This window comes from Sphaerobacter thermophilus DSM 20745, from assembly GCF_000024985.1.
GTDB classification, from domain to species: domain Bacteria; phylum Chloroflexota; class Chloroflexia; order Thermomicrobiales; family Thermomicrobiaceae; genus Sphaerobacter; species Sphaerobacter thermophilus.
Window position 1 is genome coordinate 1 of sequence record NC_013524.1, and the last position, 461,373, is coordinate 461,373.

A 461,373-nucleotide genomic window follows, 5' to 3' on the forward strand; every position below is an offset into this window, starting at 1 on the left:
ATTATCCGGGGGTCTTTACATAGGGGTAGGGACCCTGTAGACTTCATCAATTAACTTGGGCGCGAGCGGAGAGCGGTGTGTCGCGGGTCCTGGCTCTAGCGAATCAGAAAGGCGGCGTCGGCAAGACGACGACGGCAGTCAACGTCTCAGCCGATCTTGCGCGCCGCGGCCGGCGAATTCTCCTCATCGACCTTGATCCTCAGGGCAACGCTACCAGCAGCCTGGGCGTCGACAAGCACGGGGTCGAGCGCTCCAGCTACGACGTGCTGATCGAGGGCCAGCCGGTGGTCGAGTGCCTGCTCGAAGCCGTCCGCCCGCGGCTGGATCTGCTCGCGGCCAACGCCAGCCTGGCCGGGGCTGAGGTCGAGCTGGTCGGGGTGCGCAACCGAGAGTTCCGCCTGCGGGAAGCGCTGGCGGAACCGCGCGCGGTCTACGATGCCATCGTGATTGACTGCCCGCCGTCGCTTGGCCTGCTGACGGTCAATGCCTTGACGGCCGCCGACGAGGTCATCATCCCCATCCAGTGTGAGTACCTGGCGCTTGAGGGTCTGATGCAGCTCATCAACACGATCGACCTGGTCAAGCGGCGGTTGAACCCGTCGCTCGACATCCTGGGCGTGGTGATGACGATGTACGACGCGCGTACGCGCCTGTCGGCGCAGGTCGTGCACGATGTCCAGCGCTTCTTCCCGACTCGGATGTTCCGGTCGGTGATCCCGCGCACGGTGCGACTGGCGGAAGCGCCCAGTTTTGGCCAGACGATCTTCGAGTACGACGCTGCGTCTCGCGCCGCGGCGGCCTATACCTTCCTTGGCGGCGAGGTGGCGGCCCGGCTCGGGCTGGCGAGCGACGAGAGTGACAAAGAGGTGGGCGCGGCGGCTGCGCGCGGGGAGGCGACGCCGTGAGGCGCTCGACGTGTTGCGTACTGCGTGTTGCGTACTCCGTCTGGTGTGATCCGTGACCAGGAACGTCTAGCGCTTGATACGCAGTACGTCGTACGCGATACGCAAGGCGAAGCACGCAAGGGAGTGATCCATGACGGTGATGCGGGACCAGGAGGTAGCGAAACTGCTCGAGGCGCCGAGTCTGGACGAGGTATTCGCAGAGAAGGTCGTGGGTGTCGGCCTGACGTTCGATGACGTGTTGCTCGTGCCGATGGAGTCGAGCGTCCTGCCCAAGGACGCGCGAACGGACTCGCGCCTGACCCGGCGCATCAGTCTGAAGATCCCGATCGTGTCTGCCGCGATGGACACCGTCACCGAGGGTCGCATGGCGATCGCCATGGCGCGCGAGGGGGGCATCGGCATCCTGCACCGCAACATGTCGATCGAGGAGCAGGTGGCCGAGGTCGACAAGGTCAAGCGCAGCGAGTCGGGCATGATCGTCGAGCCGGTCACACTCCAGCCGGACGATCCGGTGAGCGAGGCGCTGGCGGTGATGGCCCACTACCACATCTCGGGTGTGCCGATCACCGATGAGCACGGGAAGCTCGTGGGCATCCTGACCAACCGTGACCTGCGCTTCGAGACCGACGTCAATCAGCCGATCGCCAACCTCATGACCAAGGAGAACCTGATCACGGTCCCGGTCGGCACCACGCTCGAGCAGGCCGAAGAGATCCTGCACCAGCACAAGATCGAGAAGCTCCCGGTGGTGGACGAGCACGGCTACCTCAAGGGGCTGATCACGGTAAAGGACATTCAGAAGCGCATCCAGTACCCGAACGCGACCAAGGACGCGCAGGGACGGCTGCGGGTCGGGGCGGCGGTCGGCGTCGGTGCCGATGCGCTGGATCGGGCGGCCGCGCTGATCGAAGAGGGGGTGGACGTCCTGGTGGTGGACACCGCGCATGGCCACTCCCGCGGCGTGATCGAGATGGTGGCCGCCATCAAGCGACGCTGGGATATCGACGTCATTGCCGGGAACATCGCCACCGGCGCGGCGGCACAGGCGCTGATCGAGGCGGGGGCCGACGCCGTGAAGGTGGGCGTCGGGCCCGGGTCGATCTGCACGACCCGCGTCGTGGCGGGGATCGGCGTGCCACAGATCACGGCGATTATGGACGTGGCCCGGGTCGCCCGCGCGGCGGGTGTACCAGTGGTCGCCGACGGCGGGATCCAGTACTCGGGCGATATCGCCAAGGCGATCGCGGCAGGGGCCGATACGGTGATGCTTGGGAGCCTGCTCGCCGGGGTGGACGAGAGTCCGGGCGAGGTCATCCTCTACCAGGGGGAGCGCTTCAAGGAGTACCGCGGCATGGGCTCCCTGGGCGCGATGAAGGCGCGCTCCTACAGCAAGGATCGCTACTTCCAGGAGGATGTCGAGAGCCTGGCGAAGTTCGTGCCGGAGGGGATCGAGGGTCGGGTCGCGTACAAGGGCCCGCTCTCCGCCACGCTCTACCAGCTCGTCGGCGGGCTCCGGTCCTCGATGGGCTACTGCGGTGCGGCGACGATCTCCGAGATGCAGACCAAGACCCGCTTCATCCAAATCACCTCCGCCGGGCTGCGTGAGAGCCACCCGCATGACGTGGTCATCACCAAGGAGGCGCCCAATTACCGCGTTGTGCGGTAGCGCGACGCACCAGTTTCCGTGCACCGACCCCCGCTCCCGGTACGGGAGCGGGGGTTTTTTCATGCGAGGCGGTCTCCCGGGTTAGCGCCGCCACGTGCAGGCACGCTACCGCAGCATGATGGCGTCCGCGGCCATTACCTTGACACGAATAGGCTCACGTTCTATATATCATTACGGGCGCGATCCTCGAAGTCGTCATGAGGGAAGAACCCCGCTTCCCTCTGATTCAGAGGGTCTGCCTCTGTGCGTCCGGCCGCATGTTCCTGTGCCTCTCAGGCACGGGATGTGCATAGAAACGGGCGGACGGCAGGGAGGGACAAACTCCCCGGAGTGGGGGAGGGTGACTCATTCGGTAGACCAGGGGCGCACAACGATTGATTCTCCTGCCCGGTGGCGCGGGTTTGCCGTGCTGGCACCGTAATTCGGTGCGCGCCACGGGCGATTCTGGGCGCCCGCCCGCGGGCGGGTGCTGAGTCCTTTGTGCACCCCGTGCGGTCGTGGGAGAAGGGATCAGTGCGATGCGAATCGCGCAAGTCGCACCGCTGTACGAGCGCGTGCCGCCGCGGTTGTATGGCGGGACGGAGCGCGTCGTGTACGCGCTGACGGAAGAACTCGTGCGGCGGGGGCACGATGTCACGTTGTTCGCGACGGCGGACTCAATCACCTCAGCTCGGCTGGCGCCGATGGCGGAGGCCGGGATCCGGCTCGCGGGAATCAAAGAACCGCTGCCGCTGCACGTGGCGATGCTCGAAGAGGTCTATGCCCAGGCCGACCAGTTCGACATCATCCACTCCCACGTTGACGTGTTGGGCTTCCCCTTCGCGCGCGCGTCGGCGGTTCCGACGGTGTCCACCATGCATGGTCGGCTCGACCTGCCGGAATACCGGCGGGTCTTGTCCCGCTTCTCCGAGCAGCGTCTCGTCAGTATCAGCCACAGCCAGCGGAAGCCGGTGCGCGATCTGCCGCTGAACTGGGTTGGGACGGTCTACAACGGCATCCGGCTGGAGCACTTCCCCTTCCGCGATGAGCCGGAAGACCCGCCCTATCTCGTCTTCCTCGGGCGGATCTCGCCGGAGAAGGGGCCGATCGAGGCGGTGAAGGTGGCACGCGCGGTGGGCTTGCCGCTCAAGGTGGCGGCCAAGATCGATCCGGCCGATGCCGATTGGGCCGATGAGCATTTCCTGCCGATCCTCGAGGGCGGGGGCGTGGAGTTCCTGGGCGAGGTGGACGAGCCGACCAAGGCGGCCTTGCTCGGTGGGGCCCTGGCCACATTGTTCCCGATTCAGTGGCCGGAGCCGTTCGGAATCGTCATGACCGAGTCTCTGGCGTGTGGCACGCCGGTCATCGCGCTGCGTGGCGGATCGGTGGAAGAGGTCCTGGTCGATGGTGTCACCGGCTTCATCTGCGACTCGCTGGAGGAGATGGCCGAGGCCGTCTCGCAGGTGGAGCGGATCGACCGTCGGGCCTGCCGCGCGCATGTCGAGGCGAAGTTCTCGGCGGCCGCGATGACCGACGGCTACGAGGCGATCTACGAGCGCGTGCTCGCGACCGAAGTCGCTGCGCGACCGGCCCTCACCATCCTGCCCCAGCAGCAGGGCGGAGCGGCTGATCGGGTGGTGCCATTGGCGGCCAAGCAGGACCTGGTGATGCCGAAGGTCGAGGAGCAGGCGGTGCCGGTCGGCGAGTAGCGGCGGCAATGGGGCCAGGCGGCTTGACATCCCGCAAATCGACGCTACACTGGGTAGTATCACCACCTATCGGCGGAGAATGGACGATCCGCGCACCGTTCACCACCTTGCGCGGCTTCCAGCGAATACGAGGTGCGTCCCATGCCACTCTATGCCTTCCGCTGCGACACCTGCGGCCCCTTCGATGTCCGCCGCCCCTTTGCCCAGGCACAGGAACCGGCACTCTGCCCGGTGTGTTCAGTGCCGGGGCAGCGCGTCCTGACTCCACCCGGGCTCTACCGGACCTCGCCGGGCTTGCGTCAGGCTCTGACGTTGGAAGAGCGCAGCGCGCATGAGCCGGAGGTCGTCACCCGACCACCCGGCGGGTTCCCAGGTCGTCCGTTTCACGTCCATGGCAATCACGTGCACTAGAGACTGCATCGCACCCCGATCGGGGTGCGATGCAGTCTCTAGACATCGCGCAGCGCGCCGTGCGGGCGCTGACGAAGCGGACTAGCCGACATGACGTATCAGAGGGGAGGGAGAGAACGGCCGCCGCGTCGCTCACCGTGCATGTAGTGGAGGCGTCCGTGTGACGCATTCCCGAGAGGAGACGCAGTCATGCCACCCGAGGTCGTCTTCAAGATTGATCAGACCAAGTCGATGCGCGATCAGGACGTTCCGGGACACAACCGCTGGCACCCGGACATCCCCGCCGTCGCATCAGTGAAGCCGGGCCAGGATTTCCGGGTCGAGTGTCGCGAGTGGACCGACGGTCAGATCGGCAACAACGACAGCGCCGCCGACGTGCGGGATGCCAAGCTGAACGTGGCGCACATGCTCAGCGGGCCGATCGAGATCGAAGGGGCCGAACCGGGTGACTTGCTGGTCGTCGATATCCTCGACATCGGTCCGATTCAGACTGAAACGACGGGACCCGCGCCGGGCCAGGGCTGGGGCTACACCGGGATCTTCGCCAAGCACAATGGCGGCGGTTTCCTCACTGACCACTTCCCCGATGCCTACAAAGCGATCTGGGACTTCCACGGGATCTACGCGACGTCGCGTCATATCCCCGGCGTACGCTTCGCCGGGATCACGCACCCGGGCCTCTTCGGCACCGCTCCCTCGCACGAGTTGCTGGCGGAGTGGAACCGGCGCGAGCGGGCGTTGATCGAGAAGGACCCGAACCGCGTGCCGCCCCTGGCGCTACCGCCGGAGCCGGACGGTGTGCTGGCCGGCAAACTGACAGGGCCGGAGCTCGAGCGGATCGGGCGTGAGGGTGCGCGCACGGTGCCGGCGCGCGAGAACGGCGGCAACCACGACATCAAGAACTTCACCCGCGGCGCCCGCGTCTACTACCCCGTCTTCGTGCCAGGCGCCAAGCTCTCCGGTGGCGACCTGCACTTCTCGCAGGGTGACGGGGAGATCACCTTCTGCGGCGCGATCGAGATGGGTGGCTTCATCGACTTCGGAGTCGACCTGATCAAGGACGGCATGAACAAGTACGGCATCACCACGAACCCGGTCTTCATCCCGGGCCCGGTGGAGCCGCGGTACTCGACCTTCCTCTCGTTCATCGGCTTCTCGGTAGATGAGCACAGCGGCGAGAACCTCTACATCGACGCCACTGTTGCCTACCGGCGGGCCTGCCTGAACGCCATCGAGTACCTGAAGAAGTTCGGCTACTCGGGCGAGCAAGCGTACCTGCTGCTGGGTGCCGCGCCGATCGAGGGGCGGATCAGCGGGGTCGTCGATATCCCGAACGCCTGCTGCTCACTCTACCTGCCGGTCGAGATCTTCGAGTTCGACATCCGACCGAACGCGCAGGGGCCGACCATGGCCAACCGCGGCTCCGCCGCGCGCACCTAGCCTCGGAGCCGAACGGCGCGACCCCGGTTCGCTGGGGTCGCGCCCGTACCCCGTCTCTATACTCGGGCAATCCGTGACTGCTGCCACGGGAAGTGTGAGCAGGCCGATGATCGCGTTGATTCTTCTCTGGGTGGGAGCCGTTCTGTTCCTCAACGGGCTCTGGCTCCTCGGCCGGATTGGTGACCGCGAGATCGCGGTGATCAACTTCTTCGTCGGCGGCGTGACGCTGCTGGCGGCGCTGGTCAGCGCGTTCCGCGGCGGGGCGACCTTCGACGACATCGGGTTCGGCGCGCTGGTCCTCCTGTTCTCGTTCACCTACATCTGGATAGGGATAAATCGCTTCCTCCAGACTGATGGGCGAGGTCTCGGCTGGTACAGCCTGTTCGTGGCCATCACGGCACTCCCGATCAGCATCGAGCTGCTGCGGGGTGCAACCACCACCTGGGACTACTGGCTGGGGCTGAACTGGCTCGCCTGGGCCGTCCTGTGGTTCCTCTACTGGGCACTCCTGGTGCCCAAGCGGGTCGGGGTCCAACTCGTTGGCGTGCTGACGCTGGCCGTCGGGATCGCCACCGCCTGGCTGCCGGCCTACCTGCTGCTGCGCGGCTACATGGCGCTGTAGGGCGTCGGGAGCGCGGGCATCGCACGGAGTCGGTGAGGCTCCGTCGGCCCTGACTGGCGGATGAGCATCGCCACTCAGGAGAGGGCACGGATCGTCACGCGGGGTGTCACCCCGAAGGTTTCAATGCGGTGACCCTGACCGGACGGGAGCACGCCGCGTCCGCAGCGGTAGCCCAGTCCGCGAGCGGGTTGGTGTCCGCCGAGATCGCCCCGACCGTCATGCGTTCGGTGGCGCATGACGGTCGGGTGAGGTTATCTGCAACGGCTCAACCGTCGGACTTCGGCATCGTGCTCAGCGTCATGGTCTCCTTGATCGGCGGTCGATCAAGGTAAACGCGACCACCAGTGCGATCACGACAAGCAGAAGGCCGATCTCGAGTTCCATCGACCCAATCGCCCCAATGGCTGGTCCCAGCAGCAAGAGGAGCGCGAACGCGGTCGCCAGGATCAGAATCGTGACTCCGATCTTCGCCAGCACCCGTCAGGCTCCCTTCGACGAATGGCGGGGCCAGTCATCCCCGCCGATTGCTCGCTCTGCCCCCTCACAGCGCGACGCGATCCGACGCGCGGATCTGGCGGCAGGAGAGGACGGTGGCGAGCAGCACGGCGAGGTAGAAGGCGGCGATCACCACGCCGATGACTCGCCAGGGGATGCTGAGCACGAAGTTGGGCATGACCATGGCCGTGACCACGACCGGGGGGATCGCCAGCGCCAGGACGACGACGGTGCTCACGGCGACGAAGAACGTGTTCTGGGCAAGGACGACCTGCTGCGCCCAGGTCGGCGTCAGCCCGATCGCGATCAGCGTACCCAGGTAGCGCCGCAGCGTCAGCACCTGGGCGCGTGCCACTGCGACGGCGCAGAGCAGCACGACGAGCATGAGCCCGGCGGCGGCAGTGAAGTATGCCCGTGGCACGAAGGGGTTGACCGTCTCGTAGAGGACAACCTGACGCGGGTCCAGTCCCGCGTCGAGAACCGCCCGCCGCGCGGCCCGCGCGTCGGCGTCTGAGACATCGGTGAACACGATCCCACCGTCCATGATCGGTAGGCCGAGCCGCTCCGCGGTCGCGGTTAGCAGGACGCCGTTGGTGCTCATCCGCCAGGCAGGATGGAGGCTCGCCGCGACCGCGGGGAGGCGCACCTCTTCCGCTCCCACTGCCGTGGGTGTGACGAGCACGCGCTCGCGGCCCTCGCGGTCGTCCCATGCGAGCATGCCGCCGTCAACAAGTACTGTCTGCTCCGTCTCGGTCAGGGGGCGCCCGATGAGCCGGCTGACGTCGTCCAACGTGTCGAGCGCGAGTACCGCGCCGAGACCGCTGCCATCGACCGCTACTGGCCCGTGCTCTCCCCATAGATAGCGGATCTGCACGGTCGGGCGCGATACCCCGAGTTGTTCCCGCACCACCGCGAGTACCTCAGGCGTTGGGGCTTGGAACTTTCCACCAGTCTCGCTCACCAGGACCTGGTGAGGGGCGACATCCGGAGCGAGTCCTTCCTGGCCGGTCTTAATCATGGCGTCGAAGAGGATGACATACCCCAGTGGGAGACCGAGCACGGCGGCCAGCGCAGCGACCGCGATCGTAGTGCGGCTGCGGTTATGCACGAGCTGCTGGCGGGCTAGACGCAGACGCGGGCCTGTGTTCGGAAGCAGACGCATTGCCTGGTCGACGACCTCGGGGACTAAGAGGAGGACTCCGACGGCGATAGTACCAGCGAGGACCATGGGGTCGGCGGCGGTGTCCACGTGAGGCGTCTGCAGGATCGCGGCGCAAGCGGCGAGCGTCGCCGCACCGTGCCGGGCGTGCTCTCCATAGCGTCGGGCCCGCGACGCTGAGGGGCGCGCGGTCGGTGCTTCCGGTACGGACGATGGCTGCCGGTTGACCACGGCGAACCGGATCCACACAGTGCCGACAAGACATGCAGCGGCGGCGGATATACCGAGCCTGAGTATCGGATCGAGCAGGCTGGGGAAGGGACTGAGCGGCTGTGCCCACAGGTGAAAGCGTGATAAGACGCCGCGGGCGATGAGCCCAATTACCGCACCCACTGCCACGCCGGCTGCAAGCGACGCCATGAGCCATCCGGTCACTGCTATGCCGATAGCTTTCGCCGCACGGCCGGGTGGCAGCCCAAGGGCCACGAGCAGGGTGCCGCTCCGGTGGAGCCGTCGCTGGCTGAGTCCAAAGGTCGCCAGCGATGCCAAGAAGGGGAGCAGCAGAGCCGGGATCCCGTAACTCGCTGGAATCCGCTCAATCCAGGGAGTCCGCCGTGTGCGACTGACGTCCGATCGATCCTGGGTTGTCGCCGCGACAGCGAGAGCCACGTCATCTCTCGGCTGACCGAGCTCGCGGGAGAGGAAGTCGCTCACCGCGTCGATGACCGACTGGCGTTGGCTTCCCTCCCAAAAGAGAGTCAACATTGCGCTAATGGATGGGAAGTTGCGGAGAGCTGCCTCCCCGATGCTGGCGAAGGTGCCCGGTGCCGCCAGGATCGCGTGGTAGTCGCCGTAGCGGTCGTCAACGATGCCAACCACGGTGAACCGCTCATGCCCGGCGAGCACGGCAAGTTCTTCGCAGAGCTCTGCGAGCGATCCGTTCGAGGTATGAGCCACGACGACCTCACCGGGCTGCTCGGGCCAACGACCGCGGAGGAGGACATACCGGTTGGGGAATGGACTGCGTTCCCAGTCGGCCTCGGTGAACCACGTGGTTGGTGGGTCAACCTGAGCTGGCTCCACGTCTACCGAGGTCACCGTGACCATCGGTGCGGTCGCACCACCTGCGAGTGCCGTCGCCTCAATCTCGGCTGCGATCGAGGCGTTCTTGGGGGTCAGGGTTAGTGTATTGCCCAGATACGACCGAAAGGCGAAGCGCCCCATTTCCCGCTCCACGATCTGGTCGCCGGAGAGGGTGAGCGCACTCATCCCGATGAAGAGCGCGACCACGGTGGCACTGACCGCCGCCATTAACCAGGTGGAGGTCGCCAAAGAGCGGCTGCGCATGAACCGGCGTCCGACGCGCAGGGTGGCCACGCCTCTCATAGCCGTGCGACCTCCCGCTGACGCAAACGCCCGTCTACCATCTCGTACACCGTATCAGCGAACTCCTGACACATCGGGTCGTGCGAACAGACGACGGCCAGCGTGCCCTGGTCGCACAGTTTGCGGATCAGGGCGAACAGCGCGCGTGAGTTGGCTGAGTCCAGGGAGCCGGTTGGCTCGTCGGCCAGCAAGACGCGGCGCTGGCCGACGAGTGCCCGGGCAATCCCGACGCGCTGTCGCTGCCCTCCCGAGAGTTGGCTGGGCAGCCGGTCCTCAAGACCGGCCAGCCCGACGCGCTCGAGCTCGGCCAGGGCTGAGGCCCTGGCCTCCGCTCCTGTGAAACCGCGTACCTCCAGTGGCAGTGCCACGTTCTCCCAGGCGGTGAACTCATCGATCAGCAGGTGATCCTGGAAGACGACCCCAATCGTCTCCAGCCTCAGGCGTGCCCGGCCCCCCTCGTCGAGGGCGCCGACATCGACGCCGTTCACGTGGATCGTCCCGCTGTCCGCCACGTCCAGCCCAGCGATCAAGTTGAGCAGCGTGGACTTGCCCGAGCCACTAGCGCCGTAGATGCATACGAACTCGCCTGCATACGCGGAGAACGTCACGTCACGGACCGCACACACCGTCTCCGCCGGCGTCACGAATGCCCTGTGCAGCCCCGAGACGTCGAGCAGGGCAGGCGGGCCGAGACTCCCGGTCGTGGTCAGCAACCTCTGTTGGTTCGCCATGAAGAGACCTCATCGCTGTTCCAGAAGGCAACGTTGTTATCACGTCCGAATGCATGGAACGTCTGGCAGTCTCCTGTGCCATCCCAGTTGTCGTATCCCGCTGCATTGGTGTTGCTGCCGTTGGCCCAAGAGTCCATCTGGTTGTTCGCGGCGCCAGACAGGGCTACTAGACCTCCCCCGCTCGGGCGCTCACCAATCAGCCAGTTGAAGTCAGTGTTTCCCCACATGCACACATGTCCGCTATCGCATTCCTCGAGTTCTGCTTGTACGCTCCCAGCCGCGGCAACGGATGAGAGGGCCAGTGCGAGCGCTACGAGTAGGGATTTCTTGTGCACAGTTTCCCTCTAATGTCTGAATACCGATAGCCAAAGAAGGCGCATGACCTGCATCAGGCGCGCATCGTGAACACCTCCATTCAGCATGCAGTGATAATAGGACGATGACATGATAACCTGCTGCATACTGATAAGTCAATGAGTGAACTTGCTGTTGGGTGATACGAGGGGCTTCATTGAAGCGGTGCTAGTCTGAGCGACTACTGTGCTTCGGTTCCGTGCTCTATCCCGCCGCACTGTCGCGTACAATGTCCGCGTCGGCGCGGCACACGGACTGCGGGGCATTCCCCCGACAGTGATCCGCCGCCCCGTCTTCAGCACCATCGGCGTTGGCCAGCGCCAACCTTCGGGTGGGATGCGCGCAGGGAGGGACTCATGGGCATCGGTGGCCGGCTCAAGAACTACGTCGGGATGGTTCCCAACCCGATCAGTTCGAAGACGCGCCAGGTCGGCTCGCGCATCCGCGGCGCCGACGTGACCGTCAGCGTCTGCCCCTACTGCGCCGTCGGATGCTCTCAGCTCGTGTACGCCAAGGATGGGCGCATCATCGACATCGAGGGCAACTACGAGAGCCCCATCAACGGCGGCACGTTGTGCCCTAAGGGCGCGGCGACCTACGGCCTGGTTTACAGCCCGAACCGGATTACCAAAGTCAAGTACCGGGCGCCGTACAGCGATCACTGGGAGGAACGCCCGCTCGACTGGGCCATGGAGCGCATCGCCCAGCTCGTCAAGCAGACGCGCGACGCGACCTACCAGGAGACCGACGAGCACGGCACCGTCGTGAATCGCACCCTCGGCATCGGCCACCTCGGCGGTGCGACCCTCGACAATGAAGAGAACTACCTGATCAAGAAGCTCTTCGCGGGCGGGCTCGGGATCGTCCCGATCGAGAACCAGGCGCGGATATGACACTCCAGCACGGTGCCCGGTCTGGGCGCCCGACTCGGTCGCGGAGGCGCGACGACGACGCTGCAGAGCCTGGCGGACAGCGACTGCATCGTCATCATGGGCTCAAACATGGCGGAGAACCACCCGGTCGGCTTCCGCTTTGTCGTGAGAGCCAAGACCCGGGGGGCGACGGTGATCCACGTCGATCCGCGGTTCTCGCGCACATCCGCGCTGGCGGACCTCTATGTGCCGTTGCGGGCCGGCACGGATCTCGCCGTGCTCGGCGGGCTGATCAACTACGTCATCAACAGCGAGCGCTGGAATACCGACCCGTTCTTCAAGGAGTACGTGACGCACTATACCAACGCGTCGGTCATCATCAACCCGGAATACCAGGGGCCGGAGGATCTCGGCGGCATCTTCTCCGGGTACATCCCCGAGGAGCGACGGTACGAGACCGACACCTGGCAATACGCGGGACAGGATGAGCGGCCTGCCGCGTCCGAGGACAAGGCGCAGACGGCCGAGCCGCGGCCGGAGTACATCGGGCGCCTCGACGAGCCGGTCCGCCGCGACCCGACGCTACAGGACCCGAACTGCGTCTTCCAGATCGTCAAGCGCCACTACGCGCGCTACACGCCGGAGATGGTGGAGCGGATCAGCGGCATCCCGCAGGACGTCTTCATCCGTCTGGCGGAGACGATCCTTGAGAACTCTGGGCGCGACCGGACCACGGCCTTCTGCTACGCGGTCGCCTGGACCCAGCACACGAACGGGACGCAGACCATTGGCGCGTGCGCGCTGCTGCAGCTACTGCTCGGCAACATCGGCCGGCCAGGGGGCGGCATCCTGGCCCTGCGCGGGCATGCAACGATTCAGGGGAGCACCGACATCCCGACGCTCTACAACCTCCTGCCCGGTTATCTGCCGATGCCGATGGCGACCGCGCTGGAGCGGGACGAAAGCCTCGACGCGTACCTGCGCCGCAACCGGCCCATGACCGGCGCCTGGTACAACACGCCCGCCTACCTGGTCAGCCTGCTCAAGGCCTGGTACGGCGACGCGGCGACGCCCGAGAACGACTTCTGCTACGACCTGGTGCCGAAGATCGGCGGCGACGCATCGTTCCAGGCCATGATCCCGATGATGAAGGACGGGATCATGAAGGGGCTGTTCGTCATGGGCATGAACCCGGCCGTGGGTGGGCAGAACGCCATCCTGGCCCGGGAGGGGCTGGCGAACCTCGACTGGCTGGTCGTCCGCGACGTGCACGAGATCGAGACGGCCGCCTTCTGGTGGGACGCGCCGGAGGTCCGCGCGGGCAAGGTGCGCCCGCAGGATATCAAGACCGAGGTCTTCTTGCTCCCGGCCGCGCTGCCCGGGGAGAAGGAGGGATCCTTCACCAACACCCAGCGGCTGGTGCAGTGGCACGACAAGGCGATTGATCCACCGGACGACGTGCGCTCCGAGGTCTGGTTTGTCTACCACCTGGGCCGCCGCTTGAAAGAGCTGTATCAGGGGGACGATACGCCGAAGGGCCGGCAGATCGCCGCGCTTACCTGGGAGTATCCCACGGAAGGGCCGCACGACGAGCCGGTGGTCGAGGCGATCGTCAGGGAGATCAACGGCTACACCGTGGCTGACGGGCGCCTGGTGCCGGACTACACCGCGCTGCGGGACGACGGCTCGACGGCGTGCGGCTGCTGGATCTACTCCGGCATCATGCCGGAGGAGGGCCGCAACCGGGCGAAGGACCGCCGCGGCGACGAGCGCGCGTCGCTGGAGTGGGGCTACTCATGGCCGCGCAACGTGCGCCTGCTCTACAACCGTGCCTCGGCGGACCCGCAGGGCCGCCCCTGGAGCGAGCGCAAGAAGTGGATCTGGTGGGACGAAGAGGCCGGCCGCTGGACCGGCTACGACGTACCCGACTTCCCGGTCACCAAGCCGCCGGACTACACGCCCCCGCCGGGGGCGGTCGGGCTCGATGCCCATCCCGGGGATGCGCCCTTCGTCAACATGGCCGATGGCCGGGGCTGGCTCTTCGCGGCCTCCGGGCTGCGGGACGGTCCGCTGCCGACACACTACGAGCCGTGGGAGACGCCGGTCGGCAACCCGCTCTATCCGGAGCACCCGCGCAGCCCGGCCGCCAACCTGCTGGAGCGCCCGGACAACCGCTACCATGAGATCGGCGATCCGCGCTTCCCGTACGTCATCACGACCTACCGCCTGACCGAGCACCACACCGCGGGCGGCATGTCGCGCTTCGTGCCCTGGCTGGCCGAGTTGCAGCCACACGGGTTCGTCGAGATCAGTCCTGAGCTGGCGGAGGAACTGGGGATCAACAACGGCGACTGGGTCGTGATCTCGACCCTCCGGGGCGAGACGGAGAGCCGGGCGCTGGTCACCGAGCGCCTGCAGCCGCTGGTGATCAACGGCAAGAAGATCCACCAGGTGGGCATGCCCTGGCACTTCGGCTACAGTGGCATCGCCAAGGGCGGCATCGCGAATGACCTCAGCGCGCTGGTCGAGGACCCGAACTCGCGTATCCACGAGGCGAAGGCGTTCACCTGCAATCTCCGTAAGGGCCGGCTGACGCGCAGCACCGACGAGGAGGGGCGCGGATGAGCACCAAGGTAATCCGCGACCAACCGGGCCGGACGGGTACGACCGGCGCCCGGCCAGGGGCGATGGGCTTCCTGACCGACACGACGCTGTGCATCGGCTGCAAGGCCTGCGAGGTCGCCTGCAAGCAGTGGAACCAACTGCCGATGGACGAGTTCGGGTTCACTGGCTACAGCTACGACAACACGGGCGACCTCAGTGGCACGACCTGGCGGCATGTCGCCTTCATCGAGCGCATCAGCGACAGCGAGGGGCGGCGCCCCACGTCGATGCGCGCGTTCCAGTCCAACTGGCTGATGATGAGCGACGTCTGCAAGCACTGCGTCAACGCCGGGTGCATGGAGGCCTGCCCGACCGGGGCGATCATCCGCACCGAGTTCGACACCGTGGTCGTGCAGCAGGATGTCTGCAACGGCTGTGGCTACTGCGTGCCGGCTTGCCCCTTCGGCGTCATCGCCCTTGACCTGGGCGACGGCCGGGCGCGCGTCGGTGACCACAAGGCCCACAAGTGCACGCTCTGCTACGATCGGCTGCGCGACGGTCTGGAGCCGGCCTGCGCCAAGGCGTGCCCGACTGACTCGATCCAGTTCGGGCTGGTCGAGGATCTGATGGACCGGGCGAAGCAGCGGGTGGCCGATCTGCGGGCGCAGGGCGTGGAGGAGGCACACATTTACGGCGACCGGGCGGTCGGCGGTACCGGCGGCATCGACGGGCTGAACGCCTTCTTCATCCTGACCGCGCCGCCTGAGGTCTACAACCTGCCCGCTCAGCCCGAACTGCCGCAGCGCAAGACGATCCCGGCCTCAGTGAGCACGGCTCTCGCGGCGGTGGCGTTCGCGGTGGGGGCGATCCTGTCGCTGCGACGAAAGTGAGATGCGGGGTGCGTCATGCGTTATACGTCATCCGTGTTGCGTGTTCCGTGCCGCTCCCCTCTCCCCTGGTGGGCTCCGTCCGAGAGGGGTCGGGGGAGAGGGGGACGGTTGACCGATGACGTATGACGCACGAGGAGGCGAGGAGGATGGCGTACGAGCGGCGATGGGAGACGCGGCGGCGCGGCGGGCGCAGCGCCGGGGATGAGGCGCGAGAGACCTACTATGGCATCCCCGTGATCCACCGGGCGCCGTGGCGCTGGGAGATCCCGACCTACTTCTTCCTCGGCGGCATCGCTGGGGCCAGCTACGTCATCGCCGGAATCGCCCATGTGTTCGGTGGCGATGAGGAGCGGCCCGTGGTGCGCGCGGGGCGGTATCTCTCCCTGGCAGCGCTCATCCCTAGCCCCATCCTGCTGATCCTCGACCTGGGCCGGCCGGAGCGCTTCCACCACATGCTGCGGGTCTTCAAGTTTCGCTCGCCGATGTCGGTCGGAACCTGGGGCCTGGTGGTCTTCGGCGCCTTCTCGACGCTGTCTGCCCTGATCCAGGCAGCGGAGGACGGTCTCTTCGGGCGCGGCACGCTGGTCGCGCGCCTGCTCCTGCGGCTGCCGTCGCACGCGATCGCGTTCCTCGGGCAGTTCCCGGCGTTCTTCGTCAGCGGCTACACGGGGGTGCTGCTCGCCGCCACCGCGGTGCCGCTCTGGACGAAGAACTACCTCCTGATGGGGCCGCTGTTTATCGCGTCCGCGCTGTCGAACGCCCTGGCGGCGATCACGCTGATCCTGACGGCGACCGGACGGGCCAGCCACCGGTCACTGCGGCGGCTGGAACGGTTCGAGACGGCCGTGATGGGGGTCGAGGCGCTGCTCCTGGCTGCGCTGCGGCTCAACTCGGGCAAGACCATCGCCCGGCCGATGCACGAGGGCCGTCTGGGCCGTATCTACCGCGTCGGCGTCCTCGGCACCGGGCTTGGCCTCCCGCTGCTGATCCAGGCTCCAGGGGCCTGGCTGGGGCGCCGCCTGCCGCGTGGGGTGACTGCGCTGGCCGCGCTCCTGACGCTGATCGGCGGGGCGCTCTTCCGCTACCTCATCGTCACCGCCGGCCACCGCTCGGCCGACGACCCTCAGGCGACGTTCGAGCTGACGCGGGCGCGCGAGAACGGGTCACGCCGGTCCTGATCCAGCGCGACTGTGCAGCATACCCTACTGAACCCGGTCTTCGGCACTAGTATCGACTCGACCAGCACCGCGCGGCGGCCGCTCCCAGTGCATGTGGCGGCCGCGGCGCGCCGCCGTCTTATCGAGACTGACGAAATACCGTGGTGCACCGGAGCTGTCACCGTCGCCCGGTCGCTGTCATCCTGAGCGGAGCCGGCCGGCGGCGCGAAGGATCTCGGGGTGGAATGGCCGCTCCCGCGCGAGATCCTTCGCTGCGCTCAGGATGACAGGCGTGATGGAGCGGGCTGCTGACGGGTTTGCCGGTTAGATCCTCGACGTTCATCGATGGCCGGGCGTAATGGGTACCTCGCCGTGTCGAGCAAGAACCAGATCAATGATTCCTGCAAGCCGCCGCGTATGCACTGGCGAACTTAGGCGCCTAAATGGCGAAGGCGCCGCGGCCAATGCTGCTTACCCTTCGGTACTGCTGCCCACGCTTGAGCGGACCAGTGTCCGGACCGAGCGGCTGATCGACTGGCCGCTTGAATAACCCCCCATGCAATGGTTCTTACGTCAGCGCCCAGGTCCTCATAGCTGTATTCAACGGCAGGTCGACCTTGCAGCGATCGCTAGCTGTGTGAGCATTGGGGCCGATGGGGAATGTTGCACTCAAGACCCATACCATGGATGCAGCCTTCACAACTACGTCGTAATCTGATTGCAGACTTAAGATGCTTGACCTCACCGGCGTGTCTGCTATTATGGATTTACCAGCCTTTACCATTTGGGCACGTCCTCTTTAGCTGAGAGGGGGCACGTACGGGGAAGATGCACTATTGCCTCGGCTTTGATGGCGATTGTGCGACCTGTACGAAGATGGCCCATGACCTTGAAGCCCTCTCTGCCGGGCGGCTCACGGCGCGCAACCGGCGCGATCCTGAGGTGCAAGGATGGCGCGAGCGCGCGCTTGGTCCCGACGCTCCCTGGACACCGACCTTGTTCCGCGTTGATGGCGACAAGGTCCGTGCATGGACCGGTCGTGGCATGGCACGAGAGCTGGTTCGTGTGCTCGGGCCACGTCGAGCTTTCCAGGCGATGCGGTTGTTCGATGACGTTAGCATGCCGGCGACCACTAGCCGCCGCGCTTTCCTACGCAAGCTTGGTACGGCTGCTGCGATGGGTAGCCTGTTGGCCTTCGGCAAGCTGCCGAGTGTGGCAGCGAAGCCTGGAAAGGCGCATAATCCGACAGACGCCTTTGCCACGGTGAGGAGCGAGCGCCTTGAGACTGCGGCATTGCACTCACTGCGTGCGCAGGTCCGTGCTAACCGCGATGTCAAGCAGGTGCTAGCCAGCATACCGTATAAGGAACTGCCGCCTGCAGAGGAACTGAAGGCAGCACGGCACACGTTAGCGAATGGTGCCGAGTTGTTGACGATAGGCTGGGCCATCAATGAGAAGTACGTCGCGGGGCTCCACATTTTGCCGGAGCGGAGGATTCCTGGCATTCACGAGCATTCCTCTATGCGGTGAACGGAGAGGAGTCACTGACCCTCCTGGCAGCAAGCACAGACGGACAATTCAAGACCAGGGCGATCCAGCCTGCATCGGGCATTGACCCCGGAACTGGTGGTGGCAAGGATTGCTCCTGCGGAGTTTGGCACGAAAATAATTGCTGTTGGTTCTGCGATTCATGGGACCGTAGTTGCATCATCTGGAACTGCGCGGAGTGTGCGCTCTCTTGTTTCCAGCTCTGGACGTGCGCAGCGTGTATTATCGGCTGGTGCGGAATGGCCTCAGCAATCAGGTGCTGTACCCACTCGTGGTGGGCGAAGTGTTATTGCTAGGCAGGAGGCGACATGTTCCACTACCTGCGCACTGCTTTGCACTGGAGGCTGGTGCGCGCTGCGCTCTTCTCGCTCCTAGCCGGTGCAAGCACAGTCGGATTCTCGGCTGTGCCGCTTTCAGCGGTGTTAGCCGGGTTGCTGGTCGGGCTGATCGCCGGGTCCTGGTGGGCCCTAGCACTAGCACCACTCGGGTTCGTCATCGGCGGACAGCTGGCTCCGATGCTGGGCCTGCCAGCCTCCACGCTGGAGCTACTGGACTGGGTTCTGGTTATCGCTCTTACCCTCGCTGGAGCGACTGGGGGAGTGACCATCGGGCGCTACCTAGCGGGACGACCTACCCCCGAGAATTCACGCTAGGGACGTTGGTCTGCTGATTTGTTCGCAGCCCCCGACGAAGCGAGTTCGTTGGGGGCTGCGTCATCTTGCCCGCACGCGTGCGATTGTTCTTGGTAGCCCTCCACAGCCCACACAAAGCGGGGCCGGGCACCTAGCTGGCACTACCGTGTAAGGACCGTCCACAGACACCGTCAGCGGCTGCCTGCTACGCTTCCGGCTCCAGCGTCGCGTAGTAGAGCGCATTGAAGAGCAGGCGATAGGTGCCGCGAGTCTGGGCGCGGAACTGCGGCCGGAAGCCGAAGAGGATCACGCGGCCCGCGCCGACCGGTACATCGAGTAGCGCCGCCTTGCCGCGCAAGTGGTCGGCGCCGAGCAGCCAGCCGGAGAGGAGCTGGTTGGTCATCGGGTAGCGCCCGACGACGCCGACGTCGTCGCTGAGCGGCTCGAACACAGGGCTGTTGACGGAGAGCACCGCCGTCTCGCGCTCGAACCCGTAGGCCACCGGGTGGTGGGGGTCGAGGAGGAGGCGCAGGAGCGCGCCCGGCGCGTAGAACAGTTCCGCGGGCAGCCCCTGCACCGCGTTCATCACCGGGAGGTACAGGTGCTCGATCGCGACCTCCCCGGCGGAATCAAGCGCCACCAGCGTGCCGCCTGCCTGTACGAAGCGGCGCAGGTTGGCCGCTCCGAGCGGCCCGATGCCGCCCGCGTACTCAGCCGGGTACTCACCGGGGTCGTTCCCCTCCAGGATGTCGCGCGCCGGCTGTTGCGGCAGCACGATCACGTCGCAGCGGTCGCGCAGATCGCCCTGGCGCAGGTCGCGGTCGCGCAGCGTGGCGTACGGGACGGCGTATCGCTCGAAGATGAAGCGGGTCCAGCCCTCGTCGATCGCGTTGGGCCGCCAGCTCCGGTAGAGCCCGACGCGGGGCGCGCGCAGGCGGCGACGCGGCACTGCCGGCCGCGAGGCCAGACCGTGCAGATGCACGTGTGCCTCGCGGGCGAGCGCCGCCGCGTCGTCGCGAGACAACCCCTCGATGATGAAGCTCCCGGCGGCCCACTCTCGTCCCGCCGCACGGATCGGCGCGCCGGTCCGCCACACGGTGGCTCCCGCGGCGAGCAGATGGTTGACGGCGCGGTATGCGGCGTTCGTCTCGCAGCCGAGGAGGTAACCGGCCCGCGCCGTCCCGCTGACCGTGCCAGGGGGCGGCGCGACCCGCGTGACGCGCTCGAGGTCCGCCTCGAAGGGCGTGTCGATCTGCACCGCATCCACTCCCATGTAGAGCGGCAGGGTGTGGGCGGTGATGTCGTAGGGTGGGCGTGGCGGCCCGCCGGGGGAGACGCGCAGGTCCGGGTAGCGCTGGACCTCGAGCAGGGTCTTGGCGTAGCGGCCGAAGGGCTGGGCCAGGAGCACCACGTGCGAGCCGGCCGGGTAGTGGACCCCGTGGGCCCGGAAGTGCGCCCGCGCCCGGTGAACCTCGACCCGACCGTCCTGGAGGATCTGCAGCATCTCCGCCGTCGTGATCGGGTCGCGCTGGTTGGCCGGGACCACGAAGGCGAACGGCGTGGCCTGCGCCACCGCGCGCTGTTGGATCTGCCAGAACCCGCGCACCCACCGTTCACGGAACGCCGCGGCGTGGCCCAGGCAGGCGTAGATGGCGATCTTGTGGTAGTCGACGATGTCGCGCAGCCGCCAGGTGCCGCCGGTCCAGGGCAAGGGGTGGTTCGCGCGCGCGACGTGCGGGTCGAATCCACGCACCTCTCGCAGGTCCGAACGCTTGAGGTGGACAGGGCTTGCGATCCGGCAACTGGCGGCCTCAGCCAGGATGCGCACCCCGCCGTGGTAGTGCTGATAGGCGCGCGAGGGGGAGTAGGCGTCGAAGATCACCCCGGTGGCGACGCCCGCTTTCCCCTCGGCGGTCAACGCCGCCGCCATGCTGGTCCCGAGCGCGGCGATCTCCGCGACCATGAGCGGGTCGACGTTCGGGTCGTAGGGGTCGATGAACGGCGGCAGCACATACCGCGGCCCGTTGGCCATCATCTGGTGCAGGTCGAACACGATGCGCGGGAACCAGCGGTTGTGGACCTTCTCGACCACCGTGCGCGTCTCGACCTGGGTCAACATAAACCAGTCGCGGTTGTTGTCGTGCCCGGCGTAGGGGTGGTAGAGCGTGGGAGGCGGAGTCCCCTCGGCGGCCGTCCCGCGCGTGCGCTGGTACCAGTCGGCGACGACCTCGATGCCCCACGGGTTGAGCGAGGGGATGAGGAGGAATACCACGTTGTCGAGGATCGCCTGGATCTCCGGGTCGTCGCGGGTGGCAAGCTCGTATACCAGTTCCGGCGTGGCCTGCACGGCGCCGACCTCGGTGGCGTGGATGCCGCAGGTGACCAGAACCACGCAGCGCGCGGCGGCGATCAGACGCTCAGCGTCGTCCGGGTCGAGGCTGCGTGGGTCGGCCAGCCGCTGCTGGATCGCCTGTAACTCGTCGATCCGGGCGAGGTTGTCGGGGGACGAAATCGTCAGGAGCGCGATCGGCTGCCCACCGGTGTCCGGACCCAGCTCCTCGCAGCGCACCCGCGGGCTGCTCGCGGCGATGTCGGCGAAGTAGCGCACCATCTCCGGCCAGCGGATCAGCCGTCGGTCGTCGCCCGGTCGGAAGCGGAAGCGTTGCTCGGGCGCGACGATCGTGGCGGCGGGCTGAGCCATCGGCAACGCCTCCTCCCCGGCGGGCGTGCTCCCGGCAGCGGCGCGGCACCGCCCCCGGATCCAGCGCGACGGGGATACTGTAGCACCGGCCGAACGGCTTGTGGACCAGCACAGCCACGTCAGTCGCGGCTAGTCCACGTGGTGCCGTCGGGGCGGTGCCGGCTCGCGTCGAGTCGGGTGCCACCTGGCGGCGAGGAGCACAGGGGATCGGGCGGAAGCCGATGCCGGGAGGATCGGATGTTCCTCGCCGCGCAATGCCGCAGGTGTCCGGGGCTCATCTTGCGCCCACGACCCGCCGAGGCATAGACTACGCGCGGCATGGCTGGCTACGAAGCGTCGAGGATTTCCGGGGTCGGCGCTGTCGCGCCGGCCCCTTCTGCACTGAGACGTGATTCTCCTGGGCCTGCCCCGTTGCGTGGGGTCGCCGGGAGCGGGCCGATCGAGGTGAGGGATAGATGGGACAGGTGCTCGTCGGCGTCGATACGGGCGGGACGTTCACCGATTTCGTGCTGGTGGAGAACGGGACGGTCCGGGTGCACAAGGTCCTGTCGACGCCGGATGACCCGGCCCGAGCGATCCTGCAGGGGTTGGAGGAGCTCGGCGTCGGGGAGGGGCTGGCTGCGGTCGTCCACGGCTCGACGGTGGCGACCAACGCCGTGCTCGAGCGCAAGGGGGTGCCCACCGGGCTGGTGACCACGGCCGGGTTCCGCGATGTGCTGGAGATCGGTCGGCAGACTCGCCCGGCGCTCTACGACCTTCGGGTCGAGCGGGAGCCGCCGCTGGTGCCGCGCGAGCGCCGGTTTGAGGTCGTAGAGCGGCTGGATGAGCGGGGCGGCGTGCTGACGCCGCTCGACCCGGAGTCGGTGGCCGCGGCGGTTGCCGCGCTTCGCGAGGCCGGGGTGAAGTCGGTCGCGGTGTGTCTCCTCTTCAGCTTTGCGAATCCGGAGCATGAGGCGGCGGTGGCTGAGGCGGTGCGCGCGGCTGGGATGCATGTTTCGGCCTCGCACGAGGTGCTGCCCGAGTTCCGCGAGTACGAGCGCACCAGCACGGTGGTGCTCAACGCCTACGTCGCCCCGCTCATGGACCGCTACCTGCGCCGTTTGGAAGACGAGTTGCCGCGCGGGGTGCCGCTGCGGATCATGCAGTCTAACGGCGGCTCGATCTCGGCGGCGACGGCCCGGCGTGAGGCGGCGCGCACGCTGCTCTCCGGCCCGGCGGCCGGGGTGGTCGGGGCGGCCTACGTTGCGAGCGCCTCCGGCTTCGAGCAGACGATCACCTTCGACATGGGGGGCACGTCGACCGACGTGGCGCTGATCGACGGCGCCATCACCGAGACGACCGACGGCAAAATCGGCGGCTACCCGAGCAAGTTGCCGATGATCGACATCCACACCGTCGGCGCGGGCGGCGGCAGCATCGCCTGGTTCGACACCGGCGGTGCGCTGCGCGTCGGGCCGGTTTCGGCAGGCGCCGATCCGGGTCCGGCGGCCTACGGACGTGGGGGCGAGGCGCCGACGGTGACCGATGCCAACGTCGTGCTAGGGCGGCTGATCCCCGAGGGGTTCCTCGGCGGCGGTATGGCGCTCGATGTGGCGGCGGCGCGACGCGCGCTCGGGACCGTCGCCGAGCGCCTTGGGACGAGCCCTGAGGCGGCGGCGCTCGGGGTGATCCGCGTGGCGAACGCCAACATGGAGGCGGCGATCCGGGTCATCTCCGTGGCGCGCGGGCACGACCCGCGGCGATTCACGCTGGTGGCCTTCGGCGGCGCCGGGCCGTTGCATGCGTGCGAACTGGCGGCCAACCTGCGTATCCCGCGGGTGCTGATTCCGGCAACGCCGGGCGTGCTCTCAGCGCTGGGAATGCTCGCGGCCGACGTGGTCAAGGATTACGTGCGCACCGTGATGGTCCCGGCGACGGGAGCCGCCGAGGTGGTCGACCCGGTGCTGGCGGAGCTGGCCGATCAGGGGCGTGCGGACCTGCTGGCCGAGGGGCTTCCCGACGAGCGCATCACCATCGAGCGAATGCTCGACCTGCGCTATGTCGGCCAGTCGTACGAGCTGGTGGTTCCCTACGAGGGAGACATGGCCGCGGCAATTGCGGCCTTCCACGCGGCCCACGAGCGGCGCTTCGGCTACAGCGACCCGGCCGAGCCGGTCGAGGTGGTCAACTGCCGGGTCAAGGCGCGCGGGCTGGCCGAGCGGCCGGAGCTGCCGCGGCGTGAGGTCGACCCCAACGCTCGGGTCGAACCGCTCATGCACCGGCCGGTCGTCTTCGCCGGGGCTGACGGACCGGAGACGCGGGAGACGCCGATCTACGACCGGGCCACCCTGGTGCCGGGGGCGCGGCTGCGCGGCCCGGCCGTGGTGACGCAGTACGACACGACGACGGTCGTGCCGCCAGGCTGGGGCGGCTGGGTGGACGCGGTGGGCAATTTGATCCTGGAGCCGACGCCGGAGGAGGGGGCGCGCGATGGCGATTGAGCCGGAGGTGCTGGTCGATCCGGTCAGCCTGGAGATCTTCCGCAGTGCGCTGACGGCGATCGCCGAAGAGATGGGCGCAGTGCTGACGCGGAGCGGCTACTCGCCCAACATCAAGGAGCGCCGCGACTTCTCCTGCGCCCTGTTCGACCGCCAGGGGCGGCTGCTGGCGCAGGCGGCCCACATCCCGGTCCACCTGGGCGCCATGCCCGACTCGGTCGCGGCGGCGCTGGCGGCTTTCGACACGTTCGCGCCGGGCGACGTGGTCGCGCTCAACGACCCCTTCGCCGGGGGGACTCACCTGCCTGACATCACCCTCATCTCCCCGATCTACGTGACCGTCGACGGAGAGTCGGTCCTGGCCGGCTTCGCGGCCAACCGGGCGCACCACGCCGACGTCGGCGGCATGTCGGCCGGTTCGATGCCGGTGGCCAGTGAGATCTACCAGGAGGGGATCATCATCCCGCCGATCAAGCTCTGGGAGGCGGGACAGCCGAACCGGGCCGCGCTGGCGCTGCTGCTGCGCAACGTGCGCACGCCCGACGAGCGGCGTGGCGACCTGACGGCGCAGGTGGCGGCCAATCGCACCGCCGAGCGGCGCCTGCAGGAGCTGGTCGAACGCTACGGGTTGCCGACGGTCGAGGCCCATGGAGAGGCGCTCATCGCCTATGCCGAGCGGATCACGCGGGCGACGATCGAGCAGATCCCGGACGGGGTGTACCGCTTCACCGATTACCTCGACGACGACGGGATCAACGGGCGCCCGCTGCCGATCGTGGCGACCGTGACGGTCGAGGGCGGCACGATGACGGTCGACTTCAGCGGCAGTGCCCCGGAGGCGGAGGGGAGCATCAACGCCGTCGCCTCGGTTGCCAAGTCGGCGGTGTACTACGTGGTCCGCTGCCTGATGCCGCCCGACGCGCCGATGAACCACGGCACCTTCGCGCCGGTGACCGTCCACGCCCCGGAGGGGACGGTGGTCAATGCCCGCCCGCCACGGCCGGTGGCCGGGGGCAACGTCGAGTGCTCGCAGCGCATCACCGACGCCGTGCTGGGGGCGCTGGCCCAGGCGCTGCCCGGTGTCATCCCGGCCGCGAGCCAGGGGACGATGAACAACGTGACGGCCGGGGGGATTGACCCGCGCACAGGCCAGCCCTTCGCCTACTACGAGACGATGGGCGGCGGCATGGGCGCGCGCCAGGGGCTCGACGGGCTCTCGGGCGTTCATGTCCACATGAGCAACACGCTCAACACCCCGGTTGAGGCTTTCGAGTACGCCTACCCGATGCGCATCGGTGCCTACCGGCTGCGCGACGGCTCCGGCGGGGCCGGGGCGGCGCGCGGCGGCGACGGGTTGGAGCGGGAAATCGCCTTCCTGGTGCCGACCGAGGTGACGCTGCTGACCGAACGGCGGCGGCTGGCCCCCTGGGGGCTTCAGGGTGGTGAGCCGGGTGCACCCGGTGAGAACCTGCTCGTGCGCAACGGCGAGGTCACCAAGCTCCCGGGTAAGGTGCGCTTTTCGGCACGCCCGGGCGACCGCCTGGTGATCCGCTCCCCCGGCGGCGGCGGCTGGGGCAAGCCGTAACGTCCCACGGTGCACACGACAAGCAGACATTGACATGGGAAACCCGCCCGCATCGGTGCACGATGCGGGCGGATCGCTTACTGGAATTGAACGTGTGCGTGAGGCGGGTTGAGGGGCCGTGCCCGCCGCAGGCTGCTGATACCGAGCGAGGGTGATTGCTTGCGCTCGTGTCATTCTGCGCTTGTCTTCGTGTCATCCTGAGCGAAGCGAAGGATGACATACACTGCTCAGGATGACCCATGCGGGAGAGCCTAACCGCACGTGACATGAGCGCAGACGGGTCATTGACTCATGCCGAAACACGCCCCGTATGGCGCCATGCCTGCTGTGCGCTTATCATGCGCCTGCGGACCCGATCAGGGAAGGGAGGACCGATGACAGCCGCGGATATCGAGCGCTACCGACGCAATCTGCAGGCAGAGATCGAAGGGGTGGCTCTCTACCGGACGCTGAGCGAGGTCGAGCCGTCGCCGGAGCTGGGCACGGTCTATGCGCGCCTGGCGGAGACCGAGGAGCGGCACGCTGCGTACTGGCGCGACAAGCTGCGCGAGGCAGGAGCGACCGGTCCTGAGCCGGGGATTGGCTGGCGTACCCGGTTGCTGATGTGGCTCGCGCGGCGGTTCGGTCCGGCACTGGTGCTGCCGACGGTGATCGGCAACGAGCAGAGCGACAGCCACAAGTACGACACACAGCCCGACGCCCGCGGTGCCGGGCTCGCGGCCGATGAGCGCTCGCACGCCCGCCTGTTCCGCATGATCGGGCGGGTGACTCCGTCAGGCGTGCCCGGGAGTGCGATCGCCCAGTTCGAAGGGCGTCACCGAGCGGCCGGGGGCAACGCTCTGCGCGCTGCGGTGCTCGGGGCCAACGATGGCCTGGTATCGAACGTCAGCCTGGTCATGGGCGTGGCGGGCGCCGACCTGGCGCCCCGGAGCATCCTCGTGACCGGCCTTGCCGGGCTGCTGGCTGGTTCCCTCTCCATGGCGATGGGCGAGTGGCTCTCGGTCCAGAGCGCGCGGGAACTCTATGAGCACCAGATCGCGGTCGAGCGGGAAGAGCTGGAAGCCTTCCCCGACGAAGAGATCGAGGAGCTGACCCTTATCTTCCGTTCGCGCGGCATGGACGAAGCGGCCGCTCGGGCGCTGGCTCAACGGATGACCGGCGACCCCGCTGTCGCACTTGACACACTTGCGCGCGAGGAGCTGGGGATCAACCCGGAGGAGCTGGGCGGCTCTGCGTGGGAGGCCGCGATCTCCTCGTTCCTGCTCTTCGCCATCGGCGCAATCATCCCGGTCTTCCCGTATTTCTTCACGGGCGGCCTGACCGCCGTGGGGATCAGCCTCGCCCTGACGGCGGTCGCGCTCTTCCTCATCGGCGCCGGGATCACCGTCATCACGGGCCGCAACGCTCTCTACTCCGGCCTTCGGCAGGTCGCCATCGGCAGCGCCGCCGCGCTCATCACCTTCGCGATCGGCCGCCTCGTCGGCGTCAGCATGATCGGCTGAGGGGCGCGCTGCTCCATAGGGCTGCCGGCAAGCGGGCGGCGACGGCATCACGGCGTCGCCGCCCAGCGTGCTGTCGCTTATTCGATGCGCGTCGTCCTACTCCTCCCGTAGGGGGACGTGGATCCGGGGGCGTTCTTCGTAGTCGTCCATCTCGGTTGTTTGGAAGACATAGCGGGCGGCGAGGCTGGTGGAGGCGGCGGCGACGTTGCCGTGCCGGTCCATGGCGACGATGTTCATGACGTTGTCGCGCTCGGCGTAGGGGTCGACGAGGGCACGCAGGTCGAGCATCGCCGTGCGGAGGGCGTCCTCCAGCGTCATGCCCTGGCGCAGGTAGGTGACGACGCTGTGGGCGGAGGCGGCTCGGATCGCCATCTCGCCGCGGCCGGTGCAGGCGGCGGCGCCGAAGCGCGAGTCGGCGTAGTTGCCGGCGCCGATGATGGGAGAGTCGCCCAGGCGGCCGGGCCACTTGAAGCCCCAGCCGCTGGTGGAGACGGCGCTGGCGATGTTGCCCTGGGTGTCGCGGACGATGACGTTGGTGGTGCCGAAGATCTCCTTGTGGAGGAGCTTCGTCCAGTCCTTGACGACGCTCATGTAGAGGCTGAACTGGTCCTCGTAGGTTTCGCCCTCTACCGGTCCGCCGTCCTCACCGAGGATGTGGCGCCGCCACTCCTGCTCCGCCTCCTCGGTCAGGAGGTTGGCGGTCTGGAAGCCGTGGACGCGGGCGAAGAGCTCGGCACCCTCGCCGACCAGCATCACGTGGGGCGTGACCTCCATGACCTTACGGGCGATCTCGATCGGGTGGGGGTAGTTCTTGACGGCGCCGACCGCGCCCGCCGCGAGGGTCGTGCCGTCCATGATGCTGGCGTCGAGCTCGACCTGCCCGAGGATGTTGGGGATCCCGCCCGTGCCGACGCTGTGGTCCTCGAGGTTGTCCTCGATCACTTTGACCGCCGCAACGGCGGCGTCGAGCGCGCTCCCGCCCGCGCGCAGGATCTCCATCGCCGCGGGGAACCCGACCCGGGAGTTGTAGCTCCCGACGATGACGCCGACCTGTGCTCCGCTTCCCACCTCGCTGCCCTTCCCTCTCCGGGTGCCGCGCCCGGCGCTCCGGGCGCGGTTTCGCTTGCGCTCCGATCTCGTGCCGGGATTGTAGCCGAAGCCGGACGGCGTGGGCGGTGGTCAGTCGCTGAGCTGGTCGAGGTGGGTGAGGAGGTCATCGACGGTGGGGATGTCGCGCATCGAACGGCCGTCGTGGCGGAAGCGGATCACCCCGGCGGGTTCGACGATGAGCACCGCCGGCATGCGGCCGAAACGGAGCAAGCGGACCTGCTGGCCGTAACGCCTGGCTACCGCGTGGCCGGGGTCGGTCAGGCCGGGGAAGGGGATGTGCTCCCGCTCCCAATAGGTGCGCACGGCATCCGGGCGGTCTGGAGCGATGGCGAGGATCTCAGCGCCGCGCTCTTGGAACTGCTGATAGTTGTCGCGCAACTGCGCGAGCTGCCGGCGGCAGTGTGGTCAAAGCAGCCCGCGTAGGAACACCAGCACGACGGGGCCGCGCTGGAGCACCTCAGAGAGGCGGATATCCCGCCCGTGCGTGTCGCGCAGCGTGAAATCCGGCGCAGTCGTCGGGTGTTCGGGACGGATCACAACGTGCTCCTCTCGCTCGCGCGCTGTTCGATATGGTCCAGGAAATCCTCGATGAACTCGACGAAGTCCTCCGGCTTCTCTTCCTGGGGCAGGTGCCCCGTGTGTTCCATGAACACGAACATGAACAGGTCGGGTACGGCGGTCATCCGGAGCACCTGGCGCGGGTTCACGATGCGGTCGTACATACCGAAGATCGCCATGAACGGGACCTGGAGCTCTCCGAACCGGTCCAGCAGGCCCAGCGGTCGGGTGGCGCGGAGGGCGCAGGCGAGTGCCGCATCCCAGCCATCTACCTGGAGCGCCGTCAGGTACCCCTTGATGAGATCGTCGGTCACGACGGCGCGGTCATAGACGGCGTAGCGCAGGATGTACGCTGCCCGCGACGCGGCGGATTGGGCGACGCGGGGGAGCACCCGGTCCAGGCCGGGTGCACGCACGAGCAGGGCCAGCGAGCGGCGCAGGGACGGTGGATCCAGCGCGGGCGTGACGAGGACCAACCCGCTGACCCGTTCGGGGTACTTCAGCGCCGCGAGCATGGCGATGCGGGCGCCCGCGGAGTGCCCGACGAGCACGGCGCGGGCGATCCCGAGGCGGTCAAGCAACGCGATGGTGAGGTCGGCCTGGACCTCGGGGTCGTACGGGTTGCCACGCGGCCAGGCGTCCGGGGCGGGCCGTGCGGTCAGGCCGTAGCCGGGGAGATCGAAGGCCACCACGGTGCCGCGGCGCGCTAGCGGCGGCAGCACCCGGCGCCAGATGAACGCGCCGGCCGCGAAGCCGTGGATCAGCACCACGGCCGGGTCACCCTGGCCTGCGAGCTTGGCGTGGACCCGGAGCCCGTCGACATCGATGAAGACGCTGTCGTCGTCCGCCAGCGCCTCCGGCGGGAGGAGCGTGCGGGGCGGGGCCGGATCGGCGCGGCGGCGGGCCACAGTCATGAGCGCCACCGGCGCCGCAGCGCCGAGCGCGAGCGCGGCAAGCCGGTACCGTCGCTGCATTCGCCGAGCCTCCTCTCACGAGCGTCGTGCCCAGCCTACCCCGAAAAACAGTGATCCGACCAGATCCGGACTTTACATAGTGTGTGGGCGCCGCTAGGCTGAGATGTACAACCCATCGGCCATGCGTACCGGCCAGGCGTATCCTACGCGACGCTCGATCCCTCGCCTGCCGGGCGGAGCGGCGGAACGCGCCGGTTTGGGTGCGCCCATGCGAGAGGAGCGGAGCATGCCCGCCACGATCCAGCGCATCGCGATCGACCCCACGCGGCCGCTCGCCGCTCAGGCGGAGACGGGCCACAACCGATGGCATGAGGACGTCGCCCCCGTGCTCGTCGTCGACCCAGGGCGGACCGTGGTCGTCGAGACGCGCGACGCCTTCGATGGCCAGCTTAACCCGCAGTCCACCGCCGCCGACGTCGCCCGGCTGGACCTGGGGCCGGTCCACCCGCTCACCGGCCCGATCTACGTCAACGGCGCGGCACCCGGCGACTTGCTGGAGGTCAAGCTGCTCAACATCGAGTGCGACCCCTGGGATGCCTGGGGCTACACCGTCGAGGTGCCTGGCTTCGGCTTCCTCCGCGACCTCTTCCCCGAGCCATACATCGTCCACTGGAACCTCTACGGTGACTACGCCGAATCGCCGCAACTGCCGGGGATTCGCATCCACGCCGCTCCGTTCCCGGGCATCGCCGGGCTGGCGCCGTCCGCTGCGCTGCGGGAGGAGATCGCCCGACGTGAGGCGGACCTGGCGGCGCGCGGCGGGTTTGTCCTGCTGCCCGATCCCACCGGGGCGGTGCCGCCGAGCGGGCCGATCGCGGAGCAGGGGCTACGCACCATTCCCCCGCGCGAGACCGGCGGGAACATCGACATCAAGCACCTGACGCCCGGGGTGAGCATGCTGCTGCCCGTCTACGTTGAGGGCGGACTCTTCTCGACCGGCGACGTCCACTTTGCGCAGGGTGACTGTGAAGCATGCGGGACGGCCATCGAGATCCGCGCCGCACTGCACCTGCAGTTCAAGGTTCACAAGGGTGAGGCGGCGCGGCGTGGTATTCGCTCGCCCCAGTTCTTCCGGGACGACTACTTCGCCGACCCGACACTGGCGGTGCCGCGGCGTTTCTACGCCACGACGGGGTTCTCGGTCACCGACGGGATCAACGAGTCGGAGAATCTCACGATGGCGGCGCGGAATGCACTGCTGGCGATGATCGAGTACCTGGGCACGCGTGGCTACGACCCGCAGCAGGCGTACGCGCTCTGTAGTGTGGCGGTCGACCTCCACGTGAGTCAGGTGGTCGATGTGCCGAACTTCATCGTCTCGGCGCTGCTGCCGCTCGACATCTTCATCTGACGAATGTCCGTCGGCGAAGGGCTAGCACTCGCGTAATTCCTTGTCTGATTGCTTGACAAGTCAAGGAAATACAGTTAGAGTAGTCGCAACTACCGCGATCGAGGGGCGGTTGTCGCACCAGCGCGCTTCCCGGCGACCGCAGCCGGGTGGCGCGCTGTACACCTTCGGCCCCCGGCCACAAGGAAGGGACGGCGTCCATGGCTACGCCCGGTGCTCCCTCCCCGACGCCGACCGGTCAAACCCCCGCGGTTTCTGATGTCCACATCCTCTGGACCTCCGAGGGCATGAGTTGCGATGGCGACACGGTCTCGATCACGGCCGCCACGCAGCCGAGCCTCGAGGATGTGTTGCTCGGCGTCATTCCCGGTCTCCCGCGCGTGCACCTGCACAACAAGGTACTTGCCTACGAGACGGGTGAGGCCTTCCTCGAAGCGTTCCATCAGGCGGCGCGTGGCGAGTTGGAGCCCTTCATCCTGGTCGTCGAGGGCTCCATCCCCAACGAGGAGATCAACGGCGACGGCTACTGGACCTCGATGGGCAACGACCCGGCCACTGGTGAGCCGATCACTCTCAACACCTGGCTCGATCGCCTGGCGCCGCGCGCCTGGGCCGTGGTCGCCATCGGCACCTGCGCCACCTACGGCGGGATCCACGCCATGGCGGGCAACCCCACCGGCTGCATGGGCCTGGCCGACTACCTCGGCTGGGACTTCCGCTCGCGGGCGGGCATCCCGATCGTGAACGTGCCCGGCTGCCCGGTGCAGCCCGACAACTTCATGGAGACGCTCCTCTGGCTGCTGTACCAGGCTGCGGGGCAGGCACCGATGATCCCGCTCGACGACAAGCTCCGGCCGACCTGGCTCTTCGGCAAGACGGTCCATGAGGGGTGCGACCGGGGCGGCTACTACGAACAGGGCGACTTCGCGCTCGACTACAACTCGCCCAAGTGCCAGGTCAAGGTCGGCTGCTGGGGCCCGGTCGTAAACTGCAATGTCCCCAAGCGGGGGTGGATGGCCGGCATCGGCGGCTGCCCCAACGTAGGCGGCATCTGTATCGCCTGCACCATGCCGGGCTTCCCCGACAAGTTCATGCCGTTTATGGATGAGCCGCCCGGCGGCGTCCTCTCGACTGCGCTGAGCGGCACCTACGGCACCGTCATCCGCCGCCTGCGCAGCATCACAAACGACACCGTCAACAAGGAGCCGCAGTGGCGACGCCGGGGACCCGCGCTCACTAGCGGGTACAACCCGACCTGGCCACGCTAGGGGAAGGAGCGGCGCTCGTGGCGACGCGAACTGAGACCCCGGCCGAAGCTCGCAAGCTCGTCAGCATGGCCTGGGATCCCATCACCCGCATCATCGGCAACCTGGGTATCTACACCAAGATCGACTTCGACAACCGTGAGGTCGTCGAGTGCAAGAGCACGTCGTCGATCTTCCGCGGCTACAGCGTCTTCATGAAGGGGAAGGACCCGCGCGACGCCCACTTCATCACCAGCCGTATCTGCGGCATCTGTGGGGACAACCACGCCACCTGCTCGATCTATGCCCAGAACATGGCCTACGGCATCCAGATGCCGCCTCTGGCTGAGTGGATCGTCAACCTGGGCGAGGCGGCCGAGTACATGTTCGACCACACGATCTTCCAGGACAATCTCGTCTTCGTCGACTTCTGCGAGCAGATGGTGAAAGAGACGAATCCCCGGTTGCTGGAACGTGCCGAGTCCACGCCGGCGCCGCACGCCGACATCCACGGCAAGCGCACCATCGCCGACATCATGCGCGCCTTCAACCCCTTCACCGGCGACATGTATGTGGAAGCCCTCCAGATGAGCCGGCTGACGCGGGAGATGTTCTGCCTGATGGAGGGGCGCCACGTCCACCCTTCGACGCTCTACCCGGGCGGCGTCGGCACGATGCCGTCCCCGCAACTCTTCTCCGACTACCTCGTGCGGCTGATGCGCTTCCTCGACTTCGTCAAGCGCCTCGTGCCGATGAACGACGATCTCTTCGACTTCTTCTACGAGGCGATGCCGGGCTACGAGGAGGTGGGCCAGCGGCGCATCCTCCTCGGCTGCTGGGGCTCGTTCATGAACCCCGAGTTCGCCGACTACCGCTACGACCACATGACGCAGTGGGGTCGGGCGATGTACGTGACGCCCGGCATCGTCGTGGACGGCGAACTGATCACCACAGACCTGGTTGAGATCAACCTCGGCATGCGCATCCTCCTCGGCAGCTCCTACTATGAGGACTGGACCGATCAGGAGATGTTCGTCACCCACGACCCGCTGGGCAACCCGATCGACCGGCGGCACCCGTGGAACCAAACGACGATCCCCAAGCCGCAGAAGCGCGATCTGGAGGGCGGGAACTATAGTTGGGTAATGAGCCCGCGCTGGTACGACCGCCGCACCGGCGACCACCTGGCGCTCGATACCGGCGGTGGTGCGCTTGCCCGTCTCTGGGTCACGGCGCTGGCCGGGTTGGTCGATGTCGGCTACGTCAAGGCCACCGGGAACAGCGTCCGAATCAACCTGCCGAAGTCGGCTGCCTTCCCTGAGATGGAGTTCGAGTGGAAGGTTCCCCAGTGGTCGAACACGATCGAGCGGGACCGCGCGCGGGCCTACTTCGTGGCCTATGCCGCTGCGATCGCCTTCTACTTCCTGGAACAGGCGATGGACCATGTCCGCCGAGGCGACCTGCGGGTCTTCCAGGAGTTCGAGGTGCCGGACGAGGCGATTGGCTGCGGCTTCCACGAGGCGGTGCGCGGGGTGCTGTCGCACCACCTGGTGATCCGGGACGGCAAGATCGCGAACTACCATCCGTACCCGCCAACGCCCTGGAACGCCAGCCCGCGGGACTCCTACGGCACGCCCGGCCCCTACGAGGACGCGGTGCAGGGGCTCCGGATCTTCGAGGAGAACGGGCCGGAGAACTTCAAGGGGATCGACATCATGCGTACGGTGCGCAGCTTCGATCCCTGCCTTCCCTGCGGGGTGCACATGTATCTGGGCAACGGCAAGCTGATCGAGCAGCGACACTCACCGTTCCTCGGTGCCGGTCGCTAGCGGGCCGATGCCCGCTGTGGGAGGGAAGGCGACATGGTAGGTCGCACCGGCACCCGCCCAGACGACCGCGCGGCCCGGCTGGATGCGATGCTGGCCAGGATCGAGTCGTTCCCGGAGCCGGAGCTGCGCGACCAGGCGCTGGGCGCCATCCAGGAGCTGCTCGCCTTCTACGGTGATGGGCTGGGCCGCGCACTGGCGATCCTCGTCGCCCGCGATCCCACGCTCCCCGCTGCGCTGGCCGAGGATGAGCTGGTCGCGCACATCCTGCTGCTGCACGGGCTCCACCCGGTCCCGGTTGAGGAGCGGGTGGGGCAGGCGCTGGACCGGGTCCGGCCCTACCTCCACTCCCACGGCGGCGACGTGGATCTGCTTGAGATCGTGGATGGTGTGGCGCGTGTTCGGCTGCGGGGCACCTGCCGCGGCTGTCCGGCCTCGGCGGTGACGCTCCGGCTCGCCATCGAGCGCGCGGTCCACGAGCTGGCGCCGGACCTGGACGGGATCGAAGCCGTCACCGATGATGCGCCCGTACCCCGCGAGCCGGGGATCCTGGCGAACGGGGCCGCCGGAGCCGCGGCCGGGGACTGGACAACCGTCGGACGGCTCGAGCTGCCCCGGGGCGAGGCGCGGCTCTGCCGGGTGGAGGGCGTCAGCCTGCTGGTCCTCGACCTCGACGGCACCCTCTACGCCTATCGCGACGGTTGCCCCCGCTGTGGCACGTCGCTGGCCGGGAACCGGCTCGCGGGGCAGGTGCTCGTCTGCCCCGGCTGCGGGAGCCGCTACGACGCGCGCCTGGCGGGGCGTTGCCTGGACGCACCCGAGCACTACCTGGAGCCGGTCCCGCTGCTGGTCGACGCCGGGATCGTCCGGGTGGCTCTGCCCACCGTGACACCGGAGGCGGCGTCATGAGCGACCGTGGGACGCCGATCACCCGCGGCAACCTCGCCGCGCTGCGCCGTTACGCCCGGCCGGAGCCACTGGAGCGCTGCGACCTCTGCGCGGAGCCGATCCCGGCCGAGCACCGCCACCTCCTGGATGTCACCGCGCGGCAGTTCCTCTGCGTCTGCTATGCCTGCTCCCTGCTGTTCGACCGCGAGGCAGCCAGTGACGGCAAGTACCGTCTCGTCTCGGACCGGCACCTCGACCTGGGCGGGCTACCGATCGACGACGCGGCATGGGCACGACTCGGTGTCCCGGTCGGCATGGCGTTCTTCGCCTACAGCTCGCCCGCGGGCCGGATGCTCGCCTATTACCCGAGCCCGATGGGCGCGACCGAGTCGGAAATGGATCAGGCGGAGTGGGAGGCGTTGGTGGCGCAGCAGCCGATCCTGCGGACGCTGCAGCCGGATGTCGAGGCGCTGCTGGTCAACCGCGCACGGGGCGCTCGGGACGCCTTCATTGTCCCGCTGGACCAGTGCTTCGCGCTGGTAGGGGTGGTGCGCCAGCACTGGCGCGGCCTGAGCGGTGGAAGCCAGGTGTGGCGCGAGATCGACGCGTTCTTCGTCGCGCTGCGTTCCCGCAGCAAGCCGGCACCGCCGGCGGACTGACGGGCCGGCGCCCCGAGGGAGGAACCGCGATGTTTAAAGAGCGGACCATCGCCAACATCCGGGTCGGGAAGCCGAAAGTGCGGCCCGACCTGCCATCGCACGTCCCCGGTGTGCGACAGGGGAACGAGCCGGGGAGCTACGACAGGACTCCGGGTCTGCTGGAGGGTGGGAAAGTCACCGCGCGCCGGTCGACCGGGATCAACTCGCACGCGCGCAACCCGATCGACCAGCGCAGCCCGAACCTGCCACCGCCGTAATGCGGCGGCGGCACGACGCATGTCACGCGGGGGGCCTGATGGACGATGTGCAGCGCCTGGCCGAGACACTGCTCTATGAGGGCTACATCCTGTGGCCCTACCGACGCTCGACCACCAAGAACCAGCAGCGCTGGACGATCGGGGGCGTCTACCCCCGCGCCTACAGCGATGCCGGCGGGGGCACCGACCGCTGGTGGGTGAAGGCGGAGTGCCTCGTCCGTGGGGCGAAGCCGCGGGTCACGGTCACCATCCGCTTCCTCCAGGTCGTCGCGCGGCAGGTTGGTCGTCTGGAAGCCGACGGGGGGCTGACCTACGTCGACGAATTGCAGGTGGGGGACGCGCGCTTCGTCGCCTGGGAAGAGGCGCGGGAGCACGCGGTCCGCATCGAGCCGCGCGACCTGGCTACGCTCGCAGCGCCGCATCGTGTGCCGGTGCACATCCCGGCCGGGTCGGATCGGGAGCCGCTGCTGGCCGCGGATGGCACCGAGGTCGGAGCGCTGGTGCGCCGCTGGGAAGCGCTCGACGGGCTCGTAGATGTGGCGGCCGCTCCGGTACAGCCCGAGGTCTTCCGACTGACCGTGCGGTTCGAGAACACGTCGGCCTGGGAGGGCACCGAGCGGACCGGCGCGCTGGCGCGTACCTTCGTCGCGGCTCATGCCATTCTGGAAGCCGACGGCGGCGAATTCGTCTCGCTCCTCGATCCGCCGGGCGAGTTGGCAGCCGCGAGCGCGGCCTGCGAGAACGCAGGCGTCTGGCCGGTTCTGGCCGGCGAGCCGGGAACGGCCCGGACCATGCTCGCCTCGCCGATCATCCTCTACGACTATCCCCGGCTGGCGCCGGAGAGCCCCGGCGACCTGTTCGACGGGACGGAGATCGACCAGCTCCTCATCCTCAGCATCCTCGGCCTCACCGATGAGGAGAAGGAGGAGATGCGCGCGGCCGACCCACGGGCGCGGGAGATCCTGGAGCGGACCGAGCGGCTGACGGCCAGTGATTTCGCGCGGCTGCACGGGGCGATCCGCGAGTTCCAGATGCTGCGACCGGAGCCGGACGTCAGCCCGGCATTCGCTGCGCTCGAGGCGCCCGCGCCGGAGAGCGTTCGGATCGGGGGTGTGGAGGTCCGGCCGGGAAGCCGGGTGCGGCTGCGACCGCGGTCGGGCGGGGACGTCTTCGATCTCGCGCTGGCCGGCAGAATCGCCATCGTGGAGAGCATCGAGCAGGACCACGAGGAACGCATCCACCTGGCGGTGACGATCGAGGACGACCCGGGGCGCCACCTGGCTGAGGCGGGCGTGCTCGGGCACCGGTTCTACTTCGGGCTCGACGAGGTGGAGCCGCTCGGGCCGGAGGAGGGGCCGCCATGACGCCCCGCATCCTCGTCGCCGGGATCGGCAACATCTTCCTGGGCGACGACGCCTTCGGCGTCGTGGTGGCCCGGCGGCTGGCGGAGCACCCGCTGCCGCCGGGGGTCGAGGTGCGCGACTTCGGGATTCGCGGACTCGACCTGGCTTATGCGCTGTCCGACGGCTGCGATGCCGCCATCCTGGTCGACGCGATGCCGCGCGGGGGCGTGCCCGGCACGCTGTACCTGATCGAGCCAGACGCACCTGAAGCAATTGACGCTGCCGGGCCGGCGCTGGCGGCGCACAGCGTCGATCCAATGGCCGTGTTTGCCCTGGCGCAGACGCTCGGCGGATGCCCGGAACGGCTGTTCGTGGTGGGCTGCGAGCCGGGCGCGGTCGCGCCGGTGCCGGATGATCCCGACGGGCTGAGCCCGCCGGTGCGGGCTGCGGTCGACGAGGCAGTGAACATGATCGAGTCCCTACTCGTGCGTCTGCACGACGGCCGGCCAGCGGTCGCGCCGCAGGGCCCGGCGTAGCGAGTACCGGAGAGGAGCGTAATGATGGAGGTCCTCCGCGCGCTGCGTAACGCCCTCCTCGTGATCATCTGCCTGACGCTGATCGGGATGCTCATCGCGCTGGTGGCGTCGCAGGCGGACGTGCGCCGCTACCTGCGCGTGCGGCAGATGTAGCAGGCGGTGCGATGCACGAGCTAGCCCTGAGTGCCTACCTGCTGGAGTCGGTTGAGGAGCGCGCCCGCGAGGCGGGCGCGCGGCGCGTCGTTGCGATCAACCTCGTTGTGGGGGATCGCTCGTGCGTCGAGGAAGAGGCGTTGCGCTTCTGCTTCGAGCTGCTGAGTCCGGGGACGCTGGCCGAGAGGGCGCAGCTGGCGCTGCGGTGGGTGCCGATGCGCTTCTGGTGCAACACCTGCGCCGCCGAGTACACGCCGGACCTTGCGGGCTTCCACTGCCCCCGCTGCGGGACCGTCGGTGGGGTGTTGGACGACGGCACGGATGTGCTCATCGAGAGCCTGGAGATCGAAACATGACGGTGCAGCGGGTCAAAGTGGTGCAAAGTCTCTTCCACGCCAACGACCAGGCGGCCGAGGCGATCCGCACGCGCTGCGATGAAGCGGGGGTGGTCGCGGTCAACCTGCTGGCCGGGCCGGGGGCAGGGAAGACCAGCCTCATCACGCGCACGATCGCGGCGCTGGCCGGGGTGGCGCGTGTCGGCGTCGTCGAGGGGGACATCGCCGGGAGTGTGGACACGGAGCGTGTCCTGGCGGCGGGGGCGGTCGACGCGGTCCAGGTCAACACCGGTGGCGGGTGCCACCTGGAGGCCGGCATGCTGGCGCGTGCCCTGGACGACCTGGACCTGGGAGCGATCGACCTGCTCATGGTCGAAAACGTGGGAAACCTGATCTGTCCCACGCACTGGGACCTCGGTGAGCACGCGCGGGTGTGCCTTGTCAGCGCGGCCGAGGGGGACGACAAACCGGTGAAGTACCCGGATGTCTTCGCGCGGAGCGACGCCATCGTGCTCAACAAGATCGACCTGATCGATCTGGTCGACTTCGACCGAACGCGCTTCTACGAGGCGGTCCGCGCGCTCAACCCCGATGCGCCGGTCTTCGAGGTCTCGTGCCGCACCGGTGCCGGGCTCGAGGCTTGGGTCGACTGGCTCCGGGCGCGCCTGGCGGCGCGGGTCGCGGGTGGAGAGGTTGGCTGAGATGTGCATCCCGCTGGTGGCGCGCGTCCGCAGCGTGAGCGACGGCGTGGCCGAGGTCGAGCTGATCGAGGGAGAGGTCGTCCAGGTCAGCACCGCGCTCTTTCCTGACGTAGCGGTTGATGAACACGTCCTGCTCGACCGCGGCCTGATCATCGAGGTGGTGACCCCGGAAGAGGCCGAGCGGCTGCTGTCCTTCTTCGCCGACCTCGCGTCGCTCTGGGAAGAGGAGGACGCCCGTGCGTGACGCGACCACGCGGTTGGAGACGGTATCCGGCGGGCCGGTGCGGGCGATCACCGGGACAACCCGCTTCATCCGCTATGCGTTCATGCCGAACCGGCTGCGCTACTGTGGGGGCGACGATAACCGCACGCTGTTCGACTACGCACTGGCGATGGTGCGTGAGCCGCCATTGGAGCAAATGCTGGCGCGCTTCACCGGTGCGCTACCGTACCTCCGGCTCATCGCGCGCGAGAACGGCATCCCTGACCCGTTCGACGAGCGCGTTGTGGAGGCGTACTGGATCGGGAATGAGCTCCTGGAGCGGGTCGAGGCCCGGCAACTCTACGACGCGCTGGATGAGCGCTTCGGCAAGCAGCTCTCACCCCGGCTGCGGGCGCTGGTACTCGGCAAGGCGCCGGCCGGGGCGCGGCCGCACCATACTTTCCACGTCTTCGACGTGCATGCTCGGGTTGGCGAGTTGGAGCACTCGCTGGAAACCATGGACCAGTGCCGCATCAGCTGGGGGCGTGTCCGGGCGGTCGACGGCGCGGAGTTGGTCGTCGACCGGCAGCCGCTTGTCCTGGTGGACGGAAAGCTGGCGCTCGGTCCGGCCGAGACGGTGCGGGTGACGCGCCAGGTCGACGGCCGGGGCTTCGCCGACGCGGCCCAGCCGGGCGAGTTGGTGTCGCTGCACTGGGGCTGGGTCTGCGAAGTGCTGACGCCGCACCAGCAGGTCACGCTCGCGCGATACACCGCGCACCACCTGGCGCTGGCGAACCAGACGCTGTAGCGACAGCGCCGATCCCCAAGAAACCCTGTCATCCTGGGCGAAGCAAAGGATCTCTCGCGGGTGCGGCCACGCACCGGAGAGATCCTTCGGCTCGGACGGAGTCGCCGGGTGCGGCTGGCCGCCGCTCCCGGCTCTGCTCAGAGTGACATAATCCCACCCTTGAGTGTCCTCAGCGTGAGACGCACCCAAGCGATCACCCGAACCCCGGGTAACAGCGTTGGGAGCGGGGGCATCGTGCCGTGTCGCCGCTTCGCACGTGACGGCGGTCGAGGCAGCTAGCGGAACAGATCCCGCTCCGGCTCCATGACGAGCGCGCGGGCGTTGCCGTCGCCGGGCTGGTAGTCGTAGCCGCGCACGATGGCCACCGGCCGGCGCGCCAGCTTGCCCATGACTAACTCTGCGGCCGAGGCGATCTCATCGGCAACGGCGATCACGGTGGCGCGCAGCTCGTATCCCTGCTCATCGTATTGTCCACGGTAGTCGAGGAGCGGCTCCATCCCGGCCACGCCCACCGCGACGTTCACGATGCCCTTGCGCCAGGGTCGGCCGAACGAGTCGGTGATGATCACGGCGATCTCGACGCCCGCACGTTCGGCGAGCCCGCGGCGGATGCGCTCGGCCGAGGCGTCGGGGTCGACCGGCAGGAGCGATACCTGGTCCGGGGCGGAGACGTTTGAGGCATCCACCGCGGCGTTGGCGCAGACGAAGCCGTGGCGCGTCTCGGCGATGATGAGGCCGTTGGCCATGCGCACAATCCGCCGCGCCTCGCGCAGCACCACCTCGACCTGGCGCGGGTCCTTGCCGAATTGTTCCGCCCACTCGCGAGCGAGCACGGACGGCTCGATTTCCCGGAGGTCGACCAGTTGCCCCTCGGCCTTGGAGACCAGCTTCTGGGTCACGACGACAATGTCCCGATCCGCCAGGGTGAGCCCGCTCTGTTCAAGGCCGTGGGCGATCAGGTTGGCCAGGTCGTCCCCAGGCCGTGCCTCCGGCACATGGTCGACGCCGATGATCCGGACCTCGGCGCTCATCTCTGCGATGCCTCCTCAGCGCATCGCCGCCCGCCCGCGAGGGCTCGCGGCGCTTAGAACCCGTGGGCGGACACCCGGTCGATGGAGATGTGCAGCGTGATGCGTTTCTGGCGGCGGAACTCCGCGACTTGCCGCTCGGCCGTCTCCGGGTCGTGGTAACGATGGGCGAGCGCGGCGATGTCGGCCTGTGCGATCTCCTGGTCGTCGACCAACTCGGCGCGGCCGGTGATGGTCACGTAGCGGTATCCGTCCTCGACGCAGATCGACACGCGGGGGTCGCGGCGCAAGTTTGCCGATTTGACCCGTCCCTCGGACGTGTTCATCATGATCGTGTTGCCGCGTAGCTCATACCACATCACCGACTGGTGCGGCGCGCCGTCGGCACCGATGGTGGCGAGCACCGCAAACCGCGGCTCGTTGAGGAATGCGCGGACCGCCTCTGACATCATCCTGGAAGCCTCCTCATAGTCGTTCGAGTCACGCGAGTAGTGCGGGCGAACCCCGGCGCGTCTGGATCACGCCGGGAACCCAAGGGTCTCAACCGATCGACACTACGTAGCATTCCGGCCATCCGAGGCGCGCACCATCTCCCTCCGCGGGTCGGTGCCTGGCGCCCCTCCCGGGTCACGCACTCTACCAGAAACGAGGAGCCTGCGCCCTCCTGGCTTGCACGACGCGAGGGACGGGAAGAACCGCGTCCTTCCCGTCCCTCGCGACGTGCTGAGCAGAGCGAAGGATCTCGTTCCCCGGCAGCCATCTCGGTCGGAGATCATTCGAGTCCGCCGCCCGCGATGGCAGGGATGACATGGCAGCCTCGTCACGACGAGACGTGGTAGGGGACGGTGGTGACGATGATACCGGGATGCGTCCAGAGGGCGGTGCGCAGGCGCCACGCGGTCTGGTTGTGGAGAGGCAGTTCGTAGAGGTGGGCGGGCACGAACTCGGGCACGACCACCATTAGCGTGTCTCCCTTCTCGGCGTGGAGTTGCTCGATGTAGGCCAAGAGCGGGCCGACCAGCTCCCGGTAGGGTGACTCGATAATCACCAGCGGCAGGTCGAGCTTCGCGTCGCGCCATTGCTGGCGAAGCTGCTCTGCCTCCGCCGGGTCGCTGGTGACATGCACCGCCGTGACGTCCCCGGTGATCTCGCGGGCGAAATCGAGCGCGCGGATCGTCGCGCGGTTGTACCCGGCGATGGGCACCACCGCCGCCAGCGGTCCTGGCCAGGATGGCCGCTCGGACGCGGCCGGCTCGGCTGGGACGGCGAGCTGGGCGGCGACCCGCTCGTAGTGGCGGTGGATCCTGGTCAGCAGCCAGATGAGCAGGGGCTGGATGCAGATCACGATCCAGGCACCGGACAGAAACTTGGTCGCGATGATGATGAGGGTCACGATTCCGGTGACGGCGGCGCCGGTCCCGTTGATCAGCATACCGATGGTGCGGTGACGGCCGGGTGGCTCGCGGCGCCACCAGCGGTACGTCATGCTGGCCTGGGACAGGGTGAAGGCGGTGAAGACACCGACCGCGTACAGCGGGATCAGGGCGTTGACGTTGGCGTGGAAGACCACGACCAGCACTGCGGCGGCGAGCCCCAGGGCGATGATGCCGTTCGAGAAGGCCAGGCGATCCCCGCGGTAACGGAACTGGGTGGGTAGGTAGCGGTCCCGTGCCATGAACGAGGCGAGGCGGGGGAAGTCGGCGAAGCTCGTGTTCGCGGCCAGGAACAGAATGCCCGCCGTCGTTGCCTGGATGTAGAGGTAGAAGGGTGAGTCGTCGACGACGGTGCGTGCGAGCTGCGAGAGGATGGTCTGATCCTCGCTCGGCGTCAGGTGGAAGTGGTAGGAGAGCACGGTGATGCCGAGGAAGAGCGAGCCGAGGATCGCCACCATCCAGCCGAGGGTGCGGGCGGCGTTCTTCGCCTCGGGTGGCTGGAAAGCGGGGACGCCGTCCGAGATCGCCTCGACGCCGGTCAGCGCGGTGCAGCCGGAGGAGAAGGCCCGCAGGATAAGGAAGAGGGTGATCCCCTGCTGCGCCGGTGGGACAGGATGGCTCGCCGGGTGCGGCTCGAACAGGCCGAACCAGGCGGCGCCAATGCCCAGCGGGATCAGGATCGCCATGCCGGCGATGAAGAGGTAGGTAGGCACGGCGAAGAGCGAGCCGCTCTCCCGGATGCCGCGCAGGTTGCCGATCACCAGAGCCAGGATGGCCAGCACGGCGATTTCGACCCGGTACGGTTTTAGTCCGGGCGCGGCCGAGGTGATGGCGGCGACGCCCGAGGAGATGCTCACCGCGACCGTCAGGGTGTAGTCGATCAGCAGCGAGGTCCCGGCGACCAGGGCCGGGCCGGTGCCGAGGTTGTCCTTGGTCACGATGTAGGAGCCGCCGCCCTGGGGATAGGCGAAGATCGTCTGGCGGTACGAAAAGCCGACGATGACGAGCAGCGCGGCGATGGCAAGTCCGATCGGGATGACATAGCCGTACGCTGCCGCACCGGCGAGGACGAGGATCAGCAGGATTTCCTCGGTGGCATAGGCGGTCGAGGAGATGGCGTCGGAGCTGAGAATCGCCAGCGCCTTCGTCTTGGTCAGGCGCTCATGTGCCTCCTGCGCCGTGCGGAGCGGCGGGCCGATGAGCAGCCGGCGGAGCTGGCGGTAGAGACGCCCGATGCCGCTGCCGGGCTCGGTCGGTTCGGCCACGACGTAGCGCGGCTCGGCTGAGCGGGGGCGCAGGTCGGTGGAGCGTACGACACGGATGTAGCGGTCCCCTGGGTGCGTGCCGCGAACCGTCTTCTTGGCCGGTACGCTTGGCTGGGACTCCTCGCTTCCGGTATCGTGTGGGTCTTGCTCGCTCGTCGAACGTGTCTCCCCCGCGGAGGTGGCAATACCGAGGGCTCAAGATAGCAGAGGGCGTGCCCCGGTGCATGGCGGCGGGTAGCCCGGACGGCTCAGTAGCCGGTCCACGGGTGTGGCGGAATCGGACGCCCCGCGAGCGGCTCGCCCTCGTCCTGGGACCACTCGCCGTAGTAGACGTGGATGTGTTCCGACGAGGTCAGTTCCGGCGACTCGGGCGGGCTGGCCTCGTGGCTGACGAGGCTGGCATAGCGACCCCGGTAGAAGAGCAGCGGCTGCCCCTCCGGGTCGTCCACGCGCAGGCCGACCACCCGCCCCACGACGATGATGTGATCGCCGCCGTCCAGGATCTCCGCCACGCGGCAACTGATCCCGGCAAGTGAGCCGACGAGATAGGGGACGCCCGCCCACTCTGCGAAGCGGTGCTCGGGCGGCGTGGCCGGGCGCCAGGAGCGGGCGAAGAAGCGTGACAGCGGCTCCTGCGTGTCGCGCAGGATATTGACGCCGAACGCCCGCGCCGTCTGGATGTAGCGAGCCGTGCGCGCCCGGCGATCGATTGCGACCAGGATCAATGGCGGGTCGAGCGAGAGCGACATCACGGCGTTGGCCGTCATGCCATGGACGCCCTCATCGCTGTAGAGCGAGATGACCGTGACACCGGTGGCCAGGTAGCCCAGCGTGCGCCGGAAGGCAAGCTGGTCAACGTCGCTCCCTGCTCGGTCAGACGGGGCCGGCGGAACTGGTTCCATGCGCCCAGAGGGATCCATGCTGCTCTGCTCACCTCTCTGCCGGTGTGGCGCGGCTAGCGGCGCGCCCTCCGTGATGTGCGGCTGACGGCCAGCACGAGTGTGGTCAGCGCCACCAGGCTGGCGAGCGCGATCCGCGTGTAGTCCACGATCGGGAAGAACTCCGCGCGGTCGCCGGTGACGTCGATGAAGCCGACCGGGCGTGCCTGCACGCCGCCCCCGGCACCACCGCCGCCGCCGCTGCCCTGGCCCTGTCCGTCCGGCCCGGTACCCGAGCCACCGCCCGCGCCGAGCCCAAAGCCGTAGCGCACTTCCGATACCGGGATCACCGTGCGCCCCGCGGCTTCATACGCCGGACCAAAGACCAGCTGCGAGCCTACTGAGCCGGTGATGCGGTCGACCACCGAGCGGGCGAGGTCGTTGATCGTCGTCGATACCTCCATGATGACACTCCCTCGACTATCCCTGCAAGCAGGGTCAACCCGCGTGTCCGGCGGCGCGCGGTACGCACCCCGTATGGCACCCATCTTACTCCCCTGGTCCACTCACCGCAGCCCGCGCTCGGCGAGTGGCCGGTTACAATAGCCGCAGGCGCGGTTCCGGAGTGGAGGGAAGAGGCCATGACATCTATCGGCACGATCGTCGTCCCCCTCGACGGTTCGCAGCTCGCGGAGACGGCCCTTCCCTATGCAGCGGCGCTGGCGCGGGCAGTGGGCGCCGAGATCGTGCTCTTGCGGGTCGTCGAGGAGATGCGGCCGCTCTACGATGCGCGGCGGCGGGAGGTGGTGTGGGTCGATCCCGCGAACCCGCGCCAGGAACTCCTGTCGCCGGAGCTCTTGGGCGCCGCGGTGGAGCGGCTGGCCGGGCTCGGCTTGAAGGCCCAACCCGTGGTGCGGCTGGGTGACCCACGCAAGGAGATCCTGGCCGAAGCCGAGCAGCACGCGGACCCGGTCATCGTGCTGGCGAGCCACGGGCGCGGCGGCTTGGGGCGGGTACTGCTGGGCAGCGTCGCAACGCGGGTGCTGCAACTGTCGACCTGCCCGGTCCTGGTAGTCCGCGCGCGGGAGACGGACGCGCAGCCGGCTCATGTCGCATTCACCCAGATCGCGGTGCCGCTTGACGGGTCGCGCGAGGCCGAGCAGGCGTTGCCGATCGCACTCGACCTCGTGCGTGCCACCGGCGCGACGCTCCAGCTTGTGCGCGTGGCCGAGACCTTCCGGCACGAGTTGCCCGAGGATCCGGGACCCGTGCTCCGTACTCCCTCATATGAGGCGATCCTGCAGCGCTTCGATCAGATGGAAGCCGAGGCGCGCGACTACCTGCAGGCGACCGCGGAGCAACTTCGCGAGCAGGGGCTCACCGTGACCGTCGAAGTCCGCAGCGGCGATCCCTGGGACGAGCTGCTGGACTACACCCGGACGACCCGGCCGGACCTGATGGTCATGACCACGCACGGCCGGGGCGGCGTGGCGCGCTGGTTCTTCGGCAGTGTCGCCGACAGGCTGCTGACGCACTCCGACGTGCCGCTGCTCCTGATCCGCGTGCGGGAGGCGGAAGGAGACTGAGTCCCTGGCGAGAAGGTTCCCACGGCGTGGTGCATGCCCGGGGGATGGGCGGTGTGAGGTTCCCCGCGGTGAGGATCCCCGCGCCGTGGTTGGGGCCCGGGGGTAAACCCCCGGGCTGACCACTCGAAGCCCACTGAAGGGGCTGGGGACGTGGAGCTCCGCTGGTGCTAGAGCGAGTCAGTCTAGGTGCGGGAGAGCCCCTTCAGTGGGCATTCCTTTATTCAGCCCGGCGGCTTGAGCCCCGGGCCCTAACTTGCCGGTGGGTACCTGATGCCGGCGTGTTAGCTCTGCCCCTGGCTATACCCGGCGGTAGGTGGGGCTGAGAACGGCAACGCTGCCGATGATGGCGGCCAGGAGGAACCCGGCGACACCGATGGTGATTGGTGCTCCGAACTGATCGACCAGCCAGGAGATCGGCACCGTGCCGAGCGGCATTATGGCGAAGGTCATCATGTAGAGGCTCATGACCCGGCCGTGGAACTCGTGCTCGGTGTGGTGCATGATCAGGGTCGAGTTGAGCGTGGCGTAGCCGGAAGAGGCCGCCCCGGCGATCGCGATCGCGACCAGCGCCAGCGGGTACGACCCGCCGAGGGCGAAGACGGCGAGGGCCAGGCCGAACATCAGCCCGAGCGATAGCTGTACGAGCCCTTTGCGTCCCAGCCCGGTGGCGCTGGCGATGCCCAGCGATCCAGCGAGCGCTCCGAGCCCGTTGACGGCCATGAGCGTACCGAGACCCTCGGAGCCGACTTCGTAGACGTCGATCGCGAAGACCGGCATGACCTGGACATACGGCAGGCCCAGGAGGACCGGCACGGTGGCGAGCGCGAGCAGCATCCGCAGGATCGGGTGCTGCCATACGTAGCGGAGCCCCGCTTTCAGTTCAGACAGTCCGGTCCCGCGCGGCGCGCGGGCGGGTCGGCCGGGCGGCAATAAGAAAAGCATCAGGACCACGATGACGTACATCGCCGCCATCAGGGCGAAGATGCCGCCGGCGCCAATGAACGGGACGGCGATCAGGGACCCAGCTAGAGCCGGTCCCACCACACGGCTCATGTTCATCCCGGCGTTGTTGAGCGCGATGGCGTTCATCAAGCGGGCGGGGGAGACGATCTCCGCGACGAACGCCTGCCGCGTCGGCATGTTGAAGGCGAACGCGATACCCTGGACTGCAGAGACGGCGATCAAGTGCCAAACCTCGATCTTGCCGGTGATGACGAGCACGGCGTTGACGAGTGCGGCCAGCCCGATTGTGCTCTGCGTGAAGAAGAGGACGGTACGTTTGGGCATCCGGTCGGCGACGACGCCTCCGATGAGTGAGAAGACAAGCATCGGCACCCCTGAACCGGCTGAGATCCAGCCGAGGGCGGTCGCCTCGCCGGAGATGGTGTAGGCCACGTATCCCACCGCGACCTGGCCCATCTGCATGGCCAGCATCGACGGGAGCATGCCCAACCAGAGGATGCGGTAGGGCCGCTCACGGAACGCGGCGAAGGGTCCCTGTCGCTCCGCGACCACAGCCCCGGCGTCACTGGCCGGGGCTGTCGACTCGGACGCGTGTCTCCTGACAGCCAAGCGTGTGCTCTCCCGTGTGACGCGGGGTCCGGACGTTCGGTCCAGCCCCAGGCGTACCTTTCAATGTACCAGGGTCGTGCCAGATGCGCCAGTAGGTGACCATCGTGGCTCGGTGCCTCGGTACCTCTCCTTGTCGTCATCGTGCTCCTGCTGTATCAAGGGCACGAGAACCGGGTGCTGGTGCCGAGGTAGGTGTACGGCAGCAGGCTCCATCTGCTGACGCTCGCGATGTTCAGGGCGCTCCTGGTAGGCGTGGAGCTGGCTGGTGTCGTGGGCGCGCTCACCGCTCAGGGGCTGAGCGCCGCGCTCCGATTCGTGTCGGCGCCCCGCCGGGGTCTGTGCTGCGGAAGGGGGAACGCATGCGAGACGTCAGGCAGCCGATGACCGCGGTGCGCGTGTCCGATGTCGCCGCGAGCCTCCGCTTCTATGTGGACATGCTGGGGTGCAACCTGGTTCGGCACGACACCGGCGCGGACCTCGCCGTGGTGGACGCCGCCGGGTATGCGATCTTGATCGCCGGCCCCGCTGCAGGGGACATAACCCATGAGCTGCACACCGTGCGGGAAGTGGTCAAACCGGGCGGGAGTGTTCACATCTTCGGCGGTGATCTGGGCGCCCGACGGGCCGCCTTGGCCGACCGCGGCGTTGCGGCGACGCTCATCGAACGGCCCTGGGGCGACCGGCAACTGCAGGTGACCGATCCCGACGGGTACTCAGTCGTTTTCTGGACCATCGTTGAGCGAACGCCGGAGCAGGTGCTGGATCTCTATGCGTCCGGTGTCGACGCGCTGGAGAGGGCGCTGGACGGGCTGAGCGAGGCGGATCTGGACCTGGCGCGCGAGCCGGGCGCATGGACGATCCGCCAGATCGTGCACCACCTGGCGGATGCCGAGACCGCGGCGTTGGGCGGGCCGAAGTTCGCGCTCGCAGAGCCAGGTCGCGTGTATCATGGGAACCGGTACAGCCAGGATGTGTGGGCTGAGCGTCTCGACTACGCCGGGCGGGATATCGGCCCGTCCGTCGTGCTCTTCAAGGCGATCCGTGCGCACATGCTCCAACTGGTGCGACACGTGCCGGATGCCTTGGAGCGGCATACGGTCGATGCCTCCGGAGCGCCATCGCTGCCGGTCGGCCGTATTCTTGGGATGCTGGCTAGCCACGCGCTGGAGCACATCGAAGAGATCGAGGAGACGCGGCGGCGATACGGACGCTGATGCGTGGGATCGGGGCACCCGGGCCGCCGCGTTCATGATTGGGTTGCGAAAAACGCCGCCGGTTACGACACTATAGCCCGTCGCGCTTGCCGCGGCTGGCGGTGCGCAGTGAGGTGGACTTGATTGGGGGACTGGTCCAGTGCGGTATGAGCAATGGTTCGCACGACGACTCGATCGCCGGACACTGCTGCGGCTGGCTGGCGGGGTGGCTCTCGCGGTGCCGGCTGCGTCGCTGCTGGCGGGCTGCGGCGCCGGGACGGACGGTGGCGGCGGGTCGGCAGTGACCTCGACTCCGGACCAGTCCACCGGGGCGGAACCGCGTCGAGGTGGGACCCTGCGCGTCGCCCTGACCGGTGAGCCACCGAACCTCGACCTGCACCAGACGACCGACTCGATCGTCCTCCTCGTAACCGGCCACATGTACGAGACGCTCTTCACCTGGGACGAGCGCTACGAGCCGGTGCCGCTGCTCGCCGAGTCGCACGAGGTCAGCGACGGCGGCCGCCGGATCCTGGTTCGCCTGCGCCAGGGCGTTCCCTTCCACAATGGCGAGGAGATGCGGGCCGAGGATGTGATCGCGTCGATCGAGCGTTGGGGGCGTGTCGTTGGGCTGGGCCAGGGCTTGATGGCTGTGACCGAGTCGCTCACGGCGGTTGACCCCTACGCCGTGGAGTTCCGGCTGCGCGAGCCGTTCGGCACCTTCCCCACGGCGCTCTCCCGGGCGCTTCAGGGCTGCGCGATCTACCCGAAGTCGGTGCTGGACCGGTCTGACGATACCCGCCTGGCGGAGTTCGTGGGGACCGGGCCGTACCGCTTCGTCGAGTGGCTCACGGACCGGCACATCCTCCTGGAGCGCTTCGACGGCTACGCCAACCCGCCCGGCGAGACGAACGGCTACGCGGGCCACAAGGGGCAGTACCTTGACCAGATCGAGTTCATCCCGGTGCCGAACGAGGCGTCGCGTGTCGCCGGGCTCCGCTCGGGCAACTACCACTACCTGGAGACGATCAGCACCGACCATTACCCGACGTTGAAGGACGACCCGGCCGCCGCGGTGGACCTGCTGCCGCCCGATGCCTGGCTCAATATCGTGCTCAACCTGCGCTCGCCCATCACCGGCGACCTCCAGATTCGGCGTGCGATCCAGCTCGCGCTCGACCACGAGCCGATCATGCAGGCCGCGTTCGGGGAAGACTTCTATGAGCTGACGCCGACGCTACTTCCCGGCGCGGCTGCCTGGTACTCCGACGCGGGAGCCGATCGGTTCAACCCGCGCCAGCCGGACGAGGCGCGGCGGCTGCTGGAGTCCTCGGGCTACGACGGATCTCCGTTGCGGATTCTGACGACGCAAGAGATCCAGCAGGAATACAACGCCGCTGTCGTCTTCAAGCAGCAGTTGGAGCAGGTTGGCTTCACCGTCGATCTCCAGGTGTACGACGGCGCGACCCTCAGCGACCTGCGCGACGACGAGACGGCCTGGGAGGCGTACCTCGCAACAGCGAGCTTCCGGCCGGATCCGGTGCTGCGCAACCTGACCTGCTCGGCGACCGGCTGGTGGTGCACGCCGGAGAAGGACGAGCTGCTGGCTCAACTGCAGACCGAGTCCGACTTTGAGAAGCGTGTCGAGATCTGGGCGCAGGTGCAGGAGCGCTTCTACGAGGAGGTGCCGCGGCTGAAGATCGGTGACGCGCGGCGGATCCTTGTGCGCTCGCCCAAGCTCCACGGCGTCGGACCGACTGAGTTGCAGCCCGACTTCTCCAACGCGTGGCTGGAGAAATGATCGCATACGTGCTCCGGCGTATCCTCTTGCTGGTGCCGATCGCGCTTGTGGTCGGCACCGTCGCTTTCCTGTTGCTGCACGTCATCCCGGGCGACCCGGCCGCCGTCATGCTTGGCCCCGAGGCGACGCCGGAGCAGGTGGCGGCACTGCGCGAACGGATGGGGCTAGACGAGCCGCTGGCGGTGCAGTACCCGCGCTGGCTCGCGCGCCTTGCCCGGCTTGACCTGGGCACCTCGATCTTCCTCGACAAGCCGGTCACGGAGGCGATCCGGGAGCGGGTCGGGCCGACGGTGCAACTGGCACTGTACGCGCTCCTGATCGCCGTCGCCGTCGGTGTTCCGGCGGGGGTTGTCGCCGCGCTGCACCAGGACCGGCTGCTCGACCGGGCGCTGATGCTCTTCGCCATCAGCGGCACCGCGATCGCGGACTTCTTCCTGGCGATCCTGCTGATCCTGCTCTTCTCGGTGACGCTGCGCTGGCTGCCGTCCGGTGGCTACGTGGAGTTCAGCGTCGACCCGGTGGGCCACTTTCAGTCGATGCTGCTCCCGGCTATGGCGCTCGGCCTGTCGATCGCCGGTCTTCCGGCGCGTCTGGTCCGGTCGACATTGCTCGAAGTGTTGCGGGAGGACTACATCCGGACCGCGACCGCCAAGGGTCTCGATCTGGAAGCGGTCGCCTTCCGGCACGCGCTGCGCAACGCGCTGCTGCCGGCAGTTACGGTGCTGGGTTACGCGCTCGGTGACCTGCTGGGCGGCGCGGTGGTGGTGGAGACGGTCTTCGGGCTGCCGGGCATGGGGCAACTGGTGGTCAACAGCATCGCCCGGCGCGATTTTCCGGTGATCCAGGGGGTCGTCATGGTCTTCGCCGGGATCTACCTCCTGTGTAACCTCCTGGTCGACGTCCTCTACGTCTACCTCGACCCGAGGGTGCGCTATGCCGGCGGGTAGGGCAGGCGCGGTCGCCCGGGCCAGGCTGCGCTCGCGCCCGCGCGGCTGGCGGGCTACCTACGTCAGGGATCGCCGGCGCGCCTGGTACCGCGTGCTGCTCTCCTCACGGGTGGCGATACTGGCGCTGGCGTTTCTGATCGGCGTTGTGCTGACGTCGGTCCTGGCACCCCTGCTGGCACCGGCCGATCCCCAGGTGGCGAACCCGGCGGTGCGACTGCGCGGCCCGTCGGCGGAGCACTGGCTCGGCACCGACGATCTGGGGCGGGATGTCTTGAGCCGCCTGCTCTACGGTGGACGCATCTCGCTGCTGGTCGGCACCTGCGTCACGGTGGTTGCGGTGGCAGTCGGTGCCGTGCTCGGACTGCTCGCCGGATACTTTACCTGGCTCGACGGGCTCCTGATGCGGTTGCTGGACGGCGTGATGGCCTTCCCCGGCGTCTTGCTCGCCATCGCCATCGTGGTGGGGTTGGGACCGGGCGTGGACACCGTGGTGATCGCACTGGCGCTCGTCTACACCCCGGTGGTCGCCCGCCTGATCCGCAGCACGACGCTCGTCATCAAGCGGATGCCCTACGTCGAGGCGGCCCGCTGCGTCGGGCTGTCGAACGGGGCGATCCTGTGGCGCTATGTCCTGGCCAACTCGGTGTCGCCGCTGATCGTTCAGGCCACGTTCATCGTGGCCTATGCCATCCTGGCCGAGGCGTCACTCTCGTTCCTGGGCGCGAGCGTCAATCCGGAGGTGCCGACGTGGGGGAACATGCTGCGCGATGGTCAGCGGCTCCTATCGCGCGCCTGGTGGGTGGCACTCGTGCCGGGAACGATGCTCTTCCTGACTGTCTTCGCGCTCAACATCCTGGGAGACCTGCTCCGCGACGCGCTCGACCCCCGATCACAGGAGCGCCGCGAGGATGCGGTGGTGAAGTAGGGGTTTTCTTACCCCTCACCCCCAACCCTCTCTCGGACGGAGCCCACAAGGGGAGAGGGGTGTTGTGTTAGTCGGTGGGGTCGAGGGCGAGTTCGACGAGGATGTCCCCGGCGTCGACTTGCTGATCGGGGTAGCAGTGGATGCTGCGGACGCGACCGGGGGCGGGGGCGCGGAGGACGACCTCGATCTTCATAGCGCTCATGATGACCAGGGGCTCACCCTCTGCGACCGGCGCGTCGGATTCAGCCGGGACGCGCAGGATCTTCCCCGGGAGCGGCGCGCGGATCGTGTCGTCGGCACGGGCGGCGGCGCGGCTTGCCTCCGGTGCGCGGCGCCCCGGGCGGGCCAGCCACCGTCCCTCGGCCGTGGCCATCTCGATCGTTCCGTCGTCCCGGCGTGCGATAGCGGCGGTGCCGACCTCGTCGCCGTAGGCCACCGTCCAGAGCCCGTCGCTGCCGCGCCACCAACGGAGCGGAGCCTGGCCCTCGCCGTCGTCAGCGGTCCAGATTCCACCCTCCCGCTCCACGACGATGACTCGTTCCCAGTCGGCGTCGACGCCGTGGAAGGCGATCTCGGCGCCACCGGCGAGGCGGAAGGGACCGATCCGCTCCCACGGGTCGCTGCTCGGCGGGCGGTCCAGCGCGGTGGCGAGGAGCGCGGCGGCCGCGAGCCGCGGCGGGGGACCGGCGGGAGGCGGGACCGTCGCCGCGGTCGTGGTGGTGTAGGCACCGGCGCGCACCTCAGGGGCGTCGAGCAGAGCGATCAGCCAGGGCCGGTTCGTTGCGACGCCGGCCACGCCGGTGCGGGTCAGGGCGTCGCGCAAGCGGGTGAGCGCCTCGTCGCGGTTCGCGCCCCAGGCGATCAGCTTGGCGATGAGCGGATCGTAGCGGTCGGGGACGACGTCCCCGGCGGCATAGGCGGCGTCCACCCGGAGTCGTGGCGCTGTGGGCAGCGCCAGGACGGTGAGCCTGCCGGGGCTGGGCAGGAAGTGGCGCGCCGGGTCTTCGGCGTAGAGCCGGGCTTCGATAGCGTGGCCGTGCGGCGCCGGGGCGCACTCGGGGAGCGGGCGGCCCTCGGTCAGATCGAGCTGGAGCGCGACCAGATCCCATCCGATCACCGCCTCGGTCACGGGATGCTCTACCTGCAAGCGAGGGTTCACTTCGAGGAAGGCGATGGTCCCGTCGGCGCCGTAGAGGAACTCGATGGTCGCCAGGCTCACCAGCCCGACCGCTTCGGCCACCGCGATGGCATAGGTATGGAGCCGCCGGCGTGCTTCGTCCGACAGGTTCGGCGCGGGCGCCTCCTCAATCACCTTCTGGTGGCGCCGCTGCAGCGAACACTCGCGGTCACCGATGGCGATGGCTCGTGTGCCGTCCCCAGCGACCTGTACCTCGATATGCCGTGCGCTGTCCAGGAAGCGCTCTAGGTAAAGCACCGGCCCGGCCCCGGCGGCCTCCGCCTCGCGGCGGGCCGAGGCGACCGCTTCCGTCAGCTCCTTCGGGTCATCCACACGCCGCAAGCTGGTGCCGCCTCCACCCAGAGCCGCTTTGACCAAGACCGGATAGCCGATGGCCTTCGCAGCGGTGCACCACTCCTCCGGGGCGTCCCCCAGCGGCTCGCTGGCGGAGAGAACCGGGACTCCGGCCTCAACCGCGGCCCGTCGGGTCTCCACCTTGTCGCCGCAGCGCTCCAGCGTCTCCGGGCTGGGGCCGAGGAAGCGGATGCCGGCCGCGGCGCAGGCGCGGGCAAGCGCGGGGCGCTCGCTGAGGAACCCGTAGCCGGGGTGGAGGAATATGGCCCCGGCCCGGCGCGCCGCCGCGACGACGGCGTCGGGGTCCATCTCACTCCCGGCCGGCCCGACGACCTCGACCCGGCCGATAGCGCGCGCCGCGAAGCCGTCGGCGTCGGGCTCGCCGCAGAGCAGGACGGGCTCGTAGCCCCGCAGCCGGCAGGTGGCAGCGATCCGGACTGCGATCTCCCCGCGGTTGGCGATGGCGACCCGGCGAGTCATCAGTGCGTCACCCATGCGGCGTCGCGCTTCTCCAGGAAGGCGCGCATTCCCTCTTGCCCCTCCTCGCTGGCGCGCCGCTCTGCCAGGGTGCGGATCGTCAGGTCCCGTGCCTCGCCAACGCCCAGACCCTGCACCTGATCGAGCAGGCGCTTGACGGAACCGAGGGCACCCGGCGCAGCCCGCCCGAGAGCGCCGACGATCTCGTCCACCGCCGCGTCGAGTGCGTTGGCGGGGACGACTCGGTGGACCAGCCCGATCCGCAGTGCCTCGGCGGCGTCGAAGGGGGCGCCGGTGAGGAAGTGTGCCTGCGCCGCCCGGCGCCCGATGGCGCGGAGCACGAAGGGGCTGATGACGGCCGGGACCAGGCCGATCCGCACCTCGGTGAAGCCGAAGCGAGCGTCGTCGGCCGCGACCACGATGTCGGCCGCGGCGACCAGCCCGGCACCACCCGCCAGGGCAGCCCCCTGCACCCGCGCGATGACCGGCTTAGGCGAGTCGACGATTGCCTGGAGCAGGCGAGCCAGCAGTTCACCATCGGCGGCGAGAACGGCCGGGTCCTCTGCCTGGACAAACTCGGTTAGGTCGGCACCGGCGCAGAAGACCGGCCCGGCTCCGGCCAGGACGATGCAGCGGACGTCATCGCGGTCAACGGCCCCCATGATCGCGCCGTGCAGCGCCCGCAGCAGATCCCGCCCCAGCGGGTTCCGCTTCTCCGGCCGGTTCAGGGTCAGCCACAGTGCCGGCCCGCGTTGTTCGGTGCGGAGGGGGTCCATGGGTGTCTCCTCGTGTGTGCGTCATACGTCATGCGTCATCCGTCATCCGTGATGCGTGTTCCGTGTCTCTCCCCTCTCCCCTGGTGGGCTCCGTCCGAGAGGGGCCGGGGGTGAGGGGGACGCGTGACGCATCACGCATGACGCGTCAAATCCGCAGCACCCCGTACTCCGTCGGCGGGATGGGAGCGTTGAGGGCGGTCTGCAGCGCCAGTCCGAGCACCTGTCGGGTCTGGCGCGGGTCGATCACCCCGTCGTCCCAGAGCCGCGCGGTGGCGAAGTAGGGGCTTGTCTCCTCGGCATAGCGCGCTTCGACCTCCTGGCGCAGGCGCTCCAACCCGGCCTCGTCTAGCGGCTCGCCGCGGCTCGCGGCCGCACGCTGGCGGATCGTGACCAGCACGCCGGCTGCTTGCTCGCCCCCCATCACGCCGATCCGGGCGGTCGGCCAGCTAAAGACAAACCGCGGGTCGTAGGCCCGGCCGCACATCGCGTAGTTCCCGGCGCCGTACGACGCGCCGATCATCACGGTCAGCTTCGGCACCTGCGCCACCGCGACCGCCGCTACCATCTTCGCACCGTCGCGCGCGATCCCCTCGTGCTCGTAGCGTTTCCCGACGATGAAGCCGGTGATGTTCTGGAAGAAGATCAGCGGGATGCGCTGCTGGGCGCAGAGCATCACGAAGTGCGCGCCCTTGCGGGCCGAGTCGCTGAACAGCACGCCGTTGTTCGCCAGCACGCCGACCGGGATGCCGTAGAGGTGACCGAAACCGCAGACGAGCGTCTGGCCGTAGTCGGCCTTGAACTCTCGCAGCCGGCTGCCGTCCAGGATGCGGATCAGAACCTCGCGCGCGTCGTAGGGGCGGCGCGGTTCCGGCGGGACGATGCCCAGCAGATCCTCGGGGTCCTCCTGCGGATCGACGATCGGCTCCCGCTCGAAGGGTAGCGGGGGCGGCGCGGGTCGAGGTTGGGCCAGCAGATCGTGGGCGATGGCGAGCGCGCTGGCCTCGTCGTCGGCCACGTAGTCCACCACCCCGCTGACCCGGCCGTGGACGTCGGCACCACCCAGCTCCTCAGCGGTCACCTCCTCGCCGGTGGCGGCCTTCACGAGCGGCGGGCCGCCGAGGTAGATCGTGCCGGTGCCACGCACGATGACCGCTTCGTCGCTCATGGCCGGCACATAGGCCCCGCCGGCCGTGCAAGGACCGAGAACCACCGCCACCTGGCGCAGCCCCTGCGCCGAGAGGAGTGCCTGGTTGCGGAAGATCCGCCCAAAGTGGTCACGGTCGGGAAAGACCTCGCTCTGCAGCGGGAGGAAGGCGCCGCCGGAGTCGACCAGATAGAGGCACGGCAAGTGGTTGGCGAAGGCGATCTCCTGGGCGCGCAGGTGCTTCTTGACGGTGATCGGGAAGTAGGTGCCGCCCTTGACGGTCGGGTCGTTGGCGACGATGACGACCTCCCGGCCGCCGATCCGACCGATGCCGGTGACGATCCCGGCCGCCGGTGCCTCGCCGTCGTACATGTCCTCCGCGGCGAGGGGAGATAGTTCGAGGAAGGGGCTGGCCGGGTCGAGAACGCGCTCGATCCGCTCGCGAACCGGGAGTTTGCCGCGCTGCCGCTGGCGCTGGTGGGCCAGCTCGCCGCCGCCGGCCTGAGCGCGCCTTAGCCGCGCTTGCAGCTCTTCGATGGCCTGGAGGTTCGCCTCACGGTTGGCCTGGAACTCGGGATCGGACCGGTTGACCCGACTGGTGAGCCGCACGGACTGCTCCTCTCCTCGTCGAGCGGAGGCGCTGGCGCCGCTGCCGGCCGTGCCCGCCTACAGGATGGCCTCCCTGGCCCCCGCAGGCCACCGCTACTGTAGCACTAAACCGGCCGGGGTTGGATACCCAGGGTTCCTGCTATCGCAGCCGCGTGGTCAGGGACCAGGCGGCCCACCGCCGGGTGGGGCTCTCAGCGAAGGCGCCCGGTGCCAGTCCCCAGGTCCAGGCCCGTGGTGCGTGGGCAGTGCCCCCCAACCCGGTGGTGTGAGCGTGCCCGGTGGGTTCCGGGGTGGCGGGCGGGGAGAGTATCGCGAAACCGTGGTCGAGGAGCACGGTGGCGTCGTCGTACCAGCGCTCACTGGTGGAGCCGAGGAGGACGACGATCACCCGGCGGCCGTCGCGCTCAGCGACCTCGACGAGGCAGTGGCCGGCGGCTCTGGTCCAGCCCGTCTTGCCGCCGATGATGCCGGGGTAGCGCTCCCAGAGCTTGTTGGTGCTCTCGTAGCGGTGGCCTTCGCCGGAATAGTCGTGGGCGCCGAAGATCGGGGCGAGGACCGGGGATTCGAGGACCGCGCGGGTGACCAGCGCGAGGTCGTGAGCGCTACCGAAGTGGTCCCGCGCATCCAGGCCATGCGGGTTCACTACCCGGGTGTCGGTCAGGCCAAGGCTGACGGCTCGCTCGTTCATCCAGTCGATGAAGCGCCCGCGTGCGGCCTGGTCGTCTGCATGTGGGCTGCCGCCGACCGCGCGGGCAATCGCCAGCGCCGCGTCGTTGCCGCTCGGCAAGAGCAGCCCGTAGAGGAGGGTGCGCAGCGAGAGCCGCTCTCCCTCCCGAAGCCTCGCGCTGGAGCCACGGATCAGGTCCGACCGCATCACCGTGACCACTTGCTCGAGGTCCGCCCGCTCGACGGCGACCAGTGCTGTGAGCATCTTGGTGAGGCTCGCGATCGCCGTGCGCTGGTGCGGTTCCTGGGCGTCCAGCACGTCGCCGGACGCCCCATCCATGACGATCCAGTTCCGGGCGGCGACATCGGGCCGCGCGGCAGCCGGCCGCGCGGTGAGCACTATGTGAATCGGCAGCACGAGAACGGCCAGGAGGAGGACGCGAAGACGACGCACGGGAGCCTCCTTCCGTTCCCGTGACGGGAGGACGGCAGTGCTGCCAGTCAGTAGCGCACGGTGTCACCCTGACCGGCGGTATCGATCCGGTGTGGCTCGGCGGCCCGCCAGTTGAGCCGCTCGATGTCGGCACGGAGCCCGGCGAGCAAGTAACGCAACTCGCTGGCCATGCCACACAGCCGGAAGCCCTCGGCCAGCCGCTGATTGACGCCGTCGGCGTTGCTGCAGTGGATGCCGGGCACGACGCCGAACCGGACCGCGGTTTCGCGCACGTGATTGATCGCCTCGACCACGCGCGGGATGTCGCACTCCAGCGGGACGCCCAGCCCCAGCCCCATCGAGGCCGCCAGATCGTTCGGGCCGATGAAGCAGGCGTCGACGCCCGGGACGCTCAGAATCTCGTCGACACGCTCGACCGCGTCGATGTGCTCGATCTGGAGAACGAGGAGGATCTCGTCGTTGGCATGGCGGTAGTACTCGCTGGCCGTGGTGTCGAAACTGAGCGCGTGGCGGCCGCCGCCGACGCTGCGGTTTCCCAGCGGGTGGTAGCGGGTCGCCTCGACCGCCCGCTCGGCTTCCTCGCGGCTCTTGACCATCGGGACGACGATGCCCCAGGCCCCGGCGTCGAGCACGCGCTTGAACCACATCGGGTCGTTCCACGGGATGCGCACCATCGGGGCAGTGGGCGTCGCTGCCACGGCCATGAACATCTGCGCCATGGTGCGGATGTCGATGGCATAGTGCTCGGTGTCCACCACCACCCAGTCGAAGCCTAGACGGCCAATGAACTCGGCCGCCTCCGGGCTGGGCAGTGCCAGCCAGGTGCCGACCGATGCCTCACCTGCGAGCAGGCGTCGCCGCACATGGTTCCCCCGCATCGGCTCTCCGTCCTTTCTTTGATCCCGTGCCTCGCCGTGTGCGCGGCATTGTAGCGCGGGACCGGTTACCCCTCACCCCCTAGGCCCCCTCTCCCACAAGGGGAGAGGGGGGAACGGGGCAACTAGGCGGGCTCGCCGAGGTAGTGCTTGAACCAGTTCAGGATGCGCGTGAAGACGTCCTCGCGGTGCTGCGGCGGACCCAGGCGCAGCATGCCGTGCGACCCGCCCGGGTAGCGGACGAACTCGACCTCGCAGCCGGCCTTCAGCAGCGCGATGAACATCTGCTCCCCTTGCCCGATCGGGCAGCGCTCGTCCTCCTCTCCGTGGATGATCAGCGTCGGCGTCGTCGCACGGTGGGCGAACGTCGACGGCGACTGTGCCGCGAACTTCTCCGGGATCTCGTGGGGCCGGCCACCCCACTCGAGCTCGCCGAAGGTGTGGCTGATGTCGCTCGTGCCGTACATCGACACCAGGTCGAAGCAGGGCGCGCCGCAGACGGCTGCCTTGAAGCGATCCGTCTGCCCGATGGTCCACGCCGTCATGTAGCCGCCGTAGCTGTAGCCCCAGATGCCGGTCCGCTCGCGGTCAGCGTATGGGCGCTCCAGCACCGTGTCGAGGACCGCCATCAGGTCCTTGAAGTCCTCGCCGCCCCAGTCCTGGAGGACCGCCTGCGCGAACTCGCGGCCGTAGGAGCCGGAGCCGCGCGGGTTCGACATCACCACCAGGAAGCCGTTGGTGGCCAGAATCTGCTGCCACGGGGTGAACGTGTAGCCATAGAAGCCCTGCGGGCCACCGTGGACGTCGAGGATCACCGGGTAGCGCTTGTTCGGGTCGAAATCGGGCGGCGTCAGGAGCCACGCCTCGATCGTGTACCCGGCCCGCTCGATCTCGAAGCGCTCCCAGTTGGCCGGCGGGTGCTCGGTCAGGACCTGCGTGTTGTACCCGGTGACGACCGTCGTCTGGTTGGTCTGCGTATCGTGGACGGCGATCTCACCGATCTCGGAGAAGCTGGTGTGCCCCTGAACAACGTAGCGCCGGTCGCGGTCGACGCTCATCCCGGCGTGCGTCGCTTCCCAGCGCACCACCGTCTCAATAGCGCCGGTCTCAGCGTCGATGGTATAGAGGCCGCTGGCACCGGCCCGGATCGCATGGAACAGCACCCGGCGATCGTCGAGCCAGACCGGCTGAGCCGGAGCGCCGCGGCCGGGCTCGCCGCCAACCGGGCTCACGTCCAGGTCGTCCGTCAGACGCGTGGTCGTGCCGCTGGCGACGTCGTAGACGAAGAAGTCGTCCTGGAACGAGTGCTCGGTGTCACCTGCGTAGATGATCCGGTCTCCGGAGGGCGACCAGGCCCAGACACTGATGACGCCGGTCTCCGGGCCGATGCGGATCTCCTCGCCGCCGTCGACCGGGAGCAGCGCGAGGTAGGAGCACATGCCGTTCAGGATCGGGACGCGGACCGAGACGAACCGACCGTCCGGCGACCACTGGGGGAAGAGGTGGTCGCGCAGTTCACGGCTCAGCCGGCGTCGCTCACCGGTCTCGACGTCGACGACGAACGTGTGGAAGCGCACGTCGTTCAGGTAGCCGCGGCCGTCCTGCTTATAGTCGATGCGTCGCGTGACCCGCACCTTCGGCGGCGCATCCTTGTCGGGCGGTGTCTCGTCTGGGTTCTCCGGGTCGAAGGTGGTGGTGTAGGCGATGCGGGTGCCGTCGGGAGACCAGGCGAGGTCGCTGATCGCCTGGTTGTGCCGCGTGATCTCGCGCGCCTCCCCCGGTCGGTCCAGGTCGAGCACGAAGATGCCGGCCTTTTCGACCCGGTTCGAGACGAAGGCGATGCGCCTGCCGTCCGGCGACCAGACGCCGCCGCTGTTCCGCTCGCCGCTCCAGGTGAGCCGGCGCGGGTTGCTGCCGTCGATCCCACAGAGCCAGATCTGGCTGGAGCCCTTCTTCGTCTCGCGGTCGACGGCGCTGAGCGTGTACAGGATCTGCGTCCCGTCCGGAGACACCTGCGGTTCACCGGCCATGGTGAGTCCATAGACGACGAGCTCCGGGGTGATGGGCTGTGCCATGCTTGTCCCTCCAACGTCTTCTCGACTGAGCGCCGGAGCGAGGATAGCGGCGAACGAAACACCAGGCAACAGGTGTGGGACGCGGTTCAGTGCGTCATGCTATCGTCTGCGCATCCACACCGCAGCCGTTGAGCCGAGGGTGAAGGAGGCCCAATGATCCAGATCGACCGCCGCCACCTGCGCGAGACGCTGGCCGACCTCGTCCGTATCCCGTCGATCAACCCGGACCTTGTCCCCGGTGCGGGCGGTGAGCGCGAGATCGCCGAGGCGATCGCCGCGAGGCTTCGCACCACACCCGGGATCACGGTCGAGCTGCAAGACGCCGGGGGCGGGCGGCCGAACGTGATCGCCATCGTCGGCGAGGGCTCGGGACGGCGGCTGATGCTCAACGGCCACATGGATACCGTCGGCGTCGCCGGGATGGCCGACCCCTTCTCGGCACGCGTCGAGGACGACCGGCTCTACGGCCGCGGGGCGTTCGACATGAAGGGGTCGCTGGCGAGCATGATCGTGCTGCTCGAAGCGATCGCTCGGGCCGGTGAGTTCCCCGGCCAGCTCATCGCGACCTTCGTTGTCGACGAGGAGTACGCCAGCATCGGCACCCAGGCGATCTGCCGTGAGATCGACCGCTGGCGCCCCGACGCCGCGCTGGTGCTGGAGCCGACCGACCTCAACATCGGCGTCGCCCATAAGGGCTTCGTCTGGGCCGAGATCGTCACCCGTGGTCGTGCGGCCCATGGCAGCGACTTCCGCGCGGGCGTCGACGCAATCGCCCATATGGGCCGCGTGCTGGTCGAGCTGGAGCGCCTCGGCGCCGACCTGCTCGCCCGGACGCCGCACCGGTACGTCGGCCCGCCGTCGATCCACGCCTCGCTGATCTCCGGCGGCCAGGAGCTCTCCTCCTACCCCGAGGAGTGCTGCCTCCAGATCGAGCGCCGCACCGTCCCCGGCGAGACAGCCGCGCAGGTCGAGGCGGAGTTGCAGGCCATCCTCGACCGGCTAAGCGCCGAGGACGACCAGTTCAACGCCACCCTCACGATGGGAGTGGTGCGGGAGCCGTTTGAGATCAGCGAGGACGCTGAGATCGTCCGGGTGCTCGGCCGCGCCGTGGAGCGCGAGCTGGGGCAGGAGCCGGTGGTCTATGGCGGCTTCGGATGGATGGACTCGGCCCTGCTGGCCGCCGCCGGGGTTCCGACGGCGATCTTCGGCCCCTCCGGGGAGGGGGCCCACGCGTTGGTCGAGTGGAGCGACCTTGCTTCCCTGGAGGCCGTCACCCGTGTCATCGCCCGCGTCGCCTACGACTTCTGCGGGATGTAGGCGGTGCTGGGGATCCCCTCACCCCCGCCCCCTCTCGGACGGAGCCCACAATGGGAGAGGGGAGGACAGTGTTCAGCAGCAGGCTGAGGGACGCTCAGAGCGTGCCGGGAGGCCAAAGGGAGAGCCAGACCTGACCCTTGATTGCACTGATCGGTACGGGGCCGAAGTCGCGCGAGTCGCGCGAGTTGCTGCGGTTGTCCCCCATCACGAACACGTACCCTTCCGGGATAACCTGCTCGTTCCCGGCCCTGAGGAAGCGGCCCGGTCGGGTCGTGGCCATGCCGTTGATGTAGGGTTCATCGAGCCGCTCGCCGTTCACATAGAGTGCGCCGTCGTGGATTGATACCCGATCGCCGGGGAGTCCGACGACGCGCTTGACATAGGGTTTCCCGCTGGCGTCGTGGGCGTCCAGGATCACGATGTCGCCACGGCTGGGCTTCCCGAAGGGGTACACCATGCGTTCGCCGTCGCGTTCGACGAAGGGGAGGGCGTCGAGGATGCCGTTGACGTCGATGTGCAGATAGGCGTGCCGACCCACGAGCAGGAGCTGACCCGGCTGGAGCGCCGGAACCATCGACGTGCCCTCCACCCGGTACGTCAGGACGACCGCGCGGATCAGCACGAAGATGATGACGGCGGTGAGCAGCGTCTGCACGATCTCGCGGAGCGCGCTCCGGTCTTGGGCTTGCTCCTGCTGCCCTGCTGCCTGCTTGTCGCTGCCGGTTGCCATCCGCGTCCGTGTCCCCTCGTCGAAGTGGTGTCGACCCTGCTGCGCCTGAGGATACCCCATCGCGCCGCAGTGGCGGGTGAACACCGGGCCATGCCTGCTGGCACCACGTGTGCGGGCTGCGTAGGAGATGTGTCCCGACCGCGAAAGGAGTGGAACCCATGACGGCGCAGCGCACCGAAGGCGAAGGCCAGGAGCCAACCCATACCCACCCGGCGGTCACCCATTCGCACGATCACTACCACGTCACGCACCACCACACGGGCGGTGCCGGGGATCCGCTCGAGCACCGGGTCTACTGGCACACCCATCCGCACAACCACAACGAGCTCACGCATAGCCACGACTACGATCGGGACGACGAGGAGCAGCACCACGGCCGTGAGGCCCACGTGCACGACCATGCCGCCCCGACCCAGTCGCCGGCCTAGGTCCAGGAGCGCCGGCATCCTTGCCGGCCCCCGTGCTGCCCTGGTGACACAGGACGGGAGCCGATGAGACGCGGGCGCTCCTGACGCCCTAGAGCGGCGGGCGGCGCGTCGCGAAGTCGGTTGTCGCCTCGTAGGCGCGGGCCGCGCGGCAGATCGTTGCCTCATCGAACGGCCGGCCGATCAACTGGAGGCTGGCGACCGGCTGGTTCTGGTCATTGAAGGCGCAGGGGAGCGCGATCGCCGGCTGGCCCGACAGATCGACCGGGCAGGTGTAGCGCACCATGCAGTCCAGCGTCGTTTCCTCCACCCCGTCGATGGTGACCGTGTCCTGACCGATCGGGACGGGCGGGTGCGGGAGCGTCGGCGTCGCGATGACGTCGCACTGCTCCATGGCCGCGCGGAAGCTCTGCTTGATCATCGTGCGTAGCCGCTGGGCTTTGAGGTACATCGGGCCCGAGATGGCCTCGCCCGCTTCCAACAGGACTCTTATGTCGGGGGCGTACTTGTCCGCCCGCGTCCGCAGCAGGTGTTCGTGATAGCTTGTGGCCTCGGCCATGACGATGGCGAACTCGGCGAGGAGTGAGTGTTCGACCCAGGGCAGGTCGACCTCGACGATATCGGCGCCCAGCTCGCCAAGCCGGGCGATAGCCTGTTCGACCCCCTGCTTGACCTCTGGGTGGATCCGCTCGAAGAAGTAGTTGCGCGGCACGCCGACGCGCAGGCCGGTTAGCCCGCCCTCGATCCCGTCGGTGTAGTCGGGCACCGGCACCGGCTGGGTGGCGGTGTCCATCGGATCGTACCCGGCAATAACGTTCAGCATCAGAGCCGCGTCGGTGACGGTCCGGGTCATCGGGCCCACATGGTCCAGCGACCAGCTCAGCGCGAGCGCGCCATAGCGGCTGACCCGGCCGTAGGTGGGCATCAGCCCGACGTTGCCGCAGAGCGCGGCCGGGATGCGGATGGAGCCGCCGGTGTCGCTGCCGAGGGCGGCGATGCACTCTCCAGCCGCAACGGCGGCGGCCGACCCACCACTGGAGCCGCCGGGGATGTGCCCCGGCATCCACGGGTTGTGGGTCGGGCCGAAGGTCCAGTTGTTGGTGGTGACCCCGAAGGCAAACTCGTGCAAGTTGAGCTTGCCGGTGAAGATCGCGCCGGCCTGGCGCAGGCGCGTCACCGTGGTCGCGTCCTCGTCCGGCACGAAGTCCTCGAGCACCGCCGAGCCCGCGGTCGTGCGAACGCCGCGGGTCATCAGCAGGTCCTTCAAGCCGACCGGGATGCCGTGGAACGGACCGAGGTAGTTACCCATGGCGATGTTGCGCTCAGCGGCCTTGGCCTGGGCCATGGCCTCGTCGGCGAGCACGGTGATGTAGGCGTTCACCTTCGGCTCGACCGCCTCGATCCGCTCCAGCACCTGGTGGGTCAACTCCACCGGTGAGACCTGCCGCGAGCGGAGGAGCGGCGCCAGTTCGGTGACGGGGAGGAAGGGCAGATCGTCATAGGAGCTCATCCTCGTCGCTCCTCTCGGCTGGATAGCGCGGCTCGAAGACGGTGCTGGGTTCCACGAGCCAGAGCGGCTCAGGGTCGATGGCATTCAGCCCGTCGATGATCGGGCCCGCGACGGCGGCAACGGCCTCAGCTACGTCGGGCGGAATGTCGCGCCCGACCTGCTCGGCGAAGAGGCGCTCGACCGCTTCCCGGGACAGGGGCATGACGTCCCTCCTTTCGGTTGTCCGGATATCTCGATTGTCGCCGGAATTTCGGCGGGCGTCAATCGTGAGACGAGAGGAACCCCGCCACTCGGTGCGTGCCGCGGCGTGGAATCCTTCACGCCACCCACCCCGAGCACGGGCTGGCCGCATACACCTGACTCATTCGTGGAACTTCATGAGCATCTGCCGTCCTACGCGGAGCTGCATGCCATAGGGTGGCGGTTGGCTTCGCTCAGGATGACATCGGACGGGATGAAATGGGAACGAGAGTGCAGCCGCATTCCGTGGCGGGCTGGGGTGCCTGTTCGTCTACCTGGGTTCACTCGCCTGGGAGTGGGGGCGCTGCATCTCGGCGCGGCTGAGGAAGAGGATCAGGCCGGTAATGAGTTCGGGCACCACGACGAAGAAGTAGTCGTTGGCAACGGCACCGCCGATGCCGGCCAGCACGACGAGCAGCCCGCCGATCCAGGCGAAGGGGAGCCGCAGCAGGACGGCGCCTCCGGTGGCGAGGTGGATCACCAGGAGCGCGGCGTTGAGCCAGACCAGGGTCGGCTCGTTATCCACGCTCCGGAAGAAGCTGAGGAGTGCCCAGGCGGCGCCGGTGACCATGAAGCCCACCCCGGCCATCAGGACCTTGCCCGGGAGCGTCCCCGCCTCAGGCTGCTGTGTCGCGCGTGTGTCGTCCGGCCGCACCCTGTCCCTACTCTCGCTCGATCGGTCGAAGCCAGCATAGAGTCGCCGGGTCCCGGCGAACTCCACACCGATTCTACCGAATCTGTGTGAGGTGCAGCCGGCAGGCGGGGACTTTTCCGGCCGCTCGCGCGGGTTGCCGCGCTCGCCGCTTGCGCCGAGCGCTGCACGGTTTCCTCGCGGCACGATGACCGATCATCCGGCGCGGACGGCGGCTCACGGCTGTTGGCCGTACCGCCACATGTAATAGTGCTGGCCGACGTTACCCGCCTCGACTTTCCAGCCGTCAGGATTGCTCGGGGTGTAGGTCAGCACGCGGCGCTCGAAGACCTGGACCAGCACCAGGGTCGGCACTCCTCTGACGTTGACCTGGGTCCAGTAGGGTTCGGTCAGCGGATAGCCGGTAGCGTAGATCGGGTTCTCGAAATACGGCCCGATCACGTACTGGCCGTCCTCGTAGATGAGCCCTGTACCGGTCATGAACTCCCAGAACACATTCGGGACCGAATGCACCGGGGAGCGGGTGTCATACAACGCCGCAGTCCAGACGTTCTGTGCGGCCAGCGAGGGGTCGGTGCCGACCACGCCCTCCGGGGTAATCGTATGGATGATCGGCTGGTCGATCGGGTGGGGTGGCTCGTTCAAGAGTTTGGCGAAGGTGGCGTATGTCGGCCCAGGTGAGTCAGGGTCCCCCGCGACGACAACGTTGGCAGGTTCGCGTGGGTCGGAGAAGGCGTCGTCGCCCAGTTGCACCACGCCGGTCACCAGCTCCTGAGCCAGCAGGCCGTTGGTAACGTCCCAGGGTTGTTCCGCACGCCAGGAGTTGTCTTCCATCCGGGTCTTGTCGAAGTACCGGACGTGGCGTTCGCCGCTGGGGGCGTCGCCATAGATCTCGACGATGTCCGTGACCGCGTTACCCGGGCCCCAGATCCAGGTGCGGTTCACCCGCCCCTCGGTAACCGGGCGGTCCATGCGCGCCCAGGTTCGCTGGAAGATCGCCTCCACCTCCGGGGGCGGCGCGGCAGGATTGACGACCGGCCCCGGCTCGAGGGCCGGTGCTTCCGCGGCGACGGCTGGGGACCAGAGTACGCTGACGGCAAGAACCAGTGTTGCGCAGAGCAGGGTCGAGGGTAGCAACCGGCGGCGCGGCGAGGGTGTCATCGTAACCCCCTTCTCGGAATGCCCCGATCCGCAAGCCGTCACCAGGGCGGTGGGTGCGACCCTCGCGCGGCCCCGGATGCCGATGCGCTGCATGTATCTACTCTAGACAGGGCCAATGATTAGTCAATAGCTATTAAAAATCTGTCAATGCCGGAGCAGCCGCCCCGTGGCGTTCGGGAGCGCCTCCGGTGGTGCGATTCTTAGGGGGCTATCGCCGGCTCGGGGCGCCGCTCGGCACCGGTCCGGGCCCGCCCGCAAACTCGGCCAGTCCCCACAGATCGCGCCAGATGAAGTCGGGCTGCTCCGGGCCGGGTGGGGCTTCGACGTGGCGGTTGACCCAGGCGGTGTGGAATCCGAGGCGCTGGGCCGGGCCGATGTCGTACTTGAAGCCGAAGGCGACGTGCAGGATGCGCTCGGGTGGCTCGCCGACCTGCTCCAGCAGGTAGCGGAAGCCCTGTTCGGACGGTTTGTAGGCCCCGACATCCTCAGCCACGATGACCCGCTCGAAGGGAAGGTCGAGATGCCGCAGCGTGTGCGCCATGATGTCGCGGTCCGTGTTCGAGAGGATCACAAGCCGCAACCCTGCTGCGTGGGCCTGGAGGAGGGCCGGGCGGGTGTCGGGGAACGGCTGCCAGCTCCGCATCGAGCGAACGAGATCCTCGCCGTAGGCCGGGTCCCAGGAGTAGCCGCGCTCTTCGGCCCAGCGCCGCAGGCTCTCAGTCAGGATCTCCTTGTACGGGCGGTAGCCTCCGGCCAGGAGGTCGAACTGGATCGCCTCCCAGCGCTCGCGGAGCGTCATGCCGGGGTCGGGTGACGGATCCCCGAGCCGGAGCGCAAGCGAATAGAGGAACGAGGCCGCGCCACCCTCCCAGTCGATCAGCGTGCCGTAGCAGTCGAACGTCGCGACGCGGATGTCCTCCCGCCTCACCCGGAACCTCCCTTCGGTGCGGAGTCCATGCCGTCCACGCGCGTATTGCAGGCACAGACATCATACGGCAGCGCAGGGCATGCGTGCTCCACGAACCGAGGGAACAGATGAGACGACAACGAGGGAGGCTCCACAGCCTCCCCCGTTGTCCCCAACCCTCCTGTGCGTTTTCAGAACTCCGGCCTGCCAGCGGGCCCCAGGTCGGACGCCGTCGGTATCGTCACCGCGGCGGGATGTTCTGGTTGACGCGGAACAGATTGGCCGGGTCGTACTTCGCCTTGATCGCGGCAAGCCGGTCGTAGTTGTCCCGATAGGTGGCTCGGATGCGCTCCGCGCCCTCCTCCATCATGAAGTTGATGTAGGAGCCGCCGGCGGAGTAGGGGTGTAGCGCCTCCCAGTACTCGCGCGCCCACTTGGTGATCCGGTCCTTGTCGGCCGGGTCGGGGCTCACGCCGACGATGACCTGGACCCACTTGGCATCGCGGTAGCTCCAGGCGGTGGTGTCCTTCGGAATCCGGTTTGCGGCGCCGCTGATGGCGTAGATGTGCGACCCCGAGAGGAACGTCGGCAGCTTGGTGCCGTACTCAATTTCCGTGGGGATCGCCTCGTCTGGGATGTCGTTGAAGAAGTCGGCCTTCCAGTACCACTGCAGGCCCGGAGGGTAGAGCGCATCGAACAACTGCTGGAGCACGGGCAGTGGCATCGGCCCGACCCAATCGAGCGCCGGCGGGCCAAACTGCGCCCGGATCGGCGCGAAGGTGGCGTCCGCTTGCTCCATCGGGCCGGTATAGGTCCAGATGACGCCGCACATCGTCTTGTTGTGCAGTTCCTCCGGGAACGGCTCCGCCGGCGGCACCTTCAGGAAGGCGAAGAAGCCGCTGAGATCGTCCGGCTGGGGCGGCAGGAAATCGCGGAACCAGCGCAGCACATCGCCTGCCTTGTCGGCGTCCCAGAGCATCGGGCCGGCGTATACGGTGCTGACCGGGTGCAGCCGGAACAGGAACGAGGTGACCACGCCGAAGTTGCCCCCTCCGCCACGCAGTGCCCAGAAGAGGTCGGAGTTCTGCTGGGCATTGGCCGTGACGAAGCGCCCATCCGCCAGGACGACGTCTGCTTCGAGCAGGTTGTCGATCGCCAGCCCAAACCGGCGGGTGAGGTGGCCGAGCCCGCCTCCGAGCGTGATCCCGCCGATGCCGGTGAGCGAGACGGTGCCGCTGGGGGTCGCCAGGCCGAAGGCGTGCGTGGCGTGGTCCACATCGCCGAGCGTGGCACCCGCCTCGACCCGCGCGGTCCGCGCCTCGGGGTCGACCCGGACGCTGTTCATCTCCGACAGGTCGATGACCAGCCCATCGTCGCAGACGCCGAGGCCTGCCCCGTTGTGCCCGCCACTGCGGACGGCAAGGAGCAGGCCGTGCTCGCGGGCGAAGTTCACAGACTCGATGACGTCGGCCACGTCGACGCAGCGGGCGATCATCAGTGGATGCTTGTCGATCATGGCGTTGTAGACCTTGCGGGCCTCGTCGTAGTCCGGGTCTCCCCGGCGGATGAGTTGCCCGCGCAGCGACTGAGCGAAGGCCTGGACGTCGGCCTCCGGAAGCTCACGCATCTCGGTTGCCGTCTGCAGCGTCATCGGTGCACCCCCTTCGCTCCTGGGTGCTCCCCAGGGTGATAGTGTCGGCGCGTCATGCTCGATGCTGGCAGCATAGGGAAACCGCGTGGCGTGAGATATCCGGGGATTCCCGGTATTTTCCCCTGGGTTTGGGGTGTCGACGGGGAGGGTGTGGCGTGGGCAGGCGCCATTCGCTGCGTGGCAGGTCCGCTGCAGGCTGGGAAGGTTTGGCGCGGTGGTCGGTGTCCGGGGGTTCACCCCGGGATCGCGCCGACTGTGGACAGTAGGGTTCGTCACAGCTCGGCGCTGGCGCCGGACGGCTGGCCGGAGGTGGATGAGGCGACCCAGGCTGCCAACTGGGCGCGGGAGCGGAGCCCGAGTTTGGTCAGGCAGTTGCTGACGTGCATCTCGACCGTCTTCTCGCCGATGGAGAGGTCTGCGGCGATCTCACGGTTCGTCTTCCCAAGCGCGACGTGGAGGGCGACCTCGTACTCGCGCCGGGTCAACCCGCCGAGTTGCGTGCGCGGTCGACGGTGGAGCCGGCTGGGGCCGGGTGGGGTAGCGAGGAGGCGTTGGGCCCGCTCGACGGCTTCGGCGAGTGTCAGCGCCCGGCCCTGGGTCCAGGCCGGCTCGAAGGCGGCATCGTCCAGCATGCCACGCACGACCCGGACGCTCCGCTCGTACTCGGCGCGGTCGGCCGGCTCCCACTGGACGCCGATGGAGGCGCGCAGGGCATCGGCCGCGCCCAGGAGTTGCGCGGCCTGGATGGCCGTGGCCCAGCCTCCGGAGATCGCCCCCGCGATGCCGATCAGGCAGATCGCGGTGCCGTGGGTGTTGCGCAGCTCCCAGGAGAGGGACAGGCTCTCGGCGAAGAGCGCCAGCGCGCGGGGCCGGTCGCCCAGGCGTGCGACGACCGGTGCCAGGTTGTGGAGCACCATCGCGATGCGCTCCTGCTCGGCCAGGGAGCGCCAGATCACCAGGCTCTCTTCGTAGCGGGCCGCGGCAGCGGCATCGTCCCCGCGCAGCCGCGCGATCTCCCCCAGCCGGTTGAGCGTGCGCGCCACGGTGCGCCGAGCGCCGACCCGCCACCCGATCGCCAGCGCGTCCTCGAAGTAGGTCGTGGCCCGTTCCACGTCGCCGGTGATGAAGTGGAGGCTGCCGAGGTCGAGCAAGGTCTGGGCGCGGAGCGCCTCGTCGTCCACCTCGTGATAGAGCACGAGGTTGACCTCGTGAAGCGCGCGGGCACGGTCAATTTCGCCCTGCCGCACCAGAAGTGCAGCCAGCGCGTCACGCGCCTGGGCCGTGACCAGGGGCGGCGCGTCACCGGGCATGGCGAGGATCTCGTCCAACCATCGCTGCCCGGTGCCGAGGTGGTCGTGGATGAGCCAGAAGTTCTCGAGGGCGGCGCCGAAGCGGAGCGCGGCTTCCTTGTCTCCGTGATCAATGAGCCAGCGGAGCGCCGTGCGCAGGTTGCCCACCTCCTGCTCAAGTCGCTCGATCCAGCGGGCCTGGGTGGCGTGGTAAAGGTGAGCCGCCGCCGTCTCGACGAATGACAGGAAGTAGGTCGCGTGCCGCTCACTGAGTCTGTCCCAGTCGCCGCTGGCCTGCAGGTGCCCAAGGGCGTACTCGCGGATCATGCTGAGCATGCCGAATCGGGGCGTGCCGTCGGGACTGGTCGTGCGCTGGATCAAGCTCTTCTCGAGGAGCGATGTGAGGCCGTCGAGCACGGCCTGCCGCGCCTTCGGGCTTTCATCCGCGGCGCAAATGGCCTCGGCCGCGTCGAGCGTCCAACCGTCGACGAAGATGGCGAGCTGCTGGAAGCGGCGGCGCTCATCCGGTGCGAGGAGCCCGTCGCTCCAGGCGATGGCGTCGGAGAGTGTTTGGTGCCGGGCGGGGACATCGCGGGCGCCGTCGCGGAGTTCCGACAGGCCGCGCTCCAGGCGCTCGGACAGCATGGCCGGTGAGAACATCTTGAGTCGGGCCGCTGCCAGCTCGATCGCGAGCGGGATCCCCTCAAGGCGAAGGCAGATCGCAGCGATGCTTGCGGCGTTGTCGGCCGTAAGGGAGAACGTCGGGTCCACCGCCCGTGCCCGGTCCACCAGCAGCGCCACCGAGGAGTAGCCCGCGAGTGTGGCAGGCGATGCAGAGATGGACGGAGGCAGAGCCAGGGGCGGGACCGGCCACTCATGCTCGCCGCGGACGCGTAGGACGGCGCGGCTGGTCACGAGCGCGACGAGGTGGGGGCAGCGCGTCAACAGCTCCGCGATGTCCGGAGCCGCGCCGACGACCTGCTCGACGTTGTCCAGAAGCAGCAGCGTCTCCGTGCCCCACAGCGCGGCGACGAGCCGGTCGAGGAGGGGCTGGCCGTGCGCGGTCGGGACTCCGAGCGTCCGCGCCAACACCGAGAGGACCCAGGCAGGGTTGCGCACCGCGGCGAGTGGCACGTAGTAGACCTCACCGCCGGTCCGCTGCTGCCACTCGCTCGCCACGGCCAGCCCGAGCCGGGTCTTCCCGATCCCTGGCGGCCCGGTCAGTGTCACCAGTCGCGCGCCGTCGCGGGTCAGCAGTCGCAGGAGAGCGTCCAGCTCCGCTTCCCGTCCGATGAGCGGGGTCAGGGGCTGCGGGAGCCCGCGCGTGCCGGCGCGCATCAGCGGCGAGATGGGGATCGGCTGGTTCTCGGGCACGTTTCCCATGCCGGGGCTCCGGTGCGTAATAGGTCGCGGTGGGTTGCGCCTCGTACCGATTAGACTAGCACTCACTATGAGCCGCTTCCAGGGGGTAGCGGGGGTGTTGGAGTTTGACGAGGCCGACCCCGTCGTGCAGTGGCTGTGATCCTGAGCGAAGCGAAGGATCTCTCCGGTGCGTGGCCGGTCCGACGCGCGATCCTTCGACTCGGACGGGGCCACCACCCGGCGGCCCCGCGCCCGCCGGCTGTGCTAGCCCTGCTGCACGCGTTGGATCTGCGCCAGGATGGTCGGATCCGTGATCTGGTCGTCCTGCGCAAGGAGCAGGATCTTGCTCACCACGATGCTCACCTGCCGGTCCCCCTCGTCGGCGAAGGGGAGGAAGAGGCCGTCCGCATCGGTCCCCCAGCTCGCCGGGACGATGCAGAGGTGGTTGCCCGGCTCGATGTGGATCGCGCCGCTCCCGAGGTGGACCCGGTAGTCGGCCCGCCGGCCCTGGATCCGTGCGAAGTGGCCGTCGACCGTAACGTTCGGCAGCCCGAGCTCCGTCAGAAGCGCCTGCACGAGTTCGCCCCTGCGCTGGTACCCCTCCGGCGAGAGGCGCACCGCGCCGTCCCGCTGGGCGACCGATACGACCAGGTCGGCGTCTCGCATCACCTCGGAAAAGAGACGTGGAGGCACGTCCGCGAGCGGCACTGGATCGCGTGCCATGCCGTGGCTCGGCTCGAACCAGATCTCGCCGCTCGTAACGGCAGGGTGCTCCGCGAGGAAGTGCCCCGCGTCCGGGAACTCAAACACCGCGGTGAGGCTGGCAGACGCCAGCCGCTTGCGAGGGCGGGCGATCTCGTCCTGTCCCATTTCCCAGCCGCGGGCCTGGAAGAGCCGGGAGGCGACCGCTGCGTCGAGGGGCTGCCCGGCGAAGCGGCGGGACCGCGGTGACGTCCCCTGCTCGGCGGGGGTGAGCAGGTACAGCTCGCGGAAGACCTGCGCGAAGGGTTGAACGATGCGGCGGCGCACGATTGCGCGCTGCCACTCGCCCAGACTTCCGTCTTGATAGAGATCGTAGGGGTGGGCAACGCGGAGCGGGGCACGGAGCGGGAGCCGGCCGCCGTCGAGCGTAACGAGCGCTGCCCCGTCGTCCGCCAGCATGCCCAGCGCCCCTGTCTCATCGACGAGGACCAGGCTCGCCAGCATCGCCCGTCCGAGCGGGAGCCGCAGGATCCCGGCGATGTCCTCGGCAGTGAGCGACGCGCCGTCGCCCATCATCTGCTCCAGGGTCGCGCGCAGCCGCGCCGCCTGGTCACGCATCTGCTTGATGGTGTCCGCCAGCTCGGCGTAGGCCGGACTCTTCCGCACGGCTGCCGGGACGCTCTTGAGGATTCGTCCCCCGCGGCGGACCCGGATCTCAGGCCGGAACCCGTCCAGGGCAATCTCCACCTCGTAGCCCTCGATCGACCGGATCTCGCCCGGCTGTGCCACCGCGCTCCCGAGTCGTGCCTCCATGGCCCACTCCAGGCGGACCACGTCCGGGTAACCCGCGTTCTGCGCCAGGTTCGCGAGCGCCACCTGTGCGGCCGCCTGCTCGCTGGCCTGGCGCTGCGGGCCGAATGAGCGCGCTTCCCGGGCGAACGCGCGCAGGAACAGGTAGCGCTCCGCGACCTCCTCCGCTCCGCGCTCCAGCGGAAGGAGGCCGAATGCCTTCACGGCGATCTGGTTGCGCTTGGCCAGACCCTGTTCGACCCACGCGCGCTCCCACCCGGCGAGAGCCTCGATCAGCCGGACCGTGTTCCGCGCGCCGACCTGGGCCGAGCGGAACAGCGCCAGCACCTGCCGCGCCGTGTCGTCGCCCGCCTGCGCCAACGCGGCGCGCACCGCCGCGACGTCGAGCACTCCATTGTTCGGATCGGGTGAGTTCCGCACGTCGGTCTCTTCGAGTGGGCCGGCACTCTCCAGTCCGGCCGTTGAAACGATCTGCTCGACGAGCGGCAGTGCGTGCGACCAGCCCAGCGCGTCGAGGATCGGGGCGCGAGCGCGCCACGCGATCGGGAGCATCGCCTTCAGCGTCTGCGGGCGAACCTGCCGCAGGTCCGCGACGAGCTGGGCGTGCTCCTCCGCGCTGGCCGGCTCGACCGCGGCGGCCGCCAGGTGGACGATCCCCGACTCCAGGCCATCACTGAAACGGTAGTCCTTCCAGACCAGCCGGCCGAGGCGCAGGCGGTCGTGCAGGCGGGCGGCCTGGACCAGGTATTGGTTGCCCCGCAGGCCCCGCATCTGTTTGAGCAGGTGGTAGTTGTCCTCGGAGAGATCCTGGGCGAGGTCCCAGGCCAGGCGGCCGCTGTAGTCCCGCACGGTGCGCAAGAACGGAGACAGATCGGCCTGGGGTGCCCGCCATCGCGGATCGGCGCGCTGGCTGAGGTTGCCGATCGCGAAGGGCATACAATGGGCCGCTCGCGCGAAGACCTCGTAACCCAGGCGGCCGTGCTGGAACAGGCGCTCCAGCAACGCAGGCACCTGCTGGTTCAGGGGGCCGAGGTGGACCTCGTAGCCGCGCGCCGCGCCCCGGCCGATTCCGTGAGGCGGCGGGCCGTTGACGGGGGCATCGAGATCACCCATCACGAGCCGCTCGATCACGTCGAGCACCGCCGATGTGGGCTCCAGCAGCGTGAGCAGCGCCAGGTAGTCCTCCAACGTGGGTGGGGGCTGCGTAGTGAACGCAATCTCCCCACGCTGCACCTGGAGATGGGGTGTCAAGGGGGCGTACGGGTTGGCGAAGACGACGCGGAGGCGGGCTTCCAGGCGCGCGTCGATGTCGGGCGGCGGGTGCCGGACCACACAGGCACCGAGTACGGTGACGGTGACCGGAATCAGGTGAGCGTGCTGGGACAGCCGCTCCTGCCAGGGGAACGGATCGAAATACGGCTCGGCGGCCAGCACGCCGAGCTCCGCGGGTGACCAGCGCGTCTCAAGGCGCCGCAGGCTCTCCTCCAGCGCCCCACGCCATGGGTGATCCTCGGCACGCAGGATCCACGCGAGCGAGCCGGAGAAGGGGAGCTGTCGTGCCCGTGCGGGCCACACCTCGTCCGCCCAGCCCAGGATTTCCTCCGTGATCGCCGGTTCGCGATGGCCGAACGGCCACAGCCGGATCACGGTGCGCCCCCCACCAGTGGCATCAGTCGAAGGAAGGTCACGGTGGTGCCGGGAGCGAAGCGAACTTCCTCGTCAAGCCGCTCGACGCGCTGGCCGTCCACCAGAATCAGGTACGCGCCCGCCTCGAAGGCGCGGAGCGCTCGCTCGACCTCCGCCGCGGGATCCACTTGGCGTGGATGCAGGGCGCGCCGTGGCGGGCGCGGGCGGATCGCGCCCCGCTCGGCCTGCGCGACGATCTCCTCGGCGGTCAGGTACTGCCGGTCGAGCGCGCGGCGTGCCTGCTCGAGGTCGAGGTGCTGCCGCACGCGCAGCTCACGGACCTGTTCCTCGACGGTCCGGCGGATCAACTCGGCGACGGTGATCGTCTCCTCCGGCAGGTCGAGCCGCACCGGTGCCAGGACCGGTTCGTCGGGACTGCCACCGACCACCCGGCTTCGGACCTCGACGGTGACTGGAGCCAAGCGTCACCTCCCGGCGCTGACTGATGCGGGAGCGCCTACGCCGGGATCGTATCGGCCGCCGAGCGGCGGGGACAATCCATGCGTGGGGGACGATCGTCCCAATTCGGACCCGGTGCAGCGCGGTAACCGGTTGGCGAGCGCGGCACCTCACTCTGGCAACCGGGGCGGCCAGGATCACAGCCACCGGGTCTGGCTTGATCGTCCAGCGACCTGGTGCCCACAGGAGTCTGACCGGCGCGGGACGAGATGCGGTTAGAATGCCGCTGGACGTGCGGCAGGGGCCGCTACTTATCGAAGTCAAGGGGGGAACCGTGGACAAGGCGGAGATGAAGCGCCGGGTCTGTGCGGAGATCGACCGGCGCGCGGATCTGCTCATCCAGGTCGGACAGGACATCTACCACGATCCCGAGCTGGGTTTCAAAGAGCACCGGACGGCGAAAATCGCAGCAGAGGTGCTGCAGAGCCTCGACCTCTCGGTCCAGACCGGTCTGGCGGTGACCGGGGTCAAGACGGTGGTGGACTGCGGCTCGGCTGGGCCGACGGTGGCAGTGCTGGGCGAGCTCGACTCGCTGCTGGTGCCCGACCACCCGGCAGCCAACCCTGAGACCGGCGCTGCCCACTGCTGCGGGCACAACGCGCAGATCGCTACCATGCTCGGCGCCGCGGTCGGCCTGGTCGGCTCGGGCGTGCTGCCCTCGCTCAGCGGTCGGGTCGCGTTCTTCGCCGTGCCGGCCGAGGAGTACGTCGAGATCGAGTACCGCAACGAGCTGCGGCGGCAGGGCGTGATCGAGTTCCTGGGCGGCAAGAGCGAGCTAATCGCCCGCGGTGCCTTCGACGACGTGGACATGGCGATGATGGTCCACGGCGCCAGCGCCCAGTCACTAAAGGGCAAGGCGGGCGTCTCCGCCTCGAACAACGGGTTCGTCGGGAAGCAGGCCCGTTTCATCGGCAAGGCGGCCCACGCCGGGGGCGCACCCGATAAGGGCATCAACGCCCTCTACGCCGCCCACGTCGCCCTGGCGGCGATCAACGCCCAGCGGGAGACGTTCCGCGACGAGGATGCCATCCGGGTCCACCCGATCATCACCCGCGGCGGCGACCTGGTGAACGTGATCCCGAGCGACGTTCGGCTGGAGAGCTACGTGCGCGGCAAGACGATCGAAGGGATCGAGAGCGCGTCGCAGAAGGTCGACCGGGCGCTGCGTGCCGGCGCGCTGGCGCTCGGCGCCAAGGTAGAGATCACCACCCTACCCGGCTACCTGCCACTCATCAACAACCGGGCGATGGCCGACGCCTTCAAGGGGAACTTCCTCGAGTTCTACCCTGAGTCGGAGTGGGAAGAGACGGGCCACCGCAGCGGTTCGACCGACATGGGCGACATTGCCCACATCATGCCGGCCCTGCATCCCTACGTCGGGGGCTTCAAGGGCACCGCCCACGGCGCTGACTGGGGCATCGAGGATCCGGAGATGGCGTACATCCTGCCCGCCAAGCTCATGGCGATGACCGTCATCGACCTGCTCGCCGATGGCGCCACGCTGGCCAAGGAGATCCTTGACCGCGACAAGCCGCCGATGACCAAGGATGAGTACCTGGCCTTCATGCGCCGCATCGCACGCGAGGAAGTGTTCGACGGAGCGAGCGAGGAATAACCCCGCCGTCGGGTTATCGCTCGTTCTCGTGCCACAGAAAGCGAAGCCGCCCGCCGTGAGGCGGGCGGCTTCGGCCCAGGATCGCTCCGCGGCGCGGTGAGTCTGAAGCGGGATCATTCGATACCGCGGCGGGCCCGGCTCTGCTCTGGATACGGAGTATCAGGCGTCGTCCTGAACCGGGTATCTGCCGCCGGTCAGCAGCGCGAAGTCGTGGGCGTCGACGATCTTGGTGCCCTGGACGAACCAGGCCCAGGGACTCTGAGGATCGCGGTCCCTAAACTTGTTGAGTCGTGCACGGAGAGTGGCGTCGATCACGACCGGTGCATCAAAGAAGTAGTTCACATTCTTGACCTTGAAGGCCCAGGGGAATCGTTCGGATTCGTTGACGCCTGGTATCTGTTTGCGCTCTGGGGTGGAAGCCACCTCAGCAGTGGCCACGACCCCCTTGCCGGTCTCGTAGAAGGCGAGCATGTCAAGCAATTAGGTCCTCAATCGCATCGTCGACCGGGTGCTACGGACTCCCGCCTCGCCGCCTACCGCGGTAGCTGCTGCAGCTTCCGCGGAGTCGCCGCTCGCTGCTCGCTTCGCGCCGTGGACCTGGCACCTTCGGCGCGCAGCAGGCCGACCGCCAGCACCGCGTACCAGATCATGGGGAGATAGCCGACGACGCGCTCGTTCAACCCCATCCACGGCGTCGGCTCGTTCGCGGCCAGGGCACTGTTCTGCTGGCTCATCATGAAACCGGCCACAAGGATCACGAGGATGGTCGCATACGAGTAGTACCGGAACCGCTTGCCGAGCAGCCGCGACCCGAAGCCGACGGCCAGCGCGAAGAGAATCGGCATCCCGATGCCGTACCATTGGTGCATCTGGTTGCGCAGTGTGTCCTGGCTGGCGGCCATCACCTCCCGTGTGGCCATCGGGAAGGCGATCCCGCCCACGAGACCCCACACGGCTTCGGCGATCACAAGCGCGCCGGTGACGTGCCCGGCGCGGCTCTCTCCTGCTGCTCGCCAGATGCCGATGCCGAAGGCGGTCAGCAGCGCGGCATACGGGATGCCGCTGAACACCTGCATGAAGGTCCGGGTTGGCGCCCCTTCGGCTGACAACTCACTGACGACCTGGTCCGCGTAGCTGTACCCTGGGTAGCGTATGCTGCCAACCATGTCTATGGCGACCCACCACGCCGACCCGGCGATGCCGCAGCCGAGCAGGATCTGCTGCAACGTGGGGTGGCGCTCCACGGCCCGGCGCAGTGGCGGGAGCAGGGCGACCATGGATGCCTCCCATTCGCGCGGTTGTGGGATATCCAAGGGCAGCCTACTCCTACGCCGACCGCAGGGGCATCACATTGCCTGATGCGTTGTGTCAGGCTCGTGACATATCGGGAGATAGCAGAATCGCTGTTCGTTGATGCCGTTGCGGTAGTCAAGACCACCGCATCAGGCACGAGGTCGGCGGCGACCCAGGGGGGTATGTTCGCCTGTCCGGCACTCCGGGTTGTCATGCGTCATGCGTCCCCCTCACCCCCGGCCCCTCTCTCACCAGGGGAAAGGGGAGAATGACGCATGACGTATGACGCATGACGCATGACGGCTTACTCATCCTCCGACGGACCCTCGACCCACTTCCCGGTCTGCTCGTCCTTGTGGTACTTGCGCTTGAGGGCGCCCCAGGCGATCCGGTGGGCGCGGGCTTCGTCGTGTCCGTACTGCTCGTAGGCCGAGTTGAACGCCTCTTTGTAGATGCCTTCGGCGTGCGGTGGCAGCGCGTCGCGGACGCTCTCCGGTAGATCTGATCGGCGCTTGTAGGGCATGACGTGTGCTCCTTTCGTCGTACCGATCACCGAAGGTTCTGGCAATCGAGGTGCCAGGGGCCAGCCGTATACTGGGTGACAACGCAATCGGACATATGACTCGCCGATGACTCGCCGGGCCAGAGGCGCGGCGGAGAGGGAGGGACGAGCGATGCGGTACCACGATGAGCCGGAGCCCGTCCGTGCGCTCCTTGAGCGCCAGCGCCTGGATCCGTCCTTCCCCACCTGGGTCCGGCCGAGCTACGACGGCTACGGCGTGGTGAACCTGCCCTGGACGGTGCTCGATATCCTCGGCGCACCGGTGGAGGGAACGCCGCTGGCGCCGGAGCTGGTGCCGGCGGCGTTGCGCGACGGTGTGCGCGTGGTCGTCCTGATCGTTGTCGATGCGCTCGCCTACTTCCAGCTCCGGGAGGGGATGCGCGCGGGCGACACGCCGGTCCTGGCGCGAGTGTGGGAAGAGGGGACGGCCTTCGCGCTCACGTCGACCTTTCCGTCGACCACCGTGGCGGCGCTCACCGCGCTTCAGACCGGCGTCCCGCCGTCCCAGCACGGGATGGTGGCGTACACCTGCTACCTGCGCGAGTTCGGGATGCTGAGCAACCTGATCCGTTTCAGCCCGGTCGGCCGCTTCGACAGCTATGCTGCGACGGGGTTCGATCCAGGCACGTTCCTCCCGGTGCCGACGATCTACGAGCGCGCCGCGGCAGCCGGCGTCGCGGCGGAGATGATCAACTACCGCTCCTTCCAGCACAGCCCGCTGACCCGGATCCAGGGGCGAGGCGCGGCGTACCGCGGCTACCGGACGCTGGGCGAGTTCGGCACCGTGATCCGGCGAGCGGTCGCTGAGCCCGGGCGGCGGCTGATCTTCGCCTACTGGCCGATGATTGACCTGATCGGTCACATCGAGGGCCCGGAGGGGGAGACGTCGCGAGCGGATCTGCGCCTGCTGGATGCGCTGCTGGGGCGAGAGGTGTTCGATCAGGCGCGAGACGACGTCCTCTTCATCCTGACGGCGGACCACGGGCAGATTCAACTCGATCCAGACCAGGTGCTCAGCCTCAATGAGGTGCCGGATCTCCTCGCGGATCTACGGGTGCCACCGGCCGGGGAGCGGCGGGTGGGCTATTTCCATCCACGCGCCGGGCGGGAGGAAGCGGTGCGGGAGCGCCTACGTGAACTGGCCGGTGAACGCGGTGTGGTCGTCGAGGGCGCGGAACTGCTGGACCAGGAGCTAGTCGGCCCGGGGCCGTTGTACCCGGAGGTGCCGTCGCGCGTTGGGGAACTGGTACTGCTCGCGCGCGGTCCGGCGACATTCCCCTACAGCGCAGCGGGCGATCCGGCCGAACCGATGCTGGGGGCGCACGGAGGGCTGGAGGCCGAGGAGATGCTCGTGCCCTGCCTGCTGTGGCGGCGCTGAGCGTAGGAAATCGCGTTAAAAGCGACACGGAGCGCTGGGGGACACAGGCGCTCCGCGTCAAGGGAAGGGAAGGGATTGGGTTCCGGGTCGTCGGCGGGGGTGCCGCGTCCCGGTATTACGTAGTCTACCTGTTTGACATAAACCTGTCAAGACCACTCCCCGACCTGGCAGGTTCCGGTTCAGTGATGCAAACGGCGTGCCACCCCTGTGACCTTGCGTCAGATTGAAGATCGGCCGCCGCGTATCTACGGACTTATGCGGGTGTCGGCGGCCGTTTACGGCGCACTGAAACATGGGATGGAGATCGTTGCGGTCGGAAGGGGGAGGGGGCGAGGATGGGGACTCAGCCCCCTCCCGGGGGGTTGTGGGGTGGGATGTGCTACGGATACGGCGTGCCGTAGCGCTGGTGCAGCGCCCAGGCGCCGATGCGGCCGAGCAGCACGTCGAACCGCGGCGGGAACTCGCCGGGGTGCCACTCGAAGCGCGCCCGCTCGAAGTACTGCACCGTGTAGAGCTCGCCGGTATCGGGGTTCCGCTCGACGAACTCCTCGCTGATCGGATAGCCGTAGATCGCCAACCCTCCGAACGCCTCCCAGTAGGACCGGAAGCCGAAACAGAGGTTGTGGCCGGTCGCTTCGAAGTAGGTGCAGCTATCCGCCGCGCCGGGATTCGCCCGCTGGAACGGCGGTTCGTCGCCGCGCCCGGCGGTCATGTCGCGCCCGAGCAGGCCGAGGAGGACGTCGTAGCGCTCCGGCCAGACGCCGGGATGCCACTCAAAGCGGGCGCGCTCGAAGTACTGAACGGTCAAGCCGTTCTCGACGAACTCCTCGGTCACCGGGTAGCCGAAGGTCGCCAGGCCACCGAAGTTCTCCCAGTAGGAGCGGAACCCGGCGCAGAGGTTGTGCTGCGTCTGGGGGAAGAAGATGCAGCCAGCCTTCGGCTCAGCAGGCTGAGCCGGCGGGAACTGACCGGGCGGCGGTGAAACCACGGTCCAGGTGATCTCCACGCTGTCGCTCAGGTCGGTTCCAGCCACCGTCGCCGTCACCGTGTCGTCCCCCTCGTAGGTGCCGGTGTAGCTGAAGGTGGCCTCGCCGTCCTCGTTCGTAGTTCCCTCGCCGGACTCGTCGTGGATGCCGTCGACGTCGAACTGCACCGTCACATCGGCGACCGGATCGCCCTCGGCGTCCGTGACTGTCGCGGTCAGGGTGACCTCCTCACCGGCCGTGGGCGAAGTGTTCGAGGCCACGAGTTCGATCGCTTCGACCGCGGGCGGCGGTGAAACCACGGTCCAGGTGATCTCCACGCTGTCGCTCAGGTCGGTTCCGGCCACCGTTGCGGTTACCGTGTCCGTTCCGGCGAAGGAGCCGGTGTAGCTGAAGGTGGCTTCGCCGTCCTCGTTCGTGGTTCCCTCGCCGGACTCGTCGTGGATGCCGTCGACGTCGAACTGCACCGTCACATCGGCGACCGGATCGCCCTCGGCGTCCGTGACTGTCGCGGTCAGGGTGACCTCCTCACCGGCCGTGGGCGAAGTGTTCGAGGCCACGAGTTCGATCGCTTCGACCGCGGGCGGTGGGGTGGGCGTGCTGACGATCGTGACGGACGTCTCGACCGTTTGAGCATCGACCGTGGCGGAGATCGTCGCCTCGCCGGCGGCCTCGGCGGTAAAGGTCGTGGTGGCCGCGCCGGCTGCGGTGCTGGTGTTCGCCGGGTCGAGCGTGCCGGCGTCCGCAGGATCGACGTCGAAGTCCACCAGGATGCCGTTGGGCACCGTGCCGTCGCTGCTGGTGTCGTCGCCGTCGCTGTTGGTCGTGAGCGATGCGGTGACGGTCGCCTCCTCGCCGCTCTCGAGCTCGGCGGTGTCGGTCGTCACCGTGAGGGTGAGCCACGGGTCGAGGTTCACTGGGCCGGCAACGGTGTTGCAGCCGTCCTCACCGGGACCCGCGTTACAGCCCCACCAGTTGTTGGTGGCGTCGAGGACCGTCGTTGACTGGTTGTTGATCCCCATGCCATCGACGTTGCCCGCGATGCGGTTGAACGCGATGCGGTTGCCACTCCCAGTGAATTCCGAGAGGAAACGGATCCCGGCACCGCCCTCCGGCTCCAGGGACTTGACGTTGTTGCCGGTGATGTTGTTCGAGGCGATGGTGACGTTGTCTGCTCGCGCCTCGAGCAGGATACCGTTCCCGTTGCCGCTGATGGTGTTATTGGTGATGGTGGCGCCGTCAACCCCCGAGGACACGTAGATTCCCGTCGGGTAACCAGTGATGACCGTGTTCCGGACCGTCGAGCCGCTGCCCTGGTAGCCCCAAGCGATCGCGATCGAGTTTTCTACCCCTGCCGGTCTCCGGATGGTGAAGCCCTCGATCGTCGTATCGGCGCTTGTCAGGGTGATGGTATAGGACTTGTTCCCCGCAACACCGGTGATGCTCGTGCGGTCGACGCCGGCGCCGCTGAGCGTCAGGCCGCTCTTGTCGGCCGGCAGCGTAAGGTCCTCACGGTAGGTACCGGCCCCAACGTGGATCGTGTCGCCGCTCTCGGCCACGTCGATCGCGTGCTGGATCGTGGCGCACGGGTTGTCCTCGTCGAGGCAGTCATTGCCGTCGTCATCCCCACCGACGGCGACCCAGCGGTCTGCCTGGGCGCTGGCCGGCCCGGCAGGAACCAGTGCCGCGCCGAGTGCGGCGATCAGCGCCAGGACGCTGACCAGCCTGATGGCGCGCGCCAGCACACCGCTCGGGCGTCGCGCGCGCCGCGCCCGAACCGAACTCACCATGAACTGTCCCTCGCTTCCTACTCCGCCGCCGCGGTCCACAACGTGCCACCAGGACCAAGGGCGGGCCCCGAGCTGTGGTGTTGTCGCTCTGCTGGAGTCCTACGGTGTCTGTCGACGCACGGGGGGCTGCGGCGGTCCACGTGCCATCGTGGTGCGGGAACGAACCGGGGCCAGACGCCGGACGAGTGTGCCGCGTACGCTCATCGGTCGACATCCTCCTGTCCAGCACTCGCGTGCGCGTGGTTTCTTCACACCGTTGACGACGACTGCGGACAGGATGATCTGTGATCGTTGCAACATCTGTGCCAGCTTCCGCGTTTGTTTCGCGCTGACGCATCGGGCGGGTTACCCGCCGGCCACGAATGTACGGCAGGCAGGTTCCCTTCCGGTTCCCGGTGAGCACTGGAGTGGGATTGGAGGGTACACAGAGTGAAGAAGCGTTTGGGGTGCCGGGCCGGGGCATTGCGCCCCGGCCCGGCCGCGGACTACTCGGAGCCGTTCAAGTAAGCGAGGGTGGCGCGGATCAGTGTCTCCACACCGATCGGGAGCACTTGCTCGTCGATGTCGAAGCGCGGGTGGTGGTGGCCAAACGTCTTCCCGGTGCCCTCATTGCTGGAACCGACGAAGAAGTAGCAGCCCGGCGCGGCCTCCAGGAAGAAGCTCATGTCCTCGGAGCCCATCGTCGGTGTGGCCTCGACCACGTTCTCCGACCCGACCACCTCAGCCGCTGCGGCTCGCACGATCTCGGTCATGGCCGGATCGTTCACCGTCGCCGGGACGCCGAAGCTGTACTCGACCTCCGCTTCAGCCCCCATCGCCTCCGCGATAGAGCGGATCAGCGCCGGCACCCGCTCGCTGAGGTGGCGGCGGACTTCCTTGTCGAAGGTGCGCACGGTGCCTTCAAGCTCCGCGTGGCTGGCGATGATGTTGCTGGCGGTTCCGGCGTGGAGCTGGCCGACGGTGACGACCGCGGACTCCAGCGGCGGAACCTCGCGGCTGACGAGCGACTGGAGCGTGACGACGGTCTGGGAAGCGATGAGCGTCGCGTCGATGCCGCGGTGCGGCTCGGCGGCATGGGCGCCGCGGCCGCGGATGACCGCTCGGAATACGTCGCCGGAGGCCATCAGCGGGCCGGACCGAACGCCGATCACGCCGACGGGCAGGTTCTGCCACACGTGCAGGCCGAAGCAGGCATCGACGGGAGGATCCGCCATCGCCCCTGCCTCGATCATCTCCTTGGCGCCGCTGACGATCTCCTCGGCGGGCTGGAAGGCGAACGTGACGTTCCCGGCGATCTCCTCGCGCATCCCGGCGAGCACCGTCGCCACCCCGAGCAGAATGGCGGTGTGGGCGTCATGGCCGCAGGCGTGCATCACGCCCGGATTCTGCGAGCGGTAGGGGACGTCGTTCTCCTCCTCGATCGGCAGGGCGTCCATGTCCGCCCGCAGGAGCACCGTGCGGCCGGGCCGCCCGCCGCGTAGCACGCCGACCACTCCGGTTCGCCCCACGCCGGTGCGCACCTCCAGACCCAGCTCGCGCAACCGCTCGGCGACCACTCGGGCGGTGTTCTCCTCCTGGAAGGCCAGTTCCGGGTGCTGGTGGAAGTAGCGCCGGTCCTCGATCAGTTGCGGCGTCAGCCGCTCGACCTCCTGGTCAATCATGCGTCCCGTCACCGTTTCCGTTCCTTTCCTCTCAGTCGGATGATTCGACCGGAGCATCATAGCGCCCTCCGCTGCCAGCCGGAATGTCTCGTGCACGCAGACGGCGAGATCATGGTCGATGTGGACTCAGAAGGAAGTCGGCCAGGCTGACGAGGAGTAGCGGATTCGTGATCTCTCCGAGGAGGAGTTCGGGGGAGGTCGCTGAATCGAGGGACGCATTACGCGCCAGTAACAAACAAGGGCAGAGCGCCCCGCCTGTCACCCGTCTCAACTCTACTCCGAGTCGTATACTTCCAGGTGTTCCCTGATCCATTCTGCGATCTGGTCCACCGTGAGCTGGTGCTTTGCGACGTTGATCAGAAGGGAGAACTTCTCGTCTTCGGTCGCTACGATCCTCCAACCGTTCGCGGCTAGAAACCCCTCCGCCACCACACTGGCAATTCGCTTGTTGCCGTCGATAAACGGGTGTCCCCGGATCAACCCCCAAAGCAGGTGTGCCGCCTGCATGACCAGATCAGCGCCCGCGTAAAACGCCGCCTGGCGCGGTCGCTGGAGTGCCGAATCGAGCACATCCCTGTCTCGGACATAATTCGGCGCGGCCTCTGGGGGGATCCCGGTCACATCGGCATAAAGCTTAAGGACATCCTCGACCGTCGGATAAACGGGCGCCCCCCAGCACTCGCGCCCCTTGCTAGGACTCACCTCGGTCATACCGCTTCAGCCGCTCGTACAGCTCGCGGTTCCGCTCAATCACCCTGCGCGACGCCTCAAGGAAATCGTGCCGGGCCCGCGGCGTGATCGCGACTGGCTCGACAATGAGGCATCCGTTCTGCTCGTCGGCTGTCACCTGGACATGCGACCCAATCTCCAGGTTGAACTTCTTCACCAGGTCGGGCGGCAACGTAATCACGGTGCTGTTGCCGTCACGACGCACCTTCACCAGCGCCACAGCAGTCCTCCCATCTTCCGTACTCTCGGAAGTGGGGACGGTCACCATAGTCCCCACGCGAGGGTGCCATGCAAGGGTGACGTTGTCAACTCATCCGTGACGTTCGTCTGTCGCCTCGCGTGACTTCGTGGTGGCTGGCGACGCGGCGTGGTGATGACGCCTCCTACTGTCTGGTGATCTGCAACTGGGGGGCGCCTGATTCGCGATCGCCCCGAGGAGGCGTTGGAGTAAGGAGAGGCGCTGAAGGGGTCACGATGTGCCCGAACATGCGCCAGGCGATAGCAGAATCATGTCCGGCCGTCGGCGCCGGTCCAGGCGTCTGGGGAGATGGTGTGGGCGCGGTATCCTAAGTAGGCATTAATCGCGCGGCGTGCCGCGACAGCGGGGGCAGGACGCCGCGCCGCGTGAACCCGGGGGATTGGCGAGGCCGCTGAGCCCGACGGTAGGGCCACGAGCGGCCGATTGAGGGGGAGGCGTGAGGGCAGGGCGCCCGGTCGCTGAGCCTTCCTGGGAGGGCCGAACCGTTATGGTCGTGCTGCGGAACTACGAACCGGGCGATCTGGTCCAGATCAGCCGGCTACGAGCAGCCGTCTACTCCCGTCATGATGATGAGCGGCTGGCGTGGCATGCGTCGGTCTGGCATTGGCTGGAGACGCACCCGCTCGCCCCGGAGCATCTCCACCGCTGGGTCCTGGCGGACGGTGACCGCATTGTCGGCTTCCTGGCCGCGGTGCCGCAGTACTACCGCATCGCGGGGAAGCGCGTCGTCGCGCACACCCCCACCGACTACATGGTCGATCCCGATTACGGGTTCCACGCGGTCAGCTTGATGCGTACGTTCTTCCGGACCGTGGAGAACTGCGTCAGTGTCGACTGGTTGCCGTCGGTGATCCGCGTGCAGACCTGGCTGGGTGCAACCCAAGTGGCCAATCTGCGGTACGCCGCCAAGATTCTGACCACGGCCAAGCTGCCGGTGTCGCTACCGGGTCCGGTCGCCGGTGGTGTGAATCTGGGATTGCGCGCAGCTGACCGGCTACTGACTCTGGGGCGGCAGAGCGTGACGGTCAAGGTGCTCGACTCGTTCGACGAGCGCTTCGACCGCTTTTTCGAGTCGCTGACGGCGCATGTTCCCTGCCTCGCGGAGAAGGACGCGGCCTTCTTGCAGTGGCGCTACGGACTCTCGTCGCCACAACCCGCGGGGCCGCTGCTGGGCGCGCTCAACGGGGACGAGTTGGTGGGCTATGCCGTCTTACGCGTGACCGACACCGACCGGTCCGGGTACATCATGGACCTCACGGTGCGGCCCGGCCGCCAGGACGTGGCCGCCGCGTTGCTGCGTGCCTCGATTCACCATCTCCGGCAGAGAGGTGCGCATCTGATTCGGTACCGGTTCTTGCCGTCGTCGCTAGCGCCGCTGCCGCGCGATCTGTGGCGTTTGGGGTTCTTCACACGCAAGCAGACGCATACCTTGCAGGTGAAGTTCGCCGACCCGGAGTTGCAGTCGGTGGCGACGAACCCGCTGAGCTGGGCGTACAGCGCCGGTGACGGGGAGTTGAGTTTCTGGGTTGAGTAAGGGATTGCGGTCCGAACGCTACTGGGCATGACGCCCTGCGTCCCGCTTCTGCCCGCGGTTGCTCCGGTCGACTCGAACAGGACCTTCAGCCTGGTAAGTCCCTTAGCGAACGCGCAAGGTTATATATGGTTAGATGGTGCTAGAGATAAGCGCCGTCAGATGCATGCACGCGGTGCAACGGTAACTCGGAGAACCGAGTCCTGGTGAAGGACCAGAATATCATGGCAGTAGTGCGGGAATTCGAACCGGCTGACCTCGATGGCGTGAAAGAGTTGCGCGCACGCGCGTTCTGGCATGCGACCCCGGAACGCCTGGAGCGGGATGCGTCGATCTGGCGGTGGCTGGAGACGCACCCGCTTGCCGCGGAACATCTGCATCGCTGGGTGCTGGTGGACGGCGACCGGATCGTCGGCTTCCTCGGTGCCATCCCGCAGTACTACCGTATCGCCGGGCGACGCGTGGTAGCCCATGCCCCCGGCGAGTACATGGTGGACTCCAATTATGGGTTCCACGCTGTCTTGCTCATGCGCGCGTTCTTCCGCACGGTGGAGAACTGCGTGACCTGCGATTGGCACCCGGAGGTGCTGCGCGTCCAGGGCTGGCTCGGCGCGACCGACGTGGTAGACCTGGAAGCCTTCACCAAGCCGCTCACCACGGCCAAGCTGCCGGTATCGCTACCGCGTCCGGTCGGAGCTGTCGTAAATCTCGGGTTACGGGTGGTAGACTCGATCCTCACCACTGGTCGAGATCGGTTTGAGATCAAGGTACTCGACGACTTCGACGATCGCTTCGACCGCTTCTTCGAGGCGGTCTCGTCCCAGGTTCCGTGCATCCCTGAGAAGGACGTTGCCTTTCTGCGCTGGCGATATGGTGAGTCGTCGCCTCACACCGCCAGCGCGATCCTCGCGGCACTCGACGGCGATGATCTGCTCGGCTATGCAGTATTGCGGGTCACTCCGACGGACCGGGCGGGTCTCATGCCCGACGTTACGGTCTTGCCGGGGCGGCACGATGTGGCGCGGGAGCTGGTGCGGGCGGCGGCCCGGTATTTCCGGCGGGCCGGCGCTACGGTGATCTGGTATCGTTTCCTGGCGTCGCCCGTTGGGCCCCGACCGTCTGACGTCCGGCGGTTGGGTCTTATTCCGCGCAAGCGGCGACCCCGCTTGCAGGTAAAGTTTGCTGATCCCGAGCTACACCAGATGGCGGTGAACGCTGCCAACTGGGCGTTTAGCTACGGTGATGAAGAAGTAGGCTTCTGGGATGAGTGACGGGGTGCGCCCGGCGCAGCGTGCGCGTACAGCTACATTCTCTGCATCCGCCAAGAGAGGAGCGGCTTCGACATGACGGTGGACGGCGCCGTGAAGGGTCCGATTCGCGAGTGGTTGATGGCCAACGCCACCGGCGGCCGGCCGGTGAGTGACGACCAGCCGCTCATCCGAGACGGCCTGCTGACCTCGCTGATGGTGGTGGAACTGGTCATGTTCCTGGAACAGCAGTTCGGCGTGGTCATCGACGACATGGACGTGAGCGAGGAAAACTTCGCCTCGATCCAGGCAATCGCTGAATTGGTGGATCGGAAGCGCGCATGACGCATCGGGCAGTCTTCACGTTACATGACATGGCCCGCAACGCCGCCGAGCGTGACCCGAGCGGCATCGCGATCGTCTCCGGGTCGGATCGGTACACCTTCGCGGATCTGCTCGGCGCGGCCGAGGCCATGGCGGCAGCGCTGGTCGAGCACGGCGTGAGGCTGGGGGATCGCGTCGCCATCTACGCCGAGAAATCGTTCGTGGCGGTGGCAGCCATGGTGGCCGCGTCCCTGGCCGGGGCGGCCTATGTGAACGTCAACCCGCTCCTCAGGGCGCGTCAGGCCCTGCACATCCTGCGCGACTGCGACGTGCGGCTCGTCATCGGCGACGCGGACAAGCTCGCCGCTCTCGGCGAGGAGGCGCCCGAGCGCGCCTTCGTCATCGGTGACAAGGTGCCCGATGTCCCGCGCGCCGGGGGCTGGCTTACGGTTGCCGAGGTGCTGCGCGGTGAGCACGGTCGCGCGGCTCTGCCGCGGGTTCAAGAGCACGACATGGCGACCATCATCTACACCTCCGGCTCGACCGGCCTGCCCAAGGGCGTCGTCTTCAGCCAGCGGAACGTCGTCGTCGGGGCCGAGATCGTGGCGACGTACCTGGAGAACACGAGCGACGATCGCATTCTGTCGGTGCTGCCGTTCAGCTTCGACTACGGCATGAACCAGTTCACCACCGCCCTTCTGGTGGGTGCGACGCTCGTGCTCCAGCGCTCGGCATTCCCGGCTGACGTGATCCGCTCGCTGCGTGAGTACGAGATCACGGGCCTTGCCGGGGTGCCGCCGCTCTGGGGCCTGCTGGTGCAGATGGGCCGGGAACTGGAGGAGCGCCCGCTCACGTCCCTGCGCTACATCACCAACTCGGGCGGTCAGGTGCCGGCGGCTCACGTGGCTGAGCTCCGGCGGCTGTTGCCGACCACCAAGATCTACCTCATGTACGGACTGACCGAGGCCTTCCGCTCGACCTACCTGCCGCCTGACGAGCGGGACCGCGGCCCGGCCTGCATCGGGAAGCCGATTCCCAACACTGACATCTGGGTGCTGAACGAGAAGAACGAGCACTGCGCGCCGGGCGAGATCGGCGAGCTGGTGCATCGGGGGCCAACCGTGTCGCTCGGCTACTGGAACCGGCCGGAGGACACCGCAGAGCGGTTCCGCCCCAACCCGTTTGCACCGCCTGGGCTGCCGCACCCCGAGTGGGTGGTCTATAGCGGCGACCTGGTGTGGCGGGATGAGGATGGCTTCCTGCACTTCGTGGGGCGGAAGGACAACCTGATCAAGACCCAGGGCTACCGCGTGAGCCCCGAAGAAGTGGAGGACGTGCTCATCGGCACCGGGCTGGTGCAGGAAGCCTGCGCCTTCGGGATGCCCGACCCCGACCACGGACAGCACATCGTCGCGGTGGTGGTCCCGCGCGGGGACCAGGAGGTGTCCGCCGACGAGGTGCGCCGCGCCTGTGTGCGGCAGGCACCACCTTACATGGTGCCCAAGGTGATCCAGATCCATCAGGGGATCTTGCCCCGGACGCCCTCGGGCAAGATCGACCGTCAGGCGGTGCGCGATGCCTACGCAGGTTGACCGGGCACTGGCCGCAGCTGAGCGGCTGGGAGGCTGGCAGAACGGCGTCTTCAGCCCTGGGGGTGTAGCCCTGGCCGATGTCGTCGATCGTGCCGGGACGCCCTGCTACCTCTACCACGGCGGCGTGGTGCTGGAGCAGCTCGAACGTGTGCGGGCCGCCGTCGGACCGGATGTCGAGGTCGCTTACTCGGTCAAGGCCAACCCCAGCCTGGCGCTGACCCAGCTCCTGGCTCGGGCCGGAGCCGGCGCCGAGGTGGCCTCGGCGGGTGAGTTGCACCTGGCGCTTGCGGCCGGGGTCGACCCGGAGCGTATTGTCTTCGCCGGTCCGGGCAAGACCGAGGACGAGCTGCGGCGCGCCGTTCGCGCGGGTATCTTCGCGGTCAACGTCGAGTCGCTGGGTGAGATCGAGCGGCTGGCCCGCGTTGCCGAGGGGGAGGGGCGCGACGTCGGCGTCGGGCTGCGGATCAACCCCGCCCAGCCGCTGATCGGCTCGCACATGCGCATGGGTGGCCGGCCGACCCAGTTCGGGGTCGACGAGGCGGACCTGGAGCGGGCCGTCGCGCTGGTCGAGTCCAAGCCGCGGCTCCGGCTGCGCGGGCTTCACGTCTACACGGCGACGCAGGTGTTCGATGCCGACGCGCTCGTGGAGCACGCCCGCAACGTCTTCGACCTCGCAGCGCGTGTTGCGGACGCGGCGGGCCGGCCGCTGGAGATGATCGACTTCGGTGGCGGGTTCGGGATTCCCTACTTCGAGCACCTGGAACCGTTCGACCTCGACCGGTTCGGCGCCGGGTTCCGCCCACTCCTGGACGAGCGGCTCTCCGACCCGCGACTGGCCGGTGCCCGCTTCATCCTGGAGCTCGGCCGCTATCTGGTCGCCGAGGCGGGCGTCTACCTGACGCGCGTTGTCGACGTGAAGCAGTCGTGGGGCAAGACCTTCGTCGTGACCGACGGCGGGATGAACCACCACATCAGCGCGACCGGGAACTGGGGGCAGGTCTTCCGCAAGCCGTACCCGATCCTCAACGTCAGCGCCGATCCGGCGGCCGCGCTGGAGCAGACGGATCTGGTCGGCCCATGCTGCACGCCGCTGGACATGTTCGGCACGGACATTCAGATGGCACTGCCGCAGCCGGGTGACATCATCGGCGTCTTCCTCAGTGGCGCGTACGGCTACAGTGTCAGCAGCCTGAAGTTCCTGAGTCACCCTGAGCCGGCCGAGGTACTGGTCTGGCAGGGCGAGGTCCACATCCTTCGCCCGGGAGGCCGACCGGAGGACGTGCTGGCGGGGCAGAGCGGACTGCCCACCGAGCAAGGGTAGGAGGGCCACGTAGCGCCCGCGTCCTCGCCCTCCTCCTGCGGGTTGGTCACCTGCCCGGTGTCCGAACTGAGTGGTGCAAGGGCTCGCGCGCGGTGGTCTTGGCCCGGCGGCTTTAGCCCCGGGCACGCGATGACCGGCGGATATCCATGGAGTTCGTCACCCTCCACTAAGCCGGGACCGGCTCTCCCCAGGGTGACATGGCAACCAGGTGCCCGCTGCACGTGCCGTCACAGGCTCGAAGCGAGGAGCCGGTCGATCCCGATGCCGACGGCGCCGAGGAGGACGGTGATCCCCAGCGCCAGGGCGAGGCGGGTGGTCAGGCGACGGTCTGCGCCGACGCGCGCCGCGAGCGTCAAGTTGATCCCGATGCTGGTCAGCGTCGCGAGGACCGCGCCGGTGCCCGCGACTGTGGGATTCAGCGTTCCGTTGGCAGTCAGGATTGCCGCGGTGGCGACCGTGCTGGCGCTGGAGACCGCCCCGCCGATGAGGCTGGCCACATAGAACCCCGCGTCGCCGAGCAGGCGCTCGGCGACGGTGCCGGCGACCGTGATGGCGAGGAAGATCAGTCCAAAGCGGAGCGCTGCGGTGATCGAGAAGGGGGAGGGCAGTTCGATCGGGACGTCGCTGCTCTTCTCCTCATCGGACCGCTGCCCGATCACGGCGAACGCCACGGAGGGGAGGAACAGGAGCGCAAAGGAAGCCGCGGCAGCGACGAGCGCACGGGGGGCGAGGAGGCCGAAGACCACGGCGTTGCGCACCAGGGTGCCAGCGGTGGCGAGGAGCACGCCCTGATAGACGACGTTGCCGAGGCCATGCTTCGCGCGTCGGTGGAGCGTGGCCAGCTCCACGACCGCAATGCTGCTGTTCACCAACCCCCCGAGAAAGCCGGAGACCCGCACGCCCCGCGTGCCGTACACCTTCAGCAGGATGTAGTTCGCGAATCCAAGCCCGGCGATCAGGATGACCGTCGCCCACGAGTCGCGGGGCGAGATCAGGCCCCATGGGTCGACGGCCTCTTCAGGCAGGGCCGGGTAGATGACGAAGGCCAGCATCGCCAGCAGAATCGCCGAGCGCAGCTCCTGCACACTCAGCCCGCCGGTGAACCCGGCTAGCGGCTCCTTCCAGGCCAGCAGTCCGGCAGTGACAACCGCTACGGCGGTTGGGGTGAGCGTGTGTCCTAGTCCTGCCAGGACGCCCGCGAAGCCGACCACCAGGAGCGCGGCGGAGGTGGTCAGCTCGAGGTCGCGACCGAAGAGGATCGCGCGCACGCTGATCAGGATGACAAGGATGCCGAGCAGGCCGAGCGCCGTCAGGGCGTAGGGTGGGCCGAGCAGTGCTCCGAGGCAGCCGAGGAGGGCACCGAAGCCAAACGTGCGCAGGCCGGCCTCCTTGCCGCGCCACTCCCGCTCCATGCCGACAAAGAGCCCGATGGCGAGGGCCAGAGCGAGACGCTGGAGCGTCGGCAGGTAGGGCCAGAAGTCGGATTGCATCACCGGGCCTCGGTCGATTGCACTTCCTCGCTGCTTCCAACTGGCAGAGCTGCTGGTTCCTCGCCCGCGTCAGGAGCGCTCTCGCCGGCCTCGGCCGCCTGGAGATCCTTGATCGAACCCCGCGGGAAGCCCAGCAGCACGACGAGGAACGCGACCACGGCGATGCTCAGGACACCCAGGTAGACGTAGACCAGCGAGTCGGCCAGGGCGGTGCGCATGGTCTCAAGCATGGCGGGCGAGAGTGTCGACCGCACGGCCGGGTCGAGGAGAGCGTTGACGTCGCGAGCGGTTTCGGGCAGCGCGGAGAGGCGTGTGGCCATGCTGGCGCTGAGCACGGTCCCGAGGGCGGCGACACCGATCGCGCCGCCGATGGTGCGCGAGAAGGTGATCGACGCGGTTGCGATGCCTCGCTCGGCCCACCCAACCGCGTTCTGGGCTGCGATGATGAAGGCCGTCGCGCTCAGGCCCATGCCGATCCCGAAGGTGCCCGCGGCAACTACTGCGAGCCAGAGCGAGTTACCGTGTGGCACCAACTGGAGGACGACCGAGGCCAGCACGATCGCCGTCAGCCCGGCGACGACCGCCGTACGGTAGCCGAACCGCAGGATGATCCGGCCCGAGAGGATCGACGCCAGCGACCAGCCTATTGAGTTTGGGGCGACCACCATGCCGGCCGTGACCGCGGTGCCGAGGAGCACGCCCTGGACGTAGAGCGGGAGGTAGGACGTGACGCCGAACATGGCTCCGCCGACCAGAATGCCGGCCAGGAAGGCAGCGCCAATGACGCGTGTGCGGAACAGGTGGAGCGGCAGGATCGGCTCGGCTGCCCGCTGCTCGGTGCGGACGAAGAAGACCAGCAGGACGACTGCGAGCGCCAGCGACCCGACCACGATCGGGTCGGTCCAGGCGCGGCCTTCGCCGACCTCCAGCAGGGCGACGAGCAGGGCAGTGACGCCGAGGGTCAGACTGACGGTCCCGGCGTAATCGATCGCGTGGCGCTTGCGCTCCACCTGCTCGTTCAGGAAGAGCCAGAAGAGGATCGTCGCGGCGATGCCGAAGGGGAGGTTGATGTAGAAGACCCAGCGCCAGTCGACGTAGTCCACGATGAAGCCACCAACGGTCGGCCCGGCGACCGCGGAGGTGCCCCAGACGGCGCTGAAGAGACCCTGCATCCGGGCGCGCTCCTCGACATCAAACAGGTCGCCGACGATGGTGAGCGTTACCGGGATGATGCCGCCGGCCCCGAGGCCCTGGAGCGCGCGGAAGGCAACCAGTTGGGGCATGCTCTGCGCCGCGCCGCAGAGCATCGACCCGAGCAGGAAGATGCCCGCGGCGGCGATGAAGAGCGGTTTGCGGCCGTAGAGATCGGCAAGACGCCCGTAGAGCGGGACGGTGGTGGTCGAGGTCAGGAGGTAGGCGGAGAAGACCCAGGAGTAGAGGGACATCCCGCCCAGTTGCCCGATCACGGTCGGCATGGCAGTGCCGACGATGCTGGTGTCCAGCGCGGCGAGGAACGTGCCCAGCATGACTGCTACGACCACGACGCGCCGGTTGGTCTGCCGCATCAGCCATCCCGTCTCATACGTACCGGCCGCATGGCGCGGCCGGTTCTAACCACGTCGTATCGCTATGGTACCACGGTCACACTGGATGGCCGTGAGACGGCGGGCTACCGCATCGCGGCGCGGGCACGCTTCCGGGCGCGCTCCGTTTGCTGGGCCGTATCCTCTTCGCTGGGGCGCAGCAGGCGGTAGAAGAGGCTGAGGAGGATGAACGTCGGTGGCCACTGGCCAACGAAGATCGCCGCCGTCCGCTTGCCGAACAGGAAGAGGATCGCGGAGATCAGGAGCGAGACGATGGCTGCCGTCCAGTAGAACCGGACCGGCAGTTCCTCCATCGTTGCCATCATGCTGGTCGTCTGCTGCTGCTTCTCTTTGCCACGGCCGAACATGTGCTGTCCCTCCCATCGTGGTCCCGGGTGAATCAAACGACGCTCGCTGGTCCGCATGTTCCATACCAGTTACGGGAGGTCGCCTCTCGGCCTGGACAGGTTGTCACGGGCGGCTCGTGGTGCCGGGCTCGCTGCCGAGGCTGGGGGCAACGGACTCGTGGTTGGCGGACGTGTCCAGGTGGCGGATCATCGCCAGGGCCACGTCAACCGCGCGCGCGACCGTGCGGATGTCCACACGCTCCGGGGTGTCGGAGGTCTGGTGCCAGTTCGGGATGAACCCCTGATCATCGGCCGCAAAGAGCCCGATTGCCGTGTAACCGTGGAGGAGAACAACGGACTGATCGGTCGCGGGCAACCGGTGGGTCTGAGGCCGCAGCCCCCACTCGGGATGCTCCCGCGCGACTTCCCCGGCGATGCGCAAGAGCATGGGCGATGAGCGACGCAGCAGCAACAGCCCCTCGCCCCGAGTGAAGCGTATGTTGCCGGCGCCCACCGAATCCAGGGAGATGAACGAGGTCCGGTCGGGATCGAAGAGATTGTCACGGAGAAACTGGCGTATCCCGGCGCCGCCCGCCTCGGCACCCGCGGTAAAGAGGAGCCAGACCTCCAGCTCGCGTGGCGGGTTGCGTCGCAGGGCACCCGCGATGCTGAGTAGCGCCGCCACGCCCGAAGCGTCGTCGTTCGCTCCGGCCACCGGCACCCCGCGGAGCTCGCGCTGCAGCAGGAGCACGGTGGCCCCGATCAGGATGACCAGCGGCACCAGCGAGGCATACCACGGGATCCGCGACGGCGTGGCGAGCGCGACGGCTTGCAGCACCGGGAGCAAGATCATCGATGCGGCCGTCGCCACGGCCAGCAGGCGGAGCCGCGCGACGATGGGCTGTTGGGAGAGCCAACCGGAGCGGGCTGTGTCGAGGTGCGCGGTGATCACGACGCGCCGCGGCTGTTCCCGTTCCCCGGCCGGTAGCCCCCGGGCCGGCGCGATCAGCCCAAGCACGTTGTGGCTTATGCGCGTCGCGGCGAGGCGAGAAAGCGCGGGTCGCCCGGTCACTTCGAGCGCCGCCAGCACCAGCGCGGCGAGGCTGATTACCAGGGCGAGGATCTCGGACACGAGCGCCAGCGGCACGCTCAACGCCGCGACGACAAAGAGCGTCGCGTAGACGAGGTTGAAGCCGCGCGGGATCCGTACCGGCAGGAGCGTCGAGGCAACACCCATCTGTTGCAGGCGCTCGATGACGTAGCCGGCGGCTCGCCGCTCGTAGGGACTGCCGGGTGGGCGCGGGCCGATCCTCGTTGCGAGTGTGGCGATGTCGTTCGGGTCGACGGCCACCGGGCGTCTCCCTTCGGATACGCGCTGTCCTCGGGCAGCCTGGCCGCGCCAGTGCCCTGCGTAGGTTCGTTCGTACGCCCCTTTTCCCTATCTCAGCACGGCGCGTCGCGGCCGTCAACCCCACAGCGGGTGTGTGTTCGTACAGACCCTCGCTTCCCTGGAGGCGCCTCATCCGCCGGGCGGAGGGAGTTGATCGAGCCAGGGATAGGAGAAGGTGTCCCGGAACAGCGGGCGCAGGTCCACCGGACTGTGGAGCTGCCACGTCAGGAGCACGTCCCACGGTGTGACGATGTCGAATCGGAAGCGCTCGTAGAGCTCGCGCATCGCCGCCCAGAAGGCGTCGGGCCCCATCTTCTCGTACACCGTCTGGTAGAAGGCATGCCCCTGGCGGTAGATCGACTCGTAGCCGGGGATACCGGGGCCCGGTGGCAGCTCGCCATCGGTGCTGTCGAGCGGATGGAGATAGCCGCCCGGGGGCGGGGGCGGCTTTTCCTGAAAGTCGGATGCGAGGCCGGCTTCGAGGAACTGGGCACCTCCTTCATCGATCCAGGGGTCCTGCTGCGGGCGGGTGCCGATAATCCCGTAGAGCCACTGGTGCGCCGTTTCGTGGTAGGTCAGCCGGTCCAGCCAGTTGACGCTCAAATTCAGGTATACCAGCATCGGGAACTCGATCCCGCCGTGGAGCGACGGCCCGGCCTCGGCCATGCGGAACACCGGGTAAGGGTACGGCCCGATCAGTTCCGAGAGCCGGTCGAGGGCCAGCACCGCGGCCGAGAGCGCCGTCTGCCGGGCCTGCTCGGGCGTGCCGGGCAGGCTGTACAGCTCGACCTGCACACCCCCGGCCGTCGTCGCGGTGTCGATCTGGAGATTGGGGGCGGTGATCATCGCGAAGTCGCGCACGTTCTCGGCGCGGAGGTGGTACCGGACGGCGCCGTCCGGCAGCGGCTCGCGAGTGACCTCCTCGCCGGTATGCGCCAGGACGTAACCCGGCGGGATCGGGATGCGCACGTCGAACGTCGCAGTGCGGGTGTACGCCGGGTCGGCCGTGCTGGGGTACGGGTGGTCATCGGAGAGGATCGGGAACCAATAGCCCAGGCGGACGATGTTGCCGTCGAGACCGGTGCCGTACCAATCCTCCGGCACCTGGCGCAGGTTGAGGGTGAACCGGAAACCGACTATCGCCGTTTCTCCGGGAGGTGCCGGGATCGTGAGCGTGAAGCCGTCGTTGCGTACGTCCGGCGTGACCGGCTGGTTGTCGAGCGTCGCGCCGTCGAGCTGGAAGTATCCCGCCTCGGCCGGGGTCACGGTGAAGTGCAGTTCGGGTAACGGGCCGCTGCGGCTTCGGAGTGTGACACGTTCCACTACCTCCAGGTGGCCGGTGCCGGGATCGAAGGCGGTGACCTCGAGGTCATAGTGGGCGTCGACGTCCGGCAGCTCCACCTGCTGGTCGGGCGGCCGCGTCAGGGAGGGTGAGGGCACGGGTGTTGGAGTGAGGATTGCGGTGGGGGCGGGCGTGCTTGGCGATGGAACGGTGACCGTCGCGGTGGCGGAAGGCGCGCTCGACGATGGGGCGGTAGCCGTCGCGGGAACGGTGGCCGTCGGCACGAGGGGTGTGGTGGTGTCGCCGGGGCTCGACTCCCCACCGGCACGACCACAGGCCGCGACCAGAGCGAGCGCGACCAGTGCTGCGATGAGGCGCGAATGGTGCACGCCGCGCTGGGGCATCCGTTACCCTCCTTCTGCAACCGCAGTCCAGGGAATGTTTCGCTGTGAGGCTAGCATACGTCGGGACCGGCTGGATTGCATCGGGAAGGAACGCGGCTCGTCGCGCCTCCAACGGTCGTGTATGAAGGGCGGGGGCGAAGAGGTGCGGTTCCGTGTCGGCAGACCGTAAGTTCCTCCCGCGCGCCTCAGCCGCGCGGCAGGTGGAGATACCGCAGGTGGAAGCGCGGGAACTCGCGGCTCCGTCGCGCCACTGGCCGATGGCCGTATGGCGCACGCTGGGGGCTGGGGATCGCGCAGTCATAGGCGCAGGTGGTGTCCTCGGCACCATCTTGCTGGCGCTCACGATCGTCACCGTCAGAGCCGGAGAAACTCCGGCGCATCCGAAGCTCCAGGAGTTCGCGCGCAATGCCCGGCTCTTCTCCAGGGTGGTGCCCCACGTCGCGGAGCTGGGGGTGCTGCCCTACGCGATCTTTGCCTGCGCCTGTGTCCTCGCTCTCTGGCTGATCTACCTCTGGCTGATCTGGCTGGTGCGCGGCAAGCAGATCGACCATCGCCTGGTGCTCGCGGGCGCAGTGGCCTTCGGGGTGGTGGCGCTCACGGTGCCGCCCGTCTTCTCCACCGACATCTTCTCCTACAGCATCTTCGGCCGGCTTGCGAGCGTCTACGACCTCAATCCCTACCTGACCACCGCCGCGCTCGGCGCGCCCGGCGATCCGGTCGTGCCCTACCTGTACTGGCAGTGGCGCCATATCCCGTCCCCTTACGGCCCGCTCTGGACCCTGGTCTCCGAGGTGGTCACCCTGGGCCGACACGCGACCCCGCTGGACCTGGCGATCCGGTTCAAGGTGCTGGCGCTTGGGGCGGTGCTGCTCGACGGGTGGCTGATCTATGTCCTCGTGCGGCGCCGCTGGCCGGAGCATGCAGGGTGGGCCTACCTGGCGTTCGCCTGGAACCCGATGGTACTGGTCGAAGGTGTGGTGACCGGCCACAACGACGCGCTGATCCTGGCTCTCGTCCTGGTCAGTGCCTACCTGCTGCTCCAGGCGCGGCCGTACCTCGCCTTTGCCGGGCTGGTGGTCTCGGGCCTGGTGAAGTACTCAACGCTGCCGCTTCTCGCCGTGGTCGGGCCACGGTTCCTGATGCGGGCGTCGCCGTCGCAGAGGGCGGGTATCGTAGCGCGGCTGGGCGCCATCGCGGCGTTGCTGGCGGTCGGAGCGTTCGCGCCCTACTGGGGCGGGCTGGCTGTGCTGATGAGCACGCTCGACGAGCCGGGCCGTGGGGTGAACAACCCGGTGATAGTGGTCGGGCGCTGGCTCATTGCCACGCTCACTGAGGGCCACGTGCGCCTCGGTGTTCCGGCGACCGTCGCGCTCTCGCTGGCGGCGTTTGGCGCGTGGCAGGCGTGGATGTTGTGGCGGGCACGTTGGCGGAAAACCTGGGCAATCTTTGACGAACTCGCGCTGTGGGCAACCTCCCTGGCCGTCTTCCTTCTCCTCTGGCCTCGCATCCACACCTGGTACTTCGTGGTACCCTTGGGTCTCGCGCTCGCGGCGGGGCCGGTGTACCGGCGGGTGTATTGGGGGATACTCCTGGTGTCGCTGCTCTCGTACGCGTCCTACGGATTGTAGGCACAGCGACCACCCGAGCCCGGCCGCCGGGAACCGCAGCGCCGCTCGCTCGTTGCAGCTACGGGGATGCTCTGGAGCCACCGGCGGGGGATCAGTGCCGGAGGCGCCGGAGCGGGGAAGCAGGGAACGGAGCGATCCGCGTGACCAGAGGGATAGGGAAGGGACCGCGGGCTGTCGCCGCGCTCCTGGTGCTGCTGCTTGGGGCCGTGTTCGGCTCACTCCCGGTCAGCGCCACAAGCGATGCGATCTCTCAGACACCGCCGTCCACCGACTGGATCGTCGCGCTCCGTCCGGAGGCGCGTTATCAGTTCCAGTCACTGCACACGTTGGTCGGCGATGCCGTTCTGAAGCCGCTGGAGTATGTGCCGGGGACGTACGTGGCGCGCTTCATCGGCCGGACCGGTGCGGCCGACGGAGTCGCCCGGCTGCTCGCCAGCTCGGCTGTGGCGTACGTGGAGCCGGACATCCGCTTCACCTACCAGTGGGAGCCGAACGACCCGCTCCTGCCGAATCAAGATTGGGTGCGAACCATCGGCTTGCCCGACGCCTGGTCGCTCACGACCGGTACTCCGTCCGTCGTCGTGGCGGTCGTCGACTCGGGCGTCCATGCCGACCACCCCGACCTCGCGGGAAAGGTGCTGGAGGGCTACAACTTCCTGCAGAGCGGGTCGGACGTGTCCGACGACGTGGGGCACGGCACCGCCGTCGCCGCGATCATCGCGGCGCGGGGCAACGACGCCGTCGGTATCGCCGGAGCGGCGATGGATGTGACCATCCTCCCGGTCAAGGTGGGTGACGCGGACGGCGCGCCGGTGAGCGCCATCGCCAACGGCGTCCGCTACGCGGTCGACCACGGCGCCAGTGTCATCAACCTGAGCCTCGGCGCCGAGTCCGAGAGCGCCACGCTCCACCAGCAGATCCAGTACGCCTACGAGCGGAATGTTCCGGTCGTCGCGGCGGCCGGAAACGACCCGAACCGCCCCACCTTTCCTGCCACGTACCAGGAGCCGATCTCGGTCGGCGCTGCCACGCACGATGGTGCGGACGTGGCTCCCTTCTCCTCGCGTGTCAGCCGCGTCGATCTGACCGCGCCCGGCATGTCGATCCTCTCCGCTCACTGGCAGGAAGGTGTCGGCGCCACCTGGGAGACGGTGCACGGCACGTCGTTCGCCGCGCCGATGGTCGCGGGTACGGTCGCCTTGATGCGCGCGGTCAATCCCGGCATGTCGATCGAGGCGATCCGAGCGGCGTTGACCGGGACGGCGCGTCAGACCTACCCGGCGGGGACGCTCGGAGGCGGCGCCGGCCTGCTCGACGCGGCCGCTGCCGTGCGGCAGGCGTACCGGCCCGCTTTTGCCCGCACCTGGGAGGCGGCGGACCAGCCGGTGGCGGCGCTTGCGACCCAGCGCACCTGGCTGTGGGGTCCGGCGGCCTTCGCGGTCGGTCCGGAGCCGTACGTTGAGACGCAGCACGGTCACCGGCTCGTGGCCTACTTCGACAAGGCGCGCATGGAGGTGACCGATCCCCACGCCGACGCCAGCAGCCCCTGGTATGTGACCACCGGTCTACTCGCCACCGAGATGATCACCGGGGCGCTCCAGCTCGGCCACAACAGCTTCGAGCAGCGATCACCGGCCAACATCCCGGTCGCGGGTGACCCGGATGATCCGTCCGGCCCGCGCTATGCCACGTTCGCCGGGCTGGTCGACGTCCCCGCATTGGACGAGGGAACGGTCATCACCCAGACGCTGGACCAGGATGGGCGCGTCGGGTCCGACGAGCGCCTCGCGGCCTACGGTGTTACCGCGGTCGACTACATCCCGGAGACCGGGCACCGGATCGCCAGCGTCTTTGCCGAATACCTGAGCAGCAGCGGGCTCGTGCTGCGGGACGGCCAGTATCAAACCGGACCACTCTTTGATCCCGCCTTCTATGCCAGCGGTTACCCGATCACCGAGGCCTATTGGGCGCGGGTGAAGCTGGCAGGGGAAATGCGCGATGTGCTGGTGCAGTGCTTCGAGCGGCGCTGCCTGACCTACGCGCCGGACAATCCCGAGGGCTGGAAGGTCGAGATGGGCAACGTCGGGCGCCACTACTACCAGTGGCGCACCGGCCAGTACCCGCCGGAAGGGGCGGCGCCGGAGAACCCGGTTCCGCTTGCCCGCGGGCCGCAGTGGTGAGGGGTGCTACGCCTCGGTCGGCTCAGTGGTGTAGAAGATGAGCCAGATCAGGCGAACCAGCCCCCAGCCGATGAGGAGATAGACCACCATCGCGATGAGGGAGTTGATCTCCAGCACGGAGTTGCCGCTCTGCGGATCGTTCACGATGCCCAGGAACGGGTTGACGAAGACGCCGCTGAAGTCGTAGACCCCGTTGACGAACGCGTTGTCGGGGTTGGCGGCGATCAACTTCAGGAGGACTCGCAGGCCGATGAGTGCCTCGATGAAGCCGATGATCGTCCAGACCACGGTCGCGATTCGCTGAAAGATGGCCCGGCGCCGGAGGACTTCCTGCGCCGGGTCACGCTCGTGGACGACCTCGTGCTCTACGCGGCGACGGTATTCTCCAGGTGGGTCAACCGGACTGGTCTCCTCGACCCGCCGCTCTTCGCGGACGCGGCGCTCTCGCTCGTAATCAGCCATCAGTGCAACTCCTCATCTCCGCACGCTGCAGGCTCTATAGGACTGGTTTCCCGGAACACGCAATGTACGTGCCGGGCGGGACAGGATGCTGACCGTCATCAGCGCGGCTGCGTGACGCAACGAGCGGCGGTGAGTGCCCGGGGGTTTACCCCCGGGCACAGACTCCTCGCCGGAAAGCAGGGGGGACGGGCGTCATCCCCCTACAACGTCCCAAAGATGCGGTCGCCGGCGTCGCCGAGGCCCGGGATGATGAAGCCGCGGTCGTTGAGGTGGTCGTCGAGCGCGGCGAGGAAGATCCGCACCTCAGGGTCGGCGTCGAGCATGGTCTGAACCCCGAGCGGGGCGCCGATGATGCCCAGCGCCGACACCCGACCGTGGTAGCCCTCCCGGACGATCTCGAGGGCGGCGCGGAGTGACCCGCCGGTGGCCAGCATCGGGTCGAGCAGCAGCAGGTGGTCGATCTCGGCGTAGGATTCAGGCAGGTTCGTGTAGTACACGGACGGCTGGAGCGTGGCTTCGTCTCGGCGGACGCCGATCTGGTAAAGCGGCGCGGACGGGAGCAGGTTCCGAATCGGCTCCAGCATGCCCAACCCGGCGCGGAGGATTGCAAGCGCAGCGACGCGCTCCGCGAGGCGGTGACCAGGGACGGGCGTGCCGCTGTGCCCCGGCACGGGCATCGGGGCCGTGGCCGTGTCCGCGAGCGCGGCCCAGAGGAGGAAACGTGTCACCTCCTCGATTGCGCGTGTGAATTCAGGCGCCGGAGTGCGGATGTCGCGCAGCAGCGTGACCTGGGTGGCGAGCAGCGGGTGCTCGAGGACCGTCAGTCGCGGGTGCTGCGCGATCTCTGCGCGAGCCGGCTGGCTGCGTCCCCGCATTGGTGCCGGTGCGTGTGTCCCGTCCATAGTCCTCCCTCTACCGGCGGTAACGCCGGTCGGACGATAGTCCCCCTCTACCGGCGGCGACGCCGGTCAGACGTTGGATATCATCCAACCACCGTGCAAGCAATGGGTCATCTGCCCGTTTCGGGTCTGGCACGAGCTTCACCTGCCCGGGCTCCGGCGCACCCAGACCGAGCGCGATCGCAGCCCGGATCTGCTCCTGCTCCCAGAGTCCGGCCCTGCGCCGCGGGGACCCGCGATCGAGCGTGGCCAGCACCGCGGCTCCGCAGACGTCCAGCGCGATCCGGTCGCCGCTCGCCAGGAACAGGCCCGTATGCGTCGTATATCGCTGTGCCGAGCCGCCGTCCAGCACCAGGAGGTCCGGACGGAAGGCGAGGTTCATCTCCGCCGCGGCACGGCCCCGGTCGCGCGCGGCGCGGGCCGCCACCTGGGTTCGCGGGTGGACGATCCCCGACCAGAGCGCAAGGCTGGGCGCGACCGATTCCGGACGGTGGGGCGGGAGCACCGGCACGCCGACGATCACGTCTGCTTCGTAAACCGACTGGGGGATCGAGACCGCCTTGATCGCCCGGGCGCGGTCACCCAGCGGCACGGTAACCCACCGGTCGTAGCGGAAGTCGACAAAGTGTGCCCCGTTGTTCTCGATCACGTCGAGCAGGCCGCTGCGGAACACCCGAGCCGTCGTGTCGTGCCAGGGTGGACCGGCCATCTCTCCCACGATCACCTCCCGCGCGCCGTGGTCCTGCACGAGTTGGATAATCGCCTCCAGCGCTCCAGGGCTGGTGGACGCGGGCGCGGGAATACCGGATGCCGCGTCCGGCTTGATGAGCACCCTCCGCCCGGCGATGTTCAGTCGCTCCAGCCCGCCAAGCACCTCGATGGCGCGCCTCACGCCCTCCGCCGGGTCCGGGGCCGTGGTGACGGCAACCAGGCTGCGGCCGCTCTCGTCCACGTAGGCGTTCGTCTTGGGGGCCGGGAGCGGCATCGTCGGCCCGGTGTCGGAAAGCAGCGTCTCGGCCGCCGGGATGATCCGGCGCGCAGCCAGGATCGTGGCCCCGGTGGCCCCAAGCGCCATAGTCAGGCCGGCGACTCGGCCGCTGCGAAGGATGCGCATCGTCCCCGCTCTCCCAGAATCAGGGCGGTTCGCGGCCGCCAGTATAGCCGCCCGGGGATGCGATTGGGCCCGGGCATGTCCAGGCTTGACACCGCGCGAGGCGTGCCGGGACAATCGGGCCTGCTTTCGCGCCAGGAATGAGCAGGGCTGGGAAGGATCGCGCTGGATGGGGACGCCGAAATACCCCGAGCATGCGGTGGCCGATGCGCGGGCGCAGGCCGTGCTGGACCGGTTGCGGGCAGCGGATCAGGCGCAGCGGGACGCGGGGCTGCCGCAGTCGCGGCGGACCCGCAACATCACGGCGCCGACCGGATCGTTCCTCTACGCCACTGTGCGCGCAACCGGCGCCCGTCGCATCTTCGAGATGGGCTCGTCGAACGGTTACTCGACCATCTGGCTCGCGCTGGCCGCGCGGGAGCTCGGTGGTTGGGTGGTTGGCAGCGAGATCCTGCCGGAGCGCGTCGAGGCGGCGAACCGCAACCTCGCCGAGGCCGGACTGGCGGAGGTGGCGGAGGTCCGCGCCGGGGACGCGGCGGTCCTCGCCGCCGACGTGGACGGGCCGCTCGACCTCGTGTTTATCGACGCCGAGAAGGACGACTACGGGCGCCTCTTCCTGGCGGTCATCGACCAGGTCCGCCCTGGCGGCCTGGTGCTGACCGACAACGTCGTCTCCCACGACTGCACGGCATTCCAGGAACTGGTCCGCAGCCGCGACGATGTGGTCACCGTGACCTTGCCCTTCGAGCGCGGCATCGAGTTCACCGTCAAGCGGTAAGCCATGACCTAGCTGAACCGGCCCGCAAGGGGTTCTCCCCGCTGAGGGCCTTCGGCCGGGAGCGGGGCGGCTCGCGCCAGGTGGCGGCCTGCGGTCTCGGCCGGCGTGCCCGACGCGTGGGTGGCCGGGGCGTGCTGGAGGCCGGTGGTGACCCAGGTCGTGGCGAGGATAACCGTGGCGATGGCCACCGCCGGAGGGAGCACGAGCCAGGGCCAGACCGGCCGCGCGAAGAGCAGCGGGTCGCTGAAGGCCCAGCTCAGCATCGACCCCCAACTCACCGTGCCGCTCTGCGCCAGCCCCAGGAACGCAAGCGTGGCCTCGGCGAAGATGGCGAAGCGCACGGTGAGGATCACCTTGGTCGGCAGGATGTCGAGAGTTGCCGGGAGGAGGTGCCGCCGGGCGACGTGGACGCTACTGCCCCCAAGGCCGCGGGCTGCCTCGACGTACGGTTCGGCCCGGATGCGGATGACGACGCTGCGGACCACCCGGGCGAAGGCCGGCCAGGAGAGAAGACCGAGGGTGAGGATCAGGTTGGTCTGGCTCGGCCCGACCAGGGTGACGATCAGCAAGTAGAGCGGGATGCTCGGCAGGGCAAGCAACAGGTCGGCAAGCCCGATGAGGGGCGCCTCCAACCGCCGGGAGAGCCCGGCTGCCAATCCGACCAGCCAGCTAAGCGCGGCCGAGATCGTGGCCACGGCGAGGGCCACGACGAGCGAGGTGCGCGCCCCGGCGATGAGCTGGCTCAGGACGTCCTGGCCGATGTCGTTGGTGCCGAGTGGGTGGCCCGCTCCCGGTGGTTGCAGCGGCGGGCCGACCGGCAACGTCGGATCGTACGGGGCGAGCCACGGCCCGAACATCGCGAGGATGCCGCTCACGGCTAGCAGCCCGCATCCGAACCAGAAGAGCCGGGGACGGGTGCCGGGGAACCGCCGCGCGGCGTTGTGCCGCGCCGGGTGACTCTGCTTCCGGTGATCTGGATCAGCGTGCAGCGGCGGTGCCCAGTGGTGGCGGTCGGTTCGCTCAGCCATGGCCTGTCCCTCCGCGCGGGTCGAGCCGGAGGTAGGCCAGCTCGGCCAGGAGGTTCGCCAGGAGCACCCCGAGGCTGGCGAGCAGGAACTCGGCCTGCAGCACCGGGTAGTCCCGGGCGCGGACCGCCTGGAAGGCCAGCAGTCCCAGGCCGGGAACGCCAAAGACGCGTTCGACGACGAGCGCCCCGCCCAGGACGGCGCCGAGGCGCAGGCTGAAGAAGGTCAGCAGCGGCAGCGCCAGGTTCGGCAGGGCGTGCCGCAGGACGATCTGCCGCACGGGCAGCCCCTTGGCGTGGGCCACGGTAAGCCAGGATTCGCCGCGCAGCCCGGCCGTCGTATCGCGGGCCAGCAGCAGGAATCCGGCGACCCCGGCCAGCGCGAGCGCGGTGGCGGGCAGGGCCAGGTGCCATGCCGCATCTGCCAACCGCTGCACAGTGGCGCCGGCCCCGTCGCCGTACGCCGCGAAGACGGTCCGCCCACCCATAAGCGGGAACCAGCCGAGCCCGACGCTGAAGACCGCCAGCAGGCCAATGCCGATCAGGAATTCCGGGATCGCGCTGAGCGCCCCGCTCAGTGAAACGAGCACGCGGTCAAGCGCCCTGCCCGCGCGCCAGCCGGCCAGCAGGCCGAGCGCAGTGCCCAGCAGGGTTGAAAGCGCGAGCGCCGTTAGCATCAGCGCCAGCGTCCAGGGGAGGCGCTCAAGAATGAGCCGCGAGACGGGCGCGGGCTGCGCGATGGACCAGCCGAGGTCGCCGCGGGCGAGGTCGCCGAGGTAGCCGATCAACTGCCGCCCGAGCGGTTCGTTGAGGCCGTAGTAGTCGGCGATCTGTGCCCGGGCCTTGGCCGGGAGGGGCATCGCGGCCGTCATCCCCTCGGCGCCGCCCGGGTCGAGCGGGTCACCCGGCAGCAGCCGCGGGATCAGGAAGTTGAGCAGCACCACCGCGGCGGCAAGGAGCAGATAGCGGACCAGCAGGCGGGCCGGGTCGCGACGCACGGCGGTCCCCTCAACTCTCGATCAGCGTGAGCTTGTTGTTTGGAAAGGGGATGCCGTTCATCAGCCCACCCCAGGTCTCCATCGGCGTGAAGACGCGCGGGTCGTAGACCCAGTAGAAGCGCCGGTGATAGAGGACGATGGTCGGCAGCTCCTCGGCCAGGATCTCCTGCATGCGGAAGACGATCTCACGGCGCCGCTCGGGGTCGCGCGTGGCCGCAGCCTCCTCGCCGAGGCGCGCGTACTCGTCGTGGCGGAAGATCGAGCCCTGGGCGAAGGCGTTGGCCTCCTCGCCCGCGTACCAGCGCCGCAGGTAGTCGGGATCGCCACCGACGCCGATGTGGCTGGTGAGGGCAAGCTGGAAGCTGCCCTCCGACAGCAATTGGGTGCGTGTCGGGGCGTCAACCCGCTTGACGTCGAGGGTAATGCCCACGGCGGCCAGCATCGGTGCCATGAGGTCGGGCTCGCGCGCGCCGGTGTCGGCAATCAACTCGATAGTGAGCTGTTCGCCGCCGAGCAGCGTGCGGGCACGCTCCGGGTCGTACGGGTACTGCGGCAGCGACGGGTTGAACCAGGGCGTCTCCGGTGGCACAACCCCGGCACTGCCGACGATGGCCGGCCCGCGGGTGATCGTCTCCGCGATGCGGGCGCGGTCGAGCGCGTAGGCGATGGCCTGCCGCACCTCCCGCCGGTCCAACGGCGCTCGCCCGGTGTTGCAGACGAGGCGGACCAGCGAGAGGGGCGCCGTCGCGAAGACGCGGAGGGACGAGTTGTCAGCAATGAGAGTTTCGACCGAGGCGTCGGTGCTCAAGGACAGGTCGGCGTCTCCCTGCTGCACGACCTGAACCCGGGCCTCGGCCGGGACGGTGAACTGCTGCCACTCGCGGACGCGTGGGCGGCCTCGCCAGTACCCCTCGATGGCCTTCAGGCGATAGGCACCGGCCGCCGAATCGTAGGCGGCCAATGTGAAGGGCCCGCTTCCGATGGCGCGATCCTCCCCCTCGTAGGTGGTCGGGTCTGCCACCCTCTCCCAGACATGGCGCGGCACGATGGGGACGATCCCGGCGATCTCCTCCAGGAAGGCCGCGTAGGGCTGCGTGAGGGTCATACGCAGGGAGCCGTCGTCCTGTCCCTCCTCCGCGGAGGCGACCATCGGGATCGCCATCCAGCGGTACGGGTGATCGCGGTAGTACTGGAAGGAGAAGACGGCGTCGGACGCGGTTAGCGGCTGCCCGTCATGCCAGGTGGCTCCGGACACAAGCCAGAAGGTGTACTCCGTCCCGTCGGGAGTGGCTTCCCAGCGCTCGGCGAGCCACGGGATGATGCCCTCTTCGTCCTTCCAGGTGAGCGTGTCGTAAATGAGCGTCAGCAGGACAGCACCCCCTGGCCCGGTTGTGGAAACCTGAAAGGGGTTCGGATAACCGACGTCGGTCCACCAGGCGAAGCGCACGGCGTCCACCGCCTGCGCCGGGGATTCGACGGGTGCGGTGGGCGTGGTGACCGAGATAGGCGCGTCGGTTGTCGAGGTGCTGGTCGGTGGTGCGCCACCCTGCTGGGCCTGACCACCGCCGCAGCGGGCGAGCATCGCCGAGGCCGCGGCGCCACCGGTGAGGAGGGCGCCCCGGTGCAGGAGCGTGCGCCGCGTCAGCCGGACCACCACTCACCTCCCGTCCCCGTCCCGAGTGCGGAGCTACGATGCCGCTGTCGCCTTCAGGGCCGGCGCGAGTCGCTTCTGCCGCTCCAGCCAACCCAGGATCGCCCGCAGCAGGGGGCGCGTCGTCTCGGTCCCGAACCCGGCGTGGCAGTCCGGGTCCATCGTGCCCGCGAGCACCGCGCCGGGGAACGTCTGCTCGTCCAGGAAGAGCAAGACGGCGCCGTTACCATCCCCGACGAGCACCTGGGCGTTCGGGTGCCGCTCGTAGCGACCGTGCGAGTGCCACCGGACATCATCGACCGTAAGTCCGGCCACAAGCGGGTGGTTTCCCAGTGTGAGCGTGTCGAGATTGGGCCGCTCTGGCTGCCACGTGCCGACCGGGAGCCACGGCTGGTTCACCTCCTCAAAGCACACCAGGATCCCGCCAGCCTGCAGGTAGGCTTGGATCTTCGCGCGGTTACGCGTCAGCAGCGTCTGGTTGCTCTCGCGAGGGACCCACAGCGCGGCATAGTCGTTGAGGTTAACCGCCTCCAGTTCCCAAACTGGGAGGACGGCGAAGGCCGGTGCGAACTCCGGGTCATCGTAGAAGGCGCGCTGGAAGTGGACGCCGGAGTAGAGCCCGGCGATCTTGCGCGGGTGACTGCCGCGGCGACTGCGGCTGGCGGCGGCTTCGGCGCGGGCCCATTCGAGCAGGTTGTCCAAGAACCGGCTGGCGACCGCGCTCCCGTGGAAGGTGTGGGTGTCGGGATCGAGGTTGCTGGTAGCCACGATCACCCCGTTGGTGCTGACGCGATCGACGTAGAGCCAGGGGTCGCCCCGCGCGTTCCGCACGAGCACCTCGGCGCCCGGTGGCGCCACCAGGTGACCGTGGCAACACCAGTGCTCCCGCGCGGGGTGCCAGTGCAGCTCGGTGGCACTGAACCCCGCCACGATGGGGTGATCCGGTGCGGTCACCACCGGCTCCAGCGTGTCCTCGACGCACTCCTCCTCCCACCGGCAGCCTGGGAACCAGTCCGCCCACAACTCGCCAAAGGCCAGCAGTACGCCACCCTGATCCAGGAAGCGGGCGATCTGGTAGCGGCGGGCGCGAAGTGCCTCGCCGTCCGTCGAGCGCGGCACCACCACGAGGTCGTACCGGTTGAGGTCCACCCCTGCGAGATCGCCGACGTCGAGCACCTCGAAGCCGGCGAAGGGCTGGCCAGGCTGGAGCAAGCCGTAATGGTAGGCCACGCCGCCGGAGATGATCGCCTGCCGGACCATGACACACTCCTCTGTGGCGATTGGACTATTCGGTTGGCCCGCACGCAATACTCATTCGCCCGCCGCACAATGGTTGCCACGAGCAAGCTGCGCGTGAGGCGGACTCCTTCGGTGGGGTCTGGTGAGTGACGCGCGGCAGGTTATCGGTGGTGAGCGCTTCCGGTATTGTGGGGCTCTACGTCGGTGGCGCGTGCCCGGGGATGGGTGGTGCGATGACCCCTGCACCGTGCCAAGTGCCCGGGACGGGTGGCACGAGGATCCCGGTGTCGTGGCGCGTGCCCGGGGGTAAACCCTCGGGCTGACACAGCGAAGCCGACTGAAGGGGCTGGGATCACTGCGTCCGGTGGGAGGTCGGATCGGATACGCCGGCATGTCGGCAACGCAGCCCCTTCAGTGGGCTTACCCATCTATTTAGCCCGGCGGCTTTAGCCCCGGGCACGGGCCGAGCCGCCAACACCGTATTGTCCGGGTCTGAGACCTGCTACGCTCTTAGCCCGCTTCAGCGGGCTTTCGTTGTGAGCCCGGGGGTTCACCCCCGGGCATGCGCCACGGCTCGCGGACTCTCCCACCACCCGCCCCGGACACAGACGGCGGCATTCGATGGTGGCCCGTGGATCGGTGCGAGCGGATTCCCGCTGTTAGTCGGTCGGACTGCGTTCCACGTCGAGAGGGCCGAAGAATCCCTCGGGCGCCACGTCACCGGTGGGAAGGGTGATGGGCAGGCGCGGAAGGTCGGGAGTCGTCGGATCGTACAGAGCGACGAGTAGGCGCAAGGGGCCGTCCGGCAGTGTGTCGGGCAGGCGCAGCGACGCGGGCAGGGCGATGGTGGCGCCGGGCTGCCAGCGGCTCGTCGGCAGTGCTCCGTCGAACGGCTGGCTGTCGTGCTGGGCGACGACGCGCTTGGCCTCGTCGATGACCTGGACCGTCACGGAGAAATCGCTGTCCATCGGACGCTCGACTGCCCAGTGCACCGTGACGGTGATCTTGTCGCCGGGCCGATACACGCGCTGCTCCCACTCAACGGCGGCGAGGCGGACGGGAGTCTCTCCCCGCGGCGCCGAAGCGGGTCGGATCTCGACCTCCTGCTCGAGCGTGGCACCCAACGCCCCCGCGGTCAGGCGGAGGTGGTAGCGGCCGGGCTGCGCCGGCGTCGGGACGGCTACCAGGATCTGCCGGTCGTCTGGGTCGATCACGACCGGGAGGTCCAGCGGGACCGTTGCTTCCTTGACCACCTGCTCTCCGGGATCGGTCCAGACCGCCTTGGCCGCTGGTGGGCGGTCGAGGGTTGTGACCGCCTGGTTGCTGTTCGGGTTGATGGCGGTCAACACAGCCGGGAAGGTGGCATCCGGGAGGGCGGTGGTGGGCGCGCTGAGCCGGTACGACACCGGTGCCCGAGCCGCAGGGTGGACGAGGTAGACGGTCGCGTTGCCGAACTCGCCTTCCCGCTCCAGTTCCGGGAGGCGGTCGGCGGCGGCCACGGCCGCCTGCCAGTCGTAGCCCGGTGCGTCGTGGTGGTGGACCACGACGTAGCGGACGCCGATGTCCTGCAGGACACCGACGTTGTCGGCGTCGATGCGCGACGGTGTCTCCGGGTTGTCGTCGTGCAGGCCGCTCATGAGTCGCACGTACCGCTCCGGGAGGAAGCTGGTGTAGCCTGCGACGATCGGCTGCCAGTGGCGTGTCGAATAGTAGATCTGTCGTGTCGTCTCCGTCACATCGGCCCAGAGGCCGTTGGCTGGGAGTTCGAAGACCGCGCCGCGCGGCTGGGTCGCCAGCCAGTCGTACACCGCGACGGTGTCCGGGTCGCGCGGCACCCGCTCGGTTCCCACATCACTGCGATACTCGGCCAAAGCCGCGCCTGCCAGCAGCAGGAGCAGCGTGCCGCCGATTACCCCGGCCCGAGCCGCCGGTAGCCGGGGACGAAGCGTTGACCAGGCGGTGGCGAGGCCGAGCCCGGCAAGGATCTGGAGTCCGAGCAGCGCCACCATGCCGAAACGCGCCACGTCGCGCATGGCGGTCATGCCAGGAACCCAGTCGTACAGCCAGCGGTAGGGGAGCGTGACGGTGCGTTCGCCGATGGTGGTGTCGGGACCGAGGGAAAGGACGACGCCGATGACTATGAGGAGGGTTGCGTAGGCGACCCACGGCCCGCGGTGCCGCGCGGCCAGCCCGAGGCCCAGCAGCGCGCCAAGGACAGCGACAGCGCCGGGGAAGAGTGGGTTCGGGTAGGCGTGGGGCAGCGTCTCGCGCCAGAGGTGGTTGAGCGGGCTGACCGCGATGTAGCTGGTCGGTTTGGCTGCGAAAGTCCGCACCAGCTCCAGGTCGCGGGCGAAGCCGTATTCACGGTTCACCTCCAGCCGCGCGAGCACGATTGGCGCGAATGCCAACACGGGAATGCCCACGACCAGCGCGATCCAGGCGATGAGGCCCGGCGTGAGTCGTCGGCGCGCCTCCCAGAGGAGGAACGGGATGACCAGCCCCACCATGCCGAGTGCCATCAGTGCCAGCGTGTCGGAGGCAAGGACCTGCACGGTGAGGAACCCGGCGGCGAGCGCTGCGTCGCGGGGGCGGCGGTGCCGGGTGAATCGGACCAGCGCCCAGATCGTGAGCGGGATCCAGCCGTAGCTGAGCAGGTTCAGGTGGCTCAGGTGGCCGTAGCGGTAGGGAGTGTAAGCGGCGAACGCTCCGGCCAGCAGTCCCGCGCCGAAGCTGCCGCTCAACTCCCGAACAAGGAGCGCGACGCCGGTCCCGAGCACGACGAAGGTGCTCAGGAAGAGCAGGTTGTAGGTGAGCACGTCGTTGCCGGTCAGGATCTGGACCGGCCAGGCCAGCAGGGACGTGCTCAACCGTGGCTCTGAGAAGAGCAGGGAGTAGCGGAAAGGGTACGCCGTGTTGCCGTGCCACTGGTTCGTGGGATCGCGCAGGAGCTGGTGCTGCGTCCAGCGCATCGTCCAGATCTCATAGAGCGGATCGCCCAGATCCTGCACGGCCGAACCGGCGTGGGGGGCCAGGGGCCAGGTCATCACCAACGCAAGTGCGGTGAACGCCAGGAGGTAGATGCGTGGCGGGCCTGGCCGAGCCGGAGCGCGGGTTCGGTCCTCTGCGCTGCGTGCCGCGTGTTGCGTACTGGGTGGTGCGTGGTCCGTCGTCGACGTCATGCGTTCCCCTCACCCCGAACCCTCTCCCACCAGGGGAGTGGGGGAAAGTACGCAGTACGCAGTGCGCACTAGTAGTGGATGTGCACGATCGAGCCGAAGTCGAGGAAGTTCCAGAAGAACTCGGCATCATGCAGGAGCAGGCCGATGCAGCCATTGCTCCCGTAACCGCCGAACTGCCACGGCGGAGTCCACCAGTTCTGGTGTATTGCGTAACCGCCCGCCTTGAAGTATTGAGTGAACTGGACGTTCTCCAGGTAATAGTACTCGGGATGGCCCTCGGGGATGCCGACCGTGGCCGAGTCCATTGTTTCATTGCGCACCCGGCGCTCGATCTGGAAGATGCCCAGCGGCGTCCTGCCGTCGCGCCCGGCGGTGATAATGGCGGCGTAGACCGGCGTGTCGCCGTCGTAGACCACCGCGTAGAACGTGCTCAGGTTCACGTCCACCCAGTGGCCGTCGAAGATCTCCGGGGGTGCATCGGCCACGAACGGCTCGACATACGCAGCCGAGACGTACCGCTCCCCTCCGAGCCGGTACCAGACAGTATTCCCCTCCACGTCGTCGCCCTGGACTTCTTCGTAGATGGCGAGCGTGTGGCCGGCGTACGTCGTATCGACCACATCGGCGTCGAGGCGCGGCGCGGAGCGGATATTCAGGCTCCCGGTCGTCACCCTGCCCATCATGGCGCCGTCCGGTGTCCGGATCGCTTCAGCCCAGCCGGGACCGGCGAGCCCGGTCGTTGGGGTCGGCGTTGGTGTCGGCTCCGGGGTCGGTGTCGGAGTCGGTGTCGGCTCCGGAGTCGGAGTGGGCGTTGGCGTCAGGGTCGGCGTTGGCGTCGGGGTCGGCGTTGGCGTGCTGGTCGGGCTGGCCGCGGCGGCTGGTACCTCTGGCGTTGGCGTCGGGAGGATGTTTCGCTGAGCCGCGTCGCTGGGCACCGGTTGCGCATAGACTGCCGCGACCATTGCGATCACAGCTGAAACGGAGACGAAAAGCAGCGGGATCACAAGTCTTGCAGGCCCGAGGCGGGTCTGCCGACGTACGAGCGCCACAGGCACCGATCCTATCCGGGCGCTATGCCCCAATCCCCAGTTTCGCGAGTTGACTCTCGAGCGAGTCCTGCGTCGCGATGCCAAGCCACATGTAGACGACCTTGCCATCGCGATCGATCAGGTAGCTCTGCGGGATCCCGTAGACCGCGTAGCGCTCCGAGATCTTCCCCTTCTCGTCGAGCGCGAAGGTCCACGAGTAGCCCCCTTCCTCGACGTACGGACGCACGAGTTCTGGGGGCTCCGCTTGATTAACGCCGAGGATCGTGAATCCGTTATCGCGGTACTTCTCGTAGACCGCCTGGAACTCGGGCATCTCGATCTGGCACGGCTTGCACCACGTCGCCCAGAAGTTGACCAGCACCACCTGCCCTCGGTAGTCGGAGAGCCGGACGGTTTCCCCGTTGAGGCCGGGAAGCTCGAAGTTGGGTGCCTTCTTGCCGGGCTCCACCACGCCGCCGGAGTTGCCGGCGAAGGCGAAGGTGTAGACGAGGAAACCCGTAATCAGGAGCACGACGACGGCGAGGGACATCAGGGGCACGCTGGACAAGCCGGTAGCGGATCTGGCCGGCGAGGCAGTATCCGATGCGGTGCTGTCCGGAATGTGGGAGCCGCGGTTGGCGTTCGAGTCCGCGTGCATGAACACCCCTCGCTAATCAAGGAACGGAACAGCGCGCCTGGCCGAGGCGAACAGCACGGTTGGCTGCTGTACCCTGCTAACGGCCAGGGAAGCAGCGACGCCGATGGCGTTCGGAGCGGAGCGCATGGCGCTGAGTTGGACCAGGATCTCGACCGGCTCGTGCAGGCCGGCCACGGTGCGGGCTTGGTTGGCGGTGATGGCGAGGCGCACGACCCTATCCTCTCGCAAGTCGCCCACGGGTATTCTAGCCACGCCTTCCGGTTCTCTTCAACCGGAGCCGGGGGCCGGTCGCTTACCCCCAGGCCAGCTCGGTGAAGGCGCGGTCGAAGTAGACCAGCGGGTCGTCGGCCTCGCCGAGGGCGACATGCTCCACCTGCCCGACCACGATGGTATGGTCACCACCCGGGTAGCGCGCCCACGGGCGGCACTCGATCCAACCGACGCAGCCCTCGATCAGCGGGGTGCCGAGCGCGCCGACGCGGTGTGGAACCCGTGCGAACGTCGGGTCGGCCAGCGGCGCGCGTCCGGAAAACTGATCGGCCAGGAATGACTGGTCGCGGGCGAGGATGTTGACGGCGAAGGCCGGCGCGCGCTCCAGCTTGTCGTGGCCCTGCGTCTCCCGGTTGATGCAGGCCAGGACGAGCGGCGGATCGAGCGAGACGGAGCAGAACGAGGACACAGTCATGCCGTGGTAACCGTCCGGGTTGGCGGTGGTCACGACCACCACGCCGCTCACGAAGCGGGCCAGGACATCGCGAAACAGGTCTGGATCGACCATTCGTGCTCCTCTCCACGTGGCGCGGCTGCCGCGGCCTCGCGCGTGCGAAAGCGATGGACGAGGGCCGTTATCGTCGCTCGATCGCGGGAGACGTGCCGTGGCGAAGGGTGAGAGCGGACCGGAGATGACCGTCGACGGTGAGAGCTTCGATGACCGGCTCGCGCCCGGCGCGGCGGATGAATTCGCCGCGCGGGGACAGTGGGTCATCGCTGACGGACTCCGTCTCTTCCTCCTCGATGAGGGGACCGGCTTCCCGGTCCTCCTGCTGCACGGCGTGCCGACCTCCTCGTTCCTCTGGCGTGACGTCGTGCCGGTGGTCGCGCGGACCAACCGGGCGCTGGCGCCGGACCTGCCCGGATTCGGCTACTCAGACAAACCCCGCGGCCGCTCGTACGCGGTTCCTGCTCAGGCCGACGCCGTGGCCGCGCTCCTCGACCGACTGGGCATAGACCGCTGCGCGCTCGTCGGGCACGACCTCGGGGCACTGGTCGCGGCCGACCTTATCGCACGGGAGCCGGAGCGCTACACGCACCTGGTGGTGACGAATACCAGCCTGCGGGTCACGGGCTGGCACGGAGCCTCGCCGCTGACGCTGCTGCGCCTCCCGCTAGTGGGTGAGTGTGCGATGGCGCTGGCGCGGCGGTGGATGCTCGGGCTGGCGATGCGCCCCTATCTCGCCCGGACCAGCCGGCTCACCCCCGAGGCGCTCGACCACTACTGGTGGCCGTTCGCCCACGGCTTCAAGTCGGTCCTGCTGTCGATGGTACGCGAGAGGATCGGTTCACCGGACGACTTCGCCCGCTGGCGGGCGGCGCTAGCTGCCTACCCCGGGGCGGCCCTGATCGTCTGGGGCCTGCGCGACCCGACCTTCGGCCGCGGCGAACTGGACGACGTACGTTCGCTCCTGCCGAGGGCGACGGTGCAGGCGTTCCCCAACGCCAACCACTTCATCCCCGAAGACCGCCCGCTCGCGCTCGGCCGCCTGATCGCGCTCTTCGTTGCCGGGGAGCCGATCCCAAATGCACTGCCGGAGGGGTGAGGTTGACGTCATGCGTCATGCGTCACACGTCACAGGTCATCCGGGTGGCGTCGTGGGTGCTAGGCGGAAGGCAGGAGGCCGCGCCCTGCACTGAACACCCATCACGCGGATTGATGACGCATGACGTATGACGCCCCTACTCCTCCGCGCTCGCTGCCGCCGCGGCGGCCCGGGCCTTCTTCTCCATGATGTTGGTCGAGTGACCGGGGTCGAGCCGGGCGGAGGGGTCGATGTAGACCATCGCGTGGTTCACCGCGCTGACCGCCTCGGCCACGCCGGTCGCGATCAGCTTGAACTTGGCCGGGTAGGTCACGATATCGCCCGCACCGAAGACTCCCGGGATGTTCGTCTCCATCGTGATCGGGTCGACCACGATGCTGTTGCGCTCGATCTCCAGACCCCACTCGGCGAGCGGGCCGAGCCGTCCCGAGAAGCCGATAGCAATGATCATCTCCTGGGCCGGGATCACGTGTCGCTCGCCGGTTCGCGTGTGGTGGAAGTGGACCTCCTCCAGGTGGTGGTTGCCGCGGACCTCGAGCACCTCGTAGAAGGGGTAGTGGAGCTTGACCGACGAGGCTTCCAGATCACGCACCGACTTCTCGTGCGCGCGGAACTTGCTGCGGTGAATCACCGTGACGCTGCGCGCCATCGGCTCCAGCGTCAACGCCCAGTCGACCGCCGAGTCGCCACCGCCGACGATGACGACGTCCTTGTCGCGGAACTGGTCGAGGCCCCGGACGAAGTAGTGGACGCCACGCCCCTCAAACTCGGCCACGCCGGGGGCGGTCAGGCGCTTCGGCTCGAACGCGCCGACGCCGGCGCAGATGATGACGGTCCGCGTCCAATGCTCGGCCTTGTTGGTCACGAGGCGGAACAGCCGCTCGTCCTCGAACCGCTCCAGTGCGCGAACCTCTTCACCCAGTGCGGTGACGGCGCCGGTGGAGAGGCCTTGCTCGACCGCACCGGCTACGTAGTCCTTGGCCAGGATCTTGGGGAAGCCGGCCACATCGTAGATGTACTTCTCCGGGTAGACCGCGATGAGCTGGCCGCCGAGCTCGTCGAGCGAGTCGACGATCTTGGTGCGCATGCCACGCATGCCGGCGTAGAACGCGGCGAACAGGCCGACCGGCCCGCCCCCGATGATGGTCACGTCGTAGATATCGCGCGTATCGGCCACTCCCACGCTCTCCCATGCCAGTCATGACCCACCGCGTGTGCCCGCGCGTGTCGATCGCGGCGGGTCCTTCACCCCATATTCCTTATGATTATACCTGGAGGGACGATACCCATTTGCCCGGGAGCGCCGACTGGCGCGGGTATAATCCGGGGGCACGACACGAACGGGAGCCGCACGGACGCGCGCGGCGAGCGGGTTGGCGCGCGGTCCGCTGCGAGAGGAGGCATGTAGTGAACGAGGCATGGATCGTCGCGGCGGTGCGCACGCCGGTCGGCAAGCACGGGCGAGCGCTCGCGGGCGTCCGGCCGGACGACCTCGCGGCGGTGGCACTGCGGGCCTTGATGGAGCGGGCGGGCGTGCCACCTGGTGAGGTCGAGGACGTCTACATGGGCTGCGCCAACCAGGCAGGCGAGGACAACCGCAACGTCGCGCGCATGAGCCTGCTCCTGGCCGGCTTCCCCGAGCATGTTGGCGGCTGCACGGTGAACCGGCTGTGCGGTTCGGGCCTGCAGGCGATCGCCGACGCGGCGCGTGCCGTCATGCTCGGCGAGGGCCACGTCTATATCGGCGGTGGGGTCGAGTCGATGAGCCGCGCCCCGCTGGCGATGCCCAAGCCTGAGCGCGCCTACCAGTCGGGCAACGTCACGGCCTACGACACGACACTCGGCTGGCGCTTCGTCAACCCCAAGATGAAGGCGATGGGCCACACCGAATCGATGGGGGAGACGGCCGAGAACCTGGCCGAGGAGTACCGGATCCCCCGCGAGCTGCAGGATCGATTTGCGCTGCGGAGCCACCAGAAGGCGATCGCCGCGATCGAGGCGGGAAAGTTCCGTAACGAGATCGTGCCCGTCGAGGTCAAGGACGGTGTGGTCGCGCAGGACGAGGGGCCGCGCCCCGACACCTCCCTGGAGAAGCTGGCAGCGCTGCGCCCGGTGTTCCGCGAGGGCGGCACGGTAACCGCCGGCAACTCCAGCCAGATCAACGACGGTGCGGCGGCCGTGCTGGTCGTCTCCGACGAGTACGCCCGGGCGCACGGCCTGCGGCCGCTGGCGAAGGTCCGGAGCGTGGCGATCGCCGGGGTGCCGCCGCGCATCATGGGTATCGGTCCGGTGCCCGCCACCGCCAAGGCGCTGGAGCGGGCCGGGATCAGCTTCAATGACCTCGGCCTGATCGAGTTGAACGAGGCGTTCGCGGCGCAGTCGCTGGCGGTGCTGCACGAGTGGCACATGGACCCGGAGGATCCGCGCCTCAACCCGAACGGCGGGGCGATCGCCCTGGGCCACCCGCTGGGCTGCTCCGGCGCGCGGATCATGACGACACTGCTGCACGAGATGCAGCGGCAGCCGGATGTCGCCTTCGGCCTGGCGACCATGTGCATCGGTGTCGGCCAGGGCATCGCCATGGTCGTCGAGCGAGTCGCCTGACGACAACCGAATCGCGGGCGTCTCGTCCGTCCTTCGCCAACCCAGCGCAGGTTGGTGAGGCGAGCGAGGCGCCCGCGTTCCTGTTTGCTGGCGCGCCACTTGCGCCACCGTTCAGTGGCAGCCCTCGCGGGAATCCCAGCGCAGCTTGACAACAGTGTGAGGTTCCGGTACAAGAGGGTTGCGAGGTTCACCTAACAAGCGTTCGTTTGGAGCCCGCATGGATCGGCGGACCGAGATCATGACCGCGGCCGGCCGGCTGTTCAGCGAAGCCGGCTACCACGTCACCTCGATGCGCGACCTGGCGAGAGCCGTCAACCTCCAGGGTGGCAGCCTTTACGCCCACATCGCGTCGAAAGAGGAGATCCTCTTCGAGATCGTTTCCCACGCGGCGGATCTCTTCCTGGCCGGTGCCGCGGCGGTCCCGCCGGACCTGCCGCCCGCGGAGCGCGTGGCCCGGCTGGTCGAGGCACACCTTGCGGTCATCGCCCGGGAGATCGGCAACGCCACCGTCTTTTTCCACGAGTGGCGCTTCCTCTCGCCGGAGCGCAAGGCGCAGATCCAGGAGCGGCGTGACGCCTACGAGGCGTACTTCACCCGGGCGATCGCGGACGGCGTGGAAACCGGCGTCTTCCGGGTTGAAGACCCGAGGCTGGCGACGCTGTTTGTCCTCTCGGCGTTGAACTGGACCTATCAGTGGTACGACCCGGCCGGGCCGATCCCGCCGGATGAATTCGCGCGCCAGTACGCCGCGATGGTGCTGGGCGCATTGGGAGCGGATGGCCCCCTCACCCCCGGCCCCTCTCCCCGGGTGGGAGAGGGGAGGAGTACGGAGCACGCTGGAGGTGCGGCATGACCGACGAGCAGCGGGTCGAGGAATTCAAGCGAGCGGTTCAGTCTGGTCGCAAGGTCGAGGCGGGCGACTGGATGCCCGACGAGTACCGCCAGCGGCTGATCCGCTTCATCGAGATGCACGCTAACTCCGAGATCATGGGCGCGCTGCCGGAGCGCGACTGGATCCTCCGCGCGCCGACGCTCCAGCGCAAGCTCGCCGTGACCGCGAAGATCCAGGACGAGGTGGGCCACGCCCAGTTGCTCTACCGGCTGGTGGAGGACCTGGGGAAGCCGCGCGAGCAGATCTTCGCCGACCTCATCTCCGGCAAGAGCAAGTTCCACAACGTGTTCCACTACCCGACTCGCTCCTGGGGGGATGTCGGCATTATCGCCTGGCTGGTCGACGCCGCCGCGGTCATCAGCCAGTCGGCGCTGCTCAAGAGCAGCTACGCCCCCTATGCCCGCACCATGCGCCGCATCTGCTGGGAGGAGGCGTTCCACCTCAAGCACGGTGAGGACATCGTGCTCACGGCCATGATGGGCACCGCCAAGCAGCGGACGATGATGCAGGAAGCGCTCGAGCGGTGGTGGGAACCGCTGATGATGTTCTACGGCCCGCCGACACCGCCCGAGCAGGACAAGGACCTCGCCTGGGCGATCAAGTCGCGTCCAAACGAGGACCTGCGACAAGACTTTCTGACCAAGTACGTGCCTCGCATCCGGGAGATCGGGCTCCGCATCCCCGACCCGAAGCTGCGCTTCGACGAGTCGACCGGGCGCTGGGTCTACAGCGAGATCGATTGGGACAAGCTGGTCGCGGTGGCGCGGGGCAATGGCCCTGCGTCGCAGCAGCGCCTCGGCTTCCGGCGACTCTCCTACGAGGAGACCGCCTGGGTCCGCGAGGCGATCACCGGCGGCGCGGAGTTGGTGGCGTAGGTCGAGACGAGTGCGTCATTCGTTCCCCGCACCCCAGGCCCCCTTCGGACGGAGCCCACCAGGTGAGGAGGGGTGAACGACGGAGTACGCAGTACGCAGCACGCATGACGCATGACGTATGACGTTCCAGGAGTCGCCCATGCAGATCTACGAGGTCTTTCGCCAGGAGCGCGAGGGGGAGCCGATGGTCCACGTCGGGAACGTCCAGGCGCCCGGCGACGATCTGGCTCGACAGTACGCTCGCGAGGTCTACTCGCGCCGCGGGGAGGCGACGCGGCTCTGGCTGGTGCCTCGCGCGGCCATCGAGGAGATCGGTGACGCCTACTTCCTCCGGCCGCCGATCGAACGGTCCTACCGCATGGGCGAGGCGTACCGCGTGACCGTGCAGAAGCGGCGGCAACTGGCGCAGGAGGGCGCACATGAGAGCTGAGGTGACGTCGGCGTTGGGGCGCTACCTGCTCACCGTGGCCGACGATGAGTTGATCCTGGGCTATCGGGACTCGGAGTGGACCGGGATCGCGCCGCTGGTCGAGGAGGACGTCGCCTTCAGCTCCCTGGCCCAGGACGAAATCGGGCACGCGCGGCTCTACTACATGCTGGCGGCCGACCTGCTGGAGTCAGACGCCGACCACCTGGCGCTCGGGCGTGGGCCCGACGACTACTACCACGCGAGCGTGCTGGAGACGCGCACCACCCCGAAGTACGACTCGTCCGGTGCGCATCGCGGCGGTGGGGACTGGGCGCGCGCCGTGGCCAGGCGATTCCTGTACGACCTGTTCGACGACCTGCGCACCGACGCGCTGGTGAGTTCCAGCTACGCCCCGCTGGCCGGGGCGGTGCAGAAGATCCGGCGGGAGGAGCAGTACCACCTGCGGCACGGTGCGGCGTGGTGGCGGGCGCTCGCCAGTGCCGAGGGTGAGGCGCGCGAGCGGCTGGAAGGGGCGCTGCTCGCGCTCTGGCCGGGCCTGCTCGGGTTGTTCGAAGACGCTCCGGGGGAGGATCTACTGGTGGCCGAGGGCCTGTTGTCACGTCGCACCTCGGACCTGCGCGATGCCTGGCTGGAGCGAGTGCAGGACCACTGCGCTGCCGTGGGAATCCGCTTCCCGGCGGAGCGGACGGCCGCCGGCTGGTCCATCGCCGTGTCACCCGAAGCGGGCGGGCGCCAGGGGCGCCACGGGCCGGCGTGGGCCGAACTCTACGACGAGATGACCATGGTGCGTCGCCTGGAGCCGGAGGCCGTCTGGTAGCCGGGCCGCGAGAGGGGGCCGTCGATGGGCGCGAGCACGATCACGGAAGCGGAGATATGGGAGGCGCTACGCGAGGTGCCCGACCCCGAGATCCCCACGATCAATGTCGTCGATCTGGGGATCATTAGGCGGGTGACGGTCGGTGACCCGATCCGAGTCGAGATGATGCCGACCTTCACCGGCTGCCCCGCGATCGACATGATGCGCCAGGACATCGAAGCGCGCCTCAGCGCCTTCGGGCCGGTCGAGGTCGTCGTGGTCTACGACGAGGCATGGACCAGCGATCGAATCACCGCCGCCGGTCGGGAAATGCTCCGGGCGGCCGACCTCGCGCCGCCGCCCCATGGCGCCATCCGGCTGACGCCGGTCCCGGTCACCCCGGTTGCCTGCCCCTACTGCGGCTCAACCGACACTCAGATCGAAAACCTCTTCGGCCCGACCCCCTGCCGCTCGATCTTCTACTGCCGCGCCTGCCGCCAGCCGTTCGAGCAGTTCAAGGCGGTGTAGCGCATTGGTCCACGACGGCGGCCAGTGCCCGGGGAGAACCCCTGGACTCACAATGGGAAGCCGGCTGGAGCCGGCTGGGGAACCATCTGGAGTGCGGCGGCATGAGCCGCCGCTTTGGCATGGCGCGGCGTGATGCCGCGCTGGGGTTGGTTTCGTACAGTCGGAGGGACGCCGGATAGGTGGCGGAATGGTCCCGGCGCCCTGCCGCGTGCCCGGGGCTCAAACGCTTGGTGTGAGTTAGGGCGCCGTGGCTACCAGGTGATCAGGTTCGCCACCGCCAGCAGCGGCCGTCCCCGCTGCCGATTTAGCCAGCAGCAGAGATTGTGCAGCGCCACCCGGGCCGCCAGCCGCGCCTGGAAGCCCGCCAGCGTGTGCGGCCGCTCGCGCTCCAGCCCGAAGGTGTGCAGCAGCCGCCCGATGACCGTCTCCACGATCTGGCGATGCCGGGCCGCCCAGCGGCGGACCGCCTTGGGCCAGCGCCGCCGACTGCCTCGCTGCGGGGTGGCCACCAGCGTCACCCCGTAGGTGGCCGCCAGGTGCGCCTCGTAGTCCTCGCCGGCAAAGCCACTATCCGCCAGATAGGTCGCCACCGGCGTGCCGACACTGGGCAGGCGGGGATCGGGGTGGGCCCGACAGGCAATCAGGGTCTCGGCGAGGGACCGCTCATTGGTGCTGGCCGGGGCCACGCCCCAGCCGGTGATCGCCCCCTCCAGGCTGACGGCGGTCAGCACGCGGAAGCCGGCAAACCAGCCCAGGCGCAAGCTGAAGCCGATGTTGGCCTCGCCGGCCAGCCAGCCCCGCCCGCGGCGCTTGGCGTTGCGCACCGGAGCCGGCGCCACATCGAGCACATCCACCGCCACTGGCCCCCGGCCAAGTTGGTCTGCCAGGTAGAGGGCGAACTGGGCCAGGGCGACCTGATGCCGCCGCAGCAGCCGGTTGTATTGGCTGCGGTGGGGCAGGGTCGGGAAGTAGGGGCGCAGGTGGCGCTCGGCGTAGCGGTAGAAGTCCTGCTCACTGGAGAACCTCATCCACTGCCCGAAGATGGCCAGGGTCAAGACCTCGCTGCGGCTCAGGGCCGGCGCGGGGCCGGGGCGGTGGGGCTCCGGGGGCAGGTGGGTCTGGCAGAAGGTGTCGACCAGGACATAGACTGTAATCAGGAAGGTGTCCACATCCATCGGGTGCTCCTTTCGTGGGAGACGGATACGAGCTATCTCCCGTATGGAAGTGGGCACCTTCCTGTGTCAAGAGGGCACAGCATGCCCCGGCTAACTCACACCAAGCGTTCAAGCCGCCGGGCTGAATAGTTGGGTCAGCCCACTGAAGGGGCTGTGATGGCCACACGTCGGCGGAGCCTATCCAGCACTCGTTAGTCTCAGCGTCCCCAGCCCGCTTTAGCGGGCTTCTCTTGTGAGCCCGGGGGTTTACCCCCGGGTCCTCAGCACGGCGCGGGACTCCTCGCGCCATCTTGTCCCGGATCTCATTGCCCGGCGGGCGTCGCACCGACGCCAACCCGGCCTGCCACCGCTACCCCGGCTGGTGCTCAACGCCGCCTGCGGCGGGGGGCACCGGGGGCGGATTCGGGGTGAGGAGGAGATCTTCGGCGTCGGTGATGGCGCTGGGGGAGACGCCGAAGAGGCGGGCAAGGCTGAGCACCTGCCCCTCGTTGGGTGAACTGACGCCCGATTCCCACTGTTCGATGACTTCGGGGAGCGTGCCGAGGCGCCGTGCCAGATCCTCGCGGCTCAGCCTGTGGTGCTCTCGGAGTGTCGTGATCGTGCTCATGGGTCGTGCCTCCGATCGTGTGCGCCTGCGGAGGTGCGGCGCAGGGTGCGTGCCCTGGCGCGGTCATTGCCGGTGGAACAGGGCGGGGCCCGGCGGGCCAGCCATGTGGAGCGGATGACGTCGGCGGCACCAGTGCCAGCGTGGAGGATTTCCCGCTCCACTCCCTCCTCCTCGCCCACGCTGACCCGGCGCAGCCGACGATCCGCACTGGCACGCTAGCGCATCGAGGTGGTCTTGTCTTTGCGCACGAGCAAGTACGGGCGTGCTGTGTGGCGCGTGCGGGCAACAGGGCTTATGATGGTTGCCAGTTCCAAAGTACGCACGTGGCGCCTGCGTGACAGTCCCTCCGGGTGGTTCCTTGCCGCCCGACCAGCGATCTCTCCCCGCCTGTCGACGCTCTGACGGGCGGTCGGTGCACACCGTCTCACGACGAAGGAGGGAGAGCCATGCCGATGTTCCAACCCGAGATCGAGACCCTCCCCAGGGACCGCCTGCGCGCATTGCAGGACGAGCGGCTGCGCGCTATCGTGGCCTACGTCTACGACCGCGTACCCTTCTACCGCGAGTCGTTCGACGAGGCGGGGATTCGGCCGGCCAACATCCGCTCGGTCGACGACCTGACGCGCCTGCCCTTCACCCGGAAGGAGCACCTGCGCGATCACTACCCCTTCGGCCTGCTCGCCGTGCCGCGCGAGCGTCTGGCACGCGTCCACGCCTCGAGCGGCACCACCGGGAAGCCCACGGTCGTCTCCTACACCAAGCACGACCTGGACGTCTTCGCCGAGGTGAACGCCCGCTCGCTGGCCGCTGCCGGGGGAGAGCCGGGGATGGTGCTGCACAACGCCTATGGCTACGGCCTCTTCACCGGAGGGCTCGGCCTGCACTTCGGTGGTGAACGGCTCGGCATGGTCGTCGTTCCTGTCTCGGGCGGCGTGACCGAGCGGCAGGTCACGCTCATCCGCGACTTCCAGCCGGACATGATTGCGTCCACTCCGTCCTACGCCCAGACGTTGGCCGGGGAGTTCGAGAAGCGCGGCATTGACCCGGAGGAGATCAGCCTGCGCTTCGCCATCCTCGGGGCGGAGCCGTGGACCGACACGATCCGGGAGCATGTCGAGCGAGGACTGGGGTTGACCGCGGTGAACATCTACGGCCTGTCGGAGGTAATCGGGCCGGGCGTCAGCCAGGAATGCACCGAGGAGCGCGCCGGAAGCCACATCTGGGAGGACCACTTCCTGGCCGAGGTGGTCGACCCGGAGACAGGCGAGCCGCTGCCGGACGGCACGGTGGGTGAGCTGGTCTTTACCACCCTGACCAAAGAGGCGATGCCGGTCATCCGCTACCGCACCGGAGACCTGACCTACCTGACTCACGAGCCGTGCTCGTGCGGGCGCACCCACGTGCGCATGGGCCCGATCCGCGGCCGAACTGACGACATGCTGGTTATCCGCGGGCTCAACCTCTACCCGACGCAGATCGAGGAGATCCTGCAGGGGATACCCGATGTCGTGCCGCATTACCAGCTAGTCGTCACCCGTGACGGTGCGCTGGACGAGGTCGAAGTGAAGGTGGAGGTCACCGAGGCGCTGTTCCGGGAGGTCGGGCAGGATGTCCTCTCCTCGGAGGTGCTAGAGGCGGACCAGCGGTTGCGTACGCTGCGGGAGTCGATCCAGCGGAAGATCCGTAACACGATTGGCCTGCGGCTCAACGTGACGCTGATGGCGCCGGGCACAGTGCCGCGGAGCGAGGGCGGCAAGCTGCGGCGGGTGCTCGACCTGCGCCAACTGTAGGAGGGACCGGTGCGGACCATTCCGATCGGGCATGCGGCGACCTTCACCTTCGTGGTGACGCCGGAGATGACGGTTGACTTCGAGGAGCTAGGCCGGGTCCACCCCGTCTATGCCACCTACTGGATGGCCAAGCACATGGAGCTGGTGGGGCGGAAGATCCTGATCCCCTTCCTGGAGCCGGGCGAGGAGGGGATCGGGGCGGCGGTGAGCGTGCGCCACCTGGCTCCGGCGCTGCCGGGCGAGCGGCTGACCGTTGAAGGGGTCCACGATCGGACCGAGGGCAACCGGCTCTACGTCCGCTGCCGCGTCGTCAACCAGTGGGGTGAGGTGATCGGCGAGGGTGAGACGACGCAGGTCGTTCTGCCGGCGGCCGAGATCGAAGCGCGCTTCGCCCGGCAGCGGGGGCGGCTGGACGCGACACGAGAGGAGATGCGAGCATGATCCGGGTCGTGGCGCTCTACAAGCAGCCGGAGGACGTCGACGGCTTCATGCGGCACTACGAGGAAGTCCATACGCCGCTGGTGCGCAAGGTCCCGGGTCTGGCCGGGCTCGAAGTCACCCGGATCACGGCCGACGCCTTCGGCGGGGAGGCGCCCTACTTCCTCATGGCGGTGATGACGTACCCGAACCGGGAGACGTTCGACGCCGCCATGCGCTCCGAGGAGAACCGCGCGGTGGCCAAGGACCTGATGAGCTTCGCGCGCGGGCTGGTGACGGTGATGGTCGGCGAGGACGTGGAGTGAGCGGGGGATGGGCGTGACCTACGAGACCCTGATCGTCGAGAAGCTGGATGGCCGGGTGGGCCTGATCCGGCTCAACCGCCCGGAGCGGCTCAACGCGCTCAACCAGGCGCTGATGCGCGAGCTGGTGCAGGCGGTTGCGGCGTTCGACCAGGACGACGAGGTCGGCGTCATCGTGCTCACCGGTAATGAGGCGGCCTTTGCCGCCGGGGCCGACGTGACCGAGATGGACGGCGCGGGCGTGGCCGACATGCTGAGCGGCTACTGCTTCGACGAGTGGGAACAGCTCCGCCGGACCCGCAAGCCGATGATCGCGGCTGTATCCGGCTGGGCGCTAGGTGGTGGCTGCGAGCTGGCGATGCTGTGCGACATGATCGTCGCCTCGGAGACGGCCCGGTTCGGCCAGCCGGAGATCAACCTCGGGATCATGCCGGGCGCGGGCGGAACCCAGCGGTTGACGCGCCAGGTCGGCAAGTACCTGGCGATGGAGATGGTGCTGGCCGGGCGGCAGCTCACCGCTGCCGAGGCGGAACGCTTCGGGCTGGTCAACCGGGTGGTGCCGGTCGAGGTCTACCTGGACGCCGCGATCGAGCTGGCCCGCACAGTGGCGGCAAAGGCGCCGCTGGCGGTACAGCTCGCCAAGGAGGCGATCCTCCGTGGGCAGGACGTGCCGCTGGAGGCGGGGCTGGCCCACGAGCGCCACAACTTCTACCTGCTCTTCGGCACCGCGGACAAGCAGGAGGGGATTCGGGCCTTCTTGGAGAAGCGTCGCGCCGAATGGCAGGGACGATAGCGTAAGTCCGCGGCTAAAGGCCCCCATTTCTCCGAGCCGTCTCTCGGCTGCTCGGAGCACCTTATCACGCATTCCCCCTTTCCCAAGGTTGGGAGAAGGGGCCAGGGGGTGAGGGCCGTTCACGTCAACGAGGAGGCACGATGGGCGTACTGGAGCGCGAGCAGGCGGGTGGGGTCTTGACTCTGACCCTGAACCGGCCAGAGGCGCTGAACGCCTTCACACGCGAGATGCTGCGGGAGCTGGGCGCCGCCCTGCGTGACGCCGCCAAGGACCCGGCGGTGCGGGTCGTGGTCATCACCGGTGCCGGGCGCGGCTTCTCTCCAGGCCAGGATCTCAACGAGCTGGAGGACGGGGAGACGTCGTTCCGCGCCGTGCTCGACAACTACAACCCCGTCATCCAGCGGATCGCCGAGCTGGAGAAGCCAGTGATCGCCGCGGTCAACGGCGCCGCGGCGGGGGCGGGTTTCGCCCTGGCGCTGGCCTGCGACCTCCGCATCGCCTCCGAGGCCGCCGTCTTCGTCACGTCGTTCAGCCGGATCGGCCTGACAGCCGACTCGGGCATGAGCTACTTCTTGCCCCGTCTCGTCGGCTGGGGTAAGGCGTTCGAACTGCTTGCCCTCTCGCCCAGGCTGACCGCGCAGGAGGCGCTAGACCTGGGGCTGGTCAACCGGGTCGTGCCGGCCGAGCGGTTCGCTGAGGAGGTGCAGGCGCTCGCATCCCAGCTCGCCGACGGTCCGACAAAGGCGTACGGCCTCATCAAGCGGGCGCTGCGCAAGGCGGCGACGGCCACCCTCGACGAGGTGCTGGAGTACGAGGCCTACCTGCAAGAGATCGCCGGGAACACCCGCGACTACCGTGAGGGGGTCTCGGCGTTCAAGGAGAAGCGCCCACCGGTTTTCACCGGGGAGTAGCAACCTGCCGAGTTAAGGCACGCCCCACCCGGCGTGCTCATCGCGGCACGCCCGGCGGGTGACAACTGACAACTCGGTCCTATTCGCAGTTGACAGAATGTCCGCTGTGCCGCAGACTGTGACGCACGTGGTGGGCAGCGGCTTCAGGTGCTGGGGAGCACCACCATGGAGTCACCGGCGCTCCGTATCCGGCTCCTGGGCGATCTCGAAATCCGCCGCGGTGGCGAGGTTCTTCCGCCCCTGGAGTCTGCACGCGCCGCGTCGTTGCTCGCGTACCTTCTCCTGCACCGGGACACGCCTCAACCCCGGCAGCGCCTCGCCTTTCTCCTCTGGCCTGACTCGACCGAGGCGCAGGCGCGGACCAACCTGCGCCATCTGCTCCACCTGCTGCGCCGGGCGCTCCCCGATGCTGACCGGTGGCTCGACGTCACGCCGCGGACGCTCCAGTGGCGGCCGGAGGCGCCCGTCTGGCTCGACCTCGACACTTTCGAGGAGGCGATCACGCGCCGTGCGCGAGGAGGGCGACATCGCCCTCGCGTCGCTGCGGGAGGCCGTGGATGTGTACCGCGGTGACCTGCTCGCGGGGCACGACGACGAGTGGCTGTTGGGAGAGTGCGAGCGGCTCCGCCTGCTGTATCTCGATGCCCTGGAAGGGCTCGCCAGGCTGCTAGAGGCCCGCGGTGAACTTGCCGAGGGGGTCGCCTACGCGGAGCGTCTGCTGCGGATCGAGCCGCTACGGGAGGAGACCTATCGGCTCCTGATGCGGCTGCACGACGCGCGTGGTGATCGCGCGCGGGCGCTACGGGTGTATCACCTCTGCGAGGCGACGCTCGAGCGCGAGCTGGGCGTCGGACCGTCGAAGCCGACGCGCGAGGCGTATGAGGCGCTGTTGCAGGCGCGCGAGGCGCTCGCAGCGCCACCTGCCGGACGGGTCACCGGCCCGCCGCTGGTCGGCCGGGCACGGGAGCGGGCGCGCCTCGCGGATCTGTGGCGGACAACGGAGCGGGGTCGGGCCCACCTCGTGCTCGTCACGGGCGAGCCGGGCGTGGGGAAGACGCGTCTCATCGAGGATCTGTGTGCTCGGTGTGCGCATCGGGGCGCGATGATCGCGGACGCGCGCTGCTACGCGGCGGAGGGCTCGCTGGCGTACGGGGCGCTGGTCAGTTGGCTACGGGCACCGCCGGTGCGCGCGCTCTTCGGGCGACAGGAACAGGCCCACCTCACGGAGCTGGCTCGTCTCCTTCCCGAGTTGTTGAACGAGGTGCCCGGCCTGCCGCCCCCGGAGCCCCTGGCTGAGCGGGATCAGCGCCACCGTTTGGCCGAGGCGGCCACTCGCGCACTCCTCGCGGTGGGCCGTCCGACCCTCCTGGTCATCGACGATCTCCAGTGGTGCGATGAAGAGACGCTTCAGGTCCTGCACTACCTGCTGCGTGTCCAGCCGGAGGCGCAGCTCATGGTAGCGGCCACGGCGCGGCGGGAGGAGATCGACGAGCAGCATCCCGTGAGCGGCATCCTCGCCGCACTGCACGCCCGGGAGCGCGTCGTGGAGATCCCGCTCGGGCGGCTCAGCCGGTCCGAGGCCGCGATGTTGGCCGCCACGCTCACGGCGCGCCCGCTCGTGGAGGCGGACGCGGACCGGCTCTACGCCGAGACGGAGGGCAATCCGCTCTTCGTGGTCGAGACTTTGCGCGCCGGGTGGGGGCGTGGACCGGTTCCCGAGGGGACGCTCAGTCCGAAGGTCCAGGCCGTCATCGAGTCGCGCCTGACACAGTTGTCCGAAGCGGCGCGGGAGTTGACGGGGGTCGCGGCGACGATCGGTCGCGAGTTCACTGCCGAGGTGCTGGCGGACGCGAGCCAGTTCGCCGAGGGCACGTTCGTCCGGGCCCTGGACGAACTCTGGCGGCGGCGCATCGTCCGCGAGCAGGGGGCGGTGGCTTACGACTTCAGCCACGACAAGATTCGTGAGGTCGTGTACCAGCGGCTGAGCCCCGCGCGGCGGCGTTATTACCACGTGCGGGTGGCCGAAGCACTGGTGAGATGCCGTGCTGACGACCCGGAGGCGCTGAGCGGCCGGATCGCTTTCCATTTCGATCGCGGCGGGCGCGCGGACGAGGCTGTGGAGTGGTACCAGCGCGCGGCGGGAGCGGCGATGCGGCTGCACGTGAATACCGAGGTGGTCCGCCTGCTCGACCGCGCGCTCGACCTGCTCAGCGCGCTGCCGCGCACAGCGGAGCGTGACGCGCGCGAACTGGCGCTCCTCACCGCGCTTGCGACGCCGCTCGGGACCGTCGAGGGCTACTCGTCTGAGTGGCTGTCTGTCGTGCAGCAGCGTGCGCTGGCACTGGCGGAGTCCCTCGCCACCCCGCCCGATGGCCCGCTGCTGCGCTCGATAGGGATCGCCAGCCTCGCCCGGGGCGATTTCGCGGCGGCCCAGCGGGCCGGGGCGCAACTTCGGGCGCAGGCCGACGCGGTGGACGACGACGGGATCCGTGCCGAGGCGGCGTACGTGCTGGGAATTGCCGCGTTCTGGCAGGGCGCGTTCGTGGCGGCACGCTCTCACTTCGAAGCGGCCGTGGCCTGCTACCGGCCAGAGCACCGGGCGATCCATCTCCTCCGCTACAGGCTCGATCCTCAGGTCGTGTGCCTGAGTCGCCTGGGCAACACGCTGTGGTTCCTCGGCTACCCGGACGCCGCGGTTCGCGCCTGCGACGCCGCCCTCGCCCTGGCGGAGAAGGTCGGGCACCCGTCGAGCCGTGGGACGGCGCTCGTATTCGCCGCGCTGCTGGCGGTGGATCTCCGCGATGAGGCGCGCCTCCGCCACTCGGCTTCCGCGCTGGTGGCCGGGCGCAGGGAGGACGAGATGCGTCCAAACCACGTCGTCACCCCCGCGCTGGAGGGGTACGTCGAGGTACTCGATGGGCACGCACGATCCGGCATTCCCCGCATCCAGCACGCGCTTGCGTAGTCCGGCGGGACGGACCACGCACCCGGTATGCGCGCAGGGGTGGTCCGCGTGCTGCTGGAAGCCTGCAGCGTGGCCGGCGATACCGGGGCGGGGCTGGCAGCCACCGAGCAGGCGCTCGCGCTGGGCGGCGCGGCGCGTGTCTGGGAGGCTGAGATACATCGGAAGCGCGCGGAGTTCCTGGCCGCGCTCGGCGCTCCCCGCGACGAGATCGACGCCGAGCTGACGCGAGCCCTGCTGATCGCCCGGCGTCAGGCGGCGCGGACGCTCGAACTCCGGGCCGCGACCAGCCTGCTCCGGCACCGGTCGTCGCGCGGCGGTGCTGTCTCCCGCGAGGCGCGCGCCCTGCTGGCCGCGATCGTCGATCGGTTCACCGAGGGCTGGGACACGCCCGACCTGCGTGCCGCCACTGCGCTGCTCTCCTGACACGCCCGACGCGCACCGCGGCCCACTCGGACGCTGGTCGCCCACGGGATCACCAGCCCCACCCGGCCGGGGCGCGTGACGTGTTGATCGTTCAGCCGAATGTCCAGAAACGCGCCGTGGAACGCTTCTGGAACGCACGGTACGCGATGCTGGAACCGGAGATCGGGACACCGGCCGAGCTCCGGAGATGGCGGAATACGTGGCGGCCCGCGCCGCACCCACGGAACGAGGGACATCATGGCGACGAACTTGGCGACGATCGACGCGTCGGATATCGCCGGGCTGCGCGCACGGTTCCGTGGCGCGCTGCTCCAGCCGGGAGAGGAGGGGTACGACGAGTCCCGCCGGGTCTGGAACGGCGCGATCGACCGGCGGCCGGGCCTCATCGCGCGCTGTGCCGGAGCCGATGACGTGGTGGCGGCGGTTCGGTTCGCGCGGGAGCGTGACCTGCTCGTCTCGGTGCGCGGTGGGGGGCATGCAGTCGCCGGTCACGGCGTCTGCGACGGCGGGCTTATGATCGACCTCTCGCTGATGAAGGCCGTCCGGGTCGATCCGGCGAGCCGCACGGCGCGGGCGGCGGGCGGTGTCCTGTGGTCCGAGTTGGACCGGGCAACGCAGGCGTTCGGCCTCGCCACTACGGGCGGCATCATCAGCCACACCGGCATCGGCGGCCTGACCCTCGGTGGCGGGCTGGGACACCTCATGCGGAACTTCGGGCTGACGGTCGACAACCTGCTGGCGGTCGACCTGGTGACCGCCGATGGCCAGCGGCTGCGCGTCGACGCCGAGACCGAGCCCGACCTGCTCTGGGGCCTGCGCGGCGGTGGCGGGAACTTCGGGGTGGCCACCGCGCCGGAGTACCGGCTGCACCCGGTCGGGCCGATCGTCCTGGGTGGACCGATCTTCTGGGCGATGGCGGACGCGCTCGAAGTCTTGCGCTTCGTGCGCGACTTCATCCGGGAGTCACCGGACGCCCTCGGGATCAGCCTGGTTCTGCGCCGGGCGCCACCGACACCGTTTCTCGCGCCGGAACACTATGGCCAGCCCGTGATCGGACTGGTTCCCGTCTGGGCAGGGGATATCGCGGAAGGCGAGCGGGTGATAGCGCCGCTCCGCCGGATCGGCACGCCGCTCGCCGACGTCGTCCGCCCGGTGCCGTACCTCTTCGTGCAGTCGATGTTCGACGGGGGCGCGCCGCACGGGATGCACTACTACTGGAAGGCACACCGGATCCCGACGTTCTCCGATCCGGTCATCGACGTGCTGGTCGAGCGCATCGCCAGGATCCCGACGCCGTTCTCGCAGATCGGCGGCTGGGCGGTCGGCGGTGCGGTGAGCCGGATTGACCCGGCGGCTACCGCGGTGGGAGAGCGCGACCCCGGTTTCGAGATCAATGTCGTCGCGGCATGGCAACCATCCGACCCGAATGGTGCCCAGCACACGGCGTGGGTACGCGAGGGTTGGGAGGCGCTACGACCGCACAGCGCCGGGGTGTATGCGAACTTCCTCTCGGACGAGGGTGCGGCGGGCATCGCGAACGCCTACGGCCAGCGGCTGCAACGGCTCACCGCGCTCAAGGACCGCTACGACCCAACGAACTTCTTCCGGCTGAACGCGAACATCCCGCCGAGCCGGGTACCGGCCAGAGGGAGTGCCTGAGAAGGGTGGAGGGACACCGATGAGCACCATCCTGGTCACGGGTGCAACCGGGAACGTCGGGTCGCAGGTGGTGCGCGAGCTGCGCAGCCGCGACGCTCCGACCCGCGCCTTCGTGCGCGACCCGGAGAAGGCCGGCGTCGTGCTCGGCGCGGATGTGGATTTGGCGGTTGGCGACTTCGCCGATGCGACATCCATCCGGCGTGCGCTGGACGGGGTCGAGACCGTCTTTCTTACCTCAGGGGATGGTCCGCAGAAGGTTGAGCATGAGACGGCGGTGATTGACGCCGCGGCCGCGGCAGGCGTCTCGCGGATCGTGAAGCTCACGACGGTGGGCGCGCGAGCCGGGTCGCCGCTGCCGCCGTTCGACTGGCACGGCCGGATCGAGGAGCACCTGGCGCGGTCCGGCGTTCCTGCGGTCATCCTTCGGTCGAACTTCTACATGTCGAACCTGCTGCTGTCGGCGGAACCGATCCGGCACGAGGAGCGGCTCTTTGCGCCCGCCGGCAGGGGTCAGATCGGGATGATCGACCCGCGCGACGTCGCGGTCGCCGCCGCGGTGCTGCTGACCACGCCGGGGCACGAGGGGAACGAGTACGTCGTGACCGGACCGGCGGCGATCAGCTACCAGGAGGTCGCCGATGACCTCACGGCGGCGACGGGGCGGCCGGTGACGTATGTGGATGTACCACCGGAAGCGGCGCGGGCGGCTCTGGTCGCGTCCGGAATGCCCGACTGGCTCGTGCAGCACCTGCACGCGATCTTCGGCGTCATCCGGGAGGACGGGCTGGCCGTCACGACGGGCACGGTGCGGGAGCTCACCGGCCGCGAGCCCCGGCGCTTCGCGGACTTCGCGCGCGACCACGCCGCTGCCTTCGGCGCGGTTGCACCCGCCCCGGCTGAGGGAGATCCGGCGCAGGCGGTGGATCGCTGAGGCGGACGCTGTCGCCGGTCAAGCATTGGGTGCGAGCCGTTAGGCTCGCACCCAACTCATGGTCCCGCGGTGTTGTCGGAAGGAGAACCGCGCAACACGGGCCGTGCGGGCGTGTGAGTGATTCCCGGGACGGGCTAGACAATGTCGTCCCGCGAGTTCCGGATGATCTCCGCCAGCTCCCGCATAATGGGCGCGAACCGGTGGTGGCTGTAGGGCGCGCCAGCGTACCAGGGGCCGACCTGGCCGGCCTGCACCGCCGGGAGACTCGTCCAGGTCGGGATCGCGTTGAGCTGCTCCTGGGTGAGCAAGCCGGGCCGCTGGTCGACCAGGATCAGGTCCGCCGGGTACTTGTTCGCCTGTTCCCAGCTCAGCGACTCGAAGAAGTCCTCGGTTTCGTGGGTGACGATGTCGAGCCCCAGGTCGGCGAAGTGGCGGAGATCGGTCATCCACTCGGGCGAGGCGATGTAGATCTGGTCGAGCGAGTTGGAGATGACCAGGACGCGCAGGTCGGGCTTTTCTTCGATGGCGGCCTTCAGGTCCGCCTCCGCAGCGGCGAACTCCTCCTTGGCCTCGACCACCTCGGGGGCGGAGAGGTCGGCGCCGAGCAGGCCAGCCAACTCCTCAAACCGCTCGATTGATTGGAGAATCGACACCCCCTGCATCGAGATGCCGATCGTGGGCACGATCTCTTTCACGCGGGGCTCGGTGTCGCCGAGGTACCAAAGCTGGTCGTCGTACAGCGCGAAGTCGACGTAGACATCAGCCTGGAGGGCGACCAGCTTCTCCAGGTCCATCTCGCCGTAATCGCCGAGGTACTCGACCGCGTCGAGGTCGATGTTGCCGGCCTGGAAGTCGGGTGAACCGTCTTCCATGCGATACGGCCCGAAGATGCCGACGGGGCGGATACCGTAGTCCCACAGCGCAGCCGCTGCGGCGGTCTGAGCGACTATGCGCTCCGGTCGCGATGGCAGGGTGACGGTGATCCCGCGGTCGTCGGTGAAGGTCCATTCGCCGCCGGACGCCTCGGGGTTGGCGGCTGCCGTGGGTGACGCAGTGCCCGGAGTCGCTGCGGAACCCGTCTCGTTCCCGGCAGGTTCGGTCGCCGTGGTGGTGGCGGCTCCGCCGTTGTCCTCCCCGCCGCAGGCCGCGAGCAGGGCGGCGAGCGGCATAGCGGCGGTCAGTGCCCCGGCGCCGCGCAGGAGCCGGCGGCGTGTCATCCGGCGGCGGAGTCCTGCTGGGTCGCCGGCGCTCAAGTCAAGCGGCATCGTTGCGCTCCTCTCTCATCCTCTCGATGAGGAAACCTCCCAAACCGTCCGATCCAGCACTTGGTCTTGGCCGGGCGTTCATGGCGGTCGCCCGGCAGTCGGGGAGAGCCAGGGCGGGTGGGCTAGTGAATCTGGCCGTTACCCTCCAGGTAGGCGCGGCAGAGCGCGATCCGCTCCTCCAGCGGGCGCAGGCAGCAGGTGTCGCACTTCTCCCGGCCGGGCAATCGGTAGTTCAGGCAGCAGCCGCCACGGTTCAGGAACACGCCGCTGCGCCCGGCGTGCTCGACCTCCAGGATGCCGGTCCGTGCGTTCGGCCGTGCCAGGGCCACGAGCGGGGGAACCTCTCGGCGCGCCAGGTCGAGGTCGCCCACCTGCTCGGCAATCCAGATGACGGCGCTGGCGAGCCGATCGACGTAGTTGGCACGCATCCCGTTCAGGCCGTAGGGCGCGACGGAGCGGAGGGCGGCGAAGAGGGGTGCTGCATGCTCCTCGAACTGGGAGGTCAAGCGCTCGCGTAGCTCCTGTTGGTTCGCAACAACGGTGACGGTGGGGTGCTGCGCATCGGGATCACCCGGCAGCGCCCAACAATGGGGCGAGAGGAACGTGACGCCGCCCCGCAGGTCGAGCGCAACGGAGCCGGTAGAGAGGTCGGGGACGCGGTTCTCCAGCAGGTAGCAGGCGGTGGCCCCGGCCATGATGTGCCAGAAATAGCCCAGGACGAGGAAGGCAGCCGCCACCTGCCGGTTGTCCATCTGGTATAGCTGGCAGACCTCGTCCAGCAGGTCCTTCACGGCGTCCGGGTTGTCCACGATGTCGGCCGCGCGGCGCCACGAATCCGGCTCGGACCCGACGTGCACGCTCACACCGGGAATCTGGGCGGCCACCCGCTCGATCGTGGCCTGAATCGGGACCGTCGCTCGCGGCGTTGCCCCCTCGGCCACGATGCCCGTCATGCGCTCTGCTCGGTCCATCACACGCTCCTCTGTGAGGCTGCGACCGCACCACCGTGCTGCGCGACGGTCGGGTCGTCGGCCACCGCCTGTTCGGGGATGATGAGCGGCCTGCCGGTCATGGGATCTTCGACCACACTGCTTTCGACGCCGAACACATCGCGCACCAGTTCCGGCGTCAGCACGGTCGCCGGGGCACCGGTGGCCACGATCTGCCCGTTCTTCATGACCACGATGTGGTCGGCGTAGCGGCACGCCTGGCTGAGGTCGTGCATGACCATGACGATCGTCCGGCCTTCGCGCCGGTTCAGGGTCCAGACCAGGTCCAGCATCTCGACCTGATGGGCGATGTCGAGGAAGGTGGTCGGCTCATCCAGCAGCAAGACCTTCGTCTGCTGGGCCAGCGCCATCGCCAGCCACGCGCGCTGCCGCTGCCCACCGGAGATGGCGTCTACCGGCTTCCAGCGCAGGTGCTCCACACCGGTTGCAGCCAATGCCTCATCGACCGCCTTCTGGTCGTCGTGGCTCCACTGCCGGTACCACCGCTGGTAGGGGTAGCGTCCCACGGCCACGAGGTCTTCCACCGTAACCCCGTCGGGGACCGCTGCGTCTTGGGAGAGCAGCGCGACCCGCTGAGCGAATTTCCGGTGTGACCAGGTGACGACCGACCGGTCGTCGAGAAGGGCCGTCCCCGACATCGGCTTCAGCAGCCGAGCGAACGTGCGCAGCAGGGTCGACTTCCCGCTCGCGTTGGGCCCGACGATGGCCGTCATCCGGCCGGCGGGGATCGTCAGGCGTGCCTGGTCCACGATGCAGCGCTGCCCGTAGCCGCAGCAAAGCCGGTCGCACCGCAGCCGGCCGATTGGCGGGGCGGGCAGCGGTTCGGCCGTGAGCGCTGCCGAGCTGCGGGGCATCGACACGAGGCGGTTCGTCTCCGGCACGAAGACGATGTCGCAGGCGATCCCGAAGACCGTCTCCATCATCTCGGGTGTGAGGACGCGCTCGGGCGGGCCTTCGGCGACGATCCCGCCGTCGCGCATGGCCACGACGTGGTCGCTCACCTGGGCGGCGGCATTGACGTCGTGCAAGACCATCACGATCGTCCGGCCTTCGGTGCGGTTCAGGCGGCGCAGGAGCGACAGGATCTCTTGCTGGTGGGCGATGTCCAGGTAGGTCGTCGGCTCGTCCAGGAGCAGTAGGGGTGTCTCCTGCGCCAGTGCCATGGCGATCCAGGCCCGTTGGCGCTGTCCGCCCGACAGCTCATCCACCGGGTAGCGGCGAAGGTCCGTCATGCCGGTCACTTCGAGCGCGCGCTCGACGGCGGCGCGATCTTCCCGGCTCATCGGCTGCAGAAGCGACTGGTGCGGGTAGCGCCCGCGCCGCACCAGGTCTTCGACGGTGATCGCATCGGGTGCCGTCGGCTGCTGTGGCAGGAGCCCGAGCTGGCGGGCCACCTCCTTCGTCGACTGCCGGTGGATCGCATGGCCGTCGAGCAGCACGGCGCCGCGCTGCGGGGCCATGAGCCGCCCCAAGGCCCGGAGCAGCGTGCTCTTGCCGCACCCGTTGGGGCCGATGATCGCCGTGACCGCGCCATCTGGGATCTTGAGCGTCAGATCCTGAATCACGGCCTCGGGGCCACCGTAGCTCAGGGTGATCTCGTTTGCCTGCAGTCTCGTCATCCGCCGCCCCTATACCCGTGTATTCGCCCGGTACATGAGGAAGAGGAAGTACGGTGCGCCGACCGCGCCGGTGACGACGCCGACGGGGACGCCCACAGGGAGGGCATGCTGTCCCACCATGTCGGCCCCCAGCACCAGGAGGGCGCCGAGCACACCTGTGACGATGAAGACGCTGCCCGACATCGGGCCGGCGATCATCCGCGCGATATGCGGCACCATCAGCGCGACGAAGCCGATTGGTCCAGCCACCGCGACGGCGCCCGCGCTCAGGGCGCATCCGACCAGGACTAGCGCGAGCCGTGTCCGTTCCAGCGGCAGCCCGACGCTGCGGGCTGTGGTGTCGCCGACCTGGATCACCCGCAGCGCCCACATCAGCGCCACGCCCACCGGCACCAGGACCGCCAGCACCGCGGCGACTACGCGCACGTCGCCCCAGGTGGCGGCGTACACGCTGCCGGTGGTCCAGTGGAGCGCACGGCTGGCTTCGTAGATATTGGCGCGGACGACTAACCCCGTGGTGAGCGCGGTCAGGATGGCGTTGACGCCGATGCCCACCAGGATCAAGCGGGGACCGGCGATGTTCCCGCGCCAGCTCAGGAGGTAGATCGCCGCCGTCGTGGCCACGGCCCCGGTGAAGGCAATCACTGGGAGCAACGGCGACGGTTGCCCGGTGACGATCCAGAACACCGCCGCGAAGGACGCTCCGGCGTTCACGCCGATGATGTCCGGCGACACGAGCGGGTTGCGCACGAGCCCCTGGAAGATCGCGCCGGACATGGCCAGCGCAGCGCCGACGAATGCGGCGGTCAGCACCCGCGGCAGGCGCAGGTCACGGACGATGAACCGGGCGTCGCCCGCCTCGGCACCGGTGAGCGCATCGATGACTGCCTGCAGGGGCAAGCGGAAGCTGCCGAGCGTCAGGGCCCACGCGCCCAGCGCCACCAGGACCACCAGCGCCAGCCCGATCATGCCCAGGACCCGAGTGTTGACCCGGAAGGCGACGCCGCCGAGCTGCACGAAACGCACGGACGGCGGCGTGGTCTCTGGCGACGGGATGGCAGAACGGGCCATCATCGCTACAACTCCGCGACGCGGCGCTGGCGTGCCAGCGCGATCAGCAACGGTGCCCCAAGCACGGCGGTGACGATCCCGACCTGCACCTCGCCCGGCCGGGCCACTACGCGCCCCAGGATGTCGGCGCTCAGCAACAGGAGCGGGCCGACGACAAGGCAGTACGCGAGTGTCCAGCGGTAATCGGGACCGGTGATGAGGCGGACGATGTGCGGGACCGCCAGCCCAAGGAAGCCGATCGGCCCTGCCGCGGCCACCGCAGCCCCCGCGAGCAGGACCACCAGCGCTGTGACCACCGCGCGAACCCGGCCCGTACGCATCCCGAGTGAGCGCGCGGTGTCTTCACCCATGCTGAGGATGTCGAGCTGGTTCCCCATCAGCAGCATGCCGATTAGCCCGACCATGAGGAACGGCAGGACGGAGGTGAATGTCGCGAGGTCCCGGCCGGCGAGCGACCCGGCGAGCCAGAAGCGCACGACCTCGAGCGTCTGTTGATCCAGCAGGAGCAGCGCGGTGAGCCAGGAACTCAGCAGCGACGACACGACCACGCCGGCGAGCGCGAGCTTCACTGGTGTGGCACCACCCGTCCCGGCCGACCCGATGGCGTAGGTGGCCGCTGCGGCCGCCAGGCCACCCGCGAACGCGAACCAGACGAACTGGAGCGGGTGGGTCAGGTGGCCGTAATAGACGGCCGTGACGATGCCGAAGGCCGCGCCGCTGTTGACGCCCAGCAGGTCGGGACCGGCCAGCGGATTTCGCGTGGTCGCCTGCATCGCTGCGCCCGCCATGGCCAGCGCGGCGCCGACACCCAGGCCGATGATCGTCCGCGGCAACCGCAGCGTGCGGACGACCGTCTGCTCGTAGGACTCAGGGTTGAAATGGAATAGAGCATCCCATGCGTCTGAGTTCGAGATCCCGATTGAGCCGACGCGCAGGCTCAGCAGCGACACGACCGCGAGCGCTACGACGCAGAGCAGGAGCGTCACCCCCAGCTTCGCCGCCGGGAGTGCGCCCCGGTGCGACACGGTTGATGGAGCCGGTGCCGCACTGGTGACTCTGCTCACGAGGTTGCCTCGGTGCTGGGATCGCCGTCGACTGCAGCGGCGAGCCGAGGAACCAGTTCCTCGACCAGGTACGGCAGGCTCAGCACGGTGCTGAAGCTCAACGCTCCGTAGATCGGGTCGTCGCTGCTCTCGAAGAAGATCGTGCGACCCTCGCGCGACACCCGGAGTTGCTGGTAGAGGGGATCTTGCTCAATAACGGACCGCTGCTCGGGCGAGTCCACCTGCATGATGAGGACATCGGTGTCGAGGAGGTGGACTTGCTCGTGGCTGATCTGTGCCGAGTCCAGATCCCCGATGACCTCCGCGAGGTCTTCCGGCACTTCGAAGCCGAGCGAGGTCAGGAAGCGCATCGGCGGTGTGTTTGGCCCGACCGCCCAGAACTGACCGTCATCACTGGGCGACGCCCACGCGATGGTCGCCCCGGCGAACGCGGGATGGGCCGACGCGGCCTCGGCGATGGCTGCCTCGACCTCGGCAATCCGCTCCTCTGCCACAGACTCACGCCCGAGCGCGCGGCCGATCAGCCGGGTCTGCTCCTGCCACGGCATGCCGAAGTCGGGGTAATCGCCCGACTGCGCCACCGTGGGGGCGATCTGCGACAGCGTCGCGTACTCCTCTGCCGTGATACCGGAGTGCGTCGCGATGATCACGTCGGGCCGGAGCGCTGCGATCGTCTCGAAGTCCAGCTCACCGTACGGCATCACCAGAACCTGGGGCTCGGCATCGCCGAGTTCGTCCAGCGCCCACGGCCAGACGGCGTACGGGTGGTTCCCGAACCATTCGCGCACGGCCACCGGCTTGACGCCGAGCGCGAGGACCGGGTCCTGTTCGCTGAAGCCGATCGTGACCACCCGCTCCGGCTCTTCCGGGATCTCCGTGGTCCCGAACTTGTGCTCGACCGTGACCGGGAAGACGCCGGACGTACCCGTGGCCTCCGCGGTCGCCGTGGTTCCGGCGGTGGTCGGAGTCGCCGCGGCTTCTTGCGTGGTTCCCGGCGATGCCGTCGCTGCGCTCGTGGGCGAGGTGGTGCTCGCCGGTTCGTCCTCACCGCCGCAGGCCGCCAGAGCCGCTGCCAGCGGCAACACGGCGCCCGCACTCGCCAGCGCGCGCAGGAATCGCCGCCGCGTCAGTACTTTGAGGTCTAGTCCCTGATGGTTCCCCGCCGTCGTCCCGGGTCGTACGGATCCCATCCCTCTCCCTGTCCCTATCACGTGCCGTGGCAGTCCCCGCATCGAAGGAGCGGTTCCCCGTCCGCTCCACGGATCGTCGCCCCGGCTTATCGCCACCCAGACGCCGGTCCAGTCCCGATCACCACCCGCGTCAGTGCGTCACCATGTCGCGCCCCGTGCCTGGATCCGAACATTCCGTCCACGACCAGTTACGGGTCACGATCGCACCTGCTATACTCACCACGAAGGACAGCGCGACGCTCGTCGTCTGTCTTTCTACCGGCGCCGGTCTAGTCGGGCTCGGTTCCCCACCGCGTCCCCAACTCGAGCGATTGCCGGAGCCGGGGCAATCCCGACTAAATTAGTCGGGATTGGTCTAGTGATCCCCCTGTGCCCTGTCAAGAGGAACTTTGCCGTTGGCGTAGTTCTGCGACGGCTGCCGCTCAGCCTGCCGATGACGGCTCTGCCGGGCTGACAATGAAAGCCGGCTGCAGCCGGCTGGGAACCTTGAATTCACATCTGGCTGGTGCGGTGTCCACCGTCTGATTCGTGCCCGGGGGTAAACCCCCGGCACGCGCCGGGATGGTGGGAACCTGATATCGGGGTGTGAGTCCTGTCCCACTTAGCCCGCTAGAGCGGGCTTCCGTTGTGAGCCCCGGGGCTTAATCCCGGGCACGTTCCGCGACCCTAGGCGCTCCCAAGACGGAATCCTCATCCTGAGCGAAGCGAAGGATCTCGCGCGGGAGCGGTGATCTCACCCCGAGATCCTTCGCCTCCACCAAACCCGGCTCGCCGCCGGGCCCGGTTCCGCTCACCATGACATAAACTGGCACATCCGCTCCAGACCCGCGCTATTCACACGGCCAGCTCCACGGCGCGGCCTTGAGCCCGCGGATCAGGAGCGGGAAGGGGCTCGGCATCTCGCCGACCGGTACCTCAATCAGGACCGGGCGGTCGTGCTTGAGCGCCTCGCGCAGGGCGACGCGGAGCCCCTCGGGCCCCTCAGCACGCCGACCCTCGACGCCGAAGAGTTCGGCCAGCTTGACGAAGTCCGGGTTTCGCAGTTCCGTGGCGATGTATCGGCCGTGGAAGAACTGCTTCTGGAACGCGCGCACGTTGCCGTAGGCGTTGTCGTTGAAGACGATGGTGATCACGGGGATGTTATGCAGGGCCATCGTCGAGAGTTCCTGGACGTTGAACATGAAGCCGCCGTCACCGTTGATCGAGATCACCCGTCTGTCGGGGTTACCGACCTGTGCGCCGAGAGCCGTGGCGAAGCCGTAGCCGAGCGTGCCCTGGTAGCCTGGAGCGATAAAGGTTCGCGGCTCGTAAACCGGGAAGCCGACCCAGTTCCAGTAGCCGACCTGGGTGCTCTCATTGACGACGATCGCGTCGTCCGGGATCTCCTCGCGGATCGCCAGTGCGTAGGAGGCCTGCGGCTGGAGCTCAAACAGCAGGTCGTCGATCCGCTCCTTGACTGCGGTCAGCTCGTCTTCCCGCGACGGGCGCTTACGGTTGTGGCGCGGGACGCGGTCGACGAGTTCCGCGAGCCCCGCGCGGGCGTCGGCTACGATGCCGAGTCGACGGCCGCGGCGGCCGTTCACGCTTGGCTCCGCGTCGAGGTGGATGACTGTTTGGTTGCCGTTCGGGCCCCACTCGGTGACTTGCGGCAGCGCGAAGCGTGTGCCGACGGCCAGGATCACGTCGGCGGCCGGCATGAGCTCACGCGCCGCGATCATGTTCTGCGCCAGGTAGTGGCGAGCCGAGATCGCACCTTTCCCGTTGACCGTCATCACGACCGGCGCCTGCAGCATCTCCGCCAGCTCTCGCAGCTCTTCCCAGGCTTCAGCGGCGTGGATGCCACCTCCAGCGAAGATGAGGGGGCTCTTGGCCCGGCCGAGCTTCTTGGCTGCGGCCTCTAACAGATCGGGGTCGCCGGGCGGTTGCGAAGAGCGCCGGACCGCGTCGGGCACGGCGACGTCCTCCGTCGCCGCCAGCACGTCCGGCGGCAATTCGATCAGGACCGGGCGCGGTCGCCCGCTCGCCATCTGCTCGAAGGCCGTCGCCACCAACCCCGGCACCTCCCCCGGTGCCAGCGCCCGCGCCGCCCACTTGGTGAACGACCCCGCCAGCTCCAGCTGCCGCGGCACCTCATGCAGCACTCCCCGCCCCCGGTCGATCAGGTCACTGGCGATCTGCCCCGCCAGGCACAGCACCGGGCTGGAGCAGGCATAGGCCGTGGCCAGCCCGCTGGCCGCATTGAGCAGCCCCGGTCCCGGCACCACCAGGCACACCCCCGGCCGCCCGGTGGTGCGCGCATAGCCGTCGGCCATGTAGGAGGTGGCCTGCTCGTGGCGGGTGTGGATGACCCGGATGCGGTCCTGGACCGCATACAGGGCGTCGAAGGCCCAGTCGAGCTGCACGCCCGGCAGGCCGAAGACGACCGCCACCTCGTGCGCCACCAACGCGGCTGCCAGCGCCTCCCCACCCGTCATCTGTGCCATCACTGCACCCCCTCTCGCCGTCGAGATGTACTGGTGGGTCACCTGAGTCGGTGCGTACACCCCATCGTGTCGCACCCGCTGTCCCAGGCTGGTCGTTGATGCGATTGTATGACGGTTCTCCGCGAATGTATAGGATGCGCAAGTCGTGGGCCGGTGCGCCGCGCATCACATCAGTATCCCGCTTGTGGAATGGCGCGAATGAGTGCGCGCGGGTTGCCCCATGAGTGAAGAATCCGCCCCCGAGAGGCAGTGAACGGCTTGTGGCTTGTGTCGCTCGGCGGGTGCGTTCGGGCCGGCTCCAGAGCGGTGTGTCGCTGCTGGCAGCGGCCGGGATGGGTACCGAATCACCCCGTTTCCCACGTCGCGCCCGGCATGATGGTGCGAATCATGCGCCGAAAACGTTGGTGGCAGAAGGTCATGTGCGGGGATGGGGTGCTGGTGGTGCGGCCTGCATCGTGCGGCGTTCCGGCCCGGCTGCTGGCAGCACCCATGCCTCGGAGAAGGAGTTGTGATGGGTTCGACGCAGGAGACTCAGGGCGCGCGCGACCTGCCTCACACCCTGACCGGGTCACGGCTCGAGGGTGACGGCAATGGGCGCCGTGAGGAGCCCGTGCCGTCGCAAGGGGGCCCGCCTGTCCGATGGTATCCCGAGGAGACGCCGGATAGCGACATCCCCGGAGACCCGCCGGATCACGCAGCCGTGACTCGGTCAGACCTCGGCGCGTGGTTGCGCCGCCTGGCGGAGCGCAGCGATGAGGTCGTCCTGGCACTGGGGCGAGCCGGCATCCGTGCCTGGAACGCGGCGCGGGGCGCCGCGACGACCTTCGGCGACGATCTATCGTCCTGGAGCGCGTCGGTCACCCCTCGGATGCCGCGACTTCCAACGCTGCCCAGCCTTGCGCGCGGCTCCCGCTCGCGACCACGTGAGGAGCAGCCGGCGAAGGAGGAGGGCAGGAAGAGGTCCAACGCCCCAGCGGCGCCGGCGCGGCTCCCACCACCCGAGCTTCGGCTGCGCGAGATCGCCGTGGATGCCTTCCGGGCGCGCCAGCTCCGCGAAGACCTGCACCGGAACGAGGAACAGCGCCGGGAGCGCATGCGCGCTGCGGTCGCGCTGCGGCAGCTACTCGCGCGGCGGCTCGGGGTGCAGGTGGAGCCGGTTTCCGGCCAGATCGAAGTCGACGGGGTCCGCTTCGCCGCGCTGAGGGATTCGGAGTCGGGCGCGTTCGATCTCGTTGTACTGGGTTCGTGCCCCGGGTGCGGTGCGCCGGTTGCCAGCAGCGGGATCCACGACCTCGCCGATCTCGGTCAGGCCCTTGAGGAGATGCAGCTCCAGCGGAACCACTGCGACGAGTGCCGCTCCCACCTCCCCGATGAGACGCCGCCTGTCCCGCTCCCGCCTCCGGCGGCGGGGCCGGGCAGTGAATTGCCATCCGCCGCCGGTGATGGGGGAACCGGGGAGTCGAGGCGTTCCACTACGCAGCGCTCGGAGCGGGCCGACCCCGGTCCGTCGAGCGCACTCCCGCCGGGCTAGTCCGCTCCAACGAGTACGTGGCCCAGGAGGTCGTCGATGTCTGCCGGAGTGAGGTTACCGGCCTGGAGGTCGGGCCCCCCGGCGGCCAGGGCCTCCGTGCGAATCTGTTCGGGCGATAGGCGCTCCCGCTCGTCGAGGTAACCCTGCTCAACAAGGTGCGTGTGCAGCTCATCGAGTTTGCGCTGCTGGAAGCCCGGGATGACCCGGTCACGTAGCGCGGTGACGAGCGCCTTGGCGTCTCCGCCCTTTTCCCGGGCGAGATCGGTGACACGATCGATGAACGTCGCGCTGATCGCGCCGGAGTCGAGCAGGACCGCGCGGTCGACCGGCTTGCCGCGACCGATACGGACGGCGTCGAGCACGGCGGCGAGGACGCGGGCGCGCGCCGCCGCGCGCTGATAGACCACGGGGTTGTCCAGGAGGCTGTCGAGCACACCCCGAGCGGCGAGGTTCTCGGCCTGGCCCCAGGTGGCGATACCGTGTTCGAGGAGCCGGTGGAGGGTATCGAGGTCCGTCACCAGATACCAGAGGTGGACGCCGCCGATATGGGAGGTGAGTGGGTCGATCCCGGGCACGCGCAGGGCACGGCCGTACTCCTCGCGCGTCATATCCCCTGGAGCTGGCACCGGGGTACGCAGCGGAACCGGATCGGCCAGCGGCAGGCGCTCGTAGTCGGCCAGACCGCGGATCTCGGTCAGGTCGTGGACGGCGTGCGGCAGGTCGGGGTGCTCGCGCAGGATCGCCCGCCACTTGCTGACCTCGTCGTGCTGGGCGGTGAAGTAGAAGACCTGGCGGCCCGCGCGGCAGATCTCAATCGTGGCGTCGATGATGGCCCGGGCACGTTGCTCGTCGCTGTTGCCCAGCGTCTCGTCGAGCAGGAGGGGCAGGCGCGGGCCGTGCTCGGCCTCCTCGATAAAGGCGAGGCGCACAGCCATCAGGAGTTGCAGCCGGGTTGCGCTGGAGAGCTCCTCCAGGCTCTGCCCGATGCCGGTGCCGGTGTCGGTCGCGCGGAACGCGGGCGGGGACTCGTCCTGGAACTCCAGGTGGTAGCGGCCGCGGGTGATGCCGGCGAAAATCTCACGGGCGCGGTGGAAGACGCGAGGCCGGGTGCCGTCGCGGGTGCGCTCCTGCACGAACTCGCCCAGTACCGCGCCGGCGGCCAGGGCGTAGTCCCGCTCACGCGCCGCGCGCAGGGCGGCCATCGCGTCGTCCTGCTCGGCCAGGGCGCGTTCCAGGTCCTGCTGCCGCCGCGCCTCGCTGATGCGCCGCTCGATGCCACCGATCTCCCGTGTGATGGACTCCAGTTCGGCAGCAAGTAGCTGCTGCTCGTGCAGCTCCTGCCTCAGCGCCTCCGCGGTGGCGTCGAGGAGGTCGGGGTGCTCTGCGAGAGCAGACGCGCTCACGCTCACTACCGCCTCAGCGTCGGTGACGGCGCGGACGGCGTTCCGGTAGTCGTCCAGGACGCGCAGCCACTCGTACAGGGCGCGAGGATCGTCTTCCGAGAGGCCCAGTGGTTCGAGCAGTGCCCTGCGCTCGTCCTCCAGCCGGGCGATCTCGTGTGAAGCGTCCTCCAACGCCTGACGGGCACGTGCCGCCTGATCGGTCGCTTGGCGCAGGCGCTCTACCCGCGCGGCGAGATCTTCCAGGTACCCGGCCGCGGACGGGAGGTCGACCGCTTCGGAGTAACCGAATCGCTCGAATTCGCCGTTCAGGCGTGCCAGCGCGTCCCGGAACCGAGTGCGCGCCAGATCCCGCGCGCTCTCCTGGGTGACGACCTCGTCATTGGCTCGCTGCCAGGCAGCAACGTTGCTGGCCAGGAGCGCCAACCGGGCCACGTCCCCGTCCACGATGAGGCCGTACCGCTGGCGGATTCCCTCCCGCCGTGCTTCGGCCTGGAGTCGTGCGGCTGCAAGCTCCGCGACGCGCGGAGCTAGACCAGCCCAGCGCTGTGCGCGCTCGTGCTCCAGCGCCGCGGCCTGGAGCCGCGCAATCAACTGGTCGAAGAGCTTCTCGACTTCCTCGGTCTCCCAGGCTGCCGGGCGGCCGAGCTCCAGCCGCAGGAACTCCCGCTGGATGTTCTCCCTGACGGCCGCCGCATCGGAGTCGACCGGGCGGCGTCGAATGACGATGAGCAGACCGATGCCGACAACGGCCAGCACCCACAGTGCCGGGTGTACCAGAAGCCCAAGCAGCGCTCCCTCGGCCGTGACGAGGAGTGCCGCCGCGACCCCGGCGCGGATCGCCCCCGTCTGTTCCCCTTCGTCGTGCGGAGCAGGTGTCCTGAGCCACTGGCTCAGCAGCCCGATCCCCTGTTGGAGCCGCCGCAGGTCCTCGACGGCTTTGCCGGACCCGACCCAGGCCTGGAGCTGACGTTCGGCGTCCTCCGCGGCCATCACCCGCGCCAGTTCGTTGGTCGCCTGCACGAAGGCGTCAAGCCCGTCCCGGTCGAGCGCTGCGATCTGCTCGTCGGTCAACCCCGGGTCGATCCGGCGCCGTGCTTCCGTCCGCTGGGTGAGTGCTTCCTGGTACGCGGCTTCGGCCCGGCGGATCTCGCTCGCGAGGTCCTGCAGTTCCGCGTAGAGCCCGCGGAGACGCTCAATGAAGCCGGGGGGCAGCTCGTGGCCCATCAGACCGGTCTCTCTCGCGTCTGCCTCGGCGCGTTGCAGTGCCTGCTCCGCCTCAGTGCGGCGCTGGCGAGCGCTCGTGAGGTTCGCTTCGATCCGCTCCAGTCGCTGGTCTTCGTCCCCGTGCAGGCGGGCCAGCACCTCCGGGAACGTGGCGAGCCGCTCGCGCGCCTCATCCAACGTCCGGCGCGCCGCGGCGTACGCCAGCGCCTGTTCGAGCAGCGCCGCGCGGTCTCGTGCTTCCATCGCGCGCTGCGCCCGCTCACGCAGCTCATCGAGCCGCGCCTCCTCGCGCCGCAGGTGCTCGTAGCCCTCGCGCGTGACCCGCACGGCCTGCTGCGCGGCCCGCACGCGCTCGACGACCTCCGGGGGGCGCCCACCGCGGGGCGGGGATGCGCGATAGCCGAGCGTCGCGATCGCCCGGGGCACGTCGTAGCCCCCGGCCGACTCCCGGACGATCACCTCGGCCAGTGGTCCACCGGCATCCTCCTCGCGGAGCAGGTCATGGAGCGAGAGGAGATAGCGGTCCCGGTGGTCATCGGGTACGGCGACACGAAGCGGGTCGGCGTTGACCCCATTACGCTGGTAGGTCGCATGGCCGGCGTCGTAGTCAATGCGCCACTGCTCGTTCCCGAGGTGCAGCACCCCGCTGAACGCCGCGCGCGACCAGCCGTCCGGCAGTACGTCCGGCCAGAGGAGCCCGTGGATGACCCGCGCGGTCGTGGTCTTCCCTGAGGCGTTCGGGCCGTAGACGAGGTTCAGCCCGGGACTGAGCCCCGTGATGCGGAAGCCGCTCGGCATCCCCGGTGTGCGCCGGACTTCGATCTCGGCGACGCGCAGGGCGTCGCGGCCGTCACCCCCGCGCATCACGCCTCACCTCGCTCCTGGAGCAGGGTATCCAGCAGGCGCCAGCCTTCCTGCACGAGATAGCGGCGAGCGACCGAGGCGTCCGGGGCGGGATCACCGGCGACATCCCGATACCAGCGGTGGTCTGCCACGGCGCGCAGCGCAGCAACGGTTCGGTCAATCAACGGCCGGTATTCGGGCGGCGGATCGGTATTACCATCGAGCGCCTGCAGCATCCGGGCGACCTCCCCCGCCGGGTGAGGCGCCGCGGCGAGCGCCTGCAGGTCGATCGCCGGGCGGGTATCGATCGTCACTCGCTCCACCAGAGCGGTGACGCGCCCGCTCATGTCCGGGAGGCTGAACTCTTCCTCGAACCCGCGAGCAATACCCGTGAGGGAGCGGTGCAGGTGCGTCCGGCCTGTCAGCCGTACCCGGCAACAAAGATAGGTCAGCGGCCCCGCGTCGGTCGCTGCCTCCTGCAGAGCGGCGCGGATGGCTGCGACCACGCGGGATCGAGCCTCGTCCTCGTCCGTCACACCCGTCAGGTCGACCTCGAGCGCCTCGTAGCGAACGGTGGAGAGCGGGATGCAGCGCGGGGCAGGCCGGGCGCCTGCGGCAACCGTGACAATCCACGCGCCGTGCATACCGGTCTCGCCCGGGTCCATCGCCTGGACCGAGCCGGGGTAGAGCACCAACGGGCAGCCTGGCCGTTCACGCAGCGCAGGTGCGTGGATATGCCCGAGGAGCCAGATGTCCACCGGGATCTGGTGCAGGTCAGCCAGTGCTACCGGGCAGTAGCGGCTCCCCGGCTGGTCGAGATCGGCGTGCAGCAATCCCAGTACCGGGACTCCGTCGTGTGGGTGGCGTGGATAGTCGGGCAACGGGCTGGCGGTCACGCGCTCGGCCGGGAAGGACCAGCCGTCGATGTGCAGCAGCGGGCGACCCTCGCGCACGACAGTTGCCCGCTCCCAGGTCCCGCCCTCGCCGAGCAGGCGGAAGTTCCCGGCGTCGATCGTGCGGGCCAGGTGGGGGAGGGTGTCGTAGTCGTGGTTGCCTGCGACGGCGTAGACCGGGATCCCGGCGTCCGCAAGGCGCTTCAGGCCCCGCTCCAGCGGGCCGAATGCTTCGAACCATCGGTTGTCGTGGTCGACGAGGTCACCACTCAGCGCGACGAGGTCCACTCGCTCACGGATGGCGCACTCGACGAGCCTCATCCAGGCTTCGGCGCACGACCCGGCGGCGCCGTCGCCGTCCCACGGCACTCGACTGGAACGACGCCCGAGGTGCAGATCCCCGGCGCAGAGGATACGCACGTGTCCCCCAAACCCAAGAAACGCATCCCGGCCGCCCCCGACGTTGGCCGGCGGGTCCCAGGCGGATCGTAGCACCATTGACAAAAAGGCTGCAAGGAGTGTCAAAGTTGCCCGTCGGTCCTGAGATCCCATCTTGACCACGGCTCGCCGCTGGGGTACCAAGACGACGCAGCGGCGGCAAGGCGTGATGCGTCATACGTCATGCGTCACCCGTACTGCGTATTGCGTATTCCGTACTTCTCCCCTCTCTCTTGGTGGGCTCCATCCGAGCGGGGCTGAGGGTGACGGGGAGGCAAGACGCATCACGTATGGCGCACGACGTATGACGCATCACGTATCTCTGAGAGGAGCATCCCTGATGGAGACAGCGGACGTCGTTGTGGTGGGCGCGGGTGCTAATGGCACCAGCATCGCTTACCACCTGGCGCGCGCCGGGGTGAAGCGCGTTGTGGTGGTCGAGCGGCGCCACCTGGCGGCCGGGGCGACCGGTAAGAGCGGAGCGCTGGTGCGCACCCACTACACGAACGAGCCGGAGACGCGGCTCGCGGTCGAGAGCCTGAAGTACTTCGCCAACTGGTCCGACATGGTGGGCGGCGAGTGTGGGTTCCAGAAGGTGGGGCTGATGGTCTTCGTGCCGCCGGAGTACGACCACCACCTGGAGGCCAACGTCGCCATGCACCGCGAGCTGGGCGCCAACGCCCACCTGCTGACGCCGGACCAGGCGCGGGAGCTCGATCCGTCGCTGCGCCTCGACGACGTGGTGCGCGTGGCCTACGAGCCGGACTCGGGCTTCGCCGATCCGAACGCGACGACCTACAGCTTCGCCCGCGCGGCGATGGATCTCGGAGTCACCTTCAAGCTGGACACGCGGGTGACGCGCGTGCTCACCGAGGGCAATCGCGTCGCCGGGGTCGAGACGACGGCGGGCACCATCGCGGCGCCGGTGGTCGTGGTGGCCGCCGGGGCGTGGGCCAACCAGCTCTTCGAGCCGCTGGGGATCGACCTCCCGCTGGTGCCGAGCTACGCGCGGGTGACGGTCTTCCGCTGGGCGCTGGAGCGCTCGCCGCGGCACATGACCTACATCGACCGGATCAACCACACCTGGGCACGGCCGGTCGACGGCAACTGCACGCTTATTGGCGGGGAGCAGGGCGTCCGGCCCGCGGCCGACCCGGAGGCGTACAGTGAGGCGGTGTCGCAGGACTTCGTCGACTACTGCCGCGAGCGGCTGATCGCGCGCTGGCCGGTCATGCGCCACAGCACCATGCGGGGCAACTGGGCGGGCATCCTGATGCGCAGCGCCGACTCCCGGCCGATCATCGACCACCTGCCGCAGTACGAGGGGCTCTACTGCATGACCGGGGACAGCGGCACCTCGTTCAAGACCGCCCCGGCCATCGGCAAGTGCCTGGCCGAGTGGATCACCGAGGGCCAGCCCAAGACGGTGGATCTGACGCCGTTCCGCTCCACCCGCTTCGCCGAGGGCAAGCCCTGGATCGACGAGAACGACTACGGCGAGAGCCAGGCGACGATCTCGCGGTAGGGGCCGGGTGGCAGAAGAACGCAGCATACCGCCCTTGCCTAAGTTGGGTGGTGTGAGGATGAGCACGTCGTGGCCTGTGCCCGGGGGTAAACCCCCGGGCTGACAATATGAAGCCCGCTAAAGCGGGCTAAGAAAGGGCAGTGAGCGCATCGCGTGTAATGAGGAGTCGCCAGATTGTGGTTTCGTGCCGGGGCTGAAGCTGCCAGGCTAGGAATCGAAGCCCACTTCAGGGGCAGGAGACGCCGCGCTCGGCAGGCTGCCAAGTCGGGGACGCATGCATGTAGCCATCACAGCCCCTTCAGTGGGCTTACCCGCCACTCAGCCCGGGGGTTTACCCCCGGGCACGCGCCGACGCCGATACACCCCTCATCACTCCCGCTTCTCTCACCACCAATCCCAGCCGGCTTCAGCCGGCTTCCGTTGTGAGCCCGGCGGCTTTAGCCCCGGGCTCACACCACAGCGCGGGATCCCCGTGCGTGTCCTCCGCCCCTACAGCCGCTCGCCGAAGCCGGCGGGGCCGGGGGTGGGCACCCACCACTCCTCGCCGCGCTCGGTACGGATGTACTCGGGCCAGCGCAGGTCGACCGGCGGATGGAAGTCGCGCGGCAGCAGGGGCGCGACCCACTTGTCGCCGCCGACGCCGCCCCCGGTGCGTTCGACGAACTCTGCCTTCGCACGGGCCAGCTCGTCAGGTTGGGTGAGTAGGTCCAGCAGCGTCGCCGCGATCGTCTTCCCGGCGACGAACATGCCAGGGTCGACCGCCGCTGGCAGTCCACCCAGCGCGTTGTATGCCCACGCCGGGTACTCATAGGACGGGTCGTGTGGTCGCAGGCGCGGCCGGCCGGTAAAGAGGCGGACCGTCGGGGCGTGCCAGGTGTACTCGACGTAATCGTCCGAAGTGAAGTTGCGCTGCCAGTCGGGGAGGACCCGACGCAGGCGTGCCTCGTACTCCTCGGGTGAAACCAGTTGCTCGCAGGCCGGGTCGAACGGGTTCTCCATCGGCGGGATGCCGAGGTTGCGCTGGATCTCGCGGCCGAACGCGCGCGCTTCCTCGCTGAGGACTGGCGCCCCGACCGCCTCCAGATTGCGGTAGGTGAGCGCGGCCAAGGCGTTGTTCGGCAGCCCGACGCGCGTCTTGGTGACCCAACGCACGGAGACGACGCAGCCAGTCGCTGCCGCGGCGTGGCGGGCGTTCTGGACCAGCACGTTGTAGATCTGCTGCTGGATGCCGAGCGTGGGGCTGCGCCAGGAGTACTGGATCTGGCTCAACCGCGGCGGGAGATTGTCAGACGTCGCGTCTCCCCCGACCAGGATGAACTCGTTGAGTGTCCAGGTCCCGGTGTGGGGGAACATGGCCTCCTTGGTGTACTTGGTGGTCGTGTACATGAGGCAGAGCGCGTCGATCGCGCCCGGGCAGCGGGCGACGGCGTGGGGGCTGCTCGGTTGGGGCAGGAGCGTCTTGTCGATCCAGGTCTCCGGCTCCAGGCACTCGAAGGTGAAGACCGCGCTCCAGTAGGAGCCGCACTGCGTCTCCCAGGCGACGGTGTTCGTCGCGTGCGGGTGGTAGGCGATGAAGGCGTCGAAGCCGTCGTAGTAGCCCTTGGCGGCGTGGACCGGCTTGGAGCCGCAGACCTTCTCCGCCGGCTCGCCGAAGAACTTCAGCGTCCCCCGGATGCCGTAGCGCTCCATGGCGGCCTTGGCGGCAAGGACCCCGGTCAGCGCGGCGGTGCCGAGCATCGAGTGGGGGTCGGTGTGTCCGGCGGCCCACGGGCTCAGCCCCTCGCGCGGCGCCCGGTAGGGTACTACCTGCTGGGAGTTGCCGGGAACCGCGTCGTACTCGGCGTAGGCGCCGAGCACCGGGCCGCCGTCGCCCCAGGTGGCGACGAAGGCGGTCGGCATCTCGCCGGAGCCTTCCTCGACATGGAACCCCTCGGAGCGCAGCAGCTCGACGTAGGCCCGAGCCGAGCGGTACTCGCGCCAGGCCGGTTCGGCGTAGCGCCAGATTTCCTCATTGAACGCGGAGAGTCGCGCGGATTGCTGGTCGATCCAGTCCATCGCGTGCTGCTTCGCCGGGTAGCGCATAGCGATCACCCCCACCCTTCTCTGCCGGCTACGGCCGGTTCGTTCTGGTGCGACTGTGACGGCGGCACGGTAGCCGGGGACGCGGCGGGGTGTCAAGCGGCAAAGCAGGAGCGCCGGCATCGTGCCGGCGCTCCTCGGTGGCGTGCTTACAGCGGGTCGCGCAGGAGGGGACGGGTGAGGCAGGTCGGGCCACCCGTCCGGTTGTGGGAGATCTCCCGGCCCTGGTACAGGATCACCTCGCAGCCGGCTGCTTCGAGGCGGCGGGCGGTCTCGCGGTTTTCTTCCAGCAACAGGCAGCGGCGCGGGCCGAGCGCTAGGACGTTCGGACCCTGGGTCGGGAACTCCTCGTCAGGCACCTCCACCAGTTGAATACCCCGCTCCTGGAGGCGCTGGACGAACTCGGCGGCGAGCAGCGGCAGGTATACGACCGCCAGGTCGCGGTCGAGCATGCTGATGAGCGAGAGCAGATGCAGGCACTCGCCGGGCCCGCGCCAGTGCGGGAGGTCCACGGTGATGACCTCGACCCCCTGCGCCGCCATGATCTCCGCCATCTGCCGGATGCCCTCGGTGTTGGTCCGGTAGCCGCGGCCGATGGCGAGCGTCTGGGCATCGAGCCAGAGGCAGTCGCCCCCTTCGAGCGTGCCCGGTTCGACGATGCGCCCGGCAATGGGGATTCCCAGGTCGCGCATCGTCTCCTCGGCCAGGGCGACCTCGGGCGCGCGGAGCGGCTTCCCCATGCGGCACAGGACGGCTCCGGCGTCGGTCATGAAGACCGGGTCGAAGGGGAAGATAGCGTCCGGCAGCCCTGGGTCATCGACCTCCCCGACGACGAGGTCCACTCCGGCGTCGGTCAGGATCTGGCGCAGCGCGGCGTGCTCACGCACTGCCAGGTCGTGATCGATCGGCCGCAGGTAGCCGAACGCCTCCCAGGAGACGTCGGGTCCGGGCGGGACGGGCGGGAAGACCAGCGCCCGCCGCAGTGTCCCCGCCATCGTGTTGCCGCCCCAGTGCCGTTCGCGCTCGGTTGCCATGCGCCCCTCCCCCCGTTTTCACCAGACGTACGGTCGCATGGTAGCAGCCGCCGTGGCCGGCGTCACGACCTGCCGGACGCCTCCAGCAGCGTGCCGTAGAGGTCCAGCGTCTGCCGCGCGATGGCGTCCCAGCTAAAGCGCTCCTCGACCCGGCGTCGGCCGGCGCGGCCCATGCGTGCCTGCATGTCCGGGTCACGCGTGACCCGGTTGACGGCCGCGGCGAGGTCGGACGAGAACTGTGCCGGGTCGACCGGCTCGAAGGTGCCCGGCTTGAGGGAGAGCGGCACCAACACGCCGGTTTCCCCGTCGACCACCACCTCCGGGATACCGCCGACCGCCGAGGCAACCACGGCTGTCTCGCAGGCCATGGCCTCGAGGTTGATGATGCCGAACGGCTCGTAGACCGACGGGCAGACGAAGACGCTGGCGTGGGAGTAGAACTGGATCACGTCCGGGCGTGGCAGCATCTCGGGGATCCAGAAGACCCCGTCGCGCTTCGCGCTGACGGCTGCCACGCGCTCCTGCATCTCCCGCCCGATCTCGGGTGTATCGGGAGCGCCGGCCAGGAGCACCACCTGCAGCTCCGGATCCAGCTCCGGGATGGCGTTGACCAGGTGGATGATCCCCTTCTGGCGCGTGATGCGGCCGACGAAGAGGACGTAGGGCCGGTCGGGATCGACGCCGTAGCGGCGGATGGCGTCGGTGTTGGGCGTGGGCTGGTACTCGTTCAGGTCGATGCCGTTGTGGATGACGTGCACGCGCTCGGGCGGCACGTTGAAGTGCGCCAGCACGTCGTTCCGCGTCTCCTTGGAGACGGCGATCACCGCGTCGGCCCCCTCGATCCCGGTGCGCTCCATCCAACTGCTGAGGTGGTAGGCGTTGCCGAGCTGCTCCACCTTCCACGGCCGCAGCGGCTCCAAAGAGTGGATCGACACCACGAGCGGCACGCCCCAGAGCTGCTTGGCCCAGAATCCGGCCAACTGCGTGTACCAGGTGTGGGCGTGGACGATGTCGGCGTCGAAGTTGTCCTTCGCCATCAGGAGGTCGCGAGAGAGGGCGTCCAGTGCGCCGGTGAAGCGCGCGTCGGTGTTCTGCTTAACCTCGTCCCATCCCAGGTACCCCTTGACGCGGAGGTTGCCCTCATCGATGTCCTGCGTGCCGAAGCAGCGCACCTCGACCGGGATGATCCTGGCGAGCGCCTGACTCAGGTACTCCACGTGGACGCCCGCGCCGCCATAGATGTTAGGCGGGTACTCGTTGGTGAAGATCGCGACTTTGCTCGGCTGAACCACTGATGTGTCCTCGCTCCCGTCGTCGTTATTGCGCCTTATCGCAGTCTGCCTCCGCTTCGCTCGCTGGGCTGGCGAAGCGGACACGAGGGCCAAGTCAACAATAACATTAACGATGACGCAACCGGCCGCCCCGGACACGGGGCGGCCGGTCAGTGCGTGTCGGCTGGGTCGGCGCGTCAGCTCTCAGCGAGCGAGTTGGCCAGGGCGGTGGCCTGCATCAATGCGTCCTCGATGCGGTTGCGCTGGCGCAGGAGCTGGGTCCGCAGGAAGCGATAGTCGTCGCTCTCCGGATCGAGAGTCGCCAGCTCCTGAACCGGCGCCAGGCCGGGCAGGACCGGCAACTGCAGCGCCGGGTCGAACTCGTACGCACCGGCAATGGTGAAGAGCGCCGGGTTCAGGATCCGGGAGAGGGCGCGCATGCCCGCGTTCAGGTGCGTCGGGTCGCTCCCCTCGGCCGCGACGCGAGCCGCCTTCTCCCGCAGCCGCAGGGCCGCTTCTCGGAAGAGGTCGGCCTGGTGCTGTGCCGGGGTGAGGTCGAGGTGAGCGCCTCCCACATCCTGGAAGTCGCGCAGGTGATTGATGAAGTCGTTGGCCACCGGGACGAAGTCGTAAGGGTGCAGCGCCGGGACACACATGCGGGCCGTCATCGTGACGTAGAGCCGGGTGTCGTCGGCGAGGATCTCCGGGTCGGCCTTGTCGAGGGTGTCCTCGGGCGAGTGCCACCACCAGCCGCCACCGCAGCCGCCCACGGCCTTGCGGTCGGGGTGGTCGATCGGGAGCATGCGGAAGGCTCCGAGTGAGGGGAGTCCGACGCCCAGGAACGACTGGTCGCCCGCCTTGAGCGGCCGGCGCACGTTCGGATCCTGCCCGGTCAGCTCCTTGACCGCAGCACGGGTCAGGTGCTCGATCTCGCCGCAGTTGTAGCGGCAGTCCCAGATCTCCGTCTCGCGGACGCCGGGGGAGTCGATGTTGAGGTAGCCCAGGCAGTACTTGCGCAGTTCCATGAAGTGGGTGTCGGCGTACCAGGTCGAGCCGGCGTAGCGACCGGTGGAGTGGCCCGGCCACCAGGCGAAACGAACGCCGTGGCGCAGGTGCTCCCGGTACTTGCTGAGCACGCGCGCCATCTCGATCAGCGCCGCGTCGCCGGTCGCGTTGTCGGTGATGCCCTCGTACCAGGAGTCGATGTGAGCACCGACGAGCAGGAAGGTGTTGGGCTCGCTCCCGGGGATATCGGCGACCACCAGCGGGAGGCGCATCCAGGCGGTGTGGACGTCGGAGGTGATGCGTACCCGGACCGTGCCGGCCTCGCACATTTCCCGCAGTCGCTCCCCGTCGGCGTGCGTTACACCGAGGGCCGGGATGCGCGGGATGCGCGGCGCCGAGTCGCGCGTGGGCGTGCCCCAGATGCTGGTGGCGATCATCTCGTGGATGACCGGCTCGTCCGACGGCCAGATGTGGATGTGGGCGAGGGCGCCGCGCTCCTGGGCACGGCGGACGCCGTCCGGCCCGCCGTCGGCGGTGAGGACGATCTTGCCGCGCACGTCGCGTCCGGTATAGTCGCCGGCGACGGCTCGATGGCTAAAGATCATCTCGCCCTTGGCGGGCTTGTTGAACGGAATGAAGACCAGCTCGGCCTCGATGCCTTCTGGAGGGGTCGAGGCACCGAACGATCGGGTACGGACGGGGATCTGCTGAGCGCCGCCCTTGTCGTCGAAGACCGTCAGCGTACCCTCACGGGGCCAGGAGATATAGCCGTCGAACTCCAGGATCTCGGTCGCCACCCCGTACTCGCGCATGCGCTCGGCGATGTATTCCGCCGCGCGGCGCTCATCCTCGGTGCCGCTGTCCCGGAAGAGGCGGCTGAACACTTCCAGATGGGCTTTGAGCCTTTCGGCCGATATCTCGTCGCGGAGCGCCTGCTCCAGCGTGGTCAATGTCGCGTCAACCATGTCTTCGAACCCTCCGCTCGTCGCGACTGTTCTTCACTGCGCGACTGGCACAGTACAGTCTTTCGGTTCCGCATGATCCCACATCGTGTCACATGTGCGGTCATGCGCGTTCGGTGTCCCAGCGGGCAAAGGAACGGCGCCGCGGGGTGTCCGGCGGCGCCGTGATCAGGCTGGGAGCGATCAGTTCGCCGTGGCGGCCTCGACGGTCTCGCGGGCCAGCTCCAGGGTCCAGACCAGGCGGTTCTGCCCGCGGGTCAGATGCGCGCGCAGCACCCCCCGCCGGTGCGGGTCGCTCGCCTGTGCCAGCGCCCCCGCCGGGGCCAGGTCCGGCAGCGGCGGCACGTTCAGCGCCGGGTCATGCCAGAAGGGCGCCTGCCGACTGTAGTTGACCGGGATCAGCAGCCGCCCCAGCCGCACCTGCGCCGCGTTGAAGCGCCGCGCCGCCGGCTCGGCCGGATCGTCGACGGCCGGGGCCGCCGCATAGAAGCGGGTTAGCGCCGCCTCCAGGGCGTCCACCGCCGCCTGGGCCGGGCCGAAGTCGAAGCCGCTGCCCGCGGCCTCCTGGTAGCGCGCCAGGGTGGCGCGGAACTCGGCCGTGGTGCGCGTCCAGTCGAAGGGCAGCAGGGGGGCAGTGAGCACCCGCAGCACCGAGGCGGCATACATGCGCATATCGCGCAGCAGGATGTCGCGGTCGGCGATCGCGAGGGTGTCGCCCTCGGTGTGCCACTCGATGTTGGCCCCGCAGCCGCCCACGGCGTAGTAGCCCTTGGCGAGGCGGTCCTCCTCGGCCATGGTGGAGCTGAGCATGTAGAAGCTGGAGAGGCCGATGCTGTTGAAGGAGTAGTCGCCGGCCCGCGGTGGGCGCTCGGGCTGGGGGGTGATGCCGGTGGTGGCACGGATGACGGCGTCGACGAAGGGCTCGGTCTCGCTCATGGCGGTCAGGTTGTTGTAGGTGGTGGCCCAGCGGCAGCCGGGGGAGTCGCAGTTGACCTGGGCCACGCAGTGGCGCGCCAGCTCCAGGGCGAAGGTGTCGGCATACCAGGTGGAGCCGGCATAGCGGCCATGGGAGTGGCCGCTCCACCAGGCGATGCGCAGCGAGCGCGCCAGGCGGTCGCGGTGGGCCCAGAAGACGCGGGCCAGCTCCAGCAGGGTGGCATCGCCGGTGGCGTTGTCGCCGATGCCGACGTGCCAGGAGTCGAGGTGGCCGTGGAGCAGGACGAACTCCTCGGGGACGCGGGCACCGGGGATCTCGGCGACGAGCACGGGGATGGGGCGCCAGCGGGTGTCGAGGCGGGTGGCCAGGGCCACCTGGGCACCGGCCTGGGCGGCGGCGATGAGGGCCTGGCCGTCGGGGTGATTGACGGCCACGACGGGGATGGTGGGCTGGCGGCCCATCGAGTCGAGGTCGGGAGTGCCCCAGATGGTGGTGCAGATGCCCTCGTGGATGGCCTCGCCGGGGTTGATGAAGATCCCGGCCTTGGCGCCGGCGGCCATCACGTCGGCAACCTTGCCCGGGGACGCCATGCCCTCGGTCAGCACGATCTTGCCGGCCACGTCCTGGCCGCCCAGGTCCACACCCGTGGAGAAGACGTCACCCGAGTTGGCCCCGGCCCCGCTCGGCACGTAGACAAGCTCCCCGACGATCTCCTCGCCGTCGGTGGAGACCGACATCGCCGGGGTCTTGGCGCGGAACGAGCGGCCGTCCGGTCCGAGGGTGCGGACGCTGGCCTCGAGGGGGATGGAGATGAAGCACTCGGGCTCGTAGAGGGTGTAGGGGATGCCCGCTTCCTTCAGTTGCTCGATGATGAGCTCGATGGCGCGCCGCTCGTCCTCCGAGCCGGAGAGCCGGTGCAGCGTCGAGAAGTCCTCGATCAGCTTCCAGGGCACGTCGAGCGAGATGGCGTCGACGATCTCCCGCTCCAACTCCGGGTCGGTCCACTGTGTGATCGTGGTCAAACGATCCATACCGCCATTTCCTTCCTTGGGGAGCGGAGCGGCTCCCCGTCCTCCCTACCCGACGACGACCTGCGCGCGGTCGCCACTAATCTCCAGTTGTGTCCCGAAGGGCTGCGAGAGCCGGTTGAGCAGCGCGAACACCCGCTCGGCGTCGGCGCCACTGACGAGCTGCGGGAAGCCCGCCTCGTCCAGGATCAACGGCACCAGCTCGACTGATGGCTCCGGCCCGAACGTAACGCGGGCGATGACTGACTCCGGCTCCATGAAGCCGCGCGGCTGCTCGAAGATGAAGTTCCCGAGGCTGTAGAAGATGGGCTTGTTCTGGTAGATCTCGATCGGATGCAGCGAGTGCGAGTGGTGGCCGCATACGACATCGGCGCCCGCGTCGATCAGGGCGTGCCCGAGCGGCTGCTGGTACTCCGCCAGCAGACCCTGGTACGGCGACAGCCAGTAGGACGGGACGCCCCAGTGGATGCCGACGATGACCGCGTCGGCTTCCTTCTTCAGCGCGGCGATCTGCTCGCAGACGCGCTCCTGATCGGTGGGGTCGACCCAACTGCGCACGATCGGCATGGTGCCGGGCTGCTCGACCAACAGGTTCGCGTCAACCTCGAAGGAGAAGCCGACGCGGATGGGCGCGATTCCCGGCTTGCCCGGTCCGGCGTCGGACTCGACCGGGAGCGTGGAGGCGACGCTCAGGAGCGCGATGCGGGCGCCGTCGTGGGTCAGCCAGGCCGGCTGGCTGGCCGCGTCCAGGTCGGCCCCGGCGCCGCAGTGCAGGATGCCGGCCCGCTCGCAGGCCTCCAGCGTGTCGAAGAGCGCCGGGTGACCGTAGTCCATCATGTGGTTGTTGGCGAGCGTCACGGCGTGGACACCCATGCCCTTGACGTCGTCGATGATCGCCGGATCGGAGCGGAGATTGGAGTGCTTGGGGACGCGGTAGCCGCGGTTCGACAGCGGCATCTCCAGGTTGGCGACCACCAGGTCGGCGCTACGCATCTCAGCGACGGCGGCGGCAAAGGCGGGATCCTGTGCGGCCGGCTGCTGCGCGAACGGCGTGCGGATCATAACGTCTCCGACCAGGCTGACCGTGGTCGGGCGACGACTCTGCATGGCTGTCCTTCCCTCCAAACTCACCACTGGTGACCTACAGGTTCCCTTCGCGGTACTGCGGGTCCAGGGCGTCGCGCAGCGCGTCGCCGAGGAAGTTGTAGGCGAGCACGGTGAAGAGGATGAGCAGGCCGGGGTAGACCGGCAGGATCGGGTTCTCCCACAGGTATGCCTGGGAGTTGCTCAGCATGTTGCCCCAACTGGCCTGCGGTGGCTGGATGCCCAGCCCGAGATAGCTCAGCGCCGACTCCAGCAGGATGGCGTTGGCCACGCCCAGGGTCGCCGCGACGATGATCGACGGGACGGTATGGGGCACGATATGGCGGAACAGGATGCGGGCGTTCGTTGCCCCGAGTGCCCGCGCTGCCTGGACGAATTCCAGGTTCCGGTAGCGCAGCACCTCACTCCGCACGATGCGGGCGACCACCATCCAACTGGTCACGCCGATGACGATGACGATATTTCGGAAGCTCGACCCGAAGACGGCCACCACGATGAGGACGAGGAAGAAATACGGGATTGCCATCATCCCGTCGGTCAGCCGCATCAGGACGCTGTCCACCGCCCGGCCGAGGTAGCCGCTCGCGGCGCCGATGAGCGAGCCGATGGCGATCGAGATCACCATGGCGATGAGACCGACGCTCATCGACGCCCGCGAACCAACGATCAGGCGCGAGAGGACATCCCGGCCGCTCTCGTCGGTCCCCAGCAGGTGCTCGCGGGACGGCCGGGCGTGGGTATAGAGGATGTCGACCTCGTTCGGGTCGTACGGCGCCAGGACCGGTGCGAACAGCGCGACCAGGTACATCACGATCAGGAACAGGGCCGACAGCACCGCCACGCGGTTCCGCACGAAGCGCTGCCAGGCGATCCGTCCCCACGAGCGGGGTGCCCGCTGGGTTTCGATCTGTTCTCTGCTCAGGGTCTGTGCTTGTGCCATCCGCGCCGTCCCCTAGCCCACGCGGATGCGCGGGTCGAGATAGCCGTACACCAGATCCGTCACGAGGCTGCTGATCAAGACGACGATCGCCACCGTGAGGGTCGCTCCCAGGACGACCGGGTAGTCACGGGTGCTCGCTGCCTCGACTGCGAGCCGGCCCATGCCCGGCCAGGAGAACACCGTCTCGGTGATCGCTGCGCCGCCAACCGCGCGCGGCAGGAGGACGCCGATCACCGTCACCACCGGGATCAGCGCGTTGCGCAGCGCATGGCGGCTGACGACCACATTGCTGGGCAGCCCCTTTGCGCGGGCGGTGCGGATGTAGTCCTCACTGAGCACGCTGATCATGCCGGAGCGGGTGTAGCGCGTCAGCTCTGCCAGGTTGGCCGTGGCCAGCACGATGGTCGGCAGGATCAGGTGCTTGATCCGGTCCACCAGGGAGAACTCCTCGCCCAGGGTGGCCATTCCGCCGGCTGGCAACCACCTCAGTTGGATCGAGAAGACGATGATCAAGATGATGCCGAGCCAGAAGACGGGGATCGAAACCCCGAAGAAGCTGACTCCCGCGACGATCCGGTCGAGCGCCGAGTTGCGCCGCAAGGCGCTGATCACCCCCAGGGGGATTGCCAGCCCGATGGAGAGGAGCAGAGCGATACCGGTCAACAGCAGGGTGTTGGGCAGCCGGTCCGCGATCAAGCTACCGACCGGCTCGATGGTGTTGTAGCTGCGACCGAGGTTCCCCTGGAGGACGTTCTTCAGCCAGCGGCCGTACTGGACTGGGAGCGGATCGTTCAGGCCCAGTTGCTCTCGCATCCGCTCGATGTCCTCGCGGCTCAGCTCCGGGTTGGAGAGCAGCGACGGCCCACCCGGTGCCGAATGGATCAGCATGAAGGTGACGATACTGACGATGAAGAGCAGCACGACCGCCTGAAACAATCGGCGGATGAGATAGGCGCCCACGATTCTCCTCAATCAGCGTCGGTCGACGGCTGTCAACGTCGGGCTTCCTGCGCTACCCTGCCCCTGACCCGGCGGACGGCGAGCCGACCGGCGGTCCGTCATTCGGTGGCGGGAAGGTGAGGACCGGGTTGCCGCCCGCGCGGCGGCCGGGCACGTGGCCCGGCCGCCGGGGACGGACGCCGGGTCGTGCGCCAGTAACGACCCGGCCGGTCCCCACCGCGAGGACCGCCCTACTCGACCCAGACCTTCTCCATCCAGGTCAGCGCGTCGCGGTAGCCCATCGCCGGGAGACCCTTCGTGCGCGTGCTCATCGCCTGGATCTCTTCCGGGTAGTAGAGATAGACGACGGGCACATCCTCGGCGAGCTTCCGCTGCAGCTCGTGGTACAGCTCGATGCGGGCCTGCTCGTCCGGCTCGCTCCGGGCCTGCACGATCAGCTCGTCGATCTCCGGGTTGTTGTACGCCCACCAGTTCGAGGACGACTCGCTGTGGTAGTGGTCGTACAGGTCCGCGTCGGGCGGGGTGATCCACCACTGCATCAGCAGGTCGTACTCGAGGTTGTGATACATGTCGAGGTGAACGGGCCAGTCGACGATCTCCAGGGTGACATCGATACCCAGCTTCTGGTACTCCTGCTGGGCGTAGGTGATCACCTGCTCCATGGCCGGGTAGCCCTTGGGGCCGTTGAACCGGAGGGTGAACCGCTCGCCCTGGGCGTTGGTCAGAACACCGTCCTGACCCTTGGTCCAGCCTGCTTCCTCCAGCAGAGCCGCCGCCCGCTCCGGGTCATAGTCATAGGTCGGGACGTCGGGATTGTAGTACGGGCCAAGCAACGGGTTGATCGGCCCGGTCGCCACCTGACCGCGACCCTTGAGCACCTGCTCGACGATGGCCTGCCGGTTGATGGCATGGACCAGTGCCTGCCGCACGCGGACATCCTGCATCTTCGGGCTGGAGTGGTTGATGGCGAAGAAGTAGTAGTTGACCTGCGGCACGTAGCGGATCTCGACGTTGTCGACCCCGCTCAGGGCGTCGATCTGCGCTGGCTCGATGACGGTGAAGTCGATCTCGCCGGAGCGCACCTGAGCCACCCGGGCGTTGCCATCGGGGATGACCTTGAAGATGATGCCGTCCAGCAGCGGGGCACCCTCGAAGTAGTCGGGGTTCGCCTCGACCGCCAGGTGGCTGCCCTGGACGAACTCCTGGAACTTGAATGGACCGGTCCCGATGGGCTTCCGCAGGAACTCGGCAGGCTCGTTGAGATCCTGACCCTCCAGGAGGTGCTTGGGCACGATCGGCTTGTTGTAGCCGAGCATGATCGGAAGCGACGCAAACGGGTACTTGAGGACGAACTTCACGGTCTGCTCGTCGACGACCTCGGTGCTGTCGATCGAGCTGACCACACCGCGGCCGGAGGCGTTCACGTTCGGGTCGAGGACTGCATCCATGGTGAACTTGACGTCCTCGGCCGTCAGCGGCTCACCGTCGTGCCAGGTCACACCCGACTTGAGCTTAAACGTGTATTCGGAGAGGTCGGCAGCCGCCTCCCAGGACTCAGCCAGGTCGGGGACCACCTCGATGGTGTCACCCTCAAGCTGGTACTGGACGAGGCTGTTGTAGATGGTCTTATTGACGAGAATGTCGGTCAGCGCACCCGGGGCCGTGATCGGGTAGGCTGTCGGGTTCGCGGTGATCGCCATCCGCCAGATCCCACCCTGCTTCGCCTCGCCGCCACCACCACCGGGGGTACCTTCCGCCGAGGGCGTGCTGCTGGTGCCGCCCCCGCTGCCGCTCCCGCCGCTCGGCGCGGTCGTCGGGCTCTCGGACCCACCGCCGCAGGCGGCCAGGATGCCGGCTCCCGCGATGCCGAGACTGCCGAACGCGGCCAGTTGGAGGACACGGCGGCGCGAGACCGGAGTTCCCGCGCGCCGCAACTCATCGACCACCCGTTCGCTCTCCATCATCTCCCCCTGTTCCTTACTAGCCAAGGGACCACTAGCCAAGGGACCGCTCATTTCGTGGGGCGCCGAACTGACCGAGTGTGTACTCGGCGAGGCGCCGCGAGATCTCTCGGCCGGCCCACAAGACCGCCTCGATCGTGGCCTGATGCTGCTCAGGTCCAAGACGAAACGTCGGGGCGGCGACGCTGATACCGGCAATTACCTGACCGGTGTGATCGTGAATGGGCGCTGCGATGGAGCAGACGCCGGGGTCCAGTTCCTCATTGCTGATCACGTATCCCTGCTGACGGATTCGCTCCAGTTCGGCGCGGAGGACGTCGGGGTCCGTGATGGTCCGCTCGGTGAACCGCGTAAGCGGCGTGCACGCACGCAGATAGGCCTCGATGCTCTCCGGCGGTGAATACGCCAGGAGCAGCTTGGGCGACGACCCGACGTGCAGCGCGAACCGGGCCCCGACCCGCGCGGTGATGCGCAGCCGCTGCGCGCTCTCCCGCTTGTCGATGCAGATCGCCCAGCGGTTGTCCAGCCGCGTGACCAGGTTGACCGTCTCTCCGGTCCGCTCCGCCAACTGATCCAGCACCGGTGCGGCGATGTGCACCAGGCTTGTGCCATGCACAGCGACTGCCGCGAGATCGATCAGGCGTGGTCCGAGCCGGTACACCTTCGTCTCCGGATCCTGGACGACGAACCCGGAGGGCATGAGCGTCTGGAGGATGCGGAACACCTGATTCTTGGTCAGGCCCGTCATCGCGCTCAACTCCGTGACCCCGAAGCGATGGGGCGGCTGGAGGAAGACGCAGAGGAGATCGGCGGCCCTGGCCACGCTCTCGATCCGGTACTTGGTGGCGGTTGTCTGCATCTATGACTCCGTGTTTTATTCTGCATAACACGGTTATAATTATGGGTGCAGTATAGAGAACGCTATGCCGGGCTGTCAAGTGCCAAGCCATGGATGGGAGACTATGCGGCCGAGACAAGTCGGGAATGCGGCCATCCGGCCGGCTCCCGTTGTCTCGTTGCGCAGAGAAACGAGGGAGCCGGTTGGACGCCGGCGGTTCCTTGGGTGGCGGTGCTCAGAGTGTCAGGTTGGTGACAGGTGGCGGGGAGCTAAGGCGCGGCTCTGCGGCGCCGTATCGTGCGTCCAGGCCCAGGTGATCCTCGGGGCGTCTACTGCGAATCCGGGCGGGGCGAGTCCGGCCGAAAGATCTCGCTCAGCACCGGACTGGTGAACTCGTCGGCGACGCAGTCCATGTAGATCACGTCCCAGCGGCGCCCGGCAAACCGGCGCGCGCCGCGGCGCCGTCCGATCTCCTTGAAGCCCGCCTTCTGATAGGCCCGGATGCCTGCTCGGTTGAACTCATAGACCTTGAGCATGACATTGTGCAGCCCGAGTGCCGTAAAGGCGTAGTCGAGCGCGAGCCGGGTGGCCTCGGTGCCGAAGCCACGGCCGCGGTGGGTCGGCTCGCCGATGATGATGACGAACTCGGCGGTGCCGTTGCGGTGATCGATGTCGATGAGCGCGCAGGTGCCGATCGGCTCCCAGGTGGCGCGCTCGTAGATCTGGAAGCCGACCCGGGTGGCCGACCCGGAGGCGATGGCCTCGTACTGCGCGGTCTGCTCCTCCAGCGTCACGGGTCGCGGCATGTCGCATGGGGTGCAGAGGGTCTGAAACTCGTTGAACCAGCGCTGGTAGGTCTCCAGCAGGTCGCGCCGGAGCGGGCTGAGCGCGACGCGCTCTCCGACGATGTTCACGACCGGCCGCGCTTGCGCTTCGCGCATCTCACGATCCCCCACCTTTTCAGCGCCGGGAAGCGACCCGGGCAGGATCGTCAGGTCGCCCCCGGTGATTCTGGCCCAGGCTACTCGTCGGCCCGCACGATACGGCCGCTGCCGAGGATTCGCTGGTTGATCGATGGGTTGCCGTAGTAGTGCACGTCGCCGCTCCCCGCGATCGAGACGTTGAGCGATTGGGCGACGCGGACCGTGGCGTCGCCAGAGCCTGCCACGTCGACCGCCGCCGTCTCGCTGGCCAGATCGGCAGCGCTGTACTCGCCCGACCCTTCGATTTCCACGCGCTGGTCCGTCACGTCTCCGGCGATGGTGCAGGTGCCGGAGCCGCTGATGCGGACATTGAGCTGATCGCCGGCAAAGCGCTCGATGCGGGCATCCGCCGACCCGGCAAGGCTCAGCGTCAGGGCATCGGTCTGGATGCTGGCCGACTCGACGTCCGCGCTGCCCTCGACCTCGATCGCGTGGATGTCCCGCATGGTCAGGTGGTAGCGGATTTCCCGAGTGGGTTGGATCGACGTGCCGGGGCGCATGCCGATCTCCAGGCGCCCGTTGCGGACCTCCGTGCGGATGCGTGGCAGGATGTTGTCCTCGGCCTCGATGGTCAGCGCCTCGCGGTTGCCTTGCTCGATCACCAGCGTGCCGATGCCGCTGAGGGAAACCTGATCGAAGCCGGACACGTCGCGCGACTCGGTGGCCATGTTGCCCGATCCTTTCTCCGGGATGAAGGGGACGTTGCAGGCTACCGCGATCGGGAGGGCCAGGAGCGCGAGCATCAGGCGGAGCGGATACCGCATACGCTGGTACCTCCAGAACGGGCTGCCCGCGATCAGGCGTTGCGGCGGCTGGGATAGGCGGCGAGCCCAGCCTCGAGGATACCGGCCGCGCGGGTCAGTGTCTCCGGATCGAAGACACAGGCGAGCCGGATCTCGTCCTGGCCGCGCCCCGGGGTGACGTAGAAATCGCTCATCGGCGTCACCATGACCGCTTCCCCGTCGACGTGGAAGTCGCGCAGGAGCCAGGCCGCGAATTGCTCGCTGTCGTCCACCGGGAGCTGCGCGATGACGTAGAAGCCCCCGCCGGGCCGGTGGCAGGTCACTCCCTCGATGCGGGACAGCGCGGTGACGAGCGCATCAACCCGCTGGCGATAGGTCTCGACGACCGTGCTGATGTACGGCTCCGGTGCGCTGAGTGCCTCTGCGATGGCCAACTGCTCGATGACGGGGACGGCGAGGCGCAACTCCGCCAGATCGGCGACGGCGGTCATGACCGCCGGGTTGCGCGAGACGATCGTGCCGATACGCATGCCGCAGGCGTTGAAGCGCTTGGAGATGCTGTCGATGACGACCACGTGGTCATCGAGTCCGGGGATCGAGAGTGCGCTCGGGGCGGGTGGGCCGTCGAACACAATCTCGCGGTACGTCTCGTCGGAGAGCAGGAAGATCCCGGTTTCCCGCACGATCTCGCCCAGCGCCAGAAGATCCTCGCGGCTGTAGACCGTCCCGGTCGGGTTGTTGGGGCTACAGATGAGGATCGCGCGTGTCTTCGGCGTGATCGCCGCGCGGATGGCCTCCGGCGACGGCGGAGTGAAGCCCGGCCCGAGGGGGACGGTTCGCAACTGGAGGCCGGCAACGGCGGTTGTGCCCTGGTACGGTGCGTAGAACGGCTCGGGTATCAGGATCTCGTCACCGGGGTCGCACGTCGCGATCATCGCAAGCGAGAGGGCCTCGCTGGCGCCGCTGGTGATCACGATGTCCCCCGGTTCAACTTCGATCCCGTGGTGGCGGTAGTAGGTCACCCAGGCGTCCAGTGCCTCGGGCAGCCCGCGCGAAGGAGCGTAGGCCAGGTGTCGGCCCGCCGCGCCGGCAATCGACTCGGCGACGCTCGGAGGTGCCTGAAGGTCGGGCTGGCCGATGTTGAGGTGGATGATTCGACGTCCACGCCGCTTCGCCTCGTCAGCAAGGGGAGCGAGCCGGCGGATCGGCGAAACGGGGAGCGCCCGGCACCTCCGCGAGACCGCCAGCTCCGTATGACCCGCCGTCATTCGATGGTCCTCCTTGTGAACGCTCGTACCGTTTGGTGCCCTCCGGGCGTGCCCGGATGGTAGCACAGAACTGTTACTTCATGGCCAGACGGCGAGATGGCGACTGTTGCGGGATTGCGACATCATCTCGTCCGCGGCGTACACGCCTGCCACCTGGGCGCTGCTACGCTGGGTGCAAGAGATGAGCGCAGTGGGAGGGGATGGGTCCTCCCCGAGCTCGCAAGGAGGGGCATCAATGGACGGTGTGCGCTACATGACGCTGGAGGGCTGGCTGCTGGCTGCCGGCCTGGCCGTCGTGCTGGGGCTGGGTGCCAGCTATCTGCTCGACCGCCGCCTCCCCGTGGGCCGCACCCTGGGGCTGATCGGGCTGGCCTTCCTCGGGGTCTTCGGCGGCTCGGAGCTGTTCGGCCCGCTTGAGGGCGAGCAGGCCCTGAGCGAGCTGGGGCCCGCGCTGGGCGACTTCTACCTGCTGACCGGCCTGCTGGGAGGGCTGGTGCTCATGGCGCTGGCCGTGGCCACCGGGCGCCGCGCCGCCGCCGGGCAGCCGACCGATGTGGCTCAGCAGGGCATCAGCGACCCGCCGGTGGCCCGCTGGCTGTTTGCCGACCTGCGTTCGGCCCCGCTGTGGTTCGGGCTGCGGCTCTACCTGGGCTATGAGTGGCTGGCGGCCGGCTGGCACAAGGTGACCGATCCCGCCTGGATGGACGGGGGGACAGCCCTGGCGGCCTTCTGGGAGCGGGTGGTGGCCGTGCCCGAGCAGGGGCGCCCGCCGATCACCTACGGCTGGTATCGGGACTTTCTGAGCTTCATGCTGGAGCATGAGTGGTATCCCTGGTTTGCCCCGCTGGTGGCGGTGGGCGAGACGCTGATCGGGCTGGGGCTGATCCTGGGGGCCTTCGTGGGGATTGCGGCCTTCTTCGGCACGCTGCTGAACTTCAACTTCATGCTGGCGGGGACGGCCAGCACCAACCCGGTGCTGTTTGGGCTGGGGGTGTTCCTGGTGCTGGCCTGGAAGGTGGCCGGCTGGTGGGGGCTGGACCGGGTGCTGCTGCCGGCGCTGGGGGCCCCCTGGCGGCCGGGGGCGCTGTTCCGGGCGGCGCGCGGGCCGAAGGCACCGACGCCGGCCTGAGACGACGCTACCTCCTCCCCCTCTCCACCGGTGCAGGCCCTGGGAGTGCTCCCGGGGCCTGTTGCATGCGGTGCGTGGTGCGTGCTCCGTGCTGCACCCCTCACCCCCAGCCCCTCTCGAACGGAGCCCACCAGGGGAGACGGGAGCAGCACGCAGCACGGATCACGGATCACGGAACACGCAATACGCATGACGCACTACGGATGACGAACGGCCTGCTATGATCGTCGCGCAGTGTCCGGCGTGTCAGTACGGGAGGAGCTGGCGATGGTGTGGGGTGAGCGAACCGCGAGCGGCGTGAAGGGGAACCGTCGGCCGACGGTGAAGCAGGAGGCGGTTGCCTCGCGGGGCATGGTGACCTCCAACCACCCGCTGGCCTCCCTGACTGGCACCGAGATGCTGCTGCTCGGGGGTAACGCGGTCGATGCGGCCATCGCCACCATGTTCGCGTTGTCGGTCGTCGAGCCGATGATGACGACGATCTTCGGCGCGGGGTTCATCACCATGCGCCTGGCGGACGGCACCGTTACCACGATCGACAACTACGCCACGGTGCCGCTCGCAGCCCGCGAGGACATGTTCACGCCGATTCCCGGCTCGCTCGACAACGACGTCGAGGGTCGGCTGAACGACGTCGGCTACCTGGCCGTGGCCACGGGTGGCACGCTCCTGGGCTGGGCCACAGCGATTGAGCGCTACGGCAGGCTGCCGCTGGCGACGGTCGTGGCACCCGCCGTCCGCTTCGCGCGTCACGGCTTCCGGGTCAGCCCCTACCTGCACGAGATGATCCGCACCTGCGCGGAGGATCTGGCTCGCTTCCCCGCCAGCGCCGAGGTCTTCCTCCCCGGCGGGGATCCTCCGCCGGTTGGCGCTATCCTGCGCCGGGCCGACTACGCCGAGACGCTGGAGCGGGTCGGCGCCGAGGGGCCGGATTACCTCTACCGCGGCCCGCTTGGCGAAGCGATCGCGGCCGACATGGCGCGCAACGGCGGGCTGATCACGATGGAGGACCTGGCCGCCTACCGGGTCTACGAGCGTGCACCGGTGCGCGGCACCTACCGGGGCTACGAGATCGTGTCGATGGGGCCGGCCTCCTCCGGCGGCACGCACATCATTCAGATGCTCAACATCCTGGAGGGGTTCGACCTGCGCGCGATGGGCTTCGGGACGCCCGACACCGTGCACCTTATCGCCGAGGTGATGAAGATCGCCTTCGCCGACCGCTTCCGCTACATGGCCGACCCGGAGCGCGTCCGCATCCCGCTCGACTGGCTGACCTCGAAGGAATATGCGGCGCAGCGCCGCGCGGAGATCGACATGAGCCGCGCTCAGCAGTACGTAGCCGCTCCCGCGCCCGAGGGTGAGGGCGACTGCACCACGCACTGCTGCGCGGTCGACGCCGAAGGGAACGTCGTCTCAACCACGCAGACGCTCAACAATGCCTTCGGGTCCAAGGTGACCGTGCCGGGCACCGGGATGTTGCTCAACAACTGCATGCACCTGATGGACCCGACGCCGGGCCGGACCAACTCGATCGAACCGGGCAAGCGGATTCTCTCCTCGATGTCGCCCACCATCGTGCTGAAAGACGGGAAGCCCCTGATGGCCCTCGGCACCCCCGGTGGGGTACGCATCTTCGGCTCCGTTATGCAGGCGATCATCAACGTCATCGACCACGGAATGACGTTGCAAGAGGCAGTCGAAGCGCCGCGCCTGTGGGACCGCGGCCCGGTGCTGGAGCTGGAGCGTGGCTTTGACAACCTGCCCGATCTGGTGGCCGAAATGGAGCGGCGCGGTCACGTGGTGGAGACGCCGCTGAAGGTAGCGGGCGGCATGAACGGCATCCTGATCGACCCGGAGACCGGCCTGCTGCACGGCGCCGCCTGCTGGCGTGCCGACGGCGCCCCGATGGGCTTTTCCGGCGGCGACGCCATCGTCGAGGGCGAGTTCGACGCAGGGATTCCGGTGTGAGCGTCATGCGTCAGCCGTGATGCGTCATGCTTCCCCTTCACCCCAAGCCCCTCTCCCACAAGGGGAGAGGGGTGCTGGACGGCACACGGCACACGGACCACACAATACGCGTCGCGTTTGACGTCCCCACCCCGCTCCGATAGGCTTGAGCCATCGGCCGGCGGCCGCCACGTGCGCGGTGCCGGCGGAGGAGCGCGACGATGTCGACTGCGACCCAGCAGAACGCAGGTGCCCGAGCACCGATTGGCGACCTCACCGCCCCCGGCGCCATCCTGCTCGTCTCGTGCTACGAACTTGGCCACCAGCCGTTGAACCTGGCCTTCCCGCTGGCCTACCTGACCCAAGCGGGCTATTCCCCGGTGGCCGTCGACACGGCGGTCGAACCACTCGATGACGCGGCGATCGCGGCCGCGCGGGTGGTGGCGATTTCCGTCCCGATGCACACCGCGCTGCGGCTGGGCACACAGGTCGCCCGCCGGGTTCGCCAGATTAACCCGGACGCGGTCATCGGCTTCTACGGCCTCTACGCGTGGCTCAACGCCGACTACCTGCTCCGCGAGCACGGCGACTTCGTGATCGGCGGCGAGTATGAGCGCCCGCTGCTCGACTTCGTGCGCGCGCTTGCGGCCGGCAGCGACGAGCCGGTGGAGGGCGTCTCCACCCGCGATTACCGGGTGCCTCCGTCGCTCGCGCGCATCGACTTTCCCATGCCGGAGCGGGCCAGCCTTCCGGCGATGAAGCGCTATGCGCACCTCATGATCGACGGGACGGCGATCCCGGCCGGGTACACCGAGACGACCCGCGGCTGCCACCACACCTGTCTGCACTGCCCGGTGGTGCCGATCTACCGCGGGCGGTTCTTCGCCATTCCGCGCGAGGTCGTGCTGGAGGACATCCGACGGCAGGTGCGCCAGGGCGCCGGGCATATCACCTTTGGCGACCCCGACTTTCTGAACGGCCCGACCCACGCACTGCGCATCTGCCGGGCGATGCATGCGGAGTTCCCGCACGTCACCTTCGACATGACCACGCGGATCGAGCACATCTTGAAGCATCGCGACCTCATCCCCGAGTTCGCGCAGCTCGGGTGCGTCTTCGTCGTCTCGGCGGTGGAGTCGGTCAGCGAGATGGTGCTCGACCGCATCGACAAGGGCCATACGAAGGCGGACGTCGTCGAGGCGCTGCGTATTCTGGAGAGCGCGGGCATCGCCATGCGCCCGTCGCTGCTCCCCTTCACGCCGTGGACCACGATGGAGGATTACCTCGAACTCCTGCGGTTCGTCGAGGAATACGACCTGATCGACAACATCGATCCGGTGCACTTCTCGATCCGCCTCCTGGTGCCGCCCGGATCCGCCCTGCTGGACCGTCCAGAAACCAAGGAGTGGCTCGGCCCACTCGATGAGGCGGCCTTCACCTACACCTGGCGCAGCCCCGATCCGCGGCTGGATGCCCTCCAGCAGGAGGTTGCCCGCATCGCGGAGGCAGGCGAGGCTGCCGGTCAGGACTACGAGGAGACCTTCGCCCAGATTAAGGCTGCTGCCTACGCCGCGGCCGGCCTGGAGGTGCCCCCGCCGGTGCGGCGTGACACCGGCGTGCGCCGCCGGCCACCCCGCCTCAGCGAATCCTGGTTCTGTTGAGCGGAGCCCACCGCGGACCAGTCTGGTCCGCTGAGTCGGTAGACAAGGGCGTACGCAGCCAACTAGGCATCGTACCAGCAGACCTGGAGCGAGAAAAGCGCTACACGACCCCGCTGTCGCCTGCGTTTGACGTTGACGTCACGGCGTTCAGTCGGTGCATCAGTACATCTGGCGCGCATGTCGAAAGAGTCGTATCATGACGATGCCTCCACGAGTTCACGGCATTTTCCTTGCGCGGGCATTGGGAAGCGCGAGATGCCTTATGCTGACGAGCGCTTCGCGAACCAGCTGGAGCGGCAACTGAATAGACACGGACCGAGAAGCGTGTTTAGGACGCGCCGGTCGCTCAAGTCCTTGATCGCAGAGCATGAGGAAAAGCTCGAGCGAGCGCGGTATCGTGAACGCCTGATACGCGAGTTGGCTACGTTCTATCGCCAACTCGAGACCGTCGAGCAGTTTATTCGCGACCGCGACCTACACGAAGATGAATGAGGGTTGGAGTCCTCCCATGACGGTGGCTGGCGACATAGCCAAGACGCTGCATAAAGTCCACGAAGACGGATGGCTCGCGGATCGACTCGAGCAGACCGACGTGCTGAGCCATTCCGAGGCAGATGCGCTGGCGCTCGCGCTCGCGGACATTGCTGAGTCCATGGAGACCGTGTATTCCCAGCTCGTCCCGCGCTTACTGAAAGCCCTCAAGGCTGAGCAGCGAGATGAGGTGCTTAACGCACTCTGGGATCTGCGTGAGGCGTTCCGTCACGTCGACTACCACATTCACGATGCGAAGCTGACGGAGCTGTAGGTTCCGAACGGCACCGCTTCTCAAGGATTGGTTGCGCCAGACGACTCCCGTATCACGCCGGACGAATCGGCCGTTACGGGGGTGGTACTTCGTACGGTAGGGGCGGGTACTGGGGGAAGATCTCAGCGCGCTCTCAACGGCGCGACACGCCCACATCGCCACTGACGTTGCTCCCACACCGTCGTCGCTCCGGCCTTGCCGACGATCGTGGTCCGCGTGCACGTCGCACTGCTGTGAATCTACCTCGGTGGAACGTGATCTGCATTTACCCGGGTAGCGACGGTCGCGGTGCGGCCGGGCGGCGCGGGACGGCCCGCGCGGATTGAAAGTGGATGGACCGATGCCTGACGGTGACCCTCGCAATGCTGCTTTTCGTTACTGCGACGTGTGCGGGCGGGTCGTGCCGGCGGCCAGCACCCAGCGGCTGGCAACCCACAACCTGTGCCTGCGCTGCGCACTCGTCTTCCAGCAAAGCCAGGACGGAAACGGGACGCCGCCCGGGGACCCGCGGGACGACGCTCGCTGGCAGGTTGACCCGGGTGTAGCCTCCGAGGGGCGGTTCGCCAGCTACCAGCCCACCGAGCGCGAACTCCAATGGTGGTCCTTCATCTCCTGGCTCGTCGCCACCGGACGTATAAGCGCCGGCCAGGACGAAGGTGCCGAACTCCTCGAGGCCGCTGAGCAGAGCTGACGACGGTCACTCGTACTTGATGATGAGGTCGGCCAGCGGGCGGCGCTCCCGCCGTTTGGGGTCGGCGGCCGCGTAGCCGATGGTGAGCAGCGCGTGGGGGATGACCGTCTCCGGGAGTCCCAGCGCTTGCCGCGCGACATCGGGGCAGAAGAGGGGTGCACACATCCACCCCCCATCGAGGCCCAGCCGGTACGCCATCAGCAACATGTTCTGCGCGGCGCAGCCGAGGCTCTGGATCGCCATCGTCGTCTCGGCCGCCTGGCGCTCAGGGTCCGGGTAGCGGTCGAGGTCTTCCAGGTAGAGACAGAGAACAATCAGGACTGGTGCCTCCATGAGGCGGCGGCGGGAGCCGGCGAGCCGCTTGGCGATGATCTCCTCCGGCTGGCCGTCCATGGCCAGGTTGTGGAGCCAGGCGTCGCCCATCGCGTCGGCGAGCCGAGCCTTGACCTCCGGTTTGGTGAGGACCGCGAAGCGCCATGGCTGGGTCCCGTGCGGCGACGGCGCCCAGCGGCCGGCCTCCAGGATCTGCTCGACCAGCGCGCGGTCGATTGGGTCCGGCCGGAATCGCCGCACCGAGCGCCGGCCGCGAATCAGTTCCGGGAGATCGAGCGCCCGCTCACTCGGTTCCGGACGGTCATCGGTCTCCACCTGGCTCCTCCTTGCTCCGGCTCTGAACTTCGTCCATGCCCTCACGTTCCCGACTCGTCGCTGCTTGCACCGACAGGGGCATGGCCGGCCAGCTCCTCTAGATCCGCCGGGGTATCAATGTCGAACGCGAGGCCCTGCACCCGCAATTCCCGGAGCGGCAGGCCGCGCGACCGCGCCTGGGCCTGATGGCGGGCGAAGCTACCGGCACCGAACGCCGGCTCGATGGCATCCGGTGGGCGGAGCGCGGCGGCGTTGGTGCCGTGGTCGTGCCGGTCCGGAGCGAGTGCTATGCCTCGCTCCGGTAGGGCCGCGACGAGAGCGTCGATCTCGTCAGCCGTGATCCAGGGGAGATCGGCGAGGACGATGAGCAGGGTGTCGGCGCCGCGCCGGAGTGCCTCATCCCGGCCGAGACGCAAACCCTCGTTCAACCCCACGCCGGGTTGCAGGAGCGCGATCGCGCCGCGCCGCGCTGCGTGCTCGAGCACCTCGGGGTCCGGCGACACGAGGATGACCGCATCGACCTGGCGCGCGGCATTCAGCGCGGTCAGGACGTGGTCGAGCAGGCTGAGGACCAGCGTACGCCGCTCGTCGGGGGCCAGGCGCGCGGCGAGTCGACTCTTGGCGGTGCTCAGCCGCTGGACGGGGACGACCGCGATGGTGGTCATGCGCGGGCCCGGCTCTCCAGGCGGGCAGCGAAGGAAAGCGTCTCGTCCGCCAGCGTGCGCCGGTGCGCCTCGTCGCGCATGACGGTGTCGGTCACGTGCACCGCGATCCCCATCTCTTCGATCCGCCCGGCGAGTTCCGCATCCACCTGATCGATCACGATGCCATCCAGGAAATCCCGGTAGAGTGCCGCCACCCCGGCCGCCGAGACCTCATGGCCGAGCGAGGCGAGCATGCGGTCGGCCGGGCCCTTGAGAGCCGCGCCACCGACGATCGGGCTGACGGCGACCACCGGGGCCGAGACATCGCGCAAGAGATCCCGGAAGCCGGGGACGGCGAGGATCGGGCCAATGCTCACAATCGGGTTGGAGGGACACAGGACGACCGCCGCGGCCTCCCGAAGCGCAGCCGCGACGCCCGGCGGTATCGTCGCGGCCTCGATACCCTCGAAGCGCACGCCGCGGACCTCGTCGGCCTGCCGCCGGCGCACGAAGTAGTCCTGGAAGGCGAGGTCGCCGTCCGGCGTCTCGACGATGGTCGCCACCGGCTCGTCGCACATCGGCAGGATCGCAGCCCGGATACCGAGCGCGCCTGCCAGTTCCGCAGTGACTGTGGTCAGGCTGGCGCCGGCCCGCAGCCGCTCGGTGCGCAGGATGTGCGTGGCGAGATCCCGATCGCCCAGCCAGAACCAGGTCTCCCGACCGTAGCGGCCGATCATCTCCAGTGCGGCCGCGGTGTCCCCGGCGATCCCCCAGCCGGTTTGAGGGTTGGCGATGCCGCCCAGGGTGTACATCACGGTGTCGAGATCGGGGGAGATGTGCAGCCCGAAGAGGGAGAAGTCATCCGCCGTGTTGACGACGACCGTGAGGGCGGCCTCCGGCCGTGCCAATGCGAGCCCGTGCGCCAGCTTGGCGCCGCCGACGCCACCCGCCAGCGCGACGATACGCTGCTCCGCCATGAACCCTGTCCGCGCCACGCCCCGCTACCTCCCACCTGATCGTCACGCTCGCTCGAATTCCGCCTCGAATCGCTCCCGGTACATCCTACTACGCCAGCGAGCGCTGGGACGTTAGCGTGAGGATGCTATGCTCGCAGGTGGAGTCCGCCCTTGACCGGGATGGCTAAGTAAGTGCCGTCGCATATCGACTTCCCCCCATATCCGAACGAGGAGGAACGGCTTCTCGACATCAAGTGCCGACCTATAAGAGGTAAGGCCGCTTGACAGCATGCGACCGGATCCATAGTATTGGATCGATCGTTTCCTGGGTGAGCCAAGAGGTGTACCGGCAGGACTGTTAGGCCCAGCCGCCAGTCAGTGACATTCTCCTCGGGAGAGTTCTATCTCCCAACAACCCTCTTCGACACATGGCGGTGCGCTTGTACTACCAGGGGCAGTGCACCTAAGAGAGTCTCACCTCCGAAACCAGGGATGTCCGTGCCGTTCACTGCGGCACTGTACATCTGTCTTGCCATTTTGCATGGCGCGATTGAGAGGTTTGTATCGTGTTACCGAGAGGGGGACGTTAGGTGTACGTACCGCGGGGTGGCCATGTTCCAGAAGATCTTGACAAGTTGGTCCGGCGTCCCATGACACGCCGGTCGTTCATAGGGTCGGCAGCTCGGGCTGCCGTCGCTGCCGGTATCTTTGGCGCCGGAAACTGGATGTGGGCTGGATGCGGTACCAGTTCCGGTGGCAGATCATCCGGGCAGAAGGAACTCGTGATTGCCTCCTGGGGCGGTGCTTACCAGGAGGCGCAGCGAAAGGCTTTCTTTGATCCCTTCACGAAGGAAACGGGCATCAAGATCATTGAGGCGGGTCCTACCGACAATGCCAAGATTGCCGCTATGGTGGAGAGCGGTAACGTCGAATGGGATCTCGTTGATAATGATATGGGAGGAATCCTAGAACTCAAGAAGAAGGATTTTCTTGAGCCTATCCCCTATGATGCAATCCCGCAAGACGTACTGGACCAGTTCGAAGACTCGGACAAAGATCCGTATGGCTTCGCCATTATGTGGTTCTCAACGTGTATCGCCTACCGTACGGACGCTTTCGGTGGCGATTATCCGAAAGATTGGGCCGAGTTCTGGGACGTCGAACGATTTCCCGGCCCACGGTCGCTGCAGTATGCGAGTAACCTGGAGCAGGCCCTCGCGGCAGACGGGGTGCCGATCGATCAGATCTATCCGATTGATATTGACAGAGCCTTCAAGAAGTTCGACGAGATCCGCGAGCACGTCGTGAAGTGGTGGGAGACCGGGGCGGTTCCAGCCCAGATGCTGAGCGACAATGAGATCGTGCTTGCCAGTGCTTATAATGGCCGTATCGGTGCGATTAAAGAACAGGGTGCTCCCGTCGACGTCAACTTCAACCAGGGACTGCTGATCGGTGAGTATTGGATGATCCCGAAAGGGACGGAGAAGCTCGACCTCATCAAAGAGTTCCTAGCGTTTGCGGCCCAGGCAGAGCAGCACGTCGAGCTGTCCAAGCACATTCTCTATGGACCCGCTAACAAGAAGGCTTACGAGCAGATACCGCCCGAACGCGCGGCACAGCTGCCTACCTCCCCCGAGAACAGAGCCAGGCAGATCATCTTCAATGCAGAGTGGCATGGAGAGCATAATGAGGAAGTCCGAGAACGTTTCACGTCTTGGCTGCTAGGGGGCTAGCCGGCAGGCCTCGGCGTGGAGCGATCGTCTCGGGCGTAGCCCCGCGGCGTTATCGCGTCGCAGCGTCGATCGCGTGAGGGGCATGGAGGGTGAGCTGCAGTGTCCAACGGTGGAGCTGTGTACGCAGCGCCTGGAGGAGCGCGGCGACTTGCCGCACGGGTACGTCAACGATATCCCGAAGTGCAAAGCGTGCTGGTCTTAGCGCCAGCACTTGTGCTGCTCACCCTCCTGTACCTTCTTCCGTTGGCTCAGATGCTTCTCCGAAGCATTCTAGACCCGGAGTTTACGCTGGAGCATTATCAGCACTTCTTCACCGAAGCGGTATACCTCCGAGTCCTGGGCGTGACGTTCCGCATGGCCCTGGCTGTAACCGTGCTCACATTGCTACTTGGGTTTCCTGTTGCGTACGTTCTGTCCACGGCTAGACCACGGTGGCGGAACATCATGCTTCTGGCCGTCATTCTGCCGTTCTGGATCAGCATTCTCGTTCGCACCTATGCATGGATGGTGTTACTCGGTCGCTCAGGAGTTGTGAACGAAACACTGCTTCGCCTCGGATTGGTCACGGAACCGATCAAAGTGATCAACACGCAGGCTGGCGTGCTGATAGGCATGACCCACATCTTGCTTCCGTACATGATCTTGCCGCTGTACAGCGTCATGCGCGGGATTGATCCCCGACTCATGCAGGCAGCATCGAGTCTTGGGGCGGGGACGTGGTCGGCGCTGAGGCATGTTTATTTGCCGTTAGCGATGCCGGGGATTGTTGCGGGATCGATTCTCGTCTTCATCATCTCGCTGGGCTTTTACATCACCCCGGCGCTTCTCGGCGGACCTCGCGACCAGATGGTGGCAATGGTAATCGCTGGGCAGGTTCAGACGCTCTTGAACTGGGGCTTCGCGGCGGCAATCTCGGCTGTCCTCCTGGGAACTACCCTGGTCCTCTTCGCCGTCTGTAACCGTCTGGTCGGGCTCGACCAAATGTTTGGTGGGATCTCGCGATGACAGGCTATCAGAGTGCGCGGCCCCAGGCTTCGGACATGAAAGTCGCACGTTCTGGGCGATCGCGTCGTCAGATGAGACTCGGGACACTCTTCTTACGGACGTACGTCGCGTTAGTGCTGTTCTTCCTCGTGGCACCCATCTCCATTATCGTGCCGGTTTCTTTCTCGTCGTCTCAGTTCCTCCAGTTCCCGCCACCTGGTTTCTCGTTACAGTGGTATCGAGAGATTTTCACAGGTCCAAACTGGACGGACTCGATCATTACGAGCGTTCAGGTGGGAGTACTCACGTCGCTACTGGCGACGACGTTGGGAGTGCTTGCCTCATTCGGGATCGTACGCGGTGACTTTCGTGGTAAGCAGGCTTTGTACACTTTCCTTCTTTCTCCCATGATTGTCCCAACGATCATACTGGCCATATCGATTTACTTCCTCTACGCGCGTATGCGTTTAGTGGGGAGTCTGTTAGGTCTAACGCTGGCCCACACGGTGCTCGCTCTGCCTTTGGTCGTGGTCATAGTCAGTGCTGCGCTACGGGGTTTCGACGTGACGCTAGAGCGTGCCGCGAGAAGTCTAGGTGCTAACGAATGGACAACGTTCTTCCATGTTACCTTTCCGCTCCTGCGCCCTGCGATCGTCTCCGCTGCGTTTTTCGCGTTCCTGACGTCATTCGATGAGCTGATAATCGCTCTGTTCATCAGTGGAACGAGTGCCGTCACCTTGCCGAAGCGCATGTGGGATGGGATTCGCCTGGAGATAAGTCCAGCAATCTCGGCAGTCTCGGTGCTGCTGATCGCAATCGCGGTGGTGGCATTCGTTGCGATCGGGATCCTGCAGCGGAAGGGAGCGGGAGGCAGCGACGACTAGTGACTCCTGTGGAATGAACGCTTGATATTTGCCGCTGGTTCAGGCGGTGACATGGCAAGGGGAAGTGGACGGATGGACTTCCACGGTGGTCGGCTGAGGATTGTTGACAATACTCCCGACCTCATCCTTTATCACGGCAACATCATTACCGTTGATCCAGACTCGCCACGAGCTGAGGCAGTAGCGATCAAGGATGGCAAGTTCGTAGCCGTCGGCCCGAACGAGGCGATCCTCCGCCTTCGTGGGCCCGCTACCCGTGTCGTTGATCTCCAGGGGCGAACATGCATTCCTGGAATCAATGATCCGCACAATCACATGCTAATGAGCGGGCACGTTCTAACAGAGGTCCAATTGTTCCACGCCCGTTCAATCAGTGATATTCAGGAGGCAGTTGCGAAGGCCGTAGCCGATGCCCCTCCGGGGGCATGGATCTTGGGTCGCGGCTGGGATGAGAGCTTGTTGCGCGAAAAGCGATTCCCGACGCGGTGGGATCTCGATGAGGTCGCCCCAAACAACCCGGTCGTCCTCGAGCGGGTGTGGAACATGCTGGTCGCCAACTCAGCGGCACTTATGGCTGCGGATATTGGGCGACACACGCCCGACCCGGATCCGACTCAGCTCTACAGTGGGCGGATCGACCGGGACGATCTCGGGGAGCCCACTGGTGTACTACGCGATCGTGCCAAGCAGTTAGTTTACGACGCGATCCCACCAAGGACAGATGCGGAGCGCGAGGCCCACCTGCGCATCGCCTGTCGCGAATACAACCGGTGGGGTATCACGTCCATTGCTGACCCGGGACTCCTTCCTGAAGGCATACACGCTTACCAAGCAGTCTGGCGCGACGGTGCACTGAGCGTGCGGTCATCCCTCTGTCTCGCTGGCTGGGGTTCAAGCATGGAGCCGCGAGAGGAGCTGCTCGAACGACGATTTTCCGACGTTGGTCTCTTTACTGGGTTCGGCAACACCGAACTGCGAATCGACACGATCAAGATGATGCCGGATGGCGGGGTAGGCGATCGGACGGCCTACATGTTCGAACCCTATCGCGACGAGCCGGACAACTTCGGTCAATACATCGTGTCGCCTAGCGATCTCGTCGCCCGGGTGCAGTGGTGCCACGAGCACGGTTGGTCGATCGACGCACACACATGCGGCGACCGCATGCAGGAGATGGTTGTCGAGGCGTACGCCAACGCCTACCAGCAGATGCCATCCACGTCTATCCGTCACCGAGTGCATCACGCGTACTTCCCCACTGAGAAGGCGCTTGAGTTGATGCGTGAGTACCGGATAGCGGCACTACCCACTATCCCGTTCCTGTACAACCTGGGGGAGAGCTTCGTGGCGTCAATCGGAGAGGAGCGGGCGGCCCGAGCGATGCCGCTCCTGACCTACTTGGAGGCCGGTGTCCCAATCGCCTGCGGCTCCGACTCGCCTGTTACCACGTACAATCCGTTCATCGGAATCTACTCCTGTGTTGCGCGCAAGACCGTCTTGGGGCGTGATCTAGGCCCGGAGGAACGTGTGTCCCGCGAGGAAGCGATCCGTCTGTACACCGCGGCTGGTGCCTGGGTCACGTTTGAGGAGGAGATCAAGGGAACAGTGACACCCGGTAAGCTCGCTGATCTGGTGGTGCTAGATCGGGATATCTTGACTGTCCCTGAGGAAGAGCTCAAGGAGATTCGACCGGTTGCCACTTTCCTGGGTGGGCGTGCTGTGTACGTGAACGAGAAGGCGTGGGCTGACGGGGCACTTTCCTGACGCCCACGAACCTCGTAGTTTCCGGGGGTGGTTCGCACCTGTCAGAGATGATGGACATCAGAAGGGATCGGCAAGGGATGGCGCGTTCGACTAACAAGCACATCGTGTCGGAATCGTACTATCAGTCATTCACTCCTCCGGAGCCTGAACCGGGGTTCAATGACCCAGCGGAAATGGAAGCCGTGTGGGGCAGAGTTTGGGGTGCCAACTCAGAGGTCGGGCAGCTTCGCATGGTGCTGATGCGCCGGCCTGGAGAAGAGATGAACGTCATCCAAGGCGGACAGTACAGCGAAGAAGCCGAAGCGCTCGTGGATCCGCAGGGTCGTTGGTACTGGCGGGACAGGAACCCACCCGACCTCGCGAAGATGCAACACCAGCATGATGTACTGAGCGCCACTCTGCGCGATGAGGGTGTAACTGTTGTCTATGTTGAGGGGGTTGAGGGGCCGTTCGTCAAGTCAGTATTTACCCGTGATCCCCTCATCACGGTTCCAGGTGGGGCCATCATAGGTCGAATGGCACCTCGTATGCGCCGCGGGGAGGAAGCGTATGTTACCAAGACTGTAGCGGCGCTCGGTATGCCCATCCTCGGAACGATCGTCGGTACTGGCATGCTCGAGGGTGGAAGCTTTGTCAAGTTGACCCCCAAGGTGGCTGCCTTCGGCACGTCGATTCGCTGTAATGAAGAGGGCGCTCAACAACTCCGAGAGATCCTCGCGCGTTTGGGTATCGAGCTCATTGTAGTACCGATGGTCGGGTGGTCGATCCATCTCGACGGCTACCTCGGGATGGTGGATATTGACAAGGCGCTGATCGTGCCCGATGGCCTCCCTTACTGGTTTATCGACCGGCTCCATTCCTTGGGAATTGAGACGATCCCCGTACATCCTGAGGAGCGTTGGGCGGTGAACAGCCTTTGTGTACGTCCAGGTCGTATCATCATGAGTGAGGGGCACCCCTATACTCAGGAGCGTCTGGAGAAGCGTGGGGTTGAGGTCATCACGGTGCCCTACGATGAGATCCAGAAGAACGGCGGGGGCGTGCACTGCTCAACGATGGAGTTGGTTCGGGATCCTGTGTGATCGCGGACTACGCCCCGCCGCGCGCAACTCGTTGCGCGCGGCGGGGCGTGAAACTATCCGACGCGTTTAGAGCCCTGGGGAGGGGAGGCCGGTGGCGCTACTGGACAACAAGCGAGAGAGTCGATCAGCGGACGTTCGAGGTGCTCGTGTTCAACTGATCGACCTTGTGAAGATCTACGGTGATACTCCTGCTGTGGATCACGTCAGCATAGACATTGCTCCCGGGGAGTTCCTGACGCTGCTCGGTCCAAGCGGTTCGGGCAAGACAACGACATTGATGATGATTGCGGGCTTTGTCACGCCCTCAGGCGGTCAGATACTAGTCAATGGTGAGGACATCGCATATCTGCCTCCGCACCAGCGGAATATCGGCGTCGTGTTTCAGAGCTACGCGCTCTTCCCGCACATGACTGTTGCAGATAATATCGCGTTTCCCTTGCGTATGCGGAAATATCCCAAGGCGGATATCGCCCGGGCGGTGGCTGAGGCGTTGGAGTTAGTTCGCTTGACTGGTTTTGAGAATCGCAAACCGCGTCAGTTGTCTGGGGGTCAGCAGCAACGTGTGGCGCTTGCGCGTGCCATGGTGTTTCGGCCACCGGTCCTCCTAATGGATGAACCGCTTGGAGCTCTAGATAAGAAGCTCCGTGAGGAAATGCAGGTCGAAATCAAGCGCATTCAGGAGTCAACAGGGATCACCACGGTCTACGTTACGCATGATCAAGAGGAAGCTTTGACTCTATCGGATCGAATCGTGGTGATGCGTAACGGCCGGATCGAGCAGGTGGGGACGCCGAGGGAACTGTACGAGCAACCCGTCTCTACGTTCGTGGCTGACTTCATCGGAGAGTCGAACTTCATCGAAGGACAGTGTGAAAGAGATGGCAGTCGCCTTCTTCTCAGGACCTCCGACGGTATTACGCTCAGCCTCCCGGATGGCGCGGATGTTCAGCCAGGATCCCGGGTGCGCATGGCTATCCGCCCCGAACGCATCGTGCTGGTGACCGAGACCCTCACTGATAACGTGCTTGACGGCACCGTGGAGGAAGTGATCTACGTCGGTGAGTCGACAAGACTGCGTGTTCGCATCACCGGAGAGTGGTCTCTGTCAGTGAAGCAGCAGAACCGAGCAGATGCGGCAGTCTGGAAGCGTGGTGATCGTGTCCGCGTGGGGTGGAAAGCGTCAGACGCAGTGCTGGTTTCGTAGTCTGAGACTGCGCGCTCTCCTCAGTGATCAGTAGCTGGCGAACCACATCCTACGGAGTTACTGTCCCCGAGCCATGATTGGCTGCGATTTCGCAGCAACCCGAACACGGGGATCATCCGTCCTGCACGTGAGGCCCGTTGGGCCACGCTGTACTGTCGGGAGTCCGGTCTAACGGGTTCCCGAGCGGGCGATTTCATGCTTCACCTTGATGCCGAACCACCAGCGGGTGGCGCCTTGCCCGGGATCGGTTGACAGGAGGCCGCATCGCATTGCGCTGCCCGGTCGGTTCTCAATAGCCGGTCTTCCACCATGCGGCCTACTGCTCGGCCCTCTACTTCTTACTCCGACCGCAGTTCGACCCCGTTGCGTGCTGCCGCCAACTCCGCACGTCACTTACTCGTACCCATACCCGCGCCACGCCCGCTACCTCCCACCTGATCGTCACGCTCGCTCGAATTCCGCCTCGAATCGCTCCCGGTACATCCTACGCGAGGGTGAAGCAGGTGGCTAGGGCGGGAAAGAAGCGCGCGGATTGCGCAGATCATGCGTATCGGTTGGTCCTGAACTTGCTATTGGCTCATGTCACGTGTAGGATGGTTGCACGCTGACCTCCAATTCACTCTGGGAGTCATGGGGAGGGTGCCATGACGTCGGATCAACGCTCAGTCGTCGACCAGGTGCTGACCCATCTCTGCCACAAGGGATTGTATGGGGACGTGGTCGAGTGGTGCGAGATGCGGAACGATTGCGTCTACGTGGTCACTTGCCCCGAGTGCCGCACCTCCTTCACCCTGCTCGATGAGGAGTACGAGGCACTGATCGAGCGCATCGAGCAGGCGGGGCTGGCCTGCGGGGTGCGCCCCGTCAGTGCGTGACGGGGCCGGATTCCTCCATCCCCCTACCATGAGGCGCCGACGGCGTGGGTGAGGCCGCGCCGGAATCACCCTGGTCCAGTTCAGCGAGGATCTGGGCCACCAGGTGCTCGGCTGCGGGGAGCAGCGTCGCCGCCGCGCTGTCGTCGAAGCCTTCCGGGTCTGGGAGCGCGTCGAGCCTCCGCAACCGGTCGGACGGCACGGCGTTGTGCACTGCCGATGGCCCGGTGAAGATGCCGCTGAAGTTGCTCGGTTCCAGCACAGCAATGTCCTGCGCAGTCTCCTGTCCGCTCCATCCGGTGTGGAGCAGATAGGTGCGCAGGTGCCGGCGCGTGAGGCGGCCGACCCAGGTGGCGAGTTGCTCGGGGGCGCCGGGTTGGACCAGCGCGACATCGGCGGTGGCCAGCGTGCGCGTGAGCCACTCCACCAGATCGGCTCCGGCACGCCGCTCGATCGTGCGGTAGATGATATCGGGGTAGGCAGTGCGGAAGGCATCCAGCCCGCGCGCTCCCTCGTGACGGAGGAGTCGCTGCAGGGCCGGGTTTCCCCGCTCCTCGTAGAAGGTCACCTCGTGTCCGTCCCGGACGAGCACACGCCCGAGGGCGCGCAGCAGGTAGGCGTCCGGGTTGCCGTCGGCGGAGATGACCGACGCCGCGAAGATGGCCCAGCGGGTACGACGCCGCTCCATCACCGTCCTTCCTCGATACGGCGCGCTTCGGCCGCGCGCACATCGCTCGGATCGACCTCAGGGCGGTTGATCACGTTGACGACGTCCCGCACCCCTTCAACCTGCCGCACCCGCGATTCGATCTCCTGCACCATGCGCGGGTCATCGACGGTGCCGCGCAGATAGACGACCCCGTCGACCGTGTTGACGTTGATGTTGCCCTTGGGGATGTCGGGGTCGCGGAAGACGATGCTCATCACCCGGTCGGTGACGAACTGGTCGTCGTCGGGCATCTCCGACGGTTCCCGGCGGACCGTCGACATCACGCGGTGGCGCGCACCGGCGGCGACGCCCGAGAGGTAGTCGACCCGCCGGGGGATCGTCTCGCTGATGAGTTCATCCGCGCGGTGGCCGAGATGCACGACCTTGTCGCGCGCCAGGGCACGCCGGCGCCGGCCGGCGCGTGGGTCGAGGACGAAGGTTGCCACCGCTCCGCCGATGAGCCCGATGACGAGGCCGCGGCGGAAGGCCGCGCGCTCCCGCGCACGCCGCGCCTGGTCCACCCACATCAGGGCCATGTGTTGGAAATCCGGAAGGTCCCGCATCGCCTGGATGCTGCGCATGGTGCGCATCGCGCGCCGCGCCTCCCGGCGACGCCTGCGCATGCCTCGGGAGTCTGCCATCTTGAGCATCGGCATCGCTCACCTCCGGTTTGTGATGGTGCCCGGGCGGAACGCGGCAGTCACCGCGGACGCCGACCCGTGCGAGTACAGCAGCGTAGCGCAGCCGCAATCAGTATGCCAGTTTCGGGCTAGTACGCATCCGGCATCAATACTGCATCTCCGCGCCGGACGCTGCCGGCTCCTGCCGGGTTCTTGCCGTCCGACCACCACGCACCGAGATGGAGAGCATGATGAAGCATGCGCAGGTCGCCCCGCTCGTCGAGAGGGTGCCTCCCGTCTCTTACGGCGACACCGGAGGCGACGTGTCCGCCCCCCTCGCTAATCGACCTCGCGGCGGGGGCAAACCGCGCCGGGCGTGGGGAACGGTTTCGCTAGCTCGCCACGACCTGATCGTTGACCACGACCGCGATCTCGTGCCCCGCGTCGACCGTGACCTCCACGTCGCGGCCGCGCCCGCGGATGGTCAGGTCGACGGTACGGCCGGCGAACTGCATCCCGCGGATGCGCACCGTATCGAGCCAGTCCGGCAGGTAGGGCCGCAGGGTGAGCTGCCCGGTGGCGGCGTCGGGCTCCAGCCCCAGCACCACCTGGAGCAGGTACGGGAGAGTCCCGGCCGCCCATGCCTGCGGGCTGCAGCTCACGGGATAGGCGATCGGGAAGGTGTAGCGCTCGGACTCCCGGCTGAAGCCGCAGAACAGCTCCGGCAGACGGCCGTAGGGGAAGTGAGTCGCAGCGTCGACGAGATCGGTGAAGACCGCCGCGGCGGCCTCGTCGAAGCCGTAGCGTCGCAGCCCGGCGGCGATGAGCGCGTTGTCGTGCGGCCAGACGCTCCCGTTGTGATAGCTCATCGGGTTGTAGTGCGGCATCTGCGACGATAGGGTGCGGATCCCCCAGCCGGAGTACATGTCGGCGGCCCGCAGCCGCTCGGCTACGATCGCGGCGCGCTCGGGCGACACGATATCGCCGAACAGGCAGTGCCCGGGGTTGGAGCTGATGGCGGTGACGAGCCGGCCGGTGCCGTCGATGGCCTGGCCGTAGAACTGATCTTCCTCGCTCCAGAACTGCTCCTCAAAGCGCCGGCGCAGCGCCTCAGCCTCACGCCGGAGCTCTTCGGCGCGGCCGGGGTCTCCCCAGCGGTCGTGGGCATCGGCCAGTGCCTGCTTTGCCCGGTAGACATACCCCTGAACCTCCACCAGGGCGATCGGCGTTGCTACCGGCGAGCCGTCTGGGCATTGGAGCGAATCGTCGCTGTCCTTCCAGCCCTGGTTCACCAGGCCACCTCGGGAGGGCTGGCCGTAGTCGACGAAGCCGTCGCCATTGCTGTCGCCGTAGCGGTTGATCCAGGCGATCGCCCGCTCGGCCGGCTCGCGGAACTCGTCGAAGAGGTCGCGGCTCCCGCTCCAGCGCAGCACCTCGCCGAACAGGAGCACGAACAGCGGCGTGGCGTCCACCGTGCCGTAGTAGGGCACGTGTGGCACCTCGCCGAGGCGGGCCATTTCCCCGAACCGTTGCTCGTGCAGGATCTTACCCGGCTCCTCTCCGGTCCAGGGATTGACCTGCGTGCCTTGCTGGCGCGCCAGATAGCGGAGCGTCTCCACGGCCATCGCTGGCGAGAACATGAGCATCTGGAGGGCCGTGATGAGACTGTCCCGGCCAAAGGGGGCGACAAACCACGGGATGCCGGCGGCGACGAGCCGACCGCCCGGGAATGGGGTGATCAGCGTCCGCAGGTCCCGGAGGCTGCGGTCGAGAAGACTGTTGAAGATCTCGTTGTTGGTTTCGACGACCGGGAACGGCTCGCTCGCGACCGGCAGCGGGCCGTTGGTCGTCGTGATTGTGTGGACCTGCCCGTCGCTCGACTCCGCGGTCCAGCGCGGCGTCAGCGTCAGGGTCAGCTCGGCGTCCGACTGCGCCTCCAGCTCGAAGCGGAAGAGGAGCGAGGCCCTGGGCGCCTGGCCGGCCGGTTCCGACCGGACGACCCGGTCGTTGCCGGGGAGCATCGCCCGAAGTTCCTCCAGCTCCGCCGTGTAGCCCGCGCCTGCTACGATCAACGTCTCGTCCGGCGTCCGGCTGAAGCGCATGACCGTCTCGAGCAGGTGACCGTCGGGCGCTCGATAGCCGAGGACCACCTCGTTCTCCTCCCGGCGCGGCAGAAGCACTCGTCCCCGCTGCATCCTGCGGAAGCCGCGCACGTCGAAGATGTCGCGGAAGTCGGAGCTGACGATGAACGTGAGTGAGAGGCTGACGGGAAAGGGGTTGTAGTTGTGGATCTGGATCTGCTCCGTCATCCCCTGGTCGATCACGCGGTAGCGCTGGATGCCGATGGTGTTCGGCAGCACGGTCTGTCCCGCGGCGCTCTCGAGGAGCGGGTTGCCGAACTGGAACATCCCGACGGTATTCTGCGTCCCTGACGAGTCGAGTAGGTCCGGCAGCTCGTCGTTGAGCAGGAGCTGGTAGTCGCTGAGGAATCGGGTATCGCGGTAGTAGAGACCGGCGCCAGCGACGGTGCGTCCGATATCGCCTCGCTCATCGCTGACGACGAAGATCTCGCCCTGCTTGAGTACCATCGTTCCCGTGCGCATGAGGCCCCGCGTTTCCGTGACGATCTGCTTCGGCCGATCCGGGTGCGGTAGCCGCCGCGGTGTGCGTGGCGGCGGGTCATCCCGGTTAATCGTTCAAGGGTACGGGACACTCCGGCTCCATTCAACCGTGGTGGACGCATGTCCGTAGACTAGCGTTACGCATGAACGCCGGAAATGGACGTAGCGGGGTCGGGTCACAGGAGTTCGCCGTACTCGGACCACTCCCAAGGATCGACGCGCCGCTCCCACTCTTCCGTGCCGTAGCTGGGGCAGGCGAGTCGCGTCCGCGCGATCTCGAACCGCGCCACGCCGAGATAGGTGCGGATGAACGGCTCGCCCAGGAGCGCGTGCAGTGGCGTGTCGGCCTCCAATGCGGCGAGTGCCTCGTCCAGCGACCGGGGTAAGCGTGGAGCGCCGTTCCGTGCCGTTGGGTCGCCGTGCAACGGCGCGGGTGGGAGCATACGCTGGCGCAGCCCATCAAGCCCGGCGGCCAGGCAGGCGGCGAGCGCGATGTACGGGTTGGCGCTGGCCGCCGCGATGCGGTTCTCCACGTGTGCCGCGTCAGCCCCGGGGCGGGGGGTAACGCGCACGGCCGCGGCGCGGCTCTCGCAGCTCCAGGTGGCGTGCTGCGGCACGCAACCGGCCGCGTGGTAGCGCTTGTAGTCGTTCGGGATCGGCAAGAGGAAGGCGGACAGCGCCGCCGCGTGGTAGAGCAGCCCGGCGACGAAGTGCTTGGCGATCGGCGAGATGCCCAGCGGATCCTCGTCGTCGGCGAATCGATTCTCGCCGGTTACGGCGTCGAGCAGCCGGTGCTGCATGATGCAGGCCGAGGCAACGTCACCGCAGGGCGGCCGGGTCATGAACGTGGCGGTCAGCTCGTCCTGGCTGGCGACCTCCTTTACCGCCGTGCGGAAGGTAAAGGCCTGGTCGGCAGCGGCGACCCCGCGCGCTGTGGCGAGCTCGGCATGGACCTGACCCGGCGCCCCGGCCGTGTTGATGCTCTCCAGCTCGACCCCGAGCGAGGGGAGCGCCGACAGCAGGGTGTCGCGCCACGCAGGCCGCGCGGCGTTGCGCACGCTCGCGCCGGGGCGTCCACCCGGGAACGCGGGCGTGCCCGTTTCCCGCTCGATGACGTAGAAGTCGAATGCGAAGGTCGTCGCGGGGAGGAGTCCCTCGTCGAGATACTGCTCGACGACCTGCTGCAGCACCCAGCGGCCGTCGTGGGGGGCGGGCTCCTGGTTCAGGTCGTACAGCTCGCAAATCACACGTGCCTCTCCCGGCGCATAGGGGAGAAGGGCGAGCGTGTCAAAGTCCGGCATCAGGATGAAGTCGGGCGCCGGGGCGGCATTGTTGCTGGCCCGACCGTCCGTGCCCCCGTAGAAGCGCAGCCCGCGGGTGCCGACACGTTCCAGGCGGGACAGCGGGACGACCTTCGAGCGCGCGACACCGAGGGTGTCGGCGAACTCAAAGCGCAGCCAGTGCACGCCCGCGGCCGCCAGGAGACGCGTGACGGTCTCGACTCTCACCGGTCCGGCTCCTATCCTGCCCAGTGCCGAGGGGGCACGATGCACTATGCCGGCTTCGCAGGTGCCGGCGCGTTGTCCCATGTGCATGTACCACAAGTCTATGCGATCTCGCTACCGCCGCACATGGGTCGCATCGCGCCGGTAGCATGCCGCGGCGCGGGGCTCCTACCGCGAGCGAGATGGGGGGCTGGTGAGGGTGGAGCGCCCTGGTGCCAGCAAGGGGCTCGCTCCGGAGAGCCGCATCTGCCAGACGCGGACCAGCGCCTCGGCCACGATCTGCATCGACATCTTGGACTGGCCGGCGCGCCGCTCCTCGAAGCGGATCGGCACCTCGATGATGCGGAACCCCGCCAGGTGCGCGCGGTAGGTCAGTTCGATCTGGAAGGCATAGCCGCTGGACTGGATGCTGTCCAGGTCGAGCGATTCGAGCACCCGGCGCCGGAAGCACTTGAACCCGCCGGTCAGGTCGCGGTAGGGGAGCCCGAGGATCAGCCGAGCGTAGGTGGACCCGCCGCGGCTGATGAAGCGCCGCAGCGGCGACCAGTTGACCGTACCCCCACCCGGCACGTAGCGGGAGCCGAGCACGAGGTCGGCGTGGCGCGAGGCTTCGACGAGGCGCGGCAGTGTCTCGGGGTCGTGCGAGAAGTCGGCATCCATCTCGCAGATGAGATCGTAGTCGCGATCCAATGCCCAGCGGAACCCGGTCAGGTACGCGGTACCGAGGCCCAGCTTGGTGGGACGAGAGATCAGATGGAGGCGCCCGGGGTAGTCCGAGGCCAACTCCCGCACCAGATCGGCCGTTCCGTCAGGCGAATTGTCGTCGACGACCAGGATGTGAAAGCGGGGGTCGGCCAGGATGCGGGGGATGAGCGCTGCAAGGTTGGCGCGCTCGTTGTAAGTCGGCAGGATGACAACCGGGCACGGCGTTGTCCTGCCGTGCGATCGCTGACTAGTCAAGTGACCCGTCTCCTTTTCGCTCGACAGCCTAGCGCTCGCCCCCCAATGTTTGGCTGCTGTCCGGCCGGGACCGGCGCGACGGGAGCAACCGCAATTGCGCTGCCACACCTCGCCTATCGACGAGGATCGTCGTGTCTCGACGCAGGGCTTGCCTTCAGGCAGGGACGTGGTTTGGGTGCCGCCTCATTTCGGAAGTGGATGACGCAGGGAGAGCGTCGGGACAGCGACGATGAGGCAGGTGAGCGGCGAGCAAGAGCCCTTCACGCCCGGGGCGAGCCTCACGAGGAAGATGCCAGGGAGAGTTGAGGTGCTCACCCCGGCTCGGGGCGCCGATACATAGGCTGAACGCCGCGGCGATGTTGCCAAGCAAGCCGGAACTGCCGCACGTGCGGACCATCTGGGCGACGACACCTCCCGGCATGGTCGCTCCGTGATCGACGCGTCGCGCCCCGCCTCGCTGTCGGCGAGGGGGGCCGTGCGGATGCAGAGTATACCCAAAACATCGCATGTGATGACGGTGGGATGCGTTGACACCGGGGGAATGGGTCGCCTACGATGCCGCCGGTAACACCATGGGCGCAGCCAACGTACGGGAAAGGGAGAGGGCATGAAGGTCGAGGAGCGCCTCAAGGAGTTGGGCATCGAGCTGCCGGCCGTCGGCAAGCCGATGGGGACTTACGTCCACGCCGTCCAGACGGGCAACCTGCTCTTCCTGGCCGGCAAGGGCCCCTTCAACCCGGACGGGTCGACGCCGACCGGGAAAGTCGGCCGGGATGTGACCACTGAAGAGGCTTACCAGCACGCCCGCTCGGTTGGGCTGATGCTGATCGCGGTCATGAAGGATGTCCTCGGTGACCTGGACCGCGTCAAGCAGGTGGTCAAGGTCCTGGGTATGGTCAACGCCGTCCCCGAGTTCGGCGAGCAGCCCCAGGTGATCAATGGCTGCTCCGACCTCTTCGTCGAGGTCTTCGGCGACGCCGGGCGCCACGCCCGCTCGGCCGTCGGCATGGGCTCGCTGCCCAACGGCATCACGGTCGAGATCGAGGCGATCGTCGAGGTCGCGTAAGGACCCAAAGCGAGGCGCCCCCGACCGGGGGCGCCTTCTTTACCAACACTGTCCCTGTTTCCGTTGGCGGAGTGGACGCCGCCGCGGCTCTCGCCGCGAAACCTCCCACCGAGATAGGAACCCGGCAGTTGCTCTCCGTGTGCGCCGCTATTGCTGCGGCACGATGCGGAGGATGCGGTCATCGTCGGATGCCGGGTCGCCCCGGCCGTCCCGGTTGCTGGTCAGGATGTAGATGTAGCCGTCCGGACCCTCGACCACGTTGCGTAGGCGCCCGTAGTCCCCGGAGATGATCGCTTCCAGGTTGGGCGGGCTGCCGCCGCCGGGGATGTCCAGCCGCCAGAGAGTGGTCCCGCGCAATGAGCCGAAGAGCAGGCTGCCGGTCCACTGCGGGAAGGTGTTGCCCTGGACGAAGGTCGCGCCGGACGGCGCCCAGGTGTCGGTGCCGCTCTCAATCACGGGGAGCGTGTAACCGTTGTTGGGGCCTTCGTTGCCCTGCATGATAGGCCAGCCGTAGTTGGCGCCGGGTTGGATCTGGTTCACCTCGTCATGGGCGGATGGCCCGTGCTCGGTGGCGTAGAGCGCGTTGGTGCCGGGCTCCCAGGCCAGGCCCTCCGGGTTGCGGTGGCCATATGAATACACCGGCGAGCCGGGGAAGGGGTTGTCCGGTGGGACCGAGCCGTCGTCGTTGAGCCGCAGGATCTTGCCGGCGAGCGAGTTCGTATCCTGCGCCAGTTCCGGTTGCGCCGCGTCGCCGGTCGTGATGTAGAGCTTGCCGTCAGGACCGAAACCGAGACGCCCGGCGTCGTGGATCTGCGCGCCCGGGATGCCGTCCAGGATGACCACCGGGTCGACCAGAGTGTTGTTCGTCTCGGTGTAGCGCACGACCTTGTTGGCGACACCGCCGCCGGACTGATAGGTGTAGTAGAAGTAGATCCAGTGGTTGTTGGCGAAGTCGGGGTGCAGCGCCATCCCGAGCAATCCACCCTCGCCGACGGGTGCCACGTCGGGGATAGTCGCGACCGGCTCCGGCCGCAGTTGGCCGTTCTCAATCACGCGGACGCGTCCCGGCCGCTCGGTGACAAAGATGCGGCCGTCGGGCAGGAAGCGCATCTCCCACGGGATCTCCAGCCCGGACACGAAGGTCTCAACCGTCCAGGCGACGGGCCCTGTCGGGGCCGCCGTCGGCTCGGGCGTCGCCGCAGCCGTGGCGGTCGGGGTCGCCTCTGGGGTTGGCGGGGTCGTCGGTGTCGGGTCGGCGGGCGCATCGGTTGCCGTGGGGACCGATGCCTCAGCACCGGTCGTCGCGGTCGCGGTCGCGCTCGAACTCCCGCAGGCGGTGGCGAGCATGAGCGTCAACAGAAGCGCGGTTGCGGCAAGCCGGGACAGCCCCGGCCGGGCATGACGGAAGCGCGTCTGGCTCATCGGGTTCCTCCCGCGGTTGGGCCGTACGGTCGGACTGATGCGGGGCGAGGCGCGGAGTCGCCGCTGACCCCGGCTCGCCCCGGTTTCGGACGCTAGCTTCCCAGGTAGCGCAGCGCGGCGGCCACCATCGTCTTCACGCCGACCGCCAGCGCGTCCTCATCGGCGTCGAAGCGCGGGTGGTGCGGTGGGTACACAATGCCCCTCTCAGTGTTGCGGACGCCGAGCCCGAACATGCAGGTCGGTACCCGCTCGGCGATGAAGGCCATGTCCTCCCCGGCCATCAACGGCGCCCGGTCGAGGACGTTCTCTGCACCCAGCACTTCGGCAGCCGCTGAACGCACGATCTCGGTCACGGCCGGATCGTTGTACATGGGCGGGTACCCGCGGAGATACGTCGTTTTCGCTTCGGCTCGCATGGCGCTTGCCACGCCCGAGGCGATCTCCGCAATCCGCCGCTCGATGTGGTCCCGCACCGCAGCGGTGTACGTGCGCACCGTCCCTTCGAGCACAGCCGTCTGCGGGATGACATTGTTGGCAGAGCCGCTGTGGATGGCGCCGAAGGTCACGACGGCCGACTCCAGCGGGCTGACCTCGCGGCTCACGATCGTCTGCAGCGCGATGAGGATGTGCGCGGCAACGACGACGGTGTCGACCGCGTTATGGGGGGCGGCCGCATGGCCGCCGCGGCCGGTCACCTCGATCTTCACGGTATCGGCCGCGGCCGTCGCCGGCCCGGGAGACACGGCGATCTGGCCCGGCTCGCAGTCGACGCCGACGTGGAGAGCGATCGCCGCGTCGACCGGCGGATCGTCCAGGACGCCGTCGTGAATCATGGCAATGGCGCCGCCCGGACCCTCCTCAGCCGGCTGGAACATCAGCTTGACCGTGCCGTCGAACTCGTCGCGCAGGCCGTTGAGTATCTCCGCCACACCGAGGAGGATGGTGGTGTGCACGTCGTGCCCGCAGGCGTGCATCACACCGGGGCGCGTCGAGCGGTAGGGGACGTCGTTCTCCTCCTCGATCGGCAGAGCGTCCATATCGGCGCGCAGGAGAACCGTCTTCCCCGGCCGACGGCCGCGGATCAGCCCCACGACACCCGTGCCGCCGGTCGTCGGCCCTGGCTCGACCCCTGCGGCGGCCAGTGCCTCACGCGACATAAAGAGCGAGCGGCCATCACCGCCGACGCCGGTTCGGTGCTCGATACCCAGCTCGCGCAGGTGGCCGGCGACGAAGCGGGCGGTGTTCGTCTCCTGGAGCGAGAGCTCCGGGTTCATGTGGAGGTAGCGGCGCGTCTCGCGCAGCCACGCATCAAGCTCGGGCGTGACCTGGATCCGATCGATCGGAATCACGGGCGTGCTCCTTCGTTCATCAACGGCCGATAGCGGTGCCGGAATGCTCGGTGCGGACGCGAGCGATCATAGCACAGGATCAGCGAGGCGGCGTTGGGGGCGTGCTGCCTCCGTTCGTGGCCGTTTCGGGTGCGTGATAAGATCACACCGTACGCTGGCGAGGGAGAGTGTCCCGCGCCGGGTAGGATGCGATCGCGCCCCGGCCTTGGGGACATTGTCGATCCGCTGGCAAGCGACGAGAGCATATGAGCTGGCAACTACTCGCAAGTATTCTGTCCATCGTCGTCATTGATCTCGTCCTGAGCGGCGACAATGCCCTGGTCATCGGGATGGCGGCGCACCGCTTGCCGCCGCGGCAGCGTCGCTGGGCGATCATCCTTGGTGGTGCGGGCGCCATCGGCCTCCGCGTCCTCTTCACCGCGCTGGCGGTCTTCCTGCTGGTCGTGCCGTTCCTGCAAGCGGCGGGTGGGTTGCTCCTCACCTGGATCGCGTACAAGCTGCTGCGGGACGAGACGCACGCTGCCCCGCAGATCGAGGCGCAGGAGACGCTGATCGACAGCATCCGCACGATCATCATGGCCGACGCTGTCATGAGTCTGGACAACATCCTCGCTGTCGGTGGCGCCGCCCATGGGAGCATCGCGCTGCTGCTGTTCGGCCTTGCGCTCTCGATGCCAATCCTGCTGTTCGGCAGCAGCGTCATTGCGCGGCTGATGAATCGCCTGCCGTGGCTGATCCTGGTCGGGGTCGGGGTCTTGACGGTCACGGCGGCGCGCATGATCGTCGACGACCGGATTGTCGCAGCGCATGTCCCGTCGTCGCTCCACGGGCCGCTGCTGGTCGGCCTGGCGATCGGGCTGAGTGCCCTGGTATTGATCCCGGCGGCGGTGCGCTGGCGCCGCGCGCGGCAGACGCGCGACGCGGCGGGTGGGGAGGAACAGCCGGTCGGGGCCGGCCACGGCCACACCGCGCGCCCGGGCGGGAATTGAGTGACCTGGAGGAGGAACTGCGGCGGATGGTACAGCCTCCGATCACCATTGAGGATCTGGACCGCATCTACGTGGTCATCCCGAACGATCAGGGCACGGGCACCATCAACATCACCGTGCGCCAGATGAGTGACCGGCAGTTCCGCTGGTGGATCAAGGCCAAGGCCGACCACCACGGAGTTCCGATGCTCGTGCCGATGGGGCGGATCGGCTACGAGACGCGCGTGCGCATGCTGAACCGGCTCGTCCGAGCTGGCGTGCGCATCTACATGGTCCCGCTCGGTACCCCGCCGCCAGAGGAGATGTAGGAGTCCGACCCTCACCCCGAGTCCCATACGGAACGCTCGTCACGTAAAGCGTTCCCCCTCTCCCAACGTCGGAAGAGGGGGCGGGGGTGAGGGCCGTCGCAGCTCACCGTTTCAGCAGATTGCGCAGGACGAAGAAGACGTTGGCCGGCCGCTCGGCCAACCGTCGCATGTAGTAGGGGTACCACTGCGTGCCGTAGGGCACATAGACACGCATGTTGTAGCCCTGCCGCGCCAGGCGGAGTTGCAGATCGCGCCGGATCCCGTAGAGCATCTGGAACTCGAACCGGTCGGGGCTGATCTTGTTGCGCGCGGCATAGGCGATCGCGGCGTTGATCATCGCCTCGTCCTGGGTTGCCAGGGCCGGGTAGTTCCCCTCTGCGAGCAGCATCTCCATGTGCCGCCGATAGGCCGCATCGACCTCCTTCTTGGAGGGGTAGGCGACCATGTCCGACTCGGCATACGCACCCTTGACAAGGCGGACGCGGATCCCGGCCGCGATCGCATCGCGGATGTCGCGGTCGGTGCGGTAGAGGTACGACTGGAGCACGATGCCGACGGTGCCGGGGAACTGCTCGTGCAGATCGTAGGCGATGTCGAGGGTACGCTGCGTGTAGGGGGAGCCCTCCATATCGATCCGCACGAAGTTGTTGTGCGCCTTGGCACGCTCCAGCACCTTCGCTGTGTTCGAGCGTGCCAGCTCATCCGAGATGTCGAGCCCCAGCATCGTCAGCTTGATTGAGATGTTGCTGTTGACGCCGGTCTCGGCGATCTGGTCGAGAATCTGGCAGTACGCATCGGCGGCGGCGCGGGCCTCGTTCTCCGACGTGACGTTCTCGCCCAGCAGGTCGAGCGTCACGGTGAGCCCGTTCTGATTGAGGTCTCGCGTGACTGCCAGCGCCTCGTCCAGCGTCTCCCCAGGCACGAAGCGCCGGGCGAAGCCCTTCGAAAAACCGTTGCGGGTCACGACGCGTTGGATTCGCTCATTCCCCGCGAGCGCGAGCATCCCGCTGCGAAATACGGGCATCCCTCGATCCTCCCCAAACTGATCGCTGCGGCACGAGCGGTGCCGCCCAACCGAGCAGTGTAGCATGTTCACGTAAGCGTCAGCCGGGCGGCGTGATGGCGAACGAATGTTCGGGTACAATGCGAGGCAATGACGGTGTGGGGCGCAAGGAACGAGGGTGCACGTGATGGACGGGCTCGGCGGCCAGGAGTGGGTGACGACGATCCGCGATAGCCTCTACGACCGCATCCCGTTGACGGCAGCGGACGTGGCGCTGATCGAGACGCCGGCCTTCCTGCGGCTCGACCGCATCCAACAGCTCGGCTTCGTGAGCAAGGTCTGGCCGGGCGCCAAGCACACCCGGTTCGAGCACTCCCTGGGCGTGTTCCACCTCATGCGGCAGGCCGTGGCCGCGGTCCGGCGCGTGGCGCCCGCGTGCGTGGAGATCGACGACGAGACGGCGCGCACGGCGATCGCGGCGGCACTGCTGCACGACATCGGCCACTATCCGTTCAGCCACGCCATCGAGGAGCTCGGGCCACCCATCCTCTCGCACGAGGAAGTCGGGCGGCGCGTGATCGAGGGCAGCGAGGTGGCTGCGGTCCTCACCGAGCACTGGCGTGTCGACCCCGGTCGCGTCGCGGACCTGATCGACCCGCGGGGCGAGTTACCGCCCGGCGACCGGCTCCTGCGCGGGCTCTTGAGCGGCGCGCTTGATGTCGACAAGCTCGACTACCTGCCGCGGGACGCAAAGCACTGCAACGTGCCCTACGGCGGGGTGGACACCCCGCGCCTGCTCGACGCGCTGCGGGTCGTCGATGTCGAGGGCCGGCCGCGGATCGTGGTCAACGAGAAGGGCGTGAGCCCGCTCCACTCGCTGATCACGGCCCGCCAGGAGATGTTCGACAATGTCTACTGGCACCATACCAACCGCGCCTGCATGGTCATGCTGCTGCGCGCGGTACAGGACGCGCTCGCGGTGGGGGCGATCACGCCGGAGCAGCTAACGCTCCACGACGATGCCTCCCTGCTGGAGGTGCTCTCGCGGTCCGCGATGCCCGCGACCACGCGGGCGCTGGTCGACAGCCTGCGGTCGCGTCGCCTGCACAAGCGTGCCGTGGAGGTGAGTGCGCGCTCGGCCGATCTCTACCGCTATCTAAACAGCCTGTACGCCGATCCGGCGCGGCGCCGCGCGGTCGAGATGGGCATGGCCGCGGCGCTCGCGGACGCCCTGGGCACCATGGTGGAGCCGCACGAGGTGCTGATCGACATCCCGAAGCCGGAGCGCTGGCGGACCGACGTCTGGGTGTGGTTCAGCCGCCCGCCGCTCGGATTTCGGCCGCTGATGCCGTGGTCCGAGGCGGTCGGGCTCAGCGACGATGATCTCAAGCGCTACGAGGAGCACCGACGCCTCGTGCGGGTGGTCACGACCGAGCGCCTGCGCGATGAGGTGGCCAAGCGCGCGGAAGTGCTCCTGCTCCCGCTGCTGGGTGGGATCGCGTGACGAAGCGCCGCGCTAGGCGCCGTCGACGGCGGGCTGGTAGGTCGGGGCGTTGGACCGGATGATCTCCTCGATCTGTTCCGGCGTGCTGTCGCGGAAGCTGGCGGCCCACTGGGTGTTGTGAAGATAGAGGTCGATGTCGAAGGGGAAGGCGTCGGCGCGCTCCAGCTCCGCCCAGCGCCGGTAGAGTGCCTCCAGCCAGGTGAACCCGGTCACCTCGACCCGGAACGTGCACACGCCCTTGCCGCGGATGTAGGTCAACTCCTCGCCGAACCAGACGCGCGCGTCGCCGGTCGACTCGATGGCCTCGCGGAGCGCCTTGAAGTGGCGCGGCACCGAGCGCAGGGTGATGAGCCAGGCACCGGGCGTCGTCGGACGATCGCGGACGTGCCGGTACGGCTCCGCAGCTCGACGTCGTCCGAACAGTCGCACCATATCGCCTCCGCCCACCTCTCCACTTCTGGGTCACTCGCCGCACCGGTGGTCGGTACGGCGCCCTCCGTCTCCGCCGGGGATTGTACGTGACGGCGCCGATTCCGTCACCAGGGGCGCCCGTAAGCGGACATGTTACGGTCGCCACTATGTAGCGGGCAGCGGCCGCGTGGTCCTCGCTAACAGCGACCGGCGATGGTTCTCCATCGCCGGTCGCCGGGGGAATTGGAGGAGTGAATGGCGTCACTGTACGGTGACGGAGCCCAGCATGGTTGGGTGGAGCGTGCACCAGTAGGAGTACATGCCCGGCTCTTCGAACGTGAACCGGTAGGTCGCGCCAGCCTCCATGATTGGAGACTCCCAGATGCCCTCCTGACTCACCACGTTGTGCGGGGTGGGCCCGACGTTCGTCCACTCGACCGTGGTCCCGGCCGGGATCGTGATGTTCGGTGGGTCGAAGGCGAAGTCCACGATCTGGACGGCGACCACGTCCGACGCTGCCTCAGGCGGCTCCGGCGCCGGTGTGGCCGCGGACGTCGTGTCCTCGGTCGGCGCTGAGGTCGCCGTCGGGGCTTGCGTGGCCGTCGGCTCACTCGTTGCTGTTGGCGGCACCGTCGGCGTCGTCGTCTCCCCTGCCGCGGACGTGTCGCCGGCCGCACCGCCACCGCAAGCGGCGAGACTGACGCTGATCGGGACGAGCAGCAGGCCGAACACGCCTCGGCGCGTCAGGCGCAGGTTCTCCAACCCTCTAGACATAGGCTCCTTCCTCTTCGGGCGGGCGCACCGTTCGGTGCGCCCGCCGCGCGCTCACCTGCCCCACTACCGCGTCGCCTGGCGGCGCAGCAGGACCCCGCCGCCGATGGCGATTACGCCAAGGAGTGCGGCACCAGCCGCCAGTGAGCCGATCATGCCCGTTTGCGGGTTGCCGGTCGCAGGCGCAACCTGGGCCGCGGCCGGGATGTCGCCGCACGAGACGTAGACCTGAACTTCCTCCGGGGATCGGTGCACGTTGATGGCGAAGTTCCCGTTCATCAGGCTCGCCAGGGACGCCGGCACGATCGTCTCCGACTGCCCGTTCTCAACGTTGGTCAGCGGGTAGGCAGGTGCCGGATTGAGATTGACGCAGGTGCCCTCGTGAATGTGGGCGGGCTGCGGCCCTGCCGGCGCGCCGGTCAGATTCAACACCACCCGCGTCTGATCCCCCATGGCCGTCAGGGTGGCTGTCCCTGACTCGCCGGAGTCGTTCTGCGCGTTCAACGTCACGGTGATCTCCTCCTGGGCACCGACTGGCGCGAAGGCCAGAAGAGCCAGGAGGGTTCCCAACGCCAGAGCTACCACGGCGCGTTTCATCCGCTGCTCCCCTCTCGTTGTCGGGCCCGGCGGGGCGCCGCCGTCCGAGCTCCATACATTGCGCGAGGCTCACGCCCTTCAGGACACTTACGTCGGAGCCTTCACCTTGGATGGCACCAATCAGGATGCGGAAATCGGCCGTGATAGAATGGGTGAGTTGACCGGGTCATGGCGCGGGGCGGGGTCGTCCCGTCGGGTGACGAGGGTAGCGAGAGTGCGGATGGTCTTGAAGCAGCGGGAGCAGATCGCGACGATGCGTGCGGCCGGGAAGATCGTTGCCGACACGCTGGCGCTCGTCGCGGAAGCGGTTCGCCCAGGGGTGACGACGGCGGAGCTCGATGAGATCGCCGAGCGGTACATTCGGAACGCGGGCGCAACCCCGGCGTACAAGGGCTACCGCGGCTTTCCGGCCACGATCTGCGCATCGGTCAACGAAGAGGTCGTGCACGGCATCCCCGGTCCGCGGCGCTTGCAGGAGGGGGATATCATCAGCATCGACGTCGGTGCCCGCTACCGCGGCTACTATGGTGACGCGACCATCACCGTGCCGGTCGGGCAGATCGACCCCGAGGCCCAGCGGCTGCTCGATGTCTGCCGCGAGTCGCTAGAGATCGGCATTGCCCAGGCCCGAGCCGGTCAGCGCCTGACCGACATCTCTGCCGCCATCCAGCGCCACGTCGAGAGCAACGGCTTCTCCGTGATTCGCGATCTGTACGGGCACGGCATCGGGCGGAAGCTCCATGAGGATCCACTGCTGCCACACTACGGCCGACCGGGGCAAGGGCCGGTCCTCCGCCCGGGTCTCGTGCTGACGATCGAGCCGATGATCGCGGCGGGCGCCCCCGAATGGCGGACGCTGGATGACCAGTGGACCGTGGTCACCCTTGACGGCAGCCTCGCCGCCCAGTTCGAGCACACCGTCGCCATCACCGACAACGGCCCGGAGATCCTCACCCTCCCCTAGGACCGGTCGCTCGGAGCATCACGCGACGGACAGGGCTCGGCTCCACAACGAAGCTCCGTCTGCTGAAAGACTGCTGTGTAGTCGCGCTGACGCCGGTCGCGATGGACAGGATTCACACCTCGGCGTTGGGTCTCACCGTCCGGCACGTGCCGGGGGTATTGAAGTCTGACGAATTCGCGTCGTCTACTCGCCAGCAACCCGCTGCCGCGCTGATGTCATCCTGAGCGAAGCGAAGGATCTCGCGTCGGACCGGCGACGTACCGGAGAGATCCTTCGCTTCCGCCGGCTGTCGCTCCCGCGCTGGCCGGCTCCGCTCAGGATGACAGCAACTGGGCAGCTTCGGTGTAGCACGGTAATTCGTCAAACTTCATGACCCCCGGGTAGGTGGCGCAACGCGGAGATCCTTGCACCACTCATCCCCGGACACAGGTCACCATCCCGCGCCGTACCAAAGCGGCTCGGCGGCGTTCGCCCCGGGCACCAGCCGACCGCGTACACCCATTCACGTGCAGCGGCTGCAGATGGGTCCGCCGCTCTCCCACGCGCGGCGCGTTAGCCCTGCGTCTCCCGTGCCCGGGCAGCCGGTGCAGACTCAGCGGCAGGTTGGGGGCGACCGCTAGCGATGGCGAGGCCGAGGAAGATCACCGCGACGCCGAGCAGCGCGTCGAGCCCCAGTGCTTCGTCCAGGAGCAGCCAGCCCCACGCCACCCCGACGATCGGGATGATGTAGGTGGTGTAGGACGTCCGCGTCGCGCCAATCCCGGCGATCAAGCGGTAGTACAGGATGTACGCGACGCCGGTCGGGATCAGGCCGAGCGTGATCCATGCCGCGGCATTCGCGGGGGTGAGGTTCGTCGATGCAACGTCGCCGAAGAGCAGGGCGACCGGTGCGAGGAGGATCGCGGCAATAGAGATCTGCGTCGCGCTGATCGCGAGCGGCTCCCCCCGGACGTAGCGGCGGGCGTAGGCGAATCCCACCCCGTAACAGGCGCTCGAGGCGAGGAGTGCGAGCACCCCCTGGCCGGAGGCCGATCCGAGGTTGGTCAGATCCGCGCCGGTCAGGATCGCCACCCCGGTGAAGCCGACAACGATCCCCACCACCTTGCCGAGCGTGAGGCGCTCCGTGCGCAGGACCGACACCGCAAGGAGCAGTGTGAAGAAGGGCGTCGTCGCGTTCAGGATCGAGGCAAGGCTGGAGGTGACCCGCTCTTCAGCCCAGGCGATGAGCAAGAAGGGCAGGATGTTGCCGGTCACCGCCATCACGGTCAGGTGCAGTAGTTGGGTGCGCTCGCGGGGTAAGCGGAGGCCCATCATCCGGGCGGTCACGAGGAGGAGGGCCGCGCCCAGCACCAGACGACCTGCGACCAGGGTCAGCGGGCTGATCCCGGCGACGGCGATCTTGATCAGCGCGTAGGATGACCCCCAGATCGCCGCCAGCAGTAGCAGTTGCACCAGATGGGTGGTTCGCACCCGCTCTCCCTCACCGTCGCGCGTCGCCTACGTCCGCGCGTAGTTGTACCGCAGGAAACGGCTCAGCGCGCTGTCCTATTCCTCAGGCGGCGTGCGACGCCGCTGGTAGGGCGCTGCAACCCGTCGGCATTCGCCGGCAGGTGCTTCGCTGGCCGCTCGAAATCCTGGTGTTAGCTCGCCGCGTTGTCCACGCGCAGGTCGAGCACCTGGCCGCCGGTGATGCGCAGCAGTTCGTCTGGGGTGATGGAGAAGACGGCGTTGGGCGTGCCTGCCGCGGCCCAAACGACGTCGTAGGCAAGGAGGTCGGCGTCGATGTAGGTCGGCAACGGCGCCGGGTGCCCGATCGGCGGGGTGCCGCCGATGACGTAGCCGGTCGCCGCTCGTGCCTGGTCAGCGTCGGCGCGCTTCACGGGTCGGCCGGTCGCCTCCGAGAGCTTGCGGGTGTCTACCCGGTTGATGCCCGAAACCAGCACGAGGATCGCTTCATCCCCGGCCAGGAAGACGAGCGACTTGACAATCCGCTCCACGGTGGTGCCGATGGCGGCCGCTGCCTGCGCGGCGGTGCGCGTGCTCTCGGCAAACTCCACAACCTCCGCGTCCACCCCGACGGCCGCCAGCGCCGCCCGCACCCGTTCGACTGCCGGCTGCTTCATGGCTGCGCTTTCTCCCTTCCGTTGAGTCTGGCTCGATCCTCCAAGATGACGCGCAGACCGATCGAGCCTATCGCGCTCGATCGCGTGCCCAATCTCGACGGGCCTCAGTCGCTGCAAGCTCGCGATCAAGTCCACGCCGGTTCCGCTCGGGTTCCGGCGCGAGCCACCCCCGCTCGTGGCCACCGGCGTCCTACACGAATGCGAACGAGTGGGATTGTCTCTCGACGAGTTGAGCGGGCCACGCGGCGTCCCGTCGGTCACGTTGTGCCGCGCGAACATGGACCAGGAGTGCCCCGGCCGTTGTTCCTGGTGCAGGGCTCAGCGGGTCGCGGGCACGCCAACCGTTGGTGTTGGTCCCGGGGTCGAGGGAGTCTCGCGGGAGAAGGACGGGAGAATGATGCCGATCACCAGAAAGTACGCGAGCAGAATGATGAGCGCACGCACCAGGATTCCCCGAAGGCGTGCATTGCTCAATACGGATTCAGACATCATACGCTCCTCGTCCGCTTGAGCCGGTCGTTGCCGTATCGCCATTCTACCGCAGCATCCCGACGCTGGCAATCGCAGCCGTGATTCTGGTGATCACGCGCGCAGCAGGAGCGGAGGGAGCGCCGCGGTCGCGAGGGGATAGCGGCGTGCTGCGCGTGGTCCTGCCGCATGCCAGTGACGGCCGCACCGTGCCGGGAGGGCCGCCGCTTCAGGGAGTCTCTAGCCACTCGCGCAATCGTTTGCTGAGGATGACGTCGTAGGGGAGCGCCTTCAGCTCGTCGGCGGTCACCGCGATACCCTGTTGCCTCGCCAGTTCAGCCAGCCACTCCCACGGGTGGGGCTCTCTGCGCGCTTCCTCGTCGTCGTCAGGGAGCACAACATTCAGCACGTCCTGTCGGATCCTGTCGGGTGTCAATCCGGTGCGGGCGGGGGCTGCATTCTCCAGGACCACTCGCCGCCCATCTTCCAGTTCCACAAGGGCCCGCACCGAACTAGTGGTCCACCCGAGTTCACGCAGGACGACATGCCGCCCGTTGTCCAGCTCCACGAACTCCCGGACCGTGAAGCTCTGGGACGGTCCCGTCTCAGGAGCACCGGTCGCAAGGTCGCAGATCGCGCCTAGGCGAACCACCCTGCCCTGGTCAGGCGGGTTTCCGGCATCGGGGTCGAGCCTCGGGTCATAGGGAAGCCAACCTGATCGTTCGCTCATGACATGCTCTCTCCTCCCTCGGTGACTGTCGAGCAGGCCGGCGTCACGCCGGGTTTGTCTGGAGCGTTCATGATGTCAGAGTGTACGGCACTCCGGGCGGGTCAGGTTGAACCGGATGCGGGAGACGCCTCGTTTCATGTCATGAGGAGCGGAGTCGGCCGCAGCAGGGCGACGGGTCGGGAACGTTCCGCCTGGGGTGGCCTGGACGGGGCGAGTACAATCGAGGGCCACGACCCGGCGGCCTGCACCATGCGTCAACGGGCCGGGGACCGCGATACAGCAGGGAAGGATGTCCACCATGTATTGTCCCCGCTGTGGGGCGGACCAACCGCTGGGTACCCGCCGGTGCGCGCTGTGTGGGCAGCCGTTCACGCGCCGCGCGTATGCTCGGAGCCAGCGCATGAGGCCCGCGCCAGCGGTGCAGGCCCGGACGCAGTACCGGGAATGGGAGCGCGGCCCGGGAGTCGGCCGCCGGGTTGTCGGTTGCCTGGCTGTGATGGTCGTGACCGTGGTCCTCGTCCTGGCCGGGTTGGCGACCTTCTCCAGTGTGGTTCGCCCCTATGTAGCGCGCACGATCACCGAACGGCTGAGCCCTGCGACCTCGCAGTCATCCGAGGAACCTGCGGCGCCCGCGGTGGTGTCTGTCCCGACCCCGTCTCCCGGAACGCGGCAGGTGACCGTCACCCAGGAGGACCTGAACCAGCGGATTGAGGCCAACCGGGACCGGATCCGGCCGCTGGAGAGCGCCCAGGTGCAGATCACGCCAGATGCGTTCGCCATTGAGCTGCGTGCCTTCGGGTTGAGCGGACGCTATGAGGGGCAGGTGACGGTGGTGGACGGTGAGCTGCAGCTCACCGACGGGCGGATCACCGGACCACTGGGTTGGCTCATCCCCGTGGCCCCGCTGGAGTCGGCGCTGAACGACCAGCTCCGCAACGGGCTGAACCAGTCAGGCGTGGCGGTCGACTCCGTGACGCTGCAAGAGGGGCAGATGACCATCACGCTGGCGCCGGCCGCGGGTTGAGATCGCCCCGCTCTGTTCCAAGCGCGGGCCAGCCCCGGTACGGCCGAGCCGGCCACCCCGCGGCTCGCGCTTCCTCGAGATCGTCTGGCCAGTCCTTCCAGCGGTGGTGATAGGTGCTGTACCACGCCGCGTAGGCGTCGACCAGCCGCTGCCACTTGTCGCGCTGGCTCGCGCGGAACGCGAGGGCGAAGTGCCAGGCCTGGACCTCGCGCGGGTCGTCCTTGCCCAGTCGCAGCGCCCGGCGCCGATCACCCTCGTGCCGGTGCGCGGCATGCCCCACCTCGTGCAGGAACCAGAGGGTCACGGCCTCGACATAGGTCGCGGCACCGTACGTCAGCGCGGTCTGGTACCAGGTGGTTCCCCGCGTGTTGACATAGATGGCGCGCGACGCGGGGTGGTGGTAGCTGGAGCGGACCTGCCAGTCGTCCACCAGCCAGACGACCCGCACGCCGTGCGTGGCGGCCGTCACCTGCCAGGCGAGCGGCGCGGGGAACTTGCGGACCCAATCGAAGCTCACGATGTGGAGTGCAGGGTCTGGTACGCGGTGACGGAAGACCACGGCGATCCTACACTCTTCAACGCGCGCGGAGCCGGGCGACGCCCGCGGCCAACGCCTCGGCTGCGCGTTCGAGTTCGTCCTCGGTCGTCAGCCGGCCGAGGCTGAGGCGCACTGCCCCGACGGCCTCAGCCGGAGGGATGCCCATTGCCAGCAAGACAGCCGACGGCTCGGTCTCCCCTGCGTGGCAGGCGGAACCGGTCGATGCCGCCACCTCGGGCACGGCGGTCAGGAGCGCGTTCCCGTCAATACCGGCGAAGCGGACGTTGAGCGTGTTCGGCAACCGGTCGGTCGGGTGACCGTTCAGCGTCACGCCACCCGCCTTCTCCTCCAGAAGCTGCTGCAGCCGGTCGCGCAGCGCCTGCTGACGCGCTGCCTCGGTCTCGAGCGTCGGGTGCGCGAGCGCCGCGGCAGCACCCAGCGCAACCATCCATGGCACGTTCTCGGTCCCGGCCCGGCGTCCCCCCTCGTGGCCCGCGCCGTGGATGAGGGGCTCCAGTGCCGTGCCGCGCCGGACGTAAAGCGCGCCAATCCCCTTGGGCGCGTACAGCTTGTGCCCGGCGATCGTGAGCATGTCCACACCCAGGTCATCGACCCTGGTTGGGACCTTCCCCACGCTCTGGGCAGCGTCGGTGTGCAGCGGCACTCCGGCTTGCCGGCAGATGGCCGCGATCTCGGCGATGGGCTGGAGGGTACCCACCTCGTTGTTGGCGTGCATCACGGAGACGACGACCGTCTCCGGCCGGAGCGCGCGGCGCACGTCGTCCGGGTCCACCTGTCCGGTCCCGTCCACCGGGAGGTAGGTGACGGCCACTCCGCGCCGCTCAAGGAAGCGGCAGGTGTTCAGCACGGCCGGGTGCTCGACGACAGTGGTGATGATGTGCGCACGGTCGCTCCCGGCAGCCCAGACCCGGCCGACGAGAGCCCAGTTGTCGGACTCACTGCCACCGCTGGTGAAGACGATCTCGTCGGCGGCGCAGCCGAGGAGGTCGGCCACCAGCTGCCGGGCACGCTGGACGGCCTCGGCCGCGGCCCGGCCGTACGGGTGATCGCTCGACGGGTTGCCGAAGTGCGTGTCGAGGAACGGGAGCAGTGCGTCGCGCACCTGCGGCAGCACCGGCGTGGTGGCGTTGTAGTCGAGATAGATTGGCGTCTCGCGGGGATCGGTGCCCATATGCGCTCCACCCCCTTGCCCAAGCGGACCGATCCGGCCCGATCGTACCATGCGTCCGCCGCCCGGCACAGGGCGGGTTCGTGGCACCGTGCGTGGTACCATCCCCCCGGGATTGGCAGGTGGGTACAGCCGGGAGGCTAGGGAGGTCCCAGCGGGATGGACGAGCGCGCCACGTCGCCGGTCGATGTCGTGCGGGCGTCGATCGCGGCGCTGAACCGAGGTGATATCGACGAGGCACTTGAGTACTGCGCGGACGACATCGTCGTCTGGGCACCGGGGCGCGAGCTCGACGGTCAGGAGGTACGCGGGAAGGAGCAGCTCCGGCTGGTGCTCGAGTACAGCGAGGCGCGCTGGCCCGACATGTGGACCGCCGTCCGCTCAATCGTTGCGGATGGGGAGCGGGTCGCCGTGGAGATGACCACGGTCGCGACCGAGCAGGGCCGCCGCATCACCCAGCCGATGGCTGCCTTCTACCGCGTGCGCGACGGCTTGATCGTCGAGCAGTCCAGCTATTACGACCTCGGCGCCCTCACCCGCGCACTGGGCGAGGAGGGGTGAGGCGTGACGTACTACCCCGCCGCGCTGAGGAGCACTTCCGCTGCGCGCTCCGCGAAGTTGCTTCGAACGGCGTCGGCGCTTGCGCCGCCGACGTGTGGGGTGAGCACGACGTTGTCGAGGGCGAGGAGGGGGCTGTCCGGGGCGATTGGCTCGTAGGCGAAGACGTCCAGTCCGGCTCCGGCAATGTCACCCTGGCGCAGCGCGCGGATCAATGCGCCCTCGTCGACCAGCCCGCCGTGCGCCGTGTTGATGAGGTAGGCATCCGGCCGCATGAGTGCCAGCTCGGGTGCATCGAGCAGGCGCCTCGTCTCGGGCGTGAGCGGCAGATGCAGGCTGACGATGTCGGCCTCGCGGAGGAGTTGGTCGAAGCGTCGGTACGGCACGCCCCAGCGCTGCTCGGCGGCCGGCTTGCGCTCCCGGTCGTGGTAGATCACACGCAGGCCGAACGCACGGGCTCGCGCCGCCACCGCTTCCCCGACTCGTCCAAGTCCTATGATGCCCAGCGTCTTCCCAGCGATCGGTGCCGGCCATGCCATGCCGACCCAGTTCTCTGCACCCTGTCCCGAATCGGGCCGTTGGAGGTCGGCTCGTCGTTCCCCCGACACGAGGTCGGAGTAGGCGTGGAAGAGGCGGCGGCTGAGCGCGAGGATGAGGAGCATGGTGTGCTCCGCCGCGGCGATGGTGGCGAGCGAGGGGATGACCTCCAGCCGCGTGCCGTTCCGGCCGGCGAGCAGGCGCACCGCACGCAGCCGCTCTGCTTCGTCCGGGTCGAGGAGCACGACGACGCGCGCCTCGGCCAGCGCCTCGTCGGTCACCGCTTCCAACGCTCCACGCATGGCCACGATCGCCGGCGTCCCCGTCGGCTCGGAGCCGTCCTCGACAACCGTCCCGCCTGGCAGGCGTTCGGAGAGCATCGCCGGGAGCCAGTCGTCCCCAGCGACCAACGCAGCTCCGGGCGGTCGGTTCCAGGTGACTAGCGTGAGCATGAATCCCCCTCACCCCCGGCCCCTCTCCCCTGGTGGGAGAGGGGGCATTACGGACTACGCAATACGCAGTACGGGTGACGCATGACGCATCACCCCTCGATCCTCGGAAAGATAGGCCGCGGCTCGCTGACCTGGGTTCCGGGTGGGAGCTGGCCCCAGGTGAGCGCTGCAGGCCAGGACGGTGTCTCCAGCGCGACCCCGATCTGTTCGGCGATGCGCTTCGCGGTGTCGGGAAGAAACGGCCGGAGCGCCTGGGCGATGATACGTAGGGCCTCGGCCAGGTGGTACAGCGCGGTGTCGAGCCGTGCGGTTGCTGCTGCGTCACCGCTCCGCTCGGCCCTGGCAAGACTCCACGGGGCAGTCTCTTCCACGTACCGGTTAGCGCGGACGACCAGGTCCCAGATCGCGGCCAGTGCCGTCTGTGGGTCGAAATTCTGGCCCATCGCCTCCGCGATCGCACCGGGGAGGTTCGCGGCGACCGCTTCCAGATCCTGGTCGGTCGTGACCGGTTCGCCGGGTGCAGGCACCAGCCCGGCCCGGTAGCGCCGGATCATGCTGACCGTGCGGTTGAGCAGGTTTCCGAGGTCGTTGGCAAGGTCGGCGTTGTAGCGCCGCTCCAGCTTCTCGTCGGTGTAGTCGGCGTCCTGGGTGGGTGGCACCTCAAGCAGCATCCAGTAGCGCACGGCGTCGGCGCCGTAGCGTGCAGTCAGCTCGGCGGGATCGACGACGTTGCCCAGCGACTTGCTCATCTTCTCGCCTCCCACGGTGAGGTAGCCGTGGACGACGATGGTGGTCGGCAGCGGCTCCCCGGCGGACATCAGCATGGCCGGCCAGTAGACAGCGTGGAACCGGAGGATGCCCTTGCCGATGACGTGGACGCGGTGGGGGTTCTCCACCCAGTAGCGGCGGTAGAGGTCGGCGTCGTGGGCGTAGCCGAGCGCGGTGATGTAGTTCGCCAGCGCGTCGAACCAGACGTACATCACCTGATCGGGGTCGCCCGGCACGGGAATGCCCCAGCCGCGGGCCCGTGCGCGCGTGCGCGAGATGCTGACGTCCTCAAGGCCGCGGGCGATGAAGGCGCGGACCTCGTTCCGGCGGGTTTCGGGGATAATGCGCAGCGCCTCGGAGTCAATTGCCCGCGCCAGGGCGTCCTGGTAGCGAGAGAGGCGGAAGAAATAGTTCTCCTCCTCGACCAGTTCCAGGGGGATGTGGTGCTCGGGGCAGAGGCCGTCCGGCGCCTCCTCCTCGGTGTAGAACTGCTCGCCGAGGACGCAGTAGAGCCCGGAGTAGTAGCGCTTGTCGATGTCGCCTGCCCGGGCGCACGCCTCCCAGAGCTTCTGCGCCCCCTCGATGTGGCGCGGCTCGGCGGCGGTGCGGATGAAGTCGTCGTTCGAGATGTCCAGGTACTCGGTGAGGCGGCGGAACGCCTCGGCGTTGCGGTCGACGAGATCCGCGACCGGGATCCCCTCCCGCTCGGCGGCCAGGACGTTCGTCAGGCTGTTCTCGTCGGTCCCGGTCAGGAAGCGAGTGTCGTCGCCGGTGAGCCGGTGGTAGCGGGCGAAGGCGTCGGCCAGGACGTACTCCAGTGCATGGCCGAGGTGCGGCGCCGCGTTGACGTACGGGATCGACGTGGTGATGTAGAAGCGGTGCCGGCCGTCGGTATCCACGACGCCCTCTCCCCGGTCGGGTCGTGTGCCCCCGCGCCGCAGGTTCCTCGGCGAGCGCGGGGCGATGCGTCCGTTGATCAGGCGTTCTTACCACACCGGGCGAGGTCTGGCTACGGAGGCTACTCCTCCGCCACCGTGGCGGCGCCGCTCGCCTGCTCGAGGCGGGCGCGCTCTTCGTCGACGACGCTCTCGTCCAGCTTCTGGAACAGCACGCGCGGCCGCGCCAGCGGCTGGCCGGGGGCAAGCTCGCTCGGCACCCAGCGATCGACGCTGCCCTCGGAGGCGAGGGGCTGGTAGACCAGCGCCTCGTGGGACCGCTCGCTCTCATCAAAGCGCTCAATCTGGAGATCGCCGAAGAGCGGATCCTCATAGCCGAGGAAGCGCTTGACCTCGGCGCTGGTGAAGGGCAGCACCGGCGCGAAGAGCGTGGCCAGCGAGTCGATCGCGCGCAGGGCGACGTAGATGGTGGTCCCGGCCGCTGCGCGGTCCTCCTTGATCTGGAACCAGGGCGCCTTGTCGTCGAGGTAGCGGTTGACCTCGCGCGCAAGGGACATCGTCTCCCGCAGGGCGGCGCGGAACTCCGCGCGGGCGTAATGCGCCCCGACCGTGCCGAATCCGGCCGAAATCTGGTCCAGCAGTTCGGTGTCGCGGGCATCCTGTGGGCCCGGCTCCGGCACGCGGCCGTCCCAGTGGCGCACGGCGAAGCTGATCACGCGGTTGACCAGGTTGCCCCAGGCGGCGACCAGCTCGTTGTTGTTGCGCTCAACGTAACCGCGCCAGGTGAACTCGCTGTCACCGGTCTCCGGCGCGATGGCGGTCAGGTAGTAGCGAAGGGGGTCCGGGGCGTAGCGCTCCAGGTAGTCGGGCAGCCAGACGGCCCAGTTGCGGCTGGTGCTGAACTGCTGCCCCTCCAGGTTCAAGAACTCGCTGGCCGGAATGTCGAACGGCAGGTTCAGCCGCTCGTCGTAGCCCATCAGCTCGGCCGGCCAGATGATGGCGTGGAACGGGATGTTGTCCTTGCCGATGAAGTAATAGCCGCGGGCGGCCGGGTCAGTCCACCAGGCCTCCCAGGCCTTTTCCTCCCCCCGGTTCTTGGCCGCCTCGATACTGGCCGACAGGTAGCCGATCACCGCTTCGAACCAGACGTACATCACCTTGTGCTCGTAGCCGGGGATCGGCACCGGAATGCCCCACTCGATGTCGCGCGTCACCGGGCGAGGCTTCAACCCGCCGCGCAGGTAGTTCTCTACGAAGCGCTGGACGTTGGGGCGCCAGTGCTCCTGGCGGCCGATGTATTCGAGTAGCGGCCCCTCAAAGGCCGGCAGGTCGAAGAAGAAGTGCTCGGTCTCGCGGACCACCGGCTGACTGCCGCAGAGCTTGCAGCGCGGGTCAATCAACTCTGTGGCATCGAGGGTGCGCCCGCAGTTGTCGCACTGGTCGCCCCGTGCGTTCGGGTAACCGCAGTGGGGGCAAGTGCCCTCGACGTAGCGGTCGGGCAGGAAGCGCTGGTCGGTCTCGCAGTAGAGCTGGGCCATCGCCTCGGTGTGGATGTAGCCCCGCTCGTAGAGCACGCGGAAGATGTCCTGAGACACCGCGGCGTGGTTCTCGGTGTCAGTGTGGGTGAAGAGGTCGAAGCTGATGCCCAGCCCGATGAAGCTCTCGAGGAAGCGCCGGTGGTAGCGCTCGAAGAACTCCCGCGGGGAAACCCCGGCCCGCTCGGCCGAGACGGTGATCGGCGTGCCGTGTGCGTCGCTGCCGCTCACCATGAGCACCCGGTTGCCGCGTAGGCGATGATACCGGGCGAAAATGTCTGCTGGCAGGTAGACCCCCGCCACGTGCCCAAGGTGGAGGTCGCCGTTGGCATACGGCCAGGCGACGAAGACGCCGATCCGCTCGTTCACACTCCGCTCCCATCCGAGCAGGTTGACGGGCCGCGCCCGCTGCTCCCATCGACTGTGCGCGGCGCTCCGGAATCTACGGTGCGCTAGAACTCCTTCAGCCGCGACTCCATCTTATCCCAGCGGTCAATCCGCGGGTTGAGAACCCGCGGCCCATCGGCCTCGATGACGACGGTTCGGGCATTGCGGGCACCGATGCGCCCGGGGATGTAGACGCCCGGGCGGTCCACCAGCACCATCCCAGGCGTCAGCGCCGTCGCCTGGGAGCGGGTGAGATACGGTGCCTCGATCGGACTGAGGCCGATCCCGTGACCGGTTCGGTGCCGGATGTTCGTGCCGAGCCCGAGGCGCTCCAGCGCCCGGCGAGCGGCCAGGTCGACCGACTCCGCGGTCGCGCCCGCCGTCATCGCCTCGAGCGCTGCGTTCTGGGCGATCATCGAGCTCTCCACCCAGCGGACCACATCGCGCAGCGGGTCGCCGACGAAGAAGGTGCAGCCCGCCTGCGCGTGGTAGCCGGCCACATTCGCGGTGAACTCCACGACGACGCAGTCGCCCCGGGTCAGGGATCGGCTGCTGGTTGGGGCGTTCGGCATGGTGGTGCGGGTGCCGCTCTGCACGGATCCGGTGATAGCCGGTCCCGGGAGGTCGTAGTCGTCACCGAGATCCTGGCGCATGATGCCGTCGACAACGGAGACGATCTCCGCCAGTACGTCCTGTTCGGTGCTGCCGGTCGCAAGGCGTGCGAAGGCCCGCTCGAGCGCCATATCGGCGTACCCCGCCGCGCGCTCGATCAGGGCGATCTCGGCCGGGGATTTCACCACTCGCTGCTCGGCGACCGGATCGAGCAGTTCGACCTCCTCGACCTCTTCCGCGATGTGCTTCCAGTCCTGGGCGCTGACGGCGGTATCGACGACGAGCGGGCCGCCGGCCTCGCGGGCCATCCAGCGCACCGGCGGTTCGTCCGCCGGGTACTCGGCGTACCAGCGGACGTCGGTCACCCAGCCGCTTGCCAGGTGTTCAGCCTCCATCTGCGGCACGAACAGGGCCGCGCTGCCGTCAGCCCAGACACAGGCCGCGAGCGGCCGGTCCGTCGGCAGGAAGCGAAGGCCGGTCACATACCTGATGTTGGCTGGATCGAAGAGTAGGGCAGCGTGCTTCTCGAGCGTGGTGAGCCGCTCGCTCAGCAGCTTGGCCGCCCGCCGGTGAAACGCTTCTCCGAGCACCATGCCGCTCTCCTCACCCTTTCGTGCCTGTCCACCGCGATGGCCTGATCCACGCCGCAGGAAGCTCCGCAACGTCGCCCATAATGATCGCCGCTCGCAGCGGATCGTGCCAGTACGTTCATCGTCCTACCGGGACTCTGACAATTCTCCCACACTCTGGTCTGGACAAATCGCCGGGTTGGGGTCAGAATAGGAGTAACCGGAGATGTCTAACCCCAGAAGGGTCAACGCTCCGGGGTCTAACTCAGCACACCAGACTCATCTCCTCCTCACGTGCGAGGCAGCCGTCCACCAGCGGCTGCCTCGTGCGGTTTGGCATGTCACAACGGGCTCACCGCGGCAGTCCGCCGCAACGACACAGAAAGTTCCAAACCGGTAGAATAAGTACATTGGATGGCACCCAGGGTGCGATGCCCAAGGGCAAGCGTCATCTTCGGCATCGCCCGCTTGCGGGGGCCGCCGGAAGCAGACCAAACAGGGTCCAAAGCATCGAGGAAGGCATTCCAGTAGCATGAGAGAGCCCACCAACCGCCAGGGGTCGCCGGGCCCCGGCGAACCCCGCCCGCCAGCTCAGGGGCGGCCGCGGTTTCCAACCTGGATTCTCTGGGTGGCATTGCTGGCACTGGCGCTGTGGAACGTCTACACGTTCTTCTGGCCGTCGAGTGGTGCGCGGCTGAACATCCCGTACTCGGCGTTCATCCAGCAGGTCGAGGGCGAGAACGTCTCCAGCGTCACAATCAGGGGCCAGCGGGTCAGCGGCACCTTCACGGAGGAGGTGCGCGTCGCGGGCGACCAGGTGCTCAGCCCCGGCGATCCCGTACCGCCCGGCACCAGCCCGAATGAAATCCGGACGGGAACCCAGTTCCAGACGACGATACCGGAGAACAGCCAGACCGAGCTGGTCCCGCTGCTGCAGAGTCACGGGGTCACCGTGAAGATCGACCAGGCGGGTGGCTCCGTCTGGCCCAGCCTGCTCGCCACCATCGTCCCGCTGTTCCTCTTCATCGGGTTGATGGTCTACCTCGGCCGGAGCATGTCGCGCGGGCAGCAGAACGTCTTCAGCTTCGGCCGCTCCAAGGCGCGCGTCTATGACGCCGAGCGTCCGCGCGTCACCTTCGCCGACGTTGCGGGGGAGGAGGAGGCGAAGGCCGAGCTGTCGGAGGTCGTCGACTTCCTGCGCAACCCGATGAAGTACCACGCCATCGGCGCGCGGCTGCCGCGGGGTATCCTGCTGGTCGGCCCGCCCGGGACGGGGAAGACGCTGCTGGCGCGTGCGGTGGCCGGAGAGGCCGGAGTGCCCTTCTTCAGCGTCAGCGCATCCGAGTTCGTCGAGATGTTCGTCGGCGTCGGTGCCAGCCGCGTGCGCGACCTGTTCGAGCGAGCCAAGGCGTCCGCCCCATCGATCATGTTCGTCGATGAGCTGGACGCCGTCGGCCGGCAGCGTTTCGCCGGGCTCGGCGGCGGGAACGACGAGCGCGAGCAGACGCTCAACCAGTTGCTCGTCGAGATGGACGGATTCGAGCCTCACCAGGACGTGATCGTGATCGCGGCCACCAACCGGCCGGACGTGCTGGACCCGGCCCTACTGCGCCCGGGTCGCTTCGACCGGCAGGTGACGGTCGGGCTCCCCGACCGCCGCGGGCGCGAGGCGATCCTGCGCATCCACACGCGGGGGATCCCGGTGGCGGACGACCTCGACCTCGAGGAGCTCGCCGCGGCCACCCCGGGTTTCTCCGGGGCGGACCTGGCCAACCTGGTCAACGAGGCGGCGCTGATGGCCGCGCGGAAGAACAAGAAGATCGTCGAGCGGATCGACTTCGACGAGGCGCTCGACAAGATCGTGCTCGGCACCGAGCGGGCCATGATCATGAGCGAGCACGACAAGCGGGTCGTGGCCTACCACGAGGCCGGCCACGCGGTCGCCGCCCACTTCTCCCCTGGGACCGACCCGCTACGGAAGGTCAGCATCGTGCCACGCGGGCAGTCGCTCGGGGTGACGATCCAGGCGCCGGAAGAGGACCGCTTCAACTACAGCCGGGCCTATCTCCTCGCGCGCCTGACCGTCATGATGGGCGGGCGAGCTGCCGAAAAGCTTGTCTTCAACGAGATGACGACCGGCGCCCAGAACGACCTCAAGGAAGCCACGCTGCTCGCGCGGCGCATGGTCGGGCTCTGGGGCATGAGCGACGAAGTCGGTCCGGTCTACCTGGGGATGGGCGAGCAGCACGTCTTCCTCGGGCGGGAGATCATGCAGGACCGCGATGTCGCCGAGGCCACCCTGGAGCGTGCCGACGAGGCGGTCCAGCGACTCCTGCGCGAGGCGATGGAGCGTGCCGAGCAGTTGCTCCGCAAGTATCGCGATAAGCTGGATGCGCTGGCCGAGGCGCTGATCGCGGAGGAAACGATCGGCCAGGAGAAGATCACGGAGATCCTGGGTGCGCCCCCGGTGCCGTCGGCCGCCCCGGCCGCGGCGGCGGACAGCGTGTAGGGCGGCAGGTTCGCCCGGGTAACGACGTCCGGCGGCCGCCCCGCACGGGGCGGCCGCGGCGCGGTTTTCGGCCGGCAGAGGTGATGGGACGGCGGAGATCCGAGGTGGAGCGGACAAAGGACGAACACTTCAGCGCCCTGTTTGTGGTGGTCGCCGCGCTGTTCGTCACCTCACTGATCACGGCCAACATCGTGGCGGTGAAGCTGGTCGATATCGGCGGGCTGGTCGTGCCGGCCGGCACCGTGACGCTCTTCCCCTTGAGCTACATCTTCGGCGACGTCCTGACCGAGGTGTACGGCTTCCGCCGAGCCCGGCTCGTCATCTGGCTGGGGTTCGTGTGCAACCTGCTCGCGGTCGGCTCAATCGTCATCACCCAGGTCCTGCCGCCGGCGGCGATCTGGGACGGACAGGCGGCCTACGAGCGCATCCTCGGTTTCACGCCGCGGCTCCTGGCTGGCTCCTTCGCCGCCTACCTTGTAGGCGAATTCCTCAATGCCGTGGTGCTGGCCAAGCTGAAGATCGTGACGCAGGGGCGCTGGCTCTGGATGCGGACCATCAGCTCCACGCTGGTGGGCCAGGGGGCGGACTCATTGGTCTTCATCACAATCGCCTTCGTGGGAACCATCCCTGGGGGCGAACTCGTGCCGTTAATGGTCACTGCCTGGCTCGTCAAGTCTGCCTACGAGGTCCTGGCAACGCCTCTGACCTATCTCGTGGTGAACACGCTCAAGCGGCGCGAAGGGGTAGACACCTACGACTACGGCACCGATTTTTCGCCTCTGCGGCTCCGTTGACAACGCAGTCGCACCGAACACGTGAGAGTGCATGGTATGATACGCGCGGCACTCCATATGCGGTCGAGCCGTGCGCGGATGGGTGGCGGATAGGGCGATAGGGGTAGGGCGAGCGATGGACCTCGGGAGCGTGATCTCAAAGCGGATCGCGTTCGTGTTCCCCGGACAGGGGAGCCAGTACGTCGGCATGGGTAAGGCCCTCTATGAGAAGTCGGCCGCTGCCAGGAAGGTCTTCCAGCAGGCTGATGAGATCCTCGGGTTCCCGTTGTCCACGCTCTGCTTTCACGGGCCGACTGAGGAGCTGGGCGACACCATCAACGCCCAGCCGGCGATCCTCACGGTCAGCCTCGCCTACCTGGAAGCCCTGCGCGAGCGGTGGCGCTCGCTCAATGTGAATATCGTGCCGTCCTTCGTCGCCGGACACAGCCTCGGCGAGTTCACCGCGCTGGTGGCCGCGGGTGTGCTCGACTTCGCCGATGCGCTCTACCTCGTGCGGGAGCGCGGCCGGTTGATGAAGGAGTGCGGGGATCTCCAGCCGGGCGGGATGGCGGCCGTCCTGGGTCTGGATCGCGAGACCCTCGAAGCCATCTGCGAGGAAGCCTCCGAGGTCGGGACCGTCGTGCTGGCTAACGACAACTGCCCCGGACAGTCGGTCATCTCCGGCGAGAACGCCGCGCTGGAGCGGGCAATGGAGCTGGCCCGCCAGCGGGGCGCCCGCAAGGTCGTGCGGCTCGACATTTCAATCGCATCCCACTCGCCGTTGATGGAGCGCGCGGCTCAGCAGTTGGCGGAGCTGGTCAACAAGATCCCCCTGCGTGAGCCGCAGGTGCCAGTCGTGGCGAACATCTCCGGGCGCTTCATGACCACGGTCGACGAGATCCGGAAGGAAATCGCCGCGCACGTCGTTCGCCCGGTCCAGTGGACCCACTCGGTGCGTGAGATGGCGAACGACGGCACAGCCGCCTTCCTGGAGATCGGGCCGGGCCAGGTGCTGGGCGGGCTGATCCGGCGCATCCGGAGCGATGTCGAGGTAATGAGCGCGAAGGATTTCGGGATCTAGGGTACGGGGAATACGGGGAATCGGGAGGAAACAAGGGTGCATCGTGTCGTCGTCACCGGGCTGGGAGCGGTCACGCCGATCGGGATCGGCTATCCGACGTTCTGGCGCAACCTCCTGGACGGTGTCTCGGGAATCGATCGCATCACGTCCTTCGATCCGAGTGATCTCGAGGTCCAGATCGCAGCCGAGGTGACCGACTTCGATCCTAGAGACCACATGGACTTCAAGGCCGCGCGTCGGATGGACCGCTACTCGCAGTTCGCGGTCGCAGCGGCGCGGGAAGCGATCGAAGACGCCGGCCTGACCATCGACCAGAGCAACAGCGAGCGCGTCGGCGTGATGATCAACACCGGCGGTGGCGGGATCCAGACGCTGACGCGCGAAGTTCTCGTCCACCACAGCCGCGGGCCGAACCGAGTCAGCCCCTTCTTCATCCCGATGTTCGCCCCGAACATGGGCGCCTGCCAGGTCTCCATCACCTTCGGCATCACCGGGCCTGTGATGGCGTCGGTGGCGGCCTGTGCGGCCGGCACCCAGGCCTTTGTCGACGCACTGCGCATGCTGCAGCTCGGCGAGGTAGACGTCATGATCGCCGGGGGCACCGAGGCGGGGATGGACCCCGTGGCGGTGGCCGCCTTCGGCAACATGGGAGCGCTTTCGAAGCGGAACGATGACCCGAAGCGGGCCAGCCGCCCCTTCGACAAGGACCGGGACGGCTTCGTCTTCGGCGAGGGCGCGGCGGTCATGGTGCTGGAGACCGAGGAACATGCCCGGCGCCGCGACGCGCGCATCTACTGCGAACTTGCGGGCGGCGCGCTCACCGCGGACGCCTTCCACATCAGCGCCCCGCTGCCGGGCGGCCTCGGCGCGGCGCGGGCCATGCGCCAGGCGATCGCCGGTGCCGGCCTGACCCCCGAGGACGTCGACTACATCTGCGCGCACGGGACGAGCACTCCGCTCAACGACGTATCGGAGACGGAAGCAATCAAGTCTGTCTTTGGTGAGGCGGCCTACCGTGTGGCGATCAGCTCACCCAAGAGCATGATCGGGCACCTGGTGGGTGCCGCGGGCGCGGTGTCCGGTGTCGTCTGCGCGCTCGCGATCCGGGACAACGTGATCCCGCCGACCATCAACCTCGATGAGCCGGACCCGCAGTGCGACCTCGACTACGTGCCGCACACACCGCGGAAGGCCGAGGTGAACGTCGCCATGGCGAACGCCTTCGGCTTCGGCGGCCAGAACGCCGTCGCCGTCTTCCGCCGGTACGAGGGATAGCAGGACCGGCCTTCAGCCAATAACCCCCTCTCCCGATTGGCCCATGGTCCTCAGGACCAGGCTAAGGGAGAGGGGGTTGTTGTGTATCCGACGAGAGATCCTTCGATCTCGTCGGGCCCGGCTCCGCTCAGGATGACATCGGCTCAAGGGCCTGAGCGTCACACGCTGCGGAGCGCGAACGGTGCTTAGTCAGCCGTGAGCGGCTCGGTGGAGGGCTGGCGGCGGCGCAGGAGGATGAAGAGCGCGACGGCGGACACGGCCAGCACGACCAGCGACACCACCTGTGCTTCCTGCAGCCCCCAGAACCAGATCCGCTCCTGGCGCACGAAGCTGATGACGAAGCGGGTCACGGCGTAGAGCAGGGCGAAGACCGCGAAGGTCGTCCCTGCCGGGAGGCGCCGGCGGTTGAGCCAGACCACCACCCCGAAGATCATGAGGTTCATGGCCATGTCGTAGATCGGGTACGGATGGGTCGGCACGCCGTGCAGGCTGCTGGGCAGCAGGGCGTCGGGGTGAGTGTAGGTCAGGGAGAAAGGTCCGTCGGTCGGCGCGCCCCAGGCGTCCCCGTTGATCAGGCAGCCGATGCGGCCCACTGCCTGGGCCAGGATCAACCCCGGCGCGATCGCGTCGATCACCTGCCCGAAGGGATAGCCGAAAAGGCGTGTCAGCAGGAGCACGGTGAAGAACCCGCCGATGACCGCGCCGTAAACAGCCAGGCCGCCCTCTTGAATGGCGAAGGCCTCCAGCGGGTGGTCCACGAAGTAATCGGCATGGTCGATGACGTAGAACAGTCGCGCGCCGAGGATACCGCCGATGATGGTCCAGAACGCCAGCCCGTCGAACTTCTCCAGTGACAGCCCGCGGCGAGCAAACTCACGATAGATCACGACGACGGCGAGGACGATGGCGAAGGCCGTCAGCAGTCCGTGCCATGCCAGCACGAACGGTCCAATGCGGGCGAGATTGGGATCCATTCCGATCGTAAAGTGGAACACCGCCTGTCCTCCGCGCTTCACCGAATCCCGCGCCTAGTGTGCCACAGGCCGGGCGGGTGTGGGTGATTCGGCATTCGTCGTTCGACATACGTCATACGTCATACGTCATACGTCATGCGTCCCTCCTCACCCCCGGCCCCTCTCGAACGGAGCCCACCAGGAGAGAGGGGAGCACGACGGAACTACGGAACACGGAACACGCAATACGCAGTACGAGTGACGCATGACGTATGACGCATCAATAGAACAGCGTGACGCGCTCGATGAGGATCCAGGGGGCCTGGGGGGCGTCGCCGTTCGGAGAGGTGTTAGCAATCACCAGCCGGTTCTCGCCGTCGCGCAGGACGGAGCGGTCCTGGATGATCCAGTAGGCATTGCCGGACTCGCCATTGGGCAGCGGGTTATCACCCTCCCAGACGAGCTGTCCGTTGAGGGTGATCCGGATGGGCGCCTTCCGCTGGGCTAGATCGTCGGTGCCGGTGATCTGGAGGACGACGACGGGGCGATTGGACTCTGACACGTCAAACGTGGCCGTCCCCGTGTGATAGTCGCTCTGGCCCCCGAAGAGGAACGCCGCCTTGTCCGGGATGTTGCCCTGGCGGTTAGACCCCTCGCCCGGCACGAGCGCACCCTCGAAGTCCTCGCCGTCGAGTTCGACATCCCGCGCGCCGACCGTGAGGGACCGGGCGAGCGCCTCCGGCGCGGGGCTGCCGATCGGCGTGCCCGGATCCTGCGTTGGCTCGGGAGTCGGCTCCGGCGTCGGTGTTGGCTCCGGTGTCGGCGTCGGAGTCGGCTCGGGCGTTGGCGTCGGCGTTGGTTCCGGCGTGGGTGTCGGTGTCGGGGTCGGCTCGGGCGTCGGGGTCGGCTCAAGTGTCGGCGTCGGCTCCGGTGTCGCGGTCGTAACCGCGGGAAGCTCCTGTGTCGGGCTAGGCGCGGTGTCTCCGTTGCCGTCGCCCATGGCGAGCAGGGCGATGCCGCCGATACCGAGCAGGATCAGGATTCCGGCCAGGAGCACGAGCGGCCAGGTCGGCGTTGGGTCCGGGACCGCCGCGGCCGTCCGGCGGCGGGGTGGGGGCGGCGATCCAGGCGGCTGCGCCGTGCGGGCGGCCCTGCCCGTGTGCTGCATGGCACGCGTTGCACCGGGGCCCGAAACCGGCGCCGTCGCGGCGGCGAGGATCCGTGTCGCCTCGTCCGCGCTCGGCGTGCGCTCGAGTGCGGCTTCCATCTCAGCCGCGGACTGGAAGCGGTCGCTCGGGTCCTTGGCGAGCGCGCGGAGCACGACCAGTTCCAGCCCAGGCGGGATGTCGGGGTTGAGCGTGCGCGGGCGCGGCGGCGGATCGTTCACGTGCTGGAACATGACCTGGACTGGGTTGTCCCCCGGGAACGGCAGCCGCGCCGTGAGCATCTCGAAGAGAATGACGCCTGCGGCGTAGATATCGGCAGCAGGCGTGAGCGGCTGGCCGCTGGCCTGCTCGGGCGCCATGTAGGCAGCAGTCCCCAGCGCCATGCCGGTATCGGTCAGCCCGGTGTCGAGCGCTCCGCGAGCGATGCCGAAGTCGGTGAGCTTGGCGGTGCCCGACTGGGCGATGAGCACGTTCTGGGATTTCACGTCTCGGTGGATGATCCCCGCCCGGTGGATGGCGCCCAGTCCCTGCAGGATCTCGCGGATCAGCCGCGTGGCCTCCGGCACCGGGAGCGGCGCGCGCCGCCGGATGTGCTCCTTGAGGTCGGTGCCGTCGACCCACTCCATGACGATGTAGAGCGTGTTGCCGTCGCGGCCGTAGTCGTAGACATCGACGACGTTCGGGTGCGTGACGGACGCCGCTGCGCGAGCCTCGCGCTCGAAGCGGGCCGCGACTCGGACATCGCTGGCGTATTGCTCACGTAACACCTTGACGGCGACTTGCCGTCCGAGTGAGGTATCGGTGGCCAGGTACGTCTCGGCGAAGCTCCCTTCGCCGATGCGTGCGGTGAGCCGGTAGCGTCCGGCCAGAGTGTGTGGCAGCGTCAGGGACACGCCGTCTCCTTCTCGGTCTGGTCCGACCCGATGCCGGTTCCCTCCCGACCGGAGATTGTACGGCTTTGGTCCCGCGGGGTCGAACGAGGCGGCCGGGATACCCGGCTAGGGGCGCACTGGTTTGGCGATCACGATGAGCCGGTGGTCGTCGATGCCGTAGGGCCAGCAGGTCACGAGCGTCAGCCGCTCCTCCGGCATCGGCGCGAAGTATTGCCCGGTCGCGATCCGGGTGGCGATGGGCATCCCTGCTTCCTTGCGGTAGACGATCTCGGTCACGGCGTAGGTGTGCTCGCCCTCCGGCGTCACCAGGATCACATGGTCACCGAGCGTCAGGTGCTCCAGATCGCGGAACACCTCGCCGCGCCAGTCGTCGTGGCCGGCGATGACGATGTTCCCGCCCTCGCCGGGGTCGGCGGATGTGCTGTGGTGCCCGGCTGCGTAGTCGGCGACCTGCCACTGGATGACCCGGACGCCTTCGATCTCGACCACGTCGTAGCCGACCTCGACGATCGGCGCATCCAGCCCAATTGCCGGGATCTTGATCTGCGTCGCGTGTGGCCGGTCGGGCACCGGCGTTCGGGTGGGTATCGCCGTCGGCGATGGCGCGGGAGTGGCGGGGGCAGGCGTGGTCGTCGCGGCGCTTGTCTCCTGGGGCGGCGTCGGCGTGGTTGCCGGAGCGGCCTGGATGACCGGCGGTGCGAGCGTGCTGCCCGGCGTGGCGATGCGGTCGGGTGGTGGCGTCACGCTGGCGACCCGGCCAGCGGGACGTCCTCCGGCGGCGGCCAGGCTGACAGCCGCGCCCAGCAGCACGATGCCCAGCACGATGAGCACGCTTCCGAGCGTGCTGCCCCTGTGTCGTGGCGCGCGTCGCTGTTCTCCGCCGGTTTCTTGCTCGTCCATCGCCGATCGCTTTCGTCCTCGATATCCGGGCCGCTGTAGGCATAACGGATCGGTGCTCTGATCGGATGGCTAGCGCGATGGCACCCAAGGTGCTTGTTGCCCTCCGCATCGACACGGGACTGAAGCGGAGAGAGGTGCGTGGTGAGCGACCAGGAAGATCGGCTGCTCAGCGAAGCGGCTGCCGACGAAGAACAGATCGTCTCCACGCTGGTGGATGAGCTTCGTGATTCGTTCCTCGGTTACCTGCACGGCGCGATTGGGTTCGACGAGTTGACCTTCGAGGTCTTCGACACCCTTCAGGCCGTCCACGCGGTGCGCTCCGGACGATACACCATCGAGTACCTGGACGAAGAGGACACGGTGATCGACGAGATGGAGGAGTTGAGCCAGGAGCCGGTCCGCGAGGAGGCGCAGAAGCCGCGGCGCCGAAAAAAGCGTCGATAGCGCAGCCCCACACCGCCGCGCAGCGCTGGCAAGCAACATGCGGGACATCACAGTTACGCAATCCACAGATATCGGTCGTGGCAGGGGTGGAAAGGGGTGCTCGCGATGCTGGCGTTGTCGCGTAACTGGTGGGCGGTGGCTGTCCGCGGCGTCGTCGCCATCCTCTTCGGCCTGGCGGCACTCGTGTGGCCGGACGTGACGCTGGCTTTCCTCATCGCACTTTTCGGCGTATACGCGCTGCTCGACGGGATCTTCGCCATCGTCGCGGCCTTTCGCGCCGCCCGGCGGGATCTCCGGTGGGGGCCGCTCGCGTTCGAGGGCGTTCTCGGGATCCTGGCCGGCCTTGCCGCCTTCGTCTGGCCAAGCCTAACCGCTCTGGCGCTGCTCTACCTGATCGCGGCCTGGGCGATCGTTACCGGGCTAGCCGAGGTGATCGGCGCTGTGCAGCTCCGCGAGGTCGGGGGCGGAACGCTCTGGCTCGGGCTGGCTGGCGTCATCTCGATCATCTTCGGCGTGTTGCTGATCCTGTTCCCCAGCTCTGGGGCACTGGCGGTGCTCTGGGTGATCGGTGTCTACGCGATCGTCTTCGGCATCCTGCTGCTGGTGCTCGCGTGGCAGCTCCGCAGCATGGGGGAGCAGCGACCCGCAATGTGACTCCGACCACGGGGTGCGGACCGGGCTCGCCGAGCCCGGTCCGCTGCCTTTCCGTCTGACGGTGGCTGCGATGGCTACCATGGGCAGGGACATGCGCCGAACGGGGACGAGCCCCGCCCCTACCGCACGGTGACCCGCACGATGTGGGAATCCTCTCCCTCGCCCAGGGCGAACCACACTTCGTCGGGTCCGACCCAGAGCGGGTAGGCTGCGGGCGTGTCTTGGGAACTGAGGTAGTGCAGGGTCCGCCCGTCGCGGCTGGCGAGCGCGACGCGGCAGCGGTCGCAGCCGCGGGCGTGCTGGTAGAGGGCAACCCGGTCGCCGAGGTCGAGCGCGGCGTCGGCGCTGATCCTGAGCCCTTCTGTGTCATATCGTAGTACGCCGGATCGCCGTTGCGGGCCCCGCGCGACCAGCGCGGGGCCGGTCGCTACTGTCCACTTGGACAGGTGTACACGGCCTCATGGGACAGTAGCGGTACACGCGAAGCATTGCTACGATGGCTTGGTCTCTCGGGGACGCTGGTCCCCGGGTTGGGTGTCAGTCGGAAGGAGCGAACAATGGTGTGGTGCAGTGACGTCACTCTCGTTGCCGTTGTTCGGCCTTCGATCCGGCTGCCCCTGAGGTACGTCATGTGACGCGCCGCCGTCTCTGTCTGTGGCAGCCCGGATCGATCCGCTCGATCCGGGTTTTTGTTTGCCCGGATTGTCGAAAGGGGGCCGATGCGATGGTGAAGACGCCGCAGCTCGATGAGAGCGAAAGGCGCCGATGCGCGGGAGACCCGCGATAGATGGAGGAGCACCGGCAACGTCGCCGGTGCTCGGAAAGAGCGAGGCTTGACCATGGATCACATGCACTTCGTCAACGAGAGGCTGGCCGCCGAGCGACAGCAGCGCTGGCTGCGTGAGGCGGAGGAACGGCGGATGATGCGCCAGGTGATGCAGGCGCGGCGCGCGGGCGGAATGCGCCTGGCGGTTGGCGCGGCCGTCATGCGGCTGGGCGCCTGGGTCGCTGGGCAGTCGCTGGCCGACATCATCTCGCCGGAGGGCCGCCTCTCCTCGGCAGGATAGGTGACCGGTCATGACGCTGCGGTTGTCGCACTGGAGATCCCGGGCTACGAGCCAACTCGTAGCCCGGGACGTTTTTTTGGGGCCGCGACGTGACTGGCTGGCACGGTCGCCCTGGACTCGCACGCGGGCCTCTGCTATGATGGTGACGCCAATGTACGTACATGGCTGACGGGGGGACAGTCTACCATGCCGCCGATCGTCGCCTTTTTCAACCAGAAGGGTGGGACCGCCAAGACCACCAGCACGCTCAACGTCGGCGCGGCGTTGGCCGAGCGCGGGCGCCGGGTGTTGGCGATCGACCTCGATCCGCAGGCGAGCCTGACGATGGCGCTCGGCATTGACGTCGGCGCGCTCGACCTCTCGATCTACGATCTCCTCTCCGACGAGGAGTTGCCCGTGGCGGAGGCGATCCTGGCCAGCCGTATCGAGGGCCTGGACCTGATCCCGAGCCACCCCGACCTCGCCGCCGCGGAACTCGAGCTGCTCAACGTCCTGGAGCGAGAGCGGCGGCTTTCGGACAAGCTTGGCGCGGCGCAGCCTCTACCCTACGACTACGTGCTGATCGACAGCCCGCCCGCGCTGAACATCCTGAGTATCAACATCCTGGTCGCGGCGGACGCGCTGGTGATCCCGATCGAGCCGCATCCCCTCTCGCTCATGGTGCTGCGGCGATTGTTCGACACGATCGGACGCATTCGGCGGCTGAACCCCAAGCTTGAGGTCATCGGCTTCCTCCCGACGAAGGTTCATCACTCGTCGCGGCTCGCGGCCGACATGATCGACACGCTGCGGGAGCAGTTCCCTGAGCTGCCGCTGCTGCCGATCATCCCGCTCTCCGTGAAGGGGGCCGAGTCGATCGCGGAGCACACCTCGATCCTCCAGTACATGCCGCGGTCGCCGCTGTCGGCCGCCTACCGGGAGGTCGCGAGCATCTTGGAGGCGCGCGTAGGGAGCCCGGCCCATGTCTGAGCCAGCCCGCAGCGTGGTCGAACGGCCCGCGGCGCGCCGCCGCCGCTTCACCGTCGACGCGCTGTTCCAGGACACCTCACCCCGTGCGGTGGGCGTCAGCGATCTCGTCACCGCCAAGGAGATCCGGCTCGACCGGATCGAGCCCGACCCGCATCAGCCACGCCGCACCTTCGATCAGGAGCGGCTGGAGGAGCTGGCGGCGTCGATCGCACAGGAGGGTGTGCTCCAGCCGATCGCGGTCCGCTATGACGAGGAGCGCGACCGGTACGTCATCCTCCACGGCGAGCGCCGCTGGCGCGCGGCACAGATGGCTGGCCTCACCGCGATCCCGGCGGTCGTGCGCGACGTGCCGGAGGAGCGGCGCCTTCTGCAGCAGCTCATGGAGAACGTGGTCCGCGAGGACCTGAATGCTGTCGACCGCGCCGCGGCGCTTCGTGCGCTCAAAGCCCAGATGGGTGACGCATCCTGGGAGCGGGTGGCCGAAGCGGTCGGCATCAAGCGGAGCCGCCTCTTCCAGTTGCTGGGGACCGAGAAGCTGCCCGATGCGGTGCAGGAGGATATCCGCGCCGGTCGGCTCTCGGAGAAGCAGAGCCGCGTGCTCCAGGGACTCGCACCCGCGGCGCAGGCCGCGCTGGCGCGCCTTATCGTTGACGAGGGCCTGGGGCAGAACGAGGCCCAGCGGCTCGCCCGAGCGATCCGCGATGACCCCGAATTCGCGGCTATGGAGCCGCCCGCACTTGTCGAGCGGTTGCGGGCGATGCGGGAGGTCGTGGAGCGTCGCCCGGCGCGCGATGCGGGGCCGTCCAGCGTCGCGGCCGCTCTTGCGCGGGCACTTGGTGAAGCCGCGCCCGCGCCGGACGACAGTGACTACATCCAGTCCGCGGTGGCGCGTGCCGGGGCACCGGCCCCAGACAAGGATCTGCTGGACGCGCAAACGCGCGCCCTGGCCCTGTCCCTGGCGCAGCTGGCGCAGGCGCCCCTCCCGGCCCGTGAGCGGCGCGCTCTGGCTCCGCGCCTGCGTGCCCTCCGCGAGTTGATCGGGGCCGCGCTCGATCCCAAGAAGGGGTGAGCGTTCACCCGGAAATCCGGCACCTTGCCGCCTTCCGCGGTACTCATACGCACCCGAAATGGACGAGAGCCGGCAGAATGCCGGCTCTCATGGTATTCGCAAGGACGTATTGGCACTTTGGCGTTTCCACTTGAACAGCCGATGTCACCCTGAGCGAAGCGATGGATCTCGCGCTGCGGACCACCCAACCGAGAGATCCATCGCTTCGCTCAGGATGACAACACCACCTCAGGATGCTACGAAGCCGGGCCATCACCGACATTCGGTCCGGTATGACGCCTCACCCGACAACGACGTAGGTGTTGGTGCTGATGATGCCGGGGAGGCCGTGGATCTCGCGCATAATCAACCGGCCGATCTCCCGCGCGTCGGGCACCTCGATCACGACGATCAGGTCGTACTCGCCGGTCACGATGTCCGCGTCGCGTACCCCCGGCAGCTGTGCCAGCGCTTCCTGGACACGTTCCACGTGGCCGACGTCCGCCTTGACCAGGACGTACGCGCGTGCCACCACAAGCCTCCGATCCGCTGTCTCGCCGCCAGGTCCGCGTCGCCGGCATCGTACGATCGGCTCTGGCCGACAACGCCGCTCCCGGATCAGCGGGCACGGGAGCCTGCGCTGCTCCGGCGCCTGGCCGCCCGCGCGCGCTCCGCGAGCCCCGGATAGGCGGCGTCGAACGGGAACCAGGTATCGGGGTCGGTATCGACGCGGGCGATCAGCATGGCGACCTGGAGTTCTTGCAGGGCGCGGTTGAAGCGGCGCTCCGCGCCCGGTCCTTCGAAGCCCGCCTCGGCCCGCAGTTCGCGGTTGGTAATCGGCCGGGTTGCGATGACGGTCAGGAGCCGGCGCGCGTCGCGGCTCACCTCGTCCGGCTCGCGGCGCTGCTCCCGCATGATCTCCTCCAGCCGCTCGATGGTGCAGAGCATCGCGCGCCCGTTGGCGAGCTTGCCGTAGAAGATCTCGTCCGGGTACATGGCCGGCAAATCGTTCTTCAGCCGCCAGACGAGATTCGTGCGCTCGCCGAAGCCCCGCTCGCCGGGGCGCTTGTCGGGCGCGTCGACCACATCCCACAGTGTCGGATAACCGAGGCGCCCCGACTCGCTGAAGATCAGGCAGAGGCCGACCTCCTCCACGAAGCGCTTGGCGTCCTCCACGGTTCGGACCCAGCGGTCCCGAATGGGTGCGGCGTCACGCGATGGCGTCGAGCGCATCGGCGAAGATCTCCAGGGTGCGGTCCACGTCCTCGTCGGTGTGGGCGAGGGACACGTAGAACTTCTCGCCCGGATTGAGGAACAGGCCGCGCTCGACGCAGGCGAGCCCGAAGGCCCGCGCGCGGGCGCGGTCGGTCTTGAGCACGCCCGGGTAGTCGTGTACGGGCGCGTCGGTGAAAAAGACCTGGAATACCGGACCATCCCCGGCGACGAAGATCGGGATGTCGCGCTCGGCAGCCAGCGCCCGCAGCCCCGACGTGAGTCGCTCGGTCGTCGCGTACAGCCGCTCGTAGGTACCGGGGGCGCGCAGCACGTCGAGCGTGGCCAGCCCGGCGACCGCGCCGATCGGGTTCCCGTTGAGCGTGCCGCTGAGGTAGGCGAAGGGTGCCTTCCCGCGGCGGGTCGGGTCGGTCACGGCCAGGATCTCTGCCGGGCCGGCGACCGCCGCCAGTGGGTAGCCGCCCCCAATGACCTTGCCATAGGTGGCGAGATCCGGCACCACCCCGTAGCGCTCCTGACCGCCTCCGTAGGCGAGGCGGAAACCGGTCACGATCTCATCGAAGATGAGGAGCACGCCGTGGCGGCGGGTGAGCTCGCGCAGCTCAGCCAGGAAGCCAGGCGCCGGCACGAGTGACCGCTGCAGCGGCTCGCAAATCACGGCGGCGAGGCGGTCCGCGTGGGTGGCCATCACCTCACGGAGGAGGTCGACGTCGTTCCAGCGCGCCACCAGCACATCGGCCTCCACCTCGCTCGGGATACCGGCCGAGTCCGGGATCGGCCTTGGGTAGTCGGTCGGCCGCGGGGCCATCGCGCTCATCAGGGCATAGTCGTTGACTCCGTGAAAGCCCCCCTCGAACTTGAGCACCAGCGGCTTGCCGGTGTAGGCGCGGGCGATGCGCATGGCGTGGAGGGTCGCCTCCGTGCCGCTGCTGACGAACTTCACCTGCTCGGCGCAGGGGATCGCGTCGATCATGCGCTCGGCCAGCTCGATGATCGGCTGGTTGAGCGTGTAGAAGGTCGAGCCGAGTTCGGCCTGCCGTTGGACCGCTGCGACCACGGCTGGGTGCGCGTGGCCGATCAGCAGCGGGCCGGAACCGAGCACGTAGTCAATGAACTCGCGACCGTCCGTGTCCCAGACGCGGCTCCCCGACCCGCGGGCGATGACGATCGCCAGGTCGTCGGGGAGCCGGAAGGTGCCAAGGCACCCGCCGACCGCGCTCGCAGCACGGTGGAGGAGCCGTTCCTGCTCCGCGCTTCGTGGTTGCATCTGGCGTACTCCTGATTGATTCGGCGCGGCAGCGCCCCGGGGGTCACGCGCGCGAGCGGTTGGCCGTTTTCGGCGTCTGTTGGCCGCGGGCGACTCCGCTCGGCAGATTCTCGGGCAGTTCCCACTCGTAGATCGACTTGACGACACGGGGGATCACGAACGTCTTGGCGCGCAAGACGCCCGGGATGCGGTTCAGCTTCTCGGTCACGAAGTCATATAGGGCGTCGACTGACGGGGCGAAGAGCTGGATGCTGATGTCGCGGTCGCCGGTAGTTAGACCGACGTAGCCGACCTCCTCCAGTTCGGCGACGGTCTGCGCGACTTCCTGAACCTTGCCGAGTTCAACTTCGAGGAAGACGTCCGCAGTGACCCCGTAGCCGATGGCCCTGGGGTTGAGCACCGCGACCAGCCGGAGGACGCCGTCGTTCACGAGGCGGTCGATCCGGGCACGAACGGTGCGCTCGGCCACACCGACCCGGCGCGCGATCTCCGCGCTCGGGGTCCGACTATCCGCCTGGAGACATGCGATGATCGCACGGTCAATCTGATCGATCGATCTTGCCATAACCTCTCGCCCTTCGTTCAGCCCTAAGCGTGGGTGAGGGCATTGTAAGCGGAAACAGTGGAAAAAGTGAAGAGCATTCGGTCGAATCGACTGGAATCCGGTATTCGAGTCGTGTGCACGGGCTTGAATCAGGGGCGAGAGGTCGAAGCGGCTACCAACCCGTCTGTTGTTCCCGCGGGGTTGATGCCGAACGCGGCATGTCCCTTGTTTTCGGGGACGCGTCGTCCTGAGCGAAGCGAAGGGCTCGCGCTGGGGCTACCGCCCCTAAGATCCTTCGGCTCGGACGGAGCCGCCGTGCCCGGCTGACCGCCGGACACGGCTCCGCTCAGGAGGCAGGGTGACGTCACGAGAGCGGGTGAGTACCCCGCTGTGGTGTCACAGGTCGTCCGTGATCGCGGGGACGCTGAAGTGGATGCGGGTGCCGCCGTCGGGTGGTCGCTCGATCCAGATCTGGCCGCCGTGGGCCTCGATGAGGTGCTTGCTGAGGTAAAGTCCCAGGCCCATCCCTGCGGTGTGGCGGAGCACAGCCTGCTTCCCGCGCTGGAAGCGTTCGAAGACGAAGGGCAGATCCTCCTCGTCGATGCCCGGACCGTGGTCGCGCACCGAGACGATGACCGTGCCATTGTCGCCTCGGGCGGCGCGGACCTCGATCGGGGTTCTGGCGGGTGCGTACTTGATCGCATTGTGCAGCAGGTTACGCACCACCTGATCCAGCCGCCCGGGGTCGCCCAGGGCGAGGAGGTCGCGTTCCACGTCGAGCACGAAGGGGTGCTCGGGATCCTGTTCCTGCATCGCGTCGATTGCCCGCTGGAGCAACGTGCGTAGGTGTACCGGCTCCGAGTCCATGCCGAACCGTCCGGCGCGGATATTGGCCAGTTGGACCATGTTCTCGACCAGCCCGGCCAGGCGGCGGCTCTCATTGGCGATGTCAGTGAGGATCTCGTGACGGGTCTCCTCGTCGAGGTCGGCCCCGTTCTGTAGCAGGAGCAGTGCGCCCCCCTGAATCGTCGTCATCGGTGTGCGCAGCTCATGGGAGACGAGCGAGAGGAAGTCATCCTTGAGTTGCTCGGCGTCCTTGATCGCGGTGATGTCCTGGAAGACGGCGATGGCGGCCGTGATCTTGCCGTCGGCGTCGCGCACCGGCGCGGCATTGACGAGCGCGGTGATCGCCTGGCCATCGGAGCGGACCATGCGGATCTCACGGCGGGAGGTTTCGCCGTAGCGCAGTGCCCGAACCACCGGGATGTCGGCGGGACTCAGGGGTGTGTCATCGACCTGGAAACGGGGGTTGGCTGCCAGGAACTCGTCTAGCGCGAGCGGCGGGCGGATCTCCCAGCCGAGGAGGTGCGCCGCCTGGGTGTTGGCCAGCGTCACCCGCTCGGGGTTGGGCTCAACGAGGAGCACTGCCTCCGGGAGCTGGTCGATGATCGCCTGGAGGCGCGCCTGCTGCGCCTCCGCGCGCTGGTATAGGCCCGCGTTCTCAATAGCGACCCCGGCGTAACGCGCCAGCAACTCCACCAGCCGGACGTCCTCGTCGGTGAAGTCGCGAGCGAACCGCTTCTCAATGAGGTAGAGGTTTCCCAGTACCCGGCCGCGAGATGTGATCGGCACTCCCAGGAAACTGCGCATTTCCGGATGGCCCTCGGGGAAGCCGTAGGCGTCCGGGTTGGTGCGCAGGTCGCGGAGGCGGATCGTCTTCCCCTCACGGAGCAGTCGTCCCAGAATGCCCCGGCCGTGCGGGATGTGCGGAACACGCGCCTGCTCCTCCTCGCTCATCCCCGACACAATGAGCGAGACGATCTCGCCGCGCTCGTTGGTGACCCCCAGCGCGGCATAGCGCGCGCCTGCCACATCGCGGGCGAGATCGACGATGCGGTGGAGCACCGTGGAGAGTTCCAGTTCCCCGGTGATGGCGATAGCCGCACTGTCGATCAATTCCACCTGGGCGGCAAGTTCAAGGCGCTTGCGCTCAGCGGCCATCACCTGGCTGAGTCCCTCGCCGGCCTGCGCCAGAGCACGCCGCGCCCGTGCCTCGGCCGGAGCGTCCAGCACCGGGGCGTCGCACGGTACGTCCTCGGGGCGGCGGAAAGGACCGAGCAGCACAATCGCTGCGTGCCCGCGGCCGTAGCGTGTCGCCAGGTAGCGCCGGCCACTCACCGTGAACGCGGCAACGCCGTCCGTCTCCTGGTGTGCGCCGAGCGCGTGCAGCGCCGCGCGCCGGGTCTCCGCGCCGGCGGACGCAAGCGTGCTGGCAGGCACGCCCAGGGCGGTCTCGAGCGCGGCCAGGAGGGGCTGGACGGTGAGCCGTGGCATCTAGCCTTCCTCGCTCGGGGACTCCAGCCGGTAGCCCATGCCGGGGAATGTCGTGATCAATCGCGGATTCTCGCGGTCGTCTTCGAGCTTGGCTCGCAGCCGGCTGACCCAGGTGCGCAGGTAGTAGGTCTCATCGCGGAACTCCGGGCCCCAAATACGCGAGAGCAACTCGCTGTGGAGCATGACGCGCCCCGCGTTGCTCGCGAGCTGGTACAGGAGTTCCCACTCAGTCCGGCTCAGCCGAACCTCTTTGCCGTCTACCGTCACCTGCCGGTTGTTCAGATCGATGGTGACGCGGTCGTACTTGAGCACCTGCGTCGCCGGGGCGGCCGTGCCCTTTGCCCGGCGAAGGACGGCGGCTACCCGGGCCGACAGCTCGTCCGGGCTGAACGGCTTGGTCACATAGTCGTCGGCACCCAGATCCAGGCCGCGAATCTTGTCGGCCTGACCGGAACGCGCGGTGAGCATAATCACCGGCGCGTTGGACATCTGCCTGATGCGCTGCATGGCCTCGAATCCGTCCATGACCGGCATCATCAGGTCCAGAATCACGATGTCGGGCCGCTCCCGCTCGAATATCTCCACCGCTTCGCGGCCGTTCATCGCTGTGACGACGCTGTAGCCGTCCGCCTGGAGCTTGGTGCGCACCAACCGCAGAATCGGCGCATCGTCGTCCGCTACGAGAACGAGATCCTTCCGCATACCTGACTCCTTGTCCGGCGGGGGCGCCACCGGCAGTCTGCCTTAATTTCGAAGCATACCCGTGACGCCCGCGTTACGCCGTCTGGACGAGAAAAACTGATACGGCATTGTAACGCCCCGGGTTTCCTCGGAACCGGCGGTGTCACGGCCTGCCTGTTAGTCTCTGATCAGAAGCACTCTACGCACCGCCGAATCCCGGGGTGCCGCACGGAAAGAGTGTGATGACGATGGATCGAATCATTGTACCGTTGGACGGCTCCCCCCTCGCCGAGCAGGCACTCGAGACGGCACGCTACCTGGCCCAGACGCTACAGGGCAGCCTGGTACTGGCGCATGTCGTGGAGTCGCCGCCGGTCCCCGGCGTGGCCGAGGCGGACCGGGAAGACGCCGAGCGCTACCTCGCAGCCGTAGCCCAAGCTATCGCTGCGGACGGCGCGGTTCCGGTCGCGACGCGCGTCCTGCTTGGCCCGGTTGCGGAGACCCTGTTGGCTCTGGCGCGCGAGGAGCCGAGGACCATGATCGTCATGTCGTCCCACGGCCGCAGCGGGGTCGGGCGGCTCCTCTTCGGGAGCGTCAGCGACCGGGTCATCCGTGCCGCCACTGTGCCGGTGCTGATCGTACGAGCACCCCTGATCAGCGGGGACCGGATGCGGCACGTGCTGGTGCCGCTCGACGGATCACCCCTGTCCGAGGCGGCACTGCCGCTGGGACTGGCAATCGCCCGCGCGACCGGGGCGACCCTCGGGCTGGTACGGGTCGCGGAGGTCTACTCGATGGCTCCCTTTGCGGGCCTGGGCGTGTCGATTACGCCCGTCGACGGTGACCTGTTCTGGGAGTTGACCGAGCAGGTGCGGGACGAGGCTCGTGCCTACCTCGATGCGGTTGTGGAGGAGCACCGCGCACCGGACGTTCGCATCGTCTGGGAGGTCCGCGTCGGGCGCCCGGCCGAGGAGATCATCCGCGCGGCGCAAACGACCGGCGCAGATCTGATCGTCATGTCCACACATGGGCGGGGTGGACTGCAGCGCTGGGCGTTCGGCAGCGTGACGGACGAGGTGCTGCGCAGCCGTGCGGCGCCGGTGCTGGTGGTGCCGCCCGGCGTGCGCGGGGAGGGCGTGTCGGAGTGGGCCCGCGCGGGTACCGCTCCGGTTGGGACGGCCTAATTCCGGGGTAGGGAGGAGCGGTGAGGGGGCGGGCATTTTGCCCGCCCCCTTCCGTTTCGCCGCCCGCTGATGTTGGCCTCAGGCCACCACCGGTGGGATCCCTGCGTCCCGGAGCACGCCATTGAAGGCGGCCACGTCGGTCTTGACCACCTCGTCGAGGCGACCAAGGCAGTCGTCCACCTGGCGCGAGAGCTCGGCGAACAACTCCACCGCCTGTCGCGTGGGCCGGGCGTCGGCGCTGGCGACGACCCCCATCAACGCGCCCAGCTTGGCGTTGAGCTTCAGCGGGTAGTTCAGCGCGTCTTCCCGGACCTTGGCCTTGACCTGGATCAGATCCTCCTCGATGGCGGTCAGCCGATCCGCCACCGTCTTGCCGCTGCGCTCCACCTCCTCATGGATCGGGAGCCCCTCGGTGCGCTTGCCCCAGTCCTCAACCTGCCGCTTGATCGCACGGATGCGGTTGACCGCCTCGTGCGTCTGGGACAGCTTGTCCCGGATCTGGAGGAGCAGCGCGAACTGGGCGTCGAAGTCCTCCTGCGTGGCGGACACCCGCGGATCCTTCACGATCTCGAACGACTCCGTCCAGGTGCGGTCGCCGACGGTGAGGCGGACCTGGTACCGACCGGGCTTCGCCAGCGGGCCGGGCACCTTGGCCTCGGGCGTGGCGTATCCCTCGACCCGAGTCGGTGCCGGATAGCGCATGTCCCAGACGAAGCGGTTCAGCCCGGCCTTGGCCGGCACCCGCGGCTCCTTCGGCGCCTCGTCCTGCGCTTCTCCCGCGGGCTCGGGCTCCTTGCTGGAGAAGGTGCGAATCTCGTTGCCCTCGGCGTCGAGGAAGGTGAGCGTGACCTCGCCTTCCGGCTGCTCCTTGAGCGCGTAGTAGACGATCACGCCGTCGGGCGGGTTCTGCCCGGCGTCGAGCAGCCGCTCGGTCTTGGTTCCCTCCGGCGTCTCTTCCGGACGGAAGGTCACCATCGTCGCGCCGGTCATCCAGTAGTTGTTCCCGACCGCCTCCCGGTGGCCGAAGCCGCGGTTCGTCCAGAACCGGGTAGTGGTCTGGGGTGGCACCAGCGCGGCCGGCTCGTCCAGCGTGGCGGGCAGGTGGTAGAGGGGGCTCACGTCGTCCAGCACCCAGATCGACCGGCCGTGCGTGGCGACGACGATGCTGGTGCCAGTGATAACCAGATCGTGGATCGGCACGACCGGCAGGTTCTGGCGGAACGGCTGCCAGTGCACCCCGTCGTCGATCGAGACGTAAATGCCCGTCTCGGTGCCGCAGTAGAGCAGCCCCCGCCGGTTCGGATCCTCCCGGATGACCCGGGTGAAGTCGTCCTCGGGGATGCCGCCCGTGATCCGGGTCCAGGTCTGACCGTAGTCGGTGGTCTTGTAAAGGTACGGGGTGAAGTCGTCGAGCTTGTAGCGGGTCGCGGCGACGTAGGCCACGGCCGGGTCGTGCGGCGAGGGCTCGATGATCGAGATCAGGGCCCACTCCGGCAGGTCGGGCGGGGTGACGTTCTGCCAGGTCTGCCCGCCGTCGCGCGAGACGTGGATCAGTCCATCGTCCGAGCCGGCCCAGAGGAGACCCGGTTGCAGCGGCGACTCGGCGAAGGCGAAGATGGTGTTGTAGTACTCGGCGCCGGTCACGTCCTTGGTGATCGGGCCGCCCGAGGGCTCCTGCTTCGACTTGTCGTCGCGGGTGAGATCGGGGCTGATGACCTCCCAGGACTCCCCTTCGTCGGTGCTGCGGTGCACGACGTTCGACGTGACGTAGAGCACGTTCGGGTCGTGCGGCGAGATGACGATCGGGTACGTCCACTGGAAGCGGTACTTGAGGTCTTTCGCACCCCAACCCAGTGATGCCTCAGGCCACACGGCGATGTTGCGCCGCTGCCCTGTGCGCCGGTCGTAGCGGGTGAGGAATCCGCCGTAGCTCCCGGCGAAGACGATGTTGGGATTGTCCGGTCGCACGGCGATGTAGCCGGACTCCCCGCCGCCCACCTCCTCGTAGTCGGCGCGCGTGATCCCGGCCGTCACCGAGCGGGACGGGAGGCTGATCGTGGTGTTGTCCTGCTGCGCGGCGTAGATGCGGTACGGCACCTGCGTATCGACCGTGACGTGGTAGAGCTCGGCCGTCGGCTGGTTGTAGAGAGTGGACCAGGTCATGCCGCCGTTGAACGTGACGCAGGCACCACCGTCGTTGCCGTTGATCATCCGCTGCGGGTTGTTGGGGTCGATCCACAGGTCGTGGTTGTCCCCGTGGGGCACTGCCACCTGGAAGAAGGTCTTGCCGCCGTCGATGGACTTCCAGGCGGCGAGGTTGAGAACCCAGACCGTGTCCGGATCCTTGGGATCGGCGTAGATGTGCATGTAATACCACGGCCGCTGTCGCAGGTTGCGGTCCTCGCTGAGGCGCTCCCAGGTATCGCCGTAGTCGTCGGAGCGGAAGACGGCACCGTCCTCGGCCTCGATGATGGCCCAGACCCGGCCCGGTTTCGCGGGCGAGGCGACCACGCCGATCTTGCCGAGCAGCCCCTGCGGCAGCCCGGGGTTGCGGGTGATCTCTTCCCACGTATCCCCGCCGTCGGTCGAACGGAACAGCCCGCTCCCCGGTCCGCCGCTCACCAGTTCGTGCGGCCGGCGGATCGCCTCCCAGAAGGCGGCGTAGATGATGCGGGGATTGGTCGGGTCGATCGAGAGGTCGATGGCGCCCGCGTTCTCCGATCGGAAGAGCACGTGTTCCCAGGTCCGGCCGCCGTCGCGGGAGCGGAAGACGCCGCGCTCAGGGTTGGGGCCGTGGGCATGGCCGAGCGCCGCGACGTAGACGGTGTCGGGGTCGTGGGGATGGATGCGCACCTTGCCGATGTTGCGGGTCGCTGCCAGCCCAAGGTGTTGCCAGGTCCGGCCGGCGTCGGTGGAACGGTAGACGCCGTCGCCGTGGGAGACGTTGCCGCGGATGGTGGCCTCGCCCATCCCGACATAGATCACGTTCGGGTCGGCCTCGCTGACAGCGATAGCGCCGACCGAGGCGCGGCGGAAGTACCCGTCGGAGATGTTCTCCCAGATCATGCCGCCGTCGGTCGTCTTCCAGACCCCGCCGCCGGTGGAACCGAAGTAGAAGGTGCCCACGTCGCGCGGGTCACCGGCGACCGCAACCACCCGGCCGCCGCGGTAGGGTCCGACCAGTCGCCACTCCAACGCCTGCAGCAGGGCAGGATCGAGTGGTCCAGTGTAGCCGTCGGGCATAGCGCATCCTCCCTCTCATGGATCGCGTGGTGTCTTAACGCTGATCGCCGGCCGGTGTTGTCGCCGATTCCCGCCCGCACGTCAAGGGTGGGCGGCCGAGAGGCGCCGACATCCATCTTGGGCATGCCGGATGAGTGACGTTCGTACGTATGCCGGACGTGCGCGGATTCGCCGGCTGGTGTATAGCTGACATGGGAAAATGGACTCTCACAAGCTGGACGACACAGCCGTGTGATCGGAAGGGGTCAGGATGGAGAGCATCAGGGAACGCCTGGCGGTGCCACCGGAACGTCTGCGCCGTCGGCTTGACCCGGCAAGCCTGCCGTTCAAGACGACCGCCGAGGTCGAGCCGCTGAATGGAACGATTGGACAACCGCGGGCGCTCGATGCCATCGAGTTCGGGCTCGATGTGCAGAACCACGGGTACAACCTCTACGTGGCCGGCGTGCCCGGCTCCGGGCGTGAGACGACCGTGCGGGACTACCTGGGCCGCTACGCCCGGACACGCCCCACGCCGTCCGACTGGATCTACGTCCACAACTTCGACGAGGCTGATCGCCCGAACGCGATCCCCTTGCCGGCCGGCCGCGGGGTCCAGTTCGCGCGCGAGATGGACGAGTTTCTCGAGAGCGCCCGGCAGGAGATCCCCCGAGCGTTCGACAGTGAGGATTATGAGCGGCGAAGGCGGGAAGCGCTGGCCGAACTGGGCCAGCGGCGCGAGGAGCTCTTCCGCCAGATGAACGAGTTCGCCGCCAACCGCGGCTTCGTGCTCGAGGCCACCCCGACCGGTATCCTGAGCATCCCCGTCGTGCAGGGCCGCCCGCTGTCCCCGGAGGAGTTCGAACGCCTACCCGCCGAGGTGCAGCAGGAAATCCGCAACCGCGATGCGGAGATTCAGGAGCATGTCTCCCGCGCCCTGCGGCAAGTGCGGCAGTTGGAGAAGGAAGCGGCCGAACGGGTCCGGAAGCTTGACCGGGACGTCGTCACCTTCCTCGTCGGGCCGATGTTGGACGACCTCCGGGATCGCTACCAGGATTGTCCCGAGGTCGTGGCCTACCTGGAGGCGGTGCGCAACGACCTGCCGGAGCACATCGACATGTTCCGGCAGGCGCGACAGCCGGCAGTGGCTTTGCCGATCCCCCAACCGGCTCAGGCGCAGCCGGACCTGAACCGGTACCGGGTCAACGTCCTGATCGACAACAGCCATCTGGACGGGGCACCGGTCGTCATCGAACGCAACCCCTCCTACTACAACCTGATCGGACGGATCGACTACCGGGCTACGTTCGGCGCGATGGTGACCGACTTCCGCCAGATCCGGCCCGGCGCACTTCACCGGGCGAACGGCGGGTTCCTCGTCCTTCACGTGGTGGAGCTGCTGCGTGAACCGTTCGCCTGGGACGCACTGAAGCGCGCACTCGTGACCCGGTCGATTCAGATCGAGAACCTGGGCGAGCAGTACAGCGCCGTGCCGATGGCGCGGCTCCGGCCCGAGCCGATCCCGCTCTCGGTCAAGGTGGTCCTCATCGGGCCGCTCGAGGTCTATCACATCCTTTACCAGATCGACGAGGATTTCCAGGAGCTGTTCAAGGTCCGGGCGGACTTCGGCCCGGACATGGACTGGATCGACGAACACGTGCAGAACTACGCTGCCTTCATCAGCCGGCGCGTGCACGAGTGGGGGCTGCGCCACTTCGACCGGAGCGCGGTGGCACGGGTCGTCGAGTACGGTGCCCGCCAGCGCGAGCACCAGGGGAAACTCTCGACGCGCCTGCTCGACATCGCGAACATCGTGGCGGAGGCGAGCTACTGGGCGGAAAAGGCGGGGCACGAATTCGTCCAGGCCGACGACGTGGATCAGGCGATCCGCAAGCGGCGCTACCGATCGAACCTGGTCGAGGAGCGCATCCGCGAGCTGCTCACCGACGGCACGATCATGATCGACGTCGACGGGGAAGCCGTCGCCCGGGTCAATGGCCTGGCGGTCCTCAGCTTCGGTGACTACGCCTTCGGCAAGCCCTCCCGCGTGACCGCGCGCGTATCCGCCGGGCGCGGCAGCATCGTCAGCATCGAGCGGGAGATCGAGCTGTCCGGGCCGATCCACTCCAAGGGCGTCATGATCCTCTCGGGCTACCTGCGCGGCCACTACGGCCAGCACGTGCCGCTGGCGATCACCGCGACCCTCACCTTCGAGCAGTCGTACGAGGGCGTCGACGGCGACTCCGCCTCGTCGACGGAGCTGTACGCGCTCCTGTCGGCCCTCTCGGGCCTACCGCTCGACCAGGGGATCGCCGTCACTGGCTCGGTGAATCAGTTCGGCGAGGTGCAGGCGGTCGGCGGGGTCAACCAGAAGATCGAAGGGTTCTACGCCGTCTGCAAGGAGAAGGGGTTGACCGGGCGCCAGGGCGTGATCATCCCCGCGGCGAACGTGAAGAACCTGATGCTCGACGATGACGTGGTGGAAGCCGTGCGGGCCGGCCGCTTCCATGTGTGGGCGGTGAGAACGATCGATGAGGGGATCGAGATCCTGACTGGCCGCCCGGCGGGTGAGCGCGGGCCGGACGGCCAGTACCCCGAGGGGACCGTCCACCGGCTCGTGGAGGACCGTCTCCGCCGCTACGCGGAGGAGGTTCGCGCTTTCGCCGCACCAGATGGCGCGGCCGGAGCGGCGCAGGTCGCGTCCGGCGAGGAATCCCAGTAGCGCCGGAGCGCGGGATCGGGCACTGAAACACAGGGCAGCCGCGCGGGGCCGAGCCCGCGCGGCTGCCCTCCTCGGAGAGGTGATGCCCTGGTTCGTAGGCTCTAGACCGCCTGCGCTTCCCAGCGGAAGAAGCGGACGGAGAGAGCTATACCGACGGCGGCGGTCGCGAGCATGACCAGGGCGCTGCTCCAGACGCTGAACAGCGTGTCGCCCCGGATCATGATGTCGCGAAGGCCGTTGGCGAAGTAGGTCAGCGGGATGATCTTGGTGATCGGCTGCATCCAGGCCGGCGCCAGTTCGATCGGGAAGAACACGCCGCCCAGGAACATCATCGGGAACGAGATCGCGTTCGCCACGCTGTCCGCGACCTCCTGATTGCGCGCGATCCCGCTGACGAAGAAGCCGATTGCTAGGAACGCCAGCGATCCGAGCGCGATCATGACGAGCAACGACACGAGGTCGCCGGAGATCTTCACGTCGAAGAGCAGCACGGCGATCGACAGGACGATCACTGCCTGCGCCATGGCGATGAGCACCTGGGTGAAGATGCGCGCCCCGATGAACGACCACAGCGAGAACGGCGTCGCCTTGATCCGGCGCAGAATGCCCCGCTCGCGATAGCTCACGAAGGTGGATGACAGCCCCATCAGCCCGCTGGTCATGATCGACATCGCGAGGATACCCGGCACCAGGAAGTCGATGTAGCGCACGTTCTCCGTGTCCACACCCTCAACCGTGGCGACGATGGGCTGCGGAGCATCGGTCATCGCCTGGTTCGCCTCGCTGAAGAACTGGCGGATGGCGGCCACGGCAACCTGTGACTCCTGCGGGTTACCCTGGTTGTAGTAGATCTTGGCCGACACCTGCTCGGGTGAGGCGCCCGGGCCGAAGACGATGACGATATCGCGGTCGCCTTCGTTCAGCGCAGCCAGCTCCTCCGCCTCGGTGCCGGCGTTCACGCTGAAGCCGTCGACGCTGCGCATCTGCTCGACGACCTGGGTCACCGTGGGATTGATGTCGCCGCCGACGACGCCCACCGTCAGGTTGAAGTCGCCGTTCCCGATGAGGAAGCCGAAGAGCACGATAAAGATGACGGGGAAAGCCAGCAACCAGAAGAGCGCGGCGCGGTTGCGCACCGTCATCTTCAGGTTGGCCATCACCATGTAGCGCAGAGCCTTCATTCGCGCAGACTCCGTCCGGTAAGGGCGAGGAAGACGTCCTCAAGCGTCGCGCTCGACGTGCTCAGGTTGTCGAGCCGTAGGCCAGCCTCGCGCGCGGTCGCCAGCAGCGCACTCATAGTCACCTGCATGTCGTCGCTGTGCAGTTCGACGTACCCATCTTCTACGGCGACGTGCGTGACGTTGGGTAGGGACTTGAACGTCTCGACCGGCACCGTGCCGTTGTCGATCCGCGCGCGGATCGTCGCTGCCTGGTCGAGCTGATCGATCAGGCGCCGGGGGGTGTCGCAGGCGATGATGCGGCCCTGATCCATGACCGCGACGCGGTCGCATAGGACCTCGGCCTCTTCCATATAGTGGGTTGTCAGCACAACGGTCTTGCCGCCGGCGCGTACGGTGCGGATGACATCCCACAGGTTTCGTCGCGCCGCGGGGTCGAGACCGGTGGTCGGCTCATCGAGGAAGATGATCCGCGGGTCGTTCACCATGGCGAGGGCGATCGACAGCCGCTGCTGCTGCCCGCCCGACAGGGCGTTGGCGTAGTCGTTGGCCTTCTCCTGGAGGCTGACCAGTTCGACCAGTCGATCGACCTTGGCCTTCGAGGTATCGGCGCCGTAGAGCGCGGCGAAGAGGGCGATCAACTCGCGCACCGTCAGGTGGTCGAACAGCGCCGTTGACTGAAGCTGCACGCCGATCACCCGCTTGACGGCGGTCGGGTTACGCGCCGCGTCGATGCCGGCCACATGGATCGTGCCCTCGTCGGGCTCGCGCAGCCCTTCGATCATCTCCAGCGTGGTGGTCTTGCCGGCGCCGTTCGGGCCAAGAATGCCGAAGATCTCGCCATCGTACACGGTCAGGTCGACGCCGTTGACGGCGGTGAAGTCTCCGTAGCGCTTGACCAGCCCCCGCACCTCGATCACGGCGGGCCGGGTCGCACCCACGGCAACGCCGTTGGTCACTGGCGTCGAGACATCCTGCATTCGGGCAACCCTCCTCGTGGTCCCCTACGTCACTCGGCCGGTTCCGGAACGCGATGTCTCGGCACCGCCAATACTGGCAGTGCCGTCCGGGTTCGGTAACCCGACACCGGAACAACCGACGCAATCCACGATACCGGGAATATTCCGCTCGCGCATCGGACCACCGGTGAGTCGCGATACTGTTCTTCCGGACAGGGATCGCCGCAACCGGGAGGGGGATGGCGGCTCACTTCCTGGTGTCGCGCAGCCGGTCCAGGACCTCTTGAATGCCGCGAGGAGCGGAGCCGGGATCTGCTCGCCGGACGCCGAGGCGCGCCATCAACCGCTCCACCCCCAGGCCGAGGGCGGCGGCGATCGCGAGGACGAAGGTGGCCCAGCCGATCATGGCTCCCTCCCGGCGCGGCACCGCACGGCGTTCGTCGCTGTGTTGAAGTCTACCCCAGAGGGGACCGGCGCCGCGCCGGTCAGGTTTGGTACTATCTGCCGCACCGGCGGGTCACCGCCGAGCCCGGCGCCGGGCACGGCTCGAAGTACGGCATGCGAAGGGAGACGCGATGACTCCCGGCGATCTGCTTTTTATCGGCGCGTTCATCATCCTGCCGATCGCGCTGATTATCTGGAGTCTGACGAGCCTGCGCGCCATCCGCCGCCGGCGGCGGGAGTGGGATGTGGATCCCACCGTCGGGACAGGGACGGCTGAACTCCCGGTGGTGGAGCACGTGCCGCCCCCGCGGGACTGGGGAGCGACGGTCCGCCCGACGCGGGGAGGAGGACCCAGTGCCGCGGTGGACTCTGGCGCGGTGCTGGTCACGACCCGCCCGTTCTGGCCCCCGATCTACCGGGGCCGGTCGTCCGGGGTGGTGCGGCGGATGACACCGCCTGCCGCGCGCTGGCCGCGGGCTCACCGACGCCGCCCGCGCGACGCCGACGTCGCCCTCGGTGCCGGGTGGCGCCGCTAACACATCTGGCAACCTATCCAGCAGCACGCACGCCGGGCGTGAAGGAGTGGGGCGGGTAGGAAACCCGCCTTTACTGTTGCCAGGTCATGCCGCGCCGCTGTCGATGGCGCGAGGGTCAGCCTACGCGGGCTGTTCCCCGAGGCCGAAGGCGCGGTGGAGCGCCGGGACGGCTCGTGCGACCTCCGAAGCCGCGATGGCGCAGGAGATGTTCAGCTCCGACGAGCCCTGGGCGATGGCGACGATGTTGATCCCCTCGGCGCCGAGGGTCTGGAAGACCCGGCCCGCCACGCCCGGCGTACCGCGCATCCCCGCGCCGACTACCGCCACGATGGCGACGTCGGGGTCTTCCCATACGCGCAGCAACCGTGCACGCAGCAGGTCAAGCTCAAACTCTGCTTCAAGGACACGACGCGCCGTCGCCGCGTCGGAACTGCGGACGACAAAGCTCAGGCTGTTCTGCGACGACGCCTGGGAGATCATGAAGACGTTGACTCCCGCGCCGGCGACGGCGGTGAAGACCCGGGCCGTCACCCCGGCCACGGTCAGCAGCCCGGCTCCCTCGACCGTGATCACGGACAGGCCCGGGATCGCAGTGATGGCCTTGACGACGCCGTTCTCGACCGGTTCCGGACCGATGCGGGTGCCGGGGTGCTCGGGTTCGAAGGTGTTCCGGATCCAGATCGGGATGCCGCGCTCGGCCGGGAGTTGCATCGTGCGCGGGTGGATCACGTTCGCGCCGAAGTAGGCCATCTCGGTCGCCTCGGCGAACGACACGGCCGGGATCGTGCGCGCCTCCGGGACCAGCTTGGGGTTGGCGGTCATGACGCCGTTGACATCGGTCCAGATGATGATTTCCTCAGCATCGAGCGCGCTGCCGATGATGGCTGCGGAGAAGTCCGAGCCACCGCGGCCAAGGGTCGTCGTGACTCCGTTGACGTCCGCTCCGAAGAACCCGGTCACGACCGGAAGGATCCCCTTCTCCAGCAGCGGCCGCAGGCGCGCCGCCGCGGCCTCCCGCGTCTGCTCGAAGAGTGGTGACGCGCCGCCGAAGACGCCGTCGGTGATGATCACCTGGTCGGCGTCGACCGCCTCGGCTGGCGTACCGTGGTCGCGCAGGATCCCTGCGATCAGCCGGCTACTCATGCGCTCGCCGAAGGAGCTGATCCAGTCGGTGACGCGCGGGGAGAGATCGCCCAGGACCTGCACCGACTCGATCAGGCGCAAGCACTGGTCGGTGAGCGCGGCCATCGACGTCGCCACGTCCTGGCGCAGCCCGGCGTCGCGGATCAGCTCGGCTGCAGCCACCAGGTGCCGATCCAGCAGGCGGTGGCGCACGTCGGACGTCTCGATCAGGCGGCCCTGGGCAGCGTCCGCCGCGGCCTCCAGCAGCAGGTTGGTAATGCCGCTCATGGCGGAAACCACCGCGATTACTGGGGCGTCTGGCCGGTGGGCTGCACTGAGAATCGAGACGACCTGGCGGATCGCATCTCCGCTCCCGACGGACGTTCCTCCGAACTTCATCACCCGCATACTGCTCGCTCCCGCACCCGCTCCCTGGATCGACTCGCCCGGCTACGGTGTTGCCACGGCGCCTAAGAATACCCAATGTGGGTGGCGATCCGGTAGCACCCGTGACGAATTTCACCAGCATCCGCGGGACACTCGACGCTTCCGGCTGACGCCGATTCGCGGTAGATTAGGCGGTGCGGCTCCCGGCGTACTGGAGCCGGGTAATTGTGGTTGCATGGTCGGTACGAGAAGGAGGGTGTCGATGCCCCATCGCATCACGATCGAATACTGCCAGAGTTGAGGCTACCGCGGTAAAGCCACCGGTGCGGTGGACGCGATTCTGGCGCATTACCAGTCCCACCTCAGCGAGATCACCCTCAAACCCAGCAGCGGCGGTGTATTCGACATAACCGTCGACGGCGAAGTCGTCTTCTCGAAGCACGACGCCGGACGCTTCCCGGAACAGGACGAGGTCATCCGCCTCGTGGGGGAGCGGATCCGCGCCTAACGCGTGTGCGCCGGGAGCCCGCAGCGCACAGCGGATGGCCCATCCATGTGCGCTGCCCCCGGCGATCCTGGCCCGATGCTGCGACCGACGGACCCGGCAGCGATCAGTCCCGGTGTGGACGGTCGCTGCCCGGGCGGGGGCAGCCTGCCCGCTTCCCTACGCCGAATGGTTGCTGGAGATCCCGCCGCGCCGAGCGGCGGTGAGGCTCATGCCGTCGCTCGCCGGGCGGGGCGATCAGGCCTCACCCGGCTGCGCGGTGGCCGGGGTTTCGAAGCGGGGAGGCACACGTGTCGTCACGGCTTCGCCAAGCTCGTCCAGGTCGAACGGCTTGTGCAGCAGCGCGTCGATCGGCAGCACCGAGGCGAGTTCATCGGCATTGCCCAGGGCGGAGATGGCGATGATCGGGATCGACGCAGTGTGCGCGTGCTGGCGCAGCATGCGGGCAGCCTCACCGCCGTTCAGGTGCGGCATCATGAGATCCATGACGATCAGATCCGGCGGTGCCGCGGTGGCTCGCTTGACTGCCTGCTCGCCGTGCGCAACGACCTCGACCACGTATCCGAGTTCGCTCAGGTACTCCCCCAATGCCTGCGCGAGATTCGGCTCGTCCTCGACGACGAGAATCCGCGACATGCCCAATCCCTTCCAGGTGCCCTTCCGGCCTAAAGCGAACGGATTCGGGACGACGGCCGGATAGTTCGCTTCCAACTGCGTAGCGGCCGATTGGTAGAATAGTCGACAGCACGGGACCCTGCACGGTGCGGCTCGCCTCCGCCCCGCCGAGCGGTCCGGATCGACGTCGCGCGGAGTGGTTCCAGGAGGATGGTGTGCCTGAAATCCGGCCGGTTGTGGTCGTACGAGTCCATGAAGTCGCCCTCAAGGGACGCAACCGTCCCTGGTTCATGCGCGTGTTGCGTCGAAACCTCGCGCACGCGCTGCGGGGCGTGCCGTACCAGGATCTGAAACTCCGCAGCGGCCGTGCCCTCATCACGCTGAACGACGTAGCCGAATGGTCCCAGGTCCGGGAGAGGCTGTCCCAGGTCTTTGGGGTAGCCAACTTCTCGTTGACGGTGGAGGCGGGCCTCCCGATCGAGGAGATCCGTGAGGCGATCGGGGCGCTGCTGGAGGCGGAGGGCCCCCCGCCGGGCACGTTCCGCGTGCGCGCCAAGCGCTCCAACAAGGACTATCCCCTGATCTCGCCCGAGATCGAGCGCGATCTCGGCGCCTACATCCAGCAGCGGACCGGTGCACCGGTGGACCTGCGTCGGCCGGACCGCACCTACCGCGTCGAGGTGCTGCACGATGCCGCATACGTCAGCAGCGAGACGATCCCGGGACCGGGCGGGCTGCCCGTGGGTGTCAGCGGACGGGTCGTGGTGTTGATGTCCGGCGGCTTCGACTCGCCCGTCGCCGTGTATCGCATGATGAAGCGTGGCTGCGAGGTGACGCTGCTCCACTGCCACGCCTACCCCTTCGTCCGCTCCACCTCGATTGAGAAGGTGGTCGAGCTGGCGCAGCACCTGGGACGCCACCAGCCCGGCATGCGCCTGGTCATTGTCCCGATCGGGCAGGCACAGCGGCAGATCGCGATTGCCACCGAGCCGGAGATCCGGGTCGTCCTCTACCGGCGGCTGATGATGCGGATCGCGGAGGCCATCGCCGAGCGGGAGGGGGCCAAGGCCATCGTTACCGGCGAGAGCCTGGGGCAGGTCAGCTCCCAGACTTTGGACAACCTGCGGGCGATCGGCGCCGCGGTCAAGCTTCCGATCCTCCGGCCGCTGATCGGGTTCGACAAGGAAGAGATCCTGGCCGAGGCCAAGCGCATCGGGACCGAGCCGATCTCGCGGGTGCCCGACGACGACTGCTGCACCGTCTTCGTGCCGCGCCACCCGACGACCCACGCCACGATCGAAGAGGCCGAGGCCGCCGAGGAGCCGCTCGACGTGAAGGCGCTGGTTGAGAGTTCCCTCGCGCAGCGCACCGAGTACCGCGGCGACCCGGCCAAGTGGAACGTGATGGACGCGCTGGCAGGCGCGGCCTGAGAACTCCCGAGCCAGGTTAGACCTGCTTTTCGCTCGCGAGCATCTGGCTTGGCTGTACCGGGACGTCGGGCTCGGCGGCCGGCGCTCCCACTTCTTCCTGCAGCCGCGCGCTGGTGACGACCTCGATCCCGGCCGCGGTGGCGATGCTGGCCGCAACTTGATCCGGCGTCACCACCTGTAGGCGGATGTCGCGGCGCAGTGCCTCGGCTGCCAGCCACTGCACGTCCGGGAGATCCTCCATCGCCAGCGCGTCGCTCGCGATCAGCAGGACCACGTGCTGGCGATCGTAGCGGCCCAGGTGCTGGCTGAAGCTGTGGAGTTCACCCGGCTCGCGTAGTGCGACCACGTGGCGCGCGGGCGGGTGCCGCAGCTCCTCCAGCACCGCCAGCACGATCAGCTTCGACGCCGCCAGGAGCGGCACCGCGAGCACCAGGCCCAGGGCTCCCCCGATCGACGCTCCGGCCAGTACCCCAAAGATCACCATCAGCGGGTGGAGGCGAACGATCCGCCCGACAAGCTGCGGGATGACGAAATGGTCCTCCATCAGGCGGAGGGCAAGATAGGTGAGGCCCACCACGGCAGCGAGCTGCACCGGTGTCCAGCCGAAGGGGGTGCTCCCCTGCGAGAGGGCCACCGTTACCGCAATGCCACCTGCGGTCCAGGGACCGATGATGGGGATCAACTCAAGCGCGCCGGTGGCGATGGCGAGCGCCAGGGCGTATTGCACCTTCAGGATGCTCAGTGCGATGAACGTGGCCACCGACATGATGGCGAAGAGAATCACCTGCGCCCGGATGTAGGCCCCGAACGTCGCGTTGACCTGGCCGCTGACCCGCTCGAAGGTCTGGTGGTGCCGTGGCGGCAGCAGGTTCGACAGGCGCTGTACCAAGCGGCTGCCCTGGAGCAGGAAGTAGTAGGTGGCCAACAGGTAGACGAGCAGGTGGATCAGGAAGCCGACCGTCTGCAAGACGAGGGAGGGCGCCTCACGGCTGAAGCGAGCCGCGACATCCTTCGACACCTCTTCGATCTGCGCATTGATGGCGGCCGTGTCGATCGTCACGCCACCAATCGAAATCCGTTCGTTCCGGACTAGCTCCTGCCGGGCGGTGTCGATGAGGCTGGGCAACGATGCGATCAGGGAGCGGAGCTGCTCGTAGAGCGTCGGGACGACCCTCACGCCAACCACGCCCAGGATCCCGGCGATCAATACGAAGACCATCGCGATCGCTACAGGGCGCGGGATGCGCAACCCCCGCTGCACGCGGTTGACGACGGGGTGGAGCAGGTAGGCAGTAACCGCCGCCCACACGAAGGGCGGCAGGATGTGAGCTACACGGAGTAGGAACAACCCCAGCGCGAGGAGCACCAATCCGACCACGACGGGCAGTAGGCGCGTCTCGCGCAAGCGATCGAGTGGATGCATGCCCTCCCCCACGGATCGTGCTGCGGCCCATTCTACCAAGTCCGCCGCCGGCACGGGATGCCGTTTGTGGGAGTCACGGGCGTGGCCTGATCCTGCGGCTACGCTCGCAGACGCCGTACCCCCTTGACAGGCACGAACGCCCGTTCTATTCTGTGTACGTACATTTGTTCGGCACGCATGTTCGGCACAGGCGTTCGAGGAGGCGGCGATGCGGACGAGTCAGGCAGCGGGGATTGCGGGCGGAGTGGCGTGCGGTGTGGTGCTGCTGGCGATCGGGCTGGCCCTGGGGCTCGGCGCGGCGGTCGGCTCGGCCGTGACGCAGGCGCTCCCGGCGGCTCTGGTGGCTGGATGCGTGGCGGCACTGGTCGCACTGGCCGACCGCGAACCGTCACTGTGACGATGTCCTCCAAGTGACCCTACCCGCGCACGCGACGGGAGCGCGTCAGCAGTCCGTAGCGGGCGAGCAGGGGAGTCGGACGGAGGAAGCGCGGCTCGTGCAGCGAGCCACTGGAGAGCACGGCCGCGAACCCGATGAGGAAGGTGACCAGGAAGAGGAACTGGAATCCGAAGCGTTCGAGGAGCAGACCCCCGACGAGCGGAACGAAGGCCACCACGGCCAGCACCGTGTTCAGCAGCCCGGTGTACGCCGGGCGCTCAGCCTCCGGCGCAATATCCAGCAGGTACGCCATGTTCGCCAGCGCCTGCCCGCTTAGTGAGACCCCGTACACCACGAAGACCAGCGTGAAGGCGTAGGCGAGCGCGCGCCCGCCCATCAGCCCCAGGTCGGCAATGACCGACCATCGCAGCAGCGGCGGGAGCGCCAGCGCCAGCAGCGGGATCAGCATGCGCAGCAGCGCTGAAACCTGCAGCACCAGCCGGTTGCCCCGGCGCGCGGAGATCGGTTCCCAGATCAGGTTCGAGGCGAAGCGTCCTACTGCCAGCGCCGCGACGTAGAGACCGATCAGATCGATCGGAACCCCCAACTGCCGGTAGGCGAACACCACATAGAACGGGTCGGCGATCGCGGAGAGCGAGAGGAAGGCCCGGAAGGCGAGGAAGCGGCGGAAGTAGTCGTTTCCAAGCAAGTGCGGAGCCTCACGGAGCTGGTGGCCCAGGCTGGCGACGTACCCGTCGCTGCGGTACGGCTCACGCATCATGGCGGCGGCGTAGGCCGCCAGGCTGAACGCGACGAAGGCCAGCAGAAACAGGATTGCCACGCTGGCCGGGATGTCGTCGCTGCCCCCCAGGAGGCGCGCGATGGTGTACCCGACCATGACACCGAGGACGGCACCCCACAGGTTGCGCTGGCCGAACACGAGGCCCAGACGTTCACCCGAAAAGGAGTACGCCGTGAGGTCGACCATCGGCGTGTTGGCGAACCCCGACGCCAGGTTGTAGAGCGCGTAGACGACGAAGAAGGTGACGAGCAGCGCCGGCGGCGTCCCGTCCCCGAGCGCAAAGCTGACCGCACCGAGGAGCCCGATCGCGGCCGCGCGGAAGATACTGGCCCAGACACCGACGGTAAGCCGGCCCGCTCGTCCCGGTGCGGACCCGGCGCCGAGCAAGAGCGGGAAGGCCGCCAGCCCGGTCGCCAGCGCAGGCACAAGCCCGACGAGCACGTAGGAATCGCTGATCAGGCTGACGAAGAATGCCAGGACGATGACCGGGTGGATCAGTGTGTGCCCCAGCATGAGCATCGCCCCGTAGGCGATGCCGAACCCGGCGTTGTGCCGCCCGGTGCGACGGTCCCTGCTGGTCACGGTGAGCTGGGAGTCTACTGGCACGCCGTCCCCCTGGTGGTTGTGGCCATCCACCCCTGGGCGCGACGGGAGGCCGAAACAGTCGGGGTGCGATGACCCGGCACCTACGCCCACGACAATGATCTGCGCTTCGCGCCAGTATAGGAAGGCTTTCGTCGGACGTAAACAGGGGCCCGTGGCCTGAGCCTTGCGTCACCCGGACAAGACTGTTCGCCCTACCGAGGGAGGTGACCATGGCGACCGTTACGAAGTCGATCGAAGTCAACGTTCCGGTCCGCGCGGCGTACAACCAGTGGACCCAGTTTGAGGAGTTCCCTCGCTTCATGGAGGGCGTCAAGGAGGTGCGGCAGATCGACGACCAGCACCTGCAGTGGCGCGCCGAAATCGGCGGCACTGAGCAAGAGTGGCAAGCGCGGATCGTTGAACAGGTCCCCGATCAGCGCATCGCCTGGCACAGCGTCGCGGGGGATGAGAATGCCGGTGTCGTGACGTTCCACTATATCGACGAGGACACGACCCGGGTGACGCTTCAGATGGGCTACGAGCCGGAGGGGCTCAAGGAGCGCCTTGGGGATGCGCTCGGCTTCATGGAGCGCAAGGTCCAGGGTGATCTGGAGCGCTTCAAGGACTTCATCGAGAGGCGCGGCCGGGAAACGGGCGGCTGGCGCGGAACGATCGACGAGCATCCCCACGCCGACCCCACTTAGCACAACCCCCCCACTATGGGGCGTCACCGCGCAATAGGCTTCGCCTGGCCGGCGATGCCCCACCAACCTGGTACCGGGCGCGGGTCACTGACCCGCGCCCGCATCCAACGGCGCGCCTGCGAAGAGCGGGCAGCACGCGCACGCTGGCAGGAGATCCGCCGGCTCGGTGAGCGGCACCTGGATCCCGACACCTGCCAGAAGCTCGATCACCGGCGCCAGTGGCAGTCCGACGACGTTGCAGTAGCACCCCTCGTGGCACGCGACCGGCCGGAAGTCCGGATCCTGAATCGCATACGCCCCGGCCTTGTCGAACGGGGTGCCGGCCGCGATTGAAGCGGCGATCTCGTCGTCGCTGTAGGAGCGCATGTGGACCGTCGTCACCACGTGTCGGACCCACACCCGTCGCCCGGCGGCGAGCGCGACGCCCGTGATGACCCGGTGCCGTCGTCCCCGGAGCGCGCGGAGCATGGCCCAGGCCTCCGCCGCGTCGGCGGGTTTCCCGAGCAATCGACCGCGTAGGGCTACGACCGTGTCCGCCGCCAGCACGACCGAGCCGGGGTGCTGGGCGGCCACGGCCAGCGCCTTCCGCCGGGCCAGCGCGCGGGCCACGCGCTCCGGGCGCATGCCCGGCCCGCCCACGTTCTCGTCCACGTCCGCCGGGGTGACTGTGAACGGCACGCCCAATCGCCCCAGCAGTTCACGGCGCCGTGGTGATGCCGAAGCCAGGACCAGGGGCGGCGTGCTCATGCTCGCTCCAGCGCGGCGACACACTCGATGTGGTAGGTCTGCGGGAACATATCGACCGGCGTCACGTCCAATAGGCGATAGCCACCGTCCACCAGGATGCGCAGGTCGCGGGCGAGCGTCGAGGGATCGCACGAGACGTAGACCAGCCGCTGCGGATGCATCTCCAGCACCGCCTCCAACGCCCGCGGATGGCAGCCCGCCCGCGGCGGGTCAAGGATGATGGCGTCCGCCTGTATCTCCAGCCGCGGCAGCACCCGCTCCACCTTGCCGGTCACGTACTCGACGTTCGAGATCCCCTCCAGGTTGGGCTGTGCGTCGGCCACGGCCGAGGGCGACTCCTCGATGGCGATGACCCGGCGCGCCTCCGAAGCCAGCAGTATCGCGAACGTGCCCACGCCCGCGTACGCGTCGACCACGACCTCGTTGCCGGTCAGCGCCAGCCGCTCCCGGACCAGCTCCACCAGCCGCTCGGCCTGCTCGGTGTTGGTCTGGAAGAAGGAGGGACCCGAAATGCGGAACCGTCTCCCCAGGAGCGCCTCATGGAAATACTTCTGACCCGACTCCACCTCCGGCTGGCGGTGGCGCAGGTCGGGTTGGATCAGCATCTCCCCGGTGTTCTCCCCGTAGCGGATCACCACCTGGTGTTGCCCGGCACCGGTCCCCTGCAGCTTGGCCAGCGCCTCATTGATCTGCGGGACCATGATCAGGCACCGGTCGATGCGCTGGAAGCGATACCCTGTGCCCGGCCGGGTGATGAAGCCCAGATCTCCCTGGCGCGAGGTGGAGAAGCGGGCATTGTTGCGGTAACCATAGGGCTTGCTGCACGGCACGGTCGGTGACACCGGCGGGTCGTCGAACTTGCCGATGCGCCGCAGTTGCTCGCGGACGATATGCTGCTTGAATTCGAGCTGCTTCTCGTAGGCGATGTGCTGCCACTGGCAGCCGCCGCAGGCGCCGAAGTACGGGCAGGGCGGCGTGACTCGCTCCGGCGCGGGTTTGAGCACCTCCACAACCTTGCCCGAGGTGTACTGGCGCCGGCTCTTATCGATCTCGACCACCACCTCCTCACCCGGGATGCCGAAGTCCGCGAACACCACGCGGCCGTCGACGCGGCCGACCGCCGGGCCCTGGTAGGCGATGTCGGTGAGCGTCACCGTCAGTCGCTCGGCCTGCTTCTCGTCTGCCATGCTGTTCTCCATCGTCCGTCTGCTCCTCGTGGCGCCGCACCGCTCGCGGCGGGCCGTCCCTAAGTGTTCCACGATCGGGCGCGGCGTGGAGCGATTGACCGACCGTCTTGACGCCGCCGGGCACTGCCGGTACCGTTGCACGGCTGGCAGGTCCGACGTGCGATGCCACGGGGCCGCGCCGGCACTGTTTCGCGCGAAAGAAAACGGAGACGCGTCCTTGGCCGAGACCCAGGCGGTTCCCGCGGCAGCGGGCAGCATCGTGCGCAACCGCCCCCTCATCACCCTTGCACTGGGCCACTTTACCATCGACCTGTACGCTGGCCTGCTTCCTGTCCTATTCCCCTTGCTGGCCTCCCGCTTCGGGCTGGACCTGAAGACGGTCGGCCTGGTGAGCCTGGCCTACAGCGGGGTCGGGTCGGTGTCGCAGCCCCTCTTCGGCTACCTCGCCGATCGGTTCGGCACGCGCCTCATCGGCTTTGCGCTGATCTGGACGGCCGTGACCTTCGCCGGGATCGGCTTCGCGCCCTCCTTCCCGGTGATTCTGACCCTGGCCGGGCTTGCGGGGCTCGGTTCGGGCGCCTTCCACCCGTTCGGCGCGCTCAACGCCAACGCGGTCATTACCGATCAGAAACGCAACGCGGCGATGTCGGTCTACGCCTCCGGCGGGACGATCGGCTTCGCGCTCGGCCCGCTGATCGGCGTCGGCCTGCTGGCACTGTTCGAACTGCGCGGCGTCTCGGTGATGCTCTTCCCCGGGACGGTGATCGCCTTCTGGCTGCTCTACGAGATGCGGGCGATCGCAGTCCGACCTGCGGTCCGGGCCGGCCACGCCCGGGTGAAGCCGGCCCCGATCCCGAAGCTTGCCATGGCCGCCGTCATCCTGATCATGATGGCGCGCTCCTGGAGCATGAGCAGTATCCAGGCGTACGTGCCGACCTGGTACGAGTCCCTGGGCTACTCCAAGGGTTTCTACGGCGCCCTGGCAACTGTCATTACCCTGTGCAGTGCCGCAGGCACCATCGGCTCGGGCAACCTCGCCGACCGTTACGGCCGGCGGGCGGTCATCCTCGTCTCGCTGATCCTGACGATCCCGACCGTGCTCCTCTTCGCGCAGTTCACCGGACCGATCGCGTTCGTCACCGGCGCCCTGGTCGGCCTGCTCGCGGCCTCCACTGCACCGCTCTTGCTCGTGATGGCACAGCAGCTTATGCTCGGTCGAGCAGGCATCGCATCCGGCCTGATCCTGGGCCTCGGCTTCGTCACCGGCGCGATCGGTGTCCCGATCACCGGCGCCGTGGCCGACGCGCTCGGGATCCAGATGGCGATGCGCCTGCAAGTGGTGCTGGCGCTTATCGCGATCCCGCTGTGCCTGTTGCTGCCCACCGAGCGCAGCCTGCAGGCCGCGAAGCGGGAGTGAGGCGTGATGCGTGATACGTCATGCGTCATGCGTCATACGTGTTGCGTGTTCCGTTCATGTCGAGCGGTGCCATGGTGAGACCGCAGGGTATGGTTCTGCCACGGAGCACGGAACACGCGTGACGTATGACGTATGACGCATGACGATCGGGAGTCGAGATGCTCCACCGGTGGGTCGAGACGGCCAGTCCGGCCGCGCGGCGTGGATTCGTGCTGCTGGCGATCATGTCGGCTGCCTTCGGCATGTCGATGGCCATGCAGCAGAACGTGGTCACCAACTACTTCGAGGATGTCCTGGGCCTCGCCGGGCCGCAGTTCGGCTACATCACGGCAATCCGTGAAATCCCCGGCTTCCTCCTCCTCTTCCTGACCGCGCTCTTCTACCGCATGTCCATCCCGCGCCTGACCGCCTGGGCGCTGGTGCTCCTGGCGATTGGCTACGGGCTCTTCGGCGTCTCGAACTCCTTCTGGACCGTCACGCCGTGGGTCATCATCTCCTCGATGGGGTACCACACCGTGCTCCAGACGCAGCACGCGCTGGGCATGAGCCTCACGACAGCCGACCGCGCGGGAGTGGTGCTCGGGCGGATGTCGGCGATCTACAGTGGCGGCTCGCTGGCGGCGATGCTCCTGGTGTTTGTCACCTTCCGCCAGGGTTGGATCTCGTTCAACGGCGCCTTCGTCCTCGCAGGGCTGCTGGCATTGATCGGCGCGATCGCGGCTTTCGGCATCCCGAACCTGCGCGACGGGCACGAGGTGCCCCACCGGCCGCGCCGCGAGCCCATCGTCATTCGCCGAGCGTACCGCTACTACTATTATCTGAGCCTGCTCGACGGGGCGCGGCAACAGATCTTCTTCTCGTTCGGGCTGTGGGTTCTGGTGAACCACTTCCGGCTCTCGGTTCCCGGCGTCAGCGCGCTCCTGGTGGTGGTGAGCCTGGCCTCGATGGTGGCCGGTCCCTGGATCGGGCGCATGATCGACGTCCGAGGGGAACGCGAGGTGCTCGGCGCGATCAACGTGGCCTACATCGCCGCGCTCCTCGGCTATGCGTTGATCGACAACCTCTACATCGCGGCCGCCTGCTACCTGATCTACTCGCTCATCTTCCCGCTGTCGTCGGTCGGGGCGGCGACCTACCTGCGCAAGATCGCCCCGGTCGCGGACGTGGCGCCGTCGCTGGCGACCGGCCTGACTCTGCAGCACGCGGCCGCGGTGATCGTGCCCATCACGGCAGGCTTCATCCTGAACTTCACCGGCTACCAGATCCCGTTCCTGATCGCGTGCGTCTTCGCAAGCATCACCATCCTGGTCACCCGCCGGCTCGACCCGGTCGCGCAGCGCTCCCCGGCCAAGCTGGCGGAGGAGGAGGCGTCACTCGTTCCCGCCACCGCAGAGGCACGCTGAGGCACGGGCTGGATTATCTTGCTAAAGGCCATTACGTCCGGCACGTGCCGAACGCTGGGTACCTGATCATCTGGATGAAAGCCCCTATTCTCCCAGCCGGCTTTAGCCGGCTTCGCCTTGTCAGCCCGGGGGTTTACCCCCGGGCACCTGCCACGGCGCTCGGACCCTTCTCCAGCCGATCGCGACTCATGGCTAGTGCGTAGCGGGCTGCGGGCGGGTGCAACGAGCCGATTGCTCAGAACTCATGAGCGGCAGTCTGGGCACTGGAGCGAGCCCGGCATACCGTTACGCCACGAGTGTCCGTAAACTGGCGCCCGGGTGGCCCGGCTGGGAGAATGGGTCACGAATCGGCGGCGAGATCGTCTGGCGCGACGGGAAGGCGACGGGAGCGCGGCCGGGTGGCGTGATTCGGACGCCGCGGCGGTGAGCGGGTGATTGGAGGAATGGGGAATGGCGGTTCCGGAGGGGGATCGAAGCGTGAACGCCGGGGAACTGGTGGATTTCACGCTACGGCTGGTGCGGGAGCCGAGCCCATCGGGGACGGAGGGGGCGGTTGCGCGGATCGTGGCCGCGGAGATGGCGCGCCTGGGCTTCGTCGTTGAGACGGACGACTGGGGGAACGTGGTCGGGACGATCGACGCCGGGCCGGGGCCGTGTCTCCTGTTCGACGCCCACATCGACACCGTGGGGGTGAGTAACCCGGACGACTGGTCGCGAAATCCCTGGGGTGAGGTGATGGGCGATCGGCTCTACGGCCGCGGCTCGATGGACATGAAGGGGCCGCTGGCAGCCGCGGTGTACGGCATCGCCTCCCTGCGCGGCTCGCTGCGCCGGGGACGAGTGGTCGTGTCGGCGACCGTCGCCGAGGAGCTGGTCGAGGGGCCGGCGCTCGAGCACGTCGCGAAGCGGGTGAAGCCCGACGCCGTGGTGATCTGTGAGGCGACCGGGCTGACCGTCGCCCGAGGCCAGCGGGGGCGGGCAGAGATCCGGGTTGAGGTCAACGGGCGGCCGACGCACTCCTCCCGGCCGGAGTTCGGGATCAACGCGGCGGAGGCGATGGCCGACGTCATCGTCGCCCTGCGCGAGCTCGACCCGACCCAGCACCCCGTGCTCGGTAAGGGGATCCTGGTGCTGACTGATATCCTGTCGGAGCCATACCCGGGACTCTCGGTTGTGCCGCACCGCTGCGTCGCGACCTTCGACCGGCGGACGCTGCCGGGGGAGACGGAGGAGTCGATCCTGGCGCCGATCCGGGAGCGGATGGACCGGGCGCTGGCGCGGACCGGGGCGAACGGGTCCGCGACGATTGCGGTGGACGACTTCGAGAGCTACACGGGGGCGCGCGTGGAGGCGCCGAACTTCGCCCCCGCCTGGTTCTTCCCCGATGACCACCCGCTTGTGGCCGGTGCGCTCGCCGCGCTGCAGGAGGCAGGGGTGCCGACGCGGCTGGGCCACTATGCCTTCTGCACCAACGGGAGCGGCACCGCGGGGCGGCTCGGCATCCCGACCATCGGGTTCGGGCCGGGCGACGAGGAGATGGCCCACCGGGTCGATGAGTACATCGAGATCGCCCAGTTGGAAGCGGCGGCAAGGGGCTACGCCGCCATCGCGCGACACCTCACGGAGCGCGGCTGAAAGACCAGTGCGGTCTGGCGGTTCGGCCGGAGCGGGCCGGATCGCCGGGATCGGTGAAGGTAGAGGGAGTGGTGATGGGCATTCCGACCGGCGCGACGGTCGTGTACGACGACGGCACCGAAGAGACGTTCGAGGACGTGAGCCTCGCCGAGGCGCGAGCCGATGAGGGGCGGGTGGAGTACCGGTACGCCTACGCCGCGGACTTGCTGCCGGGTGAGCCGGCAGGAGAGACCGGGATGTGGCGCTACCGTGCGCTCTTGCCGCTGGAGGAGGGGCCGATCCACTACCCGCTGCCGGTCGGGGGGACCCCGCTCGTGGCGGCTCCCGGGCTCCGGAACCGGCTGCAGATGCCACACCTCTGGGTGAAGGACGAAACGCGTGGGCCGACCGGCTCGAACAAGGACCGCGCCACAGCGATGGTGCTGGAGCACGCTATGCGCGCCGGGGCGCAGACGGTGAGCTGCGCCTCGACCGGCAACGTGGCGGTGTCGCTGGCAGTTGGGGCGGCCGCGGCCGGGCTGCGGGCGGTCATCTTCGTGCCGGAGCAGGTCGCGGAGTCGAAGCTGGCGCTCATGCGGCTGGCCGGGGCGACGGTGCTGAAGGTCCGCGAGGGCTATGACGCGGCGATGCGCTTCTCGCGTCGGGCGGCTCGCGAGTTCGGCTGGTTCGACCGCAACACGGGCTACAACCCGGCCACGCTGGAAGCGAAGAAGACCGTTGCCTTCGAGATCTGGGAGCAGTTGGGCCGCAGGGTGCCGGACGTGGTGGTGTCGCCGATCGGCGACGGGGTGACCCTCAGCGCGCTGGCCAAGGGCTTCCGCGAGCTGGTCGCCTGCGGCGTCACCACAGGCGTGCCCCGGATCATCGGCGTCCAGGCCGAGGGGTGCCAGCCGGTGAAACTGGCCTGGGAGCGGGGTGGCCAGGTCGAGCCGGTGGAGCCCAAGACGATCGCCGACGGAATCGCGGTGGGCCAGCCGCTGAGCGGGGCGGCCGTGCTGCGGGATGTGCGTGATTCGGGCGGAGCTTTCGTCGCGGTGAGCGATGACGCGATGGTGCGCGCTATTGGCACGCTGGCGGCGTCGGCGGGCATCCTGGCCGAGCCGGCCGGCGCGGCCGCCATGGCCGGGCTGGAAGTGGCGCTGGAGGCCGGGCTGGTGAGCCGCGATGAGCGGGTCGTGGTGCTCGCGACCGGCACCGTGCTGAAGAATCCGATCTTTCCGGAGTTGCCCGGCGCGGTACACACCGTGCACGCCGATCTGGACGAGTTGCGGCGGGCGCTCGGAGTGTAGTCAGGAGCATGAGGTACGAGGGCCGGGCTCCGCCGGGGGCCCGGCCCTCTCCTTTCCGACGGGCCGCGTCGCTCGCTTAGGTCGCCTCGAGCACGCCGTAGTCCAGCACGAAGCGGTTGTCCGTGCCCAGGTGGAGTTCCAGACTCCAGTCGAACAGGTAGTCGGGCGGCGGGAGCTCCAGCGTGTCGTCCGCTGCCAGCACCACCCGCGCGTGCTCGGTATCCACGAGTTGCACTCCATCGGGGGGCGATTGCGACGACTTGTGGATCAGCTCGTGCTCGTGGTCGCCGTGGGGCATGACCTTGAACTCGAGCGTGCTCACGTTCCAGTCGATCACGTCGACCGGCAGGTGAATGGGGCGCTCGAAGACGTTCTCCTGGCCGCGTGTGAGGTCGAGCCGCGACATGGTGACCGCTCCTGTGCTTGTCCGGAGTGAGGACGCGTCGTCTCCCCGAACCTAGATGCCCTCGGGCTTCCCCGCATGTGGCGATCCACGGCCGGCATGATGCTCATAGCGCAAGCGTTGAGGTCTTGGCATGGCCGATTGGGTCACCTGACAGCCTGGGGACCGGATTGACAGCGGCTCCCGAATGGCCGTACAACCGTGCGGACTGATGAAGGGACGCTCCGCGCGCCGCGCGGTGCACGAGGGAGAGGGCGTATGAGCGCGTCGACACAGGGTGGAGGCTTTCCGCCGATCTTCGACGGACACAACGACACCATCATCAGCCTGGCTGGCGAAGGGTTCGATGGCCCGGGCCGCCGGTCGTTCTTCGAGTGGACCGAGAAGGGCCACATCGACCTGCCGCGCGCCCGCGCCGGTGGGCTGGGCGGCGGGTTCTTCGCGGTCCTGCCGCGGAGCCGCAAGCAGCGCCCCGGAGAGGGAGATCCGTCGACAGCGGTCGGGGCGGTTGACGTAACCGGTCGCGCGGAGAAGATCGGCACCGCGTTCGACCCCGAGAAGGGGTGGCCGCCGCCGATCCCCGTGGAGGACGCACAGTCGGACGCGCTGGCGCGGCTGGGTGAGTTGATCCGGATCGCGCAGGAGTCGAACGGGCAGTGCCGGATCATCCGCACCGCGGCCGAATTGCAGGAGTGCCTTGACACCGGCGTCTTCGCTATCCTGCTGCACTTCGAGGGGGCTGACGCGCTCGACCCGGATGGGTACGCGCTGGAGGTCTTCTATGAGGCCGGGCTGCGTTCGGTCGGGATCACCCACTTCCGGCAGAACGCCTTCGCCGCGGGGGTGCCGAACATCTTCCCCGGTACGCCGGACATCGGGGAAGGGCTCACCGACGCGGGGAAGGAACTGATCCGGCAGCTCAACCGCAAGCGGGTGCTGATCGACCTGTCCCACGCGAATGAGAAGACCTTCTGGGACGTGGCGGAGATCTCCGACGCGCCGCTGGTGGCGACGCACTCCAACGCCTGGGCGCTGTCGAACTCGCCGCGCAACCTGCTAGACAAGCAGCTCGACGCGATCCGGGAGCGGCGCGGGATGGTTGGCCTAAACTTCCACGTCGGCTTCCTGCGCGCCGACGGCGCCATGGACCCGAACACCCCCATCTCGACCATGGTCGACCACATCGACTACCTCGTCGAGCGCATGGGGATCGACTGCGTCGGGCTCGGTTCGGACTTCGACGGCGCGGTCGTGCCGGCCGAGTTGAAGGACGCGGCGGGGCTCCCGAAGCTCATGCAGGCGCTGCGCGATCGCGGCTACGACGACGAGGCGCTGAAGAAGCTGGCCCACGGCAACTGGGTCCGCGTCCTCCGGGACACGTGGGGCGAGTAAGTCCGGTCGTCCAACGCACCGGAATGGACACGAGCGCCGGCACGCATGCCGGCGCTCGTTGTGTCCTACCAGCAGCGCATGGAGTCGAGGAAGAGCTGGCGCAGTTCGGCCTCCCCGGCGGGGCGCGGTGACAGCTTGGTGACGCGGTGCTGGGGCAGGGTGCCTGCCACCAGCGCGTCGATGTCGTCGCGCTCGAACCCCACGGCGTGCAGGCCGTTGGGCATCCCGAGCCGCCGCATCAACTTGATGATGGCCCCGGCCAGGAGATCGCCGGCGTCCTCCGGACCGGCGCCGCGGGTGTCGACGCCCATCAGCCGCGCCGCTTCCAGGTGCCGCTCCGGGTTGGCCGGCGCGGTGAACCGCACCACCGCCGGGGTGTGCAAGATGACCGACATCCCGTGCGGAATGATCGGGTGGTCCTTGGGATAGCCTTCGGGGATGTAGTCGCGCACCATACCGGAGACCGGGTACGACATGCCGTGGGGCAGGTGGACCCCGGCGTTGCCGAAGCCGATCCCCGCGAAGGCAGCAGCCAGGAGCATCTGCCCGCGCGCTTCCTCATCGTCCGGGTCCTCGACCGCGCGCACGATGTAGCGCGAGACGCGCTCGATCGCCTCGCGCGCCCAGATGTCGCTGATCGGGTTGGCACCCTGATAGGCCGGGCGGAGCGCCAGCGACGGCGGCGCTTCCCGCCGGTTGTAGGGCAGGGCCGTGTACGACTCGATGGCGTGGCTCAGCACGTCGAACCCGGAGCAGGCGGCCACCATCGGCGGGAGGGAGCGCGTGTTGTTCGGGTCGATGATGCCCATCACCGGCCGCAGCGCGCGGTGGGCGATGCCGGTCTTGGCGTGCATCTCGGTCAGATCGAAGATGGCCACGCCGGTCGTCTCACTGCCGGTCCCGGCGGTGGTCGGAATGGCGATCAACGGCTTGAGCGGGCCGGGCACCGGTCGCCCCTCGCCGATCGGCTGGTTGACGTAGGCGAGGAAGTCGGCCGGGTAGGTGGCGTACAGGTTGGCCGCTTTGGCGGTGTCCATGGACGACCCGCCGCCGACGGCCACGTAGCCGTCGAACCGGCCCTCCTCGGCGAAGCGGATCGCCTCCTTGAAGGAGACGTCGGTCGGCTCCACGCGTACCTGATCGTAGAGCACGGCGTCGATCCCGGCGTTTCGCAGCGACTCCATCGTCACCGCCACCGCTTCGGTCTGCGCCACGCGCGGGTCAGTCACCACCATGACGCGCCGCGCGCCGAGTGCGGCCATGTCGTGCCCCACCTCGCGGGTGACGCCGGGGCCGTACTTGATGCTCGATGTGTCCATGGTGAAGGCGGTCTCGTACGCCATCGTGCCACTCCCTCCCGTTTGGGCACCGGGTTTCAACCGGTGTGCCCACCGGCTCGGCTGTGTGGCTAGCATACAACCACTCGGCCTGGTGCGGACCCGGCCGAGCTAGACCTCGATGACCGAGTCCTCGGTGCCGAAGGGGTTGGGGGCGTACCCGTCCGCCGCCGGGTCGTTCTCCCAGCGGTGGCCGTCGATGAGGTAGCGGAAGTGGTAGCGGCGCCCGGGCTTGGCCGAGATGGTCGTGCTGAAGCTGCCGTCGCGCCGCCGCTTCAAGGGAGTGGCCTCCTCGTTCCAATCGTTGAAGTCCCCCACCACGGAGACCGACCGCTCGGCGCTGCCTGGTGGCAGCTCGAACGTCACGCGGCAAGAGCGGCCAGTCTTCGTGTACTCCTTTTTGATCATAGGATCCTCTCCCTGTTCCCCACAGTTGTTCACCACCGGCCAGATGCCGGGGTCCTCTCACCGAGGCCGACAGCGAGATCCGTTCCACCGCGGTCACTGCGGCGATCACTCGCTGTCATCAGGCGTGACCTCGCGCAGCAGCGCGAGCGAGCGACCGCTGAGCTGGTACGGCTCGCTGGCGTCTAGCCGGCGTTCGCCGGGCTCCAGATCTGGCTGGGCCGTGTCGACTACCACCTCCCAGGCGGCGCCCGGGAGGGGCGGTGGCAGCGTCATCGGGACGGTGTCCGCGTGCGCGTTGAGCAGCAGGAGGAGGGTGTCGTCGACGATCGGGTCACCGCGCTCGTCCACCTCGTCCAGTGCGCGGCCATCGAGGCGTACCCCGAGCGTTCGCACCCAGTTCGCCTCCCACTCGGCCTCGGTCATCTCACCCCCGTCGGGCCGGAGCCAGGTGATGTCACGGACGTCCGACCCGCGGATGCGCCGCCCCTGGAAGAACTTGCGGCGGTGCAGCGCGGGATGCTGGAGCCGGGTCGCGATCAGGCGCCGGGTGAACTCGAGGAGCGTGCGCCGCTCGTCGTCGAGTTCCCAGTCGTACCAACTGATCTCGTTGTCCTGGCAGTAGGCGTTGTTGTTGCCGTGCTGGGTGCGGCCGATCTCGTCGCCCCCGCAGATCATCGGCACGCCCTGGGAGAAGAGCAACGTGGCGAGGAAGTTCCGCTGCTGCTGGGCACGCAGCGCGTTGATCTCCGGGTCGTCGGTTGGGCCCTCGACGCCGCAGTTCCAGGAGAGGTTGTCGTCGGTGCCGTCCCGGTTGTCTTCCCCGTTGGCCTCGTTGTGCTTCTGGTTGTAGCTCACGAGGTCGCGCAGGGTGAAGCCGTCGTGCGCCGTCACGAAGTTGATGCTGGCGTACGGGCGGCGGCCGTCGCTGGCGTACAGGTCGCTGCTGCCGGTCAGCCGGTAGCCGAGTTCGGCGACCTGTGCCTCGTCGCCGCGCCAATACCGGCGCACCGCGTCGCGGTACTTCCCGTTCCACTCGGCCCAGAGGATGGGGAAGTTGCCGACCTGGTATCCGCCTTCGCCGACGTCCCACGGCTCGGCGATGAGCTTCACCTGGGAGATCACCGGATCCTGGTGGATGATGTCGAAGAAGGCGGAGAGGCGGTCCACATCGTGCAGTTCGCGCGCCAGGGTGGCCGCGAGGTCGAAGCGGAAGCCGTCGACGTGCATCTCCAGAATCCAGTAGCGCAGGCTGTCCATGATGAGGCGCAGGACCTGCGGATGACCGACGTTCAGGCTGTTGCCGGTCCCGGTGTAGTCCTGGTAGTAGCGCGGGTTGTCCGGCACGAGCTTGTAGTAGCTGCGGTTGTCGATGCCGCGGAAGTTCAGGGTCGGCCCCAGGTGATTCCCCTCGGCGCTGTGGTTGTAGACCACGTCCAGGATGACCTCGATATCCGCCCGGTGGAGCTCACGCACCATGCGCTTGAACTCCGCCACCTGCCCGCCGCTATCGCCGCTGCTGGAGTAGCGCGCCTCCGGCGCGAAGTAACCGATCGTGTTGTAGCCCCAGTAGTTGCGCAGGCCGCGCTCGACCAGGTGCATGTCGTCGAGGAAGGCGTGCACCGGCAGCAGTTCCACCGCCGTGACGCCGAGCTCCTTCAGGTACTGGATGCTCGCGGGCGAAGCCAGGCCGGCGTAGGTGCCGCGCTCTTCGGGCGGCACGTCGGGGTTGCGGGCGGTGAAGCCCTTGACGTGGACCTCGTAGATGATCGACTGGTGCCAGGGAATGCGCGGCGGGTGGTCGTCGCCCCAGTCGAAGTAGGGATGCACCACGACCGATTTGGGCATGCCCCAGGCGTCATCCTGCTCGTCGAACGCCAGATCCTCATCCGCATGGCCGAGCGGGTAGCCGAAGACCGGGGCGTCCCAGTTGACGTTGCCGCTGATGGCGCGGGCATACGGGTCGAGCAGCAGCTTGTTAGGGTTGAATCGATGCCCCTCTTCCGGCGCAAACGGCCCGGACACCCGGAAGCCGTAGCGCTGGCCTGGGCCGAGCCCGAGGATGTAGGCATGCCAGATGTGGGCGGTGACCTCACGCAGGGGGATGCGTTCGATCTCGGTTTCGCCCGACTCGTCGAACAGGCAGAGCTGGACCCCGGTAGCGTGCTCGGAGTAGAGCGCGAAATTGACGCCTTCGCCGTCCCAGGTGGCGCCCAGCGGGAACGGCTTTCCCGGGCGGATTTTTCGTACGGTTGCCGTCACGAATTCCTCCTCGTCGCGCGCGACCCGCGGCTCGGCCCACTTCTGGGAAACGGGTCGCTGAAGCCGCTGAGCAGGATCGATGCCCGCCTGGTGCGGTGCGCGCGGGAGGATGCCCGCGTACGTAGCGGGAGGCACGCGTGAGCCAGCCGGTCGCGTCCAAACTGCACCCGCCGCGAGCGGCCCGCCTCGCCGTGGCAACCATGTTCTTCGTCGCCGGTGCGGGCCAGGGCAACTGGGTCGTGCGCATCCCGGACGTGCAGCAGTCGCTCGGCCTCAGCCCGGGCGCGCTCGGGGTGGCTCTGTTCGGACTGCCGCTGGGCTTGCTGGTCGGAGTCCCCGCTTCAGGGTGGGCGAGCGTCCGTTGGGGCAGCAGGTCCGTCACGGTCGTGGCGGCGCTCGGCTACTGCGCCACGCTGGTGCTGCCGTCACTGGCCTGGAGTGGCGCCACCCTGCTCGCCGCGCTCGTCCTCTTCGGGATCGCGAGCGGGTCGCTGGACGTGGCGATGAACACGCAGGCGGTGGCCGTCGAGGCACGCTACGAGCGGCCGATCATGTCCTCGTTTCACGCCGTCTTCAGTGGGGGCGGGCTGGCGGGGTCGGCCGTCGGCGGCGCGGTCGCGGCGTTCGGCGTGGGACCGTTCTTCCACCTGGCGAGCGCGGGGTTGGTGCTCGGGGCCATGGTGGCAGTGGCCGCGGGGCGCCTTCTCCCGGCTACTGTCGAGTCACGGGAGCGGGAGTCGCGGCGACGGCTGCGGCCATCCTGGCGGATGCTTGCCCTGGGCACGATCGCCTTCTGCGTGCTCATGGGCGAGGGTGCGGTGGCAGATTGGAGCGCCGTGTTCCTGCGGCAGGACGTGGGTGCGGGGGCGGCGCTCGCCGGGGCAGGGTTTGCAGCCTTCTCGCTGGCGATGGCTGGAGGCAGGCTGGTGGGTGACGTCCTCAACGCCCGGCTCGGTGCGGTGGCCCTCCTGCGCCTTGGCGGCGCGGTCGCGGGCGCCGGGATGGCGCTGGCGCTGGTGCCGGACGGCGCGGCGCTGTCGATCCTCGGCTTCGGGCTGGTCGGTGCCGGGCTGTCGACCCTCTTCCCGACGGTGATCGGGGCCGCGGGGCGAATGCGCGATGCACCGACCGGCACGGTGATCGCCACGATCACGGCTCTCGGCTACTTCGGCTTCCTCGCCGGCCCGCCGCTGATTGGGCTGCTGGCCGATGTGGCCGGACTGCGCGCGGCGCTCAGCGTGGTCGTGGCCCTGGCTCTCCTGGTGGTTGCGTTCGCGGGGAGCGCCCGCGACTGACCCCGGCGGGGCTCTGTGCCGCTCCGAACGATAAGACCGGAGCGGCACAAGAGCGACAGTCACTGCGATAACAAACCGGCTGCGCGGTTACTGGAGCAGGTCGAGCGCCAGACGCAGGATGACCCGGATCGTGCCGCCGATGGTGGGGATGTCGACCCACTCGTCGCGCTGGTGCAGCCCCACGGCGCGCGGGCCGAACTGGATCGTCGGAATTCCCGCGTCCGCGGAGAAGTAGTTCGCGTCAGACACGCCCGGGAAGTAGCCGAATTCCGGCTCCTTGCCGAGTTCTGCGGCGTAGGCGCGGCTGAAGCGCTCCACCAGCGGGTGGTCAACTGGCTGCTCCCAGGGCGGGTAGTAGGGCGGGTCGATGGCGAACTCGAAGGTCGCTGGGGAGTTGAGCGAGTCCGCCAGCGCACGCATCTCCGCCAGCACGCTCTCGTTCGTCTCGCCCGGCACGATGTGGCGGTTGATGGTGAAGCGTGCTCGCTCCGGCACGGTGATGACGTACTGCTCCGAGCCGCTATGCAGGCTCAGAACCGACTGCGAGGACTTCATCTTGGGATGTTGCCCGAGCGGCATCTCGTCCAGGCGCGCGATGAGCCGGGCCGCCTCGACCGCGGCGTTGATGCCCTCCTCCGGCAGTGAGCCGTGTGAGGCGCGGCCGATCACGTCGCCGCGCACGAGCACCTTGCCGACTCCCCCAAGCGTCGGATGATCCCATGACGGCTCGGTGACGATGCAGGCATCGGCGCGGATCCCGGCGTCGATCAACGCGCGGGCGCCGATGGAGTAGGCCTCCTCGTCGACGACCGAGGTGAAGATCACCGTCCCCCGCCAGAGATCACGCCGCTGGGCGAGGGCACGAGTGATGAGCATCGCGGCGGCGACGCCGGCCTTCATGTCGCCCGCGCCGAGCCCGTAGAGCCGGTCCCCCTCGCGTCGCGCCTGCCACGGGTCGCTCGACCATCCCGCTGCGGCGAGGACCGTATCGACGTGCCCGTTGAGCAGCAGCGTCGGCCCCTCGCCGTTCTCGACCCGAGCCACCACGTTTGGCCGATCGCCCTCGGTCGGCATCAGCTCGGGCTCCAGCCCGTTCTCCCGCAGCCACTCGGCAACCGCGCGCTGGACCGCGCCCTCCTCGCCTGGGTAGCTGCGGATCGCGACGAGCTGGGAGGTCAGCGTTACGGCCTCCTCCGTGTCGGAGGCGGCACGCAGCCATTGCTCGTCTACCATCGAGCTTCCTTTCCTTCCGCATTGACGTGGTCCCCCAGCGGGGCCGGCGGTAGTGTATCCGATCGCGCGCGCTGCCGGGTGGCTGTGCCGTTCACCCGGTTTCGCGTGAGACATCCGTCGCGCCGCTTGGGCGCGCAATGGACACAGGGTCGGGGGGTGTCAGGGGAAGGCGCACCGTGAACGTGCTGCCGATGCGAGGCGTGCTCTCGACGGTGATGCTCCCGCCATGAAGTTCGACGATGCGCTTGGTGATGTGGAGCCCCAGACCGGTGCCGGGGATGTGCCCGACGATGCTGTCGGCGCGGAAGAAGGGTTCGAAGACCCGCGACTGCTCCTCCTCGGTCATCCCGACTCCCTGGTCCCGCACGCAGATCACGGCGTGCGTGCCCTCGCGGCGGACCTCCATCACCACCTCTCCACGACCGGTCGAGAACTTGAGGGCGTTCGACAGCAGGTTGGCGAGGACCTGTGTAATGCGTGCTCCGTCCCAGATGCCCGGGAGGGTGTCCGGGACGGACAACCGCATCGGTTGCGCCGGATCGTGGTCGACGCTGTGCTCGACCGCGTCGAAAACCTCGCGGGCGATTGCCGCGAGATCGCACGGCTCGCGCTGGAGGGCGAGGTGCCCGCGGTCGATGCGCGAGATGTCGAGGAGGTCGCGGACGATGCGCTCGAAGCGCGCCAGTTGGGGGCGCAGCTTCTCCATCGAGGCCCGCAGTGCCGCGATGTCCGGCTGCTCAATGGCCAGGCGTCGATCCAGCAGTTGGATGTACCCCTTGATACTCGTCAGTGGGGTGCGCAGCTCGTGGGCCGCGACCGACAGGAACTCATCTCGTGCCTTGATCGCCTCTCGTGCCTCCTGGTACAGCCGGGCGTTGTCCACGCTCAGCGCGCTGCGGCGGGCGACCTCCTCCAGGAAGGCGCTGTCGATGGGCTCGTATGGCTTAGACCCGGCGCGGCGAAGCCAGACGATCGCGCCGAGCATCCGGTTGCGCGGGACAAGCGGAACGGCCACGAACGAGGAGACCTGGAAGGCGCGGCCGAGCACGTCTTCCTCCAGTGGCAGGTCCCGCCGGGCGGTCGCCCAATCTACGGCCGACCCCACCATCGGTCCCTGCCCCTCCACGAGCTGGTTCAGCAGCGCCTGGGTTCTGGCGGGGATCGGGGTGGCCAGCAGCGTCGCGGCTAGGTCCGCGTCAGCCGGGTCGGCATGGGTCACCGCGACGCGCCGGAAGCCCGCGACCGGATCGGCGAGGTAGACCAGGCACCAGTCCGCCAGTTCCGGGACCGCCAGATCAGCGACGCGCTGGAGTATGGCCGCATAGTTGGGCTCGACCGCCGCCAGCTCGCGGCTCATCTCCGCCAGGAACGCAACCCGGCGTGCCCCAGCGGCCCGCGCCGCGGCCGCTTCTTCTTGGGCCTGCTCAGCCCGGTGGCGCTCGGTCACATCGCGGAAGTAGACGGTGACGCCGCCGTCCGTCGGAGTAACGCGGACCTCCAACCAGGCGTCGCCGTGGGCGTGGTACGCTTCGAACTGCCGCGGAATCTGCTCGCTAAGCGCCTGCGAGATCGCCTCCACGAAGAATGCGTCTTCTGTGTTGGGCCACACGGCCTGCAGGGTGTTCCCCAACAGCTCCTCGCGTGGCACCTTGAGGAGATCTTCCGCTCGCCGGTTGACATATGTGAAGCGGCCCTGGGCATCGAGAGCGACGAAGCCGTCGCCGATGCTCTCCAGGATGCGCCGCGATTCGGCGTCGGCCTCTTCGGCCGTCGTGGCGCGCCGGAGGGTGCCCAGGCGATGACGGGCAAGCTCGATCGCCAGGCCGGCCATGGCCAGGATCCCCAGCATGCCCGCGATCACCGCTGCGACAGGGGCTTCCTGCGAAAAGGCACAACCGAGGTAGAATGCCGCGGCGACGGCCGCGACAATCGTCACCAGGCGCGGGGAACCACGCCGCGTTGCAATCAACATCGGGATGGCATAGAGCGATGGCGCCAGATAGCCGCGAGGTAGGACAAACTCCACGCCGGTCGCCAGGACGAGCGACGCGCTGATGACGGCAATTGTCAGCCACTCAGCCCGACCGCGCGCCGGCACCACCGTCCTCCCCTTACCAAACCCCTCGCGGCGAGGTCGTGGTCATGCTAACGCTCCCTGCACGGGATCGGGTCAGCTTCACGCTCCTCGTCGGTAACCCGCATGATACCGCGTTCGGGTCGACAATGGAAGCAGTGGAAGCTGCGAATCACAGTAATGCCGGGGGGTGGAAGCCGCTCGTTTGGAGTCCGGTGTGCAAGAAACGGGCTACCTCATCGGGCGGCATTGGTGGTGCGAACAGGAATCCTTGCACCAGGTCGCAGCCGACCCGTTCGAGGAACTCGAGCTGCTCCTCGGTCTCAACTCCCTCGACCGTGACCTGGAGCCGCAGGGCATTGGCGGCGGCGATCATCGCCTCAACCAGGGCCTGATCCTCGCGGCTCTGGTCCAGGCCGCGCGCGAAGGATCGGTCAATCTTCATCGCGTCGGTCGGAAAGCGCTTGAGGTAGGAGAGCGAGGAGTACCCGGTGCCGAAGTCGTCGACGGCCAACTGGACGCCCAGTTGCTTCAGGTCGCGGAGGGCCTCGAGGGTTGAAGCGGTGTCGTCCATCATCACGCTCTCGGTGATCTCCAGCTTGAGCGACGCCGGCGGCAGGCCCGTTTCGGCAAGGATCTGAGCAATGTCCGCGGTCAGCGACGGGTGGCGGAACTGCCGCGCGGAGAGGTTGACGCTTACTGCGCTCGGGGCGCAGTCGGGGAACGCCGTGCGCCATGCGGCGAGTTGGCGGCACGCCTCGGCCAGTACCCAGTGTCCCAACGGCACGATGAGCCCGGTCTCCTCGGCGATCGGGATGAACTCGCCGGGCGAGATCAGGCCGCGTTCAGGGTGGTGCCAGCGCACCAGCGCCTCGACTTCCACCGGTCGGCGGGTGCGGACGTCGAGCACTGGCTGGTAGTAGATCTGGAACTCCCCCCGCTCAAGCCCGTGGCGGAGGTCGCGCTCCAGGGCGAGTCGCTCCACCGCCTGGGCGTACATGGCGGGGTCGAAGACGACGCGCCGCGCCTTCCCCAGCAGCTTGGCCCGGTGCATCGCCGCGTCGGCATTGCGGATCAAGTCCTCGGGCCGATCGTCCGGGTCGCCACCCAGCGCAACACCAATCGATGTGGTAATGACCAGCTCGTGGCCGTCTACGACGAATGGCTCGGCGAGGGTAGCCGCCAGCCGGTCGGCCGCAGCAAGCGCCGCGTCCGTCCCTGGGGTGCCGTTGATCAGCACCATGAACTCATCGCCGCCGAAGCGGGCCGCCATGTCGCCGCACCGGATACAGCCGAGAAGACGCTTCCCGAGTTCGCTCAGGACCCGATCTCCAGCATCGTGGCCGAGGCTGTCGTTGATGAGCTTGAAGTTGTCGAGATCGATGAAGAGGAGCGCGACCCTGGTACGCTCCCGAGCGGCCTGGGCCAGGGAGTCGGCGAGGCGCCGCTGGAGGAAGACGCGGTTCGGCAAGCCGGTCAGCGGGTCGTGGTACGCCTGGTGGACCAATTCTTTCTCGAACCGCTTCCGCTCGCTGATGTCGCGCGCGTTGATGACGATGCCGCCGACGGCCGGGTTATCGAGCAGGTTGGTGGCGGTCGCCTCCACATAGACCCACGATCCGTCGGCGCGACGATAGCGGAACTGGGTCGGCGGCATCGCGCCACGACCGAGGACGATCTCCGTTAGTTGCGCTCGGGCGTGTGGGAGGTCGTCCGGATGGATTCGATCGAAAACGGACGTCCCGATCAGGTCCTCCGGACGGTAGCCCAGCACGTGTTGGATTGCAGGGCTCACGTAGCGCGCGGTTCCATCCGGACCAAGGACGGCGACGACGTCTGATGCGTGCTGTACCAGCGACCGAAACCGGACTTCGCTCTCCCGGAGTGAACGCTGGGCGACCCGGAGGCGTGCTCCCACCCAGGCGATCGCCTCGGCGACCAGCACGCAGACCGGCGCCGTGCACACGGCAGCGCTCAACGCGGTGGCGATGGAGGTGCCGGTGACGACGAGGGGGGTGACGTAGGCAACGATCATCAGAGGGACGAACGGAAGCGATGTCCACCGCGGGCACGCGAGCCCAATCCAGGTGAAGGTCACAATGAAGAAGAGCCCGAACCGAGCGGGCTCGTCACGGGCGAAGTAGTTGTGGATGGCGATCAGCGTGAAGGCGACGGGAACCAGCGTGAGCGGCGCCCGTCGGCTCCAGGACCCCCAGGGAAGGAGCCAGACGGCGATGCCGATGCCGATGGCCGCGGTGGCGACGAGTGCGACTCCGAGGACGTGGAGCGGCCTAGAGGGCAGCAGCAGCGTGGCCAGCGTGACCACGCCGCTCAGGGTGAAGAACGCACCTCCTATGCGCCCGACCACGCGACGAGAGAGTCCTTCATCCTCGTCGTATGGCTGGTGCGAAGGGTGCACGGCGCTATTCACCAGGGTCTTCTCCGGTCGGTCCACCTGCCCGCGCTCAGTACCGATCGGGTAGGAGCCACGGCCGTGCCGGGCCTTCCACGCTGCGATCGTACGCAATCTGTCGGTCGCCTACCATGAGCGGAAGGTCGTACGTGACGGCACTGCGATCCCGACCGGAAACAGGACGATTGTCTTACTCCGCACTGATGGCAGCGGGGCGACGGTGGCTGGTGTATCCTGCGTTGGGGCGGCCCGCTCGGCCGCCCGGCGATAGCTAAGTCGAGACCGCGAGAGGACCACGGAGGAGACAAGGATGACTGTGTCCGAAGAGAAGGGCTACCGGATTGAGCGCGACAGCATGGGCGAGATGCGGGTACCCGCCGACGCGCTCTATGGCGCCTCCACCGCCCGTGCCGTCGAGAACTTCCCGATCAGCGGGCTGCGTTTCCCCCGCGCGTTCATCCGTGCCCTCGGCCTGATCAAGCTCGCGGCCGCTCGTACCAACGCCGAACTTGGGCTGCTCAGCGAGGAAAAGTCGCGGCTGATCCAGGAGGCCGCGCAGGAAGTGGCCGAGGGGCGATGGGACGACGAGTTCCCGCTCGACATCTTCCAGACCGGCTCGGGCACCTCGACCAACATGAACGCGAACGAGGTGATCGCGACGCGGGCGGCGCAGATCGCCGGAGGCGGTCGGCCGGTGCACCCAAACGACGACGTCAACATGGGGCAGAGCAGCAACGACGTCATCCCGTCGGCCATCCATGTGTCCGCCTACCTCGAGATCGCCGAGCAGCTCCTGCCGGCGATGGCGCACCTGCAGGAGACGCTCGAACGCCGCGCCGCCGAGACTGACGACGTGGTGAAGATGGGGCGCACCCACCTGATGGATGCCATGCCGGTGCGCTTGAGCCAGGAGATCAGCGGCTGGGCGGCGCAGGTGGCGCAGGCGCGTGAGCGCATCGAGGCCACGCTGCCCCGCCTCGCGCAGCTCGCCCTCGGCGGCACGGCGGTCGGGACCGGCATCAACGCGCACCCGGAGTTCGGCAGTCGCGTCGCGGCGGCACTCGCCGACATCACCGGTCTGCCCTTCCGCGAGGCAGACAACCACTTCGCCGCGCAGGCGACGCAGAACACCGCCTCCGAGGTGAGCGGTCAGCTCAAGACCTACGCCGCGGCGCTGATGAAAATCGCCAATGACCTGCGCTGGATGAACAGCGGGCCGCAGGGCGGCTTGGCCGAGATCGCGCTCCCGGCGTTGCAGCCAGGCTCCTCGATCATGCCGGGGAAGGTCAACCCGGTGATCCCCGAGGCGGTCATGATGGTCTGCGCCCAGGTCATTGGTAACGACGTCACCATCACCGTGGCTGACCAGGCGGGCAACTTCGAGCTGAACGTGATGCTGCCTGTGATCGCCTATAACCTGATTCAGTCGATCCAGATCTTGGCCAGCGCGTCGCGGGTGCTGGCCGACCGCGCCGTGGCGGGCTTCACCGTCAACCGGGAGGCGATCGACGAGGTGGTCGAGAAGAACCCGATCCTGGTGACGGCGCTGAACCCGATCATCGGCTACGACCGGGCCGCGCAGATCGCCAAGCGCGCCTACGCCGAGAATCGCCGGATCAAGGACGTGGCCGCCGAGATGACCGATCTGTCGCCTGAGGAGATCGACCGGCTGCTCGACCCGGCCGAGCTCACCCGCGGCGGCATCAAGGCCGGCGGCAGCGCGGGGTAGACGGCACGCAGCCGGGCTGACACGGCGAAGCCCGCTGCAGGGGCTGTGATGCCCAACCTGCATCGCGATGGACTCGGCGTCCCCAGCCCCTGCAGTGGGCTTCTTGTTGAATCAGCCCGGCGGCTCTAGCCTCGGGCCCTGACCCGATAGCGGCCACCTAACACCCGTGCCTGAGTCTTACTTCCCCAGCCCGCTGTAGCGGGCTTCCGTTGTCAGCCCGGGGGTTCACCCCCGGGCACAGACCGCTGACGCAGATCCGTCAGAGCCCCGGGCGCCTGCTCCACCAGCTCAGCGATCAACGCGCGCAGGCGATCGTAGTGGGATCCTTGCCAGTACACGCGGTCGCATCGCTCACAGAGCCAGAACTCTTCGTACTCCTGCCGGGTACGGGGCGGCAGACGCTCCAGCACGGCGGCCTTCGGCACCGGGCGTAGCCGGCCGTTGCAGCGGAGGCACCGGCTGAAGGGTTGAATCAATCCGGCCAGATCGAAGCGCCGCACAACCTCGCGCACCTGCTCGACCGGCGAGGCCGCGCGGACGTAGTAGCCGTGCGTCACTGCACTGCGCTTCAGCAAGCCGCGGTCCTGGGTCAGGAGGATACGCCGCTCGTCCGCCGAGATCCGCGCCAGCGTAGCGTCGTCGTAGTTGTTGCGGTACAGGGTGTCGAAGCCCAGGAGCCGAAGGTAGCCCGCAAGTTTGCCCAGGTGCGTGTCGAGAACGAAGCGCGGTTCGCGCAGCGGGCTAGGCCGGACGCGCACGAGTGGACTGATGTCGAGCGACTCGAAGACCGGGTAGACGCTGATGCGGTCACCGGGCTGCACCAGGTAGTCGAAGCCGACCGACTCCCCATTGGCGAGGAGCAGATCCACCTCCGTGTGCGGTACTCCAAGCGACTCGATCAGATCCTTGATCGAGGTGCGCCGCGCCAGCGGGTAGGTGATGGGTACCTGACGCCGCTCGCGGGGCAGGAAGTCGTTCAGTTCAGCGTAGAAGCGGACCGTGACATGGTCCATGGCTAGAGCACGATCTCCGCGTCCTGACGTCGAACGACGAGCCACTTGAGTGCCACACCGATTCCCAGTAGCAGCGCCGCCAGCGCGAGCAGGCCGATCCCCATCGCCGCCTGGAACGGACCTCCGCCGAAGTGGGAGAAGGGGAACGGCCCGGAGATGATCCAGATGTAGCGGTCGTAGTCTCCGTGGATCCACCAGTAGAGCGCCAGCGGCGACGCCGCGGCGATCAGTCCCAGGCCGAGAAACACCGAGGCTACCAGGTCGAGCAGGAGCGTGCCGACAGTGATCTGCACCTGCGCGCCGTGCATGGCTGCCCTCCGTTTCGCTCAGGAAGCCGGTTTCCGATCATCCATCACGGCGACTCGATGGTACCACGCGGTGGGCTGTGCCACCGCTCCACGCTCCCGCGCCGATCGGCAAGAGGCGAACGCGAACGATGCCCTGTTGGATGAGGGCAGGAACGGCCACATCTGTCCGGGTCGAGGAACGCCTCATGCGGTTCTGGCGCGGGATAGGGCTGCGATCTAGATGCATTGAGAATGTTTTCGGACCAGGAGGATACGGCCGTGACGCAAGATGTGGCAGCGGTCCAGATCCCGGATGGGTACGAGGCGGTCGGCTCCGCCCACGTAGTCGAGCAGGGACCCGCAAGCGTGCGCCTGCGGGCGGGCACGGCGACGGTGGAGGTCACGGTGCTGGCGCCGGACCTGTTTCGGGTCGGGATGTTCCCCGATAGCCGACCGGTGGTCTACCCGGACGCCGCCATCGCGCGGCACGACTGGTCGGCGGGAGAGGTGACCGTCGCGGATGAGTCGGGCTCGCTGCGTCTGGAAACCGGTGCCGCCGCTGTCGTGATTGACCTCGAGCCGCTCCGGATCGGCTTCCGCGACGCTGTAGGGCGGCCGTTCCTGGAGGATGACCCCGACCTGGGCATGGGCGCCGCCGGACCGCCGCCGTTGGGTGGCGTCCCGGCCGCACTGGGCCGGCCGGTGTACATGTACAAGCGACGGGTGCCGGGGGAGCGCTACTTCGGCTGCGGCGAGCGCACCGGCGGGTTGGAGAAGACGTCGTCCCATCAGGTCTTTTGGAACGTCGACCCGCCCGTAGGCCACAACGCGGCCATGAACGCCCTCTACACGTCGATCCCGTTCCTCCTTGCACTCCGCGAGGGCAGAGCCTGGGGGCTCTTCTTCGACAATCCCTGCCGGAGTGAGTTCGACCTCGCCCGGCGTGATTCGTCACGACTGTGCTTCAGCGCGATCGGGGGCGACCTGGTCTATTACGTTTTCAGCGGGCCATCGCTGCGGGATGTGCTCGACCGCTACACCGACCTGACCGGTCGCACCCCGATGCCGCCGCTCTGGGCCCTCGGCTACCACCAGAGTTCCTGGAACTACGAGACGGCGGAAGACGTGGAGGCGGTCGCTCGCGCCTTCCGCGAGCGCGACATCCCGTGCGACGCGATCTACCTCGACATCGACTACATGGACGGGTTCCGCGTCTTCACCTGGAGCCCAGAGCGGTTCCCCGACCCCGACGGTTTGATCGCACGGCTCGGCGAGCAAGGCTTCCGGGTGGTGACGATCGTCGACCCGGGCGTGCGCGTCGACGAGTCGTACTCGGTCTACACCTCAGGTCGCGATGCGGGCTACTTCTGCCGGACCCCGACGGGTGAGGAGTACCGAAACGTGGTCTGGCCGGGCGTGTGTGCCTTCCCCGACTTCAGCGATCCCAATGTCCGTGCCTGGTGGGGCGACCAGCACGCGGCGCTTCTGGACCGGGGCGTGGCCGGCATCTGGTGCGACATGAACGAGCCGACGGTCTTCATCCCGTCGCGCGGAACCCTGCCGGACGACACGGTTCACCCGGGCGGTGGACACGCCCGGCTCCATGCGCAGGTACACAACCTCTACGGCAACTACATGGCTCAGGCGACGCGCGAGGGGCTGGAGCGGCTGCGACCGGACCGCCGCCCGTTCGTCATCTCCCGCGCCGGGTATGCCGGGCTACAGCGCTTTGCCCTGCAGTGGACCGGCGACAACTCGGCCTGGTGGGAACACCTTTGGATGTCGATGCCGCAGCTCCAGAACATGGGGCTGTCCGGGATGGCCTGGGCCGGAGTCGACATCGGCGGCTTCTCCGGCGATGCCACGGGCGAGTTGCTGGCACGCTGGGTGGAGTTCGGTATCTTCCAGCCCTACTGCCGGAACCACAGCGAGAAGGGGACCACGCGCCAGGAGCCGTGGGCGTTCGGCGAGCCGTACGAGTCGATTATCCGGAACATGCTCAAGCTTCGACAGCGGCTGCTCCCGTATCTCTACACGCTGTTCGAAGAGTGCCACCGCACTGGCGCGCCGATCCTGCGACCACTCCTGTTCGAGTATCCAGAGGACGATGCGACCTACAGCGCCGATGATGAGTTCCTGGTGGGCGACCGGCTGCTGGTGGCCCCCATCACCCGCCATGGCCAGTCGTACCGCCACGTCTACCTGCCGGCCGGCACCTGGTTCCACCTGTGGCGTGGCGAGCGCTACGAGGGACCGGCCGACGTGCTGATCCACGCGCCGCTCGGCGAGCCGGCCGTCTTCGTGCGCGGCGACGCGCCGGTGCCGCTGTGGCCCGCGATGAACTACGTCGGCGAGCGGCCGGCCGATCCGCTGACGCTGCTGATCTATCCGGCCGGAGGACGGGGCGCGCTGGAGCTCTACGAGGACGCCGGGGACGGCTATGCCTACCTGCAGGGCGAGTACGCCCGGACGCGCGTCACCTGTCGCTCAGACGACGCCGGGATCATCGTCGAGATCGGCGCGCGCGAGGGCAGCTTCGTGCCGGAGCGCACCCGTGTCGTGGTCGAACTCCGTGGGCTGGAAAAGGCGCCGTCGCAGGTGCTGGTCGACGGGCAGCCGGATGAGGCGACCTTCGACGACGGCACCGTGACTGTGAGCCTGGACGCGAGCGCCGAGGCGCGGACAGTCGAGGTCCGCCGCTAGCATCGCCTCAAAGCCGGGCCGCCAGCGCTGCGGCGACCCCGTCGTGTCGGCCCGGTCGCGTCTTTGATGGTCCGTTACCATTTTGACGCCGGGCGGACGTGGACGCCGGGCGAAGGTGGTGGGCATACTTGTCGGCCGTCCGGAAAGGGGGCCGATATGATCCTGCCGAAAGTCCGCGACCCGCGGCTGGTGACGATCCGGCGTGGCGGGACCCTCACCGATGAGGATCACCACCTCCTCGCCTTGTGGGCGGCGCTGTGCGCGGAGCATGTCCTTCCTCTCTTCGAAGCGGTGCAGCCGGATGACCCGCGGCCGCGCTATGCGATCGAGCAGGTTCGCGCCTGGGCGCGCGGCGAGGTTCGGATGTCCCAGTCGCGTGCGGCTGCCGGTCATGCGAATGCCGCGGCGCGGCATTTGACCGGGGCACCGCGGTTTGCCGCGTTTGCGGCCGGACAGGCGGCGGCGGTCGCCCATGTCGCCGCACACGCACTCGGCGCAGCCGCCTATGCGATCAAGGCCGTGCGCGCCGCCGCCCCGGAAGGAGAGGCGTTGCACGCCGGGCGACTTGAGTGCCAGTGGCAGCGCGACCAGCTCCCGGAGCCGATCCGCGAATTCGTCCTCGATGACCAGCGGCTGCGGAACCACCTCTGTTGGGGCGTGTTCGACTGCTGACCGGCCGACGCGCACGGCTGCTGCAACGGCTCCCAGCTTCCAGAAATGGCGCTCGACTCGTTGTCATCCGGAGCGAAGCGAAGGATCTCGCGCTGGAGCGGCCACACCGCCCGAGATCCTTCGACTCGGACAGAGCCGCCGGCCAGCGCTCGCGCTCCGGCCGGCTCCGCTCAGCATGACATCAGAGGTGTGGCGGACTGCTGGCGGGTCATCCGGTCCCGCCCCTAGGCAGTCTCCGATCTGGTCGGCTGTCGCGCTGGCACTGTGTGGTTCGTCGCAACGGTGACGGATCGTGCGCTCCCCGTACCTCTCCGCGTTCTGTTGCCATCGTGACCCGCCCTGCCGAGCTTCGCGCAAAGCACGGGGCATCCCGCTGCGAATCCCTTGGCGTTGACGCTCGTAACAGCCTTTGCTACAGTGGAGAGGGCGGAATCCATACAGTGTCTGACAACGTTTAACGAGAATGACCACGCCCGATCGCGCGGCTTGTCGAGGGCCGGTCCGGGGCAGTGACCGGGCGAGTGTTCGGCGCAGTTGTGCGTGTGCACAGTGGTGGTAGACCAGCGCTCAGTGCTGGCCGCCCCGTGCGGTGTTGCGCGCAAGTGCCAGCCCGGACGGATTGCGTGATGCTTGGGAGCGGTTCCACATTTGGAGAGCCGGTGGCAGCACACGTGTTCATGGGACAATCCGGCCCCTGCTGCGCGATGGTGCCACACGTGTCTTCGTCCGAGAGCGGTTTGCGCGACATAAGTCCCGGCGGGCACGGATTCGTCCGGTCAATCGCCGGGCCGAGCCGAGAGGCCTGGCCCCTACTGGTGGAATCGGACGGCCGGGTGCTCTGGACGTGACGAGAGGCGCGATCGGTTCCATGCCGACGAACCCGGCGCGTCCGGATCCCGGTCGAGGGATGGCCGTGCACGGTTTATGGTGAGGAGGGGCAGTTCGAAATGCAGCGTGATTCCCAGCCGCTCATGAACCACAGACTCAGTCGCCGTTCGATGTTGCTGGGACTCGGGACGACCGTGATCGGTGGCCTGCTGGCGGCCTGCGGTGGCGGAGAGTCTGAGGAAACGACTCCGGCTGCCGCTGAGACGCCGACCCAGGCTGCCGCTGCGGAGACGCCTACGACGGCAGCCGCCACTCCGACCGCTGCCGCCAGCCCGAGTGCCAGCACGCCGTCGACGTCCACGTCCTCCGGTGAACCAGTCCGCGTCGGGGTGATCGGCACCATCTCGGGCGTCTACTCCACCCTTGGACAGAACATGGTCGACGGGATGCAGCTCTACCTCTCGGAGATCGAGTACCAGGCCGGTGGTCGTCCGATCGAGCTCATCATCGAGGACTCGGCGGGCAGCCCGGATCAGGCGCTGGCCAAGGCGCGGCAACTCGTCGAGCGCGACCAGGTGCACATCATCGCCGGAGTGACCTTGAGCAACGAGGCGGCCGCGGTCCGCGACTACATCGTCGAGGCGCAGGTCCCCTGGATCATCGGCAACGCCGGGTTGCCGGGGCTGACGCGCGACCCCAACATGCGGAGCCCCTACATCTTCCGCGTCTCCTTTGCCAACGGCCAGTACGAGGCGCCGTTCGGCGACTACGCCTACAACACCCTCGGCTACCAGCGGGTCATCGTCACGGCGCTCGACTACTCGGCCGGACACGACAAGGCGGGCGCCTTCATGCAGCGCTTCCGCGATGCCGGCGGTGAGATCGTCGGCGAGGTCTACGCGCCGATGGACACGCAGGACTATGGCCCGTACCTGCAGCGCATCCAGCAGATGGACGCCGATGCCGTCTGGGCTTTCTATTCCGGTGGTGATGCGGTACGCTTTGTGCTGCAGTACGCGGAGTTCGGTCTCAAAGACCAGTTCCCGCTCATCGGTGCAGGTGACACCGTGGACGAGAACATTCTTAACCAGCAGGGTGATGCTGCCCTGGACGTGGTCAGCACCCTGCACTACAGCCCGCTGTACGATTCGCCGGAGAATCAGGCCTTCGTCGAGGCCTTCGAGTCGACGTACGACGCCCAGGCGAATCAGTTTGCCTACCAGGGCTACCTCGCTGCCCGCGTGATCGCCGAAGCTTTGACGGCGACCGACGGGAACGCGGAGGATACGCAGGCGTTCCTGGAGGCCCTGAAGGGCGTGAGCTTCACCGGGCCCACCGGTGAGTTCCGCTTCCACCCCGAATCTCAGGGGGCGGTGATCACGGTGCTGGTGCGGCGCGTCGAGCAACTGCCCGACGGCAGCTACGGGAACGTCGTGATCGATGCGATTGGGAATGTCGATGACCTGTCGTTCTAGCGGCAGGCTGCAGGGGAGGGTAGCATGCCGATCAACGCGGCGAGCGTAGTCATCGGCCTGTCATACGCGAGCCTGCTCTTCTTGATCTCGGTGGGGCTGTCGGTGGTGTTCGGGTTGATGCGCTTCGTCAACCTGGCCACCGGCGCCCTCTACATCGTCGGTGGCTACGTTGCCTGGAGCGTGGCGAACCGGACCGACAACTTCTGGCTGGCGCTTCCGGCAGGGGCAATCATGGCGCTGATCATCGGCGTCGTGATCGAGCGAGGCTTCCTGGACCGGTTGCTCGGCAAAGAGTTGATGCAGGTCAGCCTGACGCTCGGGGTCGCGTACATCGTAGCGGATGTGACGCGCTGGATCTGGGGCGGCGACCCATTGCGGGTGCGCGCTCCTGAGATGCTGCGTGGCTCGACCCGCCTGTTCGGCTCCGTCTTCCCCACCTACCGCCTGGCGTTGATCGTGATCGGCGCCGTGCTGGCGATCATCGTCTGGTACCTGCTGGAGCGCACGCGCTGGGGCGCATATGTCCGCGCGGGCGTGGACGACATGGAGATGCTCGAGTGCCTCGGAGTGAACGGGCGCCGCGTCTTCTCCGTGGTCTTCGCGCTGGGTGCGCTCCTGTGCGGCCTCGGCGGAGCACTGGGCACGCCGGTGACCGGCGTTTCGCCGGGCATCGACTCGCAGATGCTGCTGATGGCCCTGATCGTGGTGGTGCTCGGTGGCCTGGGATCCGTACTCGGCGCGATCGTGGCGAGCGGCGTGGTCGGCATGGTCGACAACATGGTGCGGACCTTCTGGCCCGAGGCTTCGTTCTTCGTCGTCTGGGTGCTCGTCGCCCTGGTGCTGATCGTTCGGCCGCAGGGTTTGTTCGGCCGTGCGGTCTGAGGAGAGGCAGGGCGAAATCGGCATGCAACGCATGGGACTGGACGTACGCAGCGCGCGCTCACGCCGCCTGCTGGTGGGTGTTGTCGCCGCGGTCGCGCTCCTGGCAGCCCCGGCTGTGCTGCCCGACTACCCGCTGAGCGTCCTCACCGAGATCGTGATCTTCTCGCTCTTCGTGATGTCCCTGAACCTCCTGGTCGGGTACACCGGGCTGCCCTCGCTGGGCCACTCGGCCTTCTTCGGAACGGGCGGGTACGCTGTCGCCTTGCTGGCGATCCGCGCTCACCTCTCGGCGGTCCCGGCGCTCATCGTCGCGGTCCTCGCCGGGATCGCGCTGGCGCTCGTCACCGGCCCGTTCGTGCTCCGGACGAGCGGCGCGTACTTCCTCATCCTCACGCTCTCGCTGACGCAGGTACTCTTCGGGATCGTCTGGCTCTGGCGCGGGATGACGGGCGGCGATGACGGCCTCCCCGGCGTGCCCCGGCCCGAGCTTCCGTTCCTGACCGGCCTCGTGGGGAGCTGGACCAACTTCTACTACGTGGTGCTCCTCGTCGTGGCCATTGCCGTGGCCACCCTCTGGTGGATCGTGCGATCCGGCTTCGGCCTGACGCTCGTCGGGATTCGGGAGAACGAGCGGATCGTCGAGGGGCTGGGCTACCCCACCTGGTGGACCAAGTACATCGTCTACATCCTCGCCGGTGGCTACGCCGCCCTGGCCGGCGGGCTCTTCGCCTACTTCAAGGGCTACGTCGGCCCCGGCCAACTGAGCTGGCTCACGGCGGGCGAGGCGCTGGTGATGGTCATCCTCGGCGGGGCCGGAACCTTCTGGGGGCCGGTTCTGGGTGCCACGGTCGTGCTGCTGCTCCGGTACGAGGTGAGCAGCTTCACGCAGCGCTGGGAGACCATCCTCGGTCTGGTCTTCATCCTGGCTGTGCTCTTCCTCCCGGAGGGGCTCGCGCGCCTGCCTGATCGGATCAGAAGCATCCGGGCGAAGGGGCGGCCGACGGGAGCGCCTGCGGGCCAACCTGCTGCGGAGGCTGTCGGGTCCACGGCGATTGCGGAGAGGTCGGAGCAATGACGGCGCCGGCGCTACAGCTTGAGGACGTCACCAAGACCATCGGTGGCCTCACCATCCTGGACGGCGTGCCCCTGACGGTTCAGCCCGGGGAGCGGCGCGCGATCATTGGGCCGAACGGCGCCGGGAAGACGACGCTCCTGAACGTTATCGCCGGTTTCCTCCCGCCGACGCGCGGGCGGGTGCTGGTTTTCGGCCGCGATGTCACCCGGCTGCCGGCCCACCGCCGCGTCGACGTCGGTCTGCTGAAGACCAACCAGCAGCCGGCCGTGCTGCGGGAGCTGACGGCGCTGGAGAACGTGCTGCTCGCGCTGCTCCGGGGGCGTCACCGCTTCTTCGGTCTCGCCGGGTCGGTGGACCGTGACCGCGAGGCGCGGCGCCAGGCGATGGCGGTGCTGGAGGAGTGGGATCTGCTGGATGTGGCGAACGAGCGCGTTCAACACCTGTCGCACGGCTACCAGCGTCGCCTGGAACTGGCAGCGCGCTTCGCCATGCGGCCGCGCCTGCTGCTCCTGGATGAGCCTGCGGCGGGTTTGGCTGCCGACGAGATCCCGGCGTTCCTCGAGCGGCTCCAGCGACTGCCGCGCGACATGACCGTCGTTCTTGTCGAGCACAGTATGCGCGTGGTCTTCGCCTTCGCCGACCGCATCACCGTGTTGCACCACGGCGCGGTGCTTACAGAGGGCACCCCGGACGAGGTACGACAGGACCGATACGCACAGGAGGCATACCTGAGTGGCGGGACGCGGAGGAACGATGCTTGAGCTCCGTGATCTCTCGGGCGGGTACGGCGACGGCTCTGTGCTCAACGGGCTGTCGCTCACGGTGGAGGAGGGGCAGGTCGTTGCCCTGCTCGGCCGCAACGGCGCGGGCAAGACGACCACGATGCGGGCCATCTTCAACCTGCTGCCCCAGCTCACCGGCAGCGTGACGCTGCGCGGCGAGTCGCTGCGTGGCCTGGCGCCCTACGAAGTGTCCCAGCGGGGCGTGGCGCTCGTGCCCCAGGGGCGCCGGATCTTCCCCTCGCTGACGGTCGAGGAGAACCTGCTCATCGGTGCCCGGCCTCCGCGGTCCGACACGAACCTGCGTTGGACCGTCGACGAGATCTATTCCCTCTTCCCCGTCCTGCGCGAGCGCGGCCGGGTGCGCGGCACCCTCCTCAGCGGTGGTGAGCAGCAGATGCTGACCCTCGCGCGCTCGCTGATGACGCAGCCGCTCCTGCTCCTGTGCGACGAGCCGTCGGAGGGTCTTGCGCCGGTGATGGTTGACCGGGTGCGCGAGGTCCTGCAGCGCCTCCGGGCTGCCGGCCTGTCGATCCTGCTGGCAGAGCAGAACCTCGATCTGGCGCTCTCCGTCGCCGACGTGGCCTACATCATCGAAGAAGGCCGGGTGATCTGGCACGGCACGAGCGCCGAACTGCTGGCCAACGAGGATGTGCAGGCCACCTACCTTGGCATCCGCATCCAGGAGGACTGAGGAGCGCCCGCGACTCGGTCCTCCCTCCGTCCCCTACCTTGTTCTCCCTGGCCGCGTAGCCGGTTCCTCAACGCTCGGGAACATCAAGCTGTCCCGAGTGCGCATCGTGCTGCCCCGCCCCATTCCTGTGTCTCCATGCACGCCCAAATCCGCGGCTGGAAGCCGCTAACGATACGTGGGGGTTGCCGAATCCTGACCTCCCCGGTTAGACTGCTGATTATTGCACCGGCAGATCAAGTGAACTCATACGTCAACAGCCAGAGTCCTCGCTGGATAGGCGTTTGAGTCCAGACTGGGACGGAGGTGTGGCGTTGGCCGGTACAGGTGGGACGACCTCGACCGGCGTCACCGGCAGTCGGCTCGCACTGCGCGTGGAGTCCGTCTCTAAGCGCTTCCGCCAAGGGCAGCGTGACTTGCTGACGCTCGACAATGTGAGTTTCGGCCTCGAGGTCGGGCGCTTCCTCGTCATCGTTGGCCCGAGCGGTTGTGGCAAGACGACGCTCCTGCGCATTCTCGCCGGGTTGGAGCGCCAGGACGAGGGGCAGATCTGGATCCGTCCCAACGCCGACGGTCACCCGGCGGCCGCCATGGTCTTTCAGGAGCAGTCGGTCTTCCCCTGGATGACGGTGCGGGACAACGTCGCTTACGGGCTGGCGCTCCGCGGCGTGGGACGACGGGAACGCAGCCAAGTGGCCGAGCGCTGGATCCGGAGCGTCGGGCTGGAGGGATTTGAGCGTGCCTACCCGCACCAGCTCTCCGGCGGGATGAAACAGCGCGTCAGTATCGCGCGGGCGTTCGCGGTCGACCCCGACGTGCTGCTCATGGACGAGCCCTTCTCGGCGCTCGACGAGCAGACGCGCACGATCCTGCAGCAGGAGGTGTCATCGCTCTCCGAGCAGCAGCAGAAGACGGTGGTGTTCGTCACCCACAGTATCGACGAGGCGATCACGCTGGGCGATGAGGTGCTGGTTATGACGCACCGGCCGGGCCGGGTGAAGCGCCTCATTTCCGTCCCCTTCCCGCGCCCGCGCGATGTGGTCGGCGTGCGAGCGAATCCGCAGTACGGCGAACTGTACGAGGAGATCTGGCAACTCATCGCCGAAGAAGTCCAGCACGGCCCGAGGGAGGAATGACGTGTCCGAGCGTGGTGTGACCGTGACGAGCGAAGCCCTCCCTGCGGGACGGGTACTGCGCCGCCCGCGCGCAGGGGCCAAGACCGAGGTCGCCGTTCAGCTCCTGTCGCCCCTGGTGCTCCTCGCTATCTGGGAGATCACCGCGCGGGCCGGCTACGTCGACCAGCGGTTCTATCCGGCTCCCAGTTCGATCATCCAGGCGTTCTGGGAGGCGGTGACGACCGGTGTCCTGCTGCACCATCTCAAGATCACGCTGGGGCGGCTCGCGCTGGGTACCCTGATCGGTGGGTTGCCGGCAGTGCTGCTCGGGCTGGCGATGGGGCTGTCGCGCTGGCTGCGGTTGGCGCTCGACCCCATCATCGCCGCGACCTATCCCCTGCCCAAGAGCGCCCTCTTCCCGCTGCTGCTGCTCATCTTCGGCCTCGGTGAGGGGTCGAAGGTGGCAATGGTTGCCATCGGGGTGTTCTACCTCGCGGTCACCAACTCCATGGAGGGTGTGCTGGCCATCAACCCCGTCTATCTCGACGTAGCCAAGACCTTCGGCGCGCGGCGACTCGATGTCGTCCGTACTGTGGCCCTGCCCGGCGCGCTGCCGCTGGTGCTGGCAGGGCTGCGGCTCGGTGTCGGCACCGGGCTCATCCTGGGGGTCCTGGCCGAGATGCTGGGGGCGCGCGACGGGCTGGGTTACCTGCTCTGGAGCGCCTGGCAGACCTTCTCCGTGTCATCGCTCTACGCGGTGTTGTTCGTGACTGCGGTGCTCGGGTTCGTGAGTGTCAAGGTCGTGGACATCCTGCGCCGGTGGCTCGTGCCCTGGCAATCCGGCTCGCGGAACTGAACGTAGTTCGTTGGAGCTGTCGGACCACGGGCGAGTTGCCAGTGATTCAGTGTGGTTTCGAACGCGGCTGGAACCGGCCAGCCGCATGGTGCCCGGCAGGGCTAGAGGGCTAGGAGGAGGGGAGCATGACCCAAGACTCGAAGCTGACGCGGCGCTCGTTCGTCCGGGGTGCGGCGGCGCTTCTCGCGGCCGGCCCTCTGACGACACTCCTGGCAGCCTGCGGCGGTGGGGAAGCCGAGCCGACCGAGCAGGCGGCCCAGGCACCGACGACCGCTCCCTCGCCGACGAGCGCCAGCGGTGGAGCTGATGCGAGCCCGGCCGCATCGCCCGCGGCGTCGCCGGCGGCCGAGGTGCCCACTCCCACGGTCGTGACCGGCCAGGGTGCCATGACGCCGTTCAAGTTCGCCACGGCGCGGCAGATCGCCTCCCTCACCCCGTACATCGCCCTGGAGAAGGGCTACTTTGCCGAGGAAGGGCTCGAGGTCGAGCTTGCCGAGATCCAGACGCTCGGCCAGATGGTGCCCTTCCTGGGGACCGGCGAGATCCTGGCGGCGGGAGGCGCGCTCTCCGCAGCGCTGTTCAACGCCATCCGCCAGGGCATCGAGTTGAAGGTGATTGCGTCACGCACAGCCCTGACCCGCGGCTTCACGTTCCACGGCTACTACGCGGCAAAGTCGCGCTACGACAGCGGCGAGATTCAATCGATCGCCGACCTGCGGGGAAAGACCATCGCGAACACCAACGTGGAGGGCCTGGTCGCCTGGGAGAATGCCCGGATCCTCCAGAGCGCCGGGCTGACGCTGGACGATGTCGAACTGGTCGGGATGACCCCGCCCGATATGCCGACCGCCCTCGCCAACGGTGCCGTCGATGCCGCGCTCCTGATCGAGCCGTACGTGGTGATGACGAAGCGGCTGGGGGCCGGGGAGCCGCTGGTCGAGGGAGACGGGATCCACGACCTGCTCGGCCAGGATGTCCCGATCGGTGTCGTGCTGGCCTCGCCGGTGCTCCTGGAAGACCGCGACCTCGCCATTCGCTTCCTCCGAGCGCACCTCAAGGCCGCGCGCTTCTACAACGAGGCGCTGGTCGATCCGGCCACCAAGAGCGAGGTGATCGACATCGCGCTCACGTATCTGCCCGGCCAGGATCGATCGCTGTACGAAGAGATGATCTGGCCTGGTATCCCCGAAGACGGCGGCTTCAACCCTGAGTTCGTCGACGAACTGCAGCAGTTCATGATCGAGCGAGGGGAGATTGAATCCGCGTTACCGGTCGAGGACGTAGTTGATCTGAGCCTGCTTGAGGAAGCGCGGAACTCGCTGTGACGTGACGGAGCAGGTGCCGCCCCGCACGCCGGTGGCGTCCGGCGTACGTCGATGCGGTGCGACGTGGCTTGTGGGCAGACCATTGGGGGGAGCGACGAATGCCCAGACGACTCACTCGACGATCGTTTCTCGCCCTGTGGGGTGGCGCGCTCGCCGGAGGACTGCTGGCGGCGTGCGGTGGCGGGGAACCGACCCCGGAAGCTCCGGCATCGAACCCGACTTCGGCGCCGGAACCGACGCCGGCGTCCGCGAGTAGCGATGCAAGCCCTGCTCCAGATCCCACGCCGACACCCGCCGCGACCCCGACGGTGCAGCAGGCAACGCGCACGCTCCGTGTCACGACGATCGGCGCGGTGTCGGGCGCCGGGATCTTCATCGCCATGGAGGAAGGCTACTTCCTGGAAGTCGGCATCGAGATCGAACTCGATACCGCGGCGCGCACCGCAGGCGAAACGATCCCGCTGCTCAGCACGCAGCAGTTGGACATCTCCGGCGGCTCCTTCTCGGCCGCGCTGCTCAACGCGGTGGCACAGGGGGTTCGCGTCCCCGCAGTGGCCACCAAGGGATCCCTGAGCCGCGGGTTCGGCTTCCACGCCATCGGCGTGCCCAAGCATCTCTACGACGATGGGACCATCACCACCGTGGCCGATCTCCGCGGCAGGAGGTTCGCCGTCACGAACGACTCGGGCATCGACATCCTGGAGGCTCAGCGGGTACTGGAGAGTGGCGGCCTGACCCTCGACGACGTCGAGATCGTGGTCATGCGCGTCCCGGATATGCCGGTTGCGCTGCAGAACGAGGCGATCCACGCGGCGGAACTGGTCGAGCCGACCGCGGCGATCGCCATCGATCAGCTCGGCGTCGCAGCGCCGCTTCTCCGGGGCGACTCCCTGGTGGACGTGATCGGGGACGACTTCCCCATTGCCGGGATCTTCTTCGGCCCGCACATCGCAGACGACCGCGACCTGGCGGTGCGCTGGATGGTCGCCTACCTCCGCGGGTTGCAGTTCTACAACGACGGGTTGCAGGACCCAGACCAGCGGCGGCGGGTCATCGAGATCCTCAAGCTGTACACGCCGGTCCAGGATGACGCGCTGTTCGACCGGATGGTCTGGCCCGGCCTGCGCGCGGACGGACGGTTCGACACCGCGCCGCTGGAGCAGGTGCAGGAGGTCTGGCTCGCGCGCGGGGCGATTGAGCAGACCGTACCGGTGGACCAACTCGTAGACTTCAGCTACATTGATGAGGCCATGCAGCAACTCTAAGTACGGACGTCGCGGCGATGAGCATTTGGTGATGGGTCATCCATTCCACCGGAGTGCTCACGCCGCGCCCATGCGGGGAGGAGGGAAGGTGGGGATGCTTGGTCACGAGGATCAGCCGGCTTCGGCGCTGAAACGCCGCCTGACGCGCCGTGGTACGCTGAAGCTCGTCGCGTTTGGGCTGAGCTCGGTTACCATCGGGTCGCTGCTCGCCTCCTGCGGCGGTACCCAGGACACGACGTCAGGCGGGGAGACGACCTCCACTCCCACGACCGATGCCGGTTCGACCGGTTCAGCCGGTTCGACGGCTGCGACGCCCAGCACATCGCCGACCACCGAGGCTGCTGAGTCCTCTCCTGAGGCAGCCGACGATCCGATCCGACTCGGAATCTTGCTCCCGTTCACCGGCGTCTATGCCCAGCCAGCGGCGGACGTCGAGCGCGGGGTCATGCTCTACCTGAAACAGATCGGCAACGAGATCGCCGGACGGCCTGTGACCGTCATCCGCGAGGACTCCGAGGCCGATCCGTCGACCGGGATCACTAAGGCGCGCAAGTTGATCGAGCGGGATCAGATCGACGTCATGGTTGGGCCGTTGAGCAGTGCCGTTGGGACGGCCGTGCGGGATCTGGTCGTCAGCAGCGGCGTCCCTCAGATTTACCCGATCCCGGGCACGTTGGAGGAGAGCGGCACTCCCCCGGCTCCCAACATCTTCCGAGTCTCCTACTCCCCAGCGCAGCTCGGCGTCGCCTCGGCGCGGTACCTCTATGAGACGCTTGGCTACCGTACGGTCGCAATCATGTGCCCGGACTACGTCTGGGGTCAAAAGGTGGCCGAAGCCTTCCAGACCAGCTTCGAGGAGCTGGGCGGCACCATCGCGGACGTGACCTTCACCCCGCTCGACACCACCGACTTTGCACCGTATCTGGGCAGAATAGACCCCTCCAGCCTCGACGCGATGTGGGTCTTCTACTCGGGCGGGGATGCCATCCGGTTTGTGGTGCAGTACGGCGAGATGGGGCTCACGGACGCACTTCCGCTGACGGGTGCCGGGGATGTGGTGGACGAGGCCTTCCTCCCGTCTCAGGGTGAAGCGGCTCTCGGCTTCATTAGTTTCTTGCCTTACACACCCAGCCTTGAGAACGACGCGAACGCGGCCTTCGTCAGCGCCTATCAGGCTGAATACGATACCAGCCCGGGCTTCTTCAACGAGATCGGCTGGGTGGCAGCCGCGATCGTTGACGAAGCGGTGCGCGCCGTTGATGGCGAATTGAGCGACAAGGCTGCGCTCGCGGCAGCGATGGAGCAGGTCGAGTTCGACTCGCCGCACGGCCGCTTCCGCTTCGATGAGAATCGGTTCCCGATCCTCGACATGCAGGTCCGACGCGTGGAGCAGAACGAATCCGGGGAGTACGTCAACGCCATCATCGATGTCATCGAGGGCATCGACAGCAATGGCGTGATCGGTCGCTGATTCCGTTGCGGGTCAAGCAGGCGACATTAGTGCAGCGAAGGAGGGAACAATGCAGCCGGAAACGAGCCTGCGGGTCAATATCCCTGCTGAACCAGAGGCGATCGAGGTCGACTTGCGGCGCACCGCGGCCATTGTGGTCGATATGCAGAACGCCTTCCTGTCGAAGGGCGGGATGCTCGATATCGCCGGGCACGACATCTCGCGCGCGGATGAAACCATCGCTGCGGCCAAGCGGACACTGACAGCCCTGCGTCGTGCCGGGTCGCCGGTGATCTACCTGCAAATGGGCTACACCGCGGACCTGTCCAATGCGGGTGGTCCGCAGTCTCCGAACCCACGCAAGGAACTCGCGCTGTGCCTGATGGCAGCACAGCCAGAGCTACGCGGGAAGCTCCTCATCTGGGGCGACTGGGACGCCGAGATCGTTGATGAACTGAAGCCGGAGCCCGGCGACCTCGTTGTGCGCAAGTCGCGCTACAGCGGCTTCGCGGGAACGAATCTCGATGCGCTGCTGCGGACCCGCGGAATCTCGCACGTCGTCGTGATGGGCGTCGCCACCAATGTCTGTGTGGAGTCGACCGTGCGCGACGCCTTCTTCCACGAGTACTGGCCGGTGGTTGTCCAGGATGCCACCTACCAGGCTGGCCCGCCGGAGATTCAGGAGGCAAGCCTCTTCAACATCCGGAGCTTCTTCGGCTGGGTGACCACGTCGCACAACATCGCACAGGCGGTCGAGCAGGCACTGGCTGCCGGCGTGCGTGCGGAATGACCGACCGGTAGGAGTGGAATATCATCTCGACATAACCCATCAGGTCCCGGCGGGGTGATGTTCCGTGAGCGCGGACCGGTGGCAGTCCTGCGGGCCGCGGGCCCGGATGAAGGGAGCAGAGTTTCGTGCCGCTGAAGATCGATGTCTTCTGCCACTTCTTCCCGCCCCGTTACTGGCAAGCAATGCTGGAGCAGGCGGCGGGCTCGGCCTACATGCAGAAGCGGGTGCGGGGGATCGCTGCGCTGCACGATTTGGACGAGCGCTTCCGGCTGATGGAGCCACATGAGGACTACGTGCAGGTGTTGTCCCTGCCCGGGCCGCCGATCGAGGCGTTCAGCTCACCGGACAAGGCTCCGGAGCTGGCACGGATCGGCAACGAGGGCATGGCGGAGTTGGTCGATCGCTATCCCGACCGCTTCGTCGGCTTCATCGCCGGGCTCCCGATGAACAACCCAGACGCGGCCGTGCGCGAGGCGGAACACGCCATCACGCAACTCGGCGCTACCGGGGTCCAGATCTACACCAATGTGAACGGTGCGCCGCTCGACCAGGATGCCTACCTCCCGCTCTTCGCCCTCATGGCGGAGCACGACCTCCCGATCTGGGTGCATCCGTCGCGCGAGCCCGACGTGCCCGACTACCGGACGGAGGAACGCTCCAAGTACGACATCTGGTGGGCCTTCGGCTGGCCCTACGAGACGAGCGTCTTCATGGCGCGGATGGTCTTCTGGGGCCTGTTCGACCGCTTCCCGAACATCAAGATCATTACTCACCACATGGGCGGTATGGTCCCGTACTTCGAGGGCCGCGTCGGCTACGGGCTCGACTCGCTCGGCCGGCGCACCGACGAGGCGGAGGACCTGGAAGCGCGGGAGCGGCTCCAGGGCCGGCCCTACGACTACTTCCGCCGGTTCTACGCCGACACGGCGCTGTTTGGGGCGCTCCCGGCAACCGAGTGCGGCCTCGCTTTCTTCGGCACCGAGCGCGTCCTCTTTGCCACCGACTTCCCGTTCGACCCGCAGGGTGGTGCGCTGTTCATCGGCGAGACCGTGCGCGTCGTGGAGAACATGACGGCGTCGGCCGAGGACAAGCAGGCCATCTTCGAGGGCAACGCCCGGCGGCTGCTGCGGCTGCGCTTGCCCGACTAGCGCGGGGAGGCGCGTGCGCGGCCGGTCGGCCTCGCTTGACCGTGTCCGGAACGCCACCTACACTGGAGCGGGCCGACATCGGGGATGCTTCGGGACGGGGTGTTCCTCCCGGCACTGCCGTGCGCTGCGCGCGTGTGGTGGTTCTCTTGCGCCGGGACACGGAGGCTGCGCCACGATGGCGGGTGCCGCCGCCTGCGGCCCATGTGTGGCTGACCGGCACCCGTTGGTGTGCGGTTACCGTGGGCCCGGCCCACGGGCAGGTAGTACGGAAAGGACAGTCACCGATGACTTCCACAGCCAAACCGAGGACCCTGCAAGAGATCGTTGACAGCGTGCCCAACATCGCCCAGTACCTGTACAACAACCAGACCGGCCCCCGGATCTACCCGGTGGTGCAACCGGAGTACACCAACTGGCGTGATGAGCAGCGGTCCTGGCGGGAGACGGCCTGTCTGTTCGACCTCTCCTACCACATGACCGACCTCTATGTGAGTGGTCCCGATGCGTTCCGCCTGCTGGAGCGGCTGGCGATCAATAGCTTCAAGGGCTTCAAGCCGGGGCGGGCAAAGCAGATGGTCGCCTGTAGCCCGGCCGGTTACGTCATCGGCGACGTGATCCTGTTCTACCTCGACGAGGAGTCGTTCAACCTCGTTGGTCGCCCCTCGGTCCACAACTGGGTGCAGTACCACGCCGAGACGGGCGGCTACGATGTGCAACTGGAGCGCGACGAGTGGGCGGTGGGCGACCCCAACCGGCGGCGCAAGGCCTTCCGCTTCCAGGTGCAGGGGCCGAACGCGGTGCAGATTTTGGAGAAGCTCAATGGCGGGCCGCTGCCGGACGTCAAGTTCTTCCACATGGGCTGGATCAACATTGCCGGGCACCAGGTCCGGATGCTGCACCACGGGATGTCCGGGGTGGCCGGAGCCGAGCTGATTGGGCCGTTTGAGCACGGGCCGGAGGTCAAGGCGGCGATCGTCGAGGCCGGCAAGGAGTTCGGCTTGCGCCAGGTCGGCTCGCGTGCGTACGCCACCAACACGCTGGAGTCGGGTTGGATCCCGTCGCCGCTGCCGGCGGTGTACACGGGCGAGGAGCTGCGGGCGTACCGCGAGTGGCTGCCGGCGGCCAGCTACGAGGGTGGCGGCGCAATCGGCGGGAGCTTCGTCTCGGACAACATTGAGGACTACTACCTGGATCCGTGGGAGCTGGGGTACGGGTCGATCCTCAAGTTCGACCACGACTTCATCGGGCGCGAGGCGCTCGAGGAGATGGCGAAGCAGCCGCACCGCAAGAAGGTGACGCTCGCCTGGAACGGCGAGGATGTGGCGAAGGTCTTCGCCTCACTCTTCGGGAAGGACACGCCCGGCAAGTACATCGACCTGCCGCTGTCGCAGTACGCCACCTGGATGTACGACAAGGTGGTGAACCAGCAGGGCGAGACGGTGGGGATCTCCACCTTCTGCGGCTATAGCTGGAACGAGCGGTCGATGCTGTCGCTGGCGATGCTGGACGAGGCGTACGCCGAGCCCGGCACCGAAGTGACGCTGATCTGGGGCGAGCCGGACGGCGGCTCGCGCAAGCCGTCGATCGAGCCGCACCGGCAGTTCGAGATTCGGGCGACGGTCGGGCCGGTGCCGTATGCCGAGCCGGCGCGGCAGTACCGTGCGCGGCTGCGCGGTCAGTAGCCGCGCCGGTCACCCGCAGACACGAACCAGGCCCCGAGGGTACTCCCTCGGGGCCTCGTCATACTGGGCTACTTGCTGGGCTTCGGGTGGGTGCCTGCGGCTCCTACGCCGAGCCATTGCCCGGACACCCAAGCTCTCGCTGCTTTTCCTGCACCCACTTGACGGTGGACTCCACCGCGTTGAACGTACTCCAGTGGACGCCGATGATCCGGTCGCGAGCGGCGTCCTGTGATTCAGCCAACTCACCGATGGTGGCCCAGGGGTCGTAGCGTGCCCCGCCGGTCAGCACGAACCGCGCAAGGCCTCGCTGCTTCTCCAGATAGCGGAGCGAGGCGCCGATCCCCAGCCGCATCGCGATCCGCACCAGCCGGTCGAAGCGGATCGTACCGGGCAGACAGAGGTAGAGGGGCAGCGTGAAACCGGCTGCCGTCGCTTCATTGATCCATGTGAGCATCGCCTCCGGGTTGAAGCTGATCTGCATGATGGCGTAGGAGGCATACCGCTGCTTCGCCAGGAGCGCGGACATGAGCGCGTCGTCGGAGATCTTCGGGTGCCCTTCCGGGTAGGCGCCGATGCCGATCGTGCTGGGGCGCTTCGGCAGGGTCGCAAGTGACTCCAGCAGGTCGAGCGCGCTCTCGAACTCCCCGACCGGCCGATCCGGGTCGCCCCCGATGACGAACACCTCATCGATGCCGAGTTCCATCAGGTTGGCGATGATGCGCTCCAGCTCGGACGGTCCGGCGATGCCCCGCGCCGTCAGGTGTGGCACGACCCGGACCCCACGCCGGTGCAGGTCAGCCGTAAGCGCGAGTGTGGCGTCGATGCCGAGATCCGGCGAGACCGTCACGGTCACCTTCATCGAGGGTGGCACGAGCGGGGCGAGCTTCTCGGCTGTGATCGTCGGGAGCACCTCGAGCCGCGAGTCTCCCAAGACGCGACACGCCCACGTGTTGTCCATGTGTAAGCTCCCCTCCCGCTTCGGTCGGGCACGCCGCCCAGGCTATCGCCGAACGGCACGCACCGTTCCGGCAACGGGCACACTCCGGCGTACACTTGCCGCCTGGTCACCCGCTGCTTCGCACGTTCGCGTCGATTGTAGGTGCACCACGGACCCGCCCGCAACGCCGTCCGGCCCAGGGGGCGGATGCCGCTCCGCCTGTTGACGAGGCTCCAGTTACCACGGAGTCCTACGTGCGCGTCGGTGCTCAATCAGCGTGCGCACGAGTTCTGGTGGATTGAACGGGTTGACCTGCTCGGGAGACGCCATTAGAATGCCAGTGGCCGAATCTCCGGGGTCAACAACACATTAAGACGATAAGAGGCAACGTGGATCGACCTCTATCGCGACGTGACTTGCTGCGCTACGGTGCGTTCTCCTTCGTCAGCCTCGGGGCGGGTGCCCTGTTGAGTGCGTGTGGTGGCGGATCGGAGACGCCGACGCCTGAGGCCGCGGCTCAAACGACGCCCACGCCGATGGAGGCCTCGGCCACTGCCGCCGCGTCGCCGACAGCCGGTCCTTCGCCCACCGCGAGCGGAGAGGCCCAAGCCTCGCCCGAAGCGAGCGGGGCGACCGCCGATTGGGACGAGGTCGTCGCCCAGGCGCGCGAGGAAGGGCAGCTCGTACTCTACGACGGGCACGGCGGCGCGATTCCCACCATCGGGTACGCTGCGCAGGAGTTCCAGGCCGAGTACGGGATCCAGGTCGACGTCTCCGCCATGCGCGCCAGCGAGGGGCAGGAGCGCGTCCGCGTCGAGCAGCAGGCTGGCCAACCTGTGGCTGACCTCGTCACGATCGGATCGACGCAGGCATGGCTCATGATCAACCAGGATAAGACCGTCCAGCCGATCGGGGATCTCCCCAACCTCTCCCGGGTCTCAGAGGAGGTTATGGCGCAGGCTGAAGGATTCGGCCTGACCGAGTATGCGGTCTTTGAAGCGATCCAGGTCTATGGTGTTCTGGTCAACACGCGTTTGGTGCCCGAGGGAGAAGAGCCCCGGACCTGGGAGGATGTCCTCGATCCCAAGTGGATTGGCCAGATCATCATGGATGACCCCCGGGCCATCGGCGGCGGGTTCGTGTTCTTCTCCGCAGCCCTCGTTGGGCTGGGGGAGGAGTTCCTCCGGAACCTCGCAGCTCAAGAGCCGGTGCTGACGCGGAACATTGCTGACTCGGCCAACCGCGTCGCGCGGGGTGAGTTCGCTCTCATGATTCCGTTCGCCCTCGGCCTCTTCCCGCAGGTGAAGGATGTCCCGACGGTCAAGGTCGTGATGCCGGAACCGGGTGCGCCGTTCGTCCTCCAGGGCATTTCAATCCCGGCTGAGGTGCGCCATCCGAACGCGGCCCGGCTCTTCATCGACTACCTGCTGTCCGACAAGATCCAGGAGCATCTCGCCGCCAACTACCTGCGTCCGGTCGTGGATTCCGCGCTGGAAGCGGCGCCCCCGGAGGCACGAGACCTTTTGTCTGCCCCGCTCTTGGGAACGTCCGATCCGCCACGTAGCGAGGAGCGTCTGGCGCTCGCCGCGGAGATCTTCCAGGAGTAAGGCCCAGCGCCGGTTTCACCGTGGTACCGCGGCTGGCGGCCCGCGCCGGTTCGCGAGGCGCGCCGCCGGCCGCGCTGGGAGCGAGAGGTCCATGGCGATCGCAGATATCATGAGGCAGTCGCGCCGCCGCACATCGACCCTGCTCACCGGGCCTGTCCTGCTCCTGGTGATTGTGGCGGTCTTGACGGTCTCGCCGGTGCTGCTCCTCGCCTACGGCGGCCTGCGGGATGCCCCCATCGGTGCACCGGGGAACCTGACGCTGGACAACATTACCCGCCTCGTGCTCTCACCGGCCTGGATCGTCATCCTGGAGACAGCGGTCATCGCTGCCGCGGCAGTGGTCGGCGGCTTCCTGGCCGGAGGGGTCGCGCTGGCCTGGTTAGTGGGCCGCACCAACCTCCCGGGCGCCTCCTTCTTCGAGGCGGTGCTCACCCTCCCGTTGTATCTCCCGCCGATCATGCTGGCCGTCGCCTGGGCCATGCTCGGCGCGCCGCGGGTCGGGCTCCTGAATGTGATCACGCGGGAAACACTCGGGTTCGAGGTCCTCGATGTCTACTCGCACGCCGGAGTCATCTGGTACCTCCTGGTGTTCAGCGTTGCCTTTCAACTCAGCTTTGCCGCCAGCGCTTTCCGCACCTTTGACGCATCGCTGGAGGAGGCGGGGCGTGTCTCCGGCGCACGTCCGTTTCGGGTGTTGACCCGCATCGTCGTCCCGCTGCTCTTCCCGATCCTGTCCGGGGTCTTCCTCTACTCCCTGGTGCGTTCATTCGAGGCATTCGAAGGTCCCCTGCTCCTCGGTGCTCAGGCCGGTGTGGACATGATCTCGGTGGAGATCTACGACCTGGTGCAGAACCGCCTGCCGCCCGACTACCCGATGGCGTCCATAATGGGGGTGTTCTCGGTGCTCATCGTCTTGCCGCTGACGTGGTACCAGTGGCACCTGCTGGGCAGGCGGAGCTTCACCGTGCTGGGCGGCCGGGGGTACAAGGCGGGCTCGTACGACCTCGGCGTCTGGAAGATCCCAGCCTTCCTCCTCTGCGTCGCCGCGACCGTATTGGTGGTGTTCCTGCCGATATCCCAGTTGGTTCTGGGCTCGTTCACACGGTTCTTCGGTGTCTTCGAAGCGGGGTTTACCCTGGACCACTACACCAGCGTCCTGAGCAACGGCCAGCTCCTGCGGGCGCTGCGCAACTCGGCGGTCCTGGGGATGACGGGGGCGACGCTGGCGCTCCTGCTGAGCGGCCTGGTCGGGTACGTGATCGCCCGTGGCCGTACGGTCCCGCGATGGGTGCGGGTGACCCTAAATTTCCTGAGCTGGCTCCCGCTCACGGTGCCGGGCATCGTGCTCGCGCTTGGCTTCCTCTGGCTCTACGCCTTCGCGCCCATCCCGCTCTACGCGACGCGCGTCGGGCTGGTGATCGCCTACGTGGTCCTGGTCCTGCCGCTGGCGGCGCGTGCGATGGTGGGTTCGCTTTCGCAGATCTCGGCTGACGTCGAGGAGGCTGGTCGGATCGCCGGAAGCGGCTGGCTTCGGACCGTCGTGACTATCCTGATCCCGTTGATCTGGCCATCGGCCATGGTCGCCTGGATCCTGGCCTTCGTCGGGATCTTCCGCGACCTGAGCACGTCGGTGCTCCTGGTGCCCCCGGGGCAACCGGTGTTCTCCACCGCGCTCCTCGAACTGTGGGGCGTCGGCAAGATCGAAGAGGTCTGCGTGTTGTCCGTCCTCGCCATGCTCCCGATGGTGGCGGCCCGATACCTGGTGGGACGCCTGCAGGGCTACGAGATGCGGATGCGGTCGACCAGCCGGTGAGGGGGATCCGATGCCGCGCTTACGCAGCGTGTTACCGAAGGGGAGTCCGCGGTGGGCCGTCCGGCTCGCCCAGTGGCACGCGCTGGGGCTCGCGGACGAGGATTTGGACAAGCCCAAGATCGCGATCGTCAACTCTTCATCGGAACTCGCGATCTGCTACAGCCATCTGGACCAGATCGCTTCCCGGCTCAAGCCCATCATCCGCGCGGCGGGTGGGGTGCCGTTCGAGGTCCGTACCACCGCGCCGAGCGACTTCATCACCAGTGTCGGAGGCCGGGGCGGGTACATCCTCTCGGCGCGCGACCTCATCTCGTTCGACATCGAGGCGATGGTCGAGGGCGCGTTCCTGGATGGGATGATCTGCCTTTCGTCCTGCGACAAGACGCTTCCCGGGCATCTGATGGCCGCTGCACGGCTCAACATCCCGACCCTCATTCTCGCGTGTGGCTACCAGCCGTCGGGTTGCTGCCGGGGTGAGCCGGTGGACATTGAAGAGGTGTTCGTCTCCGCTGTCCACCACGTCCTGGACGAGACCGACGAGGGCCGCGATTGGCTGGCTGAGTGTGCTCGGGAGGCGATCGGCGGACCGGGCGTCTGCTCGGGTCTCGGCACCGCGAACACGATGCACATGGTTGCGGAAGCACTGGGCATGACGCTGTTCGGCACCACGCCAGTCCAGGCGAACAGCGCCCGGATGTGGAAGACCGTCGAGCGTGCCGGCCGTCGCGTGGTGGAGATGGTCCAGGAGGATCTGCGGCCGAGCCGGATCCTCTCTCCCGGGGCGTTCCGGAACGCCGCGACGCTCCTCCTGGCGACGGGCGGGTCGCTCAACGCCGTCAAGCACCTCCAGGCGATCGCTAAGGCAGGCCGGATCGACGTCGATATCTTCGACCTGCTGGGAGACCTATACGATCGTGTCCCGCTCCTCGTTGAGGTACGACCCAACGGACCGACCTCGATCGAGGAACTCGAACAGGCGGGCGGCGCGGCTGAGTGCCTGCGGCGCCTGGCGTCCATGCTCGACCTCGGGGCGCTGACGGTCGAGGGCGAGCCCCTCGGCGCCCTTCTGGAACGCTCGGGTGCCGACCAGACGTCATCGTGCATCGCCTCGCTGGAGGCCCCGGTCCGGCGCCAGAGCACGCTCATGCCGGTCCGAGGAACGCTGGCCCCGCGCGGCGCGCTGGTGCGCTCGACGGCGTGGGTGCAGGAACGCAGCGGCGAACCATTCCGCGGCCGCGCCGTGGTCTTCCATGATCAGGACCGCGTCGTCGATGCGGTGCGAAACGGGCGGATTCAGCCGGGCACGGTGGTCGTGCTGCGCGGGATTGGTCCGCGCGGACAACCCGGCATGGGGATGGCATCGTTCGCCGCGTTCGCGCTGGCGCGACCGGAGCTGGTGGACCATGTGGCCCTCGTCACCGATGGGCAGATCTCGGGTCTGGTCAATCAGGGGCTTGTGGTCGCTGAGGTGACGCCCGAGGCCGTCAGTCCGGACTCACCGCTCGGCCGCGTGCAGGACGGGGACGAGATCGTCGTGGATCTCAGCGCGAGGCGGGTGGATCTCCTGGTGGACGAAGCGACGCTCCGGCGTCGGGAGCCATATCAGGGGCCGGAATCCCTGCCGGACGGCTGGCTCGGTGTCTACGCGCGGCTAGCCACAGATCTGCGAAAGGGGAACATCGTGGAGCCTTAACGAGGCCGGGTCTGAGAGCAGTGCGGATTAGTCGTCCTCGCTTAGAAGTCGTCGAGAAGGAGGAACGCATGGCGATTGTGGGACGCTGGCCGCGGGCGATCTTCTACGATTCGAAGACGACGCTGTTCGACTGGGCCTGGAGCTGGCGCGAGGCTGCCAGAGCCTACATCGAGAAGTACGGCCTGGACACCTCGGTCGACGACTTCGTCGAGCGATGGGTGCGTAACTTCGAGGGCTATCAGCGCATCGCCGCCTTCGGCCAGTACACCCCCATCACCGGGGTCTCGATGAAGAACGCCCTGGCCGACACCTTCCAGCAGTACGGGGTGGACGGGGATGCCGCGACCGACATCCAGGTGTTCGAGCAACTGCAGGAGCAGGTGCCGCTGTTCCCGGACACCGAGGCGGCGCTGCTGGCGCAGAAAGAGCTGGGGGTCAAGATCATCATCTACTCGGACGTGGAAGCGAAGTACCTGCGCATGTACGTGGAGAAGTTCGAGCGCTTCCAGCCGGACCTGGTGGCCACGACGGATGAGGCGGGCTATCACAAGCCGAACCCGTGGACCTATCGCTGGGTGCTGAACAAGATGGGGCTGGAGCCGCGGGATGTGATCTACTGTGCGGCGCCGGTGTTCGACATCCAGGGGGCGATGGCGACGGGGATGATCGCGGCGCACCTGCGGCGCAAGGAGGGGCGGCTGTCGCGGGCGACGCACACGCCGGGGGTGGTGCCGGCGGACTATGAGATTGAGAGCCTGCACGAGCTGACGACGATCGTGGAGTTCAACCGCTACCCGGAGCGCTACCGGCGGCAGGGCTAGCGCCGACTGACCACGTCTGAACGACCTTGCGACAGGAGCGAGCATGCGCGTAGGCGTGCGCGGACTGACCGTTCGGATCGGGAACGTCACGATCTTGCAACCGGTCGACCTCGACGTGGAGGACGGGGAGTTCTTCGCGCTGCTCGGCCCGAGCGGCTGTGGCAAGACCACCTTCTTACGGGTGCTCGCCGGCCTCGAACGTCCTGCAAGCGGCCGCGTCTGGATCGGCGACCAGGTGGTGAGCGACGCCGACGGGGTGTTCCTACCCCCGGAGGCGCGCGACGTTGGCTTTGTCTTCCAGTCGTACGCGCTGTGGCCGCACATGACGGTCTTCGAGAACGTGGCGTTCCCGCTCAAGTCGCGCGGGTGGGCCAAGGCCAAGATCCCGGAGCAGGTGGACTGGGCGCTGCGCATGGTCGGCCTGGCCCACCTCAGCTCCCGGCCGGTGACGGCGTTGAGCGGGGGCCAGCAGCAGCGGGTGGCGATCGCCCGGGCCATCGTCGCCCACCCGAAGCTGCTGCTGATGGACGAGCCGCTCTCGAATCTAGATGCCGACCTGCGCCGGGAGGTCCGCGATGAAATTCGCCGGCTGCAGCAGGAACTCCAGATCACGACGCTCTACGTGACGCACGATCAGGAGGAGGCGTTCGCCATCTCAGATCGCATCGCCGTCATGAACGCGGGTCAGATCCTCCAGGTCGGGTCGGCGAAGCAGATCTACGACGCCCCGCAGCACGCCGCCGTCGCCCACTTCCTCGGGCTGAAAGTCCTGGAGGGGGAGCTGGTCCGCGAGGGCGGCCAGGCGGCGCTGGAGATTCATGGCTCCCGTGTGCCGTGCGCGGTGCCCGACGCGCTCCCCGAGGGGCCGGTTGAGATCGCGCTTGACGCGGGGAAGCTGCGCGTGTGGCAGCCGAGAGATCCGTCGGAGGCGCCGCCCGCGGCAGCCCTCCCCGCGTTCGTGGAGCGGGTCGCGTTCTCGGGGCGCTGGGGATGGCGCGCGCGGGTGCGGCTCTGGGAGGGAGTCGCACTCGAGCTCTACACGCCGGCCGAGCTGCAGGAGGGCATGGACGTGCTGCTCGTGGGAGAGCCGGGGTTCCTGCGCGTCGTCGGCCCAGTGGCGGCCACACCCGCAACGGCGACGACGGGCTGATCCCCATCACTTCGGGGACCGAATCTCTACGTTGGGCGGGCTCGCGGCCGGCCCTCGGTCCCTTCCGAGGCCGGCGGATGCGACAGGGAGATGACATGGCCGAGAGCGTGTCTGCCGTTCGCACGGTACGGCGCAGCGACACACCGGGCATGACCGTCCAGGCGGATGTCTGCGTCGTCGGTGCAGGGATCAGCGGCACGACCGCCGCGATCATGCTGGCACGACGCGGGCACCGGGTCGCCCTCGTCGACTCCTGCACCTGGATTGGTGGGCAGGCCGTCGGTGTGCCGATCGGCACCATCGCCGGCCTCTTCTCGGCGGGGCCGAATCCGTTCCTGCTTTCCCCGGTGTTGGCTACCGAGGTACTCGATGCCCTGGCCCGGGAAGACGCTTGCTACATCCAATACTCGCGGCGGGCGCGTACCAACACTGTGGTCTACGACGAGGTTACGGCCATGCGCATCTTCGAACAGATGCTGCGGGCTGGTGACGTGCAGATCATCCTCGGTGGCGTGGTGACCGCAGCCGATCTGGACGGCAGGCGCATCCGGGCCGTGGACGTCGCCACGCGGTTCGGCGCCTGCCGCATCGCCGCGCGCGCCTTCGTCGACGCGTCCGGGGACGCGGCGCTTGCGTGGACCGCTGGCCTGGCCTGCCGCGAGCCGACCATGGCCATCCATGGCACCCAGATGTGCGTCCTCGAAGGGGTGGTCTGCGGCGACCCCGCTGAGACGCGAGCGGTCGTCCAGCACGCCGAGGGGCTCATCCGTGAGCGGGGTGAGGCGTACGGTCTGACACGGCGGGAGGGGGTGATCTTCCTGCTGCCCTCCCGGCAGGTTGCCATCCTCAACGTCACGCACGTCGAAACGCCGCTCGACCCGGTGGCATTCTGGCACCATGGTCTGGAGGGTCGCGAGCAGGTGGAGCGAGCCATCGCGCTGCTCAAGGCGGAGTACCCCGAGGTCTTTGGGCGCGCCCACGTGCGCAGCCTCGGCCACCCCGGCATCCGTCAAACCCGGTCGATCGTGGGTATGCACATGCTCACGGTCGATGAGGTGAACGCAGGGGTGCGTTTCCCCGACGCGATCGCCCGCGTGGCCTGGCCGATCGAGCTCCACGACACCGCGGCGGGCTACCGGTGGGAGCCTTTCCCGGATGGCCACGTGCACTACATCCCGCTCCGCTCCCTCCTCCACGCTGAGGCGGACAACCTGATCGCTACCGGGCGCTGCATCGACGCCGATCCGTTTGCGCTCTCCAGCGTCCGGGTCATGGGGCCGTGCATGGCCACGGCGGTGGCTGCGGCTGAGTGCATCGATCTCGCCCTGTGGAGCGATTCGAGTCTCCACGACGTCGACGCCGGCAAGGTTCAGGAACGCGTCGCGCCCAACCTGGACGGCGAGTGGCCGTGGCCGCCCGATGGCGGGACGAGCGCATCCGGCGCCTAGCACCTCGTCGCAGGAAGGCCGGGTGCCAAGCCACCGCATCGTCGTTCAACCCGACTCGGGGAGCGTGTCGGGACGGATCTCCCAAGTGACGGAGCCGCTGCCGTCAGTGGGATGAACGTGCCTGGTGCAGGCAGTCCTGACACCCTCGGGTCGTGCGCGCCGGCGTGTCACTCTGCGTCGGTGGCTGGCGGTGCCGCGTGGCCGGTCTCGGCCGCGACTCGCCGCGGCATCGCCCAGGCTATGCGGTCGTCTGGGATGTTCACCTGCCGGATGCCATGGGGGATCGCCTGCTGGATGCGCTCGTATTGCTCCTGGAGGTGGGCCGGGGGTTGCCACGGGTGGAGGTAATACACCGCCTCAATTTCCGCCTGCAGTAACTCCTTGAGGCAGCCGAAGCAGGGCTGCATCGTGGTATACACCACCGCCCCGCGGACGGCGATGCCGAAGCGAGCCGCGGTCAGGAGCAGGTTCTGCTCGGCGTGGACGCAGATGCACGCGTCATATCCCTGACCCGCTGGGTACCGCTCCGGATGCGCACAGCGGTCGCAGCCACCCTCATCACAGTTCTTCATCCCCATCGGCGTGCCGTTGTAGCCGGTGGCGATCACGCGGTCCTGGAGCACCAACACCGCCCCGACGCGGCTGCCGAGGCAACTGGCCCGCTCCCGCACGGCCATCGCGAGCCGCATGTAGTACTCGTCGCGCGCCATCCGCTCTGCCGGGGACGTCTCCTTGCTCGGCATCCGGGCTCCTCCCATGTGGCTCATGCCATCCCAACCATCTGCATCTGGGGTCGATAATACGCGATCAACCCAGACACAACGCCTGACGACCATGGGTGGGGACACGGTGTCGGGAAGCGGAGATAGGCGCTGCGACGTTGACGCAAGAAGAGGGCGGGTGCGACACGGAACCCGTGGTCAGGGGCACGTGCCGTATCATGGAGCTGGCTCCCTACCACGGTTCGTGCACTGTGCATATGAGAGGAGATCGACATCATGGGAGTAACGTCGGAGGCGGGCGCGGTGCTGGAGCAGGTCCGAAAGGTGCGCCAGGTTCGCCAGTACCGGCCGGACCCGGTTCCGGCTGAGGCCGTGGACCAATTGCTGGAGATCGCTCGGTGGACGGGTAGCTCCCGCAACACCCAGCCGTGGCACTTCATCGTGATTCGTGATAAGGAGACCCTGCGCCGGATCAGCCAGTTGCGTCCCCCGATCAATTGGGTTGCGGACGCGCCGATGGCCATCGCTATCGTGCTCGACGGGGCGAGCCAACTCAGCGAGGCATACGACGAGGGCCGCGTCACCGAGCGCCTGCTCATCGCGGCACAGATCCTCGGACTGGGAGGCGGGGTCGCCTGGTTCGGCGATGCGTCGCAGGAGGCTGAGGCCAAGCGGATTCTCGGCATCCCGGATGACCGCACGGCCCGCTCAGTTGTCACTATCGGGTATCCGAAGTCGATTCGAGATCCCCGCCCCAACCCCGCGCGGGCCGGCCGCAAGCCAATCTCCGAGATCGTCAGCTACGAGCGGTTCGGCCAGACCAGCGCGTGATGCTGGCGGGCACGGACAGCGGCTGTGGGGCGTCTGGCGGCGGACGTGCAGGCCCCCGTCTGTGCCCGGCACTGGTGGCGAGAAGGTTCTCAGGCCGCGGCCCGTGCCCGAGGTTAAATCCCCGGGCTGACAAAGAAAAGCCCGCTGAAGCGGGCTGGTGATGGCTTCATGGAGGCGTATCCGGTTTGGCCCACCACCGGGCGCGGCGTCCCAAGTTCCTTCAGTGGGCTTCGACTCCTCGCCCGGGGAATTGTCCCCGGGCACAGGTCGAGCGGCGGACACCGTGTCATGAGAATCTGAGCTCAGCTGCGATTGCAGCCGGCTTTAGCCGGCTTCCCCTTGTCAGCCTGGAGGTTCACCCCCGGGCACGTGCCTGACGGTGTGGAACTCTTCGCCTGGATCTGGGTCCCCTCCTCCCCTACCGCACTCCATCGACTTTCTGTTTCATGACGGCGGTCCTGACCCCGCGCTCACGTCGTCACCAGGTACCGGATTGTGCCGTCGAACTCCTGTGACAACTCCGCTGCCCCACATCGCCGCAAACGAGCCCGCCAATTACCACGTTGAGACGTGGGCGATAGCACCAGGTTACACGGCCGTGCCACGCGCGCGGTGGTTCAGCATGTCACGACAATTGCGAATCGGACCTCCAGACGAGCCGTGTCGAGATGGGCACAGAAAAACCTGTGTTACAGTGGCCGTGACGGCGATCCTCGCATTACTTGCGAGGCTAGTGAGTAAGGGGGTGCGACGTGACACAGAAACGTCTCGCGGTTCGCGTCATGGCGCTGTTCGTTCTGCTGCTGACGGCGTTCACGGCGCCGGCCGCGGCCAGCGCGCAGGAGGATGAGCAGTGCCGGGCATTCGCCGAGACGGATCACCAGATCTGCGGCAACTTCCTGGAGTACTGGGAGGCTAACGGGGGCCTGGAAGTGTTCGGGCTTCCGGTGACCGACACGTTCCAGGAGCTCAACTGGGACACGCTGACGCAGTATCAGGTTCAGTACTACGAGCGCGAGCGCTTCGAATACCACCCGGAGAATGAGGGAACGCCGTACGAGATCCTCCTCGGCCGTCTGGGGGTCAATGTGCTCGAAGCCCGGGGGATCGATTGGACGCAGCTCCCCAAGGCGGACCCCAGCGAGCCGTACTACATGGATGTCACCGGGCATGCGATCGCTCCTGAGTTCTGGGAGTACTGGTCAAGCCACGGCCTCGAGTTGGGTGACGAGGGGATCTCCTTCCGGGAGTCGCTGGCCCTGTTCGGCTATCCCATCACGTCGCCGGCTATGGAGCGGAACCCCGATGGGGACACCGTCCTGACCCAGTGGTTCGAACGCGCGCGCTTCGAGCTGCACGAGGACGGGACTGTGCTCCTCGGGCGCCTCGGCGCCGAGATGAACACCAACGACGGGCAGTTCGCCGTTCGTGTCCAACTCGAGTTCGACGCCACCCTCCGGAAGGCCATGGAGGATCACCAGGCCGACGGCTTCCTGGCCGGCGTCTGGTCGCCGCACGTAGGGGACTGGCTCGGGACAATTGGGGTTGCTGATCCCATCACCGGAATGCCCTACTACCTCGACACGCACCACCGGATCGGTAGCGTCAACAAGACCATGACGGCCACGCTGATCCTCCAACTGGTGGACGAGGGCCAGCTCAGCCTCGACGACACCATCGACCAGTGGTTCGACGGTGTCACCTATGGCGACCAGATCACGGTCCGCATGCTGCTCAACATGACCAGCGGCATCGGCAATTTCACACTGAACCCGCGCTGGCAGGAAGACTTCTTCGCCAACCCGGAGCGCGTCTTTGATCCCCAGGAGATCGTCGCCTACGGGATCGAGATGGAGCCGAGCTTTGAACCCGGCGCGGGGTGGGAGTACTCCAACACCAACTACGTCATGCTCGGCTTGATCGTCGAAGCCGTCACCGGCCAGGACATCCGCGATCTGTACCAGGAGAGGATCTTCGAACCGCTGGGGCTCGATGAGACAACCTTCCCGGAGCCGGACGACGCGTCGCTGCCCGAACCGTACGCCCGCGGCGTGACGTGGCAGGGGCTGCCGCCCGAGATCCGCGACGCGACAAACTGGAACCCGTCCTGGGCCTATGCGGCCGGGCAGATGATCTCGACCGCCGATGATCTCCGCGTGTGGGCGCGCGCCCTGGCGACGGGTGAGCTGGTGAGCGAGGAAATGCACGCGGAGCAGCTCACCTGGGTACAGGTCGTGCCCGACGTGCCGGAGGTCGGGTACGGGCTCGGTATCGTGAATGACTTTGGCTGGTTGGGGCATGACGGCACGGTGTTCGGCTACGACACGGTGATGTTGTACCGACCCGATCTCGATCTCAGCCTGGTCACGCTGGCTAACTCCGATATCCCGACCGAGGAGTTGATGTGGCCGGCGCACTCGGTGGCCGCCGGGATCATGTCCATCATCAACCGCGAGTACCCGTCGGAGGTCGTGGTCCAGTGATCAAACGGTGAAAAGCCTTCGTGCGCCGGTAGTCGGGGTCTGATGACCTGGCGCCGCCCGGGGATGAATCCATCCCCGGGCGGCCCCATAGCGCGTTCACTGGCCAGGTTCTCGGTGTGATTCTTTCCTGACGGTTCCGATCGCTCTTCTCTCTCACACAGCGACGTCGAGCGGCTGGGGCGTCGCTCCGGTTGACTCCGCCTGGGCGGCCGGGGTGCGGCTGCCGCGCCAGCGGCGGTACTCGATCCATCCCTGGAAGGCAAGGTGGCGGAGCCAGCCACCCGGGAGCCGCGGGTGGGTCCGTGGCGGACGCAGCAGCGCGAGATCGGGGTCCGGGTTGCCCAGGATGCTCTGCGCCAGCAGAAACCCGAAGAAGTGGGTGGGCATCACCCCTGACCCGTTGTACCCCGCCGCAACGTAGATGTTCTCGTCGACTTGCCCGGAGACGGGCCACCAATCGGCCGTGCGCGCGGTGACGCCGTGCCACTCGTACTCGATCGGCACGCCGGCCAGCCACGGGTAGCGCTGCAGGAGTTCGCGCCGGCCGATCTCGCGTTCTCGCTCACTGATCTGCCAGCTCGTCCCCTCGAAGGCGCGGTGCCCGAGCACGTGGCGGTAGAAGAACCGCCGGTCGGGCGTGGAGCGGACCGTGTGGGTGTAGTAGCCGCCAGCCTCCAGACGGAACGGCCAGCGCTCCAGACCGCTTCGCTCCCACTCCGCCGGGGTCAGCGGCCGAGTGACGATGACGCGGTGATGCATCGTCAACAGGACGGACCGCGCGAAGCCAAGCTGCTGCGTGTAGCCGTTGGTGGCCAGCACGAGGTGCTGGGCCGTCACACGCCCTCCGGGCGTGTGCAGCGTGATCGACCGCCCGCGGTCGATCCGCACGACCGGCGACCACTCGTAGAGTTCAGTGCCCCGACGCTGGTTCGCTTCCACCAAACCCGCGATGAGTTTACCCGGGTGCAACCAGTTGGCCGTGGAGACCTCCGCCGTGGCATAGAAGGGCGAGCCGATCTCGCGGGCAAGCTCGTCGCCGGTGAGATCGGGATTGGGGCACCGCTGCGCAGCGGAGTACAGGGTGATGCATGGGATGCCCTCGGCCAGATCGAAGTCGATCCCCTCGGTCTCGGCGAAGGTCTGGAGGAGCTGGTAGCCGCGTGCCGCGCTCGGGGAAGGGTCGTGGCCGCGGAACCGGGCGCGAACCCCGCCGGAGTTGCGGGAGCTAGCACCCGATCCGAACCGCTGTGCTTCCAGCAGAACCACGCGGAGGCTCGGCTCGAGCTTCTTCAGGTAGTAGGCTGCTGCCAGCCCGGTAAAGCCGCCGCCGACCACGGCCACGTCGACCTGCAGCTCGCGGTCCAGCCGCGGGAACTTGGGCAGCGGCGGGATAGTGCACATCCAGTAGCTCGGTGCCCGCTCCGGCTCGGTCGCGATCTCCACCCGGCGACGCGGCTTCCAATCGGCGGCCACCAGCGGCAGGGCAACCGCCGCGGCCCCGGCGATCCCCATCCAACGGCTCCGTCGCATCCGATCTCCTCACTCCCGAGGCCCGGAATCTCTCCCGGACCGCACCGACTTCGTGACGCCCTCGCGGCCACAAGAGCTGCCTGACCCACGCAGATACACCGGGACGGCGTCGCGGGTGCTCGCGATCCTTCGTCCTGACGGCATCGTCGATCCGTACCCGTTGGCTGCAGCACAACGCCGTTGGTGTGCGTACCCGAGAGCGCGGGCCCATGGTAGATAGCTCGCGCAACGCTGTCAAACCTTTGGCGTACGTGCGGCGATCGTACCCTGACGCGCCCACCTGCCGTGGTGCCGGGCGCGGCGCGATGCCGCATGTCTGTCATCGTGTCGTCCGGTTTCGTGACGCGCCGGATTGGTGCTGCTGTGCTAGTCACCCTCTTTCGACCGGGGCTGGCGATCCTCAGAACGAGGTCGGGTCCCGTCTGCGTAAGCCGGGGGCTCAGCGGTGTCGCGGATTAGCTATGACGCCTCGATGTTCCGCTTGCTCGCCAGACGCTTCGTTAGCGCTTCATCGACAGCGGCAATGAGCTCCTGGATTCGTTCAACCACCTTTGGTTGGCTCAGGTCGAGATTCTTCTTCTTTGGTCGATGTTCGGTGGTACGGGTTGTCGCGTGAATCGCTCCTAAGACACTCATCGATACCGTGATGAACTTCGCCCTCGGGGACCGAGGGAGTTGGTTGACCAACGGATCGTGATAAAGGTCGTTACATAGCTTTGCGATCTCGGGGTCGTCGAATCGGACCTCGGACGACGTGTGAGCGAACTCGTTTCGAATGCGTCGGATCCGGTTGAGGTCTTCCCTCAGCTTGGGTGAGATCAAACCTATTAGGTATGCTAGCTCGATACGAGCCGCGAATGACGATAAAACGCCCGTTCCGTCCAGAATGTGCTTGGATGCTTTCTGATCGTCGACAAAGAATCGTTGCAACAACTCCATCAATGCGGTGTCCAAGTAGGCTGCTGCCATAAGAGCACAACCGCGATCGCTCTCTCGGTTAAGGTTGAGACGGAAACGAGCTACGTCCAGCGGTGCTTCCACATAGCCAATGCCCGTGGATGCCAAGACCTCGTTCAAGATCTGTTCCATCTCTTCTGGCGACGTGGAAGAGATTTCCGGAAGAAGCTGATCTAAGAATGGATCTAGTAACGCGAACAAGTCATCTAGGTTCATGGCTATCGTGCGACCTGTTTCAACACACATCCTCGTCCTCCTCATAGACCGCCTGATCCGCGTCTTATGGACATCAGTCGTCTTACCCCATCTCCTTCGGCCGGTACTGGAGTGCCTCGGCGAGATGGGCGGGGGCGATGTCGTCGGCGCCGGCGAGGTCGGCGATGGTGCGGGCTAGTTTGAGCACGCGGTGGTAGGCGCGGGCCGAGAGGGAGAGCTGCTGCACGGCGGCTCGCATCAGCCGTTCGCCCGTCTCGTCCAGGCGGCAGTACTCGCGGATCTCGGCCGGTCCCATGTCGCAGTTGAGGTGGAGTCGGGTGCCGGCGAAGCGGCGAGCCTGGATGGCGCGGGCCTCCTCGACGCGTGCGCGTACCGCGGCGGAGGGCTCGCCGAGTCGGCGGTCGGCCAGCTTCTCGTACTCGATGCGGGGCACCTCCAGGTGGATGTCGATGCGGTCGAGCAAGGGGCCGGAAATGCGCTTCTGGTAGCGGGTAATGGCGGTGGGCGAGCAGGTGCAGGGCTTTGCCGGGTCGCCGAAAAAGCCGCAGGGACAGGGGTTCATGGCAGCGACAAGAATGAACGATGCTGGAAATGTGATGGCTCCGGTGGCGCGAGAGATGGTGACGATGCGGTCCTCCAGCGGCTGACGCATGACTTCCAGCACGCGCTGGCTGAACTCGGGGAGCTCGTCCAGGAACAGGACGCCGCGGTGCGCCAGGGTGATCTCCCCTGGACGGGGCCAGGTGCCGCCGCCGACCAGTCCGGCGTAGCTGATGGTGTGGTGCGGTGCGCGGAAAGGCCGCTGGCGCAGCAAAGGGCGGTCGGCCGGGAGCAGGCCGGTTACCGAGTAGATCTTGGAGACCTCCAGCGCCTCCTCCCGCGTCAGCGGTGGCAAGATGCCCGGCATGGCACGGGCCAGCAGCGTCTTGCCGGCACCGGGAGGGCCCGTCATGAGGAGGTTGTGGCCCCCGGCAGCCGCGACCTCCATCCCGCGCTTGACATGCTCTTGCCCGCGGATGTGGGCCAGGTCGACCACGGCCTCGGGCACGTCGTCGCTCTCGGGAGCTGTGCCGTTCACGTACGGCGCGATCGGTTGCTCCCCAGTGAGGTGCCGGATCAGGTCGGCCAGGGTCGCGACGGGAATGACCTCGATCGATTCGATGAGGGCCGCCTCGGCGGCATCGACCGCGGGGACGAACGCCCGTCGCAGTCCGTGCTCCTGTGCCACGCCGACCATGGGTAGCACCCCGGTCGTATGACGCAGCGAGCCGTCGAGCGAGAGTTCTCCGATCACGAGTGTGTCGCTCAGGTCGGCCACGACCTCGCCTGAGGCCAAGAGGATTCCGAGTGCGATGGGCAGATCGTACGCCGGGCCCTCCTTGCGGATATCGGCGGGAGCCAGGTTGACGGTGATGCGACCCAGCGGGAAGCGGGCGCCGGAGTTGCGGATGGCGGCGCGTACCCGCTCACGGGATTCCTGCACGGCGGCGTCCGGCAGGCCGACGATCGTCAGGCCGGGTGAGCCGCTCCGGCAATCGACTTCAACCTCGACCAGCACGCCGTCGAGCCCGATGACGGCGCACGTCAGCACTGTCGCCAGCACCGCTCCCCCTCCCGCGGACGTCCCACCGGCCAACGTTGGCGTATCGAGCAATCAATTGTTGCGGTCAATGAGCCTAGTATAGCACGGACATGATGATCCTGGATGCAAGAGTGTGGTGTGCCTGGCTGCCCATGGACAGCCCGCGGAGACGAGGCGTAGAGGCCTGATGAGCAACACGCGTGGTGGTGGGGCGCTCTGTTGTCGGCTCGTGCCCGGGGGTAAACCCCGGGCCCAGGCCACGCCAGGGGGCATCGGGCTACTCATCCCGTGCCCCGACACCGGCGCGGCACCAACCCCAGCTCGCGGCTGGCGCCGCGCCATACCACGGCGGCGGCGGCCGCCGCCGCACTCCAAAGCCGGCTTTGACCGGCTTCCCTTGTCAGCCCGAGGTGTTCCCCGGGCACCAAGCCATCCGCAACTCAGCGCGGCTGACCGGGTCTGCTACGCCTCCGGTGTGGCTTGTTCAGCGGCCTCGGGTTGGGCGATGCGGGATGCGATGAACGGCAACAGGTCGTCCTGGGTGGCGGGGACGAGACCGCGGCTGGTACGCCGTACGCGGTAGGGGTAGGTGCGGGCGGTTGTCTTCTCCGGAACGCGCCGCCGCCCGCGTGGGTAGCTTACCTTGGGGAGCGACTTCTTGCGGTTTCGTGCCATGAATGGTCCTCCTTATCGCTCGCACGACAACGATCGGCCGCAGCCTGCGTTTGGGGAGATGGTCACAGTATACGACTCCTCGCCAGTTTTGTTCCGCGGGCGATCCTGTGGGCGAGGTACGCGAGTCCGGGTATGCTCAGGACTTCCGACACTTGACGTAGGAATGTGGGCGTCGCTACGGTTGAGCCACGGTGAGACCTTCGAGGAGGTCCTGCTCGACTGGTAGGTGGTCCACCGCGAGGGAGGGCCCATGCGTGACGTGGCCGACGGCGGATCGTCGCATGACCTGACCAACGGGAAGGGCGGGCTGCCCGATGTCCCCGGCCTCGATGGCGCGGCGGCGCGGGAGTTCGCTGCCTGGACGGACTTTCTGGATGGGCTGCGTCAGGCCCAGTCGGAGCCGCCCCTCCCCTCGATCTCGTCCGCGCTGGGGCCGGCGGACTTGGAACCGATCGCCCGCTGGTACGTCGTGCTGCGCGGCGTGCGCCGGCTGACCGAGGTGGCCGGGCTGCGGGAACACCTGGAGGGGCTGCCCCCGTGCCTTTCGGTGCGCGTGGTCGATCTCTCCTCACAGGAGGTGCGCATCATGGTCGCAGCGACCCCGCAGACCGGGAAGGCGGGGCTTGAGGAGCAGGTGCAGGTGGCACTACGCGGGGTCCAGTCGGCGGCGACGTTCGAGGTCGTTCCGGCCACGCCGCAGTAGAAGGGCTGACATGGGCTTCTACGGCGACCTCCAGGATCTCCCCCTCCAGGACATCCTCTATGTCCTGTCGAGCCACGGAAAGTCAGGGCGTCTCACTCTGAGCATCCCGACCGACGAGATCACCCTGGTGTTCCACCGAGGCCGGGTGGCATCGGTCACCACCAGCGACGAGAGTCTGCGCATCGGCCAGCTCTTGATCGATCAGGGATACATCACGGAGGAGCACGTCGAGCAGGCGCTGGCGCTGCAAGCGGTGGAGGACGGTCGTACCCGGCTTGGGGATATGCTCGTCGAACTCGGGTTCGTGAATCACCAGCAGATCTGGAAGGCTGTCGCAGCCCAGTTCGAAGCGTCGCTCTTCCGCATCTTGATCCAGCCGGGCGGCACGTTCGTCTTCACCCCGGAGGAGGTGGAGATCGATGAGGCCTTCATGGAGGAGATCCGGATCGAGCCGATCGTGCTGAACGCGATGCGGATGGCCGACGAGTGGCTCGCGACCCACGCGAAGCAGGACACCGTCAGCCTCACCGATGTGCCCTTCGTACCGGCGATTCTGGACCGGTTGGAGCGCCCCGAGTTGGACGTCCTCCTCGCGATCCTGAACGGCGCCTCGAACATGTACGACCTTGCGGCCAAGACCGGGCGCTCACAGGAAGAGCTGGACGAGGTGCTGGATCGGCTGATCACCCTCGGCTTGATTGAGCGCGCGCAGCACCCAGGCGCAGTCCCCGCCACCTAGCTCGGTGCACCGCTGCCCCTCACATCGCCCGCTGGAGCAGGGCCGCGATGGGTTCAGGCGCGGCGGCGGGAACCGGTGTCGGTCAGCACGACGCCGAGGATGCGCGCACCGACGCGGTCGAGCGATTCCCGGGCACGCTGGGCCGCAGCGCGCTTCGTCTTCCCCGATCGGACCAGCAGGAGCACGGCGTCCACACGCGGCGCCACGGCCAGCGCGTCGCCGAAGTCGGGCAGCGGAGGCGTGTTGACCACGACGAACGCGGTCTCGTCGCGCAGGCGGGCCAGAAGCCGGGCGAAGAGGTCGCTGCCGAGGAGGTCCGCCGGCAGCGTGCCGCCGGACTTGCCGGCGTGGCCGGCCGGGAGCAGGCTCAGCCCCTCGATACCGCTCTCAACCAGAGGGAGTGTCGCCGCGGGGTCGCCGGAGGCGAGCCATTCGGCGAGGCCCGTGTTGTTCGACAACCGGAAGAGCTCATGCGTCCGGGGCCGCCGGAAGTCGGCGTCCACCAGCACGACACTGTCGCCACCGAGCGCCAGGGCGGCGGCGAGGTTGGCTGCCACCTCGGCGTGCTGGCCGCCGGTTCCGGCGTCTGCGATCGCGACGGAACGGACCGCGGGCTCGACCCGCGCGAACTTCACCGTCGAGCGGAGAGATCGGTAGGCTTCAGCGACCGCCGACGCGGGGTTGGAGACGATGGCGAGGTCGATCCCACCCACGCGCGTCTGGGATTCGGCCCGCTCCTGAATCTGGCTCACCCGCGGTTCTCCTTTCTCAGGGCTCTCAGGGTGCGTCATCGGCGCGTCAGGCCCGTGGGATACCGGCCACCGTCGGCAGTGCGAGGTAGCGATCGACGTCTTCTTCGGTGCGGAGCGTGTCATCGAGATACTCCGCAGCGAAGGTCAGCAGCACGCCGACCACCAGGCCGAGGAGCAGGGCTGCCGCCGTGTTCAGCTTGACCCGCGGGCCGATCGGCGTGGACGGCGGGCCCGGCGTGTCGAGTTGCTCGACGCGCACGGTGTTGCGCTTCACCCCCTCCGTCCCGGTGGGATATTCGGTGATGAGCTGGGCGTTCTCTTCCGCAGCACGGGCGACGAACGCTTCGGCCAGCGCGTTGACGACCGCGGCGGCCCGCTCCGGGTCGGTGTCGGTCTTGACCACCTGAATCACATTGCTGTCCGAATTGCGGCCGACCGCGAGGCCGCTCATCGCCTCCCCGACGTCGATGTCAAGGTTGGCGCGCTGAAGCGCTTCGGCGACGAAGGGGGCGTTGTTGATCAAGTCCCCGTAGGAGGCGAGCCTGTTCTTTGCGTAGAGGTCCATCCAGTAATCCGGCGGCTCGGCGATGGCCATCAGACGGGCGCTGACCTGGTACGTCTTTGGCTGGGAGATGCTGTAGGCATACGCCACGCCGCCTGCCACGACGGCCGCGAGCAGGACCAGCCACCAGCGGCGTAGCACGATCAGCGCATACTCCTCCGGTCTCACCGTCCCCCCTTCCCTTCCGGGATGGTGCCGATCACCGGGAGATCCAGTGCGGCTGACACCGTCTCGGGCGAGCGCAGGGTGTCGTCCAGGTAGTCGACGAGGAAGGCAATCAGGACGCCCGCAAACAGACCAATCACCACCTGGAGCACCAGGATCAACTGCTGCCGCTGGCTGTTGGCGGCAGCGTGCTCCGGCACCTGCACTGGTGTGACAGAGACGATATCAGACGCGTTCGGAAAATTGAAGTAGCTGCCTGCCTTCTCCTCCAGCGTTGACGCCGCTGCCTGGGCAATAGCCACGGCCCGGTTTGGATCGCCGGACGTGATCCGGATCGTCAGGATGCGGTTGATGCGCTCGGATGCGAGCGACCCCTGGATCTCGCCGGGGGATACCTCAATCCCCTCGCTCGCCATCAGCATGCGCGAGACGTCCGCGGCGAAGACATTGCCCCGGACGACCTCCACCAGGTCGTCGATCAGGTACTCGCTGGCGAGGTAGGCGTAGTACTGGTCGTAGCGGAAAAAGTCTTCCTCGGGTGCCGGAGCGTCGGGCGTGCGGGCGACCGCCATCCGCAGGGTGGCGGTGTAGGTGGTTGTCGTCTGGGACGCCTGGTAGATCACTCCGGCCAGCACGAGCAACGGCACCACCACGACGAAGTACCAGCGGCGGAGGAGGATGGCCAGATACTCTTTCAGCTCCATGTCGCTACCTCCGTCCGGCGCGCCGCGGGCGGTGCGTGCCGCGCGGCCAGTCGCTCGGCAACAAAGTCGGCGATCTCACGAAGGAAACGCTCGCGGCTGAACCGGGCCGCGTGCGCAACGATCTGGTCGGTCGAGAAGGTCATCCGTTGGAAGCGCTGGACGGCGTCGATCAGTGCCTCGGGCGTCTGGGGCGAGAACAGAACGCCTGTCACGCCGTCGATCACGGTGTCGAGCGCGCCGCCGGCCGCCAGTGCGATGGCTGGTCGGCCCGCGGCCTGGACCTCCACCTGAGCGATGCCAAAATCGTCCTCAGCCGGGAAGATCGCGGCCTGGCAGCGCGCGTAGAGCCGGTACTTCTCCTCGTCGGAGACCGTGCCAAGGAACTCGATCGTCGGGCCGGCAATCCGCTCGAGGTCGGGCCGCGCCCGCCCGTCACCGACGATCTTCAGCGGCAGCCCGAGCGCGTTGAACGCCTCAATCACGATATCAAACCGCTTGTACGGCACGAGGCGCGAGACGAGCAGAAAGTAGTCGCCCACTTCGGACGGGGCGACCGGCGCTGCACCGTCGGTGTCCACCGGCGGATAGATCACCGTCGCATCGCGCCCCCAGAAGTCCGCGATGCGCTTGGCCACAGTCGTTGAGTTGGCGATGAAAAAGTCAACCGTGCGGCTCGTCGCGACGTCCCAGCGGCGCAGCAGCGCCAGGAATGGCGGAAGCACCCGGCGCACGGCGCCCGCGAGGCGCTCGCGCTCGGCGTAGCGATGAAAATCCCAGGCGAAGCGCATCGGGCTGTGGCAGTAGCAGACGTGGATCGCACCGGGCGGGGTCGGGACTCCCTTAGCCCAGGCGCTGCTCGAGCTGAGGATCAGGTCGAACCCGTCGAGCCGCATCCGCCGAAAGGCCAGCGGGTAGAAGGGGAGATACGGCTGATGGTGCCGGTGCACCGCCGGGAGCCGCTGCATGAAGGACGTGCGGATATCCCAGTCGCGGTAGTGCGAGGGCATCAGATCCGGCGCGTAGATTGACGTAAAGACCGGTGCATCGGGGTAGAGGTCGTGGAACGCTTCGAGCACCCGCTCGGCGCCGCCGTACTGGTTGAGGTAGTCGTGGACCAGAGCTACACGCTCTGCCGGCATGCGCGCACGCACCCACCCGCGAGCCCCGTCGGAGGGCCGGTTGCCGCCATCGGGGTAAGGATACACGGTTCCATAGGCGGTGCCAGCGGTCCGCCCGGTGACCCAGAGTGGAGCGGTGGCTGGGCGATGCCAGACCGTTGTTTGCCGGTAACCGATCAAAGTCCTATGATTGGTTAGATATGGTAAGGCGTGGCGCTCGGCCCAATACATCAGCGCCGAGACTGGAGGGACCGAAGGGGCGATGCGGCCGACAAACACTCGTGAAAATGGGCGGTTCAAGCTGGTCGGTGGCGTACTCTGCCTCGACTTCGCAAACACGCGTGCCAGCCGCGACACCGACAACCCGATCGAATACCTCCACTCCTACGCCGACCTCGTCGCCTGGGCCGAGCGGGTGGGGCTGGTCGACGACGGCAAGCACCTTCTGGAGGTCGCACGCCAGCGGCCTGCCGAAGCGGAGGCGGTGCTGACCCGTGCCCGGGTGCTGCGCGAGGCGATCTACGGCATCTTCTCCCACGTCTCCGCCGGCAAGCCGGTCCCTTCGGCCGATCTGGACACGCTGAACCTGGCCGTAACGGACGCCCTGAGCCGGGCGCGGGTGGTGGCGCGGCCCGATGGCTTCGCCTGGGGCTGGGCTGCTGGGCCGGACGACCTGGACCGCGTCCTCTGGCCGGTCGCGCGGTCGGCGGCCGAGCTGCTGACATCCGATGCGCTCTCCCGGGTGCGGGAGTGCGCGGGCGATCACTGCGGCTGGCTCTTCCTCGACACGAGTCGTAACCGGAGTCGCCGCTGGTGTGACATGCGCGACTGCGGCAACCGCGCCAAGGTGCGCCGCCACTACCAGCGGCACCGCAGAACGCGGCCGGACTAGCCCGGCAACGGAGCAGCAAACATTACCCGTTATCGGCGCACTCGGGGCATTACTCGCACAGGTCCGACTGGGTTGTGGGAGGACACGTCCCGCGCACTCCTCCGGTAGAGGGGGACTAGGAGTGTTCTCCGCTCACCCCCGCTCCCAGGCGCTGCGAGATCTCGGTGCCCGCGGTGCGCACGAGAGGCACGAGCGCCTCCACCTCTGCCTCCGAGACGATATGGGTTGGGAAGACAATCCCCAACCCGGCAACGCATTCGCCACGAGCATCATGGATTCCCACCGCGACTGAGCCTGCGCCTACAATTGCCTCTTCCCGGTTATAGGCGATCCCGCTGCGACGCACGGCATTCACCTCGTCAAGCAGTCGTTCAATACGGTCGATGGTATACGGTGTGACCTTCGGGAGTGGATCGGACCCGACGACCTGGCGGATGCGTTCATCAGGCATGGCTGCGAGGAGAATCTTGCCGATGGCGCCGCTGTGATACAGCCGGCGCTCACCGACCTCAATCGTGACTCGGATTGAACGGGTGCTCTCCACGGCCACGACAAAGATATAGTGTTGGCCGGCAGGTACCCCGAGATATGAGGCGTGGCCACACCTTGCAGTCAACTCTTCCATAACTGGCCTGGCTGCCTGGCTTAGTACGAGGTGTGGTCGGTATGCATTCCCAACCGCAAAGGCCAAAGGACCCACACTGTAGGCCTTGGTCACCGGGTCCTGCACCACGAAGCCTTCCTGAGCCATCGTGGCCATCATGCGGGTCACGACACTCTTATGGAGCCCGGTGGCACGTGAGAGATCAGTGACGGTCCACTGTGCGCGAGGCGGCGCCGACGGAGTGCGATGCGGCGCAAATAGGCTCAGGAGCTGCATAGCACGCTTGACCGACTGGATCACCGTACCATTCTCGCGGTCAGACATATCCTGCCTCCCCGGGAGGATCTAGCTTATGACCTTGCCCAATTGCCTATTGCAGGTGTAGGAGGTGTCATGGTACCATATGGCGCAACACGATTGTGCTATACGCAATCCGCGCCGCTCCAGCGTCGTAGCAGCGCGGCGGGTACTCCTCACGAGTGCGCTCGACTAACACCGTCGTTAGTCATCAGCTGCGCAATCTCGGGGAGATCGTAGCATCATGTGAGGGAGCCCGTGTCGTTAGCTGATCGCGCCCCCCTGCTTGAGGCGGTCGGGCTGAGCAAGTGGTACGGCCAGCACCATGTCTTACGCGAGGTCGACTTTCGAGTGCATGCAGGCGAGTCCGTTGCGGTCATCGGCGAGAACGGTGCCGGAAAATCGACGTTCGTAAAGATTCTTGCAGGTGCAATACGCCCTGATAAGGGTAAGCTGTACTTATCACGTCAATCGGTGTCCTTTGGGTCGCCGCGAGAGGCTCTCAGGCTTGGCATCGCCTTCATTCCCCAGGAGTTGGCCTATGCGCCTCACCTATCCGCTGCTGAGAACGTCGTCCTTGGTCAGTGGCCGAGCCGCGCCGGTATTACCTCACGGCGGGAGATGCTTCGCCGTGCTCGTGAAGAACTCGAGCGGATTGGGTTGGACCTAGACCTGCGGCGACCGATGGCCGAGCTGAAGCTGGCTGATCGGCAGATAGTGGAGATTCTCAAAGCCCTTGCCCGACGAGCGCGCATCATAATTCTCGACGAACCTACCGCCGCGTTGACCGAAGCGGAGAGCGAGGCGCTCTTCCGAGTGCTGAAGCAGTTAACCGCTGAGGGTGTAGCTGTGATCTACATCTCTCACCGGATGGACGAGGTGTTTCGATTCAGCGACCGAGTTGACGTGCTGCGGAACGGAGCACTGGTCGCCTCCGCTCCAACGGCGGAAACGGATCCATCAGAGTTAATCGCTCACATGCTGGGGCAAGCAGCAGAAACGTTCGAGTCGACCGGCATCGAGTCGAGCGATGAGCCGCCCACGTTAGTGCTCAGCCACTGGACGCTCGATGGTGTCACACGCCTCCAAGATGTGAGCGTCGAGGTTGGCAAGCGAGAGGTTGTTGGGGTCTTCGGAGTCCGCGGGGCTGGAGCCGACCTGCTCGCCGAAGGGTTGGCGGGAAGGCGGCCTGAGATCCGTGGAAAGGTCACCATCGACGGGGTCACGATGCCGGTGTTCAGGAATCCGCGAGCCGCGCAGCGAGCCGGCATCAGCTATGTCCCGGCTGAACGGAAGAAGGACGGGCTGATTCTCGGCCTTCCGATCCGGCATAACCTCAGCCTGCTCATTCTCCATCGACTGGCGCGGTTGGGTGTCGTGGCGAGGGGAGCGGAGCGGACCACCGCATCCACCCTAATCTCACAGTTCAATATAAGGTGTCGCAGTCAGCACCAGCCCGTGGGACAACTCAGCGGTGGGAACCAGCAAAAGGTATTACTAGCCAGTCGGCTTGCCAATCGCCCGCGAGTGCTCGTCCTGAACGAGCCGACCCGCGGCGTGGATATCGGGGCGCGGCTGGAGATTCACCGGCGGCTGCGCGAGATTGCGGCCGCTGGGACGCCGATCTTGCTCGTCACCTCGGATGTCGAAGAAGCCGTCTCGGTCAGTGACAGGCTCATCATCCTCCGTGATGGGGTGGTCGTGGATGAGTTAGTGGGCTCGCGGAAGACGCAAGGCCAGGCGCTTCGCGGCGCAACAGGGAGGGCATCAGCGTGATTGGGCGTACGGGTGTAGCGACGGATTCAACGTCCAGCGCTCGGCGCGAGTGGGCGCGAGAGAATCTGAGCCGCTTAGCGGTTGAAGCGTTTGGCCTGTTCGCGTTCTACCTCGCCGTCGTTCTCTTCTTTTCTATTCGGGCTGAGCAGTTTCTATCGTACTCAAACGCAATCAACATTCTCTCGAACGTCTCCGTCATTGGGATTGTCTCCATCGGGCAAGCACTCACGCTCATATCAGGTGGGTTTGACCTATCCGTTAGTGGCACGGTGCCGCTGGGGGCGGTGAGCTACGCCCTCTTGACCAACTCCGGGGTGAGTATTCCGCTGGCGATCCTGTTAGTCCTCGGGATCGGCATGGCGGTCGGTCTGGTGAACGGGCTGCTTATCACCAAGGTTGGTATCAACCCTCTGATTGCCACACTTGGTACACTCTCGATCACGGGTGGCCTGGCGCGAACGGTGACAAAGGGCCTGACGAAGAGCTTCGAGTACCCCGAGGCTGGCTTCCTCGCGGACTCCACCATTGGTCGAATCCCAAATCATGTGTGGGCCCTCCTCGGATTAGCCCTCCTTAGCTCCCTGATGCTGCGCTACACGGTGTTCGGCCGATCCATCTATGCGATCGGCGGTAATCGCGAGGCTAGCCGCTTGGCTGGACTCCGAGTCGATGCGTTGACGGTGTCCGTCTATATGATCTGCGGGATGCTGGCTGCCTTTGCCGGAATTGTCGTAGCGAGTCAGCTCCTCGCTGGTTCGGCGACTCTTGGCGCGAACTCGGCGCTGACGTCAATCGCGGCAGTGGTGCTTGGGGGCGCATCACTCGCCGGGGGACGCGGTGGCATCCCGGGAACGCTGGTTGGCGTGTTGATCCTGGGCACTTTGGCTAATGGTCTAGCGCTGCTTGCGGTGCCCGCCTTCTACCAAGAAATTGCGACGGGCGTCGTGCTGCTGCTCGCGGTCGGCATGGGGCGGCTGCGGGCGCTATTCGGAGCGGAGGAGTAGCGCCGTGGTGTGAACACCGATCGGTGGTGCGTCGAAGTGCAGACGGAATCATCAGTGCAGGGGGTATATGAGATGACGATCGAGAACAGGGGAAGTCAGCGGCGTCGCCGGCTCACTGCTCTCATTACCCTGATGGTAGTGGCGATGCTCGCAGTGGCCTGTGGCGGAAGTGCGATTGAACCGACGGCCACGACCGTGGCTGGTGGAGGCGACGCGGGAGGGGCAGGCTCAACGCCAGCCGCGTCGACTGAGAGCGGGGACGGTGAGTACTTCTTCACGTTCGCTAATGCCACTGCCTCTGGTCCACTCTTTGTTGGTCTGCAGGAAGGCTTGATGAAGACTGCCGAGGAGGCCGGGATCCGAATTAAGCTCTACAACAACGATTTCGACGGCGAGACGGCGCTGCGTAACGCGCAATTAATGGTGCAGGATAAGCCTGATCTGATCATCATGTATAACGCTGTTGAGGGAGTCAGTGCCTCGATCGGAAAGCTGTTTAACGATGCTGGTATCCCCTGTATTGCGGTTAATGTGCCCATCCCGGGATGCCCTTGGTTCAACCTCAGCAATAAGGAGATTGGCTACGAGACGGGGAAAGTCGTGGCCGAAGAGGCTAAGGCGCGAGGCTGGACTGGAGAGAACACGACCGTGATTCTCGTGCAGAATGCGTCGGCCGGGGAAGAGGTCAACCACTCGGTCATGTACTTCTACCAGGCGGTCGCAGAGTCGATGGAGGGTATGGATCTGATCAACGCCGAGGAGATCACACGGGACAAGACGACGATGGGGAACAACCTCGTGCAGGTCGATGGACAGTCGGCGCTCGAACCGAGCTACCTCGCGGTAAAGAACGTGCTGCCGACGATCCCACAGGACCGCAAGATCCTCGTGATGACGCCCAACGATGACTCGGCTATGGGCGCCTGGCGTGCCATCGAGGAAGCCAACCGCGCGGACGATGCGCTCATCGCCGGTCTCGGGGGCGGTGAGGAAGGACTCAAGCAACTGCGGGAGAATCCCAATTGGGTTGCCGAGGGTGACATCTTCTTCCCGTTCTGGGGACAGTATCTGCTCGCGATGGCGATCGAGATGCTCAACGGGGACACGCCGCCAGAGCGGACAGCCGCACCTCAGGTGGTGCTGACTAAGGAAACCGTCGATCAGTACTACCCCGACGGCGCAACGGTCCCGAGCATCTTGCCCCCTCTCGGCCCGGAGAACGAGTACCTGAAGGATTCACAGCTGCTCAAGTCGCTGGACAACATCGAAGGTATTAACGACTAGCGTCCGGGATCGAAGCACCTGGGATAGCAGTTCCAGCATCTCGTCGGAGCGGCTATCCCGGTCCATGGCTCCCGATCGGCACAGCAGAGGAATCGTTAGACCATCGCGAACCAGGAGATGCAAATGGGGCGCATACGCACGCGTGAGGAGTTCGATCGGGCCGCTCAACGCGTTGTCTCACGATTCTCAGGGGAGTTGGGCTTCGCGGCCAAAAACCTGACCACCGGTGAAGAGCTCGGTATCAACGCCGAATGTGTGCTGCCTACTGCGAGTGTCATCAAGACGGCGGTGCTGGTCGAGCTCATGCGTCAGGCTCACGAGGAAGGGCTCGATCTGCAAGAGCGCATGACCATGACGGCGTCGGACATCGTCGGAGGATCCGGTGTGCTCAAAGAATTGGGACCCGGGCTCCAGCCGACGGTCGCAGACGTGGCCATGCTGATGATCATTGTCAGCGACAACACGGCGACCAACATGTTGATCGATCGTGTTGGAGGGGTCGAGGCGGTGAATCGAACGATGCAAGAGCGTTATGGCCTGCGCTCCATCGTGCTCCACAACCGCGTTGACTTTGAAGTGATCGGTAACGACATCCGCCGCTTCGCGGAGGCGTCAGCAGCCGACTTAGTCCGCCTACATGAAATGATGGCACGAGGTGAGTTGATCAATGCTGAAGCCTGTCGTCAGATGATCGACGTTCTGAGTCGGCAGCAGTATCTCGATCAAGTACCCCGCTACTTCAACTATAACCAATACGCTAAGGACTTGAAGGTTGAGCAATCGTTCACCGTTGCGAACAAGACAGGTTTCTTTCCAGGGACGCGCGTCGATTCTGGCCTCATCATGCTCCACGATGGGCCAACCATTGCCTTTGCAGCAATGACCCACCGCAGTGTCGATACCTCCATGGGCTTCGAGAGCGAGGGCGCGATCACGAACGGGATTCTGGGCCGGCTATTGCTCGAGTATTGGTGGCCGGGGGAGTGGGACTCCCGGGTCGCGATTCGGCAGTCTCTGTATGTGGACGCCGCGCTTGCCTACCCGGAAGGCTGAACGGGCGAACCTGCGAAGGGGCGGCGCGTGGGGCGCCAACGAGGCCGGCTAGGCCCTGGCCGGCCTCGTCTCTTTCTTGGCGTAGGCGAGCGAAGCAGATCAGAAGGGTGGGATAGGCCAATGCCGCTGTGGATCCTGAATGGAACGGTCGTTGACGGTACGGGAGCGCCCCCACGGCGGGCTCACTTGCTGATCGACGGTGACACGATTATGGATGTGGGAGATGCCCTACAGCCGCCGGCCGAGAGTGATGCCGAAGTGATTGACGCTGAGGGGCTCACGGTTGCGCCAGGATTTATCGACTTACACAGCCACTCCGACGTAGCGCTGCTGGTGGACCCCGTCGTCCCCTGCAAGCTCAATCAAGGGATCACGTTGGAGTTACTCGGGCAGGATGGCCTCTCCGTGGCCCCGCTCACCGACGAGGTCGCTCCTCTCTGGCGCCGCCACCTGAGTGGGCTTGTAGGAACATATGATGTCGAGTGGGATTGGCGCTCCTTCGATGACTACCTTACTCGACTCGGTCCTACGGCCGCAAATGTGGCGGCGCTGGTGGGGCACGGCACATTGCGCCTCAACGTAATGGGCATGGCGAATCGACCGGCCACTGCTCGGGAAATTGATCAGATGTGCGACTTGCTCCGGGCCTCGCTGGCCGCGGGTGCGTTCGGCTTATCAGGTGGGCTGGTCTACACGCCGGGCGCTTACGCTTCCTTTGACGAGCTGGTCGCACTCAATCGGATAGTGGCTGAGGCAGGGAGAATCTGGGTCGTCCACATTCGCTACGAGGGAGACCGCATCGACGACGCCTTGGACGAGATGTTCCGTATCGTAGATCTCACGGGGGTCGCCCTGCACATCTCACACTTCAAGCTCATGGGGCGGAACAACTGGGGACGCGCCCAAGCCGTTGTTGATCGTATCGAGGAGCAACGGGCGCGTGGTCGTGACGTCACTGTGGATCAATATCCATACATGGCCGGAAGCACGATGCTTTCCGCGATCCTGCCTCCGTGGGCCCACGCCGAGGGACCAGAGCGGCTGCGGGAGTACCTCCGAGATCCGATACGTCTCGAAAAGATGGCGGCGGAGGTCGAGGCGGGATCACCTCATTGGGAGAGTTTCGTCGGTAACGCTGGCTGGGAGAACATCTACATCTCCGATGTGGCGGCGGAGGAGCACAGGGATCTCGTTGGAAAATCCTTATCGCAAATAGGCGACCTATGGAGGTGTTCGCCGTTTGAGGCCGCGGTGCGATTGCTGCTCGAGGCTGATCTCGCGGTATCTATGGTCCTTCATGCGATGCACGAGGACGACGTCCGGACCATCCTGGCCCAACCCTGGCGCTTGGGCGGCACGGATGCACTCTTGGGTGGGAAGCCGCACCCCCGGTCCTATGGTTCGTACCCTCGTATTCTGGGCCGCTATGTCCGTGATGAAGGAGTCGTCTCGCTGCCCGAGGCCATCCGGCAGATGACCGGAGGCGCCGCACAACGCCTCCGGATCGACGACCGCGGTGTGATTGCACCTGGAATGAAGGCTGATCTCTGCCTCTTCGATGCCGACCGCATCATCGATAGGGCCACGTTTGATGATCCGATGCAGCTCCCGGACGGCATCGCTTGGGTTATCGTCAATGGTCAGCCAGTGCTCCGCGATCAGCAGCCGACTGGAAATCTGCCGGGTCGTGTGCTGAGGCAGCGCTGAGCGCCTTTCCAGTCCCTGGTGTGCCTCGTGCGGCGGACGCGACCGAAAGTGTGGAGCATGGCCAAACCCTGGTGAGCGGCTAGTATCAAGCCGCTGCTGCCACGCCCCACAGCGTCCGCCCCCGCATCGCCGATCTTACCTGTTAGACCGGGATCCGCTTCGGGCGCTGAACTGGCATTCCCTTGGAGCTAACGATGTTGGGCTAGTACGCCCCGCGGCCGAGGAGGACGGCGGGGATGGTGCGGAGGATCAGCTTGATGTCGAGCCAGGGCGACCAGTGCTCGGCGTAGTAGAGATCCAGCTTCACCATCTCGTCGAAGGTGAGGTTGCTGCGGCCGTTGACCTGCCACAGCCCGGTCAGGCCCGGGGTGACCATGAGGCGCTGGTAGTGCCAGTCCTCATAGGCGGCGACCTCGGACGGAACTTGCGGCCGCGGCCCGACCACGCTCATCTCCCCAACCAGGACGTTGAAGAACTGAGGCAGCTCGTCCAGTGAGGTGCGGCGCAGGATGCGTCCCACCCGCGTCACCCGCGGGTCGTCCTTCAGCTTGAAGAGCAGGCCGTCCTTGGGCGATGCGGCTGCCAGTAGCTCCGCCTTCTTCTCCTCCGCGTCCTTGCACATCGAGCGGAACTTATAGAGAGTGAAGCGGCGGCCGTTCTTCCCGACCCGCTCCTGCCCGAAAAGGATCGGGCCGGGAGAGTCCAGCTTGATCGCAATGGCGATCAGGAGCATGAGCGGCGCGGCCAGTGTCAGCACGGTGGTGGCGATCACCACGTCCATGGCGCGCTTGACCGCGTAGTTCCAGCCGCTGATGCGCGCGTCCTTGACCTCGATCAGGGCCAGGCCCGCGACCTCGTTGATGCGCACGCGGTCGAGCGCCATCTCAAAGAGGTCGGGGACGAACATGAACGGGATTCCCCGCTCGCGACACGTCGCGATCACGTGCGCCACTGCATTGTGTTCCGTCGGCGGGAGGGCGATCATCACCTCGTCGATCTCGTGGCGATCGACGATCTCGCCGATATCGGCAAGCCGCCCAAGGTACTCGGGTCGTTCGACGCGGCGCTCGGTCGCGATGCCCCAGTCGTCGTCGAGCGGCACGTCATCCGCCAGCCCCGCGACGCGGTAACCCAGTTGCGGCTGGTTGTAGATGTACTGGAGCAGCCGCTGGCCCGCACGCCCGGCGCCGACCACCAGCACCCGGTCGACTCCGATCCCGCGGCGCCAGAGCAGTTGCCGGCCGAAGCGCACCGCCAGGCGCTTGGTCAGTAGCAGCGCGATCATGAGCAGCCAGGCGTAGATGAAGATCAAACGGGATGGATAGAAGCGCTGCAGGAAGCTGTACAGGATGACGATGGCCATCGCGGTCGTGGACCCGCTGACGACGGTCTGAGCCTCGTCGAGGAAACTGGTCCAGCGCGGTAAGCGGTAGAGGCCCCGCAGGTGGAAGATGATTACCGAGATGACGACCAGGAGCAGGGCCTTGCCGAGGAAGAAGTCGAAGGGTTGCGAGAATCCCGGCAGGACATCGCCGCCAAGTTCGAGACGGTAGCGCAGCCAGTACGCGAGCGCGAACGCGAGGAGAACGAGCGCGGCGTCGGTTCCGGCGCGGAGCGTTTGGGTGAGCCAGCGTGGCTCGCGCCGTGCGCTGGCGCGCTGCTGCACACCGGTGCTGGTACGAAGCTCGGCCGTCACATCTCTTCCCGTTAGCGCTGCCATCCGCGCCAAGCCTCCTTGCGGGTCCCCCGGCAACGCAGCACGGCGTAGTATAGCAGAGGGACTGATCGGTGCCGCGCTGCCGGCGCCTGGTTCCCGTGCCCACAAGCATGGGACTTTCGGGGGAGATGGCTCCGTTTGCCCTATGCTAAGATCGATCCCAGGGATCTGTCGAGATACAGGATGGATTCATGGAACGCCTCTGGACACCGTGGCGGATGCGGTACGTCGGCGGCGAAGCGCGCGAGCCAGGGTGCATCTTCTGCCTGCGCCCGGCCGGCGACGACGACGTCGAGTCGTTGATCCTGCACCGCGGTACCACCGCCTTCGTGATAATGAATCTGTACCCGTACAACACCGGCCACGTGATGGTCGTACCGTACCAGCACGCAGCGACGCTTGCCGACCTGCCACCCGAGACGGTCACTGAAGTCTTCGGACTGCTTCCCTGGGTCACCGCGGCCCAGCAGCGCACACTCCGGTGCGAGGGGTTCAACATCGGCCTCAACATCGGCAGCGTTGCCGGGGCCGGTGTCGCCGACCACCTGCACGTGCACGTCGTGCCAAGGTGGGAAGGCGACGCGAATTTCATGCCAATCGTTGCCAACACCATGGTCTTGCCCGAGCTCATTCCGGTCACCTACGCCAAGCTTCGTGCCGAACTGGTCGTCTCCGGGCTCGGTCGCGAGGCGGATGACCGCGCCCTGCCGCAGGCCGGCGCGGTCGTGCTGGTGCCGGAGGAGCGCAAGGTGGCCATACGCCGGGCAAGGGATGGCTCGCTGGTCCTGCCCAAGGGGCACATCGAGCCGGGCGAGGCTGCCTGGCAGGCGGCCGTGCGCGAGGTCGGGGAGGAGATGGGGCTGCGGGCGCAGGTGGCCGGTTGGGCCGGGTCGTCCCGCTTCACCGTGGATGGCGAGGAGAAGCTCGTCGCCTACCTGACCGTCACCGCGGAGCCCGGCCCCGACTGGGACGCGCACCTCGGTGTCGACACACTGCTGCTCGACCCGGAGGAGGCGGTAGCGGCCCTGACGCACGACGCCGCTCGCGACATCCTCCGGGCGGCGTTGGACCGGGCGGGTTCGCTCCTCGGAGCCGGGGCATGAGGCGGACGCGATCCGCCCTGATGGTCGCGCTGCTCATCGCCACTGCCCTGGCGCCTCTGGCGGCGCGATCGACGCCCCGGGTGGCGGCGCAACCGGCCCTCCCCGAGCAGGTCTACCTGGCGCTGGGGGACTCGATCGCCGCCGGGTTGGTCACGAGCCTCCCACGGGTACGCGGCTACCCGTGGCTGGTGCGTGACCTGATGGAGAAACATTTCACGAGCGAGGGCGCGCCCGCGGTGACACTCATCAACCGGGCAGTGCCCGGCGAGACGACGACCTCGTTCCTCGCGGGGGACCAGCTCCGCGAGGCGCGGGCCGACATCGAGGCGGCTCGCGCGCGGGGCGCGGAGGTCCGGGCGGTGACCGTCACGCTCGGCGGCAACGACATCCTGCGGCTGGCTGGTAGCGACGAGGCAGAGCGCCAGGCCGGGTTGGTCCAGTTCCGTTCCACGTTTCCCGCGGCGCTGGCCGCGATCCGGGAGGCGCTGGGTGAAATGCCGGCCGACATCGTGGTGACGACGTACTACGACCTGAGCGAGGGGAATCCCGCCGAGGAGGGGAGCGACGCCTGGTGGGTGGCCCAGTTCAACGAGGTCATCCGCCAAAGCGCGGCTGCGGAGGGAGCGCGGGTGGCGGACGTCGAGCCGGTCTTCCGAGGGAACATCCGTGAATGGACCTGGTATCCGTCGGACATCCATGCGAACAATGCCGGGCACGCCGAGATCGCGCGCCTCGTCTGGCAGGCGCTGGGTTACGACCAGGAACCACCGACCGTCACCATCGAGCGACCGGCTGCCGGACCGCTCGGGCGCCGGACGCCGACGGTCCGCGTTCGCGCTGACGATGCGGTGGGGGTCACCCGGGTGGAACTGCTCGTGGACGGTACGTATGTTCAGGACCTGCGCTACATCCCGTCCCAGGGTGCCTACCTGGGCGTGTGGGATGCGCGCGATTGGTCTGACGCCTCCGCCACGCTGACCGTACGCGCCACCGATCTCGCGGGGAATCAGGCGAGCGCGGAGGTCGAGGTCGCGTTGCCGGGAAGCTAGCAGCGCGGGAAGGTAGGGGAGTCCGATGTTCACGCCGTATCAGGCTCGGCCGGCCGATGACATGGAGCTGGACCTCCAGGGTCGGCTCGGCGTGTTCACGCTCTCAGACCTTTTCCAGATGCTCAGCTTCACTCAGAAGACGGGCATTCTCACGCTGATTCAGGGGTGGAACACTCGGACCATCACTTTCGAGGACGGCCGGGTCAGCTACGTCGCTGCCGGGAGCCGGCTCCCGACCATGACCGAGCTGCTGGCGCGGCTCGGTAAGCTGACGCGGGAGCACGTCGTCGCGCTGCGCCAGCGGGGGCTGTACAGCGAAGAGGCCATCGTCAAGCACCTGCGGGAGACCAACGCGATCACCAACGACGACATCCGCGCCTGCGAGGAGCAACTGCTCGAGATCTCGATCTATACCCTGTTCCTCTGGCGTAACTGCTACTTTACCTTCAAGGCGGGCGAGGTCGTGCGCGAGGGCGGCGTCCCGGTCGCCATCGACAGCATGCGCCTGATCATCGAGGGGACGAGGCGCGTCGATGAGTGGATCCAGCTCTCGCCGGTGGTGCCGTCGGTCTACATGATCTTCCGCCGTCGCGCACAGCAGCCGGAGGCCGCGCCCCCGGAGGAACTCCAAGGGGTATTCCGGCTCGTGGATGGCCACCGCGACGTCGTGACCATTGCCCGGGAGGCGGGCCTGACGCAGTTTGAGACCGCCCGCGCCCTCTACCTGCTCGCGACGCAGGGCTACATCGAGGCCATCCCCCCGAACAAGGCCAAGGTGATCGAGCTGTTCAACCTGGCGGTCGAGTCGATCTACCTGAAGCTGGTCTTGTTCGACCACGCGCGCGTCGCCCTGGAGTTTGAGAACCAGCTCAATCGCTTCGCGGTCGAGAACCGGTTGAAGGTGCGCATGGCGGCCGGGAAGGTCATCATCAGCGACCAGAACACGCCGATCTCCCCGACCGAGCTGGTGGACCTCTACAAGCTCTTCATCGCCATCCAGAACAACAAGTTCTCGAAGATGTTCGACCCGGTGGTGGCGCAGGGTCTCATGGAGGGCTTGTACCGCCACACCGACGCCGAGTTCCAGCAGATGATGCGCATGTATGAGTTCATCGAGATCGAGGGTCTGCTCCTGCGCGACATGATGGCGGGCGCGCCCGCCTAGACCGCCCGCGCAGTGGAGCTCGCGCTGCCCGGCCGAGGGCGACATCCTGTGCGGCTCAGCGGACCTGGGTCATGGCACGCCGTCCGCGATCGCTAGGTGGCAGGTGCCGGTCACGCGGTATCGGGAGCGAGGAGGAACAGCCACAATGAACGATGCCGAACCCCGTGGTACAGAGCCGCCCCGGGCGGCCGATGAGGAGGAAGCGAACCCCACCCTATCCCGCGCCGCGCGCCTGGGGCAGCCGACAGAGGACCGCCGGCTGCTGGAATCCCCTGGACGACAACCATCCTCGACAGCCTTCCTCGAAACCGACCCGTGGCGCATCCTCCGTATTCAGGGCGAGTTCGTCGAGGGTTTCGACGCGCTGGCACGGGTGACTCAGGGGGTGAGCTTCTTCGGCTCATCCCGCATCGACGAGTCGGACCCGATGTACGCCGCCGCACGTGCCCTGGCCTTTGACCTGTCCCGCGCCGGCTTCGCCATCATCACCGGCGGTGGGCCGGGGATCATGGAGGCCGCCAACCGCGGCGCCCACGACGCCGGGGGACTCTCGGTCGGCTGCAACATCGAGCTGCCGTTCGAGCAGGGCATGAATCCCTACGTCAATCTGGCCATCAACTTCCGCTACTTCTTTGTCCGCAAGACGATGTTCGTCAAGTACGCCGAGGCGTTCGTCATCTTCCCCGGCGGGTTCGGTACGCTCGATGAGTTGTTCGAGGCGCTGACGCTTATCCAGACCGAGAAGATCTCCTACTTCCCGGTGATCCTCTTCGGGCGGGACTACTGGCAGGGGCTGATCGACTGGCTCGCACGGACCGTGGTCGCCGAGGGAATGATCTCGGTGAAGGACCTGACCAGACTTGTGGTGACCGATTCGGTCGAAGAGGCTTCCTTCCTGATCCAGGACTGCCACCGCCGCCGGTGCTGGCTCCCCGAGGAGCGCTCGGTCGCCGCCGAGGTCGGTCTAATCGACGACCGGGAGCAGTGACAGGGTGATTCCGCGCGCGTGCCTGCGAAGATCCCCGGCCGCGGCTTCCACGTGACGCGGTCCACCTCAGGCATGGCGATCACGAGGCTAGGGATCCAGCGGCTGAATCCGCCTGCCGCTTCGAGACCCGTTGTTGTGACCGTTTCGCTCCCGATGCCGACAGCCGTGCCTTCGTCGACTCCCCCTCCCTTGGGCGAAAATCGGTCGGAAGGATCGACGACGCGGGCATACGGGTGTGCTGGTGTTATCCTGGTTGCAAATGGGGCGGTCCTCAGTTTCGGTCCAGGAAACGCGCCGCGTTATCGCGGCCAACGGTCAGGAGGTGGGCCATGTCCACGGTGCGTGCAGCGGTCGTGCAGGCGGCACCGGTCGCCTTCGATCTGGATGCGACGCTGGAGAAGACCGAGCGGCTCCTCGCGGACGTCGATGCGGACCTGGTGGTCTTCCCGGAGGCCTTCCTCTCGGCCTACCCGCGCGGGATCACCTTCGGGGCCACCGTCGGCTCGCGCACCCCGGAGGGCCGTGAGTGGTACCGGCGCTACTGGGAGTCCTCGGTCGAGGTGCCCGGCCCTGCCACTCGGCGGCTGGGGGAGCTGGCGCGCGAGCGGAACATGTACCTCGTGATGGGGGTCATCGAGCGGGACGGGGGCACGCTCTACTGCACGGTCCTCTTCTTCAACCCCCAGGGGGAGTTGATGGGCAAGCACCGCAAGCTGATGCCGACCGCGGCGGAGCGGCTCGTCTGGGGCTATGGCGACGGCTCGACGCTGCCGGTGTTCGACACACCGATCGGCAAGATCGGCGCGGTGATCTGCTGGGAGAACTACATGCCGCTAATGCGCATGGCGATGTATCAGAAGGGCATCCAGATCTACTGCGCACCGACGGCCGACCAGCGGGACACCTGGGTGGCCAGCATGCAACACATCGCCTGCGAGGGACGCTGCTTCGTCCTCTCGGCCAACCAGTTCGCGCGTCGCCGCGACTACCCGGACGACTACCCGATCGAGGGGGTCACCGACCCCGATACCGTCCTCTGCCGGGGCGCCTCGATGATCGTCTCACCGTTGGGCCAGATCCTGGCCGGCCCGGCGATCGACGGTGAGACGATCCTCACCGCCGACCTGGATCTCGACGACGTGGTGCGGGGTAAATACGACTTCGACGCAGTCGGGCACTATTCCCGTCCAGACGTCTTCCAGCTCATCGTCGACGAGCGCCCGAAGCGCCCGGTGACCTTCCAGCGGGAGCCCGAGCCTGCCCCGGATGCGCCGCAGGAGGAATGGGCGCCTCTCCCCGAGAAGCAGGCTGTACCGGTTCGGTAGCCTGGGGCACTGCGCGGGCCGGGCGTCCTCCTCCTTCCTGCTTGGTGCCGATCCGGATGAAAATGGGAGAGTGCCGATTGCCCCAGGGGCCCGGGAGGTGGCACGGGGCCAGACGAAAGGGAACAAAGAGGGTGACAGCGCAGGGAGGAAACCTCGATCTCGCCGATGTGTTCGCCTACATCGACGAGCACCGCGACGCGTTCATCGACCAGTTGATCGACTATGTCCGGCGGCCGAGCATCAGCGCCCACGGTGTCGGGATCGCTGAGGTGGCTGAGTACATCGCCGGGGTGATGCAAGAGATCGGGCTGAACACCCGTGTGATCCCGACTGCGGGCTGGCCGATGGTGCTGGGGGAGCGCATGGATCGACCGGGGGCGCCGACGGTGCTCCTCTACGGCCATTACGACGTGCAACCACCCGACCCGCTGGAGGAGTGGGTCACGCCCCCATTCGAGCCGTCCATCCGCGACGGCCGCCTCTACGCACGCGGCGTGGGCGACAACAAGGGCCAGCACCTGGCTCAGATCCTGGCGCTCAAGTCCCTGCTGGCGGTGCGGGGTGAGCTTCCGTGTAACGTCAAAGTACTGCTGGAGGGTGAGGAAGAGGTCGGCAGTCCACACATGCCCGCCTTCATCCAGGAACACCGGGATGAGGTTATGGCCGACCTGGTCATCACCAGCGACGGACCGGTCGACGAGAGCGGCCGGAGCCGCATCCTCTTCGGAGTGCGGGGCGTGCTGAGCTTCGAACTGCGCGCCCGCGGGGCCAACCGTGACCTGCACTCCGGCAACTTCGGTGGCGTGGCACCGAACCCGATCTGGACCCTGGTGCACCTCCTGGCCACGATGAAGAACGCTCAGGGCGAGGTCACGATCGAGGGCTTCTACGACGACGTGCTCCCCCTGACGCCGCTGGAGCAGGAGGCGCTGGCGAAGCTCCCGATCGACGAGGAGGCGGTCAAGGCGTCCCTCGGTATCGCCGAGTTCGACGAGCCGCGCGAGCGGGGCTACTTCGAGCGACTCGCCGCCTGGCCGACCTTCACCATCAACGGGTTCCACGGCGGGTATGGCGGCCCAGGCTCGAAGACGGTCCTGCCGCATGAGGCCGTCGTCAAGTGCGACGTGCGGTTGGTTGAGGCGCAGAAGGCCGACGACATCTTTGCCAAGATCGAGGCCCACGTGCGCAAGCACGCGCCGAACGTCGAGGTCATCCGACAGGGCTCGATGGAACCGTCCAAGACCCCGCTCGATTCGCCGTATGCCGAGCCGATCCGGCGCGGTGTTGCCCTGGGCCAGGGAGAGGAGCCGCTGCTCGTGCCGGCCCTGGGCGGCAGTCTCCCAGACTACGTCTTCACCAAGATCCTGGGTATCCCGGCCTTCGGGGTTCCGTACGCCAACCCCGACGAGTCCAACCATGCGCCGAACGAGAACCTGGAGCTTGAGCGCTTCATCAAGGGAATCAAGACCGGTGCCGCGATGCTCACGGCGCTGGGCCAGATGTGACGCGGCGGGGCGGCCGCCGGGCGTGTGCACCACCGAGAGGCAGGGACCATGGCCGAATCGATCAGCCGCGCGGTCTCAGGTGCCGAGTTGGACCGGCACCTGCGGGCGATCGCGCAGTACGTGCGGCTTTCCGGGACGCCGGACGAGGCGAAGGCCTTCGATTACATTCAGGAACAATTGGAGCGCTTCGGCTACACCGTCACGCGCTACGAGAGCGATGCGCTCATCGGCTACCCCGCCGAGTCCAGGCTGGAGATCCTCGGTCCGGAGCCGGAGGTCATCCCGTCCAACGGGTACTCCCTGAGCCCGCAAACCGAGGGCGACGGGGTTGTCGGCGAACTGGTCTACGTCGGCGCGGGTCTGCCCGCAGACTACGCGGGTCGAGACGTTCGCGGCAAGATCGTGCTGAGCGACGGGCTGGCGATGCCGGGTAAGACCCTGGCCGCGCAGCAGGCCGGGGCGATCGGCCAGATCCACATCAACGATGAGCACATCCACGAGATGTGCATCTCGCCGGTCTGGGGTACGCCGACGCCGGAGACGGCCGATCTGTTGCCCCAGGTCCCCTCGGTCAGCTTGGACCGTGCCGGTGGCGAGCGGCTGAAGGCGGCCCTGGAGCAGGGCCCGGTCCAGGTGCGGCTGATGACGAAACCCTACCGGGCCTGGTGCAAGATCCCCACGCTGATCGCCGATCTGCCGGGCACAGTCGAGGATCGCTTCGTCCTCTTCAGCGGCCACGTCGACTCCTGGCACTACGGGGCGATGGACAACGGGACCGCCAACGCCACCCAGCTCGAGGTCGCGCGCCTGCTGGCGGAGCGGCGCGGGGAGCTGCGCCGTGGCGTGCGGTTAGCATTCTGGTCCGGCCACTCGCACGGACGCTATGCCGGCTCTTCCTGGTATGCCGACACCTTCTGGCACGACCTGCATGAGCGTTGCGTCTGCCACGTGAATATTGACTCGGTCGGCGCCAAGGGTGCTGAGGTCCTGGATGAGGCTCCCAGCATGGCCGAGACCTACGGCTTCGGCCGCGAAGTCCTGCGCGATACGGTGGGCGTTGACCTGGTCTACCGGCGGATCAGCCGCTCCAGCGATCAATCATTCTGGGGACACGGTATCCCGTCGCTCTTCGCCTCCCTGTCCGAGCAGGCGGCGGACCCGTCTGGAACCTCCCAGGCCCTTGCCCAGCTCCTGGGCAGCGGTCGGCGCGCGGCAGGGCTCGGCTGGTGGTGGCACACCACCGAGGACACGCTGGACAAGATCGACCCGGACAACCTGGTGCGGGACGCCCAGGTCTACGCCGAGACGCTCTGGCGCCTCTGCACCACTGAGCGACTGCCGTTCGACTTCGCCGCGGCGGCTGATGAGATTGCCGAGGCCGTGAGTGGCTACCACGAGGCTGCCAACGGGGCGATTGACCTGAGCCGAACCGCCGATGAGGCCCGCCGCCTCGCCGCCACGCTGCGCGCCACGCCGCTGGACCAGCGGGACCCGAACGAGGTGAACGACCTGCTCATGGACCTGAGCCGCCTCCTGATTCCGGTGAACTACACCCGCAGCGGCCCATTCGACCACGACCTGGCGCTGGGAACCGTCCCGGTGCCGGGGCTGGCTGAGGCAGCCGAACTGGCGCGCCTCGACCCGACCAGCGACGAGTTCCGCTTCCTGCACGCGAAGCTCGTCCGGGAGCGGAACCGAGTCGAGCACGCCCTCCGCGCGGCGCACCGTCGTGTGGTCGGCGCGTGGCCCGAGGCACGTTAGGGCGGGGAGGAACGTGAACGGGCCGGTGCGGTGCGCCGTGGGATCGGTGTGGTAAGCCAGTGAATCCCCGGTCACCACTGCGACATTCGCTTGCCACCGTCGCGCTGCTGACCGCGATGCTGGTGATCCACAACGCGCACCGCACCGGCGTCGTCACCGTCTTCGACGGCCTGCGCCTGCGGTTCGGGACCGACTACGCCGGTGTTGGGACGCTCTTTTCGGCTTACGTCCTGGGCTACGGAATCGCCCAGTCGGTCGTCGGACTCGTCGGGGACCGCTTCAGCGCCAAGCGGCTCCTTGTTGCTGGGCTCGCGGCGAGCGCGCTCTTCTCCGCGCTCTTCGCCGGGACCGCTTCCTACGGTGCCGCGCTCGCCGCACGCTTCCTCCTCGGGGCGACCGGCGCGTTGCTCTACACCCCGGCGATGAAGCTGGGGATCGTCCTCTTCAAACCGGAGGAGCGCGGCCGGGTTCTCGGCGTGCTCCAGGCGGGGGCGGGGATCGGCAGCAGCGGTGCCATGATCCTCGTCCCGGCGCTGTCCGGAGTCGTCGGGTTGACCGGCGCCTTCCTCTCGCTCTCCCTCCTAACGGCTGTCACCCTGGTGGCGGCGGTTTCCGTGCTGCCGGGCGAGCCAGTGATCGCCTCCTCCTCACAAGCGCGTGGCGAGTCCGCCGGGCTCGTCCGGCGGGGCGATTTCTGGCAACTCCTGGCGGCCAGCCTGATCGGGATGCTCGCCATGTACGGGATCCTGACCTGGCTGCCGACCTATCTGACTGCGGACTTCGGGTACACAGAGGTCTGGGCAGGGACTGTCGCATCCCTCGCCAATCTCACGCTCCTGGTGGCCGCACCCATAGTCGGCTGGGCTGCCGATCTCCCACCGGGTCGAATCACGGTCGTCACGTTGGGATCGCTACTGGCGGTCTTGGTCTTCGGCCTGCTGGTGCTGAGCCCATGGATGCCCGTAGTGGTCGCCGCGACACTGCTAAGCGGCGTTAGCCTGGCGGCGACCACGGCGCCGTTCATGCTGCTCGCGGGCGAGCGCTTCGGAGCTGGGCAGACGGCGCGGGTCGTCGGCCTGATGGCGACGGCCGGCCAGCTCGGAGCGACGCTGGCCGGCTCGGTCTTCGGCTTCGTGCTCGAGCGCGGCGGCGGCTTCCAGGCCGTCTGGCTTGCCTGCGGCGCGTTCGCGCTCGTGCGGCTCGTGCTGCTGCTCGACCTCGTCCGCCGCGATCGGCGGCGCCCGCACACGTCTGACGCAGTGGTGTGAGCCCGGGCCCTACGGTGTGGCGGCCTCGACGGTCTCGCGGGCCAGCTCCAGGGTCCAGACCAGGCGGTTCTGCCCGCGGGTCAGATGCGCGCGCAGCACCCCCCGCCGGTGCGGGTCGCTCGCCTGCGCCAGCGCCCCCGCCGGGGCCAGGTCCGGCAGCGGCGGCACGTTCAGCGCCGGGTCGTGCCAGAAGGGCGCCTGCCGACTGTAGTTGACCGGGATCAGCAGCCGCCCCAGCCGCACCTGCGCCGCATTGAAGCGCCGCGCCGCCGGCTCGGCCGGATCGTCGACGGCCGGGGCCGCCGCATAGAAGCGGGTTAGCGCCGCCTCCAGGGCGTCCACCGCCGCCTGGGCCGGGCCGAAGTCGAAGCCGCTGCCCGCGGCCTCCTGGTAGCGCGCCAGGGTGGCGCGGAACTCGGCCGTGGTGCGCGTCCAGTCGAAGGGCAGCAGGGGGGCAGTGAGCACCCGCAGCACCGAGGCGGCATACATGCGCATATCGCGCAGCAGGATGTCGCGGTCGGCGATCGCGAGGGTGTCGCCCTCGGTGTGCCACTCGATGTTGGCCCCGCAGCCGCCCACGGCGTAGTAGCCCTTGGCGAGGCGGTCCTCCTCGGCCATGGTGGAGCTGAGCATGTAGAAGCTGGAGAGGCCGATGCTGTTGAAGGAGTAGTCGCCGGCCCGCGGTGGGCGCTCGGGCTGGGGGGTGATGCCGGTGGTGGCACGGATGACGGCGTCGACGAAGGGCTCGGTCTCGCTCATGGCGGTCAGGTTGTTGTAGGTGGTGGCCCAGCGGCAGCCGGGGGAGTCGCAGTTGACCTGGGCCACGCAGTGGCGGGCCAGCTCCAGGGCGAAGGTGTCGGCATACCAGGTGGAGCCGGCATAGCGGCCATGGGAGTGGCCACTCCACCAGGCGATGCGCAGGGAACGCGCCAGGCGGTCGCGGTGGGCCCAGAAGACGCGGGCCAGTTCCAGCAGGGTGGCATCGCCGGTGGCGTTGTCGCCGATGCCGACGTGCCAGGAGTCGAGGTGGCCGTGGAGCAGGACGAACTCCTCGGGGACGCGGGCACCGGGGATCTCGGCGACGAGCACGGGGATGGGGCGCCAGCGGGTGTCGAGGCGGGTGGCCAGGGCCACCTGGGCACCGGCCTGGGCGGCGGCGATCAGCGCCTGGCCGTCGGGGTGGTTGACGGCCACGACGGGGATGGAGGGCTGGCGGCCCATCGAGTCGAGGTCGGGGGTGCCCCAGATGGTGGTGCAGATGCCCTCGTGGATGGCCTCGCCGGGGTTGATGAAGATCACTGCGATCGCACCGGCGGCGGTGACGGCTTCCAGCTTTTCCTCGACCGGGATACCCTCTGTGATAACGATCTTCCCCCTGGCGTCGATGCCGCCAAGGTCGATACCGGAGTCGAACACACCGCGCTCGTAGTCGCTGGCACGCGCCGGCGCGTAGACGAGTTCGCTCACGATCTCTTTGCCGTCGGTCGACACCGACATCGAGACCGTCTTCGCGCGGAACGAGCGGCCGTCTGGCCCGAGGGTGCGGACGCTGGCCTCGAGGGGGATGGAGATGAAGCACTCGGGCTCGTAGAGGGTGTAAGGGATGCCCGCTTCCTTCAGTTGCTCGATGATGAGCTCGATGGCGCGCCGCTCGTCCTCCGAGCCGGAGAGCCGGTGCAGCGTCGAGAAGTCCTCGATCAGCTTCCAGGGCACATCGAGCGAGATACTGTCAAGGACTTCGCGTTCGAACTCTGGATCACTCCACTGGACAATCGCCGAGAGATCGGCCACCTTTCGTTACCCTCCCTGTAATCCATCGGTTGCTCGGCTCCCCCGAGCCCGCTTTGGGCCTGGGTTCCGATACGCTCTCGCCCCTGATAGCAGTGGCGGGCAGGTATTCGTCTGTGTCGTCGTCAGCGGAGCGAGGGACGACACGAAAAGAGCGATCACCTAGACGGTGATGACCACCTTCCCGAAGCTCGCGCGGGACTCCGCGCGGCGGTGTGCGTCGGCGATCCGCTCCAGCGGGAAGACGCTGTCGATGATCGGGGTGATCTCTCCCGCGAAGAGCAGTCGCATGACCTGGGTGAAGTCGTCCCAGTTGCCCATCGGCGCGCCGATGATGCGCCGGTGACGCTGGTAGACCTCCCGAATGTCGAACTGCGGTTGGTTCCCGGCGGTGGCGCCGCAGCAGACGAGCCGACCGCCGCGGGCCAGGCTGCGGATGCTCTCGCGCCAGGTGGCGCCGAGCGGATCAACCACGATATCGACCCCTCTGCCGCCGGTCTGATCCAGGACCCATTCCGAGATCGGTCCGGCGCTCGGGTCGAAGGTCGCGGCCGCGCCATGCTCCTCGGCGAGGCGTCGCTTCTCAGGCAGGCTGGCCGTGGCATACACGGTCGCACCCGCTCGCCGCGCGATCCGCAGGGCCGCAGAGCCGACACCGCCGCCCACGCCGAGGATGAGGACCGACTCGCCCGCGCGCAGTTGACCGGCGGTGATGAGCATGCGCCACGCGGTCGTGTAGGCGATCGGCATTGCCGCCGCATCGGTGAAGGAGACATGATCCGGGAGCGGCAGCAGGTTGTGCGCCTGTACCACCGCATACTCCGCCATTGCCCCATCGGTGTGCTCGCCGAAGATGCGGTACTCCAGGCACTGGGTCTGTTCGCCGGCGCGGCAGTAATCGCAGGTGCCGCAGTAGATGCTCGGGTAGAGCACCACCCGCTGACCGACGTGGACGTTGGTGACCCCAGGTCCGAGCCTCGCGACCTCCCCGGCGCAGTCGCTGCCGCTGATGATGGGGAAGTCCGGCTCCGTCCAGGGGAAGATCGGGACCGGCGGCCCGCTTCGGGCCCACAGATCGAGCCGGTTGATTGAGGTCGCGCGGACCCGTATCAGGGCCTCTCCTGGGCCCGGCTCCGGGCGGGGTATTTCTTCGTAGGAGAGGACCTCCGGCCCACCGTGCCGGTGGATCACCGCTGCATGCATCGTCGGTGGCAGTTCACTCACGAATCTCATCCCTCCGTGCGTCGTGCCGGCGTGCCTCGACCGGCTGCCCATCGTACCGCCGCACGCTCCTGATCACCAGCCCGTATCACGACCGCGGCGTGGTAAGGGGCGGGCTTCAGTCTTGACGAAACTTTCCGCCGTGACGCTAAAAGGAGGCATTGATCTTGCTGTTCGCAATGCAGTACGAATTGCACCCCTTCGTCCCCCTCACTCGTCTCGCACCCCGCATCCCAGCACATTGCGCCGGTTGAGGGTGGTTGGCAGTCGGAGGGGAGGGCAACGCGTGCAACCAGGATGGGATCGGGTTGGGATTCGGTGGGGAGGACTATGACGTCGAGCATTCTTGCGCGTGGGCTCCGCTGGTGGTGGATCGTGCTGGTTGGTGCCCTTGCTGCCGCTGCGTTGGCCTACCTCGTCAGCGCGGCAATGACGCCGATCTATCAGGCACAGCTCACCCTACTAATTGAGGAGAGTCAGGGTACCGGGGCAGGCGACTACAACGACATCCTGGCTGCCGAGCGCCGTACCCGTACCTTCAGCCGCCTCGTGGCACAGCGCCCTGTGCTCGAGGAGACGATCCGCCGCCTGTCGCTCCGGATGACTCCTGAGGAGCTGATGGCGGTGATCGAGGTGACCCCGATCCGCGACACGCAACTCGTGACGCTGGCGGTGTCGGACCCGAGCCCCGCGCGGGCGGCGGCGATCGCCAACACGGTTGCCGAGGTCTTCATCGAACAGACGCAGCAGCGGCAGGCTGAGATAGCCGGGCCGGGCGCCGATCAGGTGCAGCAGAACATCGAGGCGATCCAGCGCCAGATCGACGAGGCCAATGCGCGTATCGCCGAGCTGCAGGCACAGCCAAACGCGGGTGATCCGGCGGTGCAGGAGGAGATCCGGAACCTGCAAGCGCAGCTCGCGCAGTTCACCGAGACCCACAGCGCCCTGATCGAGGCGCAGCAGCGCATCCTCGCCTCGGCTGCGGCGAGTGGCCCGCGGATTCGCGTGACCGCCGACGCGATCCCGCCCGATGCGCCGATTCGCCCGCGCACCACACTGAACACGGCGCTCGGTGGGGTACTCGGCACGCTCCTCGGTCTGGGCGTAGTGCTGGTCCTCGTCTACCTCGACGATACGGTCAAGGACGCCGAGGATGTGCGGCGCCTGACCGGCCGCCCGGCGCTCGGCTGGATTCCCCGGTTCCGCGGGCCGAGCGGCATCGCGCTGGTGACCGCGCCGCGCTCGCCTGTCTCTGAGGGGTACCGGAGCCTGCGCACGAACTTGCAGTTCGCGACCCTGGGGCAGGAGGTACGCTCGATCCTCGTGACCAGTGCCCGCCCTGGGGACGGCAAGACCACCACGGTGGTCAACCTCGGTGCCGTGCTCGCGCAGGGCGGCCAGCAAGTCATCGTTGTCGACGCGGACCTGCGCCGCCCGCGCCTCCACGCAGCGCTCGGGAACGTGCCCAACCGCTTCGGGCTGACGAACCTGCTCCTGGCCGACGACGAGGTCGATCTGGCAGCGCTGCTCCAGGAAACCGATGTGCCGGGGCTCCGGGTTCTGACGACGGGGCCGCTGCCGCCGAACCCGACCGACGTGCTCGACTCGCCGCGGATGCATGAGCTCATCGCCGGGTTGGAGCGGATGGCGGACATGGTGCTGGTGGACGCCCCACCGGTGCCGGTGAGCGATGCGCTGGTACTGGCCGGGCTGGTGGACCGCGTGCTTCTGGTCGCCTACAGCGGCCGTACCCGTTCGGCAGAGCTGGCGCGGGCGGTCGAGGAGCTGACGCGAGCGGGTACGCCGCTTTTGGGCGTCCTGCTCAACCGGGCTGAGGCCGGTGCCGGTGGGTACGACCTCTATTACGCGGAGTACTACAGCGCCGAGCCGGACACTGGCGACCAAGACGGCAGCGGCCCCGGCGCGTCGACGCGGCTGTCGCAGCGGCTAGGTACTCTGGTGTCGGGGCGTGCCGTCGACGCCACGCAGCGTGGCAACCAGTGATCGTGGCGTGGCCGCTGGTGGTTCGAGGGAACGCGACAGATGACGATGCGGCGATCCGATGTCCTGCGTGAGCAACGGGGCGACGACCTGAGGGATACCGCGCTCCGCGAGGGTGCCCGTCGACGGCGCCGACGGGCGCGGCGCCGAACCTGGGTGGCGCGTCCGGCGACGCTGGTAGCCGTGGTCTGCCTCCTCGTGCTGGTGCTCTGGATGGGAATGCGGGTCAATCAGGCTCGCGCCGCGTACGCGGGTGTCGCCGAGGAGGTGGCGACGCTGCAGGCGCTGGCCGACGACGACCTCGTTGCGCTCTCCTCGCGCGATCTCGCCCCAATCATCTTCAGCCTCGACGAACTGGGGCGAGATGTCTCACGGCTGCAGCGCGCGGTGACGCTGCCGCCCGGCGTCCACCAGATCGCGGAGCATCTCCCCTGGATCGGTGCGCGCTACCGTGCCGGCCACGACATGCTGAAGGTGGCGGCGCTGCTGTCCGAGGCGGGCGAGACGACGGCTCAGGTAGGCCGGGAGATGCTGGTGGCGATGGAGGCGACCGGGGTGAGCGCCGACGGTAGTCGACCGTCGGGGACCTGGCTCGATATTCTCGGCCGGCATCAGGCCGAACTGGAGCGAGTCGCGGCACAGGTGGACGAGGCGCAGCGCATCCGGGCTCAACTCGACGAGGAGGCGCTGCCCGCACCAGCGCGCAAGCGTCTCCCGGCGCTCGACCGTGCCCTCGCACGGGTGGGCGACTTCGGTGATCTGATGGGCCCTGACCTCCCGGCGCTTCAGGCGGCCCTGGGTGGCAATGGGCCGGTCCGCTACCTTGTGCTCTTCCAGAACCCGGCGGAGCTACGCCCGAGCGGGGGCTTCCCCGGCACAATGGGATTGGTCACCCTTGAGCGGGGGCAGCTTCGGGACTACCAGATCTTCAGTTCCCACGAACTGACCCAGGACTACATGCGGCAGCGGCAGGAACGCCGGCCCCAACCCTGGCCGATCGAGCAGTACTTCCCGCAGGACGGTTTCCTCCTCCATGACGCGACGTGGTGGGCGGACTTCCCGCGCGGCGCGGCCGTGACGATGGAGATGTATGCCGAAACCGACTGGCCCCCGATCGACGGTATTATCGCGCTCCAGCCTACTGTCGTGAGCGACCTGCTGCGGATCACCGGGCCGATCACGCTCTCGGTCGACGGCGAGGATCGCGAAATCACGGCCGACAACGTCTACGCGGAGATCGAGCGACAGCGCCGAATGCGGCGGGCAGGCAACCTCGACGCGACACACCACAAGGAGCTGATCGCCCTGATCGGCGAGGCGCTGATCGAGCGCATGAAGACGGGGGACAGGCAGATGCTGGCGCGGATGGCCGCGTCGCTGCTCCCGGCAGCCGAACACCGCGACCTGCAGTTCTACGCGTCGGACCCGGCGGTGCAGGCGATGGCGGACCGCCAGGGCTGGACCGGTCGCCTCATCCCCGAAGAGGGCGTGCCGACCCTGGCGGTGAACTTCGCGAACATGGCGATCAACAAGGCGAGCCTGGCGATGCAGCCTCGGCTGACGCTCACGCTGGAGGGTCCGGAGAATGGCCAGCGGCGGGCGACGCTCGATGTCGAACTCGAGCACCTCGGTTCCGACGACGAAGATCCGCTCTACGGCGGGTTCCAGCGCTGGTGGACTGAGGTGCTGCTGCCGGAGGGCAGCGCATGGATCGCAAGCGATCCATCTGCGCTGCCCGATCCGGAGGCGTTGAACGGCGGGAGCTACCAGATCGACCTCTTCCCCGGGCAGACCGGGCGCGTCCATGTGGAGTTCACTATGCCGGACGCGCCCTCACTGCTGCTCCGGCGCCAGCCGGGCGTCCGCACGGCCGAGGTGACGGTCGTCGATGCCCGGTGCCAGCAATCGCGCGAGGTCTCACTCACGAACGACGTCAAGGTCGATCTCGCGTCGCTCTGCCGGTAGGCCGGCTTACTGGTAGTTCCAGGTCGATACCTTCAACGTGCCGCTCGGCAGGTCGATTGTCTGGGCGCTCTTGTTCTCGAAAAGCACCGTGATGGTGTCCTTGCTGCTGACCACCGCGCTCAGGTAGACCCCGTCGCGGATCGCCGAGAAGCCGGCCAGCGCCATGTCACCCTTCATCGCTCCGGGAACAGCGACGGTCGTCGTGACTGTCGCTCCCGGCGCCAGCGCCGGCGGGTCGTACTCCACGGTGCCGACGTAGTTCCCCCAGAGCCGGCCGCCGTTCTCTCCGACGACCAGCCCGCCACGCACCGACATCATCGCTGGCTGGTTTTGTGTACCGATCCAGACGACGCGCTTGGTCGGTCCGCTCAGGTTCTCGACGGGTGGATTGTTCAGGTACCCGTTCATGATCGGGTTCACCAGCGTGAGGTTCACGTTGGTGTTGTCGGCGGGCAGGCGGATGGCGTAGGGGGCGACCTGATTGCCGACCATGTGCAGGCCATCGGCCACGATGTAGCTCGTCATGCCCGGGGCGATCTCCAGGGCCGGGCCGGTCGCGCCAGTCTTGGCCTCGGAGTAGACGCTGCTCAGGTAGAGGTTGCTGACCCCGTTGACGAGCAAGGCAGCGCCGCTGGCACCGTTGGTCGTCGGCTCGACCTGGCTCGCGACGATCGACACCTTGGTTACCTGCGTCTGCCCATCGCCGATCACGACCTGGTGCTCGATGTTCCCATAGATCTGCGAGCCGATGATCTTGCTTTCCTGCACACGCCGCACGAGTCGCAGGCCGATTCGGTTGTTCTTCACCGTGAGGTCGGACATGAGCATCGAGTACGCATGATCCTCGTTCCCGATACCGATGCCCGGATCGCCGAGGCAGTTCTGAATCAGCAGGTGCTCGAACCGCGCCCGGATGCCGCCGTACTGGCGGATCCAGATCCCGTAGCCGGCCGTCCCGGCCCCGTCGATGCCGATGTTGGCAATGGTGAAGCCCTCCATACCGCTTGGCAGCACCGTTCCGTCACCAAGGGTGAGCACCGCCTTGGTACCGGGGACGGCTCGCAACGTGGTCAGGGTGGGCGAGGCACCCACGATCGTGATCGGCCGCGTGATGGTGATACCGGAGGTCACGTACGTTCCAGGTGGCAGCATCAGCACCTGGTTTGCCTGCGTGGCAGCGTCGATCGCGCTCTGCAGCGCGACTGTGTCGTCGGTGATGCCGTCGCCCGCGGCGGCGAACTGCGCCTTCACGTCGATAATCCCGTTGCCCACGCTGGCCGATTGGGCCAGGCGAGCCGTGGCATGCGAGTCGGACGCCGGTCCCAACAGCGTCACTATCAGTCCCAGGATGCACGCAATCACCACGACGGTCCGGCGGGTGCCGAATCCCATGATGCGGCAACGAGCGCCAAGCGTGAGCGCGCGCCGCCCCGCTGCGCGAGTGTCGTCGTCCATGGCTTGTCCCTGCCTGTCCCACAACCCGGGTGTCGGGTTGCATGGCCACGACCACGGGCGTGGTCGTGGCTACTGCTCCACTGTTCGCAAGGGCGGGTACCCCGTTACCGAGCGGCTGTCCCGAGCCGCCTTGTTCGCCGGGGGAGAGCCCGCCACCACGCTCATTGTGGTCGTGACCGGGTGTCACCGGACAGATTCGAGCGTCCCGCCTTCGATGAGAGAATAATGTCCCGACGTGGTACTGCGGTCTAGCGATTGGCTAGTACCTGCGTACTCATGTCTAGGGTCGCAGTACCAGAGGCGCGTGCTTGTCACGGTGTCTGTGGGTGGAGAGCAACGGCGCGGCGAAGACCATCGCCGCGCCGTTGAGGCGGAGGACTAGGCGACGCCGTCCTGGCGAAGCACGGCGATCGCGGTTTGCCAGAGGATCCGCAGGTCGAGCCAGAGCGAGCGGTTCTTGACGTACTCCAGGTCGAGCGCCAGCGTCTCGGTGAAGGTGAGCTCATCCCGTCCACTGACCTTGGCCGGCGAGGTCACGCCTGGCTTGATGCTCAGGATCGTCTCGGCGGCATCGCCGTAGTAGGGGATCATCTCCGGGATCTCCGGTCGTGGGCCAACCAGGCTCATGTCACCCTTCAGCACGTTCCAGAGGTTTGGGAGCTCATCGATGCTGGTGCGTCGCAGGAAGCGCCCGACGCGCGTCACCCGGGGGTCGTCCTTGGGGTGGAAGACGAGCGTGGGCAACTCTTCTGGCGAGTACTTGTAGGCATACAGCTCGGGAAAGCGCTCGCGCGCATTCACGTACATCCCTCGGAACTTGTAGAGAGTAAAGGGGACGCCGTGCTGGCCGACGCGGACCTGCCGGAAGATGGCCGGGCCAGGCGATTCCAGGCGGACCGCGATGGCCGCAGCGGCCATGATCGGGCTCGTGAGGACGAGCCCGACGGTCGCTCCGACGATGTCGATGCCCCGCTTCAGGATTTCGTAGACCGGATGGCCGCCAGCCCACCACCGGACGCCTTCGCTCGTCTTCGGCGGTGCGGCTGCCATCCGGGCCTGTTCCCCCGGTTCGATGCTCCGGGTGTCACCGCGCATAGTGCGTCACCACCTTCCGTACGGCGGCGATCACGTCCTGGACATCCTGATCGGTCAGCTTGGCCGAAAGCGGCAGCGACACGGTCCGGCTGCCGATCTCCTCGGCGTTCGGGAAGTCGCCGGGCCGGTAGCCGTAGCGCTTCCGGTAATAGGCGTGCAGGTGGACTGGCGTGAAGTGGATGCCGCTTCCGATGTTCTCGGCGCGGAGCGCTTCGATGAATTGGGAGCGGTCGATGGTGAGCCGCTCGGGCCGGAGCAGGATCGTGTAGAGGTGCCCGGCATGCCGCTCCTCGGGTCGGGGCGGGGCGGGCGTCTCGACCGCCGGCAGATCGGCGAAGCCGACATCGTAAGCCTTCCAGTGGCGTCGCCGGATGGTGAGGTTGGCTTCGATGCGCCGGAGTTGATGGAGCCCGAGCGAGGACTGGAGGTCGGTCAGGTTGTACTTGTAACCCGGCTCGACCGCCTCATAGGGGGTGAAGCCGCTGGCCGAGTAGCGCTTCCAGGCGTCCTTGCTGATGCCGTGGAGGCGCAGGATGCGGAGCCGCTCGGCTGCCGCGTCGTCGTTCGTCGTGATCATCCCGCCCTCGGCGGTCGTCAGATTCTTGGTGGCGTAGAAGCTGAAGACGGTGAACTGGCTGATGCTGCCGATCTTCTTGCCGCGCCAGGCCGCCTCAACCGCGTGAGCCGCGTCCTCGATGACGGTCAGGCCGTGGCGATCGGCGATGTCGCTTATCGCGTCCATGTCGCAGGGGCGCCCGGCCATGTGCACCGGCATGATCGCCCGTGTCCGTGGCGTGATGGCGGCTTCGATCCGGGCCGGGTCGATGTTCTGCGTCTCCCGATCGACGTCGACGAAGACCGGGCGCGCACCCACGTGCTCGACCACGTTGGCGGTCGCGGCGAAGGTCAGGGGCGTGGTGATGACCTCATCGCCCGGGCCGACACCGCTGGCGATCAGCGCCAGGTGGAGCCCCGCCGTGCAGGACCCGACCGAGATGCCGTGCTTGGCGCGGACGTACTGGGCGAACTCCTCCTCGAAGCGGAGGCTCTTAGGGCCGAACCCGATCCAGCCCGAGCGCAGGGTATCCACAACCTCCTGGATCTCTTCCTCGCCGATCAGCGGCGCGCCGAACACCAGGAACTGGCTTCGAACCGGCTGACCGCCCTCCACGGCGGGTAGGGATTCTCGTGTTACGGTCATGGTCGACCTCCGTCCTCTCACGTGCCGCTGTGGTGCGGCGGTGCCAGGGGGCCCGGATCTCCGGGCGCGCGAGCGTCAATGAACTCGCCTCGATACGCCTGCTGTGGGTTCCGTCCTCTCTAGCGGCTCGGTGAGCCTGCCTGCGTCGGCCCGCGCCCACCCGCTCGGCGCGGCGCGACCCGCGTGGGGCTCCGGAGCCGCCTCGACCGCCTGGCGCAGGACGGTCTCGAAGGCCCGCGATTGCCGCTGGCGCGATACGTGAGCGGCGACATATCGCTGGCCGTTTTCCCCGAGCTGCCGCGCCAGCGCGGGACGGGCGCGCAGCGCTCGGATGGCCTCCGCCAGTGCGGCCGGATCTTCGGGCGGGACACAGAGTCCGGCGCAGGCGTGCTCGACGACATCGGCCGTCTCGCCCTCGGCGGCGACGATCGCCGGGCGCCCCGCCGCCATGACGTCGAAGACCTTCGACGACAGCGCGAAGTCGCGCAGCCAGTCGGATCGCCGGAGCGTGACCAGGCAGGCGTCGGCCCGCCGGTACAGCGCGGGGAGCAGCCTGCGGGGCACGGGGTCGAGGAACGTGATGTTGGCCAGCCCCCGCTCCCGAGCCTTGGCCACGAGGCGCGGTTTCTCCCCACCGTCGCCGACCAGGAGGAGATGCACGTCCGGCTCGTCGGCCAGGAGCTCGGCGGTGTCAAGGACGGTGTCGAGCGCGTGCGGCAGGCCGTGCGTGCCCGCGTACATCACCACGAACGCGTCCGGGGCGATGCTCTCCAGGCCGGGGATGGTCTCACCCTCCGGTATCGGTGCCTGGAAGAGCTCCACATCCGCGCCGTAGTAGATGAGGTGTAGCCGCTCGGGTGGAATTCCCCGCTCCCGCAGGGTGGCTTCGATGCCGCGGGTGAACGGGACCACCTGCGCCGCGTGGTTCAGTGCGAAGGACGCCAGCGCCCGGGTCACGCGGATGGCGATCGGGTTGCGCATGACGCCGTAGGCCACGGCCTGCTCTGGGATCAAGTCGCCTGCGTTCAGCACGTAGGGCACGCCCCACCAGCGGCCGAGGATGGCGGCGGTGACGCACAGGAAGAGCGGGTGCATGTCGACCACGATGACGTCGGGCCGCCAGGGCAGCCGTGTCGCGGCGGGCAGTGCGCTCAGTGCGAACGACAGGTGGCTCAGGGAGCGGCGCAGGAACCCCCGGTTCGGCGCGGCGTAGAGCCAGGACCGTACCACCGGGATGCCTTCCATCTCCTCCCGCATGAGGACGCGACCACGGTACCCGGCCGGGATCTCCCCGCTTGGGTAGTTCGGGAAGGTCGTCAGGACCGCGACCGCATGGCCCATCTGCTGCAGATCCCTGGCGGTCTCCAGGATCCGGGTCTGCGGCGGGCCGATCTCCGGCGGGAAGAAGTGAGTCAGGAACAGGACTCGCACACTCGTCCCCCTCGCAGTGTTCCGTCACGCCTCGCCCAGGACGATCGACCGGACGCTGGCGCCGATGCGCTCCAGATCGTCCTCCGTCAACGCCGGGTGGACCGGCAGCGACAGGACCGACTCCGCGAGCCGCTCGCTCACCGGCAGGCTGGTCGCCCCGTGCTCCGGGGCGAAGACCGGCTGCCGGTGCAGTGGGCGCGGGTAGTGGACGGCCGACTGAATCCCGCGCGCCGCGAGCGCCGCTTGCAGGTCGTCGCGGGTGATCCCGGCCGCTGCAGCGTCGATCTGGATCGTGTACTGGTGGTAGGAATGCTCGACGCCCGGCAGGCTGGTAGGCGTCGTGATGCCCGGCAGGCCGGCGAGCAGCGCATCGAGCCGCCGGGCGTTGGCGCGCCGCTGCTCCAGCCAGCCCGGCAGTTGGTCGAGCTGCACTAAGCCGATCGCCGCCTGCACGTCGGTCAGGCGGTAGTTCAGGCCCAGCAGCGTGTGCTCGTACTTCCGCTCCTGGCCGTGGCTCCGGAGCAGGCGGAGGCGTTCCGCGAGGGCGTCGTCGTTGGTCGTGATCATGCCGCCCTCGCCGGTCGTCATGTTCTTAGTCGGGTAGAACGAGTAGCAGACCATGTCGGCGAAGCTGCCGACGTCTCGCCCGTTGACACTGGTCCCGTGGGCCTGTGCCGCGTCCCAGACGATACGTAGGCCATGCTCGCGCGCCAGCCGCTGGATGCCGTCCACATCGCAGGCGCCGCCGTAGAGGTGGACCGGCGCGATGGCGCGGGTCCGCGGCGTCAGGCGGCGCGCCGCATCTTCGAGATCGAGCGTGGCGGTGGCAGGATCGACATCGCAGAAGATCGGGCGCCCGCCGGCGAACACCACCGTGCTGGCGGTGGCGATGAAGGTGAAGGCCGGGACCAGCACCTCATCTCCCGGCTCCAGGAGCGCCAGCCAGGCGAGATGCAGCGCCGCCGTGCCGGAGCTGACCGCCACGGCGTGGCGTGCTCCCACCATCGCCGCGAAGCGCTCTTCCAACTCGCGGGTGACCTTTCCCTGCCGCACGTTGCCCGAGCGCAGCACGGCCACAGCGGCATCGATCTCTCCCGAGTCGAACCGTACCTGGGCGATCGGGATGACCTTCTCCTCCTGCGGGCTCTGCTTAGTTACCACCGACCGGGCTCCCTTCACGGATGCGTTCAATCACCGCCATGAGCTGCAGCGACTCGGACACGCCGTTCATGGGCGTGCGGTCGCTCCGCAGCGCCTCCAGGAAGTGGCCGAGTTCGCGCTCGAACAGGTTCACGGGCGGGAACTGCTGCGTGTTGTTGCCGAGGTTGAAGACCCCGCGCGGCTCTTTGCAGTAGACGATGGTGGGCAGGTAGTGCAGGATGCTGGTGAAGAGCGAGCCGTTGTCGCCCTGGATCTCGACGTAGTTCATGTAAGACGGCGTCACCAGGTCGCTCTCGCAGACCACCTCCACGTCCCCGACCCGGAGCCGGGCAAGCACGTAGTCCTCGGCGTTGACCCGCACTCGCTCCGAGCCGATCTGCCGCTCCGGGAGGAGCGTGGAGCGCCGGAGCAGGTCGACCTCATCGGGGCACCCGAGGAGCCACTGGATCAGGTCGAGGTTGTGGACCATCATCTCCAGGGTCGCGCCGCCGCCTGACTCGGTCGTGTGCTTCCAGGCGCGGTGGCTGCCTCGCCCGCCCAGGCGGAAGATCGCGAAGTAGGGCCGGCCGATGATCCCGTCTTCGAGCACCTGCTTGGCGAACTGGAACGCGGGGTGGAAGCGGTACAGATAGCCGACCATGACGAGGCGGCCCGACTCGCGCTGCGCGGCTGCGATCGCTTCGGCCTCCTCGTACGTCCGGCACAGCGGCTTCTCACAGAAGACGTGCTTGCCGCGCTCCAGCGCGGCCAGGACCACGCTCGCGTGGGCGGCGGTCGGCACGCAGACGTCGATTGCGTCGAGCTCCGGGTCGTCGAGCAGATCGTCTGGTGAGCCGCGCCATGCGACGCGCTGTGCCTCGGCCAGCCGCTGGGCGGCTGCCGGGTCCTGGTCGGCCACCACGACGGTCGCGCCGAGTTTCCGGTAGGCATCGACATGCCGCTCGGCGATACGCCCACAGCCGATGACCCCGACCCTTGCGGTAGCCTGGCCGTTCTGTGCCGCCGTGGTGGCGTGCGTCTCAAGCGTCATGCACTTCCCTTCCCCTCCATCGATACGAACCCGCGTTAGTGGGCCGGTGCAGCCGGTGGTCTCCCGTCGAGCTCGCGCACATACATCCAGCCGGTTCCTTCCGGCCCGCGCGTCGCGCGGACCGGCCGCCAGCCGAGCCGCTCGTAGAGCCGGCGTGCCGCCGTGTTCTCATCGCGTACCCCGAGCTTGATGACCCGGACACCCCGGCGGGCCATCTCCCCGGTGAAGGCGCGCACCAATAGCTCGCCGATCCCCTGGCGCTGATGCGCCGGATCCACGCCGATCGTCATCAGACTGGCCGGGGGCAGCACGCCCGTGCTGTTGCGGGTGATCGGCGCGGTACGGCACGCGCCGCGGGTGAGTCCGGCAACCCGCTGCAGCCGCGATAGGAGCGCCAGGGCGAGTTGTGGTTCGCGAAGGACGCGGGCCGCGAGTGCCGGCGCCGCCCATACCAGCCGGCGCCGGAGGAAAACGCGCCAGTGGCGCGTGACGTCCTCGCTGCCGCACACGAAGCCGACGACCGCGCCGGTCGGGCGGTGGAGGCAGACGAATCCGCAACCCTGTGGGTAGTCGAGGAACGCTCGGAAGTAGTGCCGGAGCACCCGCTCGCCGAGGCTCGCGAGGAAGGAGTCCTGGAAGCTCGCGATGTGGACGCGCGCGACATCGCCCACGACGCTGGGAGCGAGCGGCGCAATCATGTACAGCCCAGAGTCGACCCCGGACGTCTCGGCGCGTTCATCCGCCGGGCGTGAACGTGGCTGGCTCAGTCGGGACGCCGCTGCCATCTCCGTCACCCCTCTAGCAACCATGACCGCGCCCGGTTCTCGTGGCGGAGTCGCTCCGGCAGGGGCATCACCCGGCCCGGCACCCCGATCACCAGGCTCCACGGCGGGACGTCCTTGGTCACGACGGCGCCCGCCGCGACCATCGACCCGTAGCCGACCCGCACGCCCGGCAGCACCACCGCGCGGGCACCGATGGTGACGCTGTCCTCGATGATCGGCCCCGTCGGTTCGTACTCATGACGCAAGCGCAGCGGGTAGCGGTCGTTCGTGAAGACCGCGCCCGGCCCGACGAAGACGTAGTTGCCGATCGACGTGTGGGTCGGGATGTAGACCTGACTCTCGAGCTTGACATAGCTGCCAATCTCGACGTGACCATCGATGGTGGTCCCGGTGCCGACGGTCACATGGTCGCCGATGGTCGTGTGCTCGCGGATCAGGACGTGGTGGCCGCAGCGGAAGTGCGAACCGATGATGACGTCCCCGTAGATGACCGCGAAGCTGCGCACGATGCCGTCGTCGCCGATGATCGTGGGCGCGCAGCCCGGCCGGTAGGGGACGCTCACCTCGGCGTTCGGGTCGATGATCGTCCCGTCTCCGATCCGCATCTCCAGCACCTGTGCCACGGTGTGTCTCCCTTCATGTGGGTGCGGCCGCACCCGGTAATCGCTGGCTAGTCACCTGGCAGCGCGCCCGACTCCGCGCGCTCCACTCCGGCCGGGCCGGATCGCGGCGCGTCCGGCGCCAACTGCGCGAAGACGCCGACGTACCCGGGCTCTAGAACCTCCCAGTGGTGGCGCTCCAGGAAGGCGCGCCGGCCGTTCGCGGAAAACCGGGCGGCGAGAGACCGGTCGCGGGCCAGCCGCGTGATCGCGGCGGCGATATCGGCCGGGTCGCGCGGGTCGACGACCAGGCCGTACTCCCCGTCGCGGACGAAGCGGCTCATGTTCGGCAGGTTGGAGCAGATGACCGGGAGGCCCCAGGCCATGTACTCGAACAGCTTGACCGGGTGCGTGACGTACTCGGTGTACGGCGTGGGGTGGTAGAGGAGCGAACCGCAGTCGGCCTCCGCCAGGTAGCGGCGTACCTCCTCGGGGCCGACACGCCCCACCAGCCGCACGCTATCCTGGACGCCGAGTGCGGCGATGGCTTCCCGGCACTCCCGCACGAACGGCTCGTCGTCCACCAGCCCGAGGAAGGTGGCCTGCACGGGGATCCCGGCGTCCCGCAGCAGCGCGACCGCCTGGATCGTCTCGACCACCGCCACTCGCCGCCGGGTGAAGCCCGTGTAGAGCAGGTGGAACGGCCGGTCGGCGGGCCGCTCCTCGCGGGGGGGCAGCTCGGCCGGTGCGAACGTGAGCCGTGGGTAGTTGGTCAGCAGGCTCGCCGGGCGGCCAAACCGCTCGAAGCGCTCCAGGCATCCACGGTCCACTGCGAAGGCGTGGTCGACGAACAGGCGGATGAGCAGCGCTTCGAGCAGCCAGAAGACGGCGTAGATCAGGCGCGTCGCGACCGGCCCGCGCCGGCTGTTGACCGCGATGGCGAGCGGGTAGTGCTCGCGCGCGTCGTACACCAGCCGCGCACGAGTTAGCAGCTTGACGATGGCGCCGACCAGCAGGCTCTGCAGCTCCATGGCCTGGTAGACATCGGCGCGCTCCCGGAGCGCCAGTCGGAGCAGCCGCGGAAGCGCCTGCAGCTTCTCCCGACGCGTCCCCCAGCCCATCCGCATCAGGGACACGACGCGGATCCCCAGCGGGTTGGTGGTCGGGTCCGCCGGGTCCTCGCTCGCCAGGCACGGTGCGATGATGGTGACGGCGTGCCCGGCCCGTTGGAGGCTGGCTGCCTCCTTCCCGTAGAGTGGCTGGCTGAACGCCGAGCGTCCGACCGTCAGGACACAGACCCGCACTCAGTCCCCCATTTCCAGAGCCCCGCCGGGCGGTGCCTCGACGACCGGGCGAGGCGTCGCCGGGCGAGCGGCAGGCGTCTGGAGCCGGCGCCACTCCAGATAGCCCAGCCAGGCCGCGGCCCAGACGTTCAACTCGGGTCGTCCGAAGTTCATGTTGACCATGCTGTGGTTCCCCCAGGCGAGCCACAGCCCGAGCACTGCCAGACCCAGTGGATCGCGCCGCCGGACCGCAGCCCAGCCCTGCCGGACCAGGTAGCCGGCCAGGAGGCCGACCGTCCCCAGGCCCAGTAGACCCAGCTTCCAGAACATGAAGGCGATGAAGTTGTGGACGTAGGGCTTGACCGCGAAGTAGTAGCTCGCCGAGGTGAAGAGGAGCGCCTCCTCGAAGTCGCCTCGGGCACCCCAGCCAGCGCCGAGCGGCCCGCCGTAGGCGAAGGCGGTCGCCACCTCCGCCCAGCGGTACCGCAGGGAGGTGTCGAGGACCGCGAACCGCTCCACGGATGCGGCGAGGTAGGCCATGGGTGCGTCCCCGAGCAGCCCGCTCCCGACCAGCCCGGCGAGTGCCGCCACCACCGCCGCACCGACCAGGACCATCCTGCGGCGCGTGCGAGGCAGCCAGCGCCAGGCGACGACCACGCTGTAGGCCGCGACCACGGCTACGATGACGTACCACGCCCGGGCAACCGACAGCAGCATCCGGAAGAGCAACACTGGGAGCGAGGCCATGAGCAGCAGCCCCATCCATCGGGGCAGCGGTACCAGCAAGAGGAGCGTCATCGCCGCGAGCAAGGCGTAGAAGTAGTCGATGCTCGAAAAGTCGGCGGACATCAGTCGGATCAGCGTCTCGCGGCTACGGAACCACGCGGCGATGTCGAGCAGCGCGGAGGCGGTGCCGAGTAGCACCATGCCCACCAACAGCCGGAGCCAAGCGTGTTCGGTCCGGAAGGCAAACGCGAAGGCCGGGAACAGCGCCAGCGGGACTAGGCGGACAGCCCAGGAGAGGCTCACGTAGACGTCGTGACCCGCGAAGGCGGAGAGCAGCAGCCCCCAGGCAACCAGCACGCCCGTTAGCAGCCAGACCCCGAGCGCCACCGCGGCGAGTCGCTCGATCGGATCCTGTCCATCGCCCCGGCGCGAGCCGCCCTCCAGGAGGAGCGCGATGCCGGACACCGCGAACGAAATGACCAGGAGGGCGTACAGGAGCACGTCGGCGCGCGACTGCAGGCTCCGTACTGCCAGCCCCGAGAGCAACAGGGCGACCAGGCACAGCAGCACGCATCGCTGCGCCGGCGTTCCGTCGATGCGGTACGCCATGGCCCGCGCCACGCCGCTCATGGCCCCACTACCTTCAAGCGCCGCAGCCGCGGCCATACCAGAAGTGCGTAGAGCACCCCGACCAGTGAGATCGCGATGGCTTCCCCGACGAAGCTGGTGCCTGCAAAAAACCGTCCAGTGGCGAGGAGGCCCAGGCACCCGATCACCCCCCAGATCATCGCCAGGGGTGACGGAACCGTGCGGGACACCGCCGCGAGCACCCCGCAGTAGGTGGCGACGCCCGCCAGCGTCGCGATGGCTGCGCCCTCGATGCCCGCGGCCGGAACCAGGAGATAGACCCCAACGACCATGACCGCGGCGCCGAGCCCCGCTGCCCAAACGAAGACGCCGGTCCGCGCCTCGAACTCACGGCGCTTCCCGCAGAGCTGGCTCAGACCGAAGAGAAACGCCGTGCCCAGCCCGAAGAGCACCAGGTGCCCCGACGCGACGTACTCACTGCGGATGTTCAGCAGCGCCAGGGCGCCCGGGATGACCAGCCCAATCGCGGTAACCAGCGGCAGGAAAACCGCGACATAGGTCCCGCCGAGCGCACGCGCCCAGGCATTGGCCCCTGCCGGGTCGGTCCCATGGAGCTGGAACAGGCGCGGATTGAGGACGGCGAAGACGAGGTTGTACATCCCCCGGCCGAACTGCAGGCCGATGCTCATCCAGAACGTGTAGATGCCCAGATCGCGGAGGGACACCAGGCCGGCCAGGAGGTAGCGGTCGCCCGATTGGAGCAGCGTGACGATCAGCCCCGACAGCGCGAGCGGGAGACCATAGCCCACGCTACGCCGGAGCAGCACGCGCGTGCTCTCCTGCGATCCCGCTGCGAGCACCGTGGTCCTGGCGAGCCGGCCCAAGCGCCGGTACTGCCAGGCGAGCACCGGCAAGTAGCTGACGGCCATCACCATCAGCGCGGTCCCGGCTGGATCGCTCGCCCGTGGGAGCAGCGCAAGCAGGAGGAGCACTTCGATCACCGCGAGGAGCATGGCGCTCGTGGTGTACCGGCGTTGATCGAACACCCCTCGTAGCGTGCTCTGGAAGAGGGTATAGAGCGCGTTGCCGCAGAGGACGCCGATTGTCCAAGCGAGGTACGGCCAGCGGAACCGCTCGCCCCAGAGCGTGCCGAGCGCCAACGCCAGCGCGGCCGCCACCAGCCCGGTGAGGGCCACGGTGCCCCAGATCAACCCCAGGTATCGCGGAAGGCGGGCGCCGTTCTCCGGCAAGAACCGGATCACTGCGTTCTGCAGCCAGCCGGTCGCCAGCGCGGCCGCGTAGGTCTGCGACAACCAGAAGAGCGTGAAGACGCCCATGGCTGCAGCCGGCACGTAGCGTCCCAGGATCAGGCTGACGCCGAAGCCGCGCAGCAGCTCGCTCGCGATCCCCGGAGCCAAACGCACCGCGTCCGCCACGAGCACTCGCTGGAACGGGCGTTGCACGCGTGCCGCGGCGCTCGTCTCGGTCTCCATCGACCCGCGTACCTTTCCCCGCGCCCGCCGCGCGGAACCGCCCCACCGGGCCCGAGGTCCCGGCGCGTGGCCGGGACCAGGGCCCGCCAGAGTGCGATGCCGCGGGCGCGACCGGCGCGACTACGCGATGGCTTCTTCCCGAGCCCGTGCCGGTCGCCAGGTGATGCGGGGAACGATCCGGTCCATCACGACCCGGTCGCGGTACCGCTGGATCACCCGCAGCATCGACTCAACAAGCTCCTCCGAGAGGTAGTGCGGCTTCAGGCCGAGGTCGATGAGCTTGGTGTGCTTCGCGTTGTAGTAGTGTTCCTCCTGTTCGACGCGCGGGTCGGGGATCGGACGGATCTCCGTTCGGAGGCCCAGCTCAGTTCCGGCCTTCGCCACCACCTCGGCCAACTGCATCACCGTGAACTGCTCGGTGAACTGGTTGAAGACCCGATACTCGCCCTCCGCCGGGGGGTTGTTGGCGGTCAATTCCACGCACTGCAGCGTGTCCTTGATATTGAGGAAGCCGCGCGTCTGGCCGCCCTTGCCGTAGACGGTGAGCGGGTGGCCGATCACAGCCTGGACGCAGAAGCGGTTCAGGGCCGTGCGGAAGCACTCGTCATAATCGAAGCGCGTGATCAGCCGTTCGTCCTGAACGGTCTCCTCGGTCTCAATGCCGTACACGACGCCCTGGTTGAGGTCGGTGCAGCGCAGCCCCCAGGCGCGGCAGGCGAACTGGATGTTGTGGCTGTCGTGAACCTTGGAGAGGTGATAGAAGGAGCCGGGCTGCTTCGGGAACGGCAGGATGTCGGAGCGCCCGTTGTGGTGGATCTCGATGAAGCCTTCCTCAATATCGATGTTGGGCGTGCCGTACTCGCCCATGGTTCCCAGCTTGATCAGGTGACAGTCGGGCGCGTGATCGCGCAGTGCGAAGAGCAGGTTGAGCGTGCCCACAACGTTGTTGGTCTGGGTGAAGACAGCGTGGGCGCGGTCCATCATCGAGTAGGGGGCACTAGGTTGCTCGGCATAGTGAATCACCGCATCAGGAGCGAAGTCCCGGATGACCGGCTCAAGGAAGCTGTAGTCCGTGATATCCCCGATGAAGACCTGAAGCTCGCGCCCGCTCACCTCATGCCAGGCGCGGACGCGCTCCTGGAGCGGACGGATCGGCGTGAGGCTGTCCGTCCCCAGCTCCACGTGGTAGTGGCGGCGGAGGAAGTTGTCGACAATGCCGACCTCGTGGCCGCGCGCCGAGAAACGCAGGGCCGTCGGCCAGCCCAGATATCCATCGCCGCCAAGCACGAGAATTCGCACAGTCCTTCCCCTTCCTAGATTCCCCGCCGTGGTCTTTCCGAGCCCAGAGCCGATGCTCCGGACTTCGGTGTCCCCCGGCGCCCCGCTGGCTCTCAGGCGCTCCCACGGCGTTACGACCCGATCTGTCGCCGTTCCGGCGGTCCATAGGTGGCGCGCCCTCGCGTCGGGGCCGCAGCCCGTAGCCGCGACTCTCACCAGTGGCTGGCTTGCCACCATCACCAGCCCGGTGGAGTCAGGCCTTGTGTGGAAGCGGGCATGCGCGTCTCCTACGGCCGTCCTTGGGGCAATCCCAAGAACCAGCGGTATAGCTTGCAAGTCGCGTTCTAGACGGTCTGAATAAAGAGTTTGGGCGAGGGAATCTATCTAGGAAATATTGGTTACCTCCGGACTAGCCAATAGGTGCTACCGCGCATTAGGAAAACCGGGTGGGTGGCGGAGTCCTGTCGCGGATGTCAACCCGCCCGGAACATGTGAGGACTAGGGAGATCGACCGCTCGCTGAGTGCCGGGGTATCTGGTGGCCGGCTTGGTAGTTAAGTATGAGAAATTGACCTGTCCTAACTTGATCGCGCCGGGTTCTCTTCTCAGATGCTTGAAGGTGGATCTGGAGGTGAATCCGAGAACCGCTACCGAGCCACGTCACAATTGAGTGGGCAGGGAGGAACGGGCTACGCCGTGGGTTCGGGTGCTGCCTGCCGCCCATTAAGTGCACTCGTGGGTGGCGATGGAGCTGATGCGGCACAGCCAGTTCAGTCTCACCATGGAGGTCTACACCCACGTGGCCCCGGACCTCGCACGCGAGGCGATGGACGAGGTCGAGCGCGCACTTCGCGCCTAGCAACGCCCGTCCGATCATAGGACAACCTCATAGGGGTCAGGATAGGGGTCAGGCGAGCGAAAACCGCCCCGAGTCGTACATCGGGGCGGTGCCGTTTTCCGCGTCCTGATCCGGAAGTCGGGAGGTGAGCCCGCTGGGATTCGAACCCAGGACCCACGGATTAAAAGTCCGCTGCTCTACCGCTGAGCTACGGGCCCCCGCGAGGACTCTCCTTAGTAATTCTACCGCATTCGGTCGACTCGAGGCCGCCGCTGGGTTGGACCGGCAGGGCGTGGCGGGCCGTCGGGGTGGATGCCGTATGCTAGGGACGCGCGGCAGGGTCTGCGCGGGCGGCGACAGTGAGAGGAGCCGATGGTGGCGCTGGATGAGGCGACGGCGTACCGCTTGGTAATGGAGGCGGTCGAGCGAGTCGGGGGGACGCGGCGGATTCACGGGAACCCGCGGCACCCGTTCTCGTTCGACGCGACGCGCGAGGTCGAGGTTGAAGGCTACACCGTGCTGATCCGGTATGGTGAGATCTCAAGCCCGGCGGTGGCGGAGGTCGAGGGCTACGTATTCGAGATCCTCGCCGATGAGGTGGTGAAGCTCTTCGGGCCGTGAGGCGCGGGGAACGGAGCAGGTCGGTGGTACGGGTGGGGAGGACCGGGGGTCTTCTAGGCCGCGCGGTGCTCGGCGCGGGAGCGGCCGGCGCGGTCGCGGTGGCCGGGTGGTGGCGAGGAGCGCTCACGGCTGACGGCACTGCTGCAGCGGTGGCGGTCGGGACGCCGGTGTTTGCCGTAGGGGGCGGGCGCTGGGCTGCGGTGCTGGTCGGGTTCTTCACGCTGTCGAGTGCGCTGTCCCAGGTGGGACGGGAGCGCAAGGCTGCGATGGCGGCCGTGGCGAACAAGGGATCCCGGCGGGACGCGGGACAGGTGCTCGCGAACGGCGGGGTGGCGGCGGGCGCCGCGGTCGTGGCAGGGATCACCGGGAAACCGGAGGCGGCCTTCCCTGCATTCCTCGGCGCGATGGCGGCCGCGACGAGTGATACCTGGGCGACCGAGATCGGATTGCTGAGTCGGCGGCCTCCGCGGTCGATCGTGACGTGGCGCCAGGTGCGGCCGGGGCTGTCGGGCGGAGTCACCCCACTGGGCCTCGCGGCGGCAGCCGCGGGTGGCGCGACGATCGGGCTGATCGGCTCGCTCGGCAGACCACGGCGGGAGCTGGTTGCGCTGGGGACGCTCGCGGGTCTGGCGGGATCGCTGGCGGACAGCGTCGCCGGCGCTACGGTGCAGGGAGTCTACCGGTGCCCGCGCTGCGGCGAGGAGACTGAGCGGCGGGTCCACTCCTGCGGCACGCCGACGATCCCGGCGCGCGGTGTGGCCTGGATCGACAACGATGTGGTGAATCTTATCGGGTCCGCGGTGGGGGCGATAACGGCGCTGGTGTTGGCGAGGCGCCGGCCCGGCCGCCGGGGATGACGGTCCACGCCCCGGCGGCACGGGACGGGCTGGCCTAGCGGCGCTAGCCGAGAGCGAGGAGCGCCTCACGCGGGTCCGTGCGGCGGCCGAGGAAGATCGGGGTATCGACCTTTGTGTAGACCCGCACTTCCGCCGCGCGGAGCCGCTGGACCATGGCGACAAGCTGCGCTGGGTCGTCGTCCTCCAGCGCGACGACGAACTCCTGATCGGCGATGCCGAACGAGCTTACGGTGTTGGTCAGGATCGTCGGGAACTCCCGGCCTAGTTCTCCGTGGACCAGCATCAGCTCACGGCGCTTCTCGAACGGCAGCAGGTACCACTCCGGCGTCTTGGTGAAGGGGTAGACGCTGAGATACTTCTTCGGCGGCACGCCCTTGAGGAAGGCCGGTCCATGCTCGGGGTCGTACTGGGATGCTGTCGCCAGGCCCAGGTAGGCGTGACGCATCTCCAGGTGCTGCCCGAGCGGCGTGCGGTTGAGGTCGACGGCCAGTGCCTGCAGCGCGTCGACGTCGTCCGCAATGGTCCACAGGATGAGGTCCACGTCCGCGCTGAAGCCCACGGTGGAGTAGGCCGCGCGGAGCGTGACGGTATCGCGGTGCGCATCGAGCGTGCGCAGGAAGGCTTCGCGCCCTTCCTTGCGCTCGGAGTCGGCCAGCGTGCGCCACTCCGGCCGCGCCTTGTACAGCCAGAAGACCGTGAAACGGGTCGAACCGCTCATCAGTGTGGGTACTCCTCTCCTGCACCCAGGTGGGCCAGCGCCCACCATCCGGCCGGATTGTAGCACCGACGGCAGGGGCAGGTCTTATGTCTCGCCGTCCGGGCCGACCACGATGATCGCCATCCGGTCGGGCAGGAGATAGCGGGCGGCCGCGTCGCGGATCTGCTCACGCGTCAGCGCGTTGAGCCGGGCCGGCAGTTGCTCGACGTAATCGAGCTCGAAGCCGTGAAAGGCGATGTCGAGCATGATCGAGGCGATGGCGCCGCTGCTCTCAAGGCTGAGGGGAAGGCTGCCGATGAGGTAGCTCTTGGCGTCGGCCAGCTCCTCATCCTCTACGAGTTCACCGCGGAGACGCTCGACCTCCGCGATGATGCTCTCCACGGCGCGCTCGACGTTGACCGGGTTGACGCCCGCGTATGCCGCCCAGAGTCCACGTCCCAGGCTCGCCTCCAGGGTGCTGTAGACGTAATAGGCCATCCCCTGGCGTTCCCGGACACGGGCGCCGAGGCGTCCCATGAGCCCGAGCCGACCGAGGATGACGTTGGCGACGCGGAGCGCGTGGTAGTCGGGATCAGTCCAGGCCAGGGCCGGGAGGCCGATTGCGATGTCGGCCTGACTCTTGCCGGCGATCTGCTCCTCGCGTCGCACGCGGGAGGGTGGTGCGTCGACCGGCGGGATCTCGGGAGCTGGCACGGAGTCTCCTGATTCCCAGCCCTCGAAGGCACGGGCGACGTGCTCCCAGGCGGCCTCGACGGGCACGCCACCGGCCACCGCCAGGATGGCGTGTCCCGGCCGGTAGAGGCGGCGGTGGAAGTCCGCCAGTTGGTCGCGACTCATGCCGGTAAGCGTCTCCTCCGTGCCGATCGCCCGGTGGTGGTACGGATGCCCCTCCGGGTAGAGCGTGGCGCGCAGGGTGTAGGCTGCCTGGGCACGGGTGTCGTTGAGCATCTGCCGAAGCGCGGTCAGCGACTGCTCCCGTAGCCGTTCGATCTCCTCCTCCGGGAAGGTGGGCTCGAGCACGACCTCCGCCAGCAGTTCGGCCAGCCGCCCGACGTCCTCTTTGAGGCACGTCGCCCGGATGTCGACGTAGTCGCGCCCGGGGCTGACCGACAGCGCGGCGCCCAGGCTGTCGAGCTCCTCGTTCAACTCGGCGAACGTGCGGCGCGCGGTGCCGCGCGGGAGCATCTGCGCGGTGAAGCGTGCCAGGCCCGGCGTCTCGCCGTCGGCGATGGCACCGGCCGGAAGGCGCAGCTCGAGCACCGCCGCGTCGCTGGTCGGATCGTGGTGCCCGAGCAGGCGGAGCCCGCTGGCCAACGTCCGCTCCTGCACGTCGAGCTTCGGCGTGGGGAGGGAGTCGGGGCTGCTGCCCGCTGCATCCGAGAAGAAGTGTGGCCGCACCGGCAGCGGGCCGATATCAGCGGCGGGGGTCGCCGGAGCGGGGGCGGTCGGCTCGAGCCAGCCCACCGTCATCTTGTCGGGAGTGACATAGGCGCGGGCGACCCGGAGCACGTCGTCCGGAGTCACCGCTGCCAGGCGGTCCAGGAAGGTGTCGGGGTCGACTCCGGGTGCCACCGTGTGGAGCGAGCCGAGCCAGTACGCCTGGCTGCTGACGCTCTCCCCGGCGTAGGCAAACTGCGCGCGGAGCTGCTTGATGGCGCGGGCAAGCTCGTCCTCGGGCACTGGTTCCTCGCGCAGCCGGGCCAGCTCCTCCTGGACGATCGCCTCGACGCGCGCAGGCTCGGTGCTCGGCACGAGCGTGGCCGACACGCTGAAGAGATAAGGGTCGATGGTGAGGGAAAAGGACGAACCTGCCGCGCTGCACAGGCCGCTGGCGACGAGAGCGCGGTAGAGCCGCGAGCTGCGCCCCATGCCGCCACCGCCGCCGTAGCCCATCGCCTTGCCGCCGGAGAGGACGGTGTCGAGCACCACCATCGGCAGGGCGTCGGGGTCCTCGGCACGCGGGGCGTGGAAGGCCATCAACAACGTCGCCGTCGGCGCCGGACGCCGCACCACAACGCGGCGCTCTCCATTCTGCGGCGGCTCCACGGTGCGCACCGGCGGCGGCTCCGGGCCGGATGGGATCGCGCCGAAGCGCTGCTCGATCTCGGCCAGGATCGCCTGGGCGTCGACGTCACCGACGACCACCACGGTCGCGTTGTTCGGCGTGTAGTAGGTGCGGTAGTGTCGATACAGGTCGTCCCGCGTGATCTGGCGAAGGTCGGAGGTGAACCCGATGACTCCCTGGCCATAGGGATGCGCGCGGAAGGCCGCCGCGACCACTTCTTCGCGGAGGTGGAAGGTCGGCTGGTTCTCGTTCCCCTCTCGCTCGGAGAGGATCACCGTGCGCTCGCTCTCGACTTCGCTCGGGTCGAAGACGGCGTTCTGCATCCGATCCGACTCGATGTCGGCGCCGAGGAGGATCTGTGGCGCGGGCAGGGTTTCGTAGTACGCGGTGTAGTCGATCCAGGTGAAGCCGTTCAGCGTGCCGCCGTGCTTATTCACCTCGCGGAAGATCTCACCCGGCTGGTAGGTCGGCGTCCCCTTGAAGACCATGTGCTCGACCCAGTGGGAGATGCCCGTGATGCCGGGGACCTCGTTTCGGCCGCCGACACGGTACCAGACCCAGAACGATGCCACCGGCGCACGGTGGACCTCGCGGATGAGGACCGTGAGTCCGTTGTCAAGTGTCGCCTTCAATGTCTGCGCGACGTCCGCCATGTCCCCTCCCACCGGCTAAGCCCTGTCCAAGTCCGCGACGATCATGTCGCCTCCGCAGCCTGTGCGCCTCCGTTATACCACCGCGTCTATTCGCGCTGGTCCGACGCGGGCACAGGAAAGCGCGGAGCCGCACGGCGTTGCGGGCGTGCTGGACGGGGCGATCTGGTCCGCCGCGGATGTGGGCGTGCTCGAGAGCATCTCTATCGAGTCGGGCCGTGGGCACGGGTCGTAGATCAGCCGCAGCCAGGTGCTCGACTCTCCTCGCGCCGTTCACCCGCTCGATCTACTGGCCTTCGTCCGCCAGGTGGCCCGTGCCCGGTGTCTCACCCTGGCCCTGGAAGTTGGCTGCACGTGACTTCAGGAAGTTGCTGTCGGCTCCGCTCTCGTAGATGTGCTCGATGTGCTGCCAGGCGCTCTGAGGAATAGCTTCCGCCACCTCCTTTGCGGAGCGGAATGTTCGATTCGGTAGGTGGTCGGCCAGAACCTGACGAACGGTGGGGGCCATGCGGAAGTGCTCCATAAGCGCCTCGCGCGACCACGCGTGGGACCAGTTCAACTGGCCGAGTTCGCGCTCGATAATATCCCTCGCGCTATGTGGCACGGCAGGCTCCTTTCGTGGTACGTAGGGACCAGGCGATGACGAATCGCACCTCGCGTGCCGTTCCCTGTGGGGTCGCGCGTTGGGGTAAGCTGGACCCGGCGAGGAGGGGACCATGCTCGAACTAGAGATCACCCAGATGCCCGGCCTTGTGCTCCAGGTCGGAGAGGTGGAGACTCAGTTCGGTTCGGTCTGGGTCGCGGCCGGTCCTCGCGGGCTCCGCGTGGTGACCGTCCCGGGCCGGTCGCGCGAGGAGTGCCTGCGAGAGGCTTTGCGTAACGGCCGGGACGCCACCGTGATTGAGGGTGGACCGCTGGCGGAGCAGGCTCGGAAAGAGTTGACCGCCTACTTCGAAGGCCGGCTGCAGCGCTTTACAGTACCGCTCGACCCGGTGGGCACGAACTTTCAGCGGCGGGTCTGGGCGGCGGTGGCGGCGATCCCCTACGGCGAGACGGCAACGTACCGGCAGATCGCCGAGCGCATCGGTCAGCCGCGTGCGGTCCGCGCGGTCGGCGCGGCGAACGGAGCGAATCCGCTGGCCATCATCATCCCCTGCCATCGCGTCGTTGGCAGCGACGGGTCGCTTACGGGCTACGGCGGTGGACTCGCGGTGAAGCGGGCGCTCCTGGACCTTGAGGCACGCTGCCGCGGTGCGCTGCCGTGACATCCGGTGTGGGGCGTCCCAGTATCCCGACCTTCCAATAGCGTAACTTTGTCATCGTGAGCGGGGCCGGCCGGGCGCCAGGCGCGGCTTGGCTGAGGATGACATGGTCACACGACCGATCGCCGCGGTCGCGAGACAGCGCAGGCGATGCGGCACGAAACGATGTGGCCGCGCGGGAACCGGCGCGGCCACGGGTGCTCCATCGATCGGTGCCTGTGTGCGCGTCAGTCCTGAGTCACGAGGCGGCGCAGCACCATCGGCAAGATCCCGCCGTGGCGGTAGTACTCGACCTCGGTCGGGCTGTCGATTCGCACGAGCACCTGGAACTCGAACGTGCTGCCGTCCTCGCGGGTGGCGCGCACGGGGAGCGTCTGGCCCGGCTTCAGCCCGTCGGCGATGCCGCGGATCTCGTACACCTCGCGCCCGGTCAGGCCGAGCCCCTCGGCGCTCTGCCCCGGCAAGAACTGGAGCGGGAGGACACCCATCCCGATCAGGTTGCTCCGGTGGATGCGCTCGTAGCCTTCGGCGATGACGGCACGGACGCCGAGCAGTCGCGTGCCCTTCGCGGCCCAGTCGCGCGAGCTGCCGGAGCCGTACTCCTTGCCGGCCAGCACGAGGAGCGGCGTCCCCTCCTCCTGGTAGCGCATGGCTGCGTCGTAGACCGACATCACCTCGCCCGTGGGCAGGTGCGTCGTCCAGTTGCCCTCCCGGCCGTCGGCCAGCTTGTTGCGCAGCCGGATATTGGCGAAGGTGCCCCGCACCATCACCTCGTGGTTGCCGCGGCGCGAGCCGTAGCTGTTGAAGTTCCGCGGCTGCACATCGTTGAGGATCAGGTAGCGCCCGGCCGGGCTGTTGACCGGGATCGACCCGGCGGGAGAGATGTGGTCGGTCGTGACCGAGTCGCCCAGATAGCACAGCACGCGCGCCCCGGTGATATCGGTCGGCGGCTCCGGCTCCAGCGTGAGGTCCTGGAAGAAGGTTGGCTCGCGGACGTAGGTCGACTCAGGATCCCACTCGAACAGGTCACCCTGCTCAGGGAGCGGGAGTGCCTGCCAGTGCTCGTCGCCGGTGAAGACGTCGGCGTAGCGCTCACGGAACAGCTCCGGCGTGATGGCGCGCTCGATCGTCTCCTGGATCTCCTCACGAGACGGCCAGATATCACGCAGGTAGACCGGTTCACCGTTCGGGTCGTAGCCGATCGGGTCGCGGGACAGATCGATGTTCAACGTCCCGGCGAGGGCGTAGGCCACCACGAGCGGCGGCGACGCCAGGTAGCTCGCGCGGGCCTGCGGGTGGATACGGCCCTCGAAGTTGCGGTTCCCGCTGAGGACCGCGGCGACCACCAGGTCATGCTCCTGCACCGCCTCGGCCACGGGCTCGGGCAGCGGACCGCTGTTCCCGATGCAGGTGGTGCAGCCGTAGCCGACGAGGTGGAAGCGGAGCGCCTCGAGGTACGGCGTCAGCCCGGCGCGGTCGAGGTAGGCGGTGACGACGCGTGAACCGGGCGCAAGGCTCGTCTTGACCGCCGGGTTGACGTCGAGGCCGCGCTCGACCGCCTTCTTGGCCAGCAGCCCGGCAGCGATCATCACCTCCGGGTTCGAGGTGTTGGTGCAGCTCGTGATCGCGGCAATCACCACCGAGCCGTGGTTCAACTCCACAACCTGGTCGTCGATGCGGACGGGCACGCCGCCGGACGGCGGTGCGGCGGTAGCCACCGCCGCCGTCTCCTCGGCGACTGCCTCCAGCGGCTGCGTCGAGGCGGTGCCGCCGGCCGCCGCTTCCCAGGCGCCGATGCGATCCTTGAAGGCCTCGCGCAGGCTCTCGCTGACGCGGGACAGAGGAACGCGGTCCTGGGGCCGGCGCGGTCCGGCCACGCTCGGCTCCAGGGTGGAGAGATCGAGCTCGACGATCTGGTCGAACACCGGCTCGGGCGAGTCGTCGGTGCGGAAGAGGCCCTGCTCCTTGGCATACCGCTCGACCAGGTCCACCAGCTCCTCGCTCCGGCCCGTGAAGCGCAGGTAGTGGAGCGTCTCGTCGTCGATCGGGAACATCGTGGCAGTCGCACCGTACTCGGGCGACATGTTGGAGATCGTTGCCCGATCGGGCAGGCTCAGGTGGCGCACGCTCGGGCCGAAGAACTCCACGAACCGGCCGACCACCCCGGTCTGGCGCAGGAGCTGGGTGACCGTCAGCACTAGGTCGGTTGCAGTAACACCCTCGGGCGGCTCACCCACGAGGCGGAAGCCAACGACCTCAGGAGTGAGCAGGTAGATCGGCTGGCCCAGCAGGACCGCCTCGGCTTCGATCCCGCCGACGCCCCAGCCCAGCACGCCAAGCGAGTTCACCATCGGGGTGTGGGAATCGGTGCCGACCAGTGTGTCGGGGAATGCCACCGTCTCGGAGTCGATCTCACGCGCGGTTACCACAGTGGCCAGGTACTCCAGGTTCACCTGGTGCACGATGCCGGTGCCGGGTGGGACGACCCGGAAGTTACGGAAGGCGCTCTGTGCCCAGCGCAGGAGGGCGTACCGCTCGCGGTTGCGCTCGTACTCACGCTCGACATTGCGCCGGAAGGCGATGCGGGAGCCGAACACGTCGACCTGGACTGAGTGGTCGATCACCAGGTCAGCCGGGACGAGCGGGTTGATGCGTTTCGGATCGCCGCCGAGGCGCTTGACCGCGTCGCGCATCGCCGCGAGGTCCACCACGGCGGGGACGCCGGTGAAGTCCTGCAGGAGCACGCGGCCGGGGAGGAATGGGAACTCACGAACCTCCCGCTCCCCCGGTCTCCACTGGGCGAGCGTCGTGACGTCCTCTGCGCTGAAGGGTTCATTGCCCGCGTTGCGCAGCGCGTTCTCCAGCAGCACCTTGATCGTGTACGGCAGGCGGTCGAGTCCAACAGCGACCTGATCCGCGATGGCGTCGAGGCGGTAGTAGGTCACGGTCTGGTGTGGTGTAGAGAGTTCCGCGCGTGCGCCGAAGGGGTCACGGGTGACTGCCATCTAGTCCTCCCTCTCGTACCGTGAGAGCGACGGCCGGTCGTCCAGTACTCGTCACGCATCGCAAGTGCCCGTCTCGGGCGCGGGCGCGACAAGTCCCATATCCGGCTCGCGCGCCCTGTGTCTCCAGAATACCATGCCTTTCGCAGCAGGGCTGCCGAACGTTGCTGGCCCAGCGGCATGGATCGATGGATCAGGGCACGTCCGGGTTCGGCGGGGCGCGCATGCCACACCGGGCGCGGGCGGCATTCGCAGCCCGCTCCCCGCAGGTTGTTGCCATGCACTATCATGGCACTGCACCGCGGTGGTACTAGCGTGGCATCATGTGGTGACGCCAGCCCGTGCGGAACAGGCATGCGTACCTCACAGATGGGACGACGAGGTAGTGACATGAAGCCACAAGCCGATGGGGCCGATGGGCACGCTCGCCCGCCGTGGCACCCCCCCGACCCGCTCGCGGGCGCCCAGGGGGATACGCAGGCCCGGTCCGATATGCGGAAGCGCCACCGGCGGATCGCAACGATTCTTCTCCTGCTGCTGGAAGCGGCGGGCCTGATCGCGACCGTGGTCGTGCTCGGGCAGAGCGTGGACTGGACGCTGGAGGAGCAACGCTCGGAACCCTCGGTCCTGGCAACGGACTGGGTCTTTCTCGCGGGGACGGGCGTTCCGGTCGCGATCCTGGCGGTGCTGGCGGCGGTGGCGCTGGCGCTGCGCTTCTCGCCAGGGTGGACGCTGGCGATGTTGGCTCAGGGACTCCTGTTGTTCAACTGCCTGGTGACGTACTTTGGGCAACGGCTGGACGTGGTCTATCCGCTGATGGTGGTTGGCATCCTGCTAGTCCTCTACCTGAACTCGTATGCCGTGCGGACGGCCCTGCAGCCTCAACAACCCGCGCCCGAACCTCGGGATGGAGCATGAGCGCTGAGACCGATCTGGCTTTGCTCCGGCGCTTCGAGCCGATTGCCCGCTACACGCGTGGCGAGCAGTTCTACCCGCTCTACGTCGAGCCGTATGTGCGCCGGTCCGGACTCTGGGTACGCCACCGGAACGGCGACTCCGTGTTGCTGGTGCCACCAGGCGAGTTGACGCTCGAACTCCTGGGGCAGCAGCGCGCCAACGGGTTCCATTCAGTCCAGTTCCTCAAGCTGACCGATCCGCTCACCGTCGCGGAGCTCGCGACCTACCGGCTTGAGCGCCTCCGGGAGCGGAAAGAGCCGTCCGAGGTGTTCCACGCAGGGCAGGGGCGGCTGGCGCGAGTCGGCTACATCTCACGTCTCGGCGCTGCGGCCTTCTCTCTCTCCCTCCTGGCGCGGGGGCGGGTGCCCGGTGACACGGCCGCAGCTGCGGCGCTCGTGTACGAGGCAATCCGGCGGGAGCACCCGGAGTTCCGCTACCACGGCCGGGTCGTGCGGCAGGCGGGATGGGTCGTCCTCCAGTACTGGTTCTTCTACGTCTTCAACGATTGGCGCACCGGGTTCTTCGGCGCCAACGACCACGAGGCCGACTGGGAGATGATCAGCATCTACCTGGCCGAATCCCCAGACGGCGAGCTGGCGCCGCAGTGGGTCGCCTACGCCAGCCATGACTATCACGGCGACGACCTACGCCGGCGCTGGGATGATCCCGAGTTGGAGAAGATCGGCGAGCATCCGGTGATCTACGTCGGCGCCGGGTCACATGCATCCTACTTCGCACCCGGTGAATACCTCACCGAGCTCGAGGTGCCCTACCTCAACCGGGTGTCGCGAGTCGTCGAGCGGGTCCAGACGGTCTGGTACGAACGGTTGCGGCAATACCGGGCCAACACCGACTCGGACGAGCAGCGGCGCGGTGTGAACCTGCGTATCCCGTTTGTCGACTATGCCCGCGGCGACGGGTTGGCCATCGGCCCAGGCCAGGAGGCGGAGTGGGGCGAACCAGTGCTGATTGAGCCGCCACCCTCCTGGGTGTCCGGCTACCGCGGGCTCTGGGGCTACCACGCGCGTGACCCCTTCGCTGGGGAGGATGCCCCGGCCGGGCCCATGTACAACCGCGATGGCACCCAGCGTCGCTCGTGGTACGACCCCGTCGGCTGGGCAGGGCTCGATAAGGTCCCGACTCCGCGTGACTTGCTCCCGACCATCTATGGCCGCATCTCCACCATCCGCGGGCGCCAGCAGGAGGCCCTGGCGGCGATCGAGACCAAGCAGCGTGAGCTGCAGGGGATCGGCGTTGAGATCGCCGCGATGGAGGGGCAGCCGCACCTGCGTGTTGCCCACGAAGCGGCGAGCCGCCGCCTCGCGTCTCTCTCCGACGAGGTGGCCCGCCTTCGGGCGCAGGTAGCAGCCGATGAGGCGCTGCTGGAGGCGCTCACCAACCATGCGAAGGACCTTGAGTCCGGCATGCCCACGGACCCGCGGGCACACATCCGTCGGGCTGCCCGCCCCGTGTCGGAGCAACAGCTCCGTGCGGCGCGCTTGGCCGAGATCTGGGCGGCCGTCAGCATCGGCATTCTGCTCATCGGCGTCGTCGCGCTGGCGTACTTCGAGCGGCAGTACCTCTTCATCGGACTCGTCTACGCGGTGGCACTCTTCGTCCTGATCGAGGCGGCCTTCCGCGGTCAGATTGGCCGGCTCATCACCGGGCTGACGGTCGTCCTGGCGCTCGTGTCGACCGGCGTGCTCATCTTCGAGTTCTTCTGGCAGGTCGCGCTTGGCCTCGTCGTACTGGTCGGCCTCTACATCCTCACCGTGAACCTGCGCGAGCTGCGCCGGTAGCGACGGTCGCTGACGTTCACGGCAGCGACGCAGAGGGTGGGAGGCGCTCTCGCGTGTCCCCCGGAGCGATGCGAAGGATCTCTTCGTGGGGCCGCACTGGCCGGAGAATCTCCGCTCCGCTCAGGAGGACACGGCAACAAACGCTAACCCGCACACAGATGCAGCCCTGAGGAGAAATGCCGGGCGTCCGCAGTGTTCGAGAGAGTAGGGGGCGCAACCCGAGCCGCGTTCAGCCAACTGCGGGGTGTAATACGACATATCCCGTTAGCACACACCAAACCCACAACATCACCAACCGCGGCTGTCACCCGCCCCGCATGCTGGCTTGCGGGGCGGACTCCGGAGACCGCGGCCTAGTACGTGGGTGTTAACGGGACAGGTACCGCTCCGGATCGGCGGCGAACTGGCGGCGGCACGAGGGACAGCAGAAGTAGTAACGCGTGCCCTGGTAGTCGTAGGTATGGCGAGCGGTCGCGATCTCGACCGCCATGCCGCAGACTGGGTCGATCGCCTGGGTTTCCGCGGGGTCTGCCTGGATGATCGGCATTGCAACAGTAGGGGTAGCGTCCTTGGGCGCCAGCTCAGCCCGCTTGGCGATGATCTCGGCCAGGATGCTGACCGCGATTTCCTCCGGTGCGGTGGCCGCGATGTCGAAGCCTGCCGGCGCCTTGACCCGCGCGAGCAGGTCATCGGGGATGCTGCTGGTCCGCAGGGCGTCACGCATGGTTTCGAAGCGGCGGCCGCTCGCAACCAACGCGACGAAACCCACACCCGCCCGCAGCGCCTGCTCGACCGCGTCCTCGTCGTAGACTCCCATCGTCGCCACAACCGCGACGGCGGGACCGCCCGCGGCCGCTGCAACGACGTCGAGGCTGTCGAGGACGACGTCCGCTTCGGCCGGAGCGCTCTCCGGCGCGCCGGGCCGGGAGGCGATCACGCGGTATCCCATGACGTGGCCAAGGCGTATCAGCGCGTCGGCGACCGGGCTCTCGCCGAAGACGATCAGCCGCAGCGGGGGCAGGAACGGTTCCAGGAAGACCTCCAGCGCGCCGCCGCTGTGGCACGTGAGCGGCGCGACGACAACGTCCGGCCGCTCGGCCGAACCGCGGCCGTCCGGACTGAGGCGGAGCGTCCGCGGCCGCCCTTCGGCCAGGGCTTCCAGTGCCTGACGCACGACCGTCGGCTGCGCACAGCTCCCGCCGACCCAGCCGAAGAGGGCGCCGTCCGGCGTGACAATACCCTTCGCGCCCGGCCGCGCCGAGGTAGGACGCTGGCTCCAGACGACAGTGGCCAGCACGAAGGGCTCGCCCGCCTGTTTGAGCGCCGCGGCGCGGGCGAAGATGTCCTCACTGACCCTCCCCAGCGCAGGTTGAGTCGTGGTACCGGACCGCTCGCCGTGTTCCGTCATCGGGGTTCCGTACCTTCGGTGGTGTGAGGGCGTCGCGACTCGGGTCGCGACGCCCCAGAGTATCCAGTGCTACTCGGCGACACCCTTCTCCTCGAGGATCTGATAGACCTTCCAGGGCGTGATCGGGATGTCGATGTGGCGGACGCCGAGGTGGCTGAGCGCGTCCACGACGGCGTTCACGATCGCCGGGGGCGCACCGACCGTCGGGCTCTCGCCCACGCCCTTGGCCCCGATCGGGTGATGGGGCGAGGGCGTCACGGTCTTCTCGGTCCGCCAGTTCGGCGTCTCCATCGCCGTCGGGACCAGGTAGTCCATCAGCGTGCCGGTGAGCATCGTGCCGTTGTCGTCGTACACGATCTCCTCATACAGCGCCGGCGCCAGCCCCATCGTCAGCCCGCCGTGGATCTGCCCCTCGACGATCATCGGGTTGATGATCGTGCCGCAGTCGTCCAGCGCCAGGAACTCGCGCACCGTCGGCTGACCGGTGCCGCGGTCGATGTCGACCACGCAGACATAGGCACCGAACGGGAAGGTCAGGTTGGGCGGGTCATAGTAGGTGACCGCCTCCAGCCCGCCCTCGAGCCCCTGCGGGAAATTCGTGTAGGCGGCGAAGGCGATCTCGCTCATCCTCTTGGCACGCTCGGGCGAGCCCTTGACGCGGAAGGCGTAGTCGCGCCACTCCAGATCGTCCGGGTCGACCTCCAGCAGGTGGGCGGCGATTAGCCGTGCCTTCTCCCGGATCTTCCGCGCCGCAACGGCCGTCGCCGCGCCCGCGGTCGGGGTGCTCCGGCTGGCATAGGTGCCTAGCCCGTAGGGAGCGGTGTCGGTGTCACCGTGCTCGACCACGATGTTCTCAACCGGAAGCCCCAGCTCCTCCGCCACGATCTGAGCGAAGGTCGTCTCGTGTCCCTGCCCCTGGGTCTGGACGCCGATGCGGACGATCGCGGAGCCGGTCGGGTGGACCCGGATCTCGGCGCTGTCGAACATCTTGACCCCGAGGATGTCGAAGGTATGCGACGGACCGGCACCCACGATCTCGGTGAAGGTGGAGATGCCGATCCCCATCAACTCCCCGCGCGCTCGCTTCTCGGCCTGCTCACGACGCAGCTCCTGGTAGCCGATCGCATCGAGCGCCTTCTGCAGCGCCGCCGGGTAGTTGCCACTGTCGTACTCCCAGCCGGTCGGTGACTTGTAGGGGAACTGATCCGGCTGGATGAAGTTCTTGAACCGGATCTCCGCCGGGTCCATGTCCAGCTCGTCGGCCAGAACATCGACCATGCGCTCGATCATGTGGACCGCTTCCGTCACCCGGAAGGAGCAGCGGTAGGCGACCCCGCCCGGCGCCTTGTTGGTATAGACGCCGTCGACGCTGAAGTGCGCCGCCTCCAGGTCGTACGACCCGGTGCCGATGCTGAACAGCCCGGCCGGGAACTTCGACGGGTTGGCCGCGGCGTCGAACGCGCCGTGGTCGGCCACCGTGTGCACCCGCAGGGCGCGCATTGTGCCGTCCCGCGTCGCCGCGATCTCGGCGTGGATGTGGTAGTCGCGCGCGAACGAGTCGGCCTGGAGGTTCTCGGAGCGGTCCTCGATCCACTTGACCGGCCGCCCGGTCTGCAGCGAGACCACGATCGCCAGCACGTAGCCGGGGTAGACCGGCACCTTGCCGCCGAACCCGCCGCCGATGTCGGGCGAGATGACCCGGATCTTCGTCTCCGGTATCCCGGAGACGAGCGAGAAGACGGTGCGGTGGGCGTGCGGCGCCTGGCTCGTCAGCCAGACGGTCAGCTTGCCCGACACCTTGTCGAATGACGCGACACAGCCACAGGTCTCGATCGAGGAGACATGGATCCGCGGGATGTACATCTTCTGCGAGACGACGACCTCAGCTTCCTCGAAGATCCGGTCCGTCGCCTCCTTGTCGCCCGCCTGCCAGTTCCAGATGTGGTTGGTCTTCTGCTCCCGGTCGGGCCGGACGAGCGGGGCATCTGGCTCGAGCGCGCGGAACGGGTCGACAACCGGCTCCAGCGGCTCGTACTCGACATCGATCGCCAGCACGGCGTCCGCCGCCGTGTAGCGGTCCTCGGCGATGACGGCGGCGACCTCCTGCGCGTAGTAGACGACCCGGTCGGTGGGCAGCACCATCTGCCGGTCACTCATCAGGGTCGGCATCCAGGCCAGCCCGGCCGCTTCCAGGTCCTTGCCGGTGATAACCGCGACGACGCCCGGCATGGCAAGCGCCTTGGAGGTGTCGAGCTTGGTGATGCGCGCATGAGCGTACGGGCTCCGCAGGATGTCGAGGTAGAGCATCCCTGGGAGTTTGACGTCGTCGACGTACGTTCCCTTGCCGCGGATGAAGCGCGGGTCCTCCTTGCGCTTGACCGAGTGGCCGAGCCCACCGATTGCTGCACGCTCAGTGGCAGTCATCGGCTAGTCCTCCCCTCCACCAGCCGGCACGCCGGACGGCGCCGCGGCTTCGTTCGCCTGCTGCATCTTCTTGGCCGCGTACTGGATCGACTTGACGATGTTCACGTAGCCGGTGCACCGGCAGAGGTTGCCGGAGATCGCCTGCCGGATCTCCGCTTCCGTCGGGTTCGGGTTACGCTCCAGCAGGGCAACCGCCGTCATCATCATGCCCGGCGTGCAGAAGCCGCACTGGAGCCCGTGCTCCTGCCAGAAGCCCTCCTGCACCGGGTGGAGTTCGCCGTTCTGCTCAAGCCCCTCGACGGTACGGATCTCGCCGCCGTCGGCCTGCACCGCGAAGACGGTGCACGACTTGACCGGTACTCCGTTGAGATGGATGGTGCAGGCACCGCAACTGGTGGTGTCGCAGCCGATGTGCGTGCCGGTCAGCCCGAGGGTCTCGCGGATGAAGTGGACCAGCAACAGGCGCGGCTCGACCTCGGCCTGCCGCACCTCGCCGTTGACCGTGACCGTGATCGGAACGGTGCGCGTCTTCGTGCTCATGGGTCACCTCTCCTCCGGCTACGCCGCGGCCGCGCCCGCGCGCTCCAGGGCCCGCCGCAGCGCGCGAGCGGTCACCGTGCGCGTCACGGCCCGCTTGTAGTCCGCCGGCCCGCGCAGGTCACTCGATGGATCGCACTCCTCGCCTGCCAGGCGCGCCGCCTCGCGGATCGCCTCCTCGGTCGGTTCCTTCCCCAGGAGCGCCGCCTCGGCCTGCTTCGCCCGCATCGGCATGTAGTTCACGTTGGTCAGGCCGATCCGGACCGAAGTCACCTGCCCAGCTTCATCGAGCGTGAGCTGAACCGCGGCGCCTGCGATGGCGTAGTCGCCGGCCTTGCGCTCGAACTTGACATACGCCCCACCCGAGCGCGGGCCGGGAATCGGGATGCGGATGGCCGTGAGGACTTCATCCGCGGCGAGGGCAGTGGTGAAGGTGTCGACGAAGAACTCATCGATAGGAATGGTGCGCTCGCCGTTGGGGCCGGTCGCGACGATCTCCGCACCCAGCGCCAGCATCGTCGCGGGGTGATCGTTGGCCGGATCGGCATGAGCCAGGTTCCCCCCGACGGTCGCCAGGTTGCGCACCAGCGGGTCGGCGATCACGACCGCCGTGTCGAGGATGATCGGGAACTCAGTGCGGACGGCCTCGTCGTCCTCCAGCTCGGCCTCACGGGTGAGAGCCCCGAGAACAAGGTGGCCGTTCTCGCGCCGGATCCCTCCGAGGCCCGGGATTCGGTTCAGGTCGACGATGACCGCCGGCTCGACGAAGCGGAACTTCATCAGCGGGATCAGACTCTGCCCGCCGGCCAGCAGCTTGGCGTCGAGGCCGTGCTCAGAGAGCAGGGCGACGGCTTCGGAGAGCGAAGCCGGAGCATGGTACTCGAAAGGTCCAGGAATCATGCGAAGCCGACTCCTCTCGCCGGTCGGCGCCCCGGGTCGCCCGACCGATCCTTTACGCTGCCGCACTTACAGGGTACCTAGCCCATATGTACCACCCTCTTGCGAAATGCGCCAGCCCCCGGCGCCAACATCCGTGAATTGCCCGCTCCGGGGCAGGTCGGTGCAGACTGAAATAATGTTTGGCACAGCGCATTGTCACTCCGCTCCTGATAGTTGCGCAACGCGGAGCGATCCGCTGGGGTGAGGGGGTGCAGGGCAAGAAGCCCAGGGGCGACAGGAGAAGGCGGCTACGGACTGAAGGGGTCTACGCCAGGAGAGGGGGGCCTGCGGTTCACCCCGGGCTGGCAAGGCGAAGCCCTCCCACGCGGGCTACGGCACAGGCAAGATGCTGGCACGATCTCGCGCCGTCCAACGAGCGCGCGACGAGTGGTGCGAAGGGTCTCGCGCCGTGGCGCGTGCCCGGGGCTAAAGCCGCCGGGCTCACCACGAAAGCCGGCTCAAGCCGGCTGGGGCCCGTGATCCGAACGGGTGGTGAAAGGATCCCCGCGCTCGGCGCGTGCCCGGGGCTAAAACGCTTGGTGTGAGTTAGGGCGCCGTGGCTACCAGGTGATCAGGTTCGCCACGGCCAGCAGCGGCCGCCCCTGCTGCCGATTCAGCCAGCAACAGAGGTTGTGCAGCGCCACCTTGGCCGCCAGTCGCGCCTGGAAGCCCGCCAGGGTGTGCGGGCGCTCCCGCTCGAGGCCGAAGGTGTGCAGCAGTCGTCCAACGACCGTCTCCACGATCTGGCGATGGCGGGCCACCCAGCGGCGGACCGCCTTGGGCCAGCGCCGCCGACTGCCCCGCTGCGGGGTGGCCACCAGCGTCACGCCATAGGTGGCCGCCAGGTGCGCCTTGTAGTCCTCGCCGGCAAAGCCACTGTCGGCCAGATAGGTCGCCACCGGCGTGCCGACACTGGGCAGGCGGGGATCGGGGTGGGCCCGACAGGCAATCAGGGTCTCGGCGAGGGACCGCTCATTGGTGCTGGCCGGGGCCACGCCCCAGCCGGTGATCGCCCCCTCCAGGCTGACGGCGGTCAGCACGCGGAAGCCGGCAAACCAGCCCAGGCGCAAGCTGAAGCCGATGTTGGCCTCGCCGGCCAGCCAGCCCCGCCCGCGGCGCTTGGCGTTGCGCACCGGAGCCGGCGCCACATCGAGCACATCCACCGCCACTGGCCCCCGGCCAAGTTGGTCTGCCAGGTAGAGGGCGAACTGGGCCAGGGCGACCTGATGCCGCCGCAGCAGCCGGTTGTATTGGCTGCGGTGGGGCAGGGTCGGGAAGTAGGGGCGCAGGTGGCGCTCGGCGTAGCGGTAGAAGTCCTGCTCACTGGAGAACCTCATCCACTGCCCGAAGATGGCCAGGGTCAAGACCTCGCTGCGGCTCAGGGCCGGCGCGGGGCCGGGGCGGTGGGGCTCCGGGGGCAGGTGGGTCTGGCAGAAGGTGTCGACCAGGACATAGACTGTAATCAGGAAGGTGTCCACATCCATCGGGTGCTCCTTTCGTGGGAGACGGATACGAGCTATCTCCCGTATGGAAGTGGGCACCTTCCTGTGTCAAGAGGGCACAGCATGCCCCGGCTAACTCACACCAAGCGTTAAAGCCGCCGGGCTGCATAATGGGTAAGCCCACTGAAGGGGCTGCGATGGCCACGCCCGGGCGGAGCCGATCCGGCACCCCGCCGGGCACCGTGTCTCCAGCCCCTTCAGTGGGCTTCGCTTCCTAGCCCGGGGCTTTCAGCCCCGGGCACACGTACCGGGCGGTGGGGGTCATTTCGGCAGGGAGTGCGTAACGGTACGCCAGCCGGCTTGAGCCGGCTTTCGTGGTGAGCCCGGGGCTTTCAGCCCCGGGCCGCAACCCCAATCTGAGATCTTCCCCGTCAGCCGACGCGACCGTTGGCCCCAGTGCCTCACCCCGTCTGCTCAGGGCGCAGGTGACGGTCGAACCAGCCGATCACGCGGTCGATCAGGTCCACTTGGTGCTTGCGCTCCTGGATGGAGTGGCCCTCGCGCGGGTAGGTGACGAACTGGGTCTCGACGCCGAGAGTGCGGAGCGCGACGTACATCTCCTGCCCCTGCGCCATCGCCACCCGCCGATCTTCCTCGCCGTGGAGGATGAGGGTCGGCGTGGTGGCGTTCCGGATGTAGCGGATCGCGGAGCGCTCGAAGTACGGCTCCGGGTCGTGGTACGGGCTCGTTTCGAAGTAGGAGAGGTTGGCGCTGGGGATGTCGCCCAGACCGTTGTCGCTGATCATGTTCGGCAGCCCGGCCCCCATGACTGCCGCCTTGAAGCGGGTGGTCTGACTCACGATCCAGGCGGTCATGTAGCCGCCCCAGCTCCAGCCGCCGACGCCCAGCCGCTCAGGATCGGCGATGCCACGCTCGATCAGGTAGTCGACCCCGGCCATGATGTCCCGGTACTCGCAGCCGCCGACATCACCGAAGAGCGCGTTCGAGTACTCCGGACCGCGGCCGGTGCTGCCGCGCGGGTTGGGCATGAGGACGGCGTAGCCGCGCCCGGCCAGGGCATGCGCCCACTCGTGCCACGTGGCGGCGAACTGGTTGGTCCAAAGCCAGGTCGGCCCGCCGTGGATCTGCACCACCAGCGGGTACCGCTGGCCCTCCTGATAGCCGACGGGCTTGAAGAGCAACCCCTCCACCTCGACGCCGGGATCGCTCTCCCAACGGACGATCTCAAGCTCGCCCAGGGCGGCGGCCTCCAGCTCCGGGTTGAAGTGGGTACGCCGCTGGAGCGCAGGGGATATGTCGTCACGCGAGAGCACCCACACGTCCGGCGCGTGTCTGGCGTCCTCCCACACCACCGCAATCCGTTGCCCGCTGGCGTCCGCCGTCGCGACCGGCGCGAACGTCCCCAACGGCTCCCCGGCCAGCAGCCGCTCGCGCTCGCCCTCCCAGCTCAGCCGGTAGAGGGTCATGTTGACCCCCTCGTCGGCCACCATCAGCAGGGCGTCGCGCCCGAGCGGCCACAGCGCTTCGCTCGTCCCGTCGTAACCCGGGGTCAGACAGACCGGCTCGCCTCCCTCGACCGGGATACGGTAGACGTAATCACCGTGAACGACCCGCCCGGCGCGCGCCCGGTAGGCGAGATACTTTCCGTCTTGCGACCAGGTCAGGTGCTCCGCCATGCCGATCTGCCGGAAGACGGGCGTCGGGTCGCCACCCGCGCGCGGCACAATCACGACCTCGTTCTCCAGGAAGATGTCGTCGATGCGCGGCGTCGGGGTGAGGTTGAGCGCCAGACGCTCACCGTCAGGCGACCAGGCGTAGGTCCAGACCTGCCGCCCCTCGGGCGATACCGCCTTCGCCGTCCCGGCCTCGACGTCGATGACCCAGAGCCGCTGATACTTGTAGTCGGTGTCCCACACGCGGGCGTCGTCGCGCTCCTCCTTGCGCTTCTTCTCTTCCTCCGTCTCGGGATCGGTGAAGAGGACCGCCAGGAAGCGACCGTCGGGCGACCAGGAGAGCTGCTCCATGTCACCCTGCTGGTCGAAGACGCGCCGCGCTTCGCCTCCGTCGGCCGGCATGATGTAGACGCTCTTCTTGCCCCGCTCGGCCCGGTCGGAGAGGAACGCCAGGCGGCGTCCGTCGGGCGACCAGCGCGGTTCCTCGTCATCCCACTGCCCTGCGGTGAACTGGCGCGGCTCGCCACCGGCAAAGGACACGACCCAGATCGCCGACTCCGGGTGCTCCTTCTCCTTGCTGACCGGCCGCAACGTGAACGCGATCCGCTCGCCGTCGGGCGAGATCTGCGGGTCGCTCGGTCGCCGGTGAGTGACCAATTGCTCGGTCGTGAGCGGCTGCGGGACGCTGGACGCCTGCTCGTCATCTGCCACAGGAGCTACCTCCTCGTGTCATCATGCCGGCCGGCAGCGCACACCGGCCGCGGTTCTTACCACTCGGTGAAGGGATCGAGTGCACCGCGCAACCCGTCCCCGATAACGTTGACCGCCAGGGTCGCCAGGACCAGCACCGCACCCGGTACGACCGGCAGCAGCGGCACCTGGAGATAGTCGTTCGATGCGCCGGTGAGCGTGTTGCCCCAGGCCGGGAGGTTGACGGTTGTCACCGGGCGGCTCTGGACGAAGTGATGAACGGCGCTGCTCCGAGCACGCGCCGGACAGCATAGCGCAGGGCGGGCTACGGTGTCATTCCCACCCGGGGCGAGGCACGGCCACAGCGGGAATGACACCTGGATACCCGCACCCGAACCGGTCTCTACGGTGGTCGGGGGAAGATGCTACGCCAGTACTGGGTTGGCTCGCGGTGCCGCTCTTCTCGGCCGCCGCAGCCGGATCGCGAGGTAGAGCGCGGAGAGGAAGGGGGAGAAGAGAACCAGCATGCCCAGGACCATGGCTGCTAGCCGCACCGGGACATCCCACCATTCCGAAGACTTCGAAACACGCTCGACCGACGTCGGCGTCGTCTCGACGGAAGGCTCACGCTCAACGGAGGGTACGGCCCCCGGCCGCTCCACCGGTGCCGGCACGTCCACCTGCTGCACCTGGACCGCAGTGGTCGAACCAACCCGGAACGCCATCAACCCGACAACAGCAACGACGATCGCGAGGCACCCGATCAGGGTCGCGATGACCTTGTCCCGTGTGCGCCACATCGGTGAGAGCCAAGCCAGCAGGATGCCGACCGGCCAGAAGAGGGCGGTGAGCACGATGGCGGCGTATTCAAGGAGCCCCGGACCCGCCTGCGCGACCGGCATCGGCTCCGGCACCCCGAGACGCTCGCGCGTCTCACGTGCCAGTTCCTCAGGGCTCCCAAGACGGTCAAGGATCGTCCGCACGGTCGCCTCGTCGCGCCCCCCGGCGGCCGCCAGCGAGGCATCAATGTGCGCACGAAGGTCTTCCAGGATCTCCCGCCGCTGCGCCGCCGGCACCCCGACCAGCGCCTCGTCCACCTCCTGGAGATAGCGCTCGATCAGGTGCCGGACTCCGTCGTCGGTGTCACCGTTGCGGACCATGTGTCCCCTCCAGTTCGTGACGTCCCGAGCACGCCGTCGACGGCGTCCCGAAACTCCACCCACTGCTGCCGGAAGACGGCCAACGCTTCCCGCCCACGCGGCGTCAGCCGGTAATACTTCCGCGGCGGCCCGGCGGGTGACTCGCGCCACTCGGTCTCGACCAGCCGCTCGCGGTGGAGGCGGCTCAGCAGCGGGTAGATTGTCCCCTCGCTGGTGAGGAGCGCCGGGGCCTGCCCCAGCCGCTGCACCAGCTCGAACCCATAGCGCGCCTCGTCCTCCAGCAGGGCTAGGACGCACGCCTCAAGGGCGCCCCTCCGCATCTGTGTCAGCAGCGCGCTCGTATCCATGGCCACATGGTAGCACAAGCTACCTTGCGTCACAAGGTAGTGGCACAGGCAGGTAGTCCGCCTTCCTCGCGCAGAGCCGCTCTGGCCGAACAACGCGGTGGCGCGATCGCGTGCGGTTGTGCATGTCCGTGCGGGGTGGTGAGAGGATCCCCGCGCTGTGGTCAGGGCCCGGGGTTAATGGAGTTTGACGAATTACCTGGGTGTACGCGCTCGGCGCGTGCCCGGGGCTCAAACGCTTGGTGTGAGTTAGCCGGGGCATGCTGTGCCCTCTTGACACAGGAAGGTGCCCACTTCCATACGGGAGATAGCTCGTATCCGTCTCCCACGAAAGGAGCACCCGATGGATGTGGACACCTTCCTGATTACAGTCTATGTCCTGGTCGACACCTTCTGCCAGACCCACCTGCCCCCGGAGCCCCACCGCCCCGGCCCCGCGCCGGCCCTGAGCCGCAGCGAGGTCTTGACCCTGGCCATCTTCGGGCAGTGGATGAGGTTCTCCAGTGAGCAGGACTTCTACCGCTACGCCGAGCGCCACCTGCGCCCCTACTTCCCGACCCTGCCCCACCGCAGCCAATACAACCGGCTGCTGCGGCGGCATCAGGTCGCCCTGGCCCAGTTCGCCCTCTACCTGGCAGACCAACTTGGCCGGGGGCCAGTGGCGGTGGATGTGCTCGATGTGGCGCCGGCTCCGGTGCGCAACGCCAAGCGCCGCGGGCGGGGCTGGCTGGCCGGCGAGGCCAACATCGGCTTCAGCTTGCGCCTGGGCTGGTTTGCCGGCTTCCGCGTGCTGACCGCCGTCAGCCTGGAGGGGGCGATCACCGGCTGGGGCGTGGCCCCGGCCAGCACCAATGAGCGGTCCCTCGCCGAGACCCTGATTGCCTGTCGGGCCCACCCCGATCCCCGCCTGCCCAGTGTCGGCACGCCGGTGGCGACCTATCTGGCGGATAGTGGCTTTGCCGGCGAGGACTACGAGGCGCACCTGGCGGCCACCTACGGGGTGACGCTGGTGGCCACCCCGCAGCGAGGCAGTCGGCGGCGCTGGCCCAAGGCGGTCCGCCGCTGGGCGGCCCGGCATCGCCAGATCGTGGAGACGGTCATCGGGCGGCTGCTGCACACCTTCGGGCTGGAGCGCGAGCGGCCGCACACGCTGGCGGGCTTCCAGGCGCGGCTGGCGGCCCGGGTGGCGCTGCACAATCTCTGCTGCTGGCTAAATCGGCAGCGGGGACGGCCGCTGCTGGCGGTGGCGAACCTGATCACCTGGTAGCCACGGCGCCCTAACTCACACCAAGCGTTCAAGCCGCCGGGCTGATAGCTGGTAAGCCCACTAAAGGGGCTGCGATGGCGACATTCCGGCGTATCCGGTTCGGCCACCTGCCACGCCCAGCGTCCCCAGCCCCTTCAGTGGGCTTCGCCTTATTAGCCCGGCGGCTTGAGCCCCGGGCCCACACCACCGCCGCACACCGAATTACGGCATCAGGCCCCAGCACCCTCAGGCCCACGCTACACCGTCGCCCCACACGTGACGCATGACGCATGACGTATGACGCATGACGCACCACGCCAGATCACTGATAGATCACCACGTCCGGCTGGGGGTCCAGGAGGTTGACCTGCTCGGGGGTCATCAGATCGATGTCCTGGTCGTAGAAGAGCTTGAAGCCGCCGTGGGGTGCGCCGTCCTCGTTGACGAAGCGCTGGTAGCCGCCCATCTTGTCCTCAGCCCAGCCGAAGCCGTCCATGTCGACCACCAGGTCGACGCCGGGCACCTGCCGCAGTGCTTCCTTGTTGCGGATCATCACGTAGTCGAACTGGTGGACCACCAGGATCTTGTTCGGCAGGCCCTCCTCCTCGACCAACCGCGCCAGCATCTCCTGCGCTCGGTTGATCTCCTCGGCGTCCATCCCGCCGATGATCGTACCCGGCACCTCGCCGGGGGTGGCAAATTCGGGGTCGAGTGCCAGGTGGACCCGCGGGTTCTTCAGGTACTCCAGCACGTGGGGGATCTCCGCCTCGACCGTGCTGTGACCCATCTGAATGTCGAGGATCACGAGGAGGTCACGGCGCTCGGCCACCTCGAGGTACTCCCGCACCAGCTCATCCGGCATCCGGTAGAGGTAGGTACCGTCGTCGGTTTGGGTTCCCTGCGCCACGGCGTAGATCAACTCCAGCGCCGGGGCGACGGTCCGCTCACCATTGGTCGCGTCGTACTCCGCGGCCTGGGAACGAAGCTGGTCGACCACCGTGTCCGGGTCGGCGCTGCCGAGGATACCCATGACCGGGACACCCGGATAGCCGTAGTAGGCGATGACCTGGCAGCTCTGGAACACCGATCGTGGGGCGGCCGGGCGGAGGGTGAAGCTCGGCTCCGGCGTTGCCTCACCGGGGGCAGGACGCGGCTCGTAGCAGTGCGCGAGCGGCGGCGGGACCGGCGTCGGTATCGGGGTCGGTGTGGGGGTTGGGATCGGCTCCGGGGTGGGAGTCGGACTCGGCGTCGGCGATGGCACCGGCGTGGAAGTGCTTGCCGGTTCCGGTTCGGTCGTCGCGGTTGCCCCTGGGTTACCGGCCGGCTCACTCGACTCCACGCCTGGCCCGCCCGCAGTCGGCGGTGAGCAGGCCGTCAGCAGGAACAGGACGAGGAAGACATACGATACCCGACGATACCCGGTGATGGCGGTCCCCCTTCCGTCCGTTCGGTGGCGATCACAATTCTGGCACCCGCCGCAAGTGCTGCACTCACACACGGTGAACCGGAAAGACATGGCTGATATCCGCATAGTAGCACGGGTCGGAGCACGGTGGGCGTTCCCGCCGTGTCCGGGTGTCTCTTGCTGAAGTGGGACATCTGTGGCAAGACCTGTGTAGCGGCGCGGCAGGCAGCGCCGGTCGCGCCGTCGCGGCTGACGTGTAGCGTAAGGAGACGGGCAATGGGCAGGGTGACGCCGGATCAGGTCCATGCAGTGCTTGAGCGATCAGTCCTGGCCGACGGATACAGCTTCGTCTACGACCCGGAGCGGAGCCACGGCTCGTGGCTCGTTGATGCGCGGACCGGGGATGCCTATCTCGACGCCTTCAGCTTCTTCGCTGCGGGCGCGATCGGCCACAACCACCCGGCGCTGCACGACCCGGCGTTCAGCGAGCGGCTCCTCGTGGCCGCCCGCGTCAAGCCCTCCAACCCGGACGTCTACACCACGTTCTACGCCGAGTTCGTCGACACCTTCGCCACCCTGGCCGTGCCGAAGGAGTTCCCCCATCTGTTCTTCATCGACGGGGGCGCATTGGCGGTCGAGAACGCGTTGAAGACCGCCTTCGACTGGAAGGTGCGGAAAAACCTTGCGGCCGGGAAAGAGCCGCGCGGCTCGAAAGTCATCCACTTCACTGAGGCGTTCCACGGCCGCTCGGGCTACACCCTCTCCCTGACCAACACCGCCGACCCCCGCAAGTACGAGTACTTCCCCCGCTTCGACTGGCCCCGCATCCCGGTACCCAAGATGCGCTTCCCGCTCACCGAGGAGACGCTGGAGGAGGTGATCGCACGCGAGTCGGCAGCGCTCCACGCGATCACCGCCATCCTCGAGCGCGAGGCAGACGATATCGCCGCGATCATCATCGAGCCCATCCAAGGCGAAGGGGGCGACAACCATCTCCGCCCCGAGTTCCTCCGCGCCCTGCGCCAGTTGGCCGACGACTACGAGGTCATGCTGATTTTCGACGAGGTGCAGACGGGCATGGGGCTGACAGGGTCCTGGTGGGCCTTCCAGCAACTCGGGGTGCAGCCCGACATCTTCGCCTTCGGCAAGAAGACCCAGGTCTGCGGCATCGCGGTGAGCCGCCGGGTCGACGAGGTGGAGCGGAACGTGTTCGTCGAGCCGAGCCGGATCAGCTCCACCTTTGGCGGCAACCTGGTGGACATGGTGCGCGCCCAGCGCATCATCGAGGTCATCGTCGAGGAGAACCTGATCGAGAACGCGCGGCGCCAGGGAGAGGTCCTGCTGGGGCAACTGCGGGAGCTGGCGACCCAGGCGCCGATCGACAACGTGCGCGGGCGCGGCTTGATGATCGCCTTCGACCTACCGACGCCTGAGGACCGCGACGCCGTCATCGCCCGCGCCTACGAGGAGCGGTTGCTCCTGCTCCCCTGCGGAACGCGCTCGATCCGCTTGCGGCCGCACCTGAGCCTGACGACCGACGAGGCAGAAGCACTCATCCAGCGCCTCACCGCTGCCCTGGCTGCCGTTCGCCCCGCATCCTGATACGTCGTTACCGAGCGTGGAGCGCGCCTGTGTGCGCTCCACGCGCCGAGGCGCGCCGCGGACGCCGTCAGTCGGCTGTCCGTGGCTCCGGGCTGCCCGCGGACAGTTCGGTCCTGGGAGCACGCGCGCGGCTGGCCGCAAAGGCCGCGAGAGCCGCCAGGGCGAAGGCCACGGTGCCGAACAGAAGGGCATCGCTGTACTCGGTGAAGTCCTCCGCCCCGATATAGAAGGGGAGCAGCGCGCGCCCGGTGCCCGCCCGGGACTCGAGGAGCGCGGTCGCGACCGCTGCCCCGAGGCTTGTGCCGACGAAGAAGAGCATGTTGAAGATGCCCAGTCCCACGCCGTAGATCCGCGCCGGGATCGTCCGCGTCAGGACGGTCATCAGGGGCGCGTTCACCAGCGCCTGCCCGAGGCCGAGGAACATAGTCACAGCGGAGAAGGCCGCGGCCGGCCAGCCGATGGCGACTGAGCTCAGGAACAGCACCGTCGCGCAGGAGATCAGCAGCCCGGGGATGATCAGGATGAACGGGTTCCAACGGTCTGCCAGGCGGCCGGCAGTGCCCGCCAGGAGGACCACCACGAGCGCCTGCGGCAGCAGCGCCAGGCCCACCTGGCCAGACGGCAGCCCGTTCACGTTGGTGTAGAGGAACGGTGCGATCACGATCACGCCCATGCCGCCGTTCATCGTGAGAAACCCGACGAGCGCGAGCAGCACGTAGCGCCGGTTCGCCAGCAGCGCCCGATCGATGAACGGGGACGCGACGGTCTGCTGCCGGTGGATCGTGAGCACCGTCCCGACGAGCCCGACGATCGCGGCCGTGATGACCACTCCGGTCAGTCCCCCTTGCCGTTGGAGACTGGTGAATGCCAGGAGCACCCCCGAGACAGCCGCGGCCACCGCGATGCCGCCGAGCCAATCGATCCGCACCTGCTGGTGCAGAAGCGGAGGCGGCAGGTAGCGTGCGGCCAGGGGGATTACCGCCGCCAGCATTGCCGCGAAGAGGAACACCATGCGCCAGGCGATGAGCTGCGTGATGATCCCGCCGAGCGTCGGACCGATCGCCGTTCCGGCACTGACGGCGGTCGCGATGATCCCCATCGTCCGACCGCGCCGCTCGGGCGGCACGATGCGGGCGACCATGGCCATGCCCAGGCTGGTGATGGCTCCAGCGCCCAGGCCCTGGATACAGCGGGCAATGACGAGCATGGGAAACGCGAAGGCAAGCCCAGCGAGCGCCGCGCCGATCACGAAGAGCACCATGCCACCCAGGTAGATCCGGCGCTCGCCGAAGCGGTCGCCCAGACGGCCGTGGAACGGCATCGCGACACCGAAGGTGAGCAGGTAGATCGAAACCAGCCAGCCGAGCGCGCCGGCATCGACGCCGAAATGGTCGCCGATCGGCGGCAGCGCAACGTTCACCATGGTGCCGCTGGTCACCGTCATGAAGCTCGCCAGGCCGACGATGGCGACGACCCATCGCTCGTGGGCCCGCGCGTCTCTCGTGAGGCGCGCCTGCGGCTGTGCGACTACCTCCATCGTGCGAGGGGAGTCGTTGTGGTGCACTCGGTCTCCTACGATCCGGTTCAGCGCGACGATCGCGAATGCCAGGGAACCGCCTGGCGGGCGGACGGCGCGCCGCACGGCGCGCCGGTATCGACGAAACAGCAGAGGAACATGCCGCGTGGCGATCCTGAGCGTTTCGCTCCAACGGTGTCCGGGAGCGGGGACGGCCCGCCGGGAACGCCGACCACAGCCGCCTCGCCTCCCAATCTCCCTATTGTACAGCGGTCGGCCACGGGGCGAGCTGAAGGGGGATCGGCCGGAACATGCACAAAGGGCAATGTATCGCTCGCTGATTCGGGTATAGTGGCCTGGTTGGCAACCCCGGGGTGGCCCGGGTCGGAATATTTCAGACGTGGGTGGGGAGCGAGGAGCACCAATGAGCCAAGACGCACAGGTCACCGCGCAGCGGTTGAACCGCGTACGGGAGGTCATGGAGCAGGCCGGGGTCGACCTGCTGGTGATCGGCCCGTCATCCGACTTCCGCTACTTTACCGGCCACGCGCCGCGGCTGAGTGAGCGCCTGACCGCGCTGATCATCCCGCGCGAGGGCGAGGCGACCATCACGGTTCCCCGGCTCGAAGCGCCGCTGCTGGCCCACCTCTCCGATCGCTTCGCCATGGCAATCTGGGACGAGACGGAGCGGCCCACCGAGCGCATCGCGGCGATGGGGCGTGAGGCAGGCGTGCGTGCTGTCGCCGTCAACGACCAGTTCTGGAGCGTGTTCCTGCTCCAGCTCGAAGAGCTGCTGCCCTCGGCATCGTTCCAGAGTGCGTCCAAGATCATGACCCGGATGCGGGTCGTGAAGGACCCGGCGGAGATCGCGCTGCTGCGCGAGGCGGCACGCCGCACCGACGCCGCCTGGGAGGAGTTCTGCGCGACTGTCCGCCTCACCGGCCGGACCGAACGCGAGGTCGCGGTGGACCTGCAGGCGCTGATGGCGAAGCAGGGCTTCCCCACCCTCGCGTTCTGCGCGGTCGCTTCCGGCCCCAACGCCGCCTCGCCGCACCATGAGACGTCCGACCGGGTCATCCAGCCGGGAGACCCGGTGGTGATCGACTTCGGCGGCGAATACGAGGGCTACTACTCCGACATCACCCGCACCCCGGTGGCGGGGGAGCCGCATCCGGAGTTTGTGAAGATCTACGAGATCGTGAAGCAGGCGCAGCAGGCGGCCTTCGAGACGATTCGCCCGGGTGTCGCCTGCCAGGATGTCGACCGCGCCGCCCGCAAGATCATCAGCGACGCGGGCTACGGCGAGTACTTCATCCACCGCGTCGGCCACGGCCTGGGCCTCGAGATCCACGAGCCGCCGTACCTGGTCGAGGGCAACACCCAGCCACTGGAGGCGGGCATGGTCACCTCCGACGAGCCGGGAATCTACATTCCCGGGAAGTGGGGCGTCCGGATCGAGGATGCCGTGCTGGTCACGGAGGACGGCGCGGAGCGCCTGAACACGGTGTCGCGCGACCTCGTCTCGCTGCCGTAGCAGCTCGCGCCGCTATATGGACGTGAGGTCGCTGTGGACGGCGTTCCCGCCACGGAGCTTCGCTCCGTACATAGCCTGGTCGGCCGCAGCCAGCAACTCGTCCGGGGTCGTACCCTGGTGCGGGAACATGGCGATGCCGACCGAGATGGTTAACGGCAGGAGCGCATCGCCGTGCTCGAAGGGTAGGTCGGCCACCGTGCGTCGCAGCCGGTCAGCGACCTCCAGCGCGGCGCGGAGGTCGACGTTCCGCAGCACGACCGCAAGCTCATCGCCCGCGTAGCGGGCCAGCAGGTCGTCCGGCCGCAGGTTCCCAGCCAGCCGCCGGACGACCTGCTCCAGCACGGCATCGCCCACCAGGTGGCCGTACTGGTCGTTGACCTCCTTGAACTTGTCCATGTCGATCAGGAAGAGGGCCGCGGTCGACACCCGCGGGTTTCCGGCCAGGCTCTGGAGGTGCTCGAGGAGCACACGGCGGTTGGCGATCCCTGTCGCCGGGTCGGTGCGCGCCTGCAACTCCAGCCGCTGAGTGAACTCCATCTGGTCCAACAGCAGGCCGAGATGCACGGCGATCCCCTCCGCCAGCGCCATGTCCTGGTCGTCGAGCGGGTGGGAGATGTCGGTCTCGATGTTCAAGACGCCGACCGGCCGACCGGCCGACCGGATCACGGCCACCAGCTCGCTGCGGATGGCCGGGTCGATCTCAATGTAGTCCGGGTCGCTGCGTACGTCGTGGACGAGGAGTGAGCGATTCTCACGCAGGGCACGACCGGTGATACCCCGGTCGATCGGCCAACGCAGCGCAAGGTCGGGTATCGACCCCATCTGGGAGCGGTCCTCCAGGTGCTCGCCATCGGGCGTCAGCGTCGCCAGTACCACGCGGCGATAGCCGAGGCCGCCGGTGAGGCGCTCGGCCACCAACCGGAAGGCAACGTCGGCATCCCCGCCGCGGGCGATGAGCTGGCTCAGGTCGTGGAGCAGTTCGAGCTCATGCAGGCGCCGGTGGGGAACGGTGATGTCCTCGACCGTCACCTGCACGTAGGTGGTGGGAGCGGTGCCGGCTTCACCGGGCAGCGACAGTGTTCGGGCGCGACACGCCGTCGTCAGGCGTCGTCCGCCAGGCCCGCAGAAGAAGAGCACGACTTCGTCGGAGGGTGTCTGCGAAACAGCCCGCCACGCCTCCCAGGGGATCGCCGCGGGGTTGAGGAAGAGGCTCGCGAGCGGCGTGCCGACGAGCGACTCCGCGGAACGACCGGTCAGATCGCTCATCGCAGCGTTGACCAGGTGGATGGTCCCCTCCGTATCGCAGAGGACCACCCCCATCGGCATCCCCTCGACCAGTTCGCGGTAGAGTTGCTCGGTGATCGCCAGCTTGCGGCGCAGCCGCATGGTCGCGAGCGCAGCGGCCAGCGCCGCTGCCAGCACATCGCCGATCGGTCGGTCCAACGGCTCGTAGTCCGCCGCGTCGCCATAGTAGACGGAGAGCAGGCCGTAGATCGTCGATCCATGCCGTACCGGCACGATGGTGGCCAGACCGATGCCGGCTTCCTCGGCGACCGCCGGGTCGCTCAAACGGCGGGCATCGCTGCTCGCACCCGTGTAGCGGAGCGGCTCATGCTGATTCCGAACCACCGCTTCCACCAGCGCCTGCCCGCGACCGACCGACCGCTCCTCGATGTGGCGCACGAAGGCGTCCGGCACCCCGACAACGGCAAGCGCGGCGAGCCGGTTCTCCCCCTCGGCAAGCAACCACACCGCGAGGCCACGGGCATCCAGCAGCCGCCGGGCCACCTCCAGCGCCTCCCCTAGCTGCTCCGGGGACTCCGTGAGGTCGAGTACTTCTAGCGCCAGTTGCCGGATCGCGTTCATCCGGCGCAGGTGCCGGCGCTGTTCAGCTTTGGATTCGAGCGTGAGCGCACGCCGCAAGCCGAGGAGCCGCTCCACGTCCGCCTCCGTGAGCGGTATCCCCAGCACGGCATCCACGCCGGCCGCCATCAGGGCTGCAGTCTGTGTGGTCTCGGCGTCGGCGAGTGCGCCGACTACGATGGGGTCTCCAAGGCGCGGGCGGAGGGATTCCACCCATCCGGCATCATCGTCAGGGATGAGGGTCACATCGAGCACGACCACCTCCGGCGGGTGTTCGGCGGCGTGGGCGATCGCTTCCGCCACCGTCGCCACACCGGTTGCGCTTCCTCCCAGTCGCTCCAGGATGGCCAGGAGGTGCTCCCTCAGGTCGTGGCGGTCGCTGACGACCAGCACACGGCACCCCTCAGCCTGATCCATCTGTTGCCCACTACCCTCCGCACTCGGTTACGGTGCCGTGGCTCCGGGGCACCCCGGCCCGGCTATCACGTACTCGCCATGAATGTTAGCGCGTCGCCAGTTACATGGAAACAATTATAGAAAAAGTGTTCCACATGGTCCACATCCAATACCGAGACGCCGAGAACACCGCGCAACATGATCGTATGCACGCGGCCTAGTCCACACCGGCAACGGATGACTCCGCCGCGCCGGGCACCTCAGCCTCCACCCGCGGCTCTTCACTTTCCTCCGGCAGTTCCTCACCCCGGTACTGCCAGAGCTGGCGCGCCCACCAGCGAGAGGTCACGACCATCAGCAGGCAGGCGCCCCCGCCGAGGACCATGGCATAGCGCGCGCCGACCACGCTCGCGACCATCCCGGCCTGGAACTCGCCCAGCCGCGGCCCGCCGGCGGAAAAAACCGAGGCCAGGGCACCGACCCGGCCCCGGAGCGAGTCCGGTGTCGCCAACTGCCGCACGGTATGGCGCATCGCCATACTGACGGCATCCAGCCCTCCGGCCAGCGCCAGCAGTCCGAGTGCCACCGGGAAGGACCGGGCCATGCCGAACAGCGCCAGGGAGATCCCGTACGCCGCGACGGCCAGCGCCACGACGCGCCCCGGTCGACGCGGCGTCGGCAGCAGCGTGAAGATCACCGAACCGGCGACGGCCCCCGCCGCCGGGGCCGAATAGAGCAGGCCCAACCCGTCCGAGCCCACCGCCAGCACATCGCGCGCGAAGACCGGAAGCAGCCCCATCGACGAGACGAAGAGCACGGCCAGGAAGTCGACCAGCATCAACTGCCACAAAATGGCACGACCTCGCACGAACTCCAGGCCCTCGACCACCGCGGACAATCCCCGTCGCGGCCCGGCCGGCACCGGGACGCGGGTGCGCATCGCAACGATCGCGCCGAGAACCACCAGGAAGGACGCCGCATTGATCCAGTAGGCCGCACTCACTCCGAACACCTTGATGATCACACCCCCCGTGGCCGGGCCGAGGACGGCTGCGGTCTGCCAGGCGAGCACGTTCAGCGTCAAGGCGTTCGGCAGCCGCTCGCGCGGCACAAGGGAGGGGATCAAGGCCTGCCGCGTTGGCGAGTCAAACGCCGCGGCCGCCGCAGTGAGGGCCGCAAAGGCGTAGAGGATCGGCACGTTCGCCTTACCGAGCGAGATGATCAAGGCAAGGAGCGCGCTGAGCCCGGCGAGGAAGCTCTGCGACACGAGCAGGAGCCGGCGGCGGTCGACCTGATCCGCCAGCGTCCCTCCGAAGATCGACAGCAGGATCGTCGGGATCGCCCGCGCCAGCCCGACCCCACCCAGCGCCGCGGTCGAACCGGTCAAGGAATAGACGAGCCAGCCCAGCGCCACGGTCTGCACCTGGGTGCCGAGCATGTCCACGAACTGCCCGGCCCAGAGGAGCCGGAAGTCCCGGTAGGCAAGAGCTGCTAATGCTGTGGGAAGCCTCACCCTCAATCCCCTGCGAGTAGACGCCGCCTAGGACGGCCGCGCGACGCCGAGCCGCTCCACAAACCAGTTCACCGCCCGTTCCATCACATCCCGCTGGTGCTCACGCTCGCGGACGCCGTGTGGCTCGCGCGGGTAGACGACGCACTGGGCCTCGACCCCGCGGGATCGGAGGCCGCGCGTCATCTCGTACGCCTGTCCAACGGGGCAACACGGATCCTGCTCCCCGTGGAGGAACAGGGTCGGCGTCCGAACCCGATCCACGTAGAAGATCGGCGAGCGGGGCGCGTAGCGCCCGTCCAGCGTGAAGGGGTTGTCCCGGAGAAAGATCTCGTCGAAGCCGGGAATGTTCGTGCCTCCGTGGAACGAATACCAGTTGGTGATGCTGGCCCCGGCCACCGCTGCCCGGAAGCGGTCGGTCTGGGTGATAGCCCAGCAGGTGAGGTAGCCGCCGTAGCTCCAGCCGCCGACGCCCAGCCGCTCCGGGTCGGCGATGCCGTCCCGGACGCAGGCGTCCACCCCAGCCAGGATATCCTGCAGGTCCCCACCGCCGAGGTCGCCGATGTTGGCCTCAGCGAAGGCCAGCCCGTATCCGGCGCTCCCTCGCGGGTTCGGCAGCAGGACGGCGCACCCGCGCGCGGCCAGCAGGTGGATCCAGCTTCCGGGGCCGGACGGGCGCAGCCCGTAGGCCCAAGAGGCGGTCGGGCCGCCGTGGATGAGCGTCACCAGTGGCCACGGTGGGTTGCCCGCACCCCGCGGGCGAACCAGCATCCCCTCGATCTCCATGCCGTCGGGCCCGGTCCAGCGCAGCGTCTCGTACGGGCTGAGCAAGTCCGCCGGGAAGTCGGCGTTGACCGCGCTGCGCCGTGCCCACCGGACCCCTTCCGGTCCCTGATCCGCGATCCGCCCGACCCACAGCTCCACCGGCTCCGTCGGGGCACTCATCCCCGTGGCCACCCACCGGCCGTCGGCACTGATGTCGACGCCGGTGCCGTAGACGTTGAAGAAGCGCTCCCCGGCCCACAGCGTCTGCGTCCGTCCGGCGCCGGTCGGATCAAGCAGGCAGATCGCCGCCCGGTTGCGCTCGAGCGCCGCGGCGAAGAGCCGCCCATCCGCAACCCAGTGGAGCGACAGGTACGACCGCGGCTCCCCCGCGGTCAGCGGCTGCGCCGTACCTCCCGCGGCCGGGACGACGAGCACGTCGCCCCCGCTCATGCCCGGGTCGCTCCAGGTGCTGGTGATCAGCACGATTGCGCGCCCATCCGGCGACCAGACCGGACCGGTGATCTGCCGCTCGGGCGCGTAGAGGGTCGTCACCTCGCCCGTCGCCACGTCGATGCGTACCAGCCGCGCCCGGTACCAGGACCAGGCGTAGGGCAGATCGCTGACGATCGCCGCGATCGCCGACCCATCGGGCGACCAGGCCAACTCCCAGACGTGCACGGGTCCGGTCGTGAGGCAGCGCGCCTCCCCGCTGGCCACATCCACCAGCCAGATTCGACCGAAGGCGTGCTCCTCCTCAAAGAGAACCCAGTCCTTCCCCTCGGGCCGGTTGCGTCCCACGGCGTCGGGAGCGATGACCGCGATCGTGCGCCCGTCCGGTGCCCAGGCGATTGCGCTGATCCCGGCGTCGAACTCGCGCAGCAACTCCGGTTCCGCCCAGGACCGCAGCAGGTAGAGCTGCCCGGTACCGCGCTTCTTCCGGTCGGACCGGAACGCCAGCGTCTCCCCGTCCGGCGACCAGCGCGGCAGGTCGTCCGTCCCCGGCCCCTGGGACACCTGCCGGGGCTCGCCGCCCGCCACATCCACCAGCCAGATCCGGCTGCGCGGCGACGGTTCCTGGTAGTCCACCGATGCCTCAGCCACGACGAAGGCCACCCGGCGGCCGCCTGGGTCGATCTGCGCATCATTCACCGACTTGAGGGTCAGCAGGTCATCCGCGGTCAGCACTGCCCGCGCTTCCATCATCGCCTCTATTCCCGCCACAGTATTGGGTGCCGGTCCTCCGGCAAACGCGTACGCTAGTTGACCACAGGCAATCCGCGCTGTCGAGAGCGCACCTTGCAACACATCCCGGCGCTGGGTAGAGTCAGAGTGATCGCGCCCGACGGCGAAGGGGGATTCGCATGATCGACAGGGGAGCGAGAATCTCGACCGGCACCCTCGCGCGCGCCGTAGCCTACGGGCTGGGTACCGGCGCGGCGGTCCTGCTGCTCGTTGGCATCCCGACGGTGCTCATCCCGAACCCCTGGTTCAGCCGCATGGTGCCCACCCGGCCGCAGGATTACGCCTTCCTAGCGCTGACCGTCCTGCTGAGCGCCCTGATCGGCGCGACCTACGCCTTCCCCGCCGCCTGTCCGCTGCAGGAGGGCAAGCTTACCGCGGGCGGTTTCCTCTCGTTCCTGGCCGTCGGCTGCCCGGTGTGCAACAAGATCGTCGTGCTGGCGCTCGGCACCACCGGCGCCATGCGCTACTTCGAGCCGGCCCAGCCGCTCCTCGCCATCGCCGGGATCGCCCTCCTCGGCTACGCCCTCTTCGTCAGGCTCCGTGCCACCCGCCACGCCTGGTGGCCGTCGTCTACATAACGAGCGACCAGCGGCTTCGGACCTGTGGATCGCGCCGGCGGCTGAAAGAGGCATCTTGGCGGCGTGCGCGTCGGCGCGCATCTCCCCGGTGAGAAGCGCGGCCCCGCCCTCTTTGGGCAATGGCCCACCCAGCATGCCCCAACCTTACCAGCAACTCAGCCCTTGGCTTCCTGCAGGATAACGCCGTGGCGCCTCCCACGTCGACGCGGTAGCGCCCGTATGGGCGCTACCGCGCCAGTGCCCCGCCGCAACATTGGCTGGGTCGTCTCCTGCCGAACAGGCGGCTTGGTTCCGTCCGGCACGATCGCGGCCGAGCTTCCGCGTCGAGCAGCGGTAGCCCGTTCGTTTTTTTCACGGCCGCCTATGGGCTCTCCCAGATGTGCCCCCCAACCACAACGGCAGGCACTCTCGACATGAGCACAGGATCCTAGCGCGATCCGAAGTCGGATCGAACACGGCTTGTCCGGGACAGGCCGAGTGGACCAACGCGTTAGGCCCGCATATGCCGGAATCTTTGCGATCACCTCACCATGGATCTTACGTTCGGACACAAGATCGGCTACTATGGTGCCATCACAGGCTGTACAAGCTAGTTTGTGGGGAGCATCTGCGTCATATGTGATTGACCCACCAGATTCAAGACTCGCAAACTTGTTCTGTGCGCCATAGGTGATGTCAAGCGCAAGCTAGACAGGCAACCGCTACACCCGTGATCGCGCGTTGTTCCTGAAGGGAATCCATTCGATAGCCGTTATTGACGGAAGGAGGGGCACATGAAACGACTCGGTTTGGCGACACTGGTTGTCCTTCTCGTTACCAGCTCTGGCACCGCATTTGCTGCCTGGGGCGTTACCTGGAAGGGACCGCGATACTCGCCCACCTCGGGGCTCGCCTGGTACACCCCAACTTATATTAAACTATTGGGGTGGACATAAGTTGTACAGTCAGACGGGCGCATGGGGGCGGCATATCTATGCCAGCACTGATTGGACATACTACGATCAAAACCGGCTGAACAGCCTCTATTCATACTGGCAAGCAACAAACTACCAGTACGTACCCACGACCATCCACTTCGATGATCAAGCGTACGGCGGCGGAACGCACTATTCGGGGTTACATGCTACCGGCTGGTACTATACGAACTTTCCTAACCCGGAGTACCGCTCAGGAGACGATGACGGCGACACTCGACACGAGGAGATTGAAGTCCGGTGGTCTCCAACCTTCGCGGCAGGAGGATACAATATCGAGGTTGAGTACTGGGATCCTCTCTACAACGATAACACTGGTGTTGGGAACACTGGTGAGGTGAATGTGGCCAGTTACATCACAACGGCTATTGGATGGCTACGGATCGGCCATCAGTGGATGTGCAAGTTCTACTATCCGGAGCGTGATTACCTCCCCTGGTCATTCGATTGTCGCGCATAGGTACCACACGTACGCGGAAGGGGGTCGAGCCAGATGAGACCAAGACTGGCCATCGGGCGGTTTTGGCGGTTGGCTGTCTTGCTCGTGGCCGTGGGGCTGGTCATTTCGGCGTGGGTGGTCCGGTCCAGTCAATCGACTGCGGCTGATCCACTAATCCCCGCGCCAGCCACTGCAGACCTGATGCGAGGCAGCGGATGGAGTGTGAAGACCGAGGTGCTCGGCGACCAAGTGGCAGCGGGAGTGAGCTTCTCTACCTACGAACGGTCAGCGCTCCTCGACTACGCAGAGCGTGTGCGAGGAGCGGGAGCACACGTCTTTGACAGACATGACACAGTGCCAGCACTCGTCACGTTCCGCCATCCAATCTCGCTAGAGACCTTCCCGGAACTGATGGAACGGGCCGGCGCATCGGTGGTGAGTTTCAGAATTCGGACAGTGGAGCCTGATGGGCGACGAGGCACACTCGGTGGCGCTCCGGAACCCGATGGTACAGTCCTCGACGTTGAGCACGTCGCCACCTTTACCGAGCGGCAAGAACAAAGCAAGGGTGGTCCACTGAAGGTACTGGGTGTCATCGATGCTGAGGTCCTGGTCGACCGTGCTGCGTTCGACCGACTGACAAGTAACGTGGACGATGTGTTCTTGGTCGATATCATGCGAGCGGTCGTATACGACCATCTCCCAGACACGGCAAAGGACCGGGTTCCGATGCGTGATGTACGCTTGGAGCCACTGTACTGGCATCTCGAGGACAATGGGCTCACTACATCCTAGCGTGTGGTAGTCAAGCGGGTTAGGTACGAGCCTCGCCAGGCACGTCTACACTGCTGGAACGACCGACGCGAGAGCACCCTAGCCCGCTGAACAGATGCGACGAATACCGCTCTCCGTCCTCTGTCTACCATCATCCATCTGGTGAGCGGCGATGGCAGAGGCGGAGCCAGAGCAGGAGCGCCGGCGTGGACGCCGGCGCCCGTCCGGGGCCACCCCCGCAGCAAAGCCGGCGAGAGGGCGGGCGCTCCTGTTCGCGGCTCATCGGACAGATAACGCTGGACGGAGCAGTGAGCGAGCGGGCCTCACAACCGTTGAGTAGCAAAGGGGCTCGTCTCATGAGTGACGGACCCGCCGTACGAGCCGAGGAACTCGTGACCCGCGCGATGCGCTACGTCACTTGGTCCGGCTACTTCGCCCTGTTCGCCCTGGCGACGCTCATCTTCGGGCTGATCGCAGCATGCTTCGTCCCCACTGACTGGGTCGTGACGCGGAAGGACTACGTCTATCTCCAAATGCACCCACGCGGCGTCCTCGATCTGGCTGAAGACTATGAGCAATTCATCGCCACCAGCCAGAAGGATCCGATTCAGAACCAGCAGTGGCGTGAGCGGCGGCAGCACTTGTGGGTGAACTACTGGCTGCGATGGGGAACCGTGATGATCGTGGTTGGGGCAGTCACGCTCGGCCTCGATCGGCTGTTCGGGCGCCGGGTGAGCGTCCGCTTCGTTGCCGCGCTGTTCCTCGCCTTTACCATCGCCATCGGGATCTATCTCGTTACACACCCCGGCTTCAATCCGCTGGTGTGAGGATGGGGTGGGCATCCCCAGCCGCGGGACATCCGGACGGCGGACCTCCCACTCATCCGGATAGACCGAAGGGAGGGACCGGGCACGGTGCAGTCACTTTCTCACCATCCTAGCGCCTGCCGCGGCGACGACCGCCTCCGCGCCACCCGCGACGCATGGTGGTGCGGATAGAACTGCAGGCGTAAGACTGAGCCCCGCTCGACCCCGTGCGCGATCGATGCGCCAAAGAGCGGCCCTCACCCCCGGCCCCTCTCCCGGGGTCGGAAGAGGGGAGGAGGCCGGAGTCGCCAGCACGCGATTCCGAACCGGCACACGCAGGACGCACCAGGTCCCCCCTCTCCCAACGTTGGGAGAGGGGGTCAGGGGGTGAGGGCCGTCCTCACCCAAGGCATCCCCTTGATGTCATATATGATCTCCTCTATGATCATCCCTGTCAGTGACCATTCGCGAGGGTGCATGAACAGCAAGCAGGAGCTGGCCTACCAGACGATCCGCGCGCGCATCATCGACGGCGCCTACGGCCCCGGCTACCGCATCGTGATCGACGAAGTGGCGCGTGAGCTCGGGGTCAGTCCAATCCCGGTGCGGGAGGCTGTCCGGCGGTTGGAAGCCGAGGGGCTGATCACTTACACCCGCCATGCCGGCGCCCGCGTCGTCGCCATCGACGAGCGGCAATACGTCGATACTCTAGCGACCCTCGCGGTGCTTGAGGGCTACGCGACGGCACTCGCCGCGCCACGGCTCGATGAGAGCGACCTGGCCGAACTGCACCGCCTGACCGGCGAGATGCGCGCGGCGCTCGACCGGGGCGACCTGCTGCGCTACGGCACGCTCAACCGCGCCTACCACGAGGCAATCTATCGCCGCTGCCCGAACGACTATCTGACCGATCAGATCCGCGCGGCGTGGGCACGGCTCGACTCGATGCGCCACTCGATCTTCGTCCTGCTGCCGGAGCGAGCACGCGCCTCGATCGTCGACCACGAGCGCATCAACGTTCTGCTCGCCTCCGGTGCGCCGGCAGTCGAAATCGAGCGGGTGGTGCGGCAGCACAAGCTCGCCACCGCCGAGGCGTTCCATGACCGAACGGTGCGCTGCCGCGCAGCTGCATCCGATGGTGCCGCACCAGGCGGCAGCGGCACCACCGGTCAGGCAACGGAGGAGGTGACCACCCTGGGCTCAGACCGGGTTCTGCCTTCCTAGTGCGGCCCGGTCCTTTCCAGGATCTCCATTCCGACCGGGAGGAGGAGACCGATGCGCACGATCCCGAATTCACGTCACCGCGATCCGTGGCGCGTCTCATCCCTCATTGTGACGCTCCCGGTCATGGCCCTGGGGCGCAGCGCGAGCGATACGCCCGCCCCACGGGCAACAAAGGCAGCTACGGTCGCAACGCCACACCATACCAGCGGCGCTGCACCCTGTAGCATCCACCGTTACCACGGTGCCAGCGCACACAGACCGCATCGAGATCTTCTCCAGCACACTACTGGCGCCCACGGGTCCAGGGCGCTGCTCGATCGTGAGGTGCGTGATCCATGCCAACCCGTTCCGACCGTGCAGAAGGAGTCGGCGTTAGTGAGAGCCAGGTAGGTCGCGGAATCTGAAGGCCACCTCGCCAGGAAGGAGGCGATTCATGCAGAACGCGAAACCGCGGACACTACAGCACCTTCTCGACGAGACCCCGGCGATCCAGGAACGCCTGTACCACAACCCCTCCGGTGGACGCTTCTGGCCGAACGTTCCGCCTGAGTTCACGAACTGGCGGGACGAACAGCGGGCCTGGCGGGAGACGGTGGCACTCTTCAATCAGTCCTACCACATGACCGACATGTTCCTGCGCGGCCCGGACGCCTTCTCGCTCCTGGAGCGGCTCGCCATCAACTCATTCGACGGCTTCGAACCGGGACAGGCCAAGCACCTCGTCTGTGTCACACCAGACGGCTACTACGTCGGCGACTGCATCCTGTTCTACCTCGAGGACGGCACGTTCCAACTCGTTGGGGTGGGAGCGATCCACAACTGGGTGCAGTATCACGCTGAAACCAGCGGAGCAGACGTCACCTGGGAGCGGGATGAATCGTCCCGCGTGGATCCGAATCGCAAGCGACTGACGTACCGGTTCCAACTCCAGGGCCCAAACGCAACCAAGCTCTTGGAGAAGCTGACCGGCGGGAAGCTTCCCGATGTCCCCTTCTTCCACTTCGCCCGGATCAACATCGCCGGCCACACCGTCGGCATGCTCCACCACGGCATGGTCGGAGTACCCGGCGCGGAGCTGTTTGGTCCGTACGATGAGGGGTCGGCCGTCAGAGAAGCGATTGTCGAAGCGGGCAAGGAGTTTGGACTCCGCCAAGTCGGCTCGCGCACCTATGCGACGAACACGCTCGAGTCAGGCTGGATCCCGAATCCTCTCCCAGCCGTGTACACCGGCCAGGCGTTGCAAGGCTACCGAGAGTGGCTCCCTGCCACGGCATTCGAGGCGGTCAGCTCCCTGGGGGGAAGCTTTGTGTCCCAGCGCATCGAGGACTACTACCTCACGCCGTGGGACCTCGGCTATGGCCGCTTGCTGAAGTTCGACCACGACTTCATCGGTCGTGCAGCGCTCGAGCGAATGGCGAACGATCCACATCGCCGCAGAGTCACGCTGGTGTGGGACGGCGAGGACACCGCACGGATCCTCGGCAGCATCGCCCAGAAGCCCTATGGCGAGCAGTTCAAGTACTTCGAGCTCCCGCTGGCACAGTACGCGACCTGGATGTACGACGCGGTGCGCAACGACAATGGCGACGTTGTGGGATTCGCCATGTGGACCGGATACAGCATCAACGAGCAAGCGGTCCTCTCCCTGGCAACCGTTGACCGCGAGTACGCCGAGCCGGGTAGCCGCCTCCGCCTCATCTGGGGAGAGCCGAATGGCGGCTCGCGAAAGCCGTCGGTTGAGCCGCATGTCCAGACCGAGGTGGGTGTCACCGTGGGGCCGGTCCCCTATGCGGAACCGGCGCGGCAATACCGGAAGGCCGTGGTCAGGCGATAGCTGACGAGGGGGCTCTACGCGTTCGACCATACCGCGCCACGACATCGCAGGAGGAGTCGCATTCTCGCATCAGGGAGAGCACCATGTACCGGAACCGATCGCGTCGCTTGATGCTGCATCTTGCAATCGTGATCAGCATATTGCTCCTCGTAGCGTGCGGCGGGGAAGCTGCCGAACCCACCAGCCCTGCTCAGGCGGCCGCAGAAACCCCGACTGCGGCGACGACTGATGCAACGCCGAGCGGGCAGCCGACTGGATCTCCGGCCGGGGACGAGACAGCCGAAGAAGAGTCAGCAGAGCAAGGTGAGCCCTACAGGATCGGAGCGGTCCTCTCGATCACGGGCGGGGCCGCGACCCTCGGCGCTCCGGAACGGGATGCGTTGCAGCTCTTGCAAGATCAGGTCAACGAGCAGGGTGGCATCCTCGGGCCCGACGGGCTCCGTCATCCCGTGGAAGTGATCATCTACGACGATCAGAGCGACGAGTCGCAGGCGGTTCTCGCCGTCACGCGGCTGATCGAATCGGACCAGGTTCCCGCGATCATCTGCTGCAGCCAAAGCGGCACGTCGCTTGCCGCCGTCGATGTGGTGACGCGCAACGAGGTCCCCATGATCTCGCTCGCCTCCAGCGAGACGATTACTCAGCCGGTCGAGGAGCGCTACTGGGCATTCAAGCCGGCATGGGACAATCTCCAGGTCTCCGAGCGTCTCATGCTCTACTTCCAGCGGGAGGGCATCACGCGTATCGGGCTCCTCTCCGTCAGCACGGAGTATGGCGATAGCGGGCGAAATGCACTCCATGAACTGGCTGACGACTACGGAGTCTCCATCGTTGTCGATGAGCGCTTCAACCCGGGGACAACTGACGTCACCACGCACCTGAACCGCGTGCGCACCAGCGACGCTGAAGCGGTTGTCGTCTACGCCCTGGTTCCCGAGAGCGTCGTGGCGATGAAGAACTACCGCGATCTCGGGATGGACATTCCCATCGTCTTCACCAACTCCGTGGCAACACCCGCGTTCATCGAGGCCGCGGGTCCGCTCGCGGAGGGGGCAATCGTGCCGGCTGGAAAGATCATCGTCTACGACACCCTGCCCGACAGCGACCACCAGAAAGAGGTTCTCGAGCAGTTTGCCGTCGAGTATCAGGAACGCTACGGAGAACCACCCAACACCTTCGCCGGTCACGCCTGGGATGCGTTCTGGCTCTACGTCCGGGCCTTTGAGAAGCACGGTCCTGACCCTGCGGCCATTCGCGATGAGATTGAGCAGACGTCCGACTTCGTGGGGATCACGGGGGTGCTGACCTTCTCACCCGAGCGCCACACGGGATTCCAGACCGAGGACATGGTGATGGTGGTGGTCCAAGACGGGAGGTTCGTGGCACTCGCTGAGGAGTAGGCGTGACCGGTCCGGCCTGGACCGGTCACGTCCCGCTACCCAATGGAGCGGGATATCGGCACCGACGACCTGCGCGAGCCAGCCACAAACGGAACGGCTAAGGTGCACCGATGAATCTGTCGCTCGAACTACCACAATGGATCATCTCCGGGATCACCATCGGGGGAATCTACGCGCTGGTCGCTCTGGGGTTCGTCACGATCTACAGCGTCACGCGGGTGATCAACATTGCCCAAGGCGAGTTCGTCATGCTCGGGGCGATGCTGACCGCCACGCTTCACAACCGCATGCCGCTGGCACTGGCCATCCTGGTTGCGGTCATCGCCGTGACGGCCATCGGAGCAGGCGTGCAGCGGGTCGCCCTCTACCCGGCTCGCCGGGCTTCCATGGTAACGCTGATCATGATCACCATCGGCGTTGATATCGTCCTCCGCGGGATCGCGCTCATCATCTGGGGCACCGCGCCGTACTCCGTGCGCCCCTTCACGCCAGGACCACCCATCATCGTCGGCCCCGCGGTGATCACCCGACAGGCTCTGTGGGTCATCGCCTCGGTCATCGTGATCGTGGTCGTGACCTACCTCTTCTTCCAGCGCACGATGGCTGGTCGCGCGCTACGCGCCAGCGCCGCCAACCCGGTTGCGGCGCGTCTCGTCGGTATCCGTCCCGAGCGCATGGCACTGCTGGCCTGGGCCGGCAGCGCCGCGCTGGCTGCGCTCGGTGGAGCGGTTGTGGCGCCGATCACCTTCGCGACCTACTCGATGGGGCTTGATCTCGGCCTCAAAGGGTTCGTCGCCGCCGTCGCGGGAGGCCTGACCAACCCGGCGGCCGCCGTCATCGGTGGCCTGCTGCTTGGGGTGTTGGAGTCCGTCGGCGCAGGACTCCATTCCGGTCTACAAGACGTGATCGCCTTCGCCGTGCTGCTCGTGGTGCTCATCGTTCGCCAGGTCGGCATTCTTGGCCTACGTGGGCGGTTCGGCCCGAGGCCCCGCCCCGCATGAGTGGAGGGCCCGCGCTCATGGTTTCCTCGGCTAACTCCAAAGCTCCCTTCCACGTCGCCGGGGTCGCGCGGAACGACCTGCTCGCACTGTTGGCGTTCCTCGTGGCGCTGGCCGCCACGGGGGTCTTGGGCGCGTATCACCTGACGATCCTCAACTTCGTCCTGCTCCGTGCGATCGTCGTGCTCGGCCTGGTCCTCTTGACGGGCTATACCGGCCAGATCTCGTTCGGGCAGGCCGCGTTCGTCGGGATTGGCGCGTACACCAGTGCCATCCTCACCACGCGCTACGACATCTCTCCCTGGCTGGCACTGATAGCGGCGATGCTTCTCGTCGGGATCCTGGCGGCGCTGGTAGGGCTGCCGCTCCTCCAGCTCGAAGGTCACTACCTCGCGCTCGGCACCCTTGCTTTCGGGTTGATCGTCTACACAGGCATGCTCGAGTGGCACAGCCTGACCGGCGGGCCCTCCGGCTTCAGCGGCATTCCCGCCTTCTCCATACTCGGCATCACGTTCGATACACCTCGCGCCAATGCGTACCTCCTAGTCGTCATCACCGCCCTCGTTACCTGGGTCGCCCGCAACGTGGCCCACGGCCGTATCAGCCGCCAGGCGCGAGCAGTCCGCGACAGCCAGATCACCGCCGAGTGCCTCGGCGTCGGGACCGCATCGCTCAAACTGCGCATGTTCGTCCTCGCAGCCGTGTTTGCCGCCCTCTCCGGTGGTCTCTACGTTCACCTGATCCGGTTCGTGAACCCGGCACCCTTCGACTTCCTCTACTCCGTCGAACTCCTCACAATGGCGGTTGTCGGTGGACTGACCAGCATCTGGGGAGGTCTGCTGGGTGCCGCTGTGTTGACCGTGCTGACCGAAGCGCTGCGGTCGGCCGTACCCGGCGCTACCGGCGAGGTGCAACTGGTGCTGTTTGGCGCCCTGCTGGTCGTCATGCTCATCTTCTGGCCGAGCGGGCTGGCCGGCGGGATCACGCGTGCCTATCACTGGATCACGACCCAGATGCGCGGCCGGAGCAATTCGGCTGGCACCGAGTCGCCGGCTCTACCAAGAGTCGCAGAGACGATCCCGGACTGGCTCACTCAGTCGATGGAGGGGAGCCCTTCCGGGGTGGCCGGCGAGCCGCTGCTGCGCGTCGCCGGGCTGACCTGCCGCTTCGGGGGACTGGTTGCACTCAGACAGCTTGACCTGACAGTGCCGTCGAACCGTTTGCTGGCAGTCATCGGCCCGAACGGCGCCGGCAAGACCACGCTGTTCAACGTGATCTCCGGACTCCTGGCGCCCACCAGCGGCACCGTCGAGTTCGCCGGGCACCAGATCGGTGGTACTCGACCAGCACCCATCGCACGGCTCGGGGTTGCGCGCACCTTCCAGAACGTCGAAGTCTTCCCACGGATGACCTGCCTAGAAAACGTGCTCGTGGCGCTGGAGGCCGAGCAGGGGCCTGGCGTGCTCGCATCGATGATCCGCCTCCCGCGCGTCCGTGCCGTCGAACGCGAACTCGAAGAACAGGCATCCGACCTGCTCCGGTTCGTTGGTCTGGCCGATCACGCGAGTACCCTCGCCGGAGACCTACCGCTCGGCCAACAGCGCGCACTGGAGCTCGCGCGCGCGATGGCGCAGCGGCCACGCCTGCTCCTGCTCGACGAACCAGCCTCGGGTCTCAACCCGAGCGAACGCGCCGAGCTGGCTCGACTGATCCGTACGCTCAGAGAGCTCGGGATCGCGATCATGCTCGTCGAACACGACATGGAGTTCGTCATGAATCTTGCCGACGAAATCGCAGTGCTCAACTACGGCGAGAAGATCGCGGAAGGACCGCCCGCCACCATTCAGCGCGACCCTGCCGTCATCGCTGCCTATCTTGGTGATACCCTGGACGATGGACAGATCCAGCAGACCAATCCCGGATTGAAGGGAATCGGAGCATGAGCGGGGACACGCTCTGCGCGCTGGAAGCACAGGATATCGAGGCTGGATACGGCGGGATCGTCGCGCTGCACGGGGTCAGCCTGCACGTCGGTGCTCGCGAGATCGTGACGGTGATCGGCCCCAACGGTGCCGGCAAGACAACGCTGCTGCGGGCCATCAGTGGGCTAGTGCCGCTCCGCCGTGGGCGCGTGTCCCTGGACGGCTCCGACGTCACCGGCCAGTCGACCGAAGCGCTCGTGCGGCGCGGGCTGGTCCACGTTCCGGAGCGCCGTCAGCTCTTCGCCGATCTCACCGTCGAGGAGAACCTCCGCCTCGGCGCCTACACCCGATACCGGCATGAGCCGGAGGCAGTCGAGCGCGACTTCGAGCGGGTCCTGGAGCTCTTCCCGATCCTCCGGGAACGTCGCCGGCAGCGTGCGGGAACCTTGTCCGGTGGCGAGCAGCAAATGCTTGCCATTGGTCGCGGCCTGATGAGCTCCGCTCGGGTGCTTCTGCTCGATGAGCCCTCGCTAGGCCTCGCCCCGCTCATCACACGGCAGATCTTCGACACGATCGCCCAGCTTCGGGGTCAGGGCATCGCGGTTCTGCTGGTCGAGCAGAACGCCCGCCAGGCGCTCCGGGTCGTCGATCGCGGCTATGTCCTGATCAACGGGCGAATCGTTCTCAGCGGCACGGCAGAGGAACTGATGGCCAGCCGCTTGGTACAGCAAGTCTATCTCGGTGCACTTCCCGAGAGCGGACGCGAGCTGGAAGGCGTTGCTCCGGATCCGGAGCAACCCGAGATGTGATCAGGAAATAACGGAACCGAGTGGAACGAAAGGTGAAGCCCAAATGGCCAGACATGACTTACGCGGATCGATTGTGCCGCTGGTGACGCCGTTCAAGGACGGCCAGTTCGATGAGGCTGCGTTCCGAGATCTGATCGAGTGGCAGATCGAGAGCGGCAGCCACGGCATCTCCGTGACCGGCTCGACCGGTGAGCCGTCCGCGCTCACGGAGGAGGAGCGCAAGTACGTCATCGAGACCGCCGTGTCGGCGGTGCGAGGCCGGGTCCCGGTCGTGGCCGGGACGGGCACGAACAACTTCGACGAGACGGTGCGTCTGACCACCTTCGCCGAGAAGGTCGGAGTCGATGCCGTGCTGGTCATGGTCCCGTACTACAACCGTCCGAGCCAGGAGGGGTTGTATCAACACTTCGTCGGCGTGGCCGAGCGCACCTCGCTGCCGATCATCATCTACAACATCCCCGGCCGCACCGCGGTGAACATGGAACCGGAGACCGTCGCTCGCGTGGTGCGGGCGCGCTCCAACGTGATCGGCGTCAAGGAAGCCAACAAGGACTTCGAGCAGGTCACCAAACTGATGCATCTGTGCGGGCGGGACTTCCGGGTCTACTCCGGCATCGAGGTGCTCTGCTTCCCGCTACTCGCACTCGGCGGCGCCGGTTACATAAGCGCCACCGGCAACGTGCTTCCGGAGCAGTCGGCACGGCTGTACAATCTCGTCACCGCCGGCAAGTACGATGAGGCACGGGACCTCCACTATGAGATGTACGAGATGAACGAGGCGCTCTTCTGGGAGACGAACCCGGGCCCCGTGAAGTACGTGCTGGGCCTGATGGGCAAGATCCAGCCTGAGCTGCGCCTCCCTCTCGTGCTCCCCTCCGAGGAGAACCAGCGGAAGCTGCGCGCCGTGGCAGAGCGCTACGGCCTGATCCCAAGCTCGGCCCCCGTGGCCGGTGGCGAGAACGGAGCGGCCTGATGCGGTACGTGCGTTTCATCGCGGATGGACGTCTGCACACCGGGTACGCCGACGAGGACCGGCTGATCGACGAGTCCGGTCGCGCCTACCACCAGGATGCGGTCGTCTGGCTGCCGCCGGTGACGCCGACCAAGGTGGTCGGCTTGGTGCTCAACTACGCTGAACACGCCAAGGAACTGGGGCTGGAGACGCCCAAGGACCCGGTCCTCTTCTTCAAGCCGCTCACCTCGCTCATCGGCCACCGCGCGCCGATCGTCTATCCCACCGGGGTGACGCAGCTCCACTACGAGGTCGAGTTGGGCGTCGTCATCGGGCGGCGCTGCCGCAACGTGAAGGCGGAGCAGGCGCGTGACGTCATTCGTGGCTACACCGTGGCCAACGACGTGACCGCGCGCGACTTCATCACCAACTACTTCCGCCCGCCGGTCAAGGCCAAAGGCTTCGACACTTTCGGTCCGCTCGGCCCCTGGGTGGTCGAGGACGAGGACATCGACCCGGACAACCTAACGCTGCGCGCCTACGTCAACGGCGAGCTGCGCCAGGAGGGCCACACCTCCAACCTGATCCACAAGGTCGGCCCGATCATCGAGTACATCAGCGCCTTCATGACGCTGGAGCCGGACGACGTGATCCTGACCGGAACACCGGAGGGGATCTCCTTCGTCCAGCCGGGCGATACCCTGCGCGTCGAGGTCGTGGGGATCGGCGCCCTGGAGAACCCGATCGTCGCTGAGCACGCCGAGGGGACGGTCTGATGACCACAACGACCGACTACGCGGCCTTGAGCAAGCGGCTGCTCGATGACCTGCCGCCGCTCCAGAACTACATCGGCGGGGAATGGACTCCCGGCCCGATCGGCGAGACCTTCATGTCCATCAACCCGGCGACGAACCAGCCGATCGCGACGGTCCACTCCGCCGGGCGCGCCGGAGCGCAGCAGGCCGTTATTGCCGCCCGCGAGGCGTTCGAGAGCGGCGCCTGGTCACGGATGCCCGCCGCCGACCGCGCCCGGGCCCTGCGCCGGATCGCGGAGCAGATCCGCAAGCGGGCCGATGAAATCTCGGTGCTCGAGACGAGCGACACCGGCATCCCGATCACCCAGATCCGGGCCGGGCAGGTGCTGCGCGCCGCCGACAACTTCGACTTCTTCGCCGAGATGGCGACGCAGATCACTGGCGAGACCTTCCCGGTCGAGGGCACCTTCCTCAACTACACCGTCCACAAGCCGGTAGGGGTCGCCGTGCTGATCACACCCTGGAATACGCCCTTCATGCTGGAGACGTGGAAGGTCGCCCCGGCGCTCGCGGCCGGCAACACCTGCATCCTCAAGCCCGCAAGCTGGTCGCCGATCTCGGCCTACCTGCTGGCGAAGGCCATCGAGGAGGCGGATCTGCCGCCCGGCACCTTCAACCTCGTCTACGGCTCCGGCGAGACGGTCGGCACCGCGCTCGTCGCCCACCCGGAGGTTAACCTGGTCTCCTTCACCGGCGAGACGACAACCGGCAAGCAGTTGATGCGCACCGGCGCCGAGACGCTGAAGCGCTTCTCGATGGAGCTGGGTGGGAAGTCACCCGTCATCGTCTTCGCCGACGCCGACCTGGACCGCGCGCTCGACGCCGCTATCTTCGGCGTCTTCTCCCTCAACGGCGAGCGCTGCACCGCCGGCACCCGCCTCTTCCTGGAGCGCCCGATCTACGACGACTTCGTGAGCCGCCTGATCGAGCGCGTGCGCCGGATTCGCGTCGGCGATCCGCTCGACCCGGCGACCGAGGTCGGCCCACTGATCCACCGGCGGCACCTGGAGCGGGTCATGGGCTATCTCGACATCGCCCGGGAGGAAGGCGCCACCATCGCCGTTGGCGGCCGGCGACCGGACCGACCCGAACTGGCGGACGGCAACTACCTGGAGCCGACGGTGATCGTCGACGTGCGCAACGAGATGCGCGTGGCCCAGGAGGAGATCTTCGGCCCGGTCCTCACCGTGATCCCGTTCGAGGACGAGGCCGAGGTCCTGCGCATGGCGAACGATGTCCGCTACGGCCTGGCCGCCTACCTCTGGACGTCGGAAGTCAGCCGCGCCACGCGGCTCGCGCCCGAGATCGAGTCCGGGATGGTCTGGGTTAACTCCCAGAACGTCCGCGATCTGCGGACGCCGTTCGGCGGCATGAAGGAGAGCGGCATCGGCCGCGAGGGCGGCCGCTACTCCTTCGAGTTCTACACCGAGACGAAGACGATCCACGTGGCGCTCGGGCAGCATCGCATCCCGAAGTTCGGGGCGACGTCCTGAGCGGAGAGAGATCTATCGAGCACGACGGCGTGCGTATGCACCTAGCGCAGCGGAGGGACAACGATGGGGGCTCGGACCGGTGCGGAGTATCTCGAAGGGCTGAGGGAGCGCCCTCGCGAGGTCTGGATCCACGGCGAGCGGGTCATCGGTGACATCACCGAGCATCCCGCCTTCAAGAACGTGACCCGCAGCCTCGCGGCGCTCTACGACATGCAGCACGACCCGGAGCTGCGCGAGGAGATGACCTACGTCTCGCCGACCACCGGCGAGCGCGTCGGGATGTCGTTCCTCCAGCCACGCTCCCGCGAGGATCTCGCCCGGCGTCGAATCATGATGAAACGCTGGGCCGACTACTCCGGCGGGATGATGGGCCGCTCACCCGACTACCTCAACGCGGGATTGATGGCCATGGCGGCGGCCGCCGAGTACTTCGGCCGCAACAACCCTGCGAACGCCGACCATATCCGGCGCTACTACGAGGAGGTCCGGGAGCGGGACCTGGCACTGACCCACACCCTCATCACCCCGCAGGTCAACCGCTCTGTCGGCTCCGCCAGGCAGGCCGACCCTTACATCGTCGCCCGCGTGGTGAAGGAGACCGACGCCGGGCTCGTCATCCGCGGGGCGCGGATGTTGGCCACGCTCGGGCCGATCGCCGACGAGATCGAGGTCTTCCCCTCGACGGTGCTACGCGGTACCGAGGAGGACCGCCCGTATACCTTCGCCTTCGCGATCCCGTGCGACACGCCCGGGCTGAAGTTCATCTGCCGCGAGTCGTTCGACATCGGCCGCTCGCACTTCGACCACCCGCTCGGCTCCCGGTTCGAGGAGATGGACGCGGTGGTCGTCTTCGACGACGTGCTGGTGCCCTGGGAGCGAGTCTTCCTCTACGGCGACGTGGAGCTGGCCAACGGTGTCTTCGCCGAGACCAACGCAGTCGTCCACATGGCCCATCAGGTGGTGGTGAAGAACGTCGCCAAGGCCGAGTTCATCTTCGGGATCGCCGCCCTGATCGCGGACCGGATCGGTATCGACCAGTTCCAGCACGTACAGGAGAAGCTGGCGGAGATCATCATCGACCTGGAGGCGATGCGCGCGTTCCTGCGTGCCAGCGAGGCCGATGCCGCGGTCGACCAGTGGGGCCTGATGACCCCTGCGTGGGGTCCGCTCAACGCCGCCCGCAACCTCTTCCCGCGCCTCTACCCGCGCATGATCGAGATCATCCAGATCCTCGGCGCCAGCGGCCTGATGGCGATCCCGACCGAGGCCGACATGCGCAGCCCGGCACGGGCAATGATCGACCGCTACCTGCAGGGCCGGAACTCCGACGCGTACGAGCGGGTGAAGCTCTTCCGCCTGGCATGGGACGCTGCGCTCAGTTCCTTCGGCTCGCGCCAGGTGCTCTACGAGCGCTTCTTCTTCGGCGACCCGGTGCGCATGGCAGGTGCCCTGTACACCAGCTACAACAAGGAGCCGTACAAGGAACGAGTGCAAGCGTTCCTCGACCGGGTCGAGCAGGAGGAGCCGGCGCGGCAGTGAGCCTGCTCAGGCCCGCCGCTACCCGGTGCAGCCGTGCTGAGAGGAGGGGTCAATGGGAGCGTCTATGCCACCGACTCCGGACTTCACCATCCTGAAGACGGGGCACGTCGAGCTTCGGGTGACCGACCTGGAGCGAGCGTGCGCCTTCTACGACGGCCTCCTCGGCTTCGTCGAGACCGAGCGCGATGATGACCGCGTGTATCTCCGCTGCCTGGAGGACTGGGAGCACCACAGCCTGATCCTGACCCGGGCCGATGCACCGGGGCTGGGCCACATCGCCTACCGCGTCGCCAGCGAGCGCGACCTGGACGCCCTGCACCGGCTCGCGACGGAGCGGGGGCTGCCGACACGCTGGGTCGAGCCCGGCGAGGAGCGGGGCCAGGGGCGCGCCCTGCGCATCCAGGATCCGCTCGGCTTCCCGGTCGAGTTCTACCACGCGGTCGAGCGCGTCCCGCGGATGCTTCAGCGGTTCCACGAGTACCGGGGACCGCACGTGATGCGGGTCGATCACGTCAACCTCCAGGTGCCCGACGTCGACGCCGGCACCTCCTGGTACCGTGACACGCTCGGCTTCTACTGTTCGGAGTACACCGAGACGGAGGACACCCCGCCGCGGCTCTGGGCCGTCTGGCTCCACCGCAAGCAGAACGTCCACGACGTCGCGCTCATGACCGGCCCTGGCCCGCGCCTGCACCATGTCGGGTTCTGGCTGCCCGAATCGAGCAACGTGCTGCGCGCTGCCGACATCCTGTCCGCCGCGGGGTACGAGGCGTCCATCGAGCGCGGCCCCGGCCGCCACGGCATCTCAAACGCGATGTTCCTCTACCTGCGCGACCCGGACGGCAACCGGGTGGAGCTCTACACCTGCGACTACCTGATTGCCGACCCGGACTTCGAGCCGATCCGCTGGCGTTTGAACGATCCCAAGCGCCAGACCTACTGGGGCCACCCCGCGCCCCCGAGCTGGTTCAACGACGCCTCCCACGTTGCCACCTTCGACGGCGACGGCTACATGCCGATCCAGGCACCGGCGATGGCCGACCGGCCAAGCTATGTGGGGCATTGACGGCTCCAACACCGAGGCTTGAGCCCGGGGGTAAACCCCCGGGCTCACAAAGAAAAGCCCGCTAAAGCGGGCTCAGCACTTTGGAGTGCGGCGGCCGGCGCCGCCGCTTTGGTATGGGGGGCATGATGCCGCGCCGGGATCGGTTTCGTACCGTCGTCCGGGACGCGGGATGAGCGGCGTTTGGATCCCCGTGCCGAGGTACGTGCCCGGGGCTAAACCTCCGGGCACCCCGCCGACCGGTGGACACCGAATCACTAGGGTCGGAGCCCTACGGTGCCCCAGCCGGCTTCAGCCGGCTCTTGTTGTGAGCCCGGGGGTAACCCCCCGGGCACGTGCCGACACTGATACGTATTCACGCACGAACCTGGCACCGGAGACACAACCCGCGCCAACCGGCTCTAGGCACTTGGTGCCGGTCGAGTGAGCATTGGGGAAGCCGGTGGCTACCCCCGCATCTCCCGCATCGGGACGATCTCGACTCCGGCGGCTTCGAGCCGCTCGCGGACGCGGCGGGCGACTTCGCCGGAGTTCGGCGCGTCGCCGTGGATGCAGAGCGTCTTGACGTCCATCGGCAGCGTGGTGCCGTCGATGGTGTTCACGGTCTTCTGGGTCGCGATCTGCACCGCGCGGTTGGCGACCTCATCCGGGTCCCAGGCCTGCTTGCTCCGCTCCAGTACGAGCCCGCCCTGAGCGTTGTAGTTGAGGTCGATATACCCCTCCGGCATATAGGGCACGCCGTGGGCCGCCGCGGCCTTGGGAGCCACGTCGCCCATCATCACCAGGATCACGTCATCGCCGAGCGCCTTCACCGCACGCGCCAGGGCGTCGGCGTACTCCGGGTTCTGGGCGCACATGACGTAGAAGGCACCGTGCGGCTTGACGTGCTGCAGGCGTCCGCCGGCTGCCTCGGCAAAGGCCGCCAGCGCACCCGCCTGGTACAGGGTGTAGTCGTAGATCTCTTGCGGGCTGACCTCCATACGCCGCCGGCCAAAGCCCAGCAGGTCGGGCAGCGCAACGTGGGCGCCGATCCCGACGCCATGCTGCACCGCCAGGGCGACCGTCTCCCGCATCACCGCCGGATCACCGGCGTGCCAGCCGCACGCGATGTTGGCCGAGGTGATGACGGTCATGAGCTCGGCGTCGTTCCCGATGGTGTAGCGGCCGAAGCTCTCGCCCATGTCGGAGTTGATGTCCATGCGGATCGCCATGGCTCAGACCCCTTCCAGGCTCTCCTCACTGATGAGTTGATTCATCTGCTGGACCAGTTCGGCAGCCTGGGCGATGTTCACCTCTTTGAAGCGGATCTTGTCCCAGCCGGGCACCATTTGTCCCAGCTTCCACATCGCGCCCATGGCCACGACCGCGCAGCAGACGAAGCCCCCCAACGTCGGGCCGTCGACCGTGAGGATGATCGGCTGGTCTCCGGCCACGTTCACCGCGCCGACCGGATAGCCGTTGTCGAGGATGTTCGAGGGGTGGCCACCCGCGACGCCGCCGGTCTTGCGCGCCCACTGCCACCGGTGGATGTCCAGCCGGTAGCCGGTGCGGTTGGAGTTCCGGTCCAGCGTCCAGGCGTGGCTGAAGAAGAACTCCATGTCCTCGGTGGTGAAGTAGTCAGGGTCCGCCTGCGGCCCACGCACCGCTTCGAGGACCCACTCGCTCGTGTAGGTCGGGACCAGAGAAGGCTTGACCCGCCGTCCCGGGGTCGCGTTCCCGGCGCTCCCCAGCGGCAACTGATCGCCCTCCTTGAGGGCGCGCCCCTCGTGGCCGCCGATCTCGCCCGGCGCGTAGGTGGCGCGGCTGCCGAGCACGACCGGCACGTCGATCCCGCCGCTCACCGCCACGTAGGAGCGGAACCCCGGGCCGTTCAGCCAGCCGAGCGTCAGCGTGTCACCCGCCTTCACCCCGTAGGAGCGCCAGAGCTCGATCGGCTCTCCATTGATCCGCGGCTGCATGTCGGCGCCGCAGACCGCCACGACCCGGTCGTCGGTGAAGGCGAACTCCGCGCCCCCGGCGGTCACCTCCAGGCCGGCTGCGCCCGGATCGTTGCCGACCAGCAGGTTAGCCATCCGGAAGGCAAGATCGTCCATCGGCCCGGCTGGGAAGATGCCCTGATCGAGCAGCCCGACCCGGCCGGGGTAGTCCTGCACCGTTGTTTCAATCCCACCGCTCTTGACCTCGAGCATGGGCTCCACCTCCGTGATGCGTACTGCGTCATGCGTGCTTCGTCATGCGTCATGCGTTCCCCGTGTTCCGTGTTGCGTGTTCCGTCTCAGACCCAGCGGGCGATCCAGCGGGGAACAGTGAAGACGGAGCAGGCTTCGCTCCTGACGTATGACGCATGACGTATGACGCACCCCTCTACGGCACCGGCGTCCGCTGCGCGGCTTCCTCCTGGCGGCGGCGGAAGGCTTCGGCCTCCTCGCGCGTCTCTTCGAGGAAGCGCAGGTACTCCCCGACATCGAAGGTCGCGTCGTGGTCGATCTGGTACTCGTACGTCCCGTTGTACACCGCTTCGCGGATCTCGATTAGTTCCTCGTCGGTGACGCGCGGGCCGAAGGTGACCCGGTCGCCCGGACGCAGCAGGATCGGGTTCTCGGCGAAGGCGGCGTTGCGCTGCTTCGGGTCGTAGATCGGGATCGTGCGCCCGAAGAGCTGGTAGCCGCCGGCCGACGCCACCGGGTAGATCGCCAGGCACGGCCCCGCGATGCCGACGGCACCTTCCGGGGTCCATGGCCGCGTCGGGTTGTACTTGGGCAACACGATGGCGTAGCGCCGGTCAAGCGGGTAGAGGAACGGCAGGCCCGGGAAGAAGCCGATGGCCGCGCTCCACCACTCGGTGGCCATCACGTACTCCATCAGCTCCTCGGCATCGCGCAGCCCGTTGTACATCGCCCCGTACTCCAGGTTGTTGCCGTTGATGATGTTGGGGGCGTCCTTGCGGATGTGCTCGACGTAGCGGGCAATGTCGGCACGCGTCCACCGGTCGTTGAAGGCGATCGGCAGCGAGATGCGACGGCTCGGAATCGTCAGCGTCTCGAACGGCGGGAGTTGCTCGTAGAGGTCCTCGACCGCCTGGATCAGGCGATCCGGCTTCAGCCGCGTGCTGTCGTAGTGGATCAGGATGCTGCGGATCGCAGGCACCGTCTCGATCAGCCCGTCGAGCCCGTGGTCCTTGAGCGCCTGGTTCAGCCCCAGGACGCGGAAGCTCATCGTCAGGTCGAACTCCATGTCGCCGAACTCGACGAGCATGAAGCGGTCACCGGCCTGGCGATAGACGATCTTCGGCCGTCCTTCCTTGGCCGGGACACTTGCCAGGATCACACCGCTGGTCTGGCCGTCATGCTGAGCCACGGCTCCCTCCTTCCGGCTTCACCGGTCGTGCGTGCCTGCCTAGTCGCCCAGCACCAGCAGGTCCTGGCCGACGCGGATCGGCTCCTCGTTCTCCACGAGGAATCGGAGCACGACGCCGCCGCTCTCCGCCTTGATCTCGTGGAAGGACTTCATCACGCCCACGAGCCCAATCGTCGTCCCGGCCTCGATGCGGTCGCCTTCCTTTACATACGACTCCGGGTTCGGCCGCCGGTAGAAGACCCCCGGCAGGGGGGACTTGATGGTGCGCTCTTGCGCCACGCAGGTCTCCCTTCCTGTTCTGGTGCTGGCCGGCGGGTGGACCCGCCGGCCAGCGATACGATCGGCCGCTCGTAGGAGCGGGGTCCGATTCGCCTCTCAATCGGTGATCGTACCAATCGCCCGCAGGATGCGCTCGGGCGAAAGCGGCAACTCCTCGACCTTCGGGTTGAACGGGGTCAGCGCGTCGATCACCGCCCCGGCCACCGCAGCCGGGGAGGCCATCAGGCCGCCTTCGCCCATACCCTTGATGCCCTGCACCGTCACCGGCGAGGGCGTCTCCAGGTGCTCGACCTGGATCGGCGGAACCTCGGTCGCGGTCGGCAGCAGGTAGTCCATGAAGGTGCCGGTCAGCAGTTGACCCTGGTCGTCGTAGACCAGGTGCTCGTAGAGCGTGCCACCGATCCCCTGCGCCACCGCACCGTGGATCTGCCCGTCGACGATCATCGGGTTGAGGATCGTACCGCAGTCCTCGACCGACACGACCCGATCGAGGCGCACCTGCCCCGTCTCGGGATCGACCTCGGCCACGACGACGATACAACCGTTGGAGTAGGTCGCCTTGGGATCGTAGAAGCGCGTGGCGGTCAGGGTGGGATCCTCACCCTCGGCCCGGACGCTGTTGACGAAGTAGGACGACACCGCGACCTCGGCCAGGGTGACCGAGCGGTCGGGCGCCCCCTGCACCGACACCTTGCCGTCAGCGAGTACCAGATCCGCCGGGTCGGCTTCGAGCATCCGGCCCGCGATCTTCAGGATCTTCTCGCGCACCTCCTGCGCGGCCAGTGTGACCGCGCCGCCGCCGATGACGGCGCTGCGCGAGGCATAGGTCCCCATACCCCAGGGGGTCGAGGCCGTATCGCCGAAGACCACGGTGACATCGGCCAGGTCAACCCCGAGGATGTCGGCAGCGACCTGCGCCAGCGTCGTCTCGTGCCCCTGCCCGTGGCTGTGCGTCGTCACCGCCACCGTCACCTTGCCGCTGGGCTCGATGCTGACCCGGGCGTTGTCGTGAGACGGGAAGGGGAAGCCGACCTGCAGGGCGATCTCCGAGCCCCAGGCCGTCGGCTCCACGTACGGGCTGATGCCGATGCCCAGGTAGCGCCCCTGCGCGCGCAGCTCCTCCTGCCGCGCTCGCAGCTCGTCGTAGCCAACGGCTTGCAGCGCCATGTCCAGAGACTTGACGTAACTCCCGCTATCGTAGACCTGACCGGTGCAGGTCGTGTAGGGGAGTTCATCCTCATGGATCATATTCTTGCGGCGGAACTCGACCGGGTCCATGCCCAGCTCGCGGGCGATCTCGTTGAAGAACAGCTCGCGAGCGGTGTGGCCGGCGGTCCAGCCGACGGCCCGGAAGGCACCGACCGGGGTCTTATTGGTCACGACCGCCACCACGCGCCCCTCGTAGTGCGCCACGCGATAGAGCCCGGGCATCATGAGCGCCGACGCCTGCGGCTCAACCAGCGCGCTGGCGGTGTTGAACGAGTAGCCGCCGCCGTCGCCGATGCAGGTCGCGCGGAGGCCGAGCAGCGTGCCGTCGTTCTTGACCGCGGCCTCCAGCTCGATGATCTGCTCCTTGCCGTGCGTGGCGGACATCAGGTTCTCGCGCCGGTCTTCGATCCACTTCACCGGGCGCTGGAGGTGCCGCGCCAGGAAGGCGACGACGACTTCCTCCGGGTACATGGTCATCTTCTGGCCGAAGCCGCCGCCGACCTCCGGCGTGATGACCCGGATCTTCTGCTCTGGGATGCCGAGGAAGCCGGCGAGCGAGAGGCGCAGCATGTGCGGCATCTGGGATGAGGACCAGAAGGTCAGTTCCCCGAGCCCGCGGTCGTACTGCCCGATGCAGCCGCGCGTCTCCATCGGTGACGCCATGAAGCGGTTGGTGTGCAGCCGCTTCTTGAAGACCCGGTCGGCCTGCTGGAAGGCGCTGTCCGGGTCCCCAAAGCGGTAGGTCTGGTCGTAGACGACGTTGCTGCCCAGGTCCTCGAAGAGGAGCGGCGCACCCTCCGCCATGGCGGCCTCGGCGTCGGTCACGGCCGGCAGCGGCTCGTAGTCGACCTGCACCAGCTCGGCCGCGTCCTCCGCCAGGTAGCGGTCCTCGGCAATCACCACCGCGACCGGCTCCCCGACGAAGCGCACCTTGTCGCTCGCCAGGATCGTCTGCGGGGTCTTCTTCAGGCCGTCCAGGGCGATCGGGTCCTGCAGCGGCGGGACCGAGGCCACGTCGGCGTGCGTGATCACCGCGATCACACCCGGCGCCGCAAGCGCCGCGCTCGCGTCGATCCCCTTGATGCGGGCGTGGCCGTACGGCGAGCGGACGAAGGCGGCGTGGACCATCCGGGGCAGCGTGAGGTCGGCGACATAGCGCGCGTCGCCGGTGAGGAAGCGGGGGTCTTCCACCCGCTTGACGCGGGCGCCGATCCATTTCCCTCGCGGGGTCGCTATCTGTACCATCGTCGACAGCCTCCCGTCCTACTCCGCCGAGCCGGCGACCGACTTGACCGCCGCCACGATCCCCTGATAGCCGGTGCAACGGCAGATGTTGCCGGAGAGCCCCTCGCGGATCTCGTCCTCGGTCGGGTTCGGGTTCTCCTGGAGGAGCGCGTAGGAGGACATCAGGAAGCCCGGCGTGCAGAACCCGCACTGCAGCGCGTGGTTCTCCCAGAATGCCTGCTGCAGCTTGTGGAATTGCCCGTTCTGCGCCAGGCCCTCGACCGTCATGATCTCGGCGCCGTCCGCCTGGACAGCGAAGATCAGGCAGGAGCGCACAGCCTCGCCGTTGAGCAGGACGGTGCAGGCGCCACACACGCCGTGCTCACAGCCCAGCTTGGTGCCGGTCAGTTCGGCATCCTCGCGGATGAAATCGGCCAGTGTTTTTCGGGGCTCGACCTCGGCCTCCACGCGAACCCCGTTGATGGTCAGCGCGATCGCGCGCTTCATGGCAGTGGCCCCCTTCTCGTCTCGTTGCCCACTAACCGCTCGCCTGCGCGCGCTCGCGCGCCTCGCGCAGGGCCCGTCCCACGAGCACCCCGGCAACATGGCGCCGGTACGCCGCAGAGGCATGCACGTCGGACGGCGGATCGACCAGCGCCGCACGCGCGGCCTCGGACGCCGCTGCGATCCGGTCGTCGTCCGGTCGCTCGCCGCGCAGCACCTGCTCGGCCTCCGGCACCCGGACCGGCCGATCGGCCACGCCGAACAGCGCGACCCGCGCGTCACTCGCGGCGCCCTGGTCATCGAGCGTCAGCGTCGCCACCGCGCCTGCCAGCGCAAAGTCACCGAAGCGCCGGGCGACCTCCACGATCGACCACCCAGTGCGCGGCGACAACGAGGGGAAGCGCACCTCCTTCAGCACCTCATCGGGCGACAGATCGACCGTCAGGTAGGAGACGAAGAAGTCATCGGCCGCGACGACCCGCTCCCCGCTCGACCCGGTGACGACCATCTCCGCGTCCAGCGCGACCGCGACCGCCGGCAACTCGGCCGCCGGGTCGGCGTGCGCCAGCGACCCGACCACCGTGCCCCGATTCCGCACTGCGGGGTGCCCGATCAGCCGGATCGCCGCGCCGATCAGCGGCTGGCGTTCGGCCACGTCGGACGACCGTTCGACCGCACGCTGGCGCGCGAGCGCGCCGATCGTCACGTGGCCGTTCTCGGCCCGCACGTAGTCCAGCTCCGTGATCCGGTTCAGGTCCACCAGAGCGGCGGGCCGCGCGAGGCGCAGGTTCATCATCGGCACGAGGCTCTGGCCCCCGGCGAGCACCTTCGCCTCGCCCCCGTGCTGCGCCAGAAGCGCCACCGCCTCATCGAGCGTGGTGGGCACGAAGTACTCAAAACTGGGTGGTTTCACCGGTAAACCTCCCTCCGCCGGTACTATGCCGGCCATCCCCTCCCCGCGCGGACACCGCCGCGGGGTCCCATGCCCGGCCCGGGCGGCCAGGCGTACTCGATGAGGATTGACTTCTATGAACCCTTCCGTGGTTCGAAGGGCCGTCCCACTTAGCAAGTGGCGCCACCCCGTAGTGGCTCTGAGACCGTGGGTAGCGCCGGATGATCGGTGAAGCACGCTAGCGTCGTCAAGATATGCGTACAGTAGGGTCAATGGCGGACTCTGTCAAGTACATTGGCCTGCGGTTTCGTGCCGGAATTGGCCGGGTCGCGCCACCACACGGCACCGGGAGTTGATAAGATGCATCCCGCGCTGAGCCCGTGGGCCGCTCAGCGCCGCCCCGTGGTGTACGATGCGAGGAAGCGAGACGTCATGCGAAAGGTACTAGTGGCCAATCGTGGAGAGATCGCGGTGCGGGTCATCCGCGCCTGCCGCGAGCTCGGTCTCCCCAGCGTCGCGGTGTACTCCGACGCCGATGCCGACGCGCTGCACGTGCGCTACGCCGACGAGGCCGTCCACATCGGCCCCGCTCCGGCCCCGCGGAGCTACCTCAACGCCGAGGCGATCCTGGACGCCGCGCGTCAGACCGGCGCCGACGCCATCCACCCCGGCTACGGCTTCCTGGCTGAGAATGCAGACTTCGCCGCCGCGTGCGCCGAGGCAGGAATCACCTTCGTCGGCCCCTCCGCCGAGGCCATCCGGCGACTGGGCGACAAGGCCGCCGCACGCCAAATCGCCATCGACGCCGGCGTCCCGGTCGTGCCGGGCAGCGACGGGGTGGTGGACCCCGAGCACGCCGCGGACGAGGCAGCGCGTCTCGGCTACCCGGTGATGATCAAGGCCGCGGCCGGCGGCGGTGGGCAGGGTATCCGCATCGTCGACCGCCCGGAGGACTTCCCGGAGGCCCTGGAGGCCGCCCAGCGCGAGGCCCGCGCCGCCTTCGGCAACGATGCGATCTATCTGGAGCGCCGCCTGATCCACCCGCGCCACATCGAGGTCCAGGTCCTCGCCGACCACCACGGCACCGTCGTCCACCTCTTCGAGCGCGAGTGCTCCCTGCAGCGGCGCCGCCAGAAGGTGCTGGAAGAAGCGCCGTCGCCGGCCCTCGACCAGGACACCCGCGAGCAGATGACCACCGCCGCGGTGCGGCTGGCCCAGGCCGTCGGCTACACCAACGCCGGCACCTTCGAGTTCCTGGTCGATCAGAACGGCTTCTACTTCATCGAGGCCAACACGCGCATCCAGGTGGAGCACCCGATCACCGAGGTGATCACCGGGATCGACCTCGTCAAGGCCCAGCTCCGTATCGCCGCCGGGGAGCCGCTCTGGTTCCGGCAGAAGGACGTGCGCGTCTCCGGCTGGGCCATGGAGTTCCGCATCAACGCCGAGGACCCCGACCTCAATTTCTTCCCGTCTCCGGGCACGATCACGGCGCTGGGGCTGCCCGGCGGCCCGGGTGTCCGGCTGGACAGCGCCATCTACCCCGGCTACGACGTGCCACCCTACTACGACTCGCTGGTCGCCAAGCTGATCACCTGGGGTGCCGACCGGGACGAGGCGATCCAGCGCGGGCGCCGGGCCCTGCGCGAGTTCGAGATTGAGGGCATCCAGACGACCATTCCGCTCCACCGCCGCCTGCTCGAAGAACCGGACGTCATCGCCGGCGACTACAACGCCGGCTGGCTCGAGCGCCTGCTGGCCTAGCGCGGCGACGCCCGAAGGCATCACACTCGCCCCCAGCAAAGAAACGCCCCTCTCCCAACGTTGGGAGAGGGGCCGGGGGTGAGGGCCATTCCCCGATCAGGAGTCGCCCCACATCTCGCGTGCCGTCTCGGCCACTAGCCGCAGCTTCGCCTCCTGGTCCATCGGCGTGACCAGGTTCCCCTCTTCGGTCGAGGCAAAGCCGCACTGCGTGCTCAGCGCCAGCCGCTCCATGGGCACGTAGCGCGACGCCTCCTCGATGCGCCGCTTCAGCAGGTCCTTCGACTCCAGCTCCGGCTTTTTGCTCGTCACCAGCCCCAGCACCACCACGCGGTCCTCCGGCACGTGCTGGAGCGGCTCGAAGCTGCCCGAGCGCGCATCGTCGTACTCCAGCAGGAAGCGATGGAAGCGGGTCCGCTCGAACACTCGCGCCACCGGCTCGTAACCGCCGCTGGCGTAGTACCGGCTCTGGTTGTTGCCGCGGCAGAGGTGCAGCCCGAACACCACCCCGGGGTGATCCCCGATCACCGCGTTGTCCAGCTCGATACACTGGTCCAGCAGCCGGTCCGGGTCGTTGCCCCGCTGCCGGTACCCCTCGCGGATCTCCGGGTCGATCAGCGCCGCATACTGCGGCGCATCCACCTGGATGTAGGTGCAGCCCAGCCGCACCAGCTCCGCTACCTCTTGCCGCAGAATGTCCACCACATCCGCGAGATAGGCGTCGATGGTCGGGTAGGCCCCCTTCGACTTCTCCGGGTCGTAGTACGCGGCTGCCTGCTGCGCGCTGATGAGCGTCACCTTCGCCTGCCGGTCGGTCCGGCCGCGAAGGTAGATGAACTCCTCGGCCGCCATCGGCCGGCGACGCTTCAGCCGGTCCACCACGACCGGGCGCCGCACCACGTGCTCGCGGCCCTCATCGTCGCGGAACGGCATCGCCCAGCCGCCGAACTTGTCGAACCCCTCGACCGAGTCGACCAGGTGCCCGTAGAAGGCATAGCGCCGGAACTCGCCGTCGGTGATGACGTCCAGCCCGACCCCCTCCTGCAGGGCGATCGCGCCATCGACCGCCCGGTCCTCGATCCGCTTGAACTCCGCCGGGCTCAACTCGCCAGCCTCATGCCGGCGCCGGGCTTCCTTTAGATATTCCGGCCGGAGCAGGCTCCCGACCACGTCACTCCGCCACGACCGCATCACCGACCTCCCTGGTAGTCCCCTATTTCACGCGGCGCATTGTACCACCGGCTTATTCGCTGCCCGGAACGAATCCGGCTCCGCGCCCCGTCCGTCCGATCACTCCCGGTCCACCACCGCGTAGGCCCGCACCGGCACGGCGGAGCCACCCCGGAACGGGAGCGGAGCCGCAAAGAAGCGGAAGCCGCTCGGCGGCAGGTGCTCAAGCCCGCGCAGGTTCTCAATGATCGGGATCCCCGCCCGGAGGAGCGCCGAATGGACCGGTCGCGTCCGATCCTCGACATCGTCGATGTTCCAGGTGTCGATGCCGACCAGGACGACACCCGCTGCGACCAGCACCTCGGCGGCCGCTGCCGTCACGTACGGGTTCGGGTCCAGGTAGTGCTCCTGACCCCAGCGCGCCGCCCATCCAGTGTGGATCAGTAGCGCGCGACCCGTCAGATCCAGGCCGTCCAGGTCCGCGACATCGATCGCCCGCTGCCCCACCGCCACACGCTCCGCGCGGTCGAGGACGAGGCTCGGCAGGTCGACCAGGCGCTCGAGCGGGAGCGTGGCGAGGTCGGCCCCGTCGGCGTACCGATGGAACGGAGCGTCCAGGTAGGTTCCGCTGTTGCCGATCAGCGAGTAGCGATGGATCACGAACTCGGTGCCGCCTGCGTAGTGCGCACGCGACGCCTCCCGCGACAGATGTTCGGCGATCTCCGGCGCCGGCAGCCCCGGGAACATCGGGATCGCCGCATCGATGGGATGACTGAGGTCGACCACCCTCCGCGGACTCATCGCCCCCTCCTTCACTCATCGCGCCTGTTACCGCCGGGACGCGCCCCTCACATCACCGCACTCTCCACCGGCCTCTGGCATTGTTCCGCCGGAGCACGTTCCCGACCGCATTCCCGATCACCCTGGTCGTCCTCAACCGCGCGCAGCGCATCGTACCACCTGCACGCCGCAGCACCACCCGTGCCGATGTGATGCGTAACGCACGCTACCCCATCCGGTGTGACGCGCCACGAGCAGTCACAGGCACGACCGCCAGGCACATCCCGCAGTTCCAGCACAGGGTGGGGCAATTCGCAGCGCAGATGATGACATAACGAGTCCGACTTGCACGCTCAGCAAGGTCGCCATTAGACTGTATCCACTCCAACGCGGTCAAAGCGAGGCGGAGTGGGCGTGATAGGGGCCCACTTCTTGGCTCGACTGGCTTACCTGTCGATCCCGCACCTGAGGCAATCGCCACCATGCTGTATCGGTGATGCGGGCGTACGAGGGGGAGGGGGATAGCAGTGAGCGGTGAGATTCGGTTTCCCAGCCCGTTCGAAGTCCCGACGCCAGCCGGCGCCGAGGGCTGGCAGGAAATGTACCCCTACTACGTCCTGTTCAGCGAAGACCGGCGGGCCGACGAGGAGAACCGGCTCTGGTTCTATAACGGGATGCACTTCCCGGAGCCGATCACCCCGTTCGACATCATCACCGCCGAGGCCGCGTATGTCGCCATCGGCGAGATGAGCACCCGCATCTTCTGCATCCCGCCGGCTAAGGGGATCGACTTCCGCGTCCTCAACGGGTACGTCTACATCAGCCCCACACCCGTCACCGACCCCGAGGCGATCCAGGAACGAGCCCAGCTCTTCGAGAAGCGCGCCGGCTACTACTACGCGAACTGGCGGTCGATCTACGACGAGTGGAAGCAGAAGCTGACCCGAGAGATCGAGCAACTCAAGGCGATCACTTTCCCGGACCTGCCTGAGGTCGAGGACGAAAAGATCGTCTTTGAGCGCCTGGGGATCGGCACCTCCTACGACCTGCTACGGAGCTACCACCAAGCCATCGAGAGCATCTACCGTGTGTGGCAGATCCACATGGAGATCATCATGATCGGCTTTGGTGCGTACTTCTCCTTCTACGACTTCTGCAAGCGCAGCTTCCCGGAGATCACGGACCAGCAGGTCACCCTGATGGTCGGCGCGATCGATGTGAGCATGTTCCGCCCCAACTACGAGTTGATGCGCCTCGCGCGGAAGGCACTGGAGCTGGGCGTCGCCGACTACTTCAAGCCCGGCGCCTCACCGCAGGATGTCTTCGCGCAACTTGAGCAGGTGGAAGCCGGGCGCGCCTGGCTGTCCGAGTGGGAAGCGAGCGCCGATCCGTGGTTCTACATGAACTCGGGCGACGGTTTCCAGCATCACCATCGCGCCTGGGTCGATGACCCGACGCCCATCTTCAACGTCCTGCCCGACTACATCGCCCGCCTCCAGCGGGGCGACCGCCTCGAGCGCGACGTCGAGGCGCTCCGCCAACGGCGCGATGAGATCACCGAGGGCTACCGCAATCTGCTCCAGACCGACGCCGATCGCCAGGCGTTCGATCAGCTCATCGGGCTCGTGCGCGACGTCTACTACTCGATGGAGGACCACAAGTTCTACGTCGAGCACTGGTACATGAGCATCTTCTGGAACAAGATGCGCGAGCTCGGCCGCGTCTTCGTCGCCCACGGGTTCTTCGAGGACGAAGACGACCTGTTCCTGCTCCACTACACCGAGGTCTACCAGGCGCTCTTCGACCTCCTCCTCGGCTGGTCGATCGGCGCGCCGTCCCGCGGGCCGGCCTACTGGCCGCAACTAATCGCGCGGCGGAAGGCGCTCATGGAGCAGCTTCGCAAGTGGACGCCGCCGCCCGCTCTCGGCGTCGTCCCGGAGACGATCGGTGACCCGGCGGTAGTGATGCTCTGGGGAATCACGTCCGACCGGCTACGCGCCTGGCTCAGCCCGGAAGACGGGAGTGTGTTGAACGGCTTTGCGGCTGCGCCCGGAGTGGCAGAAGGGCCGGCACGGGTCGTGCTGAGCGTGGAAGGTCTCCAGCACGTACAGGACGGAGAGATCCTTGTCTGCTCAGTTACGGAGCCAAGCTGGGCGCCGATCTTCACCAAGGTCCGCGCGACGGTCGCCGATATCGGCGGCGTCATGTCGCACGCGGCCATTGTGGCGCGCGAGTACCACATCCCGGCGGTGCTCGGTACCGGCAACGCGACGAAGCGGATTCGTACCGGGCAGCGCATCCGGGTCGATGGCGACAGCGGAACGGTGACGATTCTCGACGACTGAGGTAGTCGCGAATCAGGGTAGAGGAGGCACAGTGTCTGGCGAGCTGAGCACCCCGCTCACGTTGTGGTTCTCCGACGTCGGGCGCGATGCACGCCCACTCGTCGGAGGAAAGGTGGCCAGTCTCGGTGAGTTGCTCCGCGCGGGCTGTCGCGTACCGAACGGATACGCGGTCACGAGCGCGGCATACCGACGCTTCATCGAGGCCACCGGCCTGGATCGCCTCATCCAGGACACAATTGGTGGGCTCAACGCCGATGACGTGGCCGCTGTCGATGCCGCCTCGCAGAAGATCCAGCAGGCATTCCTGAATTGCTCCGTCCCGGTCGAACTTGCGGATCCTATCCGGGCGGAGTACGAGCGGCTGGCCGACACCCTCGGTGATCCGGCTCCGGCAGTGGCAGTTCGGTCGAGCGCCGTCGCGGAAGACACCGAGGCGGCGAGCTTCGCCGGGCAACACGACACGTATCTGTGGGTGCAGGGATCGGACGAGGTACTCGACGCCGTGCTCCGCTGCTGGGCGAGTGCGTTTACCCCGCGCGCGATCGCCTACCGCGCCCACCAACGGATCGGGCTGGAGGACGCGGCCGTGGCCGTCGGCGTGCAGCAGATGGTTGACCCGCGTGCCGCCGGCGTCATGTTCACCCTGAGCCCGCGCAGCGGTGACCCGTCGCTGGTCGTCGTCGAGGGAAGTTGGGGCCCCGGCGTCGCGGTCGTCGGCGGCGAGGTGACGCCCGACGAGTACTGGGTGAACAAGGTCACGCTGGAGATCACGCGCAAGCACATCTCCTGCAAGAGCCACCAGTACAAGGCGGAAGGCCGTCAGGGCGACCTCCGCAAGGTCGAGGTACCGGAAGACCAGCAGAACGAGCCCTGCCTGACCGGCGACGAGGTGGTCGAACTCGCCAAGGTCGGGCGGCAGTTGGAGCGCCATTACGGTCACGCCCTCGACATCGAATGGGCCGTGGCGGATTCGCTCCCGTTCCCGGAGAACATCTTCATCCTCCAGGCCCGCCCGGAGACGGTCTGGAGCCAGCGTAGGCGCGAGCCGGTGGCCGCGGGCTTCACCGATCCGCTCTCGTTCATCGTCCGGCGGCTCGCCAACACCTGATCCGGCGGTTGCTCATCCTGCCGCATGACCGGGACACGGCTGCGGCGAGGCGCGCGTGGCTCGCCCACGACCCCGGGCGGCATGCGCCTGTCGATCGACGAAGCGCGCGACGCCGCGCGTGAGGAAGGAGAGGAGAAGTCTGCCGTGAGCGGAGAACTGCGGTTCCCGAGCCCGTTTGAGGTGGAGACACCACTCGGGGCTGAGGGATGGCAGGAGATGTACCCGAAGCACGTGCTCTTCTCCGAGGAGCGCCGTGAGTCGGAGGAAGCGCGCCTCTGGTTCTACAACGGGATGCACTTCCCCGAGCCGATGACGCCGTTCGACATCATCACGGCCGAATCCTTCTACGTCGCCATCGGGGAGATGAGCGCCCGCTTCTTCTGCATCCCACCAGCCATGGGCATCGACTTCCGCGTGCTCAACGGGTACGTCTACATCAACTCGATCCCGGTGCTCGATCCGCAGGAGGTGCAGGAGCGCGCGCAGCTCTTCCAGCGTCGCGCGGGGCACTACTACGCGAACTGGGAGCGGATCTACGAGGGATGGCGGGAGCGCGTCAAACAGGAGATCGCGGCGCTGCGGGCCGTCTCGTTCCCCGAGTTGCCGGACATCGAACCCGACGAACTTGTCTTCGCCGAGCGCGGCATCGGCACGTCCATGTCCGTGCTCGAGGGCTATAACCGAGTGATCGAGAGCCTCTTCCGCCTGGCTCAGATCCACTCGGAAATCGTCATGATCGGCTTCGCGGCCTACCTGACCTTCTACGACTTCTGCAAGCAGGCCTTCCCGGAGATCTCCGACCAGCAGATCACGGGGATGATCGGCGCGATCGACGTGAGCATGCTGCGCCCGGACGAGGAGTTCAAGGCCCTGGCACGGCGTGCGGTCGAACTCGGCATCGCCGACAAGTTCGTCGAGGGTCGCGATTGGCAAGAGGTCTTCGCCGAACTCCGCCAGAGCGACGCCGGCCAGGCGTGGCTCCGTGAGTGGGACGAGCGGAGCGATCCCTGGTTCTACGTCAACTCCGGCGGCGGCTTGCAGCATCACTTCCGCGCCTGGGTCGATGATCCAAGCCCGATCTTCGGGGCCCTGATCGACTACATCCGGCGGGTCGAGCGTGGCGAGAACCTCGAGCGCGACATCGAGGCCCAGCGGCAGGAGCGCGACCGCATCACCGCCGAGTACCGCGAGCTGCTGCGGACCGACGAGGATCGCAAGGCCTTCGACGAGCTCATCGGGCTCGTCCGGAAGGTCTACTTCTCGATCGAGGACCACCGGTTCTTCGCCGACCACTGGTACATGAGCACCTTCTGGAACAAGCTCCGGGAGCTCGGTCAGCTCTTCGTCGATCACGGGTTCTTCCGTGAGGTCGACGACATGTTCTACCTGCACTGGACCGAGGTCTCCCAGGCGCTGACCGACCTGCTCCTCTCCTGGTCGGTGGGCGGCGAGGCCCTTGGTCCTCGGCACTGGCCGTCGGTCGTCGAACGCCGGAAAGCGATCCTGGCCAAGCTGCGCAAGTTCAACCCACCCCCGGCGCTCGGCGTGGTGCCCGAGACGATTGCCGACCCGGCGATCGTGATGCTGTGGGGGATCACGCCCGACCGGCTGCGCGCCTGGCTCACCCCGGCCGATGGCGACGGAAACATCCTGCGCGGTTTCCCGGCCTCGTCCGGCACAGTCGAAGGCCCAGCACGCGTGATCTCCAGCGTCAACGAGCTGGAGACGGTGCAGGACGGCGAGATCCTCGTCTGCCCGGTGACCGAGCCGAGTTGGGCGCCGATCTTCACCAAGGTGCGCGGCACCGTTACCGACATCGGCGGCGTGATGTCGCACGCGGCCATCGTCACGCGCGAGTACAACATCCCGGCGGTGCTGGGCACCGGCGTGGCGACCAAGCGCATCCGCACCGGCCAGCGCATCCGCGTGGACGGCGATCAGGGGATCGTGACCATCCTCGACTGAGGCATGAGGTCGGCGCCGGCGGCGGGGGCGAGACACCCTGCCGCCGCGCGCCGACCTCGTTCAACCGTCCGCGAGGTGATCCGGCAGGTGCCGTCCGCCCTATGCCCACGGCCGCCGGTGTACGTCCAGGCCAGCGTCCCAGCCAACCAGCCTGATCGATGCCACGCGCATCCCGAAGCGGTCCCGCCGGTTCGACCGCGAAGCCGGGTGGCCGGTACGTGCGCGGCCGAGGTATCGGGCACTGCCGAACCATGTGGTACAAAGAAAGCGTTCGTGAACGCCAACTAGGAGAGCGGTGATATGGGGCTCACCCCGGAAGATGTCGACGAGATCCTACGCTACCTGGAGCACTCCGCCTTCGACGAGCTCGAGCTCGAGACGCCTGAGTTCAAGCTGGTCGTGCGACGCGGGCAGGGTGCCGGCGGATCGAACAACGTGCCCGCGGAGCCACTTTCCGCTGGAAACCAGGCGACGGATACGGCGCCGCCGCCCAGCGCGGGGACTACCGAGCCGACGAGCCAGGACGTTCGCACCGACGAGGAGAAGCAACCACCGGCGGCCGCCGCGTCCGATGGGCAGATTGCGATCCCGGCACCGCTACGCGGGATCTTCTATCGAGCACCCCGGCCCGGCGCCGATCCCTTCGTCGATGTCGGCACGCAGGTCCAGGAAGACACCGTTGTCTGCATCATCGAAGTCATGAAGCTGATGCACTCGATCACCGCTGGCGTCAAGGGCACCATCACCGCCGTCTGCGCCGAAAATGGGGAAGCCGTGGAGAAGGGGCAGCCCCTCTTCATGGTGCGCCCCGAGCGTGCCTCGGATGCCTGATCGGTGCGGGAACGGCGGATGCTGCCCCGGCGTTTCCCCTGGGGCTTGGACCATGGGAAGTGAGGGCGAATGACGTCGCGAATCCAGCTCATCGACGTCACGCTCCGTGACGGCAATCAGAGTCTCTGGAGCGCCACCGGCATTGACACGGAGACGGTCCTCGCCGTCGCGCCCCTGCTCGACCAGGTGGGCTTCAAGGCGCTCGACTTCACCACCAGCACGCACATGGCCATCAGCGTGCGCTACCACCAGGAGGACCCCTTCGAGCGCATCCGACTGACCAGCCAGCTCATGCCCAACACGCCGCTCATCTTCATGACGACCGGCATGCGCTTCATCACCTGGGAGCCGGCACCGCGCGCGATCATCCGCCTCGCCATGCAGCTCGTCATCAAACACGGCATCCGGCGCATCCAGATCGTCGAGCCAATGAACAATATGCCGGCGCTGCTGGAAGCAGCCAAGATCGCGCGTGAGGAAGGGGCGGAGCAGGTTGTCGCCGGTCTGGTGTACAGCATCAGCCCGGTGCATACCGACGAGTTCTACGTCGGGTGCGCGGCCGCCCTGGCCGGCGCCACCGACCTGATCGACACCGTCTACATCAAAGACCCGTCGGGCCTGCTGACCCCCGAGCGAGTGGAGACCATCGTGCCCGCCATGCGCAAGGCCCTCGGCTCGATGCCGCTCGAAATCCACTCGCACTGCAATGCCGGCATGGCGCCGCTCTGCTATCTCCGCGCGGCCGAGCTCGGCGTCGAGACGGTGCATACAGCGATTCCGCCACTCGCTGAAGGCACCTCGCTTCCGTCGATCACGCGCACTGTCGCGAACCTGCGGGAACTCGGTTTCGACGTCGACATCGACCTCGAGCCGATCGAGCGCATCTCGCAGCACCTGTTCGAGCTCGCCCGGCGCAAGGGCTATCGGATCGGTCAGCCGCTCGAGTACGACGTCGCCTACTACCGCCATCAGGTACCTGGCGGGATGGTGACCACCCTGCGGCGGCACCTCGCGGAAGTCGGCGCCGAGGATCGGTTCGACGAAGTCCTCGAGGAGATCGTCCGCGTCCGGGCCGAGCTGGGGTACCCCATCATGGTCACCCCCTTCTCCCAGCTCGTCGCCACGCAAGCCCTCCTCAACGTGCAGGCCGGTGAACGCTACGCGAGCGCTCCGGATGAGGTCATCAAGTACGTCCTCGGGCGCTTCGGCGACCCGCCGGCCCCGATCGACCCCGAGGTGCGCGACCGCGTCCTCTCCATGCCCCGCGCGCGGGAGCTCGATGTCCCGCTGGAAGAGCCGACCCTCGAGGATCTGCGCCGACAGATCGGCCCCAACCTGTCCGACGAGGAGCTGCTGCTGCGCTGGGCACTGCCCGGGGAGCAGGTCGACGCCGCCCTCAGCGGCAAGCGCACCCGACCGGCACAACCGGTCGCCGGGCCGTACCACCCGCTCAAGAAGCTGATCGCCGAAGTCTCGAAACGCACCGACATTACCTATTTCTATCTCCAGAAGGGAGACACACGGGTCATCCTGCGGCGGAACAAGCCCGCCGCGACGGGGAAGGGGATCGTGCCGGATGGACACGCAGAGCCAGCATCGCCTCCAGAACGTGCTGCAGGCGAAGGCGTTCGTGTTTGACGTCGATGGCACGCTGACCGTCTCCGACGGCGCCGACTGGCGCGGGGCGGTCGCGCTCCCCGGCGCCGTCGACCTGCTCACCTGGCTCCGCCAATCGGGCCTCCCCTACGTGCTGTTCACCAACGGCAGCACCGAACCACCGGCCGTGTACGCCGAGCGCCTGCGGGCGGCGGGCCTGCCGATCGACGACTGGCAGATGATCACCCCGGGCGTCACCGCCGCCGAGATCATCGCCCACGAGTATCCCGGCCGTGCCGTGCTAGTGCTGGGCACCGACGGCGTGCGCGCCCCGCTCACCGAGCGTCGAATCCCGATCGTGGACCCGGAGGACGCGGAGCAGGCCGGCGTGGTGCTCGTCGGCTGGGACACGGTACTCACCTACGAGCAGATCGAGGCCGCCGCCCGTGCGATCTGGTCCGGCGCCGACCTCCTGGTGACGTCCCTGGCGCCCGTCTTCGTGACCAAGCGCGGCCCGCGGCCCGGCTGGTCCGGGTCGGTGGCAGCGGCAATCACCTGGATCACCGGCAAAGAGGCTCGCGTGACCGGCAAGCCGGCACTGGAAGGGCTGCGGGCAATCGCCCGCATGCTCGACCTGCAACCGGAGGATCTGACGCTGGTAGGGGACGACCTGGACCTGGAGCTGCGGATGGGACACGAGGCGGGCAGCGCGACGGTGCTTGTCCGGACCGGCACGAGCGCCGACGCAGCCGTCACCCCCGACGTGCCGGACCTCGCGATCCCCCAGCTCACTGAGCTGCTCACCATGCTGCAACAGGAGAGAAACTGAACCACGGCCGACAACAGGGAGGATGGATAACCGATGGCGGAACGGCGCTACTGGAACGAGGCGATGGAGACCATCGACCCGAACCGGCTCTGGCGCCTCGAAGACGAACGCTTGCGCTGGCAGTTGCGGTGGATCTGGGAGCGCTCCCCCCTCTACCGCCAGAAGTGGGAGGAGGCTGGCGTCGATCCCCTGAGCATCGGCAGGGGATCGCTGCACGAGCTGCCCTTCACGGTGAAAGATGAGATCCGCCGCTCGCAGGAGAAGGCCCCGCCCCTCGGTGAGCACGCCTGCGTCCCGCTGACCGAGGTCGTCAAGATCCACGCCTCGTCGGGCACGACCGGCCGGCCCACTCTGATCGGCGTCTCCGCCGCGGACGCGGCCATGTGGAACGAGGTGCTGGCGCGCTTCTTCTGGGCCACCGGCGTGCGCCCCGGCACCCGCTCCTGGGTCGCCGTAAGCCTGGGCTGGTACATCGCGGGGCTGGGCTTCTACGACGCGCTCCAGGCGATGCGGGCGACGGTGCTGCCGTCGAGCAACACCGAGGCGGCGCGCACCTTCTCGGTCCTGCAGGAGACCGGCGTCGATTACATGGTCTCCAGCCCCTCGTTCGTCAACTACCTCGCCAACTTCGCCCGTGAGCGGCTGAACCTGGATCCGAAGTCGCTCGGGCTCAAGTCGATGTCGCTCGGCGGCGAGCCGGGCGCGGGCTTCCCCGAGATCCGGCAGCAGATCGAAGAGACCTGGGGCTGCAAGGTCTACGACGCGATGGGCACGGCCGACTTCGTGCCCGTCATCTGGAGCGAGTGCGAAGCCCAGGACGGGATGCACTTCCTCGGGCAGGGCGCAGTGATCGTCGAGTTCATCGACCCCGAAACCGGGGAACCGGTCGAACCCAAGGAAGGTATGCTGGCGGAGATCGTCTACACTGCGATCCAGCGCGAGTGCGTGCCGCTCGTGCGCTTCCGCATCGGCGACCTGGTGCGCATCGAAGGCACCGGCGTCTGCTCCTGCGGGCGCACCGGTACCCGTATCCGCTGCGTGGGGCGCGCCGACGACATGTTCATCGTCCAGGGCGTGAACGTCTTCCCGAGCGCCGTTGCAGACGTCATCACCTCGTTCCGCCCACGCACGACCGGCGAGTTCCAGATCCACCTGCCGGCCACGGGCACCCGCGTCGACCCACCGGTGCCGATCGTCGTCGCCTACGGCCCCGAGGCCGGTGACCTGGACCAGCTCAAGCAGGAGCTTCAAGAGGCGATCCGCATGAAGCTGATCTTCCGTGCCGACATCCGCCTCGTACCGCATGAAGAACTGGCACCGACCGGGAGCTTGAAGCGCAAGGTCATCGTGCGCGGCGACGCGTGACGCGCGTCGCCGCCGACCCTGGCAACCGACGAGCAGGATAAGGGCGAGACCATGATCGAGTTCATTGATGTGCACGTGCACCTTCGCACCGGCGACAAGGCGCGTCTGGAGGCCGACCCCTACGTGATCTCCAACCCGGAGGGCCTGAGCGACCACCCCGACGCCATGGCCGAGATGTACCGGGAGCTGAACGGCATGGCGGTCGTCTTCGACATCGACGACGAGACCCGCACCGGGCTCAAGGTCTCCAACGCCGAGATCGCCGAATGGGTGGCGAAGTACCCGGACGTCTTCATCGGCTTCGGCAGCGTCGACCCCTGGAAGGGGAAAGCGGCGATCACCGAGGTCGAGCGCTGCGCCGACCTCGGCCTGCGCGGCATCAAGTTCCACCCGTCGGTGCAGGACTTCGCACCGAACGACCCGCGCTTCGACCCCCTGTGGGAGACCTGCCAGCGCCTGGGCCTCGCCATCCTCCTCCACACCGGGACGACGATGGCCGCCGCCGGCCAGCCGGGCGGCGGCGGCATCCGCCTCGACTACGGCCGACCCATCCCCTACATCGACGACATCGCCGCCCGCTTCCCCGAGCTGCGGATCATCATGGCGCACCCGGCCTGGCCCTGGCATGAGGAGCAGCTCGCTATTCTCCGTCACAAGCCCAACGTCTACATGGACCTGTCCGGCTGGGCGCCGAAGTACATCCCGCAGACCGTCATCCAGTACGCCAACTCGCTCATCCAGGACAAGGTCTTCTTCGGCTCCGACTTTCCCATGCTCACGCCCCATCGCTGGCTCCGCGAGTTCGCCGACCTCCCCCTCAAGGACACCGTGCGCCCCAAGATCCTCCGCGACAACGCCGCCCGCTTCTTCGGCCTCCAACTTAACGACCAGTAACAACGCGGGGCGGGTGAGACACCCGCCCCTGCTCCATCCCGGTCGTCGGCACTGGCTACTGAAGGAAGCGCCGGTCAGGCACCCGCGGACAGACCTCGGAGCCAGGCTCGCGACGAGGCACCCACGAACGGAGACGGTCTTCCCTAAACACGAAATGCGGCGCCTGTTGGTGCCACGCCGCTCCTACGCTTAGGCGAAGTCAATCGCAGGTCGTCTGGCGGCATTGGACCGAGGTACATGAATGAGGTGCTGGCACCGATTAGGCCCGAATAAGCAGAGGAACTCAGCGACCCGTCTCAAGGACGTCAGCCCATGCGCCGTCCGTATCAGCGGAGCGCATAGGAGCGTACATGAGCCTCATCGCTTCCCGGCGCGCCCGTGCCGCGATCTCGTGGGACGGCACCCGCCTGCGCTCGAGGTCGCCGTAGATCCAGGGGATAAACAGGAAGTACTTCGCGCGCGTCTGGATCGTGCTCGTGCCCGGGAAGAGCAGCTCGGCGAAGGCATCCCGCACCGTCCCGATGCCGAGCTCATCGAGGGTCTGGCGATCCCGAAACAGCTCGACAATGTCGAGGACTTGCCGCCGCTCGTGCTCCGAGTAATCCAGCCAGCTTAACGACGACGCCATCGTCCCACCTCGCTCGCCCACCCCAGGCCCAAGGTCGCATCAGTCGGTGACTCACCCTATGATGTTCCTTTTCGAGACATTGTAAGGGAAACGGCAAAACGACTGCAGTACCGGGCGACTGGGCTCTCCTCCTCCCTATGCTGATTCAGGGTAAGCCCACTGAAGGGGCTGTGATGGCTACATCTCGGCTGACCCGTTCCGGCATCCCGCCGGACTCAGCGCCCTGTAGCTCCTTCAGTGGGCTTCGCTTTGTCATCCCGGGGGTTATGGAGTCTTACGAATTACATGGATGTACGCGATCGGTCCGTGCCCGGGGCTGAAGCCGCCGGGCTGACAACGGAAGCCCGCTGCAGCGGGCTGGGAACGACGACGAAGTCTAGCGGGCTGGTGAGCGGAGCGGCATTGCTGGCCCGTGCCCGGGGCTAAAGCCGCCGGGCTGACATTGGGTAAGCCCACTGAAGGGGCTGCGATGACTACGCGCGGGCGGAGCCGACCGGCCTCCCACCGGGCCCAGCGTCCCCAGCCCCTTCAGTGGGCTTTGTATTGTCAGCCCGGCGGCTTTAACGCTTGGTGTGAGTTAGCCGGGGCATGCTGTGCCCTCTTGACACAGGAAGGTGCCCACTTCCATACGGGAGATAGCTCGTATCCGTCTCCCACGAAAGGAGCACCCGATGGATGTGGACACCTTCCTGATTACAGTCTATGTCCTGGTCGACACCTTCTGCCAGACCCACCTGCCCCCGGAGCCCCACCGCCCCGGCCCCGCGCCGGCCCTGAGCCGCAGCGAGGTCTTGACCCTGGCCATCTTCGGGCAGTGGATGAGGTTCTCCAGTGAGCAGGACTTCTACCGCTACGCCGAGCGCCACCTGCGCCCCTACTTCCCGACCCTGCCCCACCGCAGCCAATACAACCGGCTGCTGCGGCGGCATCAGGTCGCCCTGGCCCAGTTCGCCCTCTACCTGGCAGACCAACTTGGCCGGGGGCCAGTGGCGGTGGATGTGCTCGATGTGGCGCCGGCTCCGGTGCGCAACGCCAAGCGCCGCGGGCGGGGCTGGCTGGCGGGCGAGGCCAACATCGGCTTCAGCTTGCGCCTGGGCTGGTTTGCCGGCTTCCGCGTGCTGACCGCCGTCAGCCTGGAGGGGGCGATCACCGGCTGGGGCGTGGCCCCGGCCAGCACCAATGAGCGGTCCCTCGCCGAGACCCTGATTGCCTGTCGGGCCCACCCCGATCCCCGCCTGCCCAGTGTCGGCACGCCGGTGGCGACCTATCTGGCCGACAGTGGCTTTGCCGGCGAGGACTACAAGGCGCACCTGGCGGCCACCTATGGCGTGACGCTGGTGGCCACCCCGCAGCGGGGCAGTCGGCGGCGCTGGCCCAAGGCGGTCCGCCGCTGGGTGGCCCGCCATCGCCAGATCGTGGAGACGGTCATCGGGCGGCTGCTGCACACCTTCGGCCTCGAGCGGGAGCGCCCGCACACCCTGGCGGGCTTCCAGGCGCGACTGGCGGCCAAGGTGGCGCTGCACAACCTCTGTTGCTGGCTGAATCGGCAGCAGGGGCGGCCGCTGCTGGCCGTGGCGAACCTGATCACCTGGTAGCCACGGCGCCCTAACTCACACCAAGCGTTTTAGCCCCGGGCACATGCCGGGCGGTGGGGCCCCATGCCGCGGCGTGAGGCCTGTCCCACCCCAGCCCGCTTATGATGTTTCCAAACTAACTCGGACCATACTCGCCTAGGCACATCGATGCCTGCGGAGCGCTCAGAATCGTGCGTGGGTTGTGTCCTGTCGCACCTCGCAGCGGTCGACGGAGCGATAGTCCGATTCAGTTGTGAAACATCATGAGCCGGCTTCTCATTCTCAGCCCGGCGGCTTCAGCCCCGGGCACAGGCCGACCGCGTACACCCAAATCACTCGTCAAACTCCATAACCCCCGGGCACGGGCCGACCGCCTACACCTAAATCAATTCGTCAAACCCATACGTGCGTCCGGCCACGGCCAGCCTCGTTCGAGGAACGAACGATGGTCCACGATCCCGCATACGTGGACGGCATACACCGTCCCAGCCATCGGTTACCCGGCCTCACCAGAAGTCCCATCTCGCGACGCGGCATACCCGGCTCCAGGTCAGGGCGTGGTAGGATATTGGCAAATTGCGCGAACCGTCCACGACAGTCACCGGGGTGGTCCGACGTGTCGGGGCACTGAGGAACGCCCCTGCCGCGAGACGCCGTGGTCGGGATCAAGAACTCGGGAAGAGAGCGATGCTGACGATCTTCGACGCGTGTGAGCCACGCCCTGAGGTGCTCCTTGGAGAACTCAAGGAGGAGATCTTCGCCGCCCGCCTCAAGGACGTCATCGATGGCACAGCGGAGGCCGTCTACCAAGATCCTCAGACGTTCTTCGACAACACCTACCTCACCGCAGGGCTGAAGACGCTCCTTGAGGAAGCGCTCGGCCGGCTGACCGGGCAGCGTCCCGACAGCAACCCAATCATCCGGCTCGAAACGTCCTTCGGGGGCGGCAAGACCCACAACCTCATCGCGCTCTACCACGCCGCCCGCGGCAGCGAGGCCGCCAGTCGGGTCGTGGATTCCAACCTCATCCCAACCCCGGGCACCGTCCGCATCGCCGGCGTCGTCGGCTCAGACCTCGACCCGTCCAGCGGCATCCTGCATCGGGACGTCACCACCTACACCCTCTGGGGTGAGCTGGCCTACCAGCTCGGCGGCCTCGCCGGCTACCAGCTCGTCGCCGAGAGCGACCGCCAGTCGAAGGCCGCCCCCGGCACCGGTATCTGGCAGCAGATCATCGGGAACGCCCCTGCGCTGATCATGCTCGACGAGGTCGCGCGCCACCTGCGCACCGCCAAGGCGATCACCACTGGGACAGGGAAAAGCGACCTCGCTGAGCAGACCGTTGCCTTCCTCATGTCGCTCCTTGAGTTCGCCGCGAGCCAGGAGCGGGTCGTGGTGGTGCTCACCCTGGCCGATGCAAGCGACGCCTTCGGCCGGGAGTCTGACGAGCTGCGCGAGGAGCTGGCCGAGGCCCGCCGCATCAGCGCCCGCCAGGAGCGGGTCATCACCCCGACCGATGAGACGGAAATCGCGAAGATCGTCACCCACCGTCTCTTCCGCTCGATCGAGCGCAACGCTGCGCAGGCGGTAGCTGACGACTACCACCAGTACTACCTTCAACTCCTGGATCAGCAGGCCGACCTCCCCCAGCGGGCGGCGCGCGCGGACTACGCCACCGAGATGGTGTCCGCCTACCCGTTCCACCCGGAACTGCTCAACACGCTCAACCGCAAAACCTCAACGATCCCGAACTTTCAGAAGACCCGCGGCGCGCTGCGCCTGCTCGCGCTCGTTGTCAGGCGCCTTTGGGAGACCCGTCCGCCCCAGACGTACCTGATCCATCCGCATCACCTGGACCTCGCCGTGCCGCAGATCGCCGACGACCTCACCAGCCGGCTCGACCGCCCGGCCTACAAGCAGGTCATCGAGGCGGACATCGCCAGCGTGCTCCCCGGCACCCGTTCGCACGCACAGACGATCGACAGCGGCTGGGTCGAGGCCGGCAAGCCGCCCTACGCCCAGCGCGTCGCGACGACAATCTTCCTCCACAGCCTGACCCAGGGTGTCGCCTCCGGCGTCGATCCGGCCGACCTGCTGCTGGCCGTCGTCTCGCCCGGCGACGACCCCGCCTTGGTGCAGCGCGCCACGGAGCGCCTGGTCGATACCTGTTGGTTCCTCGACTACAACGGGCAGCGCTACCAGTTCAAGACCGAGCCATCGCTCAATAAGATCGTGGCCGACGAGATGTCCCTCGTCGGCACGACCCGGGCGAAGCAGCTCCTCGACGAGCGCATCCGCCAGGTCTGGAAGCGCGGCATCTTCGAGCCGGTCTACTTCCCGAGCGAGGCGGGGGACGTGGACGACGACGCCCGCGCGCCGAAACTGGTCGTCGTCCACTACGACGCGGCCACGGCGACGGCGACCGACCCCGCCCCGCCCGACCTGGTCGTCCGACTCTTCACGCACGCCGGCTCGGCCGAGGGGTACCGAATTTATAAGAACAACCTCGTCTTCCTCGTCGCCGACCGCGACCAGGTGGACGACCTCGTCGAGAAGGCGCGGCGCTACCTGGCGATCGGCCGGATTGCCGGCGACCCGGACCGCATGCAGCCCTTCACCGAGGAGCAGAAGAAGAAGCTGCGCCAGATGCAGGACAGCGCCGAGCTGGAACTGCGGGTCGCGATCACCCGGACCTACCGCTACCTCTACTATCCGAGCGCCGACGCCCCCCGCGCCGCCGCCGGTCTGGCGCGCGAGGCGCTGCCCGCCCAGGATCAGGGCGACGTACGGTCGGACCAGTCCACCGTCGTACTTCGCGTTCTGCGGCAGATCGACAAGGTGCGGACCGCCGACGACGCCCAGATGCCGGCACAGTATGTCAAGGCCCGGGCCTGGGACGTCGGCCAGGCACAGATGACGACCGAGGACCTGCGGCGGGCCTTCGCCAAGCGGCTCAGCCTACCGATGCTGCTCGACGTCAACCAGCTCAAGCGAGCGATCCGGGACGGCATCCAGCAGGAACTGTGGGTCTACTTCGACCCCCACGAGGCGGTGGGATACGGGAAAGTGTCGCCCGCTCCGCTTGTCCAGCTCAGCGACGACGCGCTGCTGTACACGCCCGACGAGGCCCGACGGCTGGGCATCGCGATCAAGGGAGAGCAGGTTGATCCGCCCCCGGAGTCCTGCCCCGTCTGTGGCAATCCGGTGGATCAGTGCACCTGCGGCATCGTGATCGACCCGGACAACGGGGGCGAACCTCCGCCACCGCCACCGACGCCACCGCGGATCGCGGCCGAGGGCGCGCCGGCTCAGGTATTCCAGGCCATCGCGGACCAGTGCGCCGACAACCGAGTCGACACCATCACCAGCCTCACGATACGACTCGACGGTGCCGGAAAGGCGGGCGCCGATGAGGCACGCGCGCTCGGTCTGGCCATCCCACAGCTCGGTAAGGGGCAGTTCCGGGTGGAGCAAGAACTGACGATTGAATTCGGTCAAGACGAATACTTCCATCTGAAGTTCAACGGCACATGGGACCGCTACAAGCGTCTCAAGACCGTCACCGACGAGTTTGGCAAGGAAGCCGCCAAGCTTACCGTCAAGATGACTCTCCAGGTGACTTGCCCCGACGGGCTGGCGGTCGATAGCGACCAGTTCGCCCAGATGCGCGATATCTTCGACCAACTCGGCTTCGGCCGGCTCACCGTTGAGGCGAAGCCGGCGACGGAAGACACGGAGGTGCGCTGGTGAGCGACCGGCAGCCGCTTGCCTTCGAACTCCGTGTGCTGCCCGAGCAAGGCGACCGCTACCGACTTGCGCTCTGGCAGCAGCGCCTCACGAGCAACGGCAGCAGCCACGCGGAGATGCGCCACCTCGCCACGCTCCGCGGCACGCCGCTCCAGGTCGCGATCGACCAGATCCTCGATGTGCTCCGGCGCGAAGGGCACCGGCCAACCACACTGCGGCCAAGCCAGGCGGCCACGCTGCCGGTGAGCGAGGAGACCGGCGTCCGCCTTGGCCTTCTGTTCCTCGCCCTGCGGCCGCTGACGAAAGTGGTGCGCATGGAGGCAATCGCCGCGGGGATCCGGAACATGCCGGCGGAGGAGGCCTACTACTGGTTCAGCAAGTGTGTCGCGAGCGGCAACGGACGCCAGGCCCAGCGCGCCCTACGGGTGTTGCTGGCGCGCGACTGAGATTGATCTGGCTGGGCATAGGGAGATGACCCCGAACATCGTTATCCGGCTATGTGACCAACCGCTCCGCCAGCATCAGAGCCATGGCAGCGCGAAAAGGAAGCCGGCATCAAGGCACGATGCCGGGGACGGGCCAGAGGACACCGGGAGCGACTGAGACTCACGCCGAGGCCCAGGCACTCGATCACCGTGCCAGGTACCTGGCGAACGCTCAGGGCATTGAGCAGGCAAGGATGAGGGGAAGGAACAATCGTGGACGGGGTAACCGAGGCCGGGACGACTGGGCCCGCCCAAAGGACGACGACCGGGGAGCTGCTGATCGAGCGTTGGCTGCCGATCGCGGAGATCGGGATCGAGTGCCAGCGGGAGAACAGTACGGGTCAGCACCCACCACCCAATCGACTGCATGTCTGGTGGGCCCGCCGCCCCCTCACCGTGAGCCGGGCCGCGATCCTCGCCAGCATCCTGCCGGCCTGGCGCGCAGATTGGCCGGCGGACTTGCTGGAGCGCTTCCCGTCTGAGGAGAGCTACCGGGCGTGGTTTATGCGCCTGCTCGGTATCCAGGGAGACCCCGTGGCCGCGCGGAGGATACTGGCCTGGGCCAAAGAGCGAGGCATTACCAAGCAACTGAACGCCTATGGTTACCGACGAGCATTCACGCATAACCCACCTAGCGAGGATATCGATACGCTCCAATCCCTGCTCGCTTTTCTATGGGGGCCGCGCGAGGTTCACGTTCTGGATCCAACCGCGGGTGGCGGCTCAATTCCATTCGAGGGTCTCCGATTCGGTCTCGCGACCTTGGCTAATGAACTGAACCCCGTCGCATCGGTCATTCTCGCCGCGACACTTGATTACCCCGCTCGCTTCGGTGAGGAACTAGCACTTGAGATTCACCGCTGGGGGAAAGAGCTTACCAGCCGCGTCCGCGAACGTTTGCAAGCGTTCTTCCCGTACCCGAGCGATGGCGTACCAGACGTGTATCTTTGGGCGCGCACGGTCGCCTGCCCGGTGACGGGCAAGCCGGTGCCGCTCTCCCCCAACTGGTGGCTCCAGAAGGGGTCCGATCCGATCGCGGTCAAGCTTCTCTGCCAGCCGGACTGGCCGGAGTGCCGCTTCGAGATCGTGCGGGGAAAGGAAGCCGAGCGCGCCAAGCCTGACCAGGGAACGATCCGCCGCGGCGTCGCCGTCTCGCCCTGGACCGGAGACGTCATCGATGGGGACTACATCAAGCGCGAGGCGCAGGCCGGGCGGATGGGCCAGCAACTCTACGCCGTCGGAGTCAAGACCGAACGCGGCACCGAGTTCCGCCCCCCGAGCGCAGCGGACTTCGCAGCGGTAGCGGCAGCGGAGGAGGAACTGGCCCGAAGGCTGCCCGGCTGGCTCGCCCATGGGATCATACCAGACGAAGAGATTCCGACGGGCAACAAGACCTCGGAGCCGCAGCGCTACGGCATGACCCGCTGGCGGGATCTCTTCTCGCCGCGCCAGCTCCTGGCACTCGGCATGACCGTGGAGGTACTGCGCGAGCTAGCTGCCGAGATCCAACGCGAGTTGCCGGCGGACCAGGCCCGGGCTGTCAGGACGTACCTTGCCTTCGCTGTCGATAAGATTCTGAACTACAACTCGAGAATGTCAGTCTGGCATCCGCTCCGCGCCACTATTGCCAATACCTTCGACCGCCACGACTTCTCGATGAAGTGGAGCCACGGCGAGATGGCACTCGTGGTCGCGGGGAAGGGACTCGACTGGGCCATTGTCCAGGTCGTGGATGCCTACAAAGGCATCGCGAAGCTCGCACAGCCCGCGCGCCTTCCGCTCTGGGACCGGGATGGCGAGTCACCGGTCGAGCGGCTGCACATCACGCAGGGTGATGCCGCCGACCTGAGCACTGTCGCCACCGGCTCCGTCCACCTTGTCTGCATCGACCCGCCCTACTACGACAACGTCCAGTACAGCGAGCTGTCCGACTTCTTCTATGTCTGGCTCAAGCGCACCGTCGGCGATCTCTACCCGGACTGGTTCCGCGCCGAGCTGACCGACAAGGACGACGAGGCGGTCGCCAATCCGGCTCGCTTCGCCGACTTCGGCCGCAAGCGCCGCGACCTGGCCCGTCAGGACTACGAGCGGAAGATGGCGGCGATCTTCCGCGAGTGCCACCGTGTCTTGCGGCCGGACGGTGTCCTGACCGTGATGTTCACCCACAAGCAAGTCGAGGCCTGGGACACTCTTGCCATGGCGCTTATCGCCGCTGGATTTCGCATCGAAGCCTCGTGGCCGATCCACACCGAGAGCGAGCACAGCCTGCACCAGGCGAAGAAGAACGCGGCGGCGAGCACGATCCTCCTCGTCTGTCGCAAACGGCAGGCGGTGGGCGAGCCGGTCTGGTGGGAGGACATCAAGGGCCGGGTGCGCCGGGTGGCGCGCGAGCGGGCAGCCGAGTTCGCCGCGATGGGTATCGGCGGCGTGGACCTCTACATCAGCGCCTTCGGCCCCGCCCTCTCCGTCATCTCCGAACGGTGGCCGGTGCTGACCAGCGAGGTCGATCCGAAAACGAACCAGCCCAAGCCGTTGCGGCCGGAGGTGGCGCTCGACCTCGCCCGCGCCGAGGTGATCGGCCTGCGCAAAGAGGGCCTGCTCCTCGGCCGCCCGGTGCAGTTCGACCCAGCCACCGACTGGTACCTGATGGCCTGGGACGCCTTCAAAGCCGCCGAGTTCCCGGCCGACGAGGCTCGCAAGCTCGCCCTCGCCCTCGGCCTGGATCTGGAGCAGGACATCGTCCGCCGCGAGCGGCTGGTGGAGAAGAAGGCGAGTACGGTGGTGCTGCAGACCCCGGCCGAACGGCGACGCCGCGGTGTGGTCGATCCGGACGCCGAGACCTTCCCGAGCCTGATCGACGCCGTGCACACAGCCATGCTCATCTATGACGAGGACGGCTCGCGCGCCTGCGAACAGTTCCTCCAGCGCACCGGCCTGCGCAGCGACAGCCGCTTCAGAGCCTGCCTCCAGGCGCTGATCAACGCCGTCCCGCGCACGAAGGTCAAGGATGCCTTCGTCCGGCCCGAGGCCGAGACGCTGGAGCGGCTGCGACTCGCCTTCTTCGACGACCTGGAGATCCCGGCAGAGGAGGCCCCGCCCGAGGTCGTGCGGCAGAAGGGCTTCTTCGACGACGCGGAGGGCGACGAGTCCGAGGAGGACGAGGAGTAGTCTGTGCCGAGCCTGCTCCGCGACTACCCGTTCCAGATCTCCTACGGCCCGGCCGACGACCGGCTGCACGGGTTCTACATCCCGGCGCTGGAGCGGAGCGTGCGCTACGACCGCGCCGCTGGGTACTTCTCCAGCGCCGCGCTGGCGGTGGCGGCTGCGGGGGTTGCCCGCCTGATCCAGAACGGCGGGCGGATGCGGCTGCTCGTCGGCGCCAGCCTCGACCCGGACGATATCGCAGCGATCCAACGGGGCTACGACCTGGCCGAGCGGATCGGTCAGAAGTTCCTGGCCCTGCTCCAGGACCCCGAAGACCTCCTGATGCGCCGGCGCCTCGAGGTGCTCGCCTGGATGGTGGCGGCGGGGACGCTGGAGATCCGGGTCGTCCTCCCGCTGGGGCCGGACGGCGCGCCGCTTCCCGGAGATACGGCGCGGGACTACTACCACGCCAAGGAGGGGATCTTCACCGACGCCGCCGGGAACCAGATCGCCTTCAGCGGCAGTGTCAACGAGTCGGAGTTCGGCTGGCGGCACAACTACGAGCAGTTCTCGGTCTACAAGTCGTGGGACGGCTCAGCGCCATACCTGGCCCAGGTGGTCCAGCGCTTCGAGCGACTCTGGGACGGCACAGAGCGAGATTGGATCGCGCTCCCGGTCCCTCGCGCCGTCCGCGAGCGGCTGATCGACTTCCGCCCGGAGGAGACGCCCACACGTGATCCGCTCGAGCCGGACCCAGTGCCGGTCGGCATCGAAGAGGAGCGTGTGGTCTACGTCGTCGGCTCGCGGGCGGACGACGATCAGCGGTCGCGGATCCTCGTCCAGTACCTGCGCGATGCCCCGTTCCTGCCCGGCGCCGAGCGGCTCGGCTCCGCAACGGCGGCCGTCCAGCCCTGGCCGCACCAGTCGCGGGTGAGCGACGCGATCGTCGCCCGCTTCCCGGAGCGCTTCCTGATCGCCGACGAGGTGGGTCTGGGCAAGACGATCGAGGCGGGGCTGGCGATCCGCCAGCTCCTTCTGTCGGGGCGGGTGCGCCGCTGCCTGATCCTCACGCCGCGCAGTGTCATGCGCCAGTGGCAGGAGGAGTTGTACGAGAAATTCCTCCTCGACGTCCCCCGCTACGACGGCGGCCGCTTCGTCACCGTCTTCGGTGAGGAGCGCGAGCCGACCACACCGAACCCGTTCGACAGCGAGCCGATCCTGCTCGCCTCCAGTCAGCTCGTCAAGCGGCGCGAGCGGCAATCCCAGGTGCTCGCTGCACTCCCCTGGGATCTGGTCGTCGTGGACGAGGCGCACCACGCCCGGCGGAAGGATTTCCTCTCCGGGCGTTACCGGCCCAACCGGTTGCTGGAGCTGCTGCGGGCGCTGCGACACCGGACGCAGGGGATGCTCCTGCTGACCGCGACGCCGATGCAGGTGGACCCGGTCGAGGTGTGGGACCTCCTGATGCTCCTGGGGCTGGGCGGGCGCTGGGGCGCGGACGAACGGAACTTCCTACGCTTCTTCCGCGAGCTGCGCAAGCCGTTCGACGAGGTCGACTGGGACTTCGTCTTCGAGATGGTGCGCGACGAGCTGGGAAGCGGCGGACAAGAGGATCCGCTGCTGACGGCGACGGCCCTCCGGAGGATCGGCCCGGTCGATTGGCAGCGCGTGCGGGATGTGGCGACGACATCATCCCGCGCTGCCATCGAGATCAAGCGACTCTCGGACGAAGCACGGGCAGTCGCTCACCAGTACGCCCAGCGCCACACACCGCTCCGGCGACTGATGTTCCGCAACACCCGCGCACTGCTGCGCGAGTACGCTCGCCGCGGGCTGATCCAGGCCGTGATCCCCCGGCGTGATCCGCAACCGATCTGGATCGAGATGACGCCCGAGGAGCGCGAGCTCTACGACCGGATCGAGGAGTACATCGCCGAGTTCTACGCCCGCTACGAGCGAGAGCGACGCGGTCTCGGCTTCATCATGACCGTCTACCGCCGCCGTCTCACCTCCAGCTTCGCCGCGATCGAGCGCAGCCTGGCGCGGCGACTCGACTTCCTCCGCGGCCAAGCGAGCGACCCGGGGCTGACCGACGACGACCTGGAAGAGGCCGAACTCGACTGGGACATGACGGAGGAGCTCCCGGAGGCGCTGGCCGAGGGGTACCGGGAAGAGATCCGGTACGTTGAGGATTTCCTCCACGACATTCGCCGGCTCAGCAGCGACTCCAAGCGTGAGCGGCTGATGACGATGCTGGGGGAGATCTTCCGCGAGCGTGAGACGGTCGTCATCTTCACGCAGTACACCGACACGATGGACGACCTGCGCGAGGCATTGCGCGAGGTCTACGGTAATCAGGTCGCTTGCTACTCCGGCCGCGGCGGCGAAGAGTGGCGCGACGGCGAGTGGGTACCGACGACCAAGGAGGAGATCAAGAACGCCTTCCGCGAAGGAGAGCGAATCAAGATCCTCCTCTGCACCGAGGCGGCGAGCGAGGGCCTGAACCTGCAGACCTGCGGCGTGCTGATCAACTACGACATGCCCTGGAACCCGATGCGGGTGGAGCAGCGGATCGGGCGCGTAGACCGCATCGGCCAGCAGTACCCGGTCGTCTGGGTGCGCAATTTCTTCTACGCGGACACCATCGAGGCGCGCGTCTACGAGCGGCTGAGCGACCGAATCGACTGGTTCACCGAAGTGGTGGGCGATCTCCAGCCGATCCTGACGCGGGTGTCGCGCTCCATCGAGACGCTGGCGATGCTTGGCGCGTCCGAGCGTGAGCAGCGCCTGGAGGCGGAGATCGCTGCGCTCAAGGCCGACATCGACCAGCAGCAGGTCGCGCTGATGAGTCTGGACGACTACCTCGACCAGGAACCGGGGGCGCCGCCTGGCGGGACGCCTGTGGAACTGGTCGACCTGGAACGGGTGCTGACCCAGGCGCCCGCCCTCCGCGGGCGCTTCAAGCCCCATCCGGACCTCCCAAAGGTCTGGCTCCTGGCTCACGGCGACGGCCAGGTGGCCGTCACCTTCGACCGCGAGGTGTTCGACGCCCACCCGGACACCGTGCGACTCCTCAGCTACGGCGACCGGTTGCTGGACGATCTGCTGTCCCAGGTCGAGCCCCCCGCGCGCTCCGACGGCGACGTGGGCGTGCTCTGCTGCTCCGCCGACAAGCCGGTGCCCCTTCGGACGTACTACCAACCCGACGGCGAGCGGGCACGCGCGCTCGACCGGCTGGTCGATCTCGAACGAGCGCTCGACGGCGACCTGACGTGGTCCCCCGCGGCCCGCGCAGCGGCCGAGGCCGACTTCCGCCGGCAGTTGGAAGATCTCGCTCAGCGCGAGGCCATGGTCGCCGAGCAGCGACGAGAGGCCGAGCGCCTCTCACTCGAGGAGCGGGCCCGGCAGCTCCTGCTACGGGCGGCACTCATCGAGATCGCACGCGGTCGCACCCCCGACCTCTTCGGCGATAACCGGCCCTGGGCCTTTTCCGAGGACGCGGTCCGCGCCCTCGCGCAGCGGGGCTTCCCCTTCGCGCCGCTCCTGCGGCTTGTGGATGTGACCGGGCTGACGCCTTCGCCCACAGATCCCTACTACCAAGAGATCGCGAATGCATCGCCGGAGTCGCTCACCCGCCGCTTCGCGCAGTTGAAGGACGATGCCACGACCCTTGTGAAGGCTCTGGCAGAGCTGCGCCAAAGCACCCCCGAGAACGACTCGAAGGAGCCCAGCTCGTCAGCAACGGCCACGTTACTCGCCGTGACGGGAGAGCAGCAGTCTCCCCTCGCTGCAACGACACCGATCCATACCCATACCGTGGATCACTGACGCATACTGTGCCGCATGTCGCACAGCGTTCGAGCCCCTGGACAGGTCGCACCATCTCGACCCATGACGTCGAACGCATCGGGATAGGGACGTGACACGGTCGATTCACCTGTCCAAGACAACGGAGGTTCACCACCACCGGATTGGCACCATCCGGGTGGTTCGAGGGCAGGAGTGACTCACGACGAGCTGATCCTGCCTAGACCGTGTCCGCGTTCGCGGGGTTTCCTGGCATTCCTGCGGGTTTGTGCTATACTTTTGTCGGCGCTCGGAGTTGGGGTGCCTGTTGGGCTTCTGCCTTTGATTCAACACCAGCAAGGCAGAAAGCCACCAACGTAAGAGCATCTGGGCCGCTAGCTCAATTGGCAGAGCAGCTGACTCTTAATCAGCGGGTTCGGGGTTCGAGTCCCTGGCGGCTCACCAAGCGACAACCGCATACAGACAGCGAAAACAGTAAGCCCGCTCGTCTCTGAGCGGGCTTTGCTGCGCCGTTCTACCCCAACTTCTACCCCAACCCGATCAAAAACGGGCCTATCCAACGCCCAAAATGCCATCAATCTTATCGGCGGCGTCGCGGGCCAGCGTCGGGGCAACGTGGGAGTAGGTGCCGAGCGTCAGGGTGATTTGGGAGTGGCCCAGAATCTCCATGACGACGCGCGGATTCACGCCCTGGGCCATCAGCAGCGACGCGCAACCGTGCCGCAGATCGTGGAAGCGCAGCCAGGGCAGCCCGGCCTCGGCGCGCAGCCGGTGGAACTCGCGGGTCAGGTTGCGCGCGTCAATTGCGGTGCCGATGGTGCTGGTGAACACGAACCCCTGATCGTCCCAGTAGGGCGCGGCGATGCGCTCTTCGAGTTGTCGGGTGCGGTGCTCTCGGAGCGCGCGCAGCGCCACGGCGGGCAAGGCGACGGTGCGGCGGCTGCGCTGCGTCTTGGGTTCCACGAGCACGAGCGCTCCCCCGCTCCGTTGCAGCGCGTAGCGGACGGTGAGCGTCCCGGCTTCGAGATCGACATCATCCCAGCGCAGGCCCAAGGCTTCCCCTTGCCGCAGGCCTACAGCGAGCGCCACGGTGAAGAGGGCTTCGAGCCGATGCCCGGCCACGGTATCGAGGAAGTGGCGGGCTTCCTCTGGTGTCAGGAACCGGGCCGGGGGGCGGTCCTGCTTGGGCGGGGCAGCGAGCGCGGCGGCGTTGCGAGACACCAAGCCCCAGCGCATCGCGTCATTGAGCGCCTTGCGCAGTACAGCCCGGTGATAGGTGACGGTGCGCGGGGACAGGCCGGCTGCCTGCTTCTGATTGATGTACCGCTGGACCTGATCCGGGGAGAGCCGAGCGAGCCGGGTACGGCCCAACGCCGGTGTCAGGTGGCGGGTGATAATGCCCCGATAACTCTCATAGGTGCGTGGTCGCAGCGATGGTCGGGCGACGTCTTCGAGCCAGCGTTCGAGATAGTCCTTGACCGTCTCGCGCTCCGAGACGACCGGCAACCCGTACTGCTGCTCAACGAGGGCACGGGCCAGCTTGTCGGCAACCTCCTGGCGCGTTCGGCCATAGAAGGATTTCCGCCGCCGCGTCCCCTGCTCCCAGAACGTCATACGCGCTTCCCAATAGCCGTCCGGTCGCTCGCGAATCGACCCCTCATTGTTCCCTCGATGCCTGGCCATCGCTCACTCTCTCTTGGCGCTGGGATCAACCCAGCGGTTGCCCTGCTTGACCCAGCCGGCGCGCTCCAGTGCGCTATCGAGCGCGTCCTGAAACCCGGCGCGACTCACGCACTTGACGGTGCCGTCCGGGTAGCGGACGAACCCGTAAGCGATAGGTTGCGCCCACCCCTGCTCTATTGCCTCTGCGTAGGCCTCGGCGGCGTCTGGACCTTGCCAGGGCGCAAAGACGAGGTAGCTATCGAGATCGTCCGTCGGTTGCTGGTTCGCCCTGCGCGCCAGGTAGTCGCGCGCCAGGATGAAGGCCTCGTAGGCCGGCAGGTCCGGGCGCATCGTCCGCAGGCGAACCACCTGCTCCGCTTCTGCGTTGGTGAAGCCCTGCGTTCGCCCCTGTGTCTCAATGATCGCAGCCCGGAGCACGTCAAGCACAAGGGCTGCCTCCTGTGGGTCGGCGGTGGCGGGCGACCACGGGCCGGATGGGTCCGCTGGTCGCATCTCACGCACGATCCGGTAGATCGTGCGCTCTGTCGGCAGCCGGTCCTTGATCGTGGCGTTCTGCTCCAACGTCCGCCGGATCTCCGGGGCGTTGGCATCATGCAACGCCAGCCGCCGAATCTCCTGCTCCACATCCGCGTCAAGATACGAGCGCCGCCGTCCTGCTGTCATGTTGTCCCCCTTTCGCTTCGGTTTGTGCCTTGTCGTGTCAGTAGAAGCGGTGTATGCTTCTGAACAACAGTGTAGCGTGTATCACGGTGGATGTCTACGGACACTGCCGAGAAAAGAGAGGGGGGCGGCCGATGACGGCAGCGCAGGTACCGAGTAGCGGGCAACTGCTCTACACGATCAACGACGTCACCGCGCTCACGCGGATATCGCGATCAACGATCTATGAGCACATCGCGGCCGGGCGGCTAAAGGTGGTCCGTATCGGCCGGGCGGTGCGCATCACTCGCGGGGAGTTGGAGCGGTGGATTAGCGATCTGGAGGAGCGCGGCGGTGATGACATCGCGTAGGGGACAAGCCAACGCCCCGGCCGGGACTCCGGGGCGACGGCGGACCTGGACTGAAAGGTTAGTGGCCTCATGATATCACAAAACACCCACGGCGGCACGACGAATCCCTTCCGCGCTCAGGCGCGCCTTGAGACGGATGATTGGCTGCGCGCCACCATCCACCAAGTCGATTGGCTGCTCACGGACGGTGACGACCTATCCGACGATGACCGCCAGTTGCTCCGCTGGGAGAAAGAGGCGGCCGAAGCCGAACTGGCGCGGCGCTGGGCCCGCGGCATATCCTACCCAGCCTGCGACTTCGGCTTCGAGCGGGAGACGATCGAGCGGATCAAGACGGCCTGGCCGATCGAGGCCGTGATCGGGCTCGACGTGCCGCTGCGGCCCGTCGGCAGGGGCTATCGCGGTAAGTGTCCCTTCCATGACGGCAAGTCCGACAACTCCCTGAGCGTGAAGCCTGGCGTCGACGGCGCCTTCTACTGCTTCGGCTGCCGGTTCGGCGGGGACGTGCTCGCGTGGATCATGGCGTTCCACCGGTGCGAGTTCAGTGAGGCCCTTCGCAGGCTCGCCCACATGGCCGGTCTGCCGATTCCAATGCGGCGCCGGCCTCAGCCGCCGTCTAAGGGACCGGTGCGGGAGGTGGACGCTTACGTCTGGCAGCCCAAACGCAAGCCGAGCCGGCGCGGCCTCCGCGTGCGGGAGGTGGGTCGTGTCTGATCGTGAGGCATTGCTCGTTTACCTTGGCGATGGATGGATGCTGCAAGCCGCTGGCGTGCGGCGGGAGCGCTCCGGTGACCTGGCCGCAGATGTCATGCTCCAGAACGGCGACCAGTTCCACGCCGACCGCGTGGCCTTGAACCGTGCCGAGTCACGGGAGGCCTTTGTCGCCACGGTGACGCGCGATGGATGGCCCGAACCGCGCATCGTGGCCGATGGGCTGCACCGGCTGTTACCCGAAGCACTGGCCCAGGTGCAAGAGCCTGCCGAGCCGCGACAGTCGCAAGCCGACCTGCTTGTGGCGCTCGCAGCTGAGGCTGATCTGTTCCACGACCCGGCCGGGGACTGCTACGCGACGATTCCGGTTGGGGATCATCGTGAGACGCATCGGCTGCGAACCAAAGGGTTCCGCCAATGGCTTGCCCGGCGATTCCACGAGGAACACGGCAAGGCGCCCGGCTCGCAGGCCATGCAGGATGCTCTCGTCGTCCTGGAGGGGCAAGCCCTGTTCGATGGTCCGAAGCATCCGGTATACGTGCGGCTGGCCGAACACGAGGGCACGATCTACCTTGACCTCGCCGATGCCGAATGGCGCGCGGTCGCAATCGACGGCGGCGGCTGGCGCATCCTCAACGACCCGCCGGTCAAGTTCCGCCGGGCGGCGGGGATGCTCCCGCTCCCGGTGCCTGAACCGGGCGGCAGCCTGGACGATCTGCGGGCGCTGCTCAACATCGGGGATGAGGACTGGTACCTCGTCATCTCGTGGCTGGTGCAGGCGCTACGCCCCACCGGGCCCTATCCGGTGCTCGTGGTCAATGGCGAACAAGGCTCCGCTAAAACGACCCTCACTCGCATACTCAAGGCGCTGGTTGACCCGAACATGGCCCCGGTGCGCTCAGAGCCGCGCGAGGTGCGCGATCTGATGATCGCGGCCTCCAATGGCTGGGTGCTCGGCTTCGACAACCTATCGCGCGTCGGCGGCTGGTTCTCTGACGCCCTCTGTCGCCTCTCGACGGGCGGAGGGTTCTCAACACGCGCGCTCTACGCCAACGACGAGGAACAGCTCTTCGATGCCCAGCGGCCGGTAATCCTGAACGGGATTACCGACCTGGCCACGCGGCCGGACCTATTGGATCGGGCGCTCCTACTCAATCTACCGAGCATCCCGGAAGCGCGACGCCGGCCTGAAGCCGAGGTATGGGCTGACTTCCAGCGCCGGGCGCCCGGCATCCTGGGCGCGCTCCTTGACGCGGTGAGCGCCGCGCTGGCGAATATCTCCGTTACCCAACTGGACCGGCTACCCCGTATGGCCGATTTTGCCCTCTGGGTGGCGGCGGCCGAGGCGGCGCTCGGCTGGGAAATGGGCACCTTCCTGGAGGTCTACAGCGAGAATCGGCAGTTCGCGGACGCCATCGCGCGCGACGCGGACCCGGTGGCCGACGCGCTGCTCGGCTACCTCGACGAGGTGGAATTCTGGAGCGGGACCGCAACCGAGTTGCTGGCCGCGTTGAACGAACTTCAGGGCGAGGAGAAGCGCAAACCACTTGAACGCGCCAAGGTCTGGCCGACGACACCACACGCCCTTTCTGGGGCGCTGCGGCGCCTTGCTCCGGTGCTCCAGCGGTCTGGAGTGGTGGTGCTCTTCAACCGTGAGGCCGGAAGTGGCCGGCGGATCATCCAGTTAGAACGAGAAGGCAAACCAGCGTCACAGTTGTCACAGTCGTCACACCCCGGCGGAAAACCGCATGCAGATGCGGAAACCGGGTGTGACGCTGGGTGTGACGCTGGTGACGCAGCGACCAACCAGCGTCACAGTGGTCGTCACACCCAAAAACCGCATGCCGACGCGGAAAACGAGAGTGGGTGTGACGACCGTGACGACTGTGACGCTGGAATACGGTCTCATTCTAAACGGGGTACGCCGCGCTGTCGGGGATGCGGTCGCGTAATCTCCGCCATCAACCGGACTGGATTTTGTGGGACGTGCCTGGTTAGGGGGAATGCCGCGTGACCTGGCTTATCGAGTGCAGCCGATGCGCCGCGACTTACGAGGTAGACCGGGCGGCGATCATGGGCGGCCGGTGGCTTATCTGTCCACAGTGCAGCGGCCAAGGCCATAAACCCGCTGTAGGCCCTTCTGCGGCTTCTGGAGGCCAAATACGGCCAAGTCCGGGTCATAAGGGTGATTCCACCTGTAACGGCGAATCGACGCGTGCAGGCGACTCTGGCAAGCCGGGAACGGAGCCCAGGCGATGCCACGCGCAGACCCCGGCCGGGCGGGGCTGGCTGATCGAGTGCCCGGAGTGCCACCGGTCCTACTTCGTTAGCCGCGTGGAGATTATGTCCGGCTCCTGGCTCCGGAAGCCGTGCCCGCACTGTGCCGGCGGCGACGGGGAGGAGGCCGGGCGATGACACGCGCGCTGACCCCGGCCGGTGTCATCCACGCCGTGGCCGGCCAGGAGCCGGAGCGGGCGTTGGTCGCGGCGATCGTGCGCCAGGCGGTGGACGACGCCCGCGCCGGCGATGCCGAGGCGCGCGCGTGGATCGCCTCGGAGTCCTGCGCACGCTGGCTGGCGTGGCTCGTGCCGGACCACGCCGACCCGGCTGCGGTGCAGGCGCAGCTTGTGGTTGATGTGGACGCGGCGCTCGCACGCCGCCGTACCACGACTGCCGCGCGGCAGACCAGGCGGGCCCAGCGCCGCGCCGTCGCGTGATTCTGGGATATATGGGGGTGTCATCATGCAGCGCCGCAGACGCCGCGACACCGCACCGCTCCGCACCGGCCACCGCAGCCAGGCGCTGCCGTACGCACGACGCCACGCGGCCGCCAGGCGACGCCGCGCACCGCGGCGGCACGACCCGCAGGCCTGCGGGCACGACCGCACCGGCGCGCGACGCACGACGCACACCGCAGGGTGGGGAGTACCACGCACAGCGTTGCGCCCGCGCCGCGACCGCGCATCGTGGGCGACGCCGGCCGGAGCTGCGCGGGCATGCGGGCGAGGGGGGAAGGGCGGGGAAAATCTTCAAACGGTGCCGCCTATAGACCGCGCGCGGGCCTCGATAAATGTACGCCCAATCGTGGGACTTTCGCTGAGGAGGTCAGGGAATGGCAGGACCGGGACGTATCCCAAAGCCGGCGCACCTGGTGCGAGGGCATCGGAAGGTAAAGGTGGTGAAGCTCGCGACGGGCACACCCGCTCGGCAGCGGGCGCCGCGGCTGCCCGCGATCGACGGGCTGGCGTGGCACACCAAGACGCGGGCCTGGTGGCGCAATGTTTGGCGGTCACCGATGGCCGAGCAGTACACACCAAGTGATGAGGACGGGCTGCTCCGTCTGGCGATCCTTGTGAATAGCTTCTACCAGACGCACGACCCGAAGTTGATGGCTGAGATTCGTCTGCAAGAGCAGCGATTCGGCCTCGATCCGGTGTCTCGCGCTCGGCTGCGCTGGGAACTTGCGCCGCCGGCGTCAGAGCGAGAGCCGGGGATCGTAACCCAGCTTTGGGCTGGGACCGACCCGCGACGAACGCTCGATCGCGGCGGGAAGGAGGCAGATAGCGATGGATAAGGCGCGCGAAGCGGGGACGGGGTGCCCGCCACGCACGGGAGAGCTCGTGCTGAGTGCGGTGCAAGCGTGCCGGGCGGTGTGTGATGCGTGGGACCTGTATTGCCAGGCGCCGGCGCCGTTGTCTGGCGAGGCAGAGGCGCTGCTTTGGCGCGCATTGCGACTTGTTCGTGATTGTGCGGATGATGTCTTCACGAACACGTCCGTATCTGATAAAATGTGATCGGAGCTCCTGTCGGGGCGTGTGAATATCCATGGCGGCGCGGAGCTGGAGGGCGCCGCGCCGCTCCGCCTCCACAAGCTCCACCGGCGCTGGGGACGCCGGCTACAATCGAAAAGCGTTCGCAACAGGAGTGAACGAACCCACGCAGCAGCGTGCGGGTGACACCGGACCGCTCGGTGGCTGGACGGCGCCGAGGGGGAAGGAACTTCACCTAGCAACGCTGTTTTTTGTTTTCTCTGAGGTAGGCAAGGAGGTGCGTCATGCAAATCATTAGTATGCCGGAGGTGCGTGACATTCACGACGCGCGCGCCAAGCGCCGGGAACTGCTGACGCGGATGGCAAATCTGGAACAGCGCATCGCCAACGGTGACAATTCGTGCCGGCCGCTGCTGGAGGCCGATCGGGAGACGGTGGCAGCGCTCGAAGCGTTCATCGAACACGAGCAAGAACGGCGCGAGGCGCGTGACCGCGCGGAGGGCGCGGGACGAAGCGATCCGTACGAACCGCCGCCAGCCGACGCGCGGTACGGGCTGACGGGCGCGGTGGACGCGCCCGAACCGGTGGGGCTGGCGCGGGCGATCCGTGAGGCGGGGTGGCACCTGCGCGAGCGCCCCAGCGTGCGCTTGGAGGCGCGGCACGTGTTCCCGGCCGCCGGGGACCTGCGGCCAAGTACTGTCGGCGGGGTGCTGCCGCTCGGGCGGGATGAGCGCTTCCTGTGGCCGCTCCTGCGTCGGCAGGTTGTCGAGCCGGGGCAGACCGCGGTCCGCGACTTCCGCCAGACGGGACGCACCGTGACCGGCACCGTGGAGCGCGCGCTAGATGCCACGAGCGAGAAGGCGCGGCTGGAGCTGGATGTTGTGCACGTTGACGAGGCGTTGCGGCAGCTGGCCATCCTGATCCCAGACGTGCCCAACGTCGTATTGGAGTCCCTGGACACGGCGGCGGAGTTCTTCCGCACCGAGGCGACGTACCAACTGAACCGGGCGCTTGATGCGCACGTGCACAGCCAGATCGTGGCCGCGAACCCACCCCAGGGCGCGACGGGCGCCGACTTGGTGGAGCAGGTGCGGCGGGGCATCGCGGCCATGCGGGCGGCCGGCGCCCGGCCGACCATCCTCGTGCTCAACCCGGACGACGCGGCCGAGCTCGACCTGCTGAAGCAGCCGGGGACGGCCGACTACATGTTCCCGACGCGACAGGCCGGGGCGGCGTCGCCGTTGTGGGGGCTGGCTGTGGTCGAACGGGCCGAACCGGCCGACGCGCCGCCGGTACTGATCGACCCGGATCGGCTCGGGCGGCTGCACCTGGGGGACATTGAGTTCCTGGCCGACCCGTACACCGGGCTCACGACCAACACGACGAACTTGCGGTTTGAGGTGAACGCGCTGTTCGTCGTGCGGGACGCGACGGCGGCCTACGTCGTGGCCCCCCCGGCCTAGAACACGCACGGCGGGGACGCCCGCCGGCGGGCAGCTCCTCGCTCCCAACCCCCCAACTTCCAACCTCACCGAACACGGCCGCGGTTGATCGCCGCGGCCGTGTTCTATGCAAGACCGAGATTGTGTGTCACAATTTGGGCATTGTCACATCTGTGACAATGCTCTCGGTATCCCGCACGACCGTCGGCGGTCATCACGCGGCTGGGCATTGGTAAATCTTGACCAATGCCCTGGCGAAGGTCGTTAATGACAGTCGGATGGCTCACCCCCACCGCCTTCGCGTTCGGGTATTGATGCAATTGCATCAATACTCCGGGTGTCCCGGACAACTGTTGAATGATCCACCCCCACCGCCTCTGCGATCCGCCGCGTGCTCCACCCCGTGCGACCACGCGCGCGGGGGTGCCGGGTTCGAGGAAGGTGGTAAATCTTGACCACCTGACATGCGCCCACGCGCGCGGGGGCAACTTGGCATTGAAACATCTGATTCAATGCCCTCGACACATGCGCCCACGCGCGCGGGGGCAACTTCTTCAAATGAATAAGTCGCCTGGGCATCACCATGCGGTTGCCTTTGAAATGTTCGCGGCCGTCGCGGCAACTTGACACGCGTTATTTGGCCCCAGGACGTGCGAAGCGGCCCACGCGAGCAGCTAGAGAGTCCTACGAGCTAACTGCGGCGCTCCTGGGCGATTGTGGCGCGTTGTGGGCGCCTATTGCCATTCCCGGAGGCTGGCCGTACAATGCGAACGGACATAAGAGACGCCCCGCGCTGCGGACACAGCCGGGGCGATGACAGACACCTGACCTGGAGGTGCTGTAGTGAGCAGTCTACCCCAACTCCATACGACGATCTACCCCAACTTCTACCCCAACCCCGGCGTACGGCCCCGGCGCGTGGCGGACGCCTACGGACGAAATGCCTACAGGGACGCGCTCCACGGACGCCCACGGACGGCAGGCTTTGGACTCTTAATCAGCGGGTTCGGGGTTCGAGTCCCTGGCGGCTCACCAAGCCGCATCCAGACGCGAAAATCGCGCTCGCCGGCGCGTCGCCCTCCGCTCAGGAGGTTCGAAAACATGCAGTCGGGGCAGCTGATTCGCCTGGTTTCGGACGACGATCTGGGCGTCTGGATCAGCGCGTTCCTCGACGACTGCCGCCTCGCGAATCTCACCCCCAAGACGCTCCGGTTCTAGGAGGCCAACCTTGGCCGGTTCCGCTGGTGGTGTGAGACGTCCGGCGCCCCGCCCCGGCCGGAGGCGCTGACGCCGGAGACTATCCGCCAGTTCCTACGCTATGTGCAGGAGGCCGAGGGCCGCTGGGGCAAACCCGATCACCCGATGGCGCGGAAGGCCACCAAGGACTCGACGCAACACGCCTACTTCCGCTGCCTGCGCCGCTGGTTCAACCGGCTGGTGGAGCAGGAGGTCATCGCGCGCTCGCCGATGGAGAAGCTCTGCGCGCCCCGTGTCCGGCAAGAGCAGCCGGACCCGTTCTCGCAGGATGAGCTAGAACGCCTGGCCACGGCGCTACGCGGACTGGCGATGGGATGCTGGCCGATCGCAACCGGGCAATCGTGGCGGTGCTACTCGACGTGGGGCTGCGTGCTGCCGAGCTCGCCGCGATCCAGGTGCCGCACCTCTCGATCGCTACCGGCGACCTCTATGTCGACGCCGGCAAGGGCAACTAGCCGCGGCGCCTGCGCCTCGGCGCCCGGGCGCGGTGCCAGGTGCGGCGCTACTGGCTCCGTCACCGGGCGGCGCTCGGCA

The 461,373-nt window shown here is 67.7% G+C and carries 376 protein-coding genes, 2 tRNA genes and 3 pseudogenes (1 of these 381 only partly in view); 191 read left to right on the forward strand and 190 right to left on the reverse strand.

The window, feature by feature from the left end:
- Window positions 1-77: 77 nt before the first annotated feature.
- From STHE_RS12345 to STHE_RS12365, 6 genes are all read left to right on the forward strand, one after another.
- Window positions 78-905: a ParA family protein gene (locus STHE_RS12345; protein WP_012872919.1), complete on the forward strand. Its 828-nt coding sequence runs from the start codon at window positions 78-80 to the stop codon at window positions 903-905.
- Window positions 906-1,035: 130 nt separating this feature from the next.
- Window positions 1,036-2,571, forward strand: a complete 1,536-nt coding sequence (guaB, locus tag STHE_RS12350; RefSeq protein WP_012872920.1) for an IMP dehydrogenase — start codon at window positions 1,036-1,038, stop codon at window positions 2,569-2,571.
- 518 nt (window positions 2,572-3,089) lie between these two features.
- Entirely contained in the window at window positions 3,090-4,259 is a 1,170-nt protein-coding gene (locus STHE_RS12355; protein ID WP_012872921.1) for a glycosyltransferase family 4 protein, read from the forward strand.
- Window positions 4,260-4,400: 141 nt separating this feature from the next.
- On the forward strand, window positions 4,401-4,670 hold the full coding sequence (locus tag STHE_RS19660) for an FmdB family zinc ribbon protein (protein WP_012872922.1): 270 nt from the start codon (window positions 4,401-4,403) through the stop codon (window positions 4,668-4,670).
- A gap of 189 nt (window positions 4,671-4,859) precedes the next feature.
- The gene (gene fmdA, locus STHE_RS12360; RefSeq protein ID WP_012872923.1) at window positions 4,860-6,110 is read left to right on the forward strand and encodes a formamidase; all 1,251 of its coding nucleotides are present in this window, start codon (window positions 4,860-4,862) and stop codon (window positions 6,108-6,110) included.
- A gap of 106 nt (window positions 6,111-6,216) precedes the next feature.
- On the forward strand, window positions 6,217-6,732 hold the full coding sequence (locus STHE_RS12365) for an AmiS/UreI family transporter (protein WP_012872924.1): 516 nt from the start codon (window positions 6,217-6,219) through the stop codon (window positions 6,730-6,732).
- Window positions 6,733-7,029: 297 nt separating this feature from the next.
- On the opposite strand, the gene STHE_RS12370 is transcribed toward STHE_RS12365, so the two are convergent.
- The 4 genes from STHE_RS12370 to STHE_RS19665 form a co-directional block, all read right to left on the reverse strand.
- Window positions 7,030-7,209, reverse strand: coding sequence for a hypothetical protein (locus STHE_RS12370; protein WP_012872925.1), 180 nt, complete (start codon window positions 7,207-7,209; stop codon window positions 7,030-7,032).
- 64 nt (window positions 7,210-7,273) lie between these two features.
- Window positions 7,274-9,772, reverse strand: a complete 2,499-nt coding sequence (locus STHE_RS12375) for a hypothetical protein (RefSeq protein WP_012872926.1) — start codon at window positions 9,770-9,772, stop codon at window positions 7,274-7,276.
- Entirely contained in the window at window positions 9,769-10,503 is a 735-nt protein-coding gene (locus STHE_RS12380; protein ID WP_012872927.1) for an ABC transporter ATP-binding protein, read from the reverse strand. The genes STHE_RS12375 and STHE_RS12380 overlap by 4 nt, the downstream gene beginning before the upstream one ends.
- Window positions 10,479-10,838: a peptidase inhibitor family I36 protein gene (locus STHE_RS19665; protein WP_148220080.1), complete on the reverse strand. Its 360-nt coding sequence runs from the start codon at window positions 10,836-10,838 to the stop codon at window positions 10,479-10,481. Before STHE_RS19665 ends, STHE_RS12380 begins: the two co-directional genes overlap by 25 nt.
- A 375-nt stretch (window positions 10,839-11,213) precedes the next feature.
- Here STHE_RS19665 and fdh point away from each other — a divergent pair, with 375 nt between their 5' ends.
- From fdh to STHE_RS12405, 4 genes are all read left to right on the forward strand, one after another.
- A complete protein-coding gene (fdh, locus tag STHE_RS12390; RefSeq protein WP_425376005.1) occupies window positions 11,214-14,354 on the forward strand; it encodes a formate dehydrogenase in 3,141 nt (1,046 codons plus the stop codon).
- Entirely contained in the window at window positions 14,351-15,223 is an 873-nt protein-coding gene (locus STHE_RS12395; RefSeq protein WP_012872931.1) for a 4Fe-4S dicluster domain-containing protein, read from the forward strand. Before fdh ends, STHE_RS12395 begins: the two co-directional genes overlap by 4 nt.
- 146 nt (window positions 15,224-15,369) lie before the next feature.
- On the forward strand, window positions 15,370-16,401 hold the full coding sequence (gene nrfD / locus STHE_RS12400) for an NrfD/PsrC family molybdoenzyme membrane anchor subunit (RefSeq protein ID WP_012872932.1): 1,032 nt from the start codon (window positions 15,370-15,372) through the stop codon (window positions 16,399-16,401).
- Window positions 16,402-17,424: 1,023 nt separating this feature from the next.
- Window positions 17,425-17,910, forward strand: coding sequence for a twin-arginine translocation signal domain-containing protein (locus STHE_RS12405; protein ID WP_148220081.1), 486 nt, complete (start codon window positions 17,425-17,427; stop codon window positions 17,908-17,910).
- A gap of 855 nt (window positions 17,911-18,765) precedes the next feature.
- Here the strand turns inward: STHE_RS12405 and STHE_RS12415 are convergent.
- Window positions 18,766-21,261 carry a M14 family metallopeptidase gene (locus STHE_RS12415; protein ID WP_012872935.1) on the reverse strand — a complete coding sequence of 832 codons (2,496 nt, stop codon included), beginning with the start codon at window positions 21,259-21,261 and terminating at the stop codon, window positions 18,766-18,768.
- A 455-nt stretch (window positions 21,262-21,716) separates the two neighbouring features.
- Between STHE_RS12415 and STHE_RS12420 the strand changes: the two genes are divergently transcribed.
- The 3 genes from STHE_RS12420 (at window position 21,717) to STHE_RS12430 (ending at window position 26,825) form a co-directional block, all read left to right on the forward strand.
- Complete coding sequence (locus STHE_RS12420) at window positions 21,717-23,741, forward strand: hydantoinase/oxoprolinase family protein (RefSeq protein ID WP_012872936.1); 2,025 nt, start codon at window positions 21,717-21,719, stop codon at window positions 23,739-23,741.
- Entirely contained in the window at window positions 23,731-25,323 is a 1,593-nt protein-coding gene (locus STHE_RS12425; RefSeq protein ID WP_012872937.1) for a hydantoinase B/oxoprolinase family protein, read from the forward strand. Before STHE_RS12420 ends, STHE_RS12425 begins: the two co-directional genes overlap by 11 nt.
- Before the next feature lie 374 nt (window positions 25,324-25,697).
- Complete coding sequence (locus STHE_RS12430; RefSeq protein WP_012872938.1) at window positions 25,698-26,825, forward strand: VIT1/CCC1 transporter family protein; 1,128 nt, start codon at window positions 25,698-25,700, stop codon at window positions 26,823-26,825.
- Between the two features lie 96 nt (window positions 26,826-26,921).
- Here the strand turns inward: STHE_RS12430 and STHE_RS12435 are convergent, their stop codons facing one another.
- From STHE_RS12435 to STHE_RS12450, 4 genes and pseudogenes are all read right to left on the reverse strand, one after another.
- Window positions 26,922-27,893, reverse strand: a complete 972-nt coding sequence (locus tag STHE_RS12435) for a glycosylasparaginase (RefSeq protein ID WP_012872939.1) — start codon at window positions 27,891-27,893, stop codon at window positions 26,922-26,924.
- 111 nt (window positions 27,894-28,004) lie between these two features.
- Window positions 28,005-28,328 (reverse strand): annotated as a pseudogene (locus STHE_RS12440) (peroxiredoxin family protein); the annotation flags it as partial.
- A gap of 12 nt (window positions 28,329-28,340) precedes the next feature.
- Window positions 28,341-28,472, reverse strand: a complete 132-nt coding sequence (locus tag STHE_RS18825; RefSeq protein ID WP_148220082.1) for a thioredoxin domain-containing protein — start codon at window positions 28,470-28,472, stop codon at window positions 28,341-28,343.
- On the reverse strand, window positions 28,469-29,467 hold the full coding sequence (locus STHE_RS12450) for an alpha/beta fold hydrolase (protein WP_012872941.1): 999 nt from the start codon (window positions 29,465-29,467) through the stop codon (window positions 28,469-28,471). Before STHE_RS12450 ends, STHE_RS18825 begins: the two co-directional genes overlap by 4 nt.
- Before the next feature lie 226 nt (window positions 29,468-29,693).
- Between STHE_RS12450 and STHE_RS12455 the strand changes: the two genes are divergently transcribed.
- The 13 genes from STHE_RS12455 (at window position 29,694) to STHE_RS12510 (ending at window position 39,767) form a co-directional block, all read left to right on the forward strand.
- Complete coding sequence (locus tag STHE_RS12455; protein ID WP_012872942.1) at window positions 29,694-30,818, forward strand: acetamidase/formamidase family protein; 1,125 nt, start codon at window positions 29,694-29,696, stop codon at window positions 30,816-30,818.
- A gap of 197 nt (window positions 30,819-31,015) precedes the next feature.
- Window positions 31,016-32,083 (forward strand): NADH-quinone oxidoreductase subunit B family protein, encoded by a 1,068-nt coding sequence (locus STHE_RS12460; protein ID WP_012872943.1) that lies wholly within the window; start codon window positions 31,016-31,018, stop codon window positions 32,081-32,083.
- Between the two features lie 65 nt (window positions 32,084-32,148).
- Window positions 32,149-33,888: a nickel-dependent hydrogenase large subunit gene (locus tag STHE_RS12465; protein WP_052295423.1), complete on the forward strand. Its 1,740-nt coding sequence runs from the start codon at window positions 32,149-32,151 to the stop codon at window positions 33,886-33,888.
- Window positions 33,889-33,921: 33 nt separating this feature from the next.
- Window positions 33,922-34,794, forward strand: a complete 873-nt coding sequence (locus STHE_RS12470) for a NifU family protein (protein ID WP_012872945.1) — start codon at window positions 33,922-33,924, stop codon at window positions 34,792-34,794.
- Window positions 34,791-35,432 carry a DUF5947 family protein gene (locus STHE_RS12475; RefSeq protein WP_012872946.1) on the forward strand — a complete coding sequence of 214 codons (642 nt, stop codon included), beginning with the start codon at window positions 34,791-34,793 and terminating at the stop codon, window positions 35,430-35,432. Before STHE_RS12470 ends, STHE_RS12475 begins: the two co-directional genes overlap by 4 nt.
- A gap of 29 nt (window positions 35,433-35,461) precedes the next feature.
- Window positions 35,462-35,689, forward strand: coding sequence for a hypothetical protein (locus STHE_RS12480; RefSeq protein ID WP_012872947.1), 228 nt, complete (start codon window positions 35,462-35,464; stop codon window positions 35,687-35,689).
- Between the two features lie 38 nt (window positions 35,690-35,727).
- The gene (locus tag STHE_RS12485; RefSeq protein WP_041400314.1) at window positions 35,728-37,053 is read left to right on the forward strand and encodes a hypothetical protein; all 1,326 of its coding nucleotides are present in this window, start codon (window positions 35,728-35,730) and stop codon (window positions 37,051-37,053) included.
- Window positions 37,050-37,568, forward strand: coding sequence for a hydrogenase maturation protease (locus tag STHE_RS12490; RefSeq protein WP_012872949.1), 519 nt, complete (start codon window positions 37,050-37,052; stop codon window positions 37,566-37,568). Before STHE_RS12485 ends, STHE_RS12490 begins: the two co-directional genes overlap by 4 nt.
- Window positions 37,569-37,592: 24 nt before the next feature.
- A complete protein-coding gene (locus STHE_RS19570) occupies window positions 37,593-37,721 on the forward strand; it encodes a DUF6893 family small protein (protein WP_012872950.1) in 129 nt (42 codons plus the stop codon).
- 11 nt (window positions 37,722-37,732) lie between these two features.
- Complete coding sequence (gene hypA / locus STHE_RS12495; protein WP_012872951.1) at window positions 37,733-38,077, forward strand: hydrogenase maturation nickel metallochaperone HypA; 345 nt, start codon at window positions 37,733-37,735, stop codon at window positions 38,075-38,077.
- Window positions 38,074-38,757: a hydrogenase nickel incorporation protein HypB gene (gene hypB / locus STHE_RS12500; protein WP_012872952.1), complete on the forward strand. Its 684-nt coding sequence runs from the start codon at window positions 38,074-38,076 to the stop codon at window positions 38,755-38,757. The genes hypA and hypB overlap by 4 nt, the downstream gene beginning before the upstream one ends.
- A gap of 1 nt (window position 38,758) precedes the next feature.
- On the forward strand, window positions 38,759-39,001 hold the full coding sequence (locus STHE_RS12505) for a HypC/HybG/HupF family hydrogenase formation chaperone (protein ID WP_012872953.1): 243 nt from the start codon (window positions 38,759-38,761) through the stop codon (window positions 38,999-39,001).
- The gene (locus tag STHE_RS12510; protein WP_012872954.1) at window positions 38,994-39,767 is read left to right on the forward strand and encodes a DUF6390 family protein; all 774 of its coding nucleotides are present in this window, start codon (window positions 38,994-38,996) and stop codon (window positions 39,765-39,767) included. Before STHE_RS12505 ends, STHE_RS12510 begins: the two co-directional genes overlap by 8 nt.
- Window positions 39,768-40,042: 275 nt before the next feature.
- Here the strand turns inward: STHE_RS12510 and cofE are convergent, their stop codons facing one another.
- The 5 genes from cofE to STHE_RS12535 form a co-directional block, all read right to left on the reverse strand.
- Window positions 40,043-40,798, reverse strand: coding sequence for a coenzyme F420-0:L-glutamate ligase (gene cofE / locus STHE_RS12515; RefSeq protein ID WP_012872955.1), 756 nt, complete (start codon window positions 40,796-40,798; stop codon window positions 40,043-40,045).
- Between the two features lie 53 nt (window positions 40,799-40,851).
- Complete coding sequence (locus STHE_RS12520) at window positions 40,852-41,247, reverse strand: PPOX class F420-dependent oxidoreductase (protein ID WP_012872956.1); 396 nt, start codon at window positions 41,245-41,247, stop codon at window positions 40,852-40,854.
- 368 nt (window positions 41,248-41,615) lie between these two features.
- On the reverse strand, window positions 41,616-43,493 hold the full coding sequence (locus tag STHE_RS12525; protein WP_012872957.1) for an APC family permease: 1,878 nt from the start codon (window positions 43,491-43,493) through the stop codon (window positions 41,616-41,618).
- A gap of 248 nt (window positions 43,494-43,741) precedes the next feature.
- Window positions 43,742-44,395 (reverse strand): flavin reductase family protein, encoded by a 654-nt coding sequence (locus STHE_RS12530; RefSeq protein ID WP_083776154.1) that lies wholly within the window; start codon window positions 44,393-44,395, stop codon window positions 43,742-43,744.
- A 53-nt stretch (window positions 44,396-44,448) separates the two neighbouring features.
- The gene (locus tag STHE_RS12535; protein ID WP_012872959.1) at window positions 44,449-44,835 is read right to left on the reverse strand and encodes a spore germination protein GerW family protein; all 387 of its coding nucleotides are present in this window, start codon (window positions 44,833-44,835) and stop codon (window positions 44,449-44,451) included.
- 177 nt (window positions 44,836-45,012) lie between these two features.
- On the opposite strand from STHE_RS12535, the gene STHE_RS12540 reads away from it, so the two are divergent.
- Window positions 45,013-45,957 (forward strand): universal stress protein, encoded by a 945-nt coding sequence (locus tag STHE_RS12540; protein WP_012872960.1) that lies wholly within the window; start codon window positions 45,013-45,015, stop codon window positions 45,955-45,957.
- A gap of 297 nt (window positions 45,958-46,254) precedes the next feature.
- On the opposite strand, the gene STHE_RS12545 is transcribed toward STHE_RS12540, so the two are convergent.
- On the reverse strand, window positions 46,255-47,529 hold the full coding sequence (locus STHE_RS12545) for an MFS transporter (protein ID WP_012872961.1): 1,275 nt from the start codon (window positions 47,527-47,529) through the stop codon (window positions 46,255-46,257).
- Between the two features lie 359 nt (window positions 47,530-47,888).
- On the opposite strand from STHE_RS12545, the gene STHE_RS12550 reads away from it, so the two are divergent.
- The 4 genes from STHE_RS12550 to STHE_RS12565 all read left to right on the forward strand — a co-directional run bounded on the left by STHE_RS12550 (window position 47,889) and on the right by STHE_RS12565 (window position 52,395).
- A complete protein-coding gene (locus STHE_RS12550) occupies window positions 47,889-48,743 on the forward strand; it encodes a DinB family protein (protein ID WP_012872962.1) in 855 nt (284 codons plus the stop codon).
- Between the two features lie 139 nt (window positions 48,744-48,882).
- The gene (locus STHE_RS12555; RefSeq protein WP_012872963.1) at window positions 48,883-50,523 is read left to right on the forward strand and encodes an ABC transporter substrate-binding protein; all 1,641 of its coding nucleotides are present in this window, start codon (window positions 48,883-48,885) and stop codon (window positions 50,521-50,523) included.
- An 8-nt stretch (window positions 50,524-50,531) separates the two neighbouring features.
- Window positions 50,532-51,470 carry an ABC transporter permease gene (locus tag STHE_RS12560; protein ID WP_245534916.1) on the forward strand — a complete coding sequence of 313 codons (939 nt, stop codon included), beginning with the start codon at window positions 50,532-50,534 and terminating at the stop codon, window positions 51,468-51,470.
- Window positions 51,457-52,395 carry an ABC transporter permease gene (locus tag STHE_RS12565; RefSeq protein ID WP_012872965.1) on the forward strand — a complete coding sequence of 313 codons (939 nt, stop codon included), beginning with the start codon at window positions 51,457-51,459 and terminating at the stop codon, window positions 52,393-52,395. Before STHE_RS12560 ends, STHE_RS12565 begins: the two co-directional genes overlap by 14 nt.
- Before the next feature lie 67 nt (window positions 52,396-52,462).
- Here the strand turns inward: STHE_RS12565 and STHE_RS12570 are convergent, their stop codons facing one another.
- The 6 genes from STHE_RS12570 to STHE_RS12595 all read right to left on the reverse strand — a co-directional run bounded on the left by STHE_RS12570 (window position 52,463) and on the right by STHE_RS12595 (window position 61,002).
- Complete coding sequence (locus STHE_RS12570; RefSeq protein WP_052295367.1) at window positions 52,463-54,421, reverse strand: ATP-binding protein; 1,959 nt, start codon at window positions 54,419-54,421, stop codon at window positions 52,463-52,465.
- On the reverse strand, window positions 54,406-55,179 hold the full coding sequence (locus STHE_RS12575; RefSeq protein ID WP_012872967.1) for an enoyl-CoA hydratase-related protein: 774 nt from the start codon (window positions 55,177-55,179) through the stop codon (window positions 54,406-54,408). Before STHE_RS12575 ends, STHE_RS12570 begins: the two co-directional genes overlap by 16 nt.
- A gap of 145 nt (window positions 55,180-55,324) precedes the next feature.
- Entirely contained in the window at window positions 55,325-56,932 is a 1,608-nt protein-coding gene (locus STHE_RS12580) for a carboxyl transferase domain-containing protein (protein WP_012872968.1), read from the reverse strand.
- A 139-nt stretch (window positions 56,933-57,071) separates the two neighbouring features.
- The gene (locus tag STHE_RS12585; protein ID WP_012872969.1) at window positions 57,072-58,052 is read right to left on the reverse strand and encodes a D-alanyl-D-alanine carboxypeptidase family protein; all 981 of its coding nucleotides are present in this window, start codon (window positions 58,050-58,052) and stop codon (window positions 57,072-57,074) included.
- A gap of 47 nt (window positions 58,053-58,099) precedes the next feature.
- Window positions 58,100-58,930, reverse strand: coding sequence for an HpcH/HpaI aldolase family protein (locus STHE_RS12590; protein ID WP_012872970.1), 831 nt, complete (start codon window positions 58,928-58,930; stop codon window positions 58,100-58,102).
- 122 nt (window positions 58,931-59,052) lie between these two features.
- Window positions 59,053-61,002, reverse strand: coding sequence for a S9 family peptidase (locus tag STHE_RS12595; RefSeq protein ID WP_012872971.1), 1,950 nt, complete (start codon window positions 61,000-61,002; stop codon window positions 59,053-59,055).
- Window positions 61,003-61,155: 153 nt separating this feature from the next.
- On the opposite strand from STHE_RS12595, the gene STHE_RS12600 reads away from it, so the two are divergent.
- Entirely contained in the window at window positions 61,156-62,319 is a 1,164-nt protein-coding gene (locus tag STHE_RS12600) for an ArgE/DapE family deacylase (RefSeq protein ID WP_012872972.1), read from the forward strand.
- A gap of 94 nt (window positions 62,320-62,413) precedes the next feature.
- On the opposite strand, the gene lepB is transcribed toward STHE_RS12600, so the two are convergent.
- On the reverse strand, window positions 62,414-63,049 hold the full coding sequence (gene lepB / locus STHE_RS12605) for a signal peptidase I (protein WP_169308203.1): 636 nt from the start codon (window positions 63,047-63,049) through the stop codon (window positions 62,414-62,416).
- Between the two features lie 158 nt (window positions 63,050-63,207).
- On the opposite strand from lepB, the gene STHE_RS12610 reads away from it, so the two are divergent.
- Entirely contained in the window at window positions 63,208-63,477 is a 270-nt protein-coding gene (locus STHE_RS12610) for a hypothetical protein (protein WP_012872974.1), read from the forward strand.
- Between the two features lie 88 nt (window positions 63,478-63,565).
- Here the strand turns inward: STHE_RS12610 and STHE_RS12615 are convergent, their stop codons facing one another.
- The 9 genes from STHE_RS12615 to STHE_RS12655 all read right to left on the reverse strand — a co-directional run bounded on the left by STHE_RS12615 (window position 63,566) and on the right by STHE_RS12655 (window position 75,866).
- A complete protein-coding gene (locus tag STHE_RS12615; RefSeq protein WP_012872975.1) occupies window positions 63,566-64,984 on the reverse strand; it encodes an amidase in 1,419 nt (472 codons plus the stop codon).
- The gene (locus tag STHE_RS12620; protein WP_041400318.1) at window positions 64,971-65,186 is read right to left on the reverse strand and encodes a hypothetical protein; all 216 of its coding nucleotides are present in this window, start codon (window positions 65,184-65,186) and stop codon (window positions 64,971-64,973) included. The genes STHE_RS12615 and STHE_RS12620 overlap by 14 nt, the downstream gene beginning before the upstream one ends.
- A 309-nt stretch (window positions 65,187-65,495) precedes the next feature.
- Window positions 65,496-65,879: a hypothetical protein gene (locus STHE_RS19070; RefSeq protein ID WP_041400320.1), complete on the reverse strand. Its 384-nt coding sequence runs from the start codon at window positions 65,877-65,879 to the stop codon at window positions 65,496-65,498.
- A 213-nt stretch (window positions 65,880-66,092) separates the two neighbouring features.
- Window positions 66,093-67,037 (reverse strand): hypothetical protein, encoded by a 945-nt coding sequence (locus tag STHE_RS12630; protein WP_052295368.1) that lies wholly within the window; start codon window positions 67,035-67,037, stop codon window positions 66,093-66,095.
- 208 nt (window positions 67,038-67,245) lie between these two features.
- The gene (locus STHE_RS12635; protein ID WP_012872979.1) at window positions 67,246-67,965 is read right to left on the reverse strand and encodes a haloacid dehalogenase type II; all 720 of its coding nucleotides are present in this window, start codon (window positions 67,963-67,965) and stop codon (window positions 67,246-67,248) included.
- A 220-nt stretch (window positions 67,966-68,185) separates the two neighbouring features.
- Complete coding sequence (locus tag STHE_RS12640; RefSeq protein ID WP_012872980.1) at window positions 68,186-69,595, reverse strand: FAD-binding oxidoreductase; 1,410 nt, start codon at window positions 69,593-69,595, stop codon at window positions 68,186-68,188.
- Window positions 69,596-69,867: 272 nt separating this feature from the next.
- Window positions 69,868-72,267, reverse strand: coding sequence for an ATP-binding protein (locus STHE_RS12645; RefSeq protein WP_012872981.1), 2,400 nt, complete (start codon window positions 72,265-72,267; stop codon window positions 69,868-69,870).
- A 243-nt stretch (window positions 72,268-72,510) separates the two neighbouring features.
- Entirely contained in the window at window positions 72,511-75,405 is a 2,895-nt protein-coding gene (locus STHE_RS18130) for a DUF4132 domain-containing protein (RefSeq protein WP_012872982.1), read from the reverse strand.
- Window positions 75,402-75,866: a hypothetical protein gene (locus STHE_RS12655; protein WP_012872983.1), complete on the reverse strand. Its 465-nt coding sequence runs from the start codon at window positions 75,864-75,866 to the stop codon at window positions 75,402-75,404. The genes STHE_RS18130 and STHE_RS12655 overlap by 4 nt, the downstream gene beginning before the upstream one ends.
- A 257-nt stretch (window positions 75,867-76,123) precedes the next feature.
- Between STHE_RS12655 and STHE_RS12660 the strand changes: the two genes are divergently transcribed.
- A complete protein-coding gene (locus tag STHE_RS12660; RefSeq protein ID WP_012872984.1) occupies window positions 76,124-77,518 on the forward strand; it encodes an amidohydrolase in 1,395 nt (464 codons plus the stop codon).
- Between the two features lie 159 nt (window positions 77,519-77,677).
- On the opposite strand, the gene STHE_RS12665 is transcribed toward STHE_RS12660, so the two are convergent.
- From STHE_RS12665 to STHE_RS12675, 3 genes are all read right to left on the reverse strand, one after another.
- Window positions 77,678-77,989: a hypothetical protein gene (locus STHE_RS12665; protein ID WP_012872985.1), complete on the reverse strand. Its 312-nt coding sequence runs from the start codon at window positions 77,987-77,989 to the stop codon at window positions 77,678-77,680.
- 62 nt (window positions 77,990-78,051) lie between these two features.
- On the reverse strand, window positions 78,052-78,795 hold the full coding sequence (locus STHE_RS12670; protein WP_012872986.1) for a DUF998 domain-containing protein: 744 nt from the start codon (window positions 78,793-78,795) through the stop codon (window positions 78,052-78,054).
- Between the two features lie 320 nt (window positions 78,796-79,115).
- Complete coding sequence (locus STHE_RS12675; protein ID WP_012872987.1) at window positions 79,116-79,334, reverse strand: ChaB family protein; 219 nt, start codon at window positions 79,332-79,334, stop codon at window positions 79,116-79,118.
- Window positions 79,335-79,485: 151 nt separating this feature from the next.
- Here STHE_RS12675 and STHE_RS12680 point away from each other — a divergent pair, with 151 nt between their 5' ends.
- The gene (locus tag STHE_RS12680) at window positions 79,486-80,751 is read left to right on the forward strand and encodes an alkaline phosphatase family protein (protein ID WP_012872988.1); all 1,266 of its coding nucleotides are present in this window, start codon (window positions 79,486-79,488) and stop codon (window positions 80,749-80,751) included.
- A 379-nt stretch (window positions 80,752-81,130) separates the two neighbouring features.
- Here the strand turns inward: STHE_RS12680 and STHE_RS12685 are convergent, their stop codons facing one another.
- From STHE_RS12685 to STHE_RS12700, 4 genes are all read right to left on the reverse strand, one after another.
- Complete coding sequence (locus STHE_RS12685) at window positions 81,131-83,524, reverse strand: pectinesterase family protein (RefSeq protein ID WP_012872989.1); 2,394 nt, start codon at window positions 83,522-83,524, stop codon at window positions 81,131-81,133.
- Window positions 83,525-84,009: 485 nt separating this feature from the next.
- Window positions 84,010-85,197, reverse strand: coding sequence for a M20 metallopeptidase family protein (locus STHE_RS12690; RefSeq protein ID WP_245534917.1), 1,188 nt, complete (start codon window positions 85,195-85,197; stop codon window positions 84,010-84,012).
- Window positions 85,198-85,458: 261 nt separating this feature from the next.
- Entirely contained in the window at window positions 85,459-85,896 is a 438-nt protein-coding gene (locus STHE_RS12695; protein WP_012872991.1) for a type II toxin-antitoxin system death-on-curing family toxin, read from the reverse strand.
- Complete coding sequence (locus tag STHE_RS12700; RefSeq protein WP_012872992.1) at window positions 85,877-86,134, reverse strand: AbrB/MazE/SpoVT family DNA-binding domain-containing protein; 258 nt, start codon at window positions 86,132-86,134, stop codon at window positions 85,877-85,879. Before STHE_RS12700 ends, STHE_RS12695 begins: the two co-directional genes overlap by 20 nt.
- A gap of 526 nt (window positions 86,135-86,660) precedes the next feature.
- Here STHE_RS12700 and STHE_RS12705 point away from each other — a divergent pair.
- From STHE_RS12705 to STHE_RS12725, 5 genes are all read left to right on the forward strand, one after another.
- Window positions 86,661-87,707 (forward strand): GNAT family N-acetyltransferase, encoded by a 1,047-nt coding sequence (locus STHE_RS12705; protein WP_012872993.1) that lies wholly within the window; start codon window positions 86,661-86,663, stop codon window positions 87,705-87,707.
- Between the two features lie 221 nt (window positions 87,708-87,928).
- Complete coding sequence (locus tag STHE_RS12710) at window positions 87,929-88,975, forward strand: GNAT family N-acetyltransferase (RefSeq protein WP_012872994.1); 1,047 nt, start codon at window positions 87,929-87,931, stop codon at window positions 88,973-88,975.
- 72 nt (window positions 88,976-89,047) lie between these two features.
- On the forward strand, window positions 89,048-89,296 hold the full coding sequence (locus STHE_RS12715) for an acyl carrier protein (RefSeq protein WP_012872995.1): 249 nt from the start codon (window positions 89,048-89,050) through the stop codon (window positions 89,294-89,296).
- Window positions 89,293-90,867, forward strand: a complete 1,575-nt coding sequence (locus STHE_RS12720) for an acyl-CoA ligase (AMP-forming), exosortase A system-associated (RefSeq protein WP_012872996.1) — start codon at window positions 89,293-89,295, stop codon at window positions 90,865-90,867. The genes STHE_RS12715 and STHE_RS12720 overlap by 4 nt, the downstream gene beginning before the upstream one ends.
- On the forward strand, window positions 90,851-92,188 hold the full coding sequence (locus tag STHE_RS12725) for a type III PLP-dependent enzyme (protein ID WP_012872997.1): 1,338 nt from the start codon (window positions 90,851-90,853) through the stop codon (window positions 92,186-92,188). Before STHE_RS12720 ends, STHE_RS12725 begins: the two co-directional genes overlap by 17 nt.
- Before the next feature lie 227 nt (window positions 92,189-92,415).
- On the opposite strand, the gene STHE_RS12730 is transcribed toward STHE_RS12725, so the two are convergent.
- The 5 genes from STHE_RS12730 to STHE_RS12750 form a co-directional block, all read right to left on the reverse strand.
- Window positions 92,416-93,678, reverse strand: coding sequence for an MgtC/SapB family protein (locus STHE_RS12730; RefSeq protein WP_012872998.1), 1,263 nt, complete (start codon window positions 93,676-93,678; stop codon window positions 92,416-92,418).
- Window positions 93,678-95,243, reverse strand: a complete 1,566-nt coding sequence (locus tag STHE_RS12735; RefSeq protein WP_012872999.1) for an MDR family MFS transporter — start codon at window positions 95,241-95,243, stop codon at window positions 93,678-93,680. Before STHE_RS12735 ends, STHE_RS12730 begins: the two co-directional genes overlap by 1 nt.
- A gap of 104 nt (window positions 95,244-95,347) precedes the next feature.
- Window positions 95,348-95,629: a hypothetical protein gene (locus STHE_RS12740; protein ID WP_012873000.1), complete on the reverse strand. Its 282-nt coding sequence runs from the start codon at window positions 95,627-95,629 to the stop codon at window positions 95,348-95,350.
- 103 nt (window positions 95,630-95,732) lie between these two features.
- Window positions 95,733-96,959, reverse strand: a complete 1,227-nt coding sequence (locus STHE_RS12745; protein WP_012873001.1) for a M28 family peptidase — start codon at window positions 96,957-96,959, stop codon at window positions 95,733-95,735.
- A gap of 168 nt (window positions 96,960-97,127) precedes the next feature.
- The gene (locus STHE_RS12750; protein WP_012873002.1) at window positions 97,128-98,684 is read right to left on the reverse strand and encodes a M1 family metallopeptidase; all 1,557 of its coding nucleotides are present in this window, start codon (window positions 98,682-98,684) and stop codon (window positions 97,128-97,130) included.
- Between the two features lie 152 nt (window positions 98,685-98,836).
- Here STHE_RS12750 and STHE_RS19075 point away from each other — a divergent pair, with 152 nt between their 5' ends.
- Together STHE_RS19075 and STHE_RS12760 are read left to right on the forward strand one after the other, a co-directional pair.
- A complete protein-coding gene (locus STHE_RS19075; protein ID WP_012873003.1) occupies window positions 98,837-100,312 on the forward strand; it encodes an MptA/MptB family glycosyltransferase in 1,476 nt (491 codons plus the stop codon).
- A gap of 140 nt (window positions 100,313-100,452) precedes the next feature.
- Window positions 100,453-102,492 carry a S8 family peptidase gene (locus STHE_RS12760; RefSeq protein ID WP_012873004.1) on the forward strand — a complete coding sequence of 680 codons (2,040 nt, stop codon included), beginning with the start codon at window positions 100,453-100,455 and terminating at the stop codon, window positions 102,490-102,492.
- A gap of 6 nt (window positions 102,493-102,498) precedes the next feature.
- On the opposite strand, the gene STHE_RS12765 is transcribed toward STHE_RS12760, so the two are convergent.
- The 3 genes from STHE_RS12765 to STHE_RS12775 all read right to left on the reverse strand — a co-directional run bounded on the left by STHE_RS12765 (window position 102,499) and on the right by STHE_RS12775 (window position 104,967).
- Window positions 102,499-102,954, reverse strand: a complete 456-nt coding sequence (locus tag STHE_RS12765) for a hypothetical protein (protein WP_012873005.1) — start codon at window positions 102,952-102,954, stop codon at window positions 102,499-102,501.
- Window positions 102,955-103,154: 200 nt separating this feature from the next.
- Window positions 103,155-103,856 carry a uracil phosphoribosyltransferase gene (upp, locus tag STHE_RS12770; RefSeq protein ID WP_012873006.1) on the reverse strand — a complete coding sequence of 234 codons (702 nt, stop codon included), beginning with the start codon at window positions 103,854-103,856 and terminating at the stop codon, window positions 103,155-103,157.
- Window positions 103,857-103,866: 10 nt separating this feature from the next.
- Window positions 103,867-104,967, reverse strand: coding sequence for a DUF362 domain-containing protein (locus STHE_RS12775; protein ID WP_012873007.1), 1,101 nt, complete (start codon window positions 104,965-104,967; stop codon window positions 103,867-103,869).
- Between the two features lie 166 nt (window positions 104,968-105,133).
- On the opposite strand from STHE_RS12775, the gene STHE_RS12780 reads away from it, so the two are divergent.
- Window positions 105,134-105,742 (forward strand): O-methyltransferase, encoded by a 609-nt coding sequence (locus tag STHE_RS12780; protein WP_012873008.1) that lies wholly within the window; start codon window positions 105,134-105,136, stop codon window positions 105,740-105,742.
- An 8-nt stretch (window positions 105,743-105,750) separates the two neighbouring features.
- Here STHE_RS12780 and STHE_RS12785 read toward each other — a convergent pair whose 3' ends face one another.
- From STHE_RS12785 to STHE_RS12825, 9 genes are all read right to left on the reverse strand, one after another.
- On the reverse strand, window positions 105,751-106,770 hold the full coding sequence (locus STHE_RS12785) for an ABC transporter permease (protein WP_012873009.1): 1,020 nt from the start codon (window positions 106,768-106,770) through the stop codon (window positions 105,751-105,753).
- On the reverse strand, window positions 106,763-107,764 hold the full coding sequence (locus STHE_RS12790) for an ABC transporter permease (protein WP_012873010.1): 1,002 nt from the start codon (window positions 107,762-107,764) through the stop codon (window positions 106,763-106,765). Before STHE_RS12790 ends, STHE_RS12785 begins: the two co-directional genes overlap by 8 nt.
- Before the next feature lie 10 nt (window positions 107,765-107,774).
- The gene (locus STHE_RS12795; RefSeq protein ID WP_012873011.1) at window positions 107,775-109,418 is read right to left on the reverse strand and encodes an ABC transporter substrate-binding protein; all 1,644 of its coding nucleotides are present in this window, start codon (window positions 109,416-109,418) and stop codon (window positions 107,775-107,777) included.
- Between the two features lie 33 nt (window positions 109,419-109,451).
- Window positions 109,452-110,675 carry a hypothetical protein gene (locus STHE_RS12800; RefSeq protein WP_012873012.1) on the reverse strand — a complete coding sequence of 408 codons (1,224 nt, stop codon included), beginning with the start codon at window positions 110,673-110,675 and terminating at the stop codon, window positions 109,452-109,454.
- A gap of 638 nt (window positions 110,676-111,313) precedes the next feature.
- On the reverse strand, window positions 111,314-113,833 hold the full coding sequence (locus STHE_RS12805; protein ID WP_012873013.1) for a hypothetical protein: 2,520 nt from the start codon (window positions 113,831-113,833) through the stop codon (window positions 111,314-111,316).
- Between the two features lie 68 nt (window positions 113,834-113,901).
- Window positions 113,902-114,795: a L,D-transpeptidase family protein gene (locus STHE_RS18580; RefSeq protein WP_169308204.1), complete on the reverse strand. Its 894-nt coding sequence runs from the start codon at window positions 114,793-114,795 to the stop codon at window positions 113,902-113,904.
- 109 nt (window positions 114,796-114,904) lie between these two features.
- On the reverse strand, window positions 114,905-115,411 hold the full coding sequence (locus STHE_RS12815; protein WP_041400581.1) for a TlpA family protein disulfide reductase: 507 nt from the start codon (window positions 115,409-115,411) through the stop codon (window positions 114,905-114,907).
- A 120-nt stretch (window positions 115,412-115,531) separates the two neighbouring features.
- Complete coding sequence (locus tag STHE_RS12820; protein WP_148220090.1) at window positions 115,532-115,771, reverse strand: hypothetical protein; 240 nt, start codon at window positions 115,769-115,771, stop codon at window positions 115,532-115,534.
- A 40-nt stretch (window positions 115,772-115,811) separates the two neighbouring features.
- Window positions 115,812-116,297 carry a flavin reductase family protein gene (locus STHE_RS12825; RefSeq protein ID WP_012873017.1) on the reverse strand — a complete coding sequence of 162 codons (486 nt, stop codon included), beginning with the start codon at window positions 116,295-116,297 and terminating at the stop codon, window positions 115,812-115,814.
- Window positions 116,298-116,394: 97 nt separating this feature from the next.
- Here STHE_RS12825 and STHE_RS12830 point away from each other — a divergent pair, with 97 nt between their 5' ends.
- On the forward strand, window positions 116,395-117,336 hold the full coding sequence (locus STHE_RS12830) for an alpha/beta fold hydrolase (RefSeq protein WP_012873018.1): 942 nt from the start codon (window positions 116,395-116,397) through the stop codon (window positions 117,334-117,336).
- Window positions 117,337-117,472: 136 nt separating this feature from the next.
- On the opposite strand, the gene STHE_RS12835 is transcribed toward STHE_RS12830, so the two are convergent.
- On the reverse strand, window positions 117,473-118,519 hold the full coding sequence (locus tag STHE_RS12835; RefSeq protein WP_174265941.1) for an NAD(P)/FAD-dependent oxidoreductase: 1,047 nt from the start codon (window positions 118,517-118,519) through the stop codon (window positions 117,473-117,475).
- Window positions 118,520-118,743: 224 nt separating this feature from the next.
- Here STHE_RS12835 and STHE_RS12840 point away from each other — a divergent pair, with 224 nt between their 5' ends.
- From STHE_RS12840 to paaD, 6 genes are all read left to right on the forward strand, one after another.
- The gene (locus tag STHE_RS12840) at window positions 118,744-119,940 is read left to right on the forward strand and encodes a thiolase family protein (RefSeq protein WP_012873020.1); all 1,197 of its coding nucleotides are present in this window, start codon (window positions 118,744-118,746) and stop codon (window positions 119,938-119,940) included.
- 217 nt (window positions 119,941-120,157) lie between these two features.
- Window positions 120,158-120,793, forward strand: coding sequence for a TetR/AcrR family transcriptional regulator (locus STHE_RS12845; RefSeq protein WP_012873021.1), 636 nt, complete (start codon window positions 120,158-120,160; stop codon window positions 120,791-120,793).
- The gene (paaA, locus tag STHE_RS12850) at window positions 120,790-121,707 is read left to right on the forward strand and encodes a 1,2-phenylacetyl-CoA epoxidase subunit PaaA (RefSeq protein WP_012873022.1); all 918 of its coding nucleotides are present in this window, start codon (window positions 120,790-120,792) and stop codon (window positions 121,705-121,707) included. Before STHE_RS12845 ends, paaA begins: the two co-directional genes overlap by 4 nt.
- A gap of 139 nt (window positions 121,708-121,846) precedes the next feature.
- Window positions 121,847-122,137, forward strand: a complete 291-nt coding sequence (locus tag STHE_RS12855) for a phenylacetic acid degradation protein PaaB (protein ID WP_012873023.1) — start codon at window positions 121,847-121,849, stop codon at window positions 122,135-122,137.
- Window positions 122,127-122,954: a 1,2-phenylacetyl-CoA epoxidase subunit PaaC gene (gene paaC / locus STHE_RS12860; RefSeq protein ID WP_012873024.1), complete on the forward strand. Its 828-nt coding sequence runs from the start codon at window positions 122,127-122,129 to the stop codon at window positions 122,952-122,954. The genes STHE_RS12855 and paaC overlap by 11 nt, the downstream gene beginning before the upstream one ends.
- Before the next feature lie 24 nt (window positions 122,955-122,978).
- Window positions 122,979-123,461 (forward strand): 1,2-phenylacetyl-CoA epoxidase subunit PaaD, encoded by a 483-nt coding sequence (paaD, locus tag STHE_RS12865; protein WP_012873025.1) that lies wholly within the window; start codon window positions 122,979-122,981, stop codon window positions 123,459-123,461.
- A gap of 251 nt (window positions 123,462-123,712) precedes the next feature.
- Here paaD and STHE_RS12870 read toward each other — a convergent pair whose 3' ends face one another.
- Both STHE_RS12870 and STHE_RS12875 read right to left on the reverse strand, forming a co-directional pair.
- Window positions 123,713-124,636 (reverse strand): IS982 family transposase, encoded by a 924-nt coding sequence (locus tag STHE_RS12870; RefSeq protein ID WP_012870498.1) that lies wholly within the window; start codon window positions 124,634-124,636, stop codon window positions 123,713-123,715.
- A gap of 349 nt (window positions 124,637-124,985) precedes the next feature.
- Window positions 124,986-125,243, reverse strand: a complete 258-nt coding sequence (locus tag STHE_RS12875; RefSeq protein ID WP_012873026.1) for a helix-turn-helix domain-containing protein — start codon at window positions 125,241-125,243, stop codon at window positions 124,986-124,988.
- A 452-nt stretch (window positions 125,244-125,695) separates the two neighbouring features.
- Here STHE_RS12875 and STHE_RS12880 point away from each other — a divergent pair, with 452 nt between their 5' ends.
- The 10 genes from STHE_RS12880 (at window position 125,696) to STHE_RS12925 (ending at window position 135,455) form a co-directional block, all read left to right on the forward strand.
- On the forward strand, window positions 125,696-127,033 hold the full coding sequence (locus tag STHE_RS12880) for a phenylacetate--CoA ligase family protein (RefSeq protein ID WP_041400587.1): 1,338 nt from the start codon (window positions 125,696-125,698) through the stop codon (window positions 127,031-127,033).
- A 9-nt stretch (window positions 127,034-127,042) separates the two neighbouring features.
- Window positions 127,043-127,474 carry a thioesterase family protein gene (locus tag STHE_RS12885; RefSeq protein WP_012873028.1) on the forward strand — a complete coding sequence of 144 codons (432 nt, stop codon included), beginning with the start codon at window positions 127,043-127,045 and terminating at the stop codon, window positions 127,472-127,474.
- The gene (locus STHE_RS12890; protein WP_012873029.1) at window positions 127,471-127,776 is read left to right on the forward strand and encodes an EthD family reductase; all 306 of its coding nucleotides are present in this window, start codon (window positions 127,471-127,473) and stop codon (window positions 127,774-127,776) included. The genes STHE_RS12885 and STHE_RS12890 overlap by 4 nt, the downstream gene beginning before the upstream one ends.
- A 7-nt stretch (window positions 127,777-127,783) precedes the next feature.
- Entirely contained in the window at window positions 127,784-128,566 is a 783-nt protein-coding gene (locus tag STHE_RS12895) for an enoyl-CoA hydratase-related protein (protein ID WP_012873030.1), read from the forward strand.
- 140 nt (window positions 128,567-128,706) lie between these two features.
- On the forward strand, window positions 128,707-129,477 hold the full coding sequence (locus tag STHE_RS12900; RefSeq protein WP_012873031.1) for an enoyl-CoA hydratase-related protein: 771 nt from the start codon (window positions 128,707-128,709) through the stop codon (window positions 129,475-129,477).
- 165 nt (window positions 129,478-129,642) lie between these two features.
- Entirely contained in the window at window positions 129,643-130,050 is a 408-nt protein-coding gene (locus STHE_RS19080) for an AfsR/SARP family transcriptional regulator (protein WP_041400328.1), read from the forward strand.
- Window positions 129,986-132,442 carry an ATP-binding protein gene (locus STHE_RS12910; protein ID WP_041400330.1) on the forward strand — a complete coding sequence of 819 codons (2,457 nt, stop codon included), beginning with the start codon at window positions 129,986-129,988 and terminating at the stop codon, window positions 132,440-132,442. The genes STHE_RS19080 and STHE_RS12910 overlap by 65 nt, the downstream gene beginning before the upstream one ends.
- A 27-nt stretch (window positions 132,443-132,469) precedes the next feature.
- Window positions 132,470-132,865 (forward strand): hypothetical protein, encoded by a 396-nt coding sequence (locus STHE_RS12915; protein WP_041400332.1) that lies wholly within the window; start codon window positions 132,470-132,472, stop codon window positions 132,863-132,865.
- A 237-nt stretch (window positions 132,866-133,102) separates the two neighbouring features.
- Window positions 133,103-134,524: an FAD-binding oxidoreductase gene (locus tag STHE_RS12920; RefSeq protein ID WP_012873032.1), complete on the forward strand. Its 1,422-nt coding sequence runs from the start codon at window positions 133,103-133,105 to the stop codon at window positions 134,522-134,524.
- A gap of 19 nt (window positions 134,525-134,543) precedes the next feature.
- Window positions 134,544-135,455, forward strand: a complete 912-nt coding sequence (locus STHE_RS12925; protein WP_012873033.1) for an SDR family oxidoreductase — start codon at window positions 134,544-134,546, stop codon at window positions 135,453-135,455.
- Window positions 135,456-135,589: 134 nt separating this feature from the next.
- Here STHE_RS12925 and STHE_RS12930 read toward each other — a convergent pair whose 3' ends face one another.
- The 8 genes and pseudogenes from STHE_RS12930 to STHE_RS12965 form a co-directional block, all read right to left on the reverse strand.
- Window positions 135,590-136,720 (reverse strand): ABC transporter substrate-binding protein, encoded by a 1,131-nt coding sequence (locus STHE_RS12930; protein WP_012873034.1) that lies wholly within the window; start codon window positions 136,718-136,720, stop codon window positions 135,590-135,592.
- A gap of 122 nt (window positions 136,721-136,842) precedes the next feature.
- On the reverse strand, window positions 136,843-137,691 hold the full coding sequence (locus tag STHE_RS12935) for a (2Fe-2S)-binding protein (protein WP_012873035.1): 849 nt from the start codon (window positions 137,689-137,691) through the stop codon (window positions 136,843-136,845).
- Window positions 137,691-138,524, reverse strand: coding sequence for an ABC transporter ATP-binding protein (locus STHE_RS19670; RefSeq protein WP_425376008.1), 834 nt, complete (start codon window positions 138,522-138,524; stop codon window positions 137,691-137,693). Before STHE_RS19670 ends, STHE_RS12935 begins: the two co-directional genes overlap by 1 nt.
- A 30-nt stretch (window positions 138,525-138,554) precedes the next feature.
- A pseudogene (locus tag STHE_RS19675) lies at window positions 138,555-139,349 on the reverse strand (ABC transporter ATP-binding protein); the annotation flags it as partial.
- 9 nt (window positions 139,350-139,358) lie between these two features.
- Window positions 139,359-140,423 carry a FecCD family ABC transporter permease gene (locus STHE_RS12950; RefSeq protein ID WP_012873037.1) on the reverse strand — a complete coding sequence of 355 codons (1,065 nt, stop codon included), beginning with the start codon at window positions 140,421-140,423 and terminating at the stop codon, window positions 139,359-139,361.
- A gap of 2 nt (window positions 140,424-140,425) precedes the next feature.
- Window positions 140,426-141,484 carry a FecCD family ABC transporter permease gene (locus STHE_RS12955; protein WP_012873038.1) on the reverse strand — a complete coding sequence of 353 codons (1,059 nt, stop codon included), beginning with the start codon at window positions 141,482-141,484 and terminating at the stop codon, window positions 140,426-140,428.
- A complete protein-coding gene (locus STHE_RS12960) occupies window positions 141,481-142,674 on the reverse strand; it encodes an iron-siderophore ABC transporter substrate-binding protein (protein ID WP_012873039.1) in 1,194 nt (397 codons plus the stop codon). Before STHE_RS12960 ends, STHE_RS12955 begins: the two co-directional genes overlap by 4 nt.
- Window positions 142,675-143,504: 830 nt before the next feature.
- Window positions 143,505-145,157: a thiamine pyrophosphate-dependent enzyme gene (locus STHE_RS12965; protein WP_012873040.1), complete on the reverse strand. Its 1,653-nt coding sequence runs from the start codon at window positions 145,155-145,157 to the stop codon at window positions 143,505-143,507.
- 511 nt (window positions 145,158-145,668) lie between these two features.
- Here STHE_RS12965 and STHE_RS12970 point away from each other — a divergent pair.
- Window positions 145,669-146,688, forward strand: a complete 1,020-nt coding sequence (locus STHE_RS12970) for a hypothetical protein (protein WP_012873041.1) — start codon at window positions 145,669-145,671, stop codon at window positions 146,686-146,688.
- Here STHE_RS12970 and STHE_RS12975 read toward each other — a convergent pair.
- Window positions 146,685-150,179, reverse strand: coding sequence for an ATP-binding protein (locus tag STHE_RS12975; protein WP_012873042.1), 3,495 nt, complete (start codon window positions 150,177-150,179; stop codon window positions 146,685-146,687). The two genes, STHE_RS12970 and STHE_RS12975, sit on opposite strands and share 4 nt — an antisense overlap.
- The gene (locus STHE_RS12980) at window positions 150,179-151,549 is read right to left on the reverse strand and encodes a metallophosphoesterase family protein (RefSeq protein WP_169308205.1); all 1,371 of its coding nucleotides are present in this window, start codon (window positions 151,547-151,549) and stop codon (window positions 150,179-150,181) included. The genes STHE_RS12975 and STHE_RS12980 overlap by 1 nt, the downstream gene beginning before the upstream one ends.
- Window positions 151,550-151,829: 280 nt before the next feature.
- Between STHE_RS12980 and STHE_RS12985 the strand changes: the two genes are divergently transcribed.
- Complete coding sequence (locus STHE_RS12985; protein ID WP_012873044.1) at window positions 151,830-153,014, forward strand: NAD(P)/FAD-dependent oxidoreductase; 1,185 nt, start codon at window positions 151,830-151,832, stop codon at window positions 153,012-153,014.
- A gap of 489 nt (window positions 153,015-153,503) precedes the next feature.
- Here STHE_RS12985 and STHE_RS12990 read toward each other — a convergent pair whose 3' ends face one another.
- The 13 genes from STHE_RS12990 to STHE_RS13050 all read right to left on the reverse strand — a co-directional run bounded on the left by STHE_RS12990 (window position 153,504) and on the right by STHE_RS13050 (window position 170,127).
- Window positions 153,504-155,096: a zinc-binding metallopeptidase family protein gene (locus tag STHE_RS12990; RefSeq protein ID WP_041400336.1), complete on the reverse strand. Its 1,593-nt coding sequence runs from the start codon at window positions 155,094-155,096 to the stop codon at window positions 153,504-153,506.
- Window positions 155,097-155,242: 146 nt separating this feature from the next.
- Window positions 155,243-156,127: a dimethylarginine dimethylaminohydrolase family protein gene (locus tag STHE_RS12995; protein ID WP_012873046.1), complete on the reverse strand. Its 885-nt coding sequence runs from the start codon at window positions 156,125-156,127 to the stop codon at window positions 155,243-155,245.
- Between the two features lie 62 nt (window positions 156,128-156,189).
- Window positions 156,190-157,419 (reverse strand): glycogen synthase, encoded by a 1,230-nt coding sequence (gene glgA, locus STHE_RS13000; protein ID WP_012873047.1) that lies wholly within the window; start codon window positions 157,417-157,419, stop codon window positions 156,190-156,192.
- Between the two features lie 176 nt (window positions 157,420-157,595).
- Window positions 157,596-159,368, reverse strand: coding sequence for a M28 family peptidase (locus STHE_RS13005; protein ID WP_012873048.1), 1,773 nt, complete (start codon window positions 159,366-159,368; stop codon window positions 157,596-157,598).
- A 180-nt stretch (window positions 159,369-159,548) separates the two neighbouring features.
- The gene (locus STHE_RS13010) at window positions 159,549-161,333 is read right to left on the reverse strand and encodes a M28 family peptidase (RefSeq protein ID WP_012873049.1); all 1,785 of its coding nucleotides are present in this window, start codon (window positions 161,331-161,333) and stop codon (window positions 159,549-159,551) included.
- A gap of 45 nt (window positions 161,334-161,378) precedes the next feature.
- On the reverse strand, window positions 161,379-162,437 hold the full coding sequence (locus STHE_RS13015; RefSeq protein WP_012873050.1) for a CapA family protein: 1,059 nt from the start codon (window positions 162,435-162,437) through the stop codon (window positions 161,379-161,381).
- Between the two features lie 34 nt (window positions 162,438-162,471).
- On the reverse strand, window positions 162,472-163,374 hold the full coding sequence (locus STHE_RS13020) for an ABC transporter permease (RefSeq protein WP_012873051.1): 903 nt from the start codon (window positions 163,372-163,374) through the stop codon (window positions 162,472-162,474).
- A 12-nt stretch (window positions 163,375-163,386) separates the two neighbouring features.
- Complete coding sequence (locus STHE_RS13025; RefSeq protein ID WP_012873052.1) at window positions 163,387-164,334, reverse strand: ABC transporter permease; 948 nt, start codon at window positions 164,332-164,334, stop codon at window positions 163,387-163,389.
- A 230-nt stretch (window positions 164,335-164,564) separates the two neighbouring features.
- Window positions 164,565-166,298: an ABC transporter substrate-binding protein gene (locus STHE_RS13030; protein WP_012873053.1), complete on the reverse strand. Its 1,734-nt coding sequence runs from the start codon at window positions 166,296-166,298 to the stop codon at window positions 164,565-164,567.
- Between the two features lie 31 nt (window positions 166,299-166,329).
- The gene (locus STHE_RS13035; RefSeq protein WP_012873054.1) at window positions 166,330-167,154 is read right to left on the reverse strand and encodes an IclR family transcriptional regulator; all 825 of its coding nucleotides are present in this window, start codon (window positions 167,152-167,154) and stop codon (window positions 166,330-166,332) included.
- Window positions 167,155-167,462: 308 nt separating this feature from the next.
- Entirely contained in the window at window positions 167,463-168,074 is a 612-nt protein-coding gene (locus tag STHE_RS13040; protein ID WP_012873055.1) for a GNAT family N-acetyltransferase, read from the reverse strand.
- Between the two features lie 80 nt (window positions 168,075-168,154).
- Window positions 168,155-168,880, reverse strand: coding sequence for a head GIN domain-containing protein (locus tag STHE_RS13045; protein ID WP_012873056.1), 726 nt, complete (start codon window positions 168,878-168,880; stop codon window positions 168,155-168,157).
- A 32-nt stretch (window positions 168,881-168,912) separates the two neighbouring features.
- Window positions 168,913-170,127, reverse strand: coding sequence for a pyridoxal phosphate-dependent aminotransferase (locus STHE_RS13050; protein ID WP_012873057.1), 1,215 nt, complete (start codon window positions 170,125-170,127; stop codon window positions 168,913-168,915).
- Between the two features lie 235 nt (window positions 170,128-170,362).
- Here STHE_RS13050 and STHE_RS13055 point away from each other — a divergent pair, with 235 nt between their 5' ends.
- The 5 genes from STHE_RS13055 (at window position 170,363) to STHE_RS13080 (ending at window position 176,363) form a co-directional block, all read left to right on the forward strand.
- Window positions 170,363-171,256, forward strand: a complete 894-nt coding sequence (locus STHE_RS13055) for a DoxX family membrane protein (RefSeq protein WP_012870585.1) — start codon at window positions 170,363-170,365, stop codon at window positions 171,254-171,256.
- Between the two features lie 267 nt (window positions 171,257-171,523).
- On the forward strand, window positions 171,524-173,227 hold the full coding sequence (gene ggt / locus STHE_RS13060; protein ID WP_012873058.1) for a gamma-glutamyltransferase: 1,704 nt from the start codon (window positions 171,524-171,526) through the stop codon (window positions 173,225-173,227).
- A 200-nt stretch (window positions 173,228-173,427) separates the two neighbouring features.
- Window positions 173,428-174,867, forward strand: a complete 1,440-nt coding sequence (locus tag STHE_RS13065; RefSeq protein WP_012873059.1) for a CUAEP/CCAEP-tail radical SAM (seleno)protein — start codon at window positions 173,428-173,430, stop codon at window positions 174,865-174,867.
- Between the two features lie 508 nt (window positions 174,868-175,375).
- Window positions 175,376-175,672 (forward strand): hypothetical protein, encoded by a 297-nt coding sequence (locus STHE_RS13075; RefSeq protein WP_012873061.1) that lies wholly within the window; start codon window positions 175,376-175,378, stop codon window positions 175,670-175,672.
- 340 nt (window positions 175,673-176,012) lie between these two features.
- Window positions 176,013-176,363: a hypothetical protein gene (locus STHE_RS13080; protein WP_012873062.1), complete on the forward strand. Its 351-nt coding sequence runs from the start codon at window positions 176,013-176,015 to the stop codon at window positions 176,361-176,363.
- Window positions 176,364-176,369: 6 nt separating this feature from the next.
- Here STHE_RS13080 and STHE_RS13085 read toward each other — a convergent pair whose 3' ends face one another.
- From STHE_RS13085 to cofD, 3 genes are read right to left on the reverse strand one after another with little or no spacing between them, the layout of a single operon-like run.
- Window positions 176,370-177,011, reverse strand: a complete 642-nt coding sequence (locus STHE_RS13085) for a nitroreductase family protein (protein WP_012873063.1) — start codon at window positions 177,009-177,011, stop codon at window positions 176,370-176,372.
- Between the two features lie 41 nt (window positions 177,012-177,052).
- The gene (gene cofC, locus STHE_RS13090) at window positions 177,053-177,676 is read right to left on the reverse strand and encodes a 2-phospho-L-lactate guanylyltransferase (RefSeq protein WP_012873064.1); all 624 of its coding nucleotides are present in this window, start codon (window positions 177,674-177,676) and stop codon (window positions 177,053-177,055) included.
- Window positions 177,673-178,650, reverse strand: coding sequence for a 2-phospho-L-lactate transferase (gene cofD / locus STHE_RS13095; protein ID WP_012873065.1), 978 nt, complete (start codon window positions 178,648-178,650; stop codon window positions 177,673-177,675). The genes cofC and cofD overlap by 4 nt, the downstream gene beginning before the upstream one ends.
- Before the next feature lie 551 nt (window positions 178,651-179,201).
- On the opposite strand from cofD, the gene STHE_RS13100 reads away from it, so the two are divergent.
- From STHE_RS13100 to STHE_RS13130, 7 genes are all read left to right on the forward strand, one after another.
- Window positions 179,202-180,344, forward strand: a complete 1,143-nt coding sequence (locus STHE_RS13100; RefSeq protein WP_148220094.1) for an ABC transporter substrate-binding protein — start codon at window positions 179,202-179,204, stop codon at window positions 180,342-180,344.
- Between the two features lie 180 nt (window positions 180,345-180,524).
- Window positions 180,525-181,349, forward strand: coding sequence for an ABC transporter permease (locus STHE_RS13105; RefSeq protein ID WP_245534918.1), 825 nt, complete (start codon window positions 180,525-180,527; stop codon window positions 181,347-181,349).
- Between the two features lie 113 nt (window positions 181,350-181,462).
- Window positions 181,463-182,212 (forward strand): ABC transporter permease, encoded by a 750-nt coding sequence (locus tag STHE_RS13110; RefSeq protein WP_245534919.1) that lies wholly within the window; start codon window positions 181,463-181,465, stop codon window positions 182,210-182,212.
- Window positions 182,213-182,284: 72 nt separating this feature from the next.
- Window positions 182,285-183,976: an amidohydrolase gene (locus tag STHE_RS13115; protein WP_169308206.1), complete on the forward strand. Its 1,692-nt coding sequence runs from the start codon at window positions 182,285-182,287 to the stop codon at window positions 183,974-183,976.
- Window positions 183,977-184,053: 77 nt separating this feature from the next.
- The gene (locus tag STHE_RS13120) at window positions 184,054-185,058 is read left to right on the forward strand and encodes a dimethylarginine dimethylaminohydrolase family protein (RefSeq protein ID WP_012873070.1); all 1,005 of its coding nucleotides are present in this window, start codon (window positions 184,054-184,056) and stop codon (window positions 185,056-185,058) included.
- A gap of 91 nt (window positions 185,059-185,149) precedes the next feature.
- Complete coding sequence (locus STHE_RS13125; protein WP_012873071.1) at window positions 185,150-186,262, forward strand: ABC transporter ATP-binding protein; 1,113 nt, start codon at window positions 185,150-185,152, stop codon at window positions 186,260-186,262.
- A gap of 644 nt (window positions 186,263-186,906) precedes the next feature.
- Window positions 186,907-187,137: a hypothetical protein gene (locus STHE_RS13130; RefSeq protein ID WP_012873072.1), complete on the forward strand. Its 231-nt coding sequence runs from the start codon at window positions 186,907-186,909 to the stop codon at window positions 187,135-187,137.
- Here the strand turns inward: STHE_RS13130 and STHE_RS13135 are convergent.
- The 5 genes from STHE_RS13135 to STHE_RS13155 all read right to left on the reverse strand — a co-directional run bounded on the left by STHE_RS13135 (window position 187,127) and on the right by STHE_RS13155 (window position 193,549).
- A complete protein-coding gene (locus STHE_RS13135) occupies window positions 187,127-187,822 on the reverse strand; it encodes a hypothetical protein (RefSeq protein ID WP_012873073.1) in 696 nt (231 codons plus the stop codon). The genes STHE_RS13130 and STHE_RS13135 overlap by 11 nt on opposite strands.
- Window positions 187,822-188,433, reverse strand: a complete 612-nt coding sequence (locus STHE_RS13140) for a BON domain-containing protein (protein ID WP_169308207.1) — start codon at window positions 188,431-188,433, stop codon at window positions 187,822-187,824. The genes STHE_RS13135 and STHE_RS13140 overlap by 1 nt, the downstream gene beginning before the upstream one ends.
- A 422-nt stretch (window positions 188,434-188,855) precedes the next feature.
- Window positions 188,856-191,066, reverse strand: coding sequence for an amylo-alpha-1,6-glucosidase (locus tag STHE_RS13145; protein ID WP_012873075.1), 2,211 nt, complete (start codon window positions 191,064-191,066; stop codon window positions 188,856-188,858).
- A 194-nt stretch (window positions 191,067-191,260) separates the two neighbouring features.
- Entirely contained in the window at window positions 191,261-192,592 is a 1,332-nt protein-coding gene (locus tag STHE_RS13150; RefSeq protein WP_012873076.1) for a glutamine synthetase family protein, read from the reverse strand.
- Window positions 192,593-192,757: 165 nt separating this feature from the next.
- A complete protein-coding gene (locus STHE_RS13155) occupies window positions 192,758-193,549 on the reverse strand; it encodes a polyprenol monophosphomannose synthase (protein WP_012873077.1) in 792 nt (263 codons plus the stop codon).
- A 607-nt stretch (window positions 193,550-194,156) separates the two neighbouring features.
- Here STHE_RS13155 and STHE_RS13160 point away from each other — a divergent pair.
- On the forward strand, window positions 194,157-194,615 hold the full coding sequence (locus STHE_RS13160) for a RidA family protein (protein ID WP_012873078.1): 459 nt from the start codon (window positions 194,157-194,159) through the stop codon (window positions 194,613-194,615).
- Between the two features lie 147 nt (window positions 194,616-194,762).
- Here the strand turns inward: STHE_RS13160 and STHE_RS13165 are convergent, their stop codons facing one another.
- Both STHE_RS13165 and STHE_RS13170 read right to left on the reverse strand, forming a co-directional pair.
- On the reverse strand, window positions 194,763-196,037 hold the full coding sequence (locus tag STHE_RS13165; protein WP_012873079.1) for a PQQ-dependent sugar dehydrogenase: 1,275 nt from the start codon (window positions 196,035-196,037) through the stop codon (window positions 194,763-194,765).
- A 92-nt stretch (window positions 196,038-196,129) separates the two neighbouring features.
- The gene (locus tag STHE_RS13170) at window positions 196,130-197,386 is read right to left on the reverse strand and encodes a M20 metallopeptidase family protein (RefSeq protein WP_012873080.1); all 1,257 of its coding nucleotides are present in this window, start codon (window positions 197,384-197,386) and stop codon (window positions 196,130-196,132) included.
- 245 nt (window positions 197,387-197,631) lie between these two features.
- Here STHE_RS13170 and STHE_RS13175 point away from each other — a divergent pair, with 245 nt between their 5' ends.
- Window positions 197,632-198,375: a TerC family protein gene (locus STHE_RS13175; RefSeq protein ID WP_012873081.1), complete on the forward strand. Its 744-nt coding sequence runs from the start codon at window positions 197,632-197,634 to the stop codon at window positions 198,373-198,375.
- A gap of 26 nt (window positions 198,376-198,401) precedes the next feature.
- Window positions 198,402-198,683: a hypothetical protein gene (locus tag STHE_RS13180; protein WP_012873082.1), complete on the forward strand. Its 282-nt coding sequence runs from the start codon at window positions 198,402-198,404 to the stop codon at window positions 198,681-198,683.
- A 103-nt stretch (window positions 198,684-198,786) separates the two neighbouring features.
- Here the strand turns inward: STHE_RS13180 and STHE_RS13185 are convergent, their stop codons facing one another.
- The gene (locus STHE_RS13185) at window positions 198,787-199,707 is read right to left on the reverse strand and encodes a proline dehydrogenase family protein (protein ID WP_012873083.1); all 921 of its coding nucleotides are present in this window, start codon (window positions 199,705-199,707) and stop codon (window positions 198,787-198,789) included.
- 166 nt (window positions 199,708-199,873) lie between these two features.
- Here STHE_RS13185 and STHE_RS13190 point away from each other — a divergent pair, with 166 nt between their 5' ends.
- The gene (locus tag STHE_RS13190) at window positions 199,874-201,190 is read left to right on the forward strand and encodes an HD domain-containing protein (RefSeq protein ID WP_012873084.1); all 1,317 of its coding nucleotides are present in this window, start codon (window positions 199,874-199,876) and stop codon (window positions 201,188-201,190) included.
- A gap of 12 nt (window positions 201,191-201,202) precedes the next feature.
- Here STHE_RS13190 and STHE_RS13195 read toward each other — a convergent pair whose 3' ends face one another.
- The 3 genes from STHE_RS13195 to STHE_RS13205 form a co-directional block, all read right to left on the reverse strand.
- Window positions 201,203-201,622, reverse strand: a complete 420-nt coding sequence (locus tag STHE_RS13195; RefSeq protein WP_012873085.1) for a hypothetical protein — start codon at window positions 201,620-201,622, stop codon at window positions 201,203-201,205.
- 240 nt (window positions 201,623-201,862) lie between these two features.
- On the reverse strand, window positions 201,863-202,375 hold the full coding sequence (locus STHE_RS13200; RefSeq protein WP_012873086.1) for a cupredoxin domain-containing protein: 513 nt from the start codon (window positions 202,373-202,375) through the stop codon (window positions 201,863-201,865).
- 63 nt (window positions 202,376-202,438) lie between these two features.
- Window positions 202,439-202,969: a CHRD domain-containing protein gene (locus STHE_RS13205; protein WP_012873087.1), complete on the reverse strand. Its 531-nt coding sequence runs from the start codon at window positions 202,967-202,969 to the stop codon at window positions 202,439-202,441.
- Between the two features lie 220 nt (window positions 202,970-203,189).
- On the opposite strand from STHE_RS13205, the gene map reads away from it, so the two are divergent.
- Window positions 203,190-203,933, forward strand: a complete 744-nt coding sequence (gene map / locus STHE_RS13210) for a type I methionyl aminopeptidase (RefSeq protein WP_012873088.1) — start codon at window positions 203,190-203,192, stop codon at window positions 203,931-203,933.
- Between the two features lie 552 nt (window positions 203,934-204,485).
- Here map and STHE_RS13215 read toward each other — a convergent pair.
- The 4 genes from STHE_RS13215 to STHE_RS13225 all read right to left on the reverse strand — a co-directional run bounded on the left by STHE_RS13215 (window position 204,486) and on the right by STHE_RS13225 (window position 207,254).
- The gene (locus STHE_RS13215; protein WP_012873089.1) at window positions 204,486-205,403 is read right to left on the reverse strand and encodes a DMT family transporter; all 918 of its coding nucleotides are present in this window, start codon (window positions 205,401-205,403) and stop codon (window positions 204,486-204,488) included.
- 170 nt (window positions 205,404-205,573) lie between these two features.
- Entirely contained in the window at window positions 205,574-206,056 is a 483-nt protein-coding gene (locus tag STHE_RS13220) for a YbaK/EbsC family protein (protein ID WP_012873090.1), read from the reverse strand.
- A gap of 318 nt (window positions 206,057-206,374) precedes the next feature.
- Entirely contained in the window at window positions 206,375-206,545 is a 171-nt protein-coding gene (locus STHE_RS19085) for a hypothetical protein (protein WP_012873091.1), read from the reverse strand.
- Window positions 206,546-206,753: 208 nt separating this feature from the next.
- Window positions 206,754-207,254, reverse strand: a complete 501-nt coding sequence (locus STHE_RS13225) for a hypothetical protein (protein ID WP_012873092.1) — start codon at window positions 207,252-207,254, stop codon at window positions 206,754-206,756.
- Window positions 207,255-207,654: 400 nt separating this feature from the next.
- On the opposite strand from STHE_RS13225, the gene STHE_RS18140 reads away from it, so the two are divergent.
- The gene (locus tag STHE_RS18140; protein WP_012873093.1) at window positions 207,655-208,278 is read left to right on the forward strand and encodes an LmeA family phospholipid-binding protein; all 624 of its coding nucleotides are present in this window, start codon (window positions 207,655-207,657) and stop codon (window positions 208,276-208,278) included.
- Here the strand turns inward: STHE_RS18140 and STHE_RS13235 are convergent.
- Together STHE_RS13235 and STHE_RS13240 are read right to left on the reverse strand one after the other, a co-directional pair.
- Entirely contained in the window at window positions 208,253-208,837 is a 585-nt protein-coding gene (locus STHE_RS13235; protein ID WP_012873094.1) for a hypothetical protein, read from the reverse strand. The genes STHE_RS18140 and STHE_RS13235 overlap by 26 nt on opposite strands.
- 16 nt (window positions 208,838-208,853) lie before the next feature.
- On the reverse strand, window positions 208,854-210,008 hold the full coding sequence (locus tag STHE_RS13240) for a cysteine desulfurase family protein (protein ID WP_012873095.1): 1,155 nt from the start codon (window positions 210,006-210,008) through the stop codon (window positions 208,854-208,856).
- Window positions 210,009-210,164: 156 nt separating this feature from the next.
- Between STHE_RS13240 and STHE_RS13245 the strand changes: the two genes are divergently transcribed.
- Window positions 210,165-210,566 (forward strand): nuclear transport factor 2 family protein, encoded by a 402-nt coding sequence (locus tag STHE_RS13245; RefSeq protein ID WP_012873096.1) that lies wholly within the window; start codon window positions 210,165-210,167, stop codon window positions 210,564-210,566.
- Window positions 210,567-210,577: 11 nt separating this feature from the next.
- On the opposite strand, the gene STHE_RS18145 is transcribed toward STHE_RS13245, so the two are convergent.
- The 4 genes from STHE_RS18145 to STHE_RS13265 all read right to left on the reverse strand — a co-directional run bounded on the left by STHE_RS18145 (window position 210,578) and on the right by STHE_RS13265 (window position 216,343).
- Window positions 210,578-211,552 carry a 2-hydroxyacid dehydrogenase gene (locus STHE_RS18145; protein WP_012873097.1) on the reverse strand — a complete coding sequence of 325 codons (975 nt, stop codon included), beginning with the start codon at window positions 211,550-211,552 and terminating at the stop codon, window positions 210,578-210,580.
- An 89-nt stretch (window positions 211,553-211,641) separates the two neighbouring features.
- Window positions 211,642-213,219 (reverse strand): methionine--tRNA ligase, encoded by a 1,578-nt coding sequence (metG, locus tag STHE_RS13255; protein WP_012873098.1) that lies wholly within the window; start codon window positions 213,217-213,219, stop codon window positions 211,642-211,644.
- A 119-nt stretch (window positions 213,220-213,338) separates the two neighbouring features.
- Window positions 213,339-215,120, reverse strand: coding sequence for a methionine--tRNA ligase (gene metG / locus STHE_RS13260; RefSeq protein WP_012873099.1), 1,782 nt, complete (start codon window positions 215,118-215,120; stop codon window positions 213,339-213,341).
- Between the two features lie 83 nt (window positions 215,121-215,203).
- Window positions 215,204-216,343: a M24 family metallopeptidase gene (locus STHE_RS13265; RefSeq protein WP_012873100.1), complete on the reverse strand. Its 1,140-nt coding sequence runs from the start codon at window positions 216,341-216,343 to the stop codon at window positions 215,204-215,206.
- 604 nt (window positions 216,344-216,947) lie between these two features.
- Between STHE_RS13265 and ftsH the strand changes: the two genes are divergently transcribed.
- The 4 genes from ftsH (at window position 216,948) to fabF (ending at window position 221,957) form a co-directional block, all read left to right on the forward strand.
- Window positions 216,948-218,828 carry an ATP-dependent zinc metalloprotease FtsH gene (gene ftsH, locus STHE_RS13270; protein WP_245534920.1) on the forward strand — a complete coding sequence of 627 codons (1,881 nt, stop codon included), beginning with the start codon at window positions 216,948-216,950 and terminating at the stop codon, window positions 218,826-218,828.
- Between the two features lie 83 nt (window positions 218,829-218,911).
- Complete coding sequence (locus STHE_RS13275; protein WP_052295376.1) at window positions 218,912-219,622, forward strand: queuosine precursor transporter; 711 nt, start codon at window positions 218,912-218,914, stop codon at window positions 219,620-219,622.
- A 115-nt stretch (window positions 219,623-219,737) separates the two neighbouring features.
- Entirely contained in the window at window positions 219,738-220,682 is a 945-nt protein-coding gene (fabD, locus tag STHE_RS13280; protein ID WP_012873103.1) for an ACP S-malonyltransferase, read from the forward strand.
- A gap of 36 nt (window positions 220,683-220,718) precedes the next feature.
- Window positions 220,719-221,957 carry a beta-ketoacyl-ACP synthase II gene (gene fabF, locus STHE_RS13285; RefSeq protein ID WP_012873104.1) on the forward strand — a complete coding sequence of 413 codons (1,239 nt, stop codon included), beginning with the start codon at window positions 220,719-220,721 and terminating at the stop codon, window positions 221,955-221,957.
- A 185-nt stretch (window positions 221,958-222,142) separates the two neighbouring features.
- Here the strand turns inward: fabF and lgt are convergent, their stop codons facing one another.
- From lgt to STHE_RS13300, 3 genes are all read right to left on the reverse strand, one after another.
- Window positions 222,143-222,952: a prolipoprotein diacylglyceryl transferase gene (lgt, locus tag STHE_RS13290; RefSeq protein WP_012873105.1), complete on the reverse strand. Its 810-nt coding sequence runs from the start codon at window positions 222,950-222,952 to the stop codon at window positions 222,143-222,145.
- A 238-nt stretch (window positions 222,953-223,190) separates the two neighbouring features.
- Entirely contained in the window at window positions 223,191-224,969 is a 1,779-nt protein-coding gene (locus STHE_RS13295) for a protein kinase domain-containing protein (RefSeq protein WP_012873106.1), read from the reverse strand.
- Between the two features lie 105 nt (window positions 224,970-225,074).
- Window positions 225,075-225,869 (reverse strand): sortase, encoded by a 795-nt coding sequence (locus STHE_RS13300; RefSeq protein WP_012873107.1) that lies wholly within the window; start codon window positions 225,867-225,869, stop codon window positions 225,075-225,077.
- Window positions 225,870-226,010: 141 nt separating this feature from the next.
- Between STHE_RS13300 and STHE_RS13305 the strand changes: the two genes are divergently transcribed.
- The 6 genes from STHE_RS13305 (at window position 226,011) to STHE_RS18150 (ending at window position 230,072) form a co-directional block, all read left to right on the forward strand.
- A complete protein-coding gene (locus tag STHE_RS13305) occupies window positions 226,011-226,313 on the forward strand; it encodes a hypothetical protein (protein ID WP_148220096.1) in 303 nt (100 codons plus the stop codon).
- A 105-nt stretch (window positions 226,314-226,418) separates the two neighbouring features.
- Complete coding sequence (locus tag STHE_RS13310) at window positions 226,419-226,967, forward strand: HdeD family acid-resistance protein (protein WP_012873109.1); 549 nt, start codon at window positions 226,419-226,421, stop codon at window positions 226,965-226,967.
- A gap of 236 nt (window positions 226,968-227,203) precedes the next feature.
- Complete coding sequence (locus STHE_RS19090; protein ID WP_169308208.1) at window positions 227,204-227,344, forward strand: hypothetical protein; 141 nt, start codon at window positions 227,204-227,206, stop codon at window positions 227,342-227,344.
- 462 nt (window positions 227,345-227,806) lie between these two features.
- A complete protein-coding gene (locus STHE_RS13315) occupies window positions 227,807-228,034 on the forward strand; it encodes a hypothetical protein (protein ID WP_012873110.1) in 228 nt (75 codons plus the stop codon).
- A gap of 186 nt (window positions 228,035-228,220) precedes the next feature.
- Window positions 228,221-229,003 carry a ParA family protein gene (locus STHE_RS13320; RefSeq protein ID WP_012873111.1) on the forward strand — a complete coding sequence of 261 codons (783 nt, stop codon included), beginning with the start codon at window positions 228,221-228,223 and terminating at the stop codon, window positions 229,001-229,003.
- Window positions 228,996-230,072, forward strand: a complete 1,077-nt coding sequence (locus STHE_RS18150; protein ID WP_012873112.1) for a ParB/RepB/Spo0J family partition protein — start codon at window positions 228,996-228,998, stop codon at window positions 230,070-230,072. Before STHE_RS13320 ends, STHE_RS18150 begins: the two co-directional genes overlap by 8 nt.
- Window positions 230,073-230,352: 280 nt before the next feature.
- On the opposite strand, the gene STHE_RS13330 is transcribed toward STHE_RS18150, so the two are convergent.
- The 6 genes from STHE_RS13330 to STHE_RS13355 form a co-directional block, all read right to left on the reverse strand.
- Window positions 230,353-230,583, reverse strand: coding sequence for an Lrp/AsnC family transcriptional regulator (locus STHE_RS13330; RefSeq protein WP_012873113.1), 231 nt, complete (start codon window positions 230,581-230,583; stop codon window positions 230,353-230,355).
- An 86-nt stretch (window positions 230,584-230,669) separates the two neighbouring features.
- Window positions 230,670-231,284 carry an AlkZ-related protein gene (locus STHE_RS13335; protein WP_012873114.1) on the reverse strand — a complete coding sequence of 205 codons (615 nt, stop codon included), beginning with the start codon at window positions 231,282-231,284 and terminating at the stop codon, window positions 230,670-230,672.
- Window positions 231,262-232,551, reverse strand: coding sequence for an aspartate aminotransferase family protein (locus STHE_RS13340; RefSeq protein ID WP_012873115.1), 1,290 nt, complete (start codon window positions 232,549-232,551; stop codon window positions 231,262-231,264). Before STHE_RS13340 ends, STHE_RS13335 begins: the two co-directional genes overlap by 23 nt.
- A gap of 43 nt (window positions 232,552-232,594) precedes the next feature.
- Window positions 232,595-233,116, reverse strand: coding sequence for an Lrp/AsnC family transcriptional regulator (locus STHE_RS13345; RefSeq protein WP_012873116.1), 522 nt, complete (start codon window positions 233,114-233,116; stop codon window positions 232,595-232,597).
- Window positions 233,117-233,491: 375 nt separating this feature from the next.
- Window positions 233,492-235,429, reverse strand: a complete 1,938-nt coding sequence (locus STHE_RS13350) for an ATP-binding protein (RefSeq protein WP_012873117.1) — start codon at window positions 235,427-235,429, stop codon at window positions 233,492-233,494.
- The gene (locus tag STHE_RS13355) at window positions 235,430-236,131 is read right to left on the reverse strand and encodes a response regulator transcription factor (RefSeq protein WP_012873118.1); all 702 of its coding nucleotides are present in this window, start codon (window positions 236,129-236,131) and stop codon (window positions 235,430-235,432) included.
- A gap of 227 nt (window positions 236,132-236,358) precedes the next feature.
- On the opposite strand from STHE_RS13355, the gene STHE_RS18155 reads away from it, so the two are divergent.
- Window positions 236,359-237,294: a universal stress protein gene (locus tag STHE_RS18155; RefSeq protein WP_169308209.1), complete on the forward strand. Its 936-nt coding sequence runs from the start codon at window positions 236,359-236,361 to the stop codon at window positions 237,292-237,294.
- Between the two features lie 78 nt (window positions 237,295-237,372).
- Here the strand turns inward: STHE_RS18155 and STHE_RS13365 are convergent, their stop codons facing one another.
- A complete protein-coding gene (locus STHE_RS13365) occupies window positions 237,373-240,537 on the reverse strand; it encodes a VPS10 domain-containing protein (RefSeq protein ID WP_012873120.1) in 3,165 nt (1,054 codons plus the stop codon).
- A 250-nt stretch (window positions 240,538-240,787) separates the two neighbouring features.
- On the opposite strand from STHE_RS13365, the gene STHE_RS13370 reads away from it, so the two are divergent.
- Complete coding sequence (locus tag STHE_RS13370; protein ID WP_012873121.1) at window positions 240,788-243,238, forward strand: Lon protease family protein; 2,451 nt, start codon at window positions 240,788-240,790, stop codon at window positions 243,236-243,238.
- A gap of 101 nt (window positions 243,239-243,339) precedes the next feature.
- On the opposite strand, the gene STHE_RS13375 is transcribed toward STHE_RS13370, so the two are convergent.
- The 3 genes from STHE_RS13375 to STHE_RS19095 all read right to left on the reverse strand — a co-directional run bounded on the left by STHE_RS13375 (window position 243,340) and on the right by STHE_RS19095 (window position 245,781).
- A complete protein-coding gene (locus STHE_RS13375) occupies window positions 243,340-244,419 on the reverse strand; it encodes an ABC transporter permease (protein WP_012873122.1) in 1,080 nt (359 codons plus the stop codon).
- Complete coding sequence (locus tag STHE_RS13380; protein WP_012873123.1) at window positions 244,416-245,396, reverse strand: ABC transporter ATP-binding protein; 981 nt, start codon at window positions 245,394-245,396, stop codon at window positions 244,416-244,418. Before STHE_RS13380 ends, STHE_RS13375 begins: the two co-directional genes overlap by 4 nt.
- Window positions 245,397-245,622: 226 nt before the next feature.
- A complete protein-coding gene (locus STHE_RS19095) occupies window positions 245,623-245,781 on the reverse strand; it encodes a hypothetical protein (RefSeq protein WP_012873124.1) in 159 nt (52 codons plus the stop codon).
- A gap of 169 nt (window positions 245,782-245,950) precedes the next feature.
- Here STHE_RS19095 and STHE_RS13385 point away from each other — a divergent pair, with 169 nt between their 5' ends.
- On the forward strand, window positions 245,951-246,355 hold the full coding sequence (locus STHE_RS13385) for a hypothetical protein (protein WP_012873125.1): 405 nt from the start codon (window positions 245,951-245,953) through the stop codon (window positions 246,353-246,355).
- A gap of 120 nt (window positions 246,356-246,475) precedes the next feature.
- Here STHE_RS13385 and STHE_RS13390 read toward each other — a convergent pair whose 3' ends face one another.
- The gene (locus STHE_RS13390) at window positions 246,476-247,885 is read right to left on the reverse strand and encodes an aspartate kinase (protein ID WP_012873126.1); all 1,410 of its coding nucleotides are present in this window, start codon (window positions 247,883-247,885) and stop codon (window positions 246,476-246,478) included.
- A 292-nt stretch (window positions 247,886-248,177) separates the two neighbouring features.
- Here STHE_RS13390 and STHE_RS13395 point away from each other — a divergent pair.
- Window positions 248,178-248,372, forward strand: a pseudogene (locus STHE_RS13395) (Rdx family protein); the annotation flags it as partial.
- Window positions 248,373-248,606: 234 nt separating this feature from the next.
- Here the strand turns inward: STHE_RS13395 and STHE_RS13400 are convergent.
- Window positions 248,607-249,005, reverse strand: coding sequence for a response regulator transcription factor (locus STHE_RS13400; protein WP_012873127.1), 399 nt, complete (start codon window positions 249,003-249,005; stop codon window positions 248,607-248,609).
- Between the two features lie 194 nt (window positions 249,006-249,199).
- Between STHE_RS13400 and thiI the strand changes: the two genes are divergently transcribed.
- The gene (thiI, locus tag STHE_RS13405; protein ID WP_012873128.1) at window positions 249,200-250,414 is read left to right on the forward strand and encodes a tRNA uracil 4-sulfurtransferase ThiI; all 1,215 of its coding nucleotides are present in this window, start codon (window positions 249,200-249,202) and stop codon (window positions 250,412-250,414) included.
- Window positions 250,415-250,430: 16 nt separating this feature from the next.
- Here the strand turns inward: thiI and STHE_RS13410 are convergent, their stop codons facing one another.
- Complete coding sequence (locus STHE_RS13410; protein ID WP_012873129.1) at window positions 250,431-251,837, reverse strand: AI-2E family transporter; 1,407 nt, start codon at window positions 251,835-251,837, stop codon at window positions 250,431-250,433.
- A gap of 208 nt (window positions 251,838-252,045) precedes the next feature.
- Between STHE_RS13410 and STHE_RS13415 the strand changes: the two genes are divergently transcribed.
- Entirely contained in the window at window positions 252,046-252,234 is a 189-nt protein-coding gene (locus tag STHE_RS13415; RefSeq protein WP_012873130.1) for a hypothetical protein, read from the forward strand.
- A 19-nt stretch (window positions 252,235-252,253) separates the two neighbouring features.
- On the opposite strand, the gene STHE_RS13420 is transcribed toward STHE_RS13415, so the two are convergent.
- Window positions 252,254-253,621, reverse strand: a complete 1,368-nt coding sequence (locus tag STHE_RS13420; RefSeq protein ID WP_012873131.1) for an MFS transporter — start codon at window positions 253,619-253,621, stop codon at window positions 252,254-252,256.
- Between the two features lie 209 nt (window positions 253,622-253,830).
- Between STHE_RS13420 and STHE_RS13425 the strand changes: the two genes are divergently transcribed.
- Window positions 253,831-254,304, forward strand: a complete 474-nt coding sequence (locus tag STHE_RS13425) for an SRPBCC family protein (protein WP_012873132.1) — start codon at window positions 253,831-253,833, stop codon at window positions 254,302-254,304.
- 84 nt (window positions 254,305-254,388) lie between these two features.
- Here STHE_RS13425 and STHE_RS13430 read toward each other — a convergent pair whose 3' ends face one another.
- Together STHE_RS13430 and rlmD are read right to left on the reverse strand one after the other, a co-directional pair.
- Window positions 254,389-255,051: a Maf family protein gene (locus STHE_RS13430; RefSeq protein WP_012873133.1), complete on the reverse strand. Its 663-nt coding sequence runs from the start codon at window positions 255,049-255,051 to the stop codon at window positions 254,389-254,391.
- Entirely contained in the window at window positions 255,048-256,238 is a 1,191-nt protein-coding gene (rlmD, locus tag STHE_RS13435; RefSeq protein WP_217155949.1) for a 23S rRNA (uracil(1939)-C(5))-methyltransferase RlmD, read from the reverse strand. Before rlmD ends, STHE_RS13430 begins: the two co-directional genes overlap by 4 nt.
- Before the next feature lie 217 nt (window positions 256,239-256,455).
- Between rlmD and STHE_RS13440 the strand changes: the two genes are divergently transcribed.
- The 4 genes from STHE_RS13440 to thrC all read left to right on the forward strand — a co-directional run bounded on the left by STHE_RS13440 (window position 256,456) and on the right by thrC (window position 261,982).
- Window positions 256,456-257,655: an MFS transporter gene (locus tag STHE_RS13440; protein ID WP_012873135.1), complete on the forward strand. Its 1,200-nt coding sequence runs from the start codon at window positions 256,456-256,458 to the stop codon at window positions 257,653-257,655.
- A 158-nt stretch (window positions 257,656-257,813) separates the two neighbouring features.
- On the forward strand, window positions 257,814-259,058 hold the full coding sequence (locus STHE_RS13445; RefSeq protein ID WP_012873136.1) for an MFS transporter: 1,245 nt from the start codon (window positions 257,814-257,816) through the stop codon (window positions 259,056-259,058).
- Between the two features lie 450 nt (window positions 259,059-259,508).
- Window positions 259,509-260,693, forward strand: a complete 1,185-nt coding sequence (locus STHE_RS13450) for a YgeY family selenium metabolism-linked hydrolase (protein ID WP_012873137.1) — start codon at window positions 259,509-259,511, stop codon at window positions 260,691-260,693.
- A gap of 74 nt (window positions 260,694-260,767) precedes the next feature.
- On the forward strand, window positions 260,768-261,982 hold the full coding sequence (thrC, locus tag STHE_RS13455) for a threonine synthase (RefSeq protein ID WP_012873138.1): 1,215 nt from the start codon (window positions 260,768-260,770) through the stop codon (window positions 261,980-261,982).
- Between the two features lie 76 nt (window positions 261,983-262,058).
- Here the strand turns inward: thrC and STHE_RS13460 are convergent, their stop codons facing one another.
- Window positions 262,059-262,388: a hypothetical protein gene (locus STHE_RS13460; protein ID WP_012873139.1), complete on the reverse strand. Its 330-nt coding sequence runs from the start codon at window positions 262,386-262,388 to the stop codon at window positions 262,059-262,061.
- 255 nt (window positions 262,389-262,643) lie between these two features.
- On the opposite strand from STHE_RS13460, the gene STHE_RS13465 reads away from it, so the two are divergent.
- The gene (locus STHE_RS13465; RefSeq protein WP_012873140.1) at window positions 262,644-263,777 is read left to right on the forward strand and encodes a dipeptidase; all 1,134 of its coding nucleotides are present in this window, start codon (window positions 262,644-262,646) and stop codon (window positions 263,775-263,777) included.
- Window positions 263,778-263,842: 65 nt separating this feature from the next.
- On the opposite strand, the gene STHE_RS13470 is transcribed toward STHE_RS13465, so the two are convergent.
- The 3 genes from STHE_RS13470 to glgX all read right to left on the reverse strand — a co-directional run bounded on the left by STHE_RS13470 (window position 263,843) and on the right by glgX (window position 267,781).
- Window positions 263,843-265,120, reverse strand: a complete 1,278-nt coding sequence (locus STHE_RS13470; protein ID WP_012873141.1) for a hydroxyacid-oxoacid transhydrogenase — start codon at window positions 265,118-265,120, stop codon at window positions 263,843-263,845.
- A 105-nt stretch (window positions 265,121-265,225) separates the two neighbouring features.
- The gene (locus STHE_RS13475) at window positions 265,226-265,522 is read right to left on the reverse strand and encodes an isoamylase early set domain-containing protein (RefSeq protein WP_012873142.1); all 297 of its coding nucleotides are present in this window, start codon (window positions 265,520-265,522) and stop codon (window positions 265,226-265,228) included.
- A 105-nt stretch (window positions 265,523-265,627) separates the two neighbouring features.
- Window positions 265,628-267,781, reverse strand: coding sequence for a glycogen debranching protein GlgX (gene glgX, locus STHE_RS13480; protein ID WP_012873143.1), 2,154 nt, complete (start codon window positions 267,779-267,781; stop codon window positions 265,628-265,630).
- A 137-nt stretch (window positions 267,782-267,918) separates the two neighbouring features.
- On the opposite strand from glgX, the gene STHE_RS13485 reads away from it, so the two are divergent.
- Window positions 267,919-269,076, forward strand: a complete 1,158-nt coding sequence (locus tag STHE_RS13485) for an MFS transporter (protein WP_012873144.1) — start codon at window positions 267,919-267,921, stop codon at window positions 269,074-269,076.
- A gap of 87 nt (window positions 269,077-269,163) precedes the next feature.
- Here STHE_RS13485 and STHE_RS13490 read toward each other — a convergent pair whose 3' ends face one another.
- The 3 genes from STHE_RS13490 to STHE_RS13500 all read right to left on the reverse strand — a co-directional run bounded on the left by STHE_RS13490 (window position 269,164) and on the right by STHE_RS13500 (window position 274,751).
- The gene (locus tag STHE_RS13490; protein WP_012873145.1) at window positions 269,164-270,309 is read right to left on the reverse strand and encodes a M20 family metallopeptidase; all 1,146 of its coding nucleotides are present in this window, start codon (window positions 270,307-270,309) and stop codon (window positions 269,164-269,166) included.
- A gap of 91 nt (window positions 270,310-270,400) precedes the next feature.
- Entirely contained in the window at window positions 270,401-272,407 is a 2,007-nt protein-coding gene (locus STHE_RS18160; RefSeq protein ID WP_012873146.1) for a sensor histidine kinase, read from the reverse strand.
- A gap of 148 nt (window positions 272,408-272,555) precedes the next feature.
- A complete protein-coding gene (locus STHE_RS13500; RefSeq protein WP_052295378.1) occupies window positions 272,556-274,751 on the reverse strand; it encodes a putative bifunctional diguanylate cyclase/phosphodiesterase in 2,196 nt (731 codons plus the stop codon).
- A gap of 355 nt (window positions 274,752-275,106) precedes the next feature.
- Here STHE_RS13500 and STHE_RS13505 point away from each other — a divergent pair, with 355 nt between their 5' ends.
- A complete protein-coding gene (locus tag STHE_RS13505; protein WP_012873148.1) occupies window positions 275,107-276,525 on the forward strand; it encodes a class II fumarate hydratase in 1,419 nt (472 codons plus the stop codon).
- 212 nt (window positions 276,526-276,737) lie between these two features.
- Here STHE_RS13505 and STHE_RS13510 read toward each other — a convergent pair whose 3' ends face one another.
- Window positions 276,738-277,538, reverse strand: a complete 801-nt coding sequence (locus STHE_RS13510; RefSeq protein WP_012873149.1) for a Mut7-C RNAse domain-containing protein — start codon at window positions 277,536-277,538, stop codon at window positions 276,738-276,740.
- A 2-nt stretch (window positions 277,539-277,540) separates the two neighbouring features.
- Complete coding sequence (locus STHE_RS13515) at window positions 277,541-277,846, reverse strand: hypothetical protein (RefSeq protein WP_012873150.1); 306 nt, start codon at window positions 277,844-277,846, stop codon at window positions 277,541-277,543.
- A gap of 258 nt (window positions 277,847-278,104) precedes the next feature.
- Here STHE_RS13515 and STHE_RS13520 point away from each other — a divergent pair, with 258 nt between their 5' ends.
- The 15 genes from STHE_RS13520 to ligM all read left to right on the forward strand — a co-directional run bounded on the left by STHE_RS13520 (window position 278,105) and on the right by ligM (window position 296,561).
- Window positions 278,105-280,528 carry a glycoside hydrolase family 31 protein gene (locus STHE_RS13520; protein WP_012873151.1) on the forward strand — a complete coding sequence of 808 codons (2,424 nt, stop codon included), beginning with the start codon at window positions 278,105-278,107 and terminating at the stop codon, window positions 280,526-280,528.
- 156 nt (window positions 280,529-280,684) lie between these two features.
- The gene (locus STHE_RS13525; RefSeq protein ID WP_012873152.1) at window positions 280,685-281,200 is read left to right on the forward strand and encodes a putative immunity protein; all 516 of its coding nucleotides are present in this window, start codon (window positions 280,685-280,687) and stop codon (window positions 281,198-281,200) included.
- 947 nt (window positions 281,201-282,147) lie between these two features.
- Entirely contained in the window at window positions 282,148-283,503 is a 1,356-nt protein-coding gene (locus STHE_RS13530) for an ABC transporter substrate-binding protein (protein WP_012873153.1), read from the forward strand.
- 24 nt (window positions 283,504-283,527) lie between these two features.
- Window positions 283,528-284,385 (forward strand): branched-chain amino acid ABC transporter permease, encoded by an 858-nt coding sequence (locus STHE_RS13535; RefSeq protein WP_012873154.1) that lies wholly within the window; start codon window positions 283,528-283,530, stop codon window positions 284,383-284,385.
- A gap of 22 nt (window positions 284,386-284,407) precedes the next feature.
- Complete coding sequence (locus STHE_RS13540) at window positions 284,408-285,460, forward strand: branched-chain amino acid ABC transporter permease (RefSeq protein WP_012873155.1); 1,053 nt, start codon at window positions 284,408-284,410, stop codon at window positions 285,458-285,460.
- Entirely contained in the window at window positions 285,457-286,221 is a 765-nt protein-coding gene (locus STHE_RS13545; protein ID WP_012873156.1) for an ABC transporter ATP-binding protein, read from the forward strand. Before STHE_RS13540 ends, STHE_RS13545 begins: the two co-directional genes overlap by 4 nt.
- Window positions 286,214-286,933: an ABC transporter ATP-binding protein gene (locus STHE_RS13550; RefSeq protein WP_012873157.1), complete on the forward strand. Its 720-nt coding sequence runs from the start codon at window positions 286,214-286,216 to the stop codon at window positions 286,931-286,933. The genes STHE_RS13545 and STHE_RS13550 overlap by 8 nt, the downstream gene beginning before the upstream one ends.
- Window positions 286,934-287,244: 311 nt before the next feature.
- A complete protein-coding gene (locus STHE_RS13555; RefSeq protein WP_012873158.1) occupies window positions 287,245-288,066 on the forward strand; it encodes an ABC transporter ATP-binding protein in 822 nt (273 codons plus the stop codon).
- A 1-nt stretch (window position 288,067) separates the two neighbouring features.
- Entirely contained in the window at window positions 288,068-288,901 is an 834-nt protein-coding gene (locus tag STHE_RS13560; protein ID WP_012873159.1) for an ABC transporter permease, read from the forward strand.
- Window positions 288,902-289,026: 125 nt separating this feature from the next.
- Window positions 289,027-290,226, forward strand: a complete 1,200-nt coding sequence (locus STHE_RS13565) for an ABC transporter substrate-binding protein (protein ID WP_012873160.1) — start codon at window positions 289,027-289,029, stop codon at window positions 290,224-290,226.
- A 98-nt stretch (window positions 290,227-290,324) separates the two neighbouring features.
- Window positions 290,325-291,491: an ABC transporter substrate-binding protein gene (locus STHE_RS13570; RefSeq protein WP_012873161.1), complete on the forward strand. Its 1,167-nt coding sequence runs from the start codon at window positions 290,325-290,327 to the stop codon at window positions 291,489-291,491.
- Between the two features lie 94 nt (window positions 291,492-291,585).
- Window positions 291,586-292,962 carry an ABC transporter substrate-binding protein gene (locus STHE_RS13575; protein ID WP_012873162.1) on the forward strand — a complete coding sequence of 459 codons (1,377 nt, stop codon included), beginning with the start codon at window positions 291,586-291,588 and terminating at the stop codon, window positions 292,960-292,962.
- A 49-nt stretch (window positions 292,963-293,011) separates the two neighbouring features.
- The gene (locus STHE_RS13580; protein ID WP_012873163.1) at window positions 293,012-293,731 is read left to right on the forward strand and encodes a cysteine hydrolase family protein; all 720 of its coding nucleotides are present in this window, start codon (window positions 293,012-293,014) and stop codon (window positions 293,729-293,731) included.
- Between the two features lie 125 nt (window positions 293,732-293,856).
- Window positions 293,857-294,879 (forward strand): amidohydrolase family protein, encoded by a 1,023-nt coding sequence (locus tag STHE_RS13585; protein ID WP_012873164.1) that lies wholly within the window; start codon window positions 293,857-293,859, stop codon window positions 294,877-294,879.
- 284 nt (window positions 294,880-295,163) lie between these two features.
- Entirely contained in the window at window positions 295,164-296,561 is a 1,398-nt protein-coding gene (ligM, locus tag STHE_RS13590) for a vanillate/3-O-methylgallate O-demethylase (protein ID WP_012873165.1), read from the forward strand.
- A 103-nt stretch (window positions 296,562-296,664) separates the two neighbouring features.
- On the opposite strand, the gene STHE_RS13595 is transcribed toward ligM, so the two are convergent.
- Entirely contained in the window at window positions 296,665-297,519 is an 855-nt protein-coding gene (locus STHE_RS13595) for a methylenetetrahydrofolate reductase (protein ID WP_012873166.1), read from the reverse strand.
- Between the two features lie 368 nt (window positions 297,520-297,887).
- Between STHE_RS13595 and STHE_RS13605 the strand changes: the two genes are divergently transcribed.
- From STHE_RS13605 to STHE_RS13630, 6 genes are all read left to right on the forward strand, one after another.
- The gene (locus STHE_RS13605) at window positions 297,888-299,105 is read left to right on the forward strand and encodes an ABC transporter substrate-binding protein (RefSeq protein ID WP_012873167.1); all 1,218 of its coding nucleotides are present in this window, start codon (window positions 297,888-297,890) and stop codon (window positions 299,103-299,105) included.
- A gap of 91 nt (window positions 299,106-299,196) precedes the next feature.
- On the forward strand, window positions 299,197-300,918 hold the full coding sequence (locus STHE_RS13610; protein WP_012873168.1) for an ABC transporter permease: 1,722 nt from the start codon (window positions 299,197-299,199) through the stop codon (window positions 300,916-300,918).
- Between the two features lie 10 nt (window positions 300,919-300,928).
- Window positions 300,929-302,611, forward strand: a complete 1,683-nt coding sequence (locus tag STHE_RS13615) for a dihydroxy-acid dehydratase domain-containing protein (protein ID WP_012873169.1) — start codon at window positions 300,929-300,931, stop codon at window positions 302,609-302,611.
- A 68-nt stretch (window positions 302,612-302,679) separates the two neighbouring features.
- Window positions 302,680-303,432, forward strand: coding sequence for an HAD family hydrolase (locus tag STHE_RS13620; protein ID WP_012873170.1), 753 nt, complete (start codon window positions 302,680-302,682; stop codon window positions 303,430-303,432).
- A gap of 43 nt (window positions 303,433-303,475) precedes the next feature.
- Window positions 303,476-304,582: an ABC transporter ATP-binding protein gene (locus STHE_RS13625; RefSeq protein ID WP_012873171.1), complete on the forward strand. Its 1,107-nt coding sequence runs from the start codon at window positions 303,476-303,478 to the stop codon at window positions 304,580-304,582.
- Between the two features lie 95 nt (window positions 304,583-304,677).
- A complete protein-coding gene (locus STHE_RS13630; protein ID WP_012873172.1) occupies window positions 304,678-306,030 on the forward strand; it encodes an FAD-dependent oxidoreductase in 1,353 nt (450 codons plus the stop codon).
- A 167-nt stretch (window positions 306,031-306,197) separates the two neighbouring features.
- Here STHE_RS13630 and STHE_RS13635 read toward each other — a convergent pair whose 3' ends face one another.
- On the reverse strand, window positions 306,198-306,773 hold the full coding sequence (locus STHE_RS13635; protein WP_012873173.1) for a deoxycytidylate deaminase: 576 nt from the start codon (window positions 306,771-306,773) through the stop codon (window positions 306,198-306,200).
- Between the two features lie 255 nt (window positions 306,774-307,028).
- Here STHE_RS13635 and STHE_RS13640 point away from each other — a divergent pair, with 255 nt between their 5' ends.
- Window positions 307,029-307,583: a nitroreductase family protein gene (locus STHE_RS13640; RefSeq protein ID WP_012873174.1), complete on the forward strand. Its 555-nt coding sequence runs from the start codon at window positions 307,029-307,031 to the stop codon at window positions 307,581-307,583.
- 752 nt (window positions 307,584-308,335) lie between these two features.
- Complete coding sequence (locus STHE_RS18165; RefSeq protein WP_012873175.1) at window positions 308,336-310,066, forward strand: serine hydrolase domain-containing protein; 1,731 nt, start codon at window positions 308,336-308,338, stop codon at window positions 310,064-310,066.
- A 153-nt stretch (window positions 310,067-310,219) separates the two neighbouring features.
- Here STHE_RS18165 and STHE_RS13650 read toward each other — a convergent pair whose 3' ends face one another.
- The 4 genes from STHE_RS13650 to STHE_RS13665 form a co-directional block, all read right to left on the reverse strand.
- The gene (locus STHE_RS13650; RefSeq protein WP_012873176.1) at window positions 310,220-311,596 is read right to left on the reverse strand and encodes an NAD(P)/FAD-dependent oxidoreductase; all 1,377 of its coding nucleotides are present in this window, start codon (window positions 311,594-311,596) and stop codon (window positions 310,220-310,222) included.
- Window positions 311,597-312,055: 459 nt separating this feature from the next.
- Window positions 312,056-312,799, reverse strand: a complete 744-nt coding sequence (locus STHE_RS13655) for an MltR family transcriptional regulator (RefSeq protein WP_012873177.1) — start codon at window positions 312,797-312,799, stop codon at window positions 312,056-312,058.
- 52 nt (window positions 312,800-312,851) lie between these two features.
- A complete protein-coding gene (locus STHE_RS13660) occupies window positions 312,852-314,372 on the reverse strand; it encodes a YifB family Mg chelatase-like AAA ATPase (protein WP_012873178.1) in 1,521 nt (506 codons plus the stop codon).
- A 441-nt stretch (window positions 314,373-314,813) separates the two neighbouring features.
- A complete protein-coding gene (locus tag STHE_RS13665; protein ID WP_012873179.1) occupies window positions 314,814-315,026 on the reverse strand; it encodes a hypothetical protein in 213 nt (70 codons plus the stop codon).
- 250 nt (window positions 315,027-315,276) lie between these two features.
- On the opposite strand from STHE_RS13665, the gene STHE_RS13670 reads away from it, so the two are divergent.
- Window positions 315,277-315,729, forward strand: a complete 453-nt coding sequence (locus STHE_RS13670; RefSeq protein WP_012873180.1) for a hypothetical protein — start codon at window positions 315,277-315,279, stop codon at window positions 315,727-315,729.
- Between the two features lie 10 nt (window positions 315,730-315,739).
- Complete coding sequence (locus STHE_RS13675; RefSeq protein ID WP_012873181.1) at window positions 315,740-316,468, forward strand: DUF4388 domain-containing protein; 729 nt, start codon at window positions 315,740-315,742, stop codon at window positions 316,466-316,468.
- Between the two features lie 53 nt (window positions 316,469-316,521).
- Here STHE_RS13675 and STHE_RS13680 read toward each other — a convergent pair whose 3' ends face one another.
- Genes STHE_RS13680 through STHE_RS13695 form a run of 4 tightly spaced genes read right to left on the reverse strand, consistent with a single transcriptional unit; the run spans window position 316,522 to window position 319,790 of the window.
- Window positions 316,522-317,220 carry a CpsD/CapB family tyrosine-protein kinase gene (locus STHE_RS13680; RefSeq protein WP_012873182.1) on the reverse strand — a complete coding sequence of 233 codons (699 nt, stop codon included), beginning with the start codon at window positions 317,218-317,220 and terminating at the stop codon, window positions 316,522-316,524.
- 46 nt (window positions 317,221-317,266) lie between these two features.
- Complete coding sequence (locus STHE_RS13685; protein WP_012873183.1) at window positions 317,267-317,950, reverse strand: YveK family protein; 684 nt, start codon at window positions 317,948-317,950, stop codon at window positions 317,267-317,269.
- Window positions 317,947-318,651: a YveK family protein gene (locus STHE_RS13690; RefSeq protein WP_012873184.1), complete on the reverse strand. Its 705-nt coding sequence runs from the start codon at window positions 318,649-318,651 to the stop codon at window positions 317,947-317,949. The genes STHE_RS13685 and STHE_RS13690 overlap by 4 nt, the downstream gene beginning before the upstream one ends.
- Window positions 318,642-319,790, reverse strand: a complete 1,149-nt coding sequence (locus STHE_RS13695) for a glycosyltransferase (RefSeq protein ID WP_012873185.1) — start codon at window positions 319,788-319,790, stop codon at window positions 318,642-318,644. Before STHE_RS13695 ends, STHE_RS13690 begins: the two co-directional genes overlap by 10 nt.
- A 241-nt stretch (window positions 319,791-320,031) precedes the next feature.
- On the opposite strand from STHE_RS13695, the gene STHE_RS13700 reads away from it, so the two are divergent.
- On the forward strand, window positions 320,032-320,661 hold the full coding sequence (locus tag STHE_RS13700; RefSeq protein WP_012873186.1) for a CGNR zinc finger domain-containing protein: 630 nt from the start codon (window positions 320,032-320,034) through the stop codon (window positions 320,659-320,661).
- Window positions 320,662-320,776: 115 nt separating this feature from the next.
- Here STHE_RS13700 and STHE_RS13705 read toward each other — a convergent pair whose 3' ends face one another.
- The gene (locus tag STHE_RS13705) at window positions 320,777-321,589 is read right to left on the reverse strand and encodes an IclR family transcriptional regulator (protein WP_012873187.1); all 813 of its coding nucleotides are present in this window, start codon (window positions 321,587-321,589) and stop codon (window positions 320,777-320,779) included.
- 219 nt (window positions 321,590-321,808) lie between these two features.
- Here STHE_RS13705 and STHE_RS13710 point away from each other — a divergent pair, with 219 nt between their 5' ends.
- The 5 genes from STHE_RS13710 to STHE_RS13730 all read left to right on the forward strand — a co-directional run bounded on the left by STHE_RS13710 (window position 321,809) and on the right by STHE_RS13730 (window position 328,386).
- The gene (locus STHE_RS13710; RefSeq protein WP_052295380.1) at window positions 321,809-323,338 is read left to right on the forward strand and encodes a sugar ABC transporter ATP-binding protein; all 1,530 of its coding nucleotides are present in this window, start codon (window positions 321,809-321,811) and stop codon (window positions 323,336-323,338) included.
- A complete protein-coding gene (locus tag STHE_RS13715; RefSeq protein ID WP_012873189.1) occupies window positions 323,335-324,342 on the forward strand; it encodes an ABC transporter permease in 1,008 nt (335 codons plus the stop codon). The genes STHE_RS13710 and STHE_RS13715 overlap by 4 nt, the downstream gene beginning before the upstream one ends.
- 72 nt (window positions 324,343-324,414) lie before the next feature.
- Window positions 324,415-325,626 (forward strand): sugar ABC transporter substrate-binding protein, encoded by a 1,212-nt coding sequence (locus STHE_RS13720; RefSeq protein WP_148220101.1) that lies wholly within the window; start codon window positions 324,415-324,417, stop codon window positions 325,624-325,626.
- Window positions 325,627-325,749: 123 nt separating this feature from the next.
- Complete coding sequence (locus tag STHE_RS18170; RefSeq protein ID WP_012873191.1) at window positions 325,750-326,679, forward strand: serine hydrolase; 930 nt, start codon at window positions 325,750-325,752, stop codon at window positions 326,677-326,679.
- Between the two features lie 120 nt (window positions 326,680-326,799).
- Entirely contained in the window at window positions 326,800-328,386 is a 1,587-nt protein-coding gene (locus tag STHE_RS13730; protein ID WP_012873192.1) for an N-acyl-D-amino-acid deacylase family protein, read from the forward strand.
- A gap of 202 nt (window positions 328,387-328,588) precedes the next feature.
- Here the strand turns inward: STHE_RS13730 and STHE_RS13735 are convergent, their stop codons facing one another.
- Window positions 328,589-330,106, reverse strand: a complete 1,518-nt coding sequence (locus STHE_RS13735) for an undecaprenyl-phosphate glucose phosphotransferase (protein WP_012873193.1) — start codon at window positions 330,104-330,106, stop codon at window positions 328,589-328,591.
- Window positions 330,107-330,294: 188 nt separating this feature from the next.
- Between STHE_RS13735 and STHE_RS13740 the strand changes: the two genes are divergently transcribed.
- The 8 genes from STHE_RS13740 to STHE_RS13775 all read left to right on the forward strand — a co-directional run bounded on the left by STHE_RS13740 (window position 330,295) and on the right by STHE_RS13775 (window position 340,267).
- Window positions 330,295-331,206 carry an NUDIX domain-containing protein gene (locus STHE_RS13740; RefSeq protein WP_012873194.1) on the forward strand — a complete coding sequence of 304 codons (912 nt, stop codon included), beginning with the start codon at window positions 330,295-330,297 and terminating at the stop codon, window positions 331,204-331,206.
- Window positions 331,203-332,255, forward strand: coding sequence for a GDSL-type esterase/lipase family protein (locus STHE_RS13745; RefSeq protein ID WP_012873195.1), 1,053 nt, complete (start codon window positions 331,203-331,205; stop codon window positions 332,253-332,255). Before STHE_RS13740 ends, STHE_RS13745 begins: the two co-directional genes overlap by 4 nt.
- 25 nt (window positions 332,256-332,280) lie before the next feature.
- Window positions 332,281-333,420, forward strand: a complete 1,140-nt coding sequence (locus STHE_RS13750; protein ID WP_012873196.1) for a DUF4388 domain-containing protein — start codon at window positions 332,281-332,283, stop codon at window positions 333,418-333,420.
- Window positions 333,421-333,565: 145 nt separating this feature from the next.
- Window positions 333,566-334,408 (forward strand): LOG family protein, encoded by an 843-nt coding sequence (locus STHE_RS13755; RefSeq protein ID WP_012873197.1) that lies wholly within the window; start codon window positions 333,566-333,568, stop codon window positions 334,406-334,408.
- 329 nt (window positions 334,409-334,737) lie between these two features.
- Window positions 334,738-335,733, forward strand: a complete 996-nt coding sequence (locus tag STHE_RS13760) for a nitrilase-related carbon-nitrogen hydrolase (RefSeq protein ID WP_083776166.1) — start codon at window positions 334,738-334,740, stop codon at window positions 335,731-335,733.
- A gap of 131 nt (window positions 335,734-335,864) precedes the next feature.
- Window positions 335,865-337,238: a M20/M25/M40 family metallo-hydrolase gene (locus STHE_RS13765; RefSeq protein ID WP_012873199.1), complete on the forward strand. Its 1,374-nt coding sequence runs from the start codon at window positions 335,865-335,867 to the stop codon at window positions 337,236-337,238.
- 48 nt (window positions 337,239-337,286) lie between these two features.
- Window positions 337,287-338,999 carry a M28 family peptidase gene (locus STHE_RS13770; protein WP_012873200.1) on the forward strand — a complete coding sequence of 571 codons (1,713 nt, stop codon included), beginning with the start codon at window positions 337,287-337,289 and terminating at the stop codon, window positions 338,997-338,999.
- 59 nt (window positions 339,000-339,058) lie between these two features.
- Window positions 339,059-340,267 (forward strand): MFS transporter, encoded by a 1,209-nt coding sequence (locus STHE_RS13775; protein ID WP_012873201.1) that lies wholly within the window; start codon window positions 339,059-339,061, stop codon window positions 340,265-340,267.
- Between the two features lie 9 nt (window positions 340,268-340,276).
- On the opposite strand, the gene STHE_RS13780 is transcribed toward STHE_RS13775, so the two are convergent.
- On the reverse strand, window positions 340,277-342,058 hold the full coding sequence (locus tag STHE_RS13780; protein ID WP_012873202.1) for a M28 family peptidase: 1,782 nt from the start codon (window positions 342,056-342,058) through the stop codon (window positions 340,277-340,279).
- A gap of 159 nt (window positions 342,059-342,217) precedes the next feature.
- Entirely contained in the window at window positions 342,218-343,279 is a 1,062-nt protein-coding gene (locus tag STHE_RS13785; RefSeq protein WP_012873203.1) for a zinc-binding dehydrogenase, read from the reverse strand.
- A gap of 327 nt (window positions 343,280-343,606) precedes the next feature.
- Between STHE_RS13785 and STHE_RS13790 the strand changes: the two genes are divergently transcribed.
- Both STHE_RS13790 and STHE_RS13795 read left to right on the forward strand, forming a co-directional pair.
- A complete protein-coding gene (locus STHE_RS13790; protein WP_012873204.1) occupies window positions 343,607-345,280 on the forward strand; it encodes a tyrosine-protein kinase domain-containing protein in 1,674 nt (557 codons plus the stop codon).
- 39 nt (window positions 345,281-345,319) lie between these two features.
- Window positions 345,320-347,242 carry a DUF4012 domain-containing protein gene (locus STHE_RS13795; RefSeq protein ID WP_012873205.1) on the forward strand — a complete coding sequence of 641 codons (1,923 nt, stop codon included), beginning with the start codon at window positions 345,320-345,322 and terminating at the stop codon, window positions 347,240-347,242.
- 6 nt (window positions 347,243-347,248) lie between these two features.
- Here the strand turns inward: STHE_RS13795 and STHE_RS13800 are convergent, their stop codons facing one another.
- From STHE_RS13800 to STHE_RS13860, 13 genes are all read right to left on the reverse strand, one after another.
- Window positions 347,249-348,697: a glycosyl hydrolase family 28-related protein gene (locus STHE_RS13800; protein ID WP_012873206.1), complete on the reverse strand. Its 1,449-nt coding sequence runs from the start codon at window positions 348,695-348,697 to the stop codon at window positions 347,249-347,251.
- A 378-nt stretch (window positions 348,698-349,075) separates the two neighbouring features.
- The gene (locus STHE_RS13805) at window positions 349,076-349,747 is read right to left on the reverse strand and encodes a sugar transferase (RefSeq protein ID WP_052295426.1); all 672 of its coding nucleotides are present in this window, start codon (window positions 349,745-349,747) and stop codon (window positions 349,076-349,078) included.
- Between the two features lie 34 nt (window positions 349,748-349,781).
- Entirely contained in the window at window positions 349,782-350,993 is a 1,212-nt protein-coding gene (locus tag STHE_RS13810; RefSeq protein WP_012873208.1) for a DegT/DnrJ/EryC1/StrS family aminotransferase, read from the reverse strand.
- 75 nt (window positions 350,994-351,068) lie between these two features.
- On the reverse strand, window positions 351,069-352,424 hold the full coding sequence (locus STHE_RS13815; protein WP_012873209.1) for a glycosyltransferase family 4 protein: 1,356 nt from the start codon (window positions 352,422-352,424) through the stop codon (window positions 351,069-351,071).
- A gap of 24 nt (window positions 352,425-352,448) precedes the next feature.
- On the reverse strand, window positions 352,449-353,585 hold the full coding sequence (locus STHE_RS13820; protein WP_012873210.1) for a DegT/DnrJ/EryC1/StrS family aminotransferase: 1,137 nt from the start codon (window positions 353,583-353,585) through the stop codon (window positions 352,449-352,451).
- Window positions 353,575-354,615, reverse strand: coding sequence for a Gfo/Idh/MocA family protein (locus STHE_RS13825; RefSeq protein ID WP_012873211.1), 1,041 nt, complete (start codon window positions 354,613-354,615; stop codon window positions 353,575-353,577). Before STHE_RS13825 ends, STHE_RS13820 begins: the two co-directional genes overlap by 11 nt.
- 35 nt (window positions 354,616-354,650) lie before the next feature.
- Complete coding sequence (locus tag STHE_RS18175; RefSeq protein ID WP_012873212.1) at window positions 354,651-355,400, reverse strand: GNAT family N-acetyltransferase; 750 nt, start codon at window positions 355,398-355,400, stop codon at window positions 354,651-354,653.
- 5 nt (window positions 355,401-355,405) lie between these two features.
- A complete protein-coding gene (locus STHE_RS13835) occupies window positions 355,406-356,023 on the reverse strand; it encodes an acyltransferase (protein WP_012873213.1) in 618 nt (205 codons plus the stop codon).
- Window positions 356,024-356,070: 47 nt separating this feature from the next.
- Window positions 356,071-357,303: a glycosyltransferase gene (locus STHE_RS13840; RefSeq protein ID WP_012873214.1), complete on the reverse strand. Its 1,233-nt coding sequence runs from the start codon at window positions 357,301-357,303 to the stop codon at window positions 356,071-356,073.
- Window positions 357,304-358,638, reverse strand: a complete 1,335-nt coding sequence (locus STHE_RS13845; RefSeq protein WP_012873215.1) for a hypothetical protein — start codon at window positions 358,636-358,638, stop codon at window positions 357,304-357,306.
- Window positions 358,635-360,089 (reverse strand): lipopolysaccharide biosynthesis protein, encoded by a 1,455-nt coding sequence (locus STHE_RS13850; protein ID WP_012873216.1) that lies wholly within the window; start codon window positions 360,087-360,089, stop codon window positions 358,635-358,637. Before STHE_RS13850 ends, STHE_RS13845 begins: the two co-directional genes overlap by 4 nt.
- A 120-nt stretch (window positions 360,090-360,209) precedes the next feature.
- Window positions 360,210-361,388 carry an NAD-dependent epimerase/dehydratase family protein gene (locus STHE_RS13855; RefSeq protein WP_012873217.1) on the reverse strand — a complete coding sequence of 393 codons (1,179 nt, stop codon included), beginning with the start codon at window positions 361,386-361,388 and terminating at the stop codon, window positions 360,210-360,212.
- Window positions 361,389-362,350: 962 nt separating this feature from the next.
- Window positions 362,351-362,422: transfer RNA gene (locus STHE_RS13860), tRNA-Lys, on the reverse strand.
- A 154-nt stretch (window positions 362,423-362,576) separates the two neighbouring features.
- Here STHE_RS13860 and STHE_RS13865 point away from each other — a divergent pair.
- Together STHE_RS13865 and STHE_RS13870 are read left to right on the forward strand one after the other, a co-directional pair.
- A complete protein-coding gene (locus STHE_RS13865; protein WP_012873218.1) occupies window positions 362,577-362,825 on the forward strand; it encodes a hypothetical protein in 249 nt (82 codons plus the stop codon).
- Between the two features lie 23 nt (window positions 362,826-362,848).
- Window positions 362,849-363,682 carry a DUF92 domain-containing protein gene (locus tag STHE_RS13870; protein ID WP_012873219.1) on the forward strand — a complete coding sequence of 278 codons (834 nt, stop codon included), beginning with the start codon at window positions 362,849-362,851 and terminating at the stop codon, window positions 363,680-363,682.
- A 43-nt stretch (window positions 363,683-363,725) separates the two neighbouring features.
- On the opposite strand, the gene STHE_RS13875 is transcribed toward STHE_RS13870, so the two are convergent.
- The 3 genes from STHE_RS13875 to STHE_RS13885 all read right to left on the reverse strand — a co-directional run bounded on the left by STHE_RS13875 (window position 363,726) and on the right by STHE_RS13885 (window position 367,719).
- A complete protein-coding gene (locus tag STHE_RS13875) occupies window positions 363,726-364,400 on the reverse strand; it encodes a chlorite dismutase family protein (protein WP_148220103.1) in 675 nt (224 codons plus the stop codon).
- 84 nt (window positions 364,401-364,484) lie between these two features.
- Window positions 364,485-367,118 (reverse strand): M16 family metallopeptidase, encoded by a 2,634-nt coding sequence (locus tag STHE_RS13880; protein WP_012873221.1) that lies wholly within the window; start codon window positions 367,116-367,118, stop codon window positions 364,485-364,487.
- A 283-nt stretch (window positions 367,119-367,401) separates the two neighbouring features.
- A complete protein-coding gene (locus tag STHE_RS13885) occupies window positions 367,402-367,719 on the reverse strand; it encodes a hypothetical protein (protein WP_012873222.1) in 318 nt (105 codons plus the stop codon).
- Window positions 367,720-367,831: 112 nt separating this feature from the next.
- On the opposite strand from STHE_RS13885, the gene STHE_RS19575 reads away from it, so the two are divergent.
- Window positions 367,832-368,380 (forward strand): methylated-DNA--[protein]-cysteine S-methyltransferase, encoded by a 549-nt coding sequence (locus tag STHE_RS19575; RefSeq protein ID WP_012873223.1) that lies wholly within the window; start codon window positions 367,832-367,834, stop codon window positions 368,378-368,380.
- Between the two features lie 224 nt (window positions 368,381-368,604).
- Here the strand turns inward: STHE_RS19575 and acnA are convergent, their stop codons facing one another.
- Window positions 368,605-371,382 (reverse strand): aconitate hydratase AcnA, encoded by a 2,778-nt coding sequence (acnA, locus tag STHE_RS13895; RefSeq protein WP_012873224.1) that lies wholly within the window; start codon window positions 371,380-371,382, stop codon window positions 368,605-368,607.
- Window positions 371,383-371,769: 387 nt separating this feature from the next.
- On the opposite strand from acnA, the gene STHE_RS13900 reads away from it, so the two are divergent.
- Complete coding sequence (locus tag STHE_RS13900) at window positions 371,770-372,297, forward strand: hypothetical protein (protein ID WP_012873225.1); 528 nt, start codon at window positions 371,770-371,772, stop codon at window positions 372,295-372,297.
- Window positions 372,294-374,135: a coiled-coil domain-containing protein gene (locus tag STHE_RS13905; RefSeq protein ID WP_012873226.1), complete on the forward strand. Its 1,842-nt coding sequence runs from the start codon at window positions 372,294-372,296 to the stop codon at window positions 374,133-374,135. Before STHE_RS13900 ends, STHE_RS13905 begins: the two co-directional genes overlap by 4 nt.
- 367 nt (window positions 374,136-374,502) lie before the next feature.
- Here STHE_RS13905 and STHE_RS13910 read toward each other — a convergent pair whose 3' ends face one another.
- The 9 genes from STHE_RS13910 to STHE_RS13945 all read right to left on the reverse strand — a co-directional run bounded on the left by STHE_RS13910 (window position 374,503) and on the right by STHE_RS13945 (window position 384,776).
- Window positions 374,503-375,543, reverse strand: coding sequence for an XdhC family protein (locus STHE_RS13910; protein WP_012873227.1), 1,041 nt, complete (start codon window positions 375,541-375,543; stop codon window positions 374,503-374,505).
- Between the two features lie 69 nt (window positions 375,544-375,612).
- The gene (locus STHE_RS13915; RefSeq protein WP_012873228.1) at window positions 375,613-377,967 is read right to left on the reverse strand and encodes an aerobic carbon-monoxide dehydrogenase large subunit; all 2,355 of its coding nucleotides are present in this window, start codon (window positions 377,965-377,967) and stop codon (window positions 375,613-375,615) included.
- A gap of 3 nt (window positions 377,968-377,970) precedes the next feature.
- Window positions 377,971-378,507, reverse strand: coding sequence for a (2Fe-2S)-binding protein (locus STHE_RS13920; RefSeq protein ID WP_012873229.1), 537 nt, complete (start codon window positions 378,505-378,507; stop codon window positions 377,971-377,973).
- Between the two features lie 18 nt (window positions 378,508-378,525).
- Window positions 378,526-379,404: an FAD binding domain-containing protein gene (locus STHE_RS13925; RefSeq protein WP_012873230.1), complete on the reverse strand. Its 879-nt coding sequence runs from the start codon at window positions 379,402-379,404 to the stop codon at window positions 378,526-378,528.
- A gap of 599 nt (window positions 379,405-380,003) precedes the next feature.
- Window positions 380,004-380,927 carry an IS982 family transposase gene (locus STHE_RS13930; RefSeq protein ID WP_012870543.1) on the reverse strand — a complete coding sequence of 308 codons (924 nt, stop codon included), beginning with the start codon at window positions 380,925-380,927 and terminating at the stop codon, window positions 380,004-380,006.
- Window positions 380,928-381,346: 419 nt separating this feature from the next.
- Window positions 381,347-383,290 carry a S9 family peptidase gene (locus STHE_RS13935; protein ID WP_012873231.1) on the reverse strand — a complete coding sequence of 648 codons (1,944 nt, stop codon included), beginning with the start codon at window positions 383,288-383,290 and terminating at the stop codon, window positions 381,347-381,349.
- A gap of 56 nt (window positions 383,291-383,346) precedes the next feature.
- Window positions 383,347-383,523 carry a hypothetical protein gene (locus tag STHE_RS19100; protein WP_169308211.1) on the reverse strand — a complete coding sequence of 59 codons (177 nt, stop codon included), beginning with the start codon at window positions 383,521-383,523 and terminating at the stop codon, window positions 383,347-383,349.
- A 171-nt stretch (window positions 383,524-383,694) separates the two neighbouring features.
- Complete coding sequence (locus STHE_RS13940) at window positions 383,695-384,429, reverse strand: DUF1700 domain-containing protein (RefSeq protein ID WP_012873232.1); 735 nt, start codon at window positions 384,427-384,429, stop codon at window positions 383,695-383,697.
- Window positions 384,387-384,776 (reverse strand): PadR family transcriptional regulator, encoded by a 390-nt coding sequence (locus STHE_RS13945; protein ID WP_012873233.1) that lies wholly within the window; start codon window positions 384,774-384,776, stop codon window positions 384,387-384,389. The genes STHE_RS13940 and STHE_RS13945 overlap by 43 nt, the downstream gene beginning before the upstream one ends.
- A 340-nt stretch (window positions 384,777-385,116) precedes the next feature.
- On the opposite strand from STHE_RS13945, the gene STHE_RS13950 reads away from it, so the two are divergent.
- Window positions 385,117-386,040: an IS982 family transposase gene (locus tag STHE_RS13950; protein WP_012870498.1), complete on the forward strand. Its 924-nt coding sequence runs from the start codon at window positions 385,117-385,119 to the stop codon at window positions 386,038-386,040.
- Window positions 386,041-386,341: 301 nt separating this feature from the next.
- On the opposite strand, the gene STHE_RS19245 is transcribed toward STHE_RS13950, so the two are convergent.
- Window positions 386,342-387,280 carry a hypothetical protein gene (locus tag STHE_RS19245; protein WP_148220104.1) on the reverse strand — a complete coding sequence of 313 codons (939 nt, stop codon included), beginning with the start codon at window positions 387,278-387,280 and terminating at the stop codon, window positions 386,342-386,344.
- A 420-nt stretch (window positions 387,281-387,700) separates the two neighbouring features.
- On the opposite strand from STHE_RS19245, the gene lat reads away from it, so the two are divergent.
- A complete protein-coding gene (gene lat, locus STHE_RS13960) occupies window positions 387,701-389,026 on the forward strand; it encodes an L-lysine 6-transaminase (protein WP_012873235.1) in 1,326 nt (441 codons plus the stop codon).
- A 67-nt stretch (window positions 389,027-389,093) separates the two neighbouring features.
- Here lat and STHE_RS13965 read toward each other — a convergent pair whose 3' ends face one another.
- Complete coding sequence (locus STHE_RS13965) at window positions 389,094-390,563, reverse strand: MFS transporter (RefSeq protein ID WP_041400376.1); 1,470 nt, start codon at window positions 390,561-390,563, stop codon at window positions 389,094-389,096.
- A gap of 403 nt (window positions 390,564-390,966) precedes the next feature.
- Here STHE_RS13965 and STHE_RS13970 point away from each other — a divergent pair, with 403 nt between their 5' ends.
- Window positions 390,967-392,076: a M24 family metallopeptidase gene (locus STHE_RS13970; RefSeq protein WP_012873237.1), complete on the forward strand. Its 1,110-nt coding sequence runs from the start codon at window positions 390,967-390,969 to the stop codon at window positions 392,074-392,076.
- A 12-nt stretch (window positions 392,077-392,088) separates the two neighbouring features.
- On the opposite strand, the gene STHE_RS18180 is transcribed toward STHE_RS13970, so the two are convergent.
- The 3 genes from STHE_RS18180 to STHE_RS13985 form a co-directional block, all read right to left on the reverse strand.
- Window positions 392,089-394,356 (reverse strand): diguanylate cyclase domain-containing protein, encoded by a 2,268-nt coding sequence (locus tag STHE_RS18180; protein ID WP_052295382.1) that lies wholly within the window; start codon window positions 394,354-394,356, stop codon window positions 392,089-392,091.
- Between the two features lie 196 nt (window positions 394,357-394,552).
- Window positions 394,553-395,848, reverse strand: coding sequence for an MFS transporter (locus STHE_RS13980; protein ID WP_012873239.1), 1,296 nt, complete (start codon window positions 395,846-395,848; stop codon window positions 394,553-394,555).
- Window positions 395,849-395,875: 27 nt separating this feature from the next.
- Window positions 395,876-397,813: a S9 family peptidase gene (locus STHE_RS13985; protein ID WP_041400378.1), complete on the reverse strand. Its 1,938-nt coding sequence runs from the start codon at window positions 397,811-397,813 to the stop codon at window positions 395,876-395,878.
- Between the two features lie 158 nt (window positions 397,814-397,971).
- On the opposite strand from STHE_RS13985, the gene STHE_RS13990 reads away from it, so the two are divergent.
- The 14 genes from STHE_RS13990 to hpaD all read left to right on the forward strand — a co-directional run bounded on the left by STHE_RS13990 (window position 397,972) and on the right by hpaD (window position 415,475).
- A complete protein-coding gene (locus tag STHE_RS13990; RefSeq protein ID WP_012873241.1) occupies window positions 397,972-398,430 on the forward strand; it encodes a hypothetical protein in 459 nt (152 codons plus the stop codon).
- 1,635 nt (window positions 398,431-400,065) lie between these two features.
- Window positions 400,066-400,638, forward strand: a complete 573-nt coding sequence (locus STHE_RS18840; RefSeq protein ID WP_148220106.1) for a hypothetical protein — start codon at window positions 400,066-400,068, stop codon at window positions 400,636-400,638.
- A 335-nt stretch (window positions 400,639-400,973) separates the two neighbouring features.
- Window positions 400,974-401,444 carry a hypothetical protein gene (locus STHE_RS14000; protein WP_148220107.1) on the forward strand — a complete coding sequence of 157 codons (471 nt, stop codon included), beginning with the start codon at window positions 400,974-400,976 and terminating at the stop codon, window positions 401,442-401,444.
- A 456-nt stretch (window positions 401,445-401,900) separates the two neighbouring features.
- A complete protein-coding gene (locus STHE_RS14005; RefSeq protein WP_012873245.1) occupies window positions 401,901-402,647 on the forward strand; it encodes a GntR family transcriptional regulator in 747 nt (248 codons plus the stop codon).
- Window positions 402,648-403,080: 433 nt separating this feature from the next.
- Window positions 403,081-404,481: a glycine cleavage system protein T gene (locus STHE_RS14010; RefSeq protein WP_012873246.1), complete on the forward strand. Its 1,401-nt coding sequence runs from the start codon at window positions 403,081-403,083 to the stop codon at window positions 404,479-404,481.
- An 83-nt stretch (window positions 404,482-404,564) separates the two neighbouring features.
- Window positions 404,565-405,881, forward strand: coding sequence for an ABC transporter substrate-binding protein (locus STHE_RS14015; protein WP_012873247.1), 1,317 nt, complete (start codon window positions 404,565-404,567; stop codon window positions 405,879-405,881).
- Between the two features lie 110 nt (window positions 405,882-405,991).
- Entirely contained in the window at window positions 405,992-406,882 is an 891-nt protein-coding gene (locus STHE_RS14020) for a branched-chain amino acid ABC transporter permease (RefSeq protein WP_012873248.1), read from the forward strand.
- Window positions 406,883-406,899: 17 nt separating this feature from the next.
- The gene (locus tag STHE_RS14025) at window positions 406,900-408,822 is read left to right on the forward strand and encodes a branched-chain amino acid ABC transporter ATP-binding protein/permease (RefSeq protein WP_012873249.1); all 1,923 of its coding nucleotides are present in this window, start codon (window positions 406,900-406,902) and stop codon (window positions 408,820-408,822) included.
- A complete protein-coding gene (locus tag STHE_RS14030) occupies window positions 408,819-409,610 on the forward strand; it encodes an ABC transporter ATP-binding protein (protein ID WP_012873250.1) in 792 nt (263 codons plus the stop codon). The genes STHE_RS14025 and STHE_RS14030 overlap by 4 nt, the downstream gene beginning before the upstream one ends.
- Before the next feature lie 43 nt (window positions 409,611-409,653).
- Window positions 409,654-410,583 carry a 4-hydroxy-tetrahydrodipicolinate synthase gene (gene dapA / locus STHE_RS14035; RefSeq protein WP_012873251.1) on the forward strand — a complete coding sequence of 310 codons (930 nt, stop codon included), beginning with the start codon at window positions 409,654-409,656 and terminating at the stop codon, window positions 410,581-410,583.
- Complete coding sequence (locus tag STHE_RS14040; protein ID WP_012873252.1) at window positions 410,583-411,338, forward strand: fumarylacetoacetate hydrolase family protein; 756 nt, start codon at window positions 410,583-410,585, stop codon at window positions 411,336-411,338. Before dapA ends, STHE_RS14040 begins: the two co-directional genes overlap by 1 nt.
- Window positions 411,338-412,870, forward strand: a complete 1,533-nt coding sequence (gene hpaE / locus STHE_RS14045) for a 5-carboxymethyl-2-hydroxymuconate semialdehyde dehydrogenase (RefSeq protein ID WP_012873253.1) — start codon at window positions 411,338-411,340, stop codon at window positions 412,868-412,870. The genes STHE_RS14040 and hpaE overlap by 1 nt, the downstream gene beginning before the upstream one ends.
- A gap of 63 nt (window positions 412,871-412,933) precedes the next feature.
- The gene (gene hpaB, locus STHE_RS14050) at window positions 412,934-414,409 is read left to right on the forward strand and encodes a 4-hydroxyphenylacetate 3-monooxygenase, oxygenase component (protein WP_012873254.1); all 1,476 of its coding nucleotides are present in this window, start codon (window positions 412,934-412,936) and stop codon (window positions 414,407-414,409) included.
- Window positions 414,410-414,461: 52 nt separating this feature from the next.
- Window positions 414,462-415,475 (forward strand): 3,4-dihydroxyphenylacetate 2,3-dioxygenase, encoded by a 1,014-nt coding sequence (hpaD, locus tag STHE_RS14055; protein ID WP_012873255.1) that lies wholly within the window; start codon window positions 414,462-414,464, stop codon window positions 415,473-415,475.
- Between the two features lie 443 nt (window positions 415,476-415,918).
- Here hpaD and STHE_RS14060 read toward each other — a convergent pair whose 3' ends face one another.
- The 7 genes from STHE_RS14060 to STHE_RS14090 form a co-directional block, all read right to left on the reverse strand.
- The gene (locus tag STHE_RS14060) at window positions 415,919-416,683 is read right to left on the reverse strand and encodes a LamB/YcsF family protein (protein ID WP_012873256.1); all 765 of its coding nucleotides are present in this window, start codon (window positions 416,681-416,683) and stop codon (window positions 415,919-415,921) included.
- Between the two features lie 3 nt (window positions 416,684-416,686).
- Complete coding sequence (locus tag STHE_RS14065; RefSeq protein ID WP_012873257.1) at window positions 416,687-417,661, reverse strand: 5-oxoprolinase subunit C family protein; 975 nt, start codon at window positions 417,659-417,661, stop codon at window positions 416,687-416,689.
- Window positions 417,662-417,836: 175 nt separating this feature from the next.
- Entirely contained in the window at window positions 417,837-418,829 is a 993-nt protein-coding gene (locus STHE_RS14070) for a 5-oxoprolinase subunit B family protein (protein WP_012873258.1), read from the reverse strand.
- Window positions 418,830-418,868: 39 nt separating this feature from the next.
- Window positions 418,869-419,108 carry an acetyl-CoA carboxylase gene (locus tag STHE_RS14075; RefSeq protein WP_012873259.1) on the reverse strand — a complete coding sequence of 80 codons (240 nt, stop codon included), beginning with the start codon at window positions 419,106-419,108 and terminating at the stop codon, window positions 418,869-418,871.
- Window positions 419,109-419,204: 96 nt separating this feature from the next.
- Window positions 419,205-421,562: a xanthine dehydrogenase family protein molybdopterin-binding subunit gene (locus tag STHE_RS14080; protein WP_012873260.1), complete on the reverse strand. Its 2,358-nt coding sequence runs from the start codon at window positions 421,560-421,562 to the stop codon at window positions 419,205-419,207.
- Between the two features lie 18 nt (window positions 421,563-421,580).
- Window positions 421,581-422,048 carry a (2Fe-2S)-binding protein gene (locus STHE_RS14085; protein ID WP_012873261.1) on the reverse strand — a complete coding sequence of 156 codons (468 nt, stop codon included), beginning with the start codon at window positions 422,046-422,048 and terminating at the stop codon, window positions 421,581-421,583.
- Between the two features lie 31 nt (window positions 422,049-422,079).
- A complete protein-coding gene (locus STHE_RS14090) occupies window positions 422,080-422,958 on the reverse strand; it encodes an FAD binding domain-containing protein (RefSeq protein ID WP_012873262.1) in 879 nt (292 codons plus the stop codon).
- A 411-nt stretch (window positions 422,959-423,369) separates the two neighbouring features.
- On the opposite strand from STHE_RS14090, the gene accC reads away from it, so the two are divergent.
- Window positions 423,370-424,701 (forward strand): acetyl-CoA carboxylase biotin carboxylase subunit, encoded by a 1,332-nt coding sequence (gene accC, locus STHE_RS14095; protein WP_041400385.1) that lies wholly within the window; start codon window positions 423,370-423,372, stop codon window positions 424,699-424,701.
- A gap of 96 nt (window positions 424,702-424,797) precedes the next feature.
- On the opposite strand, the gene STHE_RS14100 is transcribed toward accC, so the two are convergent.
- A complete protein-coding gene (locus STHE_RS14100; RefSeq protein WP_012873264.1) occupies window positions 424,798-425,889 on the reverse strand; it encodes a cobalamin-independent methionine synthase II family protein in 1,092 nt (363 codons plus the stop codon).
- A gap of 99 nt (window positions 425,890-425,988) precedes the next feature.
- On the reverse strand, window positions 425,989-426,669 hold the full coding sequence (locus STHE_RS14105; protein WP_012873265.1) for a cyclase family protein: 681 nt from the start codon (window positions 426,667-426,669) through the stop codon (window positions 425,989-425,991).
- A gap of 506 nt (window positions 426,670-427,175) precedes the next feature.
- Between STHE_RS14105 and STHE_RS14110 the strand changes: the two genes are divergently transcribed.
- The 8 genes from STHE_RS14110 (at window position 427,176) to STHE_RS14145 (ending at window position 437,581) form a co-directional block, all read left to right on the forward strand.
- Window positions 427,176-428,993, forward strand: coding sequence for a PEP-utilizing enzyme (locus STHE_RS14110; protein WP_012873266.1), 1,818 nt, complete (start codon window positions 427,176-427,178; stop codon window positions 428,991-428,993).
- Window positions 428,994-429,024: 31 nt separating this feature from the next.
- Window positions 429,025-430,101: a PEP/pyruvate-binding domain-containing protein gene (locus STHE_RS14115; protein WP_012873267.1), complete on the forward strand. Its 1,077-nt coding sequence runs from the start codon at window positions 429,025-429,027 to the stop codon at window positions 430,099-430,101.
- A gap of 144 nt (window positions 430,102-430,245) precedes the next feature.
- Window positions 430,246-432,066: a PEP-utilizing enzyme gene (locus STHE_RS14120; protein WP_012873268.1), complete on the forward strand. Its 1,821-nt coding sequence runs from the start codon at window positions 430,246-430,248 to the stop codon at window positions 432,064-432,066.
- Between the two features lie 300 nt (window positions 432,067-432,366).
- A complete protein-coding gene (locus tag STHE_RS14125; protein WP_012873269.1) occupies window positions 432,367-432,897 on the forward strand; it encodes an acetyl-CoA carboxylase biotin carboxyl carrier protein in 531 nt (176 codons plus the stop codon).
- A 69-nt stretch (window positions 432,898-432,966) separates the two neighbouring features.
- On the forward strand, window positions 432,967-434,535 hold the full coding sequence (locus STHE_RS14130) for an acetyl-CoA carboxylase (RefSeq protein ID WP_012873270.1): 1,569 nt from the start codon (window positions 432,967-432,969) through the stop codon (window positions 434,533-434,535).
- Entirely contained in the window at window positions 434,474-435,322 is an 849-nt protein-coding gene (locus STHE_RS14135) for an HAD-IIA family hydrolase (protein WP_012873271.1), read from the forward strand. The genes STHE_RS14130 and STHE_RS14135 overlap by 62 nt, the downstream gene beginning before the upstream one ends.
- 33 nt (window positions 435,323-435,355) lie before the next feature.
- Window positions 435,356-436,687, forward strand: coding sequence for a phenylacetate--CoA ligase family protein (locus tag STHE_RS14140; RefSeq protein ID WP_012873272.1), 1,332 nt, complete (start codon window positions 435,356-435,358; stop codon window positions 436,685-436,687).
- Between the two features lie 51 nt (window positions 436,688-436,738).
- Window positions 436,739-437,581, forward strand: a complete 843-nt coding sequence (locus tag STHE_RS14145) for a 4-hydroxyphenyl-beta-ketoacyl-CoA hydrolase (protein WP_012873273.1) — start codon at window positions 436,739-436,741, stop codon at window positions 437,579-437,581.
- Between the two features lie 283 nt (window positions 437,582-437,864).
- On the opposite strand, the gene STHE_RS14150 is transcribed toward STHE_RS14145, so the two are convergent.
- Window positions 437,865-438,209 (reverse strand): DUF6361 family protein, encoded by a 345-nt coding sequence (locus tag STHE_RS14150; protein WP_012873274.1) that lies wholly within the window; start codon window positions 438,207-438,209, stop codon window positions 437,865-437,867.
- A 671-nt stretch (window positions 438,210-438,880) separates the two neighbouring features.
- Here STHE_RS14150 and STHE_RS14155 point away from each other — a divergent pair.
- The 6 genes from STHE_RS14155 (at window position 438,881) to STHE_RS14180 (ending at window position 451,410) form a co-directional block, all read left to right on the forward strand.
- Window positions 438,881-439,804: an IS982 family transposase gene (locus tag STHE_RS14155; RefSeq protein WP_012873275.1), complete on the forward strand. Its 924-nt coding sequence runs from the start codon at window positions 438,881-438,883 to the stop codon at window positions 439,802-439,804.
- Between the two features lie 666 nt (window positions 439,805-440,470).
- Window positions 440,471-443,533 (forward strand): ATP-binding protein, encoded by a 3,063-nt coding sequence (locus STHE_RS14160; protein ID WP_012873276.1) that lies wholly within the window; start codon window positions 440,471-440,473, stop codon window positions 443,531-443,533.
- A complete protein-coding gene (locus STHE_RS18185; RefSeq protein WP_012873277.1) occupies window positions 443,530-443,976 on the forward strand; it encodes a DUF7680 family protein in 447 nt (148 codons plus the stop codon). Before STHE_RS14160 ends, STHE_RS18185 begins: the two co-directional genes overlap by 4 nt.
- A gap of 252 nt (window positions 443,977-444,228) precedes the next feature.
- Complete coding sequence (locus STHE_RS14170) at window positions 444,229-447,183, forward strand: DUF1156 domain-containing protein (RefSeq protein ID WP_012873278.1); 2,955 nt, start codon at window positions 444,229-444,231, stop codon at window positions 447,181-447,183.
- Window positions 447,184-447,186: 3 nt separating this feature from the next.
- The gene (locus STHE_RS14175) at window positions 447,187-450,987 is read left to right on the forward strand and encodes a DEAD/DEAH box helicase (protein WP_012873279.1); all 3,801 of its coding nucleotides are present in this window, start codon (window positions 447,187-447,189) and stop codon (window positions 450,985-450,987) included.
- 347 nt (window positions 450,988-451,334) lie between these two features.
- Window positions 451,335-451,410: transfer RNA gene (locus tag STHE_RS14180), tRNA-Lys, on the forward strand.
- A gap of 108 nt (window positions 451,411-451,518) precedes the next feature.
- Here the strand turns inward: STHE_RS14180 and STHE_RS14185 are convergent.
- Entirely contained in the window at window positions 451,519-452,649 is a 1,131-nt protein-coding gene (locus STHE_RS14185; protein WP_012873280.1) for a tyrosine-type recombinase/integrase, read from the reverse strand.
- A gap of 3 nt (window positions 452,650-452,652) precedes the next feature.
- On the reverse strand, window positions 452,653-453,312 hold the full coding sequence (locus STHE_RS14190; protein WP_012873281.1) for a hypothetical protein: 660 nt from the start codon (window positions 453,310-453,312) through the stop codon (window positions 452,653-452,655).
- A gap of 131 nt (window positions 453,313-453,443) precedes the next feature.
- On the opposite strand from STHE_RS14190, the gene STHE_RS14195 reads away from it, so the two are divergent.
- The 8 genes from STHE_RS14195 to STHE_RS14225 form a co-directional block, all read left to right on the forward strand.
- Window positions 453,444-453,659 carry a helix-turn-helix domain-containing protein gene (locus tag STHE_RS14195; RefSeq protein WP_012873282.1) on the forward strand — a complete coding sequence of 72 codons (216 nt, stop codon included), beginning with the start codon at window positions 453,444-453,446 and terminating at the stop codon, window positions 453,657-453,659.
- 69 nt (window positions 453,660-453,728) lie between these two features.
- Window positions 453,729-454,373 (forward strand): CHC2 zinc finger domain-containing protein, encoded by a 645-nt coding sequence (locus tag STHE_RS14200; protein WP_012873283.1) that lies wholly within the window; start codon window positions 453,729-453,731, stop codon window positions 454,371-454,373.
- A complete protein-coding gene (locus STHE_RS18190) occupies window positions 454,366-456,384 on the forward strand; it encodes a hypothetical protein (RefSeq protein ID WP_012873284.1) in 2,019 nt (672 codons plus the stop codon). The genes STHE_RS14200 and STHE_RS18190 overlap by 8 nt, the downstream gene beginning before the upstream one ends.
- A gap of 397 nt (window positions 456,385-456,781) precedes the next feature.
- Window positions 456,782-457,087, forward strand: coding sequence for a hypothetical protein (locus tag STHE_RS14210; protein ID WP_012873285.1), 306 nt, complete (start codon window positions 456,782-456,784; stop codon window positions 457,085-457,087).
- Window positions 457,088-457,482: 395 nt separating this feature from the next.
- Window positions 457,483-457,944, forward strand: coding sequence for a phage terminase small subunit (locus STHE_RS14215; protein ID WP_012873286.1), 462 nt, complete (start codon window positions 457,483-457,485; stop codon window positions 457,942-457,944).
- A 480-nt stretch (window positions 457,945-458,424) separates the two neighbouring features.
- On the forward strand, window positions 458,425-459,603 hold the full coding sequence (locus STHE_RS14220) for a hypothetical protein (protein ID WP_012873288.1): 1,179 nt from the start codon (window positions 458,425-458,427) through the stop codon (window positions 459,601-459,603).
- Between the two features lie 1,550 nt (window positions 459,604-461,153).
- The gene (locus STHE_RS18850; protein WP_148220109.1) at window positions 461,154-461,294 is read left to right on the forward strand and encodes a phage integrase family protein; all 141 of its coding nucleotides are present in this window, start codon (window positions 461,154-461,156) and stop codon (window positions 461,292-461,294) included.
- 39 nt (window positions 461,295-461,333) lie between these two features.
- A protein-coding gene (locus tag STHE_RS14225; RefSeq protein WP_041400390.1) for a site-specific integrase crosses the window boundary here: on the forward strand, window positions 461,334-461,373 show its 5' end (the start). 296 nt of this gene lie beyond the right edge of the window; the window shows 40 of its 336 coding nt (coding positions 1-40); the start codon lies at window positions 461,334-461,336; its stop codon lies beyond the right edge, outside the window.

What these genes read in the sequence shown, in the direction of transcription:
- guaB (WP_012872920.1), top strand. Translation starts at nt 1,036, where the DNA reads ATGACGGTGATGCGGGACCAGGAGGTAGCGAAACTGCTCGAGGCGCCG.
- STHE_RS12355 (WP_012872921.1), top strand. Translation starts at nt 3,090, where the DNA reads ATGCGAATCGCGCAAGTCGCACCGCTGTACGAGCGCGTGCCGCCGCGG.
- STHE_RS19660 (WP_012872922.1), top strand. Translation starts at nt 4,401, where the DNA reads ATGCCACTCTATGCCTTCCGCTGCGACACCTGCGGCCCCTTCGATGTC.
- fmdA (WP_012872923.1), top strand. Translation starts at nt 4,860, where the DNA reads ATGCCACCCGAGGTCGTCTTCAAGATTGATCAGACCAAGTCGATGCGC.
- STHE_RS12365 (WP_012872924.1), top strand. Translation starts at nt 6,217, where the DNA reads ATGATCGCGTTGATTCTTCTCTGGGTGGGAGCCGTTCTGTTCCTCAAC.
- STHE_RS12375 (WP_012872926.1), bottom strand. Translation starts at nt 9,772, where the DNA reads ATGAGAGGCGTGGCCACCCTGCGCGTCGGACGCCGGTTCATGCGCAGC.
- STHE_RS12380 (WP_012872927.1), bottom strand. Translation starts at nt 10,503, where the DNA reads ATGGCGAACCAACAGAGGTTGCTGACCACGACCGGGAGTCTCGGCCCG.
- STHE_RS12395 (WP_012872931.1), top strand. Translation starts at nt 14,351, where the DNA reads ATGAGCACCAAGGTAATCCGCGACCAACCGGGCCGGACGGGTACGACC.
- nrfD (WP_012872932.1), top strand. Translation starts at nt 15,370, where the DNA reads ATGGCGTACGAGCGGCGATGGGAGACGCGGCGGCGCGGCGGGCGCAGC.
- STHE_RS12405 (WP_148220081.1), top strand. Translation starts at nt 17,425, where the DNA reads ATGGCACGAGAGCTGGTTCGTGTGCTCGGGCCACGTCGAGCTTTCCAG.
- STHE_RS12415 (WP_012872935.1), bottom strand. Translation starts at nt 21,261, where the DNA reads ATGGCTCAGCCCGCCGCCACGATCGTCGCGCCCGAGCAACGCTTCCGC.
- STHE_RS12420 (WP_012872936.1), top strand. Translation starts at nt 21,717, where the DNA reads ATGGGACAGGTGCTCGTCGGCGTCGATACGGGCGGGACGTTCACCGAT.
- STHE_RS12425 (WP_012872937.1), top strand. Translation starts at nt 23,731, where the DNA reads ATGGCGATTGAGCCGGAGGTGCTGGTCGATCCGGTCAGCCTGGAGATC.
- STHE_RS12430 (WP_012872938.1), top strand. Translation starts at nt 25,698, where the DNA reads ATGACAGCCGCGGATATCGAGCGCTACCGACGCAATCTGCAGGCAGAG.
- STHE_RS12450 (WP_012872941.1), bottom strand. Translation starts at nt 29,467, where the DNA reads ATGCAGCGACGGTACCGGCTTGCCGCGCTCGCGCTCGGCGCTGCGGCG.
- STHE_RS12455 (WP_012872942.1), top strand. Translation starts at nt 29,694, where the DNA reads ATGCCCGCCACGATCCAGCGCATCGCGATCGACCCCACGCGGCCGCTC.
- STHE_RS12460 (WP_012872943.1), top strand. Translation starts at nt 31,016, where the DNA reads ATGGCTACGCCCGGTGCTCCCTCCCCGACGCCGACCGGTCAAACCCCC.
- STHE_RS12465 (WP_052295423.1), top strand. Translation starts at nt 32,149, where the DNA reads ATGGCCTGGGATCCCATCACCCGCATCATCGGCAACCTGGGTATCTAC.
- STHE_RS12470 (WP_012872945.1), top strand. Translation starts at nt 33,922, where the DNA reads ATGGTAGGTCGCACCGGCACCCGCCCAGACGACCGCGCGGCCCGGCTG.
- STHE_RS12475 (WP_012872946.1), top strand. Translation starts at nt 34,791, where the DNA reads ATGAGCGACCGTGGGACGCCGATCACCCGCGGCAACCTCGCCGCGCTG.
- STHE_RS12480 (WP_012872947.1), top strand. Translation starts at nt 35,462, where the DNA reads ATGTTTAAAGAGCGGACCATCGCCAACATCCGGGTCGGGAAGCCGAAA.
- STHE_RS12485 (WP_041400314.1), top strand. Translation starts at nt 35,728, where the DNA reads ATGGACGATGTGCAGCGCCTGGCCGAGACACTGCTCTATGAGGGCTAC.
- STHE_RS12490 (WP_012872949.1), top strand. Translation starts at nt 37,050, where the DNA reads ATGACGCCCCGCATCCTCGTCGCCGGGATCGGCAACATCTTCCTGGGC.
- STHE_RS19570 (WP_012872950.1), top strand. Translation starts at nt 37,593, where the DNA reads ATGGAGGTCCTCCGCGCGCTGCGTAACGCCCTCCTCGTGATCATCTGC.
- hypA (WP_012872951.1), top strand. Translation starts at nt 37,733, where the DNA reads ATGCACGAGCTAGCCCTGAGTGCCTACCTGCTGGAGTCGGTTGAGGAG.
- hypB (WP_012872952.1), top strand. Translation starts at nt 38,074, where the DNA reads ATGACGGTGCAGCGGGTCAAAGTGGTGCAAAGTCTCTTCCACGCCAAC.
- STHE_RS12505 (WP_012872953.1), top strand. Translation starts at nt 38,759, where the DNA reads ATGTGCATCCCGCTGGTGGCGCGCGTCCGCAGCGTGAGCGACGGCGTG.
- cofE (WP_012872955.1), bottom strand. Translation starts at nt 40,798, where the DNA reads ATGAGCGCCGAGGTCCGGATCATCGGCGTCGACCATGTGCCGGAGGCA.
- STHE_RS12520 (WP_012872956.1), bottom strand. Translation starts at nt 41,247, where the DNA reads ATGATGTCAGAGGCGGTCCGCGCATTCCTCAACGAGCCGCGGTTTGCG.
- STHE_RS12530 (WP_083776154.1), bottom strand. Translation starts at nt 44,395, where the DNA reads ATGGAACCAGTTCCGCCGGCCCCGTCTGACCGAGCAGGGAGCGACGTT.
- STHE_RS12535 (WP_012872959.1), bottom strand. Translation starts at nt 44,835, where the DNA reads ATGGAGGTATCGACGACGATCAACGACCTCGCCCGCTCGGTGGTCGAC.
- STHE_RS12540 (WP_012872960.1), top strand. Translation starts at nt 45,013, where the DNA reads ATGACATCTATCGGCACGATCGTCGTCCCCCTCGACGGTTCGCAGCTC.
- STHE_RS12550 (WP_012872962.1), top strand. Translation starts at nt 47,889, where the DNA reads ATGCGAGACGTCAGGCAGCCGATGACCGCGGTGCGCGTGTCCGATGTC.
- STHE_RS12565 (WP_012872965.1), top strand. Translation starts at nt 51,457, where the DNA reads ATGCCGGCGGGTAGGGCAGGCGCGGTCGCCCGGGCCAGGCTGCGCTCG.
- STHE_RS12570 (WP_052295367.1), bottom strand. Translation starts at nt 54,421, where the DNA reads ATGGGTGACGCACTGATGACTCGCCGGGTCGCCATCGCCAACCGCGGG.
- STHE_RS12575 (WP_012872967.1), bottom strand. Translation starts at nt 55,179, where the DNA reads ATGGACCCCCTCCGCACCGAACAACGCGGGCCGGCACTGTGGCTGACC.
- STHE_RS12590 (WP_012872970.1), bottom strand. Translation starts at nt 58,930, where the DNA reads ATGCGGGGGAACCATGTGCGGCGACGCCTGCTCGCAGGTGAGGCATCG.
- STHE_RS12595 (WP_012872971.1), bottom strand. Translation starts at nt 61,002, where the DNA reads ATGGCACAGCCCATCACCCCGGAGCTCGTCGTCTATGGACTCACCATG.
- STHE_RS12600 (WP_012872972.1), top strand. Translation starts at nt 61,156, where the DNA reads ATGATCCAGATCGACCGCCGCCACCTGCGCGAGACGCTGGCCGACCTC.
- lepB (WP_169308203.1), bottom strand. Translation starts at nt 63,049, where the DNA reads ATGGCAACCGGCAGCGACAAGCAGGCAGCAGGGCAGCAGGAGCAAGCC.
- STHE_RS12610 (WP_012872974.1), top strand. Translation starts at nt 63,208, where the DNA reads ATGACGGCGCAGCGCACCGAAGGCGAAGGCCAGGAGCCAACCCATACC.
- STHE_RS12615 (WP_012872975.1), bottom strand. Translation starts at nt 64,984, where the DNA reads ATGAGCTCCTATGACGATCTGCCCTTCCTCCCCGTCACCGAACTGGCG.
- STHE_RS12620 (WP_041400318.1), bottom strand. Translation starts at nt 65,186, where the DNA reads ATGCCCCTGTCCCGGGAAGCGGTCGAGCGCCTCTTCGCCGAGCAGGTC.
- STHE_RS12630 (WP_052295368.1), bottom strand. Translation starts at nt 67,037, where the DNA reads ATGACACCCTCGCCGCGCCGCCGGTTGCTACCCTCGACCCTGCTCTGC.
- STHE_RS12640 (WP_012872980.1), bottom strand. Translation starts at nt 69,595, where the DNA reads ATGACGCTGCAGACGGCAACCGAGATGCGTGAGCTTCCGGAGGCCGAC.
- STHE_RS12645 (WP_012872981.1), bottom strand. Translation starts at nt 72,267, where the DNA reads ATGGGAAACGTGCCCGAGAACCAGCCGATCCCCATCTCGCCGCTGATG.
- STHE_RS12660 (WP_012872984.1), top strand. Translation starts at nt 76,124, where the DNA reads ATGCCGCTGGACGTGCGGCAGGGGCCGCTACTTATCGAAGTCAAGGGG.
- STHE_RS12665 (WP_012872985.1), bottom strand. Translation starts at nt 77,989, where the DNA reads ATGCTCGCCTTCTACGAGACCGGCAAGGGGGTCGTGGCCACTGCTGAG.
- STHE_RS12670 (WP_012872986.1), bottom strand. Translation starts at nt 78,795, where the DNA reads ATGGTCGCCCTGCTCCCGCCACTGCGCCGGGCCGTGGAGCGCCACCCC.
- STHE_RS12675 (WP_012872987.1), bottom strand. Translation starts at nt 79,334, where the DNA reads ATGCCCTACAAGCGCCGATCAGATCTACCGGAGAGCGTCCGCGACGCG.
- STHE_RS12680 (WP_012872988.1), top strand. Translation starts at nt 79,486, where the DNA reads ATGCGGTACCACGATGAGCCGGAGCCCGTCCGTGCGCTCCTTGAGCGC.
- STHE_RS12685 (WP_012872989.1), bottom strand. Translation starts at nt 83,524, where the DNA reads ATGGTGAGTTCGGTTCGGGCGCGGCGCGCGCGACGCCCGAGCGGTGTG.
- STHE_RS12695 (WP_012872991.1), bottom strand. Translation starts at nt 85,896, where the DNA reads ATGACCGAGGTGAGTCCTAGCAAGGGGCGCGAGTGCTGGGGGGCGCCC.
- STHE_RS12705 (WP_012872993.1), top strand. Translation starts at nt 86,661, where the DNA reads ATGGTCGTGCTGCGGAACTACGAACCGGGCGATCTGGTCCAGATCAGC.
- STHE_RS12710 (WP_012872994.1), top strand. Translation starts at nt 87,929, where the DNA reads ATGGCAGTAGTGCGGGAATTCGAACCGGCTGACCTCGATGGCGTGAAA.
- STHE_RS12715 (WP_012872995.1), top strand. Translation starts at nt 89,048, where the DNA reads ATGACGGTGGACGGCGCCGTGAAGGGTCCGATTCGCGAGTGGTTGATG.
- STHE_RS12720 (WP_012872996.1), top strand. Translation starts at nt 89,293, where the DNA reads ATGACGCATCGGGCAGTCTTCACGTTACATGACATGGCCCGCAACGCC.
- STHE_RS12725 (WP_012872997.1), top strand. Translation starts at nt 90,851, where the DNA reads ATGCCTACGCAGGTTGACCGGGCACTGGCCGCAGCTGAGCGGCTGGGA.
- STHE_RS12730 (WP_012872998.1), bottom strand. Translation starts at nt 93,678, where the DNA reads ATGCAATCCGACTTCTGGCCCTACCTGCCGACGCTCCAGCGTCTCGCT.
- STHE_RS12735 (WP_012872999.1), bottom strand. Translation starts at nt 95,243, where the DNA reads ATGCGGCAGACCAACCGGCGCGTCGTGGTCGTAGCAGTCATGCTGGGC.
- STHE_RS12740 (WP_012873000.1), bottom strand. Translation starts at nt 95,629, where the DNA reads ATGTTCGGCCGTGGCAAAGAGAAGCAGCAGCAGACGACCAGCATGATG.
- STHE_RS12750 (WP_012873002.1), bottom strand. Translation starts at nt 98,684, where the DNA reads ATGCCCCAGCGCGGCGTGCACCATTCGCGCCTCATCGCAGCACTGGTC.
- STHE_RS12765 (WP_012873005.1), bottom strand. Translation starts at nt 102,954, where the DNA reads ATGGCTGATTACGAGCGAGAGCGCCGCGTCCGCGAAGAGCGGCGGGTC.
- upp (WP_012873006.1), bottom strand. Translation starts at nt 103,856, where the DNA reads ATGGACGGGACACACGCACCGGCACCAATGCGGGGACGCAGCCAGCCG.
- STHE_RS12775 (WP_012873007.1), bottom strand. Translation starts at nt 104,967, where the DNA reads ATGCGCATCCTTCGCAGCGGCCGAGTCGCCGGCCTGACTATGGCGCTT.
- STHE_RS12780 (WP_012873008.1), top strand. Translation starts at nt 105,134, where the DNA reads ATGGGGACGCCGAAATACCCCGAGCATGCGGTGGCCGATGCGCGGGCG.
- STHE_RS12785 (WP_012873009.1), bottom strand. Translation starts at nt 106,770, where the DNA reads ATGGCTGAGCGAACCGACCGCCACCACTGGGCACCGCCGCTGCACGCT.
- STHE_RS12800 (WP_012873012.1), bottom strand. Translation starts at nt 110,675, where the DNA reads ATGGTCCGGCAGGCGATCATCTCCGGCGGCGTGGCCTACCATTACGGC.
- STHE_RS12805 (WP_012873013.1), bottom strand. Translation starts at nt 113,833, where the DNA reads ATGACGTCGACGACGGACCACGCACCACCCAGTACGCAACACGCGGCA.
- STHE_RS18580 (WP_169308204.1), bottom strand. Translation starts at nt 114,795, where the DNA reads ATGGTCGCGGCAGTCTATGCGCAACCGGTGCCCAGCGACGCGGCTCAG.
- STHE_RS12815 (WP_041400581.1), bottom strand. Translation starts at nt 115,411, where the DNA reads ATGTCCCTCGCCGTCGTCGTGCTCCTGATTACGGGTTTCCTCGTCTAC.
- STHE_RS12825 (WP_012873017.1), bottom strand. Translation starts at nt 116,297, where the DNA reads ATGGTCGATCCAGACCTGTTTCGCGATGTCCTGGCCCGCTTCGTGAGC.
- STHE_RS12845 (WP_012873021.1), top strand. Translation starts at nt 120,158, where the DNA reads ATGGATCGGCGGACCGAGATCATGACCGCGGCCGGCCGGCTGTTCAGC.
- paaA (WP_012873022.1), top strand. Translation starts at nt 120,790, where the DNA reads ATGACCGACGAGCAGCGGGTCGAGGAATTCAAGCGAGCGGTTCAGTCT.
- STHE_RS12855 (WP_012873023.1), top strand. Translation starts at nt 121,847, where the DNA reads ATGCAGATCTACGAGGTCTTTCGCCAGGAGCGCGAGGGGGAGCCGATG.
- paaC (WP_012873024.1), top strand. Translation starts at nt 122,127, where the DNA reads ATGAGAGCTGAGGTGACGTCGGCGTTGGGGCGCTACCTGCTCACCGTG.
- paaD (WP_012873025.1), top strand. Translation starts at nt 122,979, where the DNA reads ATGGGCGCGAGCACGATCACGGAAGCGGAGATATGGGAGGCGCTACGC.
- STHE_RS12870 (WP_012870498.1), bottom strand. Translation starts at nt 124,636, where the DNA reads ATGGATGTGGACACCTTCCTGATTACAGTCTATGTCCTGGTCGACACC.
- STHE_RS12875 (WP_012873026.1), bottom strand. Translation starts at nt 125,243, where the DNA reads ATGAGCACGATCACGACACTCCGAGAGCACCACAGGCTGAGCCGCGAG.
- STHE_RS12880 (WP_041400587.1), top strand. Translation starts at nt 125,696, where the DNA reads ATGTTCCAACCCGAGATCGAGACCCTCCCCAGGGACCGCCTGCGCGCA.
- STHE_RS12890 (WP_012873029.1), top strand. Translation starts at nt 127,471, where the DNA reads ATGATCCGGGTCGTGGCGCTCTACAAGCAGCCGGAGGACGTCGACGGC.
- STHE_RS12895 (WP_012873030.1), top strand. Translation starts at nt 127,784, where the DNA reads ATGGGCGTGACCTACGAGACCCTGATCGTCGAGAAGCTGGATGGCCGG.
- STHE_RS12900 (WP_012873031.1), top strand. Translation starts at nt 128,707, where the DNA reads ATGGGCGTACTGGAGCGCGAGCAGGCGGGTGGGGTCTTGACTCTGACC.
- STHE_RS19080 (WP_041400328.1), top strand. Translation starts at nt 129,643, where the DNA reads ATGGAGTCACCGGCGCTCCGTATCCGGCTCCTGGGCGATCTCGAAATC.
- STHE_RS12915 (WP_041400332.1), top strand. Translation starts at nt 132,470, where the DNA reads ATGCGCGCAGGGGTGGTCCGCGTGCTGCTGGAAGCCTGCAGCGTGGCC.
- STHE_RS12920 (WP_012873032.1), top strand. Translation starts at nt 133,103, where the DNA reads ATGGCGACGAACTTGGCGACGATCGACGCGTCGGATATCGCCGGGCTG.
- STHE_RS12925 (WP_012873033.1), top strand. Translation starts at nt 134,544, where the DNA reads ATGAGCACCATCCTGGTCACGGGTGCAACCGGGAACGTCGGGTCGCAG.
- STHE_RS12930 (WP_012873034.1), bottom strand. Translation starts at nt 136,720, where the DNA reads ATGCCGCTTGACTTGAGCGCCGGCGACCCAGCAGGACTCCGCCGCCGG.
- STHE_RS12935 (WP_012873035.1), bottom strand. Translation starts at nt 137,691, where the DNA reads ATGGACCGAGCAGAGCGCATGACGGGCATCGTGGCCGAGGGGGCAACG.
- STHE_RS12950 (WP_012873037.1), bottom strand. Translation starts at nt 140,423, where the DNA reads ATGATGGCCCGTTCTGCCATCCCGTCGCCAGAGACCACGCCGCCGTCC.
- STHE_RS12960 (WP_012873039.1), bottom strand. Translation starts at nt 142,674, where the DNA reads ATGGGATCCGTACGACCCGGGACGACGGCGGGGAACCATCAGGGACTA.
- STHE_RS12965 (WP_012873040.1), bottom strand. Translation starts at nt 145,157, where the DNA reads ATGGCACAGATGACGGGTGGGGAGGCGCTGGCAGCCGCGTTGGTGGCG.
- STHE_RS12970 (WP_012873041.1), top strand. Translation starts at nt 145,669, where the DNA reads ATGGGTTCGACGCAGGAGACTCAGGGCGCGCGCGACCTGCCTCACACC.
- STHE_RS12975 (WP_012873042.1), bottom strand. Translation starts at nt 150,179, where the DNA reads ATGCGCGGGGGTGACGGCCGCGACGCCCTGCGCGTCGCCGAGATCGAA.
- STHE_RS12980 (WP_169308205.1), bottom strand. Translation starts at nt 151,549, where the DNA reads ATGGTGCTACGATCCGCCTGGGACCCGCCGGCCAACGTCGGGGGCGGC.
- STHE_RS12985 (WP_012873044.1), top strand. Translation starts at nt 151,830, where the DNA reads ATGGAGACAGCGGACGTCGTTGTGGTGGGCGCGGGTGCTAATGGCACC.
- STHE_RS12990 (WP_041400336.1), bottom strand. Translation starts at nt 155,096, where the DNA reads ATGCGCTACCCGGCGAAGCAGCACGCGATGGACTGGATCGACCAGCAA.
- STHE_RS12995 (WP_012873046.1), bottom strand. Translation starts at nt 156,127, where the DNA reads ATGGCAACCGAGCGCGAACGGCACTGGGGCGGCAACACGATGGCGGGG.
- STHE_RS13005 (WP_012873048.1), bottom strand. Translation starts at nt 159,368, where the DNA reads ATGGTTGACGCGACATTGACCACGCTGGAGCAGGCGCTCCGCGACGAG.
- STHE_RS13010 (WP_012873049.1), bottom strand. Translation starts at nt 161,333, where the DNA reads ATGGATCGTTTGACCACGATCACACAGTGGACCGACCCGGAGTTGGAG.
- STHE_RS13015 (WP_012873050.1), bottom strand. Translation starts at nt 162,437, where the DNA reads ATGCAGAGTCGTCGCCCGACCACGGTCAGCCTGGTCGGAGACGTTATG.
- STHE_RS13020 (WP_012873051.1), bottom strand. Translation starts at nt 163,374, where the DNA reads ATGGCACAAGCACAGACCCTGAGCAGAGAACAGATCGAAACCCAGCGG.
- STHE_RS13030 (WP_012873053.1), bottom strand. Translation starts at nt 166,298, where the DNA reads ATGATGGAGAGCGAACGGGTGGTCGATGAGTTGCGGCGCGCGGGAACT.
- STHE_RS13035 (WP_012873054.1), bottom strand. Translation starts at nt 167,154, where the DNA reads ATGCAGACAACCGCCACCAAGTACCGGATCGAGAGCGTGGCCAGGGCC.
- STHE_RS13040 (WP_012873055.1), bottom strand. Translation starts at nt 168,074, where the DNA reads ATGCGCGAAGCGCAAGCGCGGCCGGTCGTGAACATCGTCGGAGAGCGC.
- STHE_RS13045 (WP_012873056.1), bottom strand. Translation starts at nt 168,880, where the DNA reads ATGCGGTATCCGCTCCGCCTGATGCTCGCGCTCCTGGCCCTCCCGATC.
- STHE_RS13050 (WP_012873057.1), bottom strand. Translation starts at nt 170,127, where the DNA reads ATGACGGCGGGTCATACGGAGCTGGCGGTCTCGCGGAGGTGCCGGGCG.
- STHE_RS13055 (WP_012870585.1), top strand. Translation starts at nt 170,363, where the DNA reads ATGGACGGTGTGCGCTACATGACGCTGGAGGGCTGGCTGCTGGCTGCC.
- ggt (WP_012873058.1), top strand. Translation starts at nt 171,524, where the DNA reads ATGGTGTGGGGTGAGCGAACCGCGAGCGGCGTGAAGGGGAACCGTCGG.
- STHE_RS13065 (WP_012873059.1), top strand. Translation starts at nt 173,428, where the DNA reads ATGTCGACTGCGACCCAGCAGAACGCAGGTGCCCGAGCACCGATTGGC.
- STHE_RS13075 (WP_012873061.1), top strand. Translation starts at nt 175,376, where the DNA reads ATGACGGTGGCTGGCGACATAGCCAAGACGCTGCATAAAGTCCACGAA.
- STHE_RS13080 (WP_012873062.1), top strand. Translation starts at nt 176,013, where the DNA reads ATGCCTGACGGTGACCCTCGCAATGCTGCTTTTCGTTACTGCGACGTG.
- cofC (WP_012873064.1), bottom strand. Translation starts at nt 177,676, where the DNA reads ATGACCACCATCGCGGTCGTCCCCGTCCAGCGGCTGAGCACCGCCAAG.
- STHE_RS13115 (WP_169308206.1), top strand. Translation starts at nt 182,285, where the DNA reads ATGGACTTCCACGGTGGTCGGCTGAGGATTGTTGACAATACTCCCGAC.
- STHE_RS13120 (WP_012873070.1), top strand. Translation starts at nt 184,054, where the DNA reads ATGGCGCGTTCGACTAACAAGCACATCGTGTCGGAATCGTACTATCAG.
- STHE_RS13130 (WP_012873072.1), top strand. Translation starts at nt 186,907, where the DNA reads ATGACGTCGGATCAACGCTCAGTCGTCGACCAGGTGCTGACCCATCTC.
- STHE_RS13135 (WP_012873073.1), bottom strand. Translation starts at nt 187,822, where the DNA reads ATGGAGCGGCGTCGTACCCGCTGGGCCATCTTCGCGGCGTCGGTCATC.
- STHE_RS13140 (WP_169308207.1), bottom strand. Translation starts at nt 188,433, where the DNA reads ATGCGCACCATGCGCAGCATCCAGGCGATGCGGGACCTTCCGGATTTC.
- STHE_RS13145 (WP_012873075.1), bottom strand. Translation starts at nt 191,066, where the DNA reads ATGCGCACGGGAACGATGGTACTCAAGCAGGGCGAGATCTTCGTCGTC.
- STHE_RS13160 (WP_012873078.1), top strand. Translation starts at nt 194,157, where the DNA reads ATGAAGGTCGAGGAGCGCCTCAAGGAGTTGGGCATCGAGCTGCCGGCC.
- STHE_RS13165 (WP_012873079.1), bottom strand. Translation starts at nt 196,037, where the DNA reads ATGAGCCAGACGCGCTTCCGTCATGCCCGGCCGGGGCTGTCCCGGCTT.
- STHE_RS13175 (WP_012873081.1), top strand. Translation starts at nt 197,632, where the DNA reads ATGAGCTGGCAACTACTCGCAAGTATTCTGTCCATCGTCGTCATTGAT.
- STHE_RS13180 (WP_012873082.1), top strand. Translation starts at nt 198,402, where the DNA reads ATGGTACAGCCTCCGATCACCATTGAGGATCTGGACCGCATCTACGTG.
- STHE_RS13185 (WP_012873083.1), bottom strand. Translation starts at nt 199,707, where the DNA reads ATGCCCGTATTTCGCAGCGGGATGCTCGCGCTCGCGGGGAATGAGCGA.
- STHE_RS13190 (WP_012873084.1), top strand. Translation starts at nt 199,874, where the DNA reads ATGGACGGGCTCGGCGGCCAGGAGTGGGTGACGACGATCCGCGATAGC.
- STHE_RS13195 (WP_012873085.1), bottom strand. Translation starts at nt 201,622, where the DNA reads ATGGTGCGACTGTTCGGACGACGTCGAGCTGCGGAGCCGTACCGGCAC.
- STHE_RS13200 (WP_012873086.1), bottom strand. Translation starts at nt 202,375, where the DNA reads ATGTCTAGAGGGTTGGAGAACCTGCGCCTGACGCGCCGAGGCGTGTTC.
- STHE_RS13205 (WP_012873087.1), bottom strand. Translation starts at nt 202,969, where the DNA reads ATGAAACGCGCCGTGGTAGCTCTGGCGTTGGGAACCCTCCTGGCTCTT.
- map (WP_012873088.1), top strand. Translation starts at nt 203,190, where the DNA reads ATGGTCTTGAAGCAGCGGGAGCAGATCGCGACGATGCGTGCGGCCGGG.
- STHE_RS13220 (WP_012873090.1), bottom strand. Translation starts at nt 206,056, where the DNA reads ATGAAGCAGCCGGCAGTCGAACGGGTGCGGGCGGCGCTGGCGGCCGTC.
- STHE_RS19085 (WP_012873091.1), bottom strand. Translation starts at nt 206,545, where the DNA reads ATGTCTGAATCCGTATTGAGCAATGCACGCCTTCGGGGAATCCTGGTG.
- STHE_RS13225 (WP_012873092.1), bottom strand. Translation starts at nt 207,254, where the DNA reads ATGAGCGAACGATCAGGTTGGCTTCCCTATGACCCGAGGCTCGACCCC.
- STHE_RS18140 (WP_012873093.1), top strand. Translation starts at nt 207,655, where the DNA reads ATGAGGCCCGCGCCAGCGGTGCAGGCCCGGACGCAGTACCGGGAATGG.
- STHE_RS13240 (WP_012873095.1), bottom strand. Translation starts at nt 210,008, where the DNA reads ATGGGCACCGATCCCCGCGAGACGCCAATCTATCTCGACTACAACGCC.
- STHE_RS13245 (WP_012873096.1), top strand. Translation starts at nt 210,165, where the DNA reads ATGGACGAGCGCGCCACGTCGCCGGTCGATGTCGTGCGGGCGTCGATC.
- STHE_RS18145 (WP_012873097.1), bottom strand. Translation starts at nt 211,552, where the DNA reads ATGCTCACGCTAGTCACCTGGAACCGACCGCCCGGAGCTGCGTTGGTC.
- STHE_RS13265 (WP_012873100.1), bottom strand. Translation starts at nt 216,343, where the DNA reads ATGGTGCTCGGAGAAGCGTTTCACCGGCGGGCGGCCAAGCTGCTGAGC.
- STHE_RS13275 (WP_052295376.1), top strand. Translation starts at nt 218,912, where the DNA reads ATGGGACGGCGGAGATCCGAGGTGGAGCGGACAAAGGACGAACACTTC.
- fabD (WP_012873103.1), top strand. Translation starts at nt 219,738, where the DNA reads ATGGACCTCGGGAGCGTGATCTCAAAGCGGATCGCGTTCGTGTTCCCC.
- STHE_RS13300 (WP_012873107.1), bottom strand. Translation starts at nt 225,869, where the DNA reads ATGGACGAGCAAGAAACCGGCGGAGAACAGCGACGCGCGCCACGACAC.
- STHE_RS13310 (WP_012873109.1), top strand. Translation starts at nt 226,419, where the DNA reads ATGCTGGCGTTGTCGCGTAACTGGTGGGCGGTGGCTGTCCGCGGCGTC.
- STHE_RS13315 (WP_012873110.1), top strand. Translation starts at nt 227,807, where the DNA reads ATGGATCACATGCACTTCGTCAACGAGAGGCTGGCCGCCGAGCGACAG.
- STHE_RS13320 (WP_012873111.1), top strand. Translation starts at nt 228,221, where the DNA reads ATGCCGCCGATCGTCGCCTTTTTCAACCAGAAGGGTGGGACCGCCAAG.
- STHE_RS18150 (WP_012873112.1), top strand. Translation starts at nt 228,996, where the DNA reads ATGTCTGAGCCAGCCCGCAGCGTGGTCGAACGGCCCGCGGCGCGCCGC.
- STHE_RS13335 (WP_012873114.1), bottom strand. Translation starts at nt 231,284, where the DNA reads ATGCGCTCGACGCCATCGCGTGACGCCGCACCCATTCGGGACCGCTGG.
- STHE_RS13340 (WP_012873115.1), bottom strand. Translation starts at nt 232,551, where the DNA reads ATGCAACCACGAAGCGCGGAGCAGGAACGGCTCCTCCACCGTGCTGCG.
- STHE_RS13345 (WP_012873116.1), bottom strand. Translation starts at nt 233,116, where the DNA reads ATGGCAAGATCGATCGATCAGATTGACCGTGCGATCATCGCATGTCTC.
- STHE_RS13350 (WP_012873117.1), bottom strand. Translation starts at nt 235,429, where the DNA reads ATGCCACGGCTCACCGTCCAGCCCCTCCTGGCCGCGCTCGAGACCGCC.
- STHE_RS13355 (WP_012873118.1), bottom strand. Translation starts at nt 236,131, where the DNA reads ATGCGGAAGGATCTCGTTCTCGTAGCGGACGACGATGCGCCGATTCTG.
- STHE_RS18155 (WP_169308209.1), top strand. Translation starts at nt 236,359, where the DNA reads ATGGATCGAATCATTGTACCGTTGGACGGCTCCCCCCTCGCCGAGCAG.
- STHE_RS13365 (WP_012873120.1), bottom strand. Translation starts at nt 240,537, where the DNA reads ATGCCCGACGGCTACACTGGACCACTCGATCCTGCCCTGCTGCAGGCG.
- STHE_RS13370 (WP_012873121.1), top strand. Translation starts at nt 240,788, where the DNA reads ATGGAGAGCATCAGGGAACGCCTGGCGGTGCCACCGGAACGTCTGCGC.
- STHE_RS13375 (WP_012873122.1), bottom strand. Translation starts at nt 244,419, where the DNA reads ATGAAGGCTCTGCGCTACATGGTGATGGCCAACCTGAAGATGACGGTG.
- STHE_RS13380 (WP_012873123.1), bottom strand. Translation starts at nt 245,396, where the DNA reads ATGCAGGATGTCTCGACGCCAGTGACCAACGGCGTTGCCGTGGGTGCG.
- STHE_RS19095 (WP_012873124.1), bottom strand. Translation starts at nt 245,781, where the DNA reads ATGATCGGCTGGGCCACCTTCGTCCTCGCGATCGCCGCCGCCCTCGGC.
- STHE_RS13385 (WP_012873125.1), top strand. Translation starts at nt 245,951, where the DNA reads ATGACTCCCGGCGATCTGCTTTTTATCGGCGCGTTCATCATCCTGCCG.
- STHE_RS13390 (WP_012873126.1), bottom strand. Translation starts at nt 247,885, where the DNA reads ATGCGGGTGATGAAGTTCGGAGGAACGTCCGTCGGGAGCGGAGATGCG.
- STHE_RS13400 (WP_012873127.1), bottom strand. Translation starts at nt 249,005, where the DNA reads ATGTCGCGGATTCTCGTCGTCGAGGACGAGCCGAATCTCGCGCAGGCA.
- STHE_RS13410 (WP_012873129.1), bottom strand. Translation starts at nt 251,837, where the DNA reads ATGCATCCACTCGATCGCTTGCGCGAGACGCGCCTACTGCCCGTCGTG.
- STHE_RS13415 (WP_012873130.1), top strand. Translation starts at nt 252,046, where the DNA reads ATGCGGACGAGTCAGGCAGCGGGGATTGCGGGCGGAGTGGCGTGCGGT.
- STHE_RS13425 (WP_012873132.1), top strand. Translation starts at nt 253,831, where the DNA reads ATGGCGACCGTTACGAAGTCGATCGAAGTCAACGTTCCGGTCCGCGCG.
- STHE_RS13430 (WP_012873133.1), bottom strand. Translation starts at nt 255,051, where the DNA reads ATGAGCACGCCGCCCCTGGTCCTGGCTTCGGCATCACCACGGCGCCGT.
- rlmD (WP_217155949.1), bottom strand. Translation starts at nt 256,238, where the DNA reads ATGGCAGACGAGAAGCAGGCCGAGCGACTGACGGTGACGCTCACCGAC.
- STHE_RS13445 (WP_012873136.1), top strand. Translation starts at nt 257,814, where the DNA reads ATGCTCCACCGGTGGGTCGAGACGGCCAGTCCGGCCGCGCGGCGTGGA.
- STHE_RS13450 (WP_012873137.1), top strand. Translation starts at nt 259,509, where the DNA reads ATGGCGGTTCCGGAGGGGGATCGAAGCGTGAACGCCGGGGAACTGGTG.
- thrC (WP_012873138.1), top strand. Translation starts at nt 260,768, where the DNA reads ATGGGCATTCCGACCGGCGCGACGGTCGTGTACGACGACGGCACCGAA.
- STHE_RS13460 (WP_012873139.1), bottom strand. Translation starts at nt 262,388, where the DNA reads ATGTCGCGGCTCGACCTCACACGCGGCCAGGAGAACGTCTTCGAGCGC.
- STHE_RS13465 (WP_012873140.1), top strand. Translation starts at nt 262,644, where the DNA reads ATGAGCGCGTCGACACAGGGTGGAGGCTTTCCGCCGATCTTCGACGGA.
- STHE_RS13470 (WP_012873141.1), bottom strand. Translation starts at nt 265,120, where the DNA reads ATGGCGTACGAGACCGCCTTCACCATGGACACATCGAGCATCAAGTAC.
- STHE_RS13475 (WP_012873142.1), bottom strand. Translation starts at nt 265,522, where the DNA reads ATGATCAAAAAGGAGTACACGAAGACTGGCCGCTCTTGCCGCGTGACG.
- STHE_RS13490 (WP_012873145.1), bottom strand. Translation starts at nt 270,309, where the DNA reads ATGGTAGACGAGCAATGGCTGCGTGCCGCCTCCGACACGGAGGAGGCC.
- STHE_RS13505 (WP_012873148.1), top strand. Translation starts at nt 275,107, where the DNA reads ATGACTGTGTCCGAAGAGAAGGGCTACCGGATTGAGCGCGACAGCATG.
- STHE_RS13510 (WP_012873149.1), bottom strand. Translation starts at nt 277,538, where the DNA reads ATGGACCATGTCACGGTCCGCTTCTACGCTGAACTGAACGACTTCCTG.
- STHE_RS13515 (WP_012873150.1), bottom strand. Translation starts at nt 277,846, where the DNA reads ATGCACGGCGCGCAGGTGCAGATCACTGTCGGCACGCTCCTGCTCGAC.
- STHE_RS13525 (WP_012873152.1), top strand. Translation starts at nt 280,685, where the DNA reads ATGATCCTGCCGAAAGTCCGCGACCCGCGGCTGGTGACGATCCGGCGT.
- STHE_RS13530 (WP_012873153.1), top strand. Translation starts at nt 282,148, where the DNA reads ATGCAGCGTGATTCCCAGCCGCTCATGAACCACAGACTCAGTCGCCGT.
- STHE_RS13535 (WP_012873154.1), top strand. Translation starts at nt 283,528, where the DNA reads ATGCCGATCAACGCGGCGAGCGTAGTCATCGGCCTGTCATACGCGAGC.
- STHE_RS13540 (WP_012873155.1), top strand. Translation starts at nt 284,408, where the DNA reads ATGCAACGCATGGGACTGGACGTACGCAGCGCGCGCTCACGCCGCCTG.
- STHE_RS13545 (WP_012873156.1), top strand. Translation starts at nt 285,457, where the DNA reads ATGACGGCGCCGGCGCTACAGCTTGAGGACGTCACCAAGACCATCGGT.
- STHE_RS13550 (WP_012873157.1), top strand. Translation starts at nt 286,214, where the DNA reads ATGCTTGAGCTCCGTGATCTCTCGGGCGGGTACGGCGACGGCTCTGTG.
- STHE_RS13565 (WP_012873160.1), top strand. Translation starts at nt 289,027, where the DNA reads ATGACCCAAGACTCGAAGCTGACGCGGCGCTCGTTCGTCCGGGGTGCG.
- STHE_RS13570 (WP_012873161.1), top strand. Translation starts at nt 290,325, where the DNA reads ATGCCCAGACGACTCACTCGACGATCGTTTCTCGCCCTGTGGGGTGGC.
- STHE_RS13575 (WP_012873162.1), top strand. Translation starts at nt 291,586, where the DNA reads ATGCTTGGTCACGAGGATCAGCCGGCTTCGGCGCTGAAACGCCGCCTG.
- STHE_RS13580 (WP_012873163.1), top strand. Translation starts at nt 293,012, where the DNA reads ATGCAGCCGGAAACGAGCCTGCGGGTCAATATCCCTGCTGAACCAGAG.
- ligM (WP_012873165.1), top strand. Translation starts at nt 295,164, where the DNA reads ATGACTTCCACAGCCAAACCGAGGACCCTGCAAGAGATCGTTGACAGC.
- STHE_RS13595 (WP_012873166.1), bottom strand. Translation starts at nt 297,519, where the DNA reads ATGGACAACACGTGGGCGTGTCGCGTCTTGGGAGACTCGCGGCTCGAG.
- STHE_RS13610 (WP_012873168.1), top strand. Translation starts at nt 299,197, where the DNA reads ATGGCGATCGCAGATATCATGAGGCAGTCGCGCCGCCGCACATCGACC.
- STHE_RS13615 (WP_012873169.1), top strand. Translation starts at nt 300,929, where the DNA reads ATGCCGCGCTTACGCAGCGTGTTACCGAAGGGGAGTCCGCGGTGGGCC.
- STHE_RS13620 (WP_012873170.1), top strand. Translation starts at nt 302,680, where the DNA reads ATGGCGATTGTGGGACGCTGGCCGCGGGCGATCTTCTACGATTCGAAG.
- STHE_RS13625 (WP_012873171.1), top strand. Translation starts at nt 303,476, where the DNA reads ATGCGCGTAGGCGTGCGCGGACTGACCGTTCGGATCGGGAACGTCACG.
- STHE_RS13630 (WP_012873172.1), top strand. Translation starts at nt 304,678, where the DNA reads ATGGCCGAGAGCGTGTCTGCCGTTCGCACGGTACGGCGCAGCGACACA.
- STHE_RS13635 (WP_012873173.1), bottom strand. Translation starts at nt 306,773, where the DNA reads ATGCCGAGCAAGGAGACGTCCCCGGCAGAGCGGATGGCGCGCGACGAG.
- STHE_RS13640 (WP_012873174.1), top strand. Translation starts at nt 307,029, where the DNA reads ATGGGAGTAACGTCGGAGGCGGGCGCGGTGCTGGAGCAGGTCCGAAAG.
- STHE_RS13650 (WP_012873176.1), bottom strand. Translation starts at nt 311,596, where the DNA reads ATGCGACGGAGCCGTTGGATGGGGATCGCCGGGGCCGCGGCGGTTGCC.
- STHE_RS13655 (WP_012873177.1), bottom strand. Translation starts at nt 312,799, where the DNA reads ATGTGTGTTGAAACAGGTCGCACGATAGCCATGAACCTAGATGACTTG.
- STHE_RS13665 (WP_012873179.1), bottom strand. Translation starts at nt 315,026, where the DNA reads ATGGCACGAAACCGCAAGAAGTCGCTCCCCAAGGTAAGCTACCCACGC.
- STHE_RS13670 (WP_012873180.1), top strand. Translation starts at nt 315,277, where the DNA reads ATGCGTGACGTGGCCGACGGCGGATCGTCGCATGACCTGACCAACGGG.
- STHE_RS13675 (WP_012873181.1), top strand. Translation starts at nt 315,740, where the DNA reads ATGGGCTTCTACGGCGACCTCCAGGATCTCCCCCTCCAGGACATCCTC.
- STHE_RS13690 (WP_012873184.1), bottom strand. Translation starts at nt 318,651, where the DNA reads ATGGAGCTGAAAGAGTATCTGGCCATCCTCCTCCGCCGCTGGTACTTC.
- STHE_RS13695 (WP_012873185.1), bottom strand. Translation starts at nt 319,790, where the DNA reads ATGCCGGCAGAGCGTGTAGCTCTGGTCCACGACTACCTCAACCAGTAC.
- STHE_RS13700 (WP_012873186.1), top strand. Translation starts at nt 320,032, where the DNA reads ATGCGGCCGACAAACACTCGTGAAAATGGGCGGTTCAAGCTGGTCGGT.
- STHE_RS13705 (WP_012873187.1), bottom strand. Translation starts at nt 321,589, where the DNA reads ATGTCTGACCGCGAGAATGGTACGGTGATCCAGTCGGTCAAGCGTGCT.
- STHE_RS13720 (WP_148220101.1), top strand. Translation starts at nt 324,415, where the DNA reads ATGACGATCGAGAACAGGGGAAGTCAGCGGCGTCGCCGGCTCACTGCT.
- STHE_RS18170 (WP_012873191.1), top strand. Translation starts at nt 325,750, where the DNA reads ATGGGGCGCATACGCACGCGTGAGGAGTTCGATCGGGCCGCTCAACGC.
- STHE_RS13730 (WP_012873192.1), top strand. Translation starts at nt 326,800, where the DNA reads ATGCCGCTGTGGATCCTGAATGGAACGGTCGTTGACGGTACGGGAGCG.
- STHE_RS13735 (WP_012873193.1), bottom strand. Translation starts at nt 330,106, where the DNA reads ATGGCAGCGCTAACGGGAAGAGATGTGACGGCCGAGCTTCGTACCAGC.
- STHE_RS13740 (WP_012873194.1), top strand. Translation starts at nt 330,295, where the DNA reads ATGGAACGCCTCTGGACACCGTGGCGGATGCGGTACGTCGGCGGCGAA.
- STHE_RS13745 (WP_012873195.1), top strand. Translation starts at nt 331,203, where the DNA reads ATGAGGCGGACGCGATCCGCCCTGATGGTCGCGCTGCTCATCGCCACT.
- STHE_RS13750 (WP_012873196.1), top strand. Translation starts at nt 332,281, where the DNA reads ATGTTCACGCCGTATCAGGCTCGGCCGGCCGATGACATGGAGCTGGAC.
- STHE_RS13755 (WP_012873197.1), top strand. Translation starts at nt 333,566, where the DNA reads ATGAACGATGCCGAACCCCGTGGTACAGAGCCGCCCCGGGCGGCCGAT.
- STHE_RS13760 (WP_083776166.1), top strand. Translation starts at nt 334,738, where the DNA reads ATGTCCACGGTGCGTGCAGCGGTCGTGCAGGCGGCACCGGTCGCCTTC.
- STHE_RS13770 (WP_012873200.1), top strand. Translation starts at nt 337,287, where the DNA reads ATGGCCGAATCGATCAGCCGCGCGGTCTCAGGTGCCGAGTTGGACCGG.
- STHE_RS13790 (WP_012873204.1), top strand. Translation starts at nt 343,607, where the DNA reads ATGACGTCGAGCATTCTTGCGCGTGGGCTCCGCTGGTGGTGGATCGTG.
- STHE_RS13795 (WP_012873205.1), top strand. Translation starts at nt 345,320, where the DNA reads ATGACGATGCGGCGATCCGATGTCCTGCGTGAGCAACGGGGCGACGAC.
- STHE_RS13800 (WP_012873206.1), bottom strand. Translation starts at nt 348,697, where the DNA reads ATGGACGACGACACTCGCGCAGCGGGGCGGCGCGCGCTCACGCTTGGC.
- STHE_RS13805 (WP_052295426.1), bottom strand. Translation starts at nt 349,747, where the DNA reads ATGGCAGCCGCACCGCCGAAGACGAGCGAAGGCGTCCGGTGGTGGGCT.
- STHE_RS13810 (WP_012873208.1), bottom strand. Translation starts at nt 350,993, where the DNA reads ATGACCGTAACACGAGAATCCCTACCCGCCGTGGAGGGCGGTCAGCCG.
- STHE_RS13825 (WP_012873211.1), bottom strand. Translation starts at nt 354,615, where the DNA reads ATGACGCTTGAGACGCACGCCACCACGGCGGCACAGAACGGCCAGGCT.
- STHE_RS18175 (WP_012873212.1), bottom strand. Translation starts at nt 355,400, where the DNA reads ATGGCAGCGGCGTCCCGACTGAGCCAGCCACGTTCACGCCCGGCGGAT.
- STHE_RS13845 (WP_012873215.1), bottom strand. Translation starts at nt 358,638, where the DNA reads ATGAGCGGCGTGGCGCGGGCCATGGCGTACCGCATCGACGGAACGCCG.
- STHE_RS13850 (WP_012873216.1), bottom strand. Translation starts at nt 360,089, where the DNA reads ATGGAGACCGAGACGAGCGCCGCGGCACGCGTGCAACGCCCGTTCCAG.
- STHE_RS13865 (WP_012873218.1), top strand. Translation starts at nt 362,577, where the DNA reads ATGGTGGCGCTGGATGAGGCGACGGCGTACCGCTTGGTAATGGAGGCG.
- STHE_RS13875 (WP_148220103.1), bottom strand. Translation starts at nt 364,400, where the DNA reads ATGAGCGGTTCGACCCGTTTCACGGTCTTCTGGCTGTACAAGGCGCGG.
- STHE_RS13880 (WP_012873221.1), bottom strand. Translation starts at nt 367,118, where the DNA reads ATGGCGGACGTCGCGCAGACATTGAAGGCGACACTTGACAACGGACTC.
- STHE_RS19575 (WP_012873223.1), top strand. Translation starts at nt 367,832, where the DNA reads ATGCTCGAACTAGAGATCACCCAGATGCCCGGCCTTGTGCTCCAGGTC.
- acnA (WP_012873224.1), bottom strand. Translation starts at nt 371,382, where the DNA reads ATGGCAGTCACCCGTGACCCCTTCGGCGCACGCGCGGAACTCTCTACA.
- STHE_RS13900 (WP_012873225.1), top strand. Translation starts at nt 371,770, where the DNA reads ATGAAGCCACAAGCCGATGGGGCCGATGGGCACGCTCGCCCGCCGTGG.
- STHE_RS13905 (WP_012873226.1), top strand. Translation starts at nt 372,294, where the DNA reads ATGAGCGCTGAGACCGATCTGGCTTTGCTCCGGCGCTTCGAGCCGATT.
- STHE_RS13910 (WP_012873227.1), bottom strand. Translation starts at nt 375,543, where the DNA reads ATGACGGAACACGGCGAGCGGTCCGGTACCACGACTCAACCTGCGCTG.
- STHE_RS13915 (WP_012873228.1), bottom strand. Translation starts at nt 377,967, where the DNA reads ATGACTGCCACTGAGCGTGCAGCAATCGGTGGGCTCGGCCACTCGGTC.
- STHE_RS13920 (WP_012873229.1), bottom strand. Translation starts at nt 378,507, where the DNA reads ATGAGCACGAAGACGCGCACCGTTCCGATCACGGTCACGGTCAACGGC.
- STHE_RS13925 (WP_012873230.1), bottom strand. Translation starts at nt 379,404, where the DNA reads ATGATTCCTGGACCTTTCGAGTACCATGCTCCGGCTTCGCTCTCCGAA.
- STHE_RS13930 (WP_012870543.1), bottom strand. Translation starts at nt 380,927, where the DNA reads ATGGATGTGGACACCTTCCTGATTACAGTCTATGTCCTGGTCGACACC.
- STHE_RS13940 (WP_012873232.1), bottom strand. Translation starts at nt 384,429, where the DNA reads ATGGTCCGCAACGGTGACACCGACGACGGAGTCCGGCACCTGATCGAG.
- STHE_RS13945 (WP_012873233.1), bottom strand. Translation starts at nt 384,776, where the DNA reads ATGGATACGAGCGCGCTGCTGACACAGATGCGGAGGGGCGCCCTTGAG.
- STHE_RS13950 (WP_012870498.1), top strand. Translation starts at nt 385,117, where the DNA reads ATGGATGTGGACACCTTCCTGATTACAGTCTATGTCCTGGTCGACACC.
- lat (WP_012873235.1), top strand. Translation starts at nt 387,701, where the DNA reads ATGGGCAGGGTGACGCCGGATCAGGTCCATGCAGTGCTTGAGCGATCA.
- STHE_RS13965 (WP_041400376.1), bottom strand. Translation starts at nt 390,563, where the DNA reads ATGGAGGTAGTCGCACAGCCGCAGGCGCGCCTCACGAGAGACGCGCGG.
- STHE_RS13970 (WP_012873237.1), top strand. Translation starts at nt 390,967, where the DNA reads ATGAGCCAAGACGCACAGGTCACCGCGCAGCGGTTGAACCGCGTACGG.
- STHE_RS18180 (WP_052295382.1), bottom strand. Translation starts at nt 394,356, where the DNA reads ATGGATCAGGCTGAGGGGTGCCGTGTGCTGGTCGTCAGCGACCGCCAC.
- STHE_RS13985 (WP_041400378.1), bottom strand. Translation starts at nt 397,813, where the DNA reads ATGATGGAAGCGCGGGCAGTGCTGACCGCGGATGACCTGCTGACCCTC.
- STHE_RS13990 (WP_012873241.1), top strand. Translation starts at nt 397,972, where the DNA reads ATGATCGACAGGGGAGCGAGAATCTCGACCGGCACCCTCGCGCGCGCC.
- STHE_RS14000 (WP_148220107.1), top strand. Translation starts at nt 400,974, where the DNA reads ATGAGTGACGGACCCGCCGTACGAGCCGAGGAACTCGTGACCCGCGCG.
- STHE_RS14005 (WP_012873245.1), top strand. Translation starts at nt 401,901, where the DNA reads ATGAACAGCAAGCAGGAGCTGGCCTACCAGACGATCCGCGCGCGCATC.
- STHE_RS14010 (WP_012873246.1), top strand. Translation starts at nt 403,081, where the DNA reads ATGCAGAACGCGAAACCGCGGACACTACAGCACCTTCTCGACGAGACC.
- STHE_RS14015 (WP_012873247.1), top strand. Translation starts at nt 404,565, where the DNA reads ATGTACCGGAACCGATCGCGTCGCTTGATGCTGCATCTTGCAATCGTG.
- STHE_RS14020 (WP_012873248.1), top strand. Translation starts at nt 405,992, where the DNA reads ATGAATCTGTCGCTCGAACTACCACAATGGATCATCTCCGGGATCACC.
- STHE_RS14025 (WP_012873249.1), top strand. Translation starts at nt 406,900, where the DNA reads ATGGTTTCCTCGGCTAACTCCAAAGCTCCCTTCCACGTCGCCGGGGTC.
- STHE_RS14030 (WP_012873250.1), top strand. Translation starts at nt 408,819, where the DNA reads ATGAGCGGGGACACGCTCTGCGCGCTGGAAGCACAGGATATCGAGGCT.
- dapA (WP_012873251.1), top strand. Translation starts at nt 409,654, where the DNA reads ATGGCCAGACATGACTTACGCGGATCGATTGTGCCGCTGGTGACGCCG.
- STHE_RS14040 (WP_012873252.1), top strand. Translation starts at nt 410,583, where the DNA reads ATGCGGTACGTGCGTTTCATCGCGGATGGACGTCTGCACACCGGGTAC.
- hpaE (WP_012873253.1), top strand. Translation starts at nt 411,338, where the DNA reads ATGACCACAACGACCGACTACGCGGCCTTGAGCAAGCGGCTGCTCGAT.
- hpaB (WP_012873254.1), top strand. Translation starts at nt 412,934, where the DNA reads ATGGGGGCTCGGACCGGTGCGGAGTATCTCGAAGGGCTGAGGGAGCGC.
- hpaD (WP_012873255.1), top strand. Translation starts at nt 414,462, where the DNA reads ATGGGAGCGTCTATGCCACCGACTCCGGACTTCACCATCCTGAAGACG.
- STHE_RS14060 (WP_012873256.1), bottom strand. Translation starts at nt 416,683, where the DNA reads ATGGCGATCCGCATGGACATCAACTCCGACATGGGCGAGAGCTTCGGC.
- STHE_RS14065 (WP_012873257.1), bottom strand. Translation starts at nt 417,661, where the DNA reads ATGCTCGAGGTCAAGAGCGGTGGGATTGAAACAACGGTGCAGGACTAC.
- STHE_RS14080 (WP_012873260.1), bottom strand. Translation starts at nt 421,562, where the DNA reads ATGGTACAGATAGCGACCCCGCGAGGGAAATGGATCGGCGCCCGCGTC.
- STHE_RS14085 (WP_012873261.1), bottom strand. Translation starts at nt 422,048, where the DNA reads ATGAAGCGCGCGATCGCGCTGACCATCAACGGGGTTCGCGTGGAGGCC.
- accC (WP_041400385.1), top strand. Translation starts at nt 423,370, where the DNA reads ATGCGAAAGGTACTAGTGGCCAATCGTGGAGAGATCGCGGTGCGGGTC.
- STHE_RS14100 (WP_012873264.1), bottom strand. Translation starts at nt 425,889, where the DNA reads ATGCGGTCGTGGCGGAGTGACGTGGTCGGGAGCCTGCTCCGGCCGGAA.
- STHE_RS14105 (WP_012873265.1), bottom strand. Translation starts at nt 426,669, where the DNA reads ATGAGTCCGCGGAGGGTGGTCGACCTCAGTCATCCCATCGATGCGGCG.
- STHE_RS14125 (WP_012873269.1), top strand. Translation starts at nt 432,367, where the DNA reads ATGGGGCTCACCCCGGAAGATGTCGACGAGATCCTACGCTACCTGGAG.
- STHE_RS14130 (WP_012873270.1), top strand. Translation starts at nt 432,967, where the DNA reads ATGACGTCGCGAATCCAGCTCATCGACGTCACGCTCCGTGACGGCAAT.
- STHE_RS14135 (WP_012873271.1), top strand. Translation starts at nt 434,474, where the DNA reads ATGGACACGCAGAGCCAGCATCGCCTCCAGAACGTGCTGCAGGCGAAG.
- STHE_RS14140 (WP_012873272.1), top strand. Translation starts at nt 435,356, where the DNA reads ATGGCGGAACGGCGCTACTGGAACGAGGCGATGGAGACCATCGACCCG.
- STHE_RS14145 (WP_012873273.1), top strand. Translation starts at nt 436,739, where the DNA reads ATGATCGAGTTCATTGATGTGCACGTGCACCTTCGCACCGGCGACAAG.
- STHE_RS14150 (WP_012873274.1), bottom strand. Translation starts at nt 438,209, where the DNA reads ATGGCGTCGTCGTTAAGCTGGCTGGATTACTCGGAGCACGAGCGGCGG.
- STHE_RS14155 (WP_012873275.1), top strand. Translation starts at nt 438,881, where the DNA reads ATGGATGTGGACACCTTCCTGATTACAGTCTATGTCCTGGTCGACACC.
- STHE_RS14160 (WP_012873276.1), top strand. Translation starts at nt 440,471, where the DNA reads ATGCTGACGATCTTCGACGCGTGTGAGCCACGCCCTGAGGTGCTCCTT.
- STHE_RS14185 (WP_012873280.1), bottom strand. Translation starts at nt 452,649, where the DNA reads ATGGCCAGGCATCGAGGGAACAATGAGGGGTCGATTCGCGAGCGACCG.
- STHE_RS14190 (WP_012873281.1), bottom strand. Translation starts at nt 453,312, where the DNA reads ATGACAGCAGGACGGCGGCGCTCGTATCTTGACGCGGATGTGGAGCAG.
- STHE_RS14195 (WP_012873282.1), top strand. Translation starts at nt 453,444, where the DNA reads ATGACGGCAGCGCAGGTACCGAGTAGCGGGCAACTGCTCTACACGATC.
- STHE_RS14200 (WP_012873283.1), top strand. Translation starts at nt 453,729, where the DNA reads ATGATATCACAAAACACCCACGGCGGCACGACGAATCCCTTCCGCGCT.
- STHE_RS14210 (WP_012873285.1), top strand. Translation starts at nt 456,782, where the DNA reads ATGACACGCGCGCTGACCCCGGCCGGTGTCATCCACGCCGTGGCCGGC.
- STHE_RS14215 (WP_012873286.1), top strand. Translation starts at nt 457,483, where the DNA reads ATGGCAGGACCGGGACGTATCCCAAAGCCGGCGCACCTGGTGCGAGGG.
- STHE_RS14220 (WP_012873288.1), top strand. Translation starts at nt 458,425, where the DNA reads ATGCAAATCATTAGTATGCCGGAGGTGCGTGACATTCACGACGCGCGC.
- STHE_RS18850 (WP_148220109.1), top strand. Translation starts at nt 461,154, where the DNA reads ATGCTGGCCGATCGCAACCGGGCAATCGTGGCGGTGCTACTCGACGTG.